The following is a 461,373-nucleotide window of genomic DNA, read 5'->3' on the forward strand; positions in this document are numbered from 1 at the left end:
CTGACTCAATCTCATAGCCTTCTTCTTTTAACTGATTGATAACTTTCCATACGGCAGTGCGTGAAACCTCAAACTGCTCACACAGCTCCTGCCCGGACACATAGCCTTCCGCATGCGAAAGCGCCCAGAGTATTTTACTTTTCATTGTCAGTCCTTTCTCACAAAACAGCACTGTGTCTCAAAAGACACAGCCCTGTCTTATCCTATATTAAAATAAACCAGACTGGCCGCATAAAAGACAGCCCAAATCCCTGCACCGCCCATCAAAAGCTTTTTCCCCCGGACCACAAACAATAATGCAAGCGATACATGAAGCAATACGCCTAGAATCAGAATAAAATTCAAAAACCAATGATTCTGCAGGATGTGAAACAGGTACAATACGCAAAGTATACCTGCGAGCATCGCAATGACAGCGCAAAATCCTTCTAAGATCCTGATATCTTTTTCTCTTGCTTTTTTCATCGCATTCCCTGCCCTGTGAACCATTTAAATACCCATCGTTGCTGCGATGACCGCTTTGATCGTATGCATCCGGTTCTCTGCCTCATCAAATACAACAGACTGTTCGGATTCGAATACCTCATCCGTAACTTCCATTGCATCCAGTCCGAACTTTTCGTGAATCTCTTTTCCAATTTTCGTATCAAGATCATGGAATGCCGGAAGGCAATGCATAAACAGCGCGCTTTCCTTTGCCAGAGACATTACCTGTGCATTCACCTGATACGGCAGCAGCACCTTAATCCGCTCTGCCCATACTTCCTCCGGTTCTCCCATGGAAACCCACACATCCGTATAAATGACGTCAGCGTCTTTCGCGCCTTCTTCAATACTCTCTGTCAGTGTAATGATACTGCCGCTCTCTTTTGCATACTCTTGACACTGTGCAACCAGGCGTTCCTCCGGAAAATATTCCTTTGCTGTACACGCTGTAAAATGCATGCCGAGCTTTGCACAGACAATCATCAAAGAATTGCCCATGTTGTAACGTGCGTCTCCGAAATATGCCAGCTTCTTTCCTTTCAGTTCTCCAAGATGCTCCCGAATCGTCAGCATATCGGCCAGCATCTGTGTCGGATGGTATTCATTGGTCAGACCATTCCACACCGGCACACCTGCATGCTTTGCAAGCTCTTCCACAATATCTTGCCCATAACCGCGGTATTCAATTCCATCATACATGCGTCCGAGCACGCGCGCTGTATCCTTAATGCTTTCCTTTTTCCCGATCTGAGACCCCTGCGGATCAAGGTACGTCACATGCATGCCAAGATCATGCGCAGCCACCTCAAATGCACAGCGCGTTCTGGTGCTGGTCTTTTCAAAAATAAGCGCTATATTTCTTCCTGTCAGATACGGTGTCAGCTCTCCGGCTTTCTTTTTGGCCTTCAGATCAGCTGCCAGGTCAAGCAGATATCTGATCTCCTCTGCGCTGTAGTCCTTCAATGTCAGGAAATTTCTTCCTTTTAAATCCATGTTCCTCTCCTTTGCCTTGTCACAGTGTTTCTGTCGTTTTTCACTGTTTATCCTTAACTTAACTGTAAAATTTTCTTTCATCCGTTCCTTCTCAGTCTTTCGCGACCTCAACAGCGGCCTTCACCATACCTGCCACATTCTGCAGCTCAGAAGGAATAATAATCTTCGTTGCCTGGCCGTCAGCCACTTTCTCCAGCGTCTCAAAACTTTTGAGCGTCAGTACGGTCTGGTCTGCCCGTGCCTCCCGAATCAGACGGATGCCCTCTGCTTTGGCCTGCTGCACCTTCAGGATTGCTTCCGCCTCACCTTCTGCCTCACGGATCATTTTTTCCTTCGCTGCCTCTGCACGCAGGATCGCCGCCTGTTTCTCCGCCTCTGCATCCAAAATGGCAGACTGCTTATTTCCTTCTGCAACCAGAATCGAAGATTTCTTCTCTCCTTCTGCTTTCAGAATTGCCTCTCTTCGTTCGCGCTCTGCCTTCATCTGCTTTTCCATGGCATCAATAATCTGTGCCGGAGGCAGAATATTCTTCAGCTCCACGCGGTTTACCTTGATCCCCCATGGGTCTGTCGCCACATCAAGCGTGGACCGCATCGTTGTATTGATCACCTCACGCGAGGTCAGCGTCTGATCGAGCTCCATATCACCGATAATGTTTCGGAGCGTCGTCGCTGTCAGATTTTCAATTGCCATAATCGGGTTCTCCACGCCGTACGTAAACAGCTTCGGATCAGTAATCTGAAAAAATACGACCGTATCAATCTGCATGGTAACATTATCTTTTGTAATCACCGGCTGCGGATCAAAGTCCACGACCTGCTCTTTCAGATTTACGCGCTTTGCCACGCGGTCAATAAACGGCATTTTAAAATGAATGCCTACGTTCCAGGTGGAACGATATCCCCCGAGGCGTTCCAGAATAAATGCCTGTGCCTGCGGTACAATCCTGATACAGCTGGCCAGAACCAACAGCACAAGTACAACCAGAATCACAACGAGAATTACATTAAATGATAATCCGCCTGTCATTGTTTCATACCTCCTCTACGATCAGCTTTACGCCTTTGATCTCTTTTATTTTGACTGTCTTTCCGTCCTCTATCTGAGCATCCTCGCGCGTCGCGCGCGCGGTCCAGTACTGTCCCTTTACTCTTGCCTGACCTGTACCTGCCAGATTGTCAATCGTTTCTGTCACAACGGCAATCTCTCCGATCAGGCTTTCTGCATTTGTCTTCACATGGCCGCGATTCATGTAACGGACTGCCGCCGGACGCGTGACAATCAACAGCACAACAGAAACTATGCAGAATACAACAATCTGCCAGAAAACTTCTGTCCCCGCAATCGCCATTCCAAAAGACGCCAGAGCGCCTCCGGCAAACCAAATCGTAGTAAGTCCTAGCGTGACCGCCTCAACAGCCAGCAAAACCACCAGGATCACGAGCCAAACCACCGCCTGTACGTTGATTTCCAATAAAATAAGCCTCCTCTGCTTTTTGAACATCATACTATATTCTACCGCAAAACACAACCGTTTATCCCGACTGTCATTTCATTTTACAGACATCCACCCATTTATCGCTGCCTGAGAACTGTTCCAGCTCCTCCATCGTCACCTCAATCGCACTGTTGCTGCTTCCTGCTGCGGGAAACACGGTCTCAAACCGTTTCAGGGATTCATCCAGATAGATTTCCACTCCATCCTTCACGCCAAACGGACAAACGCCGCCAACCGCGTGACCAATCAGCTCTGTCACCTGGTCCGCTGACAACATCTTTGCTTTCGTATGGAAAAATGCCTTATATTTCCCGTTATCCACCTTCTGATCACCTGCTGCTACCACCAGCACCGCATGATCATCCACCAGAAACGATAATGTTTTTGCAATTCGTGCCGGCTCGCAACCCACGGCCTGCGCCGCCAGTTCGACCGTTGCACTTGAAACCGGAAACTCCAATATCCTCTGCTGCGCTCCCCACTGTTTTAAATACTCTCTTACTACTTCAATTGCCATTTTTTCCTCCTGCCCTTTACAATACTGTCTTATTTTCACATGCGCTGCACCCGCTGCATCTACTGCACTGACAGCCCACGCCTGTTCTGTCTCCTGCATTTTTTGCCGGTATCTTCTTTCCCGCATGTTTTTGTCCTGCAACGTTCTCTGTATGCCCACAACTGCAGCAACATCCGCCCTTTTTCTTCCGAATATTCCGCAGCGCAAGCAAAAACCACACGATTACGACCGCAACAATTATGTAATCCAGAATCTTCATATACCGCCTCCGTTTCTGTTCAACGCCCCAGACACCGTTTTCTGTTTCCTGCATCTGTCACAGTTTATTTAAACAGCAAACCGTAAACGCTTCATGGTCCTCACACAAATAGACACAAGATCTGATAAACTAAAAACGCTGCCATCCATGCTACCGTACACTGCAGCAGCGCTACACCTGCCGCCTTCCATCCGGATGCAAGTTCCCGGCGAATCGCTGCAATCGCTGCCACACACGGCGTATACAGCAAGGTAAATACCAGAAAACTAACTGCCGTCACAGGCGTAAATACAGCGGACAGGGCCTCTCCGAGATGTTCCATCGACGTTCCAAGCAAAATGCTCATCGTACTGACTACTGCTTCCTTGGCTGTAAATCCCGTAATCAAAGCAGTAGATACCCGCCAGTCCTCAAAGCCAAGTGGTCTGAAAACAGGGGCAATCCATTTGCCGACCAGAGCCAGCAGACTGTCTGCGCTGTCCTGCACCACATTCAGCTTCAGGTCAAAAGTTTGCAGGAACCAGATGATTACGGTTGCTGCAAAAATAATCGTAAATGCTTTCTGAATAAAATCTTTCGCCTTATCCCACATCAGAAGCAGCACACTTTTCGCGGAAGGAAACCGATAGTTGGGAAGCTCCATGACAAACGGTACTGGATTCCCGCGGTAAACCGTATGCTCCAGAATAAGCGCACAGAGAATCCCTACCACCATGCCAAACACATACAGCCCGATCATCACAAGCGGCTGATATCTCTGAAAAAATGCTGCTGCAAACACTGCATAAATCGGAATCTTTGCAGAACAGCTCATAAACGGTGTCAAAAGAATCGTCATCCGCCTGTCGCGCTCCGATGACAGCGTTCTGGACGCCATAATTGCCGGCACCGAGCAACCAAATCCAATGAGCATAGGCACGAAACTTCTTCCGGACAATCCGATCTTACGCAGCAGCTTATCCATAACGAATGCCACTCTTGCCATATATCCGGTATCTTCCAGAATCGACAGAAAGAAAAACAGAACCACAATCAGTGGCAGAAAACTGAGTACGCTTCCAACGCCTGCAAAAATACCGTCAATCACAAGGCTTTCCACCACCGGATTGATGCCGTATGCCTCCAGCCCTGCGGCTGCGGACTGCGCTGCCACATCAATACCGGAAGCCATCAAATCACTCAAAAAAGAACCCACTACACCGAATGTCAGCCAGAAAATTGTCAGCATAATCAGCAAAAACAGCGGAAGCGCCAGGTATTTATGCGTCAGTACACTGTCGATTTTCAGACTCCGGATATGCTCTTTACTCTCATGGCATTTTACAACCGACTGCTCGCAAACCTTTTCAATAAAAGTATAACGCATCTCAGCCAGAGCTGCATTGCGGTCAAGCCCGCGTTCATGCTCCATCTCCACGATACTGTGTTCCATCAACTCCAGCTCATTCTGGTTCAGCCCAAGACGCTCTATGATGTCATGATCGCCTTCAATCAGCTTGGTTCCTGCAAACCTTGCGGAAATCCCAAGTCTCTGTGCATGATCTTCGATCAAATGCGATACAGCATGAATACACCTGTGCACCGGACCGGGATCACAGAAATCCGTTTTTTTCGGACAGATCTTTTTCTGTGCCACATCTACAATCGTGCGTGTGAGTTCGCTGATCCCCTCATTTTTAACCGCACTGATCGGAATTACCGGAATGCCGAGCGCCTCTGACATTTTCCGTATATTGATCGTTCCTCCGTTTCCCCGCACCTCATCCATCATGTTCAGCGCAAGTACCATTGGTACGTTCATTTCCATAAGCTGAAGTGTCAGATAAAGGTTCCGTTCAATATTCGTCGCATCCACGATATTCAAAATACCGTCCGGCTTTTCATTTAAAATGAAGTCACGTGTCACAATCTCTTCATTTGTATATGGGCGGATCGAATAAATTCCCGGAAGATCCACCACGCTGCAGCCTTTGACATCCCGCACCTCGCCAACCTTCTGATCGACCGTCACCCCTGGAAAATTCCCGACATGCTGATTCGAACCGGTCAGCTGATTGAACAGCGTTGTCTTGCCACAATTCTGGTTTCCAACTAAGGCAAGTATCATCCTGCTACCTCCTCCCCTTTGGGCGCAAGCTCTATATTTCGGGCATCCTCAATCCGGATCGTCAATTCATAACCGCGGATATGGATCTCAATCGGATCACCCATTGGCGCCACCTTGCGAACCATAACCTCTGTCCCCGGTATCAGCCCCATATCCAACAGTCTGCAACGGAGCGGTCCCTCTCCGTTTACCGCACGAATCATTCCTTTTTCCCCAATGGGAAGCTTATCCAGTGTCATTTTACCGCCTTCCTTCTCTGATCTGCCGCCTCTGTATTCCTGTCGGAATCACTTGCCGGCATTCCATCGCTTCATTATTATAATCCGTGGATATCGTATCATCTTGGTTAGTCACTGTCAACTTGCAAGCAATACCTTCTCAAGAAAACTTTTTAATTTTTTCCCGGAACTTTTGGCTGATTTTTTATCATAATTTTTTTCTGAAAAGATATTGTATTTTTCTTTTAAAGTATTATAATAAAATGTGTTAAAAGGAAGCATAGCTCAGCCGGGATGAGCGTTCGCCTCACACGCGAAAGGTCAGGAGTTCGAGCCTCCTTGCTTCCACTCAAACGCATTTAGAAAAAGCCTGAATATGATATAGTCCTATATCGGAATGCGTTTTGTTTCCTGCATTGGCAAAAAGACAGTATCGGCTGTCTTTATTTTTTTGCAAACCGTTCTTTCTTTTTCCATTGCAATGCAGGCAATAAAAAAACCTGCACCGGAATATATTTTTAAGTAGCTGAATCATTCATCTTTTTAAAATGATCTCACGTTCAACGTATTGATTGTGATAAATATATTGATTACCTTTTTGCCTGTATTTCATTTATAGAGTATAATAATTTGGCTGAAATTGGTTTGTACTTACCAAAAGAGGAGATTTCAGAAACAACACAGAAAGGAGGATATGTATGAAAAAATATTCCATGCTCCGTGTAATCATTTTCCATCCGCTTAAAACGTTTATTCTTTCGATCATCATGACGTTTGTCTTGTTATATATATCGATTATCCTCAATATCAATTTCGGAGATGACGAGATGTACGTCTTTCTGATTGGAGGCGTTGTAAGCGCAGCATATATTTTGAAGCGGCGGTACAACAAAGGATATGCAGGCGGTTCTACTCCCAAGCGTAAGAAAAGCTGGCTGTTTGGCATGGTAAGGCACATGAACAATTCCGTTGACAGATATGGAAATTCTGTAGAAAATGCACTCATGAACGCTTTCACAGGTTCCTCGTCAAGAGCAGCAGATGAAGCCCGATACCGCGCGCAGCAACAGCAGGCCGATGCAGCGGCACGTGCCAGATGGAATGCGCTTGACCGCCAGAAAAAGGCTGAATGGGATGCCCGCGATGCGGCACTCCGTGGCAAGGATAAAGCAGCATACCAATACCAAAATCAAGCCGATTACTGGCGGAAACAAAGCAAACGATAATTACAAAACAACGATTCATTGAAGAAGAACGCGCTGTTTATTCCATGAATGAATCCCATAATTTTTCCGGATACAGCCCCTGCGCTTTTCGCTCCTTAATTGCAGCTATTACCTGGGGCTTATCCTCCTTATAAGTAACTCCAAACCATTTATCCTCTGATCTCAATACCCGAACCGTCGCACGCCCTTCCTGAAGCAGCTCATCCACGACAAACGGAAGAAAATACTCACATTTCTGTGGATTCTCATCTAAATGATCCGCCAGAAAACTGCAAAATCTCTGTTCCAGCTCTTTCAAAATACTGTTTGTAAATCCCCACATATTCATGGACACCGTACTTCCGGCAGGAATCACAGTCCAGTTCTTCCCATCATCCTCTGTATACATCGTGTCCATTCCCCGTTTTTCAATATGTGTACGCTCATGAATCTTAATCAGGTATCCCTCTTCATCTGTCACGCAAATACCGCGCGCCACATGTCCGTTTTCCGTCAATGTATTTTCAAGCCGGTACCCTGCCATCATATAATGATACTGTCTGTCATCCTCGTACTCTGTCAAAAACTGGTACGCCATCCGAAAAGCACTGCTTCCATAATAGTCATCTGCATTGATCACAACAAAAGGACCGTCCACAACCCCAATACAGCTCATAACAGCATGGCCCGTTCCCCACGGCTTCACCCTTCCCTCCGGCACGTGATACCCATCCGGAATATCATGCAAATCCTGAAAAACATAAGCTGTTTCAATCTGTTTTGCGATCCGGTTCCCAATGGCTGCACGGAAGCTCTCCTCGTTCTCTCTTTTGATAATAAAAACGACCTTCTCAAAGCCAGCACGAATCGCATCATAAATAGAAAAATCCATAATAATATGGCCATACTCATCCACCGGATCAATCTGTTTCAACCCACCATAGCGGCTCCCCATACCTGCAGCCATCACAACTAAAACTGGTTTTTTCATATTCCGCTCCCTTTCCTTTTCTCCTCTACTGAAACTATGTTAAAATGTTTAGATATTAATTTTTTCTCAAAATACTGCCTGTACCAACACCATATAGCAGACGGTTCCTGCAGCGACAGAAAGCAATGTATTGTGCTTCCATTTATGCAGCACCACGACCAGCCCCACTGACAGTACCTCACAAATTCCGTATGAGCCGTCTGTAAATGAAACGTTTCTAAGACAGTATACCACCAGCATCCCTATAATTGCATACGGCAATACCTTTCCAAGGTACAGAACAAGCTTCGGCGCACCGTTCCGAAATACAAGAAACGGTAGAAAGCGAAGCAAAATTGTAATACCTGCAATCACTGCCACCTGAATCAGCGAATAAGCCGTATGATTCATAACGTTCTTCCTCCTTCAAGCCAGCGCTTCTCCAGAAGCATAGCCGCCAGAATCCCGATCATGGCCGGTATCAGAAAACTGGATGCGCCAAAAACAATACGGCACAAAACAGAAATCACAATGCCTGAAACTGCGGAAAGATGCTGCTTTGTTTTCTCCCACTGCTCTACGAAGATCACGACAAACAGCGCAGTCATCGAAAAATCGATACCTGTCGATGAAAAAGGAATCACTGCTCCCGCAACTGCCCCCATCACACTCCCGATCACCCAATAGCCTTGATTCAGCAAAGAAATATACAGATCATACCTTTTCTCATCTATACCATCTGGAAGCTGTGCAGAACAGACAAGCGAATACGTCTCGTCTGTCAGTGCAAATATCAAATATGGCTTTTCCCGTCCCGTTGCATTGTACTTTTCAAGCATCGTAAGTCCGTAAAAGACGTGGCGTATATTCACAAATATCGTCATCAGCGCCGCTGATACAATCGTCGCACCACCGGCCAAAAGATCGACCGCCACATATTGCATGGACCCGGCATATATGGTAAGGCTCATCAGTGCTGCCCACCACCAGCCATAGCCTTTATCCTCCAAAAGCACGCCAAAACCAATTCCAAGAACAAGATACCCTGCCATAACCGGAAGCGACGCCTTCCAGGCATATTTTAAAGTATTTTTTTGTACTGAGCGTATTTTCATAGTGCTATATCCTTCTGTTCGCTTGTCATACCTTAAGTGCCTTTAACAGAACTTTATCTTCCGGAGATACACGATAAGATTCCCTGCATTTCTGAATTGCCTTATTCTGTACCCATGGCTCCAGAGTCTGCTGTTCCAAAAGCTGCAAGGTTCGATCACGATACTTCACAAAGGAAACAGAAAGAGCCCATGCCTGCGCCATTTTTATATAATAAGGCGTATCAATCCCCGGCTTTTCAAAACTGGTTGCAAAAATTTCCATCACCCGGTCAATATATGTATCATTTATGAAATACTGCATCAGAGACACCAGTGCGTATCGGATACAAAATTCATCTGCTGAATGCTCCGCATGATCTGTCACATACGTCGCTGCCGCACAGTCCTTACGATTTCCTGATAGCCACGATGTATTATAGTCAAACCAGAAATCCTGATTCTTTTTCATGAACTTGAAGCCTGATACACAGCAGTCACAATCGCCCCATGAAAGAATACCCGGTATCCAGAATTCCAGATGCCGCACCCGATCCTCATCACTCATTCTGGCACAGCCAATCACCATTCCCTGAAGCATATGTTCTTCCTGAAAAAGATCCACTCCCGGAACAACGTTTTCCATCTCCTCCAGATATTCCTGCCACCCATCCTTCGCCAACCGACGGGCAATCTCACGCAACTTAGGCACACGAACTCCCATACTCGGCGCGACGCTACAATTTATGATTTTATCGTTAAATATTTTAAACTTCGCATCCGCCAGGCCAAACAGCTGCTCCCTTACTTCTTGCCGACTCATCGTTATCCGCCCCTTTTTGTCCTTTATTGCTGAAAATAAATCATCGCATCTTTTAAAGCTTTTTTACCATATTCCGATAGGCGGCTCCGAGCATCTCACGATAAACCTCCTCGCATGCCTCATAACGCAGCCCCGGCCTAGAAGCAAGCAATTCCAGCTTTACATTAAAAAGGCTCACATGAATTCCGGTTTCTATCATTCCGTTTCTCAGATAAAAATTCTTGCGGCGAATACGCTCCAATGCATTTGGCTGCGACGAATCAAGCTCTTCAATCTCAAGGAAGAACTGATTGTCGCGGTACAGTTCCCGAAGCAAAAGCAGTGCATCACTCCCAAGTCCTTCTCCGCGATACTCCTCTGCAATCGCAAAATAATCCAGGAGCACAATTTCCTGCCCAAAAGCCGTAATTGCAAACCCACAGCGCTTTCCGTACTCCTTGAGTACCAGGATTTCCATATATCCCATAGCCGCCTTACGCTCAATCAAAGAAAATGGCTTGCGTTCCTCTGAAGGAAATGCCTTCTGATACAACTCATAAATAAATGGCTTATCGAGGCTTGTCGCCGTACTAATCTCCATAGAATTCTTCCTTTCCCAACTCAAATTCCCCGCGCATTTGCCAAATGTCTGCTTCGCAGCCGCTTTGTCTATTCCTCATGCATATCAAAACTACCACAGCAATTTCCATATGCCCCGTCTGAAAAAGGACATACCAAAATGTCTGCACACATTTGGAATGCCCTTTTCCATATTCTTATATTATTTGCAGATGTCTCTGCCCGTTCGCTTATAAATAAGCTATGTTACTATTTTGCTGTACTTAAAAATTCTTCTATATTCTGAAGAGCTGCTGCTTCGTCTGAGCCATTTGCCGTTACCACGACTTTTTCACCTGATGCCAGCCCCAATGTCATCATGCCCATAATACTCTTCGCATTCACATTCCGGCCTTCGCTCTCCAAGTGAATTTCGCTTTCATACTGACTGGCCACCTGAACCAATAATGCTACTGGTCTGGCCTCCAGACCACTTGGAAGCTGAATCGTGATTTCTCTCTTGGTCATAATCGTATTCCTCCTTGTTTTGCCTTAACTCCTCTGCCAGCTGGCTAAGCTTTCGAAGCCTGTGGTTCACTCCGGATTTTCCTACCGGTGGCTCCAGCATTTCCCCGAGTTCTTTTAAAGATGCATCAGGATTTGCCAGCCGCAGCACAGCGATATCCGCAAGGCCAACAGGAAGCGTTTCCAAACGCTTCGCCGCCTGAAGATAACGGATATCCTCCATTTGTCGTACCGCTGCGTTTACCGTTTTATTGATATTGGCTGCTTCACAATTTACCTTTCGGTTCACATTGTTTCTCATATCACGCACAATCCGGATATTTTCCAGATTCAGAAGCGAAATATGCGCCTCCATAACGTTCAGCATATCAACAATCTGAGCTCCTTCTTTAATATACACAATATAATGCTTTTTACGCTGTACAATTTTGGCATCCGGGCCAAACGTACGAATCAGTGCCTGAAGCTGCACGGCCCGTTCCATTGAAGCACATACGATCTCAAAATGGTATGCTTTCTCCGGATTACTGATAGACCCCGCGCTTAAAAATGCTCCCCGAATAAAAGCTCTCCGACAGCAGGATTTCTGCACCAGAAGCTGATTCGCAGGCGACATACACTCCGCCACCTCTTTGTCTGCATTCAAAAGCTTCAGCGTATGAAGAATTTTAATTACCATCTCATGCGATTTGACAAGCAATGTATAAATTGGACTGCTCTTTTTATTTCCTTTATGTAAGGATACGGAAACACCACTTTCTATATTAAATGCTTTTTGCAATAATGTAAAGCACTTTCTTGCAACGGTAACGTTTTCGGTACGGATTCTTATGCTATACTTTCCAAAAGAAGAAATACAAATCGAACCGCACATGCCGATAAGCGCCGCCAGCTCTGCCAGATTACAATGCCTGGCGGAAGAAATCTGCCATGACAATTCATTTTTTACATCCACTGAAAATGACATTTACGCCTCCGCTCACTCATATCTTCTATCCCGTCTCTGGTCTCCCCTGTCTATTGCGAAAACCGTCTATACCCGCCATGCTTTTTTCTCCCGGTGTTCCAGACGTAACCCGTATTCTGCATGCCTGCCAAGCCGCTCGTACAGCTTTTCTGCCAAAGTCACGGACCGGTGCTGTCCACCGGTACAGCCGATACTGATCACAAGCTGATTCTTCCCTTCCGCCACGTAGTTTGGAAGCAAAAACTCAATCATATCCACCAGCTTTTCCAGAAAAAATCGCGCAGTCTCTGTCTGCATCACAAACTCCTGCACCTCGCCATCCTGTCCAGTCTTTCGTTTCAAGTCATCCACATAAAACGGGTTGGGCAGAAAACGTACATCAAATACCAAATCCGAATCCGCCGGAATTCCGTACTTAAAACCAAAGGAAAGCACTGTAATATAAATATTGTGATACTCCTGACTGCTTACAAAAATTTTTTCCAGGGCACTGCGCAGCTCCCGTGTCAGAAGGTTTGACGTATCTATAATAAAATCCGCCTGCTCTTTGAGAAATTGCAGCACCGTCCGTTCCAGTGCAATTCCCTCCTCAATCCTCCCGGCCCGCGCAAGCGGATGACTGCGCCGCGTCTCTTTATACCGTTTCAGTAAAACATGATCTCCCGCATCCAGAAAAAGAATTTCATAAGAAATTTCTCTGGCTACAAGCCGCTCAAGCACCTGCTGGATTTTCCTGATTTCCATACCGCTGCGCACATCCAGCCCAAGCGCCACTCTGTCATGACCATTCTCCTGCATGACAGACAGCTCCGCAAATTTTTCTACCAATGGAATCGGGATATTGTCTGCGCAAAAATACCCCTCATCCTCCAGTATCTTCAAAGCCGTACTTTTTCCGGCTCCGGACATTCCTGTTACAATTACAAAACGCATTTTTCCAACCTGTTCTTTCCCTGTATACGTTACAACATCTTCACTTCCGGCTCAAGCTGAACACCAAACTGTTCTTTTACCCTCGTCTGTACCTCCCGGATCAGGTTCTGAACATCCTTTGCTGTCGCGTTTCCTGTGTTTACTACGAATCCACAATGTTTCTGTGAAATCTGAGCGCCGCCTACACAGAACCCGCGAAGTCCGGCATCCATAATCAGCTTTCCGGCGAAATATCCCTCCGGCCGCTTAAACGTACTCCCCGCGCTGGGCAGATCTAACGGCTGTTTCGTCACCCGCTGCACCTTCAGTTCCTCCATCCGTTTCCGGATCATTTCGGGGTCTCCACTTTTAAGCCGCAGCTTTGCAGCAAGTACAATCCATTCCCGATCCGGAATCACGCTGTAACGATATCCCAGCTTCAATTCTTCCGCGGAAACTGTTCGGATCTCCCCCTCTTTCGTCAGAACAGTAGCCTCCTGCAACACGTCACGCAGCTCACCGCCGTAAGCTCCTGCATTCATCACAACCGCCCCACCGATTGTTCCTGGAATTCCTGAAGCAAACTCAAAACCGGTCAGAGAAACCGCCTGCGCTCTTTTGGCAATCACAGAAAGCATCGCACCTGCCTCAGCTGTAATCGTTTCACCGTCTGTCTGAATGGCACTCAGATTTTTATAGATCTGTACAATCACACCGCGATATCCATCATCCGATACCAGAAGGTTGCTTCCATTTCCCACAATATAAAACGGTACGCCTGCTTCTCGGCAGACGCGGATCACCTGCGCCACCTTTTCCACCGTATCGGGCGCCACAAAAACATCTGCCGGCCCTCCGATTCGAAACGTTGTATGCCTGCACATCGGCTCCTCACCCAGAACACATTCCGTTCCTGCCACTTCCTGCAATCGCTCCATTAAATCCTGCATAGATTCTTCTCCATTTCCCGCTTTATTCTTAAATCCTTCCGCTTTGACTACACACCAAACCAGTTTTCTACTTGCTATTCATATTGGTTTTATCCTTCCGTCCTATCCTGATTCAGGATTCCGCTCTCCTGAATCCGGACCACTGCCTCTTGCAGCTTTTCCACCGGCAGTACCAGCGCCATCCGGACATACCCTTCTCCAAGGCTTCCGAATTCTGTTCCCGGCACGCAGATTACGCCCGATTTTTCCATCAAATCCAGTGCAAACTTCTCTGCGCTCGTATATCCGGCCGGAAGCGGAGCCCACACAAACATCGTGCCTTCGCTGTCTGGTACCTCCCATCCAATCTCGCGCAATCCGCCGCACAGAGCTTTGCTCCTCTTCTCGTATTCTTCGCACTGCTCCAACACGCGTTCAAACGGTCCCGTAAGCGCTGCAAGTGCCCCGTACTGTACCGGAAGAAATGTACCATAGTCGAACTGCGTCCGCATGGCCCGGAACTTCCGGATAATTTCTTCGTTTCCAAGCGCAAAAGAAACACGCGCTCCTGTGTAGTTGAATGTCTTGGACAGAGAATAAAACTCAATCCCCACATCCATTGCTCCTTCATAAGACAGGAAAGAACCTCCCTGTCTGCCAAACACCAGGTCTGCATAGGCATTATCGTGAAGCACGACAATATCATATTTCTTTGCAAAAGCAATAAGCTCCTCATAAAATGCATCCGGCGCCACTTTACAACACGGATTTCCGGGATAACTTACAAGCATGAGCTTCGCTCTGCGCGCAATATCCTCCGGAATCTCATCCAGTCTGGGAAGAAATCCGTCTTCCGCATACAGTGGATACGGCCACACGGTCGCATCACAAAGTCCCGGACCAACGCTGAAAATCTGGTAGCCCGGGTTCGGAACCAGCACAAGATCTCCCGGATTGCAAAATGTCCAGGCGATATGCGCCATTCCTTCCTGCGAGCCATACATCATCATAATTTCTTCTTTTTTAAGGTCCAGTCCAAAACGACGTTGGAAGAAATCCTGCGCTGCCTCCAAAAGCTCCGGAAGCTCTGTCAGCGCATACTTATAATTCTCCGGATCTTTCGCCGCCGTACTGACCGCATCCACGATATGCTGCGCCGGTGCAAAATCCGGCGTCCCAATCGAAAGATTGTATATTTGTTTTCCCTGTGCCTGCATCTCATTTTTCTTTTCATTCAAGATTGCAAAAATACCGGTTTGAAACCGCTCTGCCTTCTCAGAAAATCTCTGCTTCATCTCTTCTGTCCCTTCTTCTTCCATCTCTTCATCTGCTTCAGGCTCTTCCTTTTCCTGCTCAAACCACAGCGGATGACGCCGCTCCCATATACCGGCCAGCACATAAAGTACTGCGCAGATCACCGTAAGGATCAATCCGAGAGGAAGTCCTGGCGGTGTAAACTTCATTTTGACTGTATGCGTTCCTGCTTCAACCTGCAGGCCGGTCAGCGCTTTTCCGATCGGAAAATATTCGGTTTCTTTTCCATCCACCTTAATACTCCAGCCCTCGTCATAAGGCACAGTCAAAAGCAGCGTGCCGTCCTTTGCTGCATTTATATTTCCGCTTACTTTGTTTCCTTTTACTACCACATCTGTAAGCTGACTCTCTGAAAGCTTATCAATCACTTTCTGATACGCTTCGTTCGAACATGTATAAACCTGCGCCTGCACAGAGGTCTGGTTGTCGTTCAAAGTCACTGTAAAGTCCGCCATATTATTTTCCGCTGAAGCATTAATCACATATAAATGGTCGGTATAATCATCATAGCTTTTCGTATATTCCGGCGTGTTTAACGTGATTGCCGAAACTCTCGTATCAATGCAAAGATAAACCTGTTTATTCTCCGGAATTTTAATGCCGTAATTCTGTCCGTCCTCCATATCAATACAGCGGTCCAGCACATAAATCGGCTCCAGTCCGGTCGCCAGCTCCACAAAGCTGTTCTGCACCAGAAGAGGTTCCGCTGCCTCGATATCCCAGTTTACGATTGCATCCTCCACCATAAAGCCAAGAGAAAGTGCCTGATCGTTTTTATAAAGCGCCAGATCTCCGTCCTCAGCCACGCGTTCAAACTGATACATCGTACTTGCAACTTTCGACGGGGACGCCACATACCGGATTCCCAACACGTCGTTGATCAGCTTTGTAACGCCAAGATAACCGTTTTTATTTGTACGCGCCTCAATACCAAGACTGTCACAGAACTCAATAATGGATTCATGCATCGTGGAATTAAACATAACCAGTCCATTTCCGCCCGCATACATCGTTACATTCCGCATTCTCTGCCGGTCTACCTCACTGCGGAAAAATCCTTCTTCTCCCTGCAAATCTATCATGTTCTGATACGATTTCTGATCTGCAATGTAAATACTTCGCGTCACGCCATGGTTGCAGATAATCCCGTATACGGCATTGGAACAAAGCTCCACCAGCATCACTGCGGAAATCATAGCACAGTAAACAGACTTTTTCAGTCCATACGCAAAACGTCCTATCAGAATCAGCCCGAAATAGAGCACTAAAATTCCCATGGAAATAAAATAAACATACGGCTCAATCTCATCTCCGCGATGCAGATAACAAAATACCAGGAACCCAACCGGAACTGCCAGGGAAAGCAGCAGCTTTACTGGATGAAAACTGCGTATATGCCCCAGAGCGTCATACGCCATCACAAGCAGAACCGCCACATACAGAAAAGCAAAGCGGTTGGGCAGCCCGTTCTGCACGTGGAACCCGTGCCAGATATAATTCAGGATGTTAAACGCAAAACTGAGCACCAAAAGCGCACAAAGCCCATAATGCGCGAGCCTCTCCCGCAGACGGATTTTTTTATCAAACAGATAAAGAACCGCCAACAATACCGTCAAAATACCGCAGTAAATGTTCAGCCCCACCTGCGTGCTGGAAATGTTGACCGGCTCCAAAAAAGCCATATGGTTTTCCAGCAGCTCTGCCAGGCTCTCATAAAATTTGATCGTCGTCGGAAATGTGTTTCCCTGCATCGACTCAGAGGTACCAAGCCCCCGGAAAGCAGGAATCAGGACCACGGCTGCCATTCCGCCCGCTAAAAGCGCATACCAGGCAAAAGTCAGGCAGCTTTTTCCAACCCGCTTCCATGTAATCGTTTTCTGGGAAATCCACCGTACCAGAAAATACAGGCAGGAAAAAATACAGAGCATAAAACCGATATAGTAATTGCACCACAGCCCGTAAAACAGGGACAGTCCGAACAGTCGCCCGCTCTTCCCCTGCGTGATGCGTTCGACTCCCATCATAATAAGTGGCAGCATCGCCACACTGTCCAGCCACATCAGATTGAAATAATACCCGATCACAAAATTGCTCAGCCCGAAAGCCATACCAAACACTACCGGGAGAAATTTACGCTCCGGATCTCTTTTATGCAGATACCAGGAAAAGCATCCGCTGCACAGCCCGATCTTCAGAAGAATCATCAGATCCATAAAATCACAGACATTTTCCTTCGGAATAAGCGCCATCAGAAAATTCAGCGGGCTTGCCATATAATATGCATACGTGGACCAGAAGTTGTAACCAAGTCCACCGGAAAACGAATACAGCAGCGATTCCCCGTTCTGAAGCTTCTGATGCATGTCGGTATAAAACGGCAGGTACTGATGTAACGAATCAATGATCAGTACTGTCTTATCTCCGAATGGCCAAACGCCAAGATAAATAAAGCCGATTCCGGCTGCCAGCACAGACAGCAGAAACGCTGCCAGAAAGAATCTGCGGGACCTCCTTCGCTCCAGACGTTCCTTGTCCTTGCGGTCCTTTAACTGCTCCTGATGATTTTGTATATTTTCCAGTTCTCCTGTCTCATATGTTTTATTTTTTTGAATCCATTTTTTCATAATACAATATCCTCTCCCAGATGGAACGAATAAATGATCTTATCCTTTACTTTACACCCTGTCAGCCGACCGAGCGCGCGTGCGTAGTAATCGAGCTGCGCGCGGTATTTGTCCACAAGCTCCTGCGGATGATTCACCCGGTCTGTTTTATAATCGAGAACAGAAATCTGTCCTTCCTCCAAAAAATATGCGTCAATAATCCCCTGCACCAGTACGATCTCCTGCGGATTCCAGCCGCTTCTGATCTCGTTCGCCGGCACGCCGAGTACAAACGGACGCTCACGGAAGAGTGTTTCGTTTCTGGCTGCCCGTTCCATACGCACTCCGCTTTGCGTTTTCAAAAACCGTCTGACGTCATCCAGACAGAGCGCATTACTCTCTTCCTGTGACATTTTACCACACCTTACCAGTTCTTCCAACTGTAATTCCAGTTCCTCTTTTCTGGAATAATCAAGATTTTCCATAAACGCATGATAAGCCGTACCCCTGGCCGCTCCGGCGAGCGGCTGTTTTTCCTGACGGAATACAGGAATCAGCGGTACCACAGTTTCCGGCTGATACAACTCCTCGCTTTCCGCTTCGTCCGGTATGCGAGAAAGCTTTTTCAGCTCAGATACAGACAGTTTTCCGATGATCTCCCCGTCTCCTTCATGCGGATACACCGCTGCAAAGACCTGTTCCAGATACTCATGCGTTTCCTCATCGTAACAGATGTCAGTATCCAACTGCAACAGCTGTCCAAGACGTACGGTCTTATCACTTTCTCCCGTAAAAACCTGCTGCATATGCTCCTGCTGTGAAACAAGCTGCATGTGATACGGCGGAGCCTGGCAAGAAGAGCGTACTGTTTCCCCTGGATCAACCTCCGCAGCATCAAACAGCGTCCAGGATGACGGATGACGCAGAAGCGCCGGTCCCAACCAGTCCAGATAGGTGGATGCGCCAAACAGCCAGGAATAAGAAAGGCTCTCTCCCTGATACAAAGCTGCCGCCTTCCATTTTTCCATTGCAGCCACTGCATCCGGAATCGCTCCGGTGAGAATCAGTTTTTCCTTTGCCCGTGTCAGCGCCACATAGAGAACCCGGAGCTCCTCACCGAGATTCTCTGATGTTGTTTTATGCTGTATTACTTTTTTCAGAAGCGTTGCCTGCCGCGTCCGAAGCTCCAAATCCACGTAGTCGCAGGCAATTCCAAATTCCGGATGCATCACGACCCGGCTACGGATATCAGATTCATTAAATTTCTTTCCGAGTCCGCAGACAAATACCACCGGAAATTCCAGACCCTTGCTTTTATGAATGCTCATGATGCGCACCGTATCTGACGCCTCCTGGCCAATGCTTGCCTCACCATAATCCATCTCATATTTTTTCAGGTTATCAATGTAGTGCACAAAATGGTAAAGTCCGCGGTAGCTTGTGGCCTCGTACGCAATCGCCTTTTCCACCAGCATATCAAGATTTGCTTTTCTCTGTTCCCCTGCTGGAAGCGCCTGCACATACTCACCGTAGCCCGTAACCTCAAGCAGCTCCCAGATCAACCGGTATACTGGCGTATACGCGCATTTTGCGCGCAACCTTTCATATACATCAAAAAACTGTTCCAGTTTTTCTCTCAACATCGCATCCGTCCCGTTTTTCTGATACGCACGGCAACAGTCATAAAAATACTTCTGATCAGAAAAACACCGAATCATTGCCAGCTCCTCATCTTCGACATTTCCGATCGCACTGCGCAGAACTGCCGCAAACGGAATATCCTGTACCGGATTATCCAGAATCTGAAGATAAGAAAGCACAATCCGTATTTCTACTGCCGAAAAATAGCCCGTTCTGGAACCGGTAAAGCACGGAATTCCCATCTCCCCCAGTACCTCTCCAAACGCATCCGACCAACCGGTCACTGTGCGCAGCAAAATTACAATATCGCTGTATCTGGCAGGGCGATAGCAGGCTGTTTCCTTATCCCAGACATGCTCCCGTCCAACGATCTCACAAATCCGTCTGCCAACCAGCCCTGCTTCCTCCCGCTGCTTTTCCGCACCTTCTGTTTCCAACAGCAGAAACTCTGTATCTAAAAATGACTGCTCCTGGTCTGGATTTGGCTGTAAGCTCTGCTCTATATCCTCCGTCCTTCGTTCACTTTCCAGACACCCTTCCGATTCTCCTGGTCTCGGTTCAAAGACTGCGCCCGGATATAACGCCGCATCTTCATCATACACGATTCCGCCCAGTTTTTCTGTCATAATCTGGCGGAAAATATAGTTAATGCCATCTAGCACCTCCGCACGACTTCGAAAATTCCGGTGCAGATCAATGCGGCACGATGACGCTTTTTCTTCTTGATACGTTTTATATTTTTCCATAAACAGCTCCGGCCTTGCGAGACGGAACCGGTAAATACTCTGCTTGACATCCCCCACCATAAAAAGATTCTGTGCGCCTTCCCCCTTTCCGCTGACACTGCCGAGAATCAACTCCTGAACGAGGTTACTGTCCTGATACTCGTCAATCATGATCTCCTCAAAACTCTCCGCATACTCCCTGGCTGCCGCGGTGGGAATATTCTCTCCGTTCCGGTGTTCCACTAAAACCTGCAACGCCAAATGCTCCAGGTCTCCAAAATCGAGAATATTTTTTTCCGCTTTTCTCTCTGCCAAAGTATCTATCAGCGCTTCTGTCAGATGCGTCAGAACCCGGATATTCCCACCGCTGCCTGAAAGCTCCTGATACAATACCTCCACAGAATCATAATAATATCGCTGCCGTAACTCTGAAAGCGTGTCCTTCACAGCAGCACGCATCCCCTGCACCAGAAGCTTTTTCTCCTCTGAAATACCGGCGTCTTTTTTCGTTCCGAGCCTCGTATAAGGAGCCATATTTCGAAATAGCCCTGCATAAGACTCATAATCGCTTCCTGTACGCAGCTGCTTGATCAACTCCAGATCTGACAGCAGCGCTTTCTGATACGGATAAGGCCCATCCGGTTCCTCTGCAATGCGAAGCGCTTCCTGAACCTGTGCCTCTGCATCTGCCAGGATTTGCTTTGTATCTTCCACTATATAGGAAAGCCACGCTGACTTGTATTCTTCATCCGGTCTGCCATCGTAAAAACTGCGGCACTGCTGCAGCCAAAGCCTGGGCCACGGTTGCCCCAATGCAAAATGGTACAGAGAAAGGATTGTCTGTTCAATCACCTGATCACTCTTTCCCGGTGAAAACCGCTCCAAAAACTCCCGGAACTCCTCTGCATTTATTTCGTCCGTTTCTTTGTATATTTCCTTGTCTGCTTCCTCTGTTTCAGCTCTTCTTTCACCTGGTTTTACTACTTCTTCTCCGTCATCTTCCCTGGCATTGGCTTTCATATATTGCGCATACGCGCATTTCACCACATCTGCCACCGCTTCCTGCTCAAGAAGCAGCACCTCCCCCTCATCAGCCACGCGAAAAGACGGATCAATCCCTGCCAGCTGAAAATGGTTGCGCAGTACATGCAGACAAAAACTGTGGATCGTCGTAATCTTCGCATTGTGAACCAGCACAAGCTGACGCTGCAGATGCACATGATCCGGCGCTTCATCTGCACGCCGCTCAAGCGCATCCCGTATCCGTTCCCGCATTTCAGCCGCTGCCGCATTCGTAAAGGTCACCACAAGAAGCCGGTCGATATCCACCGGCTTTTTCTCATCTGTAATCATTGACAGAATACGCTCCACCAAGACTGCTGTCTTTCCGGAACCTGCTGCCGCAGATACAAGAATATTTTTCCCTCTTACATCAATTACCTTTTGCTGCTCTTCAGTCCATTTCACTGTCCAGTATTCCTCCGCGCCTCTTCCTCCTGTGCAATCCGCGCCCAAGCCTCGTCTTTCGTAAGCATCGCCCTGCGTTTCTGGCACTTCTCTGGAATCCGTTTATCAAAGCCACATACATCTGCATAATCACAGTAATCACACGCGCTTCCGCTGCGATCCTCAAACGGCTCTGCCGCAACCACACCATTTAAAATCTCTCCAGCCATCTTCTTTATGGTATGAGAGACAAAACCTGAAAGCTGCTCCAGCTGTTCTTCAGACACAGCGCTGGACGTTGCTTTCAAAGTTCCATCCTTTTTAAGCCCAGCCGGAATCACAAGAGAATCGCCCTGCATGGTCTGATCCAGAAGCCGCAGAACCGTTTCATCCCCATTTAAAACGCCATCCGGCCGTAATTTTTTCAAAAGCTTTTCCTGCGCTACTTCTCTGGAGCTGCCGACTTCTTTTTCGAGAATCGGATCGTCCAGATGATAGTAAAATATTCCTGCCGGTATTACTTTCTTGTCAGGATGAAGCCTACGCTCCATCTCAAGAGCTGCATTCAGGTAAACCACCAGCTGAAGCTGAAGCCCATAGTAAAGTGATACCGGATCAAATTTCGTGATACCGGATTTGTAATCCACTACTTTTACATAAATCGTATCATCTGTCTGCGCCGTATCAATCCGGTCAATCCTGCCCTGCAAATGAAGACTTCCGTTTTTTCCGATCTTCACATGAACTGCCTCCAGATCTCCTGCATCAGAAAATGATACCTCGAAACCCTCCGGCCGGAAACTTCCTGCAAGAAGCTGCTGATGCAAGACCCACACGGTTCGCCCCAGAATCCGCTTGATCCGGTTGATCCGGTACTCCTCCCGCGCATCTGTGTGCAGCACACCTGCCCCGTATTCCTGCGAAATCTCATCCACACACTGGTCCATCAATCTTTGCTGATCTTGTAGGGGAATCTGTGTCCATTCCTGTCCCGTATTTTGCAGTCTCCTGGAAAAGAGCTCCATAGCCCGGTGAAAAATAATGCCGAGATCTGCCGGTTTCACTCCATAAAGTTCCCGCCTGGAAAGACGCAGCCCATACGCCGCAAAATGTGCAAACGCGCACGCTGCAAACTGCTCCAGACGCGTCACACTGTTTGCCATGACCTCTCCATACAATTCTTTTGAAACCTGATAGGATAGCTGTCCCTGTAATGCCCCTGAAAACGCGGCATACACAAGCTCCCTTATGCGCGCGCTGCATGAATCCTCCTGCAAATACATCCGATACAATTCCATCCAGGCCGGATTGTAAGCCCCGTCCCTTATTGCAGAGAGGCCTCTTGTAAAATATAGAATACCATTCTTTTTTGAAGTGATCTGACAAATCTCAGCGCCTGCTTCCTGTTCCTGTACAATTTCTATCTGAGGAAAAAGTCTTTCGATCGTTGAAATCAAATACGAAGGACGCATTGCAGTACCGTCACTGCTGCTTTTGCACCAGGAAAGATACAGCCTGTCTTCCGGTTTCGTCAGATTCTGATATAAATAAAATCTTTGAATATAACTATTTTCGCGCGCCGAAGGAGCCAACTCAATTCCTGTTTTCTGAAGAAGTTCCCGCTCCATATCAGAGACAATGCCACCTCCATCTCCTCGTGCCGGAACCCATCCATCGTTTAACCCCAGAAAAAACAGTATCTTCACATGCGACAGACGCGACCGTTCAATGTCCCCCACCTGTACCTGGTCAATACCCGGGGGGATAATTCCGACTTGCGCTTCTGAAAATCCCGCATCCAAAATCTCCAGGAATTCCTGTCCGCTGATCCTCTCATCCCCCATCAAATCCACCATTTCATCCAGCAACGCAATCAAAATGCCATATATTTGCGCATATTCCCTGGCTTCTTCCCGCTGGCCGGACTGCAAGAGCAGAACCTCTCTGTCTTTGAGCTGCTGCTGAATCCGACAATCCTCCAAAAGCGTGCACAGAGCCTGCGCATAAAAAAATACCGTCTGATTTTTCTGCCGCATGTGTTCTGAAAACGGCAAAAAATGCTCCATTGCTTTTTCCCGATATTCGTTGCAAGCCTCCAATTCCTCCGGCGTCATCCCTCTTGGCAGATACGTCCACGGCCTGCTCCACATCCCATGACCGCGTATTCCTGCCGCAAGCACATAGTTTTCCAGCCTGTCCGTCTCTTCCGGTGACAGTCCTGCCATCTGCGTACGCAGGAAACGAAATACCGCCTCACTTGAAAAATCCTTCTCTGCTGCAAGAAGTGCTCCGCGGACAAACTCGAGACATGGATTCAATAGAATATGCCGCGTCTCATCCAAAAACGCCGGAACCTCGTAGATCGGAAAAATCTTCTTCACATAATTATCATAGGAACTCATATTTCCTGTAATGACTGCGATGTCCTGATAACGATATCCCTCTTCTCTCACCAGACGGCAGATTGTCCTTGCCGCAAAATGCACCTCCTGCGCAGGGTTTACAGACACATGCAAAGACAGTTCCAAATCCTTACCTTCCTCGCAAAACTGACGTTCGGAGGATATCCCGAAATCTTTCCGATACTGCGTCCGTTTTATGCGGAACAAATTTTGTTCCAGATGACAGAGCGCCCCTCCTGTACGAAACCTCGGCAGATTTTCTTTCCCGAGAATCACCGGCCCCTCTAATATCTGTCCCTTTCCATGCCCTGCGCGTACCGCTGCCTTGCTGACATTCCGGATCAGCTTTTTGCTAAGCGCAAACAGCTCATGTTCCCGAATCTCTCCATAAAAATCCGCACGCGCATCTATCGTCACCGTAATCCAGATCTGTGGACAGATTGCCAGAAGCTCTTCCATTACCTTCATCTGTGATGGCGTAAATCCCGTAAATCCGTCAAAAGCCAGCGTACTGTTTTTCAGAAGCTCTGAATTCGGCGCCATACGTGCCAGTACATCCAGAAGTTCTTCCGGTTTCATAAAACGATCTCTTTGATATTCCAGAAAAGCACTGTACAATGTCCGTATATCCGCCAGTTTAGCCCGGAGCAACGGCCTGTTTTCCGCAAATTTCAACATCTCCTGCAATTCAAAATCTGTGATTTCATACTGCATCAATTCAGAGAGAACCGACTTTACTTCTGAGACGTAACCCGGCCGATTCATTTTGCTGCCAAGCACTTGCAGCTTCTCCTTTTGCTCCATCGCAACTTTACGCAACATCAGATTTTTTCCGGTCTCCGTCAGAACACTTCGTCCATCCTGCCCCAACTCTTCAAAAATACGGTGAGCCAGTCGCCGAAAGCTTAAAACATCAATATTCATAATCCCTTTATCCGGATGTAATAAAACCAGCTCTTTCTGCGTCTGCATCGTGAACTGCTCCGGCACAATGGCGATATAATTTCTTTCCGGATTTTTTATGGATTCTTCAATCATTCTCTGATATAAAAAATGGGACTTCCCACTCCCGGAATTTCCCATAATAAACTGAAGAGGCATACATTCTCCTTCTATCTCTGAAATTCAGCAGCATAATTACCCGTCAAGTATACTGCAAAAACTGCCCAAATTCTATAAACAATTCTTAAAAATGCAAAACTACACCAATTCTTCACAATCTCAATCTATACAAACCATCCATAATCACATATAATGTAACATATCGGAAGTTCTGAAAGAACTTCCAGCCATTCGCGATAGCGAAGGGCGTAGCTGCTTAAGCAGCGATATGTTAACGAGCAAAAATGCGAACGCATTTTCGCGAGTCTACATTACCGCATTTATAACGTAGCTTATCGGAAGTTCTGAAAGAACTTCCAGCCATTCGCAATAGCGAAGGGCGTAGCTGCGTAAGCAGCGATATGTTAGGAAGAACGAATTTTAATTCATTTGAAATAAAAATTTATACGAAAGGAGGCTATACCGTGATTACTCATTTTAATTCCAAAAGCGTCTACCTTGGCGCAGACCTGCGGCGTTTTAATGAAATTCGTGACTACCTGGATCAGGCGCACATTCGTTACAAATACAAAGTCAAAAACCGTATGGGCCAGTGGGCAGGCCGCGGAACGATTCGTAGCAATACCGGCAGCGCCGGACAGCCTGCCGCATCAGCTCATGAATATGAGATTCTGGTACATAAGGATGATTTTGATAAAATCCGCCTTCCTCAGGCTTAGTATCATAAAGGAGCAGTTGCAAAATCTGTATTTTTGCAGCTGCCCTTTTTTGTATTACAGTAGTCATCCATCATTTCATGTGTAATATTGCGGAAGGTTCCCGGCCATGCAGCATACCACTATACCATTCAGCACGAACAAAAAGGTTCGCCCAACCGTTTTTGAACTAGAAACAGCAGGGGGTGTAAACCAGATCAAAATAATCTTTTACAACACCCTGCTGTTTTTAAAAAATGAATCATTCCATATTTTCTTTACCTGTCTCGGTAAGTATCCAGATATTGCTCCGCTGCCTGCTCTTCCAGCTCCAGCTTTTGCATTAACTTCTGCTTTATTTCCTCTCGCGTCATTTTCATCTCCACATAGATCTCGATTAACGCATGAACTACTTGCGTAATACCTTCGGCAATGCCCTCTTCTCTTGCTTCCTGCCTCTCATACTATCGTTCTTCCCATGCCTGCATATATCTCACTCCAATCTCTTCGCTGGACTTTACCTTACGTACACGCTCATGGAGGCGGTGTATCCGTTCACTTTCCGAACTTTCTGCTACCGCATCTGTTGTATGTTCCAGATAATGTAGCAAATGTACCAGCTCTTCTGATACATCTTTCTTGTTTACGCCTCGGGTATTCAAAAAAATCCGTATTGCACCATCGTTTAACCTGCAATCTGCCACTTCCTCGCATTTTGGCACAAACGTATAGCGATATTTTCCATAACCAAACAAATCAAACGTCATAATCATGATCAAATAGGTCTGATTCAGTACATTATAATTCGGAATCCCCGGTTCCAGAAGTGAAGTATCCATAAGCGCCTGGTAATATCTGCTGCGCCTGCGGATCTTCCATCACCTCATCAAACAGAAAACGACTTGTAAGGTTCAGTTCCTTCAGCGGTAACATATTTTGTGTTTTACGCATCAATTTCTCCTTTTATCATAGCATAATATTCATTTTTTGAACAGGCTTGGGGACAATTTTCACGAAATGATAGTTGGACTTTCCTGATAGAATTCTAATTGGTTTCCTTTTTAATATATCACATATTGTTTTAAATATCAATCTCTAATTAAAAAAATACAGAGGTTGCTGCAAAATACATTTTTCAGACAAACTGCGTCCAAATGTCCGTTTTACAACAACCTCTGTAAAATTTTTAATCTCTTTGATTCAGATGACTGTTACTGGCCAAGGCTTACGAGACGCTCTTTCACCTGCTCCATCATCTGCGTGTATTTTTCCAGTTTTGCCTTCTCCTCATCAATCTTTGCCTGTGGCGCCTTACTGATAAAGCGTTCATTGGTCAGCATCTTATTGACACGGTCAAGTTCTCCGGCAAGACGTTCTTCTTCTTTTTTGAGGCGGGCAAGTTCTTTCTCCAGATCTACCAGTTCTGCAAATGGCATGTATACAACTGCCTCCGGAATCACTGCTGATACGGCATCCTCGCTGATGCCCGTTTTATCAGGCTGTACATGCACTTCACTGGCATAACCAAGCGTAGCAAAGAACACCTTTCCATTCTCAAAAATGCTGCGGACTGTATCATTTTCAGAAACTACAAACACATGCGCCTTTTTACTCGGCGGAACATTCATTCCAGTACGAACGTTTCGGATCGCGCGCACTGCCTCTTTGATTGTCTCAACTGCAGTTTCATCCTCTGTGAAATCCCATTCCGTTTTGAATTCCGGCCACAGGGAGATCATAATGGATTCTTCCTCCGGCTGCAGGGTACAGAATATCTCCTCTGTAATAAATGGCATATACGGATGTAACAGTTTCAGCGCATTCGTCAGAACTGTTTTTAAAGTCCAGAGAGCTGCTGCCTTTGTGGTATCTTCATCATTATACAGTCGCGGCTTCACCATCTCGATATACCAGTCGCAGAATTCCTCCCAGATAAAATCATAGACCTTCTGCACTGCAATGCCCAGCTCATATTTCTCCATATTGTCTGTGACATCCTTGGCCAGTGTATTCACCTTTGAAAGAATCCATTTGTCTGCCTGCGTCAGAGCCTGGAGAGCCATCTCGGACGGAACCTCGGCTTTTTCAAGATTCATCATGATAAACCTGGAAGCATTCCAAACTTTATTTGCAAAATTCCGGGACGCCTCCACACGCTCCATATAGAAACGCATGTCGTTGCCCGGTGCATTTCCGGTCATCAGTGTCAGACGAAGTGCGTCTGCGCCATACTGGTCAATGATCTCCAGCGGATCAATTCCGTTTCCAAGTGACTTGCTCATCTTGCGACCCTGAGAATCACGCACCAGGCCGTGAATCAGCACATGGTGGAACGGTACCTCTCCGGTCTGCTCCAGCGCAGAAAATACCATACGGATTACCCAGAAGAAAATAATATCATAGCCAGTCACAAGCACGTCAGTCGGATAAAAATATTCCAGCTCTGCCGTCTTTTCCGGCCAGCCGAGCGTCGAGAACGGCCAGAGTGCAGAAGAAAACCACGTATCAAGCGTATCTTCATCCTGCGTCAGATGGGTACAGCCACATTTCGGACATACCTTCGGCATTTCACGCGCCACAACCGTCTCTCCACATTCGTCACAGTAATACGCCGGAATCCGGTGTCCCCACCAAAGCTGTCTGGAAATACACCAATCGCGGATATTTTCCAGCCAATGCAAATAGGTTTTATCAAAACGTTCCGGGACAAATTTCAGGGTTCCGTTCTTTACTGCCTCAATCGCAGGTTTCGCCATCTCTTCCATCCGCACAAACCACTGCGGTTTGATCATCGGTTCCACAGTCGTTTTACAGCGGTCATGTGTCCCCACGTTGTGGTTGTGCGGAACTACCTTTACAAGGAGTCCCAGATCCTCCAAATCCTTTACGATTGCCTTACGAGCTTCGTAACGTGCCATTCCCGCATATTTGCCGCCCAGTTCATTGATCGTGGCATCATCATTCATTACATTAATTTCCGGCAGGTTATGACGCTTGCCTACCTCAAAATCGTTCGGGTCATGCGCCGGCGTGATCTTCACACAGCCGGTTCCGAACTCTTTATCTACGTAAGCGTCTGCAACCACAGGAATTTGGCGTCCGGTCAGAGGCAGCTCCAACATCTTTCCGATCAGATGCTGATAGCGCTCATCCTCCGGGTTCACTGCAACAGCCGTATCGCCAAGCAATGTTTCCGGGCGTGTCGTTGCGATCTCGACAAATTTTCCTTCTTCCCCGACAATCGGATAATTGATGTGCCAGAAAAATCCATCCTGATCCACATGTTCTACCTCTGCGTCAGAGATAGAAGTCTGACAGACCGGACACCAGTTGATGATTCTGGAACCTTTATAAATGTAGCCTTTCTCATACAGACGGATAAATACCTCCTGAACTGCTTTGGAGCAGCCTTCATCCATCGTAAAACGCTCGCGGTCCCAGTCCGCGGATGCACCGAGTTTTTTCAGCTGGTTAATAATCTTTCCGCCGTACTCTTCCTTCCATTCCCAGGCATGTTTCAGAAATTCCTCCCGGCCGATCTCATCCTTGTCTATACCCTGCTCCTTCAGCTTTGCCGTTACCTTTACTTCTGTTGCAATCGCTGCATGGTCTGTTCCCGGCTGCCACAGGGTCTCATATCCTTGCATGCGCTTGAAACGAATCAGGATATCCTGCATCGTCTCGTCCAGCGCATGGCCCATATGCAGCTGTCCCGTAACGTTTGGCGGCGGGATTACGATCGTGAATGGTTTTCTGTCCGGATTCGGCTCAGCATGGAAGTATTTTTTATCAAGCCATTTCTGATAAAGACGATCCTCAAGACCTTTCGGATCATAGGTTTTTGCAAGTTCTTTGCTCATGGTTTCTCCTCCTAATTGATTTTACGGACAGGTGGCCTCTCTGGCACGCCGTGCGCTACCTCGATTCCGCTTCGCTCCATCTGCACAGCACACAAAAAAGCCCTCTGTATACGTGAGTATACAAAGGGCGAATGTCTCGCGGTACCACCTTTTCTTGCAGATTTACTGTATTTTATCAAATATATCTGCATCTCTTCCTTCTGTAACGGGAAGTCCCGGAACGGCTTACACACCTGTCGGCTTCGGCTATTCAGTTCAAAAGCTACCTTCCGCACCCGCCATCCTGGACCGCCTTTCAGCCGGTGAGCTGTCCTCTCTTTTGGCGCGCAGCACGTACTCCTCTTTCTCATCACTTTTTTTCTGATGGTTTTAATCTTAACGAACCGTTCTTTGTTTGTCAAGTCTTTTTATCGCTTGACAACTCCCTGCTTCAATGATAGTATGCTCTGTGAACTTTTCACATTGTGAACTTTTTCAGGAGATTTTTTATGGAACATCAAAACGAAGAACTATTAAAGGCCTGGCTTCGCCTTTCTGTCGGAGTCAACAATGAAAAGCTTGTACCCGATATGCCCTACAATGAAGCGCTGATCTGTAACATTCTCTACTGGAATATGACAGAGCATCCCGAGAATAAAATGACAGCGACACAGCTCTGCCAGCGGACGCGCATGCTCAAGTCACAGATGAACCGCACATTAAACAACATGGAACAAAAGGAAATCATTATCCGGGAGCGATCAGAGACGGACCGGCGTCAGGTTTTCGTACAGCTGAATCCCTCTCAGCTTGGCGCATATCAGAAACAGCATCAAAAAATATTAGATATGATTGATCTCATAATTGATAAAACAGGTACTGAAACGGCACAACAGGCCATTTCTATTTTTAATCAGCTGGCAAATGCTGCAATGGAGGTATGGAAATGATTCGAATCTTAATAGACTCTGCTTCTGATTACACTGTATCAGAAACAAAAACAAAAAATCTTGAGCTTGTACCAATCAGCTTTGTCATTGGTGAACAGACCTACACAGATGGCTATGACTTAAGTCGCGACGGTTTTTATGAACTGCTGCAGGAAAGCGGCAATTTTCCTACAACCTCACAGCCCTCGCCGCAGGCTTTTCTTGATATTTTTACTGATGTAAAGGAAAAAGGAGATGAACTAATCTGCATTCTGCTTTCCTCAGCACTCAGCGGTACTTATCAGAGCGCTGTACTGGCAAAAAATATGGTGGAATATGATTCCATTTATCTGATTGACTCCCTGTCTGCCACCTACACGATCAAAATCATGGCAGATTATGCATGTACACTCCGGGAGAAAGGCTACACAGCTCACGAAATCATACAGGCAGTCGAAAATCTCAAATCCCGTGTAAAAGTACTGGCAGCCCTTGATACCCTGGAATATCTCGGCCGTGGCGGCCGCATCAGTAAAACTGCGGCCGCGATTGGAGACCTGGCTAACATCAAACCAATTATTACGATCAATGAAACCGGGAAGGTGGATATTCTCGGAAAATGCCTTGGAAAAAACAAAGCCATTGCCGCAATCCTCAAACATTTACAGGAAACCGGAGCAGATCCCTCATTTCCCATTTATCCGATTTATTCCTATGGCACGGACAACTGCGAAACCATGCAGAAAAAAATGCAAAAAGAAGGCTTTGAAATGAACGAAATGCTGCAAATCGGTTCTACAATCGGAACTCATATCGGCCCAGGTGCTTTTGGAATTGTATTTGTAACCGCGAACTAAAAGGCAACACTGTGTTCCAACTCTGTCAAATACTCCTCAAATACATCAAGCGCTGCATGCACCGGCTGCGAAGTTGCCATATCAACACCACAGATTCTTAAAAGATCAATCGGGTCCATGGAGCTGCCGCCACTCAGGAACTTTTTGTACTTCTCTACAATACCTGGTTCTCCTCTCAGAATCTTGCTGCTGATGGCAATCGCTGCCGCAAACCCGGTCGCGTACTGATATACATAAAATGGCGTATAAAAATGAGGAATACGCGCCCACTCATACGCAATTTGCGGATCTGAAATCATAGCATCACCGAAATACTTTTTATTTAAGTTCAAATAAATCTCACAGATCTGCTCTGCCGTCAGGACGCCGCCCTCTGACACAATGCCATGCGTCATCATCTCAAATTCTGCAAACATCGTCTGGCGGTACATCGTGGATTTAAACTGTTCCAGAAAATGATTAATCAGATATCTGCGCTCACCGGCATCGTCAGACCGTTTCAGCAGATCATGGATGAGCAGAGCTTCGTTGCACGTAGAAGCCACCTCTGCCACAAAAATCCGATACCCGGCATAGAGGTAAGGCTGCGCGTGGTTCGAATGCCAGGAGTGCAGGGCATGCCCCATCTCGTGCGCCAGAGTAAAAACATTGTCCAGATTCTCACGATAATTCAAAAGCACGTACGGATGTGAGCCATAACTCCCCCAGGAATACGCACCGGTACGTTTGCCACGGTTTTCATACACATCAATCCAGCGATGGTCAAAACCTTCCTGCAAAAGCGCCAGATATGCTTCTCCGAGAGGTGCCAGGCCCTGTTTAACCATGCGCTTTGCATCCTCAAAAGAATACGGCTTTTCCGGACACTTTACCAGCGGTACATACACATCGTACATGTGAAGTTCCTCAACACCCAGCAGTTTTTTGCGCAACCTGACATAACGGTGCAAAAGCGGAAGGCGCTCATTCATGGCCTGAATCAGATTTTTGTAAACTGATACCGGAATTGCAGTCTCATCCAGCGCTGCCTCCATAGCCCCCGTATAATGATGTTCTTTTGCGAAAAAATCCGCCTGCTTCAGATTGGCATAGTACAGTGCCCCTATGCTATTGATAAACTGTCCGTATACGGAATACAGTGTTTCAAATGCATGTCTGCGCAGAACTCTGTCCTGGCTCTGCTCATATGCCACGAAATTCCCCACCGTAAGGGGCAGTTTTTTTCCCTCTCCATCTTCCACTTCCGGAAAACGAATGTCCGCATTTTGAAACATCGCATACACATTTGACGGAGCCTCTCCAAGCTCCGAAGCACGCGCCAGCATCGCTTCTTCTTGTACCCCCAGCACATGCTCCCGTTTTCTTGTAATCTGCCCGATAAAGCGGCGGTAAAATTCCAGATTCCGGCACAAAGTGCCATCTTTTTGTATATACTCCGGATTCTCAGCAAAATATGCATCCATCCTGTCCTGCAAAATTGCGAGCAGCTCGGGTTCCAGCCATGACACTGCCTGCATCAGATTTGCCCCCGCAACCTGCATTTCCCCGCTCATCTTCTGATATTTTGCATTCGTCGTATCCTGATGATATCTCTGATTGGCGTAAACATGCAGCGCTTCAAAGACCTCCATCGCCTGCTCATACAGACAGAGCGCCTGCAAAAGCTGCTCCGCTCCTGCCTCTAGCGTCCCCTGCAAGGAAGTAAGCTCCTGTGTCATTTTTTCGAGACGTTCTTTTGCTTCCTGATACGCCTCATCTGTCGTATAAAGATCTGTCAAATCCCAGGTATCTTCTGTTCTTTGCTGTTCTCTTGTAATAACGTCCTTCTGTTTCATGTTGGCATCTCCTCTTTTTCCAGGTCTTCGACCGGTCTCCATGCCTTCCCAAATCCGACATCTTTAAACAGCGCCACCAGACCTGTAATCTGTTTAAGCCTTAAAATCTCATCCGTGTCCATTCCGAGATGCTTGGAAATCCACGCATCCGATCGGCCCAGCTCATGCAGTTCCTTGACAATATTACTCATCAGATCCACATTGTGACTGCCGCGCGCACGATTGTGACGGATGGTACTGGCCATTCTGCGGTCCAGGGGCTTGTCGATCACAGAGACCGGCAGCAGGCCCTGTTCCCGCTCATAAATATCCTGATGTTCCAGCATAATCCGGTATCGGTGAAATCCATCCACAATCACGTAGCAATCCTCATCCCGATTGTGATAGCAGACGATTGGCATGGTATATCCGTCAATGCGAATGCTCTCATACAGCAGCTTCATCTCGGGCGGCGCTACCGCATTCGGATTATACGTATTCGGTTTGATCTTCTCGATCGGAACCGCTACAACATTGTATACCGGGCTTTTATACTCCATGCTCCATCTCCTCCACGCTTTTGTACTCTTTTCGGATATAATCAATCCTTCTTTGCTGTTCCCGATCCATGCCAAATCCCATGAACCGGCAGATATGGTCGTTTTTCAAAATACAGTAACACATTCTTTTCCAGCTCGGAATGTCTTTACTGGACTTAATATCATCGGTATCGTCCGGAATTTTCCCCCTGAATATCACACGTGATTTTTTGTTCAGCGTATAGTTTGAGACACCGTTTCTCTGGATATTGTAGCCTCGCTCTTCCAGTTCCTTTATGGTATCTTCATCCAACCCGCCTCCCGTCTCGTGCCAGAACCGAATGGAAGTGTTAAACTTTTTGACATAGTTGTTCCGCAACCTTGCCGGAAGTGTATCCAGCAGAAAAACCGTATACTCCTTCCAGGTGTACCCTTCCGGCAGCGTAATATTCCGATAGCCCATGGCCTTTGTTTTTCCATAGATACTTGCAAAATTAGCGCCCTTGACACGACCGACCAGCTTTACCCATATTTTGGGGTCAATCACCCGGTACAAATTCAGCGAATCCCTCGAATAATCATTAAACGGGGAAGCCACACGCATCTGAGAGACTTTCAGCCCTGCCATATAGTATAGGTCGTACAGCCGGTTATAATCATATCCAAACACATAATTTGCATGCCAGATATCGTTTGCAGACCAGTCGTACAGCGGCGAAGCACACCAGACATCCTTAAACTGCCGGCTGATCCAGCACTGATCTTTGTATCCGTACTTTTTGTTTACAAAACCACTGTAACGCTGCAAAGACTCATCGGCCCGCATTCCCAGCAGGCATACTGTCTTTTTCCCTCCATGTGCCAAACGGTACCATCGCCCAAATTGCTTTGCCAGATCTTCCTGATGCATTTTATAATGGTAAGTCGTAATTGGATTATTTTCCAGCCGAATCACATAATCTTTATCCGGCATAGGCCGCACCCAGGCATCCTTTTTCTTATCGTCCCAGGGATACCAGTACATCTCATAACTCCCCAACGCGGTCCGCGTCGCCATGGGCAGACATACCCAGTAAAGCTCTGCCTCCTTCTTAATCCGTTCCATCGTCCGCTCGACATACTCTGTAGTTACAGAATACTGCGCTTCAAAATCCTGATGAAACACGCCAACTACTTTTTCCGGATAGTGCCTTCGGCGGTAATCAAGCATCAGATTCAAAAGTAAACCGCTGTCCTTTCCACCGGAAAATGACACGTACACATTGTCAAACTCTTCGAAAATAAATCGAAACCGTTCATGCAAGGCCTCATATACATTCTGCTCTGAATACTGTCTTTTCATAAAAATCCCGTCTCTTTCGTACCTGAGCGAAACAAAATCCGCCATTCTCATTTGTATATTGGATTATATTACCAGATTTTACCAATTTTTACAAGGAACGCAAAAAGCAGTTTTAAACAAGTTTTTTATACACCAAAAGCTCCTGGCATGCACGGTCGAGGTCGACCATACAAGCCAGGAGCCCTAATATTTTATTTCTATTTTTTTATGTTCTCTTATATTTTGTCTTTTACCGTTCTTCTCTGAAATACGATTGTCCAAGCGAAAACGGCGGCTGATTCTCCCGCTTATTGCGCATGCTCGTAAGAACAAGCACCACCAGCGTAACAATATACGGGATCATCTTGTAGATCTCCTGAAGCTCCATATGTTCCATTCCGGTTGGAATATACAAATACAGGATATACAGTCCTCCAAAAAAAATCGAGGAGAAAATTCCCACTACTGGACGCCAGATCGTAAAGATAACCAGCGCAATCGCCAGCCAGCCACGGTCGCCGAATGCATCGTTTGACCAGACGCCGCACGCGTAATCCATGACATAATACAGACCGCCCAGACCTGCGATCATACAGCCAATGCAGGTAGATGCATATTTATACTTTGTTACGTTGATTCCCGCCGCATCCGCCGTACCCGGATTCTCGCCGACTGCCCGTAAGTGCAGGCCGACACGCGTGTGATTCAGCACATAAGCGCATACGATTGCAATGAGGATCGCCACATAAGCCAGAAATCCATAGGACAGAAAAATTTTCCCAAACCATCCCATTTCCCCTGCAAACGGAAGAGATTTGCTGAAATAATTGCTGGTCGCCGAAAGAGCGATTGACGGTACATCGCTGCCCGACAATTTAATCAGAGAACCTCCAAAAAAGTTTCCAAACCCAACGCCGAACGTCGTCATGGCAAGACCTGTCACATTCTGGTTTGCCCGCAGTGTAACAGTCAGGAAACAGTACAGAAGCCCCATGCAAAGAGACGCGAACAGGCAGCATACAATCGGTATCAAAAGCGCCAGAAATCCATTCATGTCCGCCGGATCAGCCAGGGACTGCTCATAGAAAAAGGAACCGATTACACCGCCGATGGCGCCCACATACATTACGCCCGGGATTCCCAGGTTCAGATTGCCGGATTTTTCAGTCAGAATTTCCCCGGTACTTCCAAACAAAAGCGGAATCCCCTGCACCACTGCTCTTGGTATAAATGCCACAAGATTAATCATCTGCCTTCACACTCCCTTCCAGCTTCTTACGGAAATGAATCTTATATGCAATAAAAAACTCACATCCAATGATAAAGAATAAAATAATGCCTGTCAGAATATCTGAAAATGACTGGTTCAGGCCAAAGCTTGTCGAAATTTCACTGGCCCCCCTGTTCAGGAAAATAATCAGGAAACTGGTGAGAATCATCGTAAACGGATTGAATTTTGCCATCCAGGAAACCATAACAGCCGTAAAGCCCTGTCCATTTGCCACAGTAGTTGTGACAGTGTGGTTGATTCCACCAACCAAAAGCAGGCCGACCAGACCGCAGATTGCTCCGGATAACAGCATAGTACGCATAATGATCCGCTCCACCTTAATTCCGACGTAACGCGCCGTGCGTTCGCTCTCCCCAACCACCGAAATTTCATAGCCCTGTTTGCTGTAATTCAGATAAACATACATCAGAACCGTGACTACAAGTGCAACAATAATGCTGAGCAGATATTTAGAACCAGCCACCTCCGGCAGCCAGCCGATATTCGTCTTCTGGTTGATAATTCCGATCTTTCCCGAGCCCTTCGGCATTTCCCAAACAATCGTATAAAAAGCCACCAGCTGCGTCGCAATATAGTTCATCATCAGCGTGGAAAGCGTTTCATTTGTATTCCACTTTGCTTTAAAAAATGCCGGAATCAGGCCCCAGATTGCTCCGGCTCCCAGGCTGCACACAACCATCAGAGCAATCACCGCCGCATGCGGTACCTTACCTGCCAGACAGATCATACACGCCGCGGCCGCCAGACCTCCGACCAGCACCTGGCCTTCCCCTCCGATATTCCAGAAGCGCATGCGAAACGCCGGCGTCAGAGCAAGTGCAATCAACAACAGAATGGCCACATTCTGAAAGGTAATCCACGTCTTACGCACAGTTCCGAACGCACCTACAAAAATAGACGTGTACACTTGAATCGGATTGATACCGGTGAGCACTGTCGTCACCACAGCACAGACCACCAGGGCTGCCACAATAGCCAGCAGGCGAATCCCCAGTGATTTCTGCCACGATATTGCATCACGTTTTACGATATGGAACAACGGATCTCTGTGTTTATTTTTCATGGCCTGCACCTCCCACGCGCGTCATCATCATTCCGACCGTATTTTTATCGGTTGTCCTGCCATCTACAATCCCGCTGACCTGACCGCCGCAAAGAACCAGAATCCGGTCACAGAGTTCCAGAAGTACATCCAGATCCTCGCCGACGAAAATCACTGCTACACCTTTTTCCTTCTGCGCATTGATCAGATTGTAAATCGTATACGAAGAATTAATATCCAGACCGCGCACCGCGTACGCTGTCATCAGAACCGTCGGTGAAGACGAAATTTCGCGGCCGACCAGCACTTTCTGTACATTTCCTCCGGACAGCCTCCTGACCGGCGTGGAAATGCCAGGTGTCACAACTTCCAGTTCATCCACCACCGTCTCCGCAAGATGTCTCGGCTCCTTGCGATCTGTGAACACTGAGTGCCCTTTCCGGAACGAACGCAGCATCATATTGTCTGCAAGATCCATATCCCCGACCAATCCCATTCCGAGACGGTCTTCCGGAACAAACGAAAGCGCCACACCCATATCGAGAATCTTCTGCGGGTCTTTTCCGATCAGCTCTTCCCGCGTGCCATCTTCCCCGATATAACAGATGCTTCCACTCTCTGTGGGCTGCAATCCAGCGATTGCTTCCAGAAGCTCTTTCTGCCCGCAGCCGGAAATCCCTGCAATACCCAGAATCTCACCGCTGTTCGCTGTAAACGAGACATCCTTCAGCTTTACGATACCGTCCTCGCTGCGCACTGTAAGTCCCTGCACCTCAAGTCTGGTGCTCGGATTCACCGGCTCCGGTCTCGTAATATTGAGCGACACTTTATGACCCACCATCATGTTCGTCATTTCAGCGGCATTCGTGTCCTTTGTCATCATATCGCCAATAAAACAGCCGCGGCGCAGAACTGCAACACGGTCTGACAGGCTCTCCACCTCATGCATCTTGTGCGTGATAATCACAATTGCCTTCCCATCGTCCCGCATGTTGCGCAGCACTGAAAACAGCTTCTCCGTCTCCTGCGGCGTAAGTACCGCCGTCGGTTCATCCAGAATCAAGATATCCGCGCCGCGATACAAAACTTTGATAATCTCCACCGTCTGTTTCTGTGATACGGACATATTGTAAACCTTCTGCTGCGGGTCCACCTCAAATCCGTATTTCTGGCATATTTCCTGAATTTTTTCGGATGCCTCTTTCAGATTCAGCTTCCCTTTCAGTCCCAGCACAATATTTTCTGCTGCAGTCAGCACATCGATCAGCTTAAAATGCTGATGCACCATTCCGATTCCCAGCGCATAAGCATCCTTGGGCGAGCGGATTACCGTCTCATTTCCATTAATAAAAATCTGTCCCTCATCCGGAAAGTAAATACCGGAAAGCATATTCATCAGTGTCGTTTTCCCGCTGCCGTTTTCTCCAAGCAGAGACAGGATCTCACCTTTATAAATATCCAGACAGACCTTATCGCTGGCAACTACAGAGCCAAACTTTTTGGTGATATTTTTCATTGTCACCGCAGCCGTTTTGCCTCCCACCTGTTCATCCTCCTTTTTCTCTGTTTCCTGTAACGAGTAAAAAATACGGTGCAGCGAGAATCGCTGCACCGCTGTATGCGTATTCTTCTCAGATTAGAATGCAGTATCCAGAAGTGTAATACCATCGATCTGAAGATCAAAGTACGGAGCGGAACGCAGTCCTTCTCCAGACTCATTAAAGTAACCGTCTACGATTACTTCGTGATCCTTCTCATATTCAGGATCTGTATCAACATCTGCCATATAGCTCTCAAGCTTCTCGCCCTCTACAGTAAAGGTTGCTGTATCAAACACATGAAGGTTTCCTGCTACCAGCTCTTCAGAAGCCGCTGCAACAGCCTCCTCTGTACCCTCTGCGATTGCACTGCCGAACTCAGTCAGAACAACAGAACCTGTGGAGATATCTCCTGTCCAGTCTGCTGCGATTGCTTCGCCGCTTGCCACACAACCCATTGCATACTCAAAGTACGGCTCCCAGTTGATTCTGGAAGATACGATGAAGGTATTCGGGCAGGCGCTTGCTGTACTTCCGTTGTAGGAAACATTCGGCACACCGGCAGTTTCACATGCAGTCGGAGCACCCATAGAATCCGCATGCTGGCTGATCAGAACACAACCGTCCTCGATCAGTTTGTTTGCGCCTTCTTTTTCAGCCGTCTCATCATACCAAGAACCTGTAAAGGTTACTTCCATCGTAACGCTCGGGCAAACAGAACGTGCGCCAAGGAAGAAAGAAGTATAACCGGAAATTACCTCTGCGTATGTATAAGCGCCAATATATCCCATCTTAGCCTGATCTTCCGTAATCTCACCGTTTGCGATCATCTCGTTCAGCTTCAGACCAGCTGCAATACCAGCCAGGTAACGGCCCTCGTAAATAGATGCAAACGCATTATGGAAATTGTCAAGCTCTTCCGTATGTGCCTTTGTACCAGTTGCATGGCAGAACTGAACATCCGGGAACTCTCTTGCTGCCTCAATCATATAGTCCTCATGACCAAAGCTGTCTGCAAATACGAAATTGCAGCCTGCATCAGCCAGCTCACACGCTGCTTCGTAGCACTCCTGTCCCTCCGGGATACCAGTCTTCATGACAGCCTCAATGCCCATCTTTTCACATGCTTCCTTTGCAGCATTGATAAAGTTCAGGTCATAGGTGGAATTCTCGTCATGCAGAAAAATAAAGCCTGCTTTTACTGTCTCTTCCGCACTGCTGGCAAAGCTTGTGAACATGCCAAAGGTAAGAATCATAGCAACTGCCAGAAACAACTTAACACTTTTTTTCATTTCTCTTCTCCTTTTTTGATGAAATGTTAGTGAAATACCAGTGGTGTCAGCCTCAAAATGCGGCACGGACAAAAGATGTGATCCTAAATAATATCCGGAGCTAAAAAAAGCACCGAAAGTTATAAAAAGCAGATATACAATACCGTATATCTGCAGACGCTCTTTGCATACACCCAATAGTCGCAACTGAACGGCGTGCGGTAGAAACATCTGAACCATCTTTCCAGACCTATATCGGATAACACTACGTATTTAAATTTTAGCAATTTCACAGACGCTTGTCAAACGAAAAGACATACTGCAAACTGTTTTCGTGAAATTCATCAAAAAAGGAACTTAGTTTTTATATTTGTTATCAAATTCGCTATATTCTGTAATATCTCGACCTTTTTCGTCTGTGAGAATGCTCAGAAATAAATTTTCTCAAATCCTCCTTGACACGCCTTTTTTCATATGTTAGTATTCATATACGCTCAATGTAGTTTTAAAAACTATATTATAAACATCAACCAATCATTTCATAATTTTTTACTACTTGCGAAACGTTTCATCAAAGTCAGTCACATGGAAAAATGTAAAAATAAGGGGGGACTTGTTTGCGTCGGAACCCCATTTTTATACTTTTTCCAGGGGCCATTCACCCTCTATTAACGTTTCCAAGTTTGAATTTGGAGGTGTTCTAATTGACTATTACAATTCGTGAACCAGGAAGTGCAATTACTCATTTTATCGGCATGATGCTGGCTGCTGCTGCCTCTGCTCCGATGCTGGTAAAAGCCGCCCTCGACACAGACAGTACAGGCGTCATCGCCATGGCCGTATTTATGACAAGTATGATACTGCTTTATGGTGCAAGCACACTGTATCATTCCGTAAATCTGAGTGGACGCCCGTTAAAAGTGTTCCGTAAAATTGATCATATGATGATCTTTGTCCTGATTGCAGGATCTTATACCCCGGTATGCCTCCTCGTACTTGAACCAAGACAGGGGCAGACACTGCTTGTCACCGTCTGGGCAATCGCTGCAGCCGGAATGCTGATCAAGGCACTCTGGATCACCTGTCCGAAATGGTTCTCTTCTATTTTATATATTGCAATGGGATGGGCCTGCCTGTCTGTGTTTGGCCAGCTTCTGACCAGACTGTCTGCTCCCGCCTTTGCCTGGCTGCTCGCAGGAGGCATCCTCTACACAGTCGGCGGTGTGATCTACGCGCTGAAGCTTCCGGTATTCAATGAGCTGCACAAAAACTTCGGCTCCCATGAAATCTTTCATCTGTTTGTCATGGGAGGAAGCATCTGTCACTTTATATGTATGTACCAGTATGTACTCTGAATCCACATCTGTTTCTCCTGAATCTGTGGATTTGTGCAATCCTGTATACAAACTAGCGGCTACCAGCTTTCTTTACAAAACCTGGCTGGAGCTGCTGTATTTAACAATTAGCATTTCCACCGCCAGTCGGTCTCCGAGCCGACCGGTTTTCACCGCCTCTTCGGCAGATACGCAGTCCTGTACAGCCTGCAGCAGTTCCTTTTTTTCGAATCGCTCCGCCTGTGCGAGACTGCGTTTTGCAATAAATGGCGCAAGCCCTGCACGCGAAGCCGCCGTTCCGCCGTCAAACCCCTGCTCCCGCAGATCTTTCAGCTGCAACATCTGGTTAAACTGCCGCGCAATTAAAAACAGAATTCTCATCGGCGGTTCTTTTAAGGAAAGCAGATCATAATACAGATCCAACGCTTCTTTCTGCCGCTGATCCGCCAACGCACGGATCATATCAAAAATCCGGCTTTCTGTCGTAACGGTACAGATTTCCTGCACATCCTGGGTCTCAATCGCATCTTTCCCATATGTAAAACACAAAAGTTTTTCCAACTCATTCGCAATATGTTCCATATCGTCACCAGCCATCTCCAGAAACAGCCGAAGGGCATCTCCAGTGATATTTTTCTGCTCCCGTTTCAGCATTCCAAGAATCCAAGCCTGCAACGTGCGTCCATCCTGGCGCCCCAGCTCTGCAATCCGCCCCTTCTGCTTGACTGCCTTAAACATTTTGCCGCGTTTGTCCACTTCATCCTCTACAAAAATAAGAATAGTCTCCTCCGGAAGAGAAGGAAGATATTCCGCAAGCTCCGGACATGCATTCTTAAAAAAGCCGCTCTGCTCTATCAAAATCAACCGGCGCGCAGCAAAAAAAGGCAGAGTCTCCGCCTGGTCGATAATCTGCCTTGCTGAAATACCTTTTCCCTGATACAGGGAAAAGTTCATCGTATCTCCTTCCTGGAGAATTGCATTTTTCAGCCGGTTTTTATACTGGTTTTTCAGATATGTTTCCTCACCGTACAAAAGATAAACCGGCCGAAAAGTTCCACTTTTTATATCCTCGTTCAGATTCTTCATACACAGGAATCCTTTCGTTCCCTCTTTTTCTTCGTCATCAGGCCGCCAATCCGCCCCGTCTCTTTTGCAGAAAGCGATTTCCAGCCCTGCTCTCTTACCTTTTCCAGGAGGCCCAGTTCCTCTGCAATCTCATATTTCATTTGATCATCCGGGCTGAGCGCCTCCCAGTTCAATTTCTTTTCTTTTTTTTCTGTCTTATTTTCTGCCATGAGCACCTCATACTCCTTCCATATCATTCATATCCAGAGTATAGCCTGTTCCGAAATAAATATTCACACCACAAAAATTTTCATTCCAAAACACACATTGATCTGAGTATATCACTGTCGCCTACAATTCCATCGGCATAATCAGTGCTGCCAACAAATAGAAGACCACACCTACTGATACAAGCCCAAAAACAAGAAAAATCAAACGCACAATGGTAGAATCAATTCCAAAGTACTCTCCAATCCCGCCGCATACACCGCAAATTTTCCGGTCACTGTTTGACCTGTATAGCTTCTTCATCTCGCATTCCTCCTGCACATTCTATTTTTAAATTTATCATATTACTGACTCAAAACGATTGACTTTGCGTTTCCGTTTCTTTTTCAAATAAAATTTCCACAGAACCAATTCCGCAGTCAATATCTACATTTTTATCTGCTCCATGATCCAGCTTTGTATCCTTCCCAAAACCAGAATAATCCTTTTCACCGATTTCAATTTCACCAATTCCACAATCGAGCTCGTAGTTAAAATCATATTCCTGGCCAATCAACGTCAATGTCACACTTCCGACACCGCCCTTGATATCAGCAGATTTTCGTACATCGGCCAATAGCTCACAGCTTCCGACACCACAGTCCACATCCAGGCGGTCGCACGCAAGAACTGCCCCTGCGGAAGTCAGACTGCCGACACCAATCTCAAGCCGCGCTTCTTTTAAACACTGCTCCTTCGGTATCCATATTTCAAGCTTTGCTCCACGGTTCACACCAAAAAAGCTCCAAAAAGCTTTTTTACATTCCACTTTTAACGTACCGCCTCTTTGTTTACTCGTAAATCCGGACGGAAGCTCATATCCCTTTATTCGCCAGGTCTCGTCTGTACTCTCATAAAACGTGCATTCTGCCACGCCCACATCCAGCCGAATGGAATCGATCCCCGTATACGTTTCATCAAAATCGGAAGTACGATCTACCACACCGGAAGCAATCACACCCGCATGGCCGATCAGATCACCGCCTGCGCTCTGAAAACTTCCATTTTCCATTGCCTTTCGGAAGTCATCCGCGCGAAATCCACTGCACAAGCTGACAATTCCAAACGATATTCCAATCACGCCCAAAAACAGTGCTGCGAGCAACAGCCGTTTCGTTGTTTTTTTCATTCTTCTGCGCCTCCTCCACCAAAAATCTTATGCGCCAACTGGCACAACCAATTCCAGCATTTGCGAAACATATCCAACCAGAAATGCAACAGCCACGGCATGACTGTCGTCCAGCCCCATTTGGTAAGCAACGCAATCAGCATGGCAGCTGCCAGCATCAAAAATCCAAAGCAAAGTCCCATCAGCCCGGTCGGTAACTGACTCAGATTTCGTATTCCATCCAATACCATCGTCACACCGCCCACCAAAAGACCGATCACTGCCGCAAAACCACTGGCCAAAAGACCGAACAGACCAGCCACAAGACCAAACACTCCGCCCAAAATTGCTGTAATCACGGAAAAACCTGCTGAAATAATCCTCCCTGCCAGAGAAATCCCGAAAAACAGAAACAACAGGAGAAAAAGCAAACCGTTACGGCGTTCTTCTTCTGACTTTTCTTTCCTGGATTTCTTTTTTTCATTTCTTTTTTTGTGTTTCATGATTTTAGCATAATGATCCGGCACACGGTGATACTCGTCAAAGCGCTCATCATAATATCCCCGCTCTGTGTATTCTCCGCCTTCACCCCCGCCTCTTAAACTGTTCTTCAGTTCAGCTGCTACCTTTTCCGGGCTGCCGATATGCACAAGAATCTCCGCTTCATGCTCTGATCCAACCTCATCAAAGTAATCCTTGTAATACTGCAACGCTTCCTCCCGCTCATCCTCCTCCAAATCCGAAAGAAGAAACGCAAGCTCACGCAAAAAACTTTCCCTATTCATAACTACTGCCTCCCCGGAGTATCATTGAAATCTTGGAGGAATAAATCTCCCATTCTTCCCGATAAAGATTCAACTGTACGACTCCTTGTTCTGTCACTTTATAATATCTGCGGTTCCTGCCTCCGTACTCCTGGTCATACGCTGTCAGACACGCATCCTTTTGCAGCCTGCGCAGCACCGGATACAACGTGGATTCCGATACATCCAGCACACTGCGTACCTCCTGCGTAATCCGATAGCCGTATGTCCCCTCCGGTTCCCGCGACACAACGGACAGAACAATGGCATCCAGAAGAGCTGCTCCCGTGTTGAATACCATTACATTATCTCCTTAATAATTTATAATATTATTTTTTGTTCTATATTATATTTCATATAATATTATTTACTCACAAGTTTGTCAAGCATTTTTTATTAAAACGCCATATTAACTCAATAAATCCTCCTGTCGTCCAAAAAACCAATCCATCACACTCCTTTTTTCTTCCCCTCCGGCGTCTACTTCAGTGACACATATCACCAACCCTTGCCAAATCTTCCTCCGATATTGTATAATCTATCTGGTACATATTACGCCACAACAAAACGATTGAAAAATGTCATTCCCAATTAACGCACAGCAAGGAAGAGAGGATCTCAAATGTTCTTAAAGGTATTACTGGTCGATGACAACCGATACGCGCTCAACCATTTTTCCAATCTGGTAAACTGGGAAGAACTTGGCTTTTCTCTGATCGGCACTGCCACAGATGGAATTGAAGGAATGGAGCTGTATGAACAGTATCACCCGGACCTGATTATCACAGACGTCCAGATGCCGGGTATTGACGGCCGTGAACTGGCCAGACTTGTAAAACAGAAGACCCCTGATACAGAAATCATATTTCTTTCCAGCTATGATGAGTTTGATTATGCAAGGGCTGCCGTTGATTTAAAAGTACACGGATATCTGCTCAAGCAGGAGCTCACACGCGATATTCTGGCTGCAAAGCTGAAAACAATCCGTGACCACTTTAGCGAAAAGATCCAAAATGCACATCAGCAGATCAAAAGCAGCCTTACCACCTGTTTTCGCATGTCCGTAAACGAACTGGAATCAGAAGGCTACCCGGACCGGAAACTGTGCAAGGGCAGCGCTTTCTTTTTTATCATTGAACAGGATCACATCCCTGAACAGATCGCGCTGCAATCAGATTGTCAGGTCAAAGAAGCACAGTACAACCGCATCTTTCCCCAGCTTTCTGCGCAGATTCCGGAATTGACTTATCTGATCCGGGCAGAACGTTTTATCTGGATTGCAATTACAGACGACCGGAAGGACTCTGAAAAAAGCGCTCTGGTAGCCGCCTCCTTCCTGCGGGAACACGAATCAGAAAACTTTTCCGTCTACCTGTGCGGAAAAGTAGAAACCATCATGGACTGCCGAAAACGGTATGAGGAACTGAAATATCTGTCTAAACAGCGCTATTTTGAAGGGCCTCAATGCGTGCTTTACGCAGATTTGTTCGACCCGCCGCAGAAGATACCAAAAACGCAGATGGAGGCACTGCTGAAAATGGCTGACTCCATATGCTATTGATTTAGAAAAACATAAAAATAAAACAGTAATACCTGTATGAAAACACAAGTATTCTACCTGTCCGTCAGGCAGGTTTTTCAAAGAATATTAACAGGCTGGATGTTTATTTTGCTACAAGTTCCGGATAGATTTTTCTTTTGGTTTCGATCAGCGCACCCATTACACGGCGTCCTTTATCGCTGACCAGATACCTTCTTGAATGAGGAACTTTCCGAATCAGTCCATGCGCCCTTAATTTTGTAAATTCCCTGCTGGTTTTTCCTTTTACCTTGGCAGAATCGGGATTAGCCCTATTGGTTGAATGGCGGATTTCCCTGTTCGTAAACCCACGGATGAGATATTTCCCATCCGAAACGGACTCAAAGAGAAGAAACGTCTCGGCAGACCAGACATTATATCCGCTGTAGTTTCTCCCTCCCAGTTTTTTCCGACAACAGATACTGTTGATCTCCTTTTCAATGGTTTTTGCCGGGATTATGTTCTGCATGGAATCCAGAAAACGCTTATTTGCTGCTTTGGAAATTTCAGCATACCGGTATAAGTTAGCGATAGACTTACCCATGGGAACCCACCGTTTGGATGTAGTTCCGTCTTCATGTTGTACATCCTTATAGACCTTGAATTCCCTCGGGTCATTAATGGTCATTTCTACCCGCAGGCAGCTGAATTTATCATACATCTTGATACTGTTGGACTTCATTTTGAATTTAATCCTCCAGCCTTCTGGGCGCTTACGGTAATCGGAGACTGCCTCTCCCTGAAACTTATGGTGAAGTTTACGCCCAAGAAAAGAAAAAATATCCGTACAGTTGAAGTCATAGAATGCGTGGCCTACCAGGGATGGATAAATATCCTCCAAAGCCTCCCGGCTCTTAAACATAACATCGGTAGCGTACTCGCATTGATCCACACACCAGTGGTATCCCTGGTGGAAGGTTTTTTCAATCGTATCAAGATAAGGGTTCACTTTATGTGCAAAGAGGTCAAGCTGCCTGCACAGGCTTTTGGAATCAAACCTGTCGGCAAGCTCCTGTGCCTTTTTTATGTCGCTGATTTCGTAAAAGGAGTTGTCATACATCTGGTAAGAGATGCCGTTTTGCTCAAAGACATGCTTCATCAATTCCCGCCCATTGATATAGACCTGGATAAGAAAAGGGAACCATGTCTGGAGCTTGACATGCATGAAGCCGAAATGCTTATCAAGGAAATAGAAGTAATAGTATTTGCATTTGCGGTTTACTGTGTCAAGGGAAAGCAGCCCGTTGTCATGTTTTTTAGGCTGCAGAGTCTGGCAGTATTCCACTACTGAGAGGATACAGATGAGGCCCTCATCCACCGGATGTTCTTCAAGAGCCTGTAAAGCTGCCTGTTCCTTTGAAGTTTTAGAAGATGTAAGGTAAATCAAAGGCCGTTTATCAGAAGCAGCCATATTTTCTGCATAGGAGACAATATCCGCAGTTACCTGATTGGCATAAGACGAAAAATCTTTAAGCAGGACATTTTGTTCAGAGAGGAAAAATCCTTTTCCGGAAGTGGAAAAGAACTGGCGGATATGGCCTTTGATGATCATCCTGTCAAAAAAGGAGAATGTGCCATTGATTTTATCTTTATATTGTTCTAAAATAGTGTTCATAGGATCATCCTTTCGTATGAATGCTTGCAGGGGAATTTAGTTCCCGATGGATTGGTACGCAGATACCGTATAAGTGCATTATAGCACGTGCATCTACGAATAGGATGATTCTTTTGTTTTTATAGTTTGATTGCAGCCAGCGGCTGCGGTATGGGATACTGAAATCAACGATCTTGACGAGCTTCTGTCTTCCATTTACAAACCGCTTCTGCATCAGCAGGATTTCGACAGCTTTATCCGAATGACGTGTCATATCCTCCATGCAATAAATAAACAGTTACGGGAAAGCGGCCAGCCATTTGATCTTTACGATGAAGAAACGTTCTATTTGCTTTCTGCAAAAAGGATTATTCGCTGGATCAAAAGCAAAATTATTCTTATCAGAGAATTCATTCATCCGATCTATTCTGACATGACCATGCGCGTCATGGACTATATCCACCAGAACTACAGCAATCCTCTTCTGAGCGTGGAGATGATTGCGGATATTACAGGACTCAGCATCAACCGAATGAACGATATTCTGAAAAAAGACCTCGGACAGACTGCCCGGAAATATCTGGCTGAAATCCGAACTGAAAAAGCGTGCCGCCTTCTTGAAAAAGGGCTTCCGATCCAGCAGGTTGCTGAACAGACCGGTTACAGCACGCCTTCCTATTTTTCCCACGTGTTTCATAAATCACTTGGGATCTCGCCGCAGGAATACCAGAGAACCAAACGCAAAAACGGAGCCGCTGCTCCATAGACGATTTCCCGTCTGTGTTGCAGCGGCTCCGTGCCGGTTGCCCGGTTCTTTCTTAATTCTTATTTTTATTCTGCATTCAGAATCTCGGTATAAGCAGTTGTATCGTGATCAACACATTTACTTTCCGTGTTGAATTTCATTAAGTTATGGCTTCCGATTTCGTATGCATCCCAAGGCAGTTCCTCTGTACTCGGAGTACCTGTCTTCGCCAGAGCAATAAATGCACTTGCGATCGCATCCTGTACGGTATATGCAGCCGGATCTGAACCGTAAGCGATATTTACCATAGGCTCATCCATGTTGCGGAAAATGAAAGCAAGGTCTTCACAGTGGAAAGCAGTGATACCGCCGTTTACCGGTGCTTCATAATCGAACTCATACAGATAAACCGTATCGCCAGCTTCGGTAAGGGCTGTTGCAGTATCCCACTTACCGCTCATCGTATTGTTGTAGAAATACAGCTCGCGGTCTTCCATTTCCGGATAAAGCTTGTTGAACTCAGCCAGAAGTGCCTCTGCCTTGTCGCCAAAACGCTCTTCGAGTTTTTCAGCCGTCTCAGCTTCATCCCACTCATGATGACGGAAATCGCCGTACTTGTAGGAAGCAACCGTATTCTCTGAGAATACGCCGGAAACGATAACCGGAATACCAGTCGTTACAAACTCATCCATAACAACTACGCCATCAGCAGTCGGACCCCAGTTTACATTGATACCTTCTTCTTTCAGCTCTTCGCGGGCCTGATTACCTGCTGCGAGCAGTGTGCGATAATCAATCGTTTTGATCTCATCGATCGTCTCAGCAGTCAGACCAAGTAATTCAACCGTCTTCTCACCAAGCAGTTTTGCATTTGTATTATCAGAAATATTCGCGCTGCCGCCGGAGATCATACCAGCTGCATGGAACAGGCCTTCCGCTGCTGGCTGACGCATCATAGTAGCAACCTTGCTGCCGCCGCCGGATTGTCCGAAAATCATTACATTTTCCGGATCGCCGCCAAACTGTGCAATATTATCATGAATCCACTGCAGGGAGGCTGCCAGGTCAGCTGCGCCAAGGTTTCCGCTGCCTGCATACTCTTCGCCAAAGGAAGACAGATCCAGATAACCGATTGCATTCAGACGATGGTTCACAGTAACGACAACCACATCGCCATACTCAGACAACGCCTGTCCGTCGTAAGCAGTAGACTCGATGGAGGAACCGTTGGTGTGTCCGCCTCCATGGAAGAACACGATAACCGGCTTCTTTGCATCAGCGTTCAGATCCTGTGTCCAGATATTCAAGTTCTGGCAATGATCGCTCTGTGTCCAGTAACGATGCGGCCATACAAACTCATCCGCGCCGACTGCCGTCTGATCCGGAATGAGGGAAATTGTGCCATAGCTCTGTGCAAACTGATAGCCCTCCCACGGCTCTACCTTCTGCGGCTGTTCAAAACGATCTGCATAAGCGTAGTCCACGCCCCAGAAACAGTACGTGTCATTGCGTGTAAAGCCAATCAGCTTACCGCCTTCCACTTCAACGACAGGCTGGGTTTTTGCTGCTGCCGGATTTTCAACGATAGCGCCGCTGGCGAATACCGGTGTAGTAGGAATCAACATACAAGCTGTTGCCACGCATAACATTTTCTTCAAGTGTTTCTTCATACTTCTTACCTCCATAAATTTGATTGCTGGTGCAGTGTCAACGAGTTCAAATTTCAGATTTTCATCCCGTCAGGTTCTGTCGTTACCAGAACCTCTATTCATCAGAAGCCATAATTCGGAGCATAAAATTCAGCTGCCATCTGCTTCAGAGAATCCATATAAGTAACGCTGCCAATCGTATCTTCATCGCCAAGATCCATATATGCAAGATGCTCAGAATTCGAGTTCACCCACTCAGGCAGGCCTTCGCCGTTCGGGTTGCCGGTCTTCATAAAATTACTCCAGTAGGAGGTTACAATATCAGCCAGCTCATAATCCCAGTCTTCCCAGTAACGCTGTCCTGCCGTATCTCTCAGAGAACCGAACGTATACCAAAGTTCACTGGAATGCCATGCCCACAGTTCTTCCTCGTTTCTTCCAGGTGTGAAATGGGTAAACAGATAGATATAAACATCGCCCGTATGATACTCTTCCGCTTTCTTTCCAAACAGCATATTATTCGTTACCGTAAATACGCTGTGATTCAAAATACGAGCGGTATCCTCTGCAATAGCATCCACAACGCGACAGGTATGCGGGAAATCATATTTCTCGTAAAGCTCCTCGCCCAGCATATCCTTGTAATAAGCGTAAAATGCCTCTGCAGTATTCAGATCTGCGAATCTGTCCTGCGTGAATTCACCCAGATCGGTGCCGGCAAGAATGCTCACATTTTCAAAGTTTCCTGCTTCATAAGCCTCCTGAAGCGTCGGATACTGAATCGCATAATTGTCATATACCATGCCCTGCGGCGCTTTTCCGTATTCTGTTTCTTTTCCCATGAAGAACTGTGCATCCATTGCACGCAGCTCTTCCAGGCTTTCATCTCCTTGCAGTCCCAGCATCTTCAGCCAGTTCACAGAAGTCTCTTCCATTTCTTCAACGGTTCTGTATTTTGTTCCATACTGCAGGCTGGTCTGCCAGATTGCTCCATCAAGATGTTTTGCTGTTTCATCATTGGCAAAGAGCGCGCCCGATTTTGAAGTACCGCCGGACTGTCCGCCAACTGTAATTCGTTCCGGATCTCCGCCAAATGCCTCAATATTTTCAACAACCCACTCGATTGCTTTGATTTCATCCATAAGGCCCCAGTTACCGCTTGCATTGTAGCCGGTCTCTGCATCCAGCTGAGGCAGCGCCATATAGCCAAACACGCCGAGACGATGTCCAACTTCTACCACTACAACACCCTTTTGAGCCAACACTTCCGGATCACATTCAATCTCATAAGAATATCCATGATTCAGTCCGCCGCCATGGAACCATACATAAACCGGCATCTTTTCCTCTCCGCTTGTTGCGGATGTCGCCACATTCAGGTAAAGGCAATCCTCGCTGTACTCCGGCAATCCCTCATAATAGAAATCTGTTTTCCACGGTTCGCCTGCCATATCGTTCGGCCACTGCATTGCCATCGGTGCATACGTATCAAAAACACGAACACCATCCCACGCTTCCGGGTCCTGCGGCTCTGCCCACCGAAGTTCTCCGACCGGCGGCGCTGCATACGGCACACCCTTAAATAAAGTAATGCCATCCAGTGCTCCCGGAACACCCTGTGCCTGTCCGTAGGCCGTCTCCACAACACCGAGCCCTGCACCTTCCTGCGCCTGGCCTGTCACGCCCAAGGCTCCAAATGCCATAGAACAAGCCGCCATCACCGCAATTCCTTTTGTAAAATATTGTAGTCTCATGAAACCCCTCCTTACCTGTTTGATGCCTTTATTCTAAAACACCATCCCTACCCATATCAATCCAACAATTCCACCCTCCAATGCTCAAAAAACACATATGCCTTCAACATTTCCAAATCATACCAATCTTATCCAAGCACACCTCCCAAAAACTCAATCCCTTAACCAAAAAAAGCATGTCATCCAAAAGAAAAACACAAATACGGTGAAAAAACACAAATGCCCGCTATTTTTTCACCCTTTCCTAATAAAACAACATCCCAAATCCCGTTCTTTCCAACACGACAAACCACCAAAGCTATGCTATAATAAATCCAAAATCTGTCATACAATCACCCTGTTTCTAAAACCCATTTATAATTAAAGAATGCACAAAACGCATTCGCCACCCCCAAGCGATGCTGCCCACAGCTAATTTCCGTCCCGCGCTCTACACATCCTGCCGGAGATTTTTCTCATACTTTTATCGTATAATATCGTAGAATCCGGAAACGAAGTTTGCCGTATGATAAAAAACAGCCCCGGTAACAGGTACAGGATAAGGGGTGACTTGTTTGCCTCGGAACCCCGTTCCTGTACCTGTTACCGGGGCGTCCACTTTCATCCGCCAGAAAGGAGCCCCCATGCGAAAACATTTGTACCCTAACACATTATTGAAAAAATGCATCTATCTGATCAGCGCGGCAACGATCATTCTTCTTCTGTCAGCCTCCGTCCTAATGTCTGACTGGTACAACCGCTTCATGTTACCAGAGCGCCAAAGTACCTACAGCGTTATCACAGAAGCCATTTCAACCAAACTCAGCTATATTCTTCATCAGAATACCCAGTACCTGCTCCGCTATGCCCAAAATATTGCTCTTATGGATCAGGTAATCGCACTTTCAGACAGTACAAAAGATTTCGAACCAGTCACAGAGCATCTTGTCAGTGAACATTATGGCAGTGTCAAAGGCTCCGTTGCTGCAACTCGTAATCTTGTTCTCTTATATGACAGGAAAGAAATGATCTGCCGCCCAAAATTCACGCTTCATACGGAAATAATCCAAAACTCGGAATGGTTTGACCAAATGCTGCTGTATTTTGATATGGAAAAGCAGCTTCGCGAAGGAGTCACGACACGGCGGATTTATTCTCCCGTTTTCCAGACGCCGTCCGACTCCTCCATCGAACCGTTTATTGCCTATGCTATGTATAAACCTTATAACGAACACGAATTTATATTTCTGATGATTGAGCCACTGTCGGATTTCCAGAATATCCTGGAAACTTTTGATGATTATCATCTGAATGACTACTGTCTGATCGGCAAGGACAATAAAATCCTTTACCAGAACGCGGAAGTCTCTTCCGTTGCAGCCTTAAATTCGAAAAGTCTGCAGGAATTGTTTTCCAGCCAACAGTATACTGTCACATTAATAGAAACAAACCATACTGCCTTTCTCGGTTCCAGAATCTCTTTCCCGACCGAGGATCTCAAAATTGCTGCCAGTATATCAAACGATACGATGCTCGCTCCCTATAATACCTTCCTCTGGCACAACCTTTTGATTTTAACAGTTTTCACGTTATTGCTGATCAGCTCCGTCTTTTTCATTGTTTGGACAAGCCTGCGCCGTCTCGGAATGCTTTCGCAGCAGATGAAAGAAATCCACAGTGAGAATTATCATCTGGACCGGAAAATTACAGGAGACGACGAAGTCGGCCTGCTGGCCGGTACCTTCTATAATATGGTGGATAAAATAAATGAAGATATCACGATCATTCGCGAAAAAGAACTGAATGAAAAAAGAATTCGGTACAGCCTGATGGTATCTCAGGTTGACCCGCATTTTATTTACAATACCCTGAACACGATCACATATCTGGCTGAACTGGAACAGACAGAGGATATTAAGATTATCAACTGTTCGCTGATCAGCATGCTCCGTGACCGCCTCAAAAGCTCTTCGCAGCACGCTTTTGATTTTCTCGAAACGGAACTGGAGCAGCTTCAAAACTACGTTACCATTCAAAAGTACCTCTGCGCGGGCGAATTGACACTGGAAATCCAGGTGCAGGAGGAATGTCTATCACTCCTGTTTCCCAAACACATTCTTCAGCCCCTCGTAGAAAATGCGATCCTGCACGGAATCCTCGTTCATCGTGATGAACACCGCCACCGCATTCCGGGCATCATACAGCTTCAGATTTGCTGCGAACAGGATATGATTCTGACTCAGATTCGGGATAACGGAACCGGTATGACCAAAGAACAGATCCAAAAATACTTTATTGACCTGCCTGATCAGAGCGATATTGATACGCTTCCATCCGCAGCAGACCAGCACACTCCCCGCACTGCACAAAAAAGCAGTCGGCACGAACATATTGGAATCTACAATATCCGTAACCGACTGACTTATTTATTTGGCGAAGCCTTTCAAATCCATGCAGAAAATATTCCGGAAGGCTCCGGTTTTATGATTCAGATAAAAATTCCGGTACATCCGACAGATCTCACCGACAATGCCCAATGCGGCAAACCCCTGACTTAAACAGCACGGCCTGCTCTATCTTTCAATTTTCTTCAGAGTAATCCTGATCTCTGTCCCTTCACCAGGATTACTAAAAATTTCCAGCATGTAATTTTCACCGAAGAGCAGCTTCAGCCGCATATTGACATTCGCAAGCCCGATTTTTTCTCTTTGCTCCTGATCACTGTCCAGGCCTGCCATCACCCGCTTTTGGGTCTCCCTGGTCATTCCCTCACCGTTATCTGCAATCGAAATCTGGCCTGTTTTCTCCTCTGGCAGATAACGTGTCCGAATCTCCACAATTCCTTTTCTGGTATTCCCTCCAAGGCCATGAACCACCGAGTTCTCCACCAAAGGCTGCAAAATAAAGCTCGGAACCTGTATCTGGTGAAAACACTCATCCAGGTCAAAATCAAAAAAGATCCGTGAACCAAAACGCTGCTCCTGGAGAAATACATAATTTCCCAGCATCTCTATCTCCTTTGCCAGGGTAGCCATTCTTCCGGAATAATCCAGGCTATAGCGCAGCAGCTGTGCCGTTTTGTGCAGCATCAAAACCGTACGGTCCGTATCTCCCATATCGACGCTTCTCGATATCATATTCAATGTATTGAACAGAAAATGCGGGTTCATCTGCATCTGCAGCGCCTTGAGTTCGCTGGCCTTGAGAAGGCTGGTGATACGCAGATTCTCCATCTCCTGAATATGCAGCGCTTCCGTAGTGCGCGCATTCTCCTCCATCACCTGAATATAATCCTTCAGTTGATGAATCGTCATATTAAATACTGCTACCAGCGTTGTTATCTCATCGTAAGAGGACGGTGCAATAACCACACTCTGAAATTGGTCGATATCCCCGGTACGCACGAACTTGGCCCCCGCCGTCAGTGTCTGGATTGGTTCCGCAATCCCTTCTGCCAACCTGGAGGCATGGCGGACAGACAAGGTAACAAATATCAACGCAATAATAATCATCTGCATATAGCACTGCACCACACGCGTATTCAAACTTGTCTGGACAATATTGGCTTCATGAATCAGGGTCAGATGGAGATCCTTATACTGCGCTGACATCACCTGGTAAATCTCTCCTGCTTTGCGGTAAAGGGTAACCGCCTCACCCAAAAGCTGTGGTGTGAAAGTCCCCGTCTTTCCTCCCTGCATCTTTTCCTGTATGAGAAAGCTCTGCTCCTTATAGTGCTGCAGCACAAAATAAAGGTCCTGGATATCCCGGACAAAACCTTCGCTGATCTGCACATCCTCTAAAGCATTCATCCTCTCATCTAATCGTTTGCGGGAATCGCCCAGCTCATCCAATGCTTCCTTCTCACCATCCTGTACATACAGGTAAAGTTTGCGGTAATTCATATCCAGCTCGCTGAAAAAGTCATTCAGCACCAGCACCTTATCCATGTTTTTCTGATATTGCCAAATAGAAACCCCATGAAAAAAGAAAAAACACAGCAGCGCCAGTAAAGCCATTCCCAAAATGAGTTGCATATATCCTGCAAGCCTGCTCCTTATCGTGTTTTTACCGTCCTTTTTCAATAATAGTGCCATTGAATATCCATGCTCCCATAATCTATATTTTTGCTGTCCTCGAGATTTTCCTTTGTGATTAGGGCAGTATCTGTATATATTTCTTTCTCTGCAAGAGTCCCAGTTCTCATATATTCTTCCAGCATCCTGACTGCGAGCTTTCCCATACCCTTCGGATCCTGCTGAATTGTTCCGCTCATATATCCCTGCTCCAGCCATTCATTGATTGGTCCGCTGTAATCATAGGCATATACGTGAATATCCTCACAGTCCTTTTCCAGCTTTTCCATCACATAACCTGCTGAACAGGCAGATACGCCCTCTGCGCAGAAAATTCCGTTAATTTCCGGTTTTTCTAGGAGCGCATCCATAATGACCTCCTGCCCCATAGTGACATTTGACTCTCCTTCCAGGATTTCCACAATTTCCATATCCGGATACTGCTCCAGCGCATCCCTGAATCCGGCCACACGGTCGATCTGGTTCGCGGTTTCCAGGTAAGAAACAACCACCAGGATCTTTCCCTTTCCTCCACAGTCCTTCGCCATCTCATTTCCGGCACGCTGCCCGGAAAGATAATTATTGCTTCCTACATAGCCCAGTTTATGCTCTGTATCCACATCACTATCAATCAGCACAACCGGAATTCCCTGGGCATCTGCCTTCTCCAGTGTCTGTACAAATTCCTCTGAGCCACGCATTCCATACGTAATGATTCCGTCCACGTCAGAATAAATGGCACTCTCCAGGTTTGCAATCAGCTTTTCCGCACTCATCTCAACAGAGGACAATCCCTTCACGTCAAAATTATATTTTTCTCCTTCCTCCATGGCCCCTCCGCAGGCCATAGCCCAATAGGATTCCGTGGTAAAGGCAGCCACAAAGCTAATCCTTTTTTCCGGTTTTTCTATATGCTGCGTCTGAAACAGCTCCAGGCAAAGCAGTATTGCTGCCAGAAACAATGAACCTGTTCCCACGCCTATCCATATATTTCTCTTTATTTCGTATTCCATAGCCAAGGCCTCCTCCAAAAGACCGTTTTTCACTTACCGGTATGCCTGAGCCTCTCCTATGCGACCGGCTTTGTCAAAAACTCCCGCATTTCCCCTACCGTCATCCCTGTATTCTTTTTAAACACCTTATAAAAATAGGCAGGAGACTGAAATCCAACACGAGCACTCAGGTTTTTGGCCTTTGCATCATCCTCCTGAATCAGTTCAATTGCTTTATTAATCCTGGCACTCGTCAGCAACTCTACAAAGCTCGTCTGGAGCCATTGAGTCAAAAGCCTGCTCAGATAAAAGGAACTGAGTCCCTGCTTGGCCGCGGTTTCCTCCAGGGAAATATCACGCTCGTAGTTCTCCTCGATAAATGCAAGGGCATCCTTCACGTAACAGACACGGTTATTGCCCAAGTCCTCTATCTGCAGCAGATTCTGAAAACAGGCCAGTATCGTCTCCGTAATTTCCTCCGCAGTAGATACGGAAAGCAATTTCGCCCTGATCTGATGCCAGGAAAAAATATTGTGTCCGCAAATCTGTCTGGAACACCGCTGGATAATCAGCGACAACACTACTGTTATCTGATTGTCCGTACTCCCGGTACGTTCCCAAAGCGCTATTTGCCTGATCAGCAGTGCTCTGCACCCTTCCATATTTTGCGCCCGCAGTGCGCTGACCAGATTGTCGGTCAACTTAAAAGAACTCTGCTCCACGCGGAAAAAATGCAGATTCGTTTCAAAGTATCCAATCGCATCCTGCTTTTGTGTGTCTAGTGCAGATACTGCTTCCTGGTACGCCTCTGTCATTTCCTCATAATCGTATCGCCAACGGCCCACACCAAACCGAACTCTGTCCCTATCTTCCTCTTCCATTGCATCTGTCAGTCTGGACAGCAATGTTGCAATCCAGCTTTCATAATTGCTATGACCCACGCGTTCTCCCGGAAAAAAGAACAGTATCAGCATATCTGTATAGATTTTTGTCACAAACGTGCAGTAATCTCTGAGGATGCGATCTGCAATCCGCTTCAATTCCTGCAAACTGAAGTCTCCGCTCACTCTGGCAACCACAAATACGCCGCCCCAATAGGTATGACCCATGTGCTCCAGCCAGATATGTAGCTCTTCTTCATTGGATTTTCCCAGAATGACAGAGGAAATCACTTCTTTTCCCGCGACATCCAGTATTTTCCGAAAGGAGTCCGTATCAGCCAGAGCCTTTTTCTCCAGGGTTCTCTCCCGTTCAATCTCCTTCATCACCTTGACTATCTCTTTGAGGAACAACTCCTTTTCCAGTGGTTTTACCAGAAAGCTGGAAGCCCCCAGTGCAATCGCCTTTCTGGCATAATCGAATTCACTGTATGCTGTATTAATAATTACCCGTGATTGAACGAATTTCTTTCTCAGTATCTCAATCGCATCCAGACCGTTCAGACCAGGCATGTTAATGTCCGTAATGATAATATCCGGGCATTCCTTCTCCCCTGACTGGAGCAGCTCCGTACCGTTATACACACTGGGAAGCAGCTCAATATTGGAAAAACTATCCTGCAGGATTATCTCCAATGCACGGCACTCAAATGCTTCATCATCTGCAATCAGGATACTAAATTTCTTGGAACTCTTCATATGATTTGCTCCTTTGGTGTAAATGATACTCACATGCAGAAACAGGGCTGCGCAAATATACGTCAGCCCTGTATTCACTCATTTCTTTCTATCCTTTGATTTTACTGCTGCTTTGCAACAACAGCTGTCCGGATATAATTTCGTACCATCAGTTTCTCACCCTAACACAGCCTGATTATTTGGAAGCTTCCTCAGCCAGTGTGTAGAGCTGTTCATCATTCAGAATCTTGCAGCTGCTGTCATCAGAGAATACCATAATATTCTTCTCATCCGGAGTATATGGCTTCCACTCAAGCTTCTCTGTACTTGGATCTCCCGTCGTTGCAAATGCCACAAGTGCGCTGGCCATTTCATCCTGCACTTTGTGTGCGGTCTCATCTCCGCCTGTCGCACGTGTAACAACCGGAATATCCACATTGTGGAAAAGATAAATCAGGTCGCAGCAGTGGAAAGCAAGGGTACCGCCGTTAACCGGAGCCTCATAGTCAAACAGATACTCATAAACCGGAGCGTTTGAATTCTTAAACTTGTCATTCAGAACACCCTCTACGCCCTGTCTGCTGATTGCTGCCCAGCTCAAGTATGCATCATAGAAGTATGCGTCTGCAAGTTTTCTGCCCGGGAATACCTTCTGGAATTCTTCTGCAAATGCCTCTGCCTTGTCGCCATACTTTTCTGTCAACTTCTCCATAGCCTCTTCATCAGTCCACTCATTCTTGTTCGGACCTTCCACCATCCAGTTATAATCGAATTCACTGAATACGGTGCTGGCGATGAACGGAATATCGTTTGCCCAGTCGCAGTAATCATCCAGAATATACTCGCCGTCATTTTCCGGTCCCCAGGACAGACCTACTTCTCCGATTGCTTCCGTTGCGGCAGTAATCAAATCATGGTAATCTACATTTTTCAGCTCATCTATCTGAGACTCTTCCATACCAAGCTTCTCAAGCAGCAGCGGCGCCACCTTCTGCTCATCTTCTTTTGCACTGCCACCAGCGATACCGCTTATGCACATTGCTTTATCAAACAGACCTTCTGCGGCCGGGGTACGCATCAGAGTGGTAACCTTTCCGCCGCCGCCTGACTGGCCAAAGATTGTTACATTATCCGGATCTCCACCAAAGTTCGCGATATTTTCCTTGTTGTGATAAAGTAAGGTTGTAACAGAAGTGGCTAATAAGATATAATCAAAATCACAAGAAAAGAGGTACCTATTATGCCACAGAATTACACTCCCGAGTTTAAGAAAAAGATTGTCCGTCTCCGTTTGGAAGAAGGAAGAACAATCAAAAGCATCACCGCGGAGTATAACATCTCCAAAGAAACGCTGCGCCGCTGGTGCAATGAATTCAAAGAAGAATGCCGGACAAGCCCCGATACAAAAACAGAGTATGATAACATGAAGGAGATGCTTAAGCTCAAAAGAGAAAATGAGGAGCTCCGAAAGGAGAACCTGTTTCTAAAAAAAGCAGCGGCATTCTTCGCAAAAGAAATCGATTAGAGGCTTATCGGTTTATAGAAGAACATCACAGAGAATTCGGGGTCCGCTGGCTGCTAAGGCGGCTTGGCATCTGTCCGAATGCGTATTACAACTACCGGAAACACCGGAAGGCGGCTTATCATGCCCAAAAAGAAGCAGTAAAAGCGCAGATCAGGGAAATTTACCATGTGCATAACGGGGTAGCAGGATACCGGACCATGACTGTCTATCTGGCGCGCAGGGGCTGCCATTACAGCACGGTTACCGTACATAAGTACATGAATACGGAAATGAGGCTGTATTCCCTTGTCCGCCCAAAGAAACCGGGCTGCCGGCGTGAAAAACCGCACAAAATCTTTGAAAACAGGCTGCAGCAAAAGTTTTGTGCAGGCAGGGCGAATCAGAAGTGGTGTACAGATTTCACGTATCTGTTTTTGAAAAATGGAGAAGTGCGCTACAATTGCAGCATTGTTGACCTGTATGACCGGAGTGTCATTGCAAGCGAGACAGACCGCCAGATCACCAGCAGTCTTGCTATCCGGACTTTGAAGAAAGCACTGGAATCACAGTCCCGGATCAATGGAGAACTGATACTCCACAGCGATCAGGGTTCCCAGTATACGTCAAAGGCATTTGTAGAATTCTGTGAATCTGTCCATGTGACACAGAGTATGAGCAAAGCAGGATGTCCATATGACAACGCCCCTATGGAAAGATATTTCAATACATTGAAAAATGAATGTGTGAATCTGTACGATTTCCAGACAGAGGAGGCACTGTATCGGGCAGTGGAAGAATTTGCTTATGTCACGTATAATCACATCCGCCCTCACAGCTATAATGGATACCGCACCCCTTATCAGGTACGGTTTGCATCTTAAATTAAAAGCTGATTTTTTTAGTCATAAGCGTTACAAAAATGCTTGACCACAACACCTGTACCCACTCAAGTGACGCCACCAGATCCTTGATACCCAGGTTCGAGGAACCTGCATACTCATCTCCATATGCAGTCAAATCCAAAAAGCCCAGTACATTCAGTCTGTGGTTTACGGTAACTACTACAACATCGCCGTAGTCACTCAGGTTCTTTCCATCATAAGCGCTGGACTCAACGGAAGAACCGTTTGTATATCCGCCGCCGTGGAAGAATACCAGAACCGGCTTCTTTGCCTCAGTATCAAGGGACTGTGTCCATACATTCAGGTTCATGCAGTCTTCATTCTGGATCCAGTAACGGTGCGGCCATACCATCTCGTCAGAACCAACAGAGGTCTGATCTGGAATCGGCGAAACGGTTCCATAGGTCTGCGCGCTTCTTACACCCTCCCAGGCTTCTACCGTCTGCGGTTCCTCAAAACGCTCAGCCGTTGCATAGGGAATCCCAAGGAACGTATACGTATCCTCGTCCATAAATCCCATAACCTGCCCCTGTGCCGTAGCTGTGATCGGCGGGTTGTTTGCATCGTACTCCGCTGCGAATGCAGAGACTCCCATCATAGCAGAAAGCATTGTTGCAGCAGTTACTCCAACTGCACATTTCCAATTCTTCATGTTTTTCATGTTCTTCACTCCTTTGGATTTTGAAATAAACTCACCCGTTAAGGTGAGTTTATTATAACAATCTGACCGGAAACGAAACAGTCCGAAAAATTTGTTCTTGTATGCAAATATTTGCTGGTTTTCTTTTGCAGCCTACCACCACAAAATATAAACAATCGTCAAACTGAGGCCAACACAGACCAGTAACAAACCGAATGACAAGCTTCTGCCGATGATCATATTGTTTTCATTCAGCTCTGCCCTGCGCAGCGCCAGAATATGGACATAATCCTTATGAACCGGATGCTTCCGGTTCCAGAGACGGTTTCCGATGCTCTGCCAGAAGTTGGCGATCCGACCGCCGGCCAGTGTAAATACGGTACCTTCCGGAAGTTCATGCGGCAGAGGGCTGTCCCGGTATATTGATTTGCGCAGGCCAACCACCAGAAGATCCGGCAGGCTGTCGAAAATCCGACAGATGACTTGGCATACAACCGGCAGAAACTTCAGCAGCACCGGACGGTAAAGCATATTCTCCAAGTCAAGCCACGACGGCCAGCGGTCCACATAAACGCGTACTCCTTTTCGTTCCCTTTCCATAAGCACAGTCCGGATAAAGAACAGATAGACCACAGCTCCGATCACGATCGAAATGCCGGCTCCGGACAGGTTTTTCAGGCTGAAGTAGGAAACCACATGTCCAAACTCCTCCAGATTCATAAAACTCTGTCCCAGCTGTGCAGCCCGATCCATCAGACCGTGTGCAAAAAGTCCCCACACCAGAAGCACCGCTGCGCTTCCTGCAAGTGCAAATGTACTCTCACGGTTCATATAACTTTTTTCTTTATCATATCTGCGCTGAAGTTCCCTGCTCTCATTCTCTTCCACAAAAACAGCGACAAACAGCTTTGTCATATAAGCTACCGTCAACCCGCCGGAAAACAGAAAAATCCATTCCACTGCCTGCATTCCAAAGCCGCCGCCGAACTCCACGATACTCTCATGAAGCAATGTCTTACTGACATATCCGCCAAAAGCAGGAATACCGCCAATCGCCAGGGCACCTGTCAGGAAAATACCTTTCAGAAGCGGTTTTCTGCGGCCATAGCCACGGATTTTGTTCAAATCCAGCGCATGCGCATTCATATAAACCACGCCGGCTGCCATAAACAGCACCAGCTTAATCAGCGAATGGTTGATCATGTGCAGCATGGTTCCATGAACTGCCAGCGCATTCTCCTCGCCGAGCAGCCCCTGCATCCCGACGCCAACGAGAATAAATCCGATCTGCGACATCGACGAACAGGCAAGCGTCCGCTTCAGATCAATTGAAAAGACTGCCAGCAAAGCGCCGCCAAACATCGTCACAACGCCGATCACCAGAATCAGCATACCCCATGTCGGGTCATGCAGGAAAAGCTGACTGCTGACTACGAGAATTCCAAACACTCCCGTTTTCGTCAGAATGCCGGACAGCAGAGCCGAAGCCGGGGCCGGGGCAACCGGATGCGCCTTCGGAAGCCAGATATGCAACGGAAAAGCGCCTGCCTTTGCGCCAAAACCAAACAGCATACATGCGCCTGCCGCATACATCACTTTCATATCTCCGCCGTTATCCTGATAGCTACGGATTGCTGGAAGCAGTTCGCTGATTGAAACTGTTCCGAGATAATGGTATGCCAGGAAAATTCCCATCAGCAGAACCATGCCGCCGATCACAGCGACCGCCAGATACGTCCCGGCAGCCCGCAGCGAAGCCTCGTTTTCTTCCTGCGCAACCCACACATAGGAAGTAAATGACATAATCTCAAAGAAAATAAAAGTCGTATACAAATCTGCCGATAAAAATACGCCTATCGTAGCGCCAAGCGTGAAAAGCAAAAACAGATAAAACCGGTTCCGGTTTTCATGGTGCGCGAAATATTCCCGCGATAAGATCGTTGTCATCATCCACATAAACGCCGCAACCGCCACATAGACCAAGCGAAAACCGTCCAGTGAAAAATGCAGGCCAAACCCACAGATGCCTGGTACAAAGAACTCCTCCGCAACCCCGGCTGCCACGCGCGGACCGGAAACTGCAAAAAGCAGCAGTACAATCACTAATTCCAGAATCACAGAAAAATCAGCCAGATAATCGCGGCGCATCCCGTATTTTGCGGCATCCGCCCCATTCTCACACCCGTCGCTTATTCTGCCCACCACATAGCACAACAAACCGGCAAGGAACGGATAAAATACCAGAAACGCCAAAGCTGCATTTGAATTCATATCAGTTCCCCCTTTCTATAAAACTGCCGTAATGGATTCCAGCGCGCCCACTACGGGACCGCTGTGCAGTCCGAAATAAAACATCAGAATCACAAACAATACCAGCGGAAGCAACATCATCCAGTTTGGATCTTCCACATCCTGAATGGTACTCATATCAAAATTCCTGCCCGGAAAAAATGCCCGAACCGAAATGGACAGCATATAAATCGCGGTCAGAAGCGCTGAAATCAGAAGCGCCGCAACTCCGGCGTAAGCCAGCGGATTTTCGCTTGCCACTGCCGCACGCACAAGATTCCACTTGCTGATAAAACCGCATAGACCCGGAACTCCCATGAGCGCCAAAGATGAAATCGTAAAAATCCCGAACACAGCCGGCATCCTCCGCCCAAAACCGTTCAGCTCATGCACATAATTCCTTCCGGTTTTGTAGATAACCGCACCGGCACAGAAAAAGGAGCAAATCTTAATCACTGCATGGAAGATCATATGAGAAAGCGCGCCTACCAGCCCGAGCGGCGTCATCAAAATCACGCCAAATAAAATGTACGACAGATTGCTGACCGTAGACCATGCCAGACGCCGCTTCAGATGCGTCTCCTTCAGGGCACGGCTGCAACCATATACAATCGTAAAAACAATCACTGCCATCAATACATACTGGGCCCAGGTTCCCTTCAGAAACTCTGTTCCAAAACTGTAATACGTAATCCGCATTGTCGTAAAGGCTCCTGCTTTTACAACAGCCACCGCATGAAGCAGAGCTGTAACCGGTGTTGGAGCGACACCTGCCTGCGGCAGCCACGAAGAAAACGGAAACAGCGCCGCCTTCACACTGAAGCCCCAGAAGCAAAGCAGGAAAATAAGCGGAACCCAACTTCTCTTATCTCCGAGCACCGCCGCGCTGAGCACACCACCCGGCACGAAATTCGAGGTACTTCCATAGCTCAGAATAAAGATCATCCCGATAAAAGCAAACGCTGCGCCGCCAAGTGAATAGTACAGATAAGTCCTGCTCGCCAGCACTGCCTCCCTCGTAAGCGTATGCATAATCAAAGGCAGGGTAACCAGGGTCAGCATTTCATAAAAGCAATACATTGTCACGATATCTTCTGACAGTGCAATGCCAAGCGTCACACCATATGTGATGGTATAAAACATAAAAAAGATCTTCTCATGCCCCTCATGCTTCATATACTCAAACGCATACAAAGAGGCCAAAGGCCACAGCACCGACACAAGTCCGGCAAACACTGTGCCCAGACCATCCAGTCGGAAACTGATAGAAAGATTTCCTGTAAACCGAAACAGTACGAAAGCCTCCTCCGGCCGGTTGAGCAACGTCAGGAAAACAAGTCCGGAAGTAAGAAGCACCACCGCCTCCGTATAAACCATCATCCACGTTCTGTTTCGAAACGGCAGCAGCGGAATCAGCGCGCCTGCCAGAATTGGTAACAGTATTACAACTGCAAATATTGCCGCGTTCATTCTTTTTCCCCCTCTCCTACAGTACCGATGCCGCGATCTGCCCAAAATACTGAATCAGCGGATTCGGGAAAACACCGAGCAAAACAGCCATCAGCGCCAGAAATGCAACCGGAAGCAGCATCCTGTAAGGCGGTTCCTGCTTTTTCCATACATTCTGCGCCCCACTCTTACCTGGGAAAAATCCGTGCATCGTCACTGGAAACAGGTAACCGGCCGTCAAAAGTGCACTGACCAGAAGTACGACCGGACCAAGCCAGCTAAAAATGCCGATCTCCGCCTCCAACGCGCCCTGTGCCAGATACCATTTGCTGACAAAACCACTTGCAGGCGGAATTCCGATCAGCGCCAGAGAAGCAAACGTATAGCACCACAGGGTCTTTGGCATTTCTTTGCCAAGGCCGCGCAGCTCCTCCACTTTTGTTCTGCCAGTCTGAAAAATGACGATACCGGCAACCAGAAACAGTGTGCTTTTAATAAATGCATGGAACACCACATGCAGCAGCGCCCCTGTCATTGCAGTCTGAGACAGTGCGGATAATCCAAACAGGATATACGAAATCTGGCTGACTGTGGAATAGGCCAGACGCTTTTTCAGCACCGGCTCCCGGAATGCCAGCATAGAACCCAAAAATACCGTCATCAGCGCAAGCACCATCCACGCCGTCTGCACCCATGTACCACGAATAAAATCCGGTCCTACAATATAATAAACACTGCGGATAATCGCAAGAACACCACATTTTACAATAATACCGGACAGCGCCGCAGAAGCCGGGGACGGGGCCACCGGATGCGCAGTCGGAAGCCATGCATGCAGGGGAAGCATACCTGCTTTCACCCCAAAACCAAGCAGCATCGCAAAAACAGCGATCAGAAGAATGCCTTCATGTCCCGATGCAAGTACCGGGTCCAGTGTTCCGCCCGGTGTAAAGGTCAGCGAACTGCAATACCGGTAAAGGAAAAAAATTCCGAACAGTCCGAGGTACGCACCGCACATCGAATAGAACAGGTACTTCAGCGCCGCCATAATCGCCTCTCTGGAGCCATTGTGCAAAACCAGAGGCATGGAAGTCAGCGTCATCAGTTCATAAAACAGATACATGGTCACAAGATTACCGGAAAAAGTCAGTGCAACCAGTACTCCGTATACAACAAGATAAAGACCAAAAAACCGGCATTCTCCGCCTTCATGCTTCATATAAACAAAAGAATAAATGCAGATTGCAGTCCATACCACGCTGATCACAGTAACAAATACTCTTCCAATCCCATCTATATGAAAAAAGACCGGAATATCCTTCATCAAATAAAACAGCGTCAAACTGAGATCACCGGACCACGCAAGCACAATCGCAAGTACAGCTGAAACCACCAGAACAGCTGCCGAAAACAGATGAAGCTTATTTCGCGCTTCTTCCGTCAAATCCGGAGCCTTCTTCTGTTTTGCTGTCACCGAAGAGACCAGAATACCACTCCCGGCAAGTATCGGTAAAAACACCGGCAGTAACATCAAACCACTCATTTTTCTCCTCCTATGCAAACATCTTCAGCCCATTTTCAAACAGCCGGATAATCGGTTCCGAACCAAGTCCGAGCACCAGATTCAACAGAATAAAACAAACAAGCGCCACCGACTTTGCCGGCTGCTGCATTGCTGTCACCTTCGTGAAATTCTTCTTCTCGATTCCTGCCTTCCACTCTGGAGTGTAGATACGGATCACCGTTTTCATAAAATAAACGGCATTCAGCACCGTACTGATCGCCAGTGCAACCAAAGTCATGAGCATCTTATGACTGCTTTCCACACCCGCCTGCGCAAACAGCAGCTTCGAAATGAAGCCGGCAAACATCGGAAAACCTACCATAGACAACGAACCCACCGTAAACGCCACACCGGCCAGTTTGTTCCGGTAACCCGCTCCGGTCAGATCAAAGAAATCCGTACTGTCTCCCGAAGCATCTGTCAGGCCCGATGCCGCCACGAACAGCAGTGCCTTCGTCGCCGCATGGGATACGATGTGGAATACGCTCGCAATCACGCCCGCTGTCGTTCCCAGACCAAAGCCCATATAAATATAGCCGATCTGAGCAATCGAGGAATACGCGATCATCCTTCGGATATTACTCTCCTTGATCGCATCAATCGAGCCGATAATCATACCGATGATACCAAATACAAACAGTACATTGATGACCTTACTGTCACGCACCACGTCGAATCCGATCACACGGTAGAAAATTTTAACCAGTAGAAATATGTAGCCCTTTGATACAAGCGAAGACAAGATTGCAGCGGAAGACAACGTCGAATACCCGTACGCATCCGGCAGCCATGCATGGAATGGATACAGGGCACTTTTGATCGCAAGGCCAATCGACATCAGTCCAAGCGATACCAGCAGCGGAATGTGATACGTTCCGGATTCACTCAGAAGCGTTACCTGTTCCTTGATATTACTCATCAACAGGTGCCCGGTTACATCGTACAGGAAACAGATACCAAGCAAAAACAGACCGGAACCGAGAAGGCTCATAATCATATAGCGCGTCGCTGCTTCGATTGTACGGCCATTCTGCCGGATCATAATCAGCCCACAGGCAGAAATCGTATTAATCTCCACAAATACGTATGCCGTAAACAAGTCGTTTGTGTAAATCAGCGCCAACAAAGAAGAAAGCAGCAGATTTACCATTACATAATACAGATTCTCCTTCGGCTCTTCCACCTCCAGACTGCGTTCCCTGCTTCCACCCAGCATACACAGAAACATAACAACACAGAAAAACAGCGCCATGGACGCTTCCAGCAGTCCCACACGTATCTCATTACCCCAGGGAGCCGGAAAGTGACCCATCATATAGACATAAGGTTTGCCACTCTGCAACACAAACCCTAATACAGCTGCCGACATACACCCGATGATCGTAATCACAGCCAAATTTATCCACTTTGCTTTTTTCCCACTTAATATAGAAGAAAGGGGACCTGCAAACAGGGATAGAATAATTGAGATAAACGGAAGATTCTGTACAAAAGCCATTACAGTCCCTCCTTTTTCAGCTGTGTCGTGATCGCATCCAGATCAAGCGTGTGATATCTTCGGTACAGACGAATGGTCAGAGACAGCATCAGCGCTGATACAGAAACAGATACCACGATACCGGTCAGCACAAGTCCGCCCGGAATCGGATTGATATACGCCTCCACGCTCTGCACTCCATCTACCACAATCGGAGCTTTATGGCCCCCCACATAGCCTTTCAAAGCCAAAAACAGATACATTGCCGTATCCATAATATTTAATCCAATGATCTTTTTGATCAGATTTTTCTGTAGAAGAAGATTGGAAAATCCGATACCGAACAGAATCATCGCCACCGCTTCTTCATAATTGTTCAGCAAATTTGCAAGATTCATCTCAATATCCCCCTTTCCGGAACATCACATAAAATGTATACATGGTTCCCGCTACCACAACGCCGACACAGATATTCAGCACCAGAATCAGTCCGCTGCTCAGAATCGCCCCCGGTGTTCCAAGCGGAATCACACTTTCAATATGATTGGCTCCCGTATAAAAAGAATAACATTTCGACAGACTGTAGCACGCCAGAGCCGTGAAACTGAGCTTTTTGTACGTCTTCGCCGTAAAAAAGCGCTCTGTCTTCTCAAATCCAAATGCGTTCAGATACAAAATCAAGCCCGCACCAATGATCGCACCGCCTGAAAAACCACCGCCCGGCCCAAGATGTCCGCCCAGAATCACATAAATACCGAAAATGACGATCGGCGGAACAAGGATCTTGGCCGCAGTCTGCAAAATCACGTCATTTTTAGGCTCATGGACCCGGTCACTTTCCAACGCCGGATCAGGCTCATTCTTCCCCTTTTTGCGGTCAATACGAAGCAGAATCAAAACCGTACATGTAGCAATAAACAGCACATGCGACTCGCCGAGCGTATCAAATGCACGGTAGTCCAGAATCATTCCCGTAACGATATTGACAGCTCCCGTCTCCTGCAGTCCACTCTCAATATAGCGCTGTGCCACCTCATTGTTCGTTGGGTTTTCAGGATTTCCGACCACCGGCAGATGAGAGACTGCGGTTAACAGCATCAGAACAAGAAATACACAGAACAAAACAGAAAACACCCGATAAATTTTCCGAAAAATCCGCATCTCCGCATTGTGCTCCACATCATAGAGACGTGCAAAGCGGCGCTGTGTTTCCTTTTTCCGTTTTTCAACCAGCCTTTTGTCTTCCTTGAAAGGCTTCTGTTCCCTCATCTCAACTGCGTCAAGATACAGATCCTTCGTTCCATCCAGCCACTGCTTCAGGCGGTAAGATTTTGTCTTTTCATAGCGCTCGTCAGATATTCTTTTACTCATCGCATACCGCCTCCTTTCCCTGTCCTGGTTTGTATTCCATTCCTGCCTCCGTGTCTTTTTCGGATGCCGGAACCTGCTCCGTTTGTACCTTTTCTTCCGGTTCTTCGTCTTCCTTCACCATGGCGTGAATCTTCTTCAGTGTCAGAAAAAACAGCACGCTTGTAATTCCGGCGCCGACTGCCGCCTCCGTAATCGCAAGATCCGGGGACTCCAGCAAAATCCAGATCACAGACATTACAAGACTGTATGACATATAAATCAGGATTGAATTCATCAAATTTTTGGAAAGACTTACAGAAACAGCACAGACGACAAGAAAACCAAGTAAAATATATGTAAACACCTGCATGCTATTCCTCCTTCCCTGCGACCTCTGCCTTTTCAGCCGCGTACGCTTTTACATCCTGCATGGTCAGCTTCTGATAATGCTTTTCCGGTTCTTCATCCGTCGTCACCTCAAGACGTGCAATCAGATGCGAGGAAGTCGGCGAAGCAAACCACAGAAAGACAATCACGAAAAACAGTTTCAAAGAGGTAAAATTCCATCCGTTCATCACAATCAGTCCGGCCAGCGAAAATCCTATGCCGAGCGTATCCCCCATTGCAGCCGCATGCATACGGTTCAGCACATATTTAAACCGGAAAACACCTACCATCTCAATAACAAAAATAACAAGTCCAAACAGAAGCAAAAATGCTCCGGCCAGAAACTGAATCCACTCAATGACCGCCATTTTTTTTCTCCTCCTTTTCCTTTCGTTCCAGGTATACGCCCATATATACTTTGGTTAATACAATGACAGCGAGAAAACTGATCATCGCATAAATCAGACAGATATCGGCCAGATATCCCTCCTGCAACATCAGCGCCAGAATGGCAATGATGACCATAACCATGGTTCCCATCATATTGACTGCCACAATCCGGTCTGCAATCCGCGGACCGATAATCGCACGAATCAGACAGAGCATTAACATTAGAGCCAAAAATACCAGAACAACTGCAAAAAGTCCGTGATACGCCTGCGCAAGGCCCGGTATTCCATTTCCCATTTTTCTAACCTCCCTTACTTCTGTTCCAGCTTTGAAAGCATTTCGACAAACACTGAATCGTCCATTCCCTCAGCCAGCCCCACATCCAGACAGTGCACCACATACTCAGATTCCTCTAAGGCCACTGTAATCGTACCGGGAGTCAGCGTAATTGCATTTGCCAGGAACGCCCGACCTGTCGGTGTTTTCATATCAGACTGAAAACTGACCAGCACGGGCTCCAGCTCTTCACGTTCTGAAAGAATCATATGCATAACAGCAAAATTCGCTTTCACAATTTCCAAGACCAGAACAATCACATACTTTCCGAACCCGAGGCTCTTTCGGAGCACATTTTTTTCCTTTTCCAGACTGTAATCCATAAATTTGCAGGTAAATGCAAACATAAGCGCTGCAATCACAACCCCGAACAGACAGATTTCCAGAGTAATCTGTCCGTTAAAAATAACCCATAGCACAAAATACAACAGATACATACTTTTCCTCCCTATTCCACCAGTGCGTCATAAAGTGCCCGTATGGCTGTCTCAAAATCCTGATTGGAAACGCCGATCGTACAATTAATCTCATTTGACCCCATGTCAATCATTTTAATATTGACCCCTGCCATTCCAAGTGCAGTAAAAAACCGCGCCGCAATACCACTTTGAGATCGCATCCCCTTTCCGACCACTGTGACAAGCGCCATGTCCTCATCCACAGTGATCTTATCCGGCTGCAACAGCCTTCTAAGGGAATCCATAAGCGCTTCCTTCTTTCTATTATATTCCTCCCGCGAAAGAATCACACTGATCGTGTCAATCCCGGAAGGCATATGTTCAAAAGCAATTGCATTCTCCTCAAATGCCTCCAGCATCTTTCTGCAAAACCCCGGCTGTGCATTCATCCGGTTTTTGGCAATACTGATCGCCACAAAATTTTTCTTCCCTGCAATTCCCGTAATTGTCTCCTCGTTCTCCGGCGAAGTCTCCCGGCAGATCAGCGTACCTGTACCGCCCGGATCATTGGTATTGCAGATACGGATCGAAATACCTTCCCGCCGCACCGGAAAGACAGCATCTTCATGAAGTACCGTCGCTCCCCTGTATGAAAGTTCCCGCAATTCCGCATACGTCATGGCATCAATTTTTTTCGGATGTCCCACAATCCCCGGATCTGTCAAAAGAAATCCCGGAACATCGGTCCAGTTCTCGTACAAATCTGCCTGCACAGCCCGCGCAACCAAAGCGCCTGTCACATCAGAACCGCCTCTTGAAAAGGTATGTATGCTTCCCGCATCATCTGCTCCGTAGAACCCCGGAATCACTGCTCTTTCTATTTCCATCAGCCGCTCTTTCAAAAAAACGTTCGTTCGCTCAGCTTCAAAACGTCCATCCTTATCAAAACAGATCACCTCTGCTGCATCCACAAACTCAAAACCAAGATATGCAGCCAGCAAAATGCCATTCAGATATTCGCCGCGAGACGCCGCGTATTGTGCCCCAGCGCCATCGGCCAAAGCCTGTTCCATCACTGCAAACTCTTTTTCCAACGAAATCTCAAGTCCCAGACCAGCCGCAATCTCCTGATAGCGCATCCGAATTTTCATAAGATCAGCCGCATAATCCTCACCGGCGCCCGCTTTCTCACAGCACCGATACAGAAGATCTGTGACCTTTTCATCCGCACTGCCGCGCTTTCCCGGCGCAGACGGAACCACATACCGTCTTGCGGGGTCTGCGTCCAGAATCCCCTTTACTTTTCGAAACTGTCCGGTATCTGCCAGCGAGCTTCCCCCGAACTTCGCCACAACAATCTGACTTTTTTTCATATTTTCTCCTGCTCTCCCATTCCTTCTGTCGCCGCATTCATCCACACCAGACGTTAGGGCCTCTGTAAGCTCTTATTTCGGGAATCCTCCCGGACCAGATCACGCAGCTCTTTTAAATAAGGAAAGTTCTCACATTCCTTTGTCCCATACGTCATCTGAAGATCATATTCCAACGGCAGCCACGTAGACAAATCTGCCTCATTATGTTGAATTAACGCCTCCAATTTATCCAGTGCTTTATACAGCCTCGCTTCCGGGGTTTGCTGTGCGTGCATTTCTGCAAACAACGCGTTTACCTCGCCACGCTTTTTCTCCGGCAGACATTCAAGCAGACCTGCCACTGCGTCATCTTCCGCCGCTTCGTCCTGCTCCGTTTTCAGAAAGGCCGGAATGTCGCCCGTCACTGCCTCACCCATATCGTGCCACAGTGCCATGACAATCACACGTCCGATATCCACCCCCGGAAATTCATCCTTCAGCAGATATGCCATCATGGCCAGACGCCAGCTGTGCTCCGCCACACTCTCATGCCGTCCGCTGCTGGTCCACGAATGTCTCGTATTACATTTGAGCTTTTCCGCGACCGACAGAAAGTCAAGAAACTCTCTCTGTTCCATACTATTTTCCTCCGCCGCCTATCATAGCACTTCTGTTTAAAAAAATCTACTTTTTCTTTTTCTTGCAGAAATTACCAGATAATTCCCATTTTTTCACACTTTCTGTTGCTTTTATGCCTGCGTGATACCTCATCGCTCCCTTTCGCACATTCTCTAATATCTACTTCTATATGCAGGCCCCAAAACAGTATTGCCACCCATTAAGGCACATGATAAAATCATGCAGTAACCACTTACTTGATGATCGTAATATCCGCACAGCTACATAAAATTCAAATATAAGGAGAACTATATAAGATGAAATCTGTATTAATGATTGGTCAGTCAAACATGGCCGGACGTGGATTTCTTAATGAAGTGCCCATGATTTGCAATGAAAGAATTCAAATGCTCCGCAACGGCAGATGGCAGATGATGGCAGAGCCCATCAACTATGACAGGCCGGTCGCCGGAGTTGGCCCCGCAGGCTCTTTTGCCGCAATGTGGTGCCTGGAACATAAAGAAGATATGATTGGATTGATCCCCTGTGCAGAAGGTGGAAGTTCCCTGGATGGCTGGCTGTTGATCAAACACTTTTCAGGCATGCAGTCATCCAGACAAAATTTTCCATACAGGACAGCGAACTGATTGCAATTTTATGGCATCAGGGAGAGAATGACAGTTACGGAAAAAACTATCAGACCTATTGTGAAAAACTGCTATTTCGTGACAGCAAGCGGACTGTCATCCAACCCGGATGGCATTCACATCAATGCTGCTTCTCAAAGAACGTTTGGTGTACGATACTATGAAGCCTTTTCAAAACAAGAAAACCTTCTGCCTCCCATGGAAAACGAAATGGAACTGCTCAATCTCTGTATCAACAGGCCTTACACAAAAAATGAAAAAAAATATCTAGAAATGACGAAATTTGCCTCAGGCCAAATAACCTATGAAGAATTTGTGAAAAATTTGTAAAGAGAACATCAGATCATACAATCTATTATAGACCAGCGTCAATGTATTTATATATCGATCAATATAGATATATAAACTCCACCCGTTCCAAACGCTCTGTCATAGTCAGAACTCAGATAACAGGTACAGGCGGAGGTGACTTGTTTGCCAAAACCTCCGCCTGTACCTGTTACCTGAGTTCGTCCCCATTTCTCTTCCTACCGCAAAAATACTTTCAACAACAAATCCTTCCACCCACAATAAGGCTGATAACGAATCGGCAGATCCAGCCAGGTATATTTTTTTACTATGCTTCTGCGGTGGCTGAACAGCTCAAAGCTCTCACGGCCATGATAGCTTCCCATGCCACTTCCGCCCACTCCGCCAAAGCCCATATTACTTGTTGCCAGGTGAATAATTGTATCGTTGATACATCCGCCGCCAAAGCTGCAAAACTTCAAAATCCGGCGCTCTGTTTTTTTACTCCCTGTAAACAGATAGAGCGCAAGCGGTTTTTCCCTCTTCGTCACATACGTGATAACCTCTGAAATCTCCCGGAACGTCAGAACTGGAAGCAACGGACCGAAAATCTCTTCCTGCATAATGGCATCTGACGGGGCAATATCCGTCAGTACTGTCGGCGCAATCTGAAGTGTCTCCTCACAAAATGCCCCACCCGCATAAATCTGGGTACCCTTCATCAGTCCAAGCAGCCGTTCAAAATGTTTGTGATTAATGATTTTGCCATAATTGGGATTCTCCAGAGGCCGCTCCCCGAACTGCTGATGAATACATTTTTTGATTTCCTTCAGCAGAGCTTCCTTTACCTCTTCATGAACAAACAAATAGTCCGGTGCCACGCACGTCTGGCCGAGATTCAGATATTTTCCAAACACAATTCGTTTTGCAGCCAGACGCAGATTTGCTGTGCGGTCCACAATACACGGACTCTTTCCTCCAAGCTCCAGGCAGACCGGCGTCAGATACCTAGAAGCCTTCTCCATGACAAGGCGTCCCACCCGGACGCTGCCCGTAAAAAATATAAAATCAAACCGTTGCTCCAGGAGCGCCGCATTCTCTGCACGCCCACCTTTTACAACTGCCACAAAATGCGAAGAAAAACAGTCCTCTATGATTTTTTCAATTACATCCGCAGTCGCCGGAGCATAAGCGCTTGGCTTTACAATCACACAGTTGCCAGCAGCAATCGCCCCGATCAGAGGTTCCATGGACAACATAAAAGGATAATTCCACGGGGACATCACAAGCGTCACACCGTACGGCTCGGGTGAAACAAAACTTCTGGCGTGAAACTGCGCCAAGGGCGTCCGCACCCGGCGCTCCCCCGCATAACGTCTCAGATGTCCAATCATATGTGTAAGCTCAGAAAGAACAAGTCCAGTCTCGCACATATAAGCTTCCGTAGCTGATTTCCCAAGATCTGCCTGAAGCGCATCCCCGATCTCTTTCTCATACCGCAAAATCGACCTTTTCAGCGTCTTCAAAGCGGCAATTCGCCACGGAACCTCCTTTGTTTTTCCCTTTTCAAAGTATGCCCTCTGTTTTTTTACCAGCATCTCAATTTCCATAGCTGACCTCCAGAATCCGGATAACTGCGTCATACGTCACCTGCCGCGGATTAACAATCACTGCACCGTCATTCAACGCCGCTTTCGCCACCTCCGGGAATTTGGCAGGGTCCACTCCCGCCTCCTTCAGCGTCACAGGCAACCCGGTCAAGCGATGCAGTTTCTCTCTCATTCGCAAAACCTCTTCGATTGCTGCTCTCGCACGCTTTTGTTTCGGGGTCTTCCTATATAGTTGTGAACCAGCCAGGTACAACAGCAGCTCTCCATAGTCATCCCTGCACTTTTTACAGTTAAACATCATCCCCGCCGGAAGCAGGATATTCATCGCGTCGCCATGCGGTACATGACAGACGCCCCCAAGCGCATGCCCGATTGCATGTACCACGCCTACCATACTGTTACTGAACGCTGCTCCCGCCAGAAAGCTTGCGTTCGCCATTGCCCAACGTGCCTGCCTGGAGCTCCCAAAGCGCACCGCACGCAGAAGATTGTCCCGGACAAGTCCAATTGCCGCTATGGCATATGCGTCGCTGACCGGATTCTTTTGCAGACAGCTGAAGGCTTCTATCGCATGGCAAAGCGTATCCATCCCGGTAGAGGCCGTAATACGCGCCGGAAGTGTTTCCGTCATCCGCGGATCAAGAATCGCCGTATCCGGCACAAGCTGCTGTGAAATATATTCCATCTTGATACCTAGCCCCGGATTTTTGATCACAGCCACTGCTGTCGCCTCGCTTCCAGTGCCCGCCGTTGTCGGAATCGCCACAAACGGAACTGGCTTTCCCTTCGGAACGCACTCGCAACCCATCAGCTCCAGAAGGTCATCTACATCCTGACTGATCAGAAGCCGTACCCCCTTCGCAGTATCAAGCACGCTGCCTCCGCCGAGCGCTACAAGCGCATCACAGCCAAAATCCCGGTATTCCTTCGCAATCCTGTTTACTGTCTCAATACTGCTGTCCCGCGGAATATCCGTAAAAATACGGCCGATCTGCATTTCTGAAAGTGCGTCTGTCACACGTTTCAGTGTTCCAATTTTTTCGAGCATTGCGTCACTTAGCACCATCGGATGACTGGCGCCTAGAATTTGAAGCTCATATGCCAGATTGTCAAGAGCTCCCTGCCCGGAGCACAGCTTTGTTGGACTTGTAAACTCAAAATAATTCATAACAATCACCTCAATTTTTATCCTGCTCTTTTCCCTGAAACCAGCCTGCCCAAAGGCTCTAAAACTTCCTGGCAGGAGCGTCCCCAACCGGTCCGTTATCGTCCGTTTTCTAGCAGAGCAAGCGCATATACCTGGAGCGCACTCAGCTCTTTTTCCGGCACCTCTTTTAAAATCCGGTTACTCCAGAACCGTGGAAACAGATAGGCCTCCGCATATTCCACACAGCGCACAAAACTCATCGTCTGATAAATGTCACCCTCCAGCGTAAAAAAATGCGCCGCATACGCCTCCGATATACTCATCTGTCCCGTCAGAACACGGAATGCACCCTCCACAGATTTAAATCGCATCGTAATCGCCGTCCGCTGTGCCCGATGCAACTTTGCCACTCCCGTCCGCTCACTTTTTCGCAACGCCAGCACTGCACCGCCCGGCCCACAGACCAGCTTCAAAGTCAGCCCGTCCTTCCACGCATCCATTTCCTTTCTGACACGCCCATCATGCTTATACAATACCCGGAATCCCCGGAACAAAACCTGCAAAATCAGAGCATTTACCTGAGTCTGAAGCTCTCTTTTCATCCTAACGCCCCTCCGTTAAATAGTTCATTTTGTTAACTATTGACACTTCACATTATTTTACTGCACCCAAGAAAGACTGTCAAGCCGATAGAACAAAAGTGTGCTTCGCACACCTCGCGAGTCAATAAATTTCAGAGCACAGCTTTTGTTCCGCGCGCGAAGCTGCGCATCCTGCCGGAGGCTTTTATCGTATGGGAGCCGAAGTTTCCTATACGATAAAAAAGGGACAGTTGCAAAATGCAACTCCCCCTGTTCCTCAGTCATGATCGCTGTTCGTTTGTAGCTATCTTCTGAATTTGCTCAGAATGCTCAGTTTATGTAAAGCTACTTTTTCAACTGCTTCACGCGCTGCTCTCATGAGATCTGTAATTTCTGCATCTGTGCCGAATTCCTTCTGGAAATCGTAAATCGCCTGATTATAAGCTCTGAAGAAATCCGTACCTACATTTAACTTTGCAATTCCCATACGGACCATTTCTTCCACCTCTTCATCCGGTGTGTTCGACCCGCCATGGACAACAATCGGACACGGAACCGTCTCAAGCAGCTCGCCAAGAAGCTCGAAATTAATCTTCGGCTGATACTTATAAATACCGTGTGCTGTACCAATCGAAACAGCCAGACAGTCAATACCAGTATCTGCAACAAAATCCCTTGCCACCTTCGGGTCCGTATAGCCCGCCGCAATTTCCTCCAGCGTCCGATCTGCATCTGAGATTGTTCCAAGTTCCGCTTCCACAGATATGCCCCTGGCATGTGCCAGCTCCACAACTCTGCGTGTTTCTCTTACATTATAATCATAGTCCTCTGAAGCCAAATCAATCATAACACCCGAATAGCGGTTATCAATACACAGCTTTGCCTGCTCAAAAGACCGACCGTGGTCCAATCCCATTGCCAGCTTCGTATTTAATCTTTTTGAAGCTGCATCTGCGATTGCCTGCATGTAATCAGCGCCTGCATAATCCACGTGTGCATGATAGGTCTGAATAATGAGCGGCACATTCATCTGATCTGCCGCCGAAGCCACTGCCTGCAAGGTCTCCATATTAACCGAGTTGAATGCTCCGATTGTCAGTCTGTGTTCCTTCGCATAGGAAAAAATTTCTTTATAATTTACTAAAGCCATAACAAGCCCTCCTTCATAAGTTGTTTATTATTTCTTTCAAAATTTAAAAATTTAACATCGACAAGATTTTATTGCAGTCACCGTGGAAAAATCCCGAAAAAATCGTACAAAAAATACACTATACATTCTTTTATGTATATTTTCTGATAATATTTTATTTTTATATATTTTATCAGACTATAATATGCAACCTTCCGGCAATAAGGCTATACGGCAAGAACGCAGCGATCCGGTAAATGTAACATCTCTGAACGGTATACCCCCTGCCCCCTGCTGTTTTTCAGCACTCCGTGTACTTTAAGCAGCGGGGATTTCTTTTCGATCTGAAGCAACTTTGCCTCTTCCTCATTTGCATAACCGATCGCAATTGTAAAATCCAGCTTTCGCGGATTACTCAGTCCGTATTTTTCCTGCAAAATTTTATGAACAGACTTTTCCAGATCCTCATAAATGATGTCCCTGTAGGCCTCCGCATAATAATTACGTTCCAGACGCACCGGAACGCCGTCAGCAAAACGAATACGTTCCATAAACGCTACCTGCCCCCCTGCGCTGATCCCAAGATCCCTCTCATCCAGCTTTGTCGCCCCTGTAAAACCAGTTCGAATCAATTTACTGCTCGGCTCAAACCCAAGCTTTCGACACGTATCGCTGAAGCTGACTGCTGACAGATTCTCCTGAAAATGGATATCCTTCACAAAGGTTCCCTTCCCCTGCTTCCGGACAAGATATCCGTCTTCCATCAGCTCTGTATAGGCTTTTCTTACGGTCACCCGGCTGATTCCATACTGATTCTGTATTTCTGTTTCTGACAGCATCTTACTTCCCGGCTGAAACTGTCCGTCCTCAATTCCCCGTTTTACACAATCTACAATCTGTGCATAAATCGGAATCTGACTGCTTTTGTCAATGCTTAATTCCATGCTTCTCTCTCCGCCTGTTCTGATTAGTGTTTCATTCTGATGCAGGTGAACTGTTCTTTTCGTTCTGTATACTCCTGAAACTGTTCCGCATACTGGCTTTGCAGACGCTGATCCGGTTCATATACATTTGTCACCCTTATCATATGGGACGCGGCCTCCCTGGTATTGCTGTAAATGCCTGCTGCCACAGCAGCAATCAATGCGGTTCCAAGCGAAGATACCTCATGATTCTGTACGCATTCCACGGTTACCCCCAACACATCTGCCCTTAGCTGATTCCATTTTTCCGCTCTGGCTGTGCCTCCGCCAATCCGTACCCTTCGAATATCCTGCCCGAAGCTTTCTGCACATTGATTGAATTTCATTTTTGACTCAAAGGTCAATGCTTCTATGGCTGCCTCAAATATCTCATTTTGGCCTGTATTTATCCCTATATTACTTATTATACAGTTATTTTCCATAATATGGGGGATAATTTTAATGCTATTTTTTCCGTTAAATTCAGCGTTTTTCCAATACTCTGTCATGTTGGCTCCATTTCGACCAAATAATCCTGTAATGATCCAGTCCACAAACAGTCCATACGCCGGAACGGCTCCCACAACTGCATATGCCTCGTCAAAACCCATCCGGTTCGCTACAAAGCCGCCGCCTTTATACTGAAAAAATCCTTTTTTTAATTCATCCATCCCGCACAAATAACCAAAATGATCGTACGTTCCTGTCACATTTCCCAGTACATCCGGAGCGCTTCTGTTCACTCCGATTCCCACAAAGCCAGCCTCACAGTCATGCAGCCCCGGAAGAACCTTCACCGAACCTGGAAGCTTGACATCTCCATAGGAACTGATTTCTCCCAGCACCTCCATACAGGATACCGTTCTGCCCATCATCTCCTCAGCCAGACCAAGTTCTTCCAGAAGCGTTCTGTCCCAGTTACCCTCCTCAAGGTCAAACAGTGCCTTTCTGCATGCCATTGTTTCATCATTCACCGGCTCCAGCCCCAGACGACTCAGAACATACTGCTGGTTGCTGAACAGCGCATTTGTTTTCTGCAAAATTTCCGGATACTTTTTCCGAAAATATAGAAGCGTTGAAACAATCGAGGAACTGTCCGGGATTCCGCCGTTGCACTTCAGAAACTCTGTTTCCGTGCGAATACGCTGAAACTCTTCTGCTTCTTCTTTGCCCCTCTGGTCCATACACAGAACAATGTCAGACAAAGCTTCTTCGCTTCTGTCCACAAAAAGCAGATTGTCTCCAAACCAGGAAAAGGTCAGAATCTCAGGCACATAACTGCCCGCCTCCATAAATTCCGAAGCCTCTTTCATGCAGAGAACAGAGTTCATCCAGATCTCCTCTGCAGACAATTCCGCGCTACCTGCTCCGTCTGAAAATACCGGATAACGTTTGCTGGACGTGTACAGAATTTCCCCGTTCTCCGGCCTGATCAGATTCACCTTTACACTGGATGTTCCAAAATCCACAACAATAATCAGACTTTTCATACTTATCCCTGCCGCATATTTACTACGTGACTCCAGGTTCCGCTTTCAAGATAAGACGTTATCGTATCCCGCATCATACGATACGATACGTCAAAAATATCCGCGCTGGTGCCTGCCAGATGTGCCGTCAGCGTTACATTCTCCAAGGTATAGAACGGATGGCCTTCCGGGAGTGGTTCCTGATGAAATACATCGAGCGCCGCGCCGCCGATCTTCCTCTGCGTCAGCGCATCAATCAACGCCTGTTCCTCCACCAGCCCGGCACGCGCCGTATTGATCAAGCAGCACGTTGGTTTCATTTTTGCAAACTGCTCTGCTCCGATCATTCCCTTTGTCTCGTCCGTCAGACGGTAATGCACGGATATCACGTCGGAGCGTTCACACAGTTCATCCAGTTCTACCGGCTCGCAGCCCATCTCCCGGATTTTTTCCGCCCCAAGGTACGGATCAAACACCAACACCTCTGCATCAAATGCCTTCAGTATTTTTGCAACCCTGCTTCCCACCAGGCCACAACCGATCAGGCCAACTGCTTTTCCGGCAAGGTTCCAGGAATACGAATTATTCACAAAATCCACTTCAAAATTGTGATTGCGTATCCGGTTGTGGGAACGTGCGATGTTTTTCATCTCTGCAATCATCATGCCGATTGTAAATTCTGAAACAGGCACAGCCAGACGTCCCGGAATATTTACAATTTTCACACCGCATTCATCTGCGGTTTTCAGATCCACATTTTCCACGCCGCTTCTCATAATACAAACGGCATCCAGATTTTTTGCCTGTCTCAGGGCCTTTGAGCTGACTGCGCTCAAATGCGATACAACGATATCAGCATCCTCCATGGCTTTTACCATGTCTTCATTTACCGGCAGACTGTCCGGGCCATGCTTTTCAAATTGCAGAAACATATTACTGAACGCATCGTGGTTCTGGATTTCCGGATGATCGTATACATACTCGATCTGAAATCCATATTTTTCAAATTCCTGAAACTGTCTCATTTTCTCACCGGCCACATAGTCGATGATCACTACCATTTTCTTCATATTATTCCTCCCTGCCTCATCCGATTATGCATCAAGCAGCGCAAACGTCGTCATCGCACGCTTCACATTTTCTTTCATCGCCTCGATCGCTTTAAGCGCAGCATCTGAATAAAACGGAACCTGTCCTTTTTCCAGGCTGTTTAAATATGCTACCATTGCATTTCCCGCAGCTTTGTCCATATACGTAAAGTAATTGATCTTGCGCACGCCTGCTCTGACTGCTTTATGAAAATCGCTGACGCTCACACCGGAACCTCCATGCATCACTACCGGAAGGTCGTCACACGCTTCGCGCACCTTTTCGACAACAGAGAAATCAAGCTTCGGCTCTGTAAGATAAAGACCATGTGTTGTCCCAAAGGAACAGGCCAGCGCGTCAATTCCCGTTTCTTCCATAAATTTCTTTGCCAGAACCGGGTCAGTATAGATTTTTGTCTCATCATTCACACCGGTTCCTTCTCCGCTTCCGTCCTCACGGCGTCCCATACTTCCAAGCTCTGCCTCAACGTAAGCGCCTGCTTTTCTTGCCATTTCAACCGCTTTTTTCGTGTTTGCCACATTCTCTTCATACGGAAGCGTAGAGCCGTCATACATCACGCCAGTAAAACCAAGATCCAGCGCTTTCTGTAAAAATGCAAGATCCTCGCCATGGTCCAGATGCACACATACAGGAACGCGGGCATTTTTTGCATAAGTCACCATAACTGGTCCGATCTCTTCCAGGCGGATATGCGTTTCATGTCCCTGTGCAAACTGAATAATAACCGGAAGATTAAGCTCCTCGGCTGCTGCAATTTCTGCCTGAATACTCTCGAGATTCGGAACATTAAACGCCCCAACCGCAATCTTTCTTTCCTCCGCAATTGCAAGAATTTGTTTTAAAGTAACTAACATTTCTCTCCTCCTCTGTCACTTGCTGTCATTTGACCGCTCCCATCGTAAGTCCGCTGACCAGGTGATCTCTGACCAGGACTCCCATAATAATAACAGGAAGCGCAACCATCATACCTGCCGCCGCAATCTCGCCCCACCGGATTCCTTCAAATGAAATAAATCCGGTAATCGAAATGGGCGCTGTCTTGGTCCGGTATCCGCTCAAAATAAGCGCCATCAAAAACTCATTCCATACTGTAATAAAGCAAAGAATTCCTGTTGCAGCAATGCCGCCCTTCATGACCGGAACATCCACCTTAAAAAATGCTTTTAGCCTTGTCGCCCCGTCAATCCGTGCAGCCTCCTCAAGTTCAATCGGTACGCCTTCGACAAATCCTTTTGTCATCCAAACCGTAAAGGCAAGGTTGAACATCAGATATACAATGATTAATCCAAAATGAGTATCCTGCAAATGCAGATTTTTATAAATCATATAATATGGGATCGCCACCAAAATCGGCGGAGCCATCTTTGTAGATAAAAGCCACATCATGATTCCCTTTTTCTTGGGTATTGGAAATCTTGCCAACGCATAGGCCATCGGTATTCCCAAAAACAGCGCTAAAAACACTGTTGAAAAAGAAATCAGCGCACTGTTCAGATAACTCCTCATAAATGACTCTGCGCCCAAAATCAGCTTAATATTTTCCAGAGTCGGCGTAAATATCCACTTTGGAGGGACTGCAAAAGCATCGACCCTCGTCTTAAAAGCCGTCGTTACCAGCCAATAGATCGGATACGCACAAATGACTGCACAAACCCAAATAAATACATTCGTAACAACAGACAATACCTGTTCTTTTCGTTTTTTTCCCATGGTCTATTCTCCTTCCGGTTCCCGCAAAAGTATTTTTTTGCCGAATGTATTGCAGATTACCATAACAATCAGCAGCATCACGATACACAGTGCGGATGCATAGCCCACATCCAGGAATTTAAAATTATTCATGTACGCATAATAGCTCAGTGTTTCGGTAGAAACTCCGGGGCCTCCCCCTGTCATTACATATACCGTATCCATCCATTTAAACAAATCCATAAATCGGAAAATCACGGCAATATTCACTGCGGAGCGCATAAGTGGGAAGGTGATATAACGGAAGGTCTGCCACCGGCTTGCTCCGTCTACTCGCGCCGCCTCATACGGCTCCTGTGGAAGTGCCTGCAATCCAGACAAAAGAATCAGCGCAACATAAGGCGTCCATTCCCATATATCCACAATAATCATAGCCGGAAGCGCTGTGTTCCGGTACGAAAGCATATCCGGCACCGGAAGATTCAGCAGTGATAAGAAATAAGACAGATTCCCGAACTGAGGATCATAAAACATCTTCCAAAAGAGTGCCACTACAACCGGGGTAATAATCATCGGAAGTAAAATAGCAGTCTGCGCTACCCCTTTTAATTTTATTTTTTTTGAAAGACCCAGGGCAATCAGCATTCCCAAAATAAGCTCTGCCGCCAGGCTGATCAGTGCAAAACACAGTGTTACTTTCAGGGAATTCCAGAATCGCTCATCCTGGAACAGTTCTATGTAATTCTGAAGAAAAATAAATTTCTTGTCTCTTAACTTTCCCAGATTGTAATAATGCAGGCTCAGGTAAAGCGCGTACACCGTAGGAATAATGGTAATCAGCAAAAGTATGATTCTTCCCGGATAATACAAAAGTTTCCATGAATCAGGGCTTTCCAGAGTAACAAATTTTATGAATTTTTTCTTTCGATCCATTTCCTCTCGCCTTTCCTTCTGAAGCAAAGGCCCCGCAAATTTTCATTACGGAGCCTTTGCTTTCCCGGTATTATTTATTGAACATTTCGTAATCCGGATATTTCAGATCCTTGAAGTTCTCCTGTACCTTATCAAATTCTGCCTGCGCATCGTCACCCTGCATTACGTTGCTGAGTGCAGTTGCAATACCGTCTCCAAGCTCCAGCCATTCAACGATTCTCGGACGATAGTCTGCCGGACAGGTAGACAGCGCTTCGATTGTCGTTGCAACCCACTGACCGTCTGCGTAGTTGTATTTCTCATTAAACTCGTCTGAATTCATAACACTGATTCTTGTCGGATCACAACGGTCGCCATTCAGACAGGAAGCAAGCTGACTGTCCTTGTTCAGTGCCCACTGGATAAACTCCCAGCCCGCATCTTTGTGCTGTGCCTCTGTCGGAATCGCAAAACCGCTTGCCACGGTCCAGCCAATCGCCATGCCGTCCGGAATGACGCTATATCCAACCTTTCCAACGATAGTAGATTTCTCCGGATTCTCCAGTCTGGAAGCGAAGTTTGTCGCATCAATACACATTGCAACCTTGCCCTGCTGTATTGCCAGCTGACACTGGTCCCAGTTAAAGCTTTCCACGCCGCTTACACTGTGGTTCTTCAGAAGATCTGCATAATATTCCGCTGCCTTTACTGCTGCCTCTGAATTTACTGCCAGATTTCCGTCCGCATCAAACCAGTCTCCGCCCATTTCCAGGAACATACCTGTCCACGGCATTACGTTCATTCCATGTCCTTTTGCACCTCTGTATACGATAGCCGGAATACCAGCCGCATCCAGTTTTGCCACTGCCTCATCGAACTCTTCCTTCGTCTTCGGAGCGCCCTCAATGCCTGCCTGCTCGAACATTTCCGTATTATACATCAACATGGAACTCTCTCCGTAGATCGGCATTCCATAAAGTTTTCCCTGATAAGAAAGGCTGTTCAGATAACCCGGCATAAAATCATCAATATCATATCCCGTTTTCTCCACATACGGTCCAAGTTCCTCAATCCATCCGGCATCTGCAAACTGCGCCGTATACATCAGGTCAAACATGATCACGTCATAATCGGAAGATCCTGCTGCCAGAGCAATCTGCGTCTTATCAAACATTTCTTCCTGCGGCATAACCTCAAGCTCTACGTCAATACCCGTCATCTCCTCAAACTGCGGCAGAAGCTCCTGAATACTGTCTGTAGTTGTGTGAGCCTGCATAATCACACGAATGGTTTCTCCATCATACGGTTTTTCCTCACTGGCATACGCCGGAATTACAGTTCCCACAGCCATAGAACCAAGCAGCAAACCTGCAAGAGCCTTTTTCGTTGTTCTTCTCATATAAACCTCCTATACATTATGAATGATTGATTATCTCTGATTAATATCGATATTAATTATAGTTGTATTGTAATGTATTGTTATCTATATGTCAATACATTACAATACAACTATGTCTATATTCTACACAATCAACAATTTTCTACATCTATTTTTATGCTATTTCAACATACCTCCAGCATTTATATGCCTCTGTCATTCACCAGTCAGCGCTGCAATTGAAGCACAGGCCAGAACCACCCCCTGTGAGGCCGCCGTCGAATAACAACCCTCTTGCAAATCCCCCCTGTTTCAGGTATACTCTTGCTGTTTCCTGTATTTATGCGCAGCGTACAGATCAGCCGCCCGCGCAGTACAACTTTTTACCACGGAGAATTCATAATGAGTATTTTAAATGTTGAAAACCTTTCTCACGGCTTTGGCGACAGAGCCATTTTTCATAATGTTTCCTTCCGCCTGCTCAAAGGCGAACACATTGGCCTGATCGGAGCAAACGGCGAAGGCAAATCTACATTCATGAATATCATCACCGGTAAACTGATGCCGGATGAAGGAAAGATTGAATGGGCCAAACATATCCGCGTCGGCTATCTGGATCAGCATACTGTGCTCGAAAAAGGCATGACAATCCGCCAGGTTCTCACCTCCGCGTTTGATTTCCTGCTCGAAATGGAACAGAACTTAAACGCACTCTACGAAAAAATGGGGGAAGCAGACCCGGATACCTTACAAAATCTGATGGAAGAAGCCGGCACACTTCAGGATCTTCTGACCGTGCATGACTTTTATATGATTGACGCCAAAGTAGAAGAAGTAGGCCGCGCACTCGGATTGTCTGAAATCGGACTGGACCGTGATGTCTCCGAGCTCTCCGGCGGACAGCGCACAAAAACACTGCTCGGAAAACTGCTTCTGGAAAAACCGGACATCCTCCTTCTGGACGAGCCTACGAACTATCTTGACCAGGAACACATCGAATGGCTGAAACGTTATCTGAATGATTACGAAAATGCTTTTATCCTGATTTCCCATGATATCCCGTTCCTGAACAGTGTCATCAATCTGATCTACCATATGGATCATCAGGAACTCAACCGCTACGTTGGGGATTATAACAAGTTCCAGGAAGTATATGCCATGAAACAGGCGCAGCTGGAGGCCGCGCACAACCGCCAGCAAAAGGAAATTGCGGACCTGAAGGATTTTGTTGCGCGCAACAAGGCCCGCGTCGCCACGCGAAACATGGCAATGGCCCGTCAGAAAAAGCTCGACAAAATGGATATCATCGAACTTGCAGCTGAAAGACCAAAGCCGGAATTTCATTTTCTGGAAGCGCGCACGCCTGGCCGGTATCTTTTCCAGACGCGCGATCTCGTCATCGGATATGACGAACCACTCTCCGCTCCTTTAAATCTGCAAATGGAGCGCGGCCAGAAAATCGTACTTACCGGCTCCAACGGCATCGGAAAAACCACGCTGTTAAAAAGCCTCCTAGGTCTGACCGCCCCGCTCTCGGGCCTTGTTGAACAGGGCGATTACCTGGAAATCGGCTACTTCGAACAGGAAATGCCAAAGGACATCGCGACCACCTGTATCGAAGAAATCTGGCAGGAATTTCCTTCCTACACACAGTATCAGGTACGCTCGGCCCTTGCAAAATGCGGCCTGACAACGCAGCACATTGAAAGCCGTGTCAAGGTGCTTTCCGGAGGAGAGCAGGCGAAGGTACGTCTGTGCAAACTGATCAACCGGCCTTCGAACCTTTTAATCCTTGACGAGCCGACTAACCATCTTGATGTCGACGCCAAGGCAGAACTGAAACGTGCACTGCTGGAATACAAAGGAAGTATTCTGATGGTCTGTCATGAACCCGAATTCTATGATGGACTTGCCACGGATGTCTGGGATGCCTCAAAATGGACCACCCGCGCTGTGTAATTGCTGTGTTGTAACATCAAAACAATGTTTATTGCCGACTTCCGGCACAAAAAATGCCCGCCAGGTTCTTTCACCTGACGGGCATCTGAAATTTCTGCTTTTCCTCTTTATTCGTCTTTCATCTTCGGACTGAAAATCCAGCTTGCAAGATATGAAAAAATCAAAGCAGCGCTGATTCCGATTGCTCCGGCTTTAAAGCCTCCCTGGAAAAGCCCCAGAAGACCGTTATCATCTACTGCCTCCTTTACGCCTTTCCACAGAGTATTTCCAAATCCAAGAAGCGGCACGGACGCACCGGCACCGGCAAAATCAAGGAACGGTTCATAAACTCCGACTGCGCCAAGCACTGCACCAAGGCAAACAAGGATTACCATCACACGTCCCGGCAGCAAGGTTGTCTTTTCCAATAAGATCTGAACCAGCGCACAAATCAAACCGCCGACCCAGAATGCATTTACATAATCCATCTTACATTTCCTCCAAACTTATAATTACAGATACTTCCGGAGAATCCGGCACGTATTTCTGCATCTGCCCCTCTCAAAGATACCGGCTCAGCAGTGCTCCAACACTACGCCGTGTGCAATTCCCGGAATTGTCTGCCCCTCATTGAAACTGACCTTTGAGAGCAGTGCGCCAGTCGGCACAAACAGTACCCGTTTCCAAATTCCCTTTCGGATTTTGGGCAGAATCATAGCTGCCAGGACAACCGCCGCGCAGCCGCAGCCGCTTCCGCCTGCATGTGTATCCTGCTTCTCACTGTCATAAACCTCAATTCCGCAGTCCATATGCTGCTGTGAGATATCAAATCCTCTTTCCTTCAGCAAATCAATTACGATTCTCTGGCCTACCGTTCCCAGATCGCCTGTTATGATTTTATCGTAATCTCCTGGCTGACGGTTAAAATCCATAAAGTTCTGATAGATCGTATCACTTGCCGCCGGCGCCATGCACGCCCCCATATTCATGTTGTCCTTTACGCCCATATCGACAATCTTTCCGGGTGTCACGCCTGCAACCTTCACATGTCCGCCCTTGGGGGCAAGTACAAAGGCTCCGCTTCCGGTAACGGTCCAGGTAGCTGATAGGGGACGCTGATTCCCATACCCCTGGGGAAATCGGAACTCCTTTTCTGCACTCCCGAAATGGCTTGACGTCAGAGCAGCCGCATAATCCGCATAGCCTGCAGCGACAGTCATTGCGGCAAGTGCCAGAGATTCCCCGCAGGTCGAACATGCGCCGTACAACCCAAACAGCGGAATCTGTGCGTCTCCATTTCCAAATGAAGTGGCAATCAGCTGTGCGAGCAAATCCCCGCCAAACAGATAACGCACCTGCTGCGTCATAAGCTGCGCCTTCCCGATTGCCAGCTGCAAAGCCTCCTTTTGCAGAGTACTCTCAGCCTTTTCCCAGGTATCCTCGCCAAGCTGTGCATCCGGCGCCACCAGATCAAACCATTCCCCTAAGGGACCTTCCCCCTCTTTCGGTCCTACTACCGAAGCACTGCTGATGATATGCGGGGCATTTTGAAATTCAATACTCTGTTGTCCGATTGTTTGATCCACTGCCATAATTTCCCTCCTGCTACGTTTTCTGGCAATAGTATCCCCACTTTTTCTTCTTTTATACAAAAACCACCGCAACCTGACGCTGCAAACGGTCAGCCTTACGGTGGTCTGTCATTTTTGATTTATTTTTCCGGACAAATTTCTGCGATCTTCGCCTCAATCCGCACCTTTACGCATGCTGCCAGCTCTGTCGTCTTCATGTCCTGATACGCCTCGTACGGAATCGGTTCCAGGAAATGAACCTGTACCTTCTGTTTTTTAATCGAACCAGTATCAAACGCTTTATACGAGTCAATCAGAGCAACCGGAACAACCGGACATTTTGCCTTCATCGCAGCCTTGAAACTTCCTCCCTTAAACTCCAACAGATGATTTCCTTCTCTGCTGCGGGTGCCCTCCGGAAAAATAATAAAATTCCGGCCCTTTTTGAGCTGCTCTGCCATTTCCAGAATCACCTTCATTCCCTGCCGTACGTCAGAACGGTCAATTTCCAACGCTCCAAGGCAGGCAAACACCTGTTTCAGAAAAGGAATCCCGGATAGCTCTTTTTTCGATACAATCGAAACCGGCCTTGTCATCAGCTGCAAAATAGCCAGTGCATCAAACATCCCCTGATGATTCGGACAGAGCAAAAATCCGTCCTCCCCGGGCAGATTTTCCATCCCATGACCATCAATCTCAACCCTGCCGCCCTTCACGGCCCGGTTATCAATCTGCTTGATCAGTGCAAAACGTTCTTCCAGTGTATACTGCTCCGGATGCGCGGAAACACGCAAAAGCCGAAAAATCCCATACGGCACATACCACAGGTTCATCAATACCATCCATATAATCCTTTTCATCTGAACTCTTCTCCTTCATTACAACTCAAATAATTTCAGAAGCCCGGAAAAACTGGGGATCACTTCTGCTGCACAATCTACTTTTCCATATCCGTAAGACGCATGGATAAACACAACTCCGGCCGCTTTCGCCGCATCACAGTCTCCCTGCGTATCTCCCACATAAACAGGCGCAAGAAAATGATTTCTCTGTACAAGCAGACTGATGTTTTCTCCCTTTTCCTTTTTCGTATTTCCATAGCATTCCGTATCCATAATGTATGGCCCAAGCCCTGTCTTTTCTAAAAACAGCTCAATATACCCTGACTGACAGTTGCTCACAATACAGACAGGTAATCGCTCGGATAACGCCTGAATACAAGAAATAACACCGGGATAACAAATGGCACAAGTATCTTGTCTGAGCGCCTCATGCTCATATGCACAGCAACGCTCCATAAGCTCTGTCCGCTGTTGATCAGGAAGATCCGGAAACAACTCCTCTGCAATCACCTGCATCGTCTTTCCAAACAATTCCTTCAGCCGATCCGGCGTCACCACATAATCAGAAAGACCGCTGTCAGAAACAGCCGCCTGCCAGGCACGCGCCACAATCGGAGTCGAATCCCACAAAGTTCCATCCACATCCAGGATCAGTGCATCCGTTTTTGCGTTAATCATACGTTCTCCTTTACACCAATGATACAAAAAGGCCTCCCATCCTTTGATGAGAGACCCATCTGCTGTTTATTTGAGATTCCGATCAGTGTCCGGACACCGATGTCGCATACAGATCTCCTGTAGGCGATGTGCCGGAATAATCCACCGTCGCCGTAATATAAAGTCCGCTGTACAGTCCGTTTGACGTATTCAGAGAAGCATCCGTATAATTGATCGTATATGTATTCCCGTCATCGCCCTGAACCGTAATTGTGTTGGTCCCTGCTTCAACTACCGTACCGCTGATCGTTCCCGTACCGGATGTCTGACCGCCTCCGTTGCCATTTCCGCCGTTACCATCACCATTTCCGTTGCCATTTCCACCGCTGCTGCCTGGATCTGAAGCGCTGATATAGGCCTTGGAAATATACCCCGTCGAACCATTTACAGAAACTACAAACCAGTTGTCAGTCTCACCGATGACACTAACCTCAGTCCCGCCATTCACAGTACTCACAACACCACTGCTCGTACCAGGCTGCACACGGAGATTTACATCCGTCGTCGTATAGTACGTATAACCGGCGCCATAATCCACGTAACTGTTCAACTCTGCGGTTATTTTGGTCGAATCAGAAACCTGACTGTCCGTCTGTGTCGTCTCCGATTGATCCGCCGGCGGATTATAAACAAGAAACGCTTTATTAATATAACCGATATTGCCGTTTATATTTACCTTGAACCACTGGGAAGTCTCACCTACTACAGTTACCTTATCGCCCTTTTGCAGAGATCCGATTTTGTTTGCTTCCGTGCTCGGCTGCTGACGGATATTCACAAGTTCAGATGCATACAAATCCGTACCGGCGCCATACTCTGTCAGCGTCTTCAACTCGTTGTCCGCGCTGTTGCCGCTTTCTGACTGCGTCTGGCTTTCACTGTTTTTGTTTACCACTGTTCCCGGCAATGCACTGAACGTTCCGTTCCGAAGTACGGTGAAGCTTTCGACTGATTTCTGTACCGCATCCAGCAGAACTTTATTTGCCTCAAGCACGGTACCCGTAATCACGTATGCCTCATTCTTTCCCATAATACCGTAGGTAACGGAATAAGCCCACATGCTCGTTGCATTGTACTTGACCACATATTCGTACGTATCAAGCGTAGCAGAACTGAGCTTTTCAAACTCTACGACCTCAAAAGCATTTGCATCCGGATACTGTTTGGTAAGACTCTCCTTCAGCGCATTCTCTGAAGTTGCTACGGACAGCTTTTTCATCGCCGATGCATCCGCTGCATGAACGATATTGATCATTGCCGCATTTCCGGAAGAAAACACACGCATCTCATCCACATCCTGCGTCACTTTCCAGGTACTGTCTGGCAGTGTAATACGGATGGTCTTATCCTGTGATGTGTATGCGACATTTGTCTTCATCTCCGTCTCTTTCTCGGTCTCTTTTTCAGTCGCTGGCTCTGGTACCTTCTCTGTCACCTTTTCCGACTGCTTCTGCGTCTCAGTCTGCACAGGCGTTTCTTCCTGGCCGACCATACCACAGCCTGTAGAGAGGCCTCCTATCACCAGTGACACTGCCAGAGATAATGCCGCAATCCTCACTCTTCTGTTCAACATGTCACACCCTCCATTTCATACTTGCTCCCACACCAAATACCTGCTGCCCGCCATCCGGTCTGGCAGATATTGCGTTTGTTCCTGCCCTCCCTTCCAGAACAGAAACACAAAAAACAGGTATTGCATCAATACCATATTTTCAATCATACCACGCATTTACGATTCCTGCAAGTCACACAATGATAATTCACATTTTAGATAAAGTAATGTCAAACTTTCGTAATACGTCAAATTTTTCCTTAAGCGATACCTCCAAGCTCCTGGTACAGACGCTTTGCGTAGCTGTCTGTCATCCCGCAAACATAATCTGTTACCAGCATCAGACGCAGATACAGACGCTCTGCTTCGGATTTTCCACAAGCGCATGCGTGATACGCCTGCTTGTAATTTTCAGAAATCAGAGACATAAACTTCTCCTCCACATCCCGCTGTGGCACCTGCGTATCATAGTACAGAGCAGCCGGAATAAAATGATTCAGATGAAAATTCAAAACCGCATCTGCTGCAATCTCCAGCTTAAAAATCGGACTCGAAACAAACGCGTACCGATAGGCCACATCGCCCAGCCATTTCATAAGTCCCTTCGCGTGCGTAAATTCGAACAAATCATAGCGATACGTTCCCTCCATGATCGCCTGATAATGATTCAGAAAGCCATACGTTGCACACGCAATCAAAACTCCCTGAACGCGCACAAGGAAATTCTGAACAGCAAACTCCTCTTTATCTTGTATATGCCGTTTCTCTGCAGTTGTATACTTGTCCCGCAGAATCTGCGCCGCATTAAAAAAGCTGAGCTCCTTTTCGGAAGCCTGCTGCTCATATTTTTCCAATTCCATCAAAAGCGCAGCATAGGATATGCAGCCTTTTTTAAATGCATCCTCAATATCAGCTGTCTTATACGCAATATCATCCGCCGCCTCCAGTATAAATGTCAGCGGATGGCGCTTACCTGTGGTCCCGCAGGCGCAGGAAATTTTTTCATAAAGCTCCTGCTCTGCAAAAAAATATCCCATTTTTTTATCCTTAATGTCACCACTGTGCGGATGAATGGCGGTCGAAGGCCCCGGATATTTTACAATGGTATTGAGCAGCGCATACGTCAGATTCATCCCATTTTCATCGACCAGAAAATGCAGCTTAGACAGCAGACGCAGGGCCTGGGCATTTCCTTCAAAATTATAAAAATCTGCAAGCATCTGCTTCGACAAAAGTTTTGTCACCTGCTGCCCCTGAAAGGAAAGCTTCGGCAGATTCCACTTAAACCACTCTCGGATTGCAGACTCTCCGAAATGGCCAAACGGAGGATTCCCGATATCGTGAACCAGGCCTGCACACTGCAAAATATTGCAGACGTCCTCCTTCATATGCCAGTCAAACCTGTCATCACGGCCATTTTGCAGAATATCCTGACAAATATTCTGTCCCAGAGATTTCGCAATCGAAGATACCTCCAGCGAATGCGTGAGCCTTGTGCGGATAAAATCACTTTGGTCCAGCGGAAACACCTGTGTTTTATCCTGCAAACGCCGAAACGAGGCACTGACAATAATCCTGTGATAGTCTTTTTCAAATTCACTCCGCAAATCCCGTCCCCCTGACGAGCGCGACACAGTGGACCGCGCGCGCTGCGGACATAACAGTGTTTTCCAATCCATTCTTTTGTTCCCTCCATGTATGCGCTGCCCCGCAAACCACACCTATTTCCCAATTCAGCGCAAAATCCCATTTTCTAATTAACCTCTCCCGGAAAATCTCCGACGAATTTCAGCCTCAGCCTCCCGCAGTCTTCTGTCCAGCTCCCCGCCCGCTCCGAGCAGACGTTGAAACTCCCGGTATTCATCCCCCAATCCTCCACCGTGCAGAACCCTATATGCACCGGCGTCACTTCCAAGCGCAATCCGGGCGCCAAGCGCATACCCGCGCCGGATATTTTCTCCCTGCTGCTCTTTCAAGCGCCCCAGCGAAGCATCTTCAAATCTTCCACTGCCAATCAGGTTCGTGATCGTCACATAGGTCGGCACCCACACCGCCTGACTTTGAGCCAGCGCCTGCAGGCAATCGTCATCCATGAAGTTCCCGTGCTCTACCGAATCCACACCTGCTTCCACTGCGTCAAGAACAGCTCTGGCACCGTTCACATGTGCCATCACTGCAAATCCTTCCTCATGTGCGATATGAATCATCTCACGAATTTCTTCCCGGCAAAGCGGCTCCTCTGTCAGCTCCCCTTCCCTGTCAAAATCCATGATTCCGGAAAACATTACTTTGATAAAGTTCGCACCCTCCAGCGCTGCCTGCCTCACCAGCCTGGCATACGCTCTCATATCATCATACCCACGGCCCACAATTCTGCCATAATGACCGTTTTTATGAATGGCAAATACCGGTGATGCATATGTAATACCGTACTCCGGTGCAAGCTGCGCAGCCTTTTGGGAAACTCCCAGCACATCTCCGCCTTCTCTTACAAACCGGATTCCAGCAGCCTGATACTGCTTCAGTTTTTCCCTGATATCCGCCTCCTGTACGCCATTTTGATGCAAAGCAACGGCTGCACGATAGTTTTTCCCATCCATAAAAAGGTGCGCATGGCACTCTCCAAACACGATCATCCCTCCTGTACCAATATCATTTTCCCATGTTGCAACAGGCTTTTCCAAAACTGAAAAAGCATATTTTTTTTGATTATATTACGAAAATCTCAAAAAAGCAAACAGTGAGGCTGCCACAAGCTTTGCACTGTGCGGCAGCCTCACTGATGAGAGCTTTCATAATTTTAATATTACTGTTTTTCTGTTTTCTTCTGAATCTCACCCAGCACCTTCATTGTATTTTCAAACGTGCTGTTCAGCGGATACAAATCGGCCTGCCAGGAAACCTGGTCTGTTGTAAAACGCAGATAATTCTCAGACGCCCAGATATCTCGCCAGGATGCCTGCTTCAGATCTTTGCAATATGCCTGCACCACCCGCTCCTGATCACCTGCCGGCACATCAATATAGATATATTCGTCCGTTCCATAAAACGCACGTTCTATGATGTCGTCTGTATCTACCTCTTCTGTCAGATACAAACCTGCCTGCATCACAGTTCTTCTGATATCCTCCGCGTTCCAGGTGAGAATCGGAAAATACCGTTCCCGGAATTTCTGATCTTTGATCAATTCATCCATAACATCCAGATAAAGCTTTTCCTCCACCGGATACATGCGATACACTTCTTTTCCGCTTTTCGTGCGGTATTTCAAGCTGATGTATATGCTTTTATCATGTATACCATTTTGTATGTTGGACACGCCGGATTCCGCCAGCCGGTACAGTCCTTCAAAGTCATCCATTTCCAGATAATCCAGGGCATCCTTTCTGGAATCTCCGCTCGGGCGATATGTTCCTGTCACTTTCGGATAGTGGATATTCAGCCGCGTCTCTCGTACAGACATTGCTGCAAGCTCCTCTTTTGCCGGTAAATATGTGTTATATCCCATCAGATCAAAACGCATGGAAAAAAACAAAATGGCGCCAATCACAAAGGTAGCTACAAGATATCCTTTTTTCTGTAAAACCATGCGGATATCCCAGCGATAAATAAATTCTATGATTATGCAGGATAATCCCCCAAATAAAAGAAGGAAAACCGCCTCCCACACTACGGACTCAAACAGCTCATACGCAATCAGAGCCGCAAATATAGCTACCGGAACACAGAGCATCAGCTTGATTATCCCTTCCGTCTTCTGAAAAGCCAGTGCATTTCCTGCCGCCTCTGTCTTTCTGATACGGTACAACATAAGCGAAATCACGGTCAGTACAGCGGCAAGCGCCAGAAGCTGACACATCCATCCCAGACTCGGTATATACCCAGTAAGTCCCTCTCTTCCTTCTGAAAATTGAGACAAACTGAACGCCCACGGAGAAGAACATTTTAAAATTTCTGTTTCCACTACACTGTAGCTATCCAGTTTCGTTGTCAGAAAAACAGAGTTCAATCCCACGATCAACAGCCAAATCATTGGAACATAGCCGCCCAAGACCCCAACTGCAAAAATCGTAGTCAGCATTTTCCCTGTCAGCATAATCGAGATCAGTACTCCGGAATAACTGCAAAGAAAAACCAGAATCCCCTCCAGAGACGCCACCGCCATCTCAAACAGAAACTGCCAGGAGAAAACTCCATAAAAAACACCGATTAAAATCGCAAGCACCTGGCAAACCAGATATGCGATACCAAAAGTAAGGGCACTGCTCACATAACGAATCGCAAACAGACTCTCTCTTTTAAGTGCCAGGCTGTGATACAGATCCAGCTTCACCGCAGAGTGAAGATAAGAAAATGCACACAATGCACATACACCTCCTGCAACCAGGATAAATAACAGATTTTCAAACCTTCCAAGCCCTACCTGTTTATTAAAAATATCCACGATATTAGAAGGTGATCCCTGGCTTACATTAGAGGAAGCCACTGACATCACCATAAGCACACGAAACGGAATCAGCAGCCCGAACACCAGTCCCCAGATAGCTGTAAGCCACGTCAGCTGGCGCATTTCACTGCGAATCAATTTAGAAAACGAGATTTTTGATGTCATATCCAGCCACCTCCGTCTCACTGATAAAAATTTCTTCCAAGGTCAGCGGCAGTATTTCGGAAAAGAGTGGCTGCTTCTCCTGAATTTTCATAAGAATTTCTTTATAATCTCCCCGGACTACAATCGTCAGCAACGATCCTCTCTTTTCATGCTGCAATACCTTAAGCTCCGCGAGTAACTCACTTTCCAGCTCTTCATCCGGAATCACACACTGAATCTTGTGAATTCCAAGCTTCATCTCATCGAGGTCCTTTGCAAACAGGATTCCGCCTTTGTGCAGAAGTCCTACGTGGTCACAGATATCCTCAATTTCCCGCAGGCTGTGAGATGCAATCACAGGTGTAAACTTACGGTTCAACAGCTCTGAAGCAAACAGACTTTTCACAGTCTGCCGCATAACCGGATCCAGACCGTCAAACGTCTCATCGCAAAACAGATACTCTGTATTTGCACAGATACCAAGCAGCACGGACACCTGCTTTTTCATTCCTTTCGAAAAGGTAGAGAGCTTCCGCCTCGGATCTAGTTCGAACTTGGAAATCAAGTCATCAAAACGTTTCACATCAAACTGCGGATATGCAATGCAATAATAATCTCTCATTACATTTGCCGTCGCATTCGGAAAAAACCATGCGGTATCCGGAATAAAACAGATCTTCTCTTTTGCCTGCGGATTTTCCCATACTGGCTTGTCATCCACCGTGACCTGCCCCTCATCTGCTTTCAGCACTCCGGAAACCACACGCAAAAGCGTACTCTTTCCGGCCCCGTTTGTGCCAACCAGACCAAAAATGCTGTTTTCATGGATCTGAGCATTTACGCAGTCCAAAGCCAGCAAGCCGTCAAACTTTTTGGTCACATCTTCAATCTTTATCATACTTTTTGCTCTTCTCCCTCCTGATAAAATATTGTTGCCCGCTCTACAAACGCATTACACGGAATCTTCAGTTCCTTCCCTTTTGCGACCAGCTCTCTCAGAGATACGAACACGCTATCCTGTTTTTTCTGCTTCAGTCCCTCATTTCCGGACACAAAGTTCCCCCGTCCCTTCACAGGATAGATATATCCCTCCTGCTCCAGAGCAGCATATGCTTTCTGGATCGTATTTGGATTGATAGACAGCTCCATGGCAAGCGCACGGACAGACGGCATCTGACTATCTGGCTCCAGCACACCGCTGACAATCAAAGTCTCAAAACATTCTACGATCTGTTCATAGATTGGCTTTCGGTTTTGCAGATCAATTCCAATCATATGCCCTCCTATTTTACATACGTACACACTACTAAGTGTACTATGAGTCTTAGTACACTTAGTTTATACTACAATCTTGTTTGCTTGTCAATTCTTTTCCTGCCAATATAACACAGATCCAGCACATATTTTCTGAATACAAAAAACAAAGACAGCTGCTCCGTCTCCGGCTTCAGCTGCCTCTGAATTTCTGATCGAAATTTTCCTGTGTTTTATTCTGCTGTGAAAAGGTTTCTGTTTACGTATCCAACGGTTCCTTCATATTCAACCTTATACCAGCGGTCCGTATAGCCAATGGCTGTTACATTCGTTCCTGATGCAATCATATTTATGATTTCACCGTTTTGCGTCGGTGCCTGACGCATATTGGCGCCCACGGTCGCCTGAATCGGGAAGGACTCTGCATAAACTTCTACACCGTACTCAGTATCAACTGCTGAAGTACCTGCTGTAGAAGGCGGAACAGAAGTACCGTTGTCTGCCGATGCAGTCGTATTTCCATCGTTGGCAGAGGACGGCGCCGTTCCATTTGCGAGCTGTTCGCGCTCCTCCTCTGTCTTCGGAGCTACTTCTGTATCAGAAACGAACTGCTTGGACACGTAACCATTCTCCTCGTAATCATCCAGATCAACGACATACCAGTTCGGCGTCTCACCGACAAGCCGGAGCGTCTCGCCCTGGTCAAAGCTGTCAAAGATATCTCCGTCTGATCCCGGTGCTGTACGGACATTCACGTCATCTGACGCATATCCGGTACGGAATGTATCAAACTCTGTCTCCTGCGCTTTCTCCTCCTCGACAGTCAGCTCCTTGGGCTGTGTCTGAGGTTCCGTCTCCGTCACCTTCTCCGTAGGCGGCTCCGTCACCTTCTCTGTCGGAGGCTCTGTCACCTTTTCTGTAGGCGGCTCCGTCACTTTTTCGGTCTGGGTCTCAGACTCTGTCTCCGGTTCCTTTTTCAGTTTATCGCAGCCTGTCGCAAGTACCACTACGGAACAGCTCAGCAACAATGCCAATAACCATTTTTTACTTTTATTTTTCATATCATCTGCCCTCCAGTTACTTATATTTTTTACAATTACTCCCGAAATATACTCTTGGAGACATCATAACACGCAAATCCAGAAATTTCAATAGTTATAACAAAATTTTTAAAAGTTTTAAATTTATGTTAACTTTTTCTTTTTAATCAAACAGTGGCTTTCTCGATTACATTCATCTGACACGCATACAAAAAAGAAAGGAGCTGCTTCCTAGCACCCCTTTAAGTATTACGGAAATCGCAGAACTGACAGGCTATGCCAGCTCTGCAACTTTACTGCGCGCCTTCAAGCGGTATGAAGGTGTCACCCCGGGATGGTTACCGGAAACATCACACTTCATAAATGAGAATTACCTTATAAAAAGATCTTATGCCATATACAGAACATCTTTGAACCGCTACATAGACTTGCGCTCTGCAATCTCTGCCATCTTGGCCGCGTTCAGACGTGTATCGCCATGTACACGGCTGTAGGAGAGATACCCGTTCATACGGTCAATCTTGGTCAGATTCTGGGAACCGCACTTTGGACACGTATCCATTTCCAGTTCCTGATGGCCGCAATCATCACAGTATGCCAGGGAAAGATTGACGCCCTCATAGTATCCAAGGCTCATGGCACGCCGGATCAGGCTCTTGACTGCGTCGATATTATAATCAATCGGGTAGCGCACGTACTGGATCTTTCCTCCGTTGCACAGCTCCCAGAAACGTCCCTCCAGATCCTGCTTTTCAATCGGAGTGAGATCTTCTGTCACATGGCAATGGAAGCTGTTGCTCACATACGGCCGGTCTGAAACGTTCTCGATAATACCGAATTTTTTGCGGAACTGTTCTACCTGAAGCCCGCAAAGGCTCTCTGCCGGCGTGCCGTAAATTGCATACAGCCAGCCATCCTGCTCCTTAAATTCATTTACTTTATTATTAATATGCTTCAGAACATCAAGTGCAAACTGACCGTCTTCTGCGATGGATTTTCCGTTATAAAGCTCCTGCAGCTCATTGAGCGCGGTAATACCAAACGAAGAGGTCATGGGCTTTAACAGACGTTTGATCTTATCATGCGGCTGCAAATGACCGCCGTAAAAACCGCCTTCACAGTAAGCAAGCGGGTTTGTGGAAGCACGCATCTCGCCAAGGTATTCGTAGGTACGGATATGCAGCCTGCGGATCATCTCCAGGTATCCATCCAGCACCTCGTAAAAATCCCGGCTTTCTGCGCGTGACTTTGCCAAAATCATCGGAAGATGCAGGCTCACGGCGCCTACATTAAACCGTCCCACAAATACCGGCTCGTCCTTTTCATCCGCCGGATTCATACCGCCCCGCTCATACCACGGGCTTAAAAAGGCACGACAGCCCATCGGACTGATGACTTTGCCGTATTTCTTATACATGCTGGAAATATATCCTTCACCAGTCAGTGACAGCCAGTCCGGATACATGGTCTTTGCAGAACACGCAATGCCTGCCTCAAACACATCCTCACACGCACCGCCCGGGCAGTGCAGGTTCTCATCATAGAGAAATACAATCTTCGGGAAAAGCACCGGCTTTTTGTTGCCCTTTTTGCCCTGCCCACCTTTGTGCACTTCAAGCAGCGAAATTGAGATCATCCGCGCAAATTCATCCGTGCCAAGTCCGAGCGTCACGGTCACAAAAGGATAATCTCCGCGGGAAGAACCGACAGTATTGAGCTTGTACTCAATGCCCTGCCAGCCCTGGTCACAGTCACGGCGCACTTTTTCCTGCGCATACCGCAGCGCCCGCTCCTCCACACCTTCCCAGGAAGGATCTGCATATTCCTTAAATTCTTTCTGATATTTGAGAAAACTCTTCTTTGCATAGGGAGCTAGAATCTTATCTGCCTCTGGTACCGTAAAGCCGCCGTACTGCTGCGCAGCCGTACTCAGAATAATATCGCCCATTACATCGAAAGCTGTATCGAGCGTCTTCGGTTCATTGTACCAGACATTGCCCATCTCGAAGCCGTCCTTCAACACAGAACCCACATCAAACAGACAGCAGTTCATCGTATCCAGACGCGCTGACTGATCATGAATATAAATATATCCGTCCTTGCAGGCCTGCAGCTCATCGCGCGTCATGAAAAATTTGCGGTAAAGCTCCTTGTTCAGCTCATTGAAAATAAGGCTCCTCTTTGTCGCAACTAGCGCGCTGTCTGTATTCGCATTGCTCTTGTCACCGATATACCGGATCGACTGACTCTTGGTATAGACGTCATCCATCATATGAATAAAGTCCAGTTTATAGTTGCGGTAATCACGGTAGCTCTTCGCAACAGCCGGATTTACTGCCTCCAACGCACCTTCTACAATATTGTGCATCTCCTGGATTGTGATACCCTGTTTTCCCAGAGATTCTGCTTTCTCTTTCGCAAAATCACATAAAAAATCCAACTCCTGGTCTGTAAACTTATACAAAATACGCGCTGCGGATTTATTCACCGCCACAATTATTTTCTGAACATTAAACTCCTCGTGCGTTCCATCCTTTTTAATGACATACATCGTATAATTGCTCCTTTTTCTCCAAAACTTGATTGGGTAATTGCGAAACGGTTGGCAAAGGGACGCCCCCTGGAACAATAGAAAAAACGGGGTTCCGGAAAACAAGTCGCCCCTTATTTTTCTATTGTTCCAGGGGGCTGACTTTGTAAAAGAGTTTCGCAACTGACTGCCAAGCTACTTTGTAATTGCAACAGAGTTTTGCAATTTGTCAAAACTATATATAGTATATTATTTTATATTTTATATCATTAAAAACTATATATAGCCCCTCGAGTATACCTTATATTTTAGCGTTTGTAAAGTACCTGTTACAGAATCCGGCTATGTTGTTGTACAAAACCAACTCATCTGGCGCTGTCCAAAATTCCGTTTACAGAGAAAAAGGTACTGAAATTGCCTGGGTAGTTTTCAAGCATATATCCGGTCACAGTTCTTCTCGTCTGTCTCAAATATGTGCTGTTTACTTCCAGATGATCTCCCTCCGGCCACAGGCCGATCAGGTAACAAAAGCCCTGGTGAATGACATATGCGCCCTTCTCAGATGTATAGTCTACTTCTGCCCCGTAGGGGTAAAACAGTATATCACATTCTCCAAGCACACTACCTGCCGTACTCTTCCACTTTGTAATATCATCCCGCAGCTCCTCATACGACATGGCGTTCATATACGCATAATCATAACCTGCACAGGCAAATCTCCAGCCATCCTCTGCCAGTTTCTGTGCAATCTGCCGTACGGTCTGTACATTGCCCTCGTAGTCAATGCTTTTTCCTTCTTCGATCTGGTATCCAAACACCCCTTCTACAGCAGAGACAGAAATAATCCCTCTTGCATCCTGGTAAGAGAAATCCGGATGCTCTGCAATAAACTGCTCTACCACAGGCACCACGTCGTATGCGCCGATCAGATCATGTCCCTCTGCGTCTGTGTACAATGCCCCTACGTTTCCCTCTTTGTCCAGAGCCAGGCGCGTTGCTACCCCGTCCCCGTTTCGGATGGAACTATAATTCAAGTTGTCGATTGACAGGACAAACGGCTTTTTCCCCTGCGGAATCACCGGAAGCTTTTTGCTCATCGTCACGTCCCCTCCGGTTCCCTCCGTCTCTTCGGCAAGACTTTGAATATCGACCAGAATATAACCACTCTCATAGAGCGTTGTCAGAATATTGGTAAATTCCGTCAACGTAATCATATTCTGCTGGTATACCGGCGCATATTCATCCCCGTCAAATGCCCGTGACGGATCTGTCACCAGATTTGTAAAACACAGGTGTACAATATCCCCGTCATACGAATACATGCCGTCAATCTGCTTCTGGTAATCGGCAACTGCCTCTGCTGCACGCTCGTCATCCTGCATCTCTTCCGAGTTTTGCAGCAGGGCAATCGCCTCTTCGTACCGATAGGAAAGCGCCAAAGAGGCCGCCTGTGCAAAAATCTGCTCTTTCTGCTCGTTCAAACTCGCCTCTGACTCCAGGCGCTCCCGTTCTGCTTTCATTTTCGGTGTTTCCACCGGCTCATTATTTTCATATTTATCAAGTGTCCCGATGCATTCCGCAATCTGGTAATTCAGAACACTTCTGGAACAGCCCCCTGCAAATACTGCTGCGGCTGCCATAAAAATGATCGCAAGCTTTCCTCTTTTTCCCCGCATCTGGCTCCCCTCTCTCAATCGCAAAGCTTTTTTTCTATAATAGCAGAGGACAAATAAATGCACAAGACAACTTTTTAGAAAACAGACACATTTCCTGCTTTTACAACAGTTCACGCAGAAGCCGATTTACCATCCCCGGATCTGCCTTTCCTTTCATCTGCTTCATCGTCTGACCCACCAGATAACCAAGTGCTTTTTCTTTTCCTCCTCTGAAATCTGCAACTGACTGCGGATTCTCTGAAAGAACACTTTGTACCACCTCCCGAAGCGCCTTTTCATCCGAGATCGCTGTCAGTTCATGTGTCTTCACATACTGCTCCGGATCTGTATGATGATGAAAAATCTCCGCAAAAACTTCCTTCGCCGCCGTCTGATTGATGATGCCGCTCTCTGTAAGCTCAATCAGCTTTGCCAGATGTGCCGGTGCGATGGTAAGTGTATCTGCTTCCCGGTTTTCTTCCTTTAAAAGACGCAATGCTTCCCCCATGAGCCAGTTAGAGACCTTTTTCGGCTTTTTACAAAGGGCCGCCGTCTCCTCAAATATATCTGCCATACGTTTTGACTCCGTGAGAATCTGAGCATCGTAATCCGGAATATCAAATTCCCTCTGATAGCGTTCCAGTTTCTGCGCACGAAGCTCCGGCTGACGCGCGCGCACAGCTTGCAGCCACTCATCGCTGATTACAATCGGCACCAGATCAGGGTCCGGAAAATAACGGTAATCATGCGCGTCCTCTTTTGAGCGCATTGGATAAGAATATTCCTTATTGTCATCCCAGCGGCGCGTTTCCTGAACCACTTCTTTTCCTTCCTCCAGAAGCTCGATCTGACGCGCCCGTTCTCCTTCGATGGCGCGGGCGATGGCTTTGAAGGAGTTCAGGTTTTTCATCTCTGTTCTTGTGCCAAACTCCTGCGTTCCTACTTCGCGGACTGAAAGATTGACGTCAGCGCGCATTGATCCTTCCTGCAATTTACAGTCAGAAGCGCCCAGGTAACGGATAATCATCCGCAGCTTTTCCAGATACGCAAGCACCTCCGCGGCATCCCGCATATCCGGCTCAGATACGATCTCAATCAGCGGCACGCCGCTTCGGTTGTAATCCACAAGAGAGCAATCCTCCCACTCGTCATGTACGAGCTTTCCGGCGTCCTCCTCCATGTGAATTTCATGAATGCCAATCACCTTTTTACCTGACGCAGTCTCAATCTCAATGCCTCCGTCATGACAGATTGGAAGATACAGCTGTGAAATCTGATAATTCTGCGGATTGTCAGGATAAAAATAATTTTTCCGGTCAAAACGGCAATACTGATTGATCGCACAATTCGTCGCAAGTCCTACTGCCATCGCATACTCCACCACCTGCCGATTCAGAACCGGAAGCGCCCCCGGCATTCCCATGCAAACCGGACACGTATGCGTATTAGGTGCTCCCCCGAACGCAGTTGAACACCCGCAGAAAATTTTTGTCTTTGTCGCCAGCTCTACATGAACCTCAAGGCCGATCACCGTTTCATACTGTCTGTGCATATCAGTCCACCGCCTTTCCTAATTTTTCTGCCCCAGATACGATCTGCACATGCGGCGGCGCCTGCCACCTCCCCCGTGCCTGCTCAAACGTATACGCTGCGCGGATGATTTTTTTCTCCATAAAACAATTGCCGAGCATCTGGACACCGATCGGGAGTCCGTTTTTATCCAGACTGCATGGAACGGATATCCCCGGCAGCCCCGCCAGATTTGCAGAAATCGTATAAATATCGCCAAGATACATTTTCAGCGGGTCGCCAAGAGAGGCCCCCAGTCTCGGCGCCGTCCCTGGTGAGGCTGGCGCCAGAATCACGTCATATTTTTCAAAAGCCGCGTCAAATGCCCTTCGAATCAGAGCTTTGGTGCGCAGCGCTTTGAGATAGTACGCATCGTAATAACCGGAGCTTAAAACGAAAGACCCCAGCATGATACGGCGTTTTACTTCCTCGCCAAATCCTTCAGAGCGGCTCTTTTTATACATACCGTGCAGTCCGTCATACGCAGACGCCCGGTATCCGTATTTCACTCCGTCAAAACGTGCCAAGTTCGAGCTGGCCTCTGCTGACGCAATCACATAATAGGCAGGAATTGCATAATCCACAAGGCTGAGCGGAAATTCCTCCACCACTGCCCCCTTTTGTCTGAGTACATCTGCTACCCGCAGGACCGCCTCCTTTACTTCCTCTTCCAGTCCTTCCCCGAAATAATCAGCTGGAATGCCAATGCGCATACCTTTTACATCGTCGGTCAGGGCTTCTGTAAAATCACAGTCTGCCCGCTTCACAGAGGTACTGTCCTTCGGGTCATGTGCTGCAAGCATCTCAAGAATTGCCGCACAGTCCGAAACATCTTTCGCAATCGGCCCGATCTGGTCCAGAGACGACCCATAGGCAATCAGTCCGTACCGTGACACCGTTCCATACGTTGGCTTCAGCCCAGTCACGCCGCAAAAAGAACTTGGCTGGCGAATCGATCCTCCCGTGTCCGAACCAAGTGCATACGGCGCCTCGCACGCTGCCACCGCGGCACAGGAACCGCCGGATGAACCGCCAGGAACGTGCTCTGTATTCCACGGATTTCTTGTGGGCCCGAACGCTGAGGTTTCAGTCGTACTGCCCATCGCAAACTCATCCATGTTCGTCTTTCCAAGAATTACCGCCCCCTGTTTTTGCATCTGCAACACAGCCTGTGCGCTGTACGGCGGCACGAAATTATATAAAATCTTTGAACTGCACGTGGTTTTTATCCCTTCTGTACAGATATTATCCTTCACCGCAGCCGGAACACCTGCCAGCGGCCCAAGACACGCTCCGCGATCAAGAGCCGCCTGAACCTCATCGGCGCGCTGCAATACGTGCTCCTCCTCTACTGTCACAAAGCTGTTCAGCACTTTGTCCATCTGTGCAATACGCGTCAGAAAAGCCTGTGCCGCTTCCCGTACCGACACTTTCTTCTTTTTTATCTCTCTGCCCAGTTCCAGGGCAGTCAGCTCCATAATCTCCATGTCAGTCTCCTTTCCCGTTTATTTTCCGTTACTCTACCGTTTTGGGTACTTGAAAAGAACCTTCTTTCACTGCCGGCGCATTTTCCAGCAGTCGGGCTCTTTCCTCGCCATTCGTTACAAGATCCTCACGGAACACGTTATTCACCGGAAATACATGGGACAGCGGTTCAACGTCCGCCGTATCCAGTTCATTCAGCTTGTCAATATAATCGAGCATCTTTTCGATATCACTTTTTGCCTGTTCTTTTTCTATATCCGAAAGCTCCAGCTTTGCCAGAATTCCGACGTATGAAATCGTTTCATCACTGATTTTATTTGCCATAATCTACTCCTTCTTCTCTCATAACCTGACATCCATTTTACAGCCACATCTTCTGCATAGTTTCCGAATCAGCGCTTATCGCTCCCTAGCTACACAGAAACAAAACCAGCCTATTATGGCTCCAGACGCGACAGATCACGCGGGAATAATGTTGTTTCCCTGACGTTATCCTCTCCCACCAGTTTCATGGTCAAGCGTTCCAGACCGATTCCAAGCCCACCATGCGGAGGCATTCCACATTTAAACGTATTCAGATAAAATTCCATGCCCTCCTCAGACATCCCACGGGCCGCGATCTTGTCACAAAGCTGTTGATAGTCATGAATGCGCTGCCCTCCGGTCGTGATTTCCAGTCCGTGAAACAGCAGGTCAAAGCTTAAGGTAAATCTCGTATCTTCCGGATCATCCATCGCATAAAACGGCCGTTTTTTGGAGGGATAATGCGTGACGAACACAAAATCTGCGTTGTATTCCTCTTTAAAATACTGACCGATCAGCTGCTCTTCCTCCGGCTCCAGATCATATGGGTTTCGGATCTGACGACTGTATTTTTCAGCAACCAGTTCCTTCGCCCTGTCAAAGCGCACGGTCGGGATTCTTTTCGTATCTGGAAGCCTAATGCCAAGCAGCTCCAGCTCCTTTTTGTACTCTGTCTCCAAAAGTTTCATGGTAAACTGCAAAAATCCCGTTTCCATTTCCATCAGATCCGTAAAACTTCCGATATATCCCATCTCAAAATCCAGACTTGTATATTCGTTCAGATGCCGTTTTGTGTTATGTTTCTCTGCCCGGAATACAGGAGCGGTCTCAAACACGCGATCAAAAACACCTACCATCATCTGTTTGTAAAACTGTGGGCTCTGTGCCAGCACCGCCGGGCGATGAAAGTAATCCAGCTTGAAAATATTGGAACCTCCCTCTGCACCCTTCGCACCAATCTTCGGCGTGTGAATCTCCGTGAACTGCTGGCTGTAAAGATAATCCCGGAATCCTCTTACAATTCCCTCCTGAATACGGAACTTTGCACGTTCCCTCAGATTACGCAGGGAAATGCTGCGATAATCAAGCTTTGCCTCCAGCGACGTATTCAGCTTCCATTTTCCAATCGGCAGAGGCAACGCCGCATACGGAGCAGAGAGAATCCTGCCGCCTGTCACGCGAATTTCAATGCCGTGCGGCGCCCGCTCATCCAACTCCAGACGTCCGGACAACTCCACGGTCTGTGATTCCCGCACCTGCTTTGCGGAAAGCTCCGAAACGCCCTCCTCAAACACGCACTGCAACAGCCCGCCGCGTTTGCGCAGCACGACAAATACAACGTCTCCCATCGCGCGGATTGCGTGGACAAAGCCATTCACCTTTACCTTGCTTCCGGCTAATTCCGGTCTCACAAGCATATCGAGTTCCATCGTTTCTTTTGGTGTAATTCCTGTTAAAAATTCCATTTTGGTCTCCTTTCGGTTCCGGGATTTTACATGTTTACGAACATACGTTGTATTTTCACCTACTTTGCGTCTTTGTGAAAATAAAAAATCCAGATGAAATCAGATCCTGTATGATTTCATCTGGATGCTTTCCAAGCTAATTTGTCCGATCTAAACATAAAAATCCCGGAACATCATACTATGATATTCCGGGACGGATAATCTTTACCCGCGGTACCACCCGCATTGCAGACACCTTTGTCTGCCTCTTTTTTAACACTTAACGCGTGCAACGTACTGTCCTACTGATCTTTCGATCTCATTCAGACAGTCGGCTCCAGAGTGTTCCCTATTGTCTCCTTCCTCCCATCAGCACTCTCAGTCGGTGATGCCGAATTCCTGTCAGATTTCAGAAACAGAGTCTCCTTCACTGCTTTTTAATGTTGTTATCCTAGCACACTTTTCTGTGTATGGCAAGCAGTAATTTTTGTTTCTTTTCACAAAATTTTTATCTTTTACTTTAATAACCGCTCATAATGAAAGCGTTTCACTGCCCGCCCAAGCAGAACCCAGGCCAGCACCACACTGACTACCCCGATCCCGAGAAGAATCCTTGCATTCACAAGCATCATCCCGGTAAACTGTCCGACAATCAGCAGGACAATCGGCAGAACCAGAAATACAGCGCTTTGCTGTGATTCCTCCACGGTCTGCGCTTTTGCAGAGCCGCGCACAATCAGCGTCACTGCAATCAGGGAAATCGCCGGCCCTACCAGAAACAAAATAAGCACCCAGCTGACACTTGGCAGCAGCATACTGCCGGTCAGATATACAAGTTCTATTTCCAGCACTACGGCCATAGCCAAAAAGGAAATAAACGATACCAGTATACTCAGACTAAAAGATGCAAGTACTTTTGCAATAAATATCTGACGCAGGGTCAGTGGACAGTAAAGCAGCGTTTCCAGTGTCCGTTTTTCTTTCTCTCCGACAAAAGAGGTGGCAGCCGTGATAGAAGACGTCATAACTGGAATCACAAGAAAAAATATCGGCATAATGTAATTCAGAAACAGACCATAGAGCGCCTGCTCCATGTCCGTCACCACAGGCAACAACTTCAAAAGCTGATTCAGATCTGTCTCCCCCGGCGCAAAATGAATTCCAAAAATAAAAATCGTAGGAACCACAAGCGTCAGGACGAGCGGAACAATCAACATCGTTATGAAAAGCCTTTTATTCTCAATCACTCCATAAAAATCTTTTTTCATAATTGCCATCATCCCCCGATTCATGCAGATACCTCCCTTCCCTTTTCTGTCAATGCAAAATAAATATCCTCAAGACTCTTTGTTTTCACAGCCACCTGGTAAAGATTGCTTCCCCCTTCAACAAGGGCGCGTACCAACTTCGGAATTTCTTCTTCCTGGCCAATCGAAAATTCAAATTGATCCGGCCCTGTTTTCAAGCAATCAAATCCCCAAACGGTATTTCTCTTTTCTGTCTGTGAAATCTCACCGGAAATATTGGTCCCCCGCACGCACACGGTAAGTCCGGAAAACACCTGCCTTCTCAGCGTTTCCAGCGTCCCGTCCGCCAACAAGCGGCCATGTTCGAGAAGTCCAAACCGGCTGCAGATTCCTTCTGCATAGCGCAGCTGATGCGTACACAGAAAAACCGTAATCCCTTCGTCCCGCGCCAGAGACTGAATCATCCTGTTTACATTCTGCGCACTTTCCGGATCCAGGCCTGAGGTCGGCTCATCCAAAAACAAAATTCCGGGCCGGTGTATCAGCGCCCTTGCCAGAGAAAGCCTCTGTCTCATTCCTGTTGAATACGCGGATAATTTCCGATCTCCTGCCTCTGAAAGTTCCAGCTCTTCTAATAACTTTCTCGCACGTTTTTTATAATCATCTCTCGACATACCGAACGCTTCCCCGTAAAAAAACAGGTTCTGCAATCCCGTAAGATTACCATACATCTGCGCATGCTCCGTCACAACACCGCAGCTTGCATGTACCTTCTCCGGCTCCGATACCGGATTTCTGCCCAAAACTCTGCACTCCCCGCCCGAGGGCGCAAGCGTACCAGTCAGCATTTTGATCGTAGTCGTTTTTCCCGCTCCGTTCGGTCCCAAAAATCCAAACACCTCTCCCTTCTGCAAAGAAAGGTTCAAATCCTCCACTGCCTTCTTCCCTCCAGGATAAACTTTTGAAAGCTTTTCGATTGTCACTGCCTGCATCCTGTACCTCCTGCTTCCCCATTTTTGCTCGTTAGCATATCGCTGCTTGCGCAGCCTGGCCCTTCGCTTACGCGAATGGCCCGAAGTTCCTTCGGAACTTCTGATATGCTACATTATACACATTATCTACTGGAACTCAAGGGAATGGTCGTCTACTTTTCAAGCTTAAAGTCAACCGGAGGGAAACCTGTGCAGATCATGCCTTTAAGATTACGCATCCCGATTCGGACGCTCTTTCAAATATTTTTTAATTTTCGGTTGTATCTTCTCCCGGTTCTGCTATAATCAGGATGACAAAGAAAATATTTACCGGAGGAACACAATGGATCATTTAATTATTCCGAAAGGGTATGTTTCAGCCCTTTCTTTATACGACACACAGATAGCGATCAAAACGGTAAAAGACTTTTTTCAGCAGACGCTTGCCTCTCAGCTCAATCTGCTCCGTGTCTCTTCCCCGCTTTTCGTTGACCCGCTTTCTGGTCTGAACGACAATCTGAACGGAGTAGAACGCCCGGTTAAATTTGGCATCAAAGAACAAAATGAAGCGGAAGCCGAAATCGTACATTCTCTGGCCAAGTGGAAACGATATGCACTCAAAGAGTATGGTTTTGTACACGGCGAAGGGCTTTATACAGATATGAATGCCATCCGCCGAGATGAAGAGACAGACAATATTCATTCCATCTATGTAGATCAGTGGGACTGGGAAAAGGTGCTCAATAAAAATGAACGAAATCTTGATACCTTAAAAAAGGTGGTACGATCTGTTTACAAGGCATTGAAAAAAACAGAAGTTTACATGTCGATTCAGTATGATTACATAGGCGAAATTCTGCCAAAGGACATTTTCTTCATTACCTCGCAGGAACTCGAAGACCTGTATCCTCAGGCCACCCCGAAGGAACGTGAATATGCGATCACAAAAGAAAAAGGGGCTGTCTGTGTTATGCAGATCGGTGGAGTCCTTGCCTCTGGTCAGAGACATGATGGTCGTGCACCGGACTACGATGACTGGGAACTCAATGCCGATATTCTTGTTTATTATCCGGTACTTGACATTGCGCTTGAACTCTCTTCTATGGGTATCCGCGTTGATGAGGACTCGCTTCTTCGTCAGTTAAAGCTTGCCGGATGCGAAGAACGCGCCGAGCTCCCGTTCCAAAAAGCAATTCTCGAAAAGGAACTGCCCTACACGATTGGCGGCGGTATCGGTCAGTCACGCATCTGTATGTTTTATCTGCGCAAAGCGCACATTGGCGAGGTGCAGTGTTCCCTGTGGCCGGGAGACATCCACAAGGAAGCAGCGCAGCACGGTATTACGCTGCTGTAACGCTACATAAAAGAGTCTGATACAGAACACCTGATAATTGTAAAAAGAAAGTCCCGCACGCTGCTTCAGCCAATGCGGGACTTTTCCTGTTTTATCCGATTCCTGTTGTCTCATGTCTTTACATATGTTTGATGCGTTCCACTGCCGCCACGGTGCTTTCCCGTGTGCCAAAAGCAGTCAGACGCAGGTAGCCTTCTCCGCTCGGTCCGAACCCTGAGCCCGGTGTTCCCACTACGTTTGCACGTTCCAGCAGATAATCGAAAAATTCCCAGGAAGTCATATTGTGTGGGGTCTTAAGCCAGATATATGGAGCATTGACGCCGCCGGACACCTCATAACCGGCGCCTTCCAGCCCGTCTTTGATAATTCTTGCATTTTCCATATAATAGTTCACCTGCGCTGCAAGCTGTATCTTTCCTTCTGCAGAATAAACAGCCTCCCCTGCCTTCTGCACAATATAGGGCGCTCCATTGTATTTCGTTCCGTGCCTCCTCGCCCAAAGAGAATGAAGCGTCACACCTTTACACTTCAATTCTTTCGGAATTACCGTAAACCCAAGTCGTACACCCGTAAATCCCGCGTTTTTTGAGAATGAGCGAAGCTCCATCGCACACGTACGCGCACCTTCGCATGCAAAGATGGTATGCGGTACATCTGCTTCTGAAATATATGCTTCATAAGCAGCGTCATAGATTATCACAGCCCCTGTCCGGTTCGCATAATCCACCCATTCCTGCAGTTGCGCTTTCGTGATGGTCGCTCCTGTCGGATTATTTGGAAAGCACAGATATATGATATCCGGCGTCTCCTGTGGAAGCTCCGGCGCAAAATTGTTGCCTGCATGGCATGGCATATAAATCACATCGCTCCAGGTTCCATGCGTTACATCATACGTGCCTGTCCTTCCCGCCATAACGTTCGTATCAATGTACACCGGATAGACCGGATCACACACAGCAATCTTGTTATCCACGCTAAAAATCTCCTGGATATTTCCCGAATCGCATTTAGCTCCGTCTGACACAAAAATTTCATCCGGCGCAATGTGGCAGCCAAGCGCCTGGTAATCATTTTGGGCAATGGCATTTCTTAAAAATTCATATCCTAAATCCGGCGCGTATCCTCTGAACGTCTCCGGATTCCCCATCTCATCGACTGCACGGTGCAGCGCCTCTACGATCGCCGGAGCGAGCGGCTGGGTCACATCGCCGATGCTGAGGCGAATCACGGGCTTGTCCGGATTTGCGGCCTCAAATGCACGCTGTTTTTTCGCAACCGTTGAAAACAGGTAGCTTCCAGGAAGTTTTAAATAATTATCATTTACTTTAAACATACGTTTTCTCCTCTACAGAAATAGCTCGCCATCAAACACAACCGTCGCCGGTCCTGTCATAAACACAGTATCATTCTCCCGATCCCAGAAGATCTGCAAATCGCCGCCGCGCAGTTTCACTGTAACCTGTTCGTCTGTCCATCCGTTTAAGATGCAGGCTACGGCCACCGCACAGGCGCCAGTCCCACACGCCCAGGTCTCCCCGGAACCGCGTTCCCATACACGCATCTGTACTGTCTGTCTGTCCAGGACCCGGATAAACTCTGTATTTACACGATCCGGAAACGCTTCATGCCGCTCAAAATAAGGCCCGATCTCTTCGATCGCCAATCCGTCCACATCCTCTGTGCAAACAATACAATGCGGATTCCCCATAGACACACAGGTCACTGTATAACTGTTTCCTTTTACACAAAGCGTCCTGCCAATCACACCTGTGGCCTTCTCCGCTTCGAACTTCGATACATCAACCGGAATTTTTTCCGCCTCCAGCACCGGAGCTCCCATATCTACACGTACAAGCGCCACCTTCCCGTTTTCTACTGTTAAATCCAGATATTTGACGCCGCTTCCAGTTGCTACGCTAATCTTCGTCTGATCGGTCAGACCATAATCATACACATATTTAGCCACGCAGCGAATCCCGTTCCCACACATCGCTCCGCGGCTGCCATCCGCATTGTACATCTCCATCTCAAAATCCGCACAATCCGAAGGCTTGATCAGAATGAGTCCGTCCGAACCAACTCCGAAATGCCGATCGCTGACCAGGCGGGCCAGCTCCTCCGGCTGTTCCACATGCTCCTGAAAGCAGTTCACATACACATAATCATTTCCTATTCCATGCATCTTCGTAAATTTCATCTCATTTCCTCTTTCTTTCCTTTTTACAGATGTCCTGTCCCTGTAACCCTGGACACATTCGTTTGATCTATATGTTTTCTAAATTCTCATCAGCATAAATATCATTTCCGCTGTCTCTACAAGACTTGTCCCGTTGTCCATACTTGTTTTCTGAAGATAGCGGTGCGCCTCTTCTTCTGTCATATGGTTTCGTTCCATCAAAAGAGCCTTTGCTTCCGTAATCAGCTTCTTTTCTTTCTCATCCCGCTGTGTCGGCATCATCCGTCGCTTCTTTTTGCGCCATTCCAGATGCCCTGCCACCATTTCCAAAGAATTAACCAGCTCATGCACACGCAGCGGCATTGTCACAGAAACGACGCCCTCCTGCACACCTTCCTGTGTCAGCCGCGCAGACGCTACAAGTAACATCTCAAAATGAGGGGGCAGATTCCCATACAGCTCATCGTACAACATATCCGGAAACCTGTACCCGCAGACAACAACGCCAAGGCCAAGCCGGTCCGCCGCTTCCAGCGCCTGCGCGCCTGTCACACACACTGCCTTCACTTCATACCCGTTGCGCATCAGCAGGCTCCGAATCGCTTTCGCATCTTCAATTTTCGGAAAAACCACTACCACATTTACCATACCGGCCCCCCTGTTCCGTCTGCATTAAAATTGACTGCGCGGATCTCCCGGGCCGTTCGTCAAATCCTGGACAGATAATGCTCAAGTTCCCAGCTGCTTACGCTGGCACGGTAATCGTCCCATTCTCTTTTCTTTGCTTCCAGAAAGCCTTTTGCCGCATGTTCTCCCAGCACTTCGCAGATATAATTATCAGATTCAAGCGCAGTGATTGCTTCTCTTAGGCTACCCGGAAGGCATGCAATGCCTTTTGCCATCCGCTCTTCCTCAGACATTGCAAAGATGTTCTCATCCACACGGTCCGGCGGTGAAATCTGATTCCGAATGCCATCCAGCCCGGCAGCGATACAAACAGCCAACGCCAGATATGGATTCGCTGCGGAATCCGGGCTGCGCAGCTCCACCCGCTGCCCCGCGTCGCTCGCAGAGGGAATACGAATCAAAGGACTGCGGTTCGTCGCCGACCACGCAATATAAACCGGGGCTTCATAGCCCGGCACCAGACGTTTATAGGAATTCACAAGCGGATTTGTCACTGCCGTAATTGCCCGGATATGCTTCATAATCCCCCCGATAAACCAATAACCCTCCTGGCTGAAATGAATCGGACTTTTCTCATCATGGAACAGATTGAAGCCGTCTTTTTCCACGGATAAATTAATATGCATACCAGAACCATTCACACCACTCTTCGGTTTCGGCATAAAAGACGCATGCAACCCGTGTCTTTTCGCAATCGTCTTGACTGCAAGACGAGCTGTCATAATGCCGTCTGCCGTCCGCATCGCTTCATCATAACGGAAATCAATCTCATGCTGTGCCGGAGCGTTCTCATGATGAGACGCCTCAACCACATACCCCATCTCCTCCAGCGTCAATATCATATCTCTGCGCGCATTTTCCCCGAGATCGAGCGGAGCAATATCAAAATATCCGGCGCTCTCATGCGTCAGAGTCGTCGGTCTACCCTCATCATCGGTATGGAAAAGGAAAAACTCACATTCCGGGCCAGCCAACAGGCGGTATCCCATCTCTTCTGCCCCGGCGAGAACCCGCTTCAAAATAAAACGCGGGTCTCCGGCAAACGGCGCTCCGTCTGCATCATATACATCACAGATGAAACGCGCTACCTTTCCATGCTGCGGCCTCCACGGAAAAATACAGAATGTGTCCAGATCCGGATACAGATACAAATCGGACTTTTCAACTCCGACAAACCCTTCAATCGAAGCCCCGTCAAAAGAAATTTTATGATCCAATACCCGCTCCAGCTGACTTGTCGTCACCGCGATATTTTTGAGCGTTCCAAATAAATCCGTGAACTGAAGGCGGATAAATTCCACATCCTCTTCCTCAATCAATCTGTATATGTCTTCCCTTGTATATCTGCTCATTTCATGCTCTCCTTCTTTGAAAATCATTGAATAATCACAGGTCTGCGCATAAAAAAGGGCATTCTTCCCCTTCGGTCAGAACCCCCTTGTTCTTCGTTTTCTGGATCATCCACGCATAAAATCTTTTTATTTTATGAACCGTTCCAGCTTATCTTATTAGCATGATAACAGCCGCTCTTTTTTTTGTCAACCATTATCCGCAAGTTATTCTTCCGTCTGTGTTTCACTCTCCTCTTCTATCTCCGCCGGCAGCACTCTCGTATAATAATACGTATTCGAACTCCGGAAAATGGTATCGGAAGACCCCATCTGGTTCACCACAAGCTTATGATACCCTTCCGGCAGACTTTCTTTGTCAATCCGCAGGAGCTTTGACGAAATATAGCCGGTGCTCACTTTACTGTCATCCACAAAAGCCTTGCTCCATTTCGTAAAATTCTCTCCGCTGATGTAGAAATATTCCTCCGTCTCCCTCACACTTTTCACAACAACATCCTGCGTTCCCATCACAAGATCGGAAGCCGGATACGGATTGCCGCCGTCATAAACGTAATGCTCACCGTAGAGAATATCATACTGTAAAAGTTCCATGTCCCTCTGATATTCTTCTTTGTCTGCATACTGATCCCGGTTCTGATGCAACGTAAACATCGTGCCGTTTTCGATGCCAAGCCGTTTCATAATATCCGCCAGAAGCTGATAGGATGTAATGTCCGCATCCTGCTTCTCAAGACCAAAATTGTCCCACGTAATGTACTGCGTTTTGAACAGGCTTCCGGTCTTCATATCTTCTTCCGTGAGCCCCATAGTCGGCAGATGATCTCCAAACATTACCACGATCGTTTTCTCGTCCCGCTTTTCCAGCATCGCAATCAGATCTCCGATAAACTCATCCACCTCATGAAGCTGGTTCACATAATACTCCCACGCATAGCTCCAGCCCTCATCCTCCAGACCTGTCACCACGATGTCCGGATTCTCCAGCACCTGCTCATGCGGGTAATCCCCGTGTGCCTCCACTGTAATCGTATAGACAAAATCCGGCTGATCCGGCGTATAGTCCAGAGACTTTTCCACTTCACCCACAAGGATATCATCCGTTGGCCAGGTGCCAAGCGGCGTATAATCGCGGATATCCATCATTTCCTTGCTCGTAAAAGTATCAAAGCCCATCATGGAAAACGCATTCCTTCGGCTGTAAAAATTACCGCCGTTGTTGTGTACCACATGTGCGCCATAGCCGATTGTCTTCAGATCCGAAGCGATACTCTCGCAGTTCGTCTTTTTCAGAATCGTTTTATATGGATACTCTCCCAGTCCGAAAAACTGCATCCCCATCCCTGTAAGAATTTCAAACTCTGTGTTTGCCGTCCCTGCGCCCACAACCGGAACATCCAGATAGCCGGAAGAATAATTCTCATACAGCGCACGGAAATTCGGAATCGGGTCCTCGCTCATTTCAAGAAAACGAATGAGCTGCGGATCAACAAAAGATTCCAGAAGAACACAGATAATATTCGGATATTCAAAATCCGCTCCTGCTGATTCTTCTGGAATCTCTTTGCTCTTGCTTTGTGCAGTTCGTATCTTCGAAGAATCCTCCTGCTGATCTCCGGTTCCCGGAGAGGTTGTCTTAATGCTATCCTGCTTCTGTAAGGATGCCGCCGCACCTGCTTCCTCAACTGCACTGTTCCTTTTTTCCTGCTCCTTTGAAGACACCGGCAGGCTCTCGTTTGTATTGTCTGCCTCCAGCGTTCCGCTGCCCTGCATCTTACTGAGTATCGCAGACACGGACTCTTCAGAATAATCTTTCGGAGCACTCATTCCGCGGTCCAGCACACTTGCGGAAAAGCTGTACACAAAACCATAATCTTTATAGCCCTGCGCCAGGTTTTCAAAATAAGACGTCAGAATATTATTGCTGACAGCTGCATTCGTCACATTCGGAAGCATCAGTATCACGCCAAAAATCATTGCCACACTGGCAAGTCTGTGCGGATGTCCCGTAAACTTTGGTCCCTTAATCCAGAGAATGACCAGAAAAATCATGAAAACCGTAACTGCTGCAATCACTACCGCAGCCTCAAAAGCGGTAAAGTAATTGCTCTGCATCGTAAACAGGTCTCCCACCATCTTCAGATCTGTAAAGCTGAACGGAGACACCCTTTTGGCTAGAATACAGCCATTGATCGTTCCCAGAAATACCCAGAATGCACAGATGGTCGTACGCAAAACTGCTCTTCTTCTTACTATGTACACCAGCGTCAGCGACGAAAATACAATCAGCGAATTATACAGGAACACAAGATTCCGGTCTACCACAAAATAACACGCTTCCACAAAAGAATGTCTCGAAATCCACTCGATCAAAAAGCAGACGCTGCAAGCCAGCAATGCGTGGAAAATCAGTGAATATTTGTTCAGCACCGCAATCAATTTTTGCAGTCTTACATTTTCTGAACGTTCTCTTTTTTTCTTCATTGGATTTATCTTTCTCGTCTGAGTCTGTTTCATATTACTCTCCTGTTTCTTTTTAACCTTAAAAGCAACTTTAAAAATCCTTTTGAAAGATTAATCTAATTCCCTGGAAAAGTCAACTCTGTTCAAAAAAAATTAAGGTTTATTTCACAGAACTTTCCATTTTTCCACGCCTTCTCCGCTGAACTTTTCTGAAAAGTAACCGAAATACCCCTGGATTCTTTTTTCATAATATGATAATTTATAAATAGATAGAAGAGAAAAGGAATATTGCTGTATGAAAAGATTACTATATATGATTCTATTTTCGCTGCTGCTTTTGACAGGATGCGAAAAACAAACAACCGATTATGCACCGGCTGCCCTTTTTCAGATGAACGGTGAAACAACTGCGGCCGGCATTGCTCCCGGCGACGGAAAGGATGCTTTTATCAAGGCATATCAGGACTACACCATCCAGGTGGCCTACAGTGACCCGGAATCCCAGTATCTTGTTATGTCCATCAAGGAAATTCCATACCAGGATTCCATATCCACGATGATTGCCAACTTTTTTATAAACGGAAAACCAGTATCTGAAGAGACGCTCTGCGAGGACAACAAGATACCACCTTCCGACCTCCACACGCTGCTGAGCTCCCCGGAATATCTCCGGAAACATGAAGTAATTTACCGCTATCTGCGTTTCAGCTGGGAAAACGGCACCATTGACAAGATCGAATCCGAAGAACTGAATTACAACGAAACCTTTGAGACCCCCTGTATGGAAACACAGGGGGCCTCTCTTTTGGTTGCACATAGATTCCACATCTGACACATGAAACTTCTGTCATTCTCTTTCTTTCACATAAGTACACAGGTTTGTCCCAAAAACAGTCTGGCTGCGCCACAAATTCCGGCGTCATTGCCAAGCCTTGCCAGGCGAAATTCTGTATTCTCACACGGTAAAAATGCATATTGGCGATAATATTTCTGAATCGGTTCCAGCAGAACACTTCCGGCCTTCGACACGCCGCCTCCAAGCACAATCACCTCCGGATCTACCACACAGGCACACATGGCAAGCGCCTTGCCAAGATAAAGCCCAAACTCCTCCGTAACCTGAAGCCCCAGCGCTTCGCCTTTTCCGGCTGCCTCAAAAATACGCTTCGCCGATAGCGCAGCGTCGTTGCGTCCGGCTGCCTGCTGTGCATCTGCATCCTCTTGCAAAATACGCCGCGCAATCCCCACAATGCCGCGTGCAGACGATAGCTGTTCCAGACAGCCGTATTTTCCACAGCTGCACGGTTCCTGTATCCGATCATCCACATGAATATGTCCAATCTCGCCTGCTGCCTGATGCGCTCCGGTAAGAATTTTGCCATCCACAATAATCCCGCAACCAACTCCGGTACCCAGTGTCACGAGCATCATGCTCCGGCAGCCCTTTCCGCTTCCCATTGAGTATTCCCCGAGTGCGGCCAGATTTGCATCATTTTCAGCTTTTACCGGAAGTCCTGTCTTCTCCTTCACATGCTGTACGAGAGGCACATCTCTCCACCCAAGATTTTCCGCCAGCACAACATTGCCGCATTCGTCCACCTGGCCGGGCACACCGATTCCAATTCCGCCCACTGCCCGTGTATTCAAACGCCGTTCGTTTATTTTTCCCTTTACACCATTAACAAGATCCGGTAAAATAAGCGCTCCGTTTTCTTCAAGCCTTGTCTGTATTTCCCACTTTTCCAGAAGGCTCCCCTGTGAGTCAAAAAGCCCGAATTTTATAAAACTTCCGCCAATATCAATTCCAAAATAATATTTTTCCATTCCCATCCGTCTGCCAGTTTCCCTCTACATCAGGGTATGCAGATAACGGTATGCCACCTCAATTCCATGTTTGATATCTTCCGGTGTCCCTTCAAACGACCGGTCCTCACATTCCAGACAGGCAGAACCGCTGTAACCAATTTCGTTTAATTTTGTAATCAGTTTCGGGAAATCGACGTCGCCATGGCCGGGCAGTTTCGGCGTATGCCACAGCCCCGGATACGTGAATCGCCCGTATTCCTCCACCTTATCCTGATCAATCTGAAGATCCTTAAAGTGAATGTGAAACATACGCTCCGCAAACGCTTCCACCGGTTTCCACACGTTCATCCCCAGCAGAACCATATGAGACGGATCAAAACAAAGTCCGATGTTTGGCCCCATTGCAAACATCCGACGCCAGATCTCCGGCGTCGTTGCCAGATTGTTGCCGCCCGGCCATTCGTCTCCCGTAAAATACATCGGGCAGTTTTCAATCGCAATGCGTACCCCCCGTTCCGCAGCATAGCTCAGAATCGGCGGCCAGATTTCCTCCATCATTTCCAAATTTTCCTCTACCGTCTTCCTCTTATCCCGTCCGATAAAGGTCGTCACAAGCCTTACATCCATCAATTTTGCCGCATCAATTACCTTATATAAATGCTTCCGTGATTTCTCTGCCACTTCCGGCTCGTCTGACATCGGATTTGGAAAATAGGCCAACGCTGCTATTTTAATTCCGCGCCTCTTTGCATAGGCAAGATATGCCTCTGCCTTCTCTTCTGTCAACCCATCTACATCTATATGCGTCACACCGGCATATCTTCTGGTTGCCGGTTCCTGCGGCCAACAGCAAACCTCCAGGCTTTCAAACCCCGTCTCCGCAGCATAATCCACGACCTGCTCGAAGGAATATCCTTCCAGAATCGCCGTGTGCAAACCAAGTTTCATCATCGTCATTTCCCCCTCCCTTATACTTTTCCTATATTTTCACCCACGCACGCTTCTGCGCGGACTCATATACCTTTTCACAAAGCACCATTTCCCGCAGACCGTCCTCAAAATTTGCAAAATCCCTCTGCGCGGTATCTCCTTCCAACACCGCCTGATAAAACTTTTCAAACTGTGCTTTGAATGTATCCGGGAATCCTTCCACATGGCCGCCCGGATATCCAATCACAGCCTTTGCCTTATCTGAAAGCACAGACGGGTCCTTCGGCGCCTTCTGGTTGAACATTTCCCGCCTTCCGACCCAAAGCTCCTGGGAATCCTCACTATCCCAATGAAGCGCGCATTTGCTGCCGCTGATCGAGATAATCTGCTGATTCTTTCGCCCCGCCGTCACCTGACTCACGTTCATGTTTCCGATCGCCCCGTTTTCAAACCGGAACAAAATGCTGCACCAGTCCTCCGTTTTCACCGGCGTGTCCGCATAATCCTCCGGCCGAAGCGCCATTCCAGAAAATGTCTCGACGGATTTCAGCGGTTTTTTCCTCGTTTTATGCAGCAGACCAAATTCTGCAAGCACCTCGACTGCCCGCAGTCCTGTAATGTCTTCCACCATATCAATCCAGTGCGTTCCGATATCCGAAAATGCCCTTGTATTCCCCGAAATCTCCGGGTCTAACCGCCAGCTCCAGTCACTCTCCAGAAACAGCCAGTCCTGAAGATACCCGCCTGTCACTGCAAATACCTCTCCGATCTCTCCACTTTGCACCATTGCTTTCATCTGCTGTACCTGCGGATTCATCCGAAGCGAGTGATTCACCCCTGTCACAATCTGATGCTCTTTTGCATACGCACACAGCGTTTTTGCTTCCTCCACAGTCATGGTAAAAGGCTTTTCCAGCATCACGCTCAGCCCCTTCTCCATCGCGTACATTGCCATCTCAAAATGTAGATTATTCGGCGTACAGATATGTACCGCATCCAATTCCTCCCGGTCAATCATATCCCTGTAGTCATCATATCCCTTGGGTACAAACTGTTCCCCCGCCTTCTTCTCTCCTCCGCTCTTATGCGCCACTGCCACAACATCCACATATCCCAGACGGCGCAGCGCCTCAATATGCGCTGCCCCGATAAATCCAATCCCAATCACACCCACTCTCATCCTTCTCATACGTTCTCCTTTCTACTGAAATGCTCTTTCGGGCGTCCTCTCAAAAACATTACATTATTTACGCAACATCTTAAAGCGCAGCGCACTGATCCCAAGCGACAGAATGATAATCACACCTGACGCAATCTCCTGCAAATACGGATTTACCCCCAGAATATTCAGTACATTCGAAATCAGTCCCAAAAGCAGCACGCCAAAAAACGTGCCAACTGCACTTCCCTGTCCGCCGCTGATCGGCGCTCCTCCGATCACGACCGCCCCGATTGCCGTCATTTCCAGTCCGGCTCCGGAAGACGGAAGCGCGGAACCGACGCGGGAGAGCAAAAGCACGGACGCAATACCGACAAAAAACCCGTTCAGCATAAAGAAAAGCAGTTTATTCTCTGTAATCCTCACGCCGGAAAGAAACGCCGATTTTTCATTGGAACCAATTGCATAAATTCTTCTTCCGATCTGTGTGTAGTTTAAAATAATAAATACAACAACAAAGCCCAGCAAACTAATCACAAAAGACAGTGGAATCACTCCTCCGATCTTTGTAAACGCGAGCATATCAAACTTCCCATAGACCGTCTGGATGACACCTTTAGTCGCAAACAATCCGATTCCTTTGTAAACACTCGTCGTCGCCAGAGTTATGATAAAAGACGGAGCCTTAAAGAGAATGGCAAGCGCTCCGTTCAAAAGCCCGCACAGCATACAAACTGCAACCGCCGCCACAGAGGCCACGAATCCGTTCACCCCCTGATTGATCAGAAGCGCGTTCGTGCAGCACGCCAGTCCGATAATCGCCCCCACGGAAATATCAAAATTACCGGATATAATCAGAATAGTCGCTCCTGCTGCCACCAGTCCTGATACCGCAATCTGCTCAAAAATATTCATGATATTGTTGATGGCCAGAAATTTCGGGTTTGCAATCGCCGTAAACACAGAAATAAGGATCGTAATCAGCAAAAGCATCAGCCACTGTGATTGAAACAGTCTCTGTTTCAGATTTTTATTCTTCATTCTTTTTCCCTTTATCCTTAAAAACTTCTTATTTTATGCCCATGTACCATTTCAGCAGCTCATCTTCCTGCGCCTCATCGGCAGGAATCACTGCGCTGAGTGCACCATCTTTCATAACAGCAATGCGGTCACTCATGGAAATCAGCTCCGGCATCGTAGACGAAACCATAATTACTATTTTTTTCCGTTTTACAAGTTCCTCTATCAGCCGGTAAATCTCTTCTCTGGCGCCAACGTCCACGCCCTTTGACGGCTCATCAAAAATATAAATTTCACCGTCCATGGCCAGCCACCGTGAAATTACAACCTTCTGCTGATTGCCTCCGCTTAACTTGCCTGCATCATGTTCCCGGTTGAACACTTTGATCGAGAGCTGCTCAATGCTGTGATCTACCAGTTCTTTTTCTTTTGCCAGGTTCAGAAAAAACCTGCTCTCGTTTTTCGCAATCGAAATATTTTCCTTTACTGAGCGGTCCAGAAAAAGTGCTTCCCCTTTCCGGTCCTCTGACACAAAACAGATGCCCTTTTTTATCGCATCTTTGGGGTCCTTCGGGGTAATTTCTTTCCCATTTAGGAACATCTGGCCGCTCTCCTTTGGATCTGCACCAAACAGCATGCGGACCAGCTCCGTCCGGCCTGCTCCGACCAACCCTCCAAGTCCCAGCACTTCGCCGTGTGAAACCGTAAAGCTGACATTTTTTACAAGATTTCCCCTTGTATACCCGCGTATCTCCAATGCCTGATCTCCGGTTGAAAAATTTCCCTTCCTATAATAATTAGAAGCATCTCTTCCCACCATTTCACGAATCAAGGTTTCCTGTGTGACCTCCCCGATCTGTCTTTCACTGACCGAGTAACCGTCTTTTAACACATTGACGCGGTCCCCCACACGGAAAATCTCGTCCATATAGTGTGAAATATAAATAATCCCGATCCCGTCATGCTTCAGCCGGTCAATCAATTCCATGAGCGCTTTCGTCTCATCCTCACCGAGCGATGCAGTCGGTTCATCCATAATCAGGATTTTCGCTTTTTTGTGAAGCGCTTTCGCTATCTGAAGATTCTGTTTCTGCCCAGGCGACAGCGTTTCCACCAGCACATCCGGACGGATCGTCATATTCAGCGCACGCAGAATCTCACCTGCTTTTTCTTCCTGTTTCCTGCGATCAATAAAAATTCCGTTTTTTCTAATTTCGGCTCCCTGAAAAATGTTGTCCGCAACGCTCAAAGTATCGACCAAATCCACATCCTGATAAATCGTTGCAACTCCAAGCTCCATAGCCTGGGAAGGCTGAAGCGAGGACCAGGTACGGCCAAACAGTGTGATACTTCCACTGTCCGGCTTTTCGGCGCCGGACAAAATTTTAATCAGGGTGGACTTGCCTGCCCCGTTTTCTCCGACGAGGCAGACCGTCTCTCCCGCATGAAGGGTGAGATTTACATTGTGAAGAACCTGAATCCCCGCAAAACTCTTATTGATATCTTTCAGCTCAAGTATCTGTTCCACACATACTCTCCTTCCGTTTTTCAAATATTACGTTTCCACTGAAATCTCTTTTCAAGCTTATTCCGGTTCTCACTCCCTTTATTCAGCGAGAAGCTCCGGGAAATACTCCTGTGTCAGCTCCCAGAAAATATCATTTACTTCCCACGGAACCACCTTGCTCTCATCGTCGATATTTTCCTGATCTACCGGCATGATCGGAAGCATAATGGACTGCTCGATTTCTGTACTCTTCCCTTCCACATAGTTCGCCAGCGCCAGATAAGAAACAAGTCCTTCCCAACCCGGTGAAGAAGAAATAGTATAAGAAAGGGAACCTTCTTTTACGAGCGGAAGCCCTGCCGGAGAACCGTTCTGTGCTATCACCGTATAGTCATCCAGTAGATTACTTGCCTTCAGCATCTGAATAACTGCCGCTGCCATATCTTCATCCATCACAAAGATAATGGAAAATTCTTTTCCGGAGGAAATCAGGTCCTGCGCCACATTCACGGCCTCGCTCGGATTGTATTTTCCTTCCCGAAGCTCTACCAGCTCGTTCTGTCCAAGTTCCTCTGCTCTGGCCGTCATCGCCTCATTCACTCTCTGACACGGAACGGATTCAAAATTTCCCGTGATAATCACAAACTTCTCGCCCGGATGATTTTCAGCCATCCAGTCCGCATAATTGATGCCCATCTCCGTCCAGTCGAAATCAATTGCTGCCACTATATCAGCCTCTGCGTCGAGCGCCGTTCCGCACGTATCGGTCGCTACCACCGGAATACCGGCCTGCGCACACTTCTCTGCCGCAATCTTCGCGCCTGTCTCATTAAACGGGAAAATACAAAGTCCGTCCACACCCTGATTGATCAGAGAATCAATATTGGAAATCTCCTTGTCCGCATCATAATCTGAGTTCAGAACAACAACCTTATTCCCGTCTTTTTCCGCGCCCATTGTAAATCCGTCAACATCTCTCTGGTACCAGGTGTCCGGACCCGGAGTAATATATCCGTATACTTTTCCGCCTTCTCCTGCCATCACCCCCATCGGCATTGCAGTAAGCATCGTTCCCACCATAACAACAGCTGTCATTCTCTTCATCTTTTTACCGTTCATTTTGTATCCTCCTTCTCCATGTTTGTTCTTCTTCCGTTCTGCCGAAGAGCGTAAATGTATGGTTTTATTCTTTACACTCTTTCCTGTAAATTTACAATTATAGGCTATCATGTTCTTGTCATTTTTTCAATATTTTTTTCAAAATCCACGCTATTTTCATGGTTTTTCATGATTTTATTATCATTTCTTTGTATATTATGCCATTTTTCTTTTCATTTTTACATTTGTATTTACATTTTTACATTTTAAGTTTATTATATTATTTAATCAGAAGCTGCAAAATAGCAGCTTCCTACGTGATCAGACCCAATTTCTTCACGTATATAAAAGAAAAAGTTTCATGGGAGGATTTTTAATGAAAAGGAAACGCATTACGATAGAAGAACTGGCAGAAAAAGCGAATGTATCCATCGCAACAGTTTCCAGAGTGCTCAATAATAAAGGAAATGTCAAAAAAGAAACAAGAAATCATGTCATTGAAATCATGCAGAAATACGATTTTCATCCACAGAATCCCCATGCGCTCTCCAATCCGGAAAGCAATCTTCTTCTGACCTGCGTCCCGGATTTCTGTAACCCATTTTACAGCCCTGTCATTGACGGAATCCAGAAAGCCGCGCACGAAAATAATTATGACGTCATCTTCCTTCAGTCAAGAGATTATTACACTGAGATTTCTGATTTTGCCAATATTCTTAAAGAAAAATCAATTGCAGGCATTCTGATCCTCTCTTCAGTTCCAAATACAGAGCTGATACGTGAACTGAACTTCAAGTGTCCGGTTATTATGTGCTGCGAATATCCAGAGGATTATGACGTCTCCTATGTAACCATCAATGATGTGGCATCAACCGTCACAGCGATCAATTATCTGGTACTCACGGGATGCAAAAAAATCGGCCTGATGAACAGTTCCCTGAAATTCAAATACGCGAGACACCGGGAAAAAGGGTTCACACAGGCGCTTGAGGAGCACGGCCTTGAGATCAACCCGGAATGGGTGGCACACATCTCCTCCATCAACTACAACCTTGCATATTCCGAAGCCCTGCATATCCTGCAGCTTCCCGATCGTCCCCAGGCCATGTTTGCCTGCTCGGATGTCTACGGAATCGCCATTATCAATGCAGCTAAAAATCTTGGTCTTCGCGTACCGGAGGATTTATCTGTGATAGCCTTTGACAACACGGAAATATCCATCATGTCAGACCCTCCGCTCACCACAGTCGATCAGCCGAAAAAACAGATCGGCTATCAGTCCTGTGAAATGCTGATTGATCAGATCAAATCCCCCGGCTCTGCAAACAAACAGGTGGTTCTGAGCACGCAACTGATCATCCGCGGCTCCACGCTTCTGCCAACCCAGAGTCCGGCACTTCACGTTTAAGAAAAAACTCCGCTTTATAAAAAACAAAGAAAAACGGCAGCCATATGAAGATACTACTGTTACACTTCATATAGCTGCCATTTTGTTACGCTTCTGTTCTGGTTTCGTATCTCAGTCAGAACGTTACTATCACCTTCAGACTCCCAATTCTCTGTGCAGGTAGTCCATCGTCTGTTTCATTCTGGCATATACCTGGTCATCGTCATCCTCAATCGCTGTGCACACCTCGAGATACTGCGTGATCTCATCCAGCCCCGCGTCCTTGGTTGCTTTTTTAATCAGCTCAGGCGTCACAATTCCCTCTTTTGTAAAATCCCAATGCCTGTCCCATTCACCGTCTGTCTGCTGAAGATGGATCGCCCCAATATATGGGCCGCAAGTACGGAACCAAAGCGCAATATCCGCCTCATCCCCAAGCAGAGGCCGGTAAAGCGCATGTCCCCAGTCAATCAGAAGCCGGACCGGAATCTCCGTCCCTTTCAGATCTTCCATCATTTGTACAGACACAGACGGGCTGTGCGGAATCTCCGTAAACAGCGGTGTGGCTTCGATATGTATTTCCTTAAGTCCCCGTTCCTTTCCATGCGCTGCAATCATCCTGATATTTTTCAGCATATCCTGATACAGGAACTCTCTGCGCTGCGGATTCCTCGCATCATCATAGGATAATGCACCGATCGCGGTTCCCATTACTTCTGCACCAAGCTCAGCTGTCATATCAACCGCCCGTTTAAAAAACTGCAGCGCAATCCCACGCTGCAATTCATCCGGCGCAAGCAGCTGCGGATAAGAATAGGCCGCAAGCCCGCTGAACGTAGAATCAATCACCACACCTGCCCGCTCAAACGCCTCCCGAAAACGTCGTGCATACGCACCCCTTTGCTCCGCCGGCCACCACGGGTCAATCAGATCCCACGTAACCTGTACATGGTCCGTTGCAAAATCATGTTTCACCAGCGCTGCCAGACGCTCCGGCTCTACCCACCGCTTCACCGCAAAAGACAAATTCAATCCCAGTTTCATACCGCATCCCCCTTTTTTACATTTTTTCTGTAAATTTACATTTTAAACTTATCATATCCCAATATTTTTTTCAATAACTATTTGTACAAAACCTTTCCAGAATGATAGGGACACGGCGTTGCCTCCTTATTAGCGTCCGGAGGGGATAATGCGATAACAATTTGATTTTATCTTTTTTGAATGGAGCTATAAAGCAGAGCGGTTTTATTCTTTCTTCTGCGTCAAGATAATACCAACGATTGCACCAATAAGAATAATCGGTGCTACTCTGACAAGCAACCATTCAAATGAGTGAAATACCACTCCGAGAACGGCGGTTTCAGGATCACTATAATCCCAAGCCAAGTAAGGACTTTCTACTTCCAATAAAATTGAAAAAATTGCTACCACAACTACGCACAATGAGATCAAAAGCCAATGTACAATTCTTTTTCTTGTGGTTTTTCTCTGTGCAAGTTGCAAGTTTATCACCTCCAGTTTTGCGGAAATCGCCTTTAAGTCGTCAATTTCTGACTCAATGACGTTTTCTCCAAGCAATGTACTCACGGATGTTTCAAACACTTCTGATAGGGAAACCAACATATCAGAATCCGGAACCGACAATCCTTGCTCCCATTTAGAAATTGTTTGTCGCACCACGTTCAGCTTGACAGCAAGCTCTTGTTGCGAAAGTCCTTTTGATTTTCTGATCGCTTTAATATTTTTGCTGAGCATTCGGGATAACCTCCTTCCTTTCATTGTTACCACTATTGTAGACGTATCTGCCCGTTACCACAAGCAACGCATTTTAACATTCAAGTAAAATAACAAATTTCTTTGATTTTCAGAAAACTCTACAACCAAATAAAAAGAGCTGCCACTTGGAAAACAATTCATGCACAGACACGTCTGTCTGCGACTAAATGTTTTCCTGTAACAGCCCATTTAATAAGGGGTACAATGAAAAGAAATTTTTCTTGCTTTTATTACAAATTACAATCTATTTTTTATTTTTCTCTTTCGCCGCAGCAAAGACACTCTGAAGTACAATGAAGAAGCAGAGCATTGCTGCGATTGTGATTCGTGTCCACCAGGAAGACAGCGTGCCCTGGAAGGTGATAAATGCTTCGATCGTACCTTTAATCAATACGCCGAACAGACTGCCGATTACATTTCCGACTCCACCAGTCAGAAGGGTTCCTCCAATGACAGAGGAAGCAATAGCATCCATCTCAAGTCCTTTTGCCTGCTCCACAAAACCAGAACACGTATTCAGACAGAACAGAAAACCGCCCAGACTTGCCAGGAAGCCTTCCAGCATATAAGCTTTGAGCTTTGTGCGCTTGACATTCAGTCCCATCATCAATGCGGACTGTTCGTTTCCTCCGATTGCATAAATGCTTCGTCCAAATTTTGTGTATTTCAGGACAAGAAAAACTGCAATCAGAATGAAAATGGCAATGATTACACTCGGATATATATACGGTTTGATCAGCATTCCCTTTTTATTTATGTATCCGCCAAACGGCAGATAAATTTTGCACTGCGCCCAGGAAAGAAACATCTCATTTTTAATACTGATCATCTCTTTGCTGATCACTGCCGTCATACCTCTCGCGAAAAACATGCCTGCAAGAGTCACAATAAATGGCTGAATCTTCAGGTATGCAACAAGCCATCCCTGTACAAATCCAAATACCAGACCAATCGCCAGCACAAAAACGGTCGACCAGATTGCGCCCCAACCGGCCATCTCCATGGTCCAAGCCAGAATCATACATACCATAGCTACGACAGAACCTACTGAAATATCAATACCGCCTGTAATCATGACGATCGTCATGCCGACTGCAATGACAATCAGACCTGCATTTGAAATAAAAAGATTCAGGAAATTCTGTGTTTTCGCAAAACCCTGTGTCTTAAAAAGAATACAGCCTACGACATACATCACAAGGAACAATGCAATGGTAATCACGAGAAGGAAAGAATTACCATCTAGTTTACGTCTTTCTTTTTTCATGATACCGCTCCTTTCCCTGCCCCTGCAGAAAATTTTGCTTTCAGACGACGCATCAGCTTTCCAAGCTCCGGTGACTGCAAAGATACAATAATCACAACCACAATCGCCTTGTATACCGGAATCTGATCAGAACTTACGGAACCTGCATACAGAGTTGTCGTCAGCGTCTGAATCGTATATGCGCCAATCACAGAACCAAGCAGAGAAAACTTACCGCCTGCCAGAGAATTGCCGCCAAGAGCAACTGCCAGAATCGCATCCAGCTCCAGGTTCAGTCCGATATTGTTTGCATCCGCAGAATAAATACGGGATGAGTTGATCAGTCCTGCAATACTTGCGCAGAAACCGCTGAACGCATACACGAGAAAGATAATCATCGTAGATTTTAGTCCCACAAGTCTTGCCGCTTTGGAGTTAATTCCGACCGCCTCTATGTACATTCCCATTGCCGTTTTTTTCAGCAGCAACATGGTCAGCACCACCATCAGAACAGTAACAAATATTGAGGTCGGAACCGGAACACCCGGAATGCTGGAACCAAGCATTTTATAGCTGTCCACACGCACGTAGGTGATCTGTCCATTCGTCAGAAGCTGTGCGATTCCACGGCCTGCCGTGAACAGAATCAGCGTAGCAACCATTGGCTGAATCTTCAGCTTTGCTACCAGGAAACCATTGAAGCAACCGCAGAGAATACCAACCAGGATTGCCAGCAGTGCGCCCAGCAACGGATTACGAATATACTCATTTACACTCTGCTGTCCGCCTGCGGTAAACGCACAGGCAACGGCCGCTACAACGGCCATAACAGCACCTACAGAAATATCGGTACCAGCCGAAGCAGATACGACAAGCGTCATGCCAACTGCAAGAATCACAACCTCACTGCCTCGGTTTATCACATCAATAATACGTCCATACAATACGCCGTTTTGTATACCAATTTTAAAAAAATCAGGACTGGCAATCACTGCCGCGATCAGCATAACAGCCAGACAGAAAAGCGGCATAAACAACCTTTTGGATGTCAGCTTTTTGATATTTTCCATCAGTTTCCTCCTCCTGCGATTGCTTTCATGATTGAGTTCTGATGAAGCTCAGATTCTTCCAGCTCGCCAACCTTCGCACCGTCGCGAAGTACGGCCATTCTGCTGCAGGTACGAATCATTTCCTCAATCTCAGATGAAATGAACATAACTGCCATGCCCTGCTCGGCAAGCTGCAACACAAGCTTCTGAATCTCTGTCTTTGTTCCGATATCAATACCTCTGGTCGGCTCATCCAGAATCAGGAAATCCGGATTGGTCAAAAGCCATCTGCCAAGGATTACTTTTTGCTGGTTTCCACCGGAAAGCTGTCGAATCGGCGTCTCCCGGTCTGCCGTTTTAATCTGCAAAACGTCGATGTATTTATCGGTAAATTCTTCCTGTTCTTTGCGGCTCAACAAGTGAAACAGTCCTCGTTTTGCCTGAAGCGCGATGATAATGTTCTCACGCACCGACAGATCAGAAATAATCCCCTCTTCCTTTCGGTTCTCAGGCAGATAAGCCATACCTGCCATCATGGCATCGAGCGGAGCACCTACAAGAAGTTTCTTTCCTTTTACAAACAGTTCTCCCATATCCGGCTTATCCGCGCCATAGATACTTCTGGCAAGCTCTGAACGGCCAGAGCCAAGCAATCCGGTTAAACCAATCACTTCACCTTTATGGATATCCAAATCGAACGGACGAATCGTCCCCTTATGACCAAGCTTCTTTGCGCTGATCGCCACCTCGCCTTTTATGCGGTTCTGCATGCCTTCTTTTTTAATGGCAGCAAGATCATCAAAGTCTTTTCCCATCATTTTGGCAACCAGCTGTACTCTCGGCAACTCCTCTACCTTGAATTCTCCGACCAGCGCGCCGTTCCGAAGCACCGTAATGCGGTCACAGACTGCATATACCTGCTCCAGGAAATGTGTTACAAAAATAATACCTACGCCCTGATCACGCAGCCTGCGCATCAGACCGAATAATTTTTCCACTTCTCCGTCATCCAGAGATGAAGTCGGCTCATCCAAAATGAGCACCTTCGCCGACATATCTACCGCACGCGCAATTGCCAGCATCTGCTGGATTGCAATCGAATAATTTTCTACTGCTACTGAAACATCAATATGTATATCCAGTCCCTCGAGTAACTCTCTGGACTTCTTTTTCATAGTTCTCCAGTCAATCATACCCGCCCGCTTCGGTTCACGCCCGATAAACAGGTTTTCTGCCACTGAAAGATTCGGACAGAGGTTTACCTCCTGGTAAACGGTACTGATCCCGTTCGCCTGCGCCTCCTGTGGGGAACGGTTGATAATCGCCGTATCAGCTCCCTCAATCTGGATTTCGCCGGATTCAAATTCTTCCACACCGGTGAGCACTTTAATCAAAGTAGACTTCCCGGCTCCATTTTCTCCCATAAGCGCATGGATTTCTCCTTTGCGCAGAGTAAAATCGACATTCTGCAGTGCTTTTACTCCCGGAAAATTCTTACTGATGTCTCGCATGGTAAGTACAACATCCTGCTCCATAAAGCACCTCTCTTTCCATATTTCTGTGAAAATCTGGCCATTCGCACAGCAGATTTTTTTGTTTATTTTTGATGGTACAAAAGGTATGGAGGCGAAAGCCTTACGGCCTCCGGCCTCCACACCCGACTATTTCTTATTTTATACAGATTTTATAATGATCTTCGCGTTTCATTAGTAAGCACGCTCTGCCTGAATTGCTTCAAGATCCATTGTTGTATCAAAGAATGCTTCGTCTACGTACTGGATTTTCTCAACTTCTTCGCCTGCCTCAAGCTTCTGGATGATTTCAGCAACGCGCGGTCCGTGAAGAGGGTTACACTCAAATGTAGCGTTCAGATCGCCTGCGATCATGGAATCGAAAGCAGCCTTTACAGCGTCGAAGGAAACAACAATGATGTCTCCATCCGGACCACAGGTCTTACCAGCAGCCTTGATTGCGTCGATTGCGCCAAATGCTTCGTTGTCGTTTTCACAGATAACTACATCAATGTCATCATAGGATTTCAGGAAGGATTCCATAACTTCCTGGCCTTTTGCCTGTGTGAATTCACCAGACTGCATATCCAGCATCTTCCAGTTCTCGTGCTCAGCAAGCTTCTTGGCAAAGCCTTCTGTACGTCCGATCTGAGCGGAAGCACCGATCGTACCCTGAATTGTTACGATATTGATTTCTTCTTCGCCGCGGCCCTGCTCCTCAAGATAAGCTGCCAGCCAGTCGCCACATGTCTCACCTTCCAGTGTGAAGTTTCCACCTACCCAGCAAGTATACAGACTGTCGTCTGCAAGATCCATCATACGGTCGGAAAGAATAACCGGGATACCAGCGTCTGCTGCTTCCTGAAGAACGGTCTCCCAACCGGTCTCTACTACAGGTGCTACTACGATGTAGTCAACTTCCTGCTGGATAAAGCTTCTGATTGCTTTGATCTGATTTTCCTGTTTCTGCTGTGCATCGTCAAAGATCAGTTTGTATCCATTTTCCTCTGTAAAAGTGGATTTGAAAGATTCTGTGTTTGCTGTTCTCCAGTCAGACTCAGCACCAACCTGTGCGTAACCAACTGTGATCAGATCTTCCTCTGCAAATACGCTAAGCGGCATCATGGAAATTGCCATTGCAGATACTGTTAAAAGAGATACCATTTTCTTATTCATTTTTTCTTCCTCCTTATTGATAATGCAGAATTTTTCTGCCTTTATTTTTATGGATCTGCCGCGCAAACACTGCTTTCACAGTTACACGGCAGTCCCATAATTCTTTACTTCAATCCATTAATCAACATACGGATTGTAAACAACTTCGCCGGTCTCCAGATTTCTGGAATACTGCTTCATGAAATCCCACACGATATCTGCATATTCCGGATACAGTGCATGGATCGGCCCCTTGATAAATGCAAAGGCAACTCTCGGCTCACCGTCTGCATTATTCAGATACCAGGTATCCTTCTCAAATTCATCATTCACTGTATCAACAACAACTTTGTCGCCTTTGATACCAAGATGCGGATATGCCTCAAAGTCATATGCCGGAAGCTCAATACCATTCAGGCTACTCCACAAAGTCAACATTTCCTGCTCTGCCTCATTGATGTTGCCTTCCATAGCATCCAGTCTTCTCAGGCTGTCGAAAGAAGTCAGCGTAAGAATCGTCGGCAGATCACAGTTGTCAAAATTGCTTACCTGCTCTTCCGGAATCGGAGTCGGAGAACCTGCGCACGGACCAATTGCTGCAAACAGAGATGGCTCATAATATCCAACCGTATAAGTAGCGCCGCCGCCCATGGAATATCCTGTCGCATATACGCGGCTTGCATCAAGCGCCGGATATTTCTCAAGCATATATTTTACAATTGATGACAGAGCTTCTCCTCTGACTTCGCCGATCAGCTGATGATCCGGAGCCACAACGGCTACTCTCTCTCTTCCTGCAAGCTCCACAAAACCATTCTCTTCTACGAATACACGCGGGTCGTCTCCGCCGCCATGGTTTGCCAGAATGAGCGGGATTGATCCGGCCGGAGCTGTTCCGTCCAGTACTTCCTCTGGAAGATACTCATACCATACATCCAGATATTCACCGGCCGGTGTAATAGATCCGTCCATATTCTCCATATCCGTTGTCGTCTTTATTTCAGCAAAACGGTCATCGTCCATCTGATGCTTAATCAGGCAGATACCGTCTGCTGTTTTTCCGTCGATCAATGTATTTCGATCGCACAGAGAATACGGCGCCTGGTCAAAATTGTAACCTGCATACTCTGTTCCGCCGCTGTTGATTCCCTGCGGAAGTACCGGTACACGCATTGCTTTAATGAACATGCCATAATATGCATCGTTCACAACGCTGGACAGCTCCGGATTTTCCTGTTTGGAAGCAACTACTTTACGAAGCGGCCATGCCTGGTTGTAATAAACATCTTTCTCGTCGTCTCTTTCCAAAGCGTCTGTTTCATTGATTGCTTTGTACTTTTCAATCACGTCTTCTTTTCCGTTTACAAGATAAACCGGTACCATAATTTCCGGTTTGCGGATTTCTTCCATATCTCCGCCGACTAACAGTGCGCCTGCGATACGTCCCGCAAAATCTTCTTCCACAGAAAGGAAATTGTTAAAGAATGTTGCGCCGCCATCTACACCGATATAGTACACATTGCCATATCCCCCGAAATATTCCGGATCTGCAAAAGTAACTGCATTGCCTTCTGCGTCAGTTGAAGTAGCTTTCTGTGACAGCATGGCGGTCTGTAATGCATAGTAATCCTTCACATCTGCCTGACCGAATGTCTCACCTTCCGGTGTAAGCAGAATAACACTACCGATTGCCTGGTCAATAATATCTATTACGCCAAGTCCTTTTAAATACTCAAGTGCTGCATCCTTGCTCTCGAAATGCTGCTCAGCTGCAACGATGAGATTTGTGTTCATACGGGCAGCTGCACGGCCTGCGTACTGATTTGCGGAACGATATACAAATGTTGTTCCGTCCGGGTATGCTTCCAGTGCAGGATGGCCGACAAATGTTTTACTTCCATTCTCAACGATTCCCTGTACAACAGCTGGTGCATTTGCATGTGCTTCCTGTAATGTCTCAAATGTTGCCTCATTGCCGAGCTCTCCTGTAAAGTTTACTGCGAGAGCTGTGCTGCCCGATGAAACCGTAAGGCCCAGGGCCAGCAGACATGTCAATACTTTCTTCATATCATTTCCTCCTGTATCATTTATCATTTATAAGTTCTTCAACCAATGCGTTCTCTATTTATCCTGAAAATAACGCTTAGTTCTGATACGGATTGTACTCAATTTCCTTTGTCTCCGGGTTACGGCTGAAGTTCTTCATCCATCCCCATGCAAGGTTTGCGTATTCCTGATACAGACCGTGCGGAATAAACTCAACAATGCTCAGACCAACCATCGGCACATTCTCTTCATTCAGCATGAACCATGAGTAATTCGGATACTCGTCATTAATCATTGTCTCACGGTAAATATCGCCCTTGAAACCGCTCATCGGATATTTCTCGAAGTCAAATTCTACCGGTTCCATTTCATTGTAGCCAAGGTAGCTGTTGATGTTCTGCTGGAAGTCCTCTGCAATATATCCGTTTTCAGCGTCATAATGTGTCCATGTATCATACGTACAGGTTGTCAGCATCATCGGCATATCGAGTTCCTTAAACTGCTCTTCCTGCTCTTCTGTATGCTCAATCGGAGTACCGGACATATTTACTGCTGCTGCGAAAAGGCTTGCGTCTCCGTATACACATCTGTTTGTTGCGCCGCCGCCCATGGAATATCCTGTTACATATACACGGGAAGGATCAATCTCCGGATGTGTTTCCAGCACGTGACGAACAAGCGCCGGCATTGCACCCGAAAGCGTATGCCACGGTGACTCATCCTGGAAGGATGCTGCAAGATCTTCTGATGTATGACGCTCAGCCACGATAGCAAATCTCTCTTCTCCTGCAAGTTTCAGCCAACCAAGCTCATCAACTGCCTGAATCGGATCATCTCCGCCTCCATGATTTACAACGATAAGCGGAATGCTGTGCTCTGCTGCTGCTCCGTTTACCATCTCATCCGGAAGGAACTCATACCACGTTGTTACAAACTCGCCTTTATTGGTCGGATAGTCTTTTAACAGTTCTTCGTCCTGACACTCAACTACATGGATTCCATCCGGTGTCACGCCATTAATGATCGCATTACGTGCGCCCAGTGAGTACGGCGCCTGATTCCAGTTATAATTACGATATTCAGTAGAAGCCGTATGAAGACCTGCTTTTACAACCGGAACTCTCATAGATTTAATAAACAGTTCATCGTATGCTTTCTGTACACAGGCTGCAACATCTACTTCATCCGTTGTTGTGGAAATTACTTGCTGAAGCGGATGATCGCTGTTGTAGTAAAGAAGATCATCACCGTTACGTCCTACGCTGTCTGTCTCATTGCCGGCTGCGTATTTCTGCACAACATCTTCGTCTGCGTTCACCAGCCATACTGGTACACATACCGGAACTTCCTGAATCTTTTCCATCTCTCCGCCGATCAGAAGCATACCTGCGATACGGCCTACATAATCCATGGTCGGAGAAATATAATTGTTGATAAATGTTGCTCCACCGTCAATACCAATCACGTACCGGTTTGTAACACCGCCAAAATATCCTGCATCTGCATAATACGTGGAAGAATCTTCGCCGCGGATAGAGAATCCAACGTTGCACATTGCGGACTGCAACTGATAGTATGCATACTGGTCTGCATCACCGAATCCTGTTTCCGGATTAATCGGCGTTACCAGTACAACGCTTCCTGTCGCTTCGTCTACCATCTTTGTCAGTCCAAGTTCTGTGATGTAAGCAAGTGCTGCATCCTTATCTGCAAAGCTCTGGTCTGTATACACCATCAGGTTCGTATGCATTCTCGGGCCGCCAGCCGTCGTATTCAGCATACCGGCGGAACGATACACATATGTTGTATTCTCCGGATACGCATCAAGAGCCGGATCACCGACGTACGTTCTTGCCGGATATTCACTCATAATAAAGCCCGGTGCATTTTCATGCGCTTCCTTTAATGTTTCAAACGTTGCGTCGTTGCTCTGATGACGCTGATAGAGTGCTGCTGAAGCTTCCATCGACAATGCTCCAACGCTGAGTCCTGCAGCCAGGATCACACTTAATACCTTTTTCGTTTTCATACTTTCCTCCTTTATGCATGCTTCACGGTTGCTATGTTGTGAAGTTTACCAGTAAAAAGCATAAAATAATACGGAATAAAGCCGTAAATTTGTATTGTTTTTTCATACATTTCTTTGTCAAATCCTTTTTTATTCAAAATTTACAGAAAAAAGTGTGATTTCTTTCAATAGGGAGGGATTTTAAGATATGAAAACGGACGCCCTCTGATAAATCGTACCAAAACAGCGTTCCAGCAAACTTCCAGGAGTAAAACCATAACTGTTTCATGCATCCATCAAAAAAGCACTGTCTGATCGATGATCTTCCATCGAAAAGCAGTGCTTTTTCAGTCTGTATATGATTTCATTTTCACCTGATGACAGTCTCTAATTCGCTCCTAACTTTTTAGGGATACATACAATGACCGTAGTTCCTTCGCCTTTCCGGCTTCTGAACGACACTCCGTATTCCTTTCCGTAATTTAAGCGAATCCGCTCGTGGACATTTTCAAGGCCGAAGCCTCTGCCGTGAACGGCCTTCCCGTCCAGTTTTCCGCGCAAACGTGCAAGCTCTTCGTCGTCCATTCCGATTCCGTCATCTGAAACTTCAAAATAGATTTTGTCTTCCTTCTCATAGCCCAGGACCACAATTTTTCCTTTCCCACGCTTGTTTTTTATTCCGTGATACAACGCGTTTTCCACGAAAGGCTGAAGGGTCAGCTTCAGTATCGTATATTCATACAGCGACGGCGCAATGTCAATCTCATATTCCAGAATGTCGGCATACCGGAATTCCTGGATTCTCAGATAGCTCCTGATATGAGACTCTTCCTCCCGGATTGTAATATAATCCTTCCCTTCACTCAGCGTTGTGCGGAAAAATTCAGACAGTGCCGTCACCATGGACACGACCTCCCGGTTCTGTCCCCCTTCTGCCATCCAAACGATCGCATCCAGCGTATTGTACAGAAAATGCGGGGTAATCTGCGCCTGAAGGAGCTTCAACTCTGTATCTCTCAGATTCCATTGCTCTATTTTAATATTCTCAATCAGATACCGAATCTCTGCTGTCATCTCGTTAAAGCTCTCAGTCAAAACCTGAATCTCATCCCCAGACTCAATTTTCGCCGGAGCAAAATTCCCCTTGGCCACCTTCCGCGTCGCTGTACACAATTCACGGATCGGCTGTGTGACACTGCGGGTAATCATTCTCGTCATACTTAGTGTGAGCATTACAATCACAACCAGAATTACTGTACTCAATATGACCGTACTTTTCGAATGGGACTGTAATTCTGCACGGATATTTTCAAGATTCACAGCTTCATGATAAATATACTCCTGCAAATTGTCCTGAATCAGGAGCGTTGAACTCCGAATATCCTTGTCCAGCAGCTCAATGTTCTCCCCATAATGTCCACCTTCGCAGATATTATTTTCTATTTTCTGTACGACCTTTTCCAACCAACCAAGACTTTTGTTGATCCGGCGCATCAACTCAGCGCTTTCCTTCCCTGACGCGTTCTCCTGGCGCTGCACTGCTTCACGCATCTCCTGAATAATTCTATATGGATTACGCACTTTCGCCGAATCTGCAATACTGTTATCTGCATACGTATCAATATGTTCCAGGCTGAGGTTCTGTACAATCGCCCGATACATACTGTAATCAAGATCTGTCTTAAAGCTCAGACTGTAATCCTTAATATCTGTGATGTTCTTGACGCTCTGATTGTATGCCGAACTAAAACTAATCAGATTGATCAGCAGATACAGCACCAACGCAGTAAGGGGCACCATAATGACGCCGGTCAGCATGCCCATCCGATGGCTCAGGGAGAATTTTTTCAGGCATCGCATGACTGTCCCCCATTCTTTCTGGCCCGATATTCTTTCGGGGTACAGCCGCATATTTTCTTAAATATGTAACTAAAATAATGAGAATCCCGGTATCCGACGTAATATCCGATCTCCGAACTGCGCATGTCCGTGCACATCAGCAACTCCTTTGCCTTTTCAAGTCGTATGCTCGTCAGATACTCACTGAACGTAGAGCCTGTTTCCTGGCGAAACAGCGTACTGAAATAACCCGGACTAATATTTACCATGGCTGCTGCCTGATTCATGGAAAATTCGTTATTCTGAAAATTTTCAAGAACACACCGTTTTGCGGTCTCGATCAAATCATGATATTTCCCCCTCGCCGATTTATCCCGCAGATAAATCGTCTCCGCAAACAGCTGTTTCACATACGTGATCATCTTTTCAGTAGAAATCGCATAATCGGAAAAACGATCAATCTCCCTGCATTCTTTTGAGAGCGCCGACGCCTCGACACCGATGTTCTCCAGAAAACGGCAGGCACAAAAATTCATATCTACAATCAGATAGTGGCAGAACATCAGGGAATTATAATTATCCAGACCAATGTTGTAAAAGTATTCTTCCACAAAATCGCCAACCTCTTCCGCTACTCCTACTTTCAGAAAATCTTCGATTAATTTCCGGTTTACCTTTGACGGATCTACCAAAATCCGCCCTTTTTCTTTTATCTTTGTCCTGTTTTCCATTGCAGAAGCCAAAATAAACTGATTTTTTTCAACAAAAAAGCGACTGGCAAACGCTTTGCTCGCCGCATGGTACGAATTGCAGATATCGCTCATTCTCTGTACTGTTTCTCCAATCCCTCCGAAATACAGAATGCCTTCTTCGTCTTTCAGCATTTCCTGTATGTTTCTCTCAAACTGTGCAATCCCTGCTTCTGCCTGCTCTTTTGTTTCCGCCTTCAGCAAAAATGCCCAGCCTTCCGGACTCCGATCAAAAACCAGCACATCGTTCCAGTTTTCTATTGCCCCGTTTATTTTTTCTACCGCAGTCTCTATTTCATCTGAATACACCTGACTTTCATCCGGTGTCATCAGCTTAAACAAAAGTACGGTATAAAATTCTGCGGTTAAATCAAGTCCCAACAACTGCCCCTGTTCCAGAAATTCTCTCGTGGAACAATTCTGTAAAACAATGCGATTAAACAGCCGCCTTCTTTCAAAACTGATATTTTCCTGCATTTCCTTCCTGTACTGATCCATCAGTTCACGCTGCGCACGGTCCTCGCGAATCACATCTGCAACCTTTTTCACTGCTGTCATCAGCTGTTCCGACGTAATCGGCTTTAACAGATAATCTGTCACCCCTAAGGTAATCGCCTTTTTTGCGTAATCAAACTCGCCAAATCCGCTTAATATCACGATTTTCGTGTCCGGCAGCTCTTTTTTTACAAGCTCAGCCAATTCCAGTCCGTTCATAAACGGCATCCGTATGTCTGTAATCAGGATATCCGGCCGCGTCTTTTTAATAAGCGGCCAGGCAAGTTCGCCATCGCTCGCTTCTCCGACAAACGCAAACCCCTCCTTTTCCCACGCGATATTGTTTTTAATCCCATTCCGTATAATCACTTCATCTTCTGCCAAAAATACTTTTATCATAGCTTTATCCCCCAATTCTCAGGCTCTACTTGCCCTGCTCCCGCGCAATAAAATATACACGCTCGCTGTCTGCCCCCGGTGACTCCATTGTGAAAGCATCGTAAACTGCCTCCAACACCAGTCCAGCTTTGGCAAGAAGCCTGCTTACCATCTCAATCTCATATGCCCTCTGGTAATGCGTTTCCTCATATTTTTCATACAGCCCGTCCTCACGCCTGATAAATAGCGTCAGGTCGTACTCATTGATCTGTTCCTCCTCTTCGTACCAGTTTTCCCAAATAAAACTGCTCTCCTCCCGATTCTCAGCAATCACAGAATCACCAAGAATCTTCTCATATTTGTAAACTGTATTCAAGTCAAAAATAAAAATTCCGCCCGGATCAAGATAATTATTCACCAGGCGGAACACTTCCAGAAGTTCTGTCTCGTCGGTAATATAATTCATCGAATCACAGACACTGACCACTGCTTTTACTGTCCCGTACAGTTCAAACTCCCGCATGTCCTGCAAAAGATACAAAATATCATGACCCGACTGTACCTTTTTCTCCTGCGCAATTTCCAGCATTTCAACTGAATTATCCACGCCAATCATATCATAGCCCTGATCTGACAACACCTCCGTCATCGCCCCTGTACCGCATCCAAGCTCCAGCACCAGGCCATCTTCCACTCCGTACCGCCGGAGCAGACCACATAAGTATCTGCCCCATTCCTCATACGGAATATTATCCATAAACAAATCGTACACCCTGGCAAAACTCTCATAAGACGCCATTTTCCTACACCTCTCTTTCCTTTTCTGTCGTGTTCTAATATCAAAACTTATCCGAAATCTCCGGTACAGCCCCACACTTCCTGCCTCAAAATCACAAAATAAGATCCAGTATTCCATAAGACAGCCCCGCCATCAATGCCGCTGATATGAGCACACCGATGAAAATAGCTGCGACTGCTCTTGAAAAACGGATGCCAAGCAAAGCCGCAATCAACGATCCAGTCCATGCTCCTGTACCTGGGAGCGGTATGCCGACAAAAAGCATCAACCCCCAGAACTCGTACTTTCGTATCTCATCACTCTTGCCCATCGCACGTTTCTCGACATAATCTGCCAGCCGTTTTGTTACCCGGTACCGTTTCATCCTGCCAAGTACGCCGCGTATCAACAGCAAAATAAACGGAACGGGAAGAAGGCAGCCCCCAATGCACGCAAACGCCGCACGATAAAGCGGTATTCCCAGCCATGAAGCAGCCAGAAATCCTCCTCTTAATTCTAAAACAGGCAGCATCGAAATCAGAAATACAATTGCTTCCTTGGATTGTATTCCAGCCAATGCTGCCACTACCGCGCCTGTAAACGATTCTGTATTCAGTTTACGCTCACTCCTTTACCTGTTTCTATCTCTTCAGGTATTTTCTCAGGAAAGCAAGCAGCTCATCCATTTCCTCATCGGTACCGATCGTAATTCTCAGGTAATTCTCAATGCGCGGCCGTTTAAAATAGCGAACATAAATCCCCGCTTCCTTCAGAGCCTCAAGCAATTCCCCGGCCTGGGCGCTTTCATGCGTGACAAACAAAAAATTGGCCTGGGAATCTGCAAAACGGAACCCAAGGGCCGCCATCTCTTTTTTCGTACGTTCCCTTGTCGCAATGATCTTCTGCCGCGTTTTTTCAAAATATGTATGGTCGAGCGCTGCCGCCGTTCCAAGTGTAATAGCAGTCTGATTCATGGAATACGAATTGAATGAATATTTCACATCATTCAGACAGCGAATCAGATCTGCATTTCCAACCGCATAGCCAATACGCATTCCAGCCATGGAGCGCGATTTGGAAAAGGTCTGCACCACCAGCAAATTGTCGTACTTCTCAAGAAGCGAAACAGCAGAGCTTCCCCCAAAATCAATGTATGCTTCATCTACAATAACTATAACCTTCCGGTTGTGTGCAATGATCGCTTCCACCTCCGCAAGCGGCATCAGCACGCCAGTCGGTGCGTTGGGATTCGGGAAAATTACGCCTCCGTTTTCCCGGTAATAATCTTCCTTCACAATCTCAAAACGGTCATTCAGCGGCGGGCACTCATATGGAATCCGAAACAAATCCGCCCACACATCATAGAAGGAATACGTAATATCCGGAAACAAAATCGGCTTTCCAGAATTAAAAAATGTCAGAAACGCTAAAGCCAGTACATCGTCAGAGCCAACACCTACAAAGATCTGCTCCGGTTTCACGCCCTGCTCTTTTGCAATCGCATCCACCAGTTGCTGGGCAGCGGAATCCGGATATCTGCGCATCGGCTCTGCCGCCAACTCCCGCAGCGCCTCCTCCACCATCGGGGAAGGCGGATACGGATTCTCATTCGTATTCAGTTTAATGGCTCTTTGATCCTTTGGCTGTTCCCCCGGAACATACGGCACAACCTTCCGCACATTGCTTTCCCATTCTCTCATACATCTCTCCTCTGCCATCCATATAGCACATTTTTCTATTAAAATTTTTTATCAGGATTGTCTACTTAAACCTGCTGTTTTTGCGGGATGCTGAAGGGCATCCGCATATATCTCAGCGCAAAGACACTCTCCCCTTCTCAACAAGGAACACCGGATGATACGATTCTTTTGCCTGACGCAGGCCCGGCTCTCCCATATCTTCCTCGCGGTTCACATATCTGTACTGCGAAGCCTCATGCAGTAGAAACTGCTGATTGATGATTGGATAGGCTCCCTGCACATCCGCATAAGCTTTCTCAATATGCACCACCATGGTATCGTCGCAGACCGGCTCTCCGATTGAAAAAGCCATCACCTTTCCGTCCGCACGAATCAGACCACCACACAACCTCAGCTCCTCCATGAGGCGCAGAGAATTTAAGGTTACACACATCTCCGCATTTTTTTCCGGATCTTCGTTGCAGCCATTTTCCGTTCTCCAGTCAAGTGCCATCTGAAAGCATTCCTCTACATTTTCCGATGTAATTTTTTCGTACGTCCAATCCGGGTACAGTTTTTTAAACTTATTAATGTGATTTTTCTTTCCATGATATTTTTTACCGGAAAGTGTGATCAGCTTCTCTGTCTCATACACGTAATCCGCCGAATCCCGATAATATTCGATGGAAAAACGGCCCGGATATATGGCCTCAAGCTGTTGGAACTGCTCTTCGTTCACATTTGTCATGTGAAATTCAATCCCATGTTCTTTGCTCCAGTCCATCAAAAGATCCAGTACTTTTTTCAGATTGGACCGATCACCCTGAGGAAATGTAAAGCTGCCGTACTCTGTATAATAAAATACCATCATATCCTCAACAATCGTATATGCTACCTTATAGTGTCTCGACCAGAGATACAGATTGGCAAACGTATATTCACAGCTCCGGTTTCGGTTCATTCGAAAATAACGATTGACCATCTCCCGGTCTGCAAGCTCCGGTTTTCTGAATTCTAATTCCATGCTTTACCCCTTTTTGTTCTGCGGCAAATGCCGGCTTTTTCTTTTAACCATGGTACAGCTTTGCATAAACCCCGTCCATGGCCAGCAGTTCCTCATGCGTGCCCTGCTCCTCAATCCCTTTTCTGGTCAGCACCAGAATCTTCTTGGCATTGCGGATTGTGGAGAGACGGTGTGCAATTACAAACGTCGTTCTCCCCTTTGCCAGAGCCTCCATGGACTGCTGTACTATTTTTTCACTTTCATTGTCAAGCGCAGAAGTCGCCTCATCAAAAATAAGTATTGCCGGATTTTTCAAAAATACCCGCGCAATGGAAAGACGCTGCTTCTGCCCTCCGGAAAGCTTGACCCCGCGCTGTCCGATATCCGTCAGATAACCATCCGGGAGCTGCTCGATAAAATCATGCGCATTTGCCAGCTTCGCCGCCCGGATTACCTCCTCGTCCGTGGCATCCGGCCTGCCGTAACGAATGTTTTCCATGATATTTTCCGCAAACAAATAAACGTCCTGCTGCACAATTCCAATCTGGCGCCGCAAATCCTCCAGCTTAATCTTCCGAATATCCACTCCATCCAGCAGAATCCGTCCGCCATCCACATCGTAGAAGCGCGGAATCAGACTGCACATCGTCGTTTTTCCACCGCCCGATGAGCCGACAATGGCCAGATAATCGCCTGCATTTACATGCAGATCAATATGACTCAGTACAGTGTCCTGCTTTTCTTCGTATTTGAACGAAACGTTGTCAAAGCAGATTTCACCATTTGCTGATGCGATTGAAATCGCATCCGGCGCATCTTTGATATCCGGCTCCACTGCAAGAATCTCGAGGAAACGCTCATATCCCGTATAGCCATTCTGGAACTGCTCGGTAAAATTGATCAGTTTTTTGATCGGCTCCGTAAAATTGTTAATATAGAGCAGGAACGTCACCAAATCTGTCACATCCATATTGGCGCCTGTAATCAACCCTGCGCCTGCGACCAGAACCGCAACCGTCACCAGGGTCGTCAACGCGCCAAGACCGGAATGGTACCATCCCATGTACCAGTAGCTTCTCCTTTTGGACTCAACGAACTGTTCATTTCCCGCGCGGAATTTTTTCAGCTCTACTTCTTCGTTGCTGAAGGACTTCACCGCGCGGATTCCAGAAAGGGAATCTTCAATCTGGCTGTTGATATCCGCAATTCTTGCCCGGTTTGTCTTAAATGCACGCTTCATCCGTTTGTTGAAATAAACTGCATAGAGAATAATAAGCGGCAGAAACGCAAACGCAACAACAGTGAGCGCCGCATTGATACGAAACAGAATCACAAAGGATCCGATAAATTTGATCAGGGAAATGACAACGTCCTCCGGACCGTGATGCAGGAGCTCGCTGATATCAAACAGATCTGACGTTACTCTTGAGAGAAGCTGTCCCACTTTCTGATTATCGTAAAAAGCAAAAGAAAGCTTCTGATAATGGGCAAATATCTCGTTTCGCATATCATGCTCAATCTTTGCCCCCATGATGTGACCAAAATAGGCAATGTAAAAATTGCAAAAACACTCCACAGCCACCAGGCCTGCCATCACAAGCCCAAGCTTCACAATCATCTGCATTGCCTCACTGCCCGGCAATACTATGACATGCGACGTAATGTAACGGACAAGCAGCGGGATGGCCAGCGTAATGCCGGCCCCCAGAACTGCAAAAAACATATCGCTCAAAAACAGCCCCTGATAAGGTCTGTAATACCCAGCAAGCCTTTTCAGCTTATTCTTCATCGGTAAGTCCCTGCGCTTTCATGACTGCAATCACCGCATCCACGTGCTGTTCGCACAACTCATCCGACTCTGCTTCCACCATCACACGGATTACCGGCTCAGTGCCGCTCTCACGCACGAGAATTCTTCCGTTTTCTCCAAGAGCACCGGTCACTGCCGTAACTGCTTCCTGCACGGCTGCATTCTCTTTTACCGCCTGTTTATCTGCCACTCTTACATTTTTCAGAAGCTGCGGATAAATCTTCACCTCAGATGCCAGGGAACTCAGGCTGACCTTCCGGTCCATCATAACGCCCATCACCATAAGCGCGGTCAGAATACCGTCCCCAGTTGTCGCATATTTCGAGAAGATGATATGTCCGGACTGCTCTCCGCCCAGGCAGTGTCCGTTCTCGCACATATTGGCATAAACGTATTTATCACCGACTGTCGTTTTCTCGTAAGCAATCCCTGCCCGGTCAAATGCCTTATAAAGTCCGAGGTTTGACATGATAGTCGTAACAACTGTGTTATTCGTCAGCTTTCCCTCTTCCTTCATGTATTTTCCACAGATATACAAAATCAGATCGCCGTCAATAATGCGTCCCTTCTCATCGACTGCAATGCAGCGGTCCGCGTCTCCGTCAAAAGCAAATCCCACATCAAGCCCTTTCTCCAGAACAAACTGCTGAAGCACCTCAATGTGTGTGGAACCGCAACCGCGGTTGATATTGGTACCGTCCGGCTCATTGTGAATGACATACGTCTTTGCACCCAACGCGTCAAATACACTCTTGGCAATCGAAGAGGCACTTCCATTTGAGCAGTCAAGGCCCACCTTTTGATTTTTGAAGGAACGCGTCGCCATAGAAATCAGATGACCGATATAACGGTTCCGTCCAGCCACATAATCGACGGTACGGCCAATCTTCTCACCTGTCGCCAGCGGAAGCTCTTCCATCTCGCCATCAATATACGCCTCGATCTTTTCTTCCACCTCTGCCTCAATCTTTTTCCCGCTGCCGCTGATGATTTTGATGCCATTATCATAGTATGGGTTGTGACTTGCAGAAATCATGATTCCGCAGTCAAAATCCTCTGTCCGCACCACAAAAGATACACTCGGGGTCGTCGTCACATGAAGCAGAAACGCATCTGCCCCGGAAGCCGTCAGCCCTGCTGCAAGCGCATATTCAAACATATAGCTGGATCGTCTCGTATCCTTGCCGATCACGATACGCGCCTTGTAATCCTGCCCGTAATACCAGCCAAGAAAACGTCCCACTTTAAACGCATGCTCTACTGTCAGCTTCTTATTCGCTTCCCCGCGAAAACCATCCGTACCGAAATATTTCCCCATAAAAAAGTCTCCTGTTCTTTTTTAATCTCCCCTTACTATACACGCTGTCATCTCAAACGTCAATCCTGTTTTCCCCGGACAAACACGTCTGCCCTGTTGTCCGCCTGTGACAATACAAACTGGCTGTTATACAGACGGGCATACGCACCGCCTTTTTTCAAAAGGCTTTCGTGATTTCCCTGCTCTATCACATTTCCGTCCTGCATCACAAGAATTACGTCTGCATTTTGTATTGTTGACAACCTGTGCGCTACAATAAAGCTTGTTCTGCCCTGCATCATGGAATGAAAGGCTTCCTGAATCCGTGCCTCTGTACGGATATCAATCGAGGACGTGGCCTCATCAAGAATCAGCATCGGCGGCAGACACAGCATGACACGTGCAATACACAGAAGCTGCTTCTGCCCCTGAGAAAGGCTTCCACCATTTTCGCCAATTACCGTATCGTATCCTCGCGGCAATCTCCGAATAAAGCTGTGAGCATGCGCCCTTTTTGCGGCCTCTATAATCTCTTTCTCCTCTGCCTCCGGCCGCCCCATAGCAATATTATCGCGGATTGTCCCGCCCGACAGCCATGTATCCTGCAACACCATTCCAAAAGTACTTCGCAGATCGTGCCGCCTCACCTCGCGGATATCGGTTCCCTCTATTTTAATAGCGCCGCTGTTCACGTCATAAAAACGCATCAGCAGATTGATCAGCGTCGTTTTTCCACATCCGGTCGGACCGACGATCGCAACACGCTGTCCTGCCTTTACCTTCAGATTAAAATCCTGAATCAGCTTTTTCTGCGGCACATACGAAAAATTCACGTGCTCCAGCGACATACTGCCCGGATTGTCCGGCAGCTCCTTCGCCGCTTCTGCATCTGGCGTCTGTGCCGGCGCTTCCAAAAGCTCAAACACTCTGCCTGCGCATGCCAGTGCATTTTGCAGCTCTGTCACCACACCTGATATCTCATTAAACGGCTTTGTATACTGATTTGCATACGACAAAAACGCAGATAGCTGGCCGACGCTCATCACGCCGCGGACAACGCAAAGCGCTCCCGTAAGTCCAACGCCTGTATACACGAGGCTGTTGACAAAACGTGTGACCGGATTTGTAATGGAGGAAAAAAAGACCGCCCGCAGGGAATAGCTGCGCAGCCGTTCATTCATCTTATCAAATCTTCCCTGTATGTTTTTTTCCTGCCCGTATGCCTGGACCACCTTCTGATTGGCAACCATCTCATCAACCAGCGCCGTCTGCTCCCCTCTCGCCTCAGACTGCATCCGAAACATGGCATACGTCTTCTGCGCAATAAATCTTGCTGCCAGAAGGGAAACCGGAGTCAGCAGGACAACCACCAGCGTAATTCCCGCATTTGTTACCAGCATAAAAACCAGGGTTCCCAGAATTGTTGCTACCCCGGTAAAAAACTGTGTAAAACCCAGGAGAAGTCCGTCTGCAAACTGATCCACATCCGCAATTACGCGGCTGACCAGGTCTCCCGAGGAATGCGCATCCAAATAAGAGACCGGCAAAATTTCAATCTTCTCAAACGCCTGCTCCCGCACTTCACTGGATACGAGACAAACGATTCGGTTATTCGCCACATTCATAACCCATTGCGCCGCTGCTGTGATCAGCACAATAAATACCATCACTTTCATGATACGGGCAATTCTCTCAAACTGCACGGCTCCCGGCCCGACAATCTCGTCAATTACCCGACCAGTCAGAACCGGCACATAAAGTGTCAGCACAACCGAAACCACTGCCATCAAAAGAGACAGAAGTACAAGCGCGCTATGCGGCCGGATAAAGCTTAGAACTTTCTTCATGACGGTACCTCCCCGACTGCTGCTTTTTTCTCCTTTTTAGGAAACTGAAACTCATATATTTCCCGATAAATACTGCAAGTTTCCAGCAACTCCTCATGCGTGCCAATCCCGGCCAGCGCTCCGTCCTCCAGGACCAGAATCTTATCTGCATGCTGAATTGAAGAGGTCCTCTGTGAAACAATAAAAACAGTCATGTCCCGAGAAAGCCCTGCAATCGCCCTGCGCAGCTTTGCATCCGTTGCAAAGTCAAGCGCCGAGGCGCTGTCATCCAGAATCAGAATCTCGGGTCTGCGCACCAGTGCCCGGGCAATCGAAAGCCGCTGCCTCTGTCCGCCGGAAAAATTACGTCCCTCCTGCCCTGCATACGCATCCAGCCCTTCTTTTGCTCCAAACACCACATCCTCCGCCTGTGCCGTCCGAATCGCCTCCTTTAAGTCCTCGTCCGATGCGTCTTCGTTTCCCCACAGCAGATTCTCCCGGATGCTTCCCTGGAACAGCACTGCTTTCTGCATGACAATCCCAATCTTTCTGCGAAGCTCATCCAGAGGATACGCACGCACATCCATTCCATTTACTTTTACACAGCCTCCGCTCACATCGTAAAAACGAGGAATCAGACTGACCAGCGAAGTTTTGCCTGAACCCGTTCCGCCGATAATCCCGATCGTTTGTCCCCGTTTCGCCGTAAAGCTGATGCCGGAAAGCGCGTCGGCTCCGGCTCCGTCATACCCAAAACGGACATTCTCAAATGCAACTGCCGGTACTTCTGACTCCGTTTCTCCCGCGTCGGCCAGACTTTTTTCATTCCTTGCGTTGTCAGTATTTCTTCCTGCTTCTCTGCTCTGTGTATCGGGCTGATTGCCGTCCGCTGGTTTGCCCGCCATTCCGGGCTGCACTTCTAATACCGATGCAATCCGGTTTCCACATGCAATCGCCTTTGTCACTGTGATAATCAGATTAGCCAGCTTTACCAGCTCTGTCAGAATCTGCGACATATAATTGACAAGCGCCACAACGCTGCCCTGCAACAGAAAACCGGCATCCACACGTTTTGCGCCAACGTACAGCAAAACGAGCAGCGCTGCATTGATTGCAATATACGTCATCGGATTCAGCAGCGCCGAAATTTTCCCGGATAAGAGCTGAATCCTTATAAGCGCTACATTGCGGTCCCTAAAGTTCCGGCATTCCTCCTCTTCCCGGCAGAATGCCCGGATGACGCGAACACCCTGCAAATTTTCCCGTGTCACCCGCACCACCCGGTCCAGACGCTCCTGAACCTTTTTATAGACCGGAATGCTGATCAGCATAATACCAAATACAATTACACACAGCACCGGTATCACCACCACAAAGATAAAAGCTGCTTTTACGTCAACGGTGAAAGCCATAATCATGGCTCCGAATACAATAAACGGAGACCGCAGAAACAGACGAAGAAACAGATTTACCCCGGACTGCACCTGATTCATATCACTCGTCATCCTTGTAATCAGCGTCGACGTCCCAAGCTTATCCATGGAGGAAAAAGAAAGGCTCTGAATATGTGCAAACAGCTCATGGCGCAGCCTTGCGGTAAACCCGACAGCTGCCTTCGCTGAAAAATACTGTGCCGTTACCGAACAGACCAACCCCGTCAAACCCAGACCTGCCATCAAAAGACACATGTTCACAATATAGCCCGTATCGCCGTTTTTGATCCCCACATCAATAATCGCAGCCATCACCAGCGGAACAAAGAGCTCAAGCAGCGCTTCCAGAAGCTTAAACGCAGGCGCCAAAAAAGCTTCTTTTTTATAACCCTTCATATATTTTAACAATTTCCACATAACATTACCGCCTTTGCCTATTTTAACATCCAGTCCTGCCTCGTACCAAACTCCCCGAGTAGATTCGTCTTCATAATCTTATGCACGCGCTCCCGGTCCCCATACTCGCCAATCGCCCACATAAGCTTTGTGATCGCCGCCTCAGAAGTCATATTTCCCGTTTCTATCACGCCACAGTCTAAAACCTGCCTTCCAACTTCATATACAGAAAAATCACTTCCCTCATACAGACACTGACTCCCGACTGCCACAATCATCCCTTCCTGCACCACCTCGCGGATCACTTCAGTGAGGCCGCGCAGCGCAAACGGCAGCCCTCCGATGCCGAACGCTTCTATATACACCCCTCGCATACCGAGAACCTTAAGCTTCCTGAAAATGTCCGGATTCATGCCCGGAAATAATTTCAGCAAAAATACATCCGTACTAAAATGGTTCTGCAAGATACATTCTTTTTCAGAAGACTGTGAAACGCACGGATTCAGCACAAGGCCACTACTGTTTATTTTTGCCGCATATGGATAATCAATACTCTCAAATGCATCAAAACTTCTTGTCCGTACCTTACTCGCCCTTGTTCCCATAATAATTTTCCGGTTAAACGCCACATAAACACCGGGACAGCCACTTGCAGCCATATGAAGCGCTGCACGGCAGTTCTCTGTCGCATCGGCAATCGGATTTTCGATTGATACCTGGCTTCCCGTAAGCACAACAGGAAGCTCGATATTCTGCAAAGCAAATGATAGCGCCGCAGCCGTATATGAGAGTGTATCCGTTCCATGAACAATCACGATGCCGTCATAATGTTCCCTGCGCTCATAAATGCACTCTGCAAGCTGAGCCCAGTGCTCTGGTTGGATATTCGAGCTGTCGAGCATGAAAAGCTCTTCTACATCAACCGCAAAACCAGCCGTAAGCCCTTCAATTTTACTGAGAATCTCCTTGCCTCCCATTCCCGGTGCCAGACCGTTGACACTGCATGACGACGCAAGCGTACCTCCGGTACTGATTAAAAGAATTTTATTCATATCGGCGAACTCCTTTTTCTTTTTTTATATTGTATTTTCATAATAGTTACCCACAAAATTTGAAAGAATTTTCACTGTGATTTCATCTGAACGTATTTTATGAAAAGATCATACGGTTGTCAAATGTTGCTTTTCAAGTGATTCCAGAGTATAATAGAGAATCTGACACCTGCCTTGTGCGGTCTATGTCGGATTTGTATAGAAACCGCTGTGGGCTTTTCCCGTGGCAAGGAGAAAAAGAAAGCATTAGGTATACTGATATGATGGATAAAACAAAAACGCTCGATCTGACTTCCGGTCCGATCTTTTCGACGCTTTCCAGGCTTGCCCTGCCAATTATGGCGTCGTCTTTTCTTGGCACTGCTTATAATATCACGGATATGGCCTGGATTGGCATGCTCGGTTCCAAAGCAGTCGCCGGAGTCGGTGTGGGCGGCATGTTTCTCTGGCTCTCGCAGGGACTCGTCACACTGGCACGTATGGGAGGACAGGTAAATGCTGCACAGTGCTGCGGCCGTCATCAAACGAAAGAAGCCGGACTTTATGCATCCGCTGCTCTAAAGCTTACCGTATTGTTCGGCCTGCTTTTTGGCGGCGTCTGTGTTATTTTTATTCACCCGCTTCTGTCTTTCTTTCATTTGAATGATGCCCAAACGTACGAAGCAGCCCGCATTTACATGGTCATCACCTGCGGACTGATTCTTTTTTCTTATTTAAATTATACCCTGACCGGTCTCTACACCGCGCAGGGTGATTCCAAAACTCCGTTCAAGGCAAACCTTGTCGGTCTTGTTTTAAACATGATTCTCGACCCCCTGTTAATCCTCGGGGTTGGACCGTTTCCACGCATGGAAGTCAGCGGCGCAGCGATTGCAACCGTCAGCGCACAAATACTCGTGTTCCTTGTCCTTCTTTTTGAAATGAACCGCGACCGGACTGGCCACAATATCTTCCAGAACATCGCGCTGCTTTCCCGCGTTCCTGCTACTTATTATCGGTCAATTGCAAAAATCGGCATTCCCTCTGCGCTTCAGGGTTCTGTCTACTGTATGATTTCCATGGTTCTCACACGCATGGTTTCGGCTTTTGGCCCCGGAGCAATCGCCACACAGCGCGTTGGCGGACAGATTGAATCCCTTTGCTGGAACACGGCAGATGGCTTTGCCGCTGCACTCAACGCATTTACTGCTCAGAACTTCGGTGCTGGAAAAGCAGAACGCATTCGAAAAGGATACGTTATCTCTTTTCGGATTCTGGCTCTCTGGGGAGCATTTATTTCCGCACTTTTTATCCTGCTGCCCGAGCCCATCTCCCGCCTGTTCTTCTATGAACCGGAGGTCATTGAGATTGCAGCCGGATATCTTATTATTATCGGTTTCAGTGAAGCCTTTATGAGCGTTGAACTGATGACAATCGGCGCGCTTTCCGGCCTGGGCAGAACAACGCTGTGCAGTGTCATCAGCATTACACTTACTGCTTCGCGCATTCCGCTTGCCCTGCTCCTGTCCCAGATCGGTCTTGGATTGTCCGGAATCTGGTGGGCATTGACCTTATCCTCTATTATAAAAGGCATAATATTTTATCTTACCTTTCAGAAAATACAACAGAAACTATAAATTTCAACCGGCAGAACTGAAACCTCAATTGTTTCTATTCTGCCGGTTTTACAGTTCCCAGCTCATGCCGTCGCTGGAAATTTTATGAAACTGTGTATGTGCAGGCAACGGATATTCCGCCTCATACCGGTCCATAACTGAAAAATCATCCCAGAAATGCATCGGAAATACATGCCGCACCTCTGCATGCTCCAGGAAATAACTCATTCCCCAGCCATATGTTTCCTCCAGTCTGGCATCCAACGGCACAAAAGCGAGGTCGATTGTATTGCCCTCGACATACTCCATTTCTTTCTTGAAATTCCCTGTCATCTGCCGGTTTGCTGCTTCTGATTCGTTCGCCCAGATCCACCAGTGCAGATCTCCTGCGTGGTAAATCGTCTTTCCTCTGTAATTGATCAAAAATGCACATCCACAGTCCGTGGAGCGAAGTGTAAAAACCTTCAGCATTTCCCCTGCTTCATCCGAAAACATTGTCTCCGATCTTCCTGCCAGAAAGTACACTTCCGGAATCGAAAGCACTCTACCTTCCTCCGTTTTGCCGCATACTTGTGCAATCTCTTCTGATGTCAGGCACACTCCGCCCGATTTCCGCTCAAGCTTCCGACAGGCAGAACGAACCTGACTGGAAAAAATGTAGGATACTTTCGGATATTGCCTGCCAAGGGCAAAAACAGCCGGATTAAAATGGTCGCTGTGGCTGTGGCTGCAAAAAACAAAGATTGGCCTTCCCTCGTCCAGCTGCGGAATTTTCCCCTGATAATAATCAAAAATCCAATAACAATGTTCCCATTCAATCAGAAACCCGCTGTGTTTTAAATACGTTACCTTCATCGCCACCTCATTTACATCTTACTAAATCACATAATCATCTGTGCGCTCCATCTGCCAGGCTACCAAATCTTCCAGTGTCACATGGTCCACAACGCTGCTGATTGCTTCGTCTATCTTCTTCCAGAGAATCTGTGTCGCACAGCCACACTCTCTGTCACAGACGCCTTTCCCAGCTTCCACACAATCAACAGGCGCCAGACTCCCTTCTGTCAGTCGCAGAATCATTCCGGCTGTATATTCTTCCGCGGCACGTGCAAGTACGTATCCGCCCTGCGGCCCCCGCACACTCCGCACATAGCCTGCCTTATTCAAGACCGAAATAATCTGTTCCAGATATTTTTCTGAAATCCCCTGCCTGTGTGCCACATCCTTCAGACGAATCGGTTCTCCCGAATCACGCAAAGCCAGATCCAGCATCAGACGCAACGCATATCTTCCTTTTGTTGAAATTTTCATAATCATCCTCCGTATTTTCTGAAGAAATTATATCGGATAATCCCTACAAATTCAATCGGAAATCTGAGTAACGAAAAGAATCTTTCCAGCCTCTTACTCACGTATCTTGAAAGTTACCTTTTCTTCTAACAACAATGATAACCAAAAGCCGCCGCTCATTTGAATAACTCCTTATTCGCATGAGCAACGGCTTTGTTCTATTTTCTGATCTTCATGCTCTTCACATATCCTGTTTTTTTATTCAACAGCTTCTGATATGCTTTTAAACTTTTTTTCGGTACCCGAATCACTGCTTTTTTATACATTCCTTTCACTGCATTCTTGCCGACTGACCGGAGTTTTGTCCCCTGCAAAGTCAACGTGCGCAGATTTTTACAGTTCTGGAATGCGCTCTTGCCGATCACTTTCAGCGATTTTCCGACTGTCACCTTTTTCAGTCCTGTGCACTGATAAAATGCTCCGTCACCGATCGTCTGAACACTTTGCGGCAGTGTGATTGTCGTAAGCTTTTTGCATCCCTTAAAAGCATACGTACCGATTCCTGTCACATATTTACTGATCGTAATCTTTTTCAGATATTTGTTATCCTGGAATGCTTTCTTTCCGATACCTGTCACCCGGTAGGTATAGCCATTGATTTTAATGGTAGCCGGCATTTTCAGGGAAGAAGTTTTTTTCTTTACCAGACCCTTTAATTCTACAGTCTTCAGGTTCGAACGGCTCGCCGTGATCCGATAATATGCCCCGCCGGACTTTACTACCTTGCCAACTGCCGGATATACAACGGTCGGGGCCGCCGGAGGCTGCACAGCATTTCCGCTTCCTGAGCTGCTGCTTCCACCCGATGTACTTCCACTTCCTGTACTACTTCCGCCTCCAGTTGTTCCGCCGTTTCCTGCGCTGCTGCTTCCACCCGATGTACTTCCACTTCCTGTACTGCTTCCGCCTCCGGTTGTTCCGCCGCTTCCTGCGCTGCTGCCTCCGCCGGATGTACTTCCACTTCCATTTCCTGTACTGCTTCCGCCTCCGGTTGTTCCGCCGCTTCCTGTATCTCCATTTGGTATTGTTGATCCTGATTCCGATAGCGGAACGAATTCAACGGATACCGTATATTGTTTCTTATAGCCGCCGGGAGTAGTAAGTACATAAATAACCGGTGTTGTGAAATCATGGCTTCTTCCGTTGGAGAATTCATCCGGCAAACTTACACCATATTCGGAATCATAATCCATAATTGGCGTAAGATTCGATACATTTGTTCCTTCCGGTATTCTCAATGTAATCGTATGATCTCCAATAATACCTTCTACATTCTCCTTTAGCATCGAATTAAATGTCTTCGGCAGGTAAAATCGTTTAAAAAATGCCTCTGTGTCATCAAGAACTCGTATCGTAACCTCTACCGCAACATTCACGCCAGTCATCGTATCGATAATCTGATAAGTTGACCTATAAATGGTGCCGGCAGCTGCATATGTTGTACCTTTATATTCAAAATTATCTCTATAATTCTCTCCAGGCATTATTACTCTAGAAATTCCCGGTGGCAGGCTTTCACTAATCATCTTCGTCGTATAGCTACCACTTCCGCCAGTAACATTTTCAGATGTCATCCTGTCAATTAATTTTCCCCTATACAGATACAAAGATATATCCGTTGCCTTCAATTTCTCGCAGACCTTCAAAGTACCTGCATGCGCTGCAATTACTCCGTGTGGTCCTGGAAGTATATCTCCAACATAAACATAAATCGCTGCCTTATGATCCCCAGTGCACAGTACTCCATTTTGATTGAAAGCCTTCATCGTATTGCCCGAAAATTTCGCCACATGGATTCCATAGGCTTCAAACTGATCTTGACCGAATACTGCGCTCTGCTCTCCATTACTATAGGTAACCCGTACACGTACCTCGGACAGATCCAGTTTCTGACCTTCCTGATAATACGTTTTCCCCATTTTATTGATCAAAGTTATGTTGGCGATCTCCTTTTCCTTCACTGTAATCGGATATGCTGCACTTGCGCCGTAATACGTCAGCAGTACACTCTTGTCTGCCGTTGTCAGCGGCCCCTTTTTATTGTAATCAAAGCCACTGTAAATAGTCCGGTTAGACATGCCGTCAATCGTTGCCTGAAGACGGACATTGCCCGGATTAAAATATTCACCTTCAATGTAAATTCCGTCTTTATCCGAAACAACCTGAACCTGCGAAACGTTTTTCGGCGCTCTGATTTCCATGAAAAACGATGTGGTTTTTCCAAGATACGATACCTTTACCTGAATAGTTCCCGGTGTTTTACTGATAAAACCACTGAGCATATCCTCCGTAATCGAAATTCCGCTGCCCCCGTTTACCAGAAGCCGTCCCCAACTATATGGCTTTTCACCGACATAACAATACGCCGGAGAACCACTGACTACAAGCGACTGAATATCGTCTGCGCCAACCCGCACAGGTCCGTCTGAATCCATCTTCCAGTCTCCGGTAAAATCCCAGCCCTGGTAGGAGGACGGGTCCTTTGCTGCCTCCTCCGAAAGCAGCATTCCATCTTCCGATATCATGCCTGCCGGGTACCCGACTGCAAGAATACCATTCTGTCTGGCATAACAGCCGTTCAGATGTCCGGAAAGTCCGGATATGCTGTTCAGCACATTTGTATTTGCAAGGCCACAGAGCTGTCCAACTGCCTGATTCCCGCCGCTCACTGAAAGCCTGCCGGAGTGCACACAGTATGACAGACTGCCTCCGAACGATCCCTGCTTCCGGATTTCACCGGCAATTCCGCCGACATATACGTCATAGCTGTCCCCTGAGCCGGAAACATACGGTACATGCGTAGCTCCATCTGGCTGCGTCACAGCAATACTTCCGCGACTGTAGCATTTTTCTGCTGTACCCATCTGAATACCGGCAATTCCGCCCACCCAACTTTTAACCGGCGGAAGCTCTACATTCAAGGTACCAGCAAAACCACACCCACGAATAATTCCGGCGACATTGTTAAGCCCGGCAATTCCACCGAAAGCTGTCTCTGCGTAGTTACTCTGGCTGCGCAGCATTCGAGCCGTGACTTCTCCTTTTACGATACAATCTGCAATCAGCCCCTCATTGATCTGTGCAAAAACCCCCTGCACACTCGAATATTCCCCGTCAAAAGCTGCCTCAATCGTCAGATTCCGGACTGTTCCGCTGTTTCTTCCTATCAGAGGCTGCTTCAGTCCACGGATCACGTGTCCGTTTCCTTCGAGCACCCCACGGAAATTCGTAATAGTAAGATTCAGCTGGCCATTTACCGTAATATCCTTCTCTAAACGATAGTGGGCATTCGGCTGGCTGCCGATCAGATTCAGTTCCCGGAAGCTTGTAATCTTATATGGATTCTCACTGCTTCCATCTCCTTCAGCAGGTGCGGAAACCTTCCGTCCCTCTCCTACAATCATATAGCGAATACTGCTGCCTCCATTTGACGGGACTGTGAACGTTCCGTTTTGCAGGCGGATGGCAATCGCTCCCGTCGGAGGTAACGTATGAGCCGCACCGCTCCTCCCCATATAAAGCGGATAATTCTTTACCTTTTCATATACAATTGCGTCTCCCGCAAAACCATATTTTCCACTTGGCTCCTGCGCGATGATCGCCGTGTAAAATTCAGTCAAAAGATCGGAAAACTTCGTGCCATCCCCCAATACCTTTGTCACGTATGTGGCCGGATCACAGTTCGCACTTTGTTTGTAAAACAGTGGAAACAGCGCCATTGGATTGTAGCTGCCCGTTTTCCGTGCAATTAGGTAACGAACAAATAGATACGGCATCCCGTAATCCCTCGCGGAACTGTCCCGATAACTCTTATAAAACAGTGCGGAGCCATTGCGGATATCTGTATTCCCGGCAATACCATCCATCCAGCCGCTGCTATCCGTCCCGCCCCAGATATAATCCATAGCTGCCACAGCAAGCCCCTCATTCAGCCATAAATACGGCTGGTAAGGATCATAACCGGTCAACAGATGAAACAGCGCATGCTGCCCCTCATGAACCAGGAGCCCATTTCTGGTTTGCATGTTTCCAAACTGATAGCTGGCAGCATCCGGCACATTAATATGAATTGCCGTAATGCCGTAATCACCCTTGTAAACACCGCTGGCACCTGAAAGTGTCTCAAGCAATATGGACAACTTACCTGTATTGTCCTGACAAGGAATCGTTCCTCCGGCCAGTGCGCTCAGCATCTGATATGGCACTCCGTCATAGGTCCGCGCCATATCTCTCGCAATCGCCTCTGTCTTTCCCGCCGCATCATAGCTTGGCTTCAGTGCCTTTGACATCCAAATGTAGCAATGCGCTCCCACACCAATACACACGTAAGTCTGACTGCTACTGCTTCCAGAAGTGATCGTTTTTTCCATCCCGATCGTATAGGAAGATGTCGCAGACGTCACGACTGTCCGGCTGTTCTGTCCCGCTGCCACATCCTGCCCCAAGACATCTTTCGAAGCCGCAGACCGGACCACACTGCTTCCATTTCCATTACTATCAAACACAAGCGTTCCTGTACTCGCCTCGGAAGTCGTACTTGTATTTACGATCACCGCGTATTCCCCGGAAACCGTCTCTCCAGGCCTTCCCTCTGTCACCGCAGCAAAGGTCTCCATCCTTCCCGCAAAAAACAGCAGCAGACACCAGAAACCAAACCAAATTCTGTATTTTATTCGTTTTTTATGAAATTCTTCGCTCATTTCTTCTCTCCAAAACACTTTTCCTCCCCGTCACAAATAATTCATTTCTTTGACAATTTTACAAAAATATATGACCCGTGTCAAGCAAATACACAAGGCGGAATTGTCACGAATGGCTCAAAATTGTCACGAATGGTATGCCTTTTTGTGTTTAAATTTACCAACATATGATATAATTACTATAAAATTTTATGAGGAGGCATTTACCTATGCATAAGTTTAGAGTTGCAATCTGTGATGATGAAATCCTGCTGCTGCCACAGCTTTCCTCCATGGTAAAATCATTTTTTCGCTCGCAGAATTTTGAGACTGAGCCAGACACCTTCGCCTCCGCACAGGAACTGCTCCACAGCCTGTATCACGTTGCTCCTCATGATATCTATTTTCTTGATATTGATATTCCGGAGCTGGATGGAATTTCCCTGGCTGAAAAAATTAAAGACTGCAACCCGGATGCCCATATTCTGTTTGTATCTGCCAGAGAGGAGCGTGTCTTTGATACCTTTCGGATTCACCCACTTGCCTTTGTACGAAAGTCAAATTTTTCAGAAGATATGAAAAAGGCCATGAAAACATTGATGGAGCATCTGGAAAAGCCTGCCGATCAGATGCTTAATTTTCAGGACGAACTTGGCCATATCCTCTCACTGAACCTTACCCGGCTGATGTACATAGAAGCAAATGAAAAATATCAGAATCTCGTCAGTACCGATGGCTCCAATCTCATCCGCTGTTCCATCAGTGATTTGGAAAAAGCTCTGGTGCCGCATCAATTTATCCGAATTCACCGTGGATATCTCGTAAATCCACAGTATATTTACCGTATCGACACCAGCAGCATCATCCTTGATGGTAGCCAAAAGCTTCCGCTTAGCCGTCACCGGAAAAAGGAAGTACAGAACCTATTTCTTGCTTACAACAAAACTTCCTGATTTCAGAAAGGCTCTGTAGCACTTCTATGCTGGTTTCAACGGAAAGGAGTATTTCATGTTTTATTTTAAAGGCAACTTTGCACTACCCGAAGTATTGATTCTGAATATACTCGGACAAATTCTTGATGCCTGCCTTTTTATTTATCTCGTAAATCACTTTTTCCCGGTTCGCAGACAAGACAACCCCTCCCGTTTCCAGGGACAGATTATGACTGTACTCATGGCTGCAATACTATTTGGGGTGGATTTGTTTTTCCATAATGCGTTTTATCCTTATTATATTGCAATTATTGTACTGCCGCTCCTGTACAGCATTGTGTTTTTCCGCGGTAAACTGGGTGATAAAATCACCATCTGTTTTCTCTTTACCACACTGATCCTGTGTCTGGAAAACATCAATATTCTTTTCACAAAAATGTGGGGTATCACTACGGCTAACAATTATTCTGTATATCTCTTTATGTTTTTCATGCAGCGAGTGATTGTGAAAATTGTTTTGTTTTTTATTAACAAAAAACTGATCCTCTGGCCAATCGAAACCAATATCCAGCTTCCTGCTTTGACCTGGCCCCTGTTTCTTGCCGTTTCTGCCGGCAATACCCTGATGCTTGTCATCTACCAACTGCCACTTAACATTGACGATCGTATTTCACAGACTGTTTCAACCCTTTTTCTCGGAACCCTGCCCTTTTTTCTGCTCATTATCGTAAAATATATTGCCACCGCTGCTGAAAAAAACAAAATCGTCAGCATGCAGATCTCACAGGCCAGGGTACAAAACCAATACCTTCTGCAGCAACAGGAAATGGTAGAATCTCTGCGCAAATTCCGTCATGATTATAAGGCCCATCTTTTCTGTATGGACACGTTGCTGGCTGCTGGAAAATACGAAGAACTGCATGAGTACCTTGTCTCGCTTCATCAGTATCAGTATGAGGGCATTCATCTGCGCAATTTTGTGGAGGATCCCAGCCTGAATATCATCTTAAACCAGAAGATTACGATAGCTGAAAAATATGGAATTCGTTTTGACACAGACATTGTATTACCCACAATAGGAAAAATCAGCATTAATGATCTGAACTCATTGCTCGTCAACCTCTGTGACAATGCCATCGAGGCCTGCGCCACCCTTCCTAACGCAAGAATTTCACTGGCCATCCACAAGATAAAGGCCTACCTGATTCTTGAGATCACAAATACCTGCAAAAGTAACGTCCAAAAAACAAACCCGAAATTCCTCACAAATAAGAGTAATCCCGAGTTTCATGGAATGGGTATTAAAATCATCAAGAGCATAACGGAAAAATATCACGGACAGTATGAAATATCGAGCAGTGAGAATTCTTTTACGACAAACCTCATGCTGCTGGATGAATAAATTGCCGAAAGGGACTGTTACAAAATGCAGCATTCCTAGAATATATGGTATGCATGCCACCTGCATCTGCGCCATATATTGTATGGATTCTCCATTTTAAAACAGTCCCTTTCTATTATTCATAGCGCAGTGCGTTGATTGGCTTCAGCTTTGCCGCCTTGTTTGCCGGGTAAATCCCAAAGACCAATCCGACCAGGATGGAAAATCCAAGTGCGATAGTCGCAACCTGCCCCGTAATACCGAAATGATAGTCTGGAAACATGGTATTAATCGTTGTCAGAATCCCCTGGCTGACTGCCATACCGATGAGTCCTCCTGTCAGTGAAATAATCACAGATTCAATCATAAACTGCACAACAATATCCATCTTGAGCGCTCCGATCGCTTTTCGGATACCAATCTCACGTGTACGCTCCGTCACGGACACCAGCATAATATTCATGATCCCTATCCCTCCAACCAAAAGGGAAATTCCGGCGATTGCTCCCAGCAGCAGTTCCATTGTCGCCATCACATCCTGAATCGTGTCCATAATATCTGTCATATTGACAATGCTGTAGTTGTCGTCACTCCCGTATTTATCCATCAACATGCGCTCCAGCGTGTACTCCGCTTCGTCGGTCTGCGCACCTTCTTCTGATGTCACATAAAAATTCGTAATACTCACAACAGAAAACAGCCGCTGTGCATTCGTAAACGGAACAAACACTGCCTTATTCGTGCTCCCAAACATTGTCTCCTGCGCTTCTTTAAGCACCCCTACAATCCTGTAATCCCGTCCGGAAAGACGAATTGTCTCATCCAGCACCTGCGTGTTACCGAACAATTCTTTTGCAACAGCCGGGCCAACAATGCAGACATTCAACCGGTACTCATTGTCAAGCGCCGTTATAACCCGCCCGCTTTCCAGATCAAGCCCCTGCACTGCATCATATGATCCCGTAATCCCGTTTACCGTTACATCCATTGATTTGCCTTCCGCCTTTGCAGTTCCGCCGCTGCTTAGGTTCGGTGAGACGAAGCGAATACCGTCCTTTCCAGCAAGTGCCTCCACCTCATTTAAAGATAACCGCTTTGAACGGTCGCTGATTGAAACAACAAGCTGATCTCCGCCCAGATCGTCGAGCGATTCCGTCACCGTATTCGTCACCCCCTGCACAAGCGAAATCAGCAGGGTGACAGCCATAACACCGATGATAATTCCAAGCATGGTAAGGAAAGAACGCATTTTATTGGAAAGCACGGCCGCAAAGGCCATCTTCCCGGCCTGTGAAAGTTTCATACGCGCCTGCCCCCTCTCCTGCTTTTTCTGCTGTCTGTTATCTCCCGGCTTTCTGAAGTATTTCTGCTATCTGATTCACGGTTTTCCGGTACCTTTACATTTTTGCCCTCCGGCACACCGCTGTCTGATACAATTCTTCCGTCAAGCAATCGGACGCGTCTTGGCGCCTGCGCCGCGATCTCATTGTCATGCGTAATCAGTACAAGCGTGTTTCCCTGTGCATGCAGTTCCTTTAACAATCCCATAATGTCCGCCGTGGATTTGGAGTCCAGATTTCCGGTCGGCTCATCCGCCAAAATCAGGGATGGCCGCGTAACAAGCGCTCTTGCCACGGCTACTCTCTGCTGCTGGCCGCCGGAGAGCTGATTCGGCCTGTGATGAACCCGGTGCTCCAAAGAAACAAGGCGGAGCGCCCGATGCACACGGTCTTCGCGTTCCCTGGCTGAAACTCCCTGGTAAATGAGCGGCAGTTCGACATTTTCATATGCAGTCAGTTTTGGCAGAAGATTGAACTGCTGAAAGATAAAACCAATCTTTCTGTTTCGTAAAATACTCTGCTCTTTTTCTGTAAGGTCAGAAGCCTCCTGTCCGTCGATCCGATAAGAACCCTCATCGGCTGTATCAAGGCATCCAATAATATTCATGAGCGTCGATTTTCCGCTGCCTGACGCCCCGATAATCGCCACAAATTCATGATCGCGTATCGTCAGACTCACCCCGTCGAGCGCGTGGACCTCCTCATCACCCAGCTGATAGACTTTCCTGATATCGCGCAGTTCGATCATATCAGTTGTCACCTCCCTGAATGTGCGAACGGCTCTGCTGCATCATATCCATCATCACTTCAAAATCAGATTTTCCCTGGACAACGACCTGATCCCCTTCCTGAAGCCCCTCTGCCACCTCAGCCTGCGTATGATTTACGAGCCCAAGCGTAACCGGCACTATTTCCTGGGATTCTCCCCGCAGCACTGTCACACATTTCTGCCCGTTCACTGTCTGTACCGCATCTATCGGTATGAGAAGCACGTCAGCCTTTTCATCCGTCACAATCGTAACCGTTGCGCTCATTGCCGTTTTTACCTTGTCAATCCCCGGAACGGAGACAGTAACCGTATACTTTGTTACACCGTTTACATTCTGGCCAAGTGCAGAAATTTTCTCCACCCTTCCTTCGTACTCTTCTGTATCAAACGCATCAAATACAATCGTCGCATTCTGTCCTTCCTCCACCCCGGCAATGTCCAGCTCGTCAATCTCTGCCTTCAGCCAGAAACTATCTGTCAGAATGAGCTGATACATCGGGGCATCCTGTGCAGCCACCGTACAATCCGCAAGGGAAAGCCCGGAAAGAATCCCTTTCTTCTCAGCTTTCAGCCGCGGTTCGCGCTCTAATGCACGTAATTCCCGCAGCTTTTCCATCACCTCAGAACGCTTTTCAAGCATGGTCAGATACGCGCCATGATACTGGACATTCGTTCTTGTCAGCAGCGTCATCCCTGCGTTCACGTATTCTCCTTCATCCACATGAATTTCATCTGCAATGCCATACGCACATTCCACCAGATACGCATGGTTCGGCTGCAATGTTCCTGTCCCAAGCGTCCTTCCATTCTCATCCGTAACCACTGCTTCCAGATCTGCGTCATAGTTCTCACCGTCTTCCAGCGTAATCGTATAAATACCATCTTCCTCGCTTATCACGGTCCCTTCTTCTTCATAGTCAAGAAAAGAAACGTTCACCGTTGCTCCGGTCTTCAAATCGTCCGTTGCGGAAATCTCCACCTTCATCTTTCCATCCGCAGAGAGCTCCATGACGCCGCCATGAGCAGCCACGACATCCGTAAGTACATCCCCCTGCTCCGCATAAATCCGCTTTACGCGTCCGGAAACAGGCGCGGAAAGTGCGGAAGAGCCCGATCTGTCCATATTTGAAATCGTACTGTTCATCTCAGAAAGGCTCGACTCCAGGATTTCAATCTGTTCCCTGACGGATTCCCGGTCAACGGCCGCAATTACATCCCCGGCCTCAACCACATCTCCGTTTTCCACTTTTACTTCCTCAATTTTCAGCGTATACGGTGCTGTTACTGTCACCGTCTCTGCCGCCTCAATCTGTCCGTTTCCCTCTGTCATAATCCGGATTGTGCCCCGCGTTACTTCTTCCACCTTTGCATTTGCAGCCAGCGGTTCTTCCTTTTTTTCATCCTTCTGATACCAGTAGTACACTCCTGCTGCCGCAGCCGCAATAATCAGCAAAAACAGGAATTTTTTTAACCAGCCTCTTTTCCGTTTTTTCTTTTTCATCCTCGCATGCCTCCTCTGTGCAGAATTTAGGGACTGTTCTTTACATCTGAATATCAGTATACTAAATAAAATCTAAAATGAGTATTAAATTTTGTCTTATTGTCTGATCTGCTCAGTTTCGGAATCAAGCAGCTTTGCAAACTGGTTCGACTTCATCACCACCCGCAAAATATTCATTACCGATTTCTGCAAATCACCGAGCGTAATATTGTTCTTCTGGTACGTACCACGGTAAACGATGGTTGTTGTTCCATCCCCGTTATCCTGCGCTAGAGCGCTTCCGCCCAGATCTGCAAGCAGCTCTGAAACCTTCTTTGTAACCACCTCTCCGTTTTCATTCACCACATCCCTCTGTGCACTTTCATAAACGGCAGTCTTCACGGTTTTTGTAATGGTCTCATCCCCTGACGCATCCGGCGTGAATTCCCCCCACGCAGTATGCATCCGGTATCCGGCCAGCCAATACCAGCCCTGCTCGATTGTCACCTCCGGGTATGTTCCATCCGTACCAAACACCGGCTCTTCGTCCGAAAAGCCCCGCACGGTAATATCCTCCACCGAATTTCCTGGCATAATCAGATCGTTTCCGGCATGCAGGGAGACTGACGGCGTCGACTGTCCGCCGCCCCAGTCTGTCATGACAAGCCCTTCAAAGCCCCATTCTCCCCGAAGAATATTCGTCAGGAGATCATAATCGTCTCCTGCCGGAACGCCGTTATTCTGATTGTAGGAAGACATCACTCCCATGGGCTGCGACATTTTCACGGCAATTTCAAACCCTTTCAGATAGATTTCCCGAAGCGTGCGTTCATCAACATTATTGTTCACCGCCGTGCGGTTTACCTCCTGATTGTTTACCGCAAAATGCTTGATGCAGGCCCCGATTCCAGGCACGGACTGCAATCCCTGCGTTTCTGCGCCGCCCATCGTGCCGGACAGATACGGATCTTCTGAGTAATATTCAAAGTTTCGCCCGCACAGGGCATTGCGATGAATGTTCATGCCCGGAGCCAGAAGCATCGTAACTCCATACTCGGAAAGCTCCTCTCCCATAGCGGCTCCCACCTGCTCCATCAGATCTGTATCCCACGTAGACGCCAGCAGCGTGCCGATCGGCCACGCCGTACAGAACTGATAATATTCCCGGCCATCCTCCGCTTCATAATCCCTCGTAAGCCGTAGCCCTGCCGGACCGTCCGCCAGAATAATATTCGGTATCTTTTTGGACTCAATATAGATACCTGCTGTCTCACCTGCGGCCCCCTGCACTGAATTTTCCTGTGCCTTTGCAATCGTTTCAACGCTTACCTCTGCCACATTAGCTGACTGTGCCCCCGCAGACTGTCCGGAAGCATTCGGCAGCTTACTCCCGCCGATCACGAGATCTGCCATCTCACTTACGGTCAGGCCTGACACAAATTCCTCCAATGTAACGGTCCCGTTATATACATCAATCAGTGTCGATTCACTGAAATCTCCTTCCAGCTGCACAATCTCTTCTTCATATATACCATGATAAGGATTCTCCGGCACATATGGAAGATTCTCCGCCAGATACTGTGTCTGTGTGGTATCAGACACATATGCAGTCACCTTCTCCGCTTCATAAGACGACGCATGGTTTACGGTCTCTATCACTCCCGCATCCAGCTCAAGCTGCAAAGCCTCCGCAATCTCCTGTGCCTCCGCTTCGTAAGTATATGAGTCTATACCCTTTCGCGAGAGCATATTGATTTCCTGTACCGGCTCCATCTGATTGCTGAGCTGCTCTGTTACCACAGTCTCATCCAGATGAAGCACGGCCGCAATCTCTGTATTTCTGGAGCTGTTGCCGACGCGCAGAACATAGTCCCCCTCCTCCAGAAGATATGCTGCCTGCTCTGTGCTGTAGGAGGCCATGTCCGCAGTCGAAAAACACAGCGTCACGCTCTGGCTTTCTCCCGGCTCCAGTGTTTTTGTCTTTGTATAAGCCGCCAATTCCTGATACGGCTTCTCCAGAACCCCGTCCGGAGCAGAAAAATACACCTCCACAACCTCTTTACCTGCGTAAGTGTCTCCTGTATTTGTCACCAGGGCCGTCACTGTAATCTCCTTCGGACCGGCAGTCACCGTCTCCACCTCAATCGAAAAGTCCGTATAAGAAAGCCCGTATCCAAACGGATAGGACGGCGTAATTCCAAAGGTATCAAAATACCGGTACCCGACATAAATTCCTTCCGTATAATCCTCCTGGTCCACTTCCTTGTCATTCGCACCAAAACTCTGTGCGGACGGATAATCCATATAATCCTGTGGCCATGTATCAGTCAGCTTGCCGGAAGGACATTCTTCCCCTGCCAGCACCTTCACTACAGCATTTCCGCCCTCCATACCTGCCTGGCTCATCAGCAGCATCGCATCCAGGCCTTCAATCTCATCAAAGAATTGTGTATCAATCACACCGCCAACATTCAGCAGAACAATCGTTTTTTCAAAAGAAGAAGCCAGCTTTTGCAGGTTTCTTTCTTCTGCACTTGTGAGATAATAATCGCCCGTCTCACCGACCCGGTCCGCCCCTTCTCCGGAATTTCTTGTAATCACATAAATCGCAGTCTTTGTTTCGCCATCCCTACGCGCCTCTTCCACTTCCTCATCCGTCAGTTCCGGTTCTTCCACATAAAATGGCATACCAAAGCCGCCGTCAAACTCTGCTTTTTTTCGCTCGCACATTTCTTCATAACCGTTCAACCAGTCTGAAGTTGTAATCTCAAAACGCGAATTTTTAAAACCTTCCCAGATGGAAACCGCGTATCTCTGATTTACGTCACCTGACCCGGTACCGCCCTTCGCCGTACGGACAGCGCCACCTCCAAAGAGCGCAAGACTCCCTTCGGACACAAGTGGCAATGCCCCGTCCTCATTTTCCAGAAGTACCATGCCCTGCATCGCTGCTTCCATAGACAAGGCTGCATTTCTCTTTTCCCGCTCTGACATTTCCTCAGTGGTAGATGCCCCCTGTACGGCTATCCCCGAATTTCCGGCCAGACACACTGCCGTCATAAACGCCAGAAAACGTTTTCCTGTTCCCGCATATCGTCTCATCCGCTCTTTCCTCCCTGTTATTTTTTTCCAGTATAGCATACTTTTTGACAGGCCTGTCAAAGAATAAAAGAAAACACATCTTTTGTATTTATATATGGATACATTGCAAAGCAGTCCCGGTAAAAATACCGGGACCGCAATCCTTTTGTCTGTATTTCACTGCTTCAAGCCAGTAAAATACATTACTGTTTTATATTTTTCTGATACGTGTTTTTTGACTACTGTTTTTCGATCGTCAGATAAGTTTCCAGTTTGTCTGCACGCGCCTCTGTATAAGAAACTGCTTCCACATCGTCAAACAGTGCTGCGAACTGATTGGATGCCATAACAACCTTCAAGATGTTTGCAGTTGACTTCTGAAGATCGCCAAGTGAGATATTGTTATCCTTATAGTCGCCCTTGTAAACGATCGTCGTATTGTCGCCGTCTGTCGTAACGGTTACTGCATCGCCAAGCGCTGCGATCAGCTCGGATACTGCTACCTCTGCTTCCTGGCCGTCTACGATTGCCGGACGAACTGCCGCTTCATAATCAGCGGTTGCAACTGTCTTTTCAATCGTCACGCTGCCGTTTGCATCAAGCACAAACTCGCCCCATGCAGTTTTCGCACTCGGTCCGAACCATCCCTGGCCTACCGTTACCTGCGGATAAATATCATCTTCGCCAAATACCGGCTCTTCATCCGTAAATGCACGGATTGTGATATCCTCAACAGAGCTTCCCGGCATGATCAGGTCATTTCCTGCATGCATGGAGATCGAAGGTGTGGACTGTCCGCCGCCCCAGTCTGTCATGATCAGACCGTCGAAGCCCCACTCGCCGCGGGTTACATCGGTCAGAAGATCATAATCATCTGCATCCGGAATACTGTTATTTACATTATAGGAGGACATAATGGACATCGGAGCTGCGCCCTTAACCACCATCTCAAACTGTTTCAGATAAATTTCACGGGAAGCACGCTCACTGATTGTGTTGTTTACTGCATTACGGTTGTCTTCCTGGCTGTTGCCGTAGAAGTGCTTGATGGTAACGCCGATACCCGGATGGGACTGAACGCCCTGCGTCTCGCTGATTCCCATCATACCTGACAGATACGGATCTTCTGAATAGTATTCAAAGTTACGTCCGCACAGCGCATTCTTCTGAATATTCATACCAGGCGCCAGCCACAGTGTCACACCGTACTCCAGAAGCTCCTCGCCTACTGCCTTTCCAAGCGTTTCCATTGCTTCCACATCCCAGCTCTGTGTCATAACCGTACCGGACGGGAATGCGGTACAGAACTGATAGTATGTGCCGTCTTCGCGTTCTTCTTCCTGCGTAATACGAAGGCCTGCCGGGCCGTCAGCCAGAACGATATTCGGAATCTTCTTGGATTCGATATAGATACCTGCTGTCTCGCCTGCCGCACCGGACACTGCGTTTGCCTGCGCGCCGATCATTGTTCCGTCAGAAATGTCTGATGCATTTTCGGAAGCAGCGCCTGCGGACTGTCCGTTTGCACTCGGCAGCTTGTTTCCGCCGATCACGATATCTGCCATCTGGCTTACCGTCAGACCGGATACAAACTCTTCCATGGTGATCGTTCCATCGTAGACATCTTTCAGCGTACTCTGGCCGAAATCTCCTGCCAGTTTTTCCACGATCTCGGAATAATCCGGATGGTCATGGTACTTGCCGGTCAATGTATAGCCGAGATTCTCATTCAGATACTCTGTTTCAGTCGTATCGGAAACGTAAGCTGTCACATTCTCATTATCATAAGGAGAAGCATTGTCCACTGTCTCGATATCTGCCGCTGCCAGAGCGATTCTCTCTGCCGCTGCGATCTCGTCCGCTTCACCTTCATAGGAATAAGGTGTAACGCCCTCTTTGCTCAGCTCCTCGATCTCCTCGTCCGGATGAAGCTGATTGGAAAGCTGCTCTGTCACGGCTGTCTCGTCCAGGGTAATCACAGCGCCTACCTGCGTATTTCTTGAGCTGTCACCCACACGTACTACGTAATCGCCCGCTTCCAGAATATAAGCAGCGCGTTCTGTCGAATAGGAGGACATCTCTGTTGTCTTATAGGAAATCTTCAGCGTCTGGCTCTCGCCCGGCGCCAGCTCGTCAGTCTTTCCGAATGCTGCCAGCTCCTGATACGGTTTCTCAAGCTCGCCGTCCGGTGCGGAGAAGTATATCTGAACTACTTCTTTTCCGGAATACGTATCGCCTGTATTAGTCACAGTTACCGTCACAGTTACCTGATCCGCATCTGCCTCAACACTGTCTACCTTCACGTCAAAGTCTGTGTAGGAAAGTCCGTATCCAAACTCATAAGCCGGTGTCACATTGAAAGTGTCAAAGTAACGGTAGCCTACGTAAATTCCATCAAAGTAATCTTCCTGATCAATGTCTCCATCGTTTGCGCCCCAGTACTTGGCGTCTGCAACGTCAGAGTAGTTTACCGGCCATGTTGCTGTCAGCTTACCGGACGGAGTCACCTCACCGTTTAATACCTTCACCAGAGCGTCACCGCCGCGCTGTCCGGCCTGTCCCATCACAACAACGGAATCAATGCCTTCGATTTCACCCACGAATTTCGTATCAACGGCTCCGCCTGCATTAATAACAACCACTACTTTATCAAAGTTGGCTGCAATCTTCTCCAGATTTGCTTTCTCCAGATCCGTCAGCTCATAATCGCCCGGCGTAACCGTACGGTCAGCACCTTCTCCTGCGATTCTTCCCAGTACATACACTGCTGTATCCGTGCCGTCTGCTTTTGATTCCTCAAGCATCTCGTCGGTTACTTCGATCTCTTCCGCACGCGGTGCAGACCACCAGCTGTTTCCGGAAGCCTCCTCTGCTGCCTTCTGAGCCTCCTCATAAGCTGCAATATAAGAACCTGTTGTTACCTTATATCCTGCATTTTCAAAACCTTCTGCCACAGAAACGGTCTCTCTTTGATTCACATCACCGGAACCTGTACCGCCCTTTACTGTCCTCTGCGCGCCTGTACCAAACACTGCCACGCTGCCCTGTGCTGCCATCGGAAGCACATTGTTCTTGTTCTGCAAAAGCACCATACCCTGTGTTGCCAGATTCATAGACACATCTGAATTCCTGGCTTCACGCTCTGTTACCTCATTGGAGGTCACTGCGCCGTTTGCTCCGGCTGTCATACAGCTGCCAAGTACCATTGCTGCTGCCATTGCTGCTGAAACCAGTCTTTTTCTGTTTCTGTTCATACTGTTCTCCTTTCTTGGGAAACCGCGTTCCTGCTGTTGAAAGTATTCTAGCACAGAAAAATTTTGACCTCTATTCTGCATTTCTGGCAAAACCATGGTCTTTTATGCCATCGGCGCTGCATTTTTTTGCCATTATGTCTAAAATTGCCCTGGCCGTACAGCCAGGGCAATTTGCCACAGAATTCTCCTTTAAAGACCCCTTCCGGTCAACTCAAATACTCCCGGATTTCTCCGATATTTCTTCCAGTGTATTTTTTAAACACTTTATAAAAATATGTAATATTTCCATAGCCAGACTGTTCGGCAATCTCCCTGACCGTATAGTTCCCCTTCCACAAAAGTCCCAGCGCTTTCTTCATCCGGATATCGGTCAGAATTTCCACAAAAGTCTGACTCAGCTCCTGCTTCAGAAGACGGCTCAGATAAAACGTGCTGATCCCCGCAGCCTCGGCTGTTTCCTCCATAGAAACATCTTCCCGGTAATGGCGTTCCATATGGAGAATCGCACGCTCAATATATTCCCGGCTCTTTCCTTCTGTTGCTCCGCGCTCTGAAAGCCGCTCCAGCACTTCCATCACCCATTCCTGCATGCTGTCTTTATCCGCACAGCCACAAAGCGCAGGAAAATCCAGTTTGCCTTTTCTGGAATACCGTCTCAGATATCCCTGGCTTTCCTCCATATAATCACAGATCGGCTGCATAAACCCAAGAATGCGCAGCTGCCAGAGATTGGCGTTTTCTTCCGTGATAACGGCCTCTGAAAAAAGCGCTCTGATCTCCTCCTTGCACCGCTCAATTCCTCCCTTTTTCAGGCTTTTCAGATATTGCTGTCCGAGCTCTCTTGCCGACGTACCCGTTTCCTGTCTTTTTTCACTGTCTTTATAGAAAAAAACGCCTGCCTTCGTACTGCTCCTTGCCGCAATCCGGCATTCTGCAAGCCCTGTACCCATCTCTTCATAATCATATTTCCACGTGCTGACACCAAGAACCATCTCGTGTCCTTCCTGCTTCTTCACCAGAGACAGCAAAATTGCCGCAATATCGGACAGCCATTTTACAAGGTTCTGCTCTGCCACAAATTCCTCCGGAAAAATCAAAAAATAGAGTTCTTCTTTGTACAGCTTTCCCACACAGCAGCAGTACTTTCCGATCTCTTCCTCCAACAGTTTCATCAGCGCACTGTAGTCGATCGGATTTCTCCATAGATCTGCGTCGCTTAAAAGCCGCACTGCCATCAGTACACCGCCGCGAAAGCTTCTGTGAAGAGACTGCTGATAAATCTGAAAGCTCTTTTCATCCGGTTCCCCCAGCAACAATGAGGACAGAAATTCCCTTCCTACAACAGAATTGATCTCGTCCAGATACCGCTCCTTGCTTTCCTGCTCATACACCAGTTTTTGTTCTCCCTGAAGAGCAGCAAGCACCTTTCCCAGGGTCTCCACAAAGCTCTCTTTTTCAAGCGGCTTCACAATGTAGTCTGATACATTCAGTTTCATTGCCTTCTTTGCATACTCGAACTCACTGTATGCGGAACTGATAATGATTTTCAGTCGCGAATTGCGCGTTCGGATCAGTTCGAGCGCATCCAGCCCGTTCATTTTCGGCATATTAATGTCCACAATCGCAATATCCGGCTCAAATTCCTGAACCGCAGCAATCAGATCCGCACCGTTGTATACGCTTGGCAACACTTCCAGCTCCGGAAATTCTCTCTGAATCATTAACTCAAGCGCTCTGCACTCAATTGCCTCGTCATCTGCAATGATTATCCGATACATAAATCCTCCTTCTTTGCAGCTATCTACTTCAGACGCTCTATAACCGTCAAAACCTCCTGGCAGGGAACTGTAATTTCAATCCTGGTTCCCTCCCCTTCTACGCTGAAAATATCCATGGTTGCGCGCCGGTTAAAAAATATCATGAGCCGTAAATACACATTACTCAGTCCGATTTTCTGCCCAATCTTGTCATTTTCCTGCATCTCCCGCCGCACCCGTTCCAGTGTTTCCTGCGACATGCCTTCTCCGTTATCTGCAATCACAATCCGTCCACTCTGACGCTCGCTGTCATATCTGGTACAGATAGTAATTTTCGCATCTTCTCCCTTTATTCCCACACCATGCGTAATGCAGTTTTCCACAAGCGGCTGTAAAAGCAGGCTCGGTACATGAATCTGATGGAAGGACTCATCCAGATCAAAAGAAAAGCTGATGCGTTCCCCGAATCGCTGTTCTTGCAGCTCAACATAATTCCCCAGTATCTCGATTTCCTTAGCCAGCGTTACTTCCCGTCCGGAATGATCCAGACTGTAGCGCAAAAGCCGCGCAGTCTTGCCAAGCAGTCCAGCGGTCTGCTCCGCGCTTTCCAGATACGCGGTCTGAGAAATCATATTCAGCGTATTAAACAGAAAATGCGGGTTGATCTGCATCTGCAAGGCCTTGAGCTCACTGGCTTTTAAAAGATTACTGATGCGCAGGTTCTCAAGTTCCTGATTCTTCAGCCGTTCCATTGTACTGGCGTTTTGCCTGATTTCCATAACCTGACGCTGAATCCGGCGAATCATTGAATTATAGACCTGATGAAGCCTTCCCATTTCCTCATCCATATCCGTATACTGCATGGTTGTTCGAATCTGTTCCAGATTTTCTCCATCAAACCGGCTTGCACTCTCTGTCAGCTCCTGCACTGGGTGAATCACTCGCCGCATGATATTGCGAATATTAAAAAATTCATATATTACCGTGCATAAAATGACCAGAATCAAATCCGCAAAATAAATGCCGTTCCTCCACTCGATTTTCTTCTCCTGCTTCCCAGCTGCATCCAGCAGCCTGGAATACAAGCTCTGAAACTCGGAATTGATCGCCTCATAAACCTCCTGCGTCTGCGCATAATAACGGTTGATCGTCCGTTTACTTCCGATTGTCATCGCATCACACAGATAACTGTGGTCATAAATCCGCTGAATACGCTCCGTATAGCTGTAAAACATCTCCTCCATATCGCGGATATCCCGGTAAAAAGCCATATCCACCTGCATATCCGCCATTTCCTTTAAAATCCGGCGTCCTTCCATGCACCCCTGCTCTATCTCTCTGTACAGTGTCTCGTCACCCTCCAGCGTATATTCATACACGCTGTCATTAATGGCAGCCAGTCCGTCAAAAAATGTATTCAGGTTCAACAGCTGATTCATACTGTCCTTATGACTCTGATCCATAATTCGGTAGACAGAAACACAGAGAGCGATCAGCACAAGCGCCACAACGGAAATGCCGAGCATAAACTGCATCATACGGGATTTAAATGTCCTGTTTTTCCTCATTCTGATTTCCACGCCTCCCCATCCAGGCCTGCTGCTCTCCAGCTTTCATAATCAAAGCCTTTCTTTACACTGGTGATTCCTGTATACACAAGATCCGGTGCGTTTACGCCATTGTTGATGTATTCTTTCAGACAAACCACAGCCTCCTCTATCTGCTCATAAATATTCTGCACGACCGCGGAATAATAGCGGCCTTCCTGAATGTACTCCCAGATATGATCAGACAGATCAGAACAGACCACCTTCACCTGTTCCGGCCCACAACGCAATTCCTGCAAAATTTCTCCTGCCATGTCCGAGGAAACACTTTCCGTACAGTAAATCGCGTCCAACTCCGGGTGTTCCTGCAACATGTTCCCGATCAGACGGCGGATTTTTGTTCGGTCCTCCTCACATTCCAATACCTCCAGAATCTTCATATTCTCCTGCTCTTTCAGAACACGCTCGAACCCCGCTACGCGGTCCGCCTGACTTGTGTTGTCTAGCCTGGAGACGATAATTCCGACGTTGGCCTGTCCATCTGTGGCCTCGACCATATCGCGGGCGGCCAGTTGTCCAGCCCTGCAATTATCCGCCCCCACATATCCGCTGCGGTTCGTATCGCGCAGATCCGAATCCACCAGCACCACCGGTATGCCCTCCTTTTCCGCCTCGTTCACCAAATCTGCAAGCTCCCTGGAGTTCCCGGTTCCAACTGTAATAATTCCGTCCACATTTGCCAGAACCGCTTTCCGGAGCGCTTCGATCTGTTCATCATCACTCGTGCTCCCAAAACTCACACATTTGATATTCGCCCGCTCCAGCTCAAACATATCCGGCATTTCATAATTCTGTTCTTTCCACACCTGCGGATAAATGAGCATAAACCGATAATTCAGTTCATAGGCTACCTGCTTTTCCGCAAAAAACGAATACATAACCCCGAAAAGTACCAAACAGTTCAAACCCACCAAACATAAATACCTTTTCATCCACTTCCTCTTTTCCCGCTTATCTCCTTGCCACAATTTTCGGCCGTTTCCGGAACCACCGGTTTGGCAGAGAAAACACAGCAATAATCCCAAATACAATGGCGCCGATCGCTTTGAGCACAGCAAGTCCCTGGCTGACTCCTGACGCCGTATCGCCGATCATCAGATTATAAATCATATCGTATAGGCCGATTCCCGGCACAATCGGAAAAATCCCTGGTATCATAATCACATTGGTCGGAACTTTACGCACTACTGCCAAGATCCTTGCCAACAGCACGATCACTACAGTTGCCATAAAAGACGCAACGGCGGCAGAGCTGTTTGCCAGAGTCACAGCATATACCACCCAGCCGATTCCACCCACCAGGCCGCAGACCAAAAACTGACTTGACGGTACCACAAACAGGATGCCAAATGCGATTGTCCCCACAAACGCCGCGGCTGTTTCCAGAAGCAAACCCATCTCAGACACCTCCCATACCAAACAGTCGGAATGCAATACACACCCCCGCCGCAATACAGATAAAAATCAGCATTGCATCCAGGAGCCGTATACTTCCTGAAATGTAATCACTGTCCGCAATATCACGAATTCCGTTCACAAATGCAACACCCGGAATCATTGGTATAATTGAACCCATAATTGTCTGTTCCAAATGATTGACAAGTCCCAGACGCAGCAGAAAAATACAGCCCGATGTCGCCAAAATACCACCCAGGGTGTGAAGAACCACTTTCGGAAGTCTGTATCTTTCAACTGCCGTAAAGAAAAACCACAGAATCAGTCCCATCAAAAGCGCTCCAAAGCAATCCTTTGCGTCCCCTCCGAACAGATAGCAGAAAGAGCCCGCCCCCACTCCGGAAGCCGCAATATACTGCCATATATTTTTCTTCTTTCCACCGCGCACACATTCAAAACGTGCAAGCGCCTGATCAAGTGACAAATCCATCTGTTCAATATCTCTGGAAAGGCTGTTCAGTTCACACAGTTTACTCATATCCACACTGATCTGTGGAATATGCTGGAAGCTGACATTCTTTGCCTCCTCACCCTTTTCCAGATTGACAAACACACCATTAGAAATAATAAAAATCTGACGTCCTGTCACACCATAATGCAGCGCAATCCGGTTCATTGTATCCTCAACCCGCGATATTTCTGCCCCGCATCGGATCAACTCCTCTCCCACACCGGCCGTCAGCTTCAAAATCTTTTTCAAGTCTCCCACAATACACCTCTTGTTTACCATAATCCGACAGAAACCAGAAAAGCACTGCAGTCCTCCGCGGAATACAGTGCTTTTTTATCATTCTTCTTTATTTATTCGAACCCTGCCGCTTAAGCCAGTTTTGTCTTTGCGAGCTCTGCCAGTGTTGCAAAGCCTTCTGCATCATTTACTGCCATGTCAGCTAGAACTTTTCTGTTCAGCTCAACACCTGCCAGCTTCAGACCATACATAAACTTGCTGTAGGAAAGTCCATTCAGACGTGCGCCTGCATTGATACGTGCAATCCAGAGCTGTCTGTACTGACGCTTTCTCTGCTTACGTCCTGCATATGCGCTTGTCAGAGCGCGCATTACGGACTGTTTTGCGATTCTATACTGTTTGGAACGGGCTCCTCTGTAACCCTTTGCCAACTTTAATACTCTGTTATGTCTTTTCTTAGCGTTCAAACCGCCTTTGATTCTTGCCATGTCTTATTTCCTCCTTCGCCTCATCTTATAAATACGGTAAAATCTTCTTCATGTTCTGAGCATTCGTAGCGTCTGTAATCGTCGCCTGTCTCAGATTCCTCTTTCTCTTTGTAGACTTCTTGGTTAAGATATGGCTCTTATAAGCTTTGCTTCTTTTCAATAAACCTGTACCTGTTTTTTTGAAACGTTTTGCAGCTGCTCTGCTGGTTTTCATTTTTGGCATCTTATAGTTCCTCCTTGTATTAAAATATCTGAATTAACGTTTTTCCGACAGGAAAATAGTAAGACTCCTGCCCTCCTGCTTGATCGGTTTGTCAACGACTGCAACGTCCTCAAGCTCTTTTGCGAAATCTTCAAGAATATAACGGTGGGCATTCATATGCGCCATCTCACGTCCACGGAAACGAAGCGTAACCTTTACCTTATTTCCCTTGGTGACGAACTTTCTGGCATTATTTACCTTGGTATTTAAATCATTTACATCGATGTTCGGCGATAATCGAACCTCTTTGACTTCGATCGTTTTCTGTTTTTTTCTGGCCTCTTTTTCTTTTCTGGCCAGCTCATAACGATATTTTCCGTAATCAATAATCTTGCAGACCGGCGGCTTTGCGGTCGGAGCAATCTTTACTAGGTCAAGTTCTGCTTCCTTTGCCAGCTTCATCGCATCTTTTGCAGACATGATTCCAAGCTGTTCGCCGTTCTCTCCGATAAGACGGACTTCACGGTCCCTGATTTGTTCGTTGATCATTAATTCGCTAATGGTACGCACCTCCACACATCGATATAAAAAGAGTGGATAACATCGTTATCCACTCATAATCCTCACATACAAAACACAGATACCTTCTGTGTGCTGCTTTGCTCCCGATATGAACCGACGGTCACCTCTGTGCCGCGGTGAGAGTGGATACTCTGCTTTCCTGTTAATTACAACCTTTTATACTTTACCACAGACTTACTGGAATGTCAAACCATTTTTTACCCATGAATAGAATTCATGAATAGAATTCATGAATAGAATTAATATTTTGAAGTATTTAACGGAAATACTCCCCGAAAAAGATCGTCTTAAACTTGTAAGAAATGAAGCGGAAAAATACGAAGAGGGGCCCCCAGACGGCCCCTCCACATAAAATATTGCAAGTTTTAGCTGTATATCATCTTTCTTCTGTATCGTTTACCTTACTGCAAAACTACCATTGCATACGGCGCCAATGTCAAATCCTGTCCAGCCAGATTGCTGATTTGATCGGTTCCGGCCTGGAATGCCACTTCTGTGAATGCCCCATAATTCGGATCATCCGTAATCTGCAGCTGCTTCTCTTCACCGGTCAGATTGATCAGTACCAGAACTCTTTCTTCCTGCGTCATACGAATATAAGACACTACCTCCTGCGACTCCAGCGTATACGTATCAATATCTCCATTCATCAATGCCGGAATTGACTTTCTGGCCCCAATGATTTCCTTGTAATGTGACAGCATCGACTCTGGATCATCCATCTGCGCTTCTACGGATGCCTCACCGCCCAGGCTGTATACTACGTCGTTATAGTTCGCAAGTCCTGTCTGTGCAGCCCCATCCGCTGCAAACGGCTCCTCAAACCATGCCATACACTCTCTTATGGTGGGGTCTGGTTTTGCCCCGTCCATTCCTATTTCTTCTCCATAATAAAGGAACGGTCTGCCCGGCAATGTCAAAAGCAAATCAGCAGCCACTTTTGCATGGTTTTCTGCCTGGTCCGCATCCTCTCTCGGAATCAGATTTCCTTCCTCATCCGTAAGAATATTGGCCACAAAAATATCGTCTGCCGTCTCATCAAACTGATAGCGAAGCAAACTGATCAGTCGGTTCTGATCGTGGTTTGTTATAAACGGACAGTCCACAAATTCATAATCCGAACCCGCACCCAGTTTATTATAGTAATCAACCAGTCCGGTCACAAGATTCAAATCCGTATCTTCGGAAAGCCTGTTTGTCTCTGATGCAGCCGCCGGATCATACTTCGTAGTCTCGTTCGATACTGCCTCATAAATCTTGCCGGAAAGATTAAAATCAAAGATACTGTGAAGTCCTCCTTCGGAAACAAACGGAACCACATTGTCCGTATTCTTCTCCCATACCTCTCCAACCAGATAAACATCCGGATACTTTGCTTCTAAATCTGCCCGGAAATCTCTCCAATATTCCATATTTTTTTCAAAAATATAATCACTGTAAATATTCGAATAATAATCACCATAAATATGACGCGCCGCATCCAACCGGAATCCGTCCACACCTGCTTCCAGCCAATAGCTTGCCACATCCTTGATTTCCTCACGCAAAGCGTCGCTGGCATAATTCAGATCCGGCATTCCAGAACCAAAAATACCTATATAGCGATAGCCAGGAACGATTTCCGGCTCACTGCCCTCTTCCGGGGCTTCTAACATTCCCCACTCAATCATTCTCTGTACCATGTCTGGCAAATCATCGGTGCGGTTCCATACCGTAGCCTCTGGTCCCCTGGTTGCATTATCAAACATCGGATACTGTACCGTATATCCCTCCATAGAACCGTGTTCTGCAAGATATGCTTCCTCTTCTTCATGAATTTCTTCTGCTGTTTTTTCTACAAAATTTGCATCGTCCGGAACAAATGTAAAATAATCCCAGTAAGGATTTTCGCTTCCATTTTCCAGAACCGGACCTTTCAGGGCCTCCTGAAACCAAACATTGCTAAAACCACAATGATTCACTACCAGGTCCATAATCACTTTAATTCCATACTCGTGACACGTATCCAGCATACTTTTGAATTCTTCGATTGTACCGTAATCACTGTTTGTCTCATAGTAATTCCGTACATCATAACAGTGATCGCTGCCAGAATCTGTAATCGGCATCAGCCAAATTCCGGTGATCCCCAGTTCTGCCAGATATGGAACCTGTTCCTCTATACCTTTAAAGTCTCCAATAGAGTCTCCGTTTGAATCGCGAAACGCACGTACAAAAATTTCATAGTAGACATCGCCTGCCTGCTCGTCGATCATTCCATCCTTCGCTTCAAATCCTGAAGCGCCGGCAGCAACACCTGTCGTCTGCATGCCAAACAACATGGCTGCTGCAAGACCAGGTGCCAGAAATCTTTTCCAAAACTGATTCGTTCTTTTTCTCTGCTGCATATAACAACCCTCCTGCGCACTCAAACAGAATCTTCGTTCAAAATCTTTTGCATTTTACCGAACATTCTATTTTTGATTTTCTGTATCTTATGGCCACATTCTACATTTTTATTGTAGCATGCCTATGCGCAGGAAACCATGGAGTAACGTTTTACATTTACAAAACAATCCTCCATCACGTTTTCCTTTGCCCGCTCTTTTTTTGCTAAGCACAGTTTCATCTTTTTTGTATTGTCACTATTGTATTGTCAATGTCCGGAAAGCTTCTGAGGTCTTATTTGAAAAAATGCACAAGCGCGTCCTTTACATACGCCATATGCTCCGTATTGCCCATAATGCAAAGTACTGCGGACTCATCCGTAACGCCATACTCGGCCAAAAATGCACTGCCTGACAGATCAATTCCATAAGGCTTTGCATCATAATAAGATACAATGTTTCCTTCTGTGTCCCGCTCGGCCTCCCGGCCTTCCAGCATACGCCCAGCAAGCTCCCGGTACGTCTCCTCCGGCAGACATTCGCTCAGGTCGGCAAACATTCCGAGTGCGCATCCGTCCTCAAAATAATCCCTCGGACAGATCGTTAGATCAATCGCAGACGCTGACATCTTTGTCACAAAAGCCATCTGCATCTGATAGTCGTCCAGCCCGTAATTCTCCACGGAAACATAGTCGTTGCGTCCCAGATCCAGATATTTTTCAAGTGATTCATTCAGCTCCTCTGCCTGAGGAATACGGCTTTCATTTACAAAGGCCACTGATAACACGCACTCTGAGCGGTTAAAAAACATTCCGTTCAGCAGGCTTCCCACTGCAATCAAAACGGCAAGAACGACCACCACCTTCATCAGATAGTAGTCTTTAAAGTATTGCAGCTTCTGCTTTCTGGTAAGACTTTTGAGGTCTTTCCTTCCAAATGAATCATCCCGTTTCTGATAAAGAACAGAATCATCCCCCAATGCCGTCTTTTTGTGTTCAATATTCATCCCTGCACCTCTTTCCTGGCGTTCTTATATCAAACGCATATGCTCATTTTATCGGATCTGGGCACTCTGTGCAAATGAAAAATCAATAAACTGATCCAGCGTAAATACGCAGTCTACTCCTCCGTAGTCATCATCTCGATCAGCTTTTTCATTGCAAAGGTCACATATCTGTTTTTATTGTATGCAATGTATGTCTCACGCGCCGTAAACCTGCTGTCAATCGCATAAAAATACAGAGAATCATTCTTGGGGGACGGCTCAATCAGACGATTACTCAGAATCGTAGCGCCCATACCCAGGCTGCAAAAATTGTACGATATCGCAGACTGATCGACCTCCATAACAATCGGCGGACTGATATATGCCTCACGGAACAGAAGATCCGTACATTCACGCAGATAGTTTGTATTTCTGAGCAGAATAAATGACGTGTCGCCCAGTTTTGACAGTGATACCATTTCTTCTTTTGAAATATGATAAGGCATCTGCTGCAGTTCCTCGTAGCTGAAACGTTTCTTTGCAGTCAGTTCCTCATTGACCGGAAAGCATCTTGGAATCGCAAGAATCAGCCGTTCCTGATAACAGACTTCCTGCACATACCGGTGAGAATCCAGCGGTTTACTTGTCAAAACGAGATCCACCTCCGCAGAGTTTAACTGCTGAATCGACCCGCGCGTGCAGGATTCCGCAACATGAACCGTAATGTTCGGATACTGCTGCTTAAACTTTGCAATCACAACAGGTACTTTATAGAGAAGACCGAGATTCGTTCCGCAGAGCGTTACCTCTCCGCTTTCTAGAGTTTTTGCGCTTGTTATGTAATCCGAAAGCTCCTTTTCGATGGCATAAATTTTGCCGATGGAACGGATATATTCTGTGCCAAAAGCAGTCAGTTCAATCGGACGTTTTCTCCGGTCAAAAATCGGACAGCCGATCTCTTCCTCTTCTTTTAATATAATTGCACTGAGCGCAGGCTGCGAAATGTGCAGCTTTTCTGCTGCTTTGCTAAAGCTTCCTTCTTTATACACTGCATAAACATATTCATTATGACCGAACATCTGCATCTCCCTGATATCAGTTTTTCACGAATTATATAGTTATTCTTATAATTATATATTAATATAAGTATTTTACTATTTGTCAATCTTTGTTTATAATGATATACAAATTTATATAAATTTTGCCATATTTCTACTTTTTACACGCTATATTTTTGTGCTTATTTACGGAATTTTAATAAATATTGTTAAAATTACTCATTCACAGTGACGGAAAATATCCGTTGCACCACTACTAGGAGGAACATACATATGCGGTATATTGATTTTCGCAGTGACACCGTAACGCAGCCCACTCCAGAAATGCGTGAAGCAATGTTTCACGCGGCTGTAGGCGACGACGTAGCCTGTGACGACCCTACGGTTAATCAATTTGAAGCACTTGGCGCCAGTATTCTCGGAAAAGAAAAAGCGTTGTTTGTGGCTTCTGGCACAATGGGCAACCTGACTGCCATTATGAGCCAGACGCACCGCGGCGATGAAATCATTGTCGGCACCAACAGCCACATTTTCCAGGAAGAGGTCGCCGGAGCATCGGTACTGGCCGGCGTCAGCGTCAGAACGCTCTCATTTCCAGATGATATCCCTGATGTTCAGATGATCAAAGAGGCAATTCGTCCGGATGACATTCACGCACCTGCAACCTCTCTTGTCTGTCTCGAAAACGCGCTGCGCTGCGGACGCATTGTCACAAAGGAAACCATGCGTGAAATTTATGAGATGGCACACGCACACGGACTGAAGGTCCATGTTGACGGCGCCCGCATCTGGAATGCCGCTGTTGCCCAGAATGTTGACGTCAAAGAACTGGCGCAGTACTGCGATTCCATCACATGCTGTATTTCAAAGGGACTGGCTGCTCCTGTGGGAGCGATTCTGTGCGGAGAGAGCGATTTTATCGCCCGGGCAAGAAAATACCGGAAAATGCTGGGCGGAGGCATGCGCGAATGCGGCGTCCTGGCAGCTGCCGGGATCTGCGCACTGAACCATATGCGCGGCCGTCTGCACATTGACCATGAAAATGCACGCTATCTCGCAGAACAGCTCAGTGCGTTTGACTGCATTGATGTAGAGCTGGAGTCTGTGGACATCAACATTGTATTCTTTCAACTGCACCGTTCCAGGGAGTTCTGTGAAACGCTGCCCCAAAAGCTGTACAAGCGCGGTATTAAAATCTGCAATCCAATCGCCGGGCGCGAGGGATGCTTCCGTCTCCTGACAAACAATGACGTAAGCCGTAAGGATATTGATTATCTTTTGCAGCAGCTTCGTGAAATTCTGTAACCGGTCATTCTCTTGTTATATTTTGAAAGTAGGGCGATTTTATGGCAACTCTTTTTCAGCAATTTACGAACGCGCTGGCGCTCGGATGTTTATACGGTCTCGTCGCGGTAGGTTACTCTATGGTATACGGCATCTTGCATCTGATTAACTTTGCGAACAGTTCCGTATTCATGTTTTCCATGTACTTCGCGTTTTACTCTGTTTCCGTATTCTATCTGCCCTGGTATTTCGGCCTGATCGCAATGCTTGCGCTCACCATTTTGCTTGGCGTATGTATTGAGCGTATTGCCTATCAGCCGCTTCGGTCCGCGCCGCGGATTTCTCTGACAATCTCTGCCATTGGTGTGGCATATCTGCTGGAGAACTTCGCAACAGTTGTGTTTACTGCCGTTCCAAAGTCTTTCCCGGACATTCCGTTTTTGCAGGAAGTCATAGTTCTTGGAAACGGCGAGTGGCGTATTCAGCGTCTTGTTATTTTTGTCGTGATTTCCATGGTGGTTCTGATTGCAGCTCTGCTGTTCTTCCTGGAACACACAAAAATGGGCGTGGCAACAAGAGCCGTATCAAAAGATTTTGAGACAAGCCAGCTCATGGGCATCAACATCAATGCTGTCATACGCGTCACATTTATCATTGGTTCCGGTTTGACTGCGTTCGGAGCATTTATGTGGGGCCTGAAGTATCCGCAGATCAGTCCCACAGTGGGCGCCATGCCAGGCACCAAATGTTTTATCGCCGCAGTTGTGGGAGGCATCGGAAACATCAAGGGAGCTGTTCTCGGCGGCATCATTCTGGGACTGGTTGAAGTTATGCTGGTATACTTTTTTCCTGGTCTGTCCGGCTACAGAGACATCTTTGCTTTTATCATTCTGATTTTGATTCTCTTGTTCAAGCCGACGGGACTGTTTGGCGCAAAGGTGACCGACAAAGCATAACCTGCGTTTTCTCAATTCCATGGGGGTATTATGACAGATAAAACAATTTATCCGGGACTTATCGGACAAATGTCCAAAAAACAGCGCAGAAATCTTGCGCTCACAAGCATCAGTATTTTATTGCTTGTTGCGTTTTTCTACTTATTACAAAACGGGTTCCTTCTCGACAACTATGGAATCCGTATCGTCAATCTCTGTTTGATTTACTCGCTTGTAGGTATATCCCTGAATCTGATCCAGGGATATACCGGGCAGTTTTCCCTGGGAAGCGCAGGTTTTATGGCCATCGGTGCCTATGTTACAACGCTGCTTGCACTCTCCCCGGAAGTCAAGGACACGCTGTTCTATCTTGACCCGATCGTTCCCTGGCTTGCAGACCTGCACCTGCCCTTCCTGGCAGCGCTTGTGCTGGGTGGCGTTCTGACCGCTGCAGCAGCCTTCCTGATCGGTATTCCCGTTTTCAGGCTGAAGGGGGATTATCTCAGTGTTGCGACACTTGGCTTCTCCGAGATTATCCGCATTCTTTTTGTAAACCTTCAGAATGTCACAAATGGAGCCACAGGCCTGAAAAACATCCCCTCCACCGTAAATGTCTGGTGGACCGGTACTGCACTGATCCTGGCCGTGCTTTTCATGGTCCGGCTGTTTCGTTCCAGCTATGGCCGTTCCTTCAAAGCAATCCGCAACGACGAATTTGCTGCTGAGGCCATCGGCATCTCACTGATGCGCCACAAACTTCTGGCTTTCTGTACATCCGCGTTTATGGCCGGAATCGCCGGAGGGCTGATGGCCAGCGTTGTCGGCACGATCAACCCCGCACTGTTTCGCCAGAGTCTCAGCAATGACATTCTTCTGATCATTGTACTGGGCGGCACAGGCACCATTACCGGCTCCATTCTCGGAGGATGTATTTTTATCATCGCCAGAGAAGCGCTTCGTTTCCTCGATAACGGTTTTGCAATAGGTCCCGTCACAGTTCCCGCTATCGCCGGTCTGCGTATGGTCTTCTTCTCGCTTCTTCTGATGATTGTCGTACTGTTTTTCCAGAAGGGTCTCGCCGGAGGAAAGGAATTCAGCTGGGACCGCCTGATCGGTTTCCCGGGACGCGTCCGGAAATCCATCCAAAGACTGCTGCACAGAGGTGATACAAATGAGTAATATACTTGAATTACGCAATATTAAAATGCAGTTCGGCGGCGTTACCGCAATTCACGATCTAAATCTGAACATCGAAAAAAATCAGATTGTTGCGGTGATCGGTCCGAACGGTGCCGGAAAGACAACCGCCTTCAATGTAATCACAGGAATCTATACGCCGACTTCCGGTCATATACGGTATTTTGACGCGTGTAATTCTGATTTCACAGATATTACCGGCCTGCGTCCGGATAAAATCGCCAGGCTTGGAATCGCGCGCACGTTCCAGAATATCCGCCTGTTTGCAGAACAGTCTGTGCTCGACAATATTCTTCTCGGACAGCACGTGCATTTAAAAAGCAGCTATCTCGGAGCCATCTCATACTTCCCGCATTACTGGAAGGAAGAGAAACAGATGCGCGGCTATGCAATGGAGCTGCTCAATGAAATTGGAATTGGCGACTATGCAGATGCTGACGCCGTCTCTCTTCCTTACGGGATTCAGCGTAAGCTTGAAATCGTAAGAGCACTTGCCTCTCGTCCGAAGCTTCTGCTCCTCGACGAGCCCGCCGCCGGAATGAATCCGCAGGAGACTGCTGAGCTGGCCGGCTTTATCCGGGAAATCAGAGACAAATACGAAGTTTCTGTTCTCCTAATTGAGCACCATATGGACCTCATTATGGAAATTGCTGAAAATATTTACGTGCTCGACTTCGGCAGGCTCATTGCACAGGGAAAACCACAGGAAATTCAGACAGATCCGGCTGTCATTGCCGCGTATCTTGGCGCAGAGGAGGACTGAGTATGCTGGAAATCAAAAACTTATCGGTCAATTACGGAGGCATCCGGGCACTGAAAGGCGTATCTCTTTGTGTAGAACAGAAAAAGATCGCCACACTGATCGGTGCAAACGGAGCGGGTAAATCAACGACACTCCGTGCGATCACCTCTCTTGTGAAACCTTCCGGCGGGCAGATCTTCTTTGAGGGTGAGGATATCACAAACATGCCCACCCGGGAAATCGTTGCAAGGGGAATCGTGCTTGTGCCCGAAGGCCGACATGTCTTTCCGAATCTGACCGTACTGGAAAATCTGATGCTTGGAGCATACCTGCGAAAGGACAGCAGCCAGATCAGTCGGGACTATGATTATGTATTTGAGCTTTTCCCAAAACTTAAGGAGCGCAGCTGGCAGATGGCCGGTACACTTTCCGGCGGAGAACAGCAGATGCTCGCTGTGGGCCGCGCACTTATGGCAAGGCCGAAGCTGATTATGATGGATGAGCCAAGCCTTGGCCTCGCTCCGCTTGTGGTGCGCGATATCTTTCATATTATTTCACAGATCAACGCGCAGGGCGTAACCGTACTTCTGATTGAACAGAATGCAAACGCTGCCCTGAAGCTGGCTGATACAGGCTATGTCATGGAACTCGGACGTATTTCCATGTCAGGAGGCGGCCGGGATCTTCTGCAAAACGAACAGATCCGCTCCGCGTATCTCGGAAAAGCCAAAGACGTTTCAAAATAATACTCCCATGCATCTGTGGATATTCCGTAACGTAATGTATTTCGTAACTTATGAGCAGTGAACACCCTAAAACAGATACGGCAAATCCGCTTCGGAATTGCCATCACACGCACGAAAGGAGATTTGAATATGAAACATAGTTCTTTTAAATGCAAAATGGCAGCATCTCTGATCAGCATGGCGCTTCTGTCAGCTCCCGTTGCTTCTTTTCCATCCTTTGCCTCTGATAGCGATGAACCGATCAAAATCGGTATCTTCATGACCTTTACAGGCAGCAACGCAGCCGGCGGACAGATGGAATTTGAGGGCATCCAGGCTGCCCAGAATGCCCGCCCTGAGGTTCTGGGCAGAAAAGTGGAATTCGTGATTGCAGATAACAAATCAGACGATGTAGAGTCTGTGACAGCGGCAGCCAGCCTTGTTTCTGCCAACTGCCCGATCGTTCTTGGCAGCCCTGGCTCCAGCTACTGCATCGCGGCAGCTCCTACTTTTGAGGCCGCAGGCATTCCGGTCATTACAACAACCGCAACAAATCCGCTTGTCACACAGGGAAATGAATGCTATTTCCGGCCATGCTATTCCGACAATTTCCAGGGCGCTGCCATGGCTCAGTTTGCAGCCAAAGACCTCGGCGCAAAGACGGTGGGGATCATCACAGATATCACAGACACCTATTGTATCGGCGCACGCAAATATTTTGTCGATACCTTTGGTGAGGAAAACGTTGTCGCCGATGTCCGGTACAACAAGGGCGATCAGGATTTTTCTGCACAGATTAACGCCATCCGCGAAGCTGACCCGGACGTTGTATTTTGTCCGACGCAGTATACGGAAGCTGCGCTGATTCAGATGCAGGCACATCAGATGGGATATTACCCGCAGTTCCTTGCCATTGACAGCTGGGAAGTGCAGGCCATGATTGACATTGCCGGCAAGGATACCGAAGGCGCTCTGTTTACCTGCTTCTTCGTTGCAGGCGACGAGCCGAATGAAACGGTGCAGAAATACCTTGACGACTATGACGCCATGTTCCCGGGCCAGTCCCCGAAAGGAAGCGGAACTGCTCTTGGTTATGATGCTTACAACATTGCACTTGATGCGATTGAGAAAGCAGGCACCACGGACAGCGCAGCCCTCATCAAAGCGCTTGAGGAAAATGAGTTCACCTGCGTAACAGGGCAGATTAAGTTTGACGAGGAACACGACGCGATCAAAGATTCCGCATACATCAAGACCATCAAAGACGGACAATTTGTCTACTACGCACTGGCTCAGCTTGACACAGAATAAGTATCTGCAAGCTCCAGACACATACATTTTTGCAAGTGAAAACAGGGCTGTTCCCGGGACGATTTTTATGCGTGTAGCATATCGCGTCATTCTGGCAACAGCCCTGTTTTTATTTTGTTTTATCCTTATTTACAATGGCTAACGTTCCTCGTCAAAGGTTACGCATTCCGTCTCGTCACAGCAGCAAGCTGCTGCACCGGAAACATCCACATGCTCTGCATGGCAGGCACAGTTCTCATTGTATTTGCAGTGTACTGCCTCGCATTTAATATCTGCATGGAAGGACGGGCTTCCCATTGAGCTTTTCGCACTGTCTCTCTTGCGCTCCTCGAAGCTCTGGCAGCATGTATCCTGGCAAACTTTCGCATCCTGACCGCCAATTTCGATATCGCCTCTACTGCAATACATTGCATTGTTGTATACACAATTCTGTGCAGAACAAACTAAAGCTGGCATAATGTTACCTCCTGAATTTTATCATTTTCATGAGATAGTTTTTGCAGTTTGGGGCAAAATATACATCAAGTGGAAAGGTGAACTCAGTTTGCCCGCACTTCCTGACGCATAAAGCCGAGATAAGCTCCGCCGAAAGCTACGAGCAGCAGGGCGGCCAAGCCGGTGAGATGGGGCCAGACAAGCAATAAGCTCTGGCCGAGACTTAAGTAGCCGCTGACAGCGCCTACAAGCTGGTCTACTGTGACTACGTTGACGGAACGGACTCCGGGATTCATGATTGTAGATACTGCCTCGCTGTACAAATAATACGGGGAAAGACGGTTTATTCCAAGGTTCAGGGTATAGTGATCCATAGAATTTACCAGGGCGCTGTACTCATCGTTGATCGGATACATGGCATTTGCTATGATGCTTGCAACCAGGCTCATGAAGATTGCAAAGAAAATCCACAATGCGATGGAAGCCAGGGCTGAGGTTGCCGCATGGCGGCATACGACGGAAAAGAGAATCGAAATTGCAAGCCAGAATGCGACATAGATTACGGTAAAGGTCAGAAAAATGAGTACCCGCCATACTTCTTCTCCGGATGGCTTCAGGCCTGTAACCAAAACGCCCATTGCGCCAAGCATTGCCCCCATTGAATAAATGATTGTTGCAATAACGGCCGTTCCGGCCAGGAATTTACCGATGATAATGGAATCCCGGTAGATCGGCTGTGATACCAGCCGATTTAAGGTTCCGCTTGACCGTTCACTGTTTATGGCGTCAAATCCGAGCGCAAGTCCGATGATGGGTCCGAGCAGCGCGATAAAAGATAAAAAAGAAGGTATGGAGCTGCCGCTTGTGGTGTACAGCTTTAAAAACAGATAGTTGCTGTCTTCTGCATTTCCAAGCGCTGTCAATGCTCCATACAGACTGGCAAAGCTAGTACTTCCGATCAGAATCAGCAGAATCAGGAACCGTTTGCTCTTCAGATGGTCAGCCAGTTCCTTGTGATAAAGCGCTCCCAGCCCGGTCATACCGTTTACGCGTATCTTATTTTTCATATTTCCATCCATATTTTTTCTTTTTTTCCATACCATCTCTCTCATCACTCTGTCCTGCCTTTTCAAAATATCGTCTATAAATTTCATCCAGGTCGCCGCCGCGCTGGTGCAGATGCAGTACCGTATACCCGTATTCTCCCAGAAACTGCGTCAGAGATGCGCGAAGATCGGTCTTTGCATCAATCAGGAAGGTATTTCCTTCTTTACTGATCTTCCGGACTCCTTCCTGCTGTCGCAGCATCGCAAGCAGCCTGTCATCACAGGGCTGAACTTCAAGTTCCAGCAGATAGCTGCCATCCTTGCGAATCTGTTCTTCCAGTTCGGAAAGTGTACCGCTTGCAATCAGCTGTCCGCTCACAAAAATCCCGACTCTGTCACAGACCTGCTGAATCTGGTGAAGCTGATGCGAGGAGATCAGAATCGTCCGACCATCCTCCTGTGCAAGCTCACGAATCAAGGTCAGCAGCTCACGCATACCCTCGGGGTCAATTCCGAGTGTCGGCTCATCCATAATGATAATTTCAGGATCTTTCATCAGAACATCCGCAATTCCAAGTCTCTGCCGCATGCCCTTCGAATAAGTGCCTGCCTTTCGGTTGGCTGCCTGCTCCATTCCCACGCGCCGAAGCAGACCGTCAATCCTCTCCTCCAGCGCTTTTCCGGAAAGTCCGTTCATCCGCCCCGTAAAGCGCAGATTCTGTCTGCCTGTCATATCGGAATAAAATCCCACATTGTCAGGCAGATAGCCTGTGATGGATTTGACCTCCAGAGGGTTTCTCGTACAGTCCATTCCCTCAATCAGCGCACTACCCGCAGTCGGCTCCGTAAGGCCCAGCAGCATCAGGATTGTGGTGGTCTTTCCGGCTCCGTTTGGCCCGAGAAGGCCGAACACTTCCCCACGTTTTATGCATAGATTCAAATCATTTACTGCGATCTTCTCGCCATACTGTTTTGTCAGATGCGCGATTTCTATTACATTTCTGCTTTTTTCTGTCATGTTTACCGTCTCCCGTACTTTTTAAAGATAAAGCCAAGTCCGAACACCAGAACCACAATCACCGCAATGGCTGCAAGTCCCCAGGTCGTGGATGTCTTTACAGAAATACGAAAATCTGCATTTGACGAAACCTCGCTGTTACTGATCCGGATGCTCGTCACATAGTCGCCCGTGATTGCATTCTCACACGGCTTCACATAAGCCGTAATCTCTTTCGTCGCCCCGGCCTCCAGCGTATCAATCGTTGATTCCTCAAAACGTACCTCCCAGTTCGTCGGTGCAGATGAAGTCAGATTCAGATTCGTCAGATCAACGTTCCCGCTGTTTGTAATAGAAAGTGTCACCGCAGACTCCTTATTTTCGTAGGCGTCCAGACTGAGTCGCCCGTCCGGTGTAGAAAGCAGTACGCCATATGTACCGGTAATGCTGACCTTCAATTCCTCTTTCAATGTGTCATTCGCGGAAACTGCCGTACAGGGAATTGTATATTCCCCTTTTTCAACATTTGCCGGCGGAACAACTGTAACCGTAAGTCCCTGACTTTTCCCGGTATCTACGGAAAGACTGGCCACATTTGCCGCCTCACCTGACGGTGTAAACGTTACCTGCCATCCCTGCGGCGCCTGTGCTGACAGGCTGTAGGACTGATTGGTGCTGCGGTTATTCACAATCGTCGTATCAAAACTGAATGTAGTCCCGGTGGTTCCCTGTTGCTCCGGGTACTCTGAAGTAAAGCTGCTCTCCCCTGCATCTTCCTGACTCACGGTCACTTCCAGTTCCAGCGTATCTTTATTTCCGGTTCCTCCGTCTGCCTGCAATTCTACCGTATAGACACCCTCGTCCGTCCCTTCCGGAATTGTCAGGCTAAAATTTGCCAGTTCCTCGCCAGATGCCGTTTCTGTATCTGACGTGCCGTCCACATGAACCTTCGTCACCTGATTGCTTCCTCCTCTGAAATATCCGGTCCAGTTCTCCGGCAGGCTCTCCGCCTTCAACGCAATATCATGCCCTTCCCCGTCAAGACTGGAAAAATCCAGCGGAAAACTTACTGTCTCTCCCGCTTTTACCGTAATTCCAGGATAATCCGTACTCATATCAATCCCGGAAGCTCCTGCCGCAAATACAGGCGCCGGAACACTCATCACCGCTGCCATTAAAGCCGCTGCTGTCCCCGCGCCAACTCTTCTGCCAAAACCACTCACACACTTTTTCATTACAATACTCCTTTCCCCGGGAGGCTCTAATATAAAATAAATGCCTCTCGTCCTGTCCTGATTTTTGAAAAAAGTGTACCTGTAGTTTGTGTTTAGTTTTTGGAAATTCTGTGTTCCTTCTGTGGTAATTATGTGAAAAATTTGTGCACAAAAATAGGGCTGTCGCTTTCACGAATAAAATTTCGTATCAGGTGCGACAGCCCCATCTTTTTATTTTCTTATTTCCCAAACAGATCGCTATGTGTCCCGCTCAGCAGTCGGTCAAAACGTGATCCTTGCTTTTTCAGGAAGTAGACTACCCATTATTTCTTCTCCTCTTCCTGAACCGTCACTTCCCGAGCCGTTCTGGTCTTGATCTCTTCCTGCAAATCTGCGATAAATCCGGCCAGATCTTTCTGTCCTTCATCACCTGCAAAGCGACTGCGCACGGACACAAGGCCTTCTTCCTCTTCCTTTGCGCCGACAACTACCATATACGGCACTTTCGCAAGACGCGCCTCGCGGATTTTGTAACCGATCTTCTCTGCGCGTGCGTCAACACTGCTGCGGATGCCAGCTTCTTTCAGCTGCTCATTTACCTTTCCGGCATAGTCAAGATACTTGTCGGAAATCGGCAGTACGCGTACCTGCTCCGGTGAAAGCCAGGTCGGGAAAGCGCCTGCGAAATGCTCAATCAGAATGCCGATAAAGCGTTCAATAGAACCGAAGGCCACGCGATGAATCATGATCGGACGATGCTTCTCCCCATCTGCTCCGATGTACTCACAGTTAAAGCGAAGCGGAAGCTGGAAGTCAAGCTGAATCGTTCCGCACTGCCACGTTCTTCCGATGGAATCTTCGAGATGGAAGTCAATCTTCGGGCCATAGAACGCTCCGTCACCCTCATTTACAACATAGTCCAGGCCAAGGTCATCCAAGGCGCTTCTAAGTCCGTCTGTCGCCACTTCCCAGTCCTCGTCGCTTCCCATGGAATTCTCCGGACGTGTGGAAAGTTCCACATGATATTTAAACCCAAAGAGCTGATAAACCTGGTCAATCAACTTTGCAACACCCTTGATTTCATCGCGGATCTGCTCCGGCATCATAAAGATATGTGCGTCGTCCTGTGTAAAGCAGCGCACACGCATCAGTCCGTGAAGCTGACCGGATTTCTCATGGCGGTGTACCAGACCGAGTTCACCCATACGAAGCGGCAGATCGCGATAAGAACGCGGCTCTGACTGATACACAAGAATACCGCCCGGGCAGTTCATCGGCTTGATCGCAAAATCGGTCTCGTCAATCACTGTCGTATACATATTTTCCTGATAGTGATCCCAGTGTCCGGATGTCTCCCAGAGCTGACGGTTCAGCATGATCGGAGTGGAAATTTCCACATAGCCGGCTTTTGTATGGATCTCGCGCCAGTAATCCAGCAGCGTATTTTTCAGGATCATTCCCTTTGGCAGGAAGAACGGGAACCCAGGTCCCTCGTCGCGCATCATAAACAGACCCAGCTGCTTTCCAAGCTTTCTGTGATCGCGTTTTTTTGCTTCCTCCATCCGGGTAATGTATTCCTCCAGATCTGCCTTTTTCGTATAGGAGGTACCATAGATTCTGGTCAGCATCTTATTTTTCTCGCTGCCTCTCCAGTAAGCGCCTGCCAGGCTTGTCAGCTTAAATGCCTTTACCGGCTTTGTACTCATCAGATGAGGGCCTGCGCACAGGTCCACAAACTCGCCCTGCTGATAAAAACTGATTTCCGCATCCTCCGGCAGATCTTCGATCAGCTCTACCTTGTACGGTTCATCTTTCTCCTTAAAATAAGCAATCGCTTCGTCTCTCGGCTTTGTGAAACGGGTGATCGGAAGTGCTTCTTTCACAATCTTTTTCATTTCTGCCTCGATCTTTTCCAGATCTTCCTGCGTCAGCGGAGTCTCGCTGTCCACATCGTAATAAAATCCGTCTGCCACAGAAGGACCGATAGCCAGCTTAACAGACGGATACAGTCTCTTGATCGCCTGCGCCATAATATGAGAGGTTGTGTGACGAAATGCGCCTGCACCCTCCGGAGTATCAAAGGTCAGAATATTCAGATCGCTGTCCTCGCTCACTACGGTACGCAGATCCACAACCTCACCGTTCAACTCGCCTGCCGTTGCCACTCTCGCCAGCCCCTCGCTGATATCAGAAGCGATATCCAGCACTGACATCGGCTGTGCATACTCCTTTTTCGATCCATCCTTTAATGTAATAATCATCATTTATTCCTCACTTTCTTCCAAATCCCATTCTTCCCAATCGGTATCGTTCTTGCTGAAATCCCAGCTATTATGACTGAATAGATTTATGCCATCCCGCAGCGGGGACGTCAGCCAGCCCACTAAAACGCCGAACAACAGCACATCTGCCAGTAGCAGCGTCTTCTCCGCCGGCGTCCAGCTTGATAAAAACAACGTTTTCAGTTTATCCTTCATGCCGCTTCTCCTTCTTTCTTTTTTGTCTGCAAACTGCTTCCCCTTGCTTCAGCAACTATTTGCCTCATGCGGACATGCAGAACAAAAGTGTGCTTCGCACACCTTGCGAGTCAATAAATTTCAGAGCACAGCTTTTGTTCCGCGCGCGAAGCTGCGCATCCTGCCGGAGGCTTTTATCGTATGGGAGACGAAGTTTCCTATACGATAAAAAAATCCCATGCAATCCAAATCTTGGACTGCATGGGACGGGTAATCTTCATCACTCGCGGTTCCACCCTGCTTGTTTCACAGAACGCTGTTCTCTCAGCTGCGCCGCAAAACCTCTCATCTGACTGTAACGGAGTCACCGGACCGGATTGGGGCCACTCGGAGGTAGTTTTCAAATGGTTCCACATAAAGGCTTTCCAGCTTCCGCCTTCTCTCTGGATGCTTCCGCATTTTACTCTTCTCGTCATCGTGTTTTCGTTTGCATCAACTGTTTCTTACAGTATACCATTTTTTTTCGTTTGTCAAGGCATCAACACGCAGACCTGAAGAAATTTGGTGCTTTCTAAAGGAACTTCACCGAAGTCACTTTATTTTTCCCGTTCGCTGAGCTCACAATAAATCCAACCTCCGTAACCTTGCCTTTCGGTGTAATCCGTTTGTTCCAAGAAAGCGGCGTAACCGTGAGGTATTTTGATTTATACGAATAGTTTCCATTCCACTGCTGGGATTTTTTGATTGCATTTTTAAAGTTTACACGCACCTTCCAGTTAGAAATCTGATATTTGCTTTTGTTCGTGATTGTCAGTTTGTATTGCGTGTAATAACGATTCCCGCTCTTCCATGAATTGACCTCTTTCACAGATACTTTACAGTATTTGGACGAGGCCTTCACAGATTTGGCGCTGCCGGAACCAGAGGCGGTAGAATCCGGTTTCTTCCCAGAGGTCAATTCTTTTGCTAGCGAACCTTTGAATGTTTTGACGAGCCACTGGCCGGACTGTGACAAATCACTGGCCGTCCATCCGGACTTTTTCTTACAACTGCTCTTTAACAGCGCACTTGACTCATTTTTGTTCGAAAGATTCCATGCCACATATCCAATCCCATTTTTATTCAAAAAAGAGATCCATTTATTGGCTTCTGCTTCATTCACCCCTCCATTTCCGGAGGCATCACAGATACCAAACTCACTGACCAGAAGCGGCAGGCCTGCCTGAATTGCCTCCGTTGCCTTTTCACGATAGGACTCTCTGTGCGTGTTTGCGTAAAAATGCAGCGTATACATGATATTTTTGTAACCCTTAACCGGGTTCTTCGCCGCTGCGTCAACATCCTGTGACCAGGTAGGCGTCCCGACCAGAATCACCGCTTTTTTATCAATGGCCCGAATCTCCTTGATAACTGCCTGTGCATACGACCGGATTTGTTTCCAGCTTGTGCCCCCGTTTGGCTCATTGCATATTTCATAGATGACATTTTTATGATTTTTATATTTCTCTGCCATCTCTTTAAAAAAGGCAATGGACTGCTTCTTGTATGTATTCGGATTTCCATCGCTTAGAATATGCCAGTCAATGATCACATACAACCCAAGACCCGTAGCCGCTTTCACACCCGTATCAATCTGTTTTTTCAGATTTTTCCGGTTCGCACTTCCACCGGTACAATAACCATTGTACTCTGCCGTATACATGGCCAGACGCACCGTATTCGCGCCCCATTTATCCCGCAGATCTTTAAACGCTTTCTTCGAAATATATTCCGGATACCACGACAGGCCATGCGTGCTGACTCCTTTGATCTGAAAGGTCTTCCCTTTCTGATCCACAAGCTTTGTCCCTTTCACCGAAAGTCTTCCATGCTCTGAAACCGGCGTTGCCGCTGAAACCCGCAACGGCACCGCCAAAAAGAACATGCACATGCAAAACACGGTCACAATCTGCTTCCAGCCTGCCCCATTCAAAAACTTCCGGCATTGCGGGGCATTTTGCACTGAGTTCATATTGAAAATCCTCCTCTGCTTTTTATAAAATACGACGCTCCCTGGTACAAGGTACAAAAACGGGGTTCCAGCAAACAAGTCACCCCTTATTTTGTACCTTGTGCCAGGGGGCTGGCTATGAAAAAGTTGATATATACTTTTTAACTACTCATTCAAATTTTGGTATGTATGGGTGTACAGCTTAATAAAATATTTTCTGTTGTCATTTGTCTCCATTTGATTATAACTTTCGTGAAAATGATTAGCAACTGCTATCTGGGTCCCATAAACCTATCGCCATTCAGATGTATCATATGCTCCGGCATCTCAGCAATCCAGACCTCTGTCTCCCATGCAAGTTTTTCTGCAAACTTCTTATATGTTTTAAAATCCAAAAAAGCTGTCACAAATATTTTTCCTGCTGTAACATCTTTTGTCATTTCTTTAATTTCTAATATACGCTTTGAATCCATTGGGCCTATAGAAGTGACAGACTCAACGAAATAAATCCAATCCTTATCTTCTCGATACAGCACTACATCAGGCATCTTATCATGCAGCGTTATTTCAAATCCCAATTTTTTCAATTTATTTACATTTTTTACAAGATCTTTTTCTATTGTATCTCCAACATATAGACACTCTGAATTTGGTGCAAATCTCGGCGCAAATTCTTCAATAATAGCTTTCTGAAGTTCATTATGTTTGCCAGCAGAAAACTTAAAATCTTCACCATTTATATTTACTGGCATCATTGTCATTATCTTTTTTGAAGCATATATATCAATTAACTTTTCATGGTAGTATAGAAACTTTTTTAAGGATTCCTTCCATGCTGGCGTCTGCATAGTTCTCAAAATTTTTACGGTTTCTTCTGTCAATCTGTATCCATAATTCGGACTATTGGTTGCCTTTCCATTATCCTCAATCAATGCTGCTGTGCGAAATCTATGCAATGCTTGTTTTCGAAACGTTTCCCTGCTGTTCTTTTGGCATACCTACGGCTTTTAGGAACTCTCTTGCTTCTTCTATCTTATCACCCACAGTATCCCTCCAATATCAAATTGCAATTTGCTTCTGAATAATCCTTACTTTTTATCATTTTTCTTCCCATCTCTTGGATAGACTCCAAATCTGGTACAGGCATTGCATTAATCTCCGTAGAATTAACCTGTGTAGATCCATTCAAGATACGATAATATTCATCATATAGTGTAGAATTAAACAGTACATACAATCCATACACCAGACATTCCGACATCTGTGTTAAAACTCCATCAACAAAGTTAATTTTATTTTGTGTACTTATCTTTTTATATTGCGGAAACTCTTTTGCCAGATACACTCCACACTGTAATCTTCGTGGTTCTTCTTTCGCTGTAAAACGTTTCACAAATAAATAATTTTTGTTATCCTGCATCAAACCTCTTTGTTCAGTCACCACATATTCGTGTTCTTTCTGTATCGGGAATTCTACCTTTCCTTGCTTTATATGCTGCGAATAAAATAATGGTATTGCTCCTTCTTCTGCTTCATCTCTCAGAATCTCACGATTGCGGAAATCTACAGTCAATCCAGTTTTCATTTTCATACCAATTGCCGGAAGCGTTTTATCAAATTTATGCAGTTTTTTTAATACTTCCACTTCATTTTCATCCGTTACAAGATAGACATAATAATCTGAACCAGCCACAACCAAATCATACGGAACTGTTAATAATGTTATTTCTCCAAAATCACTGTTTGATTTCGAAGATGTGATTGTAATTGTTTCTGGCTTTTCGATCGTTTTTTTTACCTTGATAATAATAGTTTCCTGCAACACGCTTTCCTTGTCAAACACTTTACTGCGACTAGCAAAAAGATGAATATGTTCCAGCTTCCCTTCTGTCAGGAAATATTCTCTGAAACGTTTAAAATACGCCCCTAAGGTCCATGAACGTGGAATAATGTACACCATCTCCCCATTTTCGCATAAATTGAATAACCCCATAGATGCAAAAATAAAATATAAATTCGGTGCACCATAACATACTTCTGGCATTGCTGTTGCTTCCGGTGCATCTTTAGGAATTTTCATATATGGTGGATTTCCAATCACAAAATCATACTTTTTAGGTTCTACCCTGCCACCTATCATATGATTAAAATCCAAATACTGACTAAGAATATAATTATCTTCAATTATATTAACAATGAGCTCTTTCTTTGTCTTTTCCCTGCAGTATTCTAAGTTACGTTTTAGCAATGGTAATACATTACTGTCATTTTCATAACAGGTAAGTTCAACCTTCTGAATAAAATCTATTTTTTCTAATCTTTCAATAAAGGCGCATGATAATATGCCTGAACCTGCCCCGGCATCAAGCACACTTACTTTACTCATTTTTTCATCAATATTATATAATCCGGCCATAAAACGGGCAGTTTCCATACTAGTAAAAAACTGTCCATATTTTTTACGCTCTTTTTTCGGCATACTCTCTATATATTCGTTTGTAAGTTCTACAATTTTTTCCAGCATATTCCACCCACCTACAAGCCTTCTATTTTTTGCTATTATACTATAACATATTACCTTTTTCAACGCCCTTTTGCAAACATACGTTCTTTAACCAATGTATTTTTCACTTTAAATGACAATACAAAAACTCCCCTAAATTCTATAATATAAATAACACAATCTCCTCCGCACAAACCCAAATAATATTCATTCTCCCAACCTATACCATAGCAAGGGACAAACTATAATATAATCAAAGCAGAAACAAAAAACAGCGGAAAGGCACATCCCTCAGGAGCACCATCCCACTGTATTTTCCTGATCACAGTCAGCCTTCTGGCCGCATATGCAAAATAAGGGGTGACTTGTTCGCCAGAACCCCGTTTTTGCATATGCGGCCAGAAGACGTCCTCCATCCAATAAAATCCAATCCCTTACCTTAAAGCCCCTCCAGCTCCTCCATCCAGATAGCCACACTTGCATCGCTCGGCATCCGCAGATCACCTCTTGGTGAAAGTGCGACGCTTCCCACTTTCGGGCCATCCGGCACGCACGAACGCTTAAACTGCTGGGAAAAGAAACGCCAGTAGAACTTTTTCAGCCATTTCAGAATTACCGCATCCTCATACATGCCCGCAAAAGCAAGCTTTGCCACACGGTACAGCTTTGACGGAGCATAGCCAAAACGAAGCAGATAATATAAAAAGAAGTCATGCAGCTCATACGGGCCCACCAGGTCTTCCGTCTTCTGAGATATCTGGCCGTTCTCAGGCGGCAGCAGCTCGGGGCTGACCGGAGTGTCCAGTACGTCATATAAAATCTCGCTGATACGGGTATCACCGCAGGTATCTGCATAATAGCGCACCAGATGGCGTACCAGCGTTTTCGGTACAGAGCAGTTGACCGCATACATGGACATATGATCGCCATTGTAGGTTGCCCAGCCAAGCGCCAGCTCAGACATATCCCCGGTTCCGACGACCAAACCGCCCTTTTTATTTGCAATATCCATCAAAATCTGTGTTCGCTCCCTGGCCTGACTGTTTTCGTACGTCACATCATGGATCGAGGCATCCTGCCCGATATCACGGAAATGAAGGCTTACCGCATCCCGGATGTCCACCTCCAAAAGTTCGGCTCCGAGGCGTCTGGTCAATTCACACGCGTTGTGGTACGTTCGGTCCGTTGTGCCAAAGCCCGGCATCGTTACTGCCACCATCTGATTGCGCGGAAGCCCAAGCAGGTCATGCGCTTTTGTCATAACAAGCAGTGCAAGCGTGGAATCTAGTCCTCCCGATATCCCCACCACTGTACTTTTTGCGCCCGTATGCTGCAAACGCTTTTTCAGGCCAAGTGCCTGAATCATCAGAATTTCCTCGCATCTTTTTTCCCTGTCCTCTTTTCCAGAAGGAACAAACGGTGCTGCATCAAACTTTCTCGTCAACTGTGTCTCTTCTGTTTTTAAATGAAACGATGTCTTCACATACTGCCCGACATTTTGTATCTGAAACGACGTCATCCGCCGCCGCTCCGCGCGCAGCCGCCCGAGATCCAGCTCCGCATAGATCGCCCCACAGGAAAACCGCAGGGACTGTGCCAGAATATGTCCGTTCTCTGCCACAAGATCATGACCTCCAAACACGAGATCCTGTGTGGACTCTCCTTCTCCTGCGCTGGCATAAATGTAGCCGCAGAGCAGTCTCGCCGACTGTCCGGACACAAGTGCCTCCCGGTACACATCTTTTCCAGTCACCTCATCACTCGCAGACAGATTGACAATCACATCCGCTCCTGCCAGCGCATGCGCCGTGCTCGGCGGGTTCGGCGCCCACAGATCTTCACAGATCTCAGCTGCTACGGTAAGTCGCATACCGTCGCAGCAAAATAGCTGCTGTGTGCCAAACGGAACTTTCATACCCTCGCATATAAGATACTCCACCTGCTCATTGCCTGGCGTAAAATAACGCGCCTCATAAAATTCATTATAATTTGGAATATTTCTTTTCGGTACCAGGCCAAGCAATCTGCCATCCGAAAATACAGCCGCTGTATTATAGAGCTTCTCTTCTTTTTCCCAGGGCAGCCCCACAAATACCAGTGCATCCTCTCCTTTTGTCTCTGCGATCAACTGAAAAAGTGCTTCCCGCGCCTCATTCAGAAGCTTTTCCTGCCAGAACAGGTCTTCACAGGTATAGCCGGTCAAACACAATTCCGGAAATACAATAATCTTTGCCTTTTCCTGCAATGCTCCTTTCAGTTCCCGGGAAATACTTTCCAGGTTAAACCTGCAATCTGCAACCCGGATTTCCGGAGTTACTGCCGCCACTTTTATGAAACCATCCCTCACACCAAGTTCCTCCTGACTGCTCATTTCTCTTTCCGGCCGATTCTGATCTGCCGGCCCTATTACTTTACACTTGCCCTTTATCTGTCGGCCTTTTTCAGAAGCGCACGCAGCTCCTCTACCTCCACACGATACGTTTTCTGACAGAACTGACAGTTTACTTCAATTGCTTCGCCCTCATCAATCATTTCCTGTAAATCCTTTTTCCCGATACTGATCAGAGCCCGCTCAATCCGCTCTCTGGAACAATCGCAGTGATACTGCGTCGGAACTGTATCCATAATCTCCACCCCGAACTCTCCAAGCAGCTCGCCCAGAATCTGTTCAGGTGTCATCCCAGCATCCAGCATGGCTGTTACGGAACTCACCTCTGCCAGCTTCCTTTCCAGACGCTCCACAACGTCCTCTGAAGTAAAAGGCATCAGCTGAATAATAAAACCACCGGCCTGTTTTACTGTATTGTTTTTCTCCATCAAAACGCCAAGACCGACGGAGGAAGGCACCTGCTCTGACACGGCAAAATAATACGTGAGATCGTCGCCGATCTCTCCCGTCTTTAATTCGCACTGACCGATATACGGTTCCTTCATGCCAAGATCCTTGATCACATTCAAAATCCCGATGCCAATCGCGCCGCCCACATCCAGTTTTCCTTTTTCGTTTGCATGGAGCACCACGCCAGGGTTCTGCACATACCCTTTTATGTTTGCCTTCGAATCCGCAGTCACCGTAATACCGCCGATCGGCCCGTTTCCTTTCATCTGAAGTGTCAGAATGTCCCTCTCACCCTTCATCATAGCACCCATCATAGCGCCTGCCGTCAGCAAACGCCCGAGCGCTGCAGTCGCCACCGGACTGGTATTGTGGAAAGACCGTGCCATCTCCACGGACTCCCTTGTCGTCGCTGCAAACGCGCGAATCTGCTGGTTTGCAGCCGTAGCTCTTACGATATAATCCATCTGTCTTGTATCCTTTCTCTTCCTATAATATCCCCAATCCTCCGGCAATCATACCTCCCAAAAGGCCAGCCGCATAAAGCAGCCCCGTGATCGCCAGGTTCGTTTTTTTGCTTTCATTTTCCCGGTATAAAACAAGCAGTCCGGTACCCGCGCTGCAAAGAAGCCCGGAAAATAAAGCGCCGCTCCCGATGATTCCTTCCAGGAAAAGCTGGGTAATCAAAACCGACGCCGCACAGTTCGGTATCATGCCGACCAGTCCCGCAAACGCCTCTGACACAACCGGCACACCCGCAATCCCCTGCGAAGCCCCGGCAATTCCGCTCCATTCCATTCCTAAACCAATCGCCAGAGAGATCACGAACAAAAAAACCGCGGTTCGAATCGTATGGTTCAGGGCTGAATATACAATCCCATGTTCCCCGCAGCCGCAGTGCTCATGCTCACACATATGCGGGTGCTCCGGCATCTCTTTTCTGCGCCCGAACAAGTGCTCAACTGCCAGATCAGTCAAAAGTCCGGCTGCTGCCGCCACTGCCACTTTAACCAGAAGTATTCTCAGAATCACAGCCGCGTGGATTCCCTCCGATACCATAATCGGAAGCATTTCATCCGAAGTAGATAAAAATACGGAAAGCAGTGTTCCCGGAGATACCATACCGCCGGCAAACAGGCCTGCTGCCGCTGCTGAAAATCCGCACTGCGGAATAATCCCGATCAAAGCGCCCAGAAGGGGCCCCGCCTTCCCTGCCTGATAGATGAGTTCTTTTGTCCTTTGACTCATCCTGTGCTCTGCATACTCTACCACCAAATAGGAAAGGTAAAGAAACGGCAGAAGCTTCACACAATCTACCACACTGTCAATGAAAATTTCCCGCATAAATTCGCCTTTCTTTCAGTCAACATTCTGTCCTGACTATATGTGTCCTTGTCAGTCCAAGGTATCATAGCACAAAAAGAGGCAGCTGCACAATACATATTTCCTGTGCAGCCACCTTCTATTTCGTATGGTTCTCTTCGATCAGTCGTCTTCTCCTAGATTTTTCTCCTGCATTTCCTGGATATCCTGGAACACGGAAAGCATCGGCTTTACTTTTTCGTGCCGGAATTTCCGGGCCACGTAATTCTTCGTGCATTTGATAACCTGTGGAGAGAGTACCAGAACGCCGATCAGGTTCGGGATCATCATCATACCGTTAAACGTATCGGAAATATCCCACGCAAGCTGTGCCTTCATCAAAGAGCCGGCAAGTACAATCCCTACAAATACCACCCGGTAAATGGTAACGGATTTTGTTCCAAACAGATACTCACATGCAGTAGAACCGTAATGGCTCCATCCAAGTACCGTCGAATACGCAAACAGTAAAATGGCAATTGCCACAAACCATGCGCCCGGTTTTCCGAATGTCTGTAAAAACGCATAACTCATCAGAGAGTTGGATTCAATCGCAGCCGCTGTCTCTGTCAGTTTTCCGGTAACGAGATCTACTGCACCGGAACAAAGAATCGTCAGAGCAGTCAGCGTACAGACAACGATCGTGTCCGCAAACACTTCAAAAATGCCCCACATCCCCTGACGCACCGGCTCCTTTACATTGGAACTGGAATGCACCATAACAGACGAACCAAGTCCCGCCTCATTCGAAAATACACCGCGCTTCATACCCATCTGCATCGCCAGCGCAATCCCGGAACCAACTACGCCGCCTGCCGCTGACTTCAGGGCAAATGCGCCTTTAAAAATAGAAACAAACGCTGCCGGAACCACGTCAATATGTACACAGATAATCACAAGTGTTCCAATCAGATAAACAACTACCATAAACGGAACAATCTTTTCTGTCATGGTGGCAATCCGCTTGATTCCTCCCAGGATCACAAGCGCAACTGCCAGAACAAGGAAAATTCCTGTCGCCAGCTCCGGAATGCCAAACGCAGTCTTTACATTGCCAACCATGCTGTTTACCTGGCTCATGTTTCCGATGCCAAACGACGCCAGAAGGCAGAAACAGGAGAAAAGAACGGCCAGCACGATGCCGATCTCTTTGCAGCCCTTTTTGGCTCCGAGTCCGTCACGCAGATAATACATGGCGCCTCCGCACCACTCTCCCTTTTCATTTTTGCGCCGGTAAAGAATACCCAGCACATTCTCAGAATAGTTCGTCATCATTCCGAAAAATGCAATCAGCCACATCCAAAATACGGCGCCCGGACCTCCGACTGCAATGGCTCCGGCCACACCGACGATGTTTCCGGTACCGACCGTTGCTGCAAGCGCCGTACAAAGCGACTGAAACTGTGAAATTGATTTATCGTCCGTATGTTTTGTTACATGTTTTTCGCCGAAAATAGCACCAATTGTGTGCCGCATCCAGTATTTAAAATGACTCAACTGAAAAAAACCTGTCATACACGTCATCAAAACGCCCGCAAAGCCAAGCAAAATCAGCGCCGGCCAGCCCCACACGATATTATTGACGGTACTGTTCACCTGTGTAATCACATCAATCATGTTTCATCCATCCTCTCTTTTTTCATAATCTCCCTGCAACCGCCGAATACCGGCTTCTATACAGAATATGCCGCGTTACCCGCGCATAAACCTCTTTAAAAATTCCTGTGTCTTCGGATTTTGCGGATTGCTGAAAATCTGCTTCGGATCTCCTGCTTCCTCGATCACTCCGTCCGCCATATACACAACATGATTCGACACATCCCGCGCAAACGCCATCTCGTGCGTTACAATAATCATCGTCAGTCCTTCTCCTGCAAGCTGCTTCATAACATCAAGCACCTCGCCCACCATCTGCGGGTCCAGCGCTGACGTCGGTTCATCAAACAGCAGAAGCTCCGGCTCCATTGCCAATGCCCGCGCAATCGCCACACGCTGCTTTTGTCCGCCGGAAAGCTGACGCGGCTTCGCATTGATATACGGAGCCATACCAACCTTGTCCAAAAATGCAAGCGCGCGTTTTTTTGCTTCCTCTTTGTTCTTTTTCAACACTTTGGTCTGCCCGATGATACAATTCTGCAACACCGTCATATTGCTGAACAGATTAAAACTCTGAAACACCATGCCAACCTTTGCACGATATGCCGCCGCATTCGTATGTGCCGCCGCAATATCCTCTCCATGATACAGGATCTCGCCGGTCGTCGGCGTCTCAAGCAGATTCAGACAGCGCAGCAGTGTGGATTTTCCGGAACCGGAGGCCCCGATGATACACGTCACATCCCCGGTCGAGACAGAAAAATCAATATCCCGCAGGACCACATTTTTCCCAAAGGTTTTGCTCAGATGATTGATTTTGATGATTTCCCCGCTCATTCGTCCTCCTCCTTTTTCGCCGTATAGCTGTACAGACCGCTTGTATGCGCCAGCGTATCCGTGGTCGCCAGATCATAATTATCGCTTCCGTCCATCTTTTTCTCCCACAGCCTGAGCAGCCTGGAGCATGCAAAGGTCAGGATGAAATAGATCACCATCGCAATCGTGAAAGATTCAAAATAGGTATACAATGCTCCCGCCACACTTTTTGCCGCATAAAACATCTCCACAATGCCAATTACGGACAGTACGCACGTATCTTTGATATTGATAATCAGATTGTTTCCGATCTGCGGCATGATATTGCGCAACGCCTGCGGCAGAATCACATAAAGCATGGTCTGCACATGTGTCATACCGATGGCCTTCGCACCCTCCGTCTGACCGGGGTCAATGGAAAGAATCCCGCCCCGGACCGTCTCTGCCATATATGCGCCCGTGTTGATGGATACAATAAAAAATGCCGCAAACCACATGGACATATTGATGTTAAACACCGCAGAAGAACCGAAAAAGATGAACATCGCCTGCACCATCATCGGCGTACCGCGAAATACCTCAACATAAATATTCAAAATGAGCCGAACAACCCAGAGCAATGCCCGCTTAAAAATATTGTCCTTTTTACTTACCGGTATGGTCTGAACAATCCCGACCGCAAAACCGATGATGCAGCCAATAAATGTACTGATAAGCGCAATCACCATTGTATTTTTTGCGCCGTCCAGATAAGCCGGACCACGCTCCTGCAAAATATACACAATCCTGCCCCAAAAATCCTGTGGCATATTCTCTCTCCTCCCTTTACCTGCAAATTCATGCTACCTCTGCCCAATGCTTTTATGTAATTGAGCAGGAAAGATTTCTTCCTTACTCGCCGCGCCGCCCGCATGTCGCTTCAGCGACAATTTTCCTAATGCGGGCGTATACAATCGAGTAGGAAAGTTTTCTTTCTTACTCGCCGCGCCGCCTGCATGTCGCTTCAGCGACAATTTTCCCTGTGCGGGCGTATACAATCGAGTAGGAAAGTTTTCTTTCTTACTCGCCGCGCCGCCCGCATGTCGCTTCAGCGACAATTTTCCTAATGCGGGCGTGCGCATAAAAGGGGCATTTGCACGTTTGAAAAAGTTGATCTGTGCAATGCCCCTCATATCAAACTAATTTATTCTGCATCGGAAAGCGGCTGAACGGAAATTGCCTCGTTCATCATTTCTTCGTAATCTTCTGTTGTCATGTTCTCCAGGACACTGTTGATGGCATCTTTCAGCTCATCATTGCCTTTTTGCAGAGAAATACCGATATTAATTTCCTCGTCGGAAACCTGGAATTCTCCATCTCCGCCTGTAAAATCAAGCAGTTTAAAGTCCGGATACGCAACGCATGCAGCCATACCAGTCGGCATATCCGTCACAACGAGATCACACTTATCAGCATCCAGTGAAACCAGCATAGCCGGAGCCGATTCCTGTGCCGGAAGAATATCCGCATCCTCGATCTGCGGCAGGCATACGTCATACCAGATGGTGTTAAGCTGAGATGTGCATGTTGCGCCTGCAAGGTCTGCCACGCTCTTCGCTTCCGCGTAATCGCTGTCAGCTTTTGTCAGTGTAATAATTGACGCATAATAATACGGTTCTGTAAAATCTACCATCTGCATACGTGCAGAAGTGATGGACTGTCCCGCGATCACACAGTCCACGGTGCCGGACTGTACTGCCGGTACAAGGGAATCCCAGTCAAGCTTCACAATCTCCAGCTCATACCCAAGCTCCTCACAGATGTGCTTCGCCATCATAACATCATATCCATATGCATATTCGGAGCTGCCTGCAATCGGAACCGCACCGTTCTCATCGGTTGCCTGTGTCCAGTTGTACGGCGCATAGCCGCATTCCATTGCAACCTTCAGTGTCTTTGTCTCCTCTGCAAACGCCGTACTTCCGACGCCGAGAACCATCGCTGCCGTACAAAGCAGGGCAGCCGCAGCTTTTCCATTCCTTTTCATTAACCTCTCCTCCTAATCTCAATAAAGTATAAGACGCAAAAAGGCCCCTCAAGCAGGAGCCTCCTTGTTCCTTATTGTTCATTAATATACCATAAAAACGTATAAAATACCAAAAGTTTTTTCTATTTTTTATAATTTTGTTGTATAGTGACAAATTATGTGATTGCAGCTCTGTGTTTTACAGAAAGATTGTCTATTCAAGCGGTGTCGTCAGGCCATAACTCTGCCTGTTCTGATTTACAAAAACTGCGCGAACACCGAAGCGCCCACCACAGTCAAAAGTCCGGATACCGCAATTGACAGACTGCTCATTGCTCCTTCGATCTCTCCGAGCTCCATCGCCTTTGCTGTTCCGATGGCATGCGCTGCGGTGCCGAGCGCAATCCCCTTTGCAATCGGCTCCTCAATATGAAACAGTCTGCAAATATGTTCTCCGATCACATTTCCAAGAATCCCCGTTACAATAATCACTGCCACTGTGATTGTCACAATCCCGCCAAGCTCCTGTGAAATTCCCATACCGATTGCTGTCGTAATGGATTTCGGCAACAGTGTCACGTATTCCTCGTGGCTGAAGCCAAACAGCGCCGCCATTGCAAGAATAGAAAGAAGGCTTGATGCCACACCGGAGAGAATCCCTGCCATGATCGCCTTGCTGTTTTTCTTCAGTAATGTGATCTGCTCATAAAGCGGTATCGCGAGACATACGGTTGCAAGAGTCAAAAGATACGAAAGGAGCTTCGCTCCCTCTTCATACCGTTCATAATCAATTCCAAATACAGTCAGAACTACTATCACCGCCACAATCGAAACAAGCAGCGGATTGCAGATTGCAAGCTTTAGTCTCCTTTTCAGAAAAAGGCCAAACTCATACGCAAGCAGGCTGACCACCACGCCAAAAAATACAGAATCACACAGTATCTCTCTCATTTTTCCGCTCCTTTCTGCCCCTGCGGATTACCGCCTGCGTTGTCTGTCCGGAAACCGCCATGACAACCACGGTGGAAACCACCGTAACTACTATGAGCTGTCCCAGAATCGGACGGATGCGTTCCCAGGACTGCATCAGCCCCACTGCCGCCGGAATAAACATCAGCGGCATAATTTCCACCAGAAACTTCCCTGCATCCTTTACAGCCTCCAGCGGAAGGATGCGCAGACACAAAACAGCCAGCATCAGGACAAGCCCATAAATGCTGGCTGGTATCGGCAGGGGAAGCAGCGCTTTCAGCCCTTCCCCTAAAAATGAAATCCCTGTAATAATCAAAAACTGACGTACGTATTTCATAATTGAATGCCTTTCCTGTATTTATACGGCTGTTTTCATTTCCGAAATGCCGTTTTTGTCCTGAAGCCGTCTCTTACATCCGCTCCGGCGCCGAAAATCCAAGCAGATCAATGCTTGTCTCAAGCACTCTCCGCGTCAGAGAAAGAAGCGCTATCCAGCTTGCCTTGCGCGTCTCATCCTCCTCCGTCAGAATCTTTGTCTCATGATAAAAACGGTTGAATGCATTGGCAAGATCATAAATAAACGAACAGATTTTATGCGGCGCAATCTCCTCGTATGCCTGAGCAATGACGCTGTTAAACTTCACAAGCTCCATCATAAGCCCTTTTTCACTGTCACCGCACGGAGCCAGAATCGCCCCGCCGCAGATTTCCCTTCCGCCCGCACAATATTTATTCAAAATAGACTTAATCCGCACGATCGTGTACAAAATATACGGCCCCGTATTTCCTTCGAATGAAGTAAACTTCTCCGTATCAAAGATGTAATCCTTGGATGCCTGATTGGAGAGATCGCCGTATTTAATTGCGGAAAGTGCGACCAGCTTCGCCGTCTCCCTTGCTTCCTCCGGGTCTACCTCATGATTTTCCGTAATCTTCTTATACATCTCTTCGTTAATCCCGGAAATCAGTGTTTCGAGACGCATCACACCGCCATCTCGCGTTTTGAATGGCTTGCCGTCTCTTCCATTCATCGTTCCAAAGCCCAGGAACCGAAGGTCTGTATCGTCCTCCACCAGCTGCGTCTTGCGCGCGCAGCGGAATACCTGTGTAAAATGCATATCCTGACGCTTATCAGCCAGATAAATCATACGATCCGGATGATACTGCTTCATACGGTCAATGATTGTTGCCAGATCTGTCGTTGTATAGAGCGCTGCACCGTCAGATTTGAGGATAATGCACGGAGGAATCTCCTTCGTGTCGCTCTCTTCTTTGATATCCACAATCAGTGCTCCCTGGTCCTCATACGCATAACCTTCTTCTTTCATGCGGGCAACCATGTCCGGTATGTAGGGCTGTGCGTCCGATTCCTTTTTCCAGAGATCAAATTCTACGTTCAAATTGCTGTAATTGCGCTTCAGGTCAGCCACTGACACGTTCAGGATGTGCTGCCACAGCGCATGATAGCCGCGCACACCCTCCTGCAGCTTTGCCGTTGCAGCCAGCGCTTCTTCTTTATAGGCAGCATCCGCTTTTGATTTCGCACTGGCAGTAGGATAAATCTCCTCCAGCTCTGAGATCGTAAACGGCGCCTCCTGCGGATAGTCTCCCGCATAGCCCTCATCAAAATAAATCAGATCCGGCTGCCGCTTTTTCACTTCTGTAATAATAAGCCCCATCTGAAGTCCCCAGTCGCCAAGATGCACGTCGCCGATCACTTCATGCCCTGCAAAACGACAGATCCGTTTGACACTCTCACCGATGATTGCAGAACGCAAATGTCCTACGTGCAGAGGCTTCGCCACATTCGGTCCGCCGTAATCCACCATAATTTTCTGCGGTTTGTCCGCTTTTTCCACTGACAGACGTTCATCCGCCTGCATTTCCAGCAGATAATCTGCCAGAAAGCAACCGGATACCTTCATATTAATAAAGCCAGGATTCACTGCGCTCACTTCGGCAAAGGTAGGATTTCCCTGCAATGCCTCAGCTACCTCCTGTGCAATCGCAATCGGAGCCTTCTGATATTTCTTTTTGGCCGCCATTGCACCGTTACACTGATATTCACACAAATCGGGGCGGTTCGAAATTCCCGTCCTGCCATAAGATGCATCATAACCACAGGCTTCAAATGCACTCATAACCTCCGCGCTGATCAAATCCAGAATCTTTTTCATTCTTCTTACCCATCCTTCTTCTGCATACTGTCCGAAAACGTTATAACAGTATAACACAGAACTTTCCGTACCTACAATCCCTTTTTGAGCTCTTTTTCAATCCCTCGTTTTTTCATCCTGTCCTCAGTCCACATAACTGCCGCAGCTCCCACCGCCACAGCCGCCAGTGCCTGCCAGTTGTAAGCACAGAAAAAACCTGCCAGAGCAAACCGGTCCCGAAAAGCAAGCGCAAGCACGATACTCAGAAATACAAAGCCCCACCATACTACGTCCCTGCCGCGAATAACCCAGTCCTTCTGAAGTGCCTTCCAGCCCTTCACACTCTCTTCATACAGTCTTCGAAAAAGCTTTCTCATATAGATCAGGCTGTTGCATGCCGATGATACCAGAAGCGGCAAAAAGAAAAACGAATACCGGAAAATCATGCTTCCGCCCGTCTCCCTGAAATCATACAGCAGCCCTTCCGACGCTGTATCCCGAACATAATGCAGCATCACTTCTCCGGAAAGCCGAATCATCACCGAAGCCTGCACAAGAAAAAAGCAAAACAGACCAAAGTAAACGGTCAGTACCAGTTTCCTCCCATTCATACGCCACAGCTCTGAAAACAACAGCTCTTCCTTCCACAAAATCCGTTCCAGAAATCCGTTTACCAGACACCCAAGCAGACAGAACACGGTAAAAACTCCCAGTCCTCTGCCTCTCCATACCTCTTCTGTTAAAAGCGGCAGAAGTACGCAAAACTTTGCCGCATTTTCTGCGCCAACCAGCACATGAATCTGCCACGAGGCAAATCCCGCACGCCTTTTTTGCACCTGTTGCAAATGACTCGCATTCTTTACTTTGTGCACGTTGTATTCTCCTTTTTCTTTTATTGTTCAACCTGTTATGAAATTTGAGATATTTTTTAGTATATGTCATTTTTCTGAAATTTATTTTGACTCAAAACAAAACAGCGCCCGTCTTTTTACATGACTGGCACTGCTCTGTATAACTTCACTATTTTAGCATCCCTTTTTCTTTTCAATAATTTTCTACTATTTACTGTTCCTTTGCATTCAGTACTCCGATAATGTGCTCCTTCTGCCGCTCGACATGACGGCTTGTCACCTGCATGGCCAGCTTCTCATCTCTTTGCTCCAGAGCATGAAGAAGTTCCTCATGGTCTTTCACCAGAACGCTGTGAGACTGGCGGTCTTTCAGATACTCCATCCGATAGCGGTACATCTGCTCACGCAGATTATTCAGAATCTGTACCAGTCTTCCGTTTCCGGTTGTCTCATAGATCGCTTCATGGAAATTCATATCAGCCTGCGCGCAGGCTCCCACGTCATTGCCATATAGCGTATTTTTAAAATCTTCAGATAGCTGCCGGATTTCTTCAAACTGTTCTCTCGTAATCCGCTTGCAGGCATATTTCACCGCAAGCTCCTCCAGTGTCATGCGAACCTCCAGCACATCCTCAAGGTCAGAGATTGTAATTTCTGCCACAACCGCCCCTTTGCGCGGAATCATCAGCACCAGTCCTTCCAGCTCCAGCTTCCGGATTGCCTCGCGCACCGGTGTTCTGCTCACCCCAAGCCGCTGAGCCAGATGAATCTCCATCAGCCGTTCTCCCGGCGCCAGTTCCCCCCGCAGGATTGCCTGACGAAGCGTCTGAAATACCACATCCCGCAGTGGAAGATACTCATTCATCTGCAACTGAAAATTATCCGTCATATGTACCTCCTTACCGTATATCCTGTTGTTAAATCACGCCCGAATCATTTGCCGGAAATCAAACCCTCCGGCTCCTGAAGAATTTCGTCAGAACTACATTTTTAGCCATCTCCCCGGCCTCAAGCTCCTCATACGCGCGCCTCGCCGCCTGCTCGTCATCGAACAGTCCAAATACGGTCGGCCCGCTGCCGCTCATCATGGCATTCAGAGCCCCCTGACGCTTCATACAATTTTTTATTTCCCCAATCACCGGACAGGACGGAATCGTAACTGTCTCAAGAACATTCCCCATCAATTCCGCTATCCGGTACAGGTCCTTGTCCCGGACCGCCTGCACCTGTGCGTCGATATCCGGATGACTGACCAGTTTGTCAACTTGAAGATTTCCATAAACGAAGGCTGTTGAAACGTGAACCGGAGGTTTTGCCAGCACCACGAATGCATCGGGTGCATCCGGCAATGGAGTGAGTATATCTCCGATTCCTTCCGATAACGCCGTCCCGCGCATCACGCAGAAAGGAACATCCGCTCCGATTCTCACGCCCCGTTTCATCAGCGCTTCCTGCGAAAGCCCCAGTTCGAATAACCGGTTCATCCCTACCAGCACTGCCGCTGCATCCGAACTGCCCCCCGCCAGCCCGGCCGCGATCGGAATACACTTCTTCAAATGAATGCTCACGCCCTCCTGGATTTGAAATTCATCCATCAGAAGCTTTGCCGCCTTGTACACGAGATTATCCTCGCCGGTAGAAAGATAAGCAAGATTCGTACTGATTGAAATCCCGGGCTCCTGCTGCCGCTTCAGCTTGAGCTGATCATACAGACACACACTCTGCATAATCATCCGCAGATCATGATATCCATCTGCACGACGCCGCAAAACATCAAGTCCCAGATTTATCTTTGCCATCGCTTTCAGCTTTAATTCCTTCATTTTGGGTTCTCTCCTGTATTTTGTATACAATATAGTCCTATTTTATCCTCCCCAAATCACAGTGTCAATAAAAGAAACGCCAATTTTCCGTCATTTTTTTTATGAAAACTGACGAACTTCCTACGAATTATCGTCTCCTGCTGCTTTCCACTAATCGAATTTGTTTCTATCCAGTTTTGTCTGCATCAAATGCATGTCATTTATATTACGAAAACTGTCTGCTCATACTCTTCATCAGAATCAAACACTGTCCCTTTTTCAGCTCCTCCGACTCCAGGCTGTTCATCTCCATGATCTGTGCCGGCGTCAGATAATACTGCTTTGCAATGTCCCACAGACTCTCTTTTCCCTGTACAATGTATCCGGTAATGCCCGGCACTGCCTCCAGGTCTTCGAGTGCATAATCTTTTTCCTCAATTGCCCGGATGCACTGCTGTGTCTGCGCACGCGCCACAAAAAGATTCAGTGAAACAGTCACTTTCACCTCAATCTCCTCGCTGTCCGCCATCGTAGCCAAAAGCTGTTCCATATCCGCGGTTAGCGTAAAACGGCAGGAGGCGTCAATTTCCGGTACCTGTGCCACATGCGTAAACGGAATAATCCCATCCAGCACGGCAAACGGCATTGCATCGTCAGAAGAAATATATAGAATCGAAACCGGTACAGCCCCTTCAATCCGGATACCTTCCTCCACAATCTCCGTATTGTCAATCTTGATACTCCCGTTTGCGTGGCAGATTTGCAGAATCCTTGGCTTTGCCCCCTGGATGCGGATTCTGCCTGAAACCTTGCATTTTGACTCGTTTTTCATAACAAGGCTCTCATACGTTTCCTGGCTGACCGCCAGATCAAGGTCTTTCTCCGGCGAATAAACGTCCTCCAAAATCTCCGCTTCCTCAGTCCCATACAGACGTATCTCAAATTCAAGGACACCCTCGAGATGGAAAATCCTCATTTCCCCATCCGTGTCCTCTTTCGCAGTCAGCTCCGGCTGCGTCAGCGATACTTCCATATCCGGAACCAGCGTTGCCGCACAGCCGGCACATTCTATCTCCCCTTCAAACGGAATCATCTGTTCCTGCCACTGTACGCTCTGCGTTTCATCATCCGTCCGGTACAGCACAAACATGAAAATATTACCCCGGGCAGAAAATTTTCCGTCCTGCAGAGAAATTCGGCATCCGCGCAGCTGTACACTGTCCCACAGGATTTCATGCACATTAGGCTTATTGGACGGAATCTGGATTTCCTCTTTGAGCCTCAAAATGTCCTTTTTCTGCACTTCAAGCTGCATCAGTTCCAGACGCTTTCTCCGCTCGCAAAGTTCAAGCGCAGACTGCGTTTCCACTGCTGCTGACATATCATAAATCTCATCCACGGCAGCCGAAAAGCTCAAGATAGCGCGAATTGCCAGTTTTCGGGAATTAATCAGTGTCACACTCAGGTCTTCCGTCTCATACCGGACACGCACATTGTCCCCGGATTCCAGCCCGTCTACTGCGATTGCCTCGTCAAAAGGCAGCCTTGTATCAAGACGGTGGATCTGTCTTTCCTTCGTGTCATCCAGATACAGAATACTTACTTCCATGTACCCGTCTACAAAAAGCTTTCCGGCCTCTGCTCTCGTATGCTCCAAAGTAACGCGTTCTCTGCTCTGGATAATCATCTGCGCGTCAGGGCGCACGTCCGGTACATTCAGATCTTCATCCAGTGTAATCTGTGTCTCCGCTTGTTTTGCCTGCCTGCACATATGTATGTTTTTCATTAAAAGTTCCATATGCTTCCGCCTTTCTTTCCATAATGATCACTGATTCTCCAATACTACTGTATCAGAACCTCTTTATCCCGCAGCTCCACCTTCACTACAAGGTACGGATACGAAGGTTCCTTCGGAAGTTTTTCCTGACCGGACGGACCGAGCAGGCGCGTATCAAAATAGACCGTCTCTGCGTCCTCCGTACAGCCTGCAACTTCAATACTGTAGCCTCCCGTTTTCTGTTCCCCGTAGCCGCGAATGAGATACAGAGCCGTCCCGTCCGTATAGGTCATTCGTATTTCATTCTGTTTATTTTCTTCTATCAGGCCCGCGAGCTCCTCGGGAAGTCTTCGCGGATCCATTACCGTAAAGTCCACTTCTTTTCTCTCACTCTCTGCTCCGGTATCGGCAGCACTGCAAGCTGAAAGCATGACTGCGAGAAGTACAAAAAAGAAGATCAGGTATTTACATTTTTTCATTTCAGGAGCCCATTCCGCTGCTTTCTATTATTGATATGGTGGGCACGGGCAAAATATGACTGGAATTTTTCAAGCTTCTTTAGTATACTGTAACGGATGAGCCTGCGTGTTTTTTCATCGCTGTTTCGGCAGCTTTTGGACTGTGCGGCGCGGCTCAATATGCAGCATTTGGAGGAAAATACAGATGAATAAAGTTCAGACATCGAACGAAACAGAACTTCTGGAAAAGAAAAAACAGACGCGCTTTTCCGGGATTCTCGTACATCCGACCTCTTTTCCGTCTCCCTACGGAATCGGGGATATGGGGCCCGGCGCTTATGATTTCATTGATTTTCTGGAAGGATCAGGACAGCACCTGTGGCAGGTTCTCCCGCTTGGGCCTACTGGATTCGGAGATTCCCCGTACCAGGGATTTTCTGCGTTTGCCGGCCAGCCGCTCCTGATCAGCCCGGATAAGCTTGTTGACCTCAAGCTTCTGACCAAAGAGGATTTTTCCGATATGCCCAAGTGGGATGACACCAAAGTAGACTACGGCCCTGTTATCACATACAAAACCAGTCTTCTGAAAAAAGCGTGGGCTGCTTTTTTACATACGCCGGACAAGACACTGCTCGAGGAATTTGAAACCTTCTGCACGGAAGAAAAAGACTGGCTCGACGATTATGCTCTTTTCATGGCATGCAAGGATGAGCACGAAGGCCGCTGCTGGGTGGAATGGGAAAAAGAAATCCTCTCTCCCACAGAAGCAGTGAAAAAAGAATGGCAGAAAAAGCTGGCACAGCAGATTCATTATTACAGCTTTGTACAGTTTATGTTCCAGAAGCAGTGGATGGAACTGCGCGATTATGCACATGAACATGATGTGGAGATCATTGGCGATATCCCGATCTTCGTGGCTTTTGACAGCGCTGACGTCTGGAGCAACAAAAAATTGTTCCAACTCGATTCCAAGGGCCATCCGACCTGCGTTGCCGGAGTACCGCCAGATTATTTCAGCGAAACAGGACAGCTCTGGGGCAATCCGCTGTATGACTGGGCATATCACAAACAGACGCAGTATTCCTGGTGGATTCGCAGAATCAAACGCCAGCTTACGTTGACCGATTATCTGCGTATTGATCACTTCCGTGGCTTTGAGGCTTACTGGTCTGTGCCCGCAGAGGAAGAAACGGCAATTAACGGCAAGTGGGTCAAGGGCCCGTGCGAATCCCTGTTTCTTGCCATTGAAAAAGAGCTTGGCAAGGATCTGCCGATTTTTGCAGAAGACCTCGGCATCATCACGCCGGAAGTCGAACATCTGCGCGATACATTTGGCTTCCCTGGTATGAAAGTGCTTCAGTTTGGCTTTGGCGATATGGACGATACAAATTATATCCCGCATTTCTATACGACGACGAACTGCATCTGTTACACGGGAACCCATGACAATGACACAACCATGGGATGGTATGCACAGCAGACTGAACTCGTAAAAGACCGGATTCGCCGCTACGGTAATACGGACGGCGGATGTGTCAGCCTTGATTTCATCCGCTTCTGCATGGGCAGCATTGCCAAATACGCCATCTTCCCCATCCAAGATCTTCTTGTACTTGGCAGCGATGCCCGCATGAATACACCTGGCGTTGCGGCAAACAACTGGGCGTTCCGCTATACAGAAGATGCGCTGACAAAAGATCGCTGCGAATGGCTGCTTAAATCCACACAGCTCTACAACCGTGCCTGAGCTGAGAATCCTTCCGATATGGCAGATGAAAAGAGTCCCACAAATTATGGAGGGTGTATATGATACGAATTATTTTGATTACAGTTTTTGTTATTCTATTTCTGATTCTTTCGATTCCTGTGTTTCTGATCGAATGGATCATTGGCAAATGTAATCCCCGGCTTCGCGATATCAGCTCTTTGCGCATTGTGCAGGGAGCCTTTCGGATTGTAATCCTACTTTCAGGCGTCAAACTTACCGTGATCGGAGAAGAACATATTCCGAAGGACGAAGCAGTACTTTTTATCGGTAATCACCGCAGTTATTTCGATATTGTCCTGACCTATGTGCGCTGCCGGAATCTGACCGGGTATGTGGCAAAAAAAGAAATGCTGAAGATCCCTCTGCTATCCCGCTGGATGAAGTTTCTTCACTGTCTGTTTTTAGACCGTTCCGACATCCGCGAGGGCCTGAAAACCATCCTGCAGGCCGTGGAGCAGGTAAAAAGCGGAATTTCCGTCATGATTTTTCCGGAAGGCACGCGAAATAAAAATGACAGCGAGCTGGAGCTTCTCCCGTTTCACGAAGGTTCCTTTAAAATCGCGGTCAAATCCGGCTGTCCGATAATACCGGTCTCCATTACAAATTCCTCAGCACTTTTTGAGGACCATTTCCCGTTCGTAAAAGCGGTTCCGGTTATTATCGAATACGGCGCGCCGATTTATCCGAAAGATCTTCCGCGGGAAGAGCAGAAATTCCTCGGAAAGTACGTACAGTCACTTATTACAGATACTCTGAAAAAAAACAGAACTGCTCTTCGCTGATAAAAACCGGAGAATAAAAGGGCTGTCATATGAAACAACGTTCGTACCGTATACGTGTTTTTTGAAAATATGTATACGGTATTTTTACGCCTTCATATGGCAGCCCCTGGCCTTTATCGCAATTTATTCCGCTTCCTCTCTATTCGCGGTCTCCTCCACATCCTCTATTTCTTCCATATCCTCTGTTTCTTGCATAACCGCCTTTTCATATGCGTCGAGAATCATCTGCTGAATGCGTCCGCGCGTCCCGGTATTGATTGGATGTGCAATGTCTCGGTATTCACCGTCGGAAGCCCTGCGGCTCGGCATTGCGATGAAAAGTCCCTTTTCTCCCTCGATCACTTTAATATCATGAACGACAAACTCCTCATCCAGCGTAATGGAAACAACTGCTTTCATTTTTCCTTCTTTTGTAATTTTTCTCACTCTTACATCTGTAATTGTCATGGATTTATCCTCCGTAGTTACTTATTTTTTCTGTTGCAGAACAGGAACCATGCCAGTGAACAAAACGTTCCTGGGCATCTGCGGATTGCTCCTCCTATGCTACAGTACATACCTCGCATTATCCTCTATCACAATTCTCACGCTGTCCTCCCCCACATAACGGGAACCTGCGCGGATGGTATCGCGGCTTTCCACAATGCAGTTTTCCAGATAGACATTGTCCCCAAGATACACATCATTCAATATAATCGAATTTTTAATGACACTATTTTCACCGACAAATACTTTTTTAAAGATCACAGAATTCTCTATGTGTCCGTTGATAATACAGCCGTTCGCAACCAGACTGTTTTTCACGACACTGCCCGGATTATATTTTGCAGGCGGATTATCGTCCACCTTTGAATGTACATCCGGATATTCACGGAAGAAATAGTCCCGCACTTCTTTCCTGAGGAAATCCATATTTGTCTGATAATAAGATTCCACGGAAGCAATATTGCTCCAGTATTCGTTTATTTTATAACCGTATATTCGCTTAACCTCTTTATAACGAATCAGCACATCCCGGACAAAATCATGACGCCCCTCTTCAATCGACCGTTCAATCAGTTCAATGAGTTGACGACGGCGCAGTACATAAATCCCGCATGAGATTGTATGGGAAGACGCTGCCATTGGTTTTTCGTCAAACTGTTCGATTCTGCTGTCCTCGTTCATTTTCAGCAGCCCAAAACGCGTCACGTTCTCTGTCATCGGAATATCTTTGCAGACCACCGTAATATCCGCTTTTTTTGAAATATGATATTCCAAGACTTTGGAAAAATCCATCTTGTACACACAGTCGCCGGATGCGATCACCACATACGGCTCATGGCATTCTTTCAGAAAATCAAGATTCTGATGGATTGCATCTGCCGTCCCTCTGTACCAGAAATCATTGTCCGAAGTCACCATGGGCGGAAAAACAAACAGTCCGCCCTGCTTTCGTCCGAAATTCCACCATTTTGAGGAACTCAGATGTTGATTCAAAGACCGGGAATTATACTGCGTCAGCACGGCGACTTTCTGAATCCCAGAATTTGTCATACTGCTGAGCGCAAAGTCGATACTGCGAAAGCTTCCAGCCACCGGCATTGCTGCAATCGCCCTTTTATTGGATAACTCTTTCATTCGGAAGCTGTTCCCGCCAGCCAAAATTATTCCTACCGCTCTCACTGTATATCACCTGCCTTGTCCAAAGTCCCACCGCTTTTCAAAATACCGTCCGGATAGTCCTCCGGCACAGTTATTCCTGTCACAGCTGTATTTTTCCCGATTTTTACGTGGGATGGGATTACCGTATTCTCTCCGACCACAGCCAGTCCAAACGCATAAACGGACGGCTTGCGGCGATTGGGAACTTCCTCGAACGCCCCAAGCTCGGCGCCCTCTCCAATCACACTTCCCTCTGCAATAATCGCCTTATTGACAACCGCCCCCTGCTTAATCACCGTATTTTGCATGATAATCGAATCTCGCACAACCGCGCCTTCTTCAATGATCACGCCACAGCCGATGATGGAATTATAAACCGACCCGTAAATCTCGGAGCCGTCCCCGATCAGACACCGCTCTGTCACTGCTTTTTCCGATACAAACTGAGGCGGAAGTATATCATTTTTCGTATAAATCTTCCAGAATTCTTCATAGAGATTAAATTCCGGAATAATATCAATCAGCTCCATATTGGCTTCCCAGTAAGAGCCGAGTGTTCCGACATCCTTCCAGTAGCCGTTATATTCGTAAGCCACCAGGGTCTGTCCTTTTTTATGGCAATAGGGAATGACGTGTTTTCCAAAATCACAGTTGCTCTGATCCCGCAGTGTAACCAGCGCTTCTTTCAATGCTTTCCATGTAAATATGTAAATTCCCATGGATGCAAGATTGCTTTTGGGCTCCTCCGGTTTTTCCTGGAATTCCTGAATTTTTCCGTTCTCATCTGCCACTACAATACCAAAGCGGCTGGCTTCCTCCATCGGAACAGACATCACTGCGATACTGACATCCGCACCATGCGCCTTGTGAAAATCAAGCATAACCTCATAGTCCATTTTATAAATGTGATCACCGGAGAGAATCAAAACGTATTCCGGATTGAAGGATTCCATGTATGCCAGATTCTGATAAACTGCATTGGCTGTGCCAGTATACCATTCCGTCTTTCCTACCTTTTCATAAGGAGGAAGTACGGACACACCGCCTATGTTTTTATCAAGATCCCACGGAATGCCGATGCCGATGTGCGTATTCAGCCTAAGGGGCTGATACTGTGTCAGAACGCCTACTGTATCAATACCTGAATTAATACAGTTACTCAAAGGAAAATCAATAATACGGTATTTACCGCCAAAAGCTACTGCCGGCTTGGCCACCTTGGAGGTAAGTACCCCAAGCCGGCTGCCTTGTCCTCCGGCCAGAAGCATGGCTATCATTTCTTTTTTAATCACGTTATCACCTCTTGCTTTTTATTTCCAGCTCATTATACCATAGCTTTTTTCAGAAGTGAACAATTTTTACAATATTTTCTATATTTTTTCTATGTTTTTATCAGTTTTAACTTATTTTCTATTTTTCGTTTTTTCATATTTTTCAATTTTCCATCATTATAACGCTTTTTTCTCTTTTTCTTTTTGTATAAAATTACTATTTTCTGTATATTACAGCAGAATCTGACGTCATTTGCAGTCTTCTCCCGCGTCCACTGACCGAAAGCCTTGAGAAAATCCTTGGAATTTTATTCTGAAAATAGTATACTGTACATAACTTTAACATAAGGAGACGTTTATCATGTATCAGATAGATTATAATAAACCGGTACACATCCATTTTATTGGAATCGGCGGGATCAGCATGAGCGGTCTTGCAGCCATACTGCTCGGACGCGGTTTTTCTGTCAGCGGCTCAGATGCCAAAAAAAGTGATCTCACGAACTGGCTTACAGGTCTTGGCGCACATATTTCCTATCCGCAGCGCGCAGAAAACATTACGGATGATATCGACGTAGTCGTTTATACCGCAGCCATTCATCCGGACAATCCGGAATTTATTGCTGTTACAGAGAAACAGCTTCCAATGCTGACAAGAGCACAGCTTCTGGGCGAACTCATGCGAAATTATGAGACGGCAGTGGCCGTTGCAGGAACACATGGCAAAACGACAACTACTTCCATGCTTTCTCACATCATGCTTTCCGGAGCGCTTGATCCCACGATTTCTGTGGGAGGCATCCTGAAGTCAATCGGAGGTAATGTCCGCGTCGGTACATCCGGCAATTTTCTGACAGAAGCATGTGAATATACCAACAGCTTTCTGGAGCTTTTTCCGACGCTTGGCATCATTTTAAATGTTGATGCGGATCATCTTGACTTTTTTAAGGATCTTGATGACATCCGCCATTCCTTCCACCTCTTTGCAAAAAGAATTCCGGATGGGGGCGCCCTTGTAATCAATCAGGCAATCGCAGAACTTTCCGGTATCACAGACGGCCTCTCCTGCCATGTATACACGTTTGGCATCGACGCAGGCGATTACCAGGCTGTGAACGTTACTTATGATGCTTCAGGCTGTGGAAGCTTTGATCTCAAAAAAGGGGCAGAAATTCTGGGACATTTTTCTCTTCGCGTTCCGGGTGAGCACAATGTCTCAAATGCCGTGGCCGCGCTGGCTGCCGGCGATCTGCTTGGCATCGGCGCCGCCGCTATGGCTGAGGGTCTTTCTGCTTTCACAGGAACAGACCGCCGCTTCCAGAAAAAAGGAGAAATCGGCGGTGTAACGATTATCGACGACTATGCGCACCATCCCACAGAAATCATGGCAACGCTCCAGGCCGCCGGAAAATACTCTGCTCGTAAGATCTGGTGCGTGTTTCAGCCTCACACCTATACCCGTACCAAGGCTTTGATGGATGAATTTGCAGACGCTCTTTCTCTTGCAGATGCCGTGATACTCGCAGAGATCTACGCTGCGCGCGAAACCGACAACCTCGGCATCAGCTCCGATACGCTCCGACAAAAGCTGGAATCGCTCCAGAAAGAAGCCTACTATTTTCCGACCTTTGACGAAATTGAAACATTTCTCCTGGAAAAATGCCAGCCAGGTGACCTTGTACTCACAATGGGGGCCGGTGATGTCGTTAAGATAGGTGAAAACCTGCTTGGAAATTAAGTTTCTTTTACATTGTATTAATTTTCTTTGAAAAAGTTTTACATTTTTATCCCCGGTGGTCTGTTGATAAGTTCAGACACCGGGGATGCTGTATTTATAGCTAAAACGGGACCTATGACATAGTTATCCACATTATCCACAGACTTATTCACATCTCCTGCAACTGTTTCTGTGGATTTCTTTGTGGACAATCTGATTTACATAACTTTTTTCGACTTTTTACCGTTTTCCCACTTTTTTTACCCTGTAATTTTATTATTGTCAACTTTTTATCCACATTATCCACATTCTTCCCTGACAACCGCCGGGGATATCTGTCCGGAAAACTGGCTGTTCTCATTTTGTTTCGGATATGCTATACTGTTTTTAGTTCTATTTTGACAGGGACATATGCCCTGTCGAATAATGCTATGCATGACTGAGCAGACGGGGGAGAACATCATGAAAATTTATACGAACATACCGGAAGGATTCACTGTGATTCATAATACTTTTATTGACCAGTACATGCCACACGCCAGCGGAGAATACGTCAAGGTCTACCTTTATCTTCTGCGCTGTGCAAACACGCACAGAGAACTGTCTCTCTCCTCGATTGCTGATGTGTTCGATCATACGGAAAAAGATATTCAAAGAGCGCTTGCTTACTGGGAAAAACAAGATCTGCTGCGCCTTCATACCGACGCAGACGGTGAGCTTTCCTCTATCACCTTTACCGAAAAGCAGACGGACCATTCCAATTTTGCAGACAAAAAAGAAGAAGATCTGACTGTCCAAAATACACCAAAGGCTTCAGTGTCGGATTCCGACAGCAGCGCAGGACAGCAGCCTGCCCGGGAACGGATTGCAAAAGCGAAAGAACAAAAAGAAATTCAGCAGCTTTTCTATGTGGCAGAGCAATACCTGCAAAGGCCGCTGACCTCCTCGGAGCAAAGTGATTTCATCTATTATTACGATCAGCTGCAATTTTCCACTGATCTCATCGAATATCTCCTGGAATACTGCATTTCCAAGGGATGCGCCAGCCGTCACTATATGAAAAAAGTAGCGCTTGCATGGGCAGAAGCCGGGATCACCTCGGTCCTTCAGGCCAAACAAGAGACAAACCTTCATAACAAAAACTATTTCACTGTTATGAACGCGTTCGGAATCAAAAACCGCAATCCCGCCGCAGCGGAACAGAAAAGTATGGCGCGGTGGTTCGATGAATTCGGTTTCTCCATTGAGATTGTCCTGGAGGCCTGCAACCGTACCATCCGCCAGACCCACCAGCCAAGTTTTGATTATGCAGATAAAATTTTAAATGGGTGGTATAAAAACGGTGTCACTTCCCTGGCCGATATCAGCCAGCTCGACGCCAGACGAAAGGCGGAGCAGAAAAAAGAGCAGACCCGGGCAGACCGGCCTCAGAAAGCGGCCTCCGGTTCGGGTAATCGTTTCAATAATTTCTCGCAGAGGGATTATGATTACAGTCAGCTCGAAAAGCAGCTGCTCAATTAAGATAAAGGATTCTTAAGGATGGGTATTGGAAAGAGGACGGCCCCGGGTAATGCCTTACAAGATATTGTCTTTTTGCCTTTTTGTGTTATGGCAGTGAATTTTTATGGTTTTGGAAATTAATTGTTTGATAACTATGTGATTGTGAAACACGTTTTCAAATATATCGCTATTATTCATTATCTTAATTGGAAGGAGCTCCTATGGGACTTTCAAATGAGCAGTATAATCGGATTATGAGGGATTATCAGAAGCAGCAGACGGTGAACCGGCAGGAGCTTGAGGAACGGCGGGAGGAAATTTATACGCGGTTTCCGGAGTTTTCTGAGATTGATGCTGAGATTGCCGCTACCAGTACGGCATGTGCGCGGCAGATGCTTTTACTGGAAACATCACCCGCCATTTCGCCTGTAGATGCTCTGAGGACGCAAATTGACAGGTTATCCGTGTACCGTAATCAACTTCTTTTGAAAGCCGGTTATCCTTCGGATTATTTACAGCCGCGTTATCGCTGCCCGGACTGCCAGGATACCGGTTATATTGGAACGCAGAAATGCCACTGTTTCCGCCAGGCTGCGATTGATCTGCTTTATACACAGTCTAATCTAAAGGAAATTCTTGAGGTAGAGAATTTCTCTTCGTTTTCCATGAAATACTATTCAGAAGCTATTTCAGACCCTGTGACGGGGCTTTCTGCCGCGCAGACAGCCAGACGTGCGTTTGACGAATGCAAGCGATTTGTCGAGGAATTTGACCAGCGTTTTCAAAATCTGTTTCTTTACGGAGACACCGGGCTTGGAAAAACATTTCTTTCCCACTGTATTGCCCGGGAATTGCTGGACAGCACGCATTCGGTTATTTACTTTTCGTCTTTCCGGCTTTTTGACCTCTTTGCTGATTCTACATTCGGACGCAGCAATCCGCAGCAGGCCCAGGAGCTTGAGCAGCAAATTTTTGACTGTGATTTTCTGATTATTGATGATCTGGGAACAGAACTCGTAAATTCATTCGTGGCTTCTCAGCTGTTTCATGTGCTGAATGAACGGATTCTGCGCCAAAAAAGTACGCTGATTTCCACCAACCTTTCGCTCGGCACCTTTGCCGATACATACTCGGAGCGTGTCTTTTCCAGAATTTCCAGCAGTTATACTATGCTGAAACTGATTGGCGACGATATCCGGCTTCAGAAAAAAATATCCGCCTCAAACACTTGACGGAGCTTATTTTTATGGTAAAATCTGTACAGCAGAACACTTGAAAAATATAATATATAAACACCGCTGGCATCCAGCGACAGGAGGATTACAATATGGAATTCCAATCTGCAAATGAACGAAATCTTGAGACTATCCCGGTAGGCGAGCTTGGTATTATACCGCTGAAAAGCTGTGAATCACTTGGCAAGAAGATTGACGCACATATCGTACAATGGCGGCAGGAACGTGACCATGAGCACCTCGGCAGCCCGCTTTTGCAGACTTATTCGCGCAATTCCTATCTTGTCGATGCCAGTGTGCCGCGTTTTGGCTCCGGTGAAGCAAAGGGTATTATTAACGGTTCCGTGCGTGGAGACGATCTTTACATTCTCGTAGACGTCTGCAATTACAACCTGACCTATTCCCTCTGCGGATATACAAACCACATGTCTCCGGACGACCATTTTCAGGATTTGAAGCGTATTATCGCAGCAGTCGGCGGAAAAGCACGTCGTCTGAATGTGATTATGCCGTTCCTCTATGAAAGCCGCCAGCATAAACGAACCGGCCGCGAATCTCTTGACTGCGCGCTGGCCTTGCAGGAGCTGGTCAGCATGGGCGTCGACAACATTATCACCTTTGATGCGCATGACCCGCGCGTGCAAAATGCGATTCCGCTGCACGGCTTTGAAACCGTCCAGCCTGTTTATCAGTTTATCAAGGGGCTTTATAAAGCCGCGCCGGATATCCGCATGGATGCCGACCATCTGATGATCATCAGCCCGGACGAGGGCGCTGCCAGCCGTGCGATTTACATGGCCAATATTCTTGGCGTTGATATGGGTATGTTCTACAAACGACGCGATTACGCGCACGTCGTAAACGGCCGTAACCCGATCGTTGCTCATGAATTCCTCGGTTCAGATGTAGGTGGCAAAGACGTTGTGATTCTTGATGACATGATTTCCTCCGGAGACAGCATGCTTGATGTCGCCAGAGAGCTTAAGAAGCGCAATGCAGGACGTATCTTCATCTGTTCCACCTTCGGTTTGTTTACCAATGGTCTGGACAAGTTTGACAAAGCATATGAAGACGGCGTGTTCTTCGCTATGTTGACAACAAATCTCGTCTACCAGACTCCGGAGCTTCTGCAGAAGCCTTATTACACCGGATGCGATATGAGCAAATACATTGCGCTGATTATTGATACGCTGAATCATGACGGTTCGATCAGTGAGCTGCTCAATCCGACTGACCGTATCAACAGCTTCCTTGAAAAACACAGGAATTAATTTACTTTACTTTTCTGACCGAAGCATTTTAATCTCTGCTGCGTAGCCATCCAGCTCGTTCGGCGTCTCCAGACAGAACGGCAGATGGCTAAGCTGCGGATGATGCACAATTCGCTGCAGTGTCTCAAAGCCAATGTACCCTTCTCCGATCCTTTCATGACGATCCTTATGACTGCCCGCCGGATTCTTGCTGTCATTGACATGAACCGCCCTTAGTCTCTCCAATCCGATCACTTGGTCAAATTCTCTCAGCACACCGTCCAGATCGCCCACAATGTCATAGCCTGCATCGTATACGTGACACGTATCCAGGCAGACGCCGATTTTCTCTTTGAGCTCCACACGTTCTATGATCTCTGCCAGCTCTTCAAACCTGCTGCCTACCTCCGACCCCTTTCCTGCCATGGTTTCCAATAACACGGTCGTATTCTGGTCGGGAGTAAGGATTTCATTCAGCGTCTTAACAATCCACGAAATCCCTTGCTCAATCCCTTGTCCTACATGGCTTCCGGGATGAAAATTGTAGACATTTCCTGGCAGATACTCCATTCGTCTCAGATCATCCGCCATGGTTTCCTGTGCAAATTCCCGTACATGCGGGTCCGCTGAGCATGCATTCAACGTATACGGCGCATGAGCCACAATTGTCCCGATTCCATGTTCTTTTGCATACGCCAGATAAGCTTGTACGTCCCTTTCGTCAATTGCCTTTGCCTTGCTTCCACGCGGGTTTCGTGTAAAAAACTGAAAAGTATTTGCTCCGATGGAAATTGCTTCTTTTCCCATATGAAGAAAGCCTTTTGAGGATGACAGATGACAGCCGATTTTTAACATGATGAATCTCCTTTTTTGGTAAATGGTATTTTCATAGGCTACTTCATATATTTTATACGTTTCTTAGGATCTTTTCAATCTCTGGTCCTAGATTGACATAAGGCATCTGTGACAATTGTGGTACCTATTACGGTCCCGTATAGCTGGCGCTGGATGCAGCCACTCTGTCTTAAAAGAAACAAAACAGAAATGCGGCACAGGCAGAATTCAGTTTCCCTGAATACTGTCTGTGCCGCAGATTACTGTTTATTGCTAAAATTTTTATATCTTGCAGAATTGAACTTTATGAAATCGGAACAATATAGAGATTTTCTTCCTGCAGCGGTTCCTCGCCCTCCGGATAGGATTTTACAAACAGCAGGCTGTCTACTTCATTCGGGTCAATCGCACGCATCAGTGAATAAATCACCTCATACGTATCGGAATTTTCGGATACATAGCCTGACTGTCCGCCGCCGATAATGCCAGTATACATTGTACCATCTTTTAATTTCACACCTGTAAGATATGGCGGCTCTCTGAAATATTCGTGTGTAAATTCCGTACCGTTTTCGTCGATCCCCAGCTCTGTTTCTTCCTGTCTTGGCATTTCATACGTAGCAGAAACAGAAAGTGGCGACAGTTCCGCGCCAGTAACTACAGCGCCGCTGTCTCCGAGCGTCTCGTCAAGTTCAAAGCTCTTTACTTCATTGTTTCCCGGAAGTGTCCATTCAAAGCTCCAGGTGCCGGGAACCTTCACATCCGGTTCACCTGCAAACTGCGACGCAATGCCCAGATCCTTCAATTCTACATAAATCTGTTTTCCAATATAATAATCCTTCTCACCGCTGAACATATCAATCTGATACTCCAAGCTTCCGTCTTCCATCGTATAGCTGATCACACTGTCATCTGACAGCGGCGTACCGTCCTGATACACGGCCTTTCCATTCTCATAAATCAAGCCATCATAAAATCCGCTTAAGACGCTGCCATTTGCATGTTCTGACGTATAGCTGCCGTCCTTTGTTCCCACATTTACGGATGTGCTGGCAAACCCCGGCTCTATTCCGTCTTCTACCGTAAATCCCTCTACTTTAAAGGAAATGCGTGCAAAATGGCTGTCTACAATCGCCTGCTGCGCGGTTACGGTTACATCGCCCTGGGTTACTGACTGTTCCGGGAAGGATGCCATCTGGATATCCTCCAGCTCCTGGCGCATCTCTGACGAAACCTGAAGGCCATCCCCCATTCCTTTGCTCCACTGTGAATAGGCTGCCGCCGCTCCAACTCCCAATACGGTTACCGCCACTGCGGCTGCTGTAGCCGCCGGCCAGAATCTTTTTACTGAAATTCTTCTGCTTCCTTTTATGTTCTGTCTGTCTTTTCCCTTCATATCCTGCCCCTTTACCTTTTCCTGCGGATCTCCCTGTAAAAACGCGCCTTCCATTTTGATCTGTGCAAATGCAGCTTCTGCTTTTCGTTGCACAATCTCCGGAATCTCCACCTCTGACCGCAATATGTCAAGCTTATCTCTCTGTCTCATACAAGCCTCCTTCTTTGAATCGCAACACTGCCCATCCTGGAAATATCTGGCTTTGCACTATTTCCCGTCTGCCTGTACTCCGCCGCCATTTTCTCTCTGCCTCTGGCAAGACGTGTCCGCACCGTGCTTTCCGGAATCTCCAGAATCTGACTGATTTCACTGGTCTTATAGCCTTCCACATAATACAGAAGAATCACCAGACGGTATTTCTCATCTAAAGAATTCAGCGCTTCATTCCATTCCATATTTCCATATCCGGTATCACAGACAGGTATCTCTGGCACCTCATCCGTAAAGTTCAGCCTTTCCCGCTTCCGTAAAATATCATTGCATTTATTGATTAAAATGCGCGTCATCCAGGTCCGGAAATATGGTGGACTTGCAAGCTGCCCGAGCTTTTCCCAACAGGTCAGGATCGTATCCTGTATCGCGTCTGCCACGTCCTCTTCATTGGAAAGAATTGCCTTGGCTGCTTTGTACATGTTCTGCATCTGCATTCGCATTAATTCTGTAAATGCATCTGCATCACGTTTCTGCGCCCTTTTTACGAGATTCTCCATACCTTTTCCTTTCTGCAATCTTTGTTTTGAAGCAATGCGCCGGCCGGCAGCTGTTTCCCCTGCACCGGGCCCTTTATCCCGGCCCAGGAAAAACGGTTTTTTTGTTTTGCTTCAAACATTAGACGACGCTGTCCGGGAAAATGTCTCACAGAAAAATATTTTTTCATATTTCGTACAAAAGTCAGCTGATACGCTCCAGAATTTCCCTTTCCCTCTTCTGGCACGTGAAAAGAATCACCTGACGGCCGCTTTTTTTCAGCCAACGAAGCGCTGCCTCAAGCCGCACGTCATCATACATCGCAAAGGTCTCATCCAGAACGATCGGCAGTACCCTTCCTTCCGAAAGCAGCTCGCCGGATGCCATACGCAGTGCAAAATAAATCTGCTGCAAGGTCCCGCCGCTTACCTGATGCAGACCCAAAACCCTCTGCGGCGTGTGAATGCGGATTTCTGCCGTCTCATCCAGAACAATCCGGTCATAAGCCCCGCCCGTGAGTTCTCTTAATATCTCTGATGCACGGCGGTTCAAAAGCCCGCCCGACTTTGCATAGATTCCGGAAGACAGCTCACAAATCCGGTCGATTGCCATGGTAAGAGCCGCTATTTCTGTATCTGTACCGTCCAACCGGACGTGACTGTGGTACAGCTCCTCAAGTTCATCCTGAAGCCTCTGATACTGCTCCTCCCGTCCCTGGATCTCCTCCTGTAAATATCTTCCACGCTCATCCCCCCAGTCGGGTTCCGGTTCTTCTTCCTCATCCACCTGCGCTCCCATAAGCAGATGAACCGGATAAATCAGAGCCAGAAACACTGCCCCAAATACACCGAGAAATACCCGGATTTTCCAATCAGTCAGGAAAAATGCACAGGCAAAGGCCAAAATACCTGCAAGCAGAAGCAACCCCTCCAGAATCCATTTCAAATGCGTTGCCCTTTCCGGTTGCTGTCCCTCTCTTTCCTGCAATGGCCGACGCATATCGTATGCAGAAATGCCTTTTTGTCTTTGCAGCAGTTCCATCTCGCTCCGTATCAGCTCTGCCTGCGCCTGTTTCTTCTCGATCGCTTCCTCCATCCGTTCGTCTTCTTTCTTTTTCTTCTGCTCAAACTGCTTCTTTTTTTTACGAAGCCCCTGCAGTGCTGCGGTAACATCAATCTGACCGTCCAGCGTACTGTCACTGTTTACCATAAATCTGCGCAGCTCCATAGCAAGTGCCTCATCCGTCTCAGCTTTTGCCTGCGGAACAAATACCGTATTTACAAAAGCTGCCTCGCTCATCTGGCCAAGCAGCTCTCCAAGTACGCGCTCAGGCTGCGCATATTCCACGGATTCCTCCTCCATTTCATACATGCCATATCCGGGCATCACACCTTCCCGCGTCACGGTCAATGGTTTTGTACTCCGGTCAAAACACCGGTCAATCCGGTACACCGCGCCATTTTCCTGTATGCGCATACTGCCCAGAAACGCGCCCGGAGTCTCCCACGGCTGCCGCACCTGATACTCATCGGTGTGCGCAGCACGACCCCGGGCCCGGTTTAACCCAAAAAACATCGCCCGAATAAAGGAATGAATCGTTGTTTTTCCGGTCTCATTCCCTCCATAAATAATATTAATCCCAGTCTTCAGAGGAATCCTGTGATTTTCAAATTTGCCATAATGCTTTAAAAAAAGTTCCTGTATTTCCATCCTCACTTCTCTCCCTGGTCAGTCCCTGTTTGTAAACTGCCTCTCATATCTGCAAATGGGCGCCATTACCTTCTCTGCTTCTCGGGGTAGAGTAAAGCCTCCAATCCGTAGCGAAGCGCTTTTTCTTCTACAAGCCCTTTCGGCTTTTCCCCAAAGCTTTCGATAAAATTTCCAATCAGCTGTCCACGGTATTCCCGACGCAGCTCCTGCAAATGAAAAGCCGGAACCGTACGGTCTATGATTTCCAGAATACGCCCACATTTCATATACTCCCGAATATCCAACATCAGCCGTGGCTGGCGCTCTCCGGTAAGCGTAATCCGGTAGGTATGCTGTGCCCCTCTCTCCCGGATGGCCACTGCAATCTTTTCCCGTACAGAATATACTGTGTCGGATTCCGTGACTGTAATCTCCTCCTGACAATACTCTCTGCTGCATACTTCCACAAATGAAAGCTTTACTTTTTTCCGCTGCACCTCTCCGATGATATAGCCGTGTGGCCCCACATCATTACAGTCAATCGGCTCCAGCGCCCCTGCATACATCGCAAGGTTGCGAAGCACAACCTGTGGCTTATGGATATGCCCCAGTGCAATATAATCAAAACCTGCTGACTGGAGGGTCTGCTTGTTAAACGGAATATGTTCCGCATCCCCACCGTGGGCCAGCAGTATCTTAAAATAATCGTTTTTCTCCGCCACAATTCCGTCATACAATGGTTCTGAAATTTCCTGTCTGTGATAGCTGAACCCGTAAATCTCTGTTTTGAGCTCCGGCAGGCGTACTCTCTCGCATTCCGGTGAAAACAGGCAGATCACATTTTCATTCCACGGGAATGCAGTGTACGCAGAGGACGGTTTCAAGTGGTCATGGTTCCCTGCAATCAGTACCACAATCGTCCGCTCCAGTGTGGAAAAGAGATAATTCACCTCCTGAAGCTCCTGCATATCCGGCTGCCGGTGAAACAGATCTCCGGCAATCAGCAACAAATCTATTTTCTTCTCGTTTGCATCCTCAATACAGCGCCGGAAGCTCTCCCAAAGTTCCCTTCCCCGTTCTCTGGCCCACAGATAACCATGGTCAGGCGCTGCACCAAGATGTACATCTGCAATATGCATAAATCGCATAAATTATCATCCTCCCATTATTCGCTCTTTTATGATATCATAGATTTTTTAAAATAACCATGTTATACTATTAATTATAAATTAATACGGAGGACACATATGAAAAAAATGCTATCAGAATTCAAGACTTTTATCATGCGTGGAAATGTCATGGATATGGCAGTCGGTGTCATTGTCGGCAGTGCTTTTACCGGTATTGTCAATTCCCTGGTAGGGGACATTATTATGCCTGTCATTACCCTGATTACCGGCAAAATTAATTTTACAGACCTGATGTTGCCGCTCGACGGCAATACGTATCCCTCTCTTCAGGCTGCCCGGGACGCCGCAGCCCCGGTACTTGCTTACGGAAACTTTATTCAGCTGGTCATACAGTTTCTGCTGACCGCTTTCGTCATTTTCCTCATGGTCAAAGGAATCAACCGTCTGCACCGGCCGGCTCCTGCTCCACAAGTCACAACAAAGATATGTCCTTACTGTAAATCTGAGATCCACAAAGACGCGGTAAAATGTCCGCACTGTGCATCCGAGCTTCTCACTGAGACAGTGGAAGGACATGCATCAGAAAGCACTCCGTTGTCAGAGTAAGCGCCGCGTCTCATAGCGAACATTGGAAAAGATACTTAAAACCGCCAAAAACATAAAACACATCGAAACTATCATGGAAGGGGCCTGCCCCAGATACGTTCCGATGTGTTTTCTATTGTTTTCGAAAATCCGAATTGCCTTTTTTGAAATTGTTATTTCCTTTTACAACTTACGCTCATATCTCCGCTTTTTCCAGCGCCTGCTCCAGATCTGCAATAATGTCCTTTACATTTTCAATACCGACAGACAGACGAATCAGCCCTGTAGAAATGCCTGCCTCTTCCAGCTGCTGATCCGTCAGCTGACGGTGTGTATGGCTTGCCGGATGAAGCACGCAGGTCTTGGCATCCGCCACATGCGTTACAATAGAGGCCAGTTTCAGTGAATCCATAAACTGAACTGCTGGAGCACGACCACCCTTTAATTCAAATGAAATGACACCGCAGATCCCCTTTGGCATATACTTCTGTGCCAATGTGTAGTACTTATCTCCCGGAAGTCCTGCATAATTTACTTTCTCCACCTTCTCATGCGCATTCAGAAACTCTGCCACCTTCTGCGCATTATAACAGTGGCGCTCCACGCGCAGCGGCAGCGTCTCCAGCCCTACATTCAGCAAAAAGCAGTTCATCGGAGACGGAATAGAACCCAGGTCACGCATCAGCTGAGACGTGGCTTTTGTGATATAAGCAGCCTTGCCGAACTTCTTTGTATAGACAACGCCATGGTAAGACTCGTCCGGCTCTGTCAGGCCCGGAAACTTCTCTGCCTGAGCCTCCCAGTCAAAATTGCCGCTGTCCACAATCGCTCCACCGACCTGCATGGCATGTCCATCCATATATTTGGTCGTTGAATGCGTTACAATATCTGCGCCCCATTCAAACGGACGGCAATTCACCGGTGTAGCAAATGTATTATCCACAATGAGCGGCACACCGTGCGTATGCGCCACCCGCGCCATTTTTTCAATATCCAGAATCACAAGAGCCGGATTGGAAATACTCTCTGCCAATACAGCCTTTGTATTCGGCTGGAAAGCTGCATGAAGCGTCTCCTCGTCAGCATCTACATCCACAAAAGTACACGCAATTCCCTGCTTTTTCAACGTCACGCCAAGAAGATTAAACGTACCCCCGTAAATGGCCGATGCACAGATCACGTGATCTCCCGCCTCACAGATATTGAACACTGCGTAATAGTTCGCCGCCTGACCGGAGGATGTCAGCATGGCCGCAACACCGCCCTCCAGGTCTGCAATTTTAGCAGCTACTGCATCATTTGTCGGGTTCTGCAATCTTGTATAAAAATATCCGTTGTCTTCCAGATCAAACAGCCTTCCCATCTGATCTGCCGTATCATATTTAAACGTCGTACTCTGGTAAATCGGCAGCATACGCGGCTCTCCCGTTTTCGGCTGCCAGCCCGACTGAATACATTTTGTCTCAATTTCATAACTGCTCATCCTAGTTCCTCCCTGATTTTTCTCTGAAAGATTTTAAATTAACAGAAGAATACCGGCCTGCCACAGCAGCAGCCGCACAGCGCATTCATCATACAAAGCTTCATACACCAGTCTCCCTGGCCTGTCATCGGGCTGCCGTACATATCGCCCATCGACTGATACCACGCACCTCCGTTTTCCATCTGCTGCAAAAACTGGCGGTATACCATATTGTTTGGCTCCATGGACACAGCCTTTTGTGCGTGTTCTTTTGCGGTGACGTTATTGCCCTGTCCGAAATTAGCCATTGCGCTCAGATAATACCAGCGTGCATTGTGCAGGCCAATCTCGGAAAGCACATGCAGCGCCTCCGTGAAATGACGGCTCCTGATATAGTTCTCCGCCGCCTGCATCCGAACATCCTCTTCCGACCAAGATGCGCCCCTGCCTGCATTTGCGCTGCCATAACCACCGTAGAATCCACCACGCCCATAACTTCCCGGTCCGCTCTGGTAGCTTCCTCCACCTTCTTTTTCACGCATAATCTGCTGATATGCCTGCTGAATCTCCTTAAATTTCTCCTCTGCCTGCGCCTTGTTCGGATTATTGACATTGGCATCCGGATGATATTTTCGACTGAGTGACCTGTATGCTTTTTTCACCTCTTCCTCAGAAGCGCTTTCCGGCACTCCCAGGACCGTATACGGATTTTTCATAATCTCCTCCGCCGCAGCTTTTGCGGCATCACCCAACTGGTTTTGTCTGTTTCTTTTTCTCTTCGTCCCTGCTGCGCAGCGCCGCATAACGGCACCAGACACCCGAATACAGAATATTGCGGATAATCTCCGCATTCTCCAGTACCGGAAGCCGCTCAAAAGCCTGGGATGCGGCTGTCATCATATCCCGCAGAATATCACGAATCTCTCTTTCCTTTTCCGGACTCCAGATATCCCCATACTCCGAAAATACATTGTAGCTGCCGCTTTTTTTATCTTTTTTTATATCGTCGACTGCATCCATCAGATAGATAAATTTACCCATAAAAAAACCCATCTGACGCAGATCCTCCTGCCAGATGTCTTCTTTCCACATAAATATCTCTGCCAGAAAACAGCCTGTAAGCCCGGCAACATAATCAATATCCCGGCGCCCCTGTCGCTCTGCCTCGTGAAGCAGCCTGATATTTTCCTCCACAGCATGCGCCTGCCGCGGATATTTCATGGAAATCCGCTGATAGGCGCTGCGCAGGGAAGCGGCCGCAGCACGGCGCGTCTGCCGGTGCTCATCCTCCCAGTCATCCCTAAGCTTCTGATAGGAAAGCAAAACACACATATCCGCCGCATAATTCACTGCATCATTGTCCGCCATGCGGTGTCTGGAAACCGGATGTACTATACAGCGGTGTTCCTCCACCTTCGTCTCCGGCTCGTACACTCCGGTCAGCAAAAGTGCAAGAAACGTCAGATCATAGTTTAACATCATCTGAGCCATACGTCCATACCTGTGCTTCAGATTCTGGCACAACCCGCAGTAAAAACTGCGATATACAGTGTATTCACGCAGCTTCAGCTCCTGTTCATTCACATAAATATATCCAAACATACCAATCAGCTCTTCTTTTCAAACTCCTGCCTGCACTTCGGACATGTGATACAGATCTTTCCTTTACCACGCGGAATCCGGATTTTCTGACCACAGGACGGGCACTTGTAAATATGGAAATCTTTGCTCTGTACCACCCGGTTTTTCGTCTGCTGAAACTTTCTCTTTATTTTCCAGACTATATTCAAATACTTCTCATTTTCTGCACTGCGCTTTGCAAAATTGCGTGACAGCATCCGGAAATAGCAGATACCAATAAGCACAAGCGACAGCAGATAAAACCCGCGGATGTGTGTGAACAGATTCAGAACAATGCACACCACACAAACTCCGAGCATAAATCTGGAAAGCTGGTCTGCTCCATACCTTCCACTCATAAAATCCATAAAACGTCTTTTCATCTGAACAGCCTCGTTTCTCTTATCGTTCCTTCAACTTTACAGCCAAAAAAAGGGAATGTCAACAGACCCGGCCTTAAATTCAGAGAAATTTCATATATCTATTTTTTCTTTACAGAATCCGGATACCCGAAGAAAATACACTGTTTTTACTCGTCGTCCACCACCACCGGAAAACTGACTGTGGCCCGGAACTGATCGTCCTCCACAGAGATCGAAAATGTTCCGCCCTGAAGCTCCACAAGGCTTTGTGCAATCGAAAGACCAAGGCCACTCCCTTCTGTTGTCCGACTTTTATCACCACGTACAAAGCGGGCTGTCAACTCCTGTGCGTCCACCGCGATCGTCTCTCGCGACGTATTCTGTAATACCAGATAAACCGTTCGGTCCTCCCGGTACAGTTCAAAATAAACACGCGTTCCTTCCATCGCGTATTTGTAAATATTCCCAAGCAGATTTTCCAGAATCCTCCAAAGCTGCCGGCCGTCTGCCATAATGCAGGCTGGTTCCTTCTCAACTTCCCATACCGGAATGAGGCCCCGCTCCTCATAGCGCTCCTGAAACTCTCCCCACGCCTGCTGCAGCATACTCTGAAATTGCAGCTTCATCATCTGAAGTTCCACATTCCCGGAGCTGATCTTGCTTGCCTCCACCAGGTCTTCCGTAAGCTGCCGCAGCCTCTGTGACTTCTGTTCCAGAACTTCCACATAATGGCGTACCCTCTCATCCGGCAGATTCTCACGTTTCAGCAAGTCCACATAATTTACGATTGATGTCAGAGGAGTTTTGATATCGTGCGACACATTTGTAATCAGTTCTGCCTTCAGACGCTCATTTTTGATAATCGCTTCCACGGCTTTTTGCAGACCGTCGCCCATGTCATTTACTGCCTTCGCCATCTCGTACGTTTCGCCCTGCAAAGCTCCTGTATCAATCTTATATTCCAGATCTCCCTTTGAAATCTGATGAATCCCCTCATAAATACTTTGCTTTCCTGTCATATCCTGCAAAAGATATAAAAGCACCGCCACATCCAGGACAAGCATCAGAAAAAAGCCGATGTTTCCTAACAATAGAAAAATAAAGTTCAAAATAACAAAGATAATGTAAAAAAACAGAAACTGTCCCGACGCCGCGCGGGCTGAAGTCACCTGACGCCACGTTCTAAGCAACATCAGACAGATACTGTTTGACCAAAGTGTCTGCGTGCGCTTTCTGCGCACAAGACTCAGACTGCCTGCTAAAAATACCGCATAGGCAGAAGCGCCGAACACAGACGTCGCCACACGTTCACTTTCTGTCATATTTTCGGGAGACGGCAACCAGTTCAGGAAAGCAATCAGATACAATACACCAATGGTCAGAAAAAGTCCCGCTGCAAGTTCTGTCGGAATCCTGTCAATCCGGGCAGCTGTAGGGGTACAGCGGCCCTCTGTCCATCCTGCCCCGAGTACACAAAGAGCAAAACAAAACGCAATCAGCAGACAACAAAGCACGGCAAGCGCCAGGGAGCCAAACACAATTCCTTCCCGCTTCGCAAAAATATCGTTGCCGATTTTGAGCTCATCGCTCACCGGATAAGCCGTATTGACTGCCAGAAAAACCGTTTCATTTGTATTGACAAACCGTTCCTGCATAAACCAGTCAGCCGCAGAATTATTCAGAACATTATCCGGATTTGCCGTCATGATATTGAAGCTGCGCTCGCCTTCATAAAGGCTTATAAAGTCTTCATCCGCCCGGACAGCTTCTACTGCCGCCGCGTATTTGGTCTGTCCGGTATTCGTATAAATCTCTCCGGTAGCCGTATTCTCAATACAATATTTGAGATTGCTCGGCGCTTCCTCAGACCACCCTTCATCCTGAAGAAACGTATACTCCTGATATCTTCCATATATTTCTTCACTGACACGATCCAGGGACTGATACAGATCGAGCACGAAATCTGCCGGATTCGAATACCATCTTGAGCATTCGGAAAGGGAAATGCCGGTCACAGGTGTGATCGTTTCCAAATCATCGGATTGCTCATCCAGAACTTCACCTGCCTCCCGTCCACTTTTTTCCTGTTCATCAAGCGCGCGGCTGATTGCCGTATGCAGCCTTGCGCGTCCACCGCTCTCTGCAAATTTCAAAAGATCTGCCAACGTATAGGAAGTATTCAGATCACGCACGGAACTGTTGCTCGTCCCGTAGGAACGAATATCAATTTCCTTATTGCCATTATACTCCCCGTCCGTCTCAAACAGGGCCACATTTTGTTTTCCTCGTATTTTGTGCGTAATGATCGTATCTGCCTGTCGGAAAAACAGATCCGTCTCTTCATAATTTCTGGACATCTCCCATATGCTGTAGCTGTCCTCCAACCAAAAGCCAATATTTAAAAGGCAGAAAACAACGACTCCCGCAGCTGCTATCTGCAAAGCCAGGAGAATTGCCTTTACACTTTTTTTGTAAATCAGTTTTCCCACGAATCTGCCTCCTGATTCTCAAGTAATATCACAAATGCTGTCTCTCTTTGTCAAATCTGGATACGTACGCCCGAAATCAGAGGTTCTCCACCCGATAACCGATCCCCCAGATTACTTTGAGGTACTTCGGATTTTTCGGATCAATCTCAATCTTCTCACGAATGTGCCTGATATGTACCGTAACCGTATTGTCTGCGCCAAAGGCCTCCTCCTGCCAGATCTGCTCATAAATCTGATCTATTGAAAAGACCTTGCCTTTATTCTGGACCAGGAACAGCAGAATGTTGTATTCAATCCTGGTCAGCTTTACCGGTTCTCCATCCACTGTCACCGACTTGCGATCATCATTGATCACAAGACCGCCTGTCGAATAAATCTTTTCTGACTCGGCCACATCAGCGGCACTTCCGAAATTCGTATAACGGCGGATTTGGGACTTCACCCGGGCCAGCAGTTCCAACGGATTAAATGGCTTCGAAACATAGTCATCCGCCCCGAGATTCAACCCGAGAATCTTGTCTGTATCCTGTGTCTTTGCCGACAGCACGATAATCGGGATACTGCTGTCCTGCCGGATCTTCATAATCGCATGAATGCCGTCCATCTTTGGCATCATCAAATCCAGAATCAGAAGATGGATCTCTTCTCTTTTCAGTACGTCAAGCGCTTCCTCTCCGTCATAAGCCTTATATACGCGAAACCCCTCCTGTGCCAGATAAATCTCTATCGCATCCACAATCTCTCTGTCATCATCACAAACCAGTATATTATACATTTTGCAGCTCCTTTCTCTTTCCCCTGAAATTCATATGATCGTTTGCCCCATACACGCAACCCGAAATAAATTCTCCCTGATACAGCAACAGCTCCCGCCTGGGATGATCCATACTTACATCCAGTTTAGCAGAAGCTGTTTAATTTCCTGTCAAAATTTCATTAATAATTTCTTATTATTTCGCCTGAATCACATGCATCGTATTCGTCATTGCGCCCTTGCCTTTCACAATGTTTGTCGCAGGATCACCGGCGGTAAGCACAACCATATCTCCTTCTTCTACATATCCTTCACGCATCACTACATACATCGCATGAGAAATAATATGCTCCGTCGAATCCTCGGTATAACCTTTCAGCGGCGTCACACCCCAGTATATCTGCATCTTGCGCTGTGCCCAGTCGTTTGGAGTCACTGCATAGATCGGAATTCTGGAACGGAAGTTTGACATTGTGCGGGCTGTCTGTCCTGACATCGTCGGCGTTACAATGCATTTTGCCTGTACATTCGTTGCCGTACGTACAGCCGCCACGCCCACAGCGCTGGAAACATTTGCATCCCCACGCAGGGAACGGTATTCCGGCATGGACTCATATTCCAGATACTGCTCCGTAGTCTCTGCAATCTGGGCCATCATTTTCAGCGCTTCCACCGGATACTTTCCGGCTGCCGTCTCGCCAGAAAGCATAATGACATCTGCTCCCTCGCGAATCGCACTTGCCACGTCCGTCACCTCTGCTCTTGTGGGACGCGGATTGCGAATCATAGAATCCAGCATCTGCGTTGCAATAATAACCGGCTTATACTTTCTGTTGCATTTCTCTACAATAATCTTCTGCACATGGGGTACCTCATAAGCAGGAATCTCCACGCCGAGATCCCCGCGCGCCACCATAATTCCATCCGCGGCCTGAATAATTCGGTCAATATTTTTGATACCCTCGCCATTTTCAATTTTTGCTATGACATCGACGTGCTCCGCGTTATGTTCCTTTAAAATAGCCTTGATTTCCTTTACCGCGTCCGCATCCCGCACGAACGACGCTGCAATAAAGTCGATTCCCTGAGAAATACCGAAAATGATATCTTCCCGGTCCTTTTGCGTGATGGCCGGAAGCTTTACCTGAACATTCGGAACATTTATGCCCTTTCTCTGTCCCAGCTCGCCGCCATTTTTCACGATACAGACAATGTCGCGGCCTCTGATCTCTTTTACCTCAAGCGCAATCAGACCGTCGTCAATCAAAATCGTATCGCCGGTATTTACGTCCTCTGAGAGCTCCGGATACGTCTGGCTGACTCTTTTTTCATCTCCGTCTATCGTTTCACTTGTCAGTGTAAACTCATCGCCTTCGTTTAATTTTATCTTACTCCCGTTTTTCAGAAGCCCTGTCCGAATTTCCGGTCCTTTTGTATCAAGCAGAATCGCAATCGGCTTTTTCATTTCTTCCCGAACGCTTTTCAGCTGATCCAAACGCTGTTTCTGCTCTTCATGATCCCCATGAGAAAAATTGAATCTCGCAATATCCATTCCTCCCGCTACCAGTTCTTTCAAAATCTCACGGTTATCTGCATTCGGTCCCATGGTACAAATAATTTTTGTCTTTTTCATATATTGCTCCTCCATCCCTGCGGTCCAATCATACTGATTTACTGATTTTTTTCATTTCCTTCCAACTCAATCTGATCTCCGGACATTCGAAGAAGATCACGAATCTCACTGAGCGGCATCTCAAGATACGCAGAAAGCTCTTCGGCTGAAACTTTGTGCTCCAAATCCCGTTCCAGGTTGTGTACTGCCTCGTTCAGATGATTGACACGGCTCACAATGCCCTCATCCAACTGCCGCTTTTCCTGGCTCTGACCAATCGCCTGCTCCATTGCCCGGTTGATGCAATTCACGATATGCGCACGGCATGCGGCAGGACTTTCCATCCCCGCAATCTCCTTCATGGCTGTCAGAAGCCCTAGATTCCCTTCCTGAATTAAATCCTCAGGCAAAACATCCGTCCCCTCATAGCTGCCTGCAATCTCACAGATCAGGGGCAGATAGCTTTCAATCAAATGCTGCCGCGCCTCTTCGTCTCCCTGCATGGCGTCCCGCATCAGCCGCTGCTCATTTTCTGAGAGAGGCTCTGTCAGACCTGCCAGTTCTTCAATATAAAGAGAGAGACTTTTCTGTCCCCCAAGCTCCGGCTGCTCCAAAACCTCTTCTTTCGAATCCACCACCTGAATACTCAGGCTCGAAAGATACTGATAAATGAAAGAAAAATGTTCTTCTTCCAGAGGCATGTTTTTCAGAATTTCGTGAACTTCTGCTTTCGAAATAACACCTGACTGTTTATCGGCAGCATTTTTCAAATCTGTCAGTAATTCACGGAAAATAATTTTATGATCCATTCCATTTTCTCCTGTTTCCCAAACTGCAAAACTCTGTTTCCGTATGCAAACACGGTTTCTTCGAAAACATTTATTTCTGTGTCAGAACTTCAATTGCTTTCTTTAAAACCGGATCAGTTGCGGGATTTCCTCTTTTTTCAGTTTCTGCACCACCGTCTGTTTTATCTGAGGCTCCTTCTGACACTTTTTCTGATTCTATCACTATATCCGGCGTAATTCCATTTCCGTGAATGTTCTGCCCCTTTGGTGTATAGTAGGTCTGCGTTGTCATCTTAAATGACGAACCGTCAGACAGCATAAACCGAGCCTGAACAATCCCTTTTCCATACGTCTTTGTGCCGATCACCGGACCGATTTCATAATCCTGAATCGCGCCCGCAAAAATTTCCGATGCACTGGCTGATTTCCCATTCACAAGAACAGCCACCTTGCAGGTGATCGAGCGTTTGTTATCCGCCAGCTCCTCACTGCGCTCTCCGCTTCGTCCTTCCGTATAGACGATCAGACCTTCCGGAAGAATCTCGTCCAGAATGTCACAGACAGCATCCAGAAGGCCGCCCGGATTATCACGCAGGTCAACAACCAGGTGTTCCATGCCCTGATCCTGCATGTCTGAAACAGCATCATAAAACTGGTCAACCGCACGTTCCGTAAATTCGCTCAAGCGCAGATACCCGACACCGTCTTCCAAAAGCTTATATTCCACATAATTGATTTCCACATCCGTACAGTATACCATAAGATCCATTTCGCTCTCATTTTCCGACCGGAAAATATGCAATGTGAAAGAATCCTGATATTGCTTGATTGTAGAAACCACTTCAGAAAGATCCATCCCTTCAAAGGAAATCTGATCCAATCCCAGCAGTACGTCACCTACCTGTATGCCTGCCCGTTCAGCCGGAGACCCTGCATAAACCTCTTCTACAATAAACCCGCCTGCTGTTCCCATATCCAGAAGGACCACGCCAATTCCATGATACTCGCCCTTGGTAGCAGCCATCACGGAATCCATCTCCTCTGCTGAATAGTAATCCGCATAAGGATCGCCAAGTCCGTAAGCAATCCCTCGGAAAAGCCATGATTCCAGATTCTTGCCATCCACCTCTTCCAGATAATTCTGTTCAATCAGGCTTTGTACCTCATTCAGCTTATACAGTGTGTCCGGATCTGTCAAAACTGACACATCTGTCCCCTGTTCCGAAGCATTCCCTCCATTTCCGGACATCTGCCACCGCGCCAGAAACCATCCGCCACTGAATACAAAAATAAAAACAAGAGTCAGCAAAACTCCCAATAAAAGGCCCAGAAAGAAATTCCACTGAGACTTACCTGCATTCATCTGTACTTCCGTTTGTTCTTCTGCCTGTTTTTCTTCCTGCTCCAGTTCAGGCAAATCTGCCATTTATATGCCTCCTTCATGATTCCTCTTCTTTTTTCTATGCTCTGTCTTCTGTATACCTTTCTATCCTTATCATAATTTAATATAGTTTACCCCAATTTGCAACCTCTATTTTCGCAGGGGTTACTACTGCTTTATGCCATATAACTACTTATTATTTACAAAAACACGTACGTCAATCAATTGCGTTAAAAAAACGATATAGCCCCATCCTAGAGCTATATCGTTCTTTTGTAAACTCTTCTTTCCTGTGTCTTATCTGTAAAAGCTTCCGTCCAATACTACTGATCTCTTTTGATCCGGAAAGCTCCCATCTCATTAATATTCCTGATGCTCCATATATTTCATATACTTCACAACCATCAGTGCAATCTTGAAGGTAATCGCATCCTCAAACACCCGCAAATCAAGTCCAGTGGACTTCTGAAGCTTATCCAAGCGGTAAACCAGTGTGTTGCGGTGAATATAAAGCTGACGGGAGGTCTCGGAAACGTTCAGGCTGTTTTCGAAAAACTTATTGATCGTAACCAATGTCTCTTCGTCAAAATCATCCGGCGATTTTCCTTCAAAAATCTCCTTGATAAACATCTTGCAAAGCGGAATCGGAAGCTGATAGATCAGACGGCCAATCCCGAGCGAGCTGTACGCAATAATGGGACGCTCCGCAAAGAAAATCTTGCCGACATTGAGCGCCATGCGTGCTTCTTTATAAGAACGCGATACTTCTTTGATCTCACCGACGATGGTACCGTAGGCAATGAGCGCATCCTTCCGTTTCTCTTCTCCCAAAGAGCCGAGAATCACTTCTGCTATCTTATCCATCTCCGCATAGCCATCCTGCGGCGCCAGCTCCTTTACAACAATAATACTCTTCTCATCAACGGCTGTGATAAAATCTCCTGAACGCGAACTGAACAGAGAGCGAACGCTTTCCAGAGAGCTGTTTTCTTTTTCGTTGTTAATCTCCAGGATAAAAACAACACGGCGCGCTTCTGTATCAATATGAAGCTTTTTCGCGCGATTGTAAATATCTACCAGAAGCAGGTTATCAAGAAGCAGATTCTTGATGAAATTATCTTTGTCAAAACGCTCCTTATATGCAACCAGGAGATTCTGAATCTGGAATGCAGCCATCCGGCCCACCATGTGTACATCGTCGCTGTTGCCATTGGCCAACAGAATATATTCCAGCTGATGCTCATCAAACACTTTATAAAACTGACAGCCGGAGACCACCTGGCTGTCTGCCGGAGAGTTTACAAAACTCAGCACTGAATCCCGAAACGCCTCTGCTTCCGGGAACGTCGTAGCCAGCATAACGCCCTCTGTGTCGAGCACACACAAATCAACTCTGCTGATGCCTTTCAATCCGTCTAATGTTGTCTGTAAAACCTGATTCGAAATCACTCGTACATCCTCCTTTACCGTCTTCGCTATCTTCTGTCCGGTGCCTCGCTGCACCGGATAAAACTGCCCCAATTAATATATTTTTTTCATTTTTAACGAACTGGTATTATTTTAATATAGTTGCCAAAAAAAATCAATCATAATTGTGTAATCTGCACTAAAAGGAAAAAAATAGTAAAAAAAAGTGCCCAAACACACGATTTCGAGCAAAAAAACAGGAACAGACTCTTATAAAACAGCCTGTTCCTTTTGTTCTGGAGTGTTTTCGCGAAGAAAACATTCCTATCACATTTATGTAATTTCAAACACCGTTCCTAAAAATCTATACCTCGAAAATGAGATCGCCATACGACGGCATCGGCCACATTTCCTTATCGACAATCATTTCCAGTTCATCTACCGGTGCACGAAGTTCTTCCATGGCAGGTACAACAGCATCACGGAAATACGCTGCCTGCTCCGGTCCTTCTGATATCCGTCCGGCCTGTGCCGTCACATCAATCAGCTTTGCCAGTGCAACCTTCGTATCAGAAAGCAGCGCGCTCGTTTCATTCAGAAGCTCGATCTGAACAGAAGCCTCCGCTCCTGCCTGCACAACCGCATTTACCGTATCTGCAAGGCTCTTTGTATATTTAATTACAGCCGGAATGATCTGCTTGCTCGCGATGTCGATCATCGCTTTTGCTTCAATATTAATTGTCTTGGCATACGTCTCATACTTAATCTCTTCACGCGATTGTAGCTCGGCTTTTGTAAATACGCCATATTTTTCAAACAGCTGAACCGCCTTTTCCGTTGTCAGGGCCGGAATTGCTTCTACCATGGATTTAATATTCGGAAGGCCTCTTCTTTCCGCCTCTTCTACCCACTCATCCGAATAGCCGTTTCCGTTGAAGATAATTCTCTGATGATCTCTCGCATACTGCTTGATCAGGTCATGCACTGCTTCATCAAAATTCTCTGCCTTTTCCAGCACGTCACATGCATCTGAAAATGCTTCCGCCACGATCGTATTCAATACAATATTCGGAGAGGCGATGGAATCGCGGGAACCAACCATACGGAATTCAAATTTATTGCCTGTAAATGCAAACGGTGAAGTCCTGTTACGGTCTGTCGCATCCTTTGCAAGATTCGGAAGCGTCTTGACACCAGTTTCCAGCACGCCCCCTTTGATCGAATGCGTTGCCGTTCCGGTGCTGATCAGCTGCGTAAATACATCCTCAAGCTGTTCGCCAAGGAAGATGGAGATAATCGCCGGCGGCGCCTCATTTGCACCGAGACGGTGGTCGTTCCCCGGATCAGCGGCTGATTCACGAAGCAAGTCTGCATGGATATCTACTGCCTTTAAAATACAGGTCAGCACAAGCAAAAACTGTATATTTTCATGCGGTGTCTTACCCGGCTCCAAAAGGTTGATGCCGTCATCCGTCGTGATGGACCAGTTATTGTGTTTACCGGACCCGTTCACACCCGCAAACGGTTTTTCATGGAGCAGACATTTCATACCGTGCTGACACGCCACTCTCTTGAGTGTCTGCATAATGATCTGGTTGTGATCTACCGCAACATTGGCCTCTGCGTAGATCGGGGCCAACTCATGCTGTGCCGGAGCCACCTCGTTGTGCTGTGTCTTCGAAGATACTCCAAGCTTCCACAGCTGCTCGTTGACATCCTTCATGAAGGATGCAATACGCTGACGGATTGTTCCGAAATAGTGATCATCCATCTCCTGCCCCTTCGGCGGCATGGCGCCGAACAGCGTTCTTCCTGTAAAAATCAGATCCTTTCTCTGAAGGAATTTTTTTTCATCTACCAGGAAATATTCCTGTTCCGGTCCAACAGACGGCGTCACCTTTTTGGAGGTCGTATTTCCGAACAACCTCAGCAAACGCAAAGACTGCACATTGATCGCTTCCATCGAACGCAGAAGCGGCGTTTTCTGATCCAGTGCTTCTCCCGTATAAGAACAAAAGGCCGTTGGAATGCAGAGAATCGCTCCCGCTGCATCATGTCTCACAAATGCCGGAGACGTACAGTCCCAAGCTGTATAGCCCCTCGCCTCGAACGTCGCCCGCAGTCCGCCTGACGGAAAAGAGGATGCGTCCGGCTCCCCTTTGATCAGCTCTTTTCCGGAGAACTCCATCAGAATCGTTCCGTCCGGATTCGGGGCTGTAATAAACGAGTCGTGCTTTTCCGCTGTCACGCCGGTAAGCGGCTGGAACCAGTGTGTATAGTGGGTTGCGCCTTTTTCGATTGCCCAGTCTTTCATGGCCGCTGCAATCACGTCTGCTGTCGCCAGATCAAGCTCCGTACCCTCTTCAATGGTCTTTTTCAACGCCCTGTAAACCTTTTTCGGAAGACGTTCCTGCATTACCTTGTCCGTAAATACATCTTCGCCGAAGATGTTGGCTACGTTATAATACTCGCTCATAAGCTTCTCCTCTTTTCCTTTGATATTTGTGGCCAGCATCCCGCATCCCAGGCTGTGCCCCTTATCTAAAAACAGGGCATTCCAGCACTGATTATGTGGAACGCCCTTGTCACCTGCATTTAAAATACTCTATCTCACTGTAAAAATCAAGCAAAAAATCGGATGCAGCCGGGATTTCAATGTTTTTTACAAAATAGTGTTGGAAAACAAAGCACGGTTATTTATTTTGCCTGAATCATCCCTGCTGCTTGAGCAGCCTGCGCATTTCACTCACCGTCATTCCTGTATTCTTTTTAAACAGCTTGTGAAAATAATTCGGCGACAAATATCCGACCTGCTTTCCGATGTCCTTTGCAATGCTGTCTTCTGTTTTTAAAAGTTCAATCGCATGATCAATACGGATATCCGTCAGCAGCTCCACAAAGCTGCGGTCCAGCTCCTGTGTCAGAAGACGGCTCAGATAAAAAGAGCTGATTCCCAGTTTTTCTGCCACTTCTCCGAGTGAAATATCATTTCTGTAATTTTTTTCAAGGTACAAAACCGCCTCCTCTACATACGAATTATATTCCTTTCCCCGAAAAGAATCCTCTGCTATTTCCTCCAGCATCTGTACGGCTGCATTCAGCACCTCTCCCTCCTCTTTTTCCCGGAAACGTTCCAGCAAACGTCTCCAGGAAATCCCGGACCGGTGTTCCGTATTCAAAAGTTCGGCACATAATTGTATGAAAAGAGCCAGATGCATACGGATTTGTTCTATGCTGTACTCCTGTTCCTTCAGAAATGTGATTCGCCTGTTTATGCTTTCATATACCTGACTCATATGTTCACACGCCAGGGCACCTGCAATCTCTTTCGCATCCATATATACAGAATCAGAATATCCTCCTTCAAAAAAGCATATGGTACCTTCCGAATTCCCTTTCAGTGCCGCACGGCATTCTCCGGGCGTTTCTGTCATTTTCTCAAGCTTTTCCTTCCATCTGCTCACCCCACAGACAAACGATACGCCCGGTCTTATTGCAATTTCCTTTTGCAGCCGTTCCAGCAGTTTTTCCAGCCATACGCGGTAATTTTTTTCACTGATCTGACCTCCGGGAAAAATCAGTAAATATAAGAGACCTTTGTACACTTTATACTGAAGTGTGCAAAAACGCTGCAACTGTTCCAGCGCATGAAACCCGATATGCTCCAGCAGATCGTCCAGCCTTTTCGCCCCGTTCTCTGGCGTATTTTCCCCTTTCTCCGCATCCTGATTCTGCGCCAAAAGTTCCTGTCGCTCCAGTCTGACCGCCACCAAAATTCCTCCCTGAAACACTCTGCCCAGATTAGAAAGCCAGATCTGAAAATTTTCGACATTCAACTGGCCGAGTAAAATCGAAGAGAGCAGTTCATTTCCCAGAGCTTTCTGCATACTTTTCATCTGAATCTGCGCTTCTTCTATTTTAAGAAACTCCTTTTTCTCACTGATCATATTTCCGAGAACACGCGCCACAGCAGATACCAGCCGTTTTTCGTCCACCGGTTTCACCAGAAAATCATTCGCGCCAAGAAGCAGTGCCTGACGGATAAATTCGTAATCGCTGTATGCCGTGTTAATGATCACTTTTGTGTCAAATGCCTTGCCCCGCAGCAGCTCAAGGGCTTCCAGTCCATTCAGCCCCGGCATATTAATGTCTGCAATCAAAAGATCCGGTTTGTCATTTTCCACACATTTTACCATATCTACGCCATTATAAACGCTCGGCAGCACGACAATATCCTGAAAATTATTCTGAAGCATCATTTCCAGACCTCTGCATTCTATTTCTTCATCATCTGCAATCAGAATCCGTATCATTCGTTCCCTCCTTTTCCAGTCAGCTCTCTACCGGAATGCGAATCAACACCTGTGTACCTTCCCCTGCTCTGCTTTCTATTTCAAATTCAGCTGCCCCTTCAAAAAAAATGGTCAGACGCTGATATACATTTGCCAAACCGACCCGTTCCTGCTTCTCCCTCTCAGACGACAATTTTTTCCGCAGCGCTTCCAGTTCCTTTTCCGGTATTCCCTCTCCATTATCAGAAATCAGAATCAGACCTTCCTTCTGCGCTTCCAAATACTGCGTCTTTATCACAATTTGTCCGTCTTTTACATAGGAACCAACACCGTGAATGATGCTGTTCTCTACAAGCGGCTGCAGAATCAGACATGGAACCCTCGTCTGATGAAATCTCTCATCCAGTTCAAAACGGAAACGGATTCTTTTTCCAAACCTCTGTTCCTGCAAATACACATAATCTCCAAGTATTTCGATCTCCTGATCCAGCGTCACTGCCTTGTCCATATAATCCAGACTGTACCGAAGCAGATACGCTGTTCTCTGCAGCAGATCTACCGTCTTTTCTGCGCCTTCCATATATGCATTTTTGGCAATCATATTCATCGTATTGAACAGAAAATGCGGGTTCATCTGCCGCTGCAAAGCGCGAAGCTCACTGGTACGCAAAAGGTTTGTAATCCTCAGGTTTTCCAATTCCTGTTCCCGAAGCGCTACTTTGGTTCTGGCATCCTCCTCCATAATACGGAATTTTTCTTTCATCTGTTCAACCATCATATTAAACACATATACAAGAACGGATATTTCCTGGCATGTCTTTTCTTTTAAGACAACAGCCTTCTGTCCGAACAGCTTTCCATCCCGGATCTGTTCTGCCGCTCTTGTCAGTATCTGAACCGGTGTAACAATCCTTTCACGCAAATATTTTCCCCATACAATTCCATAGATCATCAATATACTCAAAAAACCGGCAAAAACCAAATAATAAAAATTTCCCGTACGTACAAATTTATCGAGCTTGCCGCTCGCAAAACTCAGGAGCTGCAAATGCAGCTGTTTAAATTCTCCGTCTATTCTTGCATAGATGTCCGAAATCTTCTCATATTTTTCCTGAATCTCACCATATACCTTTTTTGTAAACACTGTCTGATTTCCTGACATTTCTTCTTCAATCTCTGAGATCAGCGCCATGCCTTTTTCCTGCATTCCTGCAATATCCGCAATATTCCGCTGAAAATCAACACTGACTCCCATTGTCTTCAGCCTGTCCATCTGTGTGGACAGCAACGCCAGTTGATCATGCATGGCTTCTTCTGCTTCTTTATCACCATTCGCAACGTATGACTGAACCGCCTGTTCTGTCTTTTCCAGCTGCATATAATAAGAATTCAGGCTGACCACCTGACGCATCACATTCGAATAGCTGTAATCTTTTCCAAGGAGAACAAAAAGCGCCGCTATATTCATAATAAGAGCAATTCCAAGGATCATGCCCTGATAGCAGACAAATTCTTTTCGAAGTGTATTTATTTCATTTTTCTTAATCATCTGCCTCAATACAACTGCCATGGTATATCCTCCCGCCTTATATAAGAAACATCCTGTACATTTTCTTTGTCAACTACCATTACATCAACGTACTGGTCTTCCACTTCTCCCAGTCCCTCTTCGAATAGCTGATACATGACATCCATGGCCCGAATCCCCATTTCGCGCGGATTTTGAACAATCGTCGCCTCTACGATCTCCTGCTCTACTGCTCTCGTTGTTGCATCCGTGGAATCAAAGGTCACGATTTTGAAATCTTTGTAGCTTTCTTCATTTTTCTCCCGGAGCAGGCACATACATCTTGATCCATATCCCTCTGCGCAAAAAAATGCAGTAATTTCCGGGTGTTCCTCCAAAAGTCTGGAAACCTTTTCATTTAAAAGAACCCTGTTGGACTCGCCTTCCAAAACCTCTGTGATTTTCATGTCCGGATACTCCTTCAGAGCCTCCTGAAAGCCCTCTGTTCGATCCAGCTGATTCGTACTGCTGCTAAAAGAAGTAATCACGGCAATTTCCGCTTTCCCTCCGCACGCTGCGGCCAGTTTTTCTCCTGCACGCTTTCCCGCCTGAAAATTGTCTGCCCCCACATAACAGGTGCACGCCAGACTTTTTGCATTGCTGTCTACAAACACAACGGGAATCCCTGCTGCTTCTGCCTCCATGACGACTTTCTGAAATTCCGGCGTCACCTCATTCGGAGCGGTTATAATGCCATCCACGCCAGAAAGTATTGCATTTTCAAGCGCATAGACCTGTTTTTCCACATCCAGCTCCGCAAAGCCAATACATTTTACATGGATTCCATACTCACTTGCTCTGTCTCGGAGGCCCCCGGCTGTAATTCCCCAGTATCCCGAGTTCGCCATTGGAGCAACAAACGTAATCTTCCGCTCCGGGACCGACGCTCCATCATACGTTTCTCCGGCCAGCAGCCATATTTCGCCTGCTGTAAACAAAATAACGCCTGCTGCCAACATTGCCATCTCCTTTTTCATGCCGTTTCCCCCAAATTTATTTTATAATACAACCAAAGGGCAAAACCTAAAATGGCTTTACCCTTCCGTCTCTATTATATCTGTTTTTTCCTTTTTTTGCTATAAAAATCTCTTATTTGGTTGCTGCTGCAAGAAGTTCTGCATCATCAAGAATCTGGCATTTGCTCTCAACATCCCAGCGCATTGCGTACGGCTGTTCCGGAGTATACGGCTCCCATTTCAGTTCGTCCGTACTCGGGTCTCCTGTATAAGCGAAATTCACCAGTGCGCTTGCCATGCGATCCTGCAGATCCAATGCATCCTGATTCTCCGGTCCGCCGGAAGCGATCCGTACGATCGGAATCTCAATATTATGCAGATAATACATAATATCAACGCAGTGGAATGCAGTAGTACCGCCGTTAACCGGAATCTCATAAGTAAACATGTAATTATATACCGGAGCGGTTCCGGTTTCAACCTTCTTGGCTGCAACTTCCTTCACACCATTTCTGTAGGAAACTCCTCTTGGTGCCAGGTAGTATGCGTCTGCAAGCTTTTTGTCCGGATAAAGGGCAGAAAATGCGTCTGCAACAGCCTGTGCATTCTCACCATACTGTTCTGTCAGCTTCTCCTGAACCTCTTCATCGGTCCATTCGTTCTTATTGTGGTCTGCCCAGCCGATACCGGTGCTCATATTTCCGCTGCTCTCTGTAAATACAGAACCAACGATCAATGGAACGTCTGCCGTCCAGTCAAGGAATTCATCAGCCAGTCTTCCTTCGTTCTCAACCGGAACCCATGCAAGACCCAGTTCATTCAGGGCCGCTTCTGCTGCGTCATCCAGCTCGCGGTAAGAAATTGTCTTGATCTCCTCGATGTTGGACTCGTCCAGTCCGAGGATTTCCAATGTTTTGTCAGCAACTTCCTTTGCCTGATCCTTCGGCATCGGAGTCAGATAGGAAGTACTCTCAGAAACAACCTTGTCTACCAGTCCTTCACAGTCTGCATACCGAAGCATACCCTGTACTTTTCTTCCACCGCCGGACTGACCCATAATCGTGATATTATCAGGGTCACCGCCGAAGGCTTCAATGTTCTCGTTGACCCATTTCAGAGCCTGAATCAGGTCCTCGTCTCCCAGGTTGCAGGCATATTCAAAATCTCCGCCATAAGAAGACAGATCCAGATAACCAAGGGCATTCAGACGATGGTTCAGAGATACAAATACAACATCTCCATATTCCGCAATATTTCTTCCGTCGTGAGCAACGCCTTCGATGGAAGAGCCGTTCTTATATCCGCCGCCATGCATATAAACGATAACCGGCTGTTTTGCCTCTTTATCAATATTATGTGACCAGATATTCAACACCTGGCAATCTTCATTCTGAATCCAGTAACGATGCGGCCATACAAGCTCATCACCGCCAACAGATGTCTGATCCGGAATCGGACAGATTGGTCCAAATGCCTGTGCTGCACGAACGCCTTCCCACGGCTGCGGGTCCTCCGGAAGGGCAAATCTTTCCGGAACATACGCATAGGGAACTCCCAGGAATGTGTAAACATCGCCATCCATAAAACCACGCAGCTCACCCTGCGCTACGGTTGTTGTCGGCTCTGTTGCGGCATATGCCGTACCTGCCATCATGGAAGAAACCGCCAGGCTGGCTATCAAAACTGCTGCTGTAATATGTTTTCTTTTCATACATGCACCTCGTCTCTTTCTGTCATTATTTATGTTACATATTTTCTTCTATTTTTTATTCTGTTTTCCGTTTCTCAGAGTGCGCGCATCTCATGTTTTTATTTTACTTCATCCGGCCTGAAAAGTAATGTCTAAATATTTGTCCTTGGACTATCTGTTTTTGTTCTGACCGGTGCAAAAAAGGATATTAAAAAGAATATTTTCGTATCAGTCCACTGTATACGGATTCGGATTCGTATGGCTGAAAAGCCATTCACGGACTGACGCATTGCTGAAATTAGCCATCCATGACCAATGTGCATTCGGAACAACCGTACCGGCAATATATTCTGTGTAAAGTATTTCTGCGCCCGCAGCCTTCGCCTCATCCCATTCTCCCAGAGCCAAGGCCGCCGCATCTTCTCCGCGAAGCCATCCGTTCCAGCCTCTGTCCTCTTTATTCTGTACAGTGACAGCGCCGGCTTCCTCCAGCTGAGCCACAAGTGTTCTCACATCCTCAGAAGGATTGGTGGGATCATCCACTGCATTCAGAAACCAAATGCTTTTTCCTGCGATCGCGGCTACGTCTTCGCTGGAATAATATTTATCCACTCCAGAAGAGTTGATCTGCGCTGCAAAAAGCTCCGGATAATCCATAGAGAGACGTGCAATCCCTTTGGAGCCCTGGGAAAGTCCCGAACCATAAATACGTGAAGAATCCACATTATAATTTTTAATCACTCCATCTACGAGATGTTTTGCAGCCTGAAGCTGCGGCGTAATCGCATAATCCGGAACCTCTTCTGTTCCAATGTCTTTTGTCCAGGCTTCTGTTACCACCGGATTCTGCGGTGCAAGAACAAAACACGGATGTACTTCCTGCGCTTTTTCACGGGCAAATTCCAAGGCACTCGGATTCGCCAGAAGCTGCGATTGGTTGTTATACCCACGCTCGCCAGAGCCATGCAGGAACAACACAAGCGGAAGCTTCTCCATTGTCTCGTCCATCTCCTCATATCCCTCCGGAATATACAGACGATAATTCAGCTCAAATCCCGATTCCGGATCAACAAACGTGCCGCTTGTAAACTGATCTGCCAGAAGATTTGCTTCTCCCGTAATATCAAGACGTTTTCCGTATGCCACATCTCCTGACACAGTTACCAGGTCTTCCGTCTGCGTGATCAGCGCTTCCACCGGAAGGCGATGATTAATCTTTACCTCCATATCGTTCATTTTCCCGAAATACAGAGTCGTGCCAAGTGATGCGCCCGGAACATTGCTCGTTGCCAGTTCTACTATCACATAATTTCCAGTATACGCCACGTCTCCCGTTTTTCCTGTATCATTCACATAAACTCTGGTAACTTCCCGTCCCGCAACGGTATAGCTGCTGCGCGTGGCAACTCCTGACTGTATCTCATCCTCATACTGAATCGCAAGCGCGACAAACTTCTCGCCTTCTTCCTGCGTTTCGGTAATCGCAGTCACAGAAAGAATCTCCGCTTCTCCTGCCTCTCCTGCGAATGCCGAACCTGGGGACAGCATCATCCCAACACACAGCATTGCTGCAAATTTAGCTGTTTTCCATTTCATACTTCTTGTTCCTCCTTTTATGTTTGAGGACGTGCACGTTCCTGCTTGCCGTTATCATATCCGGTGCGCTTCTCTCCTGTCAACAATTCCGGCGCGCAGCATTTTGTCCTTTTTCCCATCCGTGAACCAAATTGTGAAAAATTCAGCACTGTCCCTGCCAAATGTCAAAAAAATGCCCGGTTTCAAAAGCCCTTCCCCCTCCCCGTTTCCTTGACTTTCCATATACGCTTTTCTATAATAAATGTATCAATTTAGTTTTTACAGGGGGAACGGCGGCATGAAAAAACAAAACATTTTTCTGATTCTTGCTCTTTTGCTTTTTTCGGCAGCCGGAATCACCGTTCTTTTCCGGAAAACAGACAGTCCGGAGCTTTCCGCCCACCATCCGCGCATTGCTGCAATTATGATTGATCCTGACGTTATTTTCTGGAACGACGTCTGGCAGGGTGTGCGCGATACAGCCGGGGAACATCACATCGCGTTATCGGAATGTCCATATGAACAGTATGATTCCGATGTATCCGATCTTGTCGAGACAGCGGTGCTCGCAGGCGTTGACGGTATCCTCCTTCGTTCGCAGGATACGCCCTCCGATTCCCTCCAAAATGCCTTGCAATCTGCCAGAAGCCACAATATTTCCATTGTAACGCTAGATGTTGACGCCGGTGAAAATTACAGAGACGCGTTTATTGCCATTGACAACCAGGCTGCCGCTGCAGAACTAGCCAAAAAAGCGGCAGAACTTCTTGCAGAGGGCAAGTCTGCTGCCATGGTAAAGACTCCCGACAAATTTATGTCACAGGCCGCCTCCTCCCGCATAGCCGCTTTTCGGGATACGTTCGAAAAAATCCTTCCGGAATGCAAGCTTACGGTTCTTGAGTTGCCCGTAGACGAAGGTCTCCGGCTGCCTGTTCTCATGCAGTTTCTTGAGGAAGAATCAAACCTCGGACTGCTGTTCGGCTGTGCACCCAAAGTTACCTCCGTAGCAATCAATGCCGTATCAAGGCTTAATTTGTCTGATAAAGTAAGTGTCGTCGGCTTCAGTGAAAGCCAGGAAGCCGTAGAGGCCATAAAAACAGGAGATGTGAAATGTCACGTCATGCAGGAACCCTATACGATGGGCAAAAATGGTCTGGAATATCTCAACGTGCTGTGCACATCTGATCTGAAAAAAAGAAAGGATCTGATCCCTACACCATTTCGGCTGATCACACCCGACAACTTTGACAGCTCATTCTGACCAAGGAGGAGGAACTATGTATTCTTTGCTGATTGTGGAAGATGAATTATTGCCGCGAACCGCACTTCATTCAATGATTACAACTAACTTTCCGGAATTTACCGATGTCCGCGAAGCTGCAAGCAGCGAAGAGGCAATGGAAATTATGCGTACATACCGGCCGGATATCCTCCTGGTAGATATCAACCTCCCGGGCCGGACAGGTCTGGAGCTGTGCCAGCAGCTTGCCGATCAGGGACTCGCCGGCCACACGATCATTACTACGGCTTACGGCCGCTTCAGTTATGCCAGACAGGCAATGGACATTGGCTGCCAGGCCTATCTTCTGAAGCCGATCAATGACAGAGAGCTGGAGGCAGCACTCAAAAAATGCATTGCTCAGATAGAAAAAACAAAACACACCACTCATATCACCCAAGGCCTGGAAACCATGCGCAGCTACATCCAACCCTATATGCTGCGCAGTTTCAGAGAAAACGGCCTCGCTCCGTCACTGCTTCAAAACGGCTACGGATGGCCTCAGGACGGACATTTATCTTCTTTTTTCCTGAAATGGCAGACCGCACTTGACGACGAAGCCAGCTTAAACCTGCTGTGCTCCTGGAATTCTATTTTTCAGAGTGCCTTTCATATCATTGCTGACGTCTCCCATGGTACACTTTCTATTTTGCTGCAGCAGAAACCTTTTGCCAAACAGTGTCCTGTCCGTACTTCCTTCTGGCTCTTTACAAGTCTTGCTGTCCGGCAAAGTACAAAAAAAACCGGTACCTCCGGCAAACTCGCGTTTTCAGGTCCCTTTTCCGATTATCAGCAGTTAAATCATGCGTTTCAAAATGGAGCAGGCCTTCTCTTCGCCCAGACGATACCAGAACAGCCTTACCTTGAGGCCGGTTCTTTCCTTGGCAAAACCTGTTTTTCCAAAAAAAGACGAAACGTACTACGCCAGAAAATCGTACAGCGTTTCCGCGAAAAAAAGCTGGAACGCGCAGCGTCTATGCTGGATCGTATTGAAAAAGAGAATCCGGAGCAGATGATACAGCTTCTTCTCGAATCCCTTTGGACCTTTTGGCCGGCTCTTGATATCGCTGCCATCTGGAGTACCCTTGCAGACCTGTCTTTCGGCGCATCTGGAATCCATCGGTGGCTGCGCCAGATCTGGAAGCACCATCTTTCAGGATCGCAGCAGCTTCCATCTGATTCTGTTGACACCGCGCTACGGATTATGCAGACGCGCTATACGGCGCCCCTTTCTGAAGCCTGTGTTGCAGAGGAAGTCGGATTAAGCCAGTCTTACTTTTCACGGTTGTTTAAACAAAAAACAGGAGAAAACTTTTCAACTGTCCTGCTCAGAATACGCCTGCAGCATGCGCGCGAACAGCTGGACCGTGGCGCCAGTGACCTCAATCAGATCGCCGCTGACTGCGGCTTTGCTTCCGGCCGATATCTTGATATGAACTTCAGACAGCTTTACGGACTCCCGGTCGCACAGTACTGTCTTCAGAAAGGAGAAGAAGCTTGAAACACATTTTCTCACTTACATATACCAGTCTCCGCACGAATCTGATGATCCGCTGTATATCGCTCGTAGTTATGATTACCGCAGCCATGGGGTGTCTGCTCGGGATTATGCGGCATGAAAATTCTTCTGTCCTTCGCATGCTGGAGCAGGAAATGATTTCGAATCATTACTTTTCAGAAATCTCCCATTTGCAGGGACAGCTTCTTGCCTACATCAATACGGATTACGAAGAGGATGCGGAACAATGCCGTAAAATTGTCGAACAGTGCGTCTCTTACGCCGAAACACTGTCGAATTATTACGCCCATCCCCAATTTGACGATCAACTTCATATGGCGTTATCCTTACAGGCGGCGCTGGAGCTCTTCCTTGCCACCCCGAGCAGCAGTTCCTCGTATTTTTACCGCCAGGTAACCCATATCGCCAAACTGATCCAAAACAGCGAGCGCTTTCTCTCCCGAATCGAACAACAGCTTATTGACGAAAATATCCGTGCCTTCCGCCACATGCAGGTCCTGCGTACCGGAATGATCGCAGCTCTGGCTGCCGCTGTGCTATCACTTGGCTTGTGGTTCAGCTATCGGATTGCCAATCGTATGGTGGAACCGATCGAACAGCTCACCGACCAGGTACAAAAAGCAGAATCCGAATTTCTTTCCTATCGACCGGAACAGAAGGTATCGGAGAATTCCGATGAAATTGCCGTGCTTTCTCACGCATTCTACAGTATGATTACAACGCTTCAAACACAGACAAGAGAAAAAAATGAAAAAATAGAAATGCAACAGAAATTAAATGAACTTAATTTTCAGAACATGCAGATGAAGGTCCATCTTGCGCAGAGCAAACTTTGTATTACGCAGGCGCTAATCCACCCTCATTTTCTGTTTAACTGCCTGAACACGATTTCAAGCATTGAATATCTGGAAGGTGCAGTTCGATCCAGAAAAACCACGCAACTGATCGCAACGTTCCTGCGCGATGCGCTTTCCCGTGTGGGCAGCATTGTCAAAATCCGGGAGGAACTGGAAAGCATCCAGCGCTACGTGGAAATCCAGAAACTTCGTTTCGGAGAGCGCATTGCCTATGAAGCATACGTCCAGGATGACTGCCTGGATGCCCGGATTCCGGCAATGTCTCTTCAGCCTATTATTGAAAACGCCATCGTTCACGGTATCGGCCGCACACCCCGCGACGGTCGCATTCTTTTAAATATCTCGCAAAAAGAGGAACGTGTTCACGTTCACGTATATGACAGTGGGCGCGGCATCTCTTACGCGCAGATTACAAATATAAAGGAAGCCCTTCAAAAAAACATCCTCGATGAAGGCAATCCATACATCGGCCTGAAAAGTACTATGGCCCTTCTGAAATCATGCTTTCACGAGGATGTTGTGCTGGACCTGAAAAGTTTGGAAGGCCAGTATACCTCCGTGTATCTGGACTTTCCGCTGTTTCTCAGTGACAGATAACTGCTATTTCACAAAGAACCGATAGGACGTCGTTGTTCTGTATGGTTCTCCTGCCTTCAGAATCGGCTTCGGAAAGCCCTCCTGATTGATCGAGTTCGGATAATACTGGGATTCCAGACAGAAGCCCTGCCGTTTTTTGTAAATGACTCCTCCCTTGCCTTCGTGATCTGTGATAAAATTGCCGGCATAGAACTGTACGCCGCAGCAGTCGGTAAATGCTTCCATTGCAATACCTGTGCGGTCACAGTATGCCTCTGCCATTTTTTTCATCTCACCGTTCTTTTCAGACAGCACGTAATTGTGGTCATAGCCTCCGACAAACTTCAGCTGCTCAAAATCAGCCTCTATATCCCTGCCAATTGGCTTTGCAACAAGGAAATCCATCGGCGTACCCGCTACCGGTGCAATCTCTCCGGTCGGAATTGCCTTGCCATCCCTGACCGGTGTATACGCCTTTGCCAGAAGCAAAAGCTTGTGATCCTCCATCGAACCTCCGTCATGGCCCGCCAGATTGAAATACGAATGGTTTGTGAGATTTGCTACCGTATCCTGATCGGACATTCCTTCATAAGCCAGAATGATTTCATTTTCATCCGTCAGCGTATAGGTAACAGATACCCGGAAATTCCCTGGGAAGCCCTGGTCTCCATCGGGACTTTCGATTGTGAAAGTAATCTTGTTTTTTGTTTCATCCAGGTCAGACACCTGCCATTTACGTCTGTCAAAACCATCCTGCCCGCTGTGCAGGTTGTTCTCATTGTCATTCTGGTCCATCTGGTACATTGTCCCGTTTATTTCAAAATGTCCCTGGTCAATGCGGTTGCCGCTACGCCCGATTACTGCACCAAAATAGCATGTATTCTTGAGATAAGCCTCCGGCGTATCGTAGCCCAGAACCACATCGCGCACGACGCCCTCCCGGTCCGGAAGCTGTACGCTCACAAGTGTCGCACCTAAATCAGTGACAGCCATTGTCATGTTGTTTTTGTTGGTAAACGAATACAGGGACAGCGGGGTACCGTCCGGCATCGTTCCGAAATTCTTCTTCATACTTTTACTCCTGCCTGATTATGCAAATGGATTTTCTGTCCGATATGGTACATGCTTCGGATGATTGTAGCCGATCTCATCCGGGCAGACACCGATGTATTTAAACACCTCGTACAAAGCCTTGCCATGGTGACCGAATGCCACCGCTCCGTGATGCGGATAGTTACCCTCGATCAGCACATGACGGTAAAAACGTCCCATCTCCGGAATTGCAAAGATACCAATACCGCCAAAGGACCGCGTTGCCACAGGAAGAACCTCTCCCTGCGCCACATATGCGCGCAGCACATTGTCTGACGTACTCTGCAGACGGAAGAATGTAATATCACCCGGAACAATATCTCCCTCCAGCGTGCCCTGCGTCACCTCTTCCGGAAGGCTTCTTGCCATAATCAGCTGGTATTTCATATCGCACGAAGACAGCTTCTTCGCATTTGTGTTGCCGCAGTGGAATCCCATAAAGGTATCCTTATGTGTATAATCAAACTTGCCTTTGATCTCAGATTCATACATATCTGCCGGTACAGAATTGTTAATATCGAGCAATGTAACGATATCGCCGCTCACACAAGTTCCGATAAACTCAGAAAGTGCGCCGTAAATATCTACCTCGCAGGACACCGGAATCCCGCGGCCCGTCAGACGGCTGTTTACATAGCACGGTACAAATCCGAACTGTGTCTGGAACGCCGGCCAGCACTTGCCTGCTATTGCAACGTACTTCCGGTACCCTTTGTGCTCCTCCACCCAGTCAAGCAGCGTCAGTTCGTACTGCGCAAGCTTCGCAAGAATTTCAGGCTTTTTATTTCCTGCTCCAAGCTCTGCTTCCATGTCCTTTATCACATCAGGAATACGTGGGTCATCCGCATGCTTATTAAACGCTTCAAACAAATCAAGCTCTGAATTTTCCTCAATCTCCACGCCGAGATTATAAAGCTGCTTGATCGGTGCATTGCATGCCAGAAAATTCAGCGGACGCGGCCCAAAACTGATAATCTTCAGATTTTTCAGTCCAACAACTGCACGTGCGATCGGAACAAACTCATGAATCATATCTGCACATTCCTCTGCCGTCCCTACCGGGTACTCCGGAATGTATGCTCTGATATTTCTCAGTTTCAGATTGTAGCTAGCATTGAGCATGCCGCAGTACGCATCGCCGCGCCCCTGCATCAGATTATCACCGGTCTCCTCAGCTGCTGCCACAAACATAGCTGGTCCGTCAAAATGCTTTGCAAGAAGTGTTTCAGAAATCTCCGGCCCGAAATTGCCAAGATAAACCACAATCGCCTCACAGCCAGCAGCCTTTACATCTTCAAGCGCCTGTACCATATGGATTTCACTCTCAACGATGCACACCGGACATTCATAAATATCTGCTGCATCATACTTTGCCTTGTAAGCCTCCACCAGAGCCTTTCTTCTGTTCACAGACAGAGACTCCGGGAAACAGTCACGGCTTACGGCCACGATTCCAATTTTTACTTTTGGAATATTGTTCATCTTTTTATCCTCCTGATTCTTATTTTTTATATCATTGAAGTGTACACAGTACACTTTTGTTTCCTCTATCTTACGGTCAGTCCGGAATTTCCGGTCATCAGATACCGGCCCTGACTTTATCCTTTTTCACTACAACAACGCTTCAAAGAGCGGCCTGCACGTCGGATAAATCTGTTTAAACTGTGCATACCTTGCCTCATATTTTTCTACCAACGCTGCCTCGGGTTCTACTGTGTCCACAATCCGCACCAGCTTTTCTGCCGCATCCTCCACCGATGCAAACACTCCGCAGGCAACGGCTGCCAGCATCGCACCGCCAAGAGCCGGACCTTCCTCGCTCTCAATCACATCGACTTTCAGGTTCAGTACATTGGCAATAATCTTCTTCCACAGAGGACTTTTTGCTCCGCCGCCACAGATCTTTGTGCGTTCAATCTGAATGCCAAGTGCCCTGGCCACTTCAAGTGAATCCCGCAACGCAAATGCCACGCCTTCCAGTACAGCCTGCGTCATATCGGCTCTCGTCGTATCCATCGTCATTCCAATAAAGGTCGCACGCGCATTCGGATTGTTATGAGGCGAACGTTCTCCCATCAGATACGGCAGAAAATACACATGGTTTTCGCCCAGCTTTTCAATCTGTTTCTGCTCACCGGCATAGTCTTTTGTGCCGATAATCTCATCCATCCACCATTTGTTGCACGAAGCCGCACTCAACATACATCCCATCAGATGATAATGCCCGTCTGCATGTGCAAATGCATGTAACGCATTAAACTTATCTACGCCGAACTTTTTCGATGAAATAAAGATCGTACCACTCGTTCCAAGGGATATATTACACATGCCGTCCCCGACTGTTCCGGTACCGACTGCTGCTGCCGCATTGTCTCCGGCTCCTGCCACAATCTTTACCTGCTCCGGAATATCAAGTTCTTTTGCAATCGCCGGAAGAACGGTCCCCACTGCTTCGTAACTCTCGTATACCTTTGCCATCTGTGCTTCCGACACACCACAAATCTCGAGCATTTCTCTCGACCAGCACCGGTTCTTTACATCAAAGACCAGCATGCCCGATGCATCTGATACGTCCGTACAGTGCACACCGGAAAGCCGGTAGGCAATGTAATCCTTCGGAAGCATAATCTTTGCAATCCTTGCAAAATGTTCTGGCTCTTTATTTTTAACCCAGAGAAGCTTCGGCGCTGTAAAACCGGTAAATGAAATATTTGCCGTATATTCCGACAGCTTTTCCTTTCCGATCACCTGATTCAGATAATCACATTCTTCGTATGTACGCCCATCGTTCCACAGAAGCGCCGGCCGGATCACCTGATCCTTATCGTCAAGAATCACAAGGCCGTGCATCTGGCCGCCAAAACTGATCCCCGCAACCTGGCTCCGGTCACAGTCTGCGAACAGCTCTTTTAATCCTGCCATCGTCTGCTCATACCAGTCCTCCGGATTCTGCTCAGACCAGCCCGGATTGGGAAAATAAATCGGGTACTCTTTCGATACAATCTTGTGAATCTTCCCGGATTCGTCCATCAAAAGAAGCTTGACAGCCGAAGTACCGAGGTCAATACCTGCATAAAACATGAAATCCCCCTTTTCTCTCAACTCTCTTTCAATTCTACAGAAACAGGCCTGACAGAGCGTACGCTGTTCTTTTTAGCTGGGAATTACATGCAGCTGTGAATCCGGCGAAGCCCCCGTCATAATCTCAATCGCTTCTGGAAGATTCCAAAGCTCCACCTCTGTATGCTCTCCGCCATTCTCGCCGTCCCGTGTCCATGCCACCGGAAGCGCTGATGTTATTTTAAGATACTTTGTTTTAAACCGCACGACATTTTTGCTTGTCTCATCCTTCATCAGAATCGCCGTAATAACCTCCGGCCAGTCAGCCAGATTCTGAGGCGTGCGTACCAGCATAACCTCAAACAGCCCGTCATTCAGCTCCACATTTTTCCCGGTTAGCCCACGGATGCCCGCCACTGAGGTAGAATTGGAAACCATCCCATACATGAACTCTCCCTCATCGGTGAATTCCTCGCTCTCTATCCGAAGGAAATAGCTCTTCCAGCTTCCCACCCGCTTCATGCCCTCCAGGAGGTAGGCAGTATGGCCCAGCATGTTTTTCAGCTCCTGATTCGTCTGATAGGAAACATCGGTCAGAAAACCGAAAGCCGCCACATAAACGAAATACGCATCATTGAATTTACCGATATCACATGCAAAAGGATCTCCTTTTACAATCAGCTCTGCAGCCTGCTCCATCTGCTTCGGAATACCGAGACTGTTTCCAAAATCATTCGTACTGCCCGCCGGTATGTAACCGATGGTCCGCTTTACTCCGCTTTGCATCAGCCCGCTTACCACCTCGTCCAGCGTGCCGTCGCCGCCGCTGCAGACCACCTCGTCGTAATCCCCGGCACATCTTTTTATAATATCGCTGGCATCCAGACCTTTTTTCGTCGGATATACCGTTATCTCATAACCATTTGCTGAAAAAAGCTCCAGAATTGCTGAAAGATGGTTCCTGATCAATCCCTTTCCTGATCTGGGATTGTACACAAACAGCATTTTTTTCATATCCTGTCTCCTGTACTGTTTTCTATCTTATAATTTTGCCTGATCTCTCACAAGACAAATTATTGTCAAATTATCTTCATTTTTTGTTATAAATACGGTCCGCGTCGCGCTTTTTCACCTTGCAGATTTTCCGGTCATACGTGTACAGGCCATTGATCTCTTCTTCCACATCGCACACCTGCGTATATACGGCTCCTGCAAGTCCCTCCTGCTCCAGCGCGCGTATCTGTTTCTGGAGCTGCACAAAAGCCTCCGCAAACTCTTCCACGTTCTGATAAGAGCGATATCCATAAGAAACGCTTGCATACATGTGGCCCGGAACCGGACAGGAATACCCTCCATATTCCGAGAGCACAAAAGGACGCCTGCCTTTCTGTACCCGAAGCGGCCGGAAATAATTGTGGACACTCCGAATATCCCCGCCTCCCTGGTCAAACCAGCCGCTTGCATGGTCCACCAGACGCGTAGGATCTTCACGTTTTATTTTTTTAGTCACGCGCAGCGCGTCAAACTGTCCCCAACCTTCATTAAACGGCACCCACATGCCGATACAGGGACAATTATAGAGCTGCATCACTGCCGCAATACATTCCTCCAGCCACTGCGCGCGGGCCTGTTTATCAGTCCTTGCGAAAAAACTGTAATGGCTGTCCTTCACCTGCGTGCCCGCAGGCGGCAACACGGTCGGCAGATAGCACAGGCGTTTCAAATCCAGTGGTCCGCCTCCGTTTACCATATCCTGCCACACCAGCATGCCGATACGGTCACAGTGATAATACCAGCGCATCGGTTCAATCTTCACGTGTTTGCGTAACATATTAAAACCAAGCTCTTTCATCTTGGTAATATCGAATACCATCGCCTCGTCACAGGGCGGCGTGTACAGGCTCTCCGGCCAGTACCCCTGGTCAAGTACCCCGTTCACAAAATATGGCTTATTATTCAAAAACAGCCGTGCAATCCCGTTTTTATCGTGCCCTGTCGAAAATTTACGCAGAGCAAAATAGCTTCTTATCGTGTCCTCACCCGCACGAATCACCAGATCATACAAAAAAGGATCCTCGGGGCTCCACACATGAACCTCCGGCAGCGTAATCACCGTCGTTGCCATTACCTTTTCAATCTGCTCTCCTGCATATACGCTGCATCTGCCCTCTGCCCCTCTTTCCGCCGCCACAAACGACGATGCCGGAATCTGGTGCAGATAAGAACTCCACCTGCCGCTGACCAGCACCGCCACATCCAGCGGCTCCGTCATCGTCAGCTCCAGCTTCACCTCTCCCTCATCAAACCGAGGCGTAATCTTTATATTCTCGATATAATTTTCCGGAACCCATTCCAGCCACACAGTCTGCCAGATGCCGCTTACTGCCGTATAAAACATTCCCTCCGGAGCCAGCGTCTGCTTTCCGCGTGCCGCCTGGCCCTTGTCCGTATCGTCCTGCACACGTACCCAGATCGTATTCTTTCCCTCATGCAGCTGCTCTGTCACATCAAATGTAAAGGACAGATATCCTCCTCTGTGTCCGCCCAGAAGCTTTCCGTTCCACCAGACAATACATCGCTCATCCACTGCCCCAAAATGCAGCAAAAGACGCCTGCCTTTTGGAACCTCCGGAATCTCCACACTACGAAAATACCAGAGGTATTCCCCTGGATGCAGCTTTTTCCCAACTCCGGACCGGCTGCTTTCCGGCGCAAACGGCACCAGAATCCTGCCGTCAAAATTCTCCGGTCTGTTTCCCTTTTTTGTAAATGCGTAATGCCAGTGCCCATTCAAACAAATCCACTCACTGCGCTGCATCTGCGGCCTTGGATACTCCTTTGGTACCGCCTCCGATGCCGCCTGCTCACTCCAGACGGTCTGCAACTCATATGTTCTTTTCTTTTTCTTCTGTCCCGCCTTTGCCGCTGTCAGGGCATCCAATATGCGCATTCTGCTCACTCCTTCTCCCTCAGTTCAGGGGCTACCCCAAAATCGGTATTTTGGTAACAGTTCCCTCGCTACCAACAGTATAAATCATTTCTTCTCATGAACCAAGTAGATTCTTAAGATTTAAGATAATCTTTATGAATTTAAAAAAATGCTATACTGGTTTCTTTTTCTTTTTGCCATAATAAAAGGCCTTCTATGAACTAGATTTTATCATAGAAGACCTGATATTCAAACTTTTACAGACTTTTTTCACAGTCTTTGTTTAAATAAATATTTTTAAACTATTTGTAACTATTTAAAATTTCTCCAACTGCCTTTTCCACCGTATCAAATTGTGCATACCCATCCAGATACAGACAGATATTCCCCTCCTCACCAATCAACAAAACATCCTTATCAAAAGGATCTTCCATCTCACTGGCGATACGCAGCAATTCTTCTTTCTCTGACTCTTCACCAATCAAGACGATACGTTGTATTCTACCGCTTTCCTGTTTCAGCAGCTTGAGTATATCCGGAATAGAATCCTCCGTCTTTTCCTGCTGTACGGACAAATATCCCATTCCATGATCGAAGACGTTTTGGAGCAGTTCGTCTGAGACATCCTTATTAAAAATCAGGAGACCAAAAGAATCTGTTTCTGGAAACGCAAATTTTATTTTCGTTTCTGCTTCTTTTTCCGGATTCTCTTTCTTTTTCAATAGACAATCATCTGTTATTTCACTGTTACCTCATCTACCGAATGTAATTCTTTGATATATTCTTCAAACATATCCAATGACATAAGAACCATTCTTGGTTTTACTCCTTCTTCTTCACCAACAACACCAGCTTCTTCAAGCTGATCCATTATCCGGACGGCACGATTAAAACCTATCTTAAATATGCGCTGTATCATACCAATAGACGCTTTATCTTTCTCAATGATAAATTTTCCTGCCTCAATGAAATAGGGGTCTAATTCACTTTTATTGCAAGCTGACTGCACTCGCTCTGGTTTCTTTTCATAGTCCACGCCATAATATCCCACCATCTGACTTTTGACAAAATTAATCACACTCTCCATTTCCCTATCAGAAACATATGTCCCTTGTACACGCAAAGGCGTTCTTGCGCCCTGCGGATAAAACAACATATCGCCGTCAGACAATAAATCCTCTGCCCCTTTAGCGTCTAAAATCGTTCTTGAATCTATGGCAGAAAACACATTGAATGCTATGCGGCTTGATATGTTTGCCTTAATCATACCCGTTATCACATCTACAGACGGTCTTTGCGTGGAGATAACGAGATGTATTCCGGCGTTTCTTCCCATTTGCGCCAGCCTGCAAATGCTTTCTTCTGTGCTACTGCTATACGCTATCATCAAGTCTGAAAAGTCATCTATAATAATAACAATTTGTGGCATTTTCTGGGGCGGTTCATCACTAGAAGAATATTTCTCCACGGCTTTATTATACCCCTTCAAATCCTTTACACCAAATTTTGCAAACTCTCGATACCTATCAGTCATTTCAGCAACCACCCATTGTAAAGCCCCTGTTGACTTTCTTAAATCCGTCACGACTGGAATAAGTAAATGCGGAATACCGTTATACATAGTCAAGTTTACCGCCTTTGTATCTATCATCAGCAGTTTTACATTGTTTGGGTCTGCCTTATACAGAATGCTCATTATAAGGCTGCTGATACATACTGACTTGCCAGAGCCGGTAGTGCCTCCGATAAGCAAATGACACATATTATCAAGGCTTTCAATAATGGTATTTCCTACTACATCTTTTCCAACGGTGACCGCCAAATCAGAGGGATTTTCCATAAACTCTTTTGATTCTATCATTTCTCTAAATGTGACTATGGGCAATTCTTTGTTTTCCACATCTATGCCTATGGTTGTCCTGCCGGGAATGGGTGCTTCTATATGGAGGTTAGCAGCTTCTAAGTTCAGTTTTATATCATCTTCAATTTTCAGCACATCACGAACACGAACGCCTTTTCCAATCTGAATTTCAAACCTTGTGAAACGTGCGCCGTGTGATATTTCCACAATATCCGCATTCACACCAAATGCTTCAAATGTCTGCTTTAGTTTCTCTGCCTGTTCTTCTGTCTTACCTATATAGTTTTCTGAATCCTCCATTTTATCTAACAAACTAACAGGTGGAAATATATATTTAAATGGTTCTGGCTCTTCTATTGCTGTTTCTGTTGTAAGTAGATTATTTCCTTTCGGTATTTCGATTTCTTCTTTAATCGGCTCTGATTGCGATTCTTTAACCACTATTTCCGTTATTTTGTTCGCCCTGTCAATCTCTGCATATGCTTCTAATACTGACAATTCCGCTTCCTTTTCTGCATTATCAGCAGTATTCTCCATTTTCCTAGTGCTTTCCAGCTTTAAAATGTCCATTATTTTACTTATAAATGACATAATCTTCCCACCTGCATAACTTTCATAAAGCTTATCAAGTTATTTTAATCTATATTTCGTGCCTCTGCCTTTGCCTTCAAGAAGTACCACACCTTTTTGTACCAAATCTTTCAATAATTGTGTCGTCTTTGATTTGCCAAAAGGTACATACGGTGTAATTTCGCTTATTGGTTTCAGCATTGTCTTGCTTAAAATTTTATAGATTGCACTTTCATCTTCCGTTAAATTCAAATCGTTTTCAAAAACCGGAAGCACGATTTTTATAGTATTCTCTGATACTTCAAAATCTGGTTTTATGAAACCTTCTTCATAGAGTTGTTTTATTCTTGTGATTCCTGTTCCGAATATCTCGACAAAACCCAATCTATAAAATACATTTGCAAGATTTCTATTTCTTAAAACAGAAAGTTTACCAGATAAATATTCTTCCGCTGTTATTCCAGATGGCAAACCACCAGGAGAAACCACTTCAATTCTGTCATCAAACATCAAAACTCTGATTTGAGATTCAACATCCCAAACTCTGTGAATCAAAGCATTGGCAATTGCCTCTCTAAAGGCAACTTCCGGTATTTTCTCCATCTTTTTTCTATCAACCCCCTGTATTACTTCATATTGGTAATAATCTCTAAATACAGGTATCGACTTTTCATATGCATCTAATATGGAGATATGCTCAAATGTCGTTCTCTTTTGAATAATGCTGATGTTTTCACCGAATTTCACTATATCAATTCCTGGAAAATGATTTTTATCTGCCAAAAGACCTGCCGCATTATTATATCCATTGACATTGTCATATAAGTTTAGTGTTTTTAATGTATCCTGGTTAAATGTTTCAATCTGAATACTTTCTTCCAACTTACGATGCAAAACTTCAAAAGACAGTTCCTGTTCTTTACATGGCAACTCTTCAAATCTGATGTTTTTCCCATCCAAAATAAGCCTTGAGAATTCCAGTGTATCTACCTCTATCGTTGCTGTATCGTTTCGCTTATATGCTTTTGATTTATATAAATACGGCTTCTGAAGTCCACTTTTTACAAGGAGTTTTATCGTCTGATCATTATTCTGTACTTCAAGTGTATAATTAGGTTGAGGAAAAATACTGTCATTGATTTTATTTTCAATATCCAAACAAGATTGTATTACATCTGGCAATCCTTTCATGTTGCCATCATCATTAACCCCAAAAAGGATTGTTCCACCATCATAATTCGAAAAGGCACTAACTGTTTTTAAAAAGGTATTCGTAACCGTTTCCTTAAATTCTAATGTTCTCGTTTCACGCATATGAATCGTATTCCTCCAATCTTATTGATTATATTATATGCAGAAACAAGCGAAAAAACAATCGTATTTTTTTACGATTGTTTTTTCATTCGTTTTCGATTATAAATTTCATATTTCACTTAGAAATTACAGTTGCTTGGTTACTGTCTGCCAGGGATTCCAGGTATGTACTGTTGTTTTCGCAAGTATTTCTGATCTTACCACGCCACATACTGTACGCCTTTGTATCCGTCCCCCTCGTCTTCCCAAAAAATATCTCCCACCTGCAACTTTTTAATCAACTTCTTATATTCCGGCCTGTTAAAATCTTTTCCCGATATCTTGTCCATATAAATATTCCTGCTAAAAATCCCTTTCTCCTGTAACGCATTCATCTGCCTGTCCTCATTCTGATCTGTACTTCATACCCGTATGTATCCATACTCCTTACCCATCCGAATCCCTCCTATTTTCGTATAATAAAAACAGCCTGCTCCACACAGACTGTTTTATAATAAACGCTAAATAGCCAAAACCTTCTTCTGAAATCTATTACCGTTCCTCTCTTTTATCCCTTTTCCCGCCGAATGCAAACCATCCGACCAAAGCAAGGAAGGCCACGGCCACAAGCATCCACCCCACAAGCAGCATCGGATTATTTTCTGCTTTCGCGCGCGGCGCAAACATATCCCAGTAACCTTTCAGATATACAATGACCACAAGCACCGGAATCCCATATGTAATATAGCCGCGGACAAACGCCGGGAACTTCATACCGGTTCCTGCATTCGCTTCTTTGATGAAATGCTTCCAGCCCCAACCGTTTTTCTGTGTACAGAACATCAGATACACAAGGGAACCAAGCGGAAGCAGGTTGCTGGAAACGAGGAAATCCTCGAGATCCATGATTCCTGTCCCGGTGCCAAGCGGCTGAATTCCAGAAAGGACATTAAAGCCGAGCACTGCCGGCATTGACAGAAGAATAATCAACACAATATTGATCGCAACTGCCTTTTTCCTCGAAACGCCAAACAAATCCATTGCAAACGAAATGATATTCTCAAATACGGCAATGACCGTTGACAGAGCTGCAAACGACAGGAACAGGAAGAACAGACTTCCCCAGATCCTTCCGCCTGCCATCTGATTAAAAATCTGCGGCAGTGTAATAAAAATGAGGGACGGCCCTGCATCCGGCTCCACGCCAAACGAGAAACAAGCCGGAATAATAATCAGCCCTGCCATCAAGGCTACAAATGTATCAAGAATCCCGATGCTCATCGCCTCTCCTGTCAGAGAACGGTTTTTGTCCAGATAACTGCCGAAAATCGCCATTGCTCCGATTCCAAGGCTTAAGGTAAAGAATGCCTGGGACATCGCTCCAAACACAATATCACCGATTCCTATCTCTTTCATTTTCTGGAAATCCGGAACAAGATAGAACTTCACGCCTTCCATTGCTCCCGGCAGGCGCACAGAATGTACAGCCAGCACGATAATGAGCCCCAGAAGTGCAATCATCATCACCTTCGTAATCCGCTCCACACCCTTTTGCACACCAAGCGCACAGATACCGAACGAAATCACCACGGCAAGCACCATCCACAGCGTCAGCGTTCCCGGAGACGAAAGCATCTCATTGAATTTTGCTCCCGATGCCTGCGCATCCAAAATAGAACCGGAAAAATCTCCCCTGACGCAGCGGAAACAATAATACATCATCCATCCTGCCACCATGGTATAAAACATCATCAGCAGATAATTTCCTGCCATGCCGAACCAGCCGTAATGATGCCACTTTGTCCCCTTCGGCTCAAGTACGCGAAAAGAAGTAGCACAGCTCTTCTGGCTGCCTCTTCCGACCGAAAACTCACAGACCATAATCGGCCATCCCATCAGTACAAGAAAAGCCAGATAGATCAGAATGAACGCCGCTCCTCCGTACTTTCCTGTCATGTACGGAAACTTCCATACATTTCCAATTCCTACCGCGCAGCCGGCCGAAACTAAAATAAAACCAAGGCGGCTGCCAAATTTTTCTCTTTCCTTCATTTTTTCTCTCCTTGCAATTTACTGACCTTCCAGATAATTGTAAAACACCGAAGCAAACCGGTACCAAAAGCCAAATAAACCCGGAGAAAAGTCACCCTCTATTTTGTGCCTTTTCCCCGGGTTCTGACTTTACAACAAATTCACAATTAACTATACTGTTATTCAGTATAACTGATCGTCAAAGTTCTGTCAATTTCAGAAACCAGATTTTATCACATAAGAATTCTTTAGTCCTCCCACGGACGAATGCGATAGCGCGCGCCTACCTCTTCACAGATTTTCCGGCACTCTTCCTCTTCCTGCTTCGTCAGCGTCGTATCAACAGTAGTCATCACAACCTCGGACACATATTTTTTACATTCTTTTGCAAAAGAAAGCATCGCTTCAAATGACTGTTCTCCAAATTTCGGACGCACCAGTTCATAATATTTTCCAGCATCCGGTGTGTTCAAACTGATCGACACAGTATCAATCAATCCCTCAAACAACGGCGCAATATTTTTCCCATTCACCAGATTCCCCAGACCATTCGTATTGATTCGTATCTTCTTTCCATATCGTTCTTTCACAAACTGTGCCGTTCCCAGCAATACCTCCAGCGCCTCTGTCGGCTCTCCGAATCCGCAAAATACCACTTCCCCATATTTTCCCATATCAAATTTGTCAAATTCCGCCTTTACTTCCTCTACCGAAGGCGTATGCTCCAGCCAGAGCACCCCCGACTCTTCCATGGACTCTCTTGTCTGCCGCAAACAGAACGTACAGGCACACGGACACTTGTTTGTCAGATTTACATACAGATTCCCATGTACCTCATATAAAATCGTCATCGCTTTCTCTTTCATAACATCCATTCTCCTTTTTCTCATCCAATTTAATTATCTCAGAATGCGAACGGTCTTTCATAGACAGCTCCCTATCGCAGCGTATGGAGCACCTCTTCAAAGCATACTCCGTCCGTCACCGGAATCCCCAGTTCTATTGATTTCTCAATACAACGTTTGATAAAACGTGACGCTTTTTTTACGGACTCCTGAAACTCCACGCCATTTACCGCGTCTGCCGCAACAATCGCCGCAAAAATATCGCCTGTTCCGGACCGCTGTGTTCCCACCTTATGCGTTCTTCGGATTTTTCCTTCTCTGCCTCTTTCATAACAGAAATTTGCAATAAAATCCCCCTGCACAATTCCCGTAATTACAACCTTCTCCGGCCCCATACTGCTCAGCTTTTCTGCCAGAGAAGCGATTTCCTTCATCCTCCATCGTTCCTCATGGTACGACGTGTCGGTCAAAATACATGCCTCCGTCAGATTTGGCGTGAGAATATCTGCATAAGAAACAAGCCGCTTCATCTCCTCGCACATTTCCGGCGTATACGTCGCATACGTCTTTCCATAATCCCCCATCACCGGATCTACAACAATCACATTGTCCTTTGTGCCAAATTCCTCAAGAAAACGAATTACAATCTGAATCTGTTCCCTGGAACCAAGAAATCCGGTGCTAATACCCGAAAACTGAAGCTCCAGCTTTTTCCATTCATCAATATAAGCCTGCATTCGGTCTGTATAATCTTCAAAATAGAAGCTCGGAAAACCGGTGTGGTTTGAAAAAATCGAAGTCGGCACCGGACAGCACTGAATTTTCATTGAAGAAATAACCGGCAGGGCAACTGCAATCGAGCAGCGCCCAAAGCCGGAAAAATCATTGATCACAGCTATCTTTTTCTGGTGATTATGATCCTGTTTCATCCTATCCTCCCCAAAAGTCTGATTACATGTGCCTTTTCCAGCACAAAACCAAGTGCATAAAAGGCCGCCAGTCCGATTACGCCTTCCAGCGTCAACCCCGGAACCTGCAAAAGCCCCGTATAAAAGCTTCCATTCAAAACAGCTCCCGCTGCCGTGTATCCAAATACCATCACAGCAACACCCGCCACGCCTGCAAGAAGCGTTCGCGGCGAAGCCATATGCAGCTTCTTTTCACTTCCCCATGCAAGAAGGCCAATCACCAGGCCCATCACACTTTTAATCAACAGAGTAGGCAGTACCCACTGGGTATAGCCAGTCAGTAAATCTGCCATCGCTGAACCAATGCCGCCCGCCAGAAGACCTGTTCCCGGACCAAACATTGCCGCAGTCAAAAGAATACACGTATTACCAAGATGCATGTACCCAAGAGGGATCGGAATCTGAATCACCATTGTACTGATGCACACAAGCGCAATGGAAAGCGCGTTAATTGTGACATATTTTGCTGCATGTTCTTTCATCATTATTCGTCGCTCCTTCGCTGCCGGTTTTTCCTCATCTTCCTTCCAAATATAGTTTCCGTGGAAATTCCTGCATTTTTTATTTCTACAATCATATCGAAGGATTGGCTCTTTTTAAATAACCAGTTTTTATTTTTTTAATAAGTCCAGTTTTTTAAACACGAAATTCCAGGACATAAAAAAGCGGTCGCGCCATTTCTGTTTTCAAAAGTTCTGAAATGCGCGACAGCCCTTTATATTTTATCATCAGATCGAAAATGCTGTAAACCCAAGATCTTTCATACTAATGCCGACCTTCGTCCGCAGTAGATACCCCTCCCAGCCGACAAATGCCATCTGTAAAGACGCATTGGACAGCTGATTCACTTGTGCGGAAGAAATACCTCCACTCGTATCTTTAATCGTAAACGCTACATTAGATTTTCCATTATATTTCGCCGGTACAATTTGAGCTTCTGACATGAATGCTCCCAGCCCATCACCGATTACGACAAGGCAATTCGGTCTTACATACTGTAAATCTGCGGCATTTACATACATGGAGATCGCAAAGTCACCGTAATAATATTCTGTACTCATAATAAAATGATACTGCTTCTTTTTCGAATCATATTCGATTCCCCATGTAATATCCATACCTTCTACATAATCAGAAGCGCTGATAAATTTATTTCCATTTGCATTCAGACTGCCATACTTTGTGATATACTGGTTCAGCTTCTGATACCCGCTTGCAAACGCCGGCTTCTTCACTACCGTAACTTTACAGGTATATTTCTTTCCGCCCACCTTTGCCGTGATCGTAGCTGTTCCCGCTTTTTTCGCAGTTACTTTTCCCTTAGCATTTACGGAAGCAACACTGCTTTTGCTTGATGACCACTTTACACTTTTCTTTGTCCCCGTCATTTTCAGCGTATAAGTGTCTTTCACCGTAAGTTTCAGCGTCTTTTTTGAGATTGCCGGTGTCGTGACTGTAATCTTACATCTATATTTCTTTCCGTCTACTTTTGCGGTAATCGTAGCTGTTCCGGCCTTTTTTGCCGTCACCTTACCTTTTGAATTTACGGTCGCAATCTTACTGCTTGAAGTACTCCACTGCACTTTTTTCTTTGTCCCGGATATCTTCAGCTGAAGTGTGCTGCCCTTTTCCAGACTTGTCTTTGTCTTACTGATCTTGACCTTTGATGCAGCCTGCACCGTTGACACCAGATTCAGCTGCGGAATATCAATCGAAACCGTGGCTGCCAGGCAAAAAACAAGAAAAAGGCATGCTGCAAATTTTTTTGTGCTTTTCATAAACTCCATTCCTCCCTTAAAAAAATAGTTCCGCCAGGGCACTTCGTTCAGATAACCCTGTATGTTTTATTGTACCATATCTTTCCTGAAAGTAAATGCGTTTTTCTCCTTTTTGCACAATTAATGCAGCAGACCCAGTTCTTCTGATTTCCTTCTATTTGTATTTATCCCTTGACACCGGACAGTGCAATTCCTTCAATAAATTGCTTTTGGGCCAGCAAAAATGCCAGCATTACGGGCAACACAGAAAGCACTGCTCCTGCCATCAGCAAATTATACTGCACACCGTACAGGCTCTGGAAAGAGGCCAGACCAATCGGCAGCGTTTTGAGTTTCGCTGACTGAAGTGTAATGAGCGGCCACAGGAAGTCATTCCAGGAGCCCATAAAGCTGAATACAAACAGAGTGGACACAATTGCCTTGGTCAGCGGCATATATACACGGATAAAAATCTGCGGCTGGCTTGCACCGTCTATGATTGCTGCTTCCTTTAACTGTCCCGGCAGCGTCATATAGAACTGCCGCATTAAAAACACCCCAAACGCGTTTCCAAATATAAACGGAAGAATCACAGATGCATGTTTATCCACCCAACCCAGTTCCCGCATAATGACATAGCGCGGGATCAGCAAAATCATACCCGGAACCATCATCGTAGACAGATAAATTTTAAACAGCAGTTCCCTGCCTCTGAAATCCAGTTTCGCGAACGCATATCCGGCCAGCGAGCAAAAGAAAACCTGCCCTACCGTCGTCACGAGCGCAATATAGATGGAATTTCCAAACATCCGGAAAATATCAATTTTTTTAATTACATCTGTATAATTCTTGAAAATCGGCTTTTCCGGAAAAAAAGTCGGCGGCCATGTCAGAATTTCATTCGGGGCTTTCAGAGACGTAATCACGGTCCAGAAAAACGGCATAATAAAAATAAATGCCAAAATACACATGCCCACAAATTCCGCAATCTTAACCGCATTTAATTTTTTCTTCATCACCTTCACCTCCCCGGGTTTAATCATAGCTCTGATTCCTGCCGCCAAATTTCATCTGCAGCATTGTGAATACAAAAATAATGATAAATACGATCCAGGACAACGCCGACGCATAGCCCATATCGAAGAATTTAAATGCATTCTGATAGATCCAGTAGTACACAACTCTCGTCGCGTCCCCGGGGCCTCCCTGCGTTGTCATATATACCACGTCAAATACCTGGAACGAGTTGATAATTGACATTACGGTGACAAAAAAGATAGACGGCGCGCTGAGCGGCAGCGCAACATTTTTAAATTTCTGAAACCCGTTCGCTCCATCCAGAGCCGCCGCCTCATACAGTGATTTTGGCACGTCCTTGAATGCCGCGATTAAAATGACAACATTGAATCCGAGGCTTTTCCAGATACCGATCAGGATCACAGACATCATCGCGTACCGTTCGTCTCCGAGCCAGCTGATCCCGTCAATCCCGAAAAAGCTCAGGAAGTAATTTACAACGCCGTAGTCACCGTTCAGCAGCCATTTCCAGATCATGGATACCGATATCATTGACAAGGTAACAGGAATAAAAATAATGCTTCGAAAAACAGTCGTTCCCCTCAGATCCCCTGACAATACGTACGCTACGAGAATCGCAGCCACAACGCCAAGCGGAATGCTTATAAAAGAATAAACCGCAGTATTTTTCAGGGCGATAAAAAACTGCTCGTCGCGCATCATTTTTTCTGTAAAATTCGCAAGCCCCACGAATTCCGGAGGATTAATCATATCCCACTTCATAAACGACATATACAACGAAAAAAGTATCGGAATCAGGACGAATATGGCTGTCGCTATGAGATTGGGGGCTATGAATACATAGCCCCAGAAATTTTCCCCTTTTTTGATTGGATTTACTTTTTGCCTTGTTTTCATGGTAATTTCCACTCCTTTTTTAACAGGGGGATGCAAGCACTATCTTCCAACCTCTTCCAGATAAGCGTTTGCTTCCTCAGCAGCATTTTCCAAAGCTTCAAGCGCTGTCGTTTTTCCTCTGGCTGCCTCTGTCATATTTCTCGCAAAAATATCATCCATCAGCTTCATCCACTCCGGATGGAACGGATGATCCTTCGTGTTATTAAACTGTTTCAGAATCACGTCAAGCTGCTCCTGTGTCTCGCCTTCCAGCATCCACACCCCGGATTCTGTCACACTCTTCATAACCGGCATTCCCATACCTGTCGCAGAGTTAATTTCCTGTCCCGTTTTTCCGCAGTAGAATTTGATAAATTCCCATGCAGCCTCTTTGTTCTTGCTGTCTTTTGCCATACCAAGCGCTACAAAGTTGAGCGGCGCCACCTCACTCTTTTCAATCGGGAATGTTGTAAATCCATAATTTCCGTCAAAGTCTTTCAGGAAATACGTCATAAATCTGCCGCCGATTACCATGGAAGCCAGACCTGACTTAAATGCATCGATCTCTCCGCCGCCCATACTTGTCATATCGTCTGGATTTGTCGCACAATGCTCCACGTTTGCAAGATCAAAGTAGAACTGCAGCGCTTCTGCCGTGTTCGGATCAACAACCATTCTCTTTCCTTCTTCATCAAGAATCTTTCCGCCGTTCTTGTAAGCAATGTTAAACCATGCCGGCCATCCGTTTTCCGGAGCATTCCACACCAGAAATTCCCGAAGCTTTCGGAGAAAGATTATCTTGAAGTAATCTAAAAGTAATTTCAATGACCGAACAAAAATCCCCACCGGATCGTCCAAAAAGGCGAACTCCGATGGGGATTCTCATTCAAATTCTGTCTTCTGACCTTCGCGGCCTGTATGTTTATCGTTCTACTCGTTCATCTTCGCCAGCTTAGCCGCCTGGTCCGCTGCGACACAGCTGTCGATAATCTCCTGAATATCTCCGTCCATAATCTTATCCAATTTATACAAGGTCAGATTAATCCGATGATCCGTCACACGGCCCTGCGGGAAATTGTAGGTACGGATCTTCTCAGAACGGTCGCCGGTACCGATCTGACTGCGCCGCATCTCTGCCTCCGCGTCATGCGCTTTCTGCTGCTCGATGTCGTACAGCTTGGCACGCAGAAGCGCAAATGCCTTCGCTTTGTTCTGAAGCTGTGACTTTTCTGTCTGGCTGTATACCACAATACCAGTCGGATAGTGCGTCAGACGCACCGCGGAATCGGTCGTATTGACACACTGGCCGCCGTTGCCGGATGCACGCATGACATCGATTCGGATATCTTTGTCGTCGATCACAACGTCGACCTCCTCAGCCTCCGGCATTACTGCAACCGTAATCGTAGAGGTATGAATCCGGCCGCCCGACTCTGTCTCCGGAACACGCTGTACGCGGTGTACGCCGGACTCATATTTCAGCATCGAATAGGCTCCCTGGCCTGTAATCATGAAATTCACGTATTTCATACCGCCGATTCCGATTTCCTCAAAATCCATGGTCTCTACACGCCAGCGGCGGCTCTCCGCATAATGTACGTACATACGGTAGATCTCCGCGGCAAACAGAGCCGCCTCATCACCGCCCGCACCTGCGCGGATTTCCACGATAACATTTTTATCATCATTCGGGTCTTTTGGAAGCAAAAGAATCTTCAGCTCACGTTCGAGCTCCTCAATCCGTTTCTTCGCCTCTGAAAGTTCCTCCTTCAGCATTTCCCGCATTTCATCATCCGACTCCTCGTCAAGCATGGCAAGGCTGTCGTCCACGGTCTCTTTACAATTTTTATATTCTTTATATGCGTCCACGAGAGGCTGCAGGTTGCCCTGCTCCTTCATCAGTTTCTGAAACCGCTGCTGGTCGGCAATCACAGCCGGATCGTTCAGCATGTTCAGAATCTCTTCGAAACGCATCACCAGATCTTCCAATTTATCAAACATGATTTCCTCCTGAATTTCCCTTTTCCATATCAATACGCACTGCTACTAATCACAAGGTACATTTTCCCAGTACTACCCGATCAAGTCCCGCCAGATCCTGCTTCACGCGTATTTCCGAAAATCCTCCCTCGGACATCAGCGCTTTTACCGATTCTCCCTGATCGTATCCGATCTCGAATAAAAGCCATCCACCTGGACATAGGTGTTCCCGGCTCTCCTGAATAATGCTCCGATAAAAATGCAGCCCGTCCTCCCGGCCATCCAGCGCCTGATGCGGCTCATGTAGCCGCACTTCCTCAGCCAGCGTATCAATCACATGACTGCGTATATACGGCGGATTTGATACAATCACGTCGTACTGTCCCGGAATATCAGAAAACAGATCACTGTGCAATAGCCTTACAGCAGCCCCCAGACAGGCCGCATTCTCTGCTGCAACAGCAAGCGCCTGTTCTGAAATATCCGCGGCATCTATCAGCAGTTCTGCGCCAAATTTTGCCAGACTAATGGCAATACAGCCGGAACCAGTACACAAATCCAGCACCCGCATACCCGGCCGCAGCCGCGCAAGTGTCTCTTCGACCAAGATTTCCGTATCCTGACGCGGTATCAAAACATATTCATTGACCTGAAACAACAGCCCCATAAATTCCTGCTGCCCGGTCAGATGCTGGAGCGGAATATGACTGCCCCTGGACAAAATAAGCTCCTCATAGCGCGCGTGCTGCTCCGGCATCATGGGCGCTCCTCCCTCCGCCAGAAAATACGTTCTCGTAATCCCTGTCACATAAGTGAGGAGCAGCCAGGCATCCACCGAAGCATCCTCAATGCCACACGCGGTCAAGTACTGCGCACCGTCCCGGTATGCTTCCCGCAGTGTTTTATGACGGATCATCGGACGCCTCATCTAACTTATACTGTGCCCCAAACTGTTCATTTTCAAACTTCTTCCAGTCAAATACTGCTTCTACTGACGCAATCGCCACTTCAATCATCGCGTCATCCGGCTCTTTTGTCGTCAGACGCTGCATAGCCATACCCGGCTTGCTGAGAAAATTCACCAGTTTGCTCTCTGACATACCTGCCAGACGAATAAATTCATAAGATACTCCTGCGATCACCGGAAGCAAAGCCAGACGCAGCACAATACGCCAGAACGCCGTATTCACATGAATCAGCGCGAACAGCGGAATACTAACTACCATAATAAACACTATGCTGACAAACATGACTATAAACAGAAAGCTCGTGCCGCAACGCTTATGCTCCCGGGAGCTTTTCCGGACGTTTTCCACATTCAACTCCAGGCCATGTTCGATACAGTTGATACATTTATGTTCCGCACCGTGATACATAAAAGTCCTCTGAATATCCTTCATTCTGGAAATCAATGCCAGGTATCCCATAAAGATCATCAGCTTGACAATGCCCTCAATCACAAGAATCGCCATCTCAGACGTGATTGCCTGCCGGAGCAGTCTGGAAAGAAAATACGGCACCATCATAAAGAGCACAATTGAAAATGCAAGAGAGAAAATAACGGTTATAGTCATTATCGTATCATTCTCTTCCTTTTTCTCGCCGCCACTTACCTCCCCGGCTTCTTTTTTCAGCTTTTCCTCGCATTTTGCAAGAACCTGCTCAGCCTCGGCTTCCTTTCCCTGTCTTTTCAGCTTCTCTGCTTTTGCCTCTGCCTTTTTCCTCGCCTTACTTTCTCTTTGGGTACGCTCCTCCTCAGACTCTTCCGCAAACAGCGATGCAGAGTACATCAGAGCTTTCATCCCCAGGATCATAGAATCAAAGAAATTGACAACGCCTCGAATAATCGGCAGCTTAACGATTTTATTATCCTGGAAACGGCTGCTGCTGCAATTCTGTACATCCACGACGATCTCGTTGTCCGGCGTCCGCACTGCCACCGCATACTTTCCGCCATTGCGCATCATAACGCCCTCAATGACCGCCTGTCCCCCTATACCGGATGGTTTCATATAAATTTCCTCCATTATTTAAAAACAGGTTGAGATTTTTCAATCTCAACCTTATCTCTTCTCACACTATTTAGACTCAATACCGTATTTTCTGTTGAATCTCTCAATACGTCCGCGGGCTGCTGCAGCCTTCTGCTGACCTGTGTAGAATGAATGGCACTTTGAACAGATTTCTACATGGATATCCTTCTTTGTAGAACCTGTAACATAAGTATTTCCACAGTTGCATGTAACCGTTGCCTGATAATAATTCGGATGGATTCCTTCCTTCATGATTTTCACCTCTTCTTCGTATTTTGTGAACTGCTGAATCCGGCTTCCACGCCGTCTCATTTCTGGCCAATGCTGCTCAAATGTTACCACAACAAGCTATCCCAGACTACCCCTGCAAGTCCCTGCAGTTACGTTGCAAATCAAATTATATCACAACGTAAAAATGATAGCACAAATTTCGGCACAATGCAACTATTTTATAGAGGTTTTTACGCGTCCTTTATCCTCCCCACGAAACGCGGCGCCTCAAAAAATATCTGCCATTTTTATATATTTATTTTATCTGTTTCCGGGAATACTATCTGTAATACACCCTGAAAGGAGATTCTGCAAATGTCAACTAAAATTCATTCTACTGTGACAGAACTTCCCGCTTCCTGCAAGGCTTCCGCTGAACGCATGGCAAGGGAACTGGCAAAAGAAGATTTCGCAGAAATTACCGAAAGCTGCCGTAAACAGATTACAGAGCTCGAGCATACGCTCTCAAAGGAACTCGGAGAGAACATTGCTCTTGTTGCGTTTCGGGTTTAACAAAAAGCGGGGCATCTGATGCACATAAAAGGCCTTCTATGACATTGTCTCTTCACAATGTCATAGAAGGCCTTTACACATTGCTTAAACAAACTTCTGTCTGCGTACCTTCTGAACAAGCTCCCGGTTGTCTTTTGTATGAACAAACATATTCAAAATATTTTCCACTGCCTCATCTGACTTCATTCCGTTTAACGCGCGGCGCATGATATAAACTGCCTCCTGCTCTTCACGGTCAAGCAGAAGATCTTCACGGCGGGTACCGGATTTCGGAATATCAATTGCCGGAAAAACACGCTTCTCGGAAAGCTTGCGGTCAAGTACCAGCTCCATATTTCCGGTTCCCTTAAATTCCTCGTATACCACGTCGTCCATCTTGCTTCCCGTATCTACAAGCGCTGTGGCTAGAATCGTCAGGCTGCCGCCCTCCCGCATCTTTCTCGCCGCACCGAAAAACCGTTTCGGCATATGCAGCGCTGCCGGGTCCAGACCACCCGAAAGCGTACGGCCGCTGGGCGGTACGGTGAGGTTATACGCACGGGCAAGGCGCGTGATACTGTCGAGCAAAATCGTCACATTTTCTTTTTGTTCCACAAGACGTTTTGCACGCTCAATTACCATCTCCGAAACCCTTTTATGGTGCTCCGGCAGTTCGTCAAATGTAGAATAAATAACCTCTACATTCTCACCGCAAATGGCTTCCTTGATGTCCGTCACTTCCTCCGGGCGTTCGTCAATCAAAAGAATCAGCAGGCGCATATGCGGATCATTTTGTAGAATAGACCGTGCCACATCTTTCAACAGCGTAGTCTTTCCTGCTTTCGGAGGCGACACAATCATGCCTCTTTGTCCCTTTCCGATTGGTGAAAACAAATCAACAATCCGCATCGCAGTCGCACGTGAACCGCGCTCCATGCGCATCCGCTCATTTGGGAAGACCGGTGTCATGTCCTCAAAGTTACACCGCTTCATTGCCTCAAAGGGCGGCTTTCCATTTATTGTCTTCAAATAAAGCAATGCTCCAAATTTTTCCTGCTGCGCCCGGATTCTCATATTACCGGAAATAATATCCCCTGTCTTCAGATTAAAACGGCGAATCTGTGACGGAGACACATACACATCATTATCCCCCGGAAGATAATTATCGCTCCGTATAAAACCAAAGCCATCCGGCATGACCTCCAGAATCCCACAGGCCATAATCCCGCTGTCAAGCTGAGAAAGCTCTGTCGGAGGCCTGTCCGTCCGTTCCGAAGCCGGTCCCTCCTGCTCAAACCGCTCCTGGTTGCGATACTCTGGGCTGCTTTCTTCGTTGCGCGGTTCACGCCGACTGCGTTCTCCCTCCCGCGATGTCCCGGGATAACGTCGTTCCGACATGCCCTGGCGCTTTCCTTCTGCCGGATTCGCGGTCCCCGGCTGGGGCATCACTTTTTCTACATGAGTCGCTTCCAGCTGTTCCGTCGCTTCGGAATGTGTTGGTTCCTCCCCCTGCTGTTTTTCTGCCTTTTCTTTTTCATCTTGCAGGAGCATTGTATCAATCAATTCACCTTTTTTCATTGTCGAGATGCCTCTCATCCCTCTGGCCTTTGCTAATTCTTTCAGCACAGCCAAAGACAGCGATTCATATTTTTCTTTCATATTCACCTCATAATTTATTTCTGTTTTATTTTCTTTTGCAACTTTTATTCTTCTTTTACTAAGCGGGATATATTTGTCTGAAATGACTGATGCGAACCTATATCTGATCAGATCGCCGTATAAGCAGCTTTGTAACAGCATATTTGTTTCATTGTATCATACAGTACCCTCGCTTGACAAGGGCACATATATTGAAAAGAAAAACAGAAATTAATCTGGCTGCGGCATTGCTATCCATCCTCACAGCCAGATTCTCTCAGAACATCATTATTCCTTGCCTAGAACCATTTTAGAAATGCACATTATAACAGGTCTCCTGTCACGTTTGGCGAAAAATGCACTATTTTGCAAGCATTCCACCCAGCATTCCGCCGCACGCGCACAAGACAAAGGCCGTTATTCCCTGCAAGAGACCACACTGCAAAGAATGATCTCCCATCCCCGATATCAGAAGAAGCAGAGCAAAATACACGCAGCCAAGCAGCAGCCCCCAGAGAAATTTTTTGCTTCCCGCCTTATGCCCGCAATACATACCGCCCAATAGACATGCAAACACATACGTAAACAAAATACAAATCTCCATTTTTTCTGCAAGTGGCTGAAACTTCAGCATTATAAAGGCCAGCAAAAACAATACCACCGCAGTCACAACACCGGACAGCACAAGGCCCTTCAAAAGCTGCAAAGCCTTCCCTCTTCCACGAAGTACTTCCACACAAATTCCCCCTTTTTGCTGTTGCTTTTTATCTGAAACTATTGTATGATTCAAGATAAACATTTTATGTTCGAATTTAAAAAAGGAGATGATTTTTTGACTTCAGAAGATGCCATACAACTGTTGGCTCTATTGTTCCTCGTAATGCTTTCTGCATTCTTTTCCTCTGCCGAAACGGCTCTTACCACGGTAAACCGTATCCGGCTTCAAGCGCTTTGTGCCGAAGGGGATAAGCGTGCTGCCGTTGTTCTAAAGGTGGTTGAGAATTCCTCTAAAATGCTCAGTTCCATCCTGATCGGCAACAACCTCGTGAACAATTTTTCAGCTGCCCTGGCAACTGCTCTGGCCATCAAAATGTTTGGAAATGGCGCAGTCGGAATTGTTACCGGTATTCTGACAATCGCGATTCTCATTTTTGGCGAGATTACACCCAAAACATTTGCGACGGCAAATGCGGAAAGACTTTCTCTGGCATATGCCTCCGTAATACTTCTTCTGATGAAGATTCTGACGCCCGTTATTGTCATCATCAACACGATTTGCCGCTATTTGCTGAAGCTTTTGCATGTTGATACGGATCGTTCTTTGAACACCATGACAGAAATGGAACTCCGTACTATCGTGGAAGTCAGCCATAAGGACGGCGTTATTGAAAAAGAAGAACGCGAGATGATTTACAACGTAGTAGATTTCGGTGATTCCCAGGCTAAAGACGTCATGGTTCCCCGTGCGGACGTTGTGTCAGTCAGCGATACCTCTTCCTTCAGTGAAATACGCGAAGTATTCCGCATGGAAAAATATACACGCCTTCCGGTATATCAGGGTGATCGCGATAATATCATCGGAATTCTCAACATTAAGGATTTCTTCTTCTGTAACGATACCGAAGATTTCAAGGTGTCTGATATCATGTACGAACCGTATTTTACGTATGAGTACAAAAAAACATCCGAACTTTTAATGGAAATGCAAAAATCCTCTGTCAGCATTGCGGTCGTTCTTGATGAATATGGCGCTGCGGTCGGTATGATTTCTCTCGAAGACCTTCTGGAGGAGATTGTCGGAGAAATTCGCGACGAGTACGATGAGGATGAAAAAGATCTGATTCAGAAAGTATCTGACTGTGAATATATCATTGAAGGTTCTGTAAAACTGGACGATGTGAACGATACGTTACAGCTGGCTCTCTCTTCTGATGAATACGATTCCATCGGCGGACTGATCATTGAAAAGCTTGACCACCTCCCGACCGAACATGAATCTGTAATAACGGAAGAAGGGATTCGTCTGACTGTCATACAGATGGATAAAAACCGGATCGAATCTGTCCGTCTTGTGCTCCCGCAGCCTCAGGAGGAGGCGGGAGAAACGTCTGAAACAGACGGATCTCTATAAACAGTGCCTTATAAACCAAAGATTCAAAACACAAAATAAACCTGAGAAAAGGCATCCTCACAATTCCGGAGGATGCCTTTTGATTTTGATCTGTAAATTTTCAGTTTATGTATCATTATCCTGTGAATACTCTTGCTGTATTCTTTCAATCTAATCCGTAATTACTCTTGTTGCCCAAACTGCATCGTCTGCAATTCCGGATGTGATAATCCCGGCCCGGCTGTTTGCTGCCTGAACCACCTGCCCGTCTCCTATGTACATACTGACATGATAAACGTATCCGTTTCTTGCATAGAAAATCAAATCGCCCGGCTCCGCCGAGTCAATCGGAATCTGCAGCCCGTATCCGGCCTGATCCTCTGCAACACGCGGAATGGAATAGTCAAAGTTTGCATAAATGCTCTGTACAAAGCCGGAGCAATCTGCCCCGTCTGTCAGGCTTGTTCCACCCCATACATATCGGTTTCCTACAAACTGCAAGGCAAATTTCACCATTGCTTCCCGGGTCTTTGCAGCCTGCGACGCCTCTTTTACAGAAGTCAGGGTATAGTAACAAGCCTTATTATCCTTCGGCTCCACCAGCATCTGAGCAAGCGTCATATTTTTTTCCCCTCTTTCAGAAACCTTGGCACGCGCCTTATTTCCTGTAATCAGGGAATGCTTCTCCACGAAGCCTCTCGCATCTCCGGATTCCACAAACACCCAGTCCTTGTCAGAATCCGCCAATATATAACACAAAGCCTGATCAGAAAGAATGCCTGTAACGGTAGAAGAAGACTTTCTTTGCTCATACATCTTTACTTCACCAGAAGCAAGTGCATACACCTTATCTACAACTACATCCTGCACCGTCGTATGTGTATACTCAAAAGCAGAATTTTCAGTCCGGGCCACAAGAAGACGTGCCGCAGGAAGAAAATCTACCCCTTTTATCCCGGCAATGCGCTCCGCAACGTCGTCTATAACTACCTCTTCTGCCTTCAAAAATCCACGGACATTTCCTGATTCTATGTAATACCATCCATCTCCCTGGTCTTCCAGGATATAACAAAGTCCATAATAGTCCAGTTCTCCTACTACTGTGGATTCGCCAGACTTCTCCTCATAAACCTTTGCGCCCGTATCATTTTTCACAATCGCGAACCTTTTGTCCACCTTTGCAAAACGGAATTCCAGCTCAATATCCGGCGGAATAACAATTTTCTGGTTCGCAATCAGTTCTTTGTTTGATTTATATTTTGATTTCTTTTTTTTGGTCTTTGACTTTTTCGGCTTTTCCGTCTCTGACTCAGATTCAGACTCAGATTCCGTCGGCATAGTCTCTGTCGAATTTGTTTCTGTCGGCGGCTGTGTCTCAGAAGGAAGCTCTGTTTCCGGTGTCGTCACCGGCTCAGTGTCCGGCTCCGAAGGTCCCGTTACAGGCTCTGTAGACCCCTGCGTTTCTGTATTCTGAGTTTCTGTATCCTGCGTCTCCGTATTCTGAGTTCCCGTATCCTGCGTCTCTGTTTGCGGAGGCTGTGTCTCCGGACTTTGCGTCTCTGTCTCCGGAGGCAGTGGCGGCTCCGTTTCCGGTGCCTGCGTCTGCGGAGGCTGTGTTTCCGGCGCCTTGGTCTCCGGTGTTTCCGTCACCGGCAAAGACGGCGCTCCATCTTCTGAGGCAAACACAATTCCCCCTGCGATTTCTATCTGCCATATCGTATTGTCATCTCCGCTGACTGCACATGATGCCAAAAGTAATACAGTACAAAGTGCAGCCGTGAGTAACTTCTTTTTTCGCATTGCTTTTCTCCCCTGAAGTAACTTTTCATTCCTGATTCACGGAACTTTTGCTCGAATTTCAGCCAGTCAACTCCCCTGCCTGGCTGAAATTTGCTTATAAAATGCACCTTTTTTTATTTTAACACAGTCATTCAAAATTGTAAAGATCTTGAGCGCCCCCATAAATCAAGGATTTTTCAATAGCTGTCCTATTTTGACCATGTTCTTCTTGAGAACAAAATCAAAAGAGGAAATAATTCCAGTCTGCCTACCAGCATGTCAAATGTCAGCACGATTTTCGAAAAATCTGAAAAACTGCCAAAATTCTGCGTCGGCCCTACCACTGCAAGTCCCGGGCCAATATTATTGATCGTAGCGGCAACCGCAGTAAAATTTGTTGTAAAATCAAAATTATCAAGCGATATCAGCAGAACAGAACCTGCAAAAATAAACAAATAAGAAATCAGAAAAACATTCACGGACCGAATCACTGCATGTTCCACAACCCGTCCATCCATTTTCAGCTTTCGAATGTTTCTCGGATGCACAATAAAATCAAGCTCTTTGAGCACAGATTTAAACAAAATCACAATACGTGACACCTTGATACCGCCACCCGTGCTCCCCGCACACGCTCCTACAAACATCAGCAGTACAAGAATTGTTTTCGAAAACGATGGCCACACATCAAAATCTGTGGTCGCAAAGCCCGTAGTCGTAATGATTGATCCAACCTGAAACGCGGCATGGTGAAGCGCATCAAACACGCTGGAAAACATGCCTGAAATATTGATGGTAATCAAAATTACAGACGCCAGAATTATGATAAAATAAGTCCTCACCTCTGCCGATTTTGAGGCCTCAGAAAACCGCCGTTTCAACAACAGATAATAAATGTTAAAATTGACGCCAAACAGAATCATGAATACTGTCACCACGCCCTGAAGATACACGGAATAACCGCCGATGCTGTCATTCTTGATCCCAAAGCCTCCGGTACCGGCTGTTCCAAACATGGTTGTCAGAGAATCAAACAGTGGCATACCGCCAAGCAACAAAAATATAAGCTGAAGGACAGAAAGCCCCAGATACATTTTGTAGAGCAGCATTGCCGTGCTTTTTACCTTCGGAACCAGCTTTCCAACGGAAGGCCCCGGACTCTCTGCCTTCATCAGATACATCGAACTTCCGCCGGTCAGCGGAAGAATCGCCATCACAAAAACAAGGACACCCATACCGCCAATCCAGTGCGTAAAGCTACGCCAGAACAGCAGACAGCGCGGCAGCGGCTCCACCTCTGCCAGAATACTGGAACCTGTTGTCGTAAATCCGGATACCACCTCAAACAGCGCGTCAATATAAGACGGAATGCTGCCTGAAATCACAAACGGAAGCGCACCAAACACACTCAGCACAATCCAGCACAGCGCCACTGCGACAAAACCTTCTCTGGCGTACATCGCCTTATTTTTAATCCCGCCTTTTATCAGCAATACGCCGCACAGCAGACAGAGCGCCATCGTAATCAGAAGAGAAACGCCTGCACGCTCCCGGTAAATCAGCGCAACTACTGCTGCCGGAGCCATAAATACTGCCTCAAAATTCAGTACCCATCCAATAATAAAGGTAATGATCCTATAATTCATCTCCGTATCCTACTTCGCTAAAATATCTTCGATATCATTCAGCCCTTTTTCTTGTGTCGTGATAATCACACTGTCTCCCGTCAATATCTTATCAGAACCGCGCGGAATAATGACTTTTCCGTTTCGGCCAATGCATACAACCAGAATTCCCTTTTTTATTTTCAAATCCTGCAACGGTACATCCGTAACCCTGGACCGGCTGCGGATCATAAATTCAAGCGCCTCTGCTCTGCCGCCGATAATCTTATGCAGCGTTTCCACGTTGCTGCCCAGAGAATTTTTCATAGAGCGGACATACTGCAAAATCTGCTCTGCCGTGACATTTTTAGGATGGATTACCGTATCCAGATCCAGCTCCTTAATGACCTCATCAAAGGCGATCCGGTTGATCTTTGTAATCAGCTTTTTATCCCCCGTCTTTCTCGCATACAGAGACAACAGTATATTTTCCTCATCTATATTCGTAAGCGCCGCAAATCCTTCGTATCTTGCTATTCCTTCTTCCAGAAGCAGTTCCTTGTCTGTACCGTCGCCACACACCACCGTTGCCTTCGGCAACAGCTCGCAAAGCTCCTCACAGCGCTTTCTGTTCTTCTCAACCAGCTTTACTTTCGTCCCAGAAGCCTGGAGCATTCTCGCCAGATAATAGGCAATCGGGCTTCCGCCCACAATCATAAGACTCTTGATCTGATTTGTCACAATTCCAACCTGGCGGAAAAATGCATTGGCATCGTTTATCCCGCCCGCCACGGACACAAGATCTCTGGCCTTCAAAATACAGTTTCCATCCGGAATAATCAGCTCGTCTCCGCGTTCCACAGTACAAATCAGAATATTTCCCAGCATTTTTGCTGAAAGATCTGAAATCCGCATATTATCGAGAACGGATTTCTCCGGAACACGAAACTTCATCAGATGCACTTTATTTTTGGCAAAAGAATTTACCTCGATTGCTGACGGAAACTGAAGCACTTTTGCAATCTCACCGGCAGCTGCAAGCTCCGGATTGATTACCATGGCCAGCCCGAGTTCTTCTTTGATAAAGTTAAGCTCCATGCTGTACTCCGGATTACGGACTCTGGCAATCGTATGGCAGTTGCCTGCTTTCTTCGCAATCAGACAACACAGAAGATTCAACTCATCCGAACCGGTCACTGCAATCAGCAGGTCGGCAGATTCTATGCCTGCCTCAATCTGCGTCGACCAGCTCGCTCCATTGCCGACAACCCCCATCACATCACATTGGCTGGAAAGGTCATCCACGACGCTTTCCTCATCATCTATGACCGTAATATCATTATCCTCTCCACTTAACTCTATCGCCAGTGACGCCCCGACTTTGCCAAGACCCACAATAATTATCTTCATATTATGTACTTTCTCCTGTAAATGTATTTCTGAATCTCAGCCCAGGCCAAAGTCTCTGGCCAGCTTCGCAAATTCCGGCAAAGCATTCTGGATTGTCCCATAAGAAACGCAGTAAGCAAGGCGCACATATCCCGGACATGCAAACGAAGAACCCGGCACCATCAAAATATGATATTTTTTCCCGGCTTCCACAAACTGTTTTTCATCCGCCACCGGAGATTTTACCCAGAGATAAAAGGCGCCCCTTGGTTTTACGCAGGTAAACCCTAGTCGCAGCAACCCTTCATACAGACACTTCCGGTTCCGGTCGTAAAATCCAAGATCAGCACCGGCATTCACACATTTTGCCACTGCCAGCTGAATCAGCGAAGGCGCATTGACGCACCCGCTGATCCGATTAGCGATCGTCGCTGCCGCAATCGTATTCTCACTGTCCTCCACCTCATCCGGTATGATTATATAACCAATCCGCTCTCCCGGAAGCGACAGCGATTTGCTGTAGGAATACACGACCATGGTATTTTCGTAAAATTTTGTCACAAATGGAACTTCTGCCCCATCAAAAGCAAGCTCCCTGTACGGCTCATCGGAAATCAGATAAATGGCATGACCGTACTCTTTTTGCTTTTCCTCCAAAATCCGGGCAAGTCCGCAGATATCCTCTTTGGAATATACAACTCCCGTAGGATTGTGCGGATTGTTTATGATGACTGCTTTTGTCCTGACACTCAGTTTTTCTGCAAAATCCGAAACATTCAGCCCAAATGACTCTGTATCAGGTGCCACCTGCACCAGCACGCCGTCATAATTACGGATATAAGAGCCATATTCCAGAAAATACGGGGCAAAGACAATCACTTCGTCCCCCGGGTCAAGCAGTGTCTTCAGGCAGACGTTCAATCCGCTGCCTGCGCCTACTGTCATGATCAGATTCTCGTTCGAAAAAGCCGTCCCGAAACGCTCGTTTAAATTGTCTGCAATCGCTTTGCGCACATGCTCAAATCCGGCATTGCTCATGTAGCCATGTACAAACACCGGATCTTCCTCGTCAAGTATCTCGCGAATTGCTTCCTTCAGCTGCTGCGGCGCCGGAACGTTCGGATTTCCGAGGCTGAAATCATATACCTTATCTGCTCCGAATTCTGCCGCCATCCGCTTGCCCTCCTCAAACATTGCGCGGATTGCCGAATTATTCTCCAGATACGGTTTCATCTTTTTCGCTATCACTCTCTTATTTCCTCCCTGTATCATCATTCGGCCGGAAACACAGACGCTCCCGGCCCCCAATGATGTCTGAAACAACGGATACGCCTAACTGCAGAGTTCTCCTACAACCTGATTAATCACCTTGCCGTCTGCCTTGCCCTTCAGTTCGCCCATCACAGCTTTCATGATCTGACCTTTATTTTTCGTAGCCAACACTTCTGCAAACTTCTCCTCAAGTATCTGCTTTACTTCCTGCGCACTGAGCAGCTTCGGCGCATACTCTGAAATTACATTATAGCGGAACTGGTACTCTGCCTTCAGATCCTCTCTGGTAGCCGGACAGGTGTCAATCTGCTCTTTCACGGTTTTCATCTCTTTTAAAATGACACGATCTGTCAACTCCTGTGAAATATCATCCCGGCAGCCCTCGTCAATCGCAACCTTTTTCACCGCTGAAATCAGCGAAGAAATCGCCTCTTTTCTTGGTTTATCCTTCGCTTTCATCGCTGCCACCATATCTTTTCTCAATAATTCAATATCCATATTTCTGCCTCCTTTCATGCAGACGGAGAGTTTCCAGAATTTTCCATCTGCAACCAAAAATAAAACCGTATCGGCTCACAAATTTCCTATGCTACAAAAACAGCTAAGACATGCGTCCGGTTCTTCCTTTCGCATGTCTTTGCTGTCTGTATTTAGGTCAAAAAGTCTTTCAGCCGCTTGCTCCTTGACGGATGACGCAGCTTACGCAACGCTTTTGCTTCAATCTGACGGATACGCTCACGCGTAACATTAAATTCTTTGCCAACCTCTTCAAGAGTCCTTGCACGGCCATCCTCAAGCCCGAACCGCAGCCTTACTACCTGCCGCTCCCGGTCAGTCAGTGATTCCAGCGCAGTACTCAGCTCCTCACGCAGCATTGAAAATGCTGCCGAATCCGCCGGTGAAAGCGCCGTATCGTCTTCAATAAAATCTCCAAGATGGGAATCATCTTCCTCACCAATCGGCGTATCCAGTGATACCGGATCTCTCGAAATCTTCAATACTTCACGCACACGGCTTACCGGGACATTCAACCGTTCCGCTACCTCCTCCGGAGTCGGTTCCCGGCCAAATTCCTGGAGGAGCGTACGCGTCATACGAAGCGTCTTATTGATCGTCTCCACCATATGTACCGGAACGCGAATGGTCCTGCCCGTATCTGCTATCCCGCGCGTAATCGCCTGACGAATCCACCAGGTCGCATACGTACTGAACTTATATCCCTTTGTATAATCAAACTTGTCCACAGCCTTCATCAGGCCCATGTTGCCCTCCTGAATCAGATCCAGAAACGGCATACCTCTTCCGACATATTTTTTCGCAATGCTGACTACAAGACGCAGGTTTGCTTCAGTCAGAGCTTTTTTCGCCTCTTCATCGCCTTGCTCCACACGCTTTGCCAGCTCTACCTCTTCATCACCGGAAAGCAACGGAACATTGCCGATCTCTTTTAAATACATGCGAACCGGATCCTCTGTACTGACCCCTTCCAATACGTCTACATCATTAATCAGCTCAATCTCCTCGTTGTCCGACAACAAAATGTCTTCCTCGGACTCCAGGAGAAGATCATCCGTCACATCATCCGGAGATTTGCCCTGAAGAATATCCACATGATTCTTCTCCAGATAGTCCAGAATCATATCCATTTTATCTTCTGTCAGTTCAATTCCGGTAAAAGCATTCAGAATTTCGTCATATTCCAGCGTATTTTTCTTGGTCTTCGCCAACGCTTTCAGACTTTCCAGTGTCTTTAAAAACTGCTCCTGTACTTCATTCATCAGCGCTCTCTCCTCATAACTTTCGTAGATTCTAACATACCATTTTTGTCAAACGCTGTCAACCACGCAGTCGGTGTCAATTTTTGTCAACTGCATGAAATCTGCGGCGGTATATTCCGCAAAGAGATTACGGGACCTCCGGTATGTTCGATATATTCCCGCGTAATTTTTACGCTTCCAATATTTTCATCCTTTGGTATCTCATACATAATATCCAACATAAATTCTTCGATAATCGCCCGCAACGCACGTGCGCCTGTTTTCTTCTCCAGCGCTTTTTCAGCAATTGCTTCCAGCGCGCCGTCGTCCATCGTCAGCTCCACCTCATCGAGTGCCAGCAGCTTCTGATACTGTTTGATAATCGCATTGCGCGGTTCCTTGAGGATCCGCACCAGCATATCCCTTGTCAGGGCACTCAGGGAAAAGATAATCGGAAGCCTGCCGATAAATTCCGGTATCATACCGAAGCTGCGCAGATCCTCGACCGTTACTTTTTCAAGAATATCCGGATCGGCGTCGTATTTGTCCCGCAGGTCGCCCAGAAATCCAATCGAAGCCTGACGGTTCAGACGTTCCCGTATAATCTCCTCAAGTCCGGGAAATGCCCCTCCGCAGATAAAAAGGATATTCTTTGTATTCACTGTTGTCATCGGCACCATGGCATTTTTGCTCGCAGCGCCCACCGGAACCTCCACCTCGCTTCCCTCGAGAAGCTTCAGCATACCCTGTTGTACGGCTTCCCCGCTTACATCCCTCTGATGCGCATTTTTCTTCTTCGCAATTTTGTCAATCTCATCAATGAACACAATACCCTGTTCTGCGCGGTCCACATCATTATCGGCAGCCGCAAGCAGCCTTGAGATTACACTCTCGATATCGTCACCTATGTATCCTGCCTCTGTCAGCGAAGTAGCATCTGCGATTGCAAGCGGTACATCCAGCAGCCTTGCCAGTGTTTTGACGAGATACGTTTTTCCGCAGCCCGTCGGTCCTAGCATCAGCATATTGGATTTTTCTATTTCAATATCATCCAGCGCTCCGGTTCCAATCCGCTTATAATGATTGTATACAGCCACAGAAATTACTTTTTTTGCATATTCCTGTCCGACTACATACTCATCCAGGCTCGCCTTGATCTTATGCGGCGCCGGAATCGCCTTGATATCAAAAACTTTTTCTTCGTGCTGTTCTTTTGTCTTTTTCTTTTTTACCTGCTGGCGTGGAAGTCCCATGCCCCCGAACAGATCAGAAAGATTAATCATACTGATGCTCGGGATTTTGGAACCTTTTTTCTCTTTTTCTTCCGTATTCTCCGGCGTCTCTGTACTTTCCTCATCTGCAAGGTTCACAAGCCCGTTATAGGAAAGCCCAGACGCCTGCATGGAGTCTACTGCACGCTGCATACACTCACAGCAGATACAGATATCGCCGCCCATCTCCACCATCTTTCCGGCTTTGCTCTCCGGCCTTTTGCAGAGAAAACAGATTTTAGGGTACTCTTCTTTGATTTCATCCTGATTTTTTTCCATAATTTACTCCACCGTTACTGATTTTGCAAGGTTTCTCGGTTTATCCACATCGCAGCCCTTGCCAAGCGCCACATAATAGCCAAACAACTGCAACGGAATGACTGCAAGAGAATTTGTAAAATATTTATTTGTTTTCGGAATGTAGATCACATAATCCGCTGCTTTCTCTACCTCGGTATTGCCCGCATTCGTCACTGCAAGCAGGAATGCTCCTCGCGTTTTTACCTCAACCACATTACTCAGCATTTTTTTATACAGATCTTCCTGCGTCAGCACCGCTGCCACAAGCGTTCCTTCTTCAATCAAAGAAATCGTACCATGCTTTAATTCCCCTGCCGCATATGCCTCTGAATGAATATAAGAAATCTCTTTTAGTTTTAAGGAGCCTTCCAGAGAAATCGCATAATCAATGCCTCTGCCGATAAAGAAAATATCCTTTGCCGCCACATAACGATTGGCAAACCGCTGAAGCTTCTCTTTATGGTCAAGCAGCATACCGATGTGCACCGGAAGCTCCTTGAGGTCGCAGATCATCTCGTCTATTTCTTCCTGCGATACCGTCCCCCTTACCTGTGCAAATTTCATTGCAAGCAGATATTCTGCAATCAGCTGGGTGCTGTAGGCCTTCGTCGTCGCTACCGCAATCTCAGGTCCTGCCCATGTATACATGACATTGTCGGCCTCTCTTGCGATCGAACTGCCCACTACATTTACTATACCAAGCGTGTGCACACCGCGCAGCTTCGCTTCACGCAGCGCTGCCAGCGTGTCGGCTGTCTCTCCCGACTGGCTGACCACAATCAGCAGTGTTTCCTCGTCCAGAATCGGATTGCGATAGCGGAACTCAGAAGCCAGATCCACCTCAACCGGAATCCGCGCCAGTCCTTCAAACACATACTTTGCAGTGACTCCCGTGTGATATGCAGAGCCGCACGCCACGATAAAAATCTTGCGGATGGAACGAATCTCCTCGTCCGTCATGCCAAGCTCTTCGATTTCAATCTTTCCATCCCTGATTCTCGGGTTTAATGTATCAAGAACAGCTTTTGGCTGCTCATAAATTTCCTTGAGCATAAAATGCTCATAACCTGCCTTTTCTGCCGCGGAAACATCCCACTGAATCGTTACAGACTCCTTTTCAATCGGATCGCCGTCCACATTAAAGAAATTCAGGCATTCTTCCTCAAGGCACACAATCTCTTCATTCTGAATAAAAAATACATCTCTCGTATATTTGAGAACTGCCGGAACATCAGAAGCAATCAGGCTTCCCTGCTGCGCTCTCCCTACGATCAACGGACTGTCCTTGCGGACTGCATACAGCTTTCCCGGATGCTCCTTAAACATAATACCAAGCGCATAAGAACCCTCGACACGGTGCATCATGCGCGTAATCGCCTCAAGCGGATTTCCTTTATAATAGTAGTCCAGCAGATGGGCCACAACTTCCGTATCGGTCTCTGACACAAACTCATAACCCTTTTCCTGAAGCTGCTTTTTAATCTTAAGATAATTTTCAATAATACCATTATGCACGACCGCAATGGACTCTGTTCCATTAAAATGCGGATGTGCATTCGTATCGGATGGAATTCCGTGCGTCGCCCACCGTGTATGCCCGATCCCACATGGTCCTGGAAGCATTTCACCACCGTGCGTCATTTCGCGCAGTACCTTCAGGCGCCCTCTCGCCTTTGCAATCTGAATCTTTTCTCCGTCAAACACCGCAATCCCCGCAGAATCATATCCGCGGTATTCCAGCTTGTCAAGACCATCCAGCAAAATCGGAGCTGCCTGCTCTTTCCCTATATATCCAACTATTCCGCACATACTGTTTACCTCCAATAGTCCCTGTTCATCGTGCATCGCCTGATCAGCCATGCCGGAAGCCGTCTAAAATTCTTCCCCAGCCGATAGCCAACCAGCTTGCAGCCGCTTTGCCAGACCAGCTTCGGAAGAAGGTACGCTTTATTATTTTTTATCAGATAAACGGCCGTCTGCTTTACCATACGAACACCCTCATTTTCTGACCGGACACATGCAAAAATTTCCGGATGCTCTGCCTGCGACACGCCGAGATCAAAGTTCCGCCGAAGCTGCTGCACTCCGCTGTAGTTATGCGAATGAATCACCCTTGCCTGTGCACAATACGCAACCGCTCTTCCATTTTGGATCAGCTTCCCTGCAAAAATCATATCCTCATTAAAAATCGTATGCCGTACAAAGCCGCCCAATTCCTCATATGCGCTTCTCCGATACATGGCGCACACATCTGAACAGAAAAATGTCTTAATACCAAGCTTCGGCAAGTCTGCCGCTGTCTGAATCCGGCTTTCCTCTCCATAATTAAACCCGCGTATATAGCGCTCAATCACACCGCAGTCCTGCGCAGGAAGCTGGCGCGCATATGCCGCACACACAAGCTCAGATGCAAACGCGCGATACAGCTCCTCGATCAGCCTGTCATTCTCCGGCTGTGCATCCTGTGTCAGAAACAGAAGAAATTCTCCCTTAAGCTGCGCCGCCGCCATATGCCGCGTCCCCCCATGGTCGAACTCGCTCTTCCGAATGTGGATGACCTCAACATTCGAATATCCAGCAATACAGCCCTCATCAAAGAACTGCCGCTCCGTATTCACCAGCAGGATTCTGGAAGGCCTTACGGTCTGGCTCTCCAGTCGCTCCAGCAACTGCCGAAGCCCAATCCCCGGCCGATAGACCGGAATCACCACGTCAATCTCAGCTCCTGCCATTCTTTCCTCCATCGTCCATCCCTGAACATTCAAAAACTGTTCTTCAAAGTCAGCCATTCTGTCACTGAATTCCGGTGTCCGAAATTATCTTATTGCTGATCTCCTGCACGGTCTGGGACGGCGTATAATTTTCCTCCCCAAACAGCCATGCATGAAGCTGTGTTACATTGGCTGCCAGATCGACCGGTATCACACAGTCGCCTGCTGCAATATCCGCCGTTGTCTGATTGAACGGAAATCCCGTTGAATCTGCAATCTTGTATTTTGCAATGCCGGTCGCCAGTGTAATCAGCTCCGTATTGCTCAAACTGGTTGAAATATAGTCGAGCATCGTATTGACAAGCGGAAGCAAACCTGTCACACCTTTTGCCTGTGCCGCTTCAAAAATCTTTCCGAGAACCGTTCTCTGACGCTCAGTCCGTTTGTAATCCCATCCTTCTGTATAGCGAATCCGGCAGTAAGCCATGGCCTGAAGACCGTTTACTTTCTGATAGCCCGCGGACTGAATCTCTTCATATTCCGTAATCCCCGCAACCTGTGATGTCTCCACGAGATAACCGTTCAGCCATCCGCGCTCTTCTTCTGTGATGTCAAGCTCGATTCCGCCCAGAAGATCAACTGCTTCAATGATTGCATTGAAATCAACGGTCACAAAATCAGAAATATCCAAATCCAGATTTTTGTTCAGCATATTCACTGCACGCTCCGCTCCGCCGCCTGCAAAACACTCGGTAGCCTTACGGTATTCTCCGTTTGTATTGTCCAGATACGTATCGCGGTAAACCGAGACAAGCTTTACATCTCCGGTGCGCTCATTAATACTCGCCACCATAATCGTATCGCTGTTTGTCCCGCTCTCAAGCTGTCCTTCCCTGGAGTCCACACCAAACAATGCAATATTACGGTACCCGGATTTTCCGATTCCTGTATTAATCAGAATATCCTTCAGCTTCACACGGTCCATGCGGCCAAGCTGTGCCACTACAAAAAGTCCAAGCGCTAACACAAGAAGTACAATCACCTCAATCGCAAATATCAGTTTTCTGTGTTTTTTCTTCTTTTTCCCATTACCTGCGTTTCCATCCGGCCCATAATAACCGCCCGGCCCGCCATACCCTGGCTGTCCATAATAGCCATTCGGCTGTCCATAATAACCGTTTGGGTCATGATAGCCGCCCTGTCCGTAATAACCGTTCGAATCGTTATAATTTCCCGTTTTGTCCTTTCTTTTCTTCATGAATTTCCCTTCTTTCATTGTTCTGTGGAACGCTTCAATATGCATTCTTATTTACAAACCCTTTAAACACCGTCAGAAACAGGATTTTGATATCCAGCCCGACTGTCCAGTTTTCAATATAATACAAATCATAGTCAATTCTCTTTTTAATTGAAGTATTTCCCCTGTAACCATTCACCTGGGCCCAGCCAGTCATCCCCGGTCTCACCTGGTGTTTTATCATATACCGCGGAATTTCTTCGCGGAACTTTTCCACAAACTGGGGCCGCTCAGGCCTCGGTCCCACCAGGCTCATGTCTCCTTTCAGTACATTAAAGAGCTGCGGCAACTCGTCGATGCTTGTCTTGCGGATAATCTTTCCGATCCTGGTTACTCTCGGATCATTCTTTACCGTCCAGCCCTTGCTTTCCTCTTTCTTCGTCTGTACTTCCATCGAGCGGAATTTATACATCTGAAACGGCCTGTTGTGCAACCCTACTCGTTCCTGTTTAAAGATCAGCGGTCCCTTGGAAGTCGCCTTGATCAGAATCGCAGTCAGGATCATCAGCGGTGAAAACAGCACGATACAGCAGATGGAGCCTACAATATCCATCACCCGCTTCACCATCATATGGAAGGTATTAGACAGCGGCACGTGACGGATGTTTACGACCGGAAGTCCCAGAAGGTCCTCTGTATACGGCTTGGTCGGTATGATTTTACTGTAATCCGGAATAAACTTTGTATGCACGCCTGACTTTTCACACATTGCAACAATGCGCTCCAGCTTGTCATATTCGTTCAGTCCGAGCGTAATTGCAATCTCGTCCGGGTGATTCCCTTCCAAGATGCTTCCCAGACTGCCGGTAAAGCTCAGTACCTCAATGCCACGGTAAACAGTGCCTGGCGGCACGTTATCATCAAGGATTCCCATAACCTTGTAGCCCCACTGCGGATTCTGCACAATGCGGTCAATATACTGTTCCGCTGCCCGGCTGTACCCTACCAGAATCACATACTTCAGATTCAATCCAATCCGCCTGACATTCATCAGCACCATGCGCACGGCGTTTCGCTCCAGGAAGGTGAGCGTCACATTCAGAATAAGAAATAAAGCGACAAGGCGTCTCGAAACGTCTCCCTGACGAAGCAAATACAGCATTGCCATGAAGGTCAGTCCGCCGAGCACGTTCGCTTTGACAATGTTGCTGCCTTCTAGCCGGCGGCCCTGCACGCGCTTGGGCGTATACAGGCTGCACGCATAGTACAGCACAAGGAAAAACGGCGTAACAAACACAAGCGCCATCATATAAAATTCCGGCGGCAGAACACCTACTTCTCTTTCACTTACCCTTACCATCATGACGTACCATGCAATCAGATACGACACAACGATGACCATCCCGTCCAGAATTACCTGAAGCCGGTTAAAATATTTCTGGTTATCCTTAATCAAAACATTTTCCCTCTTGCCCTGATCCTTATCTCCTGCCTAATCTTGCCAGATTACCCCAGAGCTCACACTGTATTCTCAGATAATGTCCAAGATTTTTCTTTTGGAACTTTACCTTTTTGCTTCTGTCACACAACCGAATTCCCTTCCATAACCCTGTAATGTACTCTCTGCCATAGCCTTTTTTCAAAAAGAAAATCATCTTAATTGCAAAACCTGCCAGAAGAAACGGCAGATTCAGCAAAAGCTGAAGGCACGGCATATTTTTATAAACTAGATAAACGCTGTTCCTGGAAGAGTATTTTGTTTTAAATTCATTATACACAGAGCCGCTGGTCGCGCTCCCCACATGGCGAACCACTGCCTCCGGTATGTAATAGTTTCGGTACCCTGCAATTCTTGCACGATAAGCAACATCCACATCTTCCAGATATGCAAAATGTACCTCGTCAAAAAGACCAATCTCATCAAAAACATCCCTACGGTAAATCGCAGCCCCCGCACACGCAGAAAAAATTTTCCGTCTGCGGCAGTAATCACCAGCCGGTCTGTTTTTCCCCCACGCAAATGCCCAGCCAAGGGCACAGTAATAATCGCCGCCATTGTCCATCCGGCCGGGGTCCTGCATCTGTATCATTTTGGAGGCGCAGGAGAAGCTGTCCGGATACTTTTTGATTGCTTCTGTGAGCGCCTCCACAAAGGTCGGCTCACAGACAGTATCATTATTCAGCAGGATCACATACGGCGTCTTTGTCATCTGAATCCCGATATTCACTGCCCTGCAAAAGCCATAATTTTCCTCAAGAACCCTGAGCGTCACTTCGGGATATTCGTCCCGGATAATGGAAACGCTCTCATCTTCAGAACCATTGTCCACCACAATCACCGGCAGCGAATCAATGGTCTGCCTGCGCAGGCTTTCCAGGCATGGACGCAGATACGCTGCGCCATTTAGATTCGGTATTACTACAGTAACTTCCTGCATCGTATTTTTCTCCTGTCTGCATTTTGCAAGCTACGCTTCTGCCCTATATGCGCAGTGAAAAGTTGTGCTTGCTTAAAGTCAGATTTTTATTATAGCACGGATCTCCGTCTTTTAGGAAGTCTTTCCATTTTTCCTGTGCATATTGCACTTCTTTTTTATGGCGCTCCTTCTTTTCATCGTCTACACCGCGCGAACGCGATTCATAATGATACAGTTCCACAAACGGATCGTACACAATCCGATAACCGGACGTAACAATCTTCAGACAGAGATCCACGTCGTTGAAAGCTACGCTCAGCTTTTCTTCCAAGCCGCCCATCTCTTCATACACACTGCGCTTTACCATGGCGCAGGCTGCCGTTACGCCGCTTAAATTCATCTGAACTGATGCCCGGTGCATATACCCGGCCCGTTTTCGCGACATATTAACAAACGCATGGTCGGCCAGTCCGCCAAGACCGATGATAACGCCTGCATGCTGAATCGTATGATCCGGAAAATAAAGTTTTGCGCCTACCATTGCCACCTCATCCCGCATACAGTTGGAAAGCATCTCCTTCATCCAACCCTTTGTGATGACCTCCGTGTCATTGTTCAGCAAAAGCAGATATTCGCCTTTTGCCTGACGCGCAGCATAATTGTTGATGGCCGAATAATTAAATTCTCTATCCCAGTATAACACACGAACATGATTTTTGCCGTCTATTTCTTTGTAATAGGAAAAAGTTTCCTGTTTTGTACTGTTATTTTCAACGATCAGAATCTCATAATTCTCATATTCTGTCTTTTCCCACACCGATTCCAGGCATTTCTGAAGAGATTCCTTTTCATCCCTGTTTGGAATGATAATGGATACCATCGGAGTTCCTTTGAGCGCATACCGCACCCGGTAATAGCCCAGATCGTCTGTCTCTTCTACAGAAGCTTCCACGCCTTTCCGTGCCAGGTGGGCCTCCACTGCCCGTTTCCCTGCGTCAAACGCATAGAGCTTGCTGTCAGGGTTGTCGGAGGTAGAAGCGCTGTGCGTGCGCCAGTGGTACAGCACGCGGTGGACATGCGCAATGCGCCGGGCTTCTTCGGTACACCGGAAAATAAAATCATAATCCTGCGCCCCGTCAAATTCCCGTCGAAAACCACCCACTTTCTCTGCAATACTTCTCCGTACCACAAAAAAGTGACAGATATAATTATTCGAGCGAAGCAAATCGAGGTTGAAATCTGGCTTCATATTCGGAATCAGATGCTTCGTCGCCCTTTTATTTACCTTATCTTCATCTGTATAAACAATGTCTGTACTCTCATCTTCGGCAATCTTTGCCATAATCTCATACAGCGCATCCGGTTCCAGCAAGTCATCATGATCCAGAAGACCGATAAAATCACCCTCTGCCATTTTGATCGCCTCATTTGTATTCCCGGAAATCCCAAAATTCTCTTTCAGTATGCGGTAGCGGATGCGCGAATCTTTCTCCTGATATTCCCGTACAATACGGGTCAGTTCTGTTTCACGCTGATCCTCTGCCATTTTTTCCTGCCCGCCGGCTGATGCGCCGTCTTTGCTTTTCCTGTTATCTCCACCGACCTGCGGACTTGCATCCACAATGCACAGCTCCCAGTTTCCATACGTCTGAGCGCAGACAGATTCAATCATCTCCCGCAAAAAGCGCTCCGGTGTCCGATAAACCGGGACAACAATGCTGAACCGAACGGGACGCTCAAACACTGCGTTTCTCTGCCGTTCCAGCTCCTTCTGCGTCACCTGGTTCAGACTGTACCACGTTTCATAGTCAATGTCCTGCGTCTGATACCGTTCAATCAGCCGGATCAGAAACTGTTTCAGACCGTGACGCTGCAGATAACGCCATCCTTTTTTGATATGCTCTGCTGAAAGCGCACCCAGCAGTTTTCCCCACTGAACGCCGTATTCCTTATCTCCCATAAGGCCTCCTCAAATCCGGTCTAAAAATTCTCATATTTCAGGATTGTATCTGTAATATACCGCGCCTGTTCCAATTCCAGATTATAAAACAGCGGCAGCCGTACCAGGCGCTCACTCTCCTTTGTTGTATAAACATCCTCGCCGTGAAAACGCCCGAACCGCTGGCCCGCCTTTGCCGAGTGAAGCGGAACATAGTGGAACACGGCATGGATTCCGTTTTCTTTCAGATACCCGATAAACGCAGTCCGCACGCTGATATCCTTCAGCTTCAGGTAAAACATATGTGCATTGTGCACCGCATAATCCGGAACTGTCGGAAGCTCAATCGCTCCCTGCGCAGCCAGCGGCGTCAAAGCCTCCCGGTAATGGTCATAGATTGCCATTCGTTTGTCGTTAATCTCTTCTGCCAGCTCCAGCTGTGCATATAAATATGCCGCATTCATATCGCTCGGCAGATAGGAGGACCCGTAATCTACCCATGTATACTTGTCCACCTGACCGCGGAAAAATTTGCTGCGGTCCGTCCCCTTTTCCCGGAGGATTTCCGCTCGCTCCTGATATCTGTCGTCCTGAAACAGAACAGCGCCTCCCTCGCCCATCGTATAATTTTTCGTCTCATGAAAGCTGTAGCAGCCAAAATCCCCGATTGTTCCAAGCGCACGTCCTTTGTACCAGGCATTCACACCCTGCGCCGCATCCTCGACGACCACCAGATTATATTTTTTCGCAATTGCCAGAATTTCATCCATTGCACAGGCCACTCCTGCGTAATGCACCACGGCTATCGCCTTTGTTTTCTCTGTAATTGCTGCCTCGATCAGATTCTCGTCAATGTTCATCGTATCCGGCCGGATATCGACAAAAACAATCTTTGCCCCGCGCAGCACAAAAGCATCCGCTGTAGATACAAACGTATAGGAAGGCATAATCACCTCATCTCCCGGCTGGATATCCGAAAGATACGCTGCCATTTCCAGCGCATGCGTACAGGAAGTCGTCAACAGGCAGTGCTTTGCCTGAAAATTAGTACACATCCACTCAGAACATTTTTTCGTAAACGGCCCATCCCCGCAGAGCTTTCCGTTTTGCATGGCCTGCTGCATATATGCAAGCTCCCTGCCCGTACACGGCGCCATATTAAAATCTATCATCTTTATCCTTCCTTTCGGTATGTAACTGTAAAACTCTGTTTTCAATTGTACACTCCCGGATGCTGATACGCCTTCTCCGGCTTCTTTCCGGCCCTTTCACAAGCCTTTTAGTAATAATTGGGCAGGAATACCGCGAAATGCGCATACAGGCCCAAAATTACTGCAAATATTCCCATATGCTGATAAAAAATCCTGCTCCAGTGGTCGCTCTTCACCCATTTTTTTATAATATTCCGATAACCAAGTGTTACAAAATACAGAAGCGGAAGCAGCATTGGTATGCTGTAGCGCCCCTGAGGCTGATAATCGGAAGCATACGAATAATATACATTCAAAATGTTCGGAATAATCAGAGCAAGCAGCATACACCAGTTCAGCCAGCCCTGTGCTCTCCAATGCCCTTTTTCGCGCACACCGTACAGCTCCTTCAGACTCAGCAGCGTACCAAGAAGCCCTGTGATCAGAAACGCCTACCACATTGCATAAATGCCCCAGGGCTGCATAATGGACATAGCGCCAAACGTACCGATAAAGCTGCGCAGCACAAGATCAATCCACATATATCCAAGCGGCGCCTTGTTGAACAGCATGGTAAACGGCGTAAGTCCCCAGTCTTTTGGTACAGATGCCTGCGAAGGCTTATATCCGTCTTTAGCATACAGCTCCGCGCACTGATGCATGGCCTCTCTTCCAAGAAAATCCCCGTCATAAATCATATAATTGCGGATAAACCACCATCCTGCCAGTACGAGCACGATTGCAGAGATAAAAATCCCTTTCTGAAGCAGCTCCTTCACATCCCACGTTTTCTTTTCGCCGAACAGAATTGTGAGCACAAAAAGCAAGATACTGCACAGGATAAATCCATAAGCATTATAATAGGAGAGTGTACAGATTGCAATACCAACCGCCAGCAATGTACAATTTCCCCAGGTCCAGCCACCTTTCACTGCCCGAATCCACGCATACAGAATCATAGCCCCCGAAAACAGCGCCAGAGAATCATTATTTACATAGGAAGACAGAAATGCCATGTTCGGAAAAAAGGCTGCCACCAGCACGAACATCCAGGTTTCTCTTCTCGAAAAAAGCTGTTTGGCAATCCGGATTGCAAAAAATACAGTCCCTACGCCGAAAAATACGCTGACCATACGCGCTGCCATCAAAAGCGCATAAGCGTGATCATTGAAAAAGCTCATCAGCTTCATGGAAACCGCACACAGCATGTACGCGAGAATCGGATTAAAAGCATAAGAAATTCCCCATGTTTTATTCAGAATTTCCGGCGCATCGCCCCGCGGCAGTGTTCCGTATTCATAAATATACTGTGCAACCTGATAGCGCATCGTCTCATCCGGCGACACGCCAAGCGGCTGTACTCTGGCCCACATTGTGTAATACACTGCAATGGCCAGCAGGAACAGAATTTCTATTTTGTATTCTTTTTTCATTCCTCTGATGCTTTGAATCGGGTTCATGGTTGGACTCCTCATTTATGGATTTCACTTATTGGGTGTTGATGTTTGATTGGGCTGTTTATGGTTTCAGAGAATAGTCTGCTTTCTCCAAGGTCAAATTCGGATTATAAAATGGGTCGCCTTGGGCGAGCAGATCTCCCCAACGGCTGCGAAAAAGTGCGCTCTCGCGGCGGATTCGCTCAGCCTTTTCATCGGTTAATTCCAGGCCTCTGGTCTGGGATTCGTAATGATAAAGCTGTGCGTACGGGGTATAGATGATCTGCTTTCCCAATTTGCCGATACGCAGGCAGAGATCAATGTCATTGTATGCTACACCAAAAGCCTCATCAAAACCGCCGGCCTGTTCAAATACGCTGCGTCGCACCATCATGCACGCTGCGGTTACGGCGCTGCAGCACCTTGGGCAGATGATCTCGTCGTGAGCGCTTGTCTTTTGGCGTTCCAGCCCCTCAAACGCATGTCCGGCCAGGCCGCCATAGCCCAGAACCACTCCTGCGTGCTGAATCGTATCATCTCCATAAAACATCTGCGCGCCGACTGCTCCCACTTCCGGAAGTAAGGCGTAATTCATTAGTTCCCGGATACAATCCGGTTTTAACATTTCTGTATCATTGTTCAAAAACAGCAGATACGCTCCTTTCGCCTGGGCCACGCCCTGATTGTTCACGCTCGAGTAATTAAAGGCTCCCCCGCAGAAAATCACCCGGATATCCGGTTCTTTTTGCAACTCTTCATAATAGGAACGTATCTCCTGTGTGCTGCTGTTATTTTCCAGGATCAGAATCTCGTACGGCTCGTAACCGCTGAACTGACGAATGCTGTTGATGCATTTCTCAAGATCCTCCCGATGATCCTTATTCGGGATCAGAATCGAAACAAGCGGGGACTGCTCCGGTAAGACATACGTAATCTTTCTGGTCCACGGCTGAATACCTGCCGTTACTTCTGCAGAAATTCCATTTTGAAAAAAAGAGTCCCGGAGAGCCTCTTCTTCCTTTTTCCATCGCGTTTCGGTCTGTTCCCGCACTCCCTCATGACAGAGAATTTCCGGTACATGGACAATCTCGTTTGCTTTCCCCGCACAGGCAAGCACATAAGCAAACAAATTTTGCGGCATCCCAAGTTCCTGCACAAGACGCCCTGATACCAGAAATCCACTCCCGATATAATTTGTGCTCTGCAAATAAAACGGATCAAAATCTGGCTTGCATCTTGGTCGGACAGAACACAAATGATCGCTGCTGTATACGAAATCATCGCTGTCACAGTAAAACAGCTCAGCCCCCGGATGGGCAAGCACTGCATCTGCATACGTTTCTCTTGCATCTGCCTCCAGAATATCTCCCTCTTCTATAAAAAGATAATAATCCTGCGCCTCCACCTGCCCTGTAAACGTACCGCAAACAATCACATGAATGGAATCTGCATCTGTTCCCGAAAGGCGGTTAGTCCGCCGCTTTTGATGATTCTCCAGCCATTTTTCATAATCCACATCGCGGCTTAAAACAATTTTCCGGCCAAGGCGCCTTGCCGCAGCGCGAACACCATTCTTTTTCAGATATGCAATTCCCTTATCCACCATCTTTTTCGTTTTTTTCATCATACTGGAAAGGCCGTCCTTCCTGTCACCTGGGTATCCGGAATGAGCACTGCCCGCTCACCCGTGACAGATTGATATTGTAATAGGGATCTCCTTCTTTGATCTGTTCTCCCCACTTCTGCTCAAATAAACGCTGCTCCTGCGCAAAACGCTCTCTTTTTTCTGGACTGTCCTCCAATCCTCTTGTAACGGATTCATTGTGGTAAAGCTGTGCATACGGGGTATAAACCACCAGCCTTCCTGTCTGTACGACCTTCATGCAGTAGTCCACATCATTCAATGCCACTGTCAGCTTTTCATCCAGACCGCCTACTTCCTCGAAAACACTGCGTTTTGTCATCATACACGCCGCAGTCACAGCACTGAGGTTCTGCGTCGTATTGGCCCGCGCAACGTAACCGCACTGATTTCCATCCATGCCTGCAAACACATGCCCGGCAACCCCTCCAAGTCCCAGAATCACTCCGGCATGCTGAATCGTTCCGTCCGGATAAAACAGCTTCGCCCCGACAGCGCCAACCTCTTTTTGCTGGCAGATACCCAGCATTTCTTCTATCCAGTGCGGCTCAATCACTTCCGTATCGTTATTCAGCAGCAACAGATATTCGCCATCCGCCTCCTGCGCCGCGAAATTATTGATTTTAGAATAATGAAACGCGTTCTCCCACGTAATCACACGCACGCACGGAAACTCCTCCTGCAACTTTTTGTAACACGCGAAAGTCTTCGGTTCTTCGCTGTTATTTTCCACAATCAGGATCTCATAATTCTGATACGAAGATTTCTGGCAAAGGGATCTGACGCACGTTGTAAGGTCTTCGCTGTGATCTTTGTTTGGAATCAGAATCGAAACAAGCGGCATTCCCTGGATCTTCCATCTGGTCCGGTAACGTCCAAACAGTTCCGCAAGCGTCACATCCGCATCAACTCCGATACGATGATAATGCTCCGCGAGTGCCCGTCTCCCTGCCTCCCAGGCGTACAACTTGCTCTCCGGATTGGACGCAGTAGAGGCCTCGTGCGTCCGCCAGTGATACAAAATTTTCGGAATATGATAAATCCCTTCTGCCCGCTCACAGCACCGCAAAATGAAATCATAATCCTGCGCACCGTCATATTCCCTGCGAAAACCGCCAACGTCCTCTGCAATGTGACGTTTCACCACAAAAATATGGCAGATATAATTGGACGTCCGCAGCATGTACAAATTAAAATCCGGCTTAAAATGCGGTTCAAAATAATGCTGTCCCTGCGCATCCACCTTATCCTCATCTGTATAAATCACATCAGCATCAGAATGTTCATTGATCACCTTCACGATCTCATACAGCGCATGATCTTCCAGTAAATCATCGTGATCGCCAAGCATCACATACTCGCCGTGTGCCATGGCCAGCGCTTCATTTGTATTTTCAGAAATCCCGCCATTTTGTTTCAGTTTTTTATACTGAATACGCGCTTCTGTTCCGTATTCCTTACGCACCTGTGCGCCCACACTGTCATCTTCCCCGCTTCCGTCTGCCAGACAGATCTCAAAATTGCCGTATGTCTGCGACAGTATCGAATCCAGCATTGCCCTCAGATATTGCGGCGGTGTCTGATAGAGCGGAATAACGATACTGATAAGCGGATTTTTGTCGAACCGGTGCTCTCGCTGTGCTTTCCGCTCCGTTTCCGTCAACTGCATTGCCAACCGCCAACCGCCGAAACGCTGATCTTCCTTCCGTAGTTTTCTGCTTTCTCCAAAAAGTCCCATCTCATAAGGGGAAAAATATTTCGGCCCGCCTGCCTGCTCTTTGGATTTCAGTTTCACCAGCTTCTGCCCGATTTTTCCGTTTTTAAACGCAAGCCTACTTACATCCACCACGTACGTCGCCTGCTGCTCCCCTGCCTGCACACAAAGCACATACCGTTCTCCCCAGCGCTTTGCCGCTTTCTCCGGCAGATGGATAATCAGATCAAAACCGGCTGTATAAGGAGAATCCTCCATGCCAAACAGCGCATTCACGTCTCTGCGCATGAAAAACTCCAGCCTTTTCAGCTCACGCTTTCCTCCTGCTGCATCTGTAACCGAAAACTGCGGACATATCAGTTTTTCGTTAAATGACCAGCCCCTGATCTCCAGCTCATCCTCCGTCCGTTCAATCGAGTCCACACACAACTGTAACCCTGCTGCTTCCTGTTTTTGGGAACGCGCTTCCCTGCAAAGCTCTGCAATGCTTTGCTGCTTTTTTTCATCCCTGAAATCAATACAGCCCGGCGTCATCTCCGGGTAAAGAAAGCGCAGCGGAAGATGCCCTCCCAGCACATACTGCTGAAAATGCTCTTCCATCCGCTCATATTGACGCACCTCTTCCCCGTCAAGCCCCGCCCGGCCATATAAATTTTTTGTATAAAGCACTGTCCTTGCAGTACTTCCGTATATATAAAAATGAAGAATACGGAAAATAACATAATTGACAGGAATCGGAAAATCAAAGGACCATTCATAATCCATCATCATCCATCCGTCACCTGTCACAAAAGCATTTGCCGCAATCATATCCAAATCCGTCACCGGCGCACAAAACAACCCGTCCGGCAAATCCGCATCTCCAAACACCTTCCGGAATTCTTCTGTCACCCCAAACGCTTCCCGCGTCCCCGCACGGCGCACCACGTCCACAAAATCAAGCAATCGCGCAATTGCTGCGTCCACATCACCGCTGCCAAGCATCTTATCCAGCTGCTCTTCCAGCGTCTGTCCCGTCACGTACTCAAACTCCACGCTTCCATATGCACCACGGTCCTGTTTCCGGTCAGATACCGGACGGTTCATCGAAATCCCGCTTCGCCGGTATAATTCCTCCAGCCTCTCATACCAGAACCGCATCCGTTCCACATGCGCACGGCCTTCCGGATAGCAGGCGCTTTTTCTTACAATCCTGGAGCCATCCTCACTCTGGCAGATATCTGTCCGGATGCAAAACGCTCTGGCCCGCTCATTTGAATATTTTGTAAATATAATTTTCTCCATACGATTTCCCTTATGATCCAGCCTTACACACGACAATCAAAATCCCCCGCGCGGGCCGCATTCTTTCAAACTTCCACTTATTGACCCGCCTGACGCGCAATCACTAGAAATGCGTTTGCAAACACCGGAAACAGTCCGTCTTCCAAAATGCGGTCAAACGCCCGCGCCTCGTCAAACAGTATGTAGCGCTCCCGATCGAAGTTTTTACGGTTATCCCGCAGCTCCCCTGTCTTTGGCAAATACGCATCAGAATAAACCGACATCGGCAAAATGCGGTCCGGATATGGATAATAAAACTCCAGATCCCCAAAACCAGCGTTCCGGCAGATCTTTTCCAGCTCCGGCCTCGAAAATGACCGCGCCTCCTGTTCCTTCGTCCAGCCCTCTATTCCCTCAAAATACCGCCCGCCGCCCTCTGGCGCACATCCGGCAAAATATTTCAGTCCCAGGCGATTATCTGCTGCAAATACAATCCGGCCATTTTTTTTGAGAAAACCGCCAAGCTGCCGTAAGAGTGCTGGATACGGCTCTCTCTCCTGTGCCTCTTCCCCGCACGCCACAGCGCCTGCCAGTCCTTCTGTCAGCACAATCCAGTCATACTGCGCGTTATACTCACTCAATTTTTCCACAGTCTTTTGAAATTCCCAGTTCCAGATTTCAATCTGTTCCCGCTTCTGATTTCTCGTTGCATTAATCAGGCTCCGCTTCCCCGATACTTCCAGACACCGAACACTTTTCGCCTTATCAGCAAGCACACCTGTAAACACTCCACAGCCTGCGTCAACCTCCAGCACCGTCTCTTCCTTTGTAATTGGCAGCCATTCCACAAGGTTCTGCCGCACATGCGATAAATGGTACAGCAAACTCCACTTCTTCCGCTCACCAATCACCCTGGCGTACGCTTCCTCCGGTTCAGACGAAACCACCTCCAAAATCTCATCCTCCGCCTCATCCGTATGCAAATCCCACCCCGGATAAAATGTATCATCCAGCAAAACTTTCCCTATATACCGCACCATGAAGCGCCCACGTTCCTCTCTTAATCTATAGCAGTCAATTCTAAAACTTCTTAATCAAAATCAGATCCCGTAAAAAAGATGCAACGCAATTTTCTATTCCACTGTAATCCTGGAATCCATATCATAATAACCCACCGAGTTTTTCTCCGCCACAACGGTCAGGCTGCACACGTCATACAGACGGTGAAATACGACAAACTCGCCGCTTTTATACCCTGTACAGCCAAGTGACAGCAGATACTCGCCACCTTGCAGGTTCATTTTCTGGGTAAACGTAATGGTCTGGGTATTCCCTTTTTTCTGCGGCTCTACCGGAATCCGTTCGAACATCGTATTGGTGCCGGTAATCTCCGTTCCACGAATATCCTTAAAACTGAACGCATAAATCACCTCAGAAATATCCTCATGAAAATGTACCTTCATTTTCACTGTAAAGTCTTCCATTTTATGAATCGTATTGCTGGCCAGACCACGTGCATCCTCTATTGTGAAATCCACGATCTCCGCCTCACCATTCCCATATTCAAGCGTCGCCGGATTCCGGTCAAAGGGCCGGTCAAACGGCGTTCCGTACACACAGTTTTCCTGTTTGCGGATCAATACCTTCTGTTCCTTCTTTTCCTCCTGATTGACCAGAATCTGCTTGTACAGATCCACAATCCGTTTCGGCTCTCCTTCTTCGATGAGTGTTCCCTTGTTCAGCAGAATCACCCGGTCGCAGTACTGACTGATATTATTCAGGTCATGGCTCACGATCACAATCGTCTTGCCCTGCTTCTTAAACTCTTCAAATTTGTGATAACACTTTGCCTGAAAAAAAACATCCCCCACAGAGAGGGCCTCATCCACAATCAGAATATCCGGATCAATGTTAATCGCAACGGCAAAAGCCAGCCGCACAAACATACCGCTGGAATAAGATTTTACCGGCTGATATACAAAATCGCCGATATCCGCAAAGCTCAGAATTTCATCCAGCCTGCTGTCTATTTCTTCTTTTGAAAAACCAATCATGGTCCCGTTCAGATAAACATTTTCAATGCCGGTATATTCCATATTGAATCCGGCTCCGAGTTCCAGCAGCGCTGAAATCCTTCCATCCACCTTGACCTGACCACTGGTCGGACTTACTACCCCGGTAATGATTTTCAATACCGTGGACTTTCCAGAACCGTTCGTCCCGATAATGCCGACCGTCTCACCGCGCTTCACGGAAAAATCCACGTCCTTCAGTGCATAGTGTTCCCGCACCTGCACACGCATTCCGAGCGCCTCGCGCAGGCGGTCAGACAGTCTATTGTACAGCTTGTACATTTTACTTACATGTTCTACCTGTATTGCATTCTCATTCATATGTTCTACCTGCATCGTACTCTCTATTCTATCTGCCTTCCGTCACAGTACATCCGCAAAATGCACCTTCAGTTTCCGGAAGAGCCTTGCACCAAATACAAAAAGAACAACCGTCACCAGCCAAAAATATGCTGTCTGCCACGGATGCTCCCAAAACCACTGTTTATCAATCAATGCATTCCGATACCCTGCCACAATATAATACATGGGATTAATTTTGAGAAGCCTTGCGATACGCGAATATGGGTTGATATTCATATCTACAAAGTCCCACATAATCGGTGTCATCCAGATCCCCACCTGCAATCCGATTGCAATAATCTGCTTCAAATCCCGGAAAAAAACAGTAACCGCACACGTCGTATACGACAGCGCCAGCGTCAACATAAACACACAAATGCTGTAGTACAAAAGCTGCAGGGCATAAATATCCGGAAAATATCCATAACAGCAGAACAAAAACAATGTAAATGCCGCAAAAAACAGATGTACAAACAGAGAAGATATGATTTTAATCACCGGAAGGACGTTGATATTAAACACAATTTTTTTCACGAGATAACTGTATTCCATCAGACATCCCGTCCCCTGCGTCAACGCCTCCTGAAAAAAGAACCACGGCACCAGGCCCGTGATCAGCCACAGAACAAACGGTACCGCCTTCGGACTTCCCTGCCGAACCACGCCAAATACGAACCAGTAAACCAGCACAGTTACCACTGGCTGAATAAAAGCCCAGACAATGCCAAGATAGGAGCCCGCATACTTTGTCTTAAAGTCATTTTTTGCCAGGCTCCAGATCAGTTTTTTATTATGATACAGCTCCCCGGGGAGCTTCAGCCATTTTCCCATCAAATTTAAAACTCCATTATACCAGGGCTTTCAAGCCGCCCCATTTCTGGTCCTTCTCTGAAATTGTGAGTTCCATTCCATCTGGAATCGGCCATTTCACACCGATATCCGGATCATTCCAGGCAAGGCCGCCCTCATCATTCGGATGATAGAAGTCTGTACATTTATAGGCAAATTCTGCGTAGTCTGAAAGCACGAGAAACCCGTGCGCAAAATTTTTCGGGATAAAAAACTGTTTTTTATTTTCTGCTGACAAAAGCACGCCGTGCCACTTACCGTATGTCGGAGACCCCTTCCGCAAATCAACCGCCACGTCGTAAACCTCGCCGGCCACTACACGCACCAGCTTGTCCTGCGGGTAATTGATCTGAAAATGAAGCCCTCTCAGTACTCCTTTCTTGGAAGACGACTGATTGTCCTGCACGAACTCCATATCAATCCCGACTGCTTTATAATCATTATAATTGTAGGTCTCCATAAAATATCCCCGTTCATCTCCGAACACAGCCGGGGTAATCTCCATAAGTCCTTCAATCTCACAAGTCTCTACTGTTATCTTTCCCATATCCTCACCCTGTATTTGAACTTAATTACACCATTCTTTCAATCCTGACCAAAGCCATTACAGTCCTTCTGCTACCTCGATCAGATATTGGCCATACGCAGTCTTCAGCAGCGGCTGAGCCAGCTCCACCAGCTGCTCCTTCGTGATAAAGCCTTTCTTGTAAGCAATTTCCTCAATGCAGGAAATATAAAGCCCCTGCCGCTTCTGGAACGCTGCCACAAAGTCAGCTGCATCAAGCAATGCATCATGATTTCCGGTATCCAGCCATGCAAAGCCACGGCCGAGCGTCTCTACCTGGAGCTGTCCTCTTTGCAGGTATTCATTGTTGACACTCGTAATTTCAATTTCACCACGCGCGGATGGCTTTACGTTTTTGGCGATTTCCACCACGTCATTATCATAAAAATAAAGGCCCGGCACTGCATAATTGCTCTTTGGATGCTCCGGCTTTTCCTCAATAGAAAGCGCCCTGCCCTGCGCATCGAACTCTACCACGCCATATTCCCGCGGATCACGCACATAATAACCGAAAATCGTAGCGCCCTTCTCCTGCTGCGCCGCGCGCTGCAACACACTGGAAAAACTCTGTCCGTAGAAAATATTATCTCCCAGCACAAGCGCCACACGATCATCCCCAATAAACTCCTCGCCAATAATAAAGGCATCGGCCAGTCCGCGCGGTTCTTCCTGGACTGCGTATGACATCGTAAGGCCAAGCTGCTCTCCAGTACCAAACAGTTCTTCAAACACCGGCAGGTCGCGTCTCGTCGAGATAATCAGGATTTCCCGAATCCCGGCGAGTATCAATGTGGAAAGCGGATAATAAATCATCGGCTTATCGTACACCGGCATAATCTGCTTCGAAATTGCCTTCGTTAACGGATACAGACGTGTACCGGCACCGCCGGCCAGAATAATTCCTTTCATAATACTACCCCCTCTATGGATTACTTCGCCTCGTACATCTCCTCGTAATACTTCTGGTAATCTCCGCTTGTCACATGCTTCATCCAGTCTTCATGCTCAAAGAACCATTTTATTGTCTTGCGGATTCCCTCCTCAAACATGGTTTCCGGTTCCCAGCCAACCTCTGCACGAATCTTATCCGGCGCAATCGCATAACGACGGTCATGCCCCTTCCGGTCCGTCACATACGTAATCAGTTCTTCGCTGACAAGCGCTTTTCTGGGATCATCTGCCGGAAGCATTTCCTGGAGCGTGTCCAGAATAATATGGATAATCTGAATATTTTGTTTCTCATTGTGTCCGCCAATGTTATAAGTTTCAAACAACCGGCCTTTTTCCTGTACCATGTCAATTCCCTTCGCATGGTCCTCTACGTAAAGCCAGTCACGAACATTTTTTCCGTCGCCATATACGGGAAGCTTCTTCCCCTGCAATGCATTGTTGATAATCAACGGAATCAGCTTCTCCGGAAACTGATACGGGCCGTAGTTGTTGCTGCAATTTGTAATATTTGCCGGAAAATGATACGTATCCATGTAGGATTTCACGAGCATATCCGAAGAAGCCTTGCTTGCCGAATACGGACTGTGCGGATCATACGGGGTCGTCTCATAAAAATACTCGCCCTCTTCCTCCAGCGAACCATAAACCTCATCCGTCGACACATGCAAAAACTTCTTGTCCGGCTTGAAGGTACCGTCCGGCAGCTCCCACGCCGCTTTTGCCGCGTTGAGCATCACCAGCGTTCCAAGCACATTTGTTTTCACAAATACCTCCGGGTTACGAATACTCCGGTCTACATGGCTCTCTGCTGCAAAATGTACCACCCGGTCAATATCATTTTCGTCAAAAATGCGGTGAATCACCTCAGAATCACAGATATCCGCCCGGATAAACTGATAGTTTTCCCTGTTCTCCACTTCCTTCAGATTCTCAAGATTTCCGGCATACGTAAGCTTGTCAACATTGATGATACGGATTGCATCACCATACTTGCGGAACATATAATGAATATAATTTGCCCCGATAAATCCGGCTCCTCCTGTAACAAGATATGTCCTCATAAATAACCCTCCGTATATTTTTTTGTTTTTTCTCATCATCAATTTTCCATAAACTGATGATTTTACCAAAGTCTGTTGTTCAGTATAACATCATTCTTCCCGGAATTCAACCTTCAGAACATCCTCCGGCTTTTCTGAAAATCAGGAGCGAAAGCAGCATCCTACATTTCCGGTACCGGCGTTGGCCTTGCATTATCCCAGACGCTGCTTACATCAAACAGATCACTCAGCATCTCCGGATTGTAGTACATCCGGTACCCGTCGAGATTCCGACGACCCTGGCGCATATAATTGTCTCCGAACTGCACCCAGTTTTTAGAAGAATCCACATTGCAGTAAATATTGAATCCCTTTTCTTTGAGATAAGAAAAATAGGGATTGTCACTTGTATACGGCTGCCAGCCTCCGATGTCCGCGCCAAATGCAAAAATAATGACATCCGTATCGCCTACCACTGCCGCCACATTATTCAGCCACCGTTCCGTATCCTTCATCACACCGTCAATTCCAGTTGCCTGCGGAGAAATATGCCCCCAGGTATGGCTTGCAAATTCCCATCCGTTCGCTTTCATCGCCTCCGCTACCTTTTGTGCCTCAGACACCTCGTTCTGCCAGGCTGCCTCATCAAAATCCGGATGCTCGTTCAGGAACTTCTGCTGATATTCCGTCACACGTCCTGCTTCTTTCGTGCGGTACACCTCATCCGTCCGATAACCCAGCACGCCTTCGTAGCCCGTCAGTGCAATGATTCCCTTATGGCCATGATAAGAAAAATCCGGATGTTCCTTTACGAAAGTATCAATCCAGGGAACCATATCATAATCCCCGACTGAGATACTGCCATCGTCCTCAATATACGTATTTTTCACGTCGCCATTTTCATCGACAATCAACTTCTGTGCAAAGCCGTCTCCATCCATATAATGGTAATAGCTCACATCGTCCTGCGACAGTACAAACGGCGTCTTTCCCGGAGGCAGACGGATTTCACCTCTCGTCACCGTGCCGTCACTGTTCACGGTACACATATCATGCAGGCTCACCATCACATACCCTTTCTCATACATGGACTGCATGATTCCGGCAAACTCGCTCATAGTCGTCATAACCTGGTTATATCCGCCTTCTTTGCTGTCACCGTCAAAGGCTTTGCTGTTATCCCTGATCATTGTATGAAAAAATACATGTGTAATCTGATCCAGCGGATACGAGCTGCAACTCGACTTTGTATTCTCATAGCCTGCCACCGCATTCTGCAAATTCTGACTTGCCGTATAGCCTTCTGCGGATTTTAAATAGAAAATAGCACCGTCGTAATCATACTGCATCGCCATACGATCCGCCTTTGCAATCAGTTCTGCCTCCGTCCCGACAGCAGCCGGAACATTTCCTGCGGTCCCATCGCTCACCTGACCGCCCGCAGACATACTGCTGCCCTGCAACTGTTCCAGATAATTCCGAGGTTCTTTTTTATTCTTTCCTGTCAGCTGCGGAACCGCCACATCTTTAATCAGAATCACCACCAGCACAACCACAATCAGCACAAGCAAGGAAATAATACATTTAACAATCAGTTCATTTCGCCGCCTCTGCTGCCTACGCTGATGCAGTTTCAAATCCCTCTCTTCCATAAAATCTCCTCCAAAACACAGGATATAACCTGAAAGAATATATTTTTATAAAGTATCTCGTTTATACCGGAAAATATACCCTCATTAAATAGGTGGTACGGAAGCCGGCCGCAGCGGGTCCCAGGCGGTTTCCACATCAAAAAGATCGCTCAGCATCTCAGGATTATAGTACATGCGATAACCGTCAATATTTCGCCTCGACTGACGGACATAATCTGTTCCGATCTGCATCCAGTGTTTTGCGGAATCCACACCGCAAAAATAATCAAAGCCACACTGTTTCAAGTAGGAAAATCTGTCTCCCGAATAGCTCTCTGCGCCGCGGATATCCCCACCGAACGCATAAATCAGCGTATCCGTCTCTCCGATCAGCGGCTCTACCCACGTCTCCCACCGATCTGTATCGCGTTTGAAAGCGTCCATACTGATACCGTTCGTCTCATGCATATTCTGATGGCCCCACGTATGGCTTGCAAATTTCCAGCCATTGTTCTTCATGACTTCCGCCACCTTTTTTGCGCCTTCACATTCCTTCTCAAAGGCCGCCTCGTCAAAACCACCCGGATAGGAATCAAAAAATGCCTGCTGAAAAGCAGTCACCCGGCCAGCTTCTTTTGTCTTATATACCTCGTCTGTCCGATAACCCAGAATTCCTTCATAGCCGGTCAGAGCCACATACCCCTTCTGTCCGTGATACGAAAAATCAGGATGTTCCTCCACAAAACGGTCAATGAGCGGCACCATATCATAATCTCCTACCGATACAGTCCCGTCTTCCTCAATATATTCGTTTTTTACATCGCCATTTTCATCAACAATCAGGCGGCTTGCAAAACCATCACCGCTCATATAATGATAATAGCTTACATCGTCCTGCGACAGTACGAACGGTGTCTTATCCGGCGGCAGCATAATATCCTTTGCAGCAAATGTCTTCCCGCCGTTTCCATCTTCTGTTCCCGGCACCAGCTCATCAATAAACACCATCACATAACCGCGGTCATACATTTGCTGAATAATACTGATAAACTCAGTTTCTGTTACCATAAACTGATTATAGCCGCCTTCCCGTTCATCTCCGTCGAAGGCCTTTTTCGCGTCATGTATCAGCGTATGGAAAAAAATATGCGTCACATCCACTGCACGATACGGCACACAGGCATTTTTCTGCTTTTCAATATCTGCTGCTTCTGCCTGATACTCCTCGTTTTCCTCATAATCCGGACTGCTCTTCAAAAGTGCCAGCGCACCGTCATAATCATACTGCATTGCCTTGAGCTTCGCAGCCTCCAGCAAATCTCCGGAAGGAGCCGACGTCGTATGCTCACTAGTTTCGGTGTCTCCGTCCGTAGCTTTGTCTGCATCTTTATTCTCGCCTGTCGGCTCGCCTACAGTCGGCTGATCTGTCCCGTCACTCGTCATCGAGCCCTTACCGTTTGTTCCTGAACCGTCTTTGGAGTTCATCTCCTGACGCTGTATCTCTTTTTGCTGTGCCATTCGCTCGGCGCCCGTCTGCTTCGTCCCATGTCCAAGCACAACCTCATAAATGATCGCAGCCACCAAAAGCACAATCAGAACACCCATTGCGATCATCAAAGCCTGCATTTTCCTGGCGTTTTCCTGCTCGCGCTTTCTTGCTGAACCCGTCACAATGTGCGCCGACCGGCGAATGCCATCTGCTTTCCTTTCGATCCTGCTCCGCAAAGAATCCTGCTGCGCAGGCTGCTCTTCCTCCAACTGCTTTTCCTGCTCTTCCTGCACCTGCTTCTGTATCTTTATCTGCCTTCTATGTGCAAGTTCTCTCTCGTAATTGTCATCCTCGCCGTAAATCCTCGGCTTTCCTGTTTTTTTTCTTCCGTCGTCCATTTCGTTGCACCCCTTTTTTTGTCTAAAACTGACAAAATTCACTATAAATAGGATAGTTGATTGACCATCCTTTGTCAATCAGACTGCACGTCATATTTCCTTAATTTTTTTGATCCTGCCACTTAAAACCCCTTCTTTACGAATCCTCATTCCAATGGTATGATAGAAAAAGATTCTAAAAAAATGATCTAAGGAGAATACTGGTAATGAGCATGACCTGGGAGGGAAAACCTTATCGTTCGCTTGATTATGAGATGAAAACTCATTTTGGCGAAAAAGTATACCGCCTGGCGCTAAACGGAGGCATGACCTGTCCCAATCGAGACGGTACAATCGGTCATGGCGGCTGCATCTTTTGCAGTGGCGAAGGAAGCGGTGAATTTGCCGCTAAAGCCTTTCTTTCCATCCCCGAACAGATTTCTCTTCAGAAACAAATCATACGGAAGAAACGCCCTGTTCATAAATTTATCGCCTATTTCCAGGCTTTCACAAATACGTATGCCCCGGTCTCCTATCTGGAACAGATTTTTACACAGGCCATGGAAGATCCAGAAGTCGCCATACTGTCTGTCGCCACGCGTCCAGACTGTCTGCCGCCTGATGTGCTTGCGCTTCTTGCACGCCTGAACCGGCAAAAACCAGTCTGGATAGAACTTGGTCTTCAGACAATTCACGACAAAACCGCAAAGCTGATACGCAGGGGATATCCTCTCACCTGCTTCGAAGAGGCTGTTCATCATCTGCGTACGAGTGGAATTGATGTGATTGTTCACACAATTCTTGGACTGCCCGGGGAGACGAGAGATCAGATATTGGAAACAATCTCCTATCTGAATGACTCTGGCATCCAGGGTATCAAACTCCAGCTTCTCCATATTTTAAAGGGTACAGACCTGGCATGCTATTATGAACAGACAAAATTCCCTGTGCTGTCTATGCAGGATTATATTTCTCTGCTGATTGACTGCATCGAACGGCTTTCTCCGGATATTACCGTTCACCGTCTCACCGGAGACGGACCAAAAGATCTGCTGATTGAACCACAGTGGAGTACACAAAAGCGAACCGTACTGAACCAGATCCATGCCGCGTTTCGTACCCGTGATACGTGGCATGGAAAACTTCTACCAATATCAACCTATGCTGCGAAGGAGGCGCCCCATGTCAGAACCATTCACACTGTATAAACTTATTATTCTTTATATGTTGCAGAAAGTTGATTTTCCACTGACCAATTCCCAGATCTCAGAATTTATTCTGGACCGCGGATATACCACCTATTTCACGCTTCAGTCTGTCCTTTCTGAACTGGCTGAAAGCGACATGATACGTCAGGAAATCATCCTCAATTCCTCCTATTATTCTCTGACAGAGTCAGGAGAAGAGGCACTGTACTATTTCCAGAACCGCATCTCAAAATCCATACGTGACGAAATAGACACCTATATCAGCGAAAATAAAATGAAGTTGCGCGATGACGTATCTGTTTTAGCAGATTATTATAAAAACACAGCAAACGAGTATTCCGTCCGCTGTATTGTAAAAGAGAAATATTCCAACCCGATCGAACTGACCATTACAGTCCCGGATGAAGTTCAGGCAAAAATAGTCTGCCGCAACTGGAAAGATCACTGCCAGCACATTTATGAACATATTATGAAAGAACTTCTATAAAAAAATGCGCAAATCACATTTGTCACGCGCGAGCGGTGCGGCATACAGCTCATTTCTTCTCCGACAGTTACGCATCCTACCTGAAGGCTTTTGTCATATAGTTATATTTTCATATGTTATTTTTTTAAGAAACAAAATTTTCCATACCACAAAAAAGAGGAGCAGCACGCTCCTCTTTTTCATCTGTAGTCTGTAAATGGAATCTTAATAGAACTGGTGATCTCCTATCTTCATACCTTTTCCGGATCCTGTATTGAAGTAAAGGGCTCCTCCTACAGGATTCTCTCCTCCGATGGCTGCTACAGCCGCATCGTAACAGGCGCTGGGGACGCCATTCGCAAGTGCACTGGAAAGTGAACCGCTGGATGCCGGTGTAAACTGACCACCCTGATAAATAACTTCACTGATTGAGTTCGGGAAAGAAGAACTGTAAACACGGTTCATAACTACCGCACCTACTGCAACCATTCCCTCATAGCTCTGATTTCCTGCCTCACAGTAGATCAGTGCTGCCAGAAGCGCTGTGTCATCTGAACTTCCTGTAGACGGCGCATCGGTCTGAGGCGCATCCGTCTCTGGAGCTTCCGTCTGCGGTGCATCGGTCTCCGGTGTTTCCGTCTGAGGCGCGTCAGTCTGGGGAGGTGTCGCAGTTGCCTCATTTACCGGATTCCACCATGCATCGTAAAGGATGCCTGTGCCCGAATCATAAAACAGACCTGTGGAAGCATCATAGTATATACCCGTCTCCGGGTCATAATAACTCTCCGCCGGAAGTCCCTGTGTACCGGTCTCCTGGGAAGAATCACCACCATTTACCATTGTATCGTTATCTGCATCATAATAGGAATTATCATCTGAATCATCTACGTATGTGTCATCTGATGTATAAGTATCGCCCGATGTATCGTTTCCTTCCGTATATGTGGAATCCGGCGTCGTCTCACCAGCATAATTCCCTTCTGTATTTGTCTCACCTGTACCAGCTTGTACACCTGAACCTGAAGGTCCCTGATATACTGCGTCAGTAGCAACAGCTGTATCCATAAGCAGTACGCGCGAAACATCCTCCGAAGATACGTACGCCACGCTGTCTGCGCCGTTTTGTACCTGAATCCATTTTTCACCGGCTTCTGTCAGGATAAATGAGTCGCCATACTCCAAGGAATCCAGTACCTGAGAGCTGCCATCCATATCAGCATACAGCTTTACATCATCCCAGGTAGTCGCAACCCCTTCTATACCATGCGTCCGCGCCATTCCTTCCGCATCTGCTCCATAAACAAGATATTCACTTTTTACAAAACCAGTCAGACCACCGGAATAAATCTCTGTCCACTCTTCTCCCCGGTTCAGCACCCACGCTGCCCCTCCGTGATACAGATATCCGATCACCTTGCTGTTTTCATTTGCTGAGCTTCGGATATTAATACCGGTACTCACCACATCGTCATTCGTAACCGCAATCTGAGACCAGGCGTCTTCCTGCTGATACGGAATCACAATCGTATCTTCCCCGGCCATCGCCGTGGCGCTCATCAACACAGATGCCGCCATAACCGCTGCCGTGCAGACCGCAAACCCTTTCGTCCTCTTCATACTTATATCTCCTCCTCGAAGTGCATTCAATACATTTCTATTAAATTTATTACGTAATTGTTAACTTATGTTACAGGTGTATTGTAATATGTTTAATCATTTTTGTCAACTATTATTTTTACAAGAATTAAAAGGAACGATTCTGCTCCTCCATATCCCCTTTGCTATGCGCAAATTCCCTTAACATTCCTTATGTATTACTTCCTTATTCCACATTTTTCCTGTACATTCTACAAATATAAAAACCACCCGGAAAGATATTTCTGCTGCCGCAAAACCTTTCCGGGTGATTTCATCTTTTTCCATTATTTGTAATATTATCGTAATATTTATATTTATTATAATCTACGCTGCCGATTTACCTCATACATCAGCACCGCTGATGCCACCGCCGCATTCAGCGACTCCACCTGACCGCACATCGGAATTTTAATATACGTATCTGCCATATTCGCCGTCTCATCTGAAAGTCCCCTGCTTTCATTTCCGATTAAAAAAGCTGATGGACCGCGATAATCCATTCCATCATAAAAGGCCTTCCCCTTCAGATGCGCCGCATATACCGATACCCCCGCCTTTTTCAGGGATACAATGTCATTTTCCCACTCTTTTGTATAATAGAAAGGCATGCGGTAAATCGCCCCCATCGTCGAGCGAATCACCTTTGGATTGTAAATATCCACACATCCCGGACTCATCAGAATGCCTGTAACCCCCGCGCCTTCCGCAGTGCGCAAAATAGTACCGAGATTTCCGGGGTCCTGAATATTTTCCAAAATCATGACAAACGGCCGTTCTCCCAGAAGATCACGCAAACTGTAATGATACTGCCGCACCAGGCACAATACGCCCTGCGGGGTTTTCGTATCGGAAATACTTTCAAAAACATGATCCGAAAGCAACATAAGCGGCGCTCCCTGCTGCGTCCCGGCAGGCCCAACCTTTCTGCCATCTCTGTACTTACCGTCTCCGTCCTTCTCAAAACCCTCTTTATCCGCAAACAATTTCGTGTGCTTGTGGAAAAAGCTCTCGGAAACATACGTCTGTACCAGGCGCTCACGCGGAACCTCCTGATACATCTTGATTCCTTCTACAATAAATACGTCCTTTTGTGTACGCTCCCGCGCTTTTTTCTGAAGCTGCGCAAGCTGCCTCACCTGAGCGTTTGATGTGCTGGTAATCATTTCTTTCATGTTATTAAATCGCCATCGCCTTCGCTACACGCACTACATACTCCGGCAAATCCTTCTGCATAGCCAGTGCCTCATTAATATCAATATCCGTATAATTTCCGTCTTTAAATGCCACCACGCGATTCGACTTCCCTTCTGCAAGAAGATCTGCCGCATAAGCCCCCATGACAGAAGCATACACACGATCCCGGCAGGTCGGGCTGCCGCCTCTTTGCATATGTCCGAGAATCGTGGCCCTTGTCTCCACACCGGTGGCCGCCTCAATCCTTCTCGCCATACTGGTGGAATGCCCGATTCCCTCCGCGTTGATGATAATATGATGCTTTTTCCCACGCTTCCTGTTGTGAATAATATTATTAATAAGCACCTGCTCATCATAATCATAGCGCTCCGGAAGAAGAATATCCTCCGCACCATTCGCAATGCCGCACCACAGCGCAATATACCCGGCATTTCTGCCCATTACTTCAATAATACTGCATCGCTCGTGGGACGTGGAAGTATCACGTACCTTGTCAATGGCTTCCATCGCCGTATTTACTGCCGTATCGAACCCAATCGTATAATCGGTACAGGCGATATCCAAGTCAATCGTCCCCGGCACGCCGATCGTATTAATGCCACGGGCTGCCAGCTGCTGCGCTCCCTTAAAAGAGCCGTCTCCTCCGATCACCACAAGCCCGTCAATCCCATGCTTTTTGCAGATCTGGGCGCCCAGATCCTGGCCTTCTGCTGTACGGAACTCAGAACAGCGCGCCGTATATAAAATGGTACCGCCCTTTGAAATCGTATCCGAAACAGAACGTGCATCCATATCTACAATCTCTTCATTTAAAAGACCCTTGTAACCCTGTGAGATTCCCTTTACCTTAAGCCCCCTCGCGAGAGCCTTGCGAACCACTGCCCGAATCGCCGCATTCATCCCCGGAGCATCTCCACCGCTGGTCAGTACGCCAATCGTCTCAATCTTTTTTTCCATATCGCACCTCCTGCTTTTCCATAAGTCACTATTCTGACCGATCAAATCCTGCGCCGCGATGCGCTGCAAGCACCCTGTTATCTGTCAGATGACGGTATTCATTCTAATTCATTTTCTTCTATTTGTAAAGGCAACACTGCGCTTTTCCCTGTATCGTTTATCCTTTTCCCTGCACCACTTTGATATTCTCTTTCCCGAAAATGCTATAAAGTTCTTCCAGCAGCTCATCATTTGCATTTACGGTCCAGTTCTCACCAAGTCTTCTTACCGCCCGTTCACTTCGCACAAAAATCACAACGCGGTCCTTCCCCTCACAGTGACGCAGAACCCCGAACAAATCCTGTTCGCGCATTTCATAATCTTTCTTATCTGAAAACTGCACCCAAAGCTCCTGTGGAATTTCCTCAAATGTCCATATCTTTTCACAGATCAGTTTACTTGGCCGGTCGTCCTCACAGCTCACGCGCCCACGCACGAACACTTTACTGTCCTGTGTAAGCATCTGACTGTTTTTTTCATAATCCCGTGGAAACACAACGACCTCCACCGTCCCCACCAGATCTTCCAGCGTCAGAAACGCCATCGTTTTATTCGTCTTTGTATATTTAATTGTCTTACCTGTAATCATGCCGCCAACAATCGCCGTACTGTTATCCAGTACCCGGGAGGCCCCCGTCTCCTCGTCAAGTGCAAAATCTGACGTCACGTTTGTGATTCCCTTTTTCCAAAGCTTTTCGTATTTTTCCAGCGGATGTCCACTGATATAAATGCCAAGCACTTCCTTTTCAAATGCCAGTACCTGCTCTTTGTCAAACTCTCCGACGTTTGGCATCTGCACCTGAAATTCCTTTTTTTCCTCATCGCCCATCAGATCAAACAGCGACATCTGGCCCGTAACAGAATGCTTCTTCTCCTGAACCGTATGATCCATAATGGCTGCATAGACCTGCATAAACTGTTTTCTGGTCCCGCCAAGACTATCCATGGCGCCCGATTTAATCAGGTTTTCCACCGCCCGCTTATTTATCTCACGCCCCGTTGTACGCTCAATAAAATCCGCAATGCTCTGATAGCGCCCATAAGCCTCACGATTTTCAATAATCGCGTCAATCACCGGTTTTCCAAGACTCTTAATCGCAAAGAGACCATAACGGATGTTTCCGTTGTCCACAGAAAAATTCCCTACTCCGACGTTAATATCCGGCGGCAGAATCGCAATTCCCATCTGGCGGCAGGTCAGAATATATTCTGCCACCTTGCTCGGATAGTCAATCACAGACGTCATAAGCGCTGCCATAAACTCTACCGGATAATAGTATTTCAGATAAGCCGTCTGATATGATACAACAGCATAGGCGGCAGCATGGGATTTATTAAACGCATACTTCGCAAAATCTGTCATATCATCAAAAATCTTATTCGCTGTCTTTTCATCAATACCGTTCGCCGCACAGCCCGGTACGCCCTCCGTCTCATTTCCATAAACGAAATTTTGACGCTCCTTTGCCATGACGGCTGTTTTCTTCTTCGACATCGCCCTGCGCACAAGATCGCTGCGCCCCAGCGTATAACCGCCGAGGTCCCGCACAATCTGCATTACCTGCTCCTGGTAAACGATACATCCGTACGTTGCCTCCAGAATCGGTTCCAGCTGCGGACAGTCATACGTGATATCCTCCGGATGGTCCTTGCCGCGGATATACTGCGGAATAAAATCCATAGGCCCCGGACGGTACAGAGAAATCCCGGCAATAATATCCTCCAGGCTTCTCGGCCTCAGTTCCTTCATAAAGCTTTTCATCCCGGCACTTTCAAGCTGGAACACTCCTTCCGTCCTGCCTGTGCCGATTGAATCAAGGACCGCCTTATCATTGTAATCAATTTCCTCCATCACGATCTTTTTCCCGCTGCTTTTTTCCGCAAGCCGCACGGCATTTTGAATCACTGTCAGCGTACGCAGACCGAGAAAATCCATTTTCAGAAGTCCCAGCTCTTCCAGCGTCGTCATTGTAAACTGCGTGGTAATTGTACCGTCCGATGCACGGGAGAGCGGCACATATTCGTCCACAGCCTTCTGGCTGATCACCACGCCTGCGGCATGCATCGACGTATGGCGCGGCAGTCCTTCCAGACGCTTGGACATATCAATCAACTCATGCACCTGCGCATCATTTTCGTACATTGTGCGCAGCTCCTGACTCATATGCAGCGCCTTGTCAATCGTAATATTCAGCTCCTGTGGAACCATTTTGGCAATCGTATCACAAAGCGCATACGGAAGGTCCATGACACGCCCCACGTCACGAATCACGCCGCGCGCCGCCATGGTACCAAACGTAACGATCTGTACAACCCGGTCCTTCCCGTATTTTCGCACAACGTAATCAATAACCTCCTGCCTGCGTTCAAAGCAGAAGTCAATATCAATATCCGGCATTGATACACGCTCCGGATTCAGGAAACGCTCAAACAGAAGATTGTAACGGATCGGGTCAAGCTGCGTAATCCCAAGCGTATACGACACAACACTTCCTGCCGCTGAACCACGGCCCGGTCCTACAATAATGTCATGTTCTCTCGCAAAACGGATAAAATCCCATACAATCAGAAAATAATCGACATAACCCATTTTCTGAATAACCGACAGTTCATATTCCAGACGCTCTTTGAGCTCTCCTGCTCTGTCTCCATACAGCCGTTCCAGACCTTCAAAGCACAGCTTATTCAAATACTCCCACGACGTATATGGTGACGGCACATCAAACTTCGGCAGCTTTGTCACTCCAAATTCAATGTCCACTTGGCAGCGCTGCGCAATCTTATGTGTGTTCTCCAGCGCCTGCGGCGCATACGGAAAAAGCTCTGCCATCTGTTCTGGCGACTTCACATAGTACTGTCCGCCTTCATACCGCATACGGTTCTCATCCGCCAGCTTTTTTCCTGTCTGAATACACAGCAGAATATCGTGCGACGCCACATCATCCTCATACGTATAATGTACATCATTTGTCGCCACCAACGGAATATTCAGCTCACGGCTCATGCGCAGCAGCTGCTGGTTTACCATTTTCTGCTCTGCAATGCCATGATCCTGCAGCTCTAGGAAATAATTGTTTTCACCAAAAATATCCCGGTACCGAAGCGCCGCCTCCTTTGCCTCCTCATACATGCCGCGCACAAGATACTTCTGCACTTCACCGGCCAGGCACGCACTTAATGCAATAATTCCTTCATGATATTCCCGCAGAATTTCCATATCAATCCGCGGTTTATAGTAAAAGCCCTCCGTGAAGCCCCGCGAAACGATTTTCATCAGATTTGCATAACCCGTGTTATTCTCCGCCAGAAGTACAAGATGGTAATAACGGTCCTCATCATTCCCGATCTCACGGTCAAACCTTGAATTTGGCGCGACATACACCTCACAGCCCAGGACTGGATTGATGCCGGCTGCTTTTGCCTCCCGGTAAAAATCAATCACACCGTACATAACCCCATGGTCTGTAATCGCTGCGCTGTCCATTCCGAGCTCTTTAACGCGTGCAACATACTCTTTTATTTTATTCGAACCATCCAGCAGACTGTATTCCGTATGGACATGCAAATGCGTGAAATTCACAGTAATATCTCCTTTTCCCGTAAAAAATTAGTTTCATTATAAAGGAAATAGCGCTTGTTTTCAATTACAACCTTCCGGATAATTGGAAAAGCCACAAAATATACAGCGATACTTTGTGGCCTTCCTATATTTTTCAGAACGAAATTCTGTACAAAACTTTTTTCTCAGTTTCTATCCGATCACTTCCCGCTTTGCAATCAGATACGTTGCCAGGTAATACAGAACATAGACAATTGTCATAACGCCTGCAATACTCCCTGCGACTGTGTAAAGCATTCCGGTCAGATTTCCCATATCACAAAGATCCAATAACCGTGCCCCGATCAGTGCAGTCGGAATACAAAGAATCACGGGAATCAGAAACGGAACAAGAAAGAAGGTAAAGGTCTGCCAGAAAAGAGCCCTGCTCTGCTCTCTTCTTCCCGCACCCAGGCGCATCAGAATCTGATAGCGCTTCCGGTCCTCTCCAATCTGGGACAATGTTTTGAGCGCCAGAATTGCCATAGCCATTAATAAAAACACGGCGGCCAGGTACAACGCGCCGACAACGAACACCGCAATCTGTTCATTCCTTTCCTGCTTGCTGCTTTCCCGGAAAAAATAATCGCACCGCGGTTCCTCGAGCCTTTCCCCCATGTACTCGGTATACACTTGATAAGTAAGTGCCTGCTCTGCTGCATCTATGGCGCTGCGATCAAAAGTGTCCGGCTCAAGTTCATAGGAAACAATTTCCTGTTCTGCAGTCATTGCACGCACAGCCTCATCCGGCACAACCACAACACAGAGCAGGTAATTAAAAATCCGATACTTCTGCTGCGGCGCCTGCGTCCACCGATACGTCTCCCCATTCAGCACAAGCTCTATCTTGCTCCAGTCCATCTGTTTCCAGGAAACATCGTTGGCAAGCACAAAAAATTCATGATCAAGCTCGATCGGCTCACAGCCAAGCGGCGTTACATACGCATTAAAATCACTCACTGTCATATAAGAATCATGCAGACTCGTTCCCGCCGCCCAGTCCACATACCGGTAAAAATTCTGTTTCCCATCCGTATACAACGTGTAGGAATGTTTTTCCCGGACATTCACATATTTTCTGATCAGCTGTTCCGCCTCCTCGATCGACGGTCCTTCTCCGTGTTGCACAAAACCGTCTCCCTCAAGTTGCCCTGTATAAAGAATGTCATATGGAAAATCACGGCGCAGCGCTTCCTCTTCCGTACCTTTTTGAATAAAAGAGAGGTTTGCCCCGACCACCGCAAAAGCAAGAAGCGAGGCCAGCAAGCCAAGCATCACTGAATTACTGCCAAGCGAGGCCGAAAGCTGCCGCAACACAAACGTATTTGTCCCCCGCGCAGCAAAACGCCTGCTCCTTTGCAAAAAGCTGATACCGCCCCTTGCAAATGCGATGTGGAACATGACAAGGCTGATGGCAAAAATCCCGATACAGCCGACTACACCGGACAGATCAGAGGAAGCAGTCTCCATCGCGCACCGCATACCCTCGTAAAACTGAAACCCACTGTACAAAAGCCCTGCCAGAAAAAGCAGAGTCAGCAATGCCCAGAAAAATGGATGGCGTACAGTCCGCTCGACCTTTTTTTCGCCATGCAGCAGACTGTAAATACGTACTCGCTTCAGATACACAGCCGAACCAGCTGCCGATACGAGAAATAGCCCCGCCACCAGCGCTACCGTTCCGGCAAGCCCCTGCATGGAATACGCTGAAAATGTAAACGTAACGTCCAGCAGCTTCATCATAACCGCCATAAAAAACTGGTAGACAAAAAGCCCCAGAAAAATTCCCGCCCCCAGCGCCGCCATGCAGATCAGAACCGTTTCTCCGAGAAATATTTTCAGGATATCCCGACGTGTCATTCCGAGTGTCAGATACGTACCAAACTCTCTTTTGCGTAGCTTCAGCATAAACGAAGTCGCGTAGCTCAGCACAAAAGCCACCACGAAGGAAATAAAAACCGTCAGCCCCTGAAGCAAGCTTGTCAGGTTCTCCGAACTCTTTGCCTTTTCCTGTAGCTCATTTCCATAGATAATATTGTTCATTGCAAACAGGAAAGCAACCGTAAAAGCGACTGTCATAAAATAAATCAGATAGCTTCTCATCTGCCGCTTAACATTGCGCAGCGCAAGTTTCCAGTACGGCATCGAAGCATAATCATCCGTCTTTTGTACCTCTCCATCCCTACCGTCTTTTTTCCTATACATCAGCCTCACCTCCCAGCGCTGCCGTTACGGACAGGATTTCCCGGTACATTTCCTGACGGCTCCGTCCTCCCTTGTATATCTCGCTCCAGATCTTTCCATCCTTCAAAAAGAGGACACGTCCGGCATACGAGCCCACCACTGCATCGTGAGTTACCATCAGAATCGTTGAGCCCAGCGTCTCATTCATCATCTGAAAGGTCTGCATCAACAGCTTTGAATTGCCGGAATCCAATGCCCCAGTAGGTTCATCAGCCAACACCAGCGCCGGATTTGTAATCACTGCCCGGGCGCACGCCGCACGCTGCCGCTGACCGCCGGAGAGTTCATACGGAAATTTTTCCAGCTGATTTGCAATGCCAAGCGCCTCTGCCGCGCGCCGCAGCTCCATTTTCGTCTCCCGCACTCCCGTACGCCGCAAATTCAGAGGCAATACAATATTTTCCCCGATGGTAAGTGTATCCAGCAGATTGTAATCCTGAAAAATAAAACCCAGCTCATCGCGTCGAAATACCGACAATTCTTTTTCCTTCTTTTTGTTTAACAGCTTTCCGCGAACCAGAATTTCTCCGGAGCTCACCTTGTCAATCGTCGAAATTACATTTAAAAGTGTACTTTTTCCGGAGCCCGAAGCTCCCATAATCGCTGTAAACTCTCCGGCCTCCACATCAAACGTAATCCCATCCAACGCCTTTGTGACAACACTGCCAAAGCCATAATATTTTGTCACATTCTTCAAACAAAGTATTTGTTCCATAGATATCCCTCCATTGCAGGGCTTATCGCTTCCTGTACTGCCCTGCTTCCGGTTCTACTTTAACACAAAAGCCCCCTCTTTTTTCTAACGGTACCAGGGCAGATTTCTTACAGTTTTGTAAGACTTCAAATACGTCTCCAATCCACTACGCTCCACTCTCTTCTTCCCCTTCAAAGTTCAGAACAACGCGCGTATAACTGCCTTCCTCTGACGCAATTTCCAGTCCGATATCCATCCGGCTGCACAGCTCTTTTACAATATAAAGTCCCATACCTGTGCTTCCGCCAAGGCGTTTTCCATTGCTCCCTGTATAACCGCGCTGTGTCACCCGGCGCAGCTCGTGCGACGGAATACCAATCCCGTTATCCTCTACCGTAATCTTGCCATTCCCAGCACAGATGCAGATCTGACAGCCCGGACAGTATTTCGCACAGTTAATCAAAAGCTGCTTTAAAATAAAACAGACCGTCCTTCCGTCTGTATACATATCAAAATCGCCATCTACCTCGGCACAGATACCCGCCGCGGTCAAAAGTTCCATTTGACTCCACAGCGCTTCACGAATCAGCTCCGCAGCCCGCACCTGCCTGATCTGCGTTTCATTGCCAGCCCGGCGTATGCGCGCATAATAAAGAATACTCTCTGTGAGATTCTCTGCACGCTTTAGCTCCTGTTTCAGTTTCTGCGACACCTCTTCTGCTTTGTCCAGATCTTCCTTGCATTCCACAACCCCTTTCGCCCTGTCCAGGATCAATGAGCATGCCGTAAGCGGCGTGCGCATCTCATGAATCCAACATTCCACGTAATCACAATAATCCTCTTTCTCCCGTGTTGCCTGCTCAGCCACCTCTATGGCCGCCTGCGAAACCGTCTTCATGATTTCATAATACCGATATTCGACCGGCTGCACCGGCTTTGGAATTACCTCCCCCAGGAGATACTTCTCCGGCAGCTCATTCATCACCCGCTCCAGTTTCTGAAGCCTGGAATTTTCAATCAAAAAATCTGCCACAAGCCATAAAACCACCAACACCCCCGCTGCCGCATTGAGTACAAAAAGAAAGGCAAACGGCACTTCCGCAAAAGCCAGAAAAATATCCAGAAACAACGTACCGATTCCAAGAAAACATAAAGTCACTGCTTTCGCATACAGATATTCTCCAAACCTCATAAACGATACCCCACGCCCCGAACCGTCCGGATATAATCCTGCGCCCCGATTCCTCTGAGCTTCTCCCGCAGCCGGTTGATATTTACATACAGTGTATTTTCATCAATATACAGACTGTTATTCCACAAATCCTCAATGATTTCGCTTCTTGTGCACAGCTCCTTCTGCATCAGACATGCCAGGATACGCGTCTCATTTTTCGTCAGCTCCGCCGTCTTGCCCGCAAAGCACACCGTCAGATCAGTCAGACTCAACGTCAACTCCCGAACCGACAGTACAGCACTGCTCTTTCGCTTCAACAGCCGTGCAATCCTGGCCAGAAGGACCGACGAATGATACGGCTTGCGGATATAATCATCTGCTCCCACGCCAAATCCCAGAAGCTCATCTTCTGCTGATTCCCGTGCTGTCAGAAAAATAACCGGCACATCAGACCTCTCCCTCAGCCTTCTGCAAAGCTCATACCCGCTCTGTCCTGGCAAGCCGATATCAAGAAGTGCCAGGTCGCAGTCCGGTATCTCGGTACGGTCCCCCTGCGTTTGGCCATGAGGCGCTGTCATTTCGTTCCCGTTCGGCGCCATACTGTCCGTCTGCAAGCAGACCACCTGATACCCGTTCGCCCGCAGCAGACCGCTCAATTCCTCCCGTATCACCCTGTCATCCTCCGCAATTAAAATCCTGTCCATGATCTGTACCCTCTTTATTCCTCTGCTTTACTATACTTTCTTCGCCTGTACAGTTTATCATAGCTCTCATAAATTAACCACCAAAATCTCTCCCAGGTCCTTTATCCTTCCCCCTTTTGCTTCAAACAAATTTAATACAGCTGCAAAACAGAAAACCGCTGCAAAATGCAAATGGAACGTTTATGTAGCTCCCATGCATTTTACAGCGGTTTTTGTTTTTGATATGATTTTTTACACTGTGCAGTATTTCAGCACAAATGTGCTTTCAGGTATGTATTTCCAAGTTCCCTTTTACTCGTTCATCATGAAATCAATTAGCTTCTCCACATCCTGTGGCTCATATGCAATAATCTCAAGCTCCGGAATTTCTCCGTTCGAAAAAATATTTGCCATAGATACATACTGGCTCAGTTTTGACTTCAAGTTCAGTCTGTCTCCTTCTCCTGTTACCAGTTCTACCTTTCCCTTACAAGCATCCACTACCTGAAAGAATTTATCAATATTTCTAATATTCTGTACTTTCATTGCTTGTTCTCCTTTCTTCTTACCTTATCTTCTACGCATTCAATATACGATGAAAAATCAGGAAAATCAAGCCTTTCTTTTATTTTCGGCAGTATTGCGGCATTTTCACACAACCACAAAATCCGCTTTGTCGGTATTGCTTTCTTTCCGTTTTTATGGTGCAACTATTTTGTTGCTATTGCTTCCACTTCCAGCAAAACATCCTTCGGTAAACGTGCAACCTCCACGCAAGAGCGCGCCGGGAACGTACCGGTAAAGTATTTTGCATACACTTCATTGATCTTTCCGAAATCATTCATTTCCTTAATAAATACGGTTGTCTTGATCACAGCCTCTATACTGGTGCCTGCTGCCTGCAACAGCGCTGCCATATTAGAAAACGCCTGCTCTGCCTGCGCTTCGACACCTTCCGGAATTTCTCCCGTAGCAGGATTTACCGGAATCACACCCGATGTAAAAACCATTCCGTTTACCTCAATTGCCTGTGAATACGGCCCGATCGCTGCCGGTGCCTTGTCTGTACTGATTGCCTTTTTCATAAATATAGTTCCTCCTTTGATTCTTTTAGCCCTACTCTTTTATCGCCCGGATATGTCCGTCACGGATCTCCACTCTGCCCTGCTTCATCAATCGGCCTACCGCACGTTTAAAAGCGTTTTTGCTGAGACCGAACTCTCTTTGAATCAGCTCCGGCGACGCCTTATCATCAAAAGGCAGGACGCCGTCAAATTCTCCGATTATCTCCATCACACATTCAGCATCTTCATCCATCTGTAAATATGCCTTTTCCCTGATTGAAAGATCGAGCTTGCCGTCCTCTTTGACGCCGCTTACTCTGGCCCGGACAATATTTCCCACCTTCAGTCCTGAGATGCCCTCACGTTTTGGAATCAGCCCCGAATACGTATCATCTACCGCGACAAATGCACCGAAATTATCGCTCAATTCATACACACGCCCACGCACCTGATCATCTATGCGGTATGGTGAATTTTTGCAAAGGTAGGGATATACCTTCATGGTTCCACAGAGGCGACCGCTTTTATCGAGATACAAGGCAATCACACACTCGTCTCCCGGATATACCTTACCTGTCTGCTCATGGAAGGGCAAGAACAGATCTTTCTCCAGCCCCCAGTCCAGGAAAGCCCCGATTTTCGTGACCTCCCTTACCTTCAAAACCGCCGTCTTTCCGATTGTCAGTAGCGGCTCCCTCCTTGTGGCAATGGGCCGGTCACTGGAATCTCTGTACAGAAACACCGTCACCTTATCCCCGCATTGCATGCTTTCATCCGTTTCCTTTTTCGGAAGAAGCACTGTCTCCTCGTCTCCGGCTTTCTGCGCCAGATAAACCCCAAAGGTGACCTTTTTTACGATCATCAGCTCCTGCTTTTCTCCTATTGCTAACATTCTGCCTCCATTTCTGTCTTACATGATCCTCTCTTAGATCTTCCCGCACCTTCGCTTGTCGTGCGCCTTACTTACCGCGTATACTCTACAATCGCATACGGCTCTCCCTGTGAGTCGCACAAGCTCACAACCACCAGATCAGCCGCCGCATAAACCATTGGTACAATCGTATCATGAAGCTTTGCCTGCTTTCGATATTCCACCCTGAGCCATACCGGCTCAAAATCATCCGGCAAATACTCCTCTGCCATACGGATATACTGCCCGTTATTCACATGCCGGTTCGTATCCAAATGATAGCTGCACACAAGAAGCGCCGCCATCTTCTCCTGCTCTTTCGGTACCTGAATCTTTCGCGAATGCTGCTTCATAGCAAGCGCAGGTTCCATCTCATAATCTGAAATCAACTCCGGAGAAAGTTTCGCCGGATGTCCGGTCTTCACATCCATAAAAGCCCACACGCTGTTCGCCTTTGCAAGCATCTCACCGGTCTCATCGTACATCACATAATTCCGGTATCCATAAAACGCCTTAAATCCATGCGGCCAGGTCTTCGTTACAATCCGTTCTCCGAGACGCGGTCTTCTTATAATCTCAATCTGCCAGGACAGAATCATCCAGGCCCTGTCCAAACTTTTCAGATATTCCAGGCCATTCCCACAACTTTCCGACTGAAACGTAGAACTGTCCTGAAAATAATCTACCAGAGAAACGCGTGTCAGCCTCTGCTCTATATCCATCTCACTGTAACGCACTCTGCTCTCAAACTGATATGCCATCGTGTTCCCTTCATTTCCAAAAACTATACGGAACTTTGCAAAAGCTTTGCTCTGCAATTCCATATCTGATTATTATACAAGCCAGACGAACGGAAAACAAGCCCTTAATGGACAAATGTATGCTTTAAAACTTCTAAAAACGACAGTAAAAAAGGCGCCCCGATTTTTCGGACCCGCCTTTTCTGCTTTTTCTATACTGCCATTCTGGACACCTTTTCTGAATATCCGGCGCCTTTCCAGCCCAATACCTGAATACTTTTCCGTTTAATCTTGATAATCTTCTCTGCCTCCATCTTCTTGAGAAGCCTGGAAACCACCTCTCTCGACGTTGCAAGCTCGTCCGCCAAATTCTCATGCGTCACAAGAACTGTATCCGTTCTGTACTGATCACAGTATTCATAAAGTTTTTTTCTCAGTCTTTCTTTCAATGAAAGGAAGCTCAGATCATTTATCAACTCCAGAAGCTTTGTAAACGCTTTCACATAACACTGCTCCTGCCACTTTCTCACATCTGCACACTCACTGTACATCCGCGCGCTCAGCTGTTCCGGAATATAGTACAACTCTGTCTCACCGACACATACGACCTCGATGCTGTATTCGTGTGAATCCAGACACAATGCCGGCAAAGTAAATCCGGAATTCTCCGGAAGAATCTTCTGAAGTACGATCGTTCTTCCTTCTTCATCTCTCATAATCAGATGCAGCTCCCCCTTCAGCAATGCCCAGATTTTCCTTCCGCTGAGTATTTCTTCTGCATCAACACTTTCTGAATCTTCAAATCTGCACAAAACGGCCTTTTCTCTGATTTCTGCCTTCATTTGAACCTTTAAGCTTTCCAAACACCCTCCCCCTAATATCGTCTGACACTTATCAAGAGTTGCTCTGCTTTTTTCCATAATTCTCCTCCCAATACATAGCAAACCTGTGTTAGTGGCCTCATCATTTCATCACAATGTGCATATTATACTGTGAAATCTTTTTCCTAAAGCATTTTCTTATGTTATAATACTATATTCTTTTCTTCCTTCTGTCAATCACTTTTACATTTTTGATTTTTTTCACAAAAATCAGGTCTATTTTTCATTCACTTTGCCATGTTTTTTGTTCATTTTTGTTGACATTTGTCACTTTTTCCCTCATAATATAAAATATGTAAAGCATATTTTAGTGAGAGACAGTGTCTGCGTTTTCTCAAATCCACTTTACCGGTTTTCGTTACATAAATTTGTAGAGAATATTTCATATTGGCCTCTTTGCATAAATTCACAAGCATATTTCCTATATTATTATCAAAGTTGCCATAAGATCAATTATCATATATACTAATATAGAAGAATTACGAAAAATGTTATCCTATATTTCAACTACACACGCAGGGAGATTTTATCATGACTATTAAAGATATAGCCGGGTTAGCCGGTGTCTCAATATCCACAGTTTCCAAAATTATCAACGGCAAAGATGAACACATTAACCCCCAGACGCGTACAAGAGTTTTGCAGATTGTAAAAGAATACAATTTCACTCCATACGCTGCTGTCAAAAGCTCGCCGGATGCCAAAAAATTTCTGCTCGGTGTTCTGCTGCACTCTTCCCGCGCTTCTGCCTCGCTTCTCAGTGGCATTTTGCAGAGCGCCCAGGAACACAGTTATGGAATTTTGTTGTTAGAAAGCAAGGGCGATCCTCAGCAGGAAGCAAAGCATATTTCTACGCTCTGCCGTAATGGCATTGATGGCCTTCTCTGGGAACCAAGTTCTGCTGATCTTTCTTCCCACTGTGATTTTCTGAAACGCCAGAAAATACCATATTATTTTATTGGAAACACACCACATACCCCTGCTTTTGAAATTGACTTTTCCCAGCTCGGATACTATTTGGCAGATATTCTGATTCGCAAAAATCATACTTCGATCGTCTGTTTTCCCGGCGAAGACGGTCAGCGCTCAGCACTCTTTCAAAAAGGATTCTGCAAATGCCTTTATGAACATCAAATCTCCTGCCCTGAGCATCTGATTCAACGCACGTTTGATGAAACCTTTCTTCATAAAATCTTGCAGTATAATATCACAGCTGCAATTTGCGCCGACTTTAAAACAGCACGCGCACTTTACGATGCACTGCAACGGCAGCATTACGAAATTCCTTCGGATTTCTCTTTGCTTAGCCTGAACGATCATGATAACCCGCACGAAAATAACTTTGTTTCTGCGGTTATGATTCCATATCATGCCTTTGGACAGCACGCCTGCCAGGAACTGATCGGCATCTGCGAAAAATCATCCCAGGATAGCCCTGTATTCATGTATACGCCGTCTTGCAGCCTGAATCACGAATGTTCCATCAGCTATCCTGCCTTTATGCAGGAAAAGTTCTTTATTTCTGTCGGAAGTATTCATAAGGATATTACGTTCAACGTAAATGCGCTTCCTCAGCTGGGAAGCACTCTGAAAATTCACAATTCTGCCACTTCAATCGGTGGAAAAGGAGCCAACCAGGCAGTGGGAGTGGCAAAGCTCGGACACGCGGTTCATCTGATTGGCGCAGTCGGAAATGATTTTGATGCTACTTTTATTTTAAATATGCTCGAAAAAGAAAATGTCTCAACACAGGGAATCTTCCGAAACAAAAAGGCCAGGAGCGGAAAAGCATATATTTATGCAGAAAGCAGCGGCGAAAGTGCCATAACGGTTCTTTCCGGGGCCAACGACTGTCTGACACCAGAAAATATTCAAAACAGCGAATATCTCTTCAAAAACGCATGCTACTGCCTGATATCCGGTGAAATTCCATTAGACACCGTAATTCTTTCTGCCCAAATGGCCAAAAAACACCATGTTACAACTGTTTTCAAGCCATCTACGCTGGAGCAGCTGCCGGAAGCGCTGTATCAGACGGTCGACATGTTGGTTCCCAACCGTAAAGAAGCATCCTCGCTTTGTCCCGGTTGTACTTCTGTAGAGGAACAGGCAGAATACTTTTTTGGCAAAGGCATCCCCATCGTTATCATTACACTGGGGCACGAGGGATGTTACCTCAAAACAGCTGCTATTTCCCAGTATTTTCCGGCAGCCGAGATGGAAGCCTGCGATACCACAGGCGGCGCCGATGCATTTATTTCGGCACTTGTTTCTTATCTACATACAGGCTATTCGCTCACACGCTCTATACAAATTGCCATGTACGCATCTGCATTCTGTATCGCAAGGCAGGGCGTTACCTCTGCGTTGATCGACAAAACCAGTCTTGAGGTATATATTGGCAGGACACAGCCGGAGCTGCTCATTGAGCGAGACTGACATGTTTCGCTCCGTGTTTTTCTGCAGCCAGAACTGTTTTCCCTATTTTTCTCATATATAAGCAACATGTGAATGAAATAATCTAAATAAAAAGCTTCCACAGTATTTCGCTGTGGAAGCTTTTTATTATATTTTCTCTTTCCCATTTCTGGTTACAGACACTTTATTGCTGTATCTGATTATTTTTTCTGTTTCATCAACATATTGCCCTGTACGATCTCAATGTAAGCTGCTACGATGATTACAAGACCTGTTACGATGAACTGATAGAATGTATCAACACCGAGTACGACAAGTCCAACCTTCAGCGCTGAGAAAAGTACAGCTCCGATTACAGTACCGAATACATTTCCGCGGCCTCCTGCCATGGAAGTACCACCGATTGCTGCTGCTGCGATTGCATCAAGCTCATAGCCCTGACCTGTAGACGGGTCACCCGTTCCAAGACGGCCAATGATAACCAGAGCTGCCAGCGTTGTTCCCAGCATACCGATTCCATACAAAAGTACCTTTGTACGCTCTACACGTACACCGGAAAGTCTTGCTGCATCTTCATTACCACCAACTGCATACGCATATGTTCCGATTTTCATTTTCTTCAGAACAAAGGTAATAATAATTGCAAATACAAAGAATACAACTACAGAAAATGTAAATACAGAAGTAATCTTAAAGTTAAATACATTTCTGTACTCTCTCGGTACGTTCAGTACCGGGAATCCACCCGTTACTACGTAACCAATACCACGATAAACCTGCATAGTTCCCATCGTAGCAACAAACGGCTGCAGTTTCATAACGCCAACCAGAACGCCGTTGATTGCTCCAAGCAGAAAACCAAGTCCGAGACACAGGATAATCCAAAGCGGGATCGGAACCCCTGCTTTTGCCATCTGTGCGCCTGCACACGCTACCAGAGCCAATACTGAACCAACCGAAAGGTCAATTCCGCCTGTGATGATAACGCATGTCATTCCAATACCCATCAAGCCATATGTAACTGCCTGTGTAATAATCGTTGCAATATTCGTCGTAGAAAGATAGGAATGTTCCAATATACTGAATACAATAATCGTAACAAACAGTGCAATCAGAACGCTCCACTCTCTGCGGTATTTTTTATAAATAGCATTCATTATACATCTTCCTCCACAGTATAATTCAGAATTCTTTCCTCAGAGAACTCTTCTTTCATAAGCTCTCCTGAGATCTCTCCTTCACGCATAACCAGGATACGATCACTCATACCCATAATTTCTGTCAGCTCCGAAGAAACCATGATGATTGCGATACCTTTTTCTGCCATCTTCTCCATCAGAAGGTAAATCTCTGATTTTGCACCGATATCAATACCCTTCGTCGGCTCGTCAAAAATCATGACAGATGCATCTGTTGACATCCAGCGGGCAAGGATTACCTTCTGTGCATTTCCACCAGAAAGACTTACTGTCATAAATTCCGGATCGTTCGGCTTCAGGCCTACCTGAGTTCCCTTGTCCTTAGCATTTGCGTTCTTCTTTGCACTGTTAATTACAAAGCCTGACATGTATTTTTCCATGCTTGCCAGAGCCATGTTATCCATGTTGTTGAAGTTCGGCATGATACCTTCTTCTTTACGGTTTTCTGAAATCAATGCAATTCCCTGCTTGATCGCATCATTCGGCAATTTGCAGTGGATCTCTTTTCCATTCAGGAAAACCTGCCCTGATGTACGGGGATCTGCTCCGAAAATCGCACGCATAACTTCCGTACGTCCAGCTCCTACCAAGCCGAAAAATCCAAGAATTTCGCCCGGGTACAGATCAAAGCTGACATTTTTAAACATGCCACCGCTTAAGTTCTTCACCTGAAGAACTGGCGTACTTCCTCTCTTCTGACAAGGCATTGTACGTTTTGCAAACAGTGAAATGTCACGGCCTACCATAGCCTGAACCACTTCATCACGTGTTGTCTTGTCCATCTCAATTGTTCTAATAAACTTTCCATCGCGCAGTACCGTTGAACGATCACACATCCGGAAAATTTCATTCATTTTATGGCTGATATATAAAATCGTAATTCCCGCATTCTTCAGCTCATGCATGATTCCAAATAATGTCTCTACCTCTTTGTCACTCAGAGAGGCAGTCGGCTCGTCAAAGGAAATCACCTGCGCATTTACCTCCAGCGCCTTCGCGATAGCAATCATCTGCTTCTGTCCGGCTGATAAATCTCCCATCCGGTCTGTCGGCCGAAAGTCGCAGTTCAATCGCTTTAAAAGCTCTGCGGTATCTGCATTCATCTTCTGTTTATCAATAATTCCGAACCTACCCGGCTCTTTTCCCATAAACATATTTTCAGCGACCGTCATATCCGGAATGCTGACGATCTCCTGGTGAACCTTTGCGATTCCAAAATCAATCGCATCCGCTATATTGGAAAATTTTGCCGGCTTTCCCTCTATCCGGATCTCGCCTGAGGTCGCCGGAAAAACTCCGTGCAGAATATTAAGCAGCGTACTCTTTCCCGCTCCATTTTCTCCGATGATCGCATGGATTTCTCCTTTGCGGATCGAAAAACTGACATCGTCCAGAGCCTTCTGCCCGGGGAAAGTCTTGACAATATGTTCAAATTCAATGAATTTATCCATTGATACATCCTCCGTCTGAAGTTCTCTTTTTCTTTCATAAAGGAAAGGGGGCGCTTACGCTGCCCCCCTTTGTACTAACAATTACTCAAAAATCGGGCTATACTCATAACCAAAGATTTCTTCGAAGGACTGCTCGATGTTAGAGGAGTCACGTACGCACTGCGGAGCGTAGATAACCTTCGGAAGTTCCTGGCCTGCAAGTTTACGAACCTGCATTTCAACTGCGATCTGAGACATAATGTTCGGGAAGAAGTCTACAGTACCATCAAGCTCACCAGCTTTGATAGACTCTGTTGCTTCACTTGTTCCGTCTGTACCAACGATTACACAGTCGCTTTCAGCAGCGATAACTGCTTCCAGAGCGCCCATTGCCATTGTGTCGTTGTTGCAGTAGATACCAGCCAGATCCGGATGCTGCTGAAGCAGTGTCTCTGTGATATCATAAGCTTTCTGACGATCCCAGTCACCATTCTGAACTGCTACGATTTCGATGTCTGCTTTGTCTGCATAGAAGTCATTGAATCCCTGTGTACGAGCCTGAGCTGCTGTTGCCTGGGAAAGACCTGTGATACAAGCTACTTTGCCCTTCTGGCCGATTGTATTGTAGATCCACTCAGCGCCCTGTACGCCTGCCTGATAATGCCAAGCGCCTACTGTTGTAGATGCATACGGTGTGAATGCGTCCATAACGGTTGTCATGTCAATGCCTGCTTCCAGAGCTGCTTCCATACCCGGAACAAGGTTTGCATCTGAAATACCAGAAACAAGAACTGCATCATATCCCTTGTTAACCATGTCAAGCATAAGTGTCAGCTGACCTTCTTCGTCTGTCTCAGTCTGAGCGCCACGAACGTCAAGTGTCAGATCATATCCAGCGTCTGCGAAAGCTTTTCCAGCAATCTCAGCGCCTTCACCTTCCATACGCCAGAACTCGTTCTCGAATGTCTTTGTTGCGAAACCGATTGTAACAGCTTTGTCAAGCTTCGGAACTGCGCCAAGTTCTTCACGGATGTCGTTGTAGGAAACTGCATCTTTGTAGAAATCATATCCCTGCTCTGCTACATCTGCACTCGGAAGATCTGCTTCTGCTGCAAATGCTGTCATGCTCATGGATGCTGCCATTGCCATAGCTGTTAATGCCATTAACTTTTTCATTACTTTTGTCCTCCTAAATTATTACTTGTTTTATATATGTTACTTTGAAAATCGGAGAGTTCTTATGTGAACCCGCCGTTTTTACCTGAATCTTTTACTCGAAGAAACAGAACTCTCCTTCTGTCAGCTCAAGTTCCGGAAGGATACCCGGCTTGTTGTCGCCTACATATCTGTCAGCAGTCGGTACTGTTACTGTAAATTCACCCTGAAGGACACCCTCTGTCTCGTTTTCTGCAAGTGTAACGGTACTTACTACATCTTTTCCTGCTGCTTTCTTTGCGAAATAATATCCGTTATCAGCAGTTGCATGGCTCATAATCTCAATCTGAGCAATTGCATTTTTGTCCATCTCTTCGCCAACTACCAGCTTCTTGTTAAATACTAAAGCCATTGTGTAGTGTTCTGCCTCAAAATTGTGCGTGGTGCCAGTCATTCCTTTGGTAGAACTTGTGTATTCAAACTCTACTTCTTCACCGTTGATTTCAACTATCAGCCAGCCTTTACCTTCTTCCGGAGCGTAATCACGCTCTACTGCTTCTGCTGCACTGGCGCTTATGCCAAGAAGCATCGTAGCTGCTGCAAGCAGACCAATGATTCTCTTTTTCATAGGCCTTGTCCTCCTGATTTAGTTGTGGTTTTACTTAAAACTGTGTGCCGTAAAGCTGTGCTACGAACTGCCAGAATGCGTCTCTGTCGATGTTGAATACGATCTGTACGTTCTTTGATTCGTACGGTCCATTATCAGTTGCCCATGTTACAGCATTTGCGTAGCTGTAGCTGGAACGGTTGCAGTCAATTGCCAGATCTCTGAACTCTGTCTCTGTGATCAGATCCGGGCAAAGGAAGATACCAGCTGTGATAGCATCCCAGCAGTAACCTGTGCTTGTCGGGTTCTCATCATATTTCGGACCTACGTTCTCAATGAATGCCTTAGCAACCGGTGAACCCTGATCGTACTCTTTGATCCAGTCAATAACGTCTTTTGCAAGAAGTACCTTCGGAGCGATGTCGTGCGGAACAACGATCTGATACGGGAAATCATTGTTCAGACAGATCTGAACGGATTCCGGATCATAGAACCAGTTGAACTCGCCACATGCGTTAGCATTTCCAGGAACGTCGATAGCACCGCCCATGTAAACGATACCTGCTGTGTTCTCAGCAAAAGTCGGGTCCATCATACAAGCAAGAGCTACGTTTGTACAAGCACCGATTGCGAAGATCGTAACCTGTCCCGGGTTTTCTTTTACAGATTTGATCATGAACTCTGCTGCGTTCATATCTGTCTGCGGTTCTGTTGTTGAGTAGCCATATTTTTCATCCAAATACTCGCCAAGATCATGATAATTCTGCGGCTCTACATAGTTCTCAAGACGACGATATCCACCTGTCCAAGTAAATCCACCAGTAACCGGTTTGTCCTGAGCCAGATCACGGAATCCCATAATCGGAACGTCCGTACCCATGTAAACCGGAATATCTGTACGCTCAATCATCTCAAGCTGTCTCAGAATTGCGTTTGTTCCTACTGAAACGATTTCATTTCCGCCTACAGCAGTAACGCCAAGAAAGTCAATCCAACCTGCTGCATCTGCCTGCGCCAGAATAGACATACAGTACATATCATCGCTGTAATATAACATGTCACAGTCCATAATGACTTTGTTGTCTTCTGCTGTAGTAACGATTTCATAATCCTCCAGTGCTGCGTATGCAGTTGCCGGTGCAAGCATTGTTCCCATCATGCCTGCTATCAGAGCCAATGATAATACTTTCTTTCTCATAAGATTCTTTCACCTTTTCTTTCTTTATATAATATAGCCGCGACCGCTTTCGCCGCCGCGACAATATTTCGTAACTTAAATTAGTAATTGTATGTTTGAATTACTGTACGTCTTTTGTGAGAATGTCTACGTAGTAATTCCAGAACGCTTCTCTGTCGATATCAAATACTACGTCAACTTTCTGTACGCCGTACGGCATTCCTGTACCTGCTTCAACGTCACGGTTACGTGATGTCCACCAGCTTGTGGATCTTCCGTAGTTCGGGCCGTAAGTAGTATCTACTGTCAGGTAACGCTCCTGAACGTCTGTTGCGATTTCCGGATGCATCCAGATAGCTGCTGTAATAGCATCCCATACGTAGCTGCTTGCTTCCGGGTTGTCCTCGAAACGCTGTTTCTGACCTTCTACGATCAGGTTAGAGATTGCATTGCCCTGATTTTCAACAAGTCTGTCGTAAATGTCTTTGGTATAGAATACTGCTTCTGCTACATCGTTCGGAACGGCGATCTGGCTCTTCCACGGAGATTCCAGACAAATTCTGATACCTTCCGGATCGTAATACCAGTTGAACTCTGCCGCTGAACTGGAGTTTCCAGGAATATCAACTGCACCGCCCATGTAGATAACACCTGCTGCATCCTCTACGATTGTCGGGTCTTTGCGAACTGCGAGCGCCATATTTGTACCAGCTCCGATTACAAAGATTGTAACTTCGCCCGGATATTTATGTACCTGCTCAATGATGAAGTCAACTGCGTGCTCATCCTGTACTTCTGTCTCTGCATAGCCATATTTCGGCTCTGACGGCAGATTCTTGTAGTCTGTCGGACGCTCGTTTACGTCACAGAAATAGCTTGTGTCCCAATCCCAGTAAGCACCTGCGTACTCCGGCATACCCCAGATCTTGCTCTCTGCGTCAAGATTGCGGAATCCCATCAGCGGCACATCGCATCCCAGGTATACCGGAATATCTTCACGGCCGATCAGCTCCAGCTGACGAAGTGCTGCGGTTGCTCCGGATGCACACCAGGAGTTTCCTCCTACTGTTGTAATTCCAAGGAAATCACAGTTACCAAGTGAATCTTCCTGTGCAAGCATAAACATAACGATTGCATCGTCATTCAAATATCCCATATCTGTATCAAGAATCGCACGTTTCACTGCCGGTTCTGCTGCCTCTGATGCGGATACTGCTGCCGGAGCTGCCATTGTAAGTGCCATACCTGCCGCGAGAGCCATTGCTACTAATTTCTTCATTATTGCTGCCTCCTTGTTAATTGCATATTGTTTTTGCCTTGGTCCGAATGTTTCTGCAATCGTGTTTTGGCGCCTTCCATACTGTCACAGAACATCCTGCCCCTGCGTTTTCATGTGACTTTATTATCTACTTTTTCCTGTAATAAGTCTGTGACACAAGTCACTTTTGTTGGATTTTTTTCAAGTCATTGTACAGCACTATTCAATTCTTCGGTGAAATGCACAATTTTAGCAAGCTACACTCTCTGTATCGTCTTTCACTTCTTCCATAGCCGGAATGGACGGCGCAGCCCCTGCACGGGACACTGCAATCGAAGAAGCCTTTGCCGCAAGCCGCAGCGCATCCTGCATGCTCTTGCCTGCAATCACTGATGCAAGGAAAAAGCCGGTAAATGTATCTCCTGCTGCCGTTGTGTCCACGACATCCACTTTATAAATCTCCTGACATACCTTCTGCTTGCCGTCAAAAAATACAGAACCATTTTCTCCCAGCGTAAGTACGAATTTCGCTTTCGGAAAACGTTCTGCCAGACATGTCAGTATCTCATCCGCTTCTGTTCGGCCGGTAAACTGTCCTCCTTCAATCTCATTCAGAATAAACCAGTCGATCTTGGTCAAATCACACGCATCCAACTTACTATCAAACGGAGACGGATTCAGTACGATCTTCATACCGCGCTCATACGCCTTTTCAATCACATAATCCAACAAATTAATCTCATTCTGCAGAACAATGTAATCTCCCTCTTCAAACTGTCCCAGCACTTCGTCAATATATTCTCTGGTCTGCATCTGGTTTGTTCCGCCATAGAGAATAATACAGTTCTGTCCGTTTTTGTCCGTTTGAATAATCGCATGTCCACCCTTTGCCGGAAGCTTCTTTATATAAGAAGTATCCACTCCGTACTGCCGACAAATATCCAGAAGGAAATCCCCTTCCTCTCCAATCAAGCCTGCGTGATACACTGGAATCCCTGCCCTTGCAAGCGCAATGGACTGATTCAGCCCTTTTCCACCACTAAAAGTCTCCGACTTTGATGAAAGGATTGTCTCTCCACCCTCTACGATATGGTCTACTGTATAAACATAATCGATATTCAATGAACCAAAATTTAATACCTTCATCTTCCGCCTCCTTACACAAAAAAAAGAATCTTTACAGTATCTTACCGTAAAGATCCTCAATATGCTGTGATTTTCATCACACTACGATATGAATTTTATCTTTTCTCTTCTACAGATCAGTTTCAGCACCGCATCTTTTTGCTCAGGGCACAAAAAAAAGAGTATCCACTCGGATACTCTTTAGCAGGGCTACAAGGATTCGAACCTTGAAATGACGGAGTCAGAGTCCGTTGCCTTACCGTTTGGCGATAGCCCTTTGTTCAACGCAAGAAGAATTATAACTCATGTTTTTGATTAATGCAAGTACTTTTTTTATTTTTTTTAATTTTTTTCTTCCATACCGCGAAAAATGTGATATAGTCATAAAAAACAGAGAAAAGGAGTGTTCCTGATGAGTACTTTGAACCTTACCCTGCTGACTGACTTATACGAGCTTACCATGATGCAAGGATATTTTGAAAGCCAGTCCTCGGAAGTCGTAGTCTTCGACGCATTTTACCGGAAAAATCCCTGTGGCAACGGATATGCGATTGTTGCAGGATTGGAGCAGGTGATTGATTATATCAAAAACCTTCGCTTCTCCGACGAAGATATTTCCTATTTAAAAAGCCTCGGTATTTTCCATGACGAGTTTCTGAATTATCTGAAAAATTTTCGTTTTGAAGGAAGCATCTATGCAATCCCGGAAGGTTCTATTGCCTTTCCGCATGAACCGCTTTTGAAAGTAGTTGCCCCGATTATGCAGGCACAGCTGGTAGAAACAGCAATTCTCACTATTCTGAATCACCAGAGCCTGATTGCCACAAAGACAGATCGTATTGTCCGTGCCGCGCGTGGAGACGGTATTATGGAATTTGGTCTCCGCCGGGCCCAGGGGCCGGATGCCGGTGTTTATGGAGCCAGAGCCGCAATGATCGCAGGATGCATCGGCACCTCGAACGTCCTGGCCGGACAACTCTTTGATGTCCCTGTAAAAGGAACACATGCACACAGCTGGATTATGAGCTTCCCGGATGAATATACTGCATTTAAAAAATACGCACAGCTTTATCCGAATGCCTGTACTTTGCTCGTTGACACTTACGATACGCTCCGTTCCGGAGTTCCGAATGCAATCCGAGTTTTCCGCGAAATGCGCGAAGCAGGCATTGAGCTGAAAAACTACGGAATCCGCCTCGACAGCGGCGACCTGGCCTACATGTCCAAAAAGGCACGCCGCCTTCTCGACGAAGCCGGTTTTGAGGATGCCATTATTTCCGCATCAAGCGACCTTGACGAATATCTGATTGACAGTTTAAAAACACAGGGCGCTGCCATTACTTCCTGGGGAGTCGGTACCAATATGATCACCTCCAAGGATTGTCCGGCGTTCGGCGGCGTCTACAAACTGGCGGCTGTTCTGGATGAGAAGACCGGAGAATTTACTCCAAAGATCAAGCTGTCTGAAAACACAGAAAAAATTACAAATCCAGGCAACAAAAAAATCTTTCGTATTTACGATAAAGAAACCGGAAAAATCCGCGCCGATCTGATTTGTCTGGAGGACGAACAGTTCGACACATCGGAAGATATGATTATTTTTGATCCGCTTGAAACCTGGAAAAAAACGAAAATCAAGGCCGGAACCTATACTTTAAGAGAGATGCTTGTCCCGATTTTCCTGAATGGCGAATGTGTCTATACTTCTCCTTCTGTCATGGAAATCCGCGATTACTGTACAAAGGAAAAAGAGACACTCTGGGACGAAACCAAACGCTTTGCAAATCCGCACAAGGTTTACGTTGACCTTTCCGACAAGCTCTTTAAAATCAAAAGCGACCTGTTGGAACAGATGGGGCGGAAATCCCTGTCTCTGTAGCTTTTGAACCCTGCAGAGGACATACTTTTTAAATTTCAGGCCTGCATTCAGAAAAATCCGGTATAAAATGCCTCCCTTTACAGATACTAGTACCATAAAAAGAAAACTACCAGTAAAGATAAATGGAGGAATTTTTATGAAAGCCACTGGAATTGTTAGAAGAATTGACGATTTGGGACGCGTGGTGATCCCAAAGGAAATACGCAGAACCCTTCGCATCCGTGAAAGTGACCCGCTGGAAATTTTCACAGATCGCGAAGGTGAGATTATATTAAAAAAATATTCTCCGATCGGAGAGCTCGGAAGTTTTGCAAAAGAATACGCCGAAGCGCTTGCTTCCGCCTCCGGTCACAGCGTATATATCACGGACCGCGATCAGGTTATCGCAGCAGCCGGCGGCATCCGCAAGGAAACGGTTGGCACACCAGTTACCGGCCAGCTCGAGGCAGTCATGAACGAACGCGAACACGTACTTGCAAACCAGACTTCCAAAACACATGTAAAAATCACAAGCGAAGACATGGACGATGAGATGCCCCAGGTCATCAGCCCGATTCTCTGCGAAGGAGACGTGATCGGGTCTGTGATCCTGCGAAGCAAAGATACCTCCCGCAAAATGGGAGAAACCGAACAGGTGCTGGCAAAATGTGCCGCCGGTTTTATGGGACGGCAAATGGAACAATAATGCACCAGATGACGGCTATCTGATCCGCGGCAGATTCCACCGGTAATGCGCTGCCAGAAAGCGGATCAGCATCACAGCCGCCGCACCCATCAGCATACACGAAAGTCCGCCAAGATACGGAAGAAGCGCTACATAAAACAAGGCGCCTGTCAAAGATGCCACAGCATAAACATGTTTCACAAAAATGTAAGGCGTATTGCCCGCAAGTACATCCCGTATTACTCCGCCTCCCACTCCCGTCATTACTCCCACAAAAATCAACAGAAACCGATCGCCCCCATACCCTGCCGTAATCGCCGTATGGACTCCTACCACCGTAAAAATTCCAAGACCGATCGTATCCCCTGTCAGCAAAAGCAGTTCCCGCGTTCTTCCGTATTTTCCTGATCCCCCCTCTGTCCTTACATACAAAAAAAGAAACAGAATTGTTGATGTAAGCACAGCAGTCAAGGCATACTGCGGATTCTGGAACATGACCGGCGGATTAATTCCCAGAATCAGATCCCGGATCAGACCTCCGCCCACGGCGGTTGTGACACCAAGCACATTTACGCCAAACAAGTCCATCCTTCGCTGAATCCCTGTCATCGCCCCTGATGCTGCAAACGCTACCGTACCTATGATTTCCATTGCAAAAACGATCATATCCGAATAAACCATCGTTCTTCCTCTCTAAAATCAGCCTTCCCTTTTTCGTATCATTTTATAACGCATATTTTCCACTGTCAAATCTTTCAATAATCAGCCTGTATGGGTCCAAAAGATTGTTAAATTATTATCTTTTTTCAAAAAACTGAAGAATTTTTATTGATTTTATTTTTTTATTATGTATACTATGAAACAGGGGAAGCGGTAACCTCGCTTCCATAGCAAATAAGATACGTAAGTCCTGCGTTTTTGCATCTGCAGGCAGTTATCGTCGAGCAACTACACACTATTTTTTCGAAAAAGGAGATTATGAAAAATGGCAGAGATCAATTTAAGCAAGTATGGTATCAGCGGAACCACTGAAATCGTACGTAACCCTTCTTATGAAATGCTGTTCGAGGAAGAAACCAGACCGGAACTGGAAGGTTTTGAGAAAGGTCAGGAAAGTGAACTTGGCGCTGTCAACGTAATGACTGGTATCTACACAGGCCGTTCACCGAAAGACAAATTCATCGTAATGGATGACAATTCTAAGGATACCGTATGGTGGACCTCTGACGAATACAAGAATGATAATCATCCGGCTTCACAGGAATGCTGGGATGCTGTAAAAGAAATCGCTCTCAAAGAACTCTCCAATAAGAGACTGTTCGTTGTTGACGCATTCTGTGGCGCAAACAAAGACACACGTATGGCAATCCGTTTCATCGTGGAAGTTGCTTGGCAGGCTCACTTCATTAAAAACATGTTCATCCAGCCGACTGACGAAGAGCTTGAAAACTTCGAGCCGGACTTCGTTGTTTACAACGCTTCCAAGGCAAAAGTAGAAAACTACAAAGAACTTGGCCTGAATTCCGAGACAGCTGTAGTCTTCAACATCACAAGCCGTGAGCAGGTTATCATCAATACATGGTACGGCGGAGAAATGAAAAAAGGTATGTTCTCCATGATGAACTACTATCTGCCGCTGAAGGGCATCGCTTCCATGCACTGCTCTGCAAATACAGATATGAACGGTGAAAATACAGCGATCTTCTTCGGTCTCTCCGGAACAGGTAAAACAACTCTGTCCACAGATCCGAAGCGTCTCCTGATCGGTGATGACGAGCACGGCTGGGATGACAACGGCGTATTCAACTTCGAAGGTGGCTGCTACGCAAAAGTTATCAATCTTGACAAAGAGTCTGAGCCGGACATCTACAATGCAATCAAGCGCAACGCTCTTCTTGAGAACGTAACACTGGATGCAGAAGGCAAGATCGACTTCAACGACAAGAGCGTTACAGAGAATACTCGTGTATCCTACCCGATCGACCATATCCAGAATATTGTTCGTCCGGTATCCGCTGCACCGGCAGCTAAGAACGTAATCTTCCTGTCCGCAGATGCTTTCGGCGTACTTCCGCCAGTATCTATTCTGACTCCGGAGCAGACACAGTACTACTTCCTGTCAGGTTTCACAGCTAAGCTTGCTGGTACAGAGCGTGGAATCACAGAGCCGACACCGACCTTCTCCGCTTGCTTCGGACAGGCATTCCTTGAGCTGCATCCGACAAAATACGGCGAAGAGCTTGTTAAGAAGATGGAACAGAACGGTGCAAAGGCATACCTTGTAAATACCGGATGGAACGGTACAGGCAAGCGTATCACCATCAAAGATACTCGTGGTATCATTGATGCAATCCTGAACGGCGATATCCTGAACGCTCCGACAAAGAAGATTCCGTACTTCAACTTTGAAGTTCCGACAGAGCTTCCGGGCGTAGATACAGGTATTCTTGATCCGCGCGACACATATGCTGACGCTTCCGAGTGGGAGACAAAGGCAAAAGATCTGGCTCAGAGATTCATTAAGAACTTTGCAAAATATGAAGGCAACGACGCTGGAAAAGCACTTGTTTCCGCTGGTCCGCAGTTATAATCAGAAACTCTGAAAGTTTTGGATCATTTATATCCATAAAAATTATTAAAAAAGGAGGTTTTCGCACTCATTCAATTTCGTGCGAAAGCCTCCTTTTTCCTAGCAAACGAAAAAGCCCTGGAAACCAGGGCTCTCTCAGAGCTGATGACGGGAATCGGACCCGTGACCTCCTCACTACCAATGAGGTGCGCTACCGACTGTGCCACATCAGCATAACTGTTCGTTACGGTTTATAATTTTACCACACCTCCTTGCAACTGTCAAGGAAATCTTGTACATTTCACAGACCTAATCTGAAAAATTCTCCTTATATTTCTGATTGAGCCACGCCACTGCCTGCTCGATCCCTTCATCAGACAAATCAAAATACTCTGATTGTTTCTGCTCCTCCGGCGTAGCTTCCCAGCAGTATGGTTCTGGATAAACCGAAGCGCACAACTTCTCCTCCTCTTTGCACAGCCTGTAACGCATATCTCCAAAGGAACCGCAAAAGCACTCTTTTTTGACGAGTGCAAGCGTAAACATTCCTTTTAAAGAAATTTCCTCCATTTCCATCAGCCTCCCAAGTTCAGCTTTATATGATCTTATACCGCGTCTCCCACGCTCTTCCCTACTGTTGTCCCGGTAACTCTGCCACTCATTCCGGCAACTGCGAACAGGCCTGACAGGTCCGATATGGATAACCAAGCGGAAGCGGCTTTGCGCAGTACTGGCATCTTGCAATATAATTTGCCTTTCCTTTTGTCAGATAACGCATGATACTGGCTTCTGTTTTCTCCCGCTCCTGCCGCAGCCACTTTTCATCCACAATCTTGCCCATACGATGGGAAAACTGATAGTACAAATCCAGCTGCTTGTAATACGTCTCATACTTCAATATACCGCCCCGGTCCCGCCGGTCAAGCTTTGGCCGCTCTAACGAGACATCTGCGGAATAGTTCTGACAATAATCAAGCCACAAACCAACGACACGTCGATCTTTGATATCAATCGGACAGGTAATCATCCGATAAAGAATCCGTTTGTTTTCAAATCCTTCAATCCGCGCCCTCACCTTGCACGCACGTTCATAGAGGAACAATGCCTCCTCCACATTTTCTTTTTCAAATGGTTTGGAGGGTTCTACCGAATGCCATACCTTTAAAATTTCATTCAAAGGCTCATCAAGGTCGAGAAGTACCTGAGGAAAACCAAGATTTACCCTTGTAAGCGGAAGCTCTTCATCCTCGAATTTCTCACGGATCTCATGCAGCATCTCCTCCCCCATTGCATTGACATAGCCTGTATCATAAATACCAAAACGCCCTGCGCGCCCGGAAATCTGCCGGATTTCTGACGTACACAGCGGTCTCCGGCCTGTGCCGTCGAACTTGTCTGCCTGCAAAAAAACGATCCTGCGAACCGGGAGATTCAGCCCCATGCCAATCGCATCCGTAGAAACAACTACCTCTGTCCGCTTGCTCGTAAACAAATGCATCTGACGGCGCCGTATTTCCGGCGGCAGGCTTCCGTAAATCACGCTGGCACTGATTCCGCGTTCCTCCAGACGTCCTGCGACATCCAGCACTGACTTTTTGGAAAATACAATCAGTGCATCTCCTCTGCGGACATCTTCCGGAAAATCAAAGGCCAGATCTTCAAAAACAAGCGACGTTTTGCGCTCGTACCGATGCGCCTCCCACGTATCACCGGTCAGCTCGATCAGATGTTTCAACACCCCTTCTGCCGCAGGGCTCGTACAGACATGAATTTCACGCGCTTTCACGCCAAGTATGGCCTTTGTCCAGGAATGTCCCCGGTCTGTATCAGCCATAAGCTGCGCCTCATCAATCACCACAATATCATACAGCTCATCATAGTCCGCCATCTCAATGGTTGAAGCGACCACGCGGCTGTCCGGCTCTTCAATGCATTCCTGTCCTGTCAGCATGGTGCACGGAACACCGTATTCCTTCATCTTTTCATAGACTTCCAGCGCCAGCAACCGCAATGGCCCCAGATAGGCGCCCCGTCCTGCCGTTTTCAGGCGTTCCAGAGCCCGGAACGTCTTTCCGCTGTTCGTCGGACCAATGTGCAGAACAAAATGTCGCCGCATCTCAAGAACTTCCGAAAATTCCAGTTCAGGGCGCGCCGGAACTAGATCCAGAATTTTGTTCGTAAGCTGATGCTGCCGATAAAAGGGGTACAGCGAAAACAGCGACTTTGCACAGATTTTTCCAGGCATCTGTCTGCGCAGAAATGCAAAAAATTCTCCGTCTATTCCCTCTCTTTGCTCCGGAAGCAAAAAAGCGACGTCAAGCTGTACTAGCTTTGGTATCATCTGCTGTTTTACCAACTCAAGCACAGCCTCCTGATGCTTCCGGTAAGCGTAAACCGCTATATTTTTAATCTGTTTATGGTAATCTTCCAGCACGGCGCTGTTCACCCGCGAAGGTCTGGCACTTTTCAGAGTTCTGTTCAGCCGTTCCACCCTGCCTGGAAAATCGATGTAATTTACCGCTTTTTTCTGCCGTCTTTTCATCTGCTGTTCATACTGCGAAACATAAAACTGAACCATTTTCTTTGTCTGTATCATAATCTCATCCGTGCCTCGCTCTGCAATTCCTCTTCCAGTCCCTTTTCGCTTTTCCCGAGAAACTTTATCAGATTTTTCCACATTCTTTCGCGAAGCTCATCTCCCTGCATTTTTTTCACAGCTGCAATACAATCTATATTTCTATCCAGAACCTTCTGTATTTCCTGAAATTCTGCATCTTCCTGTCCGTTTGCCCATGCAATGGCGGAAACGCCATCCGTTTCCACAAACAGACGGTTCACGGGAATCTCCCAGAGCATATATTGATACAATTCCCGACCGGCCCGTTCGCCGGACCATACAGAGAGACCTGAATTTTCTGCATCCTCCAAGCCATTTACAAGCCGTTTTTCTTCTCCTGCTACACTCCCGGCAAGATCTGGTCCCAGGGTAAAATAACAATCCTGTTCCAAAAACTTCTCTAAACTCTTCAAATCTCCGGAATACCAGTGCACACACACCGGCTCCGGAAACCCCTGAAGCATATCTGAAATTTCAGCTTCCATTCCCTTGGTATGCAAGATCACCGGTTTTTTCAGATCTGCTGCAATCTGCAGCTGACGCTCCAAAACCGCCCTTTGAACAGAAAGCGGAATCTCGCACCAGACACAGTCCATCCCTATTTCGCCCACCGCATCACACATCCGATACGCATCTTCCAGATCCCGTTGTTCGACTGCCATATACTGTTCCGCATACCAGGGATGAATCCCGAAACTGAAAAGCAGCGATTCACTGCGTGCAAACTGCCTCATAAATTTCCATTCCCATGGCGTTCCACTGCTCAAAAAGGTAATCACACCCATCTCACGGCGCAGCGTAATTTCCCATTCCGCCATTGTACGCAGCATGTTTTCATCTGTTGTCTTTCCGTTTCTATCGGCCATACAAAACAGATGCGCATGCATATCCAGCAAACGCATCCGCCTGTCCAGTTTCCATTCTGATGTCATTTTCCACTGTTTTCCTTTATGTGAATTTACATATTAATTATAATACAATTCCCTATCCCCCACAAGAGCAGATTCCTTCAAAACATATAAGAAATTATAATCCGAAAACTTGCAATTGAAAACCTCTGTCTTTGATGCTATACTCTTCTTCATCTGGGAAGATTTTCCTGTTTTTTACCTGTTACTACAGGGAAAACTCATAAACAGGCACTCCCGTAAATATACATAAAATTGTATAGCATCCATACACATATGGCACCATTTTCTAATCGAAAAGACGCTATACTGGAAATAATACGACAAGGAGACTTTTTATGCTGATTCCTGTACTTCTTTTTATTGTCGGGCTTGTCCTGCTGATCTCCGGCGGTGACTGGTTTGTTGACGGAGCCACCGGTATTGCACACCACTTTCACATTCCGGAGCTTTTAATCGGTGCTACTGTCGTTTCCATCGGCACAACGCTTCCGGAGGTTATGGTATCCGCTACCTCCGCACTTGGCGGACACGGCGAGATTGCCTACGGAAACGCGATTGGCTCAATTATCTGTAATACTTCCCTGATTGCCGCGCTTACCGTTGCTGTGCGTCCCGGAAAAGTGGAACCAAAATCGTTGCTTGCACCGGTACTCTTTTTTATCGCAGCAGCCTCTTTCTATTCTTTCGTCGCTTACAGTACCGGATATTTCAGCCGGACAAGCGGAATTGTCCTGCTGCTTCTTTTCCTGATTTATATCGTTTATACTATTCTGGAAATGAAAAATGCGCCTCACAGTGTCTCAGCCGAAGCCACAGAACCGGAAGCAGAAAGTTCCATTGGAAAGAACATTCTGTTCCTGATACTTGGCGCCGGAATCATCGCTGTGGGCGCTGACCTGCTGGTGGACAATGGCACACTGATCGCACAGGCACTTGGCGTTCCGGAATCTGTAATCGCGCTCACCTTCGTTGCACTTGGTACTTCACTGCCTGAGCTTGTAACTGCCATTACTTCGCTTGTCAAAGGATACGGCGCACTTTCTCTTGGCAATGTCATCGGCGCGAACCTCTTCAATCTGGTGCTGGTTTCCGGTATTTCCGTAACCCTGTCTCCTTTCCAAGTCCCGACAGGCTCCATGATTGCTGGAAAAAATGCATCCCTCGTGCTTGATATACCGCTTATGATCTTTGTCATGCTGTTTTTGACAGTACCGGCTCTGCTACGCAAACGACTCTCACGCGTACAGGGTATTGTACTGCTTGCCATTTATGCGGCTTACTGTATTTTCCAGTTTGCAATGTAAGTCCGCACAGGTATCTCCCTATGCATGCAACAACTTTATTTTCCAAACAGTTCTTTTGCCTGTCGCATATTTTCCATGACAGGCACTTCAAACGGACAGCGGCTCTCGCATGCCCCACAGCTGATACATTCTCCTGTTGTGATAAAGTAAGGTTGTAACAGAAGTGGCTAATAAGATATAATCAAAATCACAAGAAAAGAGGTACCTATTATGCCACAGAATTACACTCCCGAGTTTAAGAAAAAGATTGTCCGTCTCCGTTTGGAAGAAGGAAGAACAATCAAAAGCATCACCGCGGAGTATAACATCTCCAAAGAAACGCTGCGCCGCTGGTGCAATGAATTCAAAGAAGAATGCCGGACAAGCCCCGATACAAAAACAGAGTATGATAACATGAAGGAGATGCTTAAGCTCAAAAGAGAAAATGAGGAGCTCCGAAAGGAGAACCTGTTTCTAAAAAAAGCAGCGGCATTCTTCGCAAAAGAAATCGATTAGAGGCTTATCGGTTTATAGAAGAACATCACAGAGAATTCGGGGTCCGCTGGCTGCTAAGGCGGCTTGGCATCTGTCCGAATGCGTATTACAACTACCGGAAACACCGGAAGGCGGCTTATCATGCCCAAAAAGAAGCAGTAAAAGCGCAGATCAGGGAAATTTACCATGTGCATAACGGGGTAGCAGGATACCGGACCATGACTGTCTATCTGGCGCGCAGGGGCTGCCATTACAGCACGGTTACCGTACATAAGTACATGAATACGGAAATGAGGCTGTATTCCCTTGTCCGCCCAAAGAAACCGGGCTGCCGGCGTGAAAAACCGCACAAAATCTTTGAAAACAGGCTGCAGCAAAAGTTTTGTGCAGGCAGGGCGAATCAGAAGTGGTGTACAGATTTCACGTATCTGTTTTTGAAAAATGGAGAAGTGCGCTACAATTGCAGCATTGTTGACCTGTATGACCGGAGTGTCATTGCAAGCGAGACAGACCGCCAGATCACCAGCAGTCTTGCTATCCGGACTTTGAAGAAAGCACTGGAATCACAGTCCCGGATCAATGGAGAACTGATACTCCACAGCGATCAGGGTTCCCAGTATACGTCAAAGGCATTTGTAGAATTCTGTGAATCTGTCCATGTGACACAGAGTATGAGCAAAGCAGGATGTCCATATGACAACGCCCCTATGGAAAGATATTTCAATACATTGAAAAATGAATGTGTGAATCTGTACGATTTCCAGACAGAGGAGGCACTGTATCGGGCAGTGGAAGAATTTGCTTATGTCACGTATAATCACATCCGCCCTCACAGCTATAATGGATACCGCACCCCTTATCAGGTACGGTTTGCATCTTAAATTAAAAGCTGATTTTTTTAGTCATAAGCGTTACAAAAATGCTTGACCACAACATCCGCCATGGTGTGCGAGCAGCTCATAATGATTCTGCACGGTCTCCGGCATTTCTTTTTGTGCCTTAGCCAGATTCAAAAATTTAGTCACTGACGCAACGTCGATTTGCTTCGGGCACGGCGCGCAGTGGCTGCAATACATACAGTGCCCCTTCCAGCTGATATTTGGGAAGGAGGCAAACGCCAGCGCATAATCCTTCTCCTCTTCTGACGCATCCTCATAGGCAACGCTCGCTTTCAGCTGTTCTACGCTGTGCGCTCCCGCCATGACACTGGCAACTCCTGGACGGGTCAAGGCATAGTGCAGGCACTGAACCGGTGTCAAAGCCTTTCCTGCCGGAGAAAGCTTCTCATCTAGCAGATCACCGCCGCCAAATGCTTTCATGACCGTAATCCCGACACCAAGTCTCTGACATGTCTCATAAAGCTCCTGTCTCTCAGAATCCATATTGATGAGAGGCTGCTCATAATTCTTTCCATTCCAGAGTTCTTCTACATCCTCCCCGGCTGGCTGAAGATCATAACACGGATTTACGCTGAACATCAAAACCTCTATATACCCACTCTTTACCGCAGCAAGCGCCACCTCTGGGTTATGACTGCTCATACCGATATGACGAACCACACCGCTCTTTTTTAATTCCAGAACATATTCTAACACCGGTCCCCCAACAATCTGCTCCCAGTCCTCCATGGAATCCACATAATGGATCATCCCCACATCAATATAATCCGTCTGGAACAGCTCCAGCATCTCATTCATACCCGCTTTCACTTCCTCAATGCAGCGTGTCCGCATATACTGGCCGTTTTTCCACACAGAGCAGACATGAGATTGCAAATAAAACTGATCGCGCCTTCCTTTTAATGCCTCTCCAACCGCTGCCCGAATCCCGGGATCAGGCGTATAAAGATCAATATAATTCACACCATATTCCTGTGCGGCATCCATCAGCCGCCTTGTTTCCCCGCAATTATCATTCCCAAACCCTTCGCAACCAAGACCAATCTCACTGATTTTCAATCCCGTATTGCCCAGCTCACGATATTTCATATCCATGCTTCCTCCTCCATAGTATTGTATAATGAAACTTTAATGAACATCAGCAATTTAATTAAGTATACCTTCTTGAGTGCTTGTGGTTCAATCAATAGGTATATTTTCCTATAAAATTTCAATTTTTTAAAGTCAGTCCCCTGGTAAGTGATACAAAATAAGGGGTGACTTGTTTGTCGGAACCCCGTTTTTGTATCACTTACCAGGGGACGTCCTCCCTTCAAAAAACCCCTACCTTATAAAATTCGTATGTACCAAATCCTCTTTCTTTGGCAGCCCATACGCCTCTTTTCCAAGTGCAATACTCTTCATCAAAAAGGTCATATTCCGCGCCAGCGTCCGCATGGTCTGAAGCCCCTCTTCATCCCCCGCTGCCTCCCCTGGCGTACGGCCATGAATGCTGTTCCAGTATTGGCTTGATGCGATTGGCATTCCTGTAATGGTAAAATACTTGTTCAGCTCATCAAACGTCGCTGAAAGACCGCCGCGCCTTGCGGCTGCCACAGCTGCGCCAACTTTCATAGTTTTATTGAAATGCGTGCTGTAAAACAGACGGTCCAGAAACGCAACTAATGTCGCATTCGCAGATGCATAGTACACAGGCGTCCCCACCACAAGTCCGTCACATTCCTCAAATTTCGGCGCTGTTTCATTTACAATATCTTCAAACACACAATGTCCCTTTTTTGCACATCCGCCACAGGCAATACAGCCGCGAACCGCCTGATTTCCCACCTGCACAATCTCTGTCTCAATACCGGCGTCTGCAAAAATTTTCTCCATCTCGTGCAAAGCCACATACGTATTTCCCTCTGCATGGGGACTGCCGTTGATCATCAATACTTTCATATCAAATCCTCCATTCTGTGAGCCATTCATCCGTCATTTACTCCTATTCCGCTTCCGGGTTAAATATCTCCTTTGAAAACGGAACTGATTTGGTTTTATCATACCATACTCCTACTGCAACGCGCAATCTCTTATCAATATCTGCATACTTCAACCCGCGCATTTCTCCGCTCCTCATACCAGTCCGGAGCATAACAGCAAAGAAATTATAGAAATAACTGTCTTTCGCATATGCCATAAACAATTCCTGCTGCTCTTTTGTTAACGCCTGCCGTGTCTTCTTTTCCGTCTGGCGCGGAAGTGTAGCCGCATCAATCGTATTTCTCTCAATTAGTCCATTCTTTAGCGCCTGGGAAAAACATCCATTTAATACTGCAGATACAATTTTAATACTTGATATAGCATAATCTTCTCTTGCCAGATCATTATACAATTTCTGAATATGTTCCCCACGGATATCGTAATGTATGTGGTTCCAAATCGCTGTTTTATACAACCATTATAATATTTTTGATATGATACCAGTGTCCCAGTTTTCACACGCCTTTTTTTATATTCTTGTATCCAGGTATCAAACCATTCTCCAAACGTAACCTTTTTCTTTTCAACAAATAATCCATGCGCAAGCTTATACTTTAATTCTGCCACCTCCTGCTGCACTTCTGCAATTGTCTTACCATGGACAAGATATCTCTTTCCCTTTATCATGGGGCTTGCTTCATATCCGTCATAACGTTGCTGTATACCTTTAGGAAGTTTCCTACCACGTTTATCAACCGCCATACTACACCGCCTTTCTATTTTGATAAACAGGGCAGCAGGCCATTTGAACCATTCCAGCTAATCCCCCTTTGATGCTAATCAACATAATTTCTTTGTTCATCGGTTTACTCATACTTTCCCTCATCCTCTATAGCTGCGCGCTCCTCCAAATCAGCCGCTATTCGCTCTAAATAATTTGATATTCCAAAAAGAGCGTCATGTATTGATTGTGGAGTTAATGGATCAGCTTTATTATTCAATAATTGTTTAGATAAACCTGTAATTATCATTGCTAACCCGCTAATTTCCGCAGACAAATCATATAAATCTCTTTTCATAAAGTCTTTCCTTATCCCCGGAAGTATGATAAAATAACACTATCCGGCTTTCATGATTGGTTGTCGGGTTACTGCCCTTATCGGAGTTGCCGCTCTGATAAGGGCTTTTTCTTTATACTGGCTGAACCTGTGAAGCTCCAAAAAACCTTGCTTTATAAGTGACTCCACTTCCCTTGCTTCCCCAGATCAGTTCCGTACCAAATAAGGCCCTGCTGCCATGAATTACTTCATACCCCAGTTGTTCCAGCCGTTCCTTGTGTTTATCTCTTCGTTGACTCCTGCGACCGACTTTACCTCCTCAATGCGCATCTGATTAATTTCTGCCGCCTTTACACTCAGCCATGATCTGTGTAGAGCTTCTGAGAATGTAATCTCTGCCTTTCTGAAAAGTGTCCATGCCTTTGTCATGATGTGGCTTAAATTGTATTTCTTCATTGTGCTACCTCCTGCATTTTATTGTCTTTCAGAAGAACTCCGGTCAAATCATCTTCCTGACTATTGCCGCCGTAATCGTTGGTTCACAGGTATATGGTTTTCAGCTTCACATCTTTTCGGGATGTTCGTTTGCTCTTCCTTTAACTGCTTTTATTATAAATATGTGTACACATTTATCAATTGACACATCTCACAAATATACGTACACATATTTGTCTATTTTGTATGTGTCCATATATTGAATTATATGATATACTTACTGCATAATAGAGAAGGTGTCTACATTTTCCGCCAGCTCCTTCAACAAAGAAAGCAGGTGAACCTAATGCCATTAACAGAAGCGCAAAAAAAGGCCAACATAAAGTACAGAGAGAAAAGCATAAAACGTATTCCTTTAGATGTCCAAAAGGAAAAATACGAAGAAATCAAAGCTGCCGCCGATGCAGCAGGTGAAAAAGTGAATGGCTACATCAAAAAAGCCATCGATGAAAGAATGCTACGTGAAGTTGAATAACGTTATTCCATCAGTTCCATACTATCTATGAAAGGATGTGTTTCTATGTCATTACCGAAAGAAAAGCTTTACACCATTGAGGATATTTACAACCTGCCAGAAGGAACCAGGGCAGAACTCATTGACGGTCAGATTTATTACATGGCCCCACCTACTCGCCAACATCAGCAAATATTAAGTGCGTTGCACGCAGCCATTTACAACTATATTTCTGAACGCAACGGTCCCTGCGAGGTCTATCCTGCTCCATTCGCTGTTTTTCTGGATGAGGACGACACGAATTATCTTGAGCCAGATATCAGTGTAATATGTGATTCCTCTAAATTGGACGACAAAGGTTGCAATGGTGCCCCTGACTGGATTATTGAAATCGTATCTCCCAGCAATCCAATGAATGATTATGTTGTTAAACTGTACAAGTATCAAGCTGCAGGCGTCCGGGAATACTGGATAGTTGATCCCAGAAATCAAATAATTACAGTATATAATTTTGAGAATCAAATCCTCGCCCAACGCTTTACATTTGCCGACACGATAAAGCCCTGCATCTATGACAATCTTATTATTGATTTTTCAAAATTCAATTTTTAACATTAGACAACAATCTTAAAAACTCATTGCAGCAGGTAGTCAACACACGCCTGCTGCTTTTAATATTTTGTACCGGTTCTCAGCGCCTATTTCCGGCTTAAAATTTAGTAATTTGGTACTTGACTTGATTTTATTCCTAAATCGTGTTATACTTCGTTCCGTTGCAGAGCCCATAAAAACAAGGTCTTTCCGGGCTTGCCGCCGATTCCCGGCGTTAAATGAGTCGAGTGTTCGAGACCTTCCACTCGTAAAACAAAACTAAAGGAGAAAACTGAATATGAAAGACAAAAAAGTACTGTTCCTCGTTCAAGGCGCAGCGATCGCTGCCATCTACGTCGTGTTGACGGTTGTGTTTGCCCCCTTTGGGTTCGGAGAAATTCAGCTTCGTGTATCAGAAGCGCTGACCATTCTCCCGTACTTCACGCCTGCGGCAATTCCGGGCCTGTTTGTCGGCTGTATCATCGGGAATACGCTCGGCGGCGCTATTCCGGTAGATATCATCTTCGGAAGCCTCGCCACGCTGATTGCAGCGGTATTTACATACCTGCTTCGCCACAGACGTTACCTGGCACCTGTTCCTCCTGTAGCAGCAAACGCTCTGATTGTTCCGTTTGTACTACGCTACGGTTATGGAGTACCCCTTCCGATTCCATTTATGATGCTGACTGTGGGAATCGGAGAAGTATTATCCTGCGGTGTTATGGGTATGGCCCTGTTGTTTGCCCTTGAAAAGTGCAGAGCAGTCGTCTTTAAACAGGCCACTATTTAAAGGCTGTTGCATATAAAAACGGATAGAATTGATTCACCATCTTGAATCTCTCTATCCGTTTTTCTGTCATATTATTATGGAATGCGATGCCTTTATTCCACGATCCGGATGCTCACTATTTCCGGCTGATCTTCTTTTGGCAGGACTCCATTTGCATCCTGTCCCGTAACCTTTTCGCAAATCTCATCCACTATATCCATTCCATCTATGACATGCCCGAAGCCTGCATACTGGCCATCGAGAAAATCACTGTCAGCCTGTACAATAAAAAACTGCGAGCTGGCACTGTCCATATCCTGTGCGCGCGCCATAGAAAGAACGCCTCGTTTATGAGAAATCTTATTCTCCACACCATTCTGTGAAAATTCACCCTTGATCTTCTGATCGGAGCCTCCTGTACCATCCCCATTCGGATCTCCTCCCTGTATCATAAAACCGTCAATAATCCGATGAAACGTCAGGCCATCATAAAATCCTTCCTTCACAAGATTTACAAAATTTTCCACCGTCTCCGGCGCATTCTCACTGTCCAGAACAGCATGAATCGTTCCGTAATCCTCCACTTCAATTGCGATTTTCACGCCGTCTCCTGCTGCACCGCTTCCGGTATCCTCCTTCTTTGCGCCGCATCCTGTCGCCAGAAGGGCCGTCATGCCAAACACAAATGTAAATATAATTGCTCTGGTGTTCTTTTTCATTTCCTGTATCTCCTATTTCTGTTCTTCCTTTTTCCTATTTTATGCCTGTACCCGTTTTATGCCTGTGTCCGCTCTTTGTCATAATCCACAATCACCTTTTCCAACACATCTGCGGCTGTTTGAACGGTATTCAAACAGCGGATTTCTTTCTCAAAATATTCTGCTTTGATCTTACCGCAAAGCCTTGATCCAAATTTCTCCTGAAATGCGCGTACCAGCTTCAAAGTCACATCATGAAGCTCCTGCTTCTGAGCATGCGCCCGAGTTTCAATATATTTCGCTGAGATCACACACGCTGCCCCTGTCAGGGCTCCGCACACATCTCCCACCTGCATACCGCCTCCAAACGCGCCCACCATACGCATATCATGTTCGCTAAGTCCAAGGCCGTAATACTCATTTCCGGCATGTACCATGGATTCCGCACAATTATAGTCCATATCATAATATTTCTGAGCCAGATCCTTTAACATATTTTCTCCTCCGTTCACATTACAAATTCTATTTTTCGTCCTGTTCTCTGATACTGATAATACCGCACGCCTGCTGCATCCAGCATTCGTCTTGACGCGATCGTCGTCGGCGCATCGTGATATTTATCCTCATCATAGACAATCGTACTGATCCCCGCCTGAATGATAGCCTTCGCGCACTCATTGCACGGAAAGAGTGACACATAAAGCTTCGCGCCCTCGAGACTTCCGCCGCGGTAATTCAAAATCGCATTTAACTCGCTGTGCACCACATAAGGATATTTCTGATCCAATACTTCTCCTTCCCGTGCCCACGGAAACTCATCGTCCGAACATCCCTTCGGAAACCCATTGTATCCCATTGACAAAATCTTATTGTCCTCGCTGACAATGCAGGCGCCCACCTGAGAATTCGGGTCCTTTGAACGCATGCCTGACAATCTGGCAACTCCCATAAAATACTCATCCCAGGAAATATAGCCTTTCCGTTTCTCCTCCATCTTCCTCCTCCTTGTAAATAATCTGGCTTTCACGCCATTTTTCCTTCTTTCTCTATGGTTTATACGTGCTGCCTGGTAGTTTACCGTTCTTTTCCAACACGAGTATTCAAAATTTCCTGCAACAACGCTTCGCACCCCTCGAGTATATCCTTATACGTTGTCTCAAAATCCCCAGAATACCACGGATCATCTATATCCCGCGGCCGCTTGGCATGATCCAGCAAACGACTCACCTTCCCCTGCGGATCATCTCCCAGAATACGCATCATATTGCGAATGTTATACTGCTCCATTCCGATCAAATAATCGTATTCCTGGTAATCACGACGCTCCATTCTTCTGGCATGATGCCCCTCCGCACGGATTCCATACTCGGCAAGCTTACGTTTTGCCGGCGGATAAACCGGATTCCCGATTTCCTCCATACTTGTGGCCGCTGATGCAACTACAAACTCCGCGCTAAGGCCATGTTTGTTTACGAGATCGCGGAAAATAAATTCAGCCATTGGGCTGCGGCAGATATTGCCGTGGCAGACGAATAATATTTTTATCATATCTTTGAAACTCCTTGTATTTACTGTATTTCCTTGATTTATCGGCTTTTCCTGCGTCTTGCTTTAGCCTTTCGTCCGTGGCATATTGTAGTCTAAATTAGCATATCTTTGACCTCAAAAGTAGTAAATTGAGTGTGATATTGCTATTTTTACTACTCGGCATTTGCCACCCGTTTCAGTTCCTCTTTCGCATCATCATAACCGATTCAGAGATACGAAGTCCTGTTTTAAATAAAATGTAGATTCCGTCATAGTATCTGCAAAAATGATTGTCCTGTGACACAAAGGCAAGCTGAAACTCAAACGGATTCTTGCGTATCAAATCATCATCGACAGCCATTTGAAAAGCAGGTCTGACAACACCCCTCACAGAATGAATGGAACTGTAACCGCTTCCATCCTGCTACAATTTAATAAGCCAACATTTTGCATCCGACAACTTTATTTTGTCGACTCGCTTCTTTCCGAAATCCTCTTTCTTAAAAATGTTTACCACAATATTATAATTGGCTTCGGTATTGTGCCGTACCCGCTTTACTTTACTTAAGGATAATCCTTCGGGGAACTGCCATAAATGGCACATTCCCCATAGTTCCTGTATCTAATCAATCTTCCCAACAAAACGGTAATAAATCTCAATGTCCCATACCTTTTTGCCATTCTCATCTTTCCTCCACTGGTGGACCGCGATTTTTTCAATCAGCTCATTCAAAAGCGGGGCGGTAAGCTCGTCAATGGCGCTGTATTTTTGGATTAAGTCTACCCACCGTTTTGCGTCATCCGTTTCCGCTTTGGCATCCTCAAGCCTTGCGGATACGGTCTTAATTGTTTCATCAAGCTGTTGCTGCTCCGTGCGGTATTTGACGGAGAGCATGGAATAGTTTTCTTCGTCAAGAAGCCCTTTTACCCTGTCCTCGTACATCTTCGCAAAGAGGTTGTTTAATTCCTGCCTGCGTTTCTGCGCCTTTTTCAGTTCTTTTTCATCACGGGCATTCTCTGACTTCCGCTGTTTCTTGCTGCTCTGCAGCAGCCGTTCCAGAATGGCGTCCTCATTCTCCTTTACCGCCATCAGCCAGTATTGTAACCGTCCGAGAACAAAAGCATAGAGCAGATTGTATGTGATGAAATGCAGGGAACACGCTTCTTTCCCATGTGCGGAATACTGCGTGCAGCGGTAATACCTCGACTTGTTCTTTGTGTTTGCCGCCGATAAGCTCCACCCGCACTCGCCGCATTTGAGTAGCCCTGCGAATATCTGTGGCTCATCGTCCTTTCGGCTGCGTTTGCGGGAATTAATATGCCCCTGCACTAAATCCCATGTTTCACGGTCAACCAATGGCTCGTGGGTGTTCTCAATCCGCATCCAGTCCTCTTTCGGTCGCTTGACGTTCTTCTTTGACTTGTAGGAAAGTTTCTGTATCTGGTAATGCACGGTATTGCCCAGATAGATTTCATTCTGAAGGATTTTGCTTACGGTAACGATGTTCCAGAGGTATTTCTTGCCCTCTGGCTGTCCCTCAAAAATGTTCGCTTTGTAGCCGTTTTTCTGCGATGCCCACCATGCGGGTATCGGGATTTTCTCGGCGGCAAGGGTGCGGCAGATTTTGTTCGCCCCGTATCCGTGCGCCGCAAGTGCGAAAATCTTCTCCACAATCCACTTCGTTTCCTCGTCAACGACAAGCCTGTTTTTCTCGGCAGGGTTGATTTTATAGCCGATTGGCACGACAGGGGCGATGTATTCCCCGTTCTTGAATTTCGCTTTCATCGCATTTTTCACCTTGCGGCTTGTTTCCTTTGCCTGCCATTCGTTGACGATGTTCTTGAATGGGGCGATGTCGTTGTCCTCCCTTATCGTGTCAACGCCGTCATGGATTGCGATGTACCTTACGCCCTTGCTCGGAAAATAAAGCTCCGTGTACTGCCCTGTGAGGATATAGTTCCTGCCAAGCCTTGACAAATCCTTTGTGACAACGCAGTTGATTTTCCCGTCCTCTATGTCCTCAATCATGCGTTTAAAACTTGGTCTTTCAAAATTCGTACCAGAAAATCCGTCGTCCACGTACTCGTCTACGACTAAAAATCCCTGCTCATTTGCATAATCCCTTAGTATCTGTTTCTGCGTGGAAATGCTTGCGCTTTCCCCTTCCAGCTCGTCATCACGGCTTAAACGCATATATAACGCTGTATTGTATTGCTGCTGTTTCACTTGTTTTAACCTCCTGTCCTTTGGAAACAGCCTGCCACAATACACTGCTTGCATGAATCTATTATAGCATGGAGCAGGCTGTTTTTCCATCACTGCAACAATATTTTTCTTATGGTTTTTTCATCTCGTACCGCATGACATTCTCCGCAAGGGTTTCCACGGTCTGTTTCTTCCCGCTGAAATGCTCTGTAAGATGGACAATGTTTTTGCCGCAGACAAAAGAAGTCTGACCGTCTTTTTCTATAAAATATCCCGTTGGGATTCCTTTCTCTTTTGGCTGGATTCCCGACGATATCATCTTATCAAACAACTGTTTTACCGTAATAATTCCTCCCTCCTGCGGTCTGCCCTGCCTGCTCTGACGTTTGTATTTGCCCGCTGGTTTTCAATCGTGTCGTGGATTTGGTCTAAGCAGTTGTCAATGTGTGCGGAGCGTTTCTCAATCTCATCTGCATATTTCAGCCGCTTTCTAAGCTTCGTTATCTGCTCTGTCACGCCCTGTTTTTCGGCTCGGAGTGTTTCTTTTTCGGCTGGTAAAGCACGGCGTACCTTGTTCCGCAAGTGCTGGCGGTAGTCGATAAGTTTATTCATTTCACTCTGGTTTTGCTCCCTGTCGGCGTGTAAGTCGGAGAGTGTAGAGATGTTATGCTTTGACATATACCTTACCTGTGCGGTAATCTCGTCCAGTTTCCGAAGCTCCTCTTTCATCAGCGGGCTTGTCGGCTTGTAGTCCGTGCCTTTGGGGAATATCCCCAACTGATAGCACCAGTAGTAATATAACGCTAAGATTCCCGTGGTTTTCTGATGCGGTTTCCATGCGTTTTTGTACTGCTCTGGCATATGGGGAGAGTAGGAAATCCTTGCTTTGTAGTTTCCATATCGGGAAGCCCCACCTAAACATGACCGTATGAAATCGGGCGTCAGCTGCTCGTCAAGCGTGTCTAACCTTGTGAAATGTTTATACTGCGGCAGTTTCATCTTCCAATGGCTGCCCGAAAAATCAACCTCATATCCCTTGTCGGTAAGGTATTTCATCATGTGCTGTAAATCCCTGCTCCCGTTGATTGCCTCCCTTAAATCCTCCCGATAGACGTTGTATCTTGTCGGCTTTCCGTTCTTTTCATCCAGATAAAGCGGTCTTGCAGGGGCTTTCTTGGGATTTTCAATCACCGATAATCCGTACTCTCGGCATAAGCGGTCGGACACTTCCCGCAACTTTTTCTGCTCCGATTTTGAGTAATTGTATTTGCTCCCATCCAGATAGGAAACGGAGTTGAAACAGAAATGGTTATGGAGATGTCCTTTGTCAAGATGTGTGGCAACGATTATCTGGTACTTGCCGCCCCACATTTCCCTTGCCAGTTTCAATCCGATTTCATGGCACTGTTCGGGCGTTACCTCGTCTGGCTTGAAGCTCTGGTAGCCGTGCCATGCGATATACCCACCTGTCTTTTGGTACTGTTCCTTCGTCAAAATCATCTGCTGTAAGGCGGTTTCTTTCAGACAGTTGACAGCGGAAACATACTCGCCCTCATTTGTTTTTAACGGATTCTTCACATAGGAGAACACGTCAAAGAAGTCCTGCATTTCCCGATTCGGCACGGTCTTTTCTGGGTTTTCTATATAGTCAATCACGTCTTTTATGCTCCCTTTGACATGCCACAGGCTCGTTACCGCCATATCAGACCGCCCCCTGTCCCGTCAATTCTTCTACGCTAAACTGTTGTGGGAGAGTGGATTTCTGTTGCAGTTCTAAGATAAAATCCTCAATCTCCTTACAGATTTCAGCGGCGGTTGGATAGTAGGGAACACACTTTTTAAAGGCAGAATGTACCTCATAAAGTGTGTTCAGCAACGCCCAAAATTCTTTCTCTGGCTTCGGCTGCGGGGCGTTTCCCTTGCATAACTGGCGCATAAATTCGGCTGCAGACAAACCGCAAGCGACGGCGCACTGCTTTAATTTTTCATGTTCTTCCTTGTTCAATCGGACAGTAATCGGGACATTCCGCACGTCCTTTTCTGATTTTTCTCTGCTCATTTTCCTTAATCCTCCAGTCTTAAATTCCTTTCTTCGGGGTATTCAGGGGCTGTCCCCTGAGTTAGTCCATGCCCGCAAGCGGCATGGATTAGGATTGTGGCTGACACAATCCGATGCTCGCTATCTCTGTGGACAATGCCGCAGAGCATTTTTCCTGTGCAGCCGCCATTCTTCCATACCTGTCTTACCCTCCGAAAAGAAAATCCTATGTCCCTGCACCTCCGTTCTGGATTTGATTTCTCTTGACTTTTGGATAAATGAAAAAGCCGCTACACCGCACCACGAACGACAGGAGTTTTTTCTCCTGCTCGGATTCGCAATGCTATGTAACGGCTTTGAAATTCAAAACCATGCTGCCATACACCAGCCGAAAAGGGCAGCATAAATTCGGCGGCGGTCAGCCTTGTCCATTGGCTGACATTCCATTCTTCCATCTATGTGCTATTTAATTTTCAATCTTCAAGATTATTTCCTGCGTTTCTTAAATTTCTCCTTTGCATACTCATAGGCTTCTTGGATATATGGTTTCAGTTCCTCAAAGGTCTGTTCAGAGGGGTTCAATGCACATATCCATGCCATCCATGCGTAGACGGGATGGGGGAGTATCTCATCCAATACGGTAAAGTCGTAATCCATATCTACAACGCCGCCTGCTGTCGGGCGTTTTGGGACTGCCCCAAACAATTCCGCAAAAGTGCTTTTCCGTATTCCCAGATTCACACGGTAGACATTCTCTCTGTTTAAACCAGAACCTTTGTCATTATCACCGTCTTTTTCCTTAACCGTCAATATATAAACGCCACGCTTCAGCACATGGTCTGGGTTATAGAAAATCCCTTTCTCGCCCCAACTCTTAACTAAGACTGTCCCCTCAAGATTTTGAAGGCAGTAATTCAATATTTTATCTGGTATCATTCTGACAGCTCCATTTCTGACTTACTTCTAATTCTCTTATGAGTATTTTAGAGTATCATAATGGCTATATTTGTGTCAAGATTTTGGGCAAACTCTTTAGTATTCCCTGTGGACAGGAATTTTATTCATTTAATTTTAAATTGGATGGGAGAATTTTATCTCCCATCCAATAGCCCACTGAAAAACCATCTATATTAGATGCTTATAAAATCTTCCGTAACTTTTTCCGCAGATGGTCTAACCTTGCATAGATAGCACCCGTTGTCAATCCCACAAGCGGGGCAATTTCCTTTGTGGAATAGCCCTGCATTTTCAGCAGGATAATTTGCAGGGTACGCCTGTCCACAGTAAGCAATGCCCGATACAGAGTTTCGTCCTCAATCTCATCCAGTAAATCAGCAACAGTCTTTGGCTCGGTATTCTGTTCCCTGTCTGCCATCCCCTCAAGGTATTCACCGAAGTCACTTGTCCAATGATAAAACCGCCTGTTGGAATTGAAGTCTGCCCTGTCGTCTATGCGGATTTGCTCAATGGTGGTTTCATCAACTCCATGCTCCCGCAATATTTTTTCCTCGGCTTCTTTCCAGATAAGCCATTTCCTGTTCTCACGTCCGTTGTTGTATGCCATTCTTTTTTCCTCCAATCTGAAATTTTTGAAATGTAATAATCCAGATTGGAAAGGCGGCGAACGACAGCCAACAGCAGAAACAGCCTTGCGGCATATTCCGATAAAAAACGACAAAAGAAAAACCGCAAAGGCACTGTGACCTCTACGGTTATAGGAGATACATATTCTGTTAAATGGAGATTCTACTTCTGGTTTCATGGTGAGAAGTAGCGTTGCATGGGCAGGGATTTTTTTAACTGGCTTCCTGCCATTCCCCGATATGCTATGTATAAGTCAATTCTGCGTTGCATGAGCAGATGAATAACTGCCCGAAAAAAGGACATAAAAAAATCTCTCCAAACTTAAAACAGGTCTGGAGAGTCTCTGTTAAGTCTTTTCGGGCATAGCAATACCGCCCACCAAAACACCGTTTTTTTATTATGGTGGGCGTTTGCTTTACAAACTTATATCCTACTAAAAAAGAGCCAACAAACTGCGAGATAACGTACTCACTTGTTCATCGGCTCTGCGTCTTATGCGTCTGGCTCTGTGATGACGGCTACTTGTAAGTCCTTGACTTCTATCAATGTTTCCTGTTTGCATTTGGGGCAATAGAGCCGAAAATTCTTTAACTCTGTATCTTCCCCGTATTTGTACCCTTGTTTTATTGCCACAAACAGGACAGCGTATCCATTCAGTTGTTTTCATTAGCATACGCCATATCCTTGTTGCAATTATTCTAACACAACACCTTTGCTTAGCTTACTTTTTGAATATATCAATCTAAGCCACACATCAGCGGCAAAAAACAACTGTCGTAACGACGGTGTTATTGTCTATGTAGTCGGCTGCGTCGAACAGGTTGGTATAATCCTCTGTGGTGCAGTCCTTAATATAAATCTGGCACTTCAATTTGCTGCCCTCGGTCGTGATATAAATATCCTTTGCATGGCTTTTTCAATTTTCAATCATTTACGCTCTTGTGAAAACTGTGGTGACAGTGATGATGTCATCGTCGATCTGCGCAAAAATCTCGCCGTTCATCTTGCGCATGAGCTGTCTGCAAATGTAAAGCCCCAGCCCGCTGCCACCAATGTTTTCCGCATTTACTCCGCGCCAAAAGCTCTCGAAAATATGCGGCAAATCGTCCTTCACAAGCGTACAACCACCGTTCATAATCGCAATTTGGACGCATTCGTCGTCCTCAGGGAAAATCAATTCCACACGTCTGCCGTCGCCGTATTTCAGGGCATTTTCCATAATGTTTTGCAGCACTTCAACGCTCCTGCTCAAATCCCCCGAAAGCAGACAGTTTTTATATTTTCCGATAATAAGCTCTGTTTTGATAAGCGCCAGTTTTTCCCTATAATATCCCGTAATTTTTTCAACAAGCTCCGAAAGATAAAACTCTCCTATATTCACTTCAAAGCTAAGGAAATCTTCTCTTGAAGCTGTTATGATCTGCGAAACATAGCCTTCAATCTCGTCCGCTTTTTCGGTGATGTTATCAGCAATTTTTTGCTGTTTTTCCGTGTCTGAATACAAATTTCTCGACAGTGCAGCCGAGTAAAGTTTTATTGCGGAAAGCGGTGTTTTAATATCATGCGAGAGTGATAACAGCAATGTTTTCTTTTCTTTCTGCATTTCCAGTTCGCGCTGCTTTTGCTGTTCGATGTTTTCGCGGAGAATATCAATTCCCCAAAGGAAATTTCCGAAAAAACGGTTTTTCGTTTCCTTTATCGGCGTGGTGAGATTCCCCTTTGAAAGTTCGTAGGGGATACTGCTCAAGCGTTCAAAGGGCGCAAGAATTGCGAATTTTATGTAAAGCATAACTGCGATAAATAAAATCGCCATAGCGCCGAGAACGGCATTTACAATTCCCACAAGATGTGCCTTGTTGGAATAACCATTTGTACTGTAATCGAAGCGATAAAGTTCTCCGCTTATTTCATAGATAACATAGTCACTGTCCGTGCTATAAAATTTTTCTCTGTATCGTTCAATATTTGTTACATACACACATTCGGACATGTCGGCAGAACCATTCGTTTCTATTTCACGAACAAGACGGCTTATCTCCACTCGATATGGCCTGCTCCCATCGGTTTTGTCGGCGGCAAGAATCATATTCACCACAGCAAACAATAGGATTATGGCAACCGTAACTGCCGAGAAAATTCTGTTAAACGCCTTCATATTTATACCCCACCCCCCATACAGTCACTATTTTTTTAGGATTTTGGGGGATATCCTCTATTTTCTGCCGCAGCCATTTTATGTGTACCGTCAATGTCTGCTGTTCCGAAAAGCTGTCGTTGCCCCAGACCTGTCCGAAAATATATTCCTTGCTCAAAGCCCTGCCCTTATTCTCCATCAAAAGCAGAAGGAGCTCAAATTCCTTCGTGGTCATTTCGAGTTCTTTTTCATTTTTGCAAACAGTACGGCTCGCCTTATTTATGCGTATATTGCCGTCGGTAATTTCGTCAAGAGCGTACCGCCGCTTAAAAATCCCGCTTATTTTTGCGAGCATGATATCAATATCATATGGCTTTTCAATGTAGTCGTCTGCGCCGAGATTCAGTCCGTTCAGCTTGTCCTCCTTCTCCGTTTTTGCACTTACAATCAGTACGGGGGTATTGCTTTTCGTCCGGATTTTTTCCAAAACATAAAATCCGTCCTTATCGGGCAGCATGATATCAAGCACGACAAGCCTTGCGCCGTATCTTTCGTACAGCAGCAAGGCTTTTTCGGCTGTTTGAACCGCCGATACCGTATAATTTTCCGCGCGGAGAAAATCACACAGTAGATCAGCAAGCTCCTTGTTGTCCTCCACAATGAGAATGTCCATATTACCACCCTAACTCCAGAAGCCAGTTATTCAATGCGCGCTCTCGTTCTCTCATCTGCGTGGAGCAGTCGCTTAAATCAAACTCTCCCTTTATGTTCCCGTCAACAATGTACATGACCCTTTTGCATTTTGCCGCGACCTTAACATCGTGAGTAACGAGCATGATCGTTGAGCCGCCGGAATTTAATTTTACAAGTTCCTCCATTACCTCGTCGGAGGAAGCGCGGTTCAAAGCCCCTGTCGGCTCGTCGGCAAAAATCATTTTCGGGCCGTTTATCATACTGCGGCAGATGCACGCTCGCTGAAGCTGTCCGCCTGAAACCTCGTTGATGTCGTTGCCGGCAATGTCGATAATGCCGAGCCTGCGCATTAAGTCCTGACCGCGCCGCGCCGTTTCCCTGCGGGGTTCGCGCAGCTTTTTGGACTGCGTTGCGGGAAGTATGATATTATCCAATATCGTGAGGTTTTTCAACATATACATCCGCTGAAAAATGAACCCCATTTCGTCAAGGCGCAGGTCTGCAAGTTCTCTTTCGCCCATTTGGGCGATGTTCTTCCCACAGAAGCTCACCTCCCCTGCGGTAAGATGATCCATGCCCGAAACTGCGTACAGCAGCGTGGATTTTCCGGAACCCGACGGCCCCATAACAGCGACCATCTCTCCCTCGTCAATCGCAAAATTGATGTTTTTCAGTACATTGTTCTGCCGTTTGTTTACGATATACGTTTTGCAGAGGTCTTTTACTTCGAGAATATTCATATCAGATTTCCTTTCTTATTCTATATTAGCCGTGTCCAAGGCCGTTATCGTATTGGTATACAGCGAGGTGAGGAATGCGCTTGCCGCCGTAGCGGCGAGAATAACAAGCGGGAAAGCAAGGAACATTTCAAACGGATTTATCAAATAATCAAGAGCACGCGCCGAGCCCATCATCCTGAAAATCGGATCAATGAAAAGATGCGTAAGCGGCAGGGCGAAAGGTTCCGCTGCGATTACCGTCATACATCCGACGAAAACAAATCGCAGGGTATGGTAAGCATAGATTTTTCCGTTTCGTGTGCCGATTGCTTTCATAAGCGCAATTTCGCCCTGCTCCTTAACGATAAAGGAGCGCTCCATAAGCACGGTGATCAGCACCGCTAAAATGAACGTGAGAACAACGACCATTTGTTTTACTGTATCAATAGTATCCACAACTTTGAGCAGATACGATATACTTTCGGCGCGATTGCTGACATCATCAAGTTCGGGATAAAGCTTCTGAATTTTTTCCATACGGCGGGCTGTTTCCTTTTGATCGGGAGCGTCGGTGAATTTGATCTGTGTGAAATATGCGCTCTGCGCTTGTATGTAATTGATCTCCTCGTCCTCGTGAAGCCGCACGCCCTCGCCCATATTGGACATAGACTGAAAAATTGCTGTTATTATCAATTCCTTGTCGCCGTCGATGGTTTTTATGGTAATCGTATCGCCGATATCCACTTTCAGCCTATCCGCAGAAAGACTGGTCAGCGCGGCCTCACCGACAGACTGCGGCGGCGTGCCCTCGATGTACTCGTACATATCCGCGGTCGTTCCTGTGCCCTGATATATTGTAACGCTGCTCTCGTTTTCACCGTGTGACACGGGCAGCTTGAACATTATTTCCTGCATACAGCGCGCGGGCATACCGTTTCGGGCGAGATTTTCCTCCATATCTGAAAGGTATTCCTTCAGCTTTTCGTGCCCGTTTTCTGTCATAAGCTCCATTACCTCGCCCTTTGCGGATATGTCGAAGTCCGCAATGCCGAAAACGTTGAAGAGCGTACCACTTTTCGCCGTGGAAACCGTTGTCGAAAGTATAAGCAGAAGCGACAGGCAGAGGAAGAAAGCGAAGGTTATGATACCGAAACGTTTCGGGCTGCTTACGATATCGTTCAGCGCGAGAAACGGCGCTGCGGGAAGCTTTGATTTCCCGAGGCTTATCATGCTCTTTTTGCGGAAGCGCTCGCCCGTCTGACCGTTTCGCACAGCGTCAATGGGCGACATTTTCCCAACCTTTCCCGTACAGCCGTAGCAGAACAGCATGATAACGCCAACCATGCACACCGCGCAAATGACATTGGAAAAAGCCGCGTTTTGATTGTTTATAATAATGGAGCTAGGGACAACACTTACCAGCAGTTCACCGAAAGGAAAGCTGAGCGCGAGGCCGGCCGCCGCGCCGATAACGGAAAGCGCCACGTATTTCACAAGGTACAGGCCCCGGATCTTCAGGTTGCGGAGACCGATCGCTTTCATAACGCCGATCTCGCGGAACTCCTCGGAAAGCGTGAACGCAATGGTAAACCGCAGGATCACCAACGCAACGGCTACAAGAACAAGGCTCACCACAAGGAGGAGACCGACCACCATCATATCAAAAACATAAGACAATTTGAGAGTTGCCTTGTCTGCTGAAAAAAAGGCGTTGTCGATCACCGGCTTGATTTCGGAGATCATTTTTTCCATATCCGAGGCGCGTATATAAATCAGCTCGCCGCCGTAAAATTGCTCGACATTTTCTGCGGAGATGAAATTTTCAATGTCACCGGCGCTTATGAAATAACGCTGTATGGATAGTCCGGTCGATCCAAGAACCGCGTCCTTGACACCGCCCGCGAACGTAAACACACAGCTTACGCCGCCGAGCTTTACAGTCATTTTATCTCCAATCGCAAGCCCGATGTCCTCCGCCGCGCCTGCCGTCATATAAAACTCGCCGCTCTTTACCGATTGAAGAATACCGCCGTCGTCAAGAATATAATTCATGGATATATCCTCATCACTCTGAAGAAGAATCGGGTTTATGCTTGAGGCGGTTTTGCTTTCATCCTCAAAGGTGATATTATCGGACGTCATACACAGTATTTTTTCCTTGCTGAAGCTTTCCACCGAAGCGGCAGAATTTAAAATCCCGTCGCGATCGGCCGCACAGGATTTGTTCATTGTCATCGCAAGGTAATCGGGCGCGTCCGCCATTTCAAGATAATCGTCAAGCGCCGTTGTAACGCTTATGATGTTATTCACACCAGATGATACGAACATTGATGCAAGTATGATAAATACAAGCAAAATCACGTTCATCGCCTTTTTGCGCTTAAGGTCTTTTTTCAGTATTTGTAAGTACATTTCCTCTGCTCCTTTCGCTTTGTGGTGCTATTGTAGCATAGAAGTTATTAAATAATCCTTAAATCGGTTTGCGGCAATCAAATCAAATTATAGCGTGATAATAATCATGCTGGAATTTTTGATTTTTTCATTCATTTTTATGCACGAATATCCCCGGCTATGGAACAGACTTTCTAGAATTGTTACTTTGAGCGGTCCCAGCCCGTGAATAGTAACATAAAGTTGGTTACTATATATACATTCCTAAATAAATCTTTATATTTTCTACGGTTCTCTCCTTAGGTCCGCGTTTTATACTTAAACCATCAAATAACAGCACAGCATGCTGAATTTATGATATGAGGAGGATTTTATATGTGGAAATTTTTAAGAGAATACATCAAAACTCCAAACACTATTGGAGCTATCGCTCCCAGCAGCAGACATCTGGCAGCTGCCATGACTGCTTGGATCGATTTTGATAAAGCAAAGTGTATTGTAGAATATGGAGCCGGAACCGGCATATTTACCCGGGAAGTGTGTGCAAAAAAAAGACCTGGCACGGTTTATATTGTGATTGAACAAAATGACCGTTTTTACAGCATGCTCCAGAAACAATTTCATGGAGTACCGGGTGTAGTACTGATCCATGGAGATGCCGGAAACGTCTGCAACTTTTTAAAAAAGCAGGGCTTCTCGCATGCGGATCATATTATTTCCGGCCTACCCTTTACCTCCCTGCCGGAGCCTGTGTCCCGCAGGATATTGTCCCAGACTCAAAAAGCTGTCGGAGCAAAAGGCGTATTTACTACCTTCCAGTATACTCTGCTCCGCAGGCAGTTTCTGGAGGAATACTTCAATATCCGGAATATTGTACGCATCTGGCGCAATCTGCCTCCGGCATATGTACTGAATATGAAATTAAAATGCAGTGAAGCGGATATAAACGTTACTATGAACGGCCCCCAGGCCGCGAATAGTAACAATATAAACTGCTGCTGGGAAGGTTTATGATGTGTTTCATTTATTTTCTTCTATGCGTACTTCTCCCCATATGTATTCCGGTACCAGAGGCCGCAGTGGTACTGTGGGGAACGGATCATCTTGGCAGTCTGCAAGCTTTTTTACTTGGTGTCACAGGTTCCGTGCTGGGCCTTGCAGTCATGTATACCCTGTCTGCACTGGCGGCCTGCCGCATTTTTAAGGGCAAAAAAGAAAGACGGCAGGCCCTTTGGCTGCAGCGGCTGACAAAGCAGTACCGCTGTCAGGCTCTGGGTATACTATTGATCGTTCCCCTGGTGTCCGATGAGGTACTATGCGCAGGCTCTGCACTTTTAAAAATACCCTTGTTCCAGTTCCTGAAAATTGGTATAATTGCGAAAATCATATCTGTCGGAATGATTTCCTTTTCAGGTTCATTCGGTGTCTTATGCGGCCTGGAACACTGGCAGATCATTGCCGCTGAGCTTCTAATAATGTTTCTTGCTTCGGCAGGCCTGCAGTATTTTTGCAAAGAGGAGGATGCAAAAAGAAATCATGAAAGAATTTATATTGATCATTGATGATGATAAAGATATCTGTAAACTTTTGGGCATCTATCTGGGAAATGAGGGCTACCGCTACCTTGCCTGCGAAAATGCCAGGAAGGCTATGGATGTATTGGAACACTATCAAGTAGATCTGATCCTTCTGGATGTGATGATGCCAGGAATTGACGGTATCAGCGCCTGTCTCAAAATCAGGGAAACGAACAAAATGCCAATTATCTTCATGTCAGCGAAGTCGGAAGATATGGATATCATACAGGGACTCACAGCCGGCGGTGATGATTATGTGACCAAGCCTTTCAAGCCCATTGAGCTTCTTACCCGCATTAAGGCCCAGCTCCGCCGCTATAAGCAGTACAATGAGACAAAAATGCCGGCACATACGCTTCAGGCGGATGACCTGACGGTAGATACCAAAAGCCGCCAGGCGTGGGTAAGCGGGCGGGAAGTCCGGCTGACCCGCAAGGAGTACGATATTCTGGAATATATGCTGCGAAACCGGGGACAGGTACTGACGATGTCCAAGATTTATGAAGCAGTGTGGCACGAAGAGTTTTTTCACTCAGAAAATGCAGTGATGATGCATATTGCAAATCTGCGCAGCAAATTGAACTGGGACGGTGTGCATCCAGATTTTATCAGAACATGCTGGGGAAGAGGGTATCAGATATGACAGACTGGAGAATGATTCCTGACTATATCCTGATCAACAGCATTGTCATTGCCGGGACAATCCTGGTACTTTTTCTGGTTTACAGGAGATTGTCAGTATCTTTCCGAAAACGCCTTACGGCATATTTTCTGAGAGCTGCCTGTCATTCCCTTGTCATCAGCCTGATTGTACTGGCTGTGGAATATCTGCTGTTTTATTATGGGCTGAGAGAATTTTTCTATCATCTGGGCTCACAGCATGGCGCTGCCGCCGAATACCTTCATACTGTACTAATAGCAGCGCCCCCTCTGGTATGCTTTGTGCTGTCTTTTTCTGTCAGGATCAACCGCAAAGTAAAGTACGTGGAGTATCTTTCCCAGGAAATACAGCTAATCCGTGAAGAAGGCTTTGGAAGAACTATGGAACTGCAGGGCAGTGATGAAATTACAGATCTATGCGCCAGCATCAATGAGATGTCAGTCCAGCTCAGTGAAAAACAGGAACTGGAAAAGAAACAGCTGCAGAGCAAAAATGAGCTGATCACCAATGTCTCCCACGACCTGCGCAGTCCCCTCACTTCCATTATCGGTTATGTGGATCTGCTAAAGCAGACAGGACCACAAGACCAGCAGCGGTTTGCTGAATATATTGAGGTGGTGGAACGCCGCCTGACGGGGCTGAACGTGCTGATCAATGAACTGTTTGAATATACAAAACTAAACTCTGCCGAAAAGATCCCTGATATGGAGCAGATGGATGTAATAGGACTATTGCGCCACGTCCTTTATGAACATAAAGTGCTGATGGAGGCAAACGGACTGACACTTTCCTGGCAGATAAAAACAGAATCCTATACAGCCAACATCAATACACACCAAATGGTCCGGGTATTCCAAAACCTGCTCGACAATGCCCGCAAATATGCCGACAAATCTGCTCCTATAACAGTAACGGCAGAAACAGAGCTCACCGGCCAGCTCCATATCTGCATTGCAAACCAGGCAGCAGATACCCACGGGCTGAACCCTGATCAAATGTTTGAACGCTTCTATCGCGGGGACCAGGCCAGGAGTGATACTCAAAGCTCCGGGCTTGGGCTGGCCATTGCAAAGCGTATTGTGCAACTCCATGGAGGCCGGATCAGTGCTTCACTGCTGGGAGAGAAGCTATCCATCCATTTATTTCTCAAATGAATCAAACGAAACAAGTCAGAAATGATCAGAGCAGAAAACCATCGGCAAAACTGATGGTTTTCTGCCCCAATCCATTACAGTTGCTAAAAACAGCCTGGTACACTGTCCGTTCAGTCTGCTGTTATATCAAATTCAACCTCTCCCATAAAACCAGGAGCAGCTGCGTACTTGTCAAAAATAACCACTGCAATTCCCGCGTCATTAATATAATAGTTCTGTTCTTCTGAAACAGGCTGAAACTCTTCCTATTCTGTCAATCCCTAAATCATTATTTTTTTGGCTTTGACTAATTATTTACCTCAGAAAAACAGGGCATATGATGATGGACATTCATAGTATCTTGTACTGAACAGCTATAATATGATACACTTAATAAAGCATTCTTTGTACTATAATTATAAATGCCATGTATGCCCTTGTCGTGTAATACATGTGCAGTGTTTTGAATTCCGCCGAGTGTGATACTGCGGACTTGGCCGCCTGAAACAGCCAGTACCTGAGTTTTTTGCGACCCCTGTGGCTGATCTTTGTTTCCGCTTTATCTTTCCCGGAACCGCATGCCACAAGGCCCATCCCGCTCAGCTTCTAAATCTTTCTCACATCATCGAACCTGTCAATATCACCCATTTCCGCCAATATCTCCGACAGGATTCTTTCTCCTATGCGGGCATTTCCAGTATATTTTCTGCGTATGGTATGTCCATGCATTTTTCATGAAGCATGTCTTCCACTTCCTTAAGCGATAACATATAATTAGTTTCGCAAATTCAATTTCATAAAAATAGACATGGACTATAGCCGTTTGGTAAAATTAAGTTACCACGCAAAATTTTACTAAGGAGGCTAAACCATGTCTGATAACATTATACAACTCAATGAAGATTTAATAAAGCACGATTTAAAGGATCTTGTCCGCAGCAGTGTCGAAGAAACTCTGAATGCTCTGCTTGATAAAGAGGTCGATGAACCCGTGAATGCCCAGAAATATGCGCGTTCTGCTGACCGTCAGGGTTATCGCTCTGGCCAAAACCCAAGCACTATCAGCAACCTCAATAAAAAGGCATATGAGTATATCGAAACCTGGCGTACGCACCCACTGGCCGGCAGTTATCCGTATGTCTATGTAGATGGCGTATACCTGAAACGTAGTTGGGGTGGTGAGATCCAAAACATTTCTATCCTCGTTGCTATTGCAGTCAGCAGGGATAGCTGCCGTGAGATCATCGGTGCAGCTGAGGGTATGAAAGAAGATAAGGCGAGCTGGTGCTCCTTCTTTGTATGGCTGAAAGAACGTGGCTTGACAGGAGTCCGCCTAATCATCGGAGATAAAAATCTCGGAATGTTCGAAACCATACCAGAAATATTTCCAGATGCCTGTTATCAACGCTGTACCATCCATTTTTACCGGAATATTTTCTCTGTTACTCCACGGAACAAGATGAAGGCAGTAGCCATGATGTTAAAGGCCATCCATGCTCAGGAAGGCAAGGAAGCAGCACGTGAGAAAGCACGACAGGTAGCTGGGAAACGGAAGGAAATGAAACTTGTATCTGCTTCCAAAAAGGTTCAGGATGGTATCGAGGAGACACTCACCTATATGGATTTTCCAACACAGCACTGGACCAGAATCCAGACCAATAATACCATTGAACGGTAAACTGAGAGATCAAACGCCGTACCAAAGCAATCGGCGCATTTCCTGATGGTCAAAGTGCCTTAATGCTCGTATGTGCCAGACTGCGTCATGTAGCAGGAACCCAATGGGGAGTCAGACGCTACATGAAGAAGGATCATCTTTCCAAACCGGAGGATGATCAGCTGTCTGATATCATAGCCGGTTAACTGCCAGCTACTAAACGGCAAGAATTAAATTTGCGAAAAACTATTGACACTATCATCAGTCATCATACTACTTTCTATCATACTTATAAAAATCATCCTTCCTTTGTTTAAATTTTTGCAATAAAAAACCAGCCCCTATTTCAGGACTGGCTGTGTGTTTGATATTTAAGTTTTTAATGGTCGTATGTATCAATATATTATTCTAAATTTGAAATAATTATATCAATATTTAATTCAGTTTTAGGGTTATCTTCATTATAAAAAGCATTTGACTCGTCAAAATACATATCCCAGATTTTATATTGACCATCATATTCAAAATATGTTTCAATTCCTACATCATCTGATAAAATAGTTATGTTTTTCAGTCGTGATATATTTGCTCCTATCGATCCAGAAAAATCAATTTTATACACATTTGTATTTTCTTCGGATGTTGAATAGAATTCTACCGAATGAAGTAAAAAATCATTTGGATTAGTTAAACTCTTTTTTAAAGATTGACACAATGTAATAGCCGTATTATATGGTTCTTCTTTCGCCATATCAATTTTTATTTGTTCTAAATCTTCTCTTGCATTCTTCAACTCTATATAATTTGAGACTTGATTTTTCTGTTTTTCTGTCATTTCAGAATAATCTTTCTCAAGCTTAGCAATTAGAGATTCATCATCTAATGTAACCTCTCCAATCGTATCAATCTGTTCTATCATTTGTTTCGCTAATGGATCTTTGCCACACCCTGTTAATAGCAAGCTACCAAGCAATAAAAACATTATTTTACTTCCACATTTTAGACGCTTAATTAAATTCATTTCCATCACATAAATTCAATCAACACAATTGATATCAATTGAATTTCTCCTCCCTATTAGAATTTATTTTTTACCTCAATCATTTGATTTTGTGCATAAATCTGTATTTGTAAATATATCACATCTATTAATAAATTGAAATAGCGAGTCTAAGATTTTGTCGGTGAAAAAAATCGGAATACATCTGGGCAGTTCGGCGGTTTGGGAAGTCACTCGCTGCCCCTCAAATAACCGCCCCGACACATCAACCACAATTTAGTTCCTCATACAACGTTCTATTTTGCATTTCAAGCGTTTAAAAAGGCTTTTAAGTAGTCCTATATCCTATACATTAATTAATTAAATGTCGGTTAAAACTGATTTTAGAGCGTATAGTGAACATTCAAGCAAGCGTATATCACTATTACGTTATAGGCATACGCCATACAACACCGTATTCCCCCATATAGCCATTTTTATATATTCACTGTACTTCTACCCTCACGTCAAAAACCGTCTCAAATTGCCTTATACGCTTTCATGTTCGTAAAGGCCTATAACCATCTGTTGTGATAAAATAAAGTTGTAACAGCAATGGCTAATAAGATATAATCAATCTACAAGGAAAAGAGGTACTTATTATGCCGCAAAATTACACCCCTGAATTTAAAAAGAAGATTATTCGCCTCCGTCTGGAGGAAGGAAGAACAATCAACAGTATCACCACAGAGTATAGAATCTCCAAAGAAAGTATCCGTCGATGGGGCAATGAATTCCAGAAAGAATACCAAGCCCAAAGCCTTCAAATTCCTTCGTCCGCTAATGAAGCGGAAATTAAGACAACCTGCGCCTACGCAGGGAACTGGCTGAAAAGGAGATCCTTTTCTTAAAAAAAGCAGCAGCATTCTTCGCAAAGGAAATCGATTAGAGGCTTATCGGTTTATAGAACAGCATAACAGAGAATTCGGCGTCCTCTGGATGTTTCGGCGGCTTGGCATCTGCCCGAATGCTTATTACAACTATCGGAAACACCGAAAGGCGGATTATTATGCCCAAAAAGACACAGCAAAAGTGATTATTATCAAGCCTCCTATGCAATATTAAACTAAAAAATACACCGTGACAGGGCAATCAATGAAACCGTTTCAAGTTTTGTGTAAACCAAAAAACTGACATAAGATTTATGAATAGTTGTAAGCGGGCAGAGCCGGTTTTCTGGTTCTGCCCTTGTCTGTATTATACAAGGAATTTTATCCCTGTCAATGCAGCTCGTTAAAGATCTCCTTTACAGATTCCTGCCAGATAAGCGTTCCTCAAAATAAATCTCCAGCTGGGAATGGATCTGGCCCCAGTCCTGGCGGTGGCCCGTCCATTTCTTTGTGATATCCATCATTGCCAGGTACAGCATTTTTTAAAGACTGTCGTCGGTTGGGAACACGGTTTTGGATTTTGTTACTTTCCGCAGCTGGCGGTTGAACCCTTCGATCGCATTCGTCGTGTAAATCAGCCGCCGGACCGCTTCCGGATACTTGAAATAAGTGGACAGGGTTGCCCAGTTGTCGTGCCAGGATTTGTAGATTTTCGGGTATTTGGCGTCCCATTTGTCCCTGAACAGTTCCAGCTCATTCAGGCCGGCCTCCTCTGTCGGGGCAGCGTATACGCGCTTTAAGTCTGACATCAGCTTTTTGATGTCCTTATAGGACACAAATTTCGTAGAGTTCCGGATCTGGTGGATGATGCACTGCTGGATCTCCGTCTGCGGGTATACAGCTTCTATGGCCTGGGGGAAGCCGGAAAGACCGTCCACGCAGGCGATTAGGATGTCCTCCACACCGCGGTTTTTCAAGCCATTCATGATGGATAGCCAGAATTTAGCGCTTTCATTTTCGCCAACATACATTCCCAGGACATCCTTTTTCCCGTTCATATCAATACCGAGGGCTATATAGACAGCACGTTTTACAATGCGCCCCTCGCTGCGGACATGGTAATGGATGGCATCCATAAATACGACCGCATAGACTTCTTCCAGCGGACGTTCCTGCATTCCCTAACGCTGGGAAGTATCTTGTCCGTGATCCGGTTGACCGTGCTGTCGGATAGATCCATGTCATAAGTTCTTTCATGTGGGATTCTATATCGCTGGTTGTCATGCCTTTTGCATACATGGAAAGAATCTTTTCCTCCATGTCCTGCGTCACGGTATTCTGATATTTTTTAATGAGCTGGGGCTCATACTCGCCGTTCCGATCGCGCGGGATAGTAACATCCATGTCGCCATAGCTGGTATGCATGTTTTTTTAGAATGCCCATTACGGCTGTTGCTGGTTTCCTTGTTCCGGTAATCGTACTTTGAGTAGCCAAGTTCCTCATTCAGCTCTTCATCCAGCACATCCTCCAAAATCACGGACATCATGTCGCGCATGACGGCATTCACATCCGTTCCGTTTTTAATGCTGATGTCATTCTCTTTGAGATAGCTGCGCATCATTTCCCTCATTGCTGCTTTTTGTGGGCTTTCGTTTTTTCTTGCCATAATAAAATCTCCAAACTGAGTAATCTTATTTTACATCAGTTTGGAGGTTTACACAAACTTTGGGATAGTCCCCAATCAATCTAATTTTTTAGAAGTAGTAAATCAGTAGTAAATTTGTTTTAGGAATCCCAGAAACACAAGAAATATCAACAATTAAGACGTGATAATTGGTGTACTGCCGTGACAGACGAAAAGCACTCGAATCATATAAAAACTCCTTTCATAAAGCAAAAATATGCTATATTTTTTCCTGTGAGGCATCATATTCTTCTACCACATTGATAAGTCCATTATACTTCTTACTGATAAATCCTTCTACGCAGCCTCTTTATATCGTGTATAAACATACTCATAAATCTGTTGGCGGTACACCGAAATACTTACTTCGTCATAACATTCCGGCAGCTGTGCCCAAAGAGTATCTCGTATCAGATTATCTACGGCCGCTTTTGTTTCCTGTTTATCTGTCCAATGATCCAATTCCGAAATCTTTGCTTTGATTTTCTGAAGCAATGTAGCAGCAACCTCTTTCAATTTCTTGATATCGTTCTTGCTCAAATCCGCTCGGAACAGCATATCGTAGAGTGAAAGTTCCTCATCACTGGCAAAACCTTCACGAACATAACGCTGTTCTTCCTGGTTCATACTGTTTGCCAGATCCATCAAATCCATGAAGGTCTTTTCGATAGTTGCCCTGTCCTGTTCACTGTTGTAATCGTCAATAATCTGCTGGTATCGTTCATAATAATTGATACGCTCCGGATTGGCGAACAGCATATGATCCAATTTCATCCGGATAAGTTCTTTCAAATCCATTAATACCAGATTCTTTTTCTTAACCTTTGCAAACTCTCTGCGAAGCAAATCAAAGTCAATAGCGCTGATATCAAAACGGCGTGGTTCTTCACGTATCATCATCGGCGCATGCTGAATTTCAACATACGAACTGATAATTGCATTGATCTGCACCATCAAATCTGTTGTGTTAACATGCTTACGCTTTTTCTGCAGTTCTGCATAAATAGCTGCTATTGCTTCATATTCCCTGCGAGTATAGCCAGTAATATCATCACGGTCAATATATTTCATAAGTCGCTTCAGCTCTGACGCATAGGTAGTAAAAGTTTTCTTATCTTCAATCGTTCCGCAAACCGCATTCGCGGCTTCCTGAAGATAAGACAACTTCATGAAATCATAGGCATCCATCAGCATCTGCAGATCAAAATCTTTTTCCAGCAAAAATGCTTTCGCTTTTTCGAGCGTTTCCATGATACGAGCTATCAGTTTCTCTTTGTCTACGGTAGGATCTGTCCCACCATTTCCGCCAACATTGGCTGTATAATCCGCCAATGCTTTTCTGAGCGCCTTTACAACACCTATATAGTCAATGATCAAACCGTTGCTCTTGCCTTCGCTGACACGATTTGCCCGAGCGATTGCCTGCATCAGTGTATGTGCCTTCAACGGCTTGTCCAGATATAAGCAGGACAAACACTTTACATCGAATCCGGTGAGCCACATGGCGCAGACGAAAACCACGCGAAGTGGATTTTGGGAGTCTTTAAATTCCTTATCCAGTTCACGCTTTTCCATCTTTGCTCTATGATATTTAATATCTAAATCCCACTTTTTAAAAGTTTGAATTTCATTCTGCTCCTGGCTGATCACTACAGCCATTTCTGTTTCCTGCATCCACTTCAACCTGCGTTCCAGTTCCTGTGCTTCCTGCTGAGTGGCTGATTTTATTTTCGCTTTCAGCTTCCCTGTTTCTTCTTTCCAGTATTCCTGCACATAATTGTACATACGGACACAGGTAACCTTATTCAAACAGACAAACATAGCCTTTCCGCTTGTCCACAAATCGGAATAATGATTTACAAAATCACGGGCAATCGATTTTAATCTCGGCTCTGCTGTCAGCAGATGTATCTCTTTCGCAAATTCCGCTTCCAGTTTATCCTGCTGGTCTACATCAAGATCCGCATTTTCAATGGCATCCAGAATCTGTTCTGTAATTTTCGGGTTATGTAAGTCTGCAATCTTTTCGCCACGATTTTCATAATACAGAGGAACCGTAGCACCATCTTCTACTGCTCTTTTGAAGTCATAAACAGATACATAGCCGCCAAATGTACGGGCGGTAATATTGTCACTGGACAGAAGCGGCGTTCCGGTAAATCCGATACGTGCTGCAGTAGGCAGTAATTTCATCATATGGTCTGCAAAGATGCCATACTGGCTGCGGTGAGCTTCATCAGACATAATGATAATATCGTGGTCTGGATAGATCGGTTCTGCACTTGGTTTGTTAAACTTCTGAATAAGCGTAAAGATAAAGCTTGGATTGCCTTTCAGTTTCTGCACAAGATCATCCCCGCTTGTGGCAATAAACTTTGCCGCTTTTGTCTTACCAAGCAAGCCACAGTTTTCAAACGTATCACTAATCTGAGAATTCAATTCTTCACGGTCAGTAAGAATCACAAACGTTGGAGAACCTTCAAATTTTCTGCGCACTTTCTGCGCAAGGAATACCATAGAATAACTCTTGCCTGAGCCTTGTGTATGCCAAAATACCCCCAGTTTCCCATCATTCCGTTTCCTTGCGGCATACGCTTTCATTGCTTCATTTACACCGAGATACTGGTGGTTACGGGCAAGAATTTTAGCTGTATGTCCGCCGGAATGGTCATATAGAATAAAGTTTTCAAACAAATCAAGGAAGTTCTCTTTCCTGCAAATGCCACGAAGCATTGTTTCAAGCGCTACACTCCCCTGTTCCTTTTCTGCAAGACGCTTCCACTCATGGAAAAACTCATATTTACTGCCAAGAGTACCAATCTTTGCCTCCATACCGTTAGACAACATAAGAAACGCATTATAATAGAACAGATGAGGGATGGTATCCTGATAATCCGTATAGTTATCATCATATGCGTTCTGTACATCAACCGTATTCTTTTTCAGTTCCACAAAAAGCAATGGAATGCCATTCACAAAACCCACAATATCTGTTCTGCGTCCATATAAAGCACCATGAATTTTCAATTCTTTCACAGCAAGGAAATAGTTGTTATCCGGATTTTGGAAGTCAATTACAGCCGCTTTCTTCGTTTCTGTCTGTCCGTTAGGCTTCTTTACCGTAACCGGAATGCCGTCACGAATAAGGAAATATTTTTCTTCATTCACCTGTAAAGGAGATGCTGTAGAAAGTCTGCTTTCCAATGCTTTCTGCGCTTCGGAAATCTGACTTTCATTTATCCACGGATTCAGCGTCTTCAGTGCTTTACGGAAATAACGAAGTAACAATATTTCTTTATAGCTTTCTCTGCCGAAAGTGCCGTCTTTCCCTAAAACTTCTGTATTGTAAGCGAACCAGACATCCCAGCCCAGTTCATCACGGAGCAGATTACCGGCACTTTCCTGAACGAGTATATTTTCGGAATAATCGTAGCTCATATCTCCATCCCCTTTTTTACCTCATCATGCTTATAGTCTCAACAAATTTTTTCAATTCCTCATAATTTTGAGAAATCACCTCATATGAATCTCCCTTGGTATACTGAATTACAGTATTTTTATTCTTTCCATGCATCCAATACCATGTAAAAATAATAGCACCATATAAACTACCTTTACCCGGCAAAACATAACTACGGGGCTCATCTTCAAAAGTATGTCTACTCTTAAAAGATATCTGCTCAAATTTTTCCTTGAAAAAAGTCGAAAACACCGGTTTGTTTTTTCCTTTAGATGATGTAAATACACTTTCCAAATTATCCATATCTACTGTTTTTTCAAGAAATTTTGCATCTTCATTATATATAAACAGCATAACTGCAAGTATCAATTCCATGCACATAAAAGAATGGTCTTTCTTATCTGTGTACAGTAGCTTGTGAGTTAACATCACCTTTTTGATAATCTGTTCCTGTGTTCGTATATCTATATCTTTAAAAATATTTTGCAAGCATTCCTCTAACGAATCATCAAATGGGAAAATTTCCTTATCAAACAAATCTATGTATGCAGCATATTTCTCGACTATTTTTTCTGAAGGCATTCCATAATCAAGTTTTATTTCAAAATTAAAAAATTTTTCAAGATACTTTTCTGGGCTTTCAAAACCAAAAATTTGCTTTACGCTGGACATTAATTGTTTTTTATCAACTGCAATAATCATTATTGTGTTGTTATTATTTTCTGTTAGATGATGGAGCCTTTCCAATATTTTTATAGCATATTCAGGTAAGCATCTATCAAGTTCATCCACAATAATTGCAACTGTATACTTTTCTGCCAACTCTTGCAAAATTGCAATTAATTCATCCATTACCTTATTGAAACCAAAATAAACATCATACTCATGTATTTTTTCATAAGCCTCTGCACCGTCTTTTTTACCTTTTAAAACAGTTTCATATGCTTTCTGAAAGTCCATTCCTGTTTTTTCTTTTACAACTGCATTCCCAAGGGAAAGTAACGAAACGCCCGCCGCTTTCAACATTCCAAGTATTTCTCGTTTTTCTTTACAATCCGGAAACAATTTTGTTTTTTCCTCAATTGTAGAAATCATTGTTGCCACAATTGCAACAAGTGGTTCTTCGTAATAATCATATTGCCAACTGTTATATCGAATAATAAAATATTTATCTGTAGAAGTCTCTTCGGATTGAATTTGCCCCAATTTTTCTTCAAACATATCCAATACAAAACTTTTGCCGCTTCCCCATGCGCCATTTAACGCAAAACAAGTAGACGCTTTATTATCAGAAATGTTTTCCATTACTCGTAAAAGATCATCCACAAATTTATCTCGATTTAGAATATCAATCTTATTCATTGCTTATACCTCAATTTCTCCGCTCATCAGTTTTGGTAGTAAGCGGTCACGGGCTTCTGCTGACTTATCTGATATATCCCTCAATTTCTGTATTTGAATCAATATTGCTGACACATATCGATCAAACTTTTCCGCTATTTTTTTTGTAGGAACTAATATGTTTTCCGCTTTCAAATATTTGAAGTGTCGGGCATAATGATAATTTGAAAGATCAACAGCTACCAGACTATAATACAATAATGACTGTGGCATATTCTCATTATTACTAATAATCAATTGAGTTCCATCAGCTCCTTTTGCGAAAGGGAACTGTATATATTTCAAAATACGAGTATGATCACCAAACACAATTATCGGACATCTCATGTCAACTACAGCCTCAGGATCATTTGTATATCCTGCAATAAAATCACGACTTTGGTCAATGATTGGGATTGCACCTTCCTGCAAGTACTCTGCTGTTTTTACTTGTTTTGAACGGACAACTTTTCTAATCAAATCACCAATAAATTCTTTCTTCCACCCCTCCGGCACACCATCAACTATTTTCACATCTTCATATCCCGGAAAACGCAAATCTACAAACCATTCTTTATAAAGACGCTGTGCGGCTTCTTCGAGAAATTTGATTTGCTTTTGATTATTTTCAATTAAATTGTCATACGTTGACAAAATTTCTGCTATTCTCCTTTGACTATCAATATTAGGGACCATTGCCTCATAGGCAGATAATCTACTTTGGCTAAGATTTTGAATATTGGCACCTATAGCAGTACCTGACATTGCTTTACGAAATGCTTGATTTTTAAAATGGTACGTCCAAAAAACTGGATTATTTTTTGTAGTATCCTTCAATCGCGCTCTTATGCAAAAGCCTGAGTATGTAACTTTCTCTGGATGATCTTTTATAAGCATGCATCGACCAACCAACTCTTTATTCCCATTAGAACGAACAAATATAATGTCTCCATTATGCAATAAATCACTTTCTCTAACTACATCGTCTTTAATTTCTTCAAGTGAATCATATTCAGGAGAAAATCTGTTTCCAAAATTAGAAACGCTTATAAGTTTTATCCCTTTTGCATAAGCCTCTTTACCAAAATTTATTCCATTACTAAATTCTGCGACATTACCTAATTTTACCTTCTTCCAACTCATAACCCCATCTCCTTCATATTCTTAGAGATAGTTTCCATCAACTCATTGGATTCTGCCTGCAGAGATAAAAGCTCAAGATGAATTTCAGCCATACGTTCTTCAAAATCCACGCCATCATCTTCTACAGGCGCAACGCCAACATAGGCTCCCGATGTCAGAGTCCAGCCTTTTTCTTCAATGCTGATTTTGTTTTCATTTTCAGCTTTGTCATTATCTTTAGCGACATCTGTTGTATAAGCTGTTTTACAAAGACCGAGAATATCTTTATATTCACCGTCGCCAAATTTTTCATACAGCCAGTTTGCTTCCTTTGCCACAGTGACTTCTTCATTCTTACTGGCAATCATTTCGTCGTATTCAGCCTGAATACGTTTTTTGTCGCCTCGCCCTGCGTGTTCCACTTCAATTTTTGAGCGCTTCTGCAAGTCTTTCAACTCATCTTTCAACTGATGAAGAATATCTTCAAAATCATCACTTCCTAATATCGTTCTATATTCATCCAGTAATGCTGTGTATTTTTCTGTTTCACCACGATAGAGCCATACAATGGCATTTAAATTTTTAAGCTGCCATTCTGACCATTCATTCAATGTACGGTCAACGACTGTGTAATAGTTTCTGGCATCAATAAACAAAACTTTATCCTTGATTGCATCGTTTTTATTTTTATCAAAGAACCACAGAGAACAAGGCAGAGATTTTGTATAGAAGAAGTTGTTACTCACACTGATCATTACATCTACATGGCCTGTTTCTACTAATTTCTGACGAATATCTTTGTCTTTGCCTTGACTGTCTGTTGCAGATGAAGCCATGACAAAACCGGCACGGCCTTTTTCGTTCAAATAACTGTAGAAGTATGAAATCCACAAATAGTTTCCGTTTCCAACTTCTTTGTTTTTATTAATACTTGGCATACCAAAGGGCAGACGTTTTGCACTTTCACAAGACTCTGCTTTCACTTTGTCCACATTAAAGGGCGGATTTGCCATTACATAGTCACAGCAGCCGTCAAGGTTGTGAGCATCGTGATAGAAACTGTTCGCTTCATCTCCCGATTTAATAACACCCGTAAGACCGTGAACAGCCATATTCATCAAGCACAGCTGCGCATTATATTCCACCTTTTCCTGTCCATAAAATGTCATTGCACTATTTGCATTCATACCAGACTGATTTACAAAGTCACCAGACTGAATGAACATACCACCTGAACCACAAGCAGGATCAAGCAAAATACCACTTTGGGGTTCGATAATATTTACAATCATTTTTACCAAAGATTTTGGTGTAAAGAAGACACCATCATCAGATGCAATATTTTTAGCAAATTTATTGAGAAAGTATTCATAGATACGCCCAATAATATCTCCGCCAACTTCATCAAGAGCACTGTTATTAAAAATACGAAGAAGCTCTGATAAAAGCTCGTCCGAAAAATCAGTATAACTTTTAGGCAATACACCTGTAAGCTGATCGCTTTGTTCTTCTATCAGTGCCATTGCGTTATTAACTACTTCACCAAGGCTGGTCATTGTCTGTCCGTCTCGGTTCACTAATCCAGCAGATGCAATATCGTCCGGAAGATTTAATAAATAATCGTACTGTGCTTCTTTTGGAAGAAACAGTGCACTTTTAGCTGCAAAGTCACTTGCTTCTACCGGCATTACTCTGCCACCACGAGACGGACGATTTTTGAGAATTTCCGCTTCTACCATTTTAAATCGGCTATATGCATAACGCAGAAAAATTAAGCCAAGTACTGATTGGATGTTAGCTTTGAACCTGCGCGAAGCAGATCAGCTGATTCCCATAATTCTGCTTCTAATTTGCGAATATTAATCATTGGTTTTTCCTCATGTTTACTTCTTAGTGATTTTTAAAATATACTGGTATGAAAATTCAATACCCTTACAAGTCAGATTTTCACACATATGGGGAGGGTCGTTTTCCGAAAAACCTGTAGGGCGTAATTCAAAACATCTTAATGAGCCAAATGTACTGTCAAAAGCAGACGCAAAATCACAACAGACAGATACAATTTCAGTTTCTGTTTTTCCCAGTGCATGAAGATAAATTCCTATAAACATAAGCGCTCCTTCGACTAAACCACATTGCGCCCTATACCCGCCTGCACCATGCAATCCAACCGCAGACCAAATTACCTGTGGTTCAATCATGGTTTCAAATAATTCACTCAGACAAATAATTGCTGTCCTTGCACAGTTGATATCATCATTCCAGTACAATTCATGTACCCTGTTCTTTATATATTCCTGCATAGTATGCCATCTCCTTGATGCCCAATTTTCCAGTCAGGCAAATACAAATTATCATACGCCGCTTTTTATAAACTCAATCAATTTTTCTAAATCATCAAAATTATCATAATCTTATATCTCCTGATAGATCCTTTATTTCTTCTCAAATGCTTGATATTACAGTTTTTTGTCATTTTAATACGATTTGAGCTTCTATCTATTTTCAAAATATTTTTTCAAATCTTCTTATGTTTTTGTCTGCAATATTGGTAAGATTACGGTTATCTCGTCTTTTCTCACTCATCGAAATCTCTCCATTCAAAAAAGAAGCGTCAGACTTACACTATCATGGTAGCATAAATTTCGTTCTCCGTTTAGTTTAGTTTTATGATGGAAAACATGTATGTACCAAAAAATTCTACCATCAAATTTCACACAGTAATCTCAATCTGATTTCCTTCCAAATCCAGAACACAGCTTTCATAATACCCGTCCCCGGTCGTCCGCGGTCCGCTGATTACCTCGTACCCGTCTGTTTTAAGCCTGCCGGTCAGTTCATCCACCCGCTCTTTGCTTCCCACACTGAATGCTACATGGATATATCCCATCTGAGCAGGTTCCTTTTTGTTCTCCGCTGCATCCGGCCTGTTCATAAGTTCCAGTCTTGCGCCATCTGCAAAGGTTAAAAAGTAAGAACGAAAATCAGTTTTCCGGTTGTGATACCCCCCGTTTGCCTGTGCTTCAAAATATTTTATAAAAAAATCCTTTGTTCTTTCCAGATCCTTCACATATAAAGCAACATGTTCTATTCTCATGGCACTTTCCTCCAAAAATAAATGCGGCACTTTTCTGTGTTTCTACATTTGCTTTTATTTCTGCTTTTTTATAACGTTTCCTCATACCGGTACTTCTTCAAAATCCGTCCGAACACCAGGCAGATCACGACACCCAAAATCCCAAGAAGAAACAGTACCATTGCTGCTCCTGAGCCTTTTCCGGCTCCAAACAGCCGGTTCAGTATGCCTCCCGGAACTGCTTTTTCCATCAGAGGTTCGCAGACTTTGTCCACCAGATAACCCCCCAGGAAAAATCCGACCGGTATTGTAAAGAACTGAAGTGTATTTCTGCACGAATAAACTCTTCCCTGTAATTCCACAGGAATCGTTGTCCGAAGAATCACATCCATATTTGCATTCATAATCGGAACTGGCAGCCAGCCCATCAGCTGCCCCAGGCACCACAAAGCCGGAACTCTTGTAAATGCCAGCAGAAAATTTTCAAAGCTGAGTGAAATGAGCATCGTAATGTAAATAATCCGAATACGATTTTTCGGCCGTTTCATTCCTGTAACCACTACGCTGCCAATCAGCGTTGCGATACCTGCCGCAGATGTCACCAGACCAAGCACCATCTCCCCGCCTACTGGCACAGACAGAACGTACGCCGGTAGTACCGCATCAAATGCCGAAGCAACCAGATTGACGCCTGCCAGAAATAAAATGAGGACGAGAATCAGACCGTTTTCTCTTAAAAATGCAAGCCCTTTTCCTGCTGCTGCAAACAGCGACTCTCTCTTTTCTGTCCTGCTCCCGTTTGTCTGCGGAACATCAATCATAAACAGCAGCGCCAGAAAAGCAATTACAAAAGAACCAAGATCCACTGCTATGACAGCATTCATTCCGAGAAGCGTAAACAGCGCCGTCGCAAGTACCGGATTCAGAATCGTAATCACAGACTGCGAAAACGATCGCAGACCGCTTGTTCTCTGGTAATGTTTTTTCGGAATAATCAAGGTCATCGCCACATCACTTGCCGGCTGCTGTACCGTATTCATCAGACCATTCACACCATTCAAAAGATACAGGTGCCACGGCATCAGCAGATTGCCTCTCAGCAGCGTAAAAATCAGCACCGTACACAAGGCTGCCGCCGTATCACAGGCCAGCATCGTTCTTTTCTTGTTCCATCTGTCACTGAGTGCTCCTGCGAATATACTCATGATAACATACGGCGCATACGAACAGATTGACAAAAGCGCTGTTTGCAGCGCGGACCCTGTCTTTTCATACAGCCATAAAGTAAGCGCAAAAGCAGTCATACTGCTTCCCAGCTGAGAAAATGACTGTGTGCTCCACAGAATCAGAAAAGTTTTCAGTTCTTTGTATGTGTTATTTATTTTTTTGTTCATTTATCTTTGCTCCTTTATGATTTTTCCATTTCTTCTCATAAAAAGCAAAGTCTGAGGATGCCCCTGCTATCAGGGGTAGCGATTTCAGACAAATCTGTCTCAAATCATCCTCCATGCAGTCTCCTCAAACTCTGCATGGAGCTGTACCAATCTCTAAAATCATGCCGATTTCCCCTCCTCATCCTGTTCCTCTTATCTTCATTATTTTGCTCCAATACGCTCCACTGCCTGCTCCGCCTCGCTCTCTCCGAACACCGCTATCCCGTTTTCCCGAAGCAACGCGGCTGTCACACCAGCTCCCTCAGTCAGTGTTCCCGAAAAGGAACCATCATAAATCTGCCTGCTGCCGCAGGAAGGACTGCGCTCCTTGAGCAGCGCCACACTGCAATGATACAGCTGAGCAATCCGCAATGTTTCCCTTGCTCCACGAAGATAATGTGCTGTCACATCCTCTCCTGCGGCATTGATGATCAGCTGCCCTCTTCGCTCTGCCGGGCATCTCGGTGTCGCCATACCGCCCAGCTGTTCCGGACAGACCGGAACCAGATGAATCCCCTCCGTATCGATCAGGCGGGCAATGTCCTCATTTTTCTTCGGTATTCCATTGTATCTGCAATTCACACCCAACAGACATGCACTGACCAGCACATTGCACATAAACTTTCATCTCCTGTTGCATCATCTCCTTTGCAATCATGAGACGCTTTTTCAGGGGCCTCCTGATTTCAATACGTTTGCAGTTGCTTTTTTCTGCATCCAGTATAACGCTTCCGGATTTTCATGACAAGGAAATTGTGCCACGGCACATACAGAAACGGGAAACTTGCCTTTTTCTGTACAGAAACCACGAAATCTGATAAAATGAACCTCAGAAAATCAAAAAATGGAGGCCCCCAGACATGAAAGAAAAACTCTATACCATCCCCCTGAATGATGCTGTCGCAGAGCATGACGAATGTCCGCTCTGTTTCATTGAACGAAAGCTTGAGCGGGATATGCTTGATTTCGTCCTTGGCAGCAGTTCCTCCTATATGGAAAGCGAGATTCGCCAGCAGACGGACGAGGCCGGGTTCTGCCGGGAACACATGAAAAAAATGTTTGACTACGGCAATACGCTGGGTAACGCTCTTATTTTAAAAACACATTACAGGAAAATTCAAAAAGAAATGAAAGAAACCTTCCGGGATTTTACCCCTGGCAAGACTTCACTGTTTGGGCGGATTCGTCGTACGCAGGATACCCAGGAGCAGAACGCAGTCTCCAAATGGACCCGGAAACGCGACTGTTCCTGCTATATCTGTCAGGGCATCCAGGAAACGTTTGACCGCTATCTCGATACCTTTTTTTACCTCTACCGAAACGACGAAAAGTTTCGTACCAAGATCAAAAACGGCCAGGGCTTCTGCCTGCATCATTTCGGCATACTCTGTGACAGCGCCGACCGTTATTTAAAAGATACAGAAAAAGCAGAATTTTATCCTGCCATGTTTTCACTGATGGAACAGAATTTTGCAAGAATTGAAGAAGAACTTACATGGCTGGCTGATAAATTCGATTACCGCAACCGCGACGCGGACTGGAGAAACTCGAGGGACGCGCTGCAGCGCGGCATGCAGAAATTGCGCGGCGGATATCCGGCCGATCCGCCGCACAAGGCGAAATAAAATACCGGACCGCCTGTGCTTTGTCCAGCTCGTATCACAATCTGACTGTCCCTCATTACCATCCCATCATTTCAAGCCACTGGTTCACAGTCTCCTCTCTGCGCTTCTGTGTTCCGGCTCCGGGCCTTTGCAGCAGCAGTTCCCCACAAATGCGACCATCCAGCAGATACAGGATACGGCCGCATCTGCCGGCAACCTTACTGTCATGCGTAACCAGCAGAATCGTCGTTCCCTCCTGATTCAGCTTAACAAACGTGTCCATGACCTCTGCGGTAGCGCTTTTGTTCAGTGCTCCCGTCGGCTCATCTGCAAGCAAAATTTCCGGCCGGTTGATCATGCTTCTGCAAATACACGCCCGCTGTAGCTGCCCACCTGAAACCTCTGTAATACTGCGCTCCTTCAATTCTAAGACAGAAAGCTTCTGCATCAAGCTTTCCGCTTCTTTTCGCAGTTCCAATTTTGACCTGTTATGTAAAACGCGATTTGCCTCCGCAGCAGGCAACAAAATATTGTCCAGAATATTCAGCTTTCCAATCATATTCATCTGCTGGAATACAAATCCCATCCTGTGCAGCCTGATCTCTGCCCGCTTCTCCTCAGAAATCCCAGTAATCTCCTGTCCCGCCAGATACACCCTCCCACTCGTCGGCTGATCCATACCGGCCACCTGATATAAAAGTGTAGATTTCCCAGAGCCAGACGGTCCCATAATCGCTACCATTTCACCAGAGTTCATCGTAAAAGAAACACGATCCAAAATTGGCTCCCTGCACAATGCCTCTACACGCAACAAATCTTCCATAATCCTGATTCCTTTCCCAATATAATATACGTATCTCCTGTATGATGCCGCTATTCTTTTCCCATACAGCGCCCCAAATCCCTATCAAGCCACTATGTTTTCCCTATACAGCATTCGAATGCCCGAACTCTTTCAATTTCAGCGATCCCTATCCATACAGCAATACCTGCTGTCAGGAGAACTACGGACGGATAAAACAGCAATGCCTGTTCCCACTGGACTACAAACCGAAAATTTCCTGCTCCAAACGACTGTAACACCCTCCCGCACAACTTCTCTCCCAGCAAATTTCCGGTTACAATACCTGCCGCTATTCCCATTGCAACAAACAAAATGCCTTTTTTCATATATACCCTGCGTATACTCCCTGTCGAAAAACCAAGTGCTTTCTGTAAAGAAATATCATAGCGGTTTTGTTCTACCAGCAGGCGCATAAAGAGCGCAGCAACCACAAAAATAATAAAGATTGCTGTACTGCCCGCAACATCTGCCGCCAGACGGATTTCTTTCAATGTCTGACCATACGTTTCCTGCACATAAGTTTCCACCTCTGTTACCTCTGCGCCAAGCCGCTGATAAGCCTGCATCCACTGCTTTCGTTCTGACGTGGCCGCTTTTCGCGTATTGCCTTCCAATGCTTCTGCTTTGTACACATTTTCTTTCTGTCCATCTTCTTTCAATGTAACATACAAAACGCTCCACGCCGCAGGCCTTTCCTCCCACAGGCCAAAGGCTCCCTTTGCTGTCTTTCCACCATTTGTAATGTCCGAATAAATCCCGCACACTGTACAGGCAAACGCTCTGTCCTCGTTTTGCAGCGTAAGTGTATCTCCTATTGTTACGTCAAACTCTTCCGCATACAAAACAGATACCGCCAGCTCCGTTTCCAGTTCCGGCGGTCTGCCCGCCTGATAACTGACCGGAAATACCGTATGATCCCCTGTCTCAACCTTCAGGTCACAGAGAGTTCCATTAGGAAGCTCAACCCGACCTGTTTTTGTCTGAAGAACCACATAACGCTCCACTTTCGGATCAGCTGCAAGCGCCGCAGCAATCCGGGGAACCGTCGTCTCATCCAGCTCAGTCATTTCTCCATTTTGGTCGGCCTCGGTATCCCAATCTTGGTTTTCTCTGACATCCATGCGAATCTCCGCATTCCCGATTCCCATATGTGTCACAAATTCAGAGGAAGAAAGTGTACTGTGGAGGTTTTTCGGAACGAAGACCAAAAACATACACGCAGTTGTCACAAAACTAATCAGCAAATACTGCCTCCGGGTATCTCTTTTCTTCTGTACCTGTCCTGGAAACAGAGCTTCCAGTATCGTAAGTCCCTCTGACTTTTTCAGGGTATGTAAAACCGAAAGCAAAAGAATTGTCTCCACCGCAAATGCTGCCAGAAATGAAAGGATACCCAACTTCCAGCTGAACCGCGGTGCGCCATACAACTCCTGCATCTGCCTTGTCAGTGGCCCGCAAAGCAGACAAGCCAGCAAAAAGCCCGTTGTTGCCCCGCACACAGACAACAGAATATATTTGGTAAAATACAGCTGTCTGATTCGTTTTTTCCTGAATCCAAGTGCTCTTAGCATCCCTGTTTCCTGTCTTTCTTTTTCCAATTGTAATCTCAGAATAAACTGAATACACAGCAAAGAAATCAGCAATATTACCATGCTCACCAGAAAAATCACCGCAATCATCGTCCCGTCAGACAGTGCATTCATCATACGAATAAGCGGTTTTGTAATCATCGGACCGTTTGCCGGAAGCCCGCTCTCTGTATAGGCAGTACCAAACTCGCTGCTTTTCGTTCCTTCTTCCAGCAGAAATTCAATCAAATATTCTTCTTGTCCCTGTTCCCGCACCGTTTCATAATCCTTAGGATGAATCAGAAAGCGTTTAGAAGACGCCATCATCGAATTCATCTGCGCATCCCGAATAAAACCGGCAATCATAAACTCCCGGCTTCCTGCCTGCATAAGATCTCCTTTTTTGAGCTGGTACATAGCACGGTAACAAACCGGCACATACACTTCCCCCGGCCGCACCTCCGGCATCATGCCTTCTAGATCCAGCAGATAATCAAAGTTCTGCCCCTGCACACACAATCCGTTGTCCTGCGTGTTGTCCGCAAGACTGTAGTTTCCCAGCATGATTGCTGCATTCTCCAAATTTAATAGCCTGCTCACCTGCCAGTTCCGGATCTGCGCATGGTCATCGGCAAATTCCTGAAGCGATTTTTCATCCAAGTCTCCCGTATGCATCTGCAAAAAATCGGGAGTACGAGCCTGTTCCATCAGCGTATTGATCGAATGCAGCAAACTAATCCCCAACAGTACTGTGAGCGCCATAAACATAGCCGATACAGCCATAAAAATCATTGTCGCAACAGCCAACATCCTGCTGCGTCTGATGTCATTCCATACCAGAGTCTTACGTACACCATATTTCAAAATTCCAGTCACAAGGCTTTCCTCCCAAATTTTATTCTCACTACTTTCGTTCCGGCCTCAGCCCGTACTGTTTTCTTTCTGGGCTTTTCTTGCCGGGAGATCCGCATTCAGCCATATCTCCTCACCGTTTTTGCCGCTCCAGCGCCCGTACACTTCTGGCTGGATATAACAGCAACGCAGTCACACTCAGTAAAACCCCGGCTGCCATAATTACCCCGGCTGCACCTCTGCCGACTCCAATCTGAAACCGTTCTGCCAGATAATCCGCAGTAATCCCAGCGGCCCCATAAGCTACCACGTATCCGATCTGTGACAAAAAACCAATCAGCCCCCAGGCCCTTCCCTGAAGTTCGTCCGGAATATTCGTCCGTACCAGATAATCGAGGCAGTTATTTGCAAACGGCAGCATTGCAAAAAATAGAAACCCAAACACACAGATGATATATTTATTTTCCCTTATCCCAAAGCCAACCATCCCGATTCCTGCCACAAACAGCGAGCCGCACAACACTTTCACATAACTGCCTCTGATTCCCTTTGCACCCAGAAAAATACCGGAGGCCAGCATCCCGCTCGCACAGACTGTCTCACCGACTCCGAGCGTCACACTGTCCGCAAAATCCAGAATCAAAGGTTCTGCCAAAACCTGAAGCGTCCCCATAAAGCATGTGATTGCTGCGGAAACCGCAATCAGGAGCCGCACGCCCCTGTGTTCCGTCACTGCCTTCCAGCCCTGCCGCAAGCTCTCCCGAACCGTTTCTTCCTTCCGTGTCTTTTTCACTGCTATCCCTCGCTTTACAACCGCCGTAGAGACAACTGTGAGAAAAAAGGTACCGATATCAATCACCAGCAAGAGCTTGATATCACTGACCGCAAGCAATACAGCCGCCAAAATCGGCGATACCAGATACCTTGCACTCCCTGCAATACTGACAAGGCCGCTTGCTCTCGAATACTCTTCCCTGGTCAGCAAATCCGTAATTGTTGCACGGTATGCCGGCTCAAGCAGTGCCGAAAATGCAGCGCTTATCAGTACACCGATGCAAATCTCATAAAATTCAGCCCCGCCGCGAAGCATACAGACCAGAATATAAATCAGCCCAAGCGCAGAAAATCCGTCTCCCACCATCATCAGCACTCTTCTGTCATATCGGTCCGCCAGCACCCCCGCCGGAACACTGAGCACCAGCGTGGGCAAAAATGCAAGCAGCGTTATCAGTGCCATACTGGCAGCGCTTCCCGTCTGTCGAAACACATACACCCCCAGTCCGAAGCTCGTCAAGCCGCCGCCAACTGACGAGACCAACTCTCCTGCCCAAAGAAGCATAAATTTTGAAAAATTACTGTTTCTGTTTGCTTTTTTCTGTTCCATCTTTTATCTCCTTTTTACTGACCGTCTGACTGTCGATAATAAAATAAAAAAAAATATGCTTTACAGGCACCAGCAATGGAACAAAACCTCCTGGCTTTTGTTCCATCCGCAAGCAAAATGCAAAGCACTCCTTTCACTCTGCCTTCTGGCTCAGCGTGCAGCACCGGTATTTTGCAATGCCGGCAGGATAGCTTCCTGCAAACTTCCGCCTTCCATGCCCAACATCCGTTCCAGATTGTAGACAAACGCCATCGCCTTTTTCTGCCGCTCATCCTCCCCGTACCCGGACAGCTCATCAAACACGGTACATGAATACAGGAGCGTCATCTCTACCACCTCAGCCGGATAATCTGTCCGGCAAAGCCCCTGAGCGATACCCTCGTTTACCAGCTCCGTGATCACTGGATTCACCTCTCGCAGCAGCCGCTCCATCATTTTCTGATGCATCAGCGCGTTTTGCGGCTTATGAACCTGCTCCATCACCTCGTGTCCGAGGTCATTATCCACATTCAAAGCCAGAAGAGTCATCGTCAGACGCTGAAGCACCGGTACTTCCTTTTGTCCGGCAATTGCCTTCGCTGCCGCAACAATCTGTCCTGTCATACGTCCGATCATAGCATCCAGAATATCCTCTTTTGACTTAAAATGATAGTACAAGGTACCCCTGGCAATCCCGACTTCATTTAAAATATCATTGGTACTGGTGTGGTCAAAGCCTTTCATCCCAAACAGGCGCTCCGCCACATCCAGTATCTCATTTCTGCGCTCCTCTGCCTCTTTTACAATTCTCACTTATTTTCCCATCCTGCGTAATAGATATCGACAATCTGTCGGTTTCATTGTACCGCCAGGGAACTCGCTTGTCAACTACTGCCTGAACCCTTTCCCAAAAACTACTGTCTGTATGTTTCAAGGAAGTCTCTCAGTTGTATGGTAGCGTCTTTCAAAACCTCGATCCGCGGCAGATAAACCACCCGGAAATGGTCCGGTTCTTTCCAGTTAAAACCACCGCCATGAACGATCAGAATCTTTTTCTCACGCAGCAGATCCAGTGCAAATTTTTCATCGTTCCAGATATTGAATTTCTTTACATCAAGTTTCGGGAAAATATAAAACGCAGCCTTTGGTTTTACGGCGCTCACACCCGGAATGTCATTCAGGGCTTTATAAATGAATTCACGCTGCTCATAAATCCTCCCACCCGGCACAATATAATTATTTACGCTCTGATGCCCGCCAAGCGCTGTCTGTACGATGGACTGCGCCGGTACATTGGAACACAGACGCATGTTGGAAAGCATATTCAGGCCCTGAATATAATCCTTTGCCGCAGCTTTATTACCACTCAGCACCATCCAGCCAATCCGGAATCCTGCGATCATATGTGATTTTGACAGACCACTAAAAGTCACGCAAAACAGATCCGGAGCCAGCGAAGCAATTGAAACATGCTCCTCTCCGTCCATCACCAGACGATCATATATTTCATCCGAAAAGATCATCAGCTGGTGCTCTCTCGCTATGTTCACAATCTGCTGCAATACCTCGCGCGGATACAGAGCGCCTGTCGGGTTATTCGGATTGATCAGTACGATCGCTTTTGTCTTGTCTGTAATCTTTTTCCGGATATCATCCATATCAGGGTACCACTCTGCCTCCTCGTCACAAATATAATGAACGGCTGTACCGCCCGCAAGTGTGACACACGCCGTCCACAAAGGATAATCCGGCGACGGAACAAGCACCTCATCCCCATTGTCCAGAAGCGCTGACATACTCAGATTGATCAACTCACTGACACCATTTCCTGTATAGATGTCATCCACCGAAACGTTCGGGATCTTTTTCAGCTGCGCATACTGCATAATCGCCTTTCTCGCGGAAAAAAGTCCTTTGGCTGCCGAATAGCCCTCACATTCCGTCAACTGCCTTTGCATATCATAGACCACTTCGTCCGGCGTCCGGAATCCAAACGGCGCCGGGTTCCCGATGTTGAGCTTCAGGACACTCGTTCCGTTATCTTCCATCCTCGTCGCCTCTTCTACAACAGGTCCTCTGACGTCATATAATACATTATCGAGCTTTGTTGATTTCTTAAATTCCCTCATTTTTGTTTCTCCTTTCGGCACTCCATATTCATTTTGTTCTGTCAAATTATTCTGTTTTGCCAAGACGTTTGACGCCCCATAGAGCCATTCCATCTTAACTCCCAGCGTTTCAGCCAGAAACGCCGCAATATTTTTTCTGGGAACCGCTTTTCCGCTGACATACTGGCTCACCTGACTTTTTCCAAGCTTTACCCCTGCCGCCTCCGCGGCCCGTATCAGATCTACCTGCTTCAGCCCACACTGCTCCATCGCTTCATTCAGCCTATTCGCAAAAGTAGTGTTTTCCACTGTAAAACCTCCTTAATTAAAACCAGAAGTTCATTTTCTTGGATATTCTACCATGTCACGCGAAAAAGTTCAATGTTTTATTTAAAAAAGTTTATTTATAGTTCATTTCCCCACATATCGAAACCAAAAAGTTCATTTTATACAAGTTCCCAAAACAATATATTATTTCTTTAAAAACTACTTTGTTTTGTATCTGATACTTATCAAAACATTATGCAACAAACAAAAACACAGGCCTCTTTTTCAGATTCCTGTGTTTTATGTGTTTTATGTGTTTTATGTTTTTTAATTCAATTCCTTTATATAGCTTGCATACCTGCTCACTTCTTACTCAATCCACAAATCAAAACTGCGCGTACACAAACTTCGGCGCGCTGGACAGATTCGCCAGCATAAAATACAGATACAACGTCATCATCAACACATAGAAGCCGCACACGCTCCACAAAAACTGCAGCCGCGGACGTTCCTTAATCTTCTTGATAGAATTGATAAAGGCTTTCACAGACCATCACCCATCCTTTCTTTCCGATATGAACCCGGTCCTTGAAGAAATACTTTGTGTATTCCTCACCGGAAAAATCAGCAACCTGCGCGCCGTATTCCGCAGCTACGCCGAGTACCTTTTTATAATAGCCCTCCCGGGCCGTTTTCGGGAACCCGGTAAAATCATAGTAATAACCGTTCACCGGAAGGATGACCAACATGGGCGTGATATCAAGTTCCTGACACACCTGAAGGAAGCAGCGCAGATCATCGTATTCCGGAGAATTTTGATAACCGTTTACTGCGTCTTTGTCCTTGTCCTTTTTCTCGTCCAGATACGGCTGTATCAGTTTATAGCTGACAGCGTCCATAAAAAACTCATTCTGGTTCTCCTCCTCGCCAGCTGCTTCCGCCTGCTCGATCAGCGCTTCCCAGTCCGGAGCAATATCCTCTGACACCAGACCGTCGCCTTTTTCAATTCCTGCTGCCGTCACCTTTGTACTGATCGAAAAAAGCTCTTTTTCATACAGAAAATTCTCCCAGATCGTTTCCTGAAGATTTTCCAGAACATTGCCCTCTTTTTTCCACAATACTTTCTCATGCAGATCCACATGATCTAAGGTTTTCTGATCCACACTGCCAATCAGCTTGTGGGTTCGCTCAGAAATATAGGATCTCGTCTCCTCGCTCAGCTTCTCGTTTTCCAGCATTCCCGCATATAAGGTTTCTGAAAAACGGGATGTATACGCCTGATCGACCACGCCGGTCTTTCGGAACCACTGCGGAGAAACAATCAGAACCGCTTTTCTCATGGTCATGCTGTCTTCGATCGCTGCCAGAGTCACCGCATGGCTTAGACACTGATAATATCCTGCGCCAATCAGCATGGGATTGAAACGGTTCCCTGCAAATACCTGCGCCGGATGATACGCGGTATCTGCTCCGTGCTGAAATTCAGACGAACCGAATACCGGTATACACGCTTCGTTCATATTCTGCGTCAGCGCTGCGAGAGATTTTCCCTTCTCTTCTTCCGACCACATGGAAAACTGAGGGTTGTTTACCGCCACGCAGTTTCCAATATAAAAATGGCACCCGAGAACTGTTCCTGCAAAAAGCAAAAGCGCCACCAGAAATGCTTTTACCCGCCGCACCGTTTATCTCCTCGCTTCTACCAGAGCAAGTATTTTCTCCGGTGTGTTAATATCTCCACGTTCCACTTCAGACGGTGAAATCACGATCTCAAACTGCTCCTCCAGCTCCACCAGAAACTCTGCAAATCCCAGAGAATCCATCAATCCGGACTCAAACAGCTCCAGTTCCATGTCTTCTTTTACTCCGTCATCCTCACAAATTTCTGCAAGCAGTTCCAAAACTTCATCTCTCATGGCTTTTCTCCTCTTCCTTTCATTCAATAACTATCCAATCAGCTCCACCAGTTTTCCGGAAAACAGGAAGAAACCGAACATCACAAGCTGCATCGTTACAAACCAGGATGCCGCCTGATACCATTTCTTTGCTTTATACTTTTTATAAAAAGATGATTTTTTCTGATAAACTTCAGTGCCAGCCAGAAGCGCACCGTGATACAGGCCATACAGAATATACGAGACGCTCACGCCGTGCCACAATCCCATAATCCCCATGTTCACAAAAAACCCGACACATGCTCGCTGCAATCTGCTTGAAAACCATTTTTTCTTTGCACTGAACATCACAAACCGTGTAAACACGAAATCCCGGAACCAATGCGACAGCGAAATATGCCAGCGGTCCCAAAATTCTCGGATATCCTTGCTGATAAACGGCAGATTAAAATTGTCGGGCAATTCGATCCCAAGGATATAAGAGCTGCCCACCGCCATCAGAGAATAACCCGCAAAATCAAAAAACAGATACGCGCCGTACGCATAAGCATACACAACCCACTGATACCAGATATGTCCTGTCTCAAAATAACCCATCACTTTGTAGGCTGCAGCTGCCAGCACCATCTTATAGACGGCTCCGAGCAAAAGTTTCCAACACCCGCGGCCACACAGCTCCATATAGGCTTCCCGCGAAAGCTTTCGCGACCAGTCGGCCCCAAACCTCCTGCTCCGGTCAATCGGACCAGAGGAAAAACTTGGAAAAAATACGAGAAACGCCGTTGTCTCTGCAAACGACACTTCCTTGATCACACCGTCATACAGCTCGATCAAAATCTGAATCACGCGGAAATTCAGGTAAGAAATTCCGATAAATCCAAAAATATTCAAATGAAACAGCGGCGTCACCTTACACAATACAAGCGGCAGCAAAGCGAGCAATACCACTGCGTGATAAACGCCGGCCTTTCTTCCCTGCCTGCTGCGAAGACGCGCATAGCCAAAAATCAGCAGCATCGACCAGCCATAAAACAGCAGGAGATAAAAAAGTGATTCCGGCTTTCCCCCGAAAATAAGTGCCGCGAAGATCAACGAAACAACAAAGCCATATTGCCCGAGCGGTTTTTCCATCCATCCAAGCACTGCTGCCACCAAAAGCACCAGCACCAGAAGCAGGAAAAACGGCAGTCCTTCATAATAACTCATTCGACTGTTCCTCCGCTCTTCTGCACTTCATGATTCTTCGTCAATATTGCCTTATTTGGTTCCACACATGTAGTCTTTCTACCCAAAACGCCATCCTGAGCAAGCCGCTTCCGGTCCACCTTGCCATTATTGGTCATCGGTAATTCATCCACAAAAACAATTTTTTTCGGTATCATATAATCCGGCAGAAATTGTTTCAGATCACTGCGCAGCTTTGCCAGCTCATCCACAGTACGCTCGCTTCCTGATCCGGAAACTGACGCACAATTGTCCTCCAAAGGCCGCTTCACAATATACGCCGTCAGACTGGATACCTTCCCGCCGCGTATCCCCGGTACCACCACCGCATGTTCCACCTGCGGCAATTTGGAAATATTACTCTCCACATCCTCCAGCTCAATCCGGTATCCATGCAACTTGATCTGCAAATCAATTCTTCCGCAGTAGTACAGCATCCCGTTTTTCAAGTAGCCTTTATCTCCGGTATGATAACCTCGCACACAATGCTCAGACACAAAAAATGATTTTTCCGTCAAATCCGGCCTTCCATAATATCCTGTACTAACCGTATCGCCAAGGATAATAATCTCACCCTTTTCGCCCTCCGGCAAAACGTTTCCATCCTCATCCCATATTTCAATTTTTGTACCTGGTTTCGGACTACCAACCGGCAGAGGCTCTTCCAAAACTGCAAGTTCCTGCGTCACAAGCACATCTGTCACAGCAACTGTAGATTCCGTCGGACCGTATGTATTGATAACCTTTGCCCCTGGAAAACGTTCCTGCAGCTTCCGCGCCGTCTTGTTTGTCAGCGTCTCTCCGCAAAACAGAAACACTTCCAGTTCAGGCAGTAATTCTCGATCAAAACTCTTATCAGAAAGACAGACATCCGCAAACGACGGAGTAGAAACCCAAACCTGTGCTTTTGATGCCGCAAGCCCCTGCAGCAACGCACGATAGTCCGACTGTACTGTTTTTTCGAGACAATAAAGCGTTCCACCGCTCGCAAGCGACGTATACAGATCCATCACCGACAAGTCAAAGGAAAACGGAGCCTGATTCAAAAATACCTGTCCCTGCTTTGCCTCCGGGCTGCTCCCAAGTCCCGTGGACCAATCCAGATAATAATTCAGGCAATCTGCCGTGATCTGTACGCCTTTGGGCGTTCCTGTACTGCCAGACGTAAAGATAATATAATACGTCTCATTCCCATGCACCCAGTTTTCTTCCGCTATTACATGCAGAATTTCTTTCCCGTCTGTATTGAAACCGATCTTTTCCTTGCCTGTTGCAGAATCTGTCTTCTTCTGCTCTGCTCCTCGCCAAAAGCCGTCCTCATCACCTAAAATATGTCTCAAAGCATCCAGCCCAAGCACCTGCTTTTCTCCGACGTCCGCGCAAAGCTCCTCTGTTGCAAGCACATACCTGGACGGGAGCGCTGCAAGCGTTGCCTCCACCCGCGCATCCGGCACAGAAATATCAATCGGGCAGTACGCCCGTCCCGACTTCACACACGCCAGAAAGCATACCAGCATCCATGGATGCTTATGTCCGTACACCGCCATGGGTGTCCTGTCTTCATCCGCATGTTCCATCAACCATGCAGCCAGCCGTTCTGAGTAATCCCAGAGCTCTCCATAAGAAATCGCGTCCTCACAGCCCCGCCGAAACGCAATGCGCTGTGGATACTGTTTCGCACACTCCTGTATTTTCTTTAAAATATCCAAAAAATCACCTCATTTGTTTTTTACCTTGACTAACATAGCATGTTCATTCGTTTAATTCAACTTTTCTTTGCAAAACTTAAGGTTATTTTTAAAAATGTAAGAATTATGTTAAAAAATAACGCAAAGAGAGCCACTGTATAAACACAATGTTCGTACAGTGACCCGCTCCGTTTTCATTAAAATGATAACATCCTGCCATATCTGAAATAATCAGCTGCCTAATACACCATTTCTTTTACCACATCCGGTGTAAGACAGCCACTCAGAAGATCCGATCTGCCAGTCCAGTCGATACCAGGAACAGAATCAGCATTACGACCGGAACAACATACCGGATCATAAAACGATATAGACCGGCACGTTTAAAATGTTCTCCGTTTCGTTCTACTTCCCCTACAATCCATTCAGGGCCGATCACCCATCCAATCAGAATGCTTGTCATCAGTGAGATAAACGGCATCAGAAAACTGTTGCTGATATAATCCATGACATCCAGAAGCTGTCCCACAGAACCATTTGGAAGTTTTAATTCAAAATACAGCTTGTTGTATCCAAGGCAGATCAGTACAGCAGTGATCAGTGCATAAATACTGACAGCGCCGCACATTTTTTTACGTGGTTTATGATAAAGTTCCATACAGTTTGCAACCAGTGTTTCCATAACAGATACACAGGAAGTCAGCGCAGCAAAACCCATCATCAGGAAAAATGCGATTGCCACTGGACGGCCAAGCACACCCATTGCATCAAAAACTTTTGGCAGTGAAATGAAGATAAGGCTTGGGCCGGAAGCCATTCCATCATTCCCGAGAAAAACGAATACAGCCGGGATGATCATCATTCCTGCAAGAAACGCAACGCCAGTATCAAAAATTTCAATCTGGTTTGTCGCCTTGTTCAGATTCACTTCATTTTTTACATAAGAGCCATAAGTAATCATGATTCCCATCGAAACGCTCAGTGAAAAGAACAGCTGGCTCATGGCATCCAGAAGGATTTCCAGGAAACGTTTTACAGTCAGTCCGCTAAAATCAGGTTTGAGATAAACGGATAATCCCTGCAAACCTGTGCGGACCGTACCATCACCATCTGTATGAGACAGAGTCAGTGAAAATACAGCAATAATCAAGATCAGAAGGATCAGCCCCGGCATAATGACCTTGGAAAACTTTTCAATCCCCTTCTCCACACCGCGAAATACGATCCAGGCTGTCAGCACCAGAAAGATCAGCATAAATACGATTGGTGCAATGTCCGCAGTGATAAACGATGAAAAATATGTATCAGCAGCCGCTTCCGATCCATCTGACACAATGTATTCAAAGAAATATTTCATGATCCATCCACCGATGACAGAATAATAAGTCATAATCAGTGCCGGAACAAGAAATGTGAGATTTCCCAAAAATTTCCATTTCAGATGAAGTGCTCCAAATGCCCGAAGTGCATTTTTCTTTGTTTTTCGTCCGATTGCCACATCTGTTGTCAGCAAGACAAATCCAAAGGTCAGTACCAGCACCAGATAAACCAGTAAGAACAGACCACCGCCATCTTTTGCACAAAGATACGGGAATCTCCAGATATTTCCCACACCTACCGCGCTTCCGGCAGCTGCCAGAACGAAGCCGATTGAACCGGAAAAACTACTTCCTTTTTCTTTCATTTTCAATTTCCCCTCTTTAAGTATAAGTTAAATGAAAGGCCAGACCATTTCCAACCCAACAGCTCTATATTAACCGAAATAAATATAAGTGCAAACGCCATAAATTTCTTTATAAGAAATTTTATATCTTAAAAGTTTCTTATAACTTTACAAACATCCTATTTATTGAGTATAATTGCACAGAAAAGAAAAAAGTAAAAATAATAGATAGTATGAGGAAACAAAATGAGTGATTTTACCCGTTATGTAGGAGAACAGATACGAAAATACCGAAAGGCAGGAAAGCTGACGCTGCAGGATCTGGCGGATGCGATCCACAAAAGCCGAGCTACCGTATGTAAATACGAAAACGGAGAAATTGCAGTTGATATTGAAACATTGTATGAGATCAGCCAGGTACTTCAGGTATCAATGACACAGCTCACCGCCTATCTTCCTGAATCGACCAAGCAGGTCCTCAGCGCACCGCACAGAAACCAGAAAAGCACTTTTTTCCAGGCACAGAGATTATATTTTTATTTTTACGATGGACGTTATCAGCGGACAAAAGATGGAATCATAGACATTTACGAAAAGACAGGAGAACCGGGAAAATACGAGGCAACCTTGTCGATCTGTTCTGTGTCTGCAAATGGCAGAAGCAGTGAAACTTTTTACACGGGAAAAGTTCTTTATAGTGATATGTTAATTCGTTTTTCTTTTGTAAACCAGTATAACCCGCTGGAAGAAGACCTTTTGTATATTTTTAATCCACTGGATCTGAGAGATTTTACGACGGGACTTCTCTGCGGAATTTCCAGTACGGATCTGATGCCGTGTGCCTTTAAATGTGTGATCACACTGAAACCACAGGAACTGACAGAAGAATTCCGCCACCAGTTGCTTTTTACAAAAAAGGATCTCAAAAGAGGGGAACAGCTGAATATGTTATTGGTCGATAATATGGAAAAATAAAGCAGGGGTGCGGATACAAAAGGATATATTTCAAAATTTCCCCTTTGAAAAAAGCCACCGCACAAATCTATATTTGAACGGTAGCTTTTCTGTCATTATGTTTCCTGTTATTTATACTTCCGGCTTCTCATCTATGACACTCTCGCCTGATTCTTCCGGCTTCCCATCTGCCGCTTTTTCGCGGGAATCTTCAGATTCCTCCGGCTTCCCATCCGCTACGCTCTCGCCCGCATCTGTCGTCACCTCGGATGCTTCTGCCTCCCCAGCCTCAGGTCCTGCTGGTTCTGCAACCTCTCCCGGCAGTTCGATCACAGGGGGAAGCTTTGTCTCCTGTTCTTTTCCTTCTTTCTCGGAAATCCTGGAAACTGGTTCTTTTTCATCTGTCTCCTCAATTCCCTCCACCTCGCGGAATATCTTCATAAATTCTTTTCCGGTGATGGTCTCTTTTTCAATCAGGAACGCTGCGATCTGATCAAGGGCCGCACGATGCTCTGTAAGCAGACGTTTTGCCTCATCATAAGAATCTTTGAGTACCTGCATGACCTCCTGGTCCACATCTGCCGCAGTAGCCTCGCTGCAGTTCATGATGGGGCGGTTATCCAGGTACTGGTTCGCCTGTACCTCCAGTCCCATCAGACCAAAACGCTTTGACATTCCGTACTGTGTTACCATCGCACGCGCAATCCGCGTCGCTTTCTCAATATCATTTGCCGCACCTGTTGTCACGGTATCAAACACAATCTCCTCAGCAGCACGACCGGCCACGAATTCCACCAGCATTGCACGGATTTCTTTTTCCGTATTCAGATATTTTTCTTCTTCCGGTACATTCATCACATAGCCGAGCGCTCCCATCGTACGCGGCACGATCGTGATTTTCTGAACCGGCTCGGAATGCTTCTGAAGCGCGCTCACAAGCGCATGGCCAACCTCATGATAAGAAACTATTCTCCGCTCCTCTTTGCTCAAAATACGATCTTTCTTTTCCTTGCCGACCAGAACGATCTCCACTGATTCGAACAAATCCTTTTGCGATACGGCCTGACGCCCCTTCTTGACAGCGAGAATAGCAGCCTCATTGATCATATTCGCAAGATCAGAACCCACTGCCCCGGAAGTCGCCAGTGCGATTGCTTCCAGATCCACGGTCTCATCCATATGAACGTCCTTCGCATGCACTTTCAGGACATCTACACGACCCTTGAGATCCGGACGATCCACAATAACCCGACGGTCAAAACGACCCGGACGCAGAAGCGCCTGGTCAAGTACCTCCGGACGGTTCGTCGCTGCAAGTACCAGAAGTCCCTTGGACGTATCAAAACCATCCATCTCTGCCAGAAGCTGATTCAAAGTCTGCTCACGCTCGTCATTTCCGCCGCCGTAACGGCTGTCACGGCTCTTTCCGATCGCGTCAATCTCGTCAATAAAAATGATACACGGCGCGTTTTTCTTCGCCTCTTCAAACAGATCGCGGACACGGGACGCACCCACGCCGACAAACATTTCCACAAAATCAGAACCGGAAAGTGAGAAAAACGGACATTTGGCCTCTCCTGCAACCGCCTTCGCCAAAAGCGTTTTACCAGTTCCTGGAGGTCCGACAAGCAAAGCTCCCTTTGGCAGTTTCGCGCCAATCGTCGTATATTTTCCGGGATGCTCAAGGAAATCCACAACCTCCTGCAGAGATTCCTTTGCTTCCTCCTGACCTGCAACGTCCTTGAACGTCACACCTGTTTCTTTCTGAACATACACCTTGGCCTTGCTCTTTCCGACACCCATGATGCCGCCGCTTCCACCGCCCATCCTGCGCATGACAAACGCAAACAAAATCCAGATAAACAAAAGCGGCAGAATAAAGGTAACTACCACTTCCAGTATCAGATTGGAAGTCGTATCGGGTATCTCCCTTTTAAAAGCCACACCTGCTGCCACAAGCCGCTTTACCAGATCCGGGTCATTCGGATTTCCTGTATAATAAGACAGGCTTCCATGCCCCTGCAGCTTATCCACCACCTCACCGATCGCGTTCTGTTTGAACTCGATCTTCGTGGAAGTGATGACCACGCTCTCCACCATTCCCCGGTCCAGGCGGTTTAAAAACTCATCATAAGTCGTCTCAACCGCTGTCGTGGAATTCCTCAGATTATTGAACATCGCCATGACTAGAAGCGTAATAAGAGAAATCACCAAAAATACCGTAAATGTGGATCGATTTTTATTCGGCCCGTTCTGATTTCCATTTCCGCCGCCGGACGGACGATTGTCTTTTTGCTGGTTGTTATCCATGCTCTCCTCCTCATCTGACCCTGCCAATCATACCATATATGTTATGCAGGTTCATTGATGCAAACTCGCAAAACTTATACCTTATTGAATATGAGCAGTTCAATACGTATATATGTTTGCTCGTTGACATATCGCTGCCGCGAAATAAAGGAAGTTCCTTCAAAACTTCCGACATGTTACATTATAAAGATACGTTTGGCATAAATCAATACCGGAAATATAAATGTTTTCTAAATTTCTGTGAACAATACCTATTACAGCCAAATGGAGCTGTGGCACGAAGGTTTTATATTTCCTTCATACCACAGCCCCATTTTTCAAATGCTTTTTATTTCTCTTTAATCTGTCCGTGCAGTTCCTGCAAAGATTTCACCTCACCGGCGCCGCGCGTCTTCATGACTTTAATACCGCTTGCAGTCGCTTTTGCCGCAGCTATCGTGGTCATGTAAGGAATCTTCTTGCGGATAGCTGCTTTTCTCAGATAGCTGTCATCCCAGCCGTGTTCCTCTCCTCCCGGCGTGTTGACAATCATATCAATCTTGCCATTCGTAATGAGATCCAGGATGTTCGGTCTACCTTCCTGCAGTTTATGTACCAGATCTGCCTCAATCCCTGCTTCCGCCAGCACACGCTTCGTATGCTTCGACGCCAGGATGCGGAAACCACACGATGCGAAATCTTTTGCAATCTCAGCTACCTCCGGCTTATCCTTATCGTTTACGCTGATCAGCACCGTACCGGACAATGGAAGTCTCGTCTGTGTCGCCTCCTGAGCCTTGTAGAATGCCTCGCTCCAGCTGTCGGAAAGTCCCAGAACCTCGCCGGTTGAACGCATTTCCGGTCCCAACAGCGGGTCAACCTCCGGGAACATATTGAACGGGAACACAGCTTCCTTCACTCCGTAATACGGAATATTCTGCTCCTTCAGCTCCGGCACCGGTGAAGTTCTTCCTGTCAGCTCACCGGTCATAATATCGATCGCCAGCGGCACCATACGGATATTGCAAACCTTGGATACTAGCGGAACGGTACGCGATGCCCGCGGGTTGGCCTCCAGTACATATACTTTATCATTCTCGATCGCGTACTGCATATTCATCAAACCACTGACATGCATCTCCTCCGCAATTCTGCGGGTGTATTCCTTGATAGTAGCCACACTTTTCTCGCTCAGATGGCGGGAAGGGATGATACACGCAGAATCCCCGGAATGTACGCCTGCCAGCTCAATATGCTCCATCACCGCAGGTACAAACGCATGCGTACCGTCACAAATTGCGTCCGCCTCACACTCGATAGCATGCATCAGAAAACGGTCGATCAAAATCGGACGATCCGGTGTCACGCCCACGGCTGCTTTCATGTATCCAACCATACTTTCCTTATTATAAACCACTTCCATTCCACGGCCGCCCAGCACGTAAGAAGGCCGCACCATCACCGGATATCCAATCCGCTCTGCGATCTCCAGCGCATCTTCTACGGTAACTGCCATGCCAGATTCCGGCATCGGAATTTCCAGCTTCTCCATCATAGCGCGGAACCGGTCGCGGTCCTCAGCCAGATCAATGACTGCCGGTGGCGTCCCGAGGATCTTCACGCCGTTTTTCTCCAGATCAGAGGCCAGATTGAGCGGTGTCTGTCCGCCAAACTGAGCAATCACGCCCACCGGTTTTTCTTTATTGTAAATACTCAGCACATCCTCCAGCGTCAGCGGCTCAAAATACAGCTTGTCAGAAGTATCGTAGTCCGTAGAAACGGTCTCCGGATTACAGTTGACAATAATCGTCTCAAATCCCAGCTTTTTCAATGCCAGAGCTGCGTGCACACAGCAATAATCAAATTCAATTCCCTGTCCGATACGGTTCGGGCCGCCGCCGAGAATCATGATTTTCGGTTTATCACTGTTGACCGGGTTTTTATCCGGCGCATTGTAGGTCGAATAATAGTAAGCGCTGTCCTTTGTTCCGCTCACATGGACGCCCTCCCAGGCCTCTTCCATGCCGAGCGCAATACGGCGGTTCCGCACATCCTCCTCCGGAATATCCAGAATTTTGCCCAGATATTTATCTGAAAAGCCGTCCTTTTTCGCCTGAATCAGCGCAGCATCCTCCGGAAGGCTGCCCTTTGCTTTCAGAAGCGCTTCCTCCTCCATGGCAAGCTCTCTGATCTGCTCCAGGAAATAGTGTTTGATCTTAGTCTGCTGATAAATCTCCTCGATATCAGCGCCTTTTCTCAGAGCCTCATAAATAATAAAATAACGGTCGCTGCTCGGAGTGTACAGCATCTTCATCAGTGCACTCAGGCTTTGCTCATGGTAATTCTTCGCATACCCGAGACCATAACGTCCGGTCTCCAGGCTCCGGATTGCTTTCTGGAACGCCTCTTTAAAATTCTTACCAATGCTCATCACTTCGCCTACCGCGCGCATCTGCGTGCCGAGCTTGTCTTCCACGCCTTTAAATTTCTCAAATGCCCAGCGGGCAAACTTGATTACTACATAATCCCCGTCCGGCACGTATTTATCCAGCGTACCGTACTTTCCGCACGGAATGTCCGCCAGCGTCAGACCCGTTGCCAGCATCGCGGAAACAAGGGCAATCGGGAAGCCTGTCGCCTTGCTTGCCAGAGCAGAGGAACGCGACGTTCTCGGATTAATCTCAATAATAATATCACGGTCTGTCACCGGATCGTGCGCCCACTGCACATTCGTACCGCCGATGACCTGAATCGCCTCCACAATCTTATACGATTTCTCCTGCAAACGCTTCTGTACCTCCTCGGAGATTGTCAGCATCGGAGCGGAGCAGAACGAATCGCCCGTATGTACGCCCAGCGGGTCAATATTCTCAATGAAACATACCGTAATCATGTTATTATCCTGGTCACGGACTACCTCCAGTTCCAGCTCCTCCCAGCCGAGAATGGATTCTTCTACAAGTACCTGTCCTACCAGGCTGGCCTGCAGGCCGCGCGCGCAGACCTTCTTCAGCTCTTCCACATTGTATACAAGACCGCCTCCGGTACCGCCCATCGTGTAAGCCGGACGGAGCACAACCGGATATCCGAGCCGGTCTGCAATCTCCAGCGCCTCCTCTACCGAGTAGGCTACCTGGCTCTGCGCCATCTCAATGCCCAGACTTTCCATCGTCTTCTTGAACTCAATCCGGTCCTCGCCGCGCTCAATCGCATCCACCTGAACGCCGATTACTTTTACATTGTACTTGTCCAGCACACCGGTCTTTGCCAGCTCAGAACAAAGATTAAGACCGGACTGTCCGCCAAGATTTGGCAATAACGCGTCTGGTCTCTCTTTTTCGATAATGCGCTCAATACGCTCTGCGTTGAGCGGCTCAATATAAGTAACGTCAGCAATTTCCGGATCCGTCATGATCGTCGCCGGATTTGAATTCACCAATACGATTTCATAACCAAGGCTCCTGAGGGCTTTACAGGCCTGGGTTCCGGAATAGTCAAATTCACACGCCTGACCGATAATGATCGGGCCTGAGCCGATAATCAATACCTTGTGGATGTCTGTTCTCTTTGGCATCGCTTTGTCCTCCTTCATGGTTTCGACACATTTTCACAAATTTTATCCCGCCTATTATACAGAGAAAAATGGGAAAAAGCAATACCTGTAATTTAAAAATAAGTGAAACCTTACATAATATTCTTAAATCTTCTTTTATTACCTCAATCTACTTTGCCGTCACCTTACACTTTACAGTAATCTTTCCTGACTTCACTGTAATTTGATTAGAGCTACATCCCACAAAACCAAAAGCCAGACACACCACCACCAAAGAAATAACTAATTTTTTCATTGCTATAACTCACCTCTACTGGATATAATTAATGAATACTGCAAGTGCAAGAATACCGCATATAAGCAATACCCAAAGGCTGCTAATAATCATTCCGATAATGTTTACGGCACTTCTGCTATTGTGGTCTTTGACACAAATGGTGGATAAAACAAACCCAACCAATACAGACGCTATATTCACGCCTGCCCAGACCGAACGCACTCCATCAGATAATGCAATGTTCAATAAGGATGGAATAAAGGTCGCCAATGGCAACACGCTAATGACAACTGCCGCTATACTCATTTTTTTGAATTTCTTATTTTCCATAATCGAATTACCTCATTTCTTTTTTACCAAAGCGTGTAACCGCTACTACAAGTACCAAAGCAAAAATCATCATTGCACACGGCAAAAACGGAAACAACTGAAAAGCTGTACTGTCGCCTCCTGTGGTAAAATCATGCAAAGAACATGAAACCAAATAGCCGCTGTAACAATAGGGATAGGCTATCCAGAGCGGTGTGTTTGCTACCAAAACGCTGGGAATAACAAGCAGTAAGTTCAGTCCGACAGAAAGCAGCAGCTTGCTGAACAGTACCGTAATTGCCCACATAATGGCTATGCTCGGTAGCATCGTAAGAAACAGACCGATGCTCCATTTCAGCAAATACATGACGGGTAACGTTTCTATAATTCCTGCACTTTGCGTTGAAATCAATCCTGCAACAACAAATACACCAAGGAACACAACCATTTCCATAAATAAATAAAATAACAACACACAAAATTTTGCGGCGGAAAGTGCATATCGGCTGACAGGCAATGCCAACATTTTTAATATTCCGTTGTTCCCCGTTTCACGCCCCGCAAGCATTACGCAAACAACAATCATACTGAATGGGAGCAGATAATAGGCATATACCAAAGCACTTTGGATAAACATTGCCGCCCAGGCATTGGTGTATTCCGGCGTAAAATAACTGTGTAGATTTGCAACTCCAGAAACCACTACCAATATAGGAGCAATGAAAATCAGAGGAACGATTTTACCTCTCTTAACTTTTATAAATTCAATTTTGAGCAATTCCCAAAAACTCATATCAGCACCTCCTATTCATAGCGCAGTTTTTTTGTCGTCCATAATCCTGCAAAAAGCAGGACGGCTGTTTCAACCAATGCTATTATTACAATAGTCATATCCGCCTGTGCGTTCATTGCAACGGCAGGCTTCAACATAACTACAAATGGATGAACGCATAACCACTTTATATTTGATGTTGCCAATGCCATTCCGCTTAAAAAACCTGCCACTCCAATGCCAAGCGGTATCCACATATTTTCAAATCGAGAGGATACGAAAATCATAAAAGCTAATACGGGCATAGATGTCGTAAATGAATATCCTGCAAAAGACAGCAGCGTTCCAAGTTCAAATGTTCCTTGTGGCAAATCCGTTATTCCAATTTTAGCAAGAGCCAAGTGCTGCAAGCCTACTGCAAGCAGAAGCATAACGGTCAAAATCAAAAACTTGCAAAAGTACATAACAGGAACACTCATTGGCAACATATACATCTTTTTTACGGCACTCCCCTTAAATTCCATGTTATAAATAATGCAGGAAGCAACGATAACGCCAAACATATTTAATATCATAATCATGCCGTAAACTTGCGTAAGGAGAACATCCATAGGGGCTAACGGCAAATTAAGCAGCGTATCTTTCCGCACAACAAAGTTTACAAGTGCATATGCCGCACCCAAAATTCCAACCGCAAGCATTATCAGAATAACGCCTGTCCTTTTTTCTTTCCGAAGTTCAATAGATAACGCCCTCATAATATTGCCCTCTGCTTTCTGCTTGCATTATCCTTATCTACCATACTCAGAAACATATCTTCCAGATTATCAGCGGAAAATCCAGACTGCATTGCGTTTTGGCGTAAGCTATCCAGACTGCCCTCAAAAAGCAGACGCCCATGATTGAGTATTCCTATATCGTCTGCCATCAGTTCAATTTCAGACAGCATGTGAGAGGAAATAAGAATGGTACAATCATAAAGGGCGGGCAGTGATTTAATCAAATTTCGGATTTCATGTATGCCAGACGGGTCAAGCCCGTTCGTAGGCTCATCCAAAATTAAGATAGGGGGTCTGCCAAGCAATGCACCTGCAAGTCCTAATCTCTGCTTCATACCCAACGAATATTTTTTAGCAAGTCGGCTGCCAAACTCAGAAAGACCTACCAATTCTAATGCGTCCTCAACTGCACTTTTAGGCAATCCCAAAATACGTCTTATAATATCCAAGTTTTCTCTGCCTGTTAAGTTTGCGTAAAAGGACGGTGATTCAATGAAAGAGCCAACCTCTTTCAAGATAGAAAGACGGTCATTCGGAAACCTTTTGCCGTCAATTTCAAAGTTCCCTTTTGTTGGGGCAGTAAGCCCTAAGAGCATTTTCATCGTGGTGGATTTTCCCGCTCCATTCGGTCCTAAGAAGCCATAAATACTCCCTTTCCGAATATGCAGAGAAACATCATTCACTGCAACAAAAGATTTGTACTTTTTTGTCAACTGCTCCGTTTTGATAATATAGTTGTTCATAGCAACATCTCCTTTCTGTCCTTATGGTACAGCACCAACCTTGTGGCAACCTTCTCTCTACCTTACATTTACCTTACTTTTTCTGTTGGACTAAAAATCTTCATAGTTTTATGGTATAATGGAAATCGTAAAGGGGGTCGCCTTATGAGAAATGATTATTTGTTGGACAAACGCATACTGCTTGTAGATGATGAGCAGGAGCTTTTAGATATGGTTGTATCTATTTTAAGAGAAGCAGGCTTTTGCCAAATAGCAACAGCCAGAACAGTAAAAGGTGCTCTTGATTTGGCAGACAGCTTTCAGCCTAAACTTGCCATTCTTGATGTAATGCTTCCAGATGGCAATGGATTTTCATTAGCGGAAAAACTAAAAGATGGGTATCCAATACTGTTTTTAACTGCCTGCGGCGAAGATGATGATAAGCTCAAGGGGTTCGGTCTTGGAGCAGACGATTATGCTATTGATTTAGAAAAACATAAAAATAAAACAGTAATACCTGTATGAAAACACAAGTATTCTACCTGTCCGTCAGGCAGGTTTTTCAAAGAATATTAACAGGCTGGATGTTTATTTTGCTACAAGTTCCGGATAGATTTTTCTTTTGGTTTCGATCAGCGCACCCATTACACGGCGTCCTTTATCGCTGACCAGATACCTTCTTGAATGAGGAACTTTCCGAATCAGTCCATGCGCCCTTAATTTTGTAAATTCCCTGCTGGTTTTTCCTTTTACCTTGGCAGAATCGGGATTAGCCCTATTGGTTGAATGGCGGATTTCCCTGTTCGTAAACCCACGGATGAGATATTTCCCATCCGAAACGGACTCAAAGAGAAGAAACGTCTCGGCAGACCAGACATTATATCCGCTGTAGTTTCTCCCTCCCAGTTTTTTCCGACAACAGATACTGTTGATCTCCTTTTCAATGGTTTTTGCCGGGATTATGTTCTGCATGGAATCCAGAAAACGCTTATTTGCTGCTTTGGAAATTTCAGCATACCGGTATAAGTTAGCGATAGACTTACCCATGGGAACCCACCGTTTGGATGTAGTTCCGTCTTCATGTTGTACATCCTTATAGACCTTGAATTCCCTCGGGTCATTAATGGTCATTTCTACCCGCAGGCAGCTGAATTTATCATACATCTTGATACTGTTGGACTTCATTTTGAATTTAATCCTCCAGCCTTCTGGGCGCTTACGGTAATCGGAGACTGCCTCTCCCTGAAACTTATGGTGAAGTTTACGCCCAAGAAAAGAAAAAATATCCGTACAGTTGAAGTCATAGAATGCGTGGCCTACCAGGGATGGATAAATATCCTCCAAAGCCTCCCGGCTCTTAAACATAACATCGGTAGCGTACTCGCATTGATCCACACACCAGTGGTATCCCTGGTGGAAGGTTTTTTCAATCGTATCAAGATAAGGGTTCACTTTATGTGCAAAGAGGTCAAGCTGCCTGCACAGGCTTTTGGAATCAAACCTGTCGGCAAGCTCCTGTGCCTTTTTTATGTCGCTGATTTCGTAAAAGGAGTTGTCATACATCTGGTAAGAGATGCCGTTTTGCTCAAAGACATGCTTCATCAATTCCCGCCCATTGATATAGACCTGGATAAGAAAAGGGAACCATGTCTGGAGCTTGACATGCATGAAGCCGAAATGCTTATCAAGGAAATAGAAGTAATAGTATTTGCATTTGCGGTTTACTGTGTCAAGGGAAAGCAGCCCGTTGTCATGTTTTTTAGGCTGCAGAGTCTGGCAGTATTCCACTACTGAGAGGATACAGATGAGGCCCTCATCCACCGGATGTTCTTCAAGAGCCTGTAAAGCTGCCTGTTCCTTTGAAGTTTTAGAAGATGTAAGGTAAATCAAAGGCCGTTTATCAGAAGCAGCCATATTTTCTGCATAGGAGACAATATCCGCAGTTACCTGATTGGCATAAGACGAAAAATCTTTAAGCAGGACATTTTGTTCAGAGAGGAAAAATCCTTTTCCGGAAGTGGAAAAGAACTGGCGGATATGGCCTTTGATGATCATCCTGTCAAAAAAGGAGAATGTGCCATTGATTTTATCTTTATATTGTTCTAAAATAGTGTTCATAGGATCATCCTTTCGTATGAATGCTTGCAGGGGAATTTAGTTCCCGATGGATTGGTACGCAGATACCGTATAAGTGCATTATAGCACGTGCATCTACGAATAGGATGATTCTTTTGTTTTTATAGTTTGATTGCAGCCAGCGGCTGCGGTATGTTGTAAAACCATTTCTGCCAAAGGAACTGCTTTTCCGCATCATGGCAATTTTAAGAAGAAGTTACAAAGAGGAAAATCCACTTGTTAAACTTCATGGAAGCCAGATTGACTTTTCACGGGCTGAAGTAATAAAAAACGGAGAGCATATTCCATTGACCGCAAAAGAGCATGATTTACTGTCGGCTTTATATCGTAATGCAGGACGGATTGTAACGATTGATACCTTATGCGAAGCTGCATGGGGAGATAACCCGTTCGGATATGAAAATTCCTTAATGGCACATATCCGCCGTATCAGAGAGAAAATAGAGTTAAATCCCTCTCAGCCTATTTCATTGGTAACAATAAAAGGATTGGGATACAAACTGGTTGTGGAAGGGAGATAACATGAACAATTTACCGAAACTTATACGGCGTTTTTCGGGCATTCTTTTGTTGAGCTTTGTGCTGCTGGTACTTGGTAATTTTACTGTATTGGCATTCCTTATGGCTTGGCAGTCGCCCTCTGTTGCTGATTCTCCATATAATGTAGCAATACGGACAGGCAAGGCGTTTCAGTTATCCGAAAACGGATATACATTGCAGGAAGATATTTGCACACAATTAAAAAAGCAGGATATATGGGCGTTTGTTGTTGATAATAATACTCTGCAAATCGTGTGGAAAACGGAAAATATTCCCAATACAATACCTGTCAGCTATTCATTGTCTGATATAGCTGATTTGTCTGTCGGATATCTTGATGGGTATCCTACTTATACGGGCGAAACAGAAAATGGCATTGTTGTTCTCGGTTATCCGAAAGACAGCTTCTGGAAACATACAAGGGCGAGTTGGAACTATAACTTTTTTGCCCACTTACCACAAATTGTTTTCCTTGTTTTGACCGTCAATATTGGGATTATCCTGTTAATTTATATGTTGGCAAATATGAAATTCTTAAAACCTGTAAAACCGATTACAAAGGGCATACAAGATTTATCTATCGGAGAGCCTGTCCACATTCCAGAAAAAGGTCTGCTTTCTGATATTTCTGCCAATATCAATCGGACTTCTAATATATTGCAGGAACAGCGACAACAGTTAAAGAAAAAGGAAACTGCCAGAGCAAACTGGATTGCAGGAGTTTCACATGACATTAGAACTCCACTGTCTATGGTTATGGGCTATGCGGGACAGCTAAAAGATGATACAAATTTGACTGACGAAGAACGCCAGAAGGCGGAAGTCATTGTAAAGCAAAGTAAGCGTATGCAGAACTTAATCAATAACCTTAATCTTGCTTCAAAGTTAGAGTACAATATGCAGCCGATAAATTCTGCAAAGCAAAATCTGATTGCTATTGTCCGCCAAGTCGTTGTCGATTTTATCAATATGGATATTGAGGACAAATACCCGATTGAATGGCAGACAGATGAAGCCTTAACGGTATGCCCTGTAAACGCTGATAGAGACTTATTAAAACGTGCAGTCAGCAATCTCATTCAAAACAGTATCACTCATAATGAACAGGGTTGTAAAATCTTTATTTGTGTTACGGCTGATAACGATTATTACACCGTAACCGTTTCGGATGATGGTGTTGGAGCAACGGATGAATTGATAGAAAAGCTCAACAAAACACCGCATTATATGCTTTGCGATGAGAACACAAACGAGCAACGGCACGGTTTAGGATTGCTTATTGTTAAGCAAATTGTATCTGCTCATGGTGGAACAATCGCTATTATAAATAATTCTTATGGGGGATTCTCGGTAAAATTGGCATTGCCAAAGTCAAAATAGACGTATAAAGCCGATATGCTTTTGAAAGCGTATCGGCTTTTACGAATTTTAATCTCTTATTACAAGATATTATATCGTAAGCGTCAAATAAGAACGTGTAGTGAAATATTTGGCGTTCTCTTGTAAACTTAGGGTTAGAGTTTTTAGAGTCCGCTCTCGAAACTCTAAATCTAAGAAAAAGGGGCGAACCCATGGATATTTCATCTTTAACTCCTGATAAACAGGTAAAACTTCAGTACTGGCTGGACGTGATCCGGCAATGCAGAGCCTCCGGCCTGACAAACCAGGCATGGTGCGAACAGCATGATATCTCTTTAAAAAGCTATTATTACTGGATCGCAAAGATTCGGAAGCTGGCGCTTGAGGAACTGCCCCGAAAGAGTCATGGATGCAGGCCGGTAATGGAGCAGACTGCGTTGATGCCGGATGCGGCTCCGGAATTTACGGAAGTATCCCTTCGCGGCAGACAGGATTTCTGCGCCACTCCTGCAGCAGTGCTCCATACCGGTACTGTGACTGTTGAACTCTTTGAAGATACTCCCCGGGAGTTGCTGGAGGCTGTCCTGAAAGCAGTGCGGTCATGTTAGGAGACCTCTCCGGGGTGGAAAAAATTTATCTGCACACCGGGTACACGGATATGAGAAAACAGCTGGACGGCCTGGTAGATATCATAAAATACAGCTTTCAGCTTGATCCTTACAGCAATTCCTTATTCCTTTTCTGCGGGAAGCGTGCGGACCGGATCAAGGCAGTCCACTATGAAGGGGACGGCTTCTGCCTTTTCTATAAGCGCTACGAAAACGGCCGTCTAAAGTGGCCGCGCACAGGTGAAGAAGCCAGACAGATCTCCCATCAGCAGCTGCGCTGGCTGCTGGAGGGTCTGAACCCGGAACAGCCAAAAGCAGTGCGCAAATGGGCTCCTACAAAGCCCGGAAAAACCGGGAATTCCTTATAAGTGCTGGAAAATCCTGCTGTTTTATAGTATAATGAACCTATCAGAAAAAAGAAGGTTTTCAGCCCATGCCGGATACAGCACAGGAGTACAAAAAGCAGATCAAAGAACTGGAACAGCAGGTCCTGCTCCTTAAGGAGCAGGTTGATTTCCTTACCCGTAAACTTTATGGGACAAAGTCAGAGAAGACGTCTGCCCTTGAAATAGAGGGACAGATGTCTCTTTTTAATGAAATGGAATCCTGTGCTGATCCGGATGCCCATGAGCCGGATTTGGTGGAGGTCGAAAAACATCTGCGTAAAAGGAAATATGCCGGCCAGCGGGAGAAGCTGATAAAAGACATTCCCCGCAGCAAAGTGCTCCACACGATCGATGAGCGTGAACAGATCTGTGAAAGGTGCGGGAGCGCCATGGTAAAAGTCGGTGAGGAGTTTGTCCGTACTGAAGTACAGTTCATTCCTGCCAGCCTAAAAGTGGTCGATCATTACCGGGAAACTTATGAATGCAGGGTATGCCGAAAAAACGGAACACCTTATATGGAGAAGTCTCCGATGCCCTGTCCCCCGGTCATGCACTCCCTTGCATCTGCTTCCACGATTTCGTGGCTCATCCACCAGAAGTTTGAACTGGGTATCTCCTTATACCGCCAGGAAAAGGAATGGGGGGCCATGGGACTGTCATTAAGCAGGGCGACGATGTCGAACTGGCTCATGGTCGTCTATCGGGACTGGCTTTCCCATGTGGTCGGTCATCTCAGGCAGGAACTTCTGAAACAGGAGTATCTGCACATTGATGAAACCCGCGTACAAGTGCTGATGGAACCAGGGAGGAAGAACACTTCGGATTCTTATATGTGGGTCTACTGCAGCATCAGGGACTGCAAACAGCCGGTCCGATATTTTGAGTACCAGCCGGGGAGGGGTGGGAAATATCCCGAAGCGTTTTTAAAAGGCTACACCGGATATATCCATACGGATGCTTATTCCGGATACAATGGAGTGAGGGAGGTCACAAGATGCCTGTGCTATACCCATCTGCGCCGCGCTTTTGTGGACGCGCTGCCAAAAGACATCCATGACCCGGAAGCTTCCAAACCCGCGGAAGCAGTCTTGCGGCTGAATAAGTTGTTTGAGATAGAAAAGGAATTGGACGGCCTTCCCCCGGAGCAGAAGAAAAAAGAACGGCTTAACCGCGAGAAACCGCTTCTCGAGGCTTTCTGGTCATGGGCAGAGATAAACTCTGACGGAGAACTGCCAAAGTCGAAACTCCATACCGCTTTCCATTATGCCCTGAACAACCGGCAGGAGTTCTTCAACTATCTTGAGGATGGGAACTGTTCCATCAGCAACTCTCTAGCGGAGAACTGTATCCGTCCGTTTGTGATCGGCCGTAAGAACTGGCTGTTTGCGGGAAGCCCGAAAGGTGCTGCCGCAAGTGGAGGGATCTACACCCTGGTCGAGACAGCGAAAGCCAATGGACTGGATGCAATGAAATATATCAAATATATCCTATCAGATATGCCGGGGAGTACATTTCTTGAAAATCCGGAATATCTGGATGATTATCTGCCATGGGATCCCATGGTACAGGAACGTTGTCGATAACCACTGCCCTTTTAGTATAGAGGGTTGGTGGTTATTTTTGATGTTGTATCATTTTAGTTGACACCTTACACTCAAGGATTTGATGTATAATCAAAAAGAAATAAGGAGGCAACTACAATGGCAAAAAAACAACGGAAATACGACATGGAATATAAAATCCAAGCCGTAAAATTAGCAAAAGAGCTTGGCGGTGCAAAAGCTGCAGCCGAGTTAGGTATCCCTGAAAACACTATATATGCGTGGACAAAGGCTGCCAGAGAGGGAAGACTGAATGTCGGTTCCGGCTCACATACTCCGGAAACTGCCTTGAATCTTGCAGAAGAACTGGCTCTCCTACGCAGACAGGTCAAGGAGCAGGAAAAGGAAATCCGCCGCCTGAAAGAGGAAAACGAATTTCTCGAAGAGGCAAGCGCTTTTTTCGCCGCCAGCCGTCGGAAGTCTGCAAAAGGCAGAGAATGATGTTCCTTACCATAAAAACCAAGGACGGCGTTATAAAGGGAAAGATTTCTTTCTACTGCCGGATGCTGAAAGTAACCCGGCAGGGATTTTATAAATATCTGGCAGACAAAGACCGTCCGTGGAAATACCAGCAGTTAGCTGATGCCATGAGGACAGTCGTGTCTGAGGATGAATGCAACGACACTTACGGACGGATCCGTATGTATCAGGCGCTTCTTTTAAAACAGACGGAAGGTGTCCACCTTCCCAGTGAACGCACTGTCTACCGCATCATGGAAGAGATCGGGCTGAGCCATCGCCCGAAACACCGACCAAATGGGATCACCAAAGCAGATCGTGAGGCGCGTAAATCTGAGGACCTGCTGAAAAGGGATTTCAAATCCAGGGAACCACTCAAAAAATGTATCACGGACATAACCGAGATCAAAGCAAGAGATGGAAAACTCTATGTATCTGCCATATTTGACTGTTTCGATGCTGCAGTTCTGGGCATGGCAATGGATACAAACATGAAAGCCGTACTATGCGAGCGTACGCTTACCAATGCGGTCCGGTCTTACCCGGCGCTCAGGGGAGCCATCATCCATTCTGACCGTGGATCTCAGTACACCAGTGAGACCTACCGCAGGGCAGTAGCAAAGTATGGCATTCTCCAGAGCATGAACAGCGCCGGCGGACGCTGCCATGACAATGCCCGTTGCGAGAGCATGTGGGCTCGGATGAAGGAAGAACTCATCTATGGGAGGCATGACACAGAAAAAATGACAGTAGAGGAACTGAAAACCCTCATCTGGAGATATTTCATCAGTTATTGGAACAACAGGAGGATATGCTCTTCCAATGATGGGCTTCCTCCTATGGTCAAGCGGCAGAGATATTATGAAGCTCTGGATACTGCTGCTTAGGCATTGATATCCTTGCAAAAAAAGTGTCAACCAATATTGACAATATCAATCTCCTCAACATCGAGCTGAATCTGGACGAGAAAGATACCCCCGTCATGGATACCGAGCCGGAGCAGGAAACCGAACCGCCCGAAAAGAAAACGCCGAGCCGTGAGCGGTAAATTTGCCGTTTGCACATTTGTATTGCAGGATTCTGGGCAGTATAATAGGTGGCGATAAGAAAAATCGGAGGTGAGGAAAATGTCTGATGTGTTCAGATTTGAGACTTTTGTAGACGTCCACGGCAGCATCTTCAACGAATATCTAAGCTCTGTCACCGCCAAGCTGTCAAAGGAAGATAAGGAATACCAAGTCCTGCAAGCCAAGATTGAGGGAATCTATGAGAAATATCCCAAGGTCTTAGGCGTGTTCGACAGCGAGACGGAAAGTGAATTGACCGAGGAAGAATGTGCGGCTCTCATTGAAGTGATGGAGCTGAAGAACCAGCTCACGGACATGGAGATGCAGGCGGTGTACTTCCGTGGCTGCTATGACAGTGTGGGATATCTGAAAAAAACTGGGATTTTATGACGGACTGAATCGAAGAAAGGACGGCGTTGGCGTGGAGCTGATGCCGTCTTTTACATAGATAAAATATAGAAAAATTTTTGCATATGTGGTAATATGCTCTTTGTCAGTAGATATGGCACAAAATTATATAAGGGAGATGGTACGATGATTTACGATGAGATAGCAATGAATAATGGTGTTATATTTCAACGTGCTGTTGATGTTTTGAATACTCAAATGAAGTTCGGACTTGCGAATATGTCATCAGCAAATGGGATAATGAGCGGTGCTTTAGATGCAGCTCTTATAGTTCCAATAGCTGTCAATGGAGCTTTTGCGTGTGAGCTTTTTATGAAATCTATGCTTCCCAAAGACACACGAGGACATAAACTTGATGGTTTGTTTGATTTGTTAGAAAACAGCCTTAAAGATGAAATAAGAAATTTGACAGTAGATAGAATGAAAAAAATCAGTTCAGAATATTGTGATACAAATTTCCAAGAAGATTTGATTCATAATAGTAATGTATTTGCTGAGTGGCGATATTTTCACGAGGGAAATACTAATTCCGTAGGCTTTCAATTCATTCTGTCGTTTATGAAATCAATATTTGACGTGGTGAATAAAGAGAGAAAGAAATGAGAATCTGATTTTGCAATCTACATAGCCGAGAGGTTTTCTTCCACGAAAGCCCCTCGGCTAAATTCATTTCTGGAGGTGATTTTATTTGAATGGGAAGTAACCGCTACGTTCAGTTTGACCCCGCCGTGATTGAACAGGCACGGCAAATCGACCTGCTTTCCTACCTGCAACGGTACGAGCCTGGCAACCTAAAGCGTGTGGCAGGCAATGTCTACTGCACAAGGGAACACGACAGCTTGAAGATTTCCAACGGCAAATGGTACTGGTGGTCACGGGGCTTCGGCGGCTTCTCCGCCCTCGACTATCTGATGAAAGTGCGGGAACTTGGCTTCGTGGAAGCCGTGCAGACCCTCACGGGGGACATGGGCGACTGGAAGCCGCCGCCCCCTGCCGTGAAAAAGGACGAGCCGAAAGTGCTGCTCCTGCCGCCGAGAAATGCGGACAGCGACAGGGTGTTACAGTACCTTTTCGGGCGTGGCATCGACTACGCCATCGCGCAGTACTGCATCGCAGACGGCACAATCTACGAGAGTGCCGACTACCACAATGCCGTTTTTATCGGAAAGGATGAAAGCGGAACCCCTAAGTACGCCGCCTGCCGTGGCACGATGGGGAGCTTCAAGTGGGACGCATCGGGCAGCGACAAGCGGTATTCGTTCCGACTTCTGGCAAGGGAGCCAACCCATACCGTGCATCTGTTTGAAGCCGCCATTGATGTGCTGTCCTACGCCACCTACCTCAAATGCGAGGGAAAGGATTACAGAATGGCAAACCTGCTCTCTCTGTCGGGCGTGTACCAGCCTAAAAAGGAGCTTGCGGAGAGCAAAATCCCCATCGCACTCACCACGTTCCTCAATGCCCATCCCCAGATAAAGACCATCTATCTGCATCTGGATAACGACAAGGCAGGACGTTTGTGTACCGCCGCCTTAAAAGAATTATTGCAGAAAGACTATCAAATCGTTGACGCACCGCCGCCAGTCGGCAAGGATGTCAACGATTTTTTAATGTCCTATCTGGGGATTGCAAGGCAGAAGCCGAGCCGTGAAAGGAGGGATGCCCGTTGACTGCGTAGGAGGTTTTACCGTTTCCCAAGCCAAAAACCGTAAGCGTCAAATAAGATAGTGGATAGAAAATGATATTGTCAATATTGGTTGACACTTTTTTTGCAAGGATTGTTGTGATAAAGTAAGGTTGTAACAGAAGTGGCTAATAAGATATAATCAAAATCACAAGAAAAGAGGTACCTATTATGCCACAGAATTACACTCCCGAGTTTAAGAAAAAGATTGTCCGTCTCCGTTTGGAAGAAGGAAGAACAATCAAAAGCATCACCGCGGAGTATAACATCTCCAAAGAAACGCTGCGCCGCTGGTGCAATGAATTCAAAGAAGAATGCCGGACAAGCCCCGATACAAAAACAGAGTATGATAACATGAAGGAGATGCTTAAGCTCAAAAGAGAAAATGAGGAGCTCCGAAAGGAGAACCTGTTTCTAAAAAAAGCAGCGGCATTCTTCGCAAAAGAAATCGATTAGAGGCTTATCGGTTTATAGAAGAACATCACAGAGAATTCGGGGTCCGCTGGCTGCTAAGGCGGCTTGGCATCTGTCCGAATGCGTATTACAACTACCGGAAACACCGGAAGGCGGCTTATCATGCCCAAAAAGAAGCAGTAAAAGCGCAGATCAGGGAAATTTACCATGTGCATAACGGGGTAGCAGGATACCGGACCATGACTGTCTATCTGGCGCGCAGGGGCTGCCATTACAGCACGGTTACCGTACATAAGTACATGAATACGGAAATGAGGCTGTATTCCCTTGTCCGCCCAAAGAAACCGGGCTGCCGGCGTGAAAAACCGCACAAAATCTTTGAAAACAGGCTGCAGCAAAAGTTTTGTGCAGGCAGGGCGAATCAGAAGTGGTGTACAGATTTCACGTATCTGTTTTTGAAAAATGGAGAAGTGCGCTACAATTGCAGCATTGTTGACCTGTATGACCGGAGTGTCATTGCAAGCGAGACAGACCGCCAGATCACCAGCAGTCTTGCTATCCGGACTTTGAAGAAAGCACTGGAATCACAGTCCCGGATCAATGGAGAACTGATACTCCACAGCGATCAGGGTTCCCAGTATACGTCAAAGGCATTTGTAGAATTCTGTGAATCTGTCCATGTGACACAGAGTATGAGCAAAGCAGGATGTCCATATGACAACGCCCCTATGGAAAGATATTTCAATACATTGAAAAATGAATGTGTGAATCTGTACGATTTCCAGACAGAGGAGGCACTGTATCGGGCAGTGGAAGAATTTGCTTATGTCACGTATAATCACATCCGCCCTCACAGCTATAATGGATACCGCACCCCTTATCAGGTACGGTTTGCATCTTAAATTAAAAGCTGATTTTTTTAGTCATAAGCGTTACAAAAATGCTTGACCACAACATTCCGAACTGCTCATAAGCTGCGGCTACCTTGCCGCCTTTGTCGTAGGCAAAAATGCTTTTCCCCTCTGCGGTGGCTTCCACGGCACGGATGGAATGGGGTATCTGGGTATCGAATACCTTGATTTTCTGCCCGTAGGCACTCCTCACCGTGGCGGTGATTTCCTTGGAGATATTCGTGCGGGGCATTACCATCGTCATAAGGATGCCGTCAATCCGCAAAGGGGGATTGATTTGCCGTCTGACTTTCGACACGGAGCGAAGCAACAGCTCTAATCCTTTGGCAGAAAGATAGTGGGGCTGCGTAGGGATAACCACGCTGTCAGCCGCCGCCAGTGCGTTGATGGTGAGCATACCAAGGCTCGGCATACAGTCCACGAGTACATAGTCATAGTTCTTTTTGACCTCGCTTATGCAGGTTTTAAGCACACTTTCACGGCTTATGGCGTTAATCAGCCTTACTTCCAAGCCCGACAGCTCAATGTTGGACGGTAACAGGTCAACGCCCTCATTGTGGTGCAGGATGCCTTGGGCGACATCAACGGATTTATCGTCTATGATGTCCTGCATGATGGTGGAGAGAGTGACCTGTAAATCGTCTGGTCTGTGGTAGCCGAGGGACATAGTTAGATTCGCCTGTGCATCGGCATCAATGAGCAGGACTTTCTTTCCCTGCTGTGCCAGAGTTACGCCCAGATTCACCGCCGTGGTGGTCTTGCCCACACCGCCTTTCTGGTTGGTTAAAGCAATCACTTTGCAATTTGACATAGGGTGCGTCCTCCTTTCGCATAGATTTAGCCGCTTTGTCAAGGCGGCTATGTAACTGTACCAGAGGACGCAGGACGCAAAAAAGCCGCCTATTCTTAAAATCCATAAGAATAAGCGGCTTCATGGTGATGTGCCTTAGACATATTCGATTTTCACTTTCTTTATCGGGGCGTTGGCTACCTTGAAGATAAGCTCGTCAACGCAGTCCCCGTATTTGCCTTGCCGTATGAGCTGGTTTTTCAGCTCCACAAGGCTATGTAAAAGTAATGATTTCTCCCTGCTGTCTACATATAAGTGGGTTTTCTTTTCCCTCATGCCGTCCACCGTCCTTTCTTAGCTTCATTATACCGTTATGGGGAAGTTCGGTCAAAATTGTAACTTTGCATTTCTTGGTATTTTACCGTATCAAGGCTCATTCCCCAGTAGTAAATAAGTAGTAAATAGGGGTTGCAATCCTCAAGAAATGCGGGGAAATGCTTTATTTTGCGGGGATAGTTGCTCATTTACTTGATTTTTAATATAAACAGTAAAAAAATATAGCATTTCCACCCAAACAGGTGTATAATAGCCCCATTGTTTTATTTTCGAAATTATAAAACCACTACAAACATACAGAAGACACCAGGCCAACGGCGGCCGGGCTGTCTTCTGTATTCTTTTTTTGGAGGAAAAATTATGCCAGTAAAATACGTATTTGTGACCGGCGGCGTTGTTTCCGGTCTCGGCAAAGGAATCACGGCGGCATCGCTTGGAAGGCTGCTGAAGGCAAGAGGTTACAAAGTAACCATGCAGAAATTTGACCCCTATATCAATATCGACCCGGGTACCATGAATCCGATTCAGCACGGAGAGGTGTTTGTCACGGACGACGGCGCAGAGACAGATCTTGATCTTGGACATTATGAACGTTTTATTGACGAGAGTCTGAACAAAAATTCCAATGTCACGACTGGAAAGATTTACTGGTCCGTCCTTCACAAAGAACGGCGCGGCGATTACGGCGGCGGCACGGTTCAGGTCATCCCGCATATTACAAATGAGATTAAGAACCGTTTCTACCGCGATTACTCCAGCGATGAAACACAGATTGCCATTATTGAAGTCGGCGGCACGGTCGGAGATATTGAGAGCCAGCCGTTTCTTGAGGCCATCCGCCAGTTCCAGCACGACATCGGCCATGAGAATGCAATCCTGCTTCATGTAACGCTAATTCCTTATTTAAAAGCTTCCGGGGAAATGAAGACGAAACCGACGCAGGCAAGTGTGAAAGCCCTGCAAAGTATGGGAATCTGGCCGGATATGATCGTCTGCCGCTCTGAGCATCCGCTTGACCAATCTTTGAAAGATAAGATAGCACTATTCTGCAATGTGCCTAGCTCGCACGTTTTACAGAATCTTGATGTGGAATATTTATACGAAGCGCCACTTGCCATGGAAAAAGAAAACCTCGCGCAGGTAGCCTGCGAATGCCTTCATCTGGACTGTCCCGCACCGGATCTCTCTGACTGGGAAGCCATGGTGGAAGCGCTGCGGACACCGACACGCGAAGTGGACATTGCCCTGGTTGGTAAATACATTCAGCTTCACGACGCCTATATCAGTGTTGTAGAAGCGCTGAAGCATGGCGGAATTGCCAGCCGTGCAGTTGTGAATCTGCACTGGATCAATTCCGAAGAGGTAACACAGGAAAATGCCGCCAGTCTTCTTGGAAACATGGATGGCATCCTTGTTCCCGGCGGCTTTGGAGACCGCGGCATTGATGGTAAAATCGAAGCGATCCGCTTCGCTCGCATGAACCAGATTCCGTTTCTCGGGATCTGCCTCGGCATGCAGCTTGCGATCATAGAATATGCCAGAAATGTAGCCGGACTGGACAAAGCGCACAGCATTGAGCTGGACCCACAGACGCCGCATCCGGTGATCGCACTGCTCCCTGACCAGAACGGTGTGGAAGATATCGGCGGAACACTCCGACTCGGTTCCTGTCCCTGCCTCCTCGATGAAACGACGAAAGCCTTTGGTCTTTATGGCAAAAAAGAAATCGAAGAGCGCCACCGCCACCGCTACGAAGTCAACAACGATTACCGGAAAATCCTGACAGATCATGGAATGACGCTATCCGGACTTTCGCCCGACGGGCGCATTGTAGAGATGATCGAGCTGAAAAACCATCCGTTTTTCCTCGCCACCCAGGCCCATCCAGAACTGAAATCGCGCCCGAACCGCCCGCATCCTCTCTTCCGCGGTTTCGTCGCGGCAGCGCTTGACCGACAGAAGCAAAAAGCAAAGTCAGCTGACTGATTTTATAATTCGACGCAAGAATTCCAGTCGATTTTGCAAACACGGTTATCAAAAATATAGTTAGTGAATTTTACGGATTAGCTCGCGAAGCGGAAGGATAAAGGCCGGGGACACGGACAGCTCGTCAATCCCCATTTCCACAAAACGTTTCGTGAGCTCCATATCTGCACCCAGCTCACCGCAGATGCCGACCCATATTCCCTCTCTGTGTCCGTTTTCCACCGTCATTTCGATCAGCCGGAGTACAGCCGGATGATGAGCGTCATAAAACGGGTCCAGCTTCGGGTTCTGACGGTCAATTGCCAGGGTATACTGTGTCAGATCATTCGTTCCAATGCTAAAAAAGTCCACTTCTTTTGCCAGTTCCCGGCTGATCAGAGCTGCTGCTGGAGTTTCTATCATAACGCCAAGTTCCACATCCCGGTATGTGGTACCAATCACACGAAGCTCTGCTTTTACTTCCTCGACCAGTTCTTTGATGCGAACAATCTCTTTCACAGAAATAATCATCGGGAACATGATGGAAATATTGCCAAACGCACTGGCCCGCAGCAGGGCCCGCAGCTGTGTTTTAAAGATTTCTTCCTGTGTCAGACAGATTCGAATAGCCCGATAACCAAGCGCCGGATTTTCCTCTGCGTCAAGTCCAAAATAATCTACATTTTTATCTGCACCGATATCCAATGTACGGATAATAACCTTCTTGCCTGCCATATTCTGGGCAACTAAGCGGTATACCTGAAACTGCTCGTCCTCAGTTGGATAATGATCAGACTCCAGGTACAGAAATTCGCTCCGGAAAAGGCCGATTCCCTCCGCATCGTTTGCAAGCGCCTCTGCCGTATCTGAGACGCCGCCGATATTCGCGTAGAGGTGAATCTCCCGCCCGCTTTGAGTCACGGTCTTCTGTCCCTTCAGTTTTTTCAGAAGATTGGCCCTGCGCGCTTCCTCCTCCATCTGTGCCCTTGTTTCCAGGATTTGGTCCTCATTCGGTTCAATGATTACAGTCCCTGTGAAACCATCTATAATTGCCAGCTTTCCGTCCCATTCCTTTTTTACCGGAATACCGATTACTGCCGGAATATTCATCGTTCTAGCAAGAATCGCCGTATGTGAATTTGCAGACCCATGTACCGTGACAAAGCCCAGCAGCTTCGACTTGTCAAGCTGAACCGTCTCGCTCGGCGCCAGATCGTCTGCGGCCAAAATGACCGGCTCTGCCAGACTCCCCATATCTGCCGCGTCTCCATGCAAAACTCGCACAAGTCGTTCTGAGATATCCCGGATATCTGCGGCTCTTTCTTTCATGTAGTTATCGTCCATGCTCGCAAACATCTGAGAAAAATTGTCTCCGGTTACTGCTGCCGCATACGCTGCACTCACCTTTTCCTGCCGTATCATACTACAGACTGACTCACAGTAATCCTCATCATCCAGCATCATCTGGTGTACTTCAAAAATGGCTGCCCCAGACTCCCCGACCTCTTTCAATGCCTTTTCATATAAATCCTGAAGCTCCCTGGCCGCCTCGCGCCGCGCGGATGCAAAACGATCCAGCTCTGCCTCCGAATCCTCCACGCGTTCCCGCTTCACAATCGCATGATTTTTCTCATAGAAAAAAATTCTTCCCATTGCAATTTTTCGCAAAATAGATTTTCCCTCATACTGTTCCATGCCGCATTCCCTCCGATTTTAACATCTTATCAAGCCAACTTCTTGTAAACTATCTTACAAGTTCTCCCGGAAAAATTTTTCGATCGCCGCACATGCTACGTCCTCATCCTCACCTTCCACCGTAACTGTAATAGTTGCACCTCTTTTAGCGCCCATGCTCATCAGCATCATAAGCTGCGTTGCAGATACCGTTTTTCCATCCTTTGTGAGATTAATCTTACTCGCAAACTGCTTTGCTTCCTTCACAAGCAGTCCGGCCGGTCTCGCGTGAAGCCCCAGTTCATCCTGAATGACATACTCAAATGATTTCATTTACATTTCCTCTTTTCTTGATGTATTGGAATCTGCCTTTTCTGCTTTCATTTTACGCGATACGTAATTACCCGTCAAAAGAAATCCGGCACCTTCCTCTTTTACCAGTTTCTCCGTATCGCTTCAATCTTATTCTCCGTATCTTTCAATAACATGCACATGGAATATTCCACAAAAGGCAAAATAAATCTTTCCTCTTATCCCAAAACACGTTGAAAAGTAAAATTTTGTTATTATGAAAAATGCCCACAGAGCATTCGGGCCAACTGCCGTATCTGCTCTGTGGGCTTTTCTATTTAATGATGGAACAGACGGATTCCGGTAAATACCATCGCCATTCCATATTTATTACAGGTTGCAATCACATCCTCGTCACGGACAGAACCGCCTGGTTCCGCAATGTATGCTACACCTGATTTATGCGCACGTTCAATGTTGTCGCTGAACGGGAAGAATGCGTCCGAACCAAGGGCTACACCCTGCATCTGATCAAGCCATGCACGCTTTTCTTCTGCGGTAAATACTTCCGGCTTTTCGGTAAAAATCTTCTGCCATGCACCGTCTGCCAGAACATCCATGTATTCTGCGCCAATGTAAACATCAATCGCATTGTCACGCTCTGCCCTTGTAATCTTGTCAGAGAACGGCAGGTTCAATACCTTCGGGCACTGACGTAAAAACCAGTTATCCGCTTTCTGGCCTGCAAGACGGGTACAATGAACACGCGACTGCTGTCCTGCTCCGATTCCAATTGCCTGTCCGCCTTTTACAAAGCAAACTGAGTTGGACTGCGTATATTTTAAAGTGATCAGCGCAATTTTCAAATCCATGGCAGCCTCTGCCGGAATTTCTTTTTTCTCCGTCACAAAGTCAGACATCAGCGCATCGTCAATTTTAAGTTCCTGACGTCCCTGCTCAAAGGTAATGCCATACACCTGCTTGCGCTCAAGCGGATTCGGACGATAATTTTCATCAATCTGAATCACATTGTAGTTGCCGTTTTTCTTTTCTTTTAAAATCGCCAGAGCCTCCTCCGTATAGCCCGGAGCAATCACTCCATCCGACACTTCACGCTTAATTAAAAGCGCCGTATCCTTATCACAGACATCAGACAGGGAAATAAAATCTCCAAAAGAGGACATGCGGTCTGCGCCGCGCGCTCTCGCATACGCACAGGCAAGCGGCGAAAGATTTTCATAATCCTCCACCCAGTAAATTTTTGCAAGCGTCTCATCAAGCGGAAGGCCGACTGCCGCCCCTGCCGGAGATACATGCTTAAAAGACGTTGCTGCCGGAAGCCCTGTTGCCTCCTTCAGCTCCCTGACAAGCTGCCATCCATTAAACGCATCCAGAAAATTAATATATCCCGGACGACCGGAAAGCACTTTGATCGGAAGCTCGCTGCCATCTTCCATATAAATACGAGACGGCTTCTGATTCGGATTACAACCATATTTCAATGCGAATTCGTTCATTATAGAATCTCCTCTTCTGCTATTTATTTCTGATTTTTATTTACAATTCTTGTCTCATAAGTGCCTGTCGCAAGATCAATATAACGAACAAACAGAGACACCTTGTTCTCCTCATTCAGACTGTTCCAGAGCATCTCTGTAAAAGCGTCCATATCGTCCGGAATAGCCACCAGCTTCGGTTCACCCTCAAAGCTCGGCAGCGGATTCCCGTCACACATGTAAGTGTGAATAAAATGTCCCTCGCCGGCCACACAGTTTTCATAGTTAAAAGTATAACGGTTGCAGGCCTCAGGATTTCCATTGTTGCTTTTTAAAATAGACATCTCATACCCATACACGCCGTCCTTCACGTGCATCACGCCGGAAATACGAGGCGTATAATTTGGTGCATCCGGCTCAAATTCACGGCTGCGCAGAGACTCTTCGAACGTCAGTCCCTTTTTCAGTCCCTCAAAAATCGTATCCGTCTGGTCGCCGTTTGTCACAATTGTGTCAGTTCCAAGCACGCGCACCGGTGCATAGATAATCAGACTCGGATCTGTCAGCTTTGACTCATCAAATGCCTGTGTGCGGATTCCCTCTCCATCCTCTGCAAAAATACGGTTTCTGCTGTTTTCACTTCTGCCCATAATAAAATAGGCTGCTGCTGCTTTCGTCCCGTCTGCCGTTCTGCCAATCACAATTCCCCGGCCCGGGTAGCTGTTTTCCCTCAGTTCGTTTTCCAAAACAGTCATTTTCATAGTTTCTCTCCTTTTCTTTTCCGGAATGCTATTTTTCTGTGTTCCAAAATCGGGATGTCACGGTAACACGGTATGGAGGTTCCTCCCTTTCAAATCCGCACCCGCACATACCACTGCACAAAAAAAGCCGCATTCCAGACATGTAATGAAACAATGCCCAGACGGTCGGCTTCCAAAGACTCATACTCCCTGTGGTTTTCTCGGCGACAAAATGCCGCCGAAACTCCACTTCCGTCAGTCATATGAGCAATAACACCATATCATTTTGCCAGAAAAAAATCAAGCTTATTTTTTAATCAAATCTATCTATCTTTTTCAGCCATACAGATTTGCATGACTCTAAGGAAACGCACGAATCAGTGTTTCTCTGACACAGTTCTACAGAAGTCGATATCTCGCCAGACATGCCAGTATCTCCTGTTTGCGCACCATCGCCGCAGCACCCGCTCCATAATTTCTCGGAGTTACAGACAGGATTCCCTCTTTTTCCAGCTTACGTGATACCTCCTCGGCAAGATACGCCGCTGTCTTTTTGCCGTCCGCCAGCTTTCCAAGCGTGTAAGAAAGAATATAGGCAAGCGCTGCCGTCTGGCTTTCATCCACAATCTGTTCCAGATACCGCAGATCAATCTCTGTTTTATCCAGACTCAGACTGTCCCAGCCATGTACACGCGCTTTTTCTATATTTTTTCTGGATACAGCTTTTTTGATCCACACCTTTCTGTCCGCCTTTTCCTCCGTCAGCGGCGCCGCAAGCTCTCTGGCGCGCGCCGTCACATCCTTTGTCACGTAGCAATCCATCTGCAACACCGTATCTGCCACGCCAAGAAAATCTCCGGAGCTGCCCGCTACAAGAACCGTGGATATTCCAAGATCTTGATACAGGCTCCGCACCTTACGGATGAATGGCGTAATGGGTTCCTTTTCATCAGAGACAAGGCGCGCCATCCGATCGTCTCGAATCATAAAATTTGTAGCCGATGTGTCCTCATCAATTAGCAGAACCGTACTACCACTTGCAAGCGCCTCCACCGTATTTGCTGCCTGCGACGTACTGCCGCTGGCATTTTCTGTTGAAAATCGGGCCGTATCGGTTCTGGTTGGAAGGTTTGTAATAAACATTGAAATGTCCGTCTCATGAATACACCGGCCTTCTTCTGCCCGCAGCTTAAACGCCCCTGCGTCTGTGATTACATACTCTCTGCCATCTCCCGCGATATGATGATACACACCGCGTTCCAATGCTTTCAAAAGCGTTGATTTTCCATGGAAACCGCCTCCGGCAACTACCGTAATTCCCTTTCGAATTCCCATACCACGAAGCGTTCCGCCATGCGGAAGTTCCATCGTGACTGCGAGACTTTCCGGGCTATTGAACACAACTGCCCCTCTCAGCGGCTTCTGAGACACTCCGCTCTCACGTGGAAGAACCGAACCATCTGCCACAAAGGCGACAAGCCCCTGCTGAACCAGCTGCTCCCGGATATACTCTTGGTTATCCGCGAGAAAAACTGCAGCCTCAAGCTCCTTTGCAAGCGGCATCTGTCCGCTGCGCCCAAAACCTGAGCTGCTTCGCGGCGTTCCCTGCTTCTGTCGCATTTCCGGTGACTGCTTTCCGGAAAAGGCCCGCTCAGCCACCTCCGGCAGCAGGTCAAACAGAATATCTGCCAGCGCATCCGCAGCAATCGTCCGTCCAAAAGCCGGGAAGCCTACTTCAATTCTCGCTTCAATTGCATCTGGTGCCACATGCATTGCCGTCCGCTCCAGAATTTCCTGACCGGTCCGGCACGCGGTCACAAGCCCGCTTTTTCCAGATCCCTTCCGCTCACGGTCTCTGCACTCACCAAGCGCACGGTGCAGACGCCGCAGAAGCGTGTCCTCCACCGCAATCCTGCGGTGCTTCTTTTCCAAATACTCTCCCGGAATGATTCCCCTGTTAAAATACACAATCCGTACCCTGGAAGGTGAGGCAAACGGGTCCCCCTGCACATGATCAATGCAGAGCCGATATGTACCAAAATCATATTCCCCTTCCAATACCTTATATGCTTTGTATCCCTTATGATCAATCTGCCTTAGTTGATTCCTCAATTCCTGTTGTGTTCTCATTCGCTCTTATCTCCTCCAAAAAAGCCTATCCCCACTGCGCCCGAATCTCATCCGTGAGCCATATTATGCCCAGTATATGTTCCTGCGGCATCTTTTCGCCACAGGCCTAAACTGGCACGTATAGTTAAGTGTATCGCCTGCTACCTACTTCGTCAACTGGTATTCCTCAAAACACAGTTCAAACTTCCTGCTTCCCCCGTAAGGCAAACACCGCGCGCCTGTCTGAAAAAGCAAGTTCTTACGGCCAACGCAAAAGGAGAAAGCCGAAAGTCTCAGGCTTTCCCCCATCGCATATAAAACAGCATCAGACTTCCGAGCACCTTTCCAACTGCCATTGTGATGACAATCCAGCTCAGGCCTTTTGTAATTCCAAGTCTCCGGCAATATACCGGGAAAACATTGATGACCTCTGACAACGCCATAATCCAGCCCCCGACAAAAACCCCGATAAACAGTCCGCCCAGCACCAAAAACCAGACGCCAATCGGCAGACTGACCTCATATACAGTTACAATCGTTCCTCCGATTCCACCAAGCAGAATCGCGTCTTCATAGTATTTTACATGCTTTGCCGTATGGGACACCCCGATAAATCTTGTAATAATTCCCAGTCCTACCATCAGGGCCACCACGCCACCGGCCACAATAAAACCTGAAGCAAAACCTATCACTGCAAGCAGTGCATGTTCCATAGTTAACACCTCATCCCAGTCCAATTCCCCGGACCCTTTTATGCTCCATATTTTGCTTTATGGCACACAACCAGTCATGACTGCGCCTTTTTCACACTCCGTCCGTTTGCTTCGATCATTGTTGTGTCAATATCATCCTCATACGTCCGCATTTCGACTTCAAGCGGCGTAGGATCAGAAGCGTTCTTTTTGCGCGCAAAATGATGGAAGAAAATTAAAATGCCAAGCCCCACACCTATGGAATAGGAAATTTCCAGCAAGGTAAATCCATTTGAAGTTTCGCCGGTAAATATCTCATAAAGCTGTCCGAACAGAGTCGTAATTCCGACGTCATTATTAAAAGCCATAATGGAAAACGCCGCGCCGAAAAAGGCAAGCAAACAGACAAGAATTGTTTTTACCCAGCTCACCGCATCCGGACAGTGTTTTTCTTTTTCTACTGTCAGAATAAAATCGGATTCTCCCAGATTGTTCACCTCGAGAGACGGGTATTCTTTCTGAATTACATCAATCACATCCAGAACAGAAAATACATATCGCCCTGGTCCCTTAATCTGCTGTGTCGGAAGACGGAGCGTCTTGATCTTGTTTACTGTCGCCTTTTCTGCGCAGTTCATTTCCGCAATGTCTCCCAATACAACCTGCTTGCTTTTAATCTGAATATTTTTATCAATTTTCAGATATAATACTTCGCCCATGACGCGTCCTCCTCCATTGTCTCCGGAAAGCCTTCCTGATGCGCAAGCACCGCATCTTCATGTACTTTGTCCGTTCTCTCTGTGAAATACCACGCGGCTCCGAGACATAAGACTAAAATTGCTATAAATATCACATACTTCATCAGATATTTTCGAATCATTCCAGTTCCTCCTGGTCAGGTTTTTGGAATCTGCCGGATTAGTATGTGCAGGTGGTGTGTGTTTTATACTTAGGGGGGGATGAATTAAATAGAACGAAACATAGGAATACCGCCGCCCGGGGTTCCGGCAAACAAGTCACCCCGGACGGCGGTATTCCTATGTTTCTGGCTTTTGATATGATTTTAATTTATATATCGATATTCCTGTTCATTCTATTAATTACTTGTTTCAGTAATTTTCATAAGCGCTTCAAAGAATCCTCCTAAGGACATTTTATTGTTAAGGTATCCTGGGGGGATAATATTCTCAATTATTTTATTAAAGTACTGTTCAAATTTAAGGTGATAATCTAACAGTAAATCTTCTATTTCCTCCACTAAATATTCCTTTCTGCAAAGCATAGGAGCCTGCTTCCCATTAACAGCAATTCCTAACTTGTTGAAATTTTCTCCCAAGCCTATAAAATGTATCATTCCATGGTGCTTTATCCCATTATATAGAGTTCTAACTTTTAATGTACTTTCATCCTGGTCAAAAGCTGTCATCAAATTTTTGAGCTTTTCTGCTTTTCCAAAACCTTCACTTTTTTGGGAAATAGCACAATCCAATTGCTGAATCACACTTTCTCTTGTACACTCTTTTTCCATCTTTTTATATCTTTGCTGCATGAGATATTCCAATGAAGATGGCTGTATGTATGACCATATAACTTGCTCTGGCATTCGTAAACGCATAAAATACATCTACAATTTTATGGCCCGCCGCAATAAGAGACGGATTACTCTCAGCATACTTCGCATATTGAACCTCCGTTGGAATATAATCCTTCCATTTATAAAATCCTTCGCTTTCTTCTATTATTGAATAATCCATGCTAATATTCTCCTCCAATTCATAGTGTTACCAGATAGGAATAAAATTAAAGACATCCCTCGAATAAAGCCACACCTGTAAGTGGTGTGGCTAGGGATTGCAGCTGACAGAATCTGATATTGAATTAATCAGGCAAATATTTTTCACAGAAATCTTTTGCCGTTACAATCTGGATATTCTCGTACTTTTCAATTACAAGCAGATCTTTATCACCGCTGACGATATACAAGGCATGAGAATCCTTTGCACATTCCAGAAATTTGTCATCATCTGGATCGCGGCATATATTAATTCGAGAAAATGACTCAATAATTTCCATAGCTTTAATCATCGGGACAAGAATTGTCCTATTGATATGCCCCTGCTTTCGGTCAATCATTTCCTGTACAATTTCTTCATATTCATTAATAATCTCAGCCGTGGCACAAGCCGTTATCTTTCTGGCGACAATAGAACTCAGGATTTTTCTTGGAAATCCACCAAAAAACACACCAGAAATCAGGACATTTGTATCCAGCACAATTCTCATATTCTTTTTTTCCTTCTTGCAGACTTGACTATATTATTCACATCATTTTCATCATAACCAACAGAAACTGCCCACTTCTGTGCCTCATCCAACGATGCTTCAAATTCTTCTGCTGACGGAAGTTTTAACGTCTTGAGCATAATGACATCTCCCGAAGTATATGCTACCAGCTTATCTCCGGTATCAATCGACAATAATTTACGAATGCCGACCGGCAGGGAAATCTGGCCTTTGGAAGAAACTGTTAATATCTGCATACTCATATAATTACGCTCCTTTCTAGCAAGAATTTCTTACTTATATTATGCCACAATGTAACCACTTGAGCAAGAAAAAATATCTTACATTAAAGCAGAATGATACCGGACACTGTTACAGGTATCTAATCAGCTCCTGAGCCGCCTTAAGCGTTGGATAGATTCCCGCAGCCGTCATTGCATACAGGGCGGCTCCGTAGGATGCTTCTTCGCGGTGTACCGGGATTTGCATTTTCATATGGTACAGATTTTCGAATATGTTCCGGAAGTGGCGGTTGAAACGGATTGCGTTGCCGCTTCCGATCAGGTATTTGGGGATACCGGCTCCTTGGGCGCACATTGATTTGTGGAAGGTTACAAGTTCTTCTGCAATGCCTGACAGTATGCCGTAGAGAAACTCCTCTGGTGTGAAATTGTCGAGTTTCAGGCCGCAGATGCTTCCGGTAAGCTCCGGGTTTTCTCTGGTGCCGCAAAACTGCGTATGAAACTGCAATGTGCAGGGGCGGCTACCGCGTCTTGCAAGTATTTCATCCATTTTTGCGTATAAATTTCCCGTGTCCAGGCCGGTTATGTCCTTCACTGTGGCGCGGAAAAATTTTTCCATTGCCGCATAGGCCAGACCGCCGCAAAGGCTCGAACCAACAAGAATATAGGATGCTTCTGTAAGTACGCGAAGTTCCACGTCCATGACATCCATATAGTGTGCAACACCCGCTGAGACCTGTCCTGAGGTGCCGACGTTCATCAGGACACTGTTCTCACTGTCTTTGACAGAACCAATCACGCTTGCCTGATTGTCTCCGATTGCAGCACTGACCGGTATCCCCTCTGGCGTCCTGCCAATCACGGTACAGCTGCGCTCACACTCCGGAAGCAAGGAGCAGTCAATGCCTGCCTGTTTTACAGCTTCTGTATCAAACCGCAGCGTTTTCAGGTCAAAGCAGCCATGACTTGCCGCATCGGAAGCTGAGACCAGCGGCTCTCTGCGTCCAGTCAGACGCATACCGATGTAATCATGAATTGTACAAAAATGAACTGCCTGATCCGGCACAAGATTATTTTTCAGCTGATAATAGTGAGTGGTAAGGCCAAAGCCAGTCGCCATACGATACCCTGTCTCCTGTGACAGCCGTTCTGCGTACGTCTTTCCGTCTTTCATCATCTGGTTTCCACGCTCATCCTGCCAGGTATACAGAGGGCTCACTGCTCTGCCATCCCGATCTGTATAGACAATTCCGTGCATCTGTCCGGTCAGACCGATGCTGCAAATATCCGGATATCTGATAAGAAACTCCTGGTAAAGCTTCTGTACCTGATGCCAGATACGCTCCGGATCTTGCAGCCATTCATAGGACGCCCCCAAAAGAACGGAATCATTCGGCAAAGTCTCGACCATTTCCACCACGCCGGTCACAGCGTCCATCACAATGCCACAAATGGTTGTCGTACCAATGTCAATTCCGACTGCTTTCATAAAAATCCCCTTTGTATATTCGCGTGTTCTGCCCTGTCAGCTTTTCTGATTGCGGCACAGGCAGGCCTTTCTGTTTTTGCATTTCATCCTGCCGTCCATGTTACTGTGGAATCTCGGTCAGGATATCCAGCTTAAATCCCTCCCACATATCCGCAGATACATTCCAGTCCCGCAGGTCTGTCACGATCTTATGATAAAATCCTTGCCCGCCGCGCACAATGTCATACGTCCGCATATCCACACGCGCTTCCATATGCCGTCCAAAGCTGCAATTTTTTACATCCTCCACGCCGTATCTGTCCCAGGCCCCGTCCGGCCAAAATATGTACAATCCCGGAACCCCTTCTGTCTCTGCATCCGGTACGCCTGCCTGCTTCAGAAACTTTCGCCCCGGCTCCTCATATCCAGTAAATACATGCGCATAACGCCATACCGTTCTCGTAAAATCTGAAACCCGAAACGGCGCAAGCCAATCTTCGTCCATCATACCGTCCTGATTTTCCTTTGAAACAATCACTACCAGGGGGAAATTGCGCTCCGGGTCCCGCAACACCTGCAAAAGCTCCGGCAACCGTTCCTCACGCAAAAGCCTCCGCTTGTTCATGCACACGGTTCCGTTAAAGATTCCCACATTGTCCACAATGCTTTTATAATAGCCCGGATAGCTAAAGAAAATTCCGGCGCTCTCCTGGACAAAATTATCGTCCGGCTCTGGCTCAGCGTAGCCGTTGCAGACTTTTAATATCACACGCTCGTTTGCATCTGTCTCGAGAGACGCCTCCGAGTACCATATTCTGCCGCCTACCTCCATATCCATATGGCGCACATGCATGTTCAGCCTGTAACGGCCGGGATCGTAATTCACCGTCACATGGTAAGCCAGAATGTCCGCATGATACGTACAGACGCCCTGCGGCATATCCTTAAAAAGAACACCGTATTTGCGCACAATCCACTTATATATGATATCCGCAGAACGCTCAAAAATCTGCCGGGAAGACGGCGTCTGTTCCTGACGTATCCTGCTTCCGTCTACCTGGGTACACATCTGAAACACGGTATGTCTGGTCAGGGGACGAAGCTCGTAATGCCTTGATTCCGCAAGACTCTCCTCCCGCCCGTCATTGTATACATCGTATGATTTGAAAATAGCCGACAGACGGCTGTCATGAAACTGGCTGTCATTGAGCAGCGCAATAATCGTATTTACGTTAATTGGAATTTTCCGGCTCCGCTTTGAAAGCTGCTCGATCAGTACGGGCCTCGGCGTCTTATAAATCTTTTTTGCCAGATTTTCCACCCGCTCCATATCTTTGTTCAGCAGTTCTTCCACTTCCGGATACAGGGAGGCCGTTCCGAGCTTTAACCGGAAATGACTTTTGATCATATCGCTCCAGCGTCCGGATTTGTACAGCTCGTGTCCCAGATCCTCAAATAGCGTCACCATAGACTTGTCACACAGTTCCAGCGTGGCCAAAATGCTGTTTAGATATCTGGAAAAACTCGGATAATGTCCCCAGAGCTCTTCCCCTTTGTAACGCATGTCATGCTCGATTTCATGCCACCCCTCAAAAAACATGGTCTTGATCTGTATCTCAAAGGTATCGTCAATAAACATCTCCCAGGTATCGGAAGAAATTTCACTTTTCAGATAATCCGGAAGCCGGAACACTCCATTCAGCTTCGTGGGTTTGAACTCCGCTTCGCTTCGCTCAGAAGTGGACCAGTCAACCAGCTCAAACGAATGCTCCATGATATTTTTACAGATATCCGTATCATCCTCAAAATAGAGATTGATACGCACCCCGATCAAATCCTGGAGCTTCCGTCCCTCACCGTATTCCTTCATTTCAAATTTGCGCGCCATCGAAGTCGCCGTTTTTATCCTGGAAAACACCCGAAAATAAAGTCCGCACTGCTCCAGACGATCACTGATAATTCGTTTTAAATCCTGCTCCACAACAGTCGGAACCCTGACCGCCACGGCCAGCTCCTCCTTTGTAAAAACAGCCTTTTCCTGTTCTTTCAATTACGTAACACCACCATTTGTCTATGTCTACGGGCAATGAGCCACGCAGCCGCGCTTTCGCGGATTACACTTCCTGATTCAGTATAACAGATTTCCCCCAAATACAAAAGGCCTAATGTTCCGCCGCTCCGCGCAGCTTTTTCAAAATCCTCTTTTCTGCCCGCGATACCTGTACCTGTGTCATGCCAAGTCGGAGCGCCACCTGCACCTGCGTCTGATCGTCAAAATACCGCAGACGAATCATCTCCTGTTCCTCATCCGTCAGAAACTCAAGAAGCTGTTCTAGGAGCATTCTGTTGAGAAGCTCTTCATTTCGGTCCTGCCTGTCCGGCAAACGGTCTCCCAGTAAAACAGGCGTCCCGTCTCCGCTGTAAACTGTCTGACTCAAGGATTCCACACCTGACGTCGCTTCCATTGCAAGCACCAGCTCTTCCGGACTGATACCGGTTTCCTGTGCAATTTCCTCCATCGTCGGTTCTGTTCCGTGCTGCTTTTCGAGAATTTCCCGGGCATGAAATGCTTTTGCAGCAGATTCTTTTAAAAGGCGGCTTACCTTGATCATTCCGTCATCCCGCAAAAACCGTTTGATTTCTCCTGCAATCATCGGAACTGCATACGTAGAAAACCGCACTTCAAAAGAAGTGTCAAATTTATCAATCGCTTTCAGAAGACCGATACAGCCGATCTGCACCAGATCTTCCCGATCACATCCGCGGCCGAGAAAGCGGCGGACTACCGTATACACAAGCCCCATATTTTCTTCTACAAATCGTTCTCTGGCTTCTTTATCCCCTTCGTGTATCCGCTCAATCAGCGCAAGGGTTTCTTCCATTTGCCAGCCTTACCTTTCTGCCATATTTTTTGCGGTCTCCGTATCCAGATAACCGGGAAACTGCTCTGTGTCATGCCGGATGTGCTTGCGCATGCGCACGCATGTCCCCCTGCCCGGCGCTGATTCCACCTCCAGGGCATCCATAAAAGCCTCCATAAAAGCAAAACCCATTCCGGCCCTGTCACACTCTGCCTTTGTCGTGTACATCGGCTGCATGGCCAACTCCACATCGGGAATCCCTTTTCCCTCGTCACGTACCTCAACAAACAGCGTTTCCTGTTCAATCCGGCAGAAAATCTCAACCTTTTTTACCCGTCCCTCATATCCGTGGATAATCGCATTCGTTACCGCCTCTGAAACCGCGGTTTTTACATCTGCCACCTCCTCCAGTGTCGGATTGAGCTGTGTCATAAAGGCTGCTACAGCTACTCTGGCAAAGCCTTCGTTGCAGGAACGGCTGTCAAATTCCAATTTCATTTCATTTTGCTGCATCGTTCTCTCCCCCTGATTCATCACAAATTTAATTGCTGTGGTATCCCTTCATAAACATCAATCACCTTATCAATCCCGGACAGCGTCAAAACCCGCTGAATCTGTTCATTCGCCCGGACAGCCGCCACATTGCCCCCGAGAAAACGCATCATTTTATAGCGTCCGATCAGCATTCCGATTCCGGAGCTGTCCATAAATACCGTCTGTCCGAAATCAAACAACATCCACCGGATATTCCGGCCTGTAGCAAGCCGGTCCGCTTCCAGACGAATTTTTTCCGAGCTGTGGTGATCCAGTTCTGCCGGCAGGCGAATGATGAGTGTTGTTCCTGATATTGTAAAAAGCTGTTCCATGATTCTCTCCCCCTGTCTAATTATGATATAAATTCTTTTTTGGTTTCCTGCGGTGCAAAAAAGGAACTGAAATGTGGGACATACTTGTCCTTGCTTCAGTTCCCCTGCTTCGGAGTTTTTCTTTTGGTTGTAATTTAAGTTTATTGCTGGCCTGGCATCAGGTTGCCGTATTGGTCATATTTCAGGCCAGTTGTCGGGTCAGTCCAGGCTACGTAGGAATCCGGTGCTGGCAGATTCTGCTGCGGTTCGTCCTGGATGTCGATATTGTCGTCGCCTCCGGAATAACCTCCATCGCCGCCCGTGGTGGTAGCGCCGCCCATTCCGCTGATATCTGCCGCTCTTGAAAGCGGGTCAGGTGTGCTACCGCTGCCGGAAACGTATGCAGAAATTCCGTACTGCTGCGCAATGTTCGGGAAATACTGGATGATTTTGTTAAAAGATTCATCTGCTTTCGTCCGATCCCCCTCATTATAATGGGACATGCCAAGATATAAAAGGGCGTCTCCGTGATTTGTCTGACTGCGCTGCGGGTCTGCGTCCACCGCTTTTTGAAGCTGCTCCGCCGCGGTTTTGTAATCACCGGCCACATATGCGGTCGTTCCCGCATTGTAATACTGCTGGAACAGGTTGCCCTGTACCGCCCCGCTTAAAGAGTCATAAAGTGTTTTCGCGTTTCCGTCAAAATTTTCTTTGTCAAGAGAGGCAACCAGATTGGCCGCCTGGTTCTGATCTCCCGTTATGTAGACATTCGCCACTGCCAACAGATCATCATAGCTCTGCGCTTTTTCCAAAGCCTCATCCCGTTCCTGTTCCGCGCGCTCCTTTTGTTCCTCATAGCCGTCAATCTCATCCTGAAGCTCCTGCACTTTTACGGATTCCGTGGCGAGCTTTGTGTTCGCATCTGTCACCTGACGGTTCGCCTGGTCATTCACAGACTGACGGTTGGCCGGAACGATCAGAAACCACACAATCGCGCCTCCAAGCAAAATACCCAGAATAATATTGATAAACGTGGCAATCGTTGAGCTGTCCCGGAAGGTCGTAGGCTGAATCACCATTTCTGTGCCACTCATATACCGCAATGTACCGGTTACTTTATCCTGCTCTGTCTCTTTTTCGTATTTTTTATGCTTCTTGGTCAGGTTGGTTCCCTTACCTGTCACATCCTCAATCTCCTGCAGATAACGCAGGATCGTTGTGTTCGTCATATCAATTGCAGCCGCTTTTTTGAGCAGCCTGCGCGCACGTTCATATTCCTGCCGCTTCATATAGAGAAGCGCCAAAAGCTGATATGCCTTCACAAGCTTGGGATTCTGGTTGATCACCTTTTTGAGCTGAATGATCGCCATATCCTCATTGTCCTCGCGACAATACATGACAGACTGATTATATTTTCGGATGGTCTGGTTGATCGTATCGAGACGGTTTTTGTTATTCTGAAGCTGATCCAGATAATAATCTGCCAGGTTGTCCTGCGGCTGAAGATTTTTGCTGACCACCCATTCGCACAGCGCAGAAACAGCCTCTCCTGTCTCATAATAGCAAAGACCCAGAAGATTTCTGGCATCCGTATTTTCTTTGTTGAATTTCAGGCTGCGCTTCAGGCAGGTAACAGCTCCCTTCATGTCCCTTACGAGCGCTTTTTCCAGCCCCTCATTATACAGAAGATTGGAAATCCGGACAATCCGCTTCTGGATTGTGATATCGGCACCGCACCCTGTGCAGTAGTCAATCCCGGCAAGAGGGGTATTACAGTAAATACACCTCATGAATTATCCCTGCTTTCTGTTCTTCTTTTCATCCCGCAGCATTTCCTTTAAAATGTCTGTGACATCCGTCAGATCACGGCTGTAAATCGCATCCTCTGCCTCATTTACATCCATGCTCGGATGAAACTTCTTCAGTTCTTCCTCATAATTAATCATATGTAACTCTCCTTCAAATTCTCATCCGGTATGTTCTGCCCGCAAACCTTGTTTCCGCCGGTTCCCGCTCAGATTCCGTTCTTCCCTCGTTTTGCAAGAATCGCTTTCAGCTCTCCCACCAGATACAGCGATCCGGCGCAAAACAACATACTGTCTCCCCGGAGTGCAAGCGCCGTCTCAAACGCCTCTGCCACGTCGTCTCTGGCAATGACCTCCGCCTTTGTATATTTCCGGAATTCCTCCGCCAGCGCTTCTGCTTCCACTACACGGGAACCGCCGACCTGCGTCACCACAATCGACACCGGAGAAATCGACTCACAGATGGTACGGATCATTTTTTCATGCTCTTTTTCCACCACAGCGGAAAATAACAGGGATACCGGCCTGTGTGCCTGAATATCCTGTACCGTACGGATAAATTCCCGAATCCCGTCTGCATTGTGTGCACCATCCAGCACAACGCCTGGCAAAACAGTCTCCATACGGCCCTGCCATCTTGTATCTGCAATGCCCTTCACTACCTGTGCATCACTGATCTCCCTTTCCGGGTCCACCACACGCAAGGCAGCCATCGCAAGAGAACTGTTCACAATCTGGTATTCCGCCAGATACGGCACCGTCACCGGAAGCGCTCCATACAGCTCAGACACTGCATGAACCCCGCACGGTACGGCCTTTGTATTTTGTCTATCATACCTGCTATTGAAAATAAAATCAATGCTTTTGTCTGTTTTTCCAGTGATTTCACACATGGAACCGTCAAAACGATACGCCGGAGCATGCATCTTTTCTGCCTGTGAAAGAATCACCGCTTCTGCCTCCGGATTTCTGCCGTCATAAATCACAGGAACACCCTCTTTGATAATTCCTGCTTTTTCCCCGGCGATCTCCGCAACGGTGTTTCCCAGATACTCCATATGATCCAAACTAATGCTTGTCAGCACGCACGCAATGGGATGCTCGACCAGATTGGTTGCATCCAGCCGGCCGCCAAGTCCCGTCTCCAGAACCAGATATTCCACTCCTGCATCCCGAAAAATCAGAAGGCCAGCCGCAAAAAGCAGCTCAAAATAGGCAGGATGGGCAAAACCATTCTGAACCATATCGTCTACTTCTGTTTTGATCTGCTCAAACGCCCGCGTAAAACCGTCCTGCGATACCGGACGTCCATTGATCTGAAACCGTTCCGTAATCTCCACCAGGTGTGGCGATGTAAACAGGCCTGTGCATTTTCCGGCTTCAATCAAAATAGAGGAAAGAAACGCACAGACAGAGCCTTTTCCGTTCGTCCCCGCCACATGAATTACTTTCATACTGCGCTCCGGATGGCCAATCCGCCGGAGCAGCTCAAGCGTATTTTCTGGTTTGTTTTTTTTCGTAAACTTTGGCACTTCTTCTATATAATTCGTCGCTTCTGAATAATTCATCCTGTTCATCCTTTGCTTTTTTTCCTCAGCCCACAAAAACATACCTGCTCCTGTTCACTGAACTTGTCACTTTATGATACCACAGGAACCCTATTATTCAAGAAATTTTTTTCGCAAAATGCGGCACTTTTCCCGATATCCATTGAGTTCTGAAGTTTTCCTTAATTTTCGATTTCTGTGCCATTTCTGCCATTTCATTCTATAGACACACTTATTTTTTAATGCTATAATTGCAGACGAATATTTTTTCAAATGCCAATACATACGAAAGGAAGGAATAAAATCTATGAAGAAAAAATTATTATCTGGTCTCGTGATCTTAGGCGCAGCTTCCATGCTGTGCGGCTTTGACAGTGCAGAGACTCTTGACAGCCTGTCTGCCAAAATGACTGAGGCAAACGCTTCGATCAAAGGCGCCACCGCAGAAGCTTCTTTCAATCTTGACGCTACAGTTAACATCAGTGACGGCACAACCAACACTTCACTCGATGCAATCGCGAACGGCTCTCTGAACTACCTGTTTTCCATGGAACCGTTTGCAATGCAAGCGGATATCGAAGGAAATTTCTCTTTTCTGGGAACCGGCCAGCAAATCAAAGAAGAAATCTATTCTGTCACAGATGAAAATGGTGCTGTGAAAATGTATATGAAAATTACAGACCCGGGCACTGGTTCCGAGCAGTGGGTCGTTCAGACCATGGATGATCTCAACATCACTGAAATAATCGCAAACGCTGGCGGCAAGAACATGAATTTCTCTGAGATGGCCGAGTGGGGACTTGCTTTTGAACTGGCTCCGGAGGCTGCCGATGTGAACGGAACAGAGTGCTATCTGATCTCTACAACGATCGACGCTGCATCTCTTCAGACGATTCTTCAGAAAACCGGAGAGATAACCGGACAGGATCTTGCATCTGATCCGAACGTAACTATGGGACTTTCCCTGTTAAACGGTTTGAAGCTCAATATCTCCTACTATGTAGACGCAGCTACCTATATCCCGATAAAAGGACATATTGATATGAATGGCAGTGATTTCTCTTTGGTCAGCCAGATGATCAGTGGTCTCCTTGGTTCTACTGCAAGCGAAGATGCTCCGGCTTCTACCATAGATCTTACTGTTAACGACATTTCCATGGATCTTCTTATGAACTATGGAGAAGCCCAGACCATCACAGTTCCGCAGGAAGCGCTTGACGCAGAAACCTCCGGCATTGCCGTACAGGGCTAATGCTTTATTAAGCCTATAAGAGGGCTGTCACAGGAAAATATTTTACCAACATATAGACGTTCTATATCCGGTATCTTTTATTTTCATGTGACAGCCTCTTTCCTTTTCTCACAGAATCGCTTTAAATCAAATTGTCTGGAAACAGGAGGAGCCCATGGGTGCTGTTTTACTTTCCCCCGTTTATATTCTTTTGAACATCTATCTTGCAGTCCGCATCCAGCACTGGTTTGCTGTGCTGCATCCTATTTTTGACAGTTACTGGTTTACAGGTTTGTTTTCCATCTTGTATGCCTTTGCAGCTCTTACACCTCTGGCCGCTGCCTTTTACCATGGAAAACTCAAGGCCTGGACAAAACGCATCAGCAATTACTGGCTCGGCATTCTGATGTATCTGCTGCTCTGTGTCCTTTTTATTGACCTTGCCCGTATTCTTGTCCGGCTATTGCAGCACCGTGATGTTTTTCAACCTTCCGACGCCTTTGAATACCGCGTCACCATCGGTTCTGGCATTGCTGCTGCCGTTGCTTTATCGTTATACGGAATCCGGCATGCTTCCAGAATTAAAATTACCCGTTACGAAGTGACAATACCCAAGAGCTGTCCTATTCCTGATCTGAAAATTGCGCTCGCGGCAGATCTGCATCTTGGATATAACACGAAACTGCTCCATATTCAGAAAATCCGAAATGCAATTTCCTCCATTCATCCGGATCTCGTTGTCTATGCGGGAGATATTTTTGATAATGAATTTAACGCAGTTCCAAAGCCTAAAAAAGCAGCTGCCCTGTTCGCCAGCATAAAAACCACTTATGGTTCTTTTGCCTGCTGGGGCAATCACGATATTGAAGAAGTCATTCTGGCCGGGTTTACATTCGACAGTCAGGAGCGTGCTGTCTCCTGCGATCCCCGCATGGTTCAGTTCCTGAAAAAAGCGGACATCCGACTGTTGGAGGATGAAACAGTGCTGATTCAAAACGCTTTTTATCTCTCCGGTCGGCTTGACGCATCCTGCAAAGAAAAAAGCGGAACCACGCGTCTTACTCCCGCTGAACTTCTCCTTGGACTTGACCGCTCAAAGCCGCTGATCGTCATGGATCATCAGCCCTCTTCGCTGCCAGAACTCTCTGAAGCAGGCGCTGATCTTGTGCTGTCCGGCCACACACATGACGGGCAGATTTTTCCCGGCAATCTCACAACACGCATCGGCTGGTTGAATTCCTACGGAAAGCTTGTTCTTGGTTCCATGACAAGCATTGTAACGTCCGGCGCCGGAATCTGGGGGCCTGCGATGCGTGTGGGGACAAGCAGTGAAATCGCAGAGATCGTGGTGAAATTTAATCCTCCTCGATAAACGTATCCAGATAATCTTCCAGATCGGATTTAATCACTGTTACACGAGGGCCATAAATAATCTGCACACCATTCCCTTTGTGAATCACGCCGGATGCGCCTGTTGCTTTTAGCACTGCATCTTCCACCTTGCCTGCCTCAAAAACAGTACACCGCAAACGGGTCGCACAACAGTCTATATCTGAAATATTGTCTTTTCCTCCAAGTCCCCGGCAAATCGCGGCTGACATAGACGCTTCCGCTGACATTGCATCATTTTGTCCATAAGTCCTTTCATCCTGTCCGCCCGCGGCACTGCCATTTTGTGCAGCTGCCTTTCGGGCTTCCACGTCACTGCGCCGATAAAGCTTTATTTCGCTTCCCTCTTCACGTCCGGGAGTTTTCAGATTCAGCCGACGTATCAAATACGCAAACAGCACATAATACACAATAAAATATCCAACTCCCACTACCACGATCCAGAGCCAGTTCGTCTTCGCATTTCCCTGAAGAATTCCAAATAAAAATAAATCAATCAGGCCTCCCGAAAACGTCATTCCGACGCCAACTCCAAGCACATGCATCAGCATATAAGCAAGGCCTGCGAATACACAGTGAATCACATAGAGCACAGGCGCTACAAACAGGAACGTAAATTCAAGCGGTTCCGTAATCCCTGTAATCATAGCGGTAAGCGCTGCGGAAATCAGAAGTCCGGCAACGGTCTTCTTTTTCTGCGGGTCCGCAGTACGGTACATTGCAAGCGCAGCTCCGGGAAGTCCAAAAATCATCAGCGGAAATTTTCCGGACATAAACCGTGTGGCTGAAACTGCAAACTGCTGTGTA

394 protein-coding genes, 3 tRNA genes, 11 pseudogenes and 2 riboswitches (2 of these 410 running past the window's edge) are annotated in these 461,373 nt (G+C 46.6%); of the genes and pseudogenes, 72 read left to right on the forward strand and 336 right to left on the reverse strand.

Annotated elements, in window-relative coordinates; translation table 11 throughout:
- The 8 genes and pseudogenes from AC6I2O_RS05200 to feoB all read right to left on the reverse strand — a co-directional run.
- Positions 1–145, reverse strand: partial view of a biotin--[acetyl-CoA-carboxylase] ligase gene (locus tag AC6I2O_RS05200; RefSeq protein ID WP_497742019.1) — the beginning only. The gene continues 836 nt to the left of window position 1, outside the view; the window shows 145 of its 981 coding nt (coding positions 1–145); it begins with the start codon at positions 143–145; its stop codon lies beyond the left edge, outside the window.
- A 53-nt stretch (positions 146–198) separates the two neighbouring features.
- Positions 199–465: a hypothetical protein gene (locus tag AC6I2O_RS05205; RefSeq protein ID WP_120392836.1), complete on the reverse strand. Its 267-nt coding sequence runs from the start codon at positions 463–465 to the stop codon at positions 199–201.
- Between the two features lie 24 nt (positions 466–489).
- Positions 490–1,479, reverse strand: coding sequence for an ornithine carbamoyltransferase (gene argF, locus AC6I2O_RS05210; protein ID WP_120392943.1), 990 nt, complete (start codon positions 1,477–1,479; stop codon positions 490–492).
- Positions 1,480–1,570: 91 nt separating this feature from the next.
- Positions 1,571–2,509, reverse strand: a complete 939-nt coding sequence (locus AC6I2O_RS05215; RefSeq protein ID WP_120392837.1) for an SPFH domain-containing protein — start codon at positions 2,507–2,509, stop codon at positions 1,571–1,573.
- 4 nt (positions 2,510–2,513) lie between these two features.
- The gene (locus tag AC6I2O_RS05220; protein WP_497742020.1) at positions 2,514–2,954 is read right to left on the reverse strand and encodes an NfeD family protein; all 441 of its coding nucleotides are present in this window, start codon (positions 2,952–2,954) and stop codon (positions 2,514–2,516) included.
- Positions 2,955–3,027: 73 nt separating this feature from the next.
- Positions 3,028–3,495 (reverse strand): YbaK/EbsC family protein, encoded by a 468-nt coding sequence (locus AC6I2O_RS05225; protein ID WP_120392838.1) that lies wholly within the window; start codon positions 3,493–3,495, stop codon positions 3,028–3,030.
- Between the two features lie 16 nt (positions 3,496–3,511).
- Positions 3,512–3,754, reverse strand: a complete 243-nt coding sequence (locus AC6I2O_RS05230) for a FeoB-associated Cys-rich membrane protein (RefSeq protein WP_120392839.1) — start codon at positions 3,752–3,754, stop codon at positions 3,512–3,514.
- 100 nt (positions 3,755–3,854) lie between these two features.
- Positions 3,855–6,100 (reverse strand): annotated as a pseudogene (gene feoB / locus AC6I2O_RS05235) (ferrous iron transport protein B).
- Positions 6,101–6,353: 253 nt separating this feature from the next.
- Between feoB and AC6I2O_RS05240 the strand changes: the two are divergent.
- Together AC6I2O_RS05240 and AC6I2O_RS05245 are read left to right on the forward strand one after the other, a co-directional pair.
- Positions 6,354–6,427, forward strand: a tRNA-Val gene (locus AC6I2O_RS05240).
- 350 nt (positions 6,428–6,777) lie between these two features.
- The gene (locus tag AC6I2O_RS05245) at positions 6,778–7,305 is read left to right on the forward strand and encodes a hypothetical protein (RefSeq protein ID WP_120390848.1); all 528 of its coding nucleotides are present in this window, start codon (positions 6,778–6,780) and stop codon (positions 7,303–7,305) included.
- Between the two features lie 37 nt (positions 7,306–7,342).
- On the opposite strand, the gene AC6I2O_RS05250 is transcribed toward AC6I2O_RS05245, so the two are convergent.
- The 12 genes from AC6I2O_RS05250 to AC6I2O_RS05305 form a co-directional block, all read right to left on the reverse strand.
- The gene (locus AC6I2O_RS05250; RefSeq protein ID WP_120390849.1) at positions 7,343–8,275 is read right to left on the reverse strand and encodes a nucleotidyltransferase family protein; all 933 of its coding nucleotides are present in this window, start codon (positions 8,273–8,275) and stop codon (positions 7,343–7,345) included.
- A gap of 66 nt (positions 8,276–8,341) precedes the next feature.
- Entirely contained in the window at positions 8,342–8,665 is a 324-nt protein-coding gene (locus AC6I2O_RS05255) for a branched-chain amino acid transporter permease (RefSeq protein ID WP_497742022.1), read from the reverse strand.
- Positions 8,662–9,369 (reverse strand): AzlC family ABC transporter permease, encoded by a 708-nt coding sequence (locus AC6I2O_RS05260; protein WP_120390851.1) that lies wholly within the window; start codon positions 9,367–9,369, stop codon positions 8,662–8,664. Before AC6I2O_RS05260 ends, AC6I2O_RS05255 begins: the two co-directional genes overlap by 4 nt.
- A 25-nt stretch (positions 9,370–9,394) precedes the next feature.
- Complete coding sequence (locus tag AC6I2O_RS05265) at positions 9,395–10,168, reverse strand: DNA alkylation repair protein (protein ID WP_120390852.1); 774 nt, start codon at positions 10,166–10,168, stop codon at positions 9,395–9,397.
- A gap of 52 nt (positions 10,169–10,220) precedes the next feature.
- Positions 10,221–10,748: a GNAT family N-acetyltransferase gene (locus tag AC6I2O_RS05270; RefSeq protein ID WP_497742024.1), complete on the reverse strand. Its 528-nt coding sequence runs from the start codon at positions 10,746–10,748 to the stop codon at positions 10,221–10,223.
- Between the two features lie 227 nt (positions 10,749–10,975).
- On the reverse strand, positions 10,976–11,233 hold the full coding sequence (locus tag AC6I2O_RS05275) for an HPr family phosphocarrier protein (RefSeq protein ID WP_120390854.1): 258 nt from the start codon (positions 11,231–11,233) through the stop codon (positions 10,976–10,978).
- On the reverse strand, positions 11,145–12,197 hold the full coding sequence (gene whiA / locus AC6I2O_RS05280) for a DNA-binding protein WhiA (protein ID WP_497742025.1): 1,053 nt from the start codon (positions 12,195–12,197) through the stop codon (positions 11,145–11,147). The genes AC6I2O_RS05275 and whiA overlap by 89 nt, the downstream gene beginning before the upstream one ends.
- Positions 12,198–12,263: 66 nt before the next feature.
- Complete coding sequence (gene rapZ / locus AC6I2O_RS05285; RefSeq protein WP_497742026.1) at positions 12,264–13,130, reverse strand: RNase adapter RapZ; 867 nt, start codon at positions 13,128–13,130, stop codon at positions 12,264–12,266.
- Between the two features lie 29 nt (positions 13,131–13,159).
- Positions 13,160–14,059: a UDP-N-acetylmuramate dehydrogenase gene (gene murB / locus AC6I2O_RS05290; protein ID WP_497742027.1), complete on the reverse strand. Its 900-nt coding sequence runs from the start codon at positions 14,057–14,059 to the stop codon at positions 13,160–13,162.
- A gap of 89 nt (positions 14,060–14,148) precedes the next feature.
- Positions 14,149–17,976 (reverse strand): aminotransferase class I/II-fold pyridoxal phosphate-dependent enzyme, encoded by a 3,828-nt coding sequence (locus AC6I2O_RS05295; RefSeq protein WP_497742028.1) that lies wholly within the window; start codon positions 17,974–17,976, stop codon positions 14,149–14,151.
- Positions 17,973–21,788, reverse strand: a complete 3,816-nt coding sequence (gene addA / locus AC6I2O_RS05300) for a helicase-exonuclease AddAB subunit AddA (protein WP_497742029.1) — start codon at positions 21,786–21,788, stop codon at positions 17,973–17,975. Before addA ends, AC6I2O_RS05295 begins: the two co-directional genes overlap by 4 nt.
- Complete coding sequence (locus AC6I2O_RS05305; RefSeq protein ID WP_120390860.1) at positions 21,785–25,270, reverse strand: PD-(D/E)XK nuclease family protein; 3,486 nt, start codon at positions 25,268–25,270, stop codon at positions 21,785–21,787. Before AC6I2O_RS05305 ends, addA begins: the two co-directional genes overlap by 4 nt.
- Before the next feature lie 425 nt (positions 25,271–25,695).
- Here AC6I2O_RS05305 and AC6I2O_RS05310 point away from each other — a divergent pair, with 425 nt between their 5' ends.
- Complete coding sequence (locus AC6I2O_RS05310; RefSeq protein ID WP_120390861.1) at positions 25,696–25,950, forward strand: hypothetical protein; 255 nt, start codon at positions 25,696–25,698, stop codon at positions 25,948–25,950.
- A 440-nt stretch (positions 25,951–26,390) separates the two neighbouring features.
- On the opposite strand, the gene AC6I2O_RS05315 is transcribed toward AC6I2O_RS05310, so the two are convergent.
- From AC6I2O_RS05315 to AC6I2O_RS05325, 3 genes are all read right to left on the reverse strand, one after another.
- Positions 26,391–26,765, reverse strand: a complete 375-nt coding sequence (locus tag AC6I2O_RS05315) for a hypothetical protein (RefSeq protein WP_497742031.1) — start codon at positions 26,763–26,765, stop codon at positions 26,391–26,393.
- Entirely contained in the window at positions 26,725–26,877 is a 153-nt protein-coding gene (locus AC6I2O_RS05320; protein WP_497742032.1) for a hypothetical protein, read from the reverse strand. Before AC6I2O_RS05320 ends, AC6I2O_RS05315 begins: the two co-directional genes overlap by 41 nt.
- Positions 26,878–27,137: 260 nt before the next feature.
- Positions 27,138–29,786 carry a valine--tRNA ligase gene (locus tag AC6I2O_RS05325; RefSeq protein ID WP_497742033.1) on the reverse strand — a complete coding sequence of 883 codons (2,649 nt, stop codon included), beginning with the start codon at positions 29,784–29,786 and terminating at the stop codon, positions 27,138–27,140.
- Positions 29,787–30,274: 488 nt separating this feature from the next.
- Between AC6I2O_RS05325 and AC6I2O_RS05330 the strand changes: the two genes are divergently transcribed.
- Positions 30,275–30,715: a MarR family winged helix-turn-helix transcriptional regulator gene (locus AC6I2O_RS05330; protein WP_120390864.1), complete on the forward strand. Its 441-nt coding sequence runs from the start codon at positions 30,275–30,277 to the stop codon at positions 30,713–30,715.
- Positions 30,712–31,551: a DegV family protein gene (locus AC6I2O_RS05335; RefSeq protein WP_120390865.1), complete on the forward strand. Its 840-nt coding sequence runs from the start codon at positions 30,712–30,714 to the stop codon at positions 31,549–31,551. The genes AC6I2O_RS05330 and AC6I2O_RS05335 overlap by 4 nt, the downstream gene beginning before the upstream one ends.
- On the opposite strand, the gene pepF is transcribed toward AC6I2O_RS05335, so the two are convergent.
- The 7 genes from pepF to AC6I2O_RS05370 all read right to left on the reverse strand — a co-directional run bounded on the left by pepF (position 31,548) and on the right by AC6I2O_RS05370 (position 40,388).
- Complete coding sequence (pepF, locus tag AC6I2O_RS05340) at positions 31,548–33,386, reverse strand: oligoendopeptidase F (RefSeq protein ID WP_497742034.1); 1,839 nt, start codon at positions 33,384–33,386, stop codon at positions 31,548–31,550. The two genes, AC6I2O_RS05335 and pepF, sit on opposite strands and share 4 nt — an antisense overlap.
- Entirely contained in the window at positions 33,383–33,925 is a 543-nt protein-coding gene (locus AC6I2O_RS05345) for an IbrB-like domain-containing protein (RefSeq protein ID WP_120390867.1), read from the reverse strand. Before AC6I2O_RS05345 ends, pepF begins: the two co-directional genes overlap by 4 nt.
- On the reverse strand, positions 33,915–35,246 hold the full coding sequence (locus AC6I2O_RS05350; RefSeq protein ID WP_120391325.1) for a phosphoadenosine phosphosulfate reductase: 1,332 nt from the start codon (positions 35,244–35,246) through the stop codon (positions 33,915–33,917). The genes AC6I2O_RS05345 and AC6I2O_RS05350 overlap by 11 nt, the downstream gene beginning before the upstream one ends.
- A 229-nt stretch (positions 35,247–35,475) precedes the next feature.
- The gene (locus AC6I2O_RS05355) at positions 35,476–36,474 is read right to left on the reverse strand and encodes an ABC transporter permease (RefSeq protein WP_497742036.1); all 999 of its coding nucleotides are present in this window, start codon (positions 36,472–36,474) and stop codon (positions 35,476–35,478) included.
- On the reverse strand, positions 36,467–37,579 hold the full coding sequence (locus AC6I2O_RS05360) for an ABC transporter permease (protein WP_120390869.1): 1,113 nt from the start codon (positions 37,577–37,579) through the stop codon (positions 36,467–36,469). The genes AC6I2O_RS05355 and AC6I2O_RS05360 overlap by 8 nt, the downstream gene beginning before the upstream one ends.
- Positions 37,569–39,074, reverse strand: a complete 1,506-nt coding sequence (locus AC6I2O_RS05365) for an ABC transporter ATP-binding protein (RefSeq protein ID WP_120391326.1) — start codon at positions 39,072–39,074, stop codon at positions 37,569–37,571. Before AC6I2O_RS05365 ends, AC6I2O_RS05360 begins: the two co-directional genes overlap by 11 nt.
- A gap of 120 nt (positions 39,075–39,194) precedes the next feature.
- On the reverse strand, positions 39,195–40,388 hold the full coding sequence (locus AC6I2O_RS05370; RefSeq protein WP_120390870.1) for a BMP family ABC transporter substrate-binding protein: 1,194 nt from the start codon (positions 40,386–40,388) through the stop codon (positions 39,195–39,197).
- A 157-nt stretch (positions 40,389–40,545) separates the two neighbouring features.
- Positions 40,546–40,645: riboswitch (purine riboswitch) on the reverse strand.
- Between the two features lie 426 nt (positions 40,646–41,071).
- Between AC6I2O_RS05370 and trhA the strand changes: the two genes are divergently transcribed.
- Entirely contained in the window at positions 41,072–41,722 is a 651-nt protein-coding gene (trhA, locus tag AC6I2O_RS05375) for a PAQR family membrane homeostasis protein TrhA (protein WP_120390871.1), read from the forward strand.
- A 72-nt stretch (positions 41,723–41,794) separates the two neighbouring features.
- Here the strand turns inward: trhA and holA are convergent, their stop codons facing one another.
- From holA to AC6I2O_RS05405, 6 genes are all read right to left on the reverse strand, one after another.
- Positions 41,795–42,787: a DNA polymerase III subunit delta gene (gene holA / locus AC6I2O_RS05380; protein ID WP_497742037.1), complete on the reverse strand. Its 993-nt coding sequence runs from the start codon at positions 42,785–42,787 to the stop codon at positions 41,795–41,797.
- Positions 42,784–42,996, reverse strand: a complete 213-nt coding sequence (locus tag AC6I2O_RS05385; RefSeq protein ID WP_120390873.1) for an alpha/beta-type small acid-soluble spore protein — start codon at positions 42,994–42,996, stop codon at positions 42,784–42,786. The genes holA and AC6I2O_RS05385 overlap by 4 nt, the downstream gene beginning before the upstream one ends.
- 121 nt (positions 42,997–43,117) lie before the next feature.
- Positions 43,118–43,297: a PspC domain-containing protein gene (locus AC6I2O_RS05390; RefSeq protein ID WP_120390874.1), complete on the reverse strand. Its 180-nt coding sequence runs from the start codon at positions 43,295–43,297 to the stop codon at positions 43,118–43,120.
- Between the two features lie 49 nt (positions 43,298–43,346).
- Complete coding sequence (locus tag AC6I2O_RS05395) at positions 43,347–44,162, reverse strand: hypothetical protein (protein WP_120390875.1); 816 nt, start codon at positions 44,160–44,162, stop codon at positions 43,347–43,349.
- The gene (locus AC6I2O_RS05400; protein ID WP_120390876.1) at positions 44,159–44,926 is read right to left on the reverse strand and encodes a DUF1700 domain-containing protein; all 768 of its coding nucleotides are present in this window, start codon (positions 44,924–44,926) and stop codon (positions 44,159–44,161) included. The genes AC6I2O_RS05395 and AC6I2O_RS05400 overlap by 4 nt, the downstream gene beginning before the upstream one ends.
- Positions 44,919–45,245, reverse strand: a complete 327-nt coding sequence (locus AC6I2O_RS05405; RefSeq protein ID WP_120390877.1) for a PadR family transcriptional regulator — start codon at positions 45,243–45,245, stop codon at positions 44,919–44,921. Before AC6I2O_RS05405 ends, AC6I2O_RS05400 begins: the two co-directional genes overlap by 8 nt.
- A gap of 321 nt (positions 45,246–45,566) precedes the next feature.
- Between AC6I2O_RS05405 and AC6I2O_RS05410 the strand changes: the two genes are divergently transcribed.
- Positions 45,567–46,505 carry a response regulator gene (locus AC6I2O_RS05410; protein WP_497742038.1) on the forward strand — a complete coding sequence of 313 codons (939 nt, stop codon included), beginning with the start codon at positions 45,567–45,569 and terminating at the stop codon, positions 46,503–46,505.
- A gap of 103 nt (positions 46,506–46,608) precedes the next feature.
- On the opposite strand, the gene AC6I2O_RS05415 is transcribed toward AC6I2O_RS05410, so the two are convergent.
- Positions 46,609–48,138 carry a hypothetical protein gene (locus AC6I2O_RS05415; RefSeq protein ID WP_497741803.1) on the reverse strand — a complete coding sequence of 510 codons (1,530 nt, stop codon included), beginning with the start codon at positions 48,136–48,138 and terminating at the stop codon, positions 46,609–46,611.
- A 130-nt stretch (positions 48,139–48,268) separates the two neighbouring features.
- Between AC6I2O_RS05415 and AC6I2O_RS05420 the strand changes: the two genes are divergently transcribed.
- Positions 48,269–48,883, forward strand: a complete 615-nt coding sequence (locus AC6I2O_RS05420) for a helix-turn-helix domain-containing protein (protein ID WP_497742039.1) — start codon at positions 48,269–48,271, stop codon at positions 48,881–48,883.
- Positions 48,884–48,948: 65 nt separating this feature from the next.
- Here AC6I2O_RS05420 and AC6I2O_RS05425 read toward each other — a convergent pair whose 3' ends face one another.
- Both AC6I2O_RS05425 and AC6I2O_RS05430 read right to left on the reverse strand, forming a co-directional pair.
- Positions 48,949–50,532, reverse strand: a complete 1,584-nt coding sequence (locus tag AC6I2O_RS05425) for a carboxylesterase/lipase family protein (protein ID WP_497742040.1) — start codon at positions 50,530–50,532, stop codon at positions 48,949–48,951.
- Positions 50,533–50,633: 101 nt separating this feature from the next.
- Positions 50,634–52,265 carry a carboxylesterase/lipase family protein gene (locus AC6I2O_RS05430; RefSeq protein WP_497742043.1) on the reverse strand — a complete coding sequence of 544 codons (1,632 nt, stop codon included), beginning with the start codon at positions 52,263–52,265 and terminating at the stop codon, positions 50,634–50,636.
- Positions 52,266–52,888: 623 nt separating this feature from the next.
- On the opposite strand from AC6I2O_RS05430, the gene AC6I2O_RS05435 reads away from it, so the two are divergent.
- Entirely contained in the window at positions 52,889–54,802 is a 1,914-nt protein-coding gene (locus tag AC6I2O_RS05435) for a sensor histidine kinase (protein ID WP_497742044.1), read from the forward strand.
- Positions 54,803–54,817: 15 nt separating this feature from the next.
- Here AC6I2O_RS05435 and AC6I2O_RS05440 read toward each other — a convergent pair whose 3' ends face one another.
- From AC6I2O_RS05440 to AC6I2O_RS05455, 4 genes are all read right to left on the reverse strand, one after another.
- Positions 54,818–56,341 carry a sensor histidine kinase gene (locus tag AC6I2O_RS05440; protein ID WP_497742047.1) on the reverse strand — a complete coding sequence of 508 codons (1,524 nt, stop codon included), beginning with the start codon at positions 56,339–56,341 and terminating at the stop codon, positions 54,818–54,820.
- Positions 56,326–57,333 carry a sugar ABC transporter substrate-binding protein gene (locus AC6I2O_RS05445; protein ID WP_497742048.1) on the reverse strand — a complete coding sequence of 336 codons (1,008 nt, stop codon included), beginning with the start codon at positions 57,331–57,333 and terminating at the stop codon, positions 56,326–56,328. The genes AC6I2O_RS05440 and AC6I2O_RS05445 overlap by 16 nt, the downstream gene beginning before the upstream one ends.
- A gap of 56 nt (positions 57,334–57,389) precedes the next feature.
- A complete protein-coding gene (locus tag AC6I2O_RS05450) occupies positions 57,390–58,949 on the reverse strand; it encodes a response regulator (RefSeq protein ID WP_147412225.1) in 1,560 nt (519 codons plus the stop codon).
- Between the two features lie 175 nt (positions 58,950–59,124).
- Positions 59,125–60,261 (reverse strand): carboxylesterase family protein, encoded by a 1,137-nt coding sequence (locus AC6I2O_RS05455; protein ID WP_497742491.1) that lies wholly within the window; start codon positions 60,259–60,261, stop codon positions 59,125–59,127.
- On the opposite strand from AC6I2O_RS05455, the gene AC6I2O_RS05460 reads away from it, so the two are divergent.
- A protein-coding gene (locus AC6I2O_RS05460) for an IS3 family transposase (RefSeq protein ID WP_497741782.1) occupies positions 60,169–61,313 on the forward strand; the annotation gives its coding sequence in 2 pieces (ribosomal slippage) (positions 60,169–60,412 and positions 60,412–61,313; 1,146 coding nt in all). The two genes, AC6I2O_RS05455 and AC6I2O_RS05460, sit on opposite strands and share 93 nt — an antisense overlap.
- A 1-nt stretch (position 61,314) precedes the next feature.
- Here AC6I2O_RS05460 and AC6I2O_RS05465 read toward each other — a convergent pair.
- From AC6I2O_RS05465 to AC6I2O_RS05525, 13 genes and pseudogenes are all read right to left on the reverse strand, one after another.
- The gene (locus tag AC6I2O_RS05465; protein ID WP_497742050.1) at positions 61,315–61,995 is read right to left on the reverse strand and encodes a carboxylesterase family protein; all 681 of its coding nucleotides are present in this window, start codon (positions 61,993–61,995) and stop codon (positions 61,315–61,317) included.
- A 132-nt stretch (positions 61,996–62,127) separates the two neighbouring features.
- Positions 62,128–64,245 (reverse strand): complex I subunit 5 family protein, encoded by a 2,118-nt coding sequence (locus AC6I2O_RS05470; RefSeq protein WP_120390886.1) that lies wholly within the window; start codon positions 64,243–64,245, stop codon positions 62,128–62,130.
- A 15-nt stretch (positions 64,246–64,260) separates the two neighbouring features.
- A complete protein-coding gene (locus tag AC6I2O_RS05475; RefSeq protein WP_497742051.1) occupies positions 64,261–65,733 on the reverse strand; it encodes a complex I subunit 5 family protein in 1,473 nt (490 codons plus the stop codon).
- A 16-nt stretch (positions 65,734–65,749) separates the two neighbouring features.
- Positions 65,750–67,255, reverse strand: coding sequence for a complex I subunit 5 family protein (locus AC6I2O_RS05480; RefSeq protein ID WP_497742053.1), 1,506 nt, complete (start codon positions 67,253–67,255; stop codon positions 65,750–65,752).
- Between the two features lie 10 nt (positions 67,256–67,265).
- Positions 67,266–68,774, reverse strand: coding sequence for a complex I subunit 5 family protein (locus AC6I2O_RS05485; RefSeq protein WP_120390889.1), 1,509 nt, complete (start codon positions 68,772–68,774; stop codon positions 67,266–67,268).
- On the reverse strand, positions 68,774–69,151 hold the full coding sequence (locus AC6I2O_RS05490) for a sodium:proton antiporter (protein WP_120390890.1): 378 nt from the start codon (positions 69,149–69,151) through the stop codon (positions 68,774–68,776). Before AC6I2O_RS05490 ends, AC6I2O_RS05485 begins: the two co-directional genes overlap by 1 nt.
- A 1-nt stretch (position 69,152) precedes the next feature.
- Positions 69,153–70,124: a hydrogen gas-evolving membrane-bound hydrogenase subunit E gene (gene mbhE, locus AC6I2O_RS05495; protein ID WP_497742054.1), complete on the reverse strand. Its 972-nt coding sequence runs from the start codon at positions 70,122–70,124 to the stop codon at positions 69,153–69,155.
- Positions 70,125–70,215: 91 nt separating this feature from the next.
- Positions 70,216–70,473 (reverse strand): annotated as a pseudogene (locus tag AC6I2O_RS05500) (hydrogenase subunit MbhD domain-containing protein); the annotation flags it as partial.
- A gap of 1 nt (position 70,474) precedes the next feature.
- On the reverse strand, positions 70,475–70,858 hold the full coding sequence (locus AC6I2O_RS05505) for a monovalent cation/H(+) antiporter subunit G (protein ID WP_120390893.1): 384 nt from the start codon (positions 70,856–70,858) through the stop codon (positions 70,475–70,477).
- Positions 70,845–71,177, reverse strand: a complete 333-nt coding sequence (locus AC6I2O_RS05510) for a monovalent cation/H+ antiporter complex subunit F (protein WP_120390894.1) — start codon at positions 71,175–71,177, stop codon at positions 70,845–70,847. Before AC6I2O_RS05510 ends, AC6I2O_RS05505 begins: the two co-directional genes overlap by 14 nt.
- Positions 71,178–71,191: 14 nt before the next feature.
- Positions 71,192–71,653, reverse strand: coding sequence for a Na+/H+ antiporter subunit E (locus AC6I2O_RS05515; protein WP_497742055.1), 462 nt, complete (start codon positions 71,651–71,653; stop codon positions 71,192–71,194).
- An 11-nt stretch (positions 71,654–71,664) separates the two neighbouring features.
- Entirely contained in the window at positions 71,665–72,987 is a 1,323-nt protein-coding gene (locus AC6I2O_RS05520) for an aspartate kinase (RefSeq protein ID WP_120390896.1), read from the reverse strand.
- A 53-nt stretch (positions 72,988–73,040) separates the two neighbouring features.
- On the reverse strand, positions 73,041–73,604 hold the full coding sequence (locus tag AC6I2O_RS05525; RefSeq protein ID WP_497742056.1) for an HD domain-containing protein: 564 nt from the start codon (positions 73,602–73,604) through the stop codon (positions 73,041–73,043).
- 312 nt (positions 73,605–73,916) lie between these two features.
- On the opposite strand from AC6I2O_RS05525, the pseudogene AC6I2O_RS05530 reads away from it, so the two are divergent.
- Positions 73,917–74,561: pseudogene (locus tag AC6I2O_RS05530) on the forward strand (sialate O-acetylesterase).
- Between the two features lie 197 nt (positions 74,562–74,758).
- Here the strand turns inward: AC6I2O_RS05530 and AC6I2O_RS05535 are convergent.
- From AC6I2O_RS05535 to AC6I2O_RS05585, 11 genes are all read right to left on the reverse strand, one after another.
- The gene (locus AC6I2O_RS05535; protein WP_497742057.1) at positions 74,759–76,129 is read right to left on the reverse strand and encodes an aldehyde dehydrogenase; all 1,371 of its coding nucleotides are present in this window, start codon (positions 76,127–76,129) and stop codon (positions 74,759–74,761) included.
- Positions 76,119–77,297, reverse strand: coding sequence for an iron-containing alcohol dehydrogenase (locus AC6I2O_RS05540; RefSeq protein ID WP_497742058.1), 1,179 nt, complete (start codon positions 77,295–77,297; stop codon positions 76,119–76,121). The genes AC6I2O_RS05535 and AC6I2O_RS05540 overlap by 11 nt, the downstream gene beginning before the upstream one ends.
- 95 nt (positions 77,298–77,392) lie before the next feature.
- Positions 77,393–77,878 (reverse strand): hypothetical protein, encoded by a 486-nt coding sequence (locus AC6I2O_RS05545; RefSeq protein WP_120390899.1) that lies wholly within the window; start codon positions 77,876–77,878, stop codon positions 77,393–77,395.
- Positions 77,879–78,161: 283 nt separating this feature from the next.
- Positions 78,162–79,007, reverse strand: coding sequence for a class II fructose-bisphosphate aldolase (locus AC6I2O_RS05550; RefSeq protein ID WP_120390900.1), 846 nt, complete (start codon positions 79,005–79,007; stop codon positions 78,162–78,164).
- 206 nt (positions 79,008–79,213) lie between these two features.
- Entirely contained in the window at positions 79,214–79,930 is a 717-nt protein-coding gene (locus AC6I2O_RS05555) for a GntR family transcriptional regulator (protein WP_120390901.1), read from the reverse strand.
- A 23-nt stretch (positions 79,931–79,953) separates the two neighbouring features.
- Positions 79,954–81,438, reverse strand: a complete 1,485-nt coding sequence (locus AC6I2O_RS05560; protein WP_497742059.1) for an FGGY-family carbohydrate kinase — start codon at positions 81,436–81,438, stop codon at positions 79,954–79,956.
- Between the two features lie 2 nt (positions 81,439–81,440).
- Positions 81,441–82,487, reverse strand: coding sequence for a 2-hydroxyacid dehydrogenase (locus tag AC6I2O_RS05565; protein WP_120390903.1), 1,047 nt, complete (start codon positions 82,485–82,487; stop codon positions 81,441–81,443).
- A gap of 24 nt (positions 82,488–82,511) precedes the next feature.
- Entirely contained in the window at positions 82,512–83,381 is an 870-nt protein-coding gene (locus AC6I2O_RS05570; protein ID WP_120390904.1) for a class II fructose-bisphosphate aldolase, read from the reverse strand.
- 25 nt (positions 83,382–83,406) lie between these two features.
- The gene (locus tag AC6I2O_RS05575; RefSeq protein ID WP_120390905.1) at positions 83,407–84,237 is read right to left on the reverse strand and encodes a carbohydrate ABC transporter permease; all 831 of its coding nucleotides are present in this window, start codon (positions 84,235–84,237) and stop codon (positions 83,407–83,409) included.
- Positions 84,238–84,240: 3 nt separating this feature from the next.
- On the reverse strand, positions 84,241–85,149 hold the full coding sequence (locus AC6I2O_RS05580) for a carbohydrate ABC transporter permease (RefSeq protein WP_120390906.1): 909 nt from the start codon (positions 85,147–85,149) through the stop codon (positions 84,241–84,243).
- Positions 85,150–85,219: 70 nt separating this feature from the next.
- Positions 85,220–86,527 carry an ABC transporter substrate-binding protein gene (locus AC6I2O_RS05585; RefSeq protein WP_120390907.1) on the reverse strand — a complete coding sequence of 436 codons (1,308 nt, stop codon included), beginning with the start codon at positions 86,525–86,527 and terminating at the stop codon, positions 85,220–85,222.
- A 381-nt stretch (positions 86,528–86,908) separates the two neighbouring features.
- On the opposite strand from AC6I2O_RS05585, the gene AC6I2O_RS05590 reads away from it, so the two are divergent.
- Complete coding sequence (locus AC6I2O_RS05590) at positions 86,909–88,465, forward strand: ABC-F family ATP-binding cassette domain-containing protein (protein WP_497742061.1); 1,557 nt, start codon at positions 86,909–86,911, stop codon at positions 88,463–88,465.
- Positions 88,466–88,572: 107 nt separating this feature from the next.
- On the opposite strand, the gene AC6I2O_RS05595 is transcribed toward AC6I2O_RS05590, so the two are convergent.
- The 11 genes from AC6I2O_RS05595 to AC6I2O_RS05645 all read right to left on the reverse strand — a co-directional run bounded on the left by AC6I2O_RS05595 (position 88,573) and on the right by AC6I2O_RS05645 (position 100,032).
- Complete coding sequence (locus AC6I2O_RS05595; protein WP_120390909.1) at positions 88,573–88,932, reverse strand: SpoVA/SpoVAEb family sporulation membrane protein; 360 nt, start codon at positions 88,930–88,932, stop codon at positions 88,573–88,575.
- An 87-nt stretch (positions 88,933–89,019) separates the two neighbouring features.
- A complete protein-coding gene (gene spoVAD, locus AC6I2O_RS05600) occupies positions 89,020–90,036 on the reverse strand; it encodes a stage V sporulation protein AD (RefSeq protein ID WP_120390910.1) in 1,017 nt (338 codons plus the stop codon).
- A 119-nt stretch (positions 90,037–90,155) separates the two neighbouring features.
- On the reverse strand, positions 90,156–90,875 hold the full coding sequence (locus AC6I2O_RS05605) for a lysophospholipid acyltransferase family protein (protein WP_497742062.1): 720 nt from the start codon (positions 90,873–90,875) through the stop codon (positions 90,156–90,158).
- A gap of 18 nt (positions 90,876–90,893) precedes the next feature.
- Entirely contained in the window at positions 90,894–91,535 is a 642-nt protein-coding gene (locus AC6I2O_RS05610) for an HAD family hydrolase (RefSeq protein WP_120390912.1), read from the reverse strand.
- Positions 91,536–91,617: 82 nt separating this feature from the next.
- Positions 91,618–93,147 (reverse strand): SH3 domain-containing protein, encoded by a 1,530-nt coding sequence (locus AC6I2O_RS05615; RefSeq protein WP_120390913.1) that lies wholly within the window; start codon positions 93,145–93,147, stop codon positions 91,618–91,620.
- A 239-nt stretch (positions 93,148–93,386) separates the two neighbouring features.
- Positions 93,387–94,805 carry a deoxyguanosinetriphosphate triphosphohydrolase gene (locus AC6I2O_RS05620; protein WP_120390914.1) on the reverse strand — a complete coding sequence of 473 codons (1,419 nt, stop codon included), beginning with the start codon at positions 94,803–94,805 and terminating at the stop codon, positions 93,387–93,389.
- Between the two features lie 78 nt (positions 94,806–94,883).
- Positions 94,884–95,756, reverse strand: a complete 873-nt coding sequence (locus AC6I2O_RS05625; RefSeq protein ID WP_120390915.1) for an amidohydrolase family protein — start codon at positions 95,754–95,756, stop codon at positions 94,884–94,886.
- Between the two features lie 176 nt (positions 95,757–95,932).
- Positions 95,933–97,738, reverse strand: coding sequence for a DUF6449 domain-containing protein (locus AC6I2O_RS05630; protein ID WP_120390916.1), 1,806 nt, complete (start codon positions 97,736–97,738; stop codon positions 95,933–95,935).
- A complete protein-coding gene (locus AC6I2O_RS05635) occupies positions 97,713–98,615 on the reverse strand; it encodes an ABC transporter ATP-binding protein (protein WP_120390917.1) in 903 nt (300 codons plus the stop codon). Before AC6I2O_RS05635 ends, AC6I2O_RS05630 begins: the two co-directional genes overlap by 26 nt.
- Positions 98,612–98,992 carry a GntR family transcriptional regulator gene (locus tag AC6I2O_RS05640; RefSeq protein WP_120390918.1) on the reverse strand — a complete coding sequence of 127 codons (381 nt, stop codon included), beginning with the start codon at positions 98,990–98,992 and terminating at the stop codon, positions 98,612–98,614. Before AC6I2O_RS05640 ends, AC6I2O_RS05635 begins: the two co-directional genes overlap by 4 nt.
- A gap of 212 nt (positions 98,993–99,204) precedes the next feature.
- Positions 99,205–100,032, reverse strand: a complete 828-nt coding sequence (locus tag AC6I2O_RS05645; RefSeq protein ID WP_120390919.1) for an SH3 domain-containing protein — start codon at positions 100,030–100,032, stop codon at positions 99,205–99,207.
- Between the two features lie 167 nt (positions 100,033–100,199).
- On the opposite strand from AC6I2O_RS05645, the pseudogene AC6I2O_RS05650 reads away from it, so the two are divergent.
- Positions 100,200–100,505: pseudogene (locus AC6I2O_RS05650) on the forward strand (helix-turn-helix domain-containing protein); the annotation flags it as partial.
- Here the strand turns inward: AC6I2O_RS05650 and nrdD are convergent.
- The 8 genes from nrdD to AC6I2O_RS05690 all read right to left on the reverse strand — a co-directional run bounded on the left by nrdD (position 100,430) and on the right by AC6I2O_RS05690 (position 111,237).
- Positions 100,430–102,562, reverse strand: a complete 2,133-nt coding sequence (nrdD, locus tag AC6I2O_RS05655; RefSeq protein ID WP_120390920.1) for an anaerobic ribonucleoside-triphosphate reductase — start codon at positions 102,560–102,562, stop codon at positions 100,430–100,432. The pseudogene AC6I2O_RS05650 and the gene nrdD sit on opposite strands and share 76 nt — an antisense overlap.
- 344 nt (positions 102,563–102,906) lie before the next feature.
- The gene (locus tag AC6I2O_RS05660) at positions 102,907–104,217 is read right to left on the reverse strand and encodes a hypothetical protein (protein WP_497742063.1); all 1,311 of its coding nucleotides are present in this window, start codon (positions 104,215–104,217) and stop codon (positions 102,907–102,909) included.
- A 100-nt stretch (positions 104,218–104,317) separates the two neighbouring features.
- Positions 104,318–105,748, reverse strand: a complete 1,431-nt coding sequence (gene gatB, locus AC6I2O_RS05665; protein ID WP_120390922.1) for an Asp-tRNA(Asn)/Glu-tRNA(Gln) amidotransferase subunit GatB — start codon at positions 105,746–105,748, stop codon at positions 104,318–104,320.
- A gap of 1 nt (position 105,749) precedes the next feature.
- The gene (gatA, locus tag AC6I2O_RS05670) at positions 105,750–107,252 is read right to left on the reverse strand and encodes an Asp-tRNA(Asn)/Glu-tRNA(Gln) amidotransferase subunit GatA (protein WP_120390923.1); all 1,503 of its coding nucleotides are present in this window, start codon (positions 107,250–107,252) and stop codon (positions 105,750–105,752) included.
- A gap of 28 nt (positions 107,253–107,280) precedes the next feature.
- Positions 107,281–107,574, reverse strand: coding sequence for an Asp-tRNA(Asn)/Glu-tRNA(Gln) amidotransferase subunit GatC (gene gatC / locus AC6I2O_RS05675; RefSeq protein ID WP_120390924.1), 294 nt, complete (start codon positions 107,572–107,574; stop codon positions 107,281–107,283).
- A 113-nt stretch (positions 107,575–107,687) separates the two neighbouring features.
- Positions 107,688–109,019, reverse strand: a complete 1,332-nt coding sequence (gene aspS / locus AC6I2O_RS05680; RefSeq protein ID WP_120390925.1) for an aspartate--tRNA(Asn) ligase — start codon at positions 109,017–109,019, stop codon at positions 107,688–107,690.
- 494 nt (positions 109,020–109,513) lie between these two features.
- Positions 109,514–110,290 carry an ABC transporter permease subunit gene (locus AC6I2O_RS05685; protein ID WP_120390926.1) on the reverse strand — a complete coding sequence of 259 codons (777 nt, stop codon included), beginning with the start codon at positions 110,288–110,290 and terminating at the stop codon, positions 109,514–109,516.
- A complete protein-coding gene (locus AC6I2O_RS05690) occupies positions 110,287–111,237 on the reverse strand; it encodes an ABC transporter ATP-binding protein (protein ID WP_120390927.1) in 951 nt (316 codons plus the stop codon). The genes AC6I2O_RS05685 and AC6I2O_RS05690 overlap by 4 nt, the downstream gene beginning before the upstream one ends.
- Before the next feature lie 322 nt (positions 111,238–111,559).
- Here AC6I2O_RS05690 and asnA point away from each other — a divergent pair, with 322 nt between their 5' ends.
- On the forward strand, positions 111,560–112,570 hold the full coding sequence (asnA, locus tag AC6I2O_RS05695; RefSeq protein ID WP_120390928.1) for an aspartate--ammonia ligase: 1,011 nt from the start codon (positions 111,560–111,562) through the stop codon (positions 112,568–112,570).
- 118 nt (positions 112,571–112,688) lie between these two features.
- On the opposite strand, the gene AC6I2O_RS05700 is transcribed toward asnA, so the two are convergent.
- From AC6I2O_RS05700 to AC6I2O_RS05720, 5 genes are all read right to left on the reverse strand, one after another.
- Positions 112,689–113,903, reverse strand: coding sequence for an LL-diaminopimelate aminotransferase (locus AC6I2O_RS05700; RefSeq protein WP_120390929.1), 1,215 nt, complete (start codon positions 113,901–113,903; stop codon positions 112,689–112,691).
- A 12-nt stretch (positions 113,904–113,915) separates the two neighbouring features.
- Positions 113,916–114,767 carry a diaminopimelate epimerase gene (gene dapF / locus AC6I2O_RS05705; RefSeq protein ID WP_120390930.1) on the reverse strand — a complete coding sequence of 284 codons (852 nt, stop codon included), beginning with the start codon at positions 114,765–114,767 and terminating at the stop codon, positions 113,916–113,918.
- 78 nt (positions 114,768–114,845) lie between these two features.
- Positions 114,846–115,394, reverse strand: coding sequence for an ANTAR domain-containing response regulator (locus tag AC6I2O_RS05710; RefSeq protein WP_120390931.1), 549 nt, complete (start codon positions 115,392–115,394; stop codon positions 114,846–114,848).
- Positions 115,395–115,453: 59 nt separating this feature from the next.
- Positions 115,454–116,785, reverse strand: coding sequence for a type I glutamate--ammonia ligase (gene glnA, locus AC6I2O_RS05715; protein WP_120390932.1), 1,332 nt, complete (start codon positions 116,783–116,785; stop codon positions 115,454–115,456).
- 204 nt (positions 116,786–116,989) lie between these two features.
- Positions 116,990–119,299, reverse strand: coding sequence for an LTA synthase family protein (locus AC6I2O_RS05720; RefSeq protein WP_497742064.1), 2,310 nt, complete (start codon positions 119,297–119,299; stop codon positions 116,990–116,992).
- Between the two features lie 241 nt (positions 119,300–119,540).
- Between AC6I2O_RS05720 and AC6I2O_RS05725 the strand changes: the two genes are divergently transcribed.
- Entirely contained in the window at positions 119,541–120,077 is a 537-nt protein-coding gene (locus AC6I2O_RS05725; RefSeq protein ID WP_120390933.1) for a hypothetical protein, read from the forward strand.
- A 29-nt stretch (positions 120,078–120,106) separates the two neighbouring features.
- Here AC6I2O_RS05725 and AC6I2O_RS05730 read toward each other — a convergent pair whose 3' ends face one another.
- From AC6I2O_RS05730 to AC6I2O_RS05755, 6 genes are all read right to left on the reverse strand, one after another.
- A complete protein-coding gene (locus tag AC6I2O_RS05730; protein WP_120391330.1) occupies positions 120,107–121,069 on the reverse strand; it encodes an ROK family glucokinase in 963 nt (320 codons plus the stop codon).
- Between the two features lie 24 nt (positions 121,070–121,093).
- On the reverse strand, positions 121,094–122,008 hold the full coding sequence (locus AC6I2O_RS05735; protein WP_497742068.1) for a sugar phosphate isomerase/epimerase family protein: 915 nt from the start codon (positions 122,006–122,008) through the stop codon (positions 121,094–121,096).
- A gap of 22 nt (positions 122,009–122,030) precedes the next feature.
- Positions 122,031–123,170, reverse strand: a complete 1,140-nt coding sequence (locus AC6I2O_RS05740) for a Gfo/Idh/MocA family protein (protein ID WP_120390934.1) — start codon at positions 123,168–123,170, stop codon at positions 122,031–122,033.
- Positions 123,171–123,224: 54 nt separating this feature from the next.
- Positions 123,225–124,181, reverse strand: coding sequence for an ABC transporter permease (locus AC6I2O_RS05745; RefSeq protein ID WP_120390935.1), 957 nt, complete (start codon positions 124,179–124,181; stop codon positions 123,225–123,227).
- A 28-nt stretch (positions 124,182–124,209) separates the two neighbouring features.
- Complete coding sequence (locus AC6I2O_RS05750) at positions 124,210–125,688, reverse strand: sugar ABC transporter ATP-binding protein (protein ID WP_120390936.1); 1,479 nt, start codon at positions 125,686–125,688, stop codon at positions 124,210–124,212.
- Between the two features lie 78 nt (positions 125,689–125,766).
- Entirely contained in the window at positions 125,767–126,786 is a 1,020-nt protein-coding gene (locus AC6I2O_RS05755; RefSeq protein WP_497742069.1) for a sugar ABC transporter substrate-binding protein, read from the reverse strand.
- A gap of 355 nt (positions 126,787–127,141) precedes the next feature.
- Between AC6I2O_RS05755 and AC6I2O_RS05760 the strand changes: the two genes are divergently transcribed.
- Entirely contained in the window at positions 127,142–128,173 is a 1,032-nt protein-coding gene (locus AC6I2O_RS05760) for a LacI family DNA-binding transcriptional regulator (protein ID WP_497742070.1), read from the forward strand.
- Positions 128,174–128,308: 135 nt separating this feature from the next.
- Here AC6I2O_RS05760 and AC6I2O_RS05765 read toward each other — a convergent pair whose 3' ends face one another.
- From AC6I2O_RS05765 to AC6I2O_RS05855, 19 genes are all read right to left on the reverse strand, one after another.
- Positions 128,309–129,196, reverse strand: a complete 888-nt coding sequence (locus AC6I2O_RS05765; protein ID WP_120390938.1) for a sugar phosphate isomerase/epimerase family protein — start codon at positions 129,194–129,196, stop codon at positions 128,309–128,311.
- Between the two features lie 204 nt (positions 129,197–129,400).
- Positions 129,401–129,910 carry a helix-turn-helix domain-containing protein gene (locus tag AC6I2O_RS05770; RefSeq protein WP_120390939.1) on the reverse strand — a complete coding sequence of 170 codons (510 nt, stop codon included), beginning with the start codon at positions 129,908–129,910 and terminating at the stop codon, positions 129,401–129,403.
- Positions 129,911–130,175: 265 nt separating this feature from the next.
- Positions 130,176–131,198, reverse strand: coding sequence for an ABC transporter permease subunit (locus AC6I2O_RS05775; RefSeq protein ID WP_120390940.1), 1,023 nt, complete (start codon positions 131,196–131,198; stop codon positions 130,176–130,178).
- The gene (locus AC6I2O_RS05780) at positions 131,195–132,247 is read right to left on the reverse strand and encodes an ABC transporter permease (protein WP_120390941.1); all 1,053 of its coding nucleotides are present in this window, start codon (positions 132,245–132,247) and stop codon (positions 131,195–131,197) included. Before AC6I2O_RS05780 ends, AC6I2O_RS05775 begins: the two co-directional genes overlap by 4 nt.
- Positions 132,247–133,761: a sugar ABC transporter ATP-binding protein gene (locus AC6I2O_RS05785; RefSeq protein ID WP_120390942.1), complete on the reverse strand. Its 1,515-nt coding sequence runs from the start codon at positions 133,759–133,761 to the stop codon at positions 132,247–132,249. Before AC6I2O_RS05785 ends, AC6I2O_RS05780 begins: the two co-directional genes overlap by 1 nt.
- A 171-nt stretch (positions 133,762–133,932) precedes the next feature.
- A complete protein-coding gene (locus AC6I2O_RS05790; RefSeq protein WP_497742492.1) occupies positions 133,933–134,874 on the reverse strand; it encodes an ABC transporter substrate-binding protein in 942 nt (313 codons plus the stop codon).
- Positions 134,875–135,030: 156 nt separating this feature from the next.
- A complete protein-coding gene (locus AC6I2O_RS05795; RefSeq protein WP_497742074.1) occupies positions 135,031–136,959 on the reverse strand; it encodes a CE1 family esterase in 1,929 nt (642 codons plus the stop codon).
- A gap of 76 nt (positions 136,960–137,035) precedes the next feature.
- Positions 137,036–138,967 carry an alpha/beta hydrolase family protein gene (locus tag AC6I2O_RS05800; protein WP_497742075.1) on the reverse strand — a complete coding sequence of 644 codons (1,932 nt, stop codon included), beginning with the start codon at positions 138,965–138,967 and terminating at the stop codon, positions 137,036–137,038.
- Between the two features lie 366 nt (positions 138,968–139,333).
- On the reverse strand, positions 139,334–140,806 hold the full coding sequence (locus AC6I2O_RS05805; protein ID WP_497742076.1) for a sensor histidine kinase: 1,473 nt from the start codon (positions 140,804–140,806) through the stop codon (positions 139,334–139,336).
- Positions 140,794–142,428, reverse strand: a complete 1,635-nt coding sequence (locus AC6I2O_RS05810; RefSeq protein ID WP_120390947.1) for a response regulator — start codon at positions 142,426–142,428, stop codon at positions 140,794–140,796. The genes AC6I2O_RS05805 and AC6I2O_RS05810 overlap by 13 nt, the downstream gene beginning before the upstream one ends.
- A gap of 25 nt (positions 142,429–142,453) precedes the next feature.
- Positions 142,454–143,206: a class I SAM-dependent DNA methyltransferase gene (locus AC6I2O_RS05815; RefSeq protein ID WP_120390948.1), complete on the reverse strand. Its 753-nt coding sequence runs from the start codon at positions 143,204–143,206 to the stop codon at positions 142,454–142,456.
- Positions 143,207–143,297: 91 nt separating this feature from the next.
- The gene (locus tag AC6I2O_RS05820; RefSeq protein WP_497742077.1) at positions 143,298–143,771 is read right to left on the reverse strand and encodes a COG2426 family protein; all 474 of its coding nucleotides are present in this window, start codon (positions 143,769–143,771) and stop codon (positions 143,298–143,300) included.
- A gap of 55 nt (positions 143,772–143,826) precedes the next feature.
- Entirely contained in the window at positions 143,827–144,885 is a 1,059-nt protein-coding gene (hisC, locus tag AC6I2O_RS05825) for a histidinol-phosphate transaminase (RefSeq protein WP_120390949.1), read from the reverse strand.
- Positions 144,886–144,997: 112 nt separating this feature from the next.
- Positions 144,998–145,888 (reverse strand): DUF2156 domain-containing protein, encoded by an 891-nt coding sequence (locus AC6I2O_RS05830; protein ID WP_120390950.1) that lies wholly within the window; start codon positions 145,886–145,888, stop codon positions 144,998–145,000.
- Between the two features lie 43 nt (positions 145,889–145,931).
- On the reverse strand, positions 145,932–147,656 hold the full coding sequence (locus AC6I2O_RS05835; RefSeq protein WP_120390951.1) for an ABC transporter ATP-binding protein: 1,725 nt from the start codon (positions 147,654–147,656) through the stop codon (positions 145,932–145,934).
- A complete protein-coding gene (glmM, locus tag AC6I2O_RS05840) occupies positions 147,646–148,995 on the reverse strand; it encodes a phosphoglucosamine mutase (RefSeq protein WP_120390952.1) in 1,350 nt (449 codons plus the stop codon). The genes AC6I2O_RS05835 and glmM overlap by 11 nt, the downstream gene beginning before the upstream one ends.
- Before the next feature lie 59 nt (positions 148,996–149,054).
- Positions 149,055–150,821, reverse strand: a complete 1,767-nt coding sequence (locus tag AC6I2O_RS05845) for an ABC transporter ATP-binding protein (protein WP_120390953.1) — start codon at positions 150,819–150,821, stop codon at positions 149,055–149,057.
- Positions 150,818–152,650 carry an ABC transporter ATP-binding protein gene (locus AC6I2O_RS05850; RefSeq protein WP_120390954.1) on the reverse strand — a complete coding sequence of 611 codons (1,833 nt, stop codon included), beginning with the start codon at positions 152,648–152,650 and terminating at the stop codon, positions 150,818–150,820. The genes AC6I2O_RS05845 and AC6I2O_RS05850 overlap by 4 nt, the downstream gene beginning before the upstream one ends.
- A gap of 17 nt (positions 152,651–152,667) precedes the next feature.
- Entirely contained in the window at positions 152,668–153,681 is a 1,014-nt protein-coding gene (locus AC6I2O_RS05855) for an asparaginase (protein ID WP_120390955.1), read from the reverse strand.
- Between the two features lie 263 nt (positions 153,682–153,944).
- On the opposite strand from AC6I2O_RS05855, the gene AC6I2O_RS05860 reads away from it, so the two are divergent.
- A complete protein-coding gene (locus AC6I2O_RS05860) occupies positions 153,945–155,297 on the forward strand; it encodes an MATE family efflux transporter (protein ID WP_120391334.1) in 1,353 nt (450 codons plus the stop codon).
- Positions 155,298–155,345: 48 nt separating this feature from the next.
- On the opposite strand, the gene AC6I2O_RS05865 is transcribed toward AC6I2O_RS05860, so the two are convergent.
- The 3 genes from AC6I2O_RS05865 to AC6I2O_RS05875 form a co-directional block, all read right to left on the reverse strand.
- Positions 155,346–156,131 carry an MBL fold metallo-hydrolase gene (locus AC6I2O_RS05865; protein ID WP_120390956.1) on the reverse strand — a complete coding sequence of 262 codons (786 nt, stop codon included), beginning with the start codon at positions 156,129–156,131 and terminating at the stop codon, positions 155,346–155,348.
- A 21-nt stretch (positions 156,132–156,152) separates the two neighbouring features.
- Entirely contained in the window at positions 156,153–156,587 is a 435-nt protein-coding gene (locus AC6I2O_RS05870) for an RrF2 family transcriptional regulator (protein WP_120390957.1), read from the reverse strand.
- A 197-nt stretch (positions 156,588–156,784) separates the two neighbouring features.
- A complete protein-coding gene (locus AC6I2O_RS05875) occupies positions 156,785–161,326 on the reverse strand; it encodes a leucine-rich repeat domain-containing protein (RefSeq protein WP_497742079.1) in 4,542 nt (1,513 codons plus the stop codon).
- 209 nt (positions 161,327–161,535) lie between these two features.
- Here AC6I2O_RS05875 and AC6I2O_RS05880 point away from each other — a divergent pair, with 209 nt between their 5' ends.
- Both AC6I2O_RS05880 and AC6I2O_RS05885 read left to right on the forward strand, forming a co-directional pair.
- Positions 161,536–162,258 carry a LytR/AlgR family response regulator transcription factor gene (locus AC6I2O_RS05880; RefSeq protein ID WP_497742081.1) on the forward strand — a complete coding sequence of 241 codons (723 nt, stop codon included), beginning with the start codon at positions 161,536–161,538 and terminating at the stop codon, positions 162,256–162,258.
- A gap of 55 nt (positions 162,259–162,313) precedes the next feature.
- The gene (locus AC6I2O_RS05885) at positions 162,314–163,639 is read left to right on the forward strand and encodes a sensor histidine kinase (RefSeq protein WP_120390960.1); all 1,326 of its coding nucleotides are present in this window, start codon (positions 162,314–162,316) and stop codon (positions 163,637–163,639) included.
- A 115-nt stretch (positions 163,640–163,754) separates the two neighbouring features.
- Here the strand turns inward: AC6I2O_RS05885 and AC6I2O_RS05890 are convergent, their stop codons facing one another.
- The 16 genes from AC6I2O_RS05890 to AC6I2O_RS05965 form a co-directional block, all read right to left on the reverse strand.
- Positions 163,755–164,921 carry an ABC transporter permease gene (locus AC6I2O_RS05890; RefSeq protein ID WP_120390961.1) on the reverse strand — a complete coding sequence of 389 codons (1,167 nt, stop codon included), beginning with the start codon at positions 164,919–164,921 and terminating at the stop codon, positions 163,755–163,757.
- Positions 164,918–165,706: an ABC transporter ATP-binding protein gene (locus tag AC6I2O_RS05895; RefSeq protein WP_120390962.1), complete on the reverse strand. Its 789-nt coding sequence runs from the start codon at positions 165,704–165,706 to the stop codon at positions 164,918–164,920. The genes AC6I2O_RS05890 and AC6I2O_RS05895 overlap by 4 nt, the downstream gene beginning before the upstream one ends.
- A gap of 1 nt (position 165,707) precedes the next feature.
- The gene (locus AC6I2O_RS05900; RefSeq protein WP_120390963.1) at positions 165,708–167,228 is read right to left on the reverse strand and encodes an efflux RND transporter periplasmic adaptor subunit; all 1,521 of its coding nucleotides are present in this window, start codon (positions 167,226–167,228) and stop codon (positions 165,708–165,710) included.
- Positions 167,229–167,324: 96 nt separating this feature from the next.
- Positions 167,325–170,309, reverse strand: a complete 2,985-nt coding sequence (locus AC6I2O_RS05905) for a glycoside hydrolase family 3 protein (RefSeq protein ID WP_497742082.1) — start codon at positions 170,307–170,309, stop codon at positions 167,325–167,327.
- A 218-nt stretch (positions 170,310–170,527) separates the two neighbouring features.
- Entirely contained in the window at positions 170,528–173,542 is a 3,015-nt protein-coding gene (locus AC6I2O_RS05910) for a glycoside hydrolase family 3 protein (RefSeq protein WP_497742084.1), read from the reverse strand.
- Between the two features lie 206 nt (positions 173,543–173,748).
- Positions 173,749–175,320, reverse strand: coding sequence for a response regulator transcription factor (locus AC6I2O_RS05915; protein WP_497742085.1), 1,572 nt, complete (start codon positions 175,318–175,320; stop codon positions 173,749–173,751).
- A gap of 23 nt (positions 175,321–175,343) precedes the next feature.
- The gene (locus AC6I2O_RS05920; RefSeq protein ID WP_497742087.1) at positions 175,344–176,867 is read right to left on the reverse strand and encodes a sensor histidine kinase; all 1,524 of its coding nucleotides are present in this window, start codon (positions 176,865–176,867) and stop codon (positions 175,344–175,346) included.
- Positions 176,864–177,838 carry a sugar ABC transporter substrate-binding protein gene (locus tag AC6I2O_RS05925; RefSeq protein WP_120390968.1) on the reverse strand — a complete coding sequence of 325 codons (975 nt, stop codon included), beginning with the start codon at positions 177,836–177,838 and terminating at the stop codon, positions 176,864–176,866. The genes AC6I2O_RS05920 and AC6I2O_RS05925 overlap by 4 nt, the downstream gene beginning before the upstream one ends.
- Positions 177,839–177,857: 19 nt before the next feature.
- Positions 177,858–178,304 (reverse strand): threonine/serine exporter family protein, encoded by a 447-nt coding sequence (locus AC6I2O_RS05930; RefSeq protein ID WP_120390969.1) that lies wholly within the window; start codon positions 178,302–178,304, stop codon positions 177,858–177,860.
- A 1-nt stretch (position 178,305) separates the two neighbouring features.
- Complete coding sequence (locus AC6I2O_RS05935; protein WP_497742089.1) at positions 178,306–179,070, reverse strand: threonine/serine exporter family protein; 765 nt, start codon at positions 179,068–179,070, stop codon at positions 178,306–178,308.
- 110 nt (positions 179,071–179,180) lie between these two features.
- Positions 179,181–179,537 (reverse strand): 50S ribosomal protein L20, encoded by a 357-nt coding sequence (gene rplT / locus AC6I2O_RS05940; protein ID WP_120390971.1) that lies wholly within the window; start codon positions 179,535–179,537, stop codon positions 179,181–179,183.
- Between the two features lie 25 nt (positions 179,538–179,562).
- The gene (gene rpmI / locus AC6I2O_RS05945; protein ID WP_120390972.1) at positions 179,563–179,760 is read right to left on the reverse strand and encodes a 50S ribosomal protein L35; all 198 of its coding nucleotides are present in this window, start codon (positions 179,758–179,760) and stop codon (positions 179,563–179,565) included.
- 33 nt (positions 179,761–179,793) lie between these two features.
- Positions 179,794–180,288: a translation initiation factor IF-3 gene (gene infC, locus AC6I2O_RS05950; protein WP_120390973.1), complete on the reverse strand. Its 495-nt coding sequence runs from the start codon at positions 180,286–180,288 to the stop codon at positions 179,794–179,796.
- Positions 180,289–180,722: 434 nt separating this feature from the next.
- Positions 180,723–182,708, reverse strand: coding sequence for an alpha-amylase family glycosyl hydrolase (locus AC6I2O_RS05955; protein ID WP_120390974.1), 1,986 nt, complete (start codon positions 182,706–182,708; stop codon positions 180,723–180,725).
- A 274-nt stretch (positions 182,709–182,982) separates the two neighbouring features.
- Positions 182,983–183,693 (reverse strand): hypothetical protein, encoded by a 711-nt coding sequence (locus AC6I2O_RS05960; protein WP_120390975.1) that lies wholly within the window; start codon positions 183,691–183,693, stop codon positions 182,983–182,985.
- A 113-nt stretch (positions 183,694–183,806) separates the two neighbouring features.
- Complete coding sequence (locus AC6I2O_RS05965) at positions 183,807–184,751, reverse strand: LysR family transcriptional regulator (RefSeq protein WP_497742093.1); 945 nt, start codon at positions 184,749–184,751, stop codon at positions 183,807–183,809.
- Between the two features lie 252 nt (positions 184,752–185,003).
- On the opposite strand from AC6I2O_RS05965, the gene ltaE reads away from it, so the two are divergent.
- From ltaE to AC6I2O_RS05995, 6 genes are all read left to right on the forward strand, one after another.
- The gene (gene ltaE, locus AC6I2O_RS05970; protein ID WP_497742094.1) at positions 185,004–186,035 is read left to right on the forward strand and encodes a low-specificity L-threonine aldolase; all 1,032 of its coding nucleotides are present in this window, start codon (positions 185,004–185,006) and stop codon (positions 186,033–186,035) included.
- Between the two features lie 41 nt (positions 186,036–186,076).
- Complete coding sequence (locus AC6I2O_RS05975) at positions 186,077–186,970, forward strand: branched-chain amino acid ABC transporter permease (protein WP_120390978.1); 894 nt, start codon at positions 186,077–186,079, stop codon at positions 186,968–186,970.
- A gap of 30 nt (positions 186,971–187,000) precedes the next feature.
- Positions 187,001–188,128 carry a branched-chain amino acid ABC transporter permease gene (locus AC6I2O_RS05980; RefSeq protein ID WP_497742098.1) on the forward strand — a complete coding sequence of 376 codons (1,128 nt, stop codon included), beginning with the start codon at positions 187,001–187,003 and terminating at the stop codon, positions 188,126–188,128.
- Positions 188,121–188,909 (forward strand): ABC transporter ATP-binding protein, encoded by a 789-nt coding sequence (locus tag AC6I2O_RS05985; protein WP_120390979.1) that lies wholly within the window; start codon positions 188,121–188,123, stop codon positions 188,907–188,909. The genes AC6I2O_RS05980 and AC6I2O_RS05985 overlap by 8 nt, the downstream gene beginning before the upstream one ends.
- A 2-nt stretch (positions 188,910–188,911) precedes the next feature.
- Entirely contained in the window at positions 188,912–189,634 is a 723-nt protein-coding gene (locus AC6I2O_RS05990) for an ABC transporter ATP-binding protein (RefSeq protein ID WP_120390980.1), read from the forward strand.
- A gap of 129 nt (positions 189,635–189,763) precedes the next feature.
- A complete protein-coding gene (locus tag AC6I2O_RS05995) occupies positions 189,764–190,924 on the forward strand; it encodes an ABC transporter substrate-binding protein (RefSeq protein ID WP_120390981.1) in 1,161 nt (386 codons plus the stop codon).
- A gap of 138 nt (positions 190,925–191,062) precedes the next feature.
- On the opposite strand, the gene AC6I2O_RS06000 is transcribed toward AC6I2O_RS05995, so the two are convergent.
- The 26 genes from AC6I2O_RS06000 to AC6I2O_RS06125 form a co-directional block, all read right to left on the reverse strand.
- Positions 191,063–191,380 carry a DUF1540 domain-containing protein gene (locus AC6I2O_RS06000; protein WP_120390982.1) on the reverse strand — a complete coding sequence of 106 codons (318 nt, stop codon included), beginning with the start codon at positions 191,378–191,380 and terminating at the stop codon, positions 191,063–191,065.
- Between the two features lie 83 nt (positions 191,381–191,463).
- Positions 191,464–192,426, reverse strand: a complete 963-nt coding sequence (locus AC6I2O_RS06005) for an ABC transporter permease (RefSeq protein ID WP_497742102.1) — start codon at positions 192,424–192,426, stop codon at positions 191,464–191,466.
- Complete coding sequence (locus tag AC6I2O_RS06010) at positions 192,416–193,423, reverse strand: ABC transporter ATP-binding protein (RefSeq protein WP_120390983.1); 1,008 nt, start codon at positions 193,421–193,423, stop codon at positions 192,416–192,418. The genes AC6I2O_RS06005 and AC6I2O_RS06010 overlap by 11 nt, the downstream gene beginning before the upstream one ends.
- A 2-nt stretch (positions 193,424–193,425) precedes the next feature.
- Positions 193,426–194,637, reverse strand: a complete 1,212-nt coding sequence (locus AC6I2O_RS06015) for a COG1470 family protein (RefSeq protein WP_120390984.1) — start codon at positions 194,635–194,637, stop codon at positions 193,426–193,428.
- A 302-nt stretch (positions 194,638–194,939) separates the two neighbouring features.
- Positions 194,940–196,877, reverse strand: a complete 1,938-nt coding sequence (thrS, locus tag AC6I2O_RS06020) for a threonine--tRNA ligase (RefSeq protein ID WP_120391337.1) — start codon at positions 196,875–196,877, stop codon at positions 194,940–194,942.
- 3 nt (positions 196,878–196,880) lie between these two features.
- Complete coding sequence (locus AC6I2O_RS06025) at positions 196,881–197,093, reverse strand: hypothetical protein (protein ID WP_497742103.1); 213 nt, start codon at positions 197,091–197,093, stop codon at positions 196,881–196,883.
- Between the two features lie 197 nt (positions 197,094–197,290).
- Positions 197,291–197,548, reverse strand: a complete 258-nt coding sequence (locus AC6I2O_RS06030) for a hypothetical protein (RefSeq protein WP_147412227.1) — start codon at positions 197,546–197,548, stop codon at positions 197,291–197,293.
- Positions 197,549–197,643: 95 nt separating this feature from the next.
- A complete protein-coding gene (locus AC6I2O_RS06035) occupies positions 197,644–199,083 on the reverse strand; it encodes a cellulase family glycosylhydrolase (RefSeq protein WP_497742105.1) in 1,440 nt (479 codons plus the stop codon).
- Positions 199,084–199,334: 251 nt separating this feature from the next.
- Positions 199,335–199,994, reverse strand: coding sequence for a BsuBI/PstI family type II restriction endonuclease (locus AC6I2O_RS06040; RefSeq protein WP_497742106.1), 660 nt, complete (start codon positions 199,992–199,994; stop codon positions 199,335–199,337).
- 104 nt (positions 199,995–200,098) lie between these two features.
- The gene (locus AC6I2O_RS06045; RefSeq protein ID WP_120390988.1) at positions 200,099–201,586 is read right to left on the reverse strand and encodes an Eco57I restriction-modification methylase domain-containing protein; all 1,488 of its coding nucleotides are present in this window, start codon (positions 201,584–201,586) and stop codon (positions 200,099–200,101) included.
- A 418-nt stretch (positions 201,587–202,004) separates the two neighbouring features.
- Positions 202,005–203,936 carry an NAD(+) synthase gene (locus tag AC6I2O_RS06050; RefSeq protein ID WP_497742108.1) on the reverse strand — a complete coding sequence of 644 codons (1,932 nt, stop codon included), beginning with the start codon at positions 203,934–203,936 and terminating at the stop codon, positions 202,005–202,007.
- A gap of 53 nt (positions 203,937–203,989) precedes the next feature.
- On the reverse strand, positions 203,990–204,868 hold the full coding sequence (gene hslO, locus AC6I2O_RS06055; RefSeq protein ID WP_120391339.1) for an Hsp33 family molecular chaperone HslO: 879 nt from the start codon (positions 204,866–204,868) through the stop codon (positions 203,990–203,992).
- 22 nt (positions 204,869–204,890) lie between these two features.
- Positions 204,891–205,745 carry an arsenic efflux protein gene (locus AC6I2O_RS06060; RefSeq protein ID WP_120390989.1) on the reverse strand — a complete coding sequence of 285 codons (855 nt, stop codon included), beginning with the start codon at positions 205,743–205,745 and terminating at the stop codon, positions 204,891–204,893.
- 141 nt (positions 205,746–205,886) lie between these two features.
- A complete protein-coding gene (locus AC6I2O_RS06065; protein ID WP_120390990.1) occupies positions 205,887–207,380 on the reverse strand; it encodes an alanine/glycine:cation symporter family protein in 1,494 nt (497 codons plus the stop codon).
- Between the two features lie 75 nt (positions 207,381–207,455).
- Positions 207,456–208,196 carry an amino acid ABC transporter ATP-binding protein gene (locus tag AC6I2O_RS06070; protein WP_120390991.1) on the reverse strand — a complete coding sequence of 247 codons (741 nt, stop codon included), beginning with the start codon at positions 208,194–208,196 and terminating at the stop codon, positions 207,456–207,458.
- A complete protein-coding gene (locus AC6I2O_RS06075; protein WP_120390992.1) occupies positions 208,193–208,984 on the reverse strand; it encodes an amino acid ABC transporter permease in 792 nt (263 codons plus the stop codon). Before AC6I2O_RS06075 ends, AC6I2O_RS06070 begins: the two co-directional genes overlap by 4 nt.
- Positions 208,985–209,017: 33 nt before the next feature.
- Positions 209,018–209,347 (reverse strand): hypothetical protein, encoded by a 330-nt coding sequence (locus tag AC6I2O_RS06080; protein ID WP_497742109.1) that lies wholly within the window; start codon positions 209,345–209,347, stop codon positions 209,018–209,020.
- 11 nt (positions 209,348–209,358) lie between these two features.
- Positions 209,359–210,153, reverse strand: coding sequence for a transporter substrate-binding domain-containing protein (locus tag AC6I2O_RS06085; protein ID WP_497742493.1), 795 nt, complete (start codon positions 210,151–210,153; stop codon positions 209,359–209,361).
- A 285-nt stretch (positions 210,154–210,438) separates the two neighbouring features.
- Positions 210,439–211,131 (reverse strand): LrgB family protein, encoded by a 693-nt coding sequence (locus AC6I2O_RS06090; RefSeq protein WP_497742110.1) that lies wholly within the window; start codon positions 211,129–211,131, stop codon positions 210,439–210,441.
- Positions 211,112–211,489, reverse strand: coding sequence for a CidA/LrgA family protein (locus tag AC6I2O_RS06095; RefSeq protein ID WP_120390995.1), 378 nt, complete (start codon positions 211,487–211,489; stop codon positions 211,112–211,114). Before AC6I2O_RS06095 ends, AC6I2O_RS06090 begins: the two co-directional genes overlap by 20 nt.
- 73 nt (positions 211,490–211,562) lie before the next feature.
- Entirely contained in the window at positions 211,563–213,329 is a 1,767-nt protein-coding gene (argS, locus tag AC6I2O_RS06100; protein ID WP_497742112.1) for an arginine--tRNA ligase, read from the reverse strand.
- Positions 213,330–213,400: 71 nt separating this feature from the next.
- A complete protein-coding gene (locus tag AC6I2O_RS06105) occupies positions 213,401–214,180 on the reverse strand; it encodes a hypothetical protein (RefSeq protein ID WP_497742114.1) in 780 nt (259 codons plus the stop codon).
- 190 nt (positions 214,181–214,370) lie between these two features.
- Positions 214,371–215,048, reverse strand: coding sequence for a GntR family transcriptional regulator (locus AC6I2O_RS06110; protein WP_120390997.1), 678 nt, complete (start codon positions 215,046–215,048; stop codon positions 214,371–214,373).
- Positions 215,049–215,106: 58 nt separating this feature from the next.
- Entirely contained in the window at positions 215,107–215,982 is an 876-nt protein-coding gene (gene ispE, locus AC6I2O_RS06115; protein WP_120390998.1) for a 4-(cytidine 5'-diphospho)-2-C-methyl-D-erythritol kinase, read from the reverse strand.
- A 205-nt stretch (positions 215,983–216,187) separates the two neighbouring features.
- A complete protein-coding gene (locus AC6I2O_RS06120; protein ID WP_120390999.1) occupies positions 216,188–217,759 on the reverse strand; it encodes a DUF3794 and LysM peptidoglycan-binding domain-containing protein in 1,572 nt (523 codons plus the stop codon).
- Positions 217,760–217,803: 44 nt separating this feature from the next.
- Entirely contained in the window at positions 217,804–218,217 is a 414-nt protein-coding gene (locus tag AC6I2O_RS06125; RefSeq protein ID WP_120391000.1) for a protease complex subunit PrcB family protein, read from the reverse strand.
- Positions 218,218–218,401: 184 nt separating this feature from the next.
- On the opposite strand from AC6I2O_RS06125, the gene malQ reads away from it, so the two are divergent.
- Positions 218,402–219,943 (forward strand): 4-alpha-glucanotransferase, encoded by a 1,542-nt coding sequence (gene malQ / locus AC6I2O_RS06130; RefSeq protein ID WP_120391001.1) that lies wholly within the window; start codon positions 218,402–218,404, stop codon positions 219,941–219,943.
- 59 nt (positions 219,944–220,002) lie between these two features.
- Positions 220,003–220,746: a lysophospholipid acyltransferase family protein gene (locus tag AC6I2O_RS06135; protein WP_497742116.1), complete on the forward strand. Its 744-nt coding sequence runs from the start codon at positions 220,003–220,005 to the stop codon at positions 220,744–220,746.
- Positions 220,747–220,869: 123 nt separating this feature from the next.
- On the opposite strand, the gene spoVG is transcribed toward AC6I2O_RS06135, so the two are convergent.
- The 3 genes from spoVG to AC6I2O_RS06150 all read right to left on the reverse strand — a co-directional run bounded on the left by spoVG (position 220,870) and on the right by AC6I2O_RS06150 (position 223,682).
- Positions 220,870–221,193 carry a septation regulator SpoVG gene (gene spoVG, locus AC6I2O_RS06140; RefSeq protein WP_120391003.1) on the reverse strand — a complete coding sequence of 108 codons (324 nt, stop codon included), beginning with the start codon at positions 221,191–221,193 and terminating at the stop codon, positions 220,870–220,872.
- 99 nt (positions 221,194–221,292) lie between these two features.
- Positions 221,293–222,411 carry a glucose-1-phosphate adenylyltransferase subunit GlgD gene (gene glgD, locus AC6I2O_RS06145; RefSeq protein WP_120391004.1) on the reverse strand — a complete coding sequence of 373 codons (1,119 nt, stop codon included), beginning with the start codon at positions 222,409–222,411 and terminating at the stop codon, positions 221,293–221,295.
- Entirely contained in the window at positions 222,408–223,682 is a 1,275-nt protein-coding gene (locus AC6I2O_RS06150; protein ID WP_120391005.1) for a glucose-1-phosphate adenylyltransferase, read from the reverse strand. Before AC6I2O_RS06150 ends, glgD begins: the two co-directional genes overlap by 4 nt.
- A gap of 340 nt (positions 223,683–224,022) precedes the next feature.
- Here AC6I2O_RS06150 and murC point away from each other — a divergent pair, with 340 nt between their 5' ends.
- From murC to AC6I2O_RS06170, 4 genes are all read left to right on the forward strand, one after another.
- Positions 224,023–225,399 (forward strand): UDP-N-acetylmuramate--L-alanine ligase, encoded by a 1,377-nt coding sequence (murC, locus tag AC6I2O_RS06155; protein ID WP_497742118.1) that lies wholly within the window; start codon positions 224,023–224,025, stop codon positions 225,397–225,399.
- Between the two features lie 441 nt (positions 225,400–225,840).
- Entirely contained in the window at positions 225,841–226,899 is a 1,059-nt protein-coding gene (locus AC6I2O_RS06160) for a DnaD domain protein (protein ID WP_497742119.1), read from the forward strand.
- Between the two features lie 200 nt (positions 226,900–227,099).
- The gene (locus tag AC6I2O_RS06165; protein WP_120391008.1) at positions 227,100–228,110 is read left to right on the forward strand and encodes an ATP-binding protein; all 1,011 of its coding nucleotides are present in this window, start codon (positions 227,100–227,102) and stop codon (positions 228,108–228,110) included.
- A gap of 95 nt (positions 228,111–228,205) precedes the next feature.
- Entirely contained in the window at positions 228,206–229,384 is a 1,179-nt protein-coding gene (locus AC6I2O_RS06170) for a ribose-phosphate pyrophosphokinase (protein ID WP_120391009.1), read from the forward strand.
- 6 nt (positions 229,385–229,390) lie between these two features.
- On the opposite strand, the gene AC6I2O_RS06175 is transcribed toward AC6I2O_RS06170, so the two are convergent.
- From AC6I2O_RS06175 to AC6I2O_RS06195, 5 genes are all read right to left on the reverse strand, one after another.
- Positions 229,391–230,218 (reverse strand): deoxyribonuclease IV, encoded by an 828-nt coding sequence (locus AC6I2O_RS06175; protein WP_497742120.1) that lies wholly within the window; start codon positions 230,216–230,218, stop codon positions 229,391–229,393.
- Positions 230,219–230,501: 283 nt separating this feature from the next.
- Entirely contained in the window at positions 230,502–231,743 is a 1,242-nt protein-coding gene (locus AC6I2O_RS06180; protein WP_120391011.1) for a DUF4179 domain-containing protein, read from the reverse strand.
- Positions 231,740–232,303 (reverse strand): RNA polymerase sigma factor, encoded by a 564-nt coding sequence (locus tag AC6I2O_RS06185; protein WP_120391012.1) that lies wholly within the window; start codon positions 232,301–232,303, stop codon positions 231,740–231,742. Before AC6I2O_RS06185 ends, AC6I2O_RS06180 begins: the two co-directional genes overlap by 4 nt.
- A 181-nt stretch (positions 232,304–232,484) precedes the next feature.
- The gene (locus AC6I2O_RS06190) at positions 232,485–233,990 is read right to left on the reverse strand and encodes an ATP-binding protein (protein ID WP_120391014.1); all 1,506 of its coding nucleotides are present in this window, start codon (positions 233,988–233,990) and stop codon (positions 232,485–232,487) included.
- Between the two features lie 65 nt (positions 233,991–234,055).
- Positions 234,056–235,117, reverse strand: a complete 1,062-nt coding sequence (locus AC6I2O_RS06195) for a metallophosphoesterase family protein (RefSeq protein WP_120391015.1) — start codon at positions 235,115–235,117, stop codon at positions 234,056–234,058.
- Positions 235,118–235,216: 99 nt separating this feature from the next.
- Between AC6I2O_RS06195 and mscL the strand changes: the two genes are divergently transcribed.
- Positions 235,217–235,705, forward strand: coding sequence for a large conductance mechanosensitive channel protein MscL (mscL, locus tag AC6I2O_RS06200; protein ID WP_120391016.1), 489 nt, complete (start codon positions 235,217–235,219; stop codon positions 235,703–235,705).
- Between the two features lie 175 nt (positions 235,706–235,880).
- On the opposite strand, the gene AC6I2O_RS06205 is transcribed toward mscL, so the two are convergent.
- The 16 genes from AC6I2O_RS06205 to AC6I2O_RS06280 all read right to left on the reverse strand — a co-directional run bounded on the left by AC6I2O_RS06205 (position 235,881) and on the right by AC6I2O_RS06280 (position 257,660).
- The gene (locus tag AC6I2O_RS06205) at positions 235,881–237,167 is read right to left on the reverse strand and encodes an O-acetylhomoserine aminocarboxypropyltransferase/cysteine synthase family protein (RefSeq protein WP_497742122.1); all 1,287 of its coding nucleotides are present in this window, start codon (positions 237,165–237,167) and stop codon (positions 235,881–235,883) included.
- Between the two features lie 38 nt (positions 237,168–237,205).
- Positions 237,206–237,862, reverse strand: coding sequence for a J domain-containing protein (locus AC6I2O_RS06210; RefSeq protein ID WP_120391341.1), 657 nt, complete (start codon positions 237,860–237,862; stop codon positions 237,206–237,208).
- Between the two features lie 28 nt (positions 237,863–237,890).
- Entirely contained in the window at positions 237,891–238,748 is an 858-nt protein-coding gene (locus AC6I2O_RS06215) for a DUF5685 family protein (protein ID WP_120391018.1), read from the reverse strand.
- Positions 238,749–238,753: 5 nt separating this feature from the next.
- Positions 238,754–239,149, reverse strand: a complete 396-nt coding sequence (locus tag AC6I2O_RS06220) for a hypothetical protein (RefSeq protein WP_497742124.1) — start codon at positions 239,147–239,149, stop codon at positions 238,754–238,756.
- 146 nt (positions 239,150–239,295) lie between these two features.
- Positions 239,296–241,617, reverse strand: a complete 2,322-nt coding sequence (locus AC6I2O_RS06225) for a histidine kinase dimerization/phospho-acceptor domain-containing protein (RefSeq protein ID WP_497742126.1) — start codon at positions 241,615–241,617, stop codon at positions 239,296–239,298.
- 76 nt (positions 241,618–241,693) lie between these two features.
- The gene (locus AC6I2O_RS06230) at positions 241,694–242,392 is read right to left on the reverse strand and encodes a response regulator transcription factor (RefSeq protein WP_120391020.1); all 699 of its coding nucleotides are present in this window, start codon (positions 242,390–242,392) and stop codon (positions 241,694–241,696) included.
- A gap of 175 nt (positions 242,393–242,567) precedes the next feature.
- Positions 242,568–244,004, reverse strand: coding sequence for a pyruvate kinase (pyk, locus tag AC6I2O_RS06235; RefSeq protein ID WP_120391021.1), 1,437 nt, complete (start codon positions 244,002–244,004; stop codon positions 242,568–242,570).
- A 38-nt stretch (positions 244,005–244,042) separates the two neighbouring features.
- Complete coding sequence (locus tag AC6I2O_RS06240; protein ID WP_497742127.1) at positions 244,043–244,792, reverse strand: sigma-70 family RNA polymerase sigma factor; 750 nt, start codon at positions 244,790–244,792, stop codon at positions 244,043–244,045.
- A 70-nt stretch (positions 244,793–244,862) separates the two neighbouring features.
- Entirely contained in the window at positions 244,863–246,197 is a 1,335-nt protein-coding gene (locus AC6I2O_RS06245) for a S41 family peptidase (RefSeq protein ID WP_497742128.1), read from the reverse strand.
- A gap of 315 nt (positions 246,198–246,512) precedes the next feature.
- The gene (locus tag AC6I2O_RS06250) at positions 246,513–247,601 is read right to left on the reverse strand and encodes a PucR family transcriptional regulator (protein WP_120391024.1); all 1,089 of its coding nucleotides are present in this window, start codon (positions 247,599–247,601) and stop codon (positions 246,513–246,515) included.
- A gap of 322 nt (positions 247,602–247,923) precedes the next feature.
- Positions 247,924–250,035 carry a glutamine synthetase III family protein gene (locus tag AC6I2O_RS06255; RefSeq protein WP_497742129.1) on the reverse strand — a complete coding sequence of 704 codons (2,112 nt, stop codon included), beginning with the start codon at positions 250,033–250,035 and terminating at the stop codon, positions 247,924–247,926.
- A gap of 235 nt (positions 250,036–250,270) precedes the next feature.
- Positions 250,271–251,872 (reverse strand): response regulator, encoded by a 1,602-nt coding sequence (locus AC6I2O_RS06260; RefSeq protein ID WP_497742130.1) that lies wholly within the window; start codon positions 251,870–251,872, stop codon positions 250,271–250,273.
- Between the two features lie 19 nt (positions 251,873–251,891).
- Complete coding sequence (locus AC6I2O_RS06265) at positions 251,892–253,421, reverse strand: sensor histidine kinase (protein ID WP_120391026.1); 1,530 nt, start codon at positions 253,419–253,421, stop codon at positions 251,892–251,894.
- Entirely contained in the window at positions 253,406–254,395 is a 990-nt protein-coding gene (locus AC6I2O_RS06270; RefSeq protein WP_120391027.1) for a sugar ABC transporter substrate-binding protein, read from the reverse strand. Before AC6I2O_RS06270 ends, AC6I2O_RS06265 begins: the two co-directional genes overlap by 16 nt.
- Before the next feature lie 112 nt (positions 254,396–254,507).
- Positions 254,508–256,085 (reverse strand): carboxylesterase/lipase family protein, encoded by a 1,578-nt coding sequence (locus AC6I2O_RS06275; RefSeq protein WP_497742131.1) that lies wholly within the window; start codon positions 256,083–256,085, stop codon positions 254,508–254,510.
- Positions 256,086–256,292: 207 nt separating this feature from the next.
- Positions 256,293–257,660 (reverse strand): hypothetical protein, encoded by a 1,368-nt coding sequence (locus AC6I2O_RS06280; RefSeq protein WP_497742132.1) that lies wholly within the window; start codon positions 257,658–257,660, stop codon positions 256,293–256,295.
- Between the two features lie 277 nt (positions 257,661–257,937).
- Here AC6I2O_RS06280 and AC6I2O_RS06285 point away from each other — a divergent pair, with 277 nt between their 5' ends.
- From AC6I2O_RS06285 to AC6I2O_RS06295, 3 genes are read left to right on the forward strand one after another with little or no spacing between them, the layout of a single operon-like run.
- On the forward strand, positions 257,938–258,900 hold the full coding sequence (locus AC6I2O_RS06285) for a sugar ABC transporter substrate-binding protein (protein ID WP_497742133.1): 963 nt from the start codon (positions 257,938–257,940) through the stop codon (positions 258,898–258,900).
- 16 nt (positions 258,901–258,916) lie between these two features.
- Complete coding sequence (locus AC6I2O_RS06290) at positions 258,917–260,419, forward strand: response regulator (protein ID WP_497742134.1); 1,503 nt, start codon at positions 258,917–258,919, stop codon at positions 260,417–260,419.
- Positions 260,416–261,891: a sensor histidine kinase gene (locus AC6I2O_RS06295; RefSeq protein WP_497742135.1), complete on the forward strand. Its 1,476-nt coding sequence runs from the start codon at positions 260,416–260,418 to the stop codon at positions 261,889–261,891. Before AC6I2O_RS06290 ends, AC6I2O_RS06295 begins: the two co-directional genes overlap by 4 nt.
- A gap of 3 nt (positions 261,892–261,894) precedes the next feature.
- Here the strand turns inward: AC6I2O_RS06295 and AC6I2O_RS06300 are convergent, their stop codons facing one another.
- The 21 genes and pseudogenes from AC6I2O_RS06300 to rpmE all read right to left on the reverse strand — a co-directional run bounded on the left by AC6I2O_RS06300 (position 261,895) and on the right by rpmE (position 284,455).
- The gene (locus tag AC6I2O_RS06300; protein WP_497742136.1) at positions 261,895–262,941 is read right to left on the reverse strand and encodes an aldose epimerase family protein; all 1,047 of its coding nucleotides are present in this window, start codon (positions 262,939–262,941) and stop codon (positions 261,895–261,897) included.
- 18 nt (positions 262,942–262,959) lie between these two features.
- Positions 262,960–264,444, reverse strand: coding sequence for an L-fucose/L-arabinose isomerase family protein (locus tag AC6I2O_RS06305; RefSeq protein ID WP_497742137.1), 1,485 nt, complete (start codon positions 264,442–264,444; stop codon positions 262,960–262,962).
- A gap of 129 nt (positions 264,445–264,573) precedes the next feature.
- Complete coding sequence (gene xylB / locus AC6I2O_RS06310; RefSeq protein ID WP_497742138.1) at positions 264,574–266,043, reverse strand: xylulokinase; 1,470 nt, start codon at positions 266,041–266,043, stop codon at positions 264,574–264,576.
- 72 nt (positions 266,044–266,115) lie between these two features.
- The gene (locus AC6I2O_RS06315; RefSeq protein ID WP_120391036.1) at positions 266,116–267,036 is read right to left on the reverse strand and encodes a diacylglycerol/lipid kinase family protein; all 921 of its coding nucleotides are present in this window, start codon (positions 267,034–267,036) and stop codon (positions 266,116–266,118) included.
- A gap of 76 nt (positions 267,037–267,112) precedes the next feature.
- Positions 267,113–268,972 (reverse strand): glycoside hydrolase family 2 protein, encoded by a 1,860-nt coding sequence (locus AC6I2O_RS06320; RefSeq protein ID WP_497742139.1) that lies wholly within the window; start codon positions 268,970–268,972, stop codon positions 267,113–267,115.
- A gap of 281 nt (positions 268,973–269,253) precedes the next feature.
- Entirely contained in the window at positions 269,254–269,673 is a 420-nt protein-coding gene (locus AC6I2O_RS06325; protein WP_288885963.1) for a hypothetical protein, read from the reverse strand.
- Positions 269,674–269,687: 14 nt separating this feature from the next.
- Entirely contained in the window at positions 269,688–271,403 is a 1,716-nt protein-coding gene (locus AC6I2O_RS06330; RefSeq protein WP_497742140.1) for a DNA translocase FtsK, read from the reverse strand.
- 39 nt (positions 271,404–271,442) lie between these two features.
- Positions 271,443–272,696 (reverse strand): ATP-binding protein, encoded by a 1,254-nt coding sequence (locus AC6I2O_RS06335; protein ID WP_497742141.1) that lies wholly within the window; start codon positions 272,694–272,696, stop codon positions 271,443–271,445.
- A 197-nt stretch (positions 272,697–272,893) separates the two neighbouring features.
- Positions 272,894–273,082: pseudogene (locus AC6I2O_RS06340) on the reverse strand (recombinase family protein); the annotation flags it as partial.
- 145 nt (positions 273,083–273,227) lie between these two features.
- Complete coding sequence (locus AC6I2O_RS06345) at positions 273,228–274,727, reverse strand: sodium-dependent transporter (RefSeq protein WP_120391072.1); 1,500 nt, start codon at positions 274,725–274,727, stop codon at positions 273,228–273,230.
- A 227-nt stretch (positions 274,728–274,954) separates the two neighbouring features.
- A complete protein-coding gene (locus tag AC6I2O_RS06350) occupies positions 274,955–275,572 on the reverse strand; it encodes a TIGR04100 family radical SAM protein (protein WP_497742142.1) in 618 nt (205 codons plus the stop codon).
- A gap of 71 nt (positions 275,573–275,643) precedes the next feature.
- On the reverse strand, positions 275,644–276,480 hold the full coding sequence (locus AC6I2O_RS06355) for a pyridoxamine kinase (RefSeq protein ID WP_497742143.1): 837 nt from the start codon (positions 276,478–276,480) through the stop codon (positions 275,644–275,646).
- On the reverse strand, positions 276,477–277,004 hold the full coding sequence (locus AC6I2O_RS06360) for an ECF transporter S component (protein ID WP_497742144.1): 528 nt from the start codon (positions 277,002–277,004) through the stop codon (positions 276,477–276,479). The genes AC6I2O_RS06355 and AC6I2O_RS06360 overlap by 4 nt, the downstream gene beginning before the upstream one ends.
- A gap of 243 nt (positions 277,005–277,247) precedes the next feature.
- Complete coding sequence (locus AC6I2O_RS06365; protein WP_497742145.1) at positions 277,248–278,297, reverse strand: Ig-like domain-containing protein; 1,050 nt, start codon at positions 278,295–278,297, stop codon at positions 277,248–277,250.
- A gap of 164 nt (positions 278,298–278,461) precedes the next feature.
- A complete protein-coding gene (locus AC6I2O_RS06370) occupies positions 278,462–279,292 on the reverse strand; it encodes a carbohydrate ABC transporter permease (RefSeq protein WP_497742146.1) in 831 nt (276 codons plus the stop codon).
- A gap of 19 nt (positions 279,293–279,311) precedes the next feature.
- Positions 279,312–280,211 (reverse strand): carbohydrate ABC transporter permease, encoded by a 900-nt coding sequence (locus AC6I2O_RS06375; protein ID WP_120391077.1) that lies wholly within the window; start codon positions 280,209–280,211, stop codon positions 279,312–279,314.
- Between the two features lie 39 nt (positions 280,212–280,250).
- Positions 280,251–281,048: an extracellular solute-binding protein gene (locus AC6I2O_RS06380; protein WP_497742147.1), complete on the reverse strand. Its 798-nt coding sequence runs from the start codon at positions 281,046–281,048 to the stop codon at positions 280,251–280,253.
- A gap of 72 nt (positions 281,049–281,120) precedes the next feature.
- A complete protein-coding gene (gene prfA / locus AC6I2O_RS06385; RefSeq protein ID WP_497742148.1) occupies positions 281,121–282,191 on the reverse strand; it encodes a peptide chain release factor 1 in 1,071 nt (356 codons plus the stop codon).
- Positions 282,192–282,240: 49 nt separating this feature from the next.
- Positions 282,241–283,086, reverse strand: a complete 846-nt coding sequence (prmC, locus tag AC6I2O_RS06390; RefSeq protein ID WP_497742149.1) for a peptide chain release factor N(5)-glutamine methyltransferase — start codon at positions 283,084–283,086, stop codon at positions 282,241–282,243.
- Positions 283,073–284,182: a DUF1385 domain-containing protein gene (locus tag AC6I2O_RS06395; protein ID WP_120391085.1), complete on the reverse strand. Its 1,110-nt coding sequence runs from the start codon at positions 284,180–284,182 to the stop codon at positions 283,073–283,075. The genes prmC and AC6I2O_RS06395 overlap by 14 nt, the downstream gene beginning before the upstream one ends.
- A 66-nt stretch (positions 284,183–284,248) precedes the next feature.
- Complete coding sequence (gene rpmE, locus AC6I2O_RS06400) at positions 284,249–284,455, reverse strand: 50S ribosomal protein L31 (protein WP_120391345.1); 207 nt, start codon at positions 284,453–284,455, stop codon at positions 284,249–284,251.
- Positions 284,456–284,788: 333 nt separating this feature from the next.
- Here rpmE and AC6I2O_RS06405 point away from each other — a divergent pair, with 333 nt between their 5' ends.
- Positions 284,789–284,986 carry a hypothetical protein gene (locus tag AC6I2O_RS06405; RefSeq protein ID WP_120391086.1) on the forward strand — a complete coding sequence of 66 codons (198 nt, stop codon included), beginning with the start codon at positions 284,789–284,791 and terminating at the stop codon, positions 284,984–284,986.
- 84 nt (positions 284,987–285,070) lie between these two features.
- Here AC6I2O_RS06405 and rho read toward each other — a convergent pair whose 3' ends face one another.
- Together rho and AC6I2O_RS06415 are read right to left on the reverse strand one after the other, a co-directional pair.
- On the reverse strand, positions 285,071–286,624 hold the full coding sequence (gene rho / locus AC6I2O_RS06410) for a transcription termination factor Rho (protein ID WP_497742150.1): 1,554 nt from the start codon (positions 286,622–286,624) through the stop codon (positions 285,071–285,073).
- A 340-nt stretch (positions 286,625–286,964) separates the two neighbouring features.
- Positions 286,965–287,339: a TIGR04086 family membrane protein gene (locus tag AC6I2O_RS06415; RefSeq protein ID WP_497742151.1), complete on the reverse strand. Its 375-nt coding sequence runs from the start codon at positions 287,337–287,339 to the stop codon at positions 286,965–286,967.
- A gap of 96 nt (positions 287,340–287,435) precedes the next feature.
- Between AC6I2O_RS06415 and AC6I2O_RS06420 the strand changes: the two genes are divergently transcribed.
- Positions 287,436–288,734, forward strand: coding sequence for an HlyC/CorC family transporter (locus AC6I2O_RS06420; RefSeq protein WP_497742152.1), 1,299 nt, complete (start codon positions 287,436–287,438; stop codon positions 288,732–288,734).
- Between the two features lie 150 nt (positions 288,735–288,884).
- Here AC6I2O_RS06420 and AC6I2O_RS06425 read toward each other — a convergent pair whose 3' ends face one another.
- The 26 genes from AC6I2O_RS06425 to AC6I2O_RS06550 all read right to left on the reverse strand — a co-directional run bounded on the left by AC6I2O_RS06425 (position 288,885) and on the right by AC6I2O_RS06550 (position 322,971).
- A complete protein-coding gene (locus tag AC6I2O_RS06425; RefSeq protein WP_497742153.1) occupies positions 288,885–290,513 on the reverse strand; it encodes a C40 family peptidase in 1,629 nt (542 codons plus the stop codon).
- Positions 290,514–290,701: 188 nt separating this feature from the next.
- Positions 290,702–292,138: a TrkH family potassium uptake protein gene (locus tag AC6I2O_RS06430; RefSeq protein WP_497742154.1), complete on the reverse strand. Its 1,437-nt coding sequence runs from the start codon at positions 292,136–292,138 to the stop codon at positions 290,702–290,704.
- A gap of 9 nt (positions 292,139–292,147) precedes the next feature.
- Entirely contained in the window at positions 292,148–293,506 is a 1,359-nt protein-coding gene (trkA, locus tag AC6I2O_RS06435; RefSeq protein WP_120391090.1) for a Trk system potassium transporter TrkA, read from the reverse strand.
- A 36-nt stretch (positions 293,507–293,542) separates the two neighbouring features.
- The gene (locus tag AC6I2O_RS06440) at positions 293,543–294,733 is read right to left on the reverse strand and encodes a pyridoxal phosphate-dependent aminotransferase (protein WP_120391348.1); all 1,191 of its coding nucleotides are present in this window, start codon (positions 294,731–294,733) and stop codon (positions 293,543–293,545) included.
- Positions 294,734–294,817: 84 nt separating this feature from the next.
- Positions 294,818–295,255, reverse strand: a complete 438-nt coding sequence (locus AC6I2O_RS06445) for a GatB/YqeY domain-containing protein (protein WP_120391091.1) — start codon at positions 295,253–295,255, stop codon at positions 294,818–294,820.
- Positions 295,256–295,407: 152 nt separating this feature from the next.
- On the reverse strand, positions 295,408–296,535 hold the full coding sequence (rpoD, locus tag AC6I2O_RS06450) for an RNA polymerase sigma factor RpoD (RefSeq protein ID WP_120391092.1): 1,128 nt from the start codon (positions 296,533–296,535) through the stop codon (positions 295,408–295,410).
- An 86-nt stretch (positions 296,536–296,621) separates the two neighbouring features.
- Entirely contained in the window at positions 296,622–298,064 is a 1,443-nt protein-coding gene (clpX, locus tag AC6I2O_RS06455; RefSeq protein WP_120391093.1) for an ATP-dependent Clp protease ATP-binding subunit ClpX, read from the reverse strand.
- Positions 298,065–298,067: 3 nt separating this feature from the next.
- Positions 298,068–299,894 carry a glutamine--fructose-6-phosphate transaminase (isomerizing) gene (glmS, locus tag AC6I2O_RS06460; RefSeq protein WP_497742155.1) on the reverse strand — a complete coding sequence of 609 codons (1,827 nt, stop codon included), beginning with the start codon at positions 299,892–299,894 and terminating at the stop codon, positions 298,068–298,070.
- Between the two features lie 5 nt (positions 299,895–299,899).
- Complete coding sequence (locus AC6I2O_RS06465) at positions 299,900–300,874, reverse strand: glycosyltransferase family 2 protein (RefSeq protein ID WP_497742156.1); 975 nt, start codon at positions 300,872–300,874, stop codon at positions 299,900–299,902.
- 4 nt (positions 300,875–300,878) lie between these two features.
- Entirely contained in the window at positions 300,879–302,054 is a 1,176-nt protein-coding gene (locus AC6I2O_RS06470; RefSeq protein ID WP_120391095.1) for an LCP family protein, read from the reverse strand.
- 34 nt (positions 302,055–302,088) lie between these two features.
- The gene (locus AC6I2O_RS06475; RefSeq protein WP_497742157.1) at positions 302,089–303,489 is read right to left on the reverse strand and encodes an undecaprenyl-phosphate glucose phosphotransferase; all 1,401 of its coding nucleotides are present in this window, start codon (positions 303,487–303,489) and stop codon (positions 302,089–302,091) included.
- Between the two features lie 25 nt (positions 303,490–303,514).
- Positions 303,515–304,471, reverse strand: coding sequence for a glycosyltransferase family 2 protein (locus AC6I2O_RS06480; protein WP_120391097.1), 957 nt, complete (start codon positions 304,469–304,471; stop codon positions 303,515–303,517).
- A 43-nt stretch (positions 304,472–304,514) separates the two neighbouring features.
- Entirely contained in the window at positions 304,515–306,410 is a 1,896-nt protein-coding gene (locus tag AC6I2O_RS06485) for a glycosyltransferase family 2 protein (RefSeq protein ID WP_120391098.1), read from the reverse strand.
- 20 nt (positions 306,411–306,430) lie between these two features.
- Positions 306,431–307,561: a dTDP-4-amino-4,6-dideoxygalactose transaminase gene (rffA, locus tag AC6I2O_RS06490; protein ID WP_120391099.1), complete on the reverse strand. Its 1,131-nt coding sequence runs from the start codon at positions 307,559–307,561 to the stop codon at positions 306,431–306,433.
- 107 nt (positions 307,562–307,668) lie between these two features.
- Complete coding sequence (locus AC6I2O_RS06495) at positions 307,669–307,974, reverse strand: hypothetical protein (RefSeq protein ID WP_497742158.1); 306 nt, start codon at positions 307,972–307,974, stop codon at positions 307,669–307,671.
- A 57-nt stretch (positions 307,975–308,031) separates the two neighbouring features.
- Positions 308,032–309,039, reverse strand: coding sequence for a glycosyltransferase family 39 protein (locus AC6I2O_RS06500; RefSeq protein ID WP_497742159.1), 1,008 nt, complete (start codon positions 309,037–309,039; stop codon positions 308,032–308,034).
- A 58-nt stretch (positions 309,040–309,097) separates the two neighbouring features.
- On the reverse strand, positions 309,098–310,642 hold the full coding sequence (locus AC6I2O_RS06505; RefSeq protein ID WP_497742160.1) for a glycosyltransferase family 2 protein: 1,545 nt from the start codon (positions 310,640–310,642) through the stop codon (positions 309,098–309,100).
- Positions 310,643–310,664: 22 nt separating this feature from the next.
- Positions 310,665–313,655, reverse strand: a complete 2,991-nt coding sequence (locus AC6I2O_RS06510; RefSeq protein WP_120391102.1) for a glycosyltransferase family 2 protein — start codon at positions 313,653–313,655, stop codon at positions 310,665–310,667.
- A 77-nt stretch (positions 313,656–313,732) separates the two neighbouring features.
- Complete coding sequence (locus tag AC6I2O_RS06515; RefSeq protein WP_120391103.1) at positions 313,733–314,674, reverse strand: class I SAM-dependent methyltransferase; 942 nt, start codon at positions 314,672–314,674, stop codon at positions 313,733–313,735.
- 93 nt (positions 314,675–314,767) lie between these two features.
- A complete protein-coding gene (locus AC6I2O_RS06520; protein ID WP_120391104.1) occupies positions 314,768–316,027 on the reverse strand; it encodes an ABC transporter ATP-binding protein in 1,260 nt (419 codons plus the stop codon).
- A gap of 42 nt (positions 316,028–316,069) precedes the next feature.
- Complete coding sequence (locus tag AC6I2O_RS06525; RefSeq protein ID WP_120391105.1) at positions 316,070–316,879, reverse strand: ABC transporter permease; 810 nt, start codon at positions 316,877–316,879, stop codon at positions 316,070–316,072.
- A 16-nt stretch (positions 316,880–316,895) separates the two neighbouring features.
- Positions 316,896–317,444, reverse strand: coding sequence for a dTDP-4-dehydrorhamnose 3,5-epimerase (rfbC, locus tag AC6I2O_RS06530; RefSeq protein WP_120391106.1), 549 nt, complete (start codon positions 317,442–317,444; stop codon positions 316,896–316,898).
- 57 nt (positions 317,445–317,501) lie between these two features.
- Positions 317,502–318,371 (reverse strand): glucose-1-phosphate thymidylyltransferase RfbA, encoded by an 870-nt coding sequence (gene rfbA / locus AC6I2O_RS06535; protein WP_497742161.1) that lies wholly within the window; start codon positions 318,369–318,371, stop codon positions 317,502–317,504.
- Positions 318,372–318,391: 20 nt separating this feature from the next.
- Positions 318,392–319,474 (reverse strand): dTDP-glucose 4,6-dehydratase, encoded by a 1,083-nt coding sequence (rfbB, locus tag AC6I2O_RS06540; protein WP_120391350.1) that lies wholly within the window; start codon positions 319,472–319,474, stop codon positions 318,392–318,394.
- 161 nt (positions 319,475–319,635) lie between these two features.
- Entirely contained in the window at positions 319,636–321,105 is a 1,470-nt protein-coding gene (locus AC6I2O_RS06545) for a polysaccharide deacetylase (RefSeq protein ID WP_497742162.1), read from the reverse strand.
- An 84-nt stretch (positions 321,106–321,189) separates the two neighbouring features.
- On the reverse strand, positions 321,190–322,971 hold the full coding sequence (locus AC6I2O_RS06550; RefSeq protein WP_497742163.1) for a polysaccharide deacetylase: 1,782 nt from the start codon (positions 322,969–322,971) through the stop codon (positions 321,190–321,192).
- A gap of 212 nt (positions 322,972–323,183) precedes the next feature.
- Here AC6I2O_RS06550 and mnmL point away from each other — a divergent pair, with 212 nt between their 5' ends.
- Together mnmL and AC6I2O_RS06560 are read left to right on the forward strand one after the other, a co-directional pair.
- Positions 323,184–324,158: a tRNA modification radical SAM protein MnmL/YtqA gene (gene mnmL, locus AC6I2O_RS06555; RefSeq protein ID WP_497742494.1), complete on the forward strand. Its 975-nt coding sequence runs from the start codon at positions 323,184–323,186 to the stop codon at positions 324,156–324,158.
- Positions 324,133–324,645 (forward strand): DUF4364 family protein, encoded by a 513-nt coding sequence (locus tag AC6I2O_RS06560; RefSeq protein WP_120391110.1) that lies wholly within the window; start codon positions 324,133–324,135, stop codon positions 324,643–324,645. Before mnmL ends, AC6I2O_RS06560 begins: the two co-directional genes overlap by 26 nt.
- A gap of 204 nt (positions 324,646–324,849) precedes the next feature.
- Here the strand turns inward: AC6I2O_RS06560 and AC6I2O_RS06565 are convergent, their stop codons facing one another.
- The 13 genes from AC6I2O_RS06565 to AC6I2O_RS06625 all read right to left on the reverse strand — a co-directional run bounded on the left by AC6I2O_RS06565 (position 324,850) and on the right by AC6I2O_RS06625 (position 340,479).
- A complete protein-coding gene (locus AC6I2O_RS06565) occupies positions 324,850–326,241 on the reverse strand; it encodes a cell wall hydrolase (RefSeq protein ID WP_497742164.1) in 1,392 nt (463 codons plus the stop codon).
- Between the two features lie 338 nt (positions 326,242–326,579).
- Positions 326,580–327,425, reverse strand: coding sequence for a TrmH family RNA methyltransferase (locus tag AC6I2O_RS06570; protein WP_497742495.1), 846 nt, complete (start codon positions 327,423–327,425; stop codon positions 326,580–326,582).
- Positions 327,426–327,438: 13 nt separating this feature from the next.
- The gene (gene pfkA / locus AC6I2O_RS06575; protein ID WP_120391112.1) at positions 327,439–328,413 is read right to left on the reverse strand and encodes a 6-phosphofructokinase; all 975 of its coding nucleotides are present in this window, start codon (positions 328,411–328,413) and stop codon (positions 327,439–327,441) included.
- Positions 328,414–328,570: 157 nt separating this feature from the next.
- Positions 328,571–332,032, reverse strand: a complete 3,462-nt coding sequence (locus tag AC6I2O_RS06580) for a DNA polymerase III subunit alpha (protein WP_497742165.1) — start codon at positions 332,030–332,032, stop codon at positions 328,571–328,573.
- A gap of 171 nt (positions 332,033–332,203) precedes the next feature.
- Positions 332,204–334,255 (reverse strand): ABC transporter permease, encoded by a 2,052-nt coding sequence (locus tag AC6I2O_RS06585; protein WP_497742166.1) that lies wholly within the window; start codon positions 334,253–334,255, stop codon positions 332,204–332,206.
- Positions 334,248–335,009, reverse strand: coding sequence for an ABC transporter ATP-binding protein (locus tag AC6I2O_RS06590; protein ID WP_497742167.1), 762 nt, complete (start codon positions 335,007–335,009; stop codon positions 334,248–334,250). The genes AC6I2O_RS06585 and AC6I2O_RS06590 overlap by 8 nt, the downstream gene beginning before the upstream one ends.
- A 145-nt stretch (positions 335,010–335,154) precedes the next feature.
- A complete protein-coding gene (locus tag AC6I2O_RS06595) occupies positions 335,155–336,180 on the reverse strand; it encodes a sensor histidine kinase (protein WP_120391116.1) in 1,026 nt (341 codons plus the stop codon).
- On the reverse strand, positions 336,177–336,866 hold the full coding sequence (locus AC6I2O_RS06600; protein WP_120391117.1) for a response regulator transcription factor: 690 nt from the start codon (positions 336,864–336,866) through the stop codon (positions 336,177–336,179). The genes AC6I2O_RS06595 and AC6I2O_RS06600 overlap by 4 nt, the downstream gene beginning before the upstream one ends.
- A 291-nt stretch (positions 336,867–337,157) precedes the next feature.
- A complete protein-coding gene (locus tag AC6I2O_RS06605; RefSeq protein ID WP_120391118.1) occupies positions 337,158–337,391 on the reverse strand; it encodes a polya polymerase in 234 nt (77 codons plus the stop codon).
- 164 nt (positions 337,392–337,555) lie between these two features.
- Positions 337,556–337,930 carry a RidA family protein gene (locus AC6I2O_RS06610; protein ID WP_120391119.1) on the reverse strand — a complete coding sequence of 125 codons (375 nt, stop codon included), beginning with the start codon at positions 337,928–337,930 and terminating at the stop codon, positions 337,556–337,558.
- Positions 337,931–337,961: 31 nt separating this feature from the next.
- Positions 337,962–338,801, reverse strand: coding sequence for a CvfB family protein (locus tag AC6I2O_RS06615; protein WP_120391120.1), 840 nt, complete (start codon positions 338,799–338,801; stop codon positions 337,962–337,964).
- Positions 338,802–338,872: 71 nt separating this feature from the next.
- Positions 338,873–339,580 (reverse strand): acyl-[acyl-carrier-protein] thioesterase, encoded by a 708-nt coding sequence (locus AC6I2O_RS06620; RefSeq protein ID WP_120391353.1) that lies wholly within the window; start codon positions 339,578–339,580, stop codon positions 338,873–338,875.
- A 191-nt stretch (positions 339,581–339,771) separates the two neighbouring features.
- Positions 339,772–340,479, reverse strand: coding sequence for a Crp/Fnr family transcriptional regulator (locus AC6I2O_RS06625; RefSeq protein ID WP_120391121.1), 708 nt, complete (start codon positions 340,477–340,479; stop codon positions 339,772–339,774).
- Between the two features lie 492 nt (positions 340,480–340,971).
- Here AC6I2O_RS06625 and AC6I2O_RS06630 point away from each other — a divergent pair, with 492 nt between their 5' ends.
- A complete protein-coding gene (locus AC6I2O_RS06630) occupies positions 340,972–342,879 on the forward strand; it encodes a PfkB family carbohydrate kinase (protein ID WP_120391122.1) in 1,908 nt (635 codons plus the stop codon).
- Between the two features lie 179 nt (positions 342,880–343,058).
- On the opposite strand, the gene AC6I2O_RS06635 is transcribed toward AC6I2O_RS06630, so the two are convergent.
- From AC6I2O_RS06635 to AC6I2O_RS06670, 8 genes are all read right to left on the reverse strand, one after another.
- Entirely contained in the window at positions 343,059–344,015 is a 957-nt protein-coding gene (locus AC6I2O_RS06635; protein WP_120391123.1) for an ABC transporter permease, read from the reverse strand.
- Positions 344,015–345,508 carry a sugar ABC transporter ATP-binding protein gene (locus tag AC6I2O_RS06640; protein ID WP_120391124.1) on the reverse strand — a complete coding sequence of 498 codons (1,494 nt, stop codon included), beginning with the start codon at positions 345,506–345,508 and terminating at the stop codon, positions 344,015–344,017. The genes AC6I2O_RS06635 and AC6I2O_RS06640 overlap by 1 nt, the downstream gene beginning before the upstream one ends.
- 81 nt (positions 345,509–345,589) lie before the next feature.
- On the reverse strand, positions 345,590–346,663 hold the full coding sequence (locus tag AC6I2O_RS06645) for a substrate-binding domain-containing protein (protein WP_120391125.1): 1,074 nt from the start codon (positions 346,661–346,663) through the stop codon (positions 345,590–345,592).
- Positions 346,664–346,757: 94 nt separating this feature from the next.
- The gene (locus AC6I2O_RS06650) at positions 346,758–347,270 is read right to left on the reverse strand and encodes a hypothetical protein (RefSeq protein ID WP_497742168.1); all 513 of its coding nucleotides are present in this window, start codon (positions 347,268–347,270) and stop codon (positions 346,758–346,760) included.
- Positions 347,271–347,304: 34 nt separating this feature from the next.
- Positions 347,305–348,447 carry a nucleoside hydrolase gene (locus AC6I2O_RS06655; protein WP_497742169.1) on the reverse strand — a complete coding sequence of 381 codons (1,143 nt, stop codon included), beginning with the start codon at positions 348,445–348,447 and terminating at the stop codon, positions 347,305–347,307.
- Positions 348,448–348,547: 100 nt separating this feature from the next.
- Entirely contained in the window at positions 348,548–349,705 is a 1,158-nt protein-coding gene (locus tag AC6I2O_RS06660) for a nucleoside hydrolase (RefSeq protein ID WP_497742170.1), read from the reverse strand.
- Between the two features lie 228 nt (positions 349,706–349,933).
- A complete protein-coding gene (locus tag AC6I2O_RS06665) occupies positions 349,934–350,830 on the reverse strand; it encodes a ribokinase (RefSeq protein ID WP_120391131.1) in 897 nt (298 codons plus the stop codon).
- A 184-nt stretch (positions 350,831–351,014) separates the two neighbouring features.
- A tRNA-Gln gene (locus AC6I2O_RS06670) sits at positions 351,015–351,086 on the reverse strand.
- A 135-nt stretch (positions 351,087–351,221) separates the two neighbouring features.
- On the opposite strand from AC6I2O_RS06670, the gene AC6I2O_RS06675 reads away from it, so the two are divergent.
- Positions 351,222–352,688, forward strand: coding sequence for a nicotinate phosphoribosyltransferase (locus AC6I2O_RS06675; protein ID WP_120391132.1), 1,467 nt, complete (start codon positions 351,222–351,224; stop codon positions 352,686–352,688).
- A gap of 136 nt (positions 352,689–352,824) precedes the next feature.
- Positions 352,825–353,373 carry a stage V sporulation protein T gene (spoVT, locus tag AC6I2O_RS06680; protein ID WP_120391133.1) on the forward strand — a complete coding sequence of 183 codons (549 nt, stop codon included), beginning with the start codon at positions 352,825–352,827 and terminating at the stop codon, positions 353,371–353,373.
- A gap of 15 nt (positions 353,374–353,388) precedes the next feature.
- On the opposite strand, the gene AC6I2O_RS06685 is transcribed toward spoVT, so the two are convergent.
- Positions 353,389–354,033, reverse strand: coding sequence for a trimeric intracellular cation channel family protein (locus AC6I2O_RS06685; RefSeq protein WP_120391134.1), 645 nt, complete (start codon positions 354,031–354,033; stop codon positions 353,389–353,391).
- 304 nt (positions 354,034–354,337) lie between these two features.
- Here AC6I2O_RS06685 and pckA point away from each other — a divergent pair, with 304 nt between their 5' ends.
- The gene (gene pckA / locus AC6I2O_RS06690) at positions 354,338–355,942 is read left to right on the forward strand and encodes a phosphoenolpyruvate carboxykinase (ATP) (RefSeq protein WP_120391135.1); all 1,605 of its coding nucleotides are present in this window, start codon (positions 354,338–354,340) and stop codon (positions 355,940–355,942) included.
- A gap of 139 nt (positions 355,943–356,081) precedes the next feature.
- Here pckA and AC6I2O_RS06695 read toward each other — a convergent pair.
- The 4 genes from AC6I2O_RS06695 to AC6I2O_RS06710 form a co-directional block, all read right to left on the reverse strand.
- A tRNA-Thr gene (locus AC6I2O_RS06695) sits at positions 356,082–356,154 on the reverse strand.
- A gap of 76 nt (positions 356,155–356,230) precedes the next feature.
- Positions 356,231–356,491, reverse strand: coding sequence for a GNAT family acetyltransferase (locus tag AC6I2O_RS06700; protein WP_497742171.1), 261 nt, complete (start codon positions 356,489–356,491; stop codon positions 356,231–356,233).
- An 88-nt stretch (positions 356,492–356,579) separates the two neighbouring features.
- Positions 356,580–358,517, reverse strand: a complete 1,938-nt coding sequence (locus AC6I2O_RS06705; protein ID WP_120391136.1) for a helicase-related protein — start codon at positions 358,515–358,517, stop codon at positions 356,580–356,582.
- Positions 358,514–359,470 carry a TatD family hydrolase gene (locus AC6I2O_RS06710; RefSeq protein WP_497742172.1) on the reverse strand — a complete coding sequence of 319 codons (957 nt, stop codon included), beginning with the start codon at positions 359,468–359,470 and terminating at the stop codon, positions 358,514–358,516. The genes AC6I2O_RS06705 and AC6I2O_RS06710 overlap by 4 nt, the downstream gene beginning before the upstream one ends.
- Before the next feature lie 314 nt (positions 359,471–359,784).
- Here AC6I2O_RS06710 and AC6I2O_RS06715 point away from each other — a divergent pair, with 314 nt between their 5' ends.
- On the forward strand, positions 359,785–360,753 hold the full coding sequence (locus AC6I2O_RS06715) for a calcium/sodium antiporter (RefSeq protein ID WP_120391138.1): 969 nt from the start codon (positions 359,785–359,787) through the stop codon (positions 360,751–360,753).
- A gap of 35 nt (positions 360,754–360,788) precedes the next feature.
- Here the strand turns inward: AC6I2O_RS06715 and AC6I2O_RS06720 are convergent, their stop codons facing one another.
- Positions 360,789–360,914, reverse strand: coding sequence for a 4Fe-4S binding protein (locus AC6I2O_RS06720; protein ID WP_497742496.1), 126 nt, complete (start codon positions 360,912–360,914; stop codon positions 360,789–360,791).
- 49 nt (positions 360,915–360,963) lie between these two features.
- On the opposite strand from AC6I2O_RS06720, the gene AC6I2O_RS06725 reads away from it, so the two are divergent.
- A protein-coding gene (locus AC6I2O_RS06725; protein ID WP_497741782.1) for an IS3 family transposase occupies positions 360,964–362,108 on the forward strand; the annotation gives its coding sequence in 2 pieces (ribosomal slippage) (positions 360,964–361,207 and positions 361,207–362,108; 1,146 coding nt in all).
- Positions 362,109–362,138: 30 nt separating this feature from the next.
- Here AC6I2O_RS06725 and AC6I2O_RS06730 read toward each other — a convergent pair.
- The 6 genes from AC6I2O_RS06730 to AC6I2O_RS06755 all read right to left on the reverse strand — a co-directional run bounded on the left by AC6I2O_RS06730 (position 362,139) and on the right by AC6I2O_RS06755 (position 365,602).
- The gene (locus AC6I2O_RS06730) at positions 362,139–363,221 is read right to left on the reverse strand and encodes an aldo/keto reductase (protein WP_497742173.1); all 1,083 of its coding nucleotides are present in this window, start codon (positions 363,219–363,221) and stop codon (positions 362,139–362,141) included.
- A 228-nt stretch (positions 363,222–363,449) separates the two neighbouring features.
- The gene (locus AC6I2O_RS06735; protein ID WP_120391356.1) at positions 363,450–364,067 is read right to left on the reverse strand and encodes a flavodoxin family protein; all 618 of its coding nucleotides are present in this window, start codon (positions 364,065–364,067) and stop codon (positions 363,450–363,452) included.
- 43 nt (positions 364,068–364,110) lie between these two features.
- Positions 364,111–364,305 carry a site-specific integrase gene (locus tag AC6I2O_RS06740; RefSeq protein WP_497742174.1) on the reverse strand — a complete coding sequence of 65 codons (195 nt, stop codon included), beginning with the start codon at positions 364,303–364,305 and terminating at the stop codon, positions 364,111–364,113.
- Between the two features lie 128 nt (positions 364,306–364,433).
- Positions 364,434–364,850, reverse strand: a complete 417-nt coding sequence (locus AC6I2O_RS06745) for a tyrosine-type recombinase/integrase (protein ID WP_497742175.1) — start codon at positions 364,848–364,850, stop codon at positions 364,434–364,436.
- Positions 364,851–364,954: 104 nt separating this feature from the next.
- Positions 364,955–365,167: a hypothetical protein gene (locus tag AC6I2O_RS06750; RefSeq protein WP_120391141.1), complete on the reverse strand. Its 213-nt coding sequence runs from the start codon at positions 365,165–365,167 to the stop codon at positions 364,955–364,957.
- A 222-nt stretch (positions 365,168–365,389) separates the two neighbouring features.
- Complete coding sequence (locus AC6I2O_RS06755) at positions 365,390–365,602, reverse strand: hypothetical protein (RefSeq protein ID WP_497742176.1); 213 nt, start codon at positions 365,600–365,602, stop codon at positions 365,390–365,392.
- A 325-nt stretch (positions 365,603–365,927) separates the two neighbouring features.
- Between AC6I2O_RS06755 and AC6I2O_RS06760 the strand changes: the two genes are divergently transcribed.
- The 3 genes from AC6I2O_RS06760 to AC6I2O_RS06770 all read left to right on the forward strand — a co-directional run bounded on the left by AC6I2O_RS06760 (position 365,928) and on the right by AC6I2O_RS06770 (position 367,476).
- A complete protein-coding gene (locus tag AC6I2O_RS06760; protein ID WP_120391142.1) occupies positions 365,928–366,116 on the forward strand; it encodes a hypothetical protein in 189 nt (62 codons plus the stop codon).
- 45 nt (positions 366,117–366,161) lie between these two features.
- Positions 366,162–366,707: a Uma2 family endonuclease gene (locus AC6I2O_RS06765; protein WP_120391143.1), complete on the forward strand. Its 546-nt coding sequence runs from the start codon at positions 366,162–366,164 to the stop codon at positions 366,705–366,707.
- A 277-nt stretch (positions 366,708–366,984) separates the two neighbouring features.
- Positions 366,985–367,476, forward strand: a complete 492-nt coding sequence (locus AC6I2O_RS06770; RefSeq protein WP_120391144.1) for a QueT transporter family protein — start codon at positions 366,985–366,987, stop codon at positions 367,474–367,476.
- A 92-nt stretch (positions 367,477–367,568) separates the two neighbouring features.
- Here AC6I2O_RS06770 and AC6I2O_RS06775 read toward each other — a convergent pair whose 3' ends face one another.
- The 16 genes and pseudogenes from AC6I2O_RS06775 to AC6I2O_RS06850 all read right to left on the reverse strand — a co-directional run bounded on the left by AC6I2O_RS06775 (position 367,569) and on the right by AC6I2O_RS06850 (position 381,466).
- Positions 367,569–368,174, reverse strand: a complete 606-nt coding sequence (locus AC6I2O_RS06775; RefSeq protein WP_120391145.1) for a peptidylprolyl isomerase — start codon at positions 368,172–368,174, stop codon at positions 367,569–367,571.
- 56 nt (positions 368,175–368,230) lie between these two features.
- Positions 368,231–368,647: a C-GCAxxG-C-C family (seleno)protein gene (locus AC6I2O_RS06780; protein WP_120391146.1), complete on the reverse strand. Its 417-nt coding sequence runs from the start codon at positions 368,645–368,647 to the stop codon at positions 368,231–368,233.
- A gap of 14 nt (positions 368,648–368,661) precedes the next feature.
- The gene (locus AC6I2O_RS06785) at positions 368,662–369,147 is read right to left on the reverse strand and encodes a deoxycytidylate deaminase (protein WP_120391147.1); all 486 of its coding nucleotides are present in this window, start codon (positions 369,145–369,147) and stop codon (positions 368,662–368,664) included.
- Between the two features lie 80 nt (positions 369,148–369,227).
- Positions 369,228–369,701: a low molecular weight protein-tyrosine-phosphatase gene (locus tag AC6I2O_RS06790; RefSeq protein WP_120391148.1), complete on the reverse strand. Its 474-nt coding sequence runs from the start codon at positions 369,699–369,701 to the stop codon at positions 369,228–369,230.
- Positions 369,702–369,906: 205 nt separating this feature from the next.
- Positions 369,907–370,248, reverse strand: a pseudogene (locus tag AC6I2O_RS06795) (site-specific integrase); the annotation flags it as partial.
- A gap of 54 nt (positions 370,249–370,302) precedes the next feature.
- A complete protein-coding gene (locus tag AC6I2O_RS06800) occupies positions 370,303–371,907 on the reverse strand; it encodes a recombinase family protein (protein WP_497742177.1) in 1,605 nt (534 codons plus the stop codon).
- Positions 371,908–372,016: 109 nt separating this feature from the next.
- Entirely contained in the window at positions 372,017–372,217 is a 201-nt protein-coding gene (locus tag AC6I2O_RS06805) for a hypothetical protein (RefSeq protein WP_497742178.1), read from the reverse strand.
- 5 nt (positions 372,218–372,222) lie between these two features.
- Entirely contained in the window at positions 372,223–373,587 is a 1,365-nt protein-coding gene (locus AC6I2O_RS06810) for a relaxase/mobilization nuclease domain-containing protein (protein WP_497742179.1), read from the reverse strand.
- Position 373,588: 1 nt separating this feature from the next.
- The gene (locus AC6I2O_RS06815) at positions 373,589–373,945 is read right to left on the reverse strand and encodes a plasmid mobilization protein (protein ID WP_497742180.1); all 357 of its coding nucleotides are present in this window, start codon (positions 373,943–373,945) and stop codon (positions 373,589–373,591) included.
- 465 nt (positions 373,946–374,410) lie between these two features.
- A complete protein-coding gene (locus AC6I2O_RS06820) occupies positions 374,411–374,860 on the reverse strand; it encodes a DUF6194 family protein (protein ID WP_497742181.1) in 450 nt (149 codons plus the stop codon).
- A 202-nt stretch (positions 374,861–375,062) separates the two neighbouring features.
- A complete protein-coding gene (locus AC6I2O_RS06825; RefSeq protein ID WP_497742182.1) occupies positions 375,063–375,488 on the reverse strand; it encodes an RNA polymerase sigma factor in 426 nt (141 codons plus the stop codon).
- A gap of 512 nt (positions 375,489–376,000) precedes the next feature.
- Positions 376,001–376,175: pseudogene (locus AC6I2O_RS06830) on the reverse strand (cysteine-rich KTR domain-containing protein).
- Between the two features lie 264 nt (positions 376,176–376,439).
- Positions 376,440–377,663: a sensor histidine kinase gene (locus AC6I2O_RS06835; protein ID WP_497742183.1), complete on the reverse strand. Its 1,224-nt coding sequence runs from the start codon at positions 377,661–377,663 to the stop codon at positions 376,440–376,442.
- Positions 377,650–378,315: a response regulator transcription factor gene (locus tag AC6I2O_RS06840; RefSeq protein WP_497742184.1), complete on the reverse strand. Its 666-nt coding sequence runs from the start codon at positions 378,313–378,315 to the stop codon at positions 377,650–377,652. Before AC6I2O_RS06840 ends, AC6I2O_RS06835 begins: the two co-directional genes overlap by 14 nt.
- A 1-nt stretch (position 378,316) precedes the next feature.
- The gene (locus AC6I2O_RS06845; RefSeq protein WP_497742185.1) at positions 378,317–379,075 is read right to left on the reverse strand and encodes an ABC transporter ATP-binding protein; all 759 of its coding nucleotides are present in this window, start codon (positions 379,073–379,075) and stop codon (positions 378,317–378,319) included.
- Between the two features lie 15 nt (positions 379,076–379,090).
- Entirely contained in the window at positions 379,091–381,466 is a 2,376-nt protein-coding gene (locus AC6I2O_RS06850) for an ABC transporter permease (protein ID WP_497742186.1), read from the reverse strand.
- A 354-nt stretch (positions 381,467–381,820) separates the two neighbouring features.
- Between AC6I2O_RS06850 and AC6I2O_RS06855 the strand changes: the two genes are divergently transcribed.
- From AC6I2O_RS06855 to AC6I2O_RS06870, 4 genes are read left to right on the forward strand one after another with little or no spacing between them, the layout of a single operon-like run.
- Positions 381,821–382,459: a class I SAM-dependent methyltransferase gene (locus tag AC6I2O_RS06855; RefSeq protein WP_497742187.1), complete on the forward strand. Its 639-nt coding sequence runs from the start codon at positions 381,821–381,823 to the stop codon at positions 382,457–382,459.
- Complete coding sequence (locus tag AC6I2O_RS06860; RefSeq protein ID WP_497742188.1) at positions 382,456–383,007, forward strand: VTT domain-containing protein; 552 nt, start codon at positions 382,456–382,458, stop codon at positions 383,005–383,007. Before AC6I2O_RS06855 ends, AC6I2O_RS06860 begins: the two co-directional genes overlap by 4 nt.
- Positions 382,982–383,665, forward strand: a complete 684-nt coding sequence (locus AC6I2O_RS06865) for a response regulator transcription factor (RefSeq protein ID WP_120391163.1) — start codon at positions 382,982–382,984, stop codon at positions 383,663–383,665. The genes AC6I2O_RS06860 and AC6I2O_RS06865 overlap by 26 nt, the downstream gene beginning before the upstream one ends.
- Positions 383,662–384,837 (forward strand): sensor histidine kinase, encoded by a 1,176-nt coding sequence (locus tag AC6I2O_RS06870; RefSeq protein WP_497742189.1) that lies wholly within the window; start codon positions 383,662–383,664, stop codon positions 384,835–384,837. The genes AC6I2O_RS06865 and AC6I2O_RS06870 overlap by 4 nt, the downstream gene beginning before the upstream one ends.
- 110 nt (positions 384,838–384,947) lie before the next feature.
- Here the strand turns inward: AC6I2O_RS06870 and AC6I2O_RS06875 are convergent.
- Positions 384,948–385,061, reverse strand: a pseudogene (locus AC6I2O_RS06875) (RsiV family protein); the annotation flags it as partial.
- Between the two features lie 145 nt (positions 385,062–385,206).
- Positions 385,207–385,410, reverse strand: coding sequence for a transposase (locus tag AC6I2O_RS06880; RefSeq protein WP_497742190.1), 204 nt, complete (start codon positions 385,408–385,410; stop codon positions 385,207–385,209).
- A 277-nt stretch (positions 385,411–385,687) separates the two neighbouring features.
- On the opposite strand from AC6I2O_RS06880, the pseudogene AC6I2O_RS06885 reads away from it, so the two are divergent.
- A pseudogene (locus AC6I2O_RS06885) lies at positions 385,688–386,679 on the forward strand (IS256 family transposase).
- Positions 386,680–386,876: 197 nt separating this feature from the next.
- On the opposite strand, the gene AC6I2O_RS06890 reads toward AC6I2O_RS06885, so the two are convergent.
- Positions 386,877–387,494 carry a hypothetical protein gene (locus AC6I2O_RS06890; RefSeq protein ID WP_497742191.1) on the reverse strand — a complete coding sequence of 206 codons (618 nt, stop codon included), beginning with the start codon at positions 387,492–387,494 and terminating at the stop codon, positions 386,877–386,879.
- Positions 387,495–388,114: 620 nt separating this feature from the next.
- On the opposite strand from AC6I2O_RS06890, the gene AC6I2O_RS06895 reads away from it, so the two are divergent.
- The gene (locus tag AC6I2O_RS06895) at positions 388,115–388,363 is read left to right on the forward strand and encodes a transposase (RefSeq protein ID WP_497742192.1); all 249 of its coding nucleotides are present in this window, start codon (positions 388,115–388,117) and stop codon (positions 388,361–388,363) included.
- Positions 388,364–388,758: 395 nt separating this feature from the next.
- On the opposite strand, the pseudogene AC6I2O_RS06900 reads toward AC6I2O_RS06895, so the two are convergent.
- The 10 genes and pseudogenes from AC6I2O_RS06900 to AC6I2O_RS06945 form a co-directional block, all read right to left on the reverse strand.
- Positions 388,759–389,973, reverse strand: a pseudogene (locus tag AC6I2O_RS06900) (IS256 family transposase).
- A gap of 351 nt (positions 389,974–390,324) precedes the next feature.
- Positions 390,325–393,465 carry a type I restriction endonuclease subunit R gene (locus AC6I2O_RS06905; RefSeq protein ID WP_497742193.1) on the reverse strand — a complete coding sequence of 1,047 codons (3,141 nt, stop codon included), beginning with the start codon at positions 393,463–393,465 and terminating at the stop codon, positions 390,325–390,327.
- A 16-nt stretch (positions 393,466–393,481) separates the two neighbouring features.
- Positions 393,482–394,849 carry a KAP family P-loop NTPase fold protein gene (locus tag AC6I2O_RS06910; RefSeq protein ID WP_497742194.1) on the reverse strand — a complete coding sequence of 456 codons (1,368 nt, stop codon included), beginning with the start codon at positions 394,847–394,849 and terminating at the stop codon, positions 393,482–393,484.
- Between the two features lie 3 nt (positions 394,850–394,852).
- Positions 394,853–396,010 (reverse strand): restriction endonuclease subunit S, encoded by a 1,158-nt coding sequence (locus tag AC6I2O_RS06915; protein ID WP_497742195.1) that lies wholly within the window; start codon positions 396,008–396,010, stop codon positions 394,853–394,855.
- Positions 396,007–397,728: a class I SAM-dependent DNA methyltransferase gene (locus tag AC6I2O_RS06920; protein WP_497742196.1), complete on the reverse strand. Its 1,722-nt coding sequence runs from the start codon at positions 397,726–397,728 to the stop codon at positions 396,007–396,009. Before AC6I2O_RS06920 ends, AC6I2O_RS06915 begins: the two co-directional genes overlap by 4 nt.
- A gap of 144 nt (positions 397,729–397,872) precedes the next feature.
- Entirely contained in the window at positions 397,873–398,292 is a 420-nt protein-coding gene (locus AC6I2O_RS06925; RefSeq protein ID WP_497742197.1) for a C-GCAxxG-C-C family (seleno)protein, read from the reverse strand.
- Positions 398,293–398,702: 410 nt separating this feature from the next.
- Positions 398,703–399,086: a VOC family protein gene (locus tag AC6I2O_RS06930; protein ID WP_497742198.1), complete on the reverse strand. Its 384-nt coding sequence runs from the start codon at positions 399,084–399,086 to the stop codon at positions 398,703–398,705.
- A 68-nt stretch (positions 399,087–399,154) separates the two neighbouring features.
- Positions 399,155–400,459, reverse strand: a complete 1,305-nt coding sequence (locus tag AC6I2O_RS06935; protein ID WP_497742199.1) for an MFS transporter — start codon at positions 400,457–400,459, stop codon at positions 399,155–399,157.
- The gene (locus tag AC6I2O_RS06940; RefSeq protein ID WP_497742200.1) at positions 400,440–400,574 is read right to left on the reverse strand and encodes a hypothetical protein; all 135 of its coding nucleotides are present in this window, start codon (positions 400,572–400,574) and stop codon (positions 400,440–400,442) included. The genes AC6I2O_RS06935 and AC6I2O_RS06940 overlap by 20 nt, the downstream gene beginning before the upstream one ends.
- An 86-nt stretch (positions 400,575–400,660) precedes the next feature.
- Entirely contained in the window at positions 400,661–401,116 is a 456-nt protein-coding gene (locus AC6I2O_RS06945) for a 2-thiouracil desulfurase family protein (protein WP_497742201.1), read from the reverse strand.
- A gap of 242 nt (positions 401,117–401,358) precedes the next feature.
- On the opposite strand from AC6I2O_RS06945, the gene AC6I2O_RS06950 reads away from it, so the two are divergent.
- On the forward strand, positions 401,359–402,123 hold the full coding sequence (locus tag AC6I2O_RS06950) for a DUF6062 family protein (RefSeq protein WP_497742202.1): 765 nt from the start codon (positions 401,359–401,361) through the stop codon (positions 402,121–402,123).
- Positions 402,124–402,178: 55 nt separating this feature from the next.
- On the opposite strand, the gene AC6I2O_RS06955 is transcribed toward AC6I2O_RS06950, so the two are convergent.
- The 10 genes from AC6I2O_RS06955 to AC6I2O_RS07000 all read right to left on the reverse strand — a co-directional run bounded on the left by AC6I2O_RS06955 (position 402,179) and on the right by AC6I2O_RS07000 (position 415,595).
- A complete protein-coding gene (locus AC6I2O_RS06955) occupies positions 402,179–402,925 on the reverse strand; it encodes an ABC transporter ATP-binding protein (protein ID WP_497742203.1) in 747 nt (248 codons plus the stop codon).
- Between the two features lie 92 nt (positions 402,926–403,017).
- Entirely contained in the window at positions 403,018–405,390 is a 2,373-nt protein-coding gene (locus AC6I2O_RS06960) for an ABC transporter permease (protein ID WP_497742204.1), read from the reverse strand.
- A 109-nt stretch (positions 405,391–405,499) separates the two neighbouring features.
- Positions 405,500–406,750, reverse strand: coding sequence for an MFS transporter (locus AC6I2O_RS06965; RefSeq protein WP_120391172.1), 1,251 nt, complete (start codon positions 406,748–406,750; stop codon positions 405,500–405,502).
- A 150-nt stretch (positions 406,751–406,900) separates the two neighbouring features.
- Entirely contained in the window at positions 406,901–407,542 is a 642-nt protein-coding gene (locus AC6I2O_RS06970; protein ID WP_120391173.1) for a TetR/AcrR family transcriptional regulator, read from the reverse strand.
- Between the two features lie 101 nt (positions 407,543–407,643).
- Entirely contained in the window at positions 407,644–409,107 is a 1,464-nt protein-coding gene (locus AC6I2O_RS06975) for an aminotransferase class I/II-fold pyridoxal phosphate-dependent enzyme (protein ID WP_120391361.1), read from the reverse strand.
- Positions 409,108–409,616: 509 nt separating this feature from the next.
- The gene (dltD, locus tag AC6I2O_RS06980; protein WP_120391174.1) at positions 409,617–410,786 is read right to left on the reverse strand and encodes a D-alanyl-lipoteichoic acid biosynthesis protein DltD; all 1,170 of its coding nucleotides are present in this window, start codon (positions 410,784–410,786) and stop codon (positions 409,617–409,619) included.
- 3 nt (positions 410,787–410,789) lie between these two features.
- The gene (gene dltC / locus AC6I2O_RS06985) at positions 410,790–411,020 is read right to left on the reverse strand and encodes a D-alanine--poly(phosphoribitol) ligase subunit DltC (protein WP_497742205.1); all 231 of its coding nucleotides are present in this window, start codon (positions 411,018–411,020) and stop codon (positions 410,790–410,792) included.
- A gap of 30 nt (positions 411,021–411,050) precedes the next feature.
- Entirely contained in the window at positions 411,051–412,205 is a 1,155-nt protein-coding gene (gene dltB / locus AC6I2O_RS06990) for a D-alanyl-lipoteichoic acid biosynthesis protein DltB (RefSeq protein ID WP_120391176.1), read from the reverse strand.
- Positions 412,202–413,932 carry a D-alanine--poly(phosphoribitol) ligase subunit DltA gene (dltA, locus tag AC6I2O_RS06995; RefSeq protein WP_497742206.1) on the reverse strand — a complete coding sequence of 577 codons (1,731 nt, stop codon included), beginning with the start codon at positions 413,930–413,932 and terminating at the stop codon, positions 412,202–412,204. Before dltA ends, dltB begins: the two co-directional genes overlap by 4 nt.
- Positions 413,933–414,194: 262 nt before the next feature.
- The gene (locus AC6I2O_RS07000) at positions 414,195–415,595 is read right to left on the reverse strand and encodes a sodium-dependent transporter (protein ID WP_497742207.1); all 1,401 of its coding nucleotides are present in this window, start codon (positions 415,593–415,595) and stop codon (positions 414,195–414,197) included.
- A 225-nt stretch (positions 415,596–415,820) separates the two neighbouring features.
- On the opposite strand from AC6I2O_RS07000, the gene AC6I2O_RS07005 reads away from it, so the two are divergent.
- The gene (locus AC6I2O_RS07005; protein WP_497742208.1) at positions 415,821–416,549 is read left to right on the forward strand and encodes a helix-turn-helix domain-containing protein; all 729 of its coding nucleotides are present in this window, start codon (positions 415,821–415,823) and stop codon (positions 416,547–416,549) included.
- A 111-nt stretch (positions 416,550–416,660) separates the two neighbouring features.
- On the opposite strand, the gene ftsH is transcribed toward AC6I2O_RS07005, so the two are convergent.
- From ftsH to AC6I2O_RS07035, 6 genes are all read right to left on the reverse strand, one after another.
- Complete coding sequence (gene ftsH / locus AC6I2O_RS07010) at positions 416,661–418,838, reverse strand: ATP-dependent zinc metalloprotease FtsH (protein WP_497742209.1); 2,178 nt, start codon at positions 418,836–418,838, stop codon at positions 416,661–416,663.
- Positions 418,839–419,166: 328 nt separating this feature from the next.
- Positions 419,167–422,391, reverse strand: a complete 3,225-nt coding sequence (gene carB, locus AC6I2O_RS07015) for a carbamoyl-phosphate synthase large subunit (RefSeq protein WP_497742210.1) — start codon at positions 422,389–422,391, stop codon at positions 419,167–419,169.
- 289 nt (positions 422,392–422,680) lie between these two features.
- Positions 422,681–422,977 (reverse strand): hypothetical protein, encoded by a 297-nt coding sequence (locus tag AC6I2O_RS07020; protein ID WP_497742211.1) that lies wholly within the window; start codon positions 422,975–422,977, stop codon positions 422,681–422,683.
- 7 nt (positions 422,978–422,984) lie between these two features.
- Positions 422,985–423,749: an ABC transporter permease gene (locus AC6I2O_RS07025; protein WP_497742212.1), complete on the reverse strand. Its 765-nt coding sequence runs from the start codon at positions 423,747–423,749 to the stop codon at positions 422,985–422,987.
- A gap of 11 nt (positions 423,750–423,760) precedes the next feature.
- A complete protein-coding gene (locus AC6I2O_RS07030) occupies positions 423,761–424,486 on the reverse strand; it encodes an ABC transporter permease (RefSeq protein ID WP_497742213.1) in 726 nt (241 codons plus the stop codon).
- Positions 424,483–425,250 (reverse strand): ABC transporter ATP-binding protein, encoded by a 768-nt coding sequence (locus AC6I2O_RS07035; protein ID WP_497742214.1) that lies wholly within the window; start codon positions 425,248–425,250, stop codon positions 424,483–424,485. The genes AC6I2O_RS07030 and AC6I2O_RS07035 overlap by 4 nt, the downstream gene beginning before the upstream one ends.
- Positions 425,251–425,394: 144 nt before the next feature.
- Between AC6I2O_RS07035 and AC6I2O_RS07040 the strand changes: the two genes are divergently transcribed.
- Positions 425,395–425,754: a response regulator gene (locus tag AC6I2O_RS07040; RefSeq protein WP_497742215.1), complete on the forward strand. Its 360-nt coding sequence runs from the start codon at positions 425,395–425,397 to the stop codon at positions 425,752–425,754.
- A 63-nt stretch (positions 425,755–425,817) separates the two neighbouring features.
- Here AC6I2O_RS07040 and AC6I2O_RS07045 read toward each other — a convergent pair whose 3' ends face one another.
- Positions 425,818–427,347: a hypothetical protein gene (locus AC6I2O_RS07045; RefSeq protein WP_497741803.1), complete on the reverse strand. Its 1,530-nt coding sequence runs from the start codon at positions 427,345–427,347 to the stop codon at positions 425,818–425,820.
- A gap of 149 nt (positions 427,348–427,496) precedes the next feature.
- Here AC6I2O_RS07045 and AC6I2O_RS07050 point away from each other — a divergent pair.
- The 12 genes and pseudogenes from AC6I2O_RS07050 to AC6I2O_RS07105 all read left to right on the forward strand — a co-directional run.
- Positions 427,497–427,886 (forward strand): annotated as a pseudogene (locus AC6I2O_RS07050) (response regulator transcription factor); the annotation flags it as partial.
- A 1-nt stretch (position 427,887) separates the two neighbouring features.
- On the forward strand, positions 427,888–429,285 hold the full coding sequence (locus AC6I2O_RS07055; RefSeq protein WP_497742216.1) for a sensor histidine kinase: 1,398 nt from the start codon (positions 427,888–427,890) through the stop codon (positions 429,283–429,285).
- Between the two features lie 191 nt (positions 429,286–429,476).
- Entirely contained in the window at positions 429,477–429,872 is a 396-nt protein-coding gene (gene tnpA / locus AC6I2O_RS07060) for an IS66 family insertion sequence element accessory protein TnpA (protein ID WP_497741892.1), read from the forward strand.
- 14 nt (positions 429,873–429,886) lie between these two features.
- Positions 429,887–430,240 (forward strand): IS66 family insertion sequence element accessory protein TnpB, encoded by a 354-nt coding sequence (gene tnpB / locus AC6I2O_RS07065; protein ID WP_497741891.1) that lies wholly within the window; start codon positions 429,887–429,889, stop codon positions 430,238–430,240.
- Between the two features lie 65 nt (positions 430,241–430,305).
- Positions 430,306–431,841 (forward strand): IS66 family transposase, encoded by a 1,536-nt coding sequence (gene tnpC, locus AC6I2O_RS07070; RefSeq protein WP_497742217.1) that lies wholly within the window; start codon positions 430,306–430,308, stop codon positions 431,839–431,841.
- Positions 431,842–431,958: 117 nt separating this feature from the next.
- Positions 431,959–432,300, forward strand: coding sequence for a transposase (locus tag AC6I2O_RS07075; RefSeq protein ID WP_120393883.1), 342 nt, complete (start codon positions 431,959–431,961; stop codon positions 432,298–432,300).
- The gene (locus AC6I2O_RS07080; protein WP_497742218.1) at positions 432,297–433,205 is read left to right on the forward strand and encodes an IS3 family transposase; all 909 of its coding nucleotides are present in this window, start codon (positions 432,297–432,299) and stop codon (positions 433,203–433,205) included. The genes AC6I2O_RS07075 and AC6I2O_RS07080 overlap by 4 nt, the downstream gene beginning before the upstream one ends.
- 23 nt (positions 433,206–433,228) lie before the next feature.
- Complete coding sequence (locus AC6I2O_RS07085) at positions 433,229–433,366, forward strand: hypothetical protein (RefSeq protein ID WP_497742219.1); 138 nt, start codon at positions 433,229–433,231, stop codon at positions 433,364–433,366.
- A 79-nt stretch (positions 433,367–433,445) separates the two neighbouring features.
- Positions 433,446–433,775, forward strand: a complete 330-nt coding sequence (locus tag AC6I2O_RS07090) for a DUF6664 family protein (protein WP_497742220.1) — start codon at positions 433,446–433,448, stop codon at positions 433,773–433,775.
- A gap of 144 nt (positions 433,776–433,919) precedes the next feature.
- Positions 433,920–434,396 carry a hypothetical protein gene (locus AC6I2O_RS07095; RefSeq protein WP_497742221.1) on the forward strand — a complete coding sequence of 159 codons (477 nt, stop codon included), beginning with the start codon at positions 433,920–433,922 and terminating at the stop codon, positions 434,394–434,396.
- Between the two features lie 89 nt (positions 434,397–434,485).
- Entirely contained in the window at positions 434,486–435,463 is a 978-nt protein-coding gene (locus AC6I2O_RS07100; protein WP_497742222.1) for a DUF3991 domain-containing protein, read from the forward strand.
- Between the two features lie 185 nt (positions 435,464–435,648).
- A protein-coding gene (locus AC6I2O_RS07105; protein ID WP_497741782.1) for an IS3 family transposase occupies positions 435,649–436,793 on the forward strand; the annotation gives its coding sequence in 2 pieces (ribosomal slippage) (positions 435,649–435,892 and positions 435,892–436,793; 1,146 coding nt in all).
- Between the two features lies 1 nt (position 436,794).
- Here AC6I2O_RS07105 and AC6I2O_RS07110 read toward each other — a convergent pair.
- Together AC6I2O_RS07110 and AC6I2O_RS07115 are read right to left on the reverse strand one after the other, a co-directional pair.
- Complete coding sequence (locus tag AC6I2O_RS07110; RefSeq protein ID WP_497742224.1) at positions 436,795–437,613, reverse strand: ParA family protein; 819 nt, start codon at positions 437,611–437,613, stop codon at positions 436,795–436,797.
- A 135-nt stretch (positions 437,614–437,748) separates the two neighbouring features.
- Positions 437,749–437,928 carry a hypothetical protein gene (locus tag AC6I2O_RS07115; RefSeq protein ID WP_497742225.1) on the reverse strand — a complete coding sequence of 60 codons (180 nt, stop codon included), beginning with the start codon at positions 437,926–437,928 and terminating at the stop codon, positions 437,749–437,751.
- 360 nt (positions 437,929–438,288) lie between these two features.
- On the opposite strand from AC6I2O_RS07115, the gene pyrG reads away from it, so the two are divergent.
- Complete coding sequence (gene pyrG / locus AC6I2O_RS07120) at positions 438,289–439,914, forward strand: CTP synthase (RefSeq protein WP_120391201.1); 1,626 nt, start codon at positions 438,289–438,291, stop codon at positions 439,912–439,914.
- A gap of 60 nt (positions 439,915–439,974) precedes the next feature.
- On the opposite strand, the gene ptsP is transcribed toward pyrG, so the two are convergent.
- The 20 genes from ptsP to AC6I2O_RS07220 all read right to left on the reverse strand — a co-directional run bounded on the left by ptsP (position 439,975) and on the right by AC6I2O_RS07220 (position 457,967).
- Positions 439,975–441,588 carry a phosphoenolpyruvate--protein phosphotransferase gene (gene ptsP / locus AC6I2O_RS07125; RefSeq protein WP_497742226.1) on the reverse strand — a complete coding sequence of 538 codons (1,614 nt, stop codon included), beginning with the start codon at positions 441,586–441,588 and terminating at the stop codon, positions 439,975–439,977.
- A 54-nt stretch (positions 441,589–441,642) separates the two neighbouring features.
- Entirely contained in the window at positions 441,643–441,900 is a 258-nt protein-coding gene (locus AC6I2O_RS07130; protein WP_120391203.1) for an HPr family phosphocarrier protein, read from the reverse strand.
- 296 nt (positions 441,901–442,196) lie between these two features.
- Positions 442,197–443,375 (reverse strand): phosphoribosylaminoimidazolecarboxamide formyltransferase, encoded by a 1,179-nt coding sequence (locus tag AC6I2O_RS07135; protein ID WP_497742227.1) that lies wholly within the window; start codon positions 443,373–443,375, stop codon positions 442,197–442,199.
- A 23-nt stretch (positions 443,376–443,398) separates the two neighbouring features.
- Complete coding sequence (locus AC6I2O_RS07140; RefSeq protein ID WP_120391205.1) at positions 443,399–444,115, reverse strand: IMP cyclohydrolase; 717 nt, start codon at positions 444,113–444,115, stop codon at positions 443,399–443,401.
- A 148-nt stretch (positions 444,116–444,263) separates the two neighbouring features.
- A riboswitch (ZMP/ZTP riboswitch) is annotated at positions 444,264–444,367 on the reverse strand.
- A gap of 126 nt (positions 444,368–444,493) precedes the next feature.
- Positions 444,494–446,224 (reverse strand): ABC-ATPase domain-containing protein, encoded by a 1,731-nt coding sequence (locus AC6I2O_RS07145; RefSeq protein ID WP_497742228.1) that lies wholly within the window; start codon positions 446,222–446,224, stop codon positions 444,494–444,496.
- A 272-nt stretch (positions 446,225–446,496) separates the two neighbouring features.
- The gene (locus tag AC6I2O_RS07150) at positions 446,497–446,916 is read right to left on the reverse strand and encodes a stage V sporulation protein AB (protein WP_120391207.1); all 420 of its coding nucleotides are present in this window, start codon (positions 446,914–446,916) and stop codon (positions 446,497–446,499) included.
- Between the two features lie 74 nt (positions 446,917–446,990).
- The gene (locus AC6I2O_RS07155) at positions 446,991–447,614 is read right to left on the reverse strand and encodes a stage V sporulation protein AA (protein ID WP_497742229.1); all 624 of its coding nucleotides are present in this window, start codon (positions 447,612–447,614) and stop codon (positions 446,991–446,993) included.
- Positions 447,593–447,775 carry a hypothetical protein gene (locus AC6I2O_RS07160; protein ID WP_497742230.1) on the reverse strand — a complete coding sequence of 61 codons (183 nt, stop codon included), beginning with the start codon at positions 447,773–447,775 and terminating at the stop codon, positions 447,593–447,595. The genes AC6I2O_RS07155 and AC6I2O_RS07160 overlap by 22 nt, the downstream gene beginning before the upstream one ends.
- A gap of 216 nt (positions 447,776–447,991) precedes the next feature.
- Complete coding sequence (locus AC6I2O_RS07165) at positions 447,992–448,423, reverse strand: hypothetical protein (RefSeq protein WP_497742231.1); 432 nt, start codon at positions 448,421–448,423, stop codon at positions 447,992–447,994.
- Between the two features lie 4 nt (positions 448,424–448,427).
- Entirely contained in the window at positions 448,428–448,649 is a 222-nt protein-coding gene (locus AC6I2O_RS07170) for a hypothetical protein (RefSeq protein ID WP_497742232.1), read from the reverse strand.
- 124 nt (positions 448,650–448,773) lie between these two features.
- Positions 448,774–449,178: a putative toxin-antitoxin system toxin component, PIN family gene (locus AC6I2O_RS07175; RefSeq protein WP_497742233.1), complete on the reverse strand. Its 405-nt coding sequence runs from the start codon at positions 449,176–449,178 to the stop codon at positions 448,774–448,776.
- On the reverse strand, positions 449,175–449,441 hold the full coding sequence (locus AC6I2O_RS07180) for an AbrB/MazE/SpoVT family DNA-binding domain-containing protein (protein WP_497742234.1): 267 nt from the start codon (positions 449,439–449,441) through the stop codon (positions 449,175–449,177). The genes AC6I2O_RS07175 and AC6I2O_RS07180 overlap by 4 nt, the downstream gene beginning before the upstream one ends.
- A 109-nt stretch (positions 449,442–449,550) precedes the next feature.
- A complete protein-coding gene (locus tag AC6I2O_RS07185; RefSeq protein ID WP_497742235.1) occupies positions 449,551–450,909 on the reverse strand; it encodes a sedoheptulokinase in 1,359 nt (452 codons plus the stop codon).
- 100 nt (positions 450,910–451,009) lie between these two features.
- Positions 451,010–452,938, reverse strand: coding sequence for a RelA/SpoT-related domain-containing protein (locus tag AC6I2O_RS07190; RefSeq protein WP_120391211.1), 1,929 nt, complete (start codon positions 452,936–452,938; stop codon positions 451,010–451,012).
- Positions 452,939–453,050: 112 nt separating this feature from the next.
- A complete protein-coding gene (locus tag AC6I2O_RS07195) occupies positions 453,051–453,770 on the reverse strand; it encodes a SigB/SigF/SigG family RNA polymerase sigma factor (protein ID WP_120391212.1) in 720 nt (239 codons plus the stop codon).
- Between the two features lie 9 nt (positions 453,771–453,779).
- Positions 453,780–454,262, reverse strand: coding sequence for an anti-sigma F factor (gene spoIIAB, locus AC6I2O_RS07200; RefSeq protein ID WP_120391213.1), 483 nt, complete (start codon positions 454,260–454,262; stop codon positions 453,780–453,782).
- A gap of 20 nt (positions 454,263–454,282) precedes the next feature.
- On the reverse strand, positions 454,283–454,615 hold the full coding sequence (locus tag AC6I2O_RS07205) for an STAS domain-containing protein (RefSeq protein WP_120391214.1): 333 nt from the start codon (positions 454,613–454,615) through the stop codon (positions 454,283–454,285).
- A 140-nt stretch (positions 454,616–454,755) separates the two neighbouring features.
- The gene (locus AC6I2O_RS07210; protein WP_120391215.1) at positions 454,756–456,384 is read right to left on the reverse strand and encodes a tetratricopeptide repeat protein; all 1,629 of its coding nucleotides are present in this window, start codon (positions 456,382–456,384) and stop codon (positions 454,756–454,758) included.
- A gap of 3 nt (positions 456,385–456,387) precedes the next feature.
- Positions 456,388–456,540 carry a hypothetical protein gene (locus AC6I2O_RS07215; protein ID WP_497742236.1) on the reverse strand — a complete coding sequence of 51 codons (153 nt, stop codon included), beginning with the start codon at positions 456,538–456,540 and terminating at the stop codon, positions 456,388–456,390.
- A 68-nt stretch (positions 456,541–456,608) separates the two neighbouring features.
- A complete protein-coding gene (locus tag AC6I2O_RS07220; RefSeq protein ID WP_497742237.1) occupies positions 456,609–457,967 on the reverse strand; it encodes a bifunctional folylpolyglutamate synthase/dihydrofolate synthase in 1,359 nt (452 codons plus the stop codon).
- Positions 457,968–458,253: 286 nt separating this feature from the next.
- Here AC6I2O_RS07220 and AC6I2O_RS07225 point away from each other — a divergent pair, with 286 nt between their 5' ends.
- Together AC6I2O_RS07225 and AC6I2O_RS07230 are read left to right on the forward strand one after the other, a co-directional pair.
- Complete coding sequence (locus tag AC6I2O_RS07225; protein WP_120391216.1) at positions 458,254–459,198, forward strand: DUF6612 family protein; 945 nt, start codon at positions 458,254–458,256, stop codon at positions 459,196–459,198.
- 154 nt (positions 459,199–459,352) lie between these two features.
- Positions 459,353–460,549 carry a metallophosphoesterase gene (locus tag AC6I2O_RS07230; RefSeq protein ID WP_120391217.1) on the forward strand — a complete coding sequence of 399 codons (1,197 nt, stop codon included), beginning with the start codon at positions 459,353–459,355 and terminating at the stop codon, positions 460,547–460,549.
- On the opposite strand, the gene AC6I2O_RS07235 is transcribed toward AC6I2O_RS07230, so the two are convergent.
- Positions 460,533–461,373, reverse strand: partial view of a PTS transporter subunit EIIC gene (locus tag AC6I2O_RS07235; RefSeq protein ID WP_497742238.1) — the 3' portion only. It continues 812 nt past the right edge of the window; the window shows 841 of its 1,653 coding nt (coding positions 813–1,653); its start codon lies beyond the right edge, outside the window — the gene reads right to left on this strand; its stop codon occupies positions 460,533–460,535. The two genes, AC6I2O_RS07230 and AC6I2O_RS07235, sit on opposite strands and share 17 nt — an antisense overlap.

Source organism: Blautia sp. St.27G3 (assembly GCF_059728505.1).

Coding starts and splice junctions, on each gene's coding strand:
- AC6I2O_RS05205 (WP_120392836.1), bottom strand. CDS start 465: ATGAAAAAAGCAAGAGAAAAAGATATCAGGATCTTAGAAGGATTTTGC.
- argF (WP_120392943.1), bottom strand. CDS start 1,479: ATGGATTTAAAAGGAAGAAATTTCCTGACATTGAAGGACTACAGCGCA.
- AC6I2O_RS05215 (WP_120392837.1), bottom strand. CDS start 2,509: ATGACAGGCGGATTATCATTTAATGTAATTCTCGTTGTGATTCTGGTT.
- AC6I2O_RS05225 (WP_120392838.1), bottom strand. CDS start 3,495: ATGGCAATTGAAGTAGTAAGAGAGTATTTAAAACAGTGGGGAGCGCAG.
- AC6I2O_RS05230 (WP_120392839.1), bottom strand. CDS start 3,754: ATGAAGATTCTGGATTACATAATTGTTGCGGTCGTAATCGTGTGGTTT.
- AC6I2O_RS05245 (WP_120390848.1), top strand. CDS start 6,778: ATGAAAAAATATTCCATGCTCCGTGTAATCATTTTCCATCCGCTTAAA.
- AC6I2O_RS05250 (WP_120390849.1), bottom strand. CDS start 8,275: ATGAAAAAACCAGTTTTAGTTGTGATGGCTGCAGGTATGGGGAGCCGC.
- AC6I2O_RS05255 (WP_497742022.1), bottom strand. CDS start 8,665: ATGAATCATACGGCTTATTCGCTGATTCAGGTGGCAGTGATTGCAGGT.
- AC6I2O_RS05260 (WP_120390851.1), bottom strand. CDS start 9,369: ATGAAAATACGCTCAGTACAAAAAAATACTTTAAAATATGCCTGGAAG.
- AC6I2O_RS05265 (WP_120390852.1), bottom strand. CDS start 10,168: ATGAGTCGGCAAGAAGTAAGGGAGCAGCTGTTTGGCCTGGCGGATGCG.
- AC6I2O_RS05270 (WP_497742024.1), bottom strand. CDS start 10,748: ATGGAGATTAGTACGGCGACAAGCCTCGATAAGCCATTTATTTATGAG.
- AC6I2O_RS05275 (WP_120390854.1), bottom strand. CDS start 11,233: ATGACCAAGAGAGAAATCACGATTCAGCTTCCAAGTGGTCTGGAGGCC.
- whiA (WP_497742025.1), bottom strand. CDS start 12,197: ATGTCATTTTCAGTGGATGTAAAAAATGAATTGTCATGGCAGATTTCT.
- rapZ (WP_497742026.1), bottom strand. CDS start 13,130: ATGCGTTTTGTAATTGTAACAGGAATGTCCGGAGCCGGAAAAAGTACG.
- murB (WP_497742027.1), bottom strand. CDS start 14,059: ATGCAGGATTTAATGGAGCGATTGCAGGAAGTGGCAGGAACGGAATGT.
- AC6I2O_RS05295 (WP_497742028.1), bottom strand. CDS start 17,976: ATGAAAAAATGGATTCAAAAAAATAAAACATATGAGACAGGAGAACTG.
- AC6I2O_RS05305 (WP_120390860.1), bottom strand. CDS start 25,270: ATGCCTCTTCAGTTTATTATGGGAAATTCCGGGAGTGGGAAGTCCCAT.
- AC6I2O_RS05315 (WP_497742031.1), bottom strand. CDS start 26,765: ATGGATACTTCACTTCTGGAACCGGGGATTCCGAATTATAATGTACTG.
- AC6I2O_RS05320 (WP_497742032.1), bottom strand. CDS start 26,877: ATGCGTAAAACACAAAATATGTTACCGCTGAAGGAACTGAACCTTACA.
- AC6I2O_RS05325 (WP_497742033.1), bottom strand. CDS start 29,786: ATGAGCAAAGAACTTGCAAAAACCTATGATCCGAAAGGTCTTGAGGAT.
- AC6I2O_RS05330 (WP_120390864.1), top strand. CDS start 30,275: ATGGAACATCAAAACGAAGAACTATTAAAGGCCTGGCTTCGCCTTTCT.
- AC6I2O_RS05335 (WP_120390865.1), top strand. CDS start 30,712: ATGATTCGAATCTTAATAGACTCTGCTTCTGATTACACTGTATCAGAA.
- pepF (WP_497742034.1), bottom strand. CDS start 33,386: ATGAAACAGAAGGACGTTATTACAAGAGAACAGCAAAGAACAGAAGAT.
- AC6I2O_RS05345 (WP_120390867.1), bottom strand. CDS start 33,925: ATGGAGTATAAAAGCCCGGTATACAATGTTGTAGCGGTTCCGATCGAG.
- AC6I2O_RS05350 (WP_120391325.1), bottom strand. CDS start 35,246: ATGAAAAGACAGTATTCAGAGCAGAATGTATATGAGGCCTTGCATGAA.
- AC6I2O_RS05355 (WP_497742036.1), bottom strand. CDS start 36,474: ATGATTAATCTTGTGGCATTTATACCAAGAGCAGTGGTGCAGGGGATT.
- AC6I2O_RS05360 (WP_120390869.1), bottom strand. CDS start 37,579: ATGAAAAATAAACACAGAGATCCGTTGTTCCATATCGTAAAACGTGAT.
- AC6I2O_RS05365 (WP_120391326.1), bottom strand. CDS start 39,074: ATGAAAAATATCACCAAAAAGTTTGGCTCTGTAGTTGCCAGCGATAAG.
- AC6I2O_RS05370 (WP_120390870.1), bottom strand. CDS start 40,388: ATGAAAAAAAGTGTTAAGTTGTTTCTGGCAGTTGCTATGATTCTTACC.
- holA (WP_497742037.1), bottom strand. CDS start 42,787: ATGAAGAATCTGAACGAGGATATAAAAAGTGGAACTTTTCGGCCGGTT.
- AC6I2O_RS05385 (WP_120390873.1), bottom strand. CDS start 42,996: ATGGCAGAAAATAAGACAGAAAAAAAAGAAAAGAAATTGAACTGGGAG.
- AC6I2O_RS05390 (WP_120390874.1), bottom strand. CDS start 43,297: ATGAAGAAGCTATACAGGTCAAACAGTGACCGGAAAATTTGCGGTGTA.
- AC6I2O_RS05395 (WP_120390875.1), bottom strand. CDS start 44,162: ATGAAAAAAACAACGAAACGGCTGTTGCTCGCAGCACTGTTTTTGGGC.
- AC6I2O_RS05400 (WP_120390876.1), bottom strand. CDS start 44,926: ATGAATAGGGAAAGTTTTTTGCGTGAGCTTGCGTTTCTTCTTTCGGAT.
- AC6I2O_RS05405 (WP_120390877.1), bottom strand. CDS start 45,245: ATGGTATTCAACACGGGAGCAGCTCTTCTGGATGCCATTGTTCTGTCC.
- AC6I2O_RS05410 (WP_497742038.1), top strand. CDS start 45,567: ATGTTCTTAAAGGTATTACTGGTCGATGACAACCGATACGCGCTCAAC.
- AC6I2O_RS05415 (WP_497741803.1), bottom strand. CDS start 48,138: ATGAACACTATTTTAGAACAATATAAAGATAAAATCAATGGCACATTC.
- AC6I2O_RS05425 (WP_497742040.1), bottom strand. CDS start 50,532: ATGAAGAAACACTTGAAGAAAATGTTATGCGTGGCAACAGCTTGTATG.
- AC6I2O_RS05430 (WP_497742043.1), bottom strand. CDS start 52,265: ATGAGACTACAATATTTTACAAAAGGAATTGCGGTGATGGCGGCTTGT.
- AC6I2O_RS05435 (WP_497742044.1), top strand. CDS start 52,889: ATGCGAAAACATTTGTACCCTAACACATTATTGAAAAAATGCATCTAT.
- AC6I2O_RS05440 (WP_497742047.1), bottom strand. CDS start 56,341: ATGGCACTATTATTGAAAAAGGACGGTAAAAACACGATAAGGAGCAGG.
- AC6I2O_RS05445 (WP_497742048.1), bottom strand. CDS start 57,333: ATGGAATACGAAATAAAGAGAAATATATGGATAGGCGTGGGAACAGGT.
- AC6I2O_RS05450 (WP_147412225.1), bottom strand. CDS start 58,949: ATGAAGAGTTCCAAGAAATTTAGTATCCTGATTGCAGATGATGAAGCA.
- AC6I2O_RS05465 (WP_497742050.1), bottom strand. CDS start 61,995: ATGAAAAACATGAAGAATTGGAAATGTGCAGTTGGAGTAACTGCTGCA.
- AC6I2O_RS05470 (WP_120390886.1), bottom strand. CDS start 64,245: ATGAATTCAAATGCAGCTTTGGCGTTTCTGGTATTTTATCCGTTCCTT.
- AC6I2O_RS05475 (WP_497742051.1), bottom strand. CDS start 65,733: ATGAACGCGGCAATATTTGCAGTTGTAATACTGTTACCAATTCTGGCA.
- AC6I2O_RS05480 (WP_497742053.1), bottom strand. CDS start 67,255: ATGAGTGGTTTGATGTTACTGCCGGTGTTTTTACCGATACTTGCCGGG.
- AC6I2O_RS05485 (WP_120390889.1), bottom strand. CDS start 68,774: ATGGCTTTTGTACAGAATCTTCCGTTTATCTCAATTATTCTATCCCTG.
- AC6I2O_RS05490 (WP_120390890.1), bottom strand. CDS start 69,151: ATGAATCTTGCAAATTTGCTGAACAATTATGAAGAAGCGGTGGCGATG.
- mbhE (WP_497742054.1), bottom strand. CDS start 70,124: ATGAGTAAAAGAATATCTGACGAGCGCTATGAAAAGACAAAATCTTAC.
- AC6I2O_RS05505 (WP_120390893.1), bottom strand. CDS start 70,858: ATGGCGGTCATTGAGTGGATTCAGTTTCTGGCCGGAGCATTTTTGCTT.
- AC6I2O_RS05510 (WP_120390894.1), bottom strand. CDS start 71,177: ATGGGAAATGGAATACCGGGCCTTGCGCAGGCGTATCACGGACTTTTT.
- AC6I2O_RS05515 (WP_497742055.1), bottom strand. CDS start 71,653: ATGTATCTGTTGTATTTTGTGCTATGGGTTATTTTTAACGGACAGATT.
- AC6I2O_RS05520 (WP_120390896.1), bottom strand. CDS start 72,987: ATGAAAAAAAGTCAGATTGTTGTGGCGAAGTTCGGGGGAAGCTCGCTG.
- AC6I2O_RS05525 (WP_497742056.1), bottom strand. CDS start 73,604: ATGGAACAGAGAGAGTTTCTTGACTTTCTGTCGGTCGCGGAAAAGCTC.
- AC6I2O_RS05535 (WP_497742057.1), bottom strand. CDS start 76,129: ATGGAAATTGAGATGCTGGTAAAAAAACAGAGGGCATACTTTGAAAAG.
- AC6I2O_RS05540 (WP_497742058.1), bottom strand. CDS start 77,297: ATGAATTATTTTGAGTTTACAAGTCCAACAAAGCTGTGCTCCGGGCAG.
- AC6I2O_RS05545 (WP_120390899.1), bottom strand. CDS start 77,878: ATGAAAAGAGAGCTTCAGACTCAGGTAAATGCTCTGATTTTGCAGGTT.
- AC6I2O_RS05550 (WP_120390900.1), bottom strand. CDS start 79,007: ATGGCTTTAGTAAATTATAAAGAAATTTTTTCCTATGCGAAGGAACAC.
- AC6I2O_RS05555 (WP_120390901.1), bottom strand. CDS start 79,930: ATGGAATTAAGCATTGACAAAAGCAGTCAGATTCCGATTTATGCACAG.
- AC6I2O_RS05560 (WP_497742059.1), bottom strand. CDS start 81,438: ATGAAAAGTCTGATTATTGTTGTGGATTTTGGAACATCCAGTGTAAAG.
- AC6I2O_RS05565 (WP_120390903.1), bottom strand. CDS start 82,487: ATGAAGAAAATGGTAGTGATCATCGACTATGTGGCCGGTGAGAAAATG.
- AC6I2O_RS05570 (WP_120390904.1), bottom strand. CDS start 83,381: ATGTTAGTTACTTTAAAACAAATTCTTGCAATTGCGGAGGAAAGAAAG.
- AC6I2O_RS05575 (WP_120390905.1), bottom strand. CDS start 84,237: ATGGGAAAAAAACGAAAAGAACAGGTATTGTCTGTTGTTACGAATGTA.
- AC6I2O_RS05580 (WP_120390906.1), bottom strand. CDS start 85,149: ATGGATCGAAAGAAAAAATTCATAAAATTTGTTACTCTGGAAAGCCCT.
- AC6I2O_RS05585 (WP_120390907.1), bottom strand. CDS start 86,527: ATGAGAAGAACAACGAAAAAGGCTCTTGCAGGTTTGCTGCTTGGTTCT.
- AC6I2O_RS05590 (WP_497742061.1), top strand. CDS start 86,909: ATGAGTATTTTAAATGTTGAAAACCTTTCTCACGGCTTTGGCGACAGA.
- AC6I2O_RS05595 (WP_120390909.1), bottom strand. CDS start 88,932: ATGGATTATGTAAATGCATTCTGGGTCGGCGGTTTGATTTGTGCGCTG.
- spoVAD (WP_120390910.1), bottom strand. CDS start 90,036: ATGGCAGTGGATCAAACAATCGGACAACAGAGTATTGAATTTCAAAAT.
- AC6I2O_RS05605 (WP_497742062.1), bottom strand. CDS start 90,875: ATGAAAAGGATTATATGGATGGTATTGATGAACCTGTGGTATGTGCCG.
- AC6I2O_RS05610 (WP_120390912.1), bottom strand. CDS start 91,535: ATGATTAACGCAAAAACGGATGCACTGATCCTGGATGTGGATGGAACT.
- AC6I2O_RS05615 (WP_120390913.1), bottom strand. CDS start 93,147: ATGTTGAACAGAAGAGTGAGGATTGCGGCATTATCTCTGGCAGTGTCA.
- AC6I2O_RS05620 (WP_120390914.1), bottom strand. CDS start 94,805: ATGGATTGGAAAACACTGTTATGTCCGCAGCGCGCGCGGTCCACTGTG.
- AC6I2O_RS05630 (WP_120390916.1), bottom strand. CDS start 97,738: ATGACATCAAAAATCTCGTTTTCTAAATTGATTCGCAGTGAAATGCGC.
- AC6I2O_RS05635 (WP_120390917.1), bottom strand. CDS start 98,615: ATGATAAAGATTGAAGATGTGACCAAAAAGTTTGACGGCTTGCTGGCT.
- AC6I2O_RS05640 (WP_120390918.1), bottom strand. CDS start 98,992: ATGATTGGAATTGATCTGCAAAACCGAAAGCCAATCTATGAACAGATC.
- AC6I2O_RS05645 (WP_120390919.1), bottom strand. CDS start 100,032: ATGAAAAATAAAAGTAAAAAATGGTTATTGGCATTGTTGCTGAGCTGT.
- nrdD (WP_120390920.1), bottom strand. CDS start 102,562: ATGTATGTCATTAAAAAGGATGGAACGCACGAGGAGTTTAATGTTCAG.
- AC6I2O_RS05660 (WP_497742063.1), bottom strand. CDS start 104,217: ATGCGGGGAAAAAGAGGAAAGCTTGCGATCATTTTTATGGCAGCCGCA.
- gatB (WP_120390922.1), bottom strand. CDS start 105,748: ATGCACAGACAGTATGAAACGGTGATCGGCCTTGAGGTTCATGTAGAG.
- gatA (WP_120390923.1), bottom strand. CDS start 107,252: ATGGAGATTATGGAGCTGACTGCCCTGGAACTGGGCAGAGAGATAAAA.
- gatC (WP_120390924.1), bottom strand. CDS start 107,574: ATGGCAAATAAAATCAGTGATGAAACGATTTCATACGTCGGAATTCTG.
- aspS (WP_120390925.1), bottom strand. CDS start 109,019: ATGGAATTTTTAACAGGAATTACACCAAAAGAAACGATGGAACTCGAT.
- AC6I2O_RS05685 (WP_120390926.1), bottom strand. CDS start 110,290: ATGAATCGGGGGATGATGGCAATTATGAAAAAAGATTTTTATGGAGTG.
- AC6I2O_RS05690 (WP_120390927.1), bottom strand. CDS start 111,237: ATGCAGGCAGTGACAATCGAAAAGCTTTCAAAAGTTTATCCTGGAGGG.
- asnA (WP_120390928.1), top strand. CDS start 111,560: ATGGATCATTTAATTATTCCGAAAGGGTATGTTTCAGCCCTTTCTTTA.
- AC6I2O_RS05700 (WP_120390929.1), bottom strand. CDS start 113,903: ATGTTTAAAGTAAATGATAATTATTTAAAACTTCCTGGAAGCTACCTG.
- dapF (WP_120390930.1), bottom strand. CDS start 114,767: ATGAAATTTACGAAGATGCATGGAATAGGAAATGATTATGTGTATGTG.
- AC6I2O_RS05710 (WP_120390931.1), bottom strand. CDS start 115,394: ATGGTAAATGTGGTAGTGGTTTTTCCGAAAATTGAAGATGCGAAAGCG.
- glnA (WP_120390932.1), bottom strand. CDS start 116,785: ATGAGCAGATATACAAGGGAAGACATATACAGATTGATTGAGGAAGAG.
- AC6I2O_RS05720 (WP_497742064.1), bottom strand. CDS start 119,299: ATGAAACAGACTCAGACGAGAAAGATAAATCCAATGAAGAAAAAAAGA.
- AC6I2O_RS05725 (WP_120390933.1), top strand. CDS start 119,541: ATGAAAAGATTACTATATATGATTCTATTTTCGCTGCTGCTTTTGACA.
- AC6I2O_RS05730 (WP_120391330.1), bottom strand. CDS start 121,069: ATGGAAAAATATTATTTTGGAATTGATATTGGCGGAAGTTTTATAAAA.
- AC6I2O_RS05735 (WP_497742068.1), bottom strand. CDS start 122,008: ATGACGATGATGAAACTTGGTTTGCACACGGCGATTCTGGAAGGATAT.
- AC6I2O_RS05740 (WP_120390934.1), bottom strand. CDS start 123,170: ATGAGAAGGATGAGAGTGGGTGTGATTGGGATTGGATTTATCGGGGCA.
- AC6I2O_RS05745 (WP_120390935.1), bottom strand. CDS start 124,181: ATGAAGAATAAAAATCTGAAACAGAGACTGTTTCAATCACAGTGGCTG.
- AC6I2O_RS05755 (WP_497742069.1), bottom strand. CDS start 126,786: ATGAACGGTAAAAAGATGAAGAGAATGACAGCTGTTGTTATGGTGGGA.
- AC6I2O_RS05760 (WP_497742070.1), top strand. CDS start 127,142: ATGAAAAGGAAACGCATTACGATAGAAGAACTGGCAGAAAAAGCGAAT.
- AC6I2O_RS05765 (WP_120390938.1), bottom strand. CDS start 129,196: ATGAAACTGGGATTGAATTTGTCTTTTGCGGTGAAGCGGTGGGTAGAG.
- AC6I2O_RS05770 (WP_120390939.1), bottom strand. CDS start 129,910: ATGCTCAGCAAAAATATTAAAGCGATCAGAAAATCAAAAGGACTTTCG.
- AC6I2O_RS05775 (WP_120390940.1), bottom strand. CDS start 131,198: ATGAAAAAAGAAAGACGTAAACTAGATGGTAATTCTTTCCTTCTCGTG.
- AC6I2O_RS05780 (WP_120390941.1), bottom strand. CDS start 132,247: ATGGAAAATATCAAAAAGCTGACATCCAAAAGGTTGTTTATGCCGCTT.
- AC6I2O_RS05785 (WP_120390942.1), bottom strand. CDS start 133,761: ATGGAGCAGGATGTTGTACTTACCATGCGAGACATCAGTAAGAATTTT.
- AC6I2O_RS05790 (WP_497742492.1), bottom strand. CDS start 134,874: ATGGCAATTTCCATGATGCCGCTTAGCGTATTTGCAGAGGAAGATCTG.
- AC6I2O_RS05795 (WP_497742074.1), bottom strand. CDS start 136,959: ATGAAGAAAGTATTGACATGTCTGCTGGCCCTGGGCCTTACGGTTTCA.
- AC6I2O_RS05800 (WP_497742075.1), bottom strand. CDS start 138,967: ATGAAAACGAAAAAGGTATTAAGTGTGATCCTGGCTGCAGGACTCAGC.
- AC6I2O_RS05805 (WP_497742076.1), bottom strand. CDS start 140,806: ATGCGATGCCTGAAAAAATTCTCCCTGAGCCATCGGATGGGCATGCTG.
- AC6I2O_RS05810 (WP_120390947.1), bottom strand. CDS start 142,428: ATGATAAAAGTATTTTTGGCAGAAGATGAAGTGATTATACGGAATGGG.
- AC6I2O_RS05815 (WP_120390948.1), bottom strand. CDS start 143,206: ATGGCGTCTTATGAGAGTTTTGCCAGGGTGTACGATTTGTTTATGGAT.
- hisC (WP_120390949.1), bottom strand. CDS start 144,885: ATGAGAGAATGGGAAAGCAATGTGCGGAAGGTTGTGCCGTATGTTCCG.
- AC6I2O_RS05830 (WP_120390950.1), bottom strand. CDS start 145,888: ATGGAATTAGAATTCAGAAAACCGGAGCTTGCAGACCGGGAGATGGTC.
- AC6I2O_RS05835 (WP_120390951.1), bottom strand. CDS start 147,656: ATGAAGAATAAGCTGAAAAGGCTTGCTGGGTATTACAGACCTTATCAG.
- glmM (WP_120390952.1), bottom strand. CDS start 148,995: ATGGGGAAATATTTCGGTACGGATGGTTTTCGCGGGGAAGCGAATAAG.
- AC6I2O_RS05845 (WP_120390953.1), bottom strand. CDS start 150,821: ATGAAGAAAGTTCTAAGCTTTATCCGGCCGCATAGCGCGCTTGTACTT.
- AC6I2O_RS05850 (WP_120390954.1), bottom strand. CDS start 152,650: ATGTGGAAATTGTTAAAATATATGAAGGGTTATAAAAAAGAAGCTTTT.
- AC6I2O_RS05855 (WP_120390955.1), bottom strand. CDS start 153,681: ATGAATAAAATTCTTTTAATCAGTACCGGAGGTACGCTTGCGTCGTCA.
- AC6I2O_RS05860 (WP_120391334.1), top strand. CDS start 153,945: ATGGATAAAACAAAAACGCTCGATCTGACTTCCGGTCCGATCTTTTCG.
- AC6I2O_RS05865 (WP_120390956.1), bottom strand. CDS start 156,131: ATGAAGGTAACGTATTTAAAACACAGCGGGTTTCTGATTGAATGGGAA.
- AC6I2O_RS05870 (WP_120390957.1), bottom strand. CDS start 156,587: ATGAAAATTTCAACAAAAGGAAGATATGCGTTGCGTCTGATGCTGGAT.
- AC6I2O_RS05875 (WP_497742079.1), bottom strand. CDS start 161,326: ATGAGCGAAGAATTTCATAAAAAACGAATAAAATACAGAATTTGGTTT.
- AC6I2O_RS05880 (WP_497742081.1), top strand. CDS start 161,536: ATGCATAAGTTTAGAGTTGCAATCTGTGATGATGAAATCCTGCTGCTG.
- AC6I2O_RS05885 (WP_120390960.1), top strand. CDS start 162,314: ATGTTTTATTTTAAAGGCAACTTTGCACTACCCGAAGTATTGATTCTG.
- AC6I2O_RS05890 (WP_120390961.1), bottom strand. CDS start 164,921: ATGAAACTTTCACAGGCCGGGAAGATGGCCTTTGCGGCCGTGCTTTCC.
- AC6I2O_RS05895 (WP_120390962.1), bottom strand. CDS start 165,706: ATGATCGAACTGCGCGATATCAGGAAAGTCTATCAGCTGGGTGATGAG.
- AC6I2O_RS05900 (WP_120390963.1), bottom strand. CDS start 167,228: ATGAAAAAGAAAAAACGGAAAAGAGGCTGGTTAAAAAAATTCCTGTTT.
- AC6I2O_RS05905 (WP_497742082.1), bottom strand. CDS start 170,309: ATGAGACGATATGCGGGAACAGGAAAACGTTTTCTGGCGTTTATGACG.
- AC6I2O_RS05910 (WP_497742084.1), bottom strand. CDS start 173,542: ATGAACAGAAACAGAAAAAGACTGGTTTCAGCAGCAATGGCAGCAGCA.
- AC6I2O_RS05915 (WP_497742085.1), bottom strand. CDS start 175,320: ATGTATCGGATAATCATTGCAGATGACGAGGCAATTGAGTGCAGAGCG.
- AC6I2O_RS05920 (WP_497742087.1), bottom strand. CDS start 176,867: ATGAGGAAAAACAGGACATTTAAATCCCGTATGATGCAGTTTATGCTC.
- AC6I2O_RS05925 (WP_120390968.1), bottom strand. CDS start 177,838: ATGAAAAGGTATTTATGTTTGGTGGGTTTGAACTGTTTGGTACTTTTC.
- AC6I2O_RS05930 (WP_120390969.1), bottom strand. CDS start 178,304: ATGGGTTTGCTTCTGGAAACAGCCGCGGCGTTTGTGGGGACAATCGCA.
- rplT (WP_120390971.1), bottom strand. CDS start 179,537: ATGGCAAGAATCAAAGGCGGTTTGAACGCTAAGAAAAGACATAACAGA.
- rpmI (WP_120390972.1), bottom strand. CDS start 179,760: ATGCCAAAAATGAAAACCAGCAGAGCAGCTGCAAAACGTTTCAAAAAA.
- infC (WP_120390973.1), bottom strand. CDS start 180,288: ATGATCAACGAACAAATCAGGGACCGTGAAGTCCGTCTTATCGGAGAG.
- AC6I2O_RS05955 (WP_120390974.1), bottom strand. CDS start 182,708: ATGCAGCAGAGAAAAAGAACGAATCAGTTTTGGAAAAGATTTCTGGCA.
- AC6I2O_RS05960 (WP_120390975.1), bottom strand. CDS start 183,693: ATGAATATTGAACACAAAAAGACGGCATTGGGGGATGATTCTGTTCTT.
- AC6I2O_RS05965 (WP_497742093.1), bottom strand. CDS start 184,751: ATGTTCGGTCATAATGAATATGTTTATGCAGTGTATAAAGAAGGAAGC.
- ltaE (WP_497742094.1), top strand. CDS start 185,004: ATGCGGTATATTGATTTTCGCAGTGACACCGTAACGCAGCCCACTCCA.
- AC6I2O_RS05975 (WP_120390978.1), top strand. CDS start 186,077: ATGGCAACTCTTTTTCAGCAATTTACGAACGCGCTGGCGCTCGGATGT.
- AC6I2O_RS05980 (WP_497742098.1), top strand. CDS start 187,001: ATGACAGATAAAACAATTTATCCGGGACTTATCGGACAAATGTCCAAA.
- AC6I2O_RS05985 (WP_120390979.1), top strand. CDS start 188,121: ATGAGTAATATACTTGAATTACGCAATATTAAAATGCAGTTCGGCGGC.
- AC6I2O_RS05990 (WP_120390980.1), top strand. CDS start 188,912: ATGCTGGAAATCAAAAACTTATCGGTCAATTACGGAGGCATCCGGGCA.
- AC6I2O_RS05995 (WP_120390981.1), top strand. CDS start 189,764: ATGAAACATAGTTCTTTTAAATGCAAAATGGCAGCATCTCTGATCAGC.
- AC6I2O_RS06000 (WP_120390982.1), bottom strand. CDS start 191,380: ATGCCAGCTTTAGTTTGTTCTGCACAGAATTGTGTATACAACAATGCA.
- AC6I2O_RS06005 (WP_497742102.1), bottom strand. CDS start 192,426: ATGAAAAATAAGATACGCGTAAACGGTATGACCGGGCTGGGAGCGCTT.
- AC6I2O_RS06010 (WP_120390983.1), bottom strand. CDS start 193,423: ATGACAGAAAAAAGCAGAAATGTAATAGAAATCGCGCATCTGACAAAA.
- AC6I2O_RS06015 (WP_120390984.1), bottom strand. CDS start 194,637: ATGAAAAAGTGTGTGAGTGGTTTTGGCAGAAGAGTTGGCGCGGGGACA.
- thrS (WP_120391337.1), bottom strand. CDS start 196,877: ATGATTATTACATTAAAGGATGGATCGAAAAAGGAGTATGCACAGCCG.
- AC6I2O_RS06025 (WP_497742103.1), bottom strand. CDS start 197,093: ATGAAGGATAAACTGAAAACGTTGTTTTTATCAAGCTGGACGCCGGCG.
- AC6I2O_RS06030 (WP_147412227.1), bottom strand. CDS start 197,548: ATGACGAGAAGAGTAAAATGCGGAAGCATCCAGAGAGAAGGCGGAAGC.
- AC6I2O_RS06035 (WP_497742105.1), bottom strand. CDS start 199,083: ATGAACTCAGTGCAAAATGCCCCGCAATGCCGGAAGTTTTTGAATGGG.
- AC6I2O_RS06045 (WP_120390988.1), bottom strand. CDS start 201,586: ATGCTGGAAAAAATTGTAGAACTTACAAACGAATATATAGAGAGTATG.
- AC6I2O_RS06050 (WP_497742108.1), bottom strand. CDS start 203,936: ATGAGCAGTCAGGAGGAACTTGGTGTGAGGGATGGTTTCATAAAAGTG.
- hslO (WP_120391339.1), bottom strand. CDS start 204,868: ATGGATTATATCGTAAGAGCTACGGCTGCAAACCAGCAGATTCGCGCG.
- AC6I2O_RS06060 (WP_120390989.1), bottom strand. CDS start 205,745: ATGCGGGAAATTTTCATTGACAGTGTGGTAGATTGTGTGAAGCTTCTG.
- AC6I2O_RS06065 (WP_120390990.1), bottom strand. CDS start 207,380: ATGATTGATGTGATTACACAGGTGAACAGTACCGTCAATAATATCGTG.
- AC6I2O_RS06070 (WP_120390991.1), bottom strand. CDS start 208,196: ATGAGCGGGGAAATCATCAAAATCAATCATCTGAGCAAAACCTTTGGG.
- AC6I2O_RS06075 (WP_120390992.1), bottom strand. CDS start 208,984: ATGCCACAGGATTTTTGGGGCAGGATTGTGTATATTTTGCAGGAGCGT.
- AC6I2O_RS06080 (WP_497742109.1), bottom strand. CDS start 209,347: ATGAGGGGCATTGCACAGATCAACTTTTTCAAACGTGCAAATGCCCCT.
- AC6I2O_RS06085 (WP_497742493.1), bottom strand. CDS start 210,153: ATGGTTCTCGGCGTCGGAAGTACGGCGTTTGCAGAGGAGACAAAGACA.
- AC6I2O_RS06090 (WP_497742110.1), bottom strand. CDS start 211,131: ATGAGAGAGATACTGTGTGATTCTGTATTTTTTGGCGTGGTGGTCAGC.
- AC6I2O_RS06095 (WP_120390995.1), bottom strand. CDS start 211,489: ATGAAATACGTACGTCAGTTTTTGATTATTACAGGGATTTCATTTTTA.
- argS (WP_497742112.1), bottom strand. CDS start 213,329: ATGAAAAAGATTCTGGATTTGATCAGCGCGGAGGTTATGAGTGCATTT.
- AC6I2O_RS06110 (WP_120390997.1), bottom strand. CDS start 215,048: ATGACGGATAATTTTCAGTTGCAGATGAATGAGTATCTTCCACTGCGG.
- ispE (WP_120390998.1), bottom strand. CDS start 215,982: ATGAAGGAATTAAAGCTGAAAGCGATGGCAAAGATAAATCTGGGACTT.
- AC6I2O_RS06120 (WP_120390999.1), bottom strand. CDS start 217,759: ATGGAACTTTTAATGAAAAACATACATATGTGCAGGCAGGCAAAACAA.
- AC6I2O_RS06125 (WP_120391000.1), bottom strand. CDS start 218,217: ATGAAAAAATGTAAATACCTGATCTTCTTTTTTGTACTTCTCGCAGTC.
- malQ (WP_120391001.1), top strand. CDS start 218,402: ATGAATAAAGTTCAGACATCGAACGAAACAGAACTTCTGGAAAAGAAA.
- AC6I2O_RS06135 (WP_497742116.1), top strand. CDS start 220,003: ATGATACGAATTATTTTGATTACAGTTTTTGTTATTCTATTTCTGATT.
- spoVG (WP_120391003.1), bottom strand. CDS start 221,193: ATGACAATTACAGATGTAAGAGTGAGAAAAATTACAAAAGAAGGAAAA.
- murC (WP_497742118.1), top strand. CDS start 224,023: ATGTATCAGATAGATTATAATAAACCGGTACACATCCATTTTATTGGA.
- AC6I2O_RS06160 (WP_497742119.1), top strand. CDS start 225,841: ATGAAAATTTATACGAACATACCGGAAGGATTCACTGTGATTCATAAT.
- AC6I2O_RS06165 (WP_120391008.1), top strand. CDS start 227,100: ATGGGACTTTCAAATGAGCAGTATAATCGGATTATGAGGGATTATCAG.
- AC6I2O_RS06170 (WP_120391009.1), top strand. CDS start 228,206: ATGGAATTCCAATCTGCAAATGAACGAAATCTTGAGACTATCCCGGTA.
- AC6I2O_RS06175 (WP_497742120.1), bottom strand. CDS start 230,218: ATGTTAAAAATCGGCTGTCATCTGTCATCCTCAAAAGGCTTTCTTCAT.
- AC6I2O_RS06180 (WP_120391011.1), bottom strand. CDS start 231,743: ATGAGACAGAGAGATAAGCTTGACATATTGCGGTCAGAGGTGGAGATT.
- AC6I2O_RS06185 (WP_120391012.1), bottom strand. CDS start 232,303: ATGGAGAATCTCGTAAAAAGGGCGCAGAAACGTGATGCAGATGCATTT.
- AC6I2O_RS06190 (WP_120391014.1), bottom strand. CDS start 233,990: ATGGAAATACAGGAACTTTTTTTAAAGCATTATGGCAAATTTGAAAAT.
- AC6I2O_RS06195 (WP_120391015.1), bottom strand. CDS start 235,117: ATGCGATTTATGCATATTGCAGATGTACATCTTGGTGCAGCGCCTGAC.
- mscL (WP_120391016.1), top strand. CDS start 235,217: ATGAAAAAAATGCTATCAGAATTCAAGACTTTTATCATGCGTGGAAAT.
- AC6I2O_RS06205 (WP_497742122.1), bottom strand. CDS start 237,167: ATGAGCAGTTATGAAATTGAGACAAAATGTATTCAGTCGGGCTGGCAG.
- AC6I2O_RS06210 (WP_120391341.1), bottom strand. CDS start 237,862: ATGAAAAATCCGTATACGGTCCTGGGAGTGCCGGAAAGCGCTTCTGAG.
- AC6I2O_RS06215 (WP_120391018.1), bottom strand. CDS start 238,748: ATGTTTGGATATATTTATGTGAATGAACAGGAGCTGAAGCTGCGTGAA.
- AC6I2O_RS06220 (WP_497742124.1), bottom strand. CDS start 239,149: ATGAAAAGACGTTTTATGGATTTTATGAGTGGAAGGTATGGAGCAGAC.
- AC6I2O_RS06230 (WP_120391020.1), bottom strand. CDS start 242,392: ATGTATAATATACTGGTTTGTGATGATGACAGAGAGATTGTGGATGCG.
- pyk (WP_120391021.1), bottom strand. CDS start 244,004: ATGAAAAAGACAAAAATTATTTGTACCATGGGACCGAATGCAGATAAC.
- AC6I2O_RS06240 (WP_497742127.1), bottom strand. CDS start 244,792: ATGGATCATAAAATTATTTTCCGTGAATTACTGACAGATTTGAAAAAT.
- AC6I2O_RS06245 (WP_497742128.1), bottom strand. CDS start 246,197: ATGGCAGATTTGCCTGAACTGGAGCAGGAAGAAAAACAGGCAGAAGAA.
- AC6I2O_RS06255 (WP_497742129.1), bottom strand. CDS start 250,035: ATGAGCGAGTATTATAACGTAGCCAACATCTTCGGCGAAGATGTATTT.
- AC6I2O_RS06260 (WP_497742130.1), bottom strand. CDS start 251,872: ATGATACGGATTCTGATTGCAGATGATGAAGAAATAGAATGCAGAGGT.
- AC6I2O_RS06265 (WP_120391026.1), bottom strand. CDS start 253,421: ATGGCAGTTGTATTGAGGCAGATGATTAAGAAAAATGAAATAAATACA.
- AC6I2O_RS06270 (WP_120391027.1), bottom strand. CDS start 254,395: ATGAAAAAGGAGATGGCAATGTTGGCAGCAGGCGTTATTTTGTTTACA.
- AC6I2O_RS06275 (WP_497742131.1), bottom strand. CDS start 256,085: ATGAAAAGAAAACATATTACAGCAGCAGTTTTGATAGCCAGCCTGGCG.
- AC6I2O_RS06280 (WP_497742132.1), bottom strand. CDS start 257,660: ATGAAATGGAAAACAGCTAAATTTGCAGCAATGCTGTGTGTTGGGATG.
- AC6I2O_RS06285 (WP_497742133.1), top strand. CDS start 257,938: ATGAAAAAACAAAACATTTTTCTGATTCTTGCTCTTTTGCTTTTTTCG.
- AC6I2O_RS06290 (WP_497742134.1), top strand. CDS start 258,917: ATGTATTCTTTGCTGATTGTGGAAGATGAATTATTGCCGCGAACCGCA.
- AC6I2O_RS06300 (WP_497742136.1), bottom strand. CDS start 262,941: ATGAAGAAGAATTTCGGAACGATGCCGGACGGTACCCCGCTGTCCCTG.
- AC6I2O_RS06305 (WP_497742137.1), bottom strand. CDS start 264,444: ATGAACAATATTCCAAAAGTAAAAATTGGAATCGTGGCCGTAAGCCGT.
- xylB (WP_497742138.1), bottom strand. CDS start 266,043: ATGTTTTATGCAGGTATTGACCTCGGTACTTCGGCTGTCAAGCTTCTT.
- AC6I2O_RS06315 (WP_120391036.1), bottom strand. CDS start 267,036: ATGAAAAAAATGCTGTTTGTGTACAATCCCAGATCAGGAAAGGGATTG.
- AC6I2O_RS06320 (WP_497742139.1), bottom strand. CDS start 268,972: ATGCGCATATTGGATGCCCTGACAGCGGCAAAGGCGGGACAGAAGAAA.
- AC6I2O_RS06330 (WP_497742140.1), bottom strand. CDS start 271,403: ATGTCATTTATAAGTAAAATAATGGACATTTTAAAGCTGGAAAGCACT.
- AC6I2O_RS06335 (WP_497742141.1), bottom strand. CDS start 272,696: ATGCGTGAAACGAGAACATTAGAATTTAAGGAAACGGTTACGAATACC.
- AC6I2O_RS06345 (WP_120391072.1), bottom strand. CDS start 274,727: ATGAAGGAAAGAGAAAAATTTGGCAGCCGCCTTGGTTTTATTTTAGTT.
- AC6I2O_RS06350 (WP_497742142.1), bottom strand. CDS start 275,572: ATGAAAGAGAAAGCGATGACGATTTTATATGAGGTACATGGGAATCTG.
- AC6I2O_RS06355 (WP_497742143.1), bottom strand. CDS start 276,480: ATGAAACAGGATCATAATCACCAGAAAAAGATAGCTGTGATCAATGAT.
- AC6I2O_RS06360 (WP_497742144.1), bottom strand. CDS start 277,004: ATGATGAAAGAACATGCAGCAAAATATGTCACAATTAACGCGCTTTCC.
- AC6I2O_RS06365 (WP_497742145.1), bottom strand. CDS start 278,297: ATGAAAAGCACAAAAAAATTTGCAGCATGCCTTTTTCTTGTTTTTTGC.
- AC6I2O_RS06370 (WP_497742146.1), bottom strand. CDS start 279,292: ATGAAGAAAAAATTAAATGCGGTTAAGATTGCGGAATTTGTGGGCATG.
- AC6I2O_RS06375 (WP_120391077.1), bottom strand. CDS start 280,211: ATGAAAACAAGGCAAAAAGTAAATCCAATCAAAAAAGGGGAAAATTTC.
- prfA (WP_497742148.1), bottom strand. CDS start 282,191: ATGTTTGATAAATTGGAAGATCTGGTGATGCGTTTCGAAGAGATTCTG.
- prmC (WP_497742149.1), bottom strand. CDS start 283,086: ATGATCCGTCATAAAACACTGCGGGAAGCATACCGGGACGGTGCGCAG.
- AC6I2O_RS06395 (WP_120391085.1), bottom strand. CDS start 284,182: ATGAAACCATCCGGTATAGGGGGACAGGCGGTCATTGAGGGCGTTATG.
- rpmE (WP_120391345.1), bottom strand. CDS start 284,455: ATGAAGGAAGGAATCCATCCGAATTATTATCAGGCAACGGTTACATGC.
- AC6I2O_RS06405 (WP_120391086.1), top strand. CDS start 284,789: ATGTCAACTAAAATTCATTCTACTGTGACAGAACTTCCCGCTTCCTGC.
- rho (WP_497742150.1), bottom strand. CDS start 286,624: ATGAAAGAAAAATATGAATCGCTGTCTTTGGCTGTGCTGAAAGAATTA.
- AC6I2O_RS06425 (WP_497742153.1), bottom strand. CDS start 290,513: ATGCGAAAAAAGAAGTTACTCACGGCTGCACTTTGTACTGTATTACTT.
- AC6I2O_RS06430 (WP_497742154.1), bottom strand. CDS start 292,138: ATGAATTATAGGATCATTACCTTTATTATTGGATGGGTACTGAATTTT.
- trkA (WP_120391090.1), bottom strand. CDS start 293,506: ATGAAGATAATTATTGTGGGTCTTGGCAAAGTCGGGGCGTCACTGGCG.
- AC6I2O_RS06445 (WP_120391091.1), bottom strand. CDS start 295,255: ATGGATATTGAATTATTGAGAAAAGATATGGTGGCAGCGATGAAAGCG.
- rpoD (WP_120391092.1), bottom strand. CDS start 296,535: ATGAATGAAGTACAGGAGCAGTTTTTAAAGACACTGGAAAGTCTGAAA.
- clpX (WP_120391093.1), bottom strand. CDS start 298,064: ATGGAAAAAAATCAGGATGAAATCAAAGAAGAGTACCCTAAAATCTGT.
- glmS (WP_497742155.1), bottom strand. CDS start 299,894: ATGTGCGGAATAGTTGGATATATAGGGAAAGAGCAGGCAGCTCCGATT.
- AC6I2O_RS06465 (WP_497742156.1), bottom strand. CDS start 300,874: ATGGCTGACTTTGAAGAACAGTTTTTGAATGTTCAGGGATGGACGATG.
- AC6I2O_RS06470 (WP_120391095.1), bottom strand. CDS start 302,054: ATGAAGAAAAGAAAGGACAAAACGGGAAATTATAACGATTCGAACGGT.
- AC6I2O_RS06480 (WP_120391097.1), bottom strand. CDS start 304,471: ATGCAGGAAGTTACTGTAGTAATACCGAATCTAAATGGCGCAGCGTAT.
- AC6I2O_RS06485 (WP_120391098.1), bottom strand. CDS start 306,410: ATGGGAGATAAGGAATACGGCGTTCAGTGGGGAAAACTGCTGGGTGCG.
- rffA (WP_120391099.1), bottom strand. CDS start 307,561: ATGATAGATTTTAATATGGCGCCGTGTACGGGCAGGGAGCTTGCATAT.
- AC6I2O_RS06500 (WP_497742159.1), bottom strand. CDS start 309,039: ATGAACCCGATTCAAAGCATCAGAGGAATGAAAAAAGAATACAAAATA.
- AC6I2O_RS06505 (WP_497742160.1), bottom strand. CDS start 310,642: ATGATGAAAAAAACGAAAAAGATGGTGGATAAGGGAATTGCATATCTG.
- AC6I2O_RS06510 (WP_120391102.1), bottom strand. CDS start 313,655: ATGGAGAAAATTATATTTACAAAATATTCAAATGAGCGGGCCAGAGCG.
- AC6I2O_RS06515 (WP_120391103.1), bottom strand. CDS start 314,674: ATGGTGCGGTATATAGGGAAAGTTTTGCTGGATGATACATTTTATCCG.
- AC6I2O_RS06520 (WP_120391104.1), bottom strand. CDS start 316,027: ATGAATGAGAATGCAATACAGGTAGAACATGTAAGTAAAATGTACAAG.
- AC6I2O_RS06525 (WP_120391105.1), bottom strand. CDS start 316,879: ATGGGAAAATGGCTGAAGCTCCCCGGGGAGCTGTATCATAATAAAAAA.
- rfbC (WP_120391106.1), bottom strand. CDS start 317,444: ATGGGAAAGATAACAGTAGAGACTTGTGAGATTGAAGGACTTATGGAG.
- rfbA (WP_497742161.1), bottom strand. CDS start 318,371: ATGAAAGGAATTATTCTGGCCGGCGGTGCCGGTACACGTCTGTATCCG.
- rfbB (WP_120391350.1), bottom strand. CDS start 319,474: ATGAGGACATATCTTGTTACAGGAGGAGCCGGATTTATCGGGGCAAAT.
- AC6I2O_RS06545 (WP_497742162.1), bottom strand. CDS start 321,105: ATGGAAGAGAGGGATTTGAAACTGCATCAGCGTAGGCAGCAGAGGCGG.
- AC6I2O_RS06550 (WP_497742163.1), bottom strand. CDS start 322,971: ATGGACGACGGAAGAAAAAAAACAGGAAAGCCGAGGATTTACGGCGAG.
- mnmL (WP_497742494.1), top strand. CDS start 323,184: ATGACCTGGGAGGGAAAACCTTATCGTTCGCTTGATTATGAGATGAAA.
- AC6I2O_RS06560 (WP_120391110.1), top strand. CDS start 324,133: ATGTCAGAACCATTCACACTGTATAAACTTATTATTCTTTATATGTTG.
- AC6I2O_RS06565 (WP_497742164.1), bottom strand. CDS start 326,241: ATGAAGAGGACGAAAGGGTTTGCGGTCTGCACGGCAGCGGTTATGGCG.
- AC6I2O_RS06570 (WP_497742495.1), bottom strand. CDS start 327,425: ATGATTACCAGCACATCAAACGCTCAGGTGAGGCAGCTTGCGCAGCTT.
- pfkA (WP_120391112.1), bottom strand. CDS start 328,413: ATGGAAAAAAAGATTGAGACGATTGGCGTACTGACCAGCGGTGGAGAT.
- AC6I2O_RS06585 (WP_497742166.1), bottom strand. CDS start 334,255: ATGTATAGGAAAAAAGACGGTAGGGATGGAGAGGTACAAAAGACGGAT.
- AC6I2O_RS06590 (WP_497742167.1), bottom strand. CDS start 335,009: ATGGAACAAATACTTTGTTTGAAGAATGTGACAAAATATTATGGCTTT.
- AC6I2O_RS06595 (WP_120391116.1), bottom strand. CDS start 336,180: ATGAGGTTTGGAGAATATCTGTATGCGAAAGCAGTGACTTTATGTTTT.
- AC6I2O_RS06600 (WP_120391117.1), bottom strand. CDS start 336,866: ATGGACAGGATTTTAATTGCGGAGGATGACAGGGTGATACGGGAGGAA.
- AC6I2O_RS06605 (WP_120391118.1), bottom strand. CDS start 337,391: ATGAAAGTACAGAATATTAGAAATATTGATAAATTCTTTCAGGTAGTG.
- AC6I2O_RS06610 (WP_120391119.1), bottom strand. CDS start 337,930: ATGAAAAAGGCAATCAGTACAGACAAGGCACCGGCAGCGATCGGGCCG.
- AC6I2O_RS06615 (WP_120391120.1), bottom strand. CDS start 338,801: ATGTTAGCAATAGGAGAAAAGCAGGAGCTGATGATCGTAAAAAAGGTC.
- AC6I2O_RS06620 (WP_120391353.1), bottom strand. CDS start 339,580: ATGGCATATCAGTTTGAGAGCAGAGTGCGTTACAGTGAGATGGATATA.
- AC6I2O_RS06625 (WP_120391121.1), bottom strand. CDS start 340,479: ATGGAAAAAAGCAGAGCAACTCTTGATAAGTGTCAGACGATATTAGGG.
- AC6I2O_RS06630 (WP_120391122.1), top strand. CDS start 340,972: ATGACTATTAAAGATATAGCCGGGTTAGCCGGTGTCTCAATATCCACA.
- AC6I2O_RS06635 (WP_120391123.1), bottom strand. CDS start 344,015: ATGAATGCTATTTATAAAAAATACCGCAGAGAGTGGAGCGTTCTGATT.
- AC6I2O_RS06640 (WP_120391124.1), bottom strand. CDS start 345,508: ATGGATAAATTCATTGAATTTGAACATATTGTCAAGACTTTCCCCGGG.
- AC6I2O_RS06645 (WP_120391125.1), bottom strand. CDS start 346,663: ATGAAAAAGTTAATGGCATTAACAGCTATGGCAATGGCAGCATCCATG.
- AC6I2O_RS06650 (WP_497742168.1), bottom strand. CDS start 347,270: ATGAAAAAGAGAATCATTGGTCTGCTTGCAGCAGCTACGATGCTTCTT.
- AC6I2O_RS06655 (WP_497742169.1), bottom strand. CDS start 348,447: ATGAGAAAGAAAGTATTATCATTGGCTCTGATAGCAGGCATGATGGGA.
- AC6I2O_RS06660 (WP_497742170.1), bottom strand. CDS start 349,705: ATGAAGAAATTAGTAGCAATGGCTCTCGCGGCAGGTATGGCACTTACA.
- AC6I2O_RS06665 (WP_120391131.1), bottom strand. CDS start 350,830: ATGAAGGTATTAAATTTTGGTTCATTGAATATCGATTATGTTTATACA.
- AC6I2O_RS06675 (WP_120391132.1), top strand. CDS start 351,222: ATGAGTACTTTGAACCTTACCCTGCTGACTGACTTATACGAGCTTACC.
- spoVT (WP_120391133.1), top strand. CDS start 352,825: ATGAAAGCCACTGGAATTGTTAGAAGAATTGACGATTTGGGACGCGTG.
- AC6I2O_RS06685 (WP_120391134.1), bottom strand. CDS start 354,033: ATGGTTTATTCGGATATGATCGTTTTTGCAATGGAAATCATAGGTACG.
- pckA (WP_120391135.1), top strand. CDS start 354,338: ATGGCAGAGATCAATTTAAGCAAGTATGGTATCAGCGGAACCACTGAA.
- AC6I2O_RS06700 (WP_497742171.1), bottom strand. CDS start 356,491: ATGGAGGAAATTTCTTTAAAAGGAATGTTTACGCTTGCACTCGTCAAA.
- AC6I2O_RS06705 (WP_120391136.1), bottom strand. CDS start 358,517: ATGATACAGACAAAGAAAATGGTTCAGTTTTATGTTTCGCAGTATGAA.
- AC6I2O_RS06710 (WP_497742172.1), bottom strand. CDS start 359,470: ATGACATCAGAATGGAAACTGGACAGGCGGATGCGTTTGCTGGATATG.
- AC6I2O_RS06715 (WP_120391138.1), top strand. CDS start 359,785: ATGCTGATTCCTGTACTTCTTTTTATTGTCGGGCTTGTCCTGCTGATC.
- AC6I2O_RS06730 (WP_497742173.1), bottom strand. CDS start 363,221: ATGGATATGAAATATCGTGAGCTGGGCAATACGGGATTGAAAATCAGT.
- AC6I2O_RS06735 (WP_120391356.1), bottom strand. CDS start 364,067: ATGAAAGTATTGATGATCAACGGCAGTCCCCATGCAGAGGGAAATACG.
- AC6I2O_RS06740 (WP_497742174.1), bottom strand. CDS start 364,305: ATGGCATATGCGAAAGACAGTTATTTCTATAATTTCTTTGCTGTTATG.
- AC6I2O_RS06745 (WP_497742175.1), bottom strand. CDS start 364,850: ATGGCGGTTGATAAACGTGGTAGGAAACTTCCTAAAGGTATACAGCAA.
- AC6I2O_RS06750 (WP_120391141.1), bottom strand. CDS start 365,167: ATGAAAAGAGATTTATATGATTTGTCTGCGGAAATTAGCGGGTTAGCA.
- AC6I2O_RS06755 (WP_497742176.1), bottom strand. CDS start 365,602: ATGAAGAAATACAATTTAAGCCACATCATGACAAAGGCATGGACACTT.
- AC6I2O_RS06760 (WP_120391142.1), top strand. CDS start 365,928: ATGCCATTAACAGAAGCGCAAAAAAAGGCCAACATAAAGTACAGAGAG.
- AC6I2O_RS06765 (WP_120391143.1), top strand. CDS start 366,162: ATGTCATTACCGAAAGAAAAGCTTTACACCATTGAGGATATTTACAAC.
- AC6I2O_RS06770 (WP_120391144.1), top strand. CDS start 366,985: ATGAAAGACAAAAAAGTACTGTTCCTCGTTCAAGGCGCAGCGATCGCT.
- AC6I2O_RS06775 (WP_120391145.1), bottom strand. CDS start 368,174: ATGAAAAAGAACACCAGAGCAATTATATTTACATTTGTGTTTGGCATG.
- AC6I2O_RS06780 (WP_120391146.1), bottom strand. CDS start 368,647: ATGTTAAAGGATCTGGCTCAGAAATATTATGATATGGACTATAATTGT.
- AC6I2O_RS06785 (WP_120391147.1), bottom strand. CDS start 369,147: ATGGAGGAGAAACGGAAAGGCTATATTTCCTGGGATGAGTATTTTATG.
- AC6I2O_RS06790 (WP_120391148.1), bottom strand. CDS start 369,701: ATGATAAAAATATTATTCGTCTGCCACGGCAATATCTGCCGCAGCCCA.
- AC6I2O_RS06810 (WP_497742179.1), bottom strand. CDS start 373,587: ATGGCGGTAACGAGCCTGTGGCATGTCAAAGGGAGCATAAAAGACGTG.
- AC6I2O_RS06815 (WP_497742180.1), bottom strand. CDS start 373,945: ATGAGCAGAGAAAAATCAGAAAAGGACGTGCGGAATGTCCCGATTACT.
- AC6I2O_RS06820 (WP_497742181.1), bottom strand. CDS start 374,860: ATGATACCAGATAAAATATTGAATTACTGCCTTCAAAATCTTGAGGGG.
- AC6I2O_RS06825 (WP_497742182.1), bottom strand. CDS start 375,488: ATGGCATACAACAACGGACGTGAGAACAGGAAATGGCTTATCTGGAAA.
- AC6I2O_RS06835 (WP_497742183.1), bottom strand. CDS start 377,663: ATGAAGGCGTTTAACAGAATTTTCTCGGCAGTTACGGTTGCCATAATC.
- AC6I2O_RS06840 (WP_497742184.1), bottom strand. CDS start 378,315: ATGGACATTCTCATTGTGGAGGACAACAAGGAGCTTGCTGATCTACTG.
- AC6I2O_RS06845 (WP_497742185.1), bottom strand. CDS start 379,075: ATGAATATTCTCGAAGTAAAAGACCTCTGCAAAACGTATATCGTAAAC.
- AC6I2O_RS06850 (WP_497742186.1), bottom strand. CDS start 381,466: ATGTACTTACAAATACTGAAAAAAGACCTTAAGCGCAAAAAGGCGATG.
- AC6I2O_RS06855 (WP_497742187.1), top strand. CDS start 381,821: ATGTGGAAATTTTTAAGAGAATACATCAAAACTCCAAACACTATTGGA.
- AC6I2O_RS06860 (WP_497742188.1), top strand. CDS start 382,456: ATGATGTGTTTCATTTATTTTCTTCTATGCGTACTTCTCCCCATATGT.
- AC6I2O_RS06865 (WP_120391163.1), top strand. CDS start 382,982: ATGAAAGAATTTATATTGATCATTGATGATGATAAAGATATCTGTAAA.
- AC6I2O_RS06870 (WP_497742189.1), top strand. CDS start 383,662: ATGACAGACTGGAGAATGATTCCTGACTATATCCTGATCAACAGCATT.
- AC6I2O_RS06880 (WP_497742190.1), bottom strand. CDS start 385,410: ATGGGCCTTGTGGCATGCGGTTCCGGGAAAGATAAAGCGGAAACAAAG.
- AC6I2O_RS06890 (WP_497742191.1), bottom strand. CDS start 387,494: ATGAATTTAATTAAGCGTCTAAAATGTGGAAGTAAAATAATGTTTTTA.
- AC6I2O_RS06895 (WP_497742192.1), top strand. CDS start 388,115: ATGCCGCAAAATTACACCCCTGAATTTAAAAAGAAGATTATTCGCCTC.
- AC6I2O_RS06905 (WP_497742193.1), bottom strand. CDS start 393,465: ATGAGCTACGATTATTCCGAAAATATACTCGTTCAGGAAAGTGCCGGT.
- AC6I2O_RS06910 (WP_497742194.1), bottom strand. CDS start 394,849: ATGAATAAGATTGATATTCTAAATCGAGATAAATTTGTGGATGATCTT.
- AC6I2O_RS06915 (WP_497742195.1), bottom strand. CDS start 396,010: ATGAGTTGGAAGAAGGTAAAATTAGGTAATGTCGCAGAATTTAGTAAT.
- AC6I2O_RS06920 (WP_497742196.1), bottom strand. CDS start 397,728: ATGGTAGAAGCGGAAATTCTCAAAAATCGTCCGTCTCGTGGTGGCAGA.
- AC6I2O_RS06925 (WP_497742197.1), bottom strand. CDS start 398,292: ATGCAGGAATATATAAAGAACAGGGTACATGAATTGTACTGGAATGAT.
- AC6I2O_RS06930 (WP_497742198.1), bottom strand. CDS start 399,086: ATGAGAATAGAACATGTTGCTTTATATGTGAAGGATCTGGAAAGAACA.
- AC6I2O_RS06935 (WP_497742199.1), bottom strand. CDS start 400,459: ATGAACAAAAAAATAAATAACACATACAAAGAACTGAAAACTTTTCTG.
- AC6I2O_RS06940 (WP_497742200.1), bottom strand. CDS start 400,574: ATGGAGGATGATTTGAGACAGATTTGTCTGAAATCGCTACCCCTGATA.
- AC6I2O_RS06945 (WP_497742201.1), bottom strand. CDS start 401,116: ATGTGCAATGTGCTGGTCAGTGCATGTCTGTTGGGTGTGAATTGCAGA.
- AC6I2O_RS06950 (WP_497742202.1), top strand. CDS start 401,359: ATGAAAGAAAAACTCTATACCATCCCCCTGAATGATGCTGTCGCAGAG.
- AC6I2O_RS06955 (WP_497742203.1), bottom strand. CDS start 402,925: ATGGAAGATTTGTTGCGTGTAGAGGCATTGTGCAGGGAGCCAATTTTG.
- AC6I2O_RS06965 (WP_120391172.1), bottom strand. CDS start 406,750: ATGGAACAGAAAAAAGCAAACAGAAACAGTAATTTTTCAAAATTTATG.
- AC6I2O_RS06975 (WP_120391361.1), bottom strand. CDS start 409,107: ATGGAGCAGTGTGGGCTGAAGCAGGTAGATCTGATACGGGCCGCGGAG.
- dltC (WP_497742205.1), bottom strand. CDS start 411,020: ATGAGAGATGAAGTTTTGGAACTGCTTGCAGAAATTTGTGAGGATGAC.
- dltB (WP_120391176.1), bottom strand. CDS start 412,205: ATGAGTTATTATGAAGGACTGCCGTTTTTCCTGCTTCTGGTGCTGGTG.
- AC6I2O_RS07000 (WP_497742207.1), bottom strand. CDS start 415,595: ATGAAAGAAAAAGGAAGTAGTTTTTCCGGTTCAATCGGCTTCGTTCTG.
- AC6I2O_RS07005 (WP_497742208.1), top strand. CDS start 415,821: ATGAGTGATTTTACCCGTTATGTAGGAGAACAGATACGAAAATACCGA.
- ftsH (WP_497742209.1), bottom strand. CDS start 418,838: ATGGATAACAACCAGCAAAAAGACAATCGTCCGTCCGGCGGCGGAAAT.
- carB (WP_497742210.1), bottom strand. CDS start 422,391: ATGCCAAAGAGAACAGACATCCACAAGGTATTGATTATCGGCTCAGGC.
- AC6I2O_RS07020 (WP_497742211.1), bottom strand. CDS start 422,977: ATGGAAAATAAGAAATTCAAAAAAATGAGTATAGCGGCAGTTGTCATT.
- AC6I2O_RS07025 (WP_497742212.1), bottom strand. CDS start 423,749: ATGAGTTTTTGGGAATTGCTCAAAATTGAATTTATAAAAGTTAAGAGA.
- AC6I2O_RS07030 (WP_497742213.1), bottom strand. CDS start 424,486: ATGAGGGCGTTATCTATTGAACTTCGGAAAGAAAAAAGGACAGGCGTT.
- AC6I2O_RS07035 (WP_497742214.1), bottom strand. CDS start 425,250: ATGAACAACTATATTATCAAAACGGAGCAGTTGACAAAAAAGTACAAA.
- AC6I2O_RS07040 (WP_497742215.1), top strand. CDS start 425,395: ATGAGAAATGATTATTTGTTGGACAAACGCATACTGCTTGTAGATGAT.
- AC6I2O_RS07045 (WP_497741803.1), bottom strand. CDS start 427,347: ATGAACACTATTTTAGAACAATATAAAGATAAAATCAATGGCACATTC.
- AC6I2O_RS07055 (WP_497742216.1), top strand. CDS start 427,888: ATGAACAATTTACCGAAACTTATACGGCGTTTTTCGGGCATTCTTTTG.
- tnpA (WP_497741892.1), top strand. CDS start 429,477: ATGGATATTTCATCTTTAACTCCTGATAAACAGGTAAAACTTCAGTAC.
- tnpC (WP_497742217.1), top strand. CDS start 430,306: ATGCCGGATACAGCACAGGAGTACAAAAAGCAGATCAAAGAACTGGAA.
- AC6I2O_RS07075 (WP_120393883.1), top strand. CDS start 431,959: ATGGCAAAAAAACAACGGAAATACGACATGGAATATAAAATCCAAGCC.
- AC6I2O_RS07080 (WP_497742218.1), top strand. CDS start 432,297: ATGATGTTCCTTACCATAAAAACCAAGGACGGCGTTATAAAGGGAAAG.
- AC6I2O_RS07090 (WP_497742220.1), top strand. CDS start 433,446: ATGTCTGATGTGTTCAGATTTGAGACTTTTGTAGACGTCCACGGCAGC.
- AC6I2O_RS07095 (WP_497742221.1), top strand. CDS start 433,920: ATGATTTACGATGAGATAGCAATGAATAATGGTGTTATATTTCAACGT.
- AC6I2O_RS07100 (WP_497742222.1), top strand. CDS start 434,486: ATGGGAAGTAACCGCTACGTTCAGTTTGACCCCGCCGTGATTGAACAG.
- AC6I2O_RS07110 (WP_497742224.1), bottom strand. CDS start 437,613: ATGTCAAATTGCAAAGTGATTGCTTTAACCAACCAGAAAGGCGGTGTG.
- AC6I2O_RS07115 (WP_497742225.1), bottom strand. CDS start 437,928: ATGAGGGAAAAGAAAACCCACTTATATGTAGACAGCAGGGAGAAATCA.
- pyrG (WP_120391201.1), top strand. CDS start 438,289: ATGCCAGTAAAATACGTATTTGTGACCGGCGGCGTTGTTTCCGGTCTC.
- ptsP (WP_497742226.1), bottom strand. CDS start 441,588: ATGGAACAGTATGAGGGAAAATCTATTTTGCGAAAAATTGCAATGGGA.
- AC6I2O_RS07130 (WP_120391203.1), bottom strand. CDS start 441,900: ATGAAATCATTTGAGTATGTCATTCAGGATGAACTGGGGCTTCACGCG.
- AC6I2O_RS07135 (WP_497742227.1), bottom strand. CDS start 443,375: ATGAACGAATTCGCATTGAAATATGGTTGTAATCCGAATCAGAAGCCG.
- AC6I2O_RS07140 (WP_120391205.1), bottom strand. CDS start 444,115: ATGAAAATGACTGTTTTGGAAAACGAACTGAGGGAAAACAGCTACCCG.
- AC6I2O_RS07145 (WP_497742228.1), bottom strand. CDS start 446,224: ATGAGAACACAACAGGAATTGAGGAATCAACTAAGGCAGATTGATCAT.
- AC6I2O_RS07150 (WP_120391207.1), bottom strand. CDS start 446,916: ATGGAACATGCACTGCTTGCAGTGATAGGTTTTGCTTCAGGTTTTATT.
- AC6I2O_RS07155 (WP_497742229.1), bottom strand. CDS start 447,614: ATGGGCGAAGTATTATATCTGAAAATTGATAAAAATATTCAGATTAAA.
- AC6I2O_RS07160 (WP_497742230.1), bottom strand. CDS start 447,775: ATGATTCGAAAATATCTGATGAAGTATGTGATATTTATAGCAATTTTA.
- AC6I2O_RS07165 (WP_497742231.1), bottom strand. CDS start 448,423: ATGGAAAAAGAGTGTACAAGAGAAAGTGTGATTCAGCAATTGGATTGT.
- AC6I2O_RS07170 (WP_497742232.1), bottom strand. CDS start 448,649: ATGGATTATTCAATAATAGAAGAAAGCGAAGGATTTTATAAATGGAAG.
- AC6I2O_RS07175 (WP_497742233.1), bottom strand. CDS start 449,178: ATGAGAATTGTGCTGGATACAAATGTCCTGATTTCTGGTGTGTTTTTT.
- AC6I2O_RS07180 (WP_497742234.1), bottom strand. CDS start 449,441: ATGAGTATGCAGATATTAACAGTTTCTTCCAAAGGCCAGATTTCCCTG.
- AC6I2O_RS07185 (WP_497742235.1), bottom strand. CDS start 450,909: ATGAAAGCAGTCGGAATTGACATTGGTACGACAACCATTTGTGGCATT.
- AC6I2O_RS07195 (WP_120391212.1), bottom strand. CDS start 453,770: ATGGAAGAAACCCTTGCGCTGATTGAGCGGATACACGAAGGGGATAAA.
- spoIIAB (WP_120391213.1), bottom strand. CDS start 454,262: ATGCAGCAAAATGAAATGAAATTGGAATTTGACAGCCGTTCCTGCAAC.
- AC6I2O_RS07205 (WP_120391214.1), bottom strand. CDS start 454,615: ATGGAACAGCTTTTTACAATATCAGGAACAACACTCATCATTCGCCTG.
- AC6I2O_RS07210 (WP_120391215.1), bottom strand. CDS start 456,384: ATGAGGTGTATTTACTGTAATACCCCTCTTGCCGGGATTGACTACTGC.
- AC6I2O_RS07215 (WP_497742236.1), bottom strand. CDS start 456,540: ATGATTAATTATGAGGAAGAACTGAAGAAGTTTCATCCGAGCATGGAT.
- AC6I2O_RS07220 (WP_497742237.1), bottom strand. CDS start 457,967: ATGAATTATTCAGAAGCGACGAATTATATAGAAGAAGTGCCAAAGTTT.
- AC6I2O_RS07225 (WP_120391216.1), top strand. CDS start 458,254: ATGAAGAAAAAATTATTATCTGGTCTCGTGATCTTAGGCGCAGCTTCC.
- AC6I2O_RS07230 (WP_120391217.1), top strand. CDS start 459,353: ATGGGTGCTGTTTTACTTTCCCCCGTTTATATTCTTTTGAACATCTAT.